The sequence below is a fragment of the Pelomonas sp. Root1217 genome (assembly GCF_001425705.1).
Classification (GTDB): domain Bacteria; phylum Pseudomonadota; class Gammaproteobacteria; order Burkholderiales; family Burkholderiaceae_C; genus Pelomonas.
This window is the reverse complement of record NZ_LMDC01000023.1, coordinates 338877-745656: the sequence shown is the minus strand read 5'-3', so window position 1 is coordinate 745656 and position 406780 is coordinate 338877. Positions and strand designations below refer to the sequence as shown.

Genomic DNA, 406780 nt, shown 5'->3' with positions numbered 1-406780 from the left:
CGCTTGCCCGCGCGCAAGCTGCCCGCGAAGAGCCAGTTCTGCCGCCCCAGCGCAATGGGCCGGATGCGGTTCTCCACCCAGTTGTTGTCGATGGGCAGGTCACCGTCATCGAGGTAGCGAGTCAGCGCCGCCCAGCGCTTGAGGCTGTAGTCGATGGCTCTTGCGGTGGCTGAGCCATCCGGCACTYGCTGGCGCTGTTGCCGCAGCCACTGGTTCAGTGCATCGGCCACCGGCCGGGCTGCTCGGCGGGCTTCAAGCCTGGCTTGGCTGTCAGCGTTGACCGCTGCTCGCTCCACCTCATAGAGCTGGCCGAAGAACTTCAGCGCCTGCTCGCCAACTTGGCTGCCGTTGTTGGCCCAGAGTTCATGGAACTTGCGCCGTGCGTGCGCCATGCAGCCGACCTCCGTCACGCCCAGCTCGAAGCAAGCCTTGTAGCCGGCGAAGTCGTCACAGACGAGCTTGCCTTGCCAAGCTGGCGTGCCTGGCGTCCCGGGCAGTCCGAGGAAGTTGCGGGCGTGCTGGCCACCTCGGCTGTCGGCGAAGTCGAAGACGACGGCCTGCAGCGGGCCGAACTGCGTGCTGCAGTAGCTCCACAGGTAGGCGCGGTGTGTCTTGCCGTGGCCGGGCTTGAGCATGGCAACGGGAGTCTCGTCGGCGTGAAGCACCGGCTGGCGCCGCAGTTCCGCAGCCAGCGCGTCCACCAGCGGCTGCAGCTGCACACCGCACTCGCCAACCCACTGGGCCAGTGTGGAGCGCGCGATGGCGTGCCCGGCACGCTCGAAGATGGCCTCCTGTCGGTACAGCGGCAGGTGGTCCAGGTACTTGGCGACCAGCACCTGGGCCAGCAGGCCGGTCGTCGGCAGGCCCTTGTCGATGATGTGCGGCGCGACCGGCGCCTGCACGATCCGCTCGCAGCACTTGCAGACCCACTTACCGCGGATATGGCGCTCGACGGTGAAGACGCCGGGCTGGTAGTCGAGCTTCTCGGCCACGTCCTCGCCGATGCGTTGCATGGCCTGGCCGCAACCGCAGGTGGTGTTCGTGGGTTCATGGCACACGTCGCGGCGCGGCAGGTGCGCCGGTAGCTTCTCGCGCCGGGGCTGTTGCCGCTTGCCAGCGGCGCGGACTGGCTGCAGTGCCTCAATCTCGGCGGCCACCGCCGCCAGGTCGCTGTCCAGCGTCTCGTCCAGCAGGCTCTTCTGCTCGGCGTTGAACCGCTCGCTCTGCGCAGCGAACTTCAGTCGCTTGAGCAGTGCGTTCTCGTGCGTGAGCTTCTCGATGACGGCCTGCTTGAATGCACCCTCTGCGCGTGCAGCCCGCAGGGCATCGCGCAGTTGGTGGGCATCGAGCGTGTCGAGGTCGTCGGCAATCACGAGTGGTGATGCTGCCTGCCCCGCGCCGCGCCGGCCATCGGCAGATGCAGCAATGGACGCGCGGCTACAGCAGCGTGATGACGCCGGCCTCGCCGACGTGCTGCCAGGGCAGGCCAAGCACCAGGGCGTCGAACTGAGTGCGGCTCAGGCTCAGCGTGCCGGTCACATCGCGGGGCCAGACGAAGCGGCCCGCGTTAAGGCGGCGAGCTGCCAGCCACACCCCGATACCGTCATGCACCAGCACCTTCATCCGGTTGGCGCGGCGGTTGGCGAAGAGGTAGGCGTGGTGAGGACGTGCGGCGCCGAAGACCGCGACCACGCGCCGCAGGGCAGCGTCGGTGCCGGCCCGCATGTCCAGCGGTTCGACCGCCAGCCACACCGCATCCACCCGGATCAACGCAGCATCTCGCGCAGCCAGGCGGCGCAGGAAGCGGCGCCCGCCATTGGCCAACGAACCCGTACATGGACCGGGCCGCGCTGCAGTTCCAGTTCGATGGACTGCGGCAGCTCGCACGGTGGCGCTTCCGTGACCACCGACACCGGCACGAACGCAGGGGAGCCAGCGGGCTCGCCATCGTGCTCAGCCAGGCGCCGCCACTTGTGCACGAGGTTGGCGTTGAGGCCGTAGCTCATCGCCACCTGGGCCACGGATGCACCAGGTGCCGCGCATGCGGCAATGACTTGACGCTTCAGGTCTGCATCGTGTCGCCGGCGACTGGTCGGCTTGGCGTCTGACATGGTGTCCACCTAACTTGTNGGTGCCGCGCATGCGGCAATGACTTGACGCTTCAGGTCTGCATCGTGTCGCCGGCGACTGGTCGGCTTGGCGTCTGACATGGTGTCCACCTAACTTGTTTGGTGGACACCATCCTGGCCGGCACGGGCTCGCCGTTCAAGGTGAGTTCGCTGGACGCTTACCGCCCATGTGCCGGCGGCCGTCTTCAACGAAAAGCGCGGAGCCATCCTGGCCGGCTTTCTGGCGCGGCCCAGGCTCTACGGCACACCGGCCCTGCACGAGCGCTTTGAGGCGCGGGCACGTACCAATCTGCAGGCCGCGCTCAGCGGCTTGGCACAGCCGGCCCCGCCTTGAACTCGCTACGGCCCGAAGGCTTGAGCAGCAGATAGAGCAGCGGCCCGAACGAGCCGGCCGCCAGCGTGATCAGCGCGAACGGCCAGACCGTGCGGCCGGTCTGCCGCGCGTCGCGCCAGATGAAGCCCAGCGCGATCCATGACATGAGGACCAGGTCCAGCAGCACCTGCCAGGCACCGAGGCTGCTCATGCCGGCCTGCCAGATGCCGAGGTAGCCGACCTGCCACATCACATAGGTCGAGAAGGCACCGAAGGCGGCGAGAGCGAGGATCAGGACGGTTCTCATGACGATCTCCTTTGGGGGGGTTGATGGCCTCATGCTCACCAGTCGCGTGCATCGCCGCAATGACCTCGGAGGTCATCGCGGCAGCGCGATGCATGGCCTATGGTCTGGCCTCATGAAGTTGTTCGTGCCCCTCGCGCTGGCCCTCGTCGCCTTGCTGCATGCGCTGCCGCTGGCTGGCGTGCTGGGTGCGGCCAAGCTGTCAAAGCTCTACGGCGTCGATGCCCGCGACCCCGCGCTGGAGCTGCTGCTGCGCCACCGCGCCGTGCTCTTTGGCCTGCTCGCGGCCCTTCTCGCCTGGGCCGCCTGGCAGCCGGCGCTGCGCGGTCTCGGGCTCGTCGCGGGCCTCGTCAGCGTCGCGTCCTTCCTGCTGCTGGCCTTGCAGGCCGGTCCGCTATCGTCGGCCCTGGGCACCGTATTCAAGCTGGATGTCTTCGCGCTGATCCTTCTGCTCGCCGCCGGCATCGTCCATTTGCTAACCACGCCATCCCAATGACCGCCACCCTCGCCACCCTGCGCAAATCGCGCCGCGTCAGCCAGCTGGAGCTCTCGCTGCGCGCCGGCGTCTCGCAACGCCATCTCAGCTGCATCGAAACCGGCCGTGCGCGCGCCGGCCGAGAGACGCTGATCGCCCTGCTCGACTCTCTTGGCGCGACGCTGCAGGAGCGCAACCAGGCCCTGCTGGCCGCCGGCTACGCGCCCGCACACACGGAGCGCGCGCTGGAAGCACCAGAGATGGCGCCGGTGCGCGCCGCGCTGGAGCAGCTGATCCACGCCAACGGCGCGGCGCCGGCCCTGGTGCTGGACGGCGAATACAACGTCGTCATGGCCAACGAGGGCCTGGCGCGGTTGATGACACTGCTGGGCTTGCCGGGCCAGGCGATGCTCGGCCAGCCGCTGAACCTGCTGCGCGCCATCTTTGCGCCTGGCGGCCTGCGCTCACTGTGTGTGGACGAGGCCTGGCTGTGCGGCGAGATGTGGGCCCGCGCCTGCCGCGAGGCCGAGCACCTGCCGCGGCTGCGCGCGCTGCTGGACGAGCTGCGCCCGACGCTGCAGCCCTGGGCCGCGGTCGAGACCGGCAACCTGCCGGTGCTGGCCTTTCGCCTGCGTGCGGCGGACGGCCGGGTGCTGAGCTTCTTCTCGACCATCACCAGCTTTGGCACGCCGCTGGACATCACGCTGGCGTCGCTGAAGGTGGAGCACCTCTTTCCCAGCGATGAGGCGACGCGTTTGGCTTTGGCGGACGGAAGGGCCGGCTGACAGGCGGGCCTCGGAACCCTGAAGCCGGCGCCGCCTCGCCTTCACGACCCCACGAACACGACCTTGCCGACGATGTGATCGGCTGGCAGGAAACCCCACATCCGGCTGTCGCGGCTGTTGTCGCGGTGGTCGCCAAGGGTGAAGAAGTGACCGGGCGGCACTTCGCAGACCATCTCGTCAACGGTGTAGGTGCATTTCTCGGAGAAGGGGAACTTCGAGTCGGGCCGCAGGAAGAAGGGCTGCTCGCCGATCAGCACGGCGTGTTCGCTGCCGGGCAGGGTCTCGACAAATCGAGGAATGGTCCGTCTGGATTCGGGATCGACGTAATCCCCAGCGGGCCGCAGCGGCACGGCCGCGTCGTTGATGAACAGCTGCTTGCCGCGGTAGGCGATGCGGTCGCCAGGCAGGCCGACCAGGCGCTTGACGAAAACGACGGATCGGTCCTCGGGAAACTCGAAGACGATCAAGTCGCCTCGGGACAGAGGCGAAGAGAGAGTCGTGCGAAGAAAGGTCTTGCCGAAAGTGCCGTAGTTGCCATAGCCCCATTTCTGGACGATGAGGTTGGCGCCGGCAGGGATGGTCGGCAGCATGGACGACGAAGGGGCGCGAAAGGGCTCGAAGAAGAAGGCCCTGAAGAGCAGCACCGCCGCGACGACGCCAGCGACGACGCCCAGGATGCCGTACCAGCGGCTATAGCCCGGGCGTGGCTTCTCGTCGGGGTAGTGCTTGGCGCGCCGGTACGCATGCGATGCCCCCGCGACCATGAGCAGCAGCGCGGCGGCATTGGCCGGCAGCCTCCATGCCGGCGACAGGAAGCCGACAACACCCACCACGACGCTCAGAGCGAAATAGGCCAGGGCCGCCCTGGCGTGCGCGGCATAGAGCATGCCGACCGGTGGGGAAAGGAGACCGAGGACCGCTGCAATCCACTTCTTGGGTTTGTTGTTGGGCATGGGTGTCGAGAGGGTGGCGATAGGACCTGCATGTGCGTGGCGGCGCATGATGCCAGCGTGCTTGAGCCGGCTGGGCACGGCACCATCCAGCGGACTTGCGGCTTCGAATCGCCCGCCGGGCGGCAATCCGCCACACGCCGTTCAACGGCGTGCCCGGCGCGGACCTGTCCGTTGCCTAGGATGCACGGCTGGATCGCCCGGGCTGCTGCCACGCAAGCCTCGCCGACCCTGCCGCGGCACGGTGCCGCGCGATGCAGACGCTTTCTTTGATGAAACTTCCCACCGTCGTGGCAACGGACGCTGTCGTCCGGTCCATTGAACTGGCCCAGGTCCAAGCCTCTCGCAGGGTCGCCATGGGCCCGCAGCCCCTGATCAGCCAGATGCCCCTGCAACAGGCGATCACCGTGACCAGCCTTGGGGGCCAATCCACGCGCGCCGTCTTTGGCGTCGTGGGCGTGGCCCGCTACGAGGCGGTCGGCAAGCTTTAGCGCCCGGCCCGACTCAGGCTCTCGACAAAGGCCGCGCAGGCCCGGCTGGCATCGGGATGGCTGCGCCAGCTTTGCGCGAATGCGCGCAGGGCCGCGCGCACCTCGCGCGGCATGGTGCCGTCCAGCGGGTCGTCGGCGACGGCGCACAGGTGACCTGCGTAGAGCAGGCGTGCCTCGGCGTCGCAGTCCAGCAATTCCATCACCGCGCCGGCCAGGGTCTGGAACTGCTCGGGCGACAACTCCGGCGCTCCTCGCGACTCGCCCGTGCGGGGCCAGGCGGCCAGGCACAGGTATTCGATGGGCCCCAGGCTGCGCCGCTGCACGCCAGCTTGATGCGCACCCCAAGCCGCGCGCGAGCCGCTGGGCAGGCGGCCCTGGCAGAGGGATTGCGCCAGCGTCTGGGCGACGGCGGCACGGGCGGCGTATTCGCCACGCAGATTGACTTCGGCCAGCACACGCAAAAAGGCCGGGTAGAGCTGGTCGCCCAGGCCGTTGCAGACGGTCTCCATCAGCGCGATGGCGCCTTCCTGGCGGGGGCCGAGGTCGAGGCAGCCGCCAATGAGCGCCTGGGCCGCTTCGACCCAGCGCGGCTGGGCCAGCAGTTCAGGCAACGAGGGCGGCGAGCACGCGCTCCGCGTGCTGCTGCACGGACAGTCCGCGCTGGTCGACCGCCACGTCGGCACGCAGCGTGGCGCCGCCGCCGGCACCCAGCCCGTCCATCCAGGCCGGTTCACCGGCACGCGGCGCCGCCGCAGGGGCATTCAGCGGGCGGAGGGACGCGGTGGAAAACAGCGAGGCGGAGGAGGAAAGCGGGGCGCCGATCATGGCTGTGGCGGAGGTGGGTGGCAGTTGAGGGTCAGCTTAGCGAAGCTCATCCGCCAAGGCGACTGCGGCTGCCCCTAATTCGTGGGTCTGGATATTTTGACGAGCGCTCAGCCCGGCTTGCAGGTTGAAAACACCGCCGGTGAGGTGTTGAACCACGACAGGCGCCACCCCTGGGCAGTCCAGCGCGCCTCGAAGGCGCCGGTGCTCACGCGGTTGTCGGCCACCCTGGACAGCGGTGGCTTGTCCAGTTGCGGGGTGTCGATGGCTTTCAGCATCGTGCCGATGTCGGTGCCGGACTCCGTCGTGACGATGCCGGGGATGCAGGTCGCGGCATTGCGGATGACGGACGCGGGTGCCTTGACGGTGCCGGAGTCCGGGGAGAACTCCAGCTGGGGCAACGACAGGCGTTGCAGCAGCTCGCCGTCACGCCTGGCAATGGCCTCGCGCAGCTGGCGCCAGAACAGCACGAAGGCCGCGTCCCGGTCCACGCCGGCCTTGCAGGCCTTGCCTTGGGTGGACAGCGCGATGGCCGCCGGCAGCGCGATCGTGCCGCAGCCGGCGGGCTGCAGGGCCAGCGTGTAGCCCTCGTTGCCCACGCGCTTCACGATCGCCTGGTAGCGCTTGTTGCCTTCGACCTCGTCGGTCCAGGCAAATCGCACTGATCCGTCGGGCTGCGCGACGCCGGCGCCCTGCGACTGCACGCTGCATTCATGCGTGCCGGAGGTCGCATACACGCCCGCCCCCAGCAACGCGCCGCCGGCTTCGTAGCTGATGTTGGCGGTGAGGTTGTCGCTGGGGTGGCAGACCAACTGCGTGGGCAGCGGGTCTTTGGTGACCTGGGCCTGCGCGTTGAACACGGCAAGCAGCGAGGCGATCAAGGGCAGCAGGGAGCGGGCCATCGGTCCAATGCAAAAGGGATGGCGGGCCAGTATCCCGGCCCGCACCGCCGTGCGTGCAACCCAACCGTGGGATGGACGGACGCGCTCAAGGCGCCCTGCGCACGCCAATGGCTTCGGACAGCGAGCGTACCTTCTCGTTGACGCCGTCGGGGTTGCCGGGCCCGTTGCCCTGGTTGCCGCCGACCACCTTCACGCGGCCGTCGGCCAGCACGGCCTCGACGATGGCGACGTGGCCCTGCGCCGGGTTGTTGCCGCGCGGGAAGACGATGACGTCGCCCGGCTTCACATGCGCCGCGTCCTTGGGCACGGACGTGCCCCAGTTCAGCCAGCTGCGCGCGGCGGCGCTGTTGGTGCCTGGCACGCCGGCCTGCTTCATCGTCCAGTTGACGAAGGAAGAGCACCACGAGGTCTCGTCGTTCCTGGCCTTCAAGGACGTGGCCTGGTGGTACTCCAGCACGCGCGGGTTGTCGCGCCCGCCGCTGATCTCCTTGGTGCCGATCTCGCCGCGGGCAACATCCAGGATGCGCGCGGCCTTGCCGGTCCCCGAAGCTGAGGCCGGCACCGCGGCGGCCGGGGTCGGCGCGGTGGCGGTGCCGTTGAGCAAGCCCTGACGGTTCAGCGCGCTGTCGACCGCGTCGGTGCGGCGCTTCTGGTCGGCGCGGATGACGGCCTGCACCTGGGCTTCGGTCGCCGTGCCGTGCACCTGCCGGTTGGCGATGTTGACGAAGCCGCTGCCTGCCTGGCCCCCGCCGCTGAGCCGGAAGCGCTGTCCGGTGGAGGCGTCGACGTAGCTGTTCACGCGCAGGTTGGTGATATGCGCCGCGTCGATGGGCTGGCCGCGCAGCGTGCCGAGCTGGTTCAGGAAGCGGCCGGCGGCGCTGGGCGACTGGTTGTACAGGTCCAGGTAGGCCGAGGCCAGGCGCGCATTGTTCGGGTCCAGCCCGGCGCGGCGCGCGGCCGCCTCGTAGGCCGGCAGCTGGCCCTGCAGCGTCGTCAGCTGGCGGCGGTCGGCATCGGCGGGGCTGGAGGCTGCATGCTGGTAGGAGAAGGAGCCGCGGTTGTGCACCGCGTTGCCCGGGTCGGTGTGGCCACCATAGGCCGCGGTGAAGCCGCCGTCGGGGCGGCGCGTGCCTTCGGCATTGCCGATGACGATGGCGGCCAGCGCGTTCGAGCCCAGCGACGGGTCGGTGAAGCGCTGCAGGTTCAGCGTCGGCTGGTTGCGCGTGCCGTCGGTGCGCGCCAGCGCGGGCTCGGCGATCTGGCGCTGCGTCACATCGCGCTTCCCGGTGGGGTCGGCGTTGAGCGCCCGGGTCATCCCCAGTTCCACGGTGGACTGTGCCGAGCCGCTGGCGATGGCGGCCTTGCCGATGTCGCTGCGGTAGCGAGGGTCCGTCATGTAGACCGGCAGCAGCGTGTCGTGCACCAGGCCGACGGAGCCGACGACAGGCAGGCCGTCCACCAGATGGCCCACCGACGGCAGGTTCAGCGTGTCGCCGACGTGGATCAGGTCGGCGTTGCGCACCTGCGGGTTCGCGCTCACCAGCGCCTGCAGCGTCAGGCCGTGGTCGGCCGCGATGTGCTGCATCGTGTCACCGCGCTGGACGGTGTAGTGCGTCGCCGGGATCGTCAGGTGGCTGCCCGGGTAGATGACGTCCGGGTTGCGCACCTGCGGGTTGGCGTCCAGCAGCGCCTGCACCGACACGCCGTTGGATTTGGCGATGCGGCTCAGGCTGTCGCCGTGCTGCACCTCGTAGCTGCGGCCGGCGGGCGGCGGCGTGTCGTTCACGGCCGGGGAGGCCGACGTGGTTCGGGTAACGATGCTCATGGGGTGCCCTTGGCGTTGTCCTGATGGGGCGATGAGCTCATCGCGCATCGCGTCGGTCAGCCCATTTCAGACCAGCGCCGCGGACCGGGCAATTGCGGGCGCTGCTATTTCAGAACGTACGGCCGGGCTCGCGCTAGGGTTGGCCGCAATGCTCAGTGGAACAACCGCTTCATGAGGTCCGTCACCACGCTGGGCCGCGCCAGCAGCTCCTCGTTCAACAGCGCCACCAGGCTGCCCAGTTGCAGCAGCAGCACCAGATGGCCCACCACGGCCTTGATGGACATGGACAGGCTGAACACATTGAGCTGCTGGGCATAGCGGTTGATCAGGCCCAGCACGCCGTCCACCAGGTAGAGCAGCACGAGCGACGGTGCTGCCACCATCAGGGCCAGGCGCAGCATGCGGCCGAACTCGGCCTCTATGGCCAGCATGCCGGCCGGCAGCAGCTGCCAGGCGCCATGGACGGGCCACAGCGCGAAAGTGTCCAGCAGCAGCGCGGCGAACAGCATGAAGCCCCCCGAGGCCATGAAGACCCAGCTCGCCAGGCGCGCCAGGAAGGCGCCGGTCAGCGAGGTCTGGTGGCCCGAGAGCGGGTCCAGCACCTGGGCCTGGGACGAGCCCACCTTGGTGTCGATGAGCTGGCCGGCCATCTCGAAGGACCACATCAACCCGGCGAACAGGAAGCCCATCGCCGCTCCCAGCATGGCCTCGCGGCCGTAGAGCATCGCCCACTGCCAGCCGCTCAGCTGCAACGGCTTGATCTCCTGCACCAGCAGGCCGAGCAGGCCCAGGGCAACGAACAGCGAGTTGCGAATCAGCGCCGGGATCAGGTCCTGCGTGAACAGCGGCACCAGCAGGAAGGCCACCGCCGCACGCATGGTGGACAGGCCGAGCAGCAGGACGGCATCGGTGGGATGGCCGATCCAGAAGTCCAGCATCACTGATTGATCTTGACCATGCCGGGGAACTCGCTGAAGACCTTGTCGCCGAGCCGGTAGAGGCTGCCGCCCAGCAGCGAGGCGGTGATGAAGATGGTGACGACGATGGCGAAGAACTTGGCCACGTACTGCACCGTCTGCTCCTGCAGCTGCGTGGCCGCCTGGATGAAGGCAATCAGCAACCCGACGATGGCCGCCACGAGGATCGGCGGCGCCGACAACAGCAGCACCAGCCACAGCGCCTGCTGGGTGAGTTGGATGACTTCGCTGTTCACGGCAGCCCTCTAAGTTGGAAATGCAACCACAGAGGCACTGAGGCACAGAGGAAGTAGCTCTCCGTTTCTCTGTGCCTCTGTGGTTGCCTTTGGACTTTCATGTCTGGTAAGTCAACACGAGGCCATGGGTCAATTTCACCCAGCCATCGATCAGCACGAACAGCAGCAGCTTGAAGGGCAGCGACACCGTCGTGGGGGACAGCATCTGCATGCCCATGGCCATCAGGATGTTGGAGATGACGAGGTCGATGACGAGGAAGGGCAGGAAGATCAGGAAGCCGATCTCGAAGGCCACCGTCAGCTCGCTGACCGTGAAGGCCGGAACGATGACGAGGAAGTCGCGCTCGCTCAAGGCCTGGGCCTGCTCGGGCTTGAGGCTGCGCTGCGCCGTCTTCAGGAAAAAGGCGCGCTCCAGCGGCCGGCTGTGCTTGATCAGGAACTCGCGCAGCGGTTCCTTGGCAACGTCGGCCGCGGCCACCATCTGGCTGGTCGACGCCGAGGCGGCCTTGGTGGCCGGCATGGCGCTCAGGCTTTCCTGCATCTCCACGCCCACCGGGTACATGACGTAGATGCTCAGCACCAGGGCCAGGCCGTTCATGACGACGTTGGGCGGCACCTGCTGCAGGCCCATGGCATTGCGCAGCAGGCTGAGCACGACGACGAGCTTGGTGAAGGACGTGATCATCACGGCCACGAAGGGCGCCAGCGCCAGCAGGATGACGGTGATGAGGGCCGAGGCCGGGGTAAAGGTGCTGAGATCCATGCTCAGAGGGAATCGATGCGCAAGGCCTGGCCGGTGCCCCAGGGGATGAGGCGGCCACGGGCCCGCGTCACCTCGGGCCGCGAAGCGTCGATGAGCTGGCAGTGCATGGGCACGGCAGGCAGCGCATCGCTCCAGCCCATCACGACCTCCAGCGGCAGCGGCTGTTCCCAGCGCGCCACCAGCTGCCACGGCGGCTCACCCGCGGCCTCAGCCCGCGCGCGTGGCTGGCAAGTGGCCGGCGCTTCAAGCAGCAGCAGCCCGCCCGGCTCGAGCGCGGCCAGTTCCTCCTCGGCCAGCCGCCAGTGGGCCAGCACGCATTCAGCCGGCGTCGCATGCCATTGCAGGCCCGGCACTTCAGGTGCTTTGCCCAGTGCGCGCAACGTCGCCCAGGGCAGCGACAGCTGCGCCTGCACCTCGGCGCCCCGCCAGCTGGCCTGGGCACCACTCACGCTGATGGCGCCCGACTGCGCCACCCATTGCCAATCCGCCGCAGACACGAGGCCCGCGGCCGCCAGGGCGTCCAGCAGTTCGCCCGCCAGGTCCAGCACGACGGCGGCCTCGGCGGCGCAGGACACCAGATCGCCCGTCTCGAAATCATCGGCGCTGATGCACAGCCGCGCCTGGCCGCACAGGTAGTGCCAGGTCGACGCCTGCGTCAGTGCTTGGGGAATGAAGCTCATGCCCGACGACTCACCATGATGCGGGTCAGCTCGGTGACCGAACGCGCCTTCATCTTGCGCATGCCGCGCGAGCGGTACAGCTCCACGCTCTTCAGCGACAGCTTGATCTCGTCGGCGATGTTCTTGTTCATCAGGCCCTTGACGACCAGGGACAGCACCTGGCGCTCGCGCGGCGACAGCGTCTGCGAGCGGCGCTCGAACTCCTCGCGCGAGCCTTCCACCTCGGTGTCGATGCCGGCGTCCACGTCCGTGGGTGCAAAGGCGCGGTCCAGGGCCGCGCTCAGCGCCACGTCGTCCAGCGGCTTCTCCAGCAGCGAGACGGCGCCGCGCTTTTGCATCGCGGCCACGGCCAGCGGCACGTCGGCATGGCCGCTCATGTAGATGACGGGCAGGTGGATGCCGCGCTCGCGCAGCGCGTCGTGCAGGTCGAGCCCCGACAGCTCGGGCATGCGCACGTCCAGCATCAGGCAGGTGGACTCGGGCCAGGTCGTGCCCACGGCCACGCGGGCCAGGGACTGCAGCGCATCGCGCGGGTCGCCCCAGTCGCGCACCTGGCAGCCGAAGCCTTCGAGCCAGAAGCGCAGTGAGTCGCGGAACTCGTGGTTGTCGTCCACCACGTAGATTTGCCGAGGGGTCATGTCGTCCTCTCCTGAGTGGGGGGTGTTGCCGCTGCCGTCATCACCGGCAGGGCGAAATGAAAGCAGCAGCCGCCGGCGTCGCGGCGCGTGAACCAGAGCCGGCCCTGGTGCATCTCGATCAGCGAGCGGCAGATGGACAGCCCCAGGCCCATGCCATTGGGCTTGGTGGAGCTGAAGGGCACGAACAGCCGGGCCTCGGTCTGCGGCGTGATGCCGGGGCCGTTGTCGCCCACGCGCAGCTCGGCGCGGGCGCCGTCGACGATCAGCTCGACGTCGATCAGCGGCTCGGCCGGCCGGTCCAGGCGCAGTGCGTCCAGCGCATTGCGCAGCAGGTTGATCAGCACCTGCTGCAGCATGACGGCATCGCCCTGCACTGGCACGGGCTGCAGCGGCAGGCGCAGCACCAGGCGCACGGCCTCGCGCTGCAGGTCCCAGTCGAGCAGGCCAAGGCTCTGGTGCACGAGCTCGACGAGATCCAGCCTCTCGGTTTTGGGTTGGCGCGACTGTGTGTACTCGCGCACCCGGCCGATGATCTGGCTGGCATACGTGACCTGCTGCACCGCCTTGTCCAGTGCTGCCAGCTCGTCGGTGTCATCCGGATGGCGGCGGGCCAGGCGCAGCTTGAGGCCGCGCAGCAGGTTGGCGGTGGCGCCGATGGGCTGGTTCAGCTCATGCGCCAGCACGCTGCCCATCTCGCTGACCGTCAGCGAGCGCGACGTGAACAGCAGGCCTTCGCGGTCGTCGAGCTGGCGCTGCAGGTGGTGCAGGCGTTCGCGCTCGTCATCCAGGCGCAGCAGCACATGGCGGGCGTCCAGGGCCACGCGCTGGGCCACGTACTCGCCGCTCACGCCGCAGCGCATGCGCACGCCCAGCGGCGCCACGAGCGCGCTGGCCAGGCCATGCAGGGGCTGGGCCCAGTCCTCGGCCAGGCCGCCGACCTCGCCCGGCAGCAGGGCCTGCATGGGCGCGTTGAGCGCGACGAGGAAGTCGCCATCGAAGATGGCCAGCGCATCGCCCAGCTCGCCCAGGGCGTGCAGCAGATCAGCGTCGACGCGGTTCATGGAAATTCCCTGGGCCACAGGGCCTGGTTGCACAACAGCCAGGTGATCGACGGTCGCGCGGCGAGCAGCGCCCGCAGGCTGGCGCTCGCGGGGGCCTGCACCAGCACCTCGGTCCAATGGGCCAGTACCGAAGATCCCGCCGGTGCGACGTCATCCAGGCGCAGCTCGCAGCTGACCTGGCCCGGCGCGGGCACCGCACCTCCGGCCAGGTCGCGCAGCGTGCGCGGTCGGCCCTGGGGGCCTAGCGCCAGGCGCACGGTCCACCAACGCTCGACCGTGGCCGGACGGGCCGTGCGCCAACGTGCCGGCCAGCGCCGCCATTGCCAGGTGGCGGCATCGCGGCTGGCTTGCAGGCAGGCCAGGCCGGCTGGGCTGGCCAGTAGCACCGGCAGGCCGACGCGCCAGGCCTGCAGGGCCGGGCGCAGGGCTGCCGCGGCGGCGGGCGCGAGCGTCGCCTCGCGCAGCCGGGCCAGCAGCAGCAGCGCCCACGGCGGCATCGCCTCGGCCTCGATGGCCTCAGGCGTCGGTAGCATCGGCGGCTCCTGCTCGTCCGGCGCATCGCGGCCTGCGTCCTCGAACAGCTGCCGCCAGCTGGCGGCGTCCTGCGCGCGCCAGCGCAGCTCGGGGCCGTTCTGCAGCGTCAGCGGTGCCATCAGCACCGGCGCCATCGGCAGCACGGTCGCACCCGCATCGGCAAGCCGCAGGGCGGCCATCGGCGTGTCGCCGAGCAACCCGGTCGATGGTGCCTGCACCGGCGACGGTGCGGCCGGCTTGTCCTGCGATGCCTGCAATGGGAGCGTCACAGCCACCGTCGGTACGTCGGAAGCGGCCAGCGGCTGCGGCAGTGCGGCCGCTGCAGCTTGAGGCTCGTGGGCGTGCTGGACCTGGTGCGCCTGATGCGCATGAGGGGCCTGCAGCAGCGGGCTGGCCTCGCTGGGCAGGTTCGGCGCGCTCAGCGGCTGGGCTGCCTCCGTCGGCTGCGGCTGCTGATGGGGCTGGCCAGCTTCCACGCTGCCCGCACCTTGCGCCTCACCCAGCGAGGCTTGGATCAGGGCCTGCCACGCCTCCCAGGTCTCGGCCGGCGACAGGGCCTGGATGGCGGTGATACCGCTCATTGGTGCACCCTTCGGCCTTCGGCCTGTCCCGCCAAGCGGGAGCGAGCTTGCTTGGGGCGGCCCGGCACTGCGCTCATGATTCCACCTCGTCGACAGGCCGGCGCCGCTTGTCTGTTCGTGCGCCGTCGCGCAGGCGCGACCTCAGCACGTCATGCCCGGCATCACGCAGCCGCTTGTCCAGGTCGCTCAGTTGCTGCCGGGCCTGGGTCTGGGCGACCTGCGGCACGCGCAGCTCCAGGTTCAGTGGCGCCAGCGGCTGGGCCTGTTCGACGTGCAACTGCCAGGCCGGCCCGGCCGCCGCGGGCAGCTCGACTTGCCAGATGCGAGCCTCAGGACTCGCCAACGGACGAGGTTCGCCGAGCTGGCGCATCGCCGCGAGGCGTTCCGTGGTGGGCGTGGCCGCGACGCCGCGGACCTCCGTCATTTCGGGTGCCGGATCGCGCGCGGCCCGCGCCATCGGCGGGACGATGGGCAGTACAGGCTCGGGCTCGGATTTGTCCTGCTCGCGCAGGCGCAGGTAGGCGTTGCGCCAGTCAGACTCGTCACCCGCCTCGCGGTGGGTGTCCTGAACTGGCAGGGCCTGCGGCGTCGCCATGGCAGGTCGCGCGCGCAGCGGCATCGCGACCGAGGGCACCATGATCGGGAGCAGCTTCATGTCAGTGCACCGCCCGGCAGGCGTCTTCGGCTTCCAGTTCGGCCTGCTGCTCGCGGGCTTGGCTGATCTGGCGGCGCTGGTCCTTCAGCGTCGCATCCACGGCGTCTTCGCGGGCCTGGGCCCGGGCAAGCTCGGCACGGCGCCGTTGCACCTCGGCCTGGGCCTGTTCCAGCGTCTCGCGTTCGTCGAGCAAGGCGTACTCATCGCGCTCCAGCCGCTCGCCCAGGGCCTCGCCATGGGCCTGGACCTGGTGCACCCAGCGAGGCATGTCGGCGCTGCCGGCGCCACCCCAATGAAACGCCAACTCGACGATCAGCCGGCGGCCCTGCTCGATGCGGGCCTCGCGGTCCTCGACCGCGGCGACGGCCTGGCGCTCTTCGGACTGCGCCTGCGCCAGCGCCTGGCGCGCGCGCTGCACGCGCAGCTGGCGCAGGCGCAGCCATTGGCGTGCCTCGGTGTCGGACAGCAAGTTCACGACACGATCTCCCGCAGATGCTGCAGGCAGCCGTCCCAGTCGCTGGGTTCGTGCGTGGCCTGCTGCAGCAAGGCCTTGATCTGCGGCATGCATTCGATGGCCTGATCGGCCAGCGGGTCGCTGCCGGCCTGGTACTCGCCCACCCGCAGCAGGAACTCGACCTCCTTGTGCCGTGCCAGCAGCGCGCGCAGATGGGCGGCGTCGCGCTGCTGCTCGGGCGTGGTCACGCGGGTGAAGACACGGCTGGCGCTGGCCAGTACGTCGATGGCCGGGTAATGCTGGGCCTGGGCCAGCGCACGCGACAGCACCAGGTGGCCGTCGAGGATGGAGCGCACTTCTTCAGCGACCGGGTCGTTGCCGTCCTCGTCTTCGGCCAGCACCGTGTAGAAGGCGGTGATGGAACCGTGAGCGTCATTACCGGCGCGCTCGAACAGACGCGGCAGCTCGGCGAACACCGACGGCGGATAGCCGCGCCGCACGGCCGGCTCGTTGGCGGCCAGGCCGATCTCGCGCAGGCCGCGCGCGAAGCGGGTCACCGAGTCCATCATCAGCACGACACGTGAGCCCTGCGCACGAAAGCCTTCAGCAATCGCCGTAGCGGCGTAGGCGGCGCGCACCCGCTCCAGCGCGGGCCGGTCCGACGTCGAGACGACGACGACCGAGCGGGCCAGGCCCTCGGGGCCGAGGCTGTCTTCCAGGAACTCGCGCACCTCGCGGCCGCGCTCGCCGATCATGCCGATGACATTGACCTCGGCCCGTGTGCTGCGCGCCAGCATGCCCAGCAGCGTGGACTTGCCGCCGCCCGCCATCGCGAAGATGCCCAGGCGTTGGCCTTCGCCAACCGTCAGCAGGGCATCGATGGCGCGCACGCCGCACACCAGCGGCTCATGCACCGGTCGGCGCTGCAGTGGCGACGGCGCATCGCGATACAGGGGCACGCGTGGCAGCAGGTCCAGCGGCGGCCCCCCATCCAGCGGCTGGCCAAAGGCGTCGATAACGCGACCCAACAGCCCCGGGCCGCTGGGCAGCTGCGCGGCCTCGTGCAATACCTCCACGGCGGCGCCCACCGGCAAGCCCTGCAGCGAGCCCAGCGGCGCGAGCATGGCCTCGTGACCCTGGAAGCCGATGACCTCGGCCAGCAGGCCCTCGTCCTGCGGGCGCGAGGGATCGAAGACGCGGCAGCTCTGGCCGACGCGCGCCTGCACACCGGTGGCGCGCATCAGCGTGCCGCCCGCCTGCACGACACGGCCCAGCGTGGCGACGGTGCGGGTGCGCTGCAGGCTGCGGCGCAGCGTGTCGGTCCCGACCTCGACGTCCAGGCTCAGCGTCATGGCTTGAGCCCCCAGGCGCGGGCCAGCCTTTGCACTTGCGTCGCCACGCCCGCATCGGCGCTGCCGAACTCCGTGACAAGGCGGCAGTCGGTTTCGACGAGTTCGGCGTCGGCCACGATCTCGGCCTGCGCCAAGCCGGTCTTGTTCTCGGGGTCGGCGGCCTGCAGCGCGTCGTGCAAGTTGGGCAGCTGGCTGGGGTGCACCTGCAGCCGCCAGGTGCGCGCGGGCAGCAGCTCGCGCGCAGCCTGTGCGGCCAGGCGCGCGAGGCGCTCTTCGGCGGGCACCTGGCCGAGCAGCTTCTGAAAGATGTCCAGCGCCAGGCCGGCCACTTCGCGCTGCAGTCGCAGGCGTTCATCCTCGTGAGCACACGTGAGTCGAGCCAGCGTGTCGGCTCGGTGCGCGCGCGACTCGGCCTCGGCCTGGGCCAGGCCCTGCTTCAATCCCTCGGCCCGCGCGCGCTCGCAGGCGGCGTCGATGCGCGACTGCTCCTGCGCCAGCAGCTCGTGCAGGGCGTCGAGCAGCTGCTGCGCATCCTGCAAGGCCGGTACCTCGGCGGCACGCAGCACGCGCCGGTCCGAGGCGATGCCCAACCTGGCCTGGGGGTCGCGATGCCAGAGCATGAAGTTGTTCATTGAATGACCCTTGCCTGCAAGGCCAGCGTTTCACGCAATACCGCCTGGGCCGTGGCCTGAGGCATCACCCAGGCTGCGACCGGCCCGAGCCGGCGGCTGGCGGCGTGGCGCAGCGAGCCATGCGGCAGCCCGGCCAGCAGCACCGCCGCGCCGGCTTCGGTGAAGCGCTGGCTCAAGGCTTCCGGCGTCGTGACGTCGGGCCAGTCGCTCAGGCTGGCCGGCAGTCCGGCGGGCAGAGCCGGCCAGTCCTGCGCACTGCGCAGCGCCCGCCACCAGGGCACGCCCAGGGCGGTGCGCGCCAGCTCCCGCAGCGGCCCGGCGATCCACAGCCGCAGCGCCGGCGCGGCGAGCACGGAGCCGCAGCGCCGGGCCAGTGCCAGCAGTTCATCGCGCTCCAGCGCGAGCCAGGCCGGGGCTGCGTCGAGCTGCGCCCAGCTCAGCGTGCGGGCCTCCACCGGCGCGTCTTCGAGCAGGCGGCGTGCGACGCGCGCGCGCAGCTGGCGTTCAGTCATGGCCGCCCCCTTCCAGTGCGAGCTGGGTTTGAGCGCGGCGGCGGCGCCAACCCAACCAGCCCGCCGCACCCAGGCTGGCCGAGCCCAGCGTGATGGCCAGCACCAACGGCACCGTGGCCTGGCTTTCGGGCACGGGTGGGGCGACCGGCGTGGGCTCGGCCGCGAAGGCGACGACCGAGACGCTTTCATACGGCAGGCCCTCGACGCTGTTGACGACCAGCGCGCGCACCTTGGGCAGCAGCGCGTCGACATTGAGGCCGGGGCGGTGCTTGATCATCACGGAGGCCGACGAGGGCTGGACCTTGTCGGACAGCGGGTGGSGCTCGGGCACCACCAGCGTCACGCGAGCCTGCAGCACGCCGTCGATGCTGGTCAGCGTGTGCGACAGCTCCTGCGACAGCGCGTGCATCAGGCGGGCGCGCTCTTCGACCGGCGTCGACACGAAGCCCTCGCGCTTGAAGACCTTGCCCAGGCTGTCGTAGTCCTCGCGGGGCAGGCCCTGGGCCTTGAGGATCTGCACCGCGCGGGCGAAGTCGGCCTCGCCCGTGAGCACCTCGAAGCCGTCTTCGCGTGCATGCTTTTGCGCCGGCACGCCGGCCAGGCGCAGCGCCGAGACCATGTCGTTGGCCTGGCGCTCGTCGAGCTTCGCGTAGAGGGCCTGCTCGCCGCAGGCGGCGAGCAGGCCGACCAAGGCCAAGCCCACCACGCGCGGCAGCGGCTTTCTGACGAAATGCAACCACAGAGGCACAGAGGCACGGAGAAAGACCAGGCTTCTCTGTGCTCGCCTCTGTGCCTCTGTGTCTCTGTGGTTGGCTTCGGTTTTCATTTCAAGACTGCTGCCTGAACAGCTGTTGCAGACCTTCGGACGTGCGATTGGCAATGTTCGAAGTCAGCTGGCAATGGAACATGAACTCCTGGCAGCGCACCGTCAGGTTGACGAGTTCGCCCGGTGTCAGTTCCTGGCCCGAGGCCGCCGCCAGGCGGGCGTCGCGCCCGAGCGACGACGCTTCGGCGTTGATGTGGTCCAGCGGCTGGACGAGACGTTGCATGGCCTGGGCGGGCGACTCGGCCGGGCCCAGGCGCTGCACCGCGCTCGCCATGGCGCGCTCGAAGCCCGCCACGTCGGCCGTTGGCGCGACCTGGCCGAGGCTGGACAGCGAAGCCCCCGGGCCGAGCTGGACGTCGGCCACCGGGGCGGCGATGGCGAGGCCGGGTGTCACTGCTTGCGCGCCATGGTTTCGAGGGCGGAACCGACCGTCGAGACGGCGGTGTGCGAGCTGCTGGCCAGGAAGCTCATCTTCAGCGACATGGCGGTCAACTCGGTCACGGCGGAGGGCGTGTCGCCACCGTTGTTCATCGCGTTGGAGGCCGTCTCGATGTCGCCGGCCTGCTTGTCCAGGGCTTTGCCCCAGGCATCGGCCATGGCTTCGAACCAGGAGCCGCCGCCGTTGGTCTTGCCACCCGTGGAACCGTTTACGGGTGCGGCGGCGAGGGTGTTGAGAAGTGCGTTGGACATGGGAGTCTCCTTGTGGGAGGGTTGGGGAAAGTGGGCGAAACAGGCGGTCAGAGGGTCAGCCGCGTTTGCTGGCCATCGCGCTCGACGATGACGGCGCGCTCGGCGATCTGCACGACGCGGTGTCCGCTGGGCAGCAGGGCGCCGCTGAAGTAGCGGCTGCCGTCGGCGGTGATGAAGTAGGGGCTGTCGGCGTTGTCAACGACGGCCACCAGGCGCTTGGCCGGATCGTCGGGCGCCGGGGCGGGCGCGGCGGCCGTGGTCACGGGAGGCCGGTTGTCGATGCGCAGCGTGGGCAGGTGGGCGATGTCGCGCTTGGCTGCGGCGGCGGCGGCCTGCACCCGCGTGGCATCGCGCTCCTGCGTGCGCAGCACCAGCTCGCCTTCGGGCGACCAGGCCGCCTGCGCGGCGATGCCGTACAGGCGGAAGACCTCGACCGCACTGGCCAGCAGGTCGGGCGCCGTTGCAGCGGTGGCCGCCTGGGCAGGCGGTACGACCTTGGCCACGGCCTGGCCGGCTTCGCGCAGCGTGCCGCCACGCCAGGCCAGCGACACGCCGCCGACGACCATGACCAAGCCCAGCGCCGTCAGCACACCTTCGAGCACGGGGCGGGCGCGCGGTGCGGCGGTGGGCGCGCGCATGCCTTGTGCGCGTTCACTGGCGGGCAGCTCGGGGCCGTCATGCAGCACGGGCTCGGGCCAGTAGTCCTGGTCGGCCGGGCCATAGGCCACGATCGCATCACCCAGCTGCAGCCGCTGGCCCGGCGCCCAGGCGTGGATGGCGGCACCCGGCATCAGGGCGCGTTCGGCCAGCACGGCATGCCCGGAGACGAGCTGCAGGCCGACGCGGCCGGCACCCGACGGGATCACGCGCAGCTGGAAGTCGATCTCGCTGGCGAGCAGGATGTCGGCGAACTGGGTGTCGGCCTGGTTGGCCGAGTTCAGGCCGCAGACCAGCAGGTCGTGCTGCGCGTCCAGCCGGGCACGCGCGCCGAGCTGGCGGCCGGCCAGCACGCGGAGTTCGAGCAACGAGGCGGGGAGGTGGGACTTCATGGCATCACTCCTGCTGAGCAGCACCTTCGCTGCCGGTCGCGCCGGTGGGCGCGGCCGAACTGGCCGAACTCGCCGGGCTGGCCGGATTGGCAAGCGGCTGGCGGGCTCTTTCCATCACATCGGCCGTGGCCTTGCTGCTGGCCAGGCGTGGCGTGATGAGGAACATGCGTTCGATGCGCTGACCGCCCTTGCGCTGGGTCTTGAAGAGATTGCCCAGCAGCGGGATGTCGCCCAACACCGGCACCTTGTCGACGCCGGCCGTGGAGCTGTCGCGCACCATGCCGCCGATCAGCAGGCTCTCGCCCTCGGAGATCAGGGCCTGGGTGTTGATGCCCGAGCGTTCGACGATGGGCAGGTTGTCCACGCTCTGACCGGTCAGCCCGCCGTCCTCGATCTGCACCAGCAGCTTGATGCGCGCGGCTTCGTCGCCCTCTTTGAACACGTGGGGCGTGACGCGCAGCCGCGTGCCGGCGGTGACGTTGAAGAGGTCGACGTCCTCGCGGCCGGCGACGCGCACGTAGTAGGTCGAGCTGTTGTCGAACACCGCCTCGACGTTGGACAGCGTGACGACCTGCGGGCTGCTGACAACCTTGGCCGCACCATCACTCTGCAGCGCCGTGATGCGGGCGACGAAGGGATAGCGGTCGCCGATGACGGCGGAGATGACGCCGCCCTTGGCGCTGGGTGTCGGGTCCTGCTGGCCGTTCAGGCGGTTGTCGCTGGCCGTGCCGTTGCCGAACATCAGGCTGGACAGGCCGTGGTTGTAGCGCCAGTTGATGCCGAGCTCGCGCATGCGATCGGTGTTGATGTCGATGATGGTGGCCTCGATCTCCAGCGACTGGGGCTCGACGTCCAGCGACTTGATGAGGGCGGCATAACGATCCAGCCGCTCGGGCAGGTCGCGCACGATGACGGCGTTCAGGCGCGGGTCGGCTTCGATGCGCGGTGCGAAGTCGGGCGGCGGCGGGGGCTCGGCGGCGTCCTGGCCCGGCTGGCCGTAGCCGACCTGGGTGAGGGCGGCGACGAGGGTGTCGGTGCCGCGCACGCCGGGCGCGGCGTCGTCGACGAGGCCGAGCGTCGTGGTGTTGCCCGCACTGCGCATCGCGCCGCCCCCCGCGCGCTGGCTGCCCTGGGCGCGCGTCGGGTCGGTGGCCATGGCGACGCGGGCCTTGTTCGGCTGGCCAACCAGCGAGCGCAGGATGCTGGCCACGCCGGGCAGCGTGCTTTGCTGGCCGCCGAAGCTCATCGGCACGTCCTGGGCCCAGGCGTAGCGCAGGTAGAAGATGCGGTAGTCCGGCAGCGGTTGCTGCTGCTGAGGCGCCCAGGACTTCATCGCCACGGCGGTCGTGCCGGGGCGCACCTGTCGCACCAGCTCGTCGACCTGCTGCACGAAGCGCTTGGCGCCCACGGCGAGCAGGGCGCCGTCGTCGCTGAACTTCAGCGTGTTGCGCGTATCGGGCAGCTGCAGGGCCTGTGCGGCGCGCTGCACCTGCGAGGCAGCGGCGGGTGTGAGCAGGTAGCTGCGCGTCTGGGTGTCGCCGGCCGGTGCGATGTAGAGCACGCCGCCGTCGTAGTAGCTGAGCAGGTTGTAGGCGCGGCTCAAGTCGCGCAGCAGCTTGGCCGGCGTGCCCTCGAAGCGGCCGTTGACCTGGCCCTGCACGCCGGTGGCGACGACGGGGATGTCGCTGCCCGAGAACAGGCCCTGCAGGAACTGCTCGATGGGCTGGTCGCGCGCCTCCAGCTTGACGGCGCGCAGCCCTTCCGGCAGCGGCGCCGCGGACAGCGGCAGGGTTTGGGCCAGCAGCAGCATGGCCGCCGCGGTGATCTTGAGGTTTGAGGTCATGCGGCGAGCAGTGCTGCCTGTGGGGAAGGCGCCTGAATTGAAGCGTTGGGGCTGGACCCCGGCGGGGGCAGGTGGTGCAGCGGCGTGAGCCGCAGCGTCGGCAGCAGTTCGTGGAAGGACAGCACGGGGGTGTCGAAGCACTCGGTCTCGATGAGCTTGCGCAGATGCCAGCGCAGGTCCACGGCGCAGACCAGGGCCTGCGGCCGCAGCGCCTCGACCTGGGCCTGCACATCGGCAGCGAGCTGGCGCGCCATGTCGGGCGAGATGGCGAGCTGGGCGGCGCCGCCGCTGACATGCAGGTTCTGGCGCAGCAGCGCCTCCAGCTCGGGCGACAGCATCAGCGCCTGCAGCTCGCCGCTGGGGCAGATGCGGTGGTGGGTCTGGCGGCGCAGCGCAATGCGCGTCATCTCCGTCAGCGCCTGCACATCCTTCTCGCGCTGGCTGGCGTCGGCGAGCGCTTCCAGGATGTCGCGCAGGTTGCGGATCGAGACCTCCTCGGCGACGAGGCGGCGCAGCACCTCGGTGACCTTCTGCACCGGCAGCGCGCGCAGCACTTCCTTGACGACATCGGCCAGCTCGGCCTGGGCGCGGGTCAGCAGCTCGCTGGTTTCCTGGATGCCGATGAACAGCGAGGCGTTGCGGCGCAGCGCCTGGCGCACCAGCTCGGCCAGGGCCGCGGCGTCGCCGGCCTGGCCGCCTTCGGAAAGCGGCACCTCATGCGCGAGCAGGCGCCAACCCTCGCGGCCGAGGCGGCCGTGCAGGGCCACGCGCGGCAGCGGCAAGCCCTGGTCGAGCTGCAGTTCGTCCAGCATCGCCTCGACGGCCCGCGTCACCGCCAGCCCACCGTCACCGAGCATGGGTTGCGGCAGCTCCAGCAGCAGCGGCACGGAGGGCCGCACGCGCAGCTGCGCCGTCTTGAACGCACCGGCCTCGGGCTTGCTGCGGCGGGGATTGAGCTGGGGCATGCGCCGGGTCAGCCAGTCGCGGCCCCTGGGCATCAACAACACGCCGGCCGTGCCAAAGACGAGGGCGAGCAGGCCGAACACCAGCGGTGGGAACCCGGGCACCGTGGCCAGAAGCACGCAGATGCCGGCGGCCATCAGGTGCACGCGTGGCTTGGCGCCCAGCTGCTTGCGGATGGCGTCGCCGAGGTGGCGGTCGTTCTCGTCGTCGTTGGTTCGAGTGACCAAGAGGCCCGCGGCCATCGCACCGAGCAGCGCCGGGATCTGCGCCACCATGCCCTCGCCGATGGACAGGATGGAGTAGCGGTGCACGGCGTCCCCCATGCTGAGGTCCTGCTGCAGCACGCCGATGGCCAGGCCACCCAGCAGGTTGATGAGGATGATGATGATGCCGGCGATGGCGTCGCCCTTGACGAACTTCATCGCGCCGTCGAGGCTGCCATGCAGCTTGCTCTCAAGCTCCAGCGTGCGGCGGCGGCGCTTGGCTTCGTCCTTGTCGATTAGGCCGGAGCGCAGATCCGAGTCGATGGACAGCTGCTTGCCCGGCATGGCGTCCAGCGAGAAGCGCGCCGCCACCTCGGCCACGCGCTCGGCGCCCTTGGCGATGACAATGAACTGCACCACCGTGATGATGAGGAACACCACCAGGCCGACCACCAGGTTGCCGCCCGCCACGAGCTTGCCGAAGGTGGCGATGATGTGGCCGCCATCGGCGTGCAGCAGGATCAGCCGCGTGGTGGCGATGGACAGGGCCAGCCGGAACAGCGTCGTCATCAGCAGCACGCTCGGGAAGACCGAGAACTCCAGCGGTCCGGCCACGTAGACGGCGATCAGGATCAACACCAGCCCCGAGGCGATGTTGACGGCCACCAGCAGGTCGATCAGCCACAGCGGCAGCGGCAGCACCATCAGGGCGACGATGGCGACGATGCCGGCGACGAGGAAGAGGTCGCTGAAGCGGGCGATCAGGCCCTCGCGCGGCTGGTCGGCCGCGGCGAAGTAGCCGGACAGGCCGTCGGGGCGCTTCGCGGCGCTCATGCCTGGGCTCCGAACCGGCGGCGCAGTTCGATGTAGACCGCCATGACGTTGCGCACGTAGGCCTGCGTCTCGGCAAAGGGCGGCACGCGCCGGCCGTGGCGTTCGACGGCACCCTCGCCGGCGTTGTAGGCGGCCAGTACCAGGCGCAGGTCATTGCCGAAGCGGGCCTGCAGCTGCTTGAGGTATTTCGCCGAGGCTTCGAGATTCGTCTCGGGGCTCAGCAGCGCGCGCTCCGCCTCGGCCACGCCCAGGCCGCGGCCGGTGGCGGGCATGACCTGCATCAGCCCACGCGCGCCGGCTGCCGAGATGGCCTGGCTCTGGTGGCGCGACTCGATGTGGGCCAGGGCGTGCAGCAGCAAGGGGTCGATGCCATGGCGCTGGGCCACTTCGGCCATCAACGGCGCCAGGGCGCGGATGCGGGCCTGCGCGGCGGCGTCGCGGACCGGTGCGGATCGGATCACGGCCGGTGCCGGCGGCAGTGCCGCAGGTACAGGGGGTGGCACTTCGATGGCAGGCGCCTCGGGCTCCGGCAATTCGACCGGTGCCGAGCGGCTCCTGACGAGCGTGGCCAGGCAAAGCTTCTCGGTCAGCGCGAAGCCGCTGTCGCCTGCGGCCGGGGCAGCATCCAGCAGCGCCTCGGCGGAAGGGGACGGGCAGTTCGGCGCGGCGGCGAATGCCCCCATCAGCGGGGCCGCGCCTAACGCACCGGTCGCCATGACCTGGCAGATCCGTTGGAGTCCGAACACTTGTCTTCCCTGCTTTTTGGACCGGGCGGACTATGCGGGCAAGCCTTGCCGGCTTGTTGACCATTGCAAGCAGAAGTAACTGACTGACCCGTAGACATTGCTCCTTTGTATGCAAGATGCCGCCCCCCACGTTTACGCGTGGAAACAACTGCTGCACCGTCGCAATCTGAGACCGGGCATCGTTCGGTCGCGCCGTGCCAACCACCCTGTGCGTAGCGGGGTGAAAGGCCCCCTAGAAGTAGGTCTGGTCACGGTACTGAAAACAAGTTTTCACAAACCCCGTTTGCACCCCCTAGAAATAGGTGTTAGGGACCCATGGCCGACGACAGCGGCGACAAGACCGAACAACCCACAGCGAAGCGCCTGCTGGACGCCCGCAAGAAGGGCGATATCGCCAAGGGCAAGGAGCTGACGAGCACGGCGACGCTGCTCGTCTGGCTCGTGATGGGCGCGTTATGCCTGCGCATGGCCTGCGAGCGGGTCGCAGCCCTGTGCGAGGCCTTGTTCGCACGCGTGTCAGCCGGCTGGCGTGAGGAAGGCTTCGGCCATGTCGCCGCGCTGCTCGGTTGGCAAAGCGTCGAGCTGTCGTTGCTGCTGGTGGGCCTGCTCGTCATCCCGGTGGCGGCCCTGGGCACGCTGGTCGAGTTCCTGCAGGCCGGTCCGGTGATGGCGTTCGAGAAGGTGGCGCCCAAGCTCGAGCACCTGAACCCGGCCGAAGGGTTGAAGCGCATGTTCTCGATGGACAACCTGGTCGAACTGATCAAGGGCATCCTGAAGACGGCGCTGCTGCTGGGCATCGGCTGGGCGGTCGCGCGGCTGCTGCTGCCCGACGCGATGCGGCTGGCCTCGGGCACGGACAGGCCGCCACAGCACCTCGGCGGCCTGGTCTGGGAGGGCACGGTCAAGACCCTGGCCTGGACGATCGGCGTATTTGCCGGCGTGGCCTTCCTGGACACCGTCTGGACGCGGCACCGCTTCACCAAGAAGCTGCGCATGAGCATGCGCGACATCAAGCAGGAGATGAAGGAGAGCGAGGGCGACCCGCATCTCAAGCAGCAGCGCAAGCAGGCCCATGCCGAGTGGAGCCAACGCAACCAGCAGGCCGCCGCGCGCGGCGCCAATGCGCTGGTCGTCAACCCGACGCATGTGGCCATCGCCATCGACTTCGAGCCCGGCCGCTGCCCGGTGCCCACCGTCAGCGCCAAAGGCGAGGACCATGTCGCCCGGGCCATGCGCGAGGCGGCCGAGGACGCCGGTGTGCCCATCGTGCGCAATGTGCCGCTGGCGCGCGAGCTGCTGGCGCGCTGCGAGGAGGGCGAGGTCATTCCGCCCGACCTGTTCGACGTGCTGGCCGAGGTCATCGTCTGGGCCGAAGGCGTGCGCGAGCAGCTCAAGTGGGAAGCCGCCCGCGCCGACCCGCACCGGCGCGACGAGGTGCCTGCCGAGCCACCGCGCGCGCGGCCCGCCCCCGGCGAAGACCTGACGCGCCACCCCTACCTCGATCCTCGCGCAACGCCGCCGCACGCCCACTGACGCCATGCAAAACCTGATGCTCAACCTCGCCAGCACCGTGGCCGCCCTGGCCTTCGTGCTGTTGCTGGCCTGGGTGCTGATCCGCGGCTGGCAGCGCCTGCAGGGACTGGGTGGCCGCGCCCCGGTGGAGGACGGCGAGGCGCTGCGCTTCGTGCGCGCCCTGCCCGTTGGCGCGCGTGAACGTGTGGTGCTGCTCGACCATGCCGGCGAGCGCTGGATGCTGGGCGTCACGGCGGGCGGCATCAACCTGCTGGCGCGCTGGCCGCAAGCCGACGCCAAGCTGGACCGCGAAGCATGACGGCCTTCTCCCATCGCTGCGACAAGCTGCTGCTGCGCGAGTTCATCGCGAGCGATGCCGCCGACATCCAGGGCCTGCATGCCGACCCGCGGGTGCGCAAGCTGCTGCCCGATGAGCAGCCCTTGCACGAGGTGCGTTGGGCCGCGGAATTCACGGCCTGCCTGGCAGGCTTCTATCGCCGCCATCCTGGCCTGGGCATCTGGCGTTGCGCCGTGCCGCTGAGCGCTGGCAGCGAACAGTTCGCCGGCTGGTTCAGCCTCATGCCGATGCAGGCAAGCCCTGGCGCCGCGGACCTGGATATCCGACCTGGCGACGCCGAACTCGGCAGCCGGCTCAAGCCCGAATACTGGGGCAGCGGCCTGAGCCTGAGCGGCGGCGAGGTGCTGCTGCGCCATGCTTTCGAGACGCTGGCACTGCGTACGGTCTGGGGCGTTTGCCACCCCGACAACCACGGTGCCCGCGTCTGCCTGGAGGCATTGGGCTTCACACCTCACAGCCGCGCACTCTACGAAAGTCAGCTTTCCGACTATCACGCCCTGGACGCCTCGACCTGGTCGGCCGTCCGGACCCTCAGCCGCCGAGAACGCCTGCGCCAGACCCGGCGCGCCCTTGCGCGTTCCCACCGGCCAACAGCCCTCGCACTGCCATGACCACTTCCGCCTCACCGAATCCCTGGCAATCCGCCCTCGGGCATCGCCTGGCCCAGGCCCTGCATCAGTCCCGGTTTGCGCACGCCCCGCAGGCCGATGCTGCTTCCGAACTTGGCGCCACGCGCTGGCGCCTGCCCTCCCGCGTCGCCGAGCCCACAGGCGCGGCTGCGGCGCTCAGCGAAATGCTTGGCACCCATGCCCAGGCCGGCCTGGTGACACACTGCCTGCAGCACTACCGCAACCAGCTGGCACCGGGCCGGGCCGAGGACGATCTTGGCGTGGCCCTGGCTGCCTATCTGGGCGCATGCCGCCAGGCCTTCGACCACGAGGCTCTGAGCCCGCAGCGCTGGCAGGCCATCACCCAATGGGTCAAGGCCTGGGTCGTCGATGAAGTGCCGTGGGACGACGCACCGCTGCTGCAGCGGCAGGACGCCTTCGAGCGTTTGGCCGTGCTGACTGTGGCGTTGGGTGAATGGACGGTGCAGGCCAGCCGCCAGGGCGGCGCTCAGCAGGCGTCGGCCACATGGATGGCCCGCAACAGCTTGCAAGGCCAGCTCGGCCTGGACCTGCCCGCGCTGTGCGCCGTGCTCCGCAACCTGGACGGTGGGCCTGCCAACACGGCGGCAGTGGGTCGCGAAGGCCAGCCGCCAGGGGCCAACCAAGGCGCAACGCGCGGCCCGCATTGATATGCGGGCAAGTGGTGCAACGCCGAGTGGTCCCTGGCGGCTGGCCTTCCCTTCGGGTTGCGGCCATAAAGCCCGCGCGCGGCGTTGCAAATGCTCGCCGGGTGCCCAACCCGGCTCCGCTTTGCGCCTTGCTCGCGGGCTTTCTGGCCGCAACGCGACCCGCTGCCGCCGTGTTGGCAGGCCCGGACTGCGGCCAACCCTAGCGTGGTTGGCGCAGAAATAGGAGCAGCCGCATATAGGCAGCAGGGGCCCGACCCCGTTTAATGAAACCCGTCAACGCCGCAGAGTTTGATCAGAAAACCTTGCCGACAAGACACGCAGCGAGTCCGGTGTTTTCTCAGTCGCCACCGAATTCAGATGCCTCGAATGTCAATCAATCACTGCGGCAGCTTCTGCCGCGAAATCAACTCTTTTGGAGATCAACATGGGATCAGCAGTTAGCAGCGTTTTCGGCGGCGGTGGCTCGGGTGGCATCCTGGGCGCCGTGGGCGGCATCGTTGGCGGCATCTTCGGTGGCCCCATCGGCGCCATGATCGGCCAGGCCATCGGCGGCATGCTGCAGCAAGCCATCGGCAACGGCGCCAACAGTGCCGTCGACACCCTGGTCAAGGAACACGGCATGCCCAAGTTCCTGGGCGAGGAAGTCAAGTCCACCATCAGCAAGGCCATCGCTGGCCAGCTGCAGCAAAGCCAGCAAGGCGTTTCGCACGAGGCGCAAGGCGCTGCACAGCAGAACTTCGGCGGCGCCATCAAGCAGTGGGAATCCGACTTTGCCAACCAGATCGTGCAAGGCGTGCTGGACCAGCTGCGCGCGCAGGGCGGCGGCAGCACCAAGGGCACCAAGGGCGCCACCGGTGGCGGCTGGCTGCAGGCCATCGCCTCCGTGATGGGCTCGGCCCTGGGCAACAAGGCCAAGGAAATGGTCAAGCTCTCGCAAGAGATCAACAAGGCCTCCGAAGCCAAGTCGCAAGCTGAGCAAGGCTCCAAGGAGCAGGGCGAGCAGGCCGACAAGTTCAACAAGCTGATGACCCAGTTCCAGGCTACCAGCCAGGAATACAACTACCTGAACAGCGTCTTCACGACAGCGCTGAAAGGTCTGGGTGAAGCGCTGTCCTCCATGGCCCGCAAGCAGTAAGCCACTCGTCCGTCGGAAAAACAGTGGAGGGGCTTCGCCCCTCCCTTTTGCGTTGCTGAAACCGGAATCCACGCACATGAATCACGTCCATCGCCTTGCCGGCCTTGCCCTGGCCAGTCTGTTCCTGCTGAATGGTTGCGGCGGTGGCGGCGGTGGTGGCAACGGCGACCCCCCTCCGACCACACCCACCGACCCGACCACGCCGCCGCCCAGCGCCGTCGTGACGGGCAGCCTCTGGAGCTCGGACTCCAACATCAGCAATGTGCAGGGCACCTTCGTCTCGGACCTGGTGACCGGCACATCGACCAAGGTCGATTCGGACACCGAAGCCATGCCTTCGGCCGACGGCTCGCGTCTGCTGCGCCGCGACTACACCTCCGATGGCTCGGTGGGCGACTCGACCCATATCACCGTCGTGCGCGCCACCGACGGCCAGCTCATCACCGACCTGACGGTCGAAGGCTATGTCGGCGCGCTGTGGCCCTCGCCGCAGACCGCAAATCTCGTGCTGACGCGCTGGGCTCCCTCGATCAACGAGCCACGCAGCACAGTGGCCTATGACATCGACCAGCGCAAGGTGCTGTTCTCTACGCCCGCCAGCGCGCGGCCGGATGCGCTGGCCTGGACGCCTGACGGCGGCCTGTTGCGCGTCAAGCAGTCCGGCGAGATCACCAAGCTGGCGCTCGGCGGCGCCGAGCAGGCCGTGCGGACCCTAGCATGGCCTGAAGGGCGTGTGCTTCAGGCCGTCTATGTCAGCCCCGACGGCAGCAAGGCGCTGGTGCAACTGGCGGCGCTGCGTGAATCCGGATCGGTCAGCGGCGTGGACCTCTGGATGATGGACATCGACGGTTCCAACCTGCGGCGCTTCACGAAGAACGACCTGATCGCCAACGCGTTCTGGTCGCCGGACAGCAAATTCGTGGCCTTCACCAAGGACACCGGCGTCTCGTGCACGGACGCGACCTGCCAGGGCAGCTGCACCGTCTGGTATGCCGATGCCACTGCATCGGACGTTGTCGCCGTCGCCGCCTCCGGCGATGCCAAGCAGTTCTCGGTGAAGCGCGCCAACAACGGCTCGACAGCGACGCTGAGCTGCCCCGTCATCGCCTGGACGCGCTAGGGATTGGAGGCTGAGGCGTACCGCGCTCCAATGCGGTCGCGCCCGCAGCACCAGGCGATTCCTGGCGTCGCCTGTTTCCTTTGAAGAGCCTCGCGCCGATGCTGCAGATCCTCCGTTGCCTCGCCGCCGCACTCGCCTTCATCGGCGTCGCCATGGCGGCTCAGGCCGCGCTGCCGGGCACGATCTGGCACTCCTTCAGTGACCTCGGCAACCCGCAAGGCACCTTTGCGCTGAACCCCAATTCGGGGGCGTCCGTCATGGTGGACGATGAGAAGTGGCGCTCGCCCTGGCCGGACGGCAGCCGTTTCATCCAGCGCGACCACAGCTCGCAGGGCGGCGACGAAACCCGACTGACCGTGCGCAGCACCCGCGACCGCAGCGTGCTGGCAGACCAGGTCGTCGACGGTTACCTGGCGGGCGACGTCCGCGCTTCGCCGGTGGCCAATCACCAGATCCTGGCGTCCTGGGGCAAGACGGTCTTTGCGCCCCGCGGCGCCATCGTCTACGACCTCAACACGCAAAAGCTGCTCTACGCCACGCAGCCCAGCAAGACGCCGGACGCGCTGTCCTGGATGCCCGATGGCTCGCTGTTGCGCGTGCAGCCGTCGGGCGACATCAGTCGCGTCCTGCCTGGCCGTGGCGAACAGCGCGTCGCCACCCTGCGCTGGCCGGAGTCGCGGGTGCCCGAGGCGGTCCGCGTCAGCCCCGATGGCAGCAAGGCGCTGTTGCAGCTCGCGGCCATGCGCGATACGGGGTCGGTCGCGGGCGTCGACCTGTGGATGATGAACGTCGACGGCTCTAACCTGCGCCGCTTCACCAAGAACGACCTGATCTCCAGCGCCTTCTGGTCGCCAGACAGTCGTTACGTGGCCTTCGTCAAAGACACCGGTGTGTCGTGTACCGACGCGACCTGCCGCGGCAGTTGCACGGTCTGGTACGCCGAAGCCACCGCCTCCAACGTGGTGGCCGTGGCGCCCTCGGGCGACGCCCGCCAGTTCCCGCTGAAGCGCCCCGATGGCTCGACGACCATGTTGGGATGCCCGATGACTGCCTGGACGCGCTGAGTAGCGGCACGTCATGCGCCGCTTCGTTAGGGATTTGGAATCGGGCCTGCCCGGGCTCCAATCGCGCCGACCCTCCTGCAACAGGCGAACCCCCGATTCGCCTTTTTCATCGGAACTCGCTGCGCTTGCCCTTCCCCAAGACTCTCGCTCGCATCGCTGCGCTGGCCTGCTGGGCCGGCATGACCGCGGCCCAGGCCGCCGGCGCCCTGCCCGGCACGCTCTGGCATGCCTACAGTGACCTCAACAACCCCGAGGGCACGTTCGCGACGAATCCCGGCACGGGCCAGTCGCGCTGGTTGACGGCCGACCCGTCGGGAACGCCCTGGCCGGATGGCAGCCGCTACCTGACGCGCGACTACACCTCCCAGGGCTCCGGCGGGGACGTGACCCGCCTGGTCGTGCGCCGCATCAGCGACCAGGCGGTGTTGATGGACCAGGCCGTCGACGGCTACATCGGCGATCACGTGCGGCCTTCACCGCGCGGCGGCAACCAGATCCTCGTCATGTGGGGCGAAAGCATCCTGGAGCCGCGCGGTCCGGTGGTCTACGACCTCGATTCGCGGCGCCTGCTCTACGTCACCCGGCCGAGCAGGACGCCCGATGCGCTGTCGTGGCTGCCCGATGGTTCCCTGCTGCGAGTGCAGCCCTCGGGCCAGATCAGCCGAGTGGTGCTGGGCGGCGCCGAGCAGCCCGTGGCGGCCGTGCGCTGGCCTGAAGGCCGCGTCCCCCAGGCTCTGCACGTGAGTCCCGACGGCAGCAAGGCGCTGGTGCAACTGGCGGCGCTGCGCGACACCGGCTCGGTCAGCGGTGCGGACTTGTGGATGATGAACGTCGACGGCTCCAACCTGCGGCGCTTCACGAAGAACGACCTGGTTGCCCAGGCCTTCTGGTCGCCGGACAGCAAGCACGTGGCCTTCGTCAAGGACACCGGCGTCTCCTGCAGCGACGCCACCTGCCGGGGCAGCTGCGCGCTGTGGGTCGCCGAGGCCACCGCAGCCGATGTGGTGGCGGTGAAGGCGTCCGGCGACGCGCAGCGCATCCCGCTTCGGCGGCCCAACGGCTCGATGACCACCGTGGGTTGCCCCGCCATCGCCTGGACCCGTTGACGACATGCCTTGGACTGACTTGTGGCCGGCGCTGCCCGCCGTCGCCGCGATGCTGATGACGGGTTTTGCCGAAGCAGCGCCCGACCCACGCGCGCTGGCCAGCGATCCCGCGGCGGTGCAGCAGCTCGTGCAAGCCGTCAGCCTGGACGTGATGTCCGAAGCCACGCTGGGTGCCTGCGAGGACATGGGCGTGGCCTCGGCCGAGCCGATGCGCGACGCCTGGGTCGCCTGGCGTGAGCGGCACCAGATCGCCCCCATGCGCATGGTGGTGGCGCGCATGCAGCAGCGCAGCAGCAGCATCCCGTCGTTCACGCGCCTGACCGAACCGATGCGGCAGCGGGTGCTGGACGATCCGTCTCCCGAGCAGGCCTGTGCGGCGCTGGCGCATGACTGGCAGTCGCCCGGCATGGATGTGAGCACGCTGTACCCGCAGGCCCGTGGCGTCGCCCTGGCGCTGGTGAAGGCCAACCTGGTGGCTCCCCCAACCCCGCTGGCCATTGCGCCCGAGGCGCCTCGGGGCCACGTCTTGTTGCCCAGCCAGATCCCCGCGCTGGCGGCGCAGCGCGGCCATTGGCTGGTGATCTCCGAGGAGGAGGCGCAACGCAAGCTCGGCGTTGTCTATGTCAAGGGCCGCGTGGCGCGCGAGATCGACCGACCGATGCATTTCTTCCTGGTGCAGCAGCAGGGCGATCGGCATGTGCAGCAGCGCATCCACCTGAAGTTCGACGCGGAGCCCTGGGTGGGCCGCGAGGTGGTGCTGCGCGGCGTCGTCACGTCGCTGAACGACAACTCCCTGGACCTGGCCGACGCGGCCTTGGTGGCCAACCCGGCGGGGTTGACACCGTCACCGCTGCCACAGGCGCCTATGCTGCGCAAGGAGGTGGTGCTGCAGCGGGTGACCACCCTGCCGGGCCGCGGCCTGGCGGAAAAGGACCTGGCGGCCGTGGTCATCCACGGCGAGAGCAACTTCAACAACGGCACGCGTTGGGAAGAGGATGTGCGCTTCCTGCTGCGCGATGGCACGGTCTACCACCGTACCGAGATGCCGCCCGACCAGCTCAATGTCGTCGCGTCGCGTCAGCTCGAGCCGCAACGCTGGGGTCGCTGGCGCGCCAACAGCAAGGGCTATGAAATGCAGGCGCAGGACGACGACGGCAAACCCGCCGGCGCCTGGCAGGCCGAGAAGCACCATGCCGTGCGACCCTGGCCCAAGGACACGCGGCTGGAGGGATCCTTCACCCGCGGCACGTTCACCGGCAGCCTGGTACTCGGCGGCAGATCATCCAGCCGCACCCTCCGTTTCACGCGCGACGGCCGCTTCGAGCGCAGCTACAGCGCGCTGTCCAGCACCGGCACGTTGGCCGCCACGCTCAACAACACGGTCATAGCCGGTTCGGCCCATGGCGATGGCAAAGGCAGCAGCAGCACGGGCGGCGGCACGGTGGGCACGCCCTTCGGCACGGCGGGCGCGGTGAGCTCGCGCAAGCAGGACGACGGTGCCAGCCGCCGCGGCCGCTACCAGCTCAGCGGCTTCGTCCTCGCCCTTGATTACGACGACGGCCACCAGGAGCGCCTGCTCAGCTTTCCCGTGCACGACGACAACGAGACTGTTTACGTGGGCAGCGGCAGCCTCGTCCTCGACAAATGACCCCGACCTTTCATCTGGAGTTTCAAATGCCCCGACTGCGATCCCTTGTTCTTCGTCTGGCCATGGCGGCACAGGTCGCTGCTGCTGGCGCGGCCACGGCCCAGGTCGCCCCCTCGATCAGCCTGGCCGAGCAGATGCGCACCATGCTGGCCAAGCCCGCGGCGGGTGGCGGTGCGGCACCCGCCGCGCCGGTGTTCAGCGCGGCGCCCGCCGTCACCTCGGCCAGTGCGCTGGCCGCCCTCAACGCGCCCCTCGTCGCCAACGGGCCGGCCCAGGTCCGCCAGTCGGCCACCGAGCTGGCGCAGCGCTTCCCGGCAGCGCACCGCAGCGCCATGACCAAGGCCTACGAGGAGTCCTTCATCTTTTGGCAGAAGCTCGAGACGCAGCTCGGCCTGACGCCCAATGACGCCGCGGCCGGTGTGGCGGCCTTCATCGCCGGCAACTACACCGCCTTCATGCAGCAGGCCGTGCCCGACGAGAACTTCAAGTCCCTGGTGCTGCAGATGCAGCGCATGCTGGCGCAGAACCCCGCCTTCATGCAGAGCAGCCCGGCCGCCAAGCGGGCGATGTTCGAACAGCTGGCGATGGTGGGCACCTTCATGGTGGTCTACCGCGAGCACCTCAACAGCAAGCCCAATCCCAACGAAGAGGTCAACTTCCGCAATGCGGCCAAGGCCAACCTTGAAGCGGCGCTGGGTCTGGGCGTGGAGCGCATCCAGATCGGCCCGCAGGGGCTGGTGGCGCGCTAAGTCCCGGGGCCAAGAAGCCGGGCCTCAGGTCTCGTGATAACCGCCGGCGATCGCGTCGGCCACGGTCCGCGTCCAGGAGTCCAGGTAGACGAAATCCGGTGAGTCCGGGAAGCGGTGGGCCGCGAAGAGCAGGGCCTCCAGGTCCAGCACGGCCTCGCGGGCCTGCGGTGTCGGATGCTTCAGGTCGGCCAGCAGCACGACGCGGCGCGCCGTGGCCATGTTGTCGGCCAGGTCGATGGCATCCAGGTTCAGGCCCCAGTGCCAGTCGCCGTTGGCGTGGCGGATCGCCTCGCCCAGACTCACGCCCAGGTCGCCGAGCAGGCTGTAGACGATGAAGGGGCCACTGCGCGTGCAGTCAGGCCAGGGCGAGTGCTTGGGCAGGCGGCTGAAGGCCGGCAGCTGCGGCCAGTGGGCCTTGGCCCAGGTGTTCAACGCCTTGGCGTAGGCGGCGCCCTGCAGGGCCTGTGGGTCGGGGCCGTCGTGGGCGACCAGCCAGTCGCGCAGCAGGCGCTGGCGCTCGTTCAGCGTGGCCTGGAAGTAGGCCCAGTTGGCTTGCGCCTGGCTTTCGCTCAGCGCGCGGCCGGAGCCAGGGTGAGGCAGCTCATAGGCGGGGTAGTCGCCCAGGTCCCAGGTGGACGCTCGGTTGCCGGCAAGCCAGCGCTGGATCAGGTTCGGCATGTTGAGCAAGCGCAAAAGAAAAATGGACGGCTTTGAGAGGCCGTCCATTCAGAACAAGCCTGGTTCAGAACCAGCTTTTTACCGTATCGAAGACGCCCCGGCCCGCGGCGTCGCCGGCAAGCGCTCCACCGATGCCGCCGATGATGCCGCCCACCACCGTGCCCACGCCCGGGAAGATGGCCGTGCCGATGGCCGCACCCGCTGCCGCGCCGCCCCAGCCACCCAGTGCACCGCCGGCCACGCCGGAGGCGGTGCGCCCGGTGTTCTCGCCAATGCGGTTGCCATCGGCCTGGTAGGCCTGGCCGAGTGAAATGGCATCCAGCACCACGCCGACCGGCCGGGCGATCTTGCCCACGCTCTCCAGCACCTGGCCCGAGCCGCGCAGCAGCCGGTTGGCCTTCAGCGCCTCGGCGTCACGCGCCACCTGGCCGCGGATGTCGCTGTCCAGGCCGGTACGGCCCACCTTGGACTCGACCTCGATGCGCTGGCGCATTCGCGGGTCGGTCGCCGGCGGCTCGGCCACCACGTCCACCCGGCGCGCACCGCCCAGCACCGGCACTTCAACGCGTGCCGGCACGCCGGCGGCACGGAAGCGGTCGGCGATGGCATCGCGCGCCAGGGCGCCGTTGGTGTTGTTGGCCACTGCCGAACGCACGCCCGACGTGCGGTTCAGCGAACCCGGCGGTGCCCGGTTCACGGTCTGGCCCACGTCGATGCCGTTGGCGTTCAACAGCTCCGTCAGCCCGCGCGTGAAACCGCCCTTGCCCGTCCATGCGCTGGTGGTTGCCTCCCAGCGCTTGATCAGGATGGGGTTGTCGATCAGCAGCTTGCTGCCTTGCTCCAGCATGCCCTGGCCGGCCGCCCAGAGGCCGCCGGGTGCATGGTCGGGCAGCAGGCTCTGGCGGGCGGCCTGCACCACATCCTGGTTGTAGTGGGCCACGTCACCGGGGTGGCCCGAGGCCAGCAGGTGCTGCTCGATGGCGGCATGCGCCGACTCGGCCGCCTGGGGGTCGCTCTTGCGCGCGTCGACCACCCAGGTCGCCAGGCGCTGGGTGTCAACGACGCCGGTGCGCGGGTCGGTTGCCCGGCCGACGACGTCCGCCGCGGGATCGCGCGCGACCGGCGTCTGCCGGCCGCTCGAAACTGCATCAACTGCAAGCATGGCGGCCTCCGTTCAGAAGTCCAGTCGCACCACCGTCAGCGAGAAGCGGTGAGCGTCGCGCGTCGAGGGCGAACGGCTTTCGCCGGCGTCGGACAGCGCGCCCAGGAAGGCGCCGCTGAGCGAGGCCGACAGCAGGCCGCTGAACAGGTTGAGGGCATTGCGCAGGAAGTCGCTGCCGCGCTGCTGGGTGGCCGGGTCCAGGCCCGGGTTCAGCTGCAGGTCGGTCTTGTTCATGTAGGCCTGGTCGACCTTGTGGATGTCACCGTTGGCGTCCACGCCCAGGAAGCCGGCGCCGGCCGGGTTTTCCTGAAGCACATTGCCGTCGCTGTGCGTCCAATCCAGCACCGAGCCCCAACCGGCGGCTTCGTCGATCTTGAGGTCGCCGACCTTGTTGGTGTCCACGCCGCTGATCTCGACGCCGTAGTCGCCGTTCGTGATGGCGACCTTGCTCGCGAGGGTCATGCCGTTGCCGGCCGGCGTGGTCTCGATGGTGACCTTGGTGCCGTCCTCGAGCTTGAAGGTCGTGGTGCCGTAGAAGTCGAAGGCATGCTTGCCGTCGATGTTGACGTGCGGGTCGCCCCAGATGTTGTAGGTCTCGCCGGTCTTCTTGTTGAAGATGTTGACGGTGTTGTTGTCACCGGCGGTGATGCGGTAGTTGTCGTTCTCGAACACGGCCTGGCCACCCTTCATCTGGGTGCTGGCGTGGGTCGGGTTGGTGTTCGGAATGCAGGACGTGGCGGTCAGCGAGGTGCTGCTGGCCGTCTGGATGGTGGTCATGGCGTTCTCCTCAGAGGTGTGTCTCAGTCGCCATGCCATTGCATTCGGACTCGGCCGGGCCCGCTAGCTGCGGCCACCCGCAATTCGGGGCAGCCGCAGCTAGGGTTGGCCGCAAGCGCGGCCATACTCCGCACCCATGCCCCGTTATGTCGCCCTGCTTCGCGGCGTCAGCCCGATGAACGCCAAGATGCCCGACCTCAAGCGCTGCTTCGAGGCCGCCGGTTTCACCGACGTGAAGACGCTGCTGAGCAGCGGCAACGTCGTGTTCTCCACGGCGCGTGCCACCGCCATCGCGACGCTGCAAAAGCGCGCCGAGAAGGCCATGCTGGACGGCCAGGGCTACAGCTTCGCCAGCACGGTGCGGTCAACGGCCCATCTGCAGCAGCTGATCCAGGCCGATCCCTTCGCCGCCTTCAAGCTCAAGCCCGGGTCCAAGCGTGTCGTCACCTTCCTGCGCGAGCCGCTGGCCGAGAGCCCCGTCGAACTGCCCGTGACGCACGGCGAGGCCTGCATCCTGGGCCTGGATGGCGGCGAGGTGTTCTGCAGCTATGTGCCCGAGGCCAAGGGGCCGGTCTTCATGCACCTGCTAGAGAAGACCTTCGGCAAGACCATCACGACGCGCACCTGGGACACGGTCAGGAAGTGCGCGGTGGCCTGAGTCAATCCACGTCCGACTCCGGCAGGTGGATCAGCCCGGTGTGGAAGTCGTACTCGAAGACCTCGCCATACCGCGCCCACTCGATGGCCACGCGCAGCACGCGCTCGGCCTCGGCGGCGTCCATGCTGTCCATCAGCAGCTTCAGGAAGGGCTCCTCCTTCAGCTCGCCATCGGCCTCCTGCTCCAGGCTGGCGCGGATGAAGGTGGCCAGCGGCACATGCGCGAGCAGCTGCTGGCCGAAGATCTCGCGACGGAACTCGTGGCCGCCCTCGACATAGCGCTGGCCCAGCGGCGTGACAATGAGGTCGCCGCCGCTGAGCTGGGCCAGGCCCAGGCGGTGCAGCGCGTCGGCCAGCGGCAGCATGGCCTCGTCGGTGAGTTCGCTCTCTTCAGCGAGCTGGGGCAGGTCGGCGCGGCCATTGAAGCGCTCGTCGGCCAGCAGCTCCAGCAGGCTTTCCATGCGGCCGACGTCGGCCTCGGGCAGCCGGTCGCTGAGATGCGGCTTGGGCGCTTCCTCGACGGTGCCGGCCACGTGAGTGGCGCTCGTCATCAGCCGGTAGACCTCGTCGATGAGCAGGCGCACCTCCGGGCTGTCGGCACGGCGTGGGCGCGGCAACGTGATGGGCAGCTCGGCGCGCACGCGCCCCGGGTTGCTGGCGAAGATCAGCACGCGGTCGGCCATCATGACGGCCTCCTCGATGTTGTGCGACACGACCAGCATGGCCTGGGTGGGCATCTGGCCGCCGTCCCACAGTTCGAGGATCTCGTTGCGCAGCCGCTCGCCAGTCAGCACGTCCAGCGCCGAGAAGGCCTCGTCCATCAGCAGCACGGCCGGCTGCATGACCAGGGCCCGCGCCATGCCCACGCGCTGGCGCATGCCGCCCGACAGCTCGCGCGGCAGCGCACCCTCGAAGCCGGCCAGGCCGATCAGCTCGATGGCTTCGTTCGCGCGGCGCTCACGTTCCGCCGCCGGCACGCCGGCCGCCTCCAGCCCGAGCTCGACGTTCTGCCGCACGGTGAGCCAAGGGAACAGCGCAAAGCTCTGGAACACCATCGCGATGCCGGCCGCCGGCCCGAACAGCGGCTGGCCGCCGTAGCGCACGTCGCCGGTGTCGGCGGGGATCAGGCCGGCCATGATGCGCAGCAGCGTGCTCTTGCCTGAGCCTGATTGACCCAGCAGCGCGACGATCTCGCCCTTGTCGAGGCGAAAGTCCACGCCCTCCAGCACCGAGCGCAGGCTGCCGTCGTTGGACTTGAAGCCCTTGGCGACGTTCTTCAGTTCGATGAGAGCCGTCATGTCGTCGATCCGTCCCAAAACACAGCCACAGAGACACAGAGGCACAGAGAAGAGCACGGAGAACAGCGCGGGGCTGTTCCTCTGTGTCTCCGTGCCTCTGTGGCTTTGTTCTTGTTGGTCATCAGAAGTGCATCCTTTCTTCAGCTATTGCGTACAGGCGCCGCCAGACCCAGTGGTTCATCGCCATGACGAAGACGCACATGACGCCGATACCTAAAGCGATGCGCGGAAAGTCGCCCGCCGTCGTCATCTGCTGGATGTAGCTGCCCAGGCCCTGGGCCTGCAGATGGGTGTCGCCCCAGCTCACGTATTCGGCCACGATGCTGGCGTTCCAGGAGCCGCCGCTGGCCGTGATGGCGCCGGTGACAAAGCTCGGGAAGATGGCCGGCAGCAGATAGCGCTTCCAGCTCAGCCAGCCCCTGAGCCCGAGGTTCTTGGCGGCCATGCGCAGTTCGGTCGGGATGGTGGACGCGCCGGCCACGACGTTAAAGAGCAGATACCACTGCGTGCCCAGGATGATGAGGGGCGACAGCCAGAGGTCGGGGTCGAGCTTGTACTTGACGATGACGAGGACGGCGACCGGGAAGACGAGGTTGGACGGAAACGCCGCGAGGAATTGCGCCACTGCCTGTACGCGGCCGGCAATGCGCGGGTTCAGGCCTATCCACACGCCGATGGGCACCCAGATCAGCGACGCCACGGCGATCAACGCGAGCACGCGCGCCAGCGTGAACAGGCCCAGCTTGAACACATGCGCCGCCTCGCCCCAGCCCACCTCGGTGTGGATGAAGCTGACCAGGCGCCAGATGGCGAACAGCACCAGGGCCGCCATCAGTGCGTCCCAGCCACGCGTCCACAGCGGGTTGGGGTCTTCAGGCCGGGCGCGGATGGAGCGGCCGTCATAGGTCTTCTTCAGCGGCGCAAAGCTGGCCGTGATCCAGCGGCCCGGCCATTGCCCCAGGCGCTGCAGCAGCTCGGTGCGGCGCAGCCAGGTCAGCAGCCAGGACTGCGGTGCCTGCTCGCTGCTGCCCTCCTCGAAGCGGAAGCGGTCGGCCCAGGCCAGCAGCGGGCGGAAGAACAGCTGGTCGTACAGCAGGATGCCGACCAGCATGCCGACGATGGCCCAGCCGATGGCGCCCAGGTCGCGCGCCTCGATGGCCACCGCGATATAAGAGCCCACGCCCGGCAGCTTGATGTCCTGGCCGGCCACCGAGATGGCTTCTGAGGCGACGACGAAGAACCAGCCGCCGCTCATGCTCATCATCATGTTCCACAGCAGGTTCGGCATGGCGAAGGGCAGCTCCAGCCGCCAGAAGCGCTGCCAGCCCGACAGCTGGAAGATGCGCGCGGCCTCCTGCAGCTCGCCCGGAACGGTGCGCAGCGACTGGTAGAGGCTGAAGGCCATGTTCCATGCCTGGCTCGTGAAGATGGCGAACAGCGCGGCCAGCTCCACGCCCAGCAGGTTGCCGGGGAACAGCGCGATGAAGGGCGCCACGGCGATCGCCTGAAAGCCCAGGATAGGGATGGACTGCAGGATGTCCAGCAGCGGTACCAGCACCTTCTCGGCCGCGCGCACCTTGGCCGCCAGCACCGCGAACACGCAGGCGAACACCACCGAGGCGGCCAGCGCCAGGAACATGCGCAGCGTCGTGCGCAGCAGGTAGTAGGGCAGGTAGGCGACGTCCAGGCTCAGCGGCAGGGGCTCGCCGAGGTGGAAGGGCCGGGCCATCGCCGCCGCGGCCATGGCGAGCAGCACCAGCACCGCCAGCACGAGGGGCAGCAGCGCCCAATCCCAGCGATTGAACGCGGCCTCGACGGCGGGGCGGGGGAAGAAGCGGCGATCGGACATTGGCGGCGGGCGAACAGGACCGCGCAGCCTAATTCGGGCACGTAAGGTGGGTGTGAAGCGCGCCGCCCTGGAGCTTGCGCCCAGCTTGCAGCGCCACGCCGAGGAACTACGACTGGTTGCAGCTCAGGCGGCTTGAATCAGCCTTGTCGCCTAACGGCACAACTCGTCTCCCCGGCTTGCGACTTGACGATGTATCCGGCGCCTTCTCCTACAGGGATCTTTTGCCTGCGGCCTAAGGTTGATGACGCGGCGGCGCAATGGGGTGCCGCCCAGGCTCACAGTGAAGGAACAGCCATGTCCAACCAGCAACGCCAATCCGGCAAGCAGCAGCCCGAAAGCGGTCAGAACATCCAGCAGGGTGGTCAAAGCCGTGACCAAAGCCCCGGCCAGCAAAGCCAGGCCGGTGGCGGCAGCCAGACGCCCCAGCAAGGGGGCGGCTCGGCCAGCCGTGACCGCGACCAGCAGCAGGGCAGCAAGTCTAGTCAGCAAGGTTCCAAGAACCGCTGACTGCGCAAGGGGCTGAGGGTGAAGCGGCGCGAATTGCGGCCGCCACCCTGGCCCATCGATTGACCAGGCCTCCTGCTGCGCAGGGGGCCTGACTTATTCAAAAAGGTGGCCGAGGTCGTGGTGGCCCATGGACTCGGCCTTGGTGCGCAGGTATTTCTCGTTGTCGGGGCCCGGCTCCGTCAGCGAGGCTTCGCGTTCGACGACGTCGATGCCGAATTCGGCCAGCGCGGCCATCTTCAGCGGGTTGTTGGTGAGCAGGCGGATGCGGTGCGCACCCAGGGACCGCAGCATGCAGGCGGCCGCGTCGTAGCGACGGGCGTCGATGGGCAGGCCCAGCTGGGCATTGGCCTGGATGGTGTCGGCGCCGGCGTCCTGCTCGGCATAGGCGCGCAGCTTCTGCACCAGGCCGATGCCGCGGCCCTCGTGGCCGCGCATGTAGACGATGGCGCCGCGGCCCTGCGCAGCAATGCGCTTCATGGCGCCCTGCAGTTGCGGCCGGCAGTCGCAGCGCAGCGAGCCGAAGACCTCGCCGGTCATGCATTCGGAGTGCACGCGCACCAGCGGCGGTTCGTCGCCGGGCTGGCCGGTCAAGTCGCCCATGCTCAGCACGACATGCTCCTGCCCGCTGTCGCTCTCGCGAAAGCCATGGATGGCGAACTCGCCATAGGGCGTCGGCAGGCGGGTGGAGACGATGCGTTCGATCTTCATGATGAGGGGCGTCAAGGGGGCATTGTCGCCGCCCTGGGAAAAACCCGGTCATCGGGTGCGAATCCGCACGAATGCACGCGGTGATCCCCTCCGGCTGCGGGGGTGGAGCGGCAGTCGCCATCCCTAGAATGACAGCCTTGTCATTTCTTCCGCTTCTGGATATGCGCCCGTCTGCTCCGCTTGCTGCCTTCGTTTCCGGCCTGCTGTTGTGCGGCGCGGCCCATGCGGGCTTCGCACCGCTGACCGGGCAGCAGGTGCTGCAGCAGTTCAACCTGGTGGCGCTGCATGGCGGCAGCAGCAGCACCCACGTGCATGGCCGCGGCTGGATCGGTGGCAACTTCGTCGGCGGCAGCGGCGCCGAGTTCGCCAACGACAGTCCCATCCCGGTGTCCAACTACGCCGCGCTGACGGTCATCGGTTCCGCCAGCAACGTGAGCGTCAACAACAACGGCTCGGCCGCCGTGGGCGTCGTCACGTCCGGCAACCTCAGCGGCACGACGATCAACAACGGTGGCGGCGTGGTCCAGGGCTCGACCAACGCGGTCAGCTTCAACGGCAACAGCGGCGGCGCCTACGTCGCCGGCTCGGCCACGGCGACCAACTTCAACAGCGGCAAGGTCACCAACCTGGCCGGCGACGCCAAGCTGCAGTCCGCGCTGGACGCCGCCAGCTCCACCAATATGAGCGCCGTGCTCAGCGGCCTGTCCAGCCAGCTGGCCGCGTTGTCGGCCACCAGCGCGGTCAGCCTGCAGGGCGGCAAGGCGGTCTTCACCGCCGTGGCCGACGCCAGCGGCCGCGCGGTCTTCAACCTCAGCGGCAGCTTCGGCGCCCAGGTGCTGGGCGCCAGCGAGTTCGAGTTCAACCTCGGCAATGCCTCGACCTTCATCTTCAACAGCGACCTGAGCTCGGTGGTGGTCGGCGCCAACTTCCTGGGCGGCAGCGCCAGCGGCAAGCTGGCCAACGCGGCGGTCTGGAACTTCAACAAGGCCACCAGCGTCACGATCAACAACAACTTCGGCGGCAGCGTCCTGGCCACGCAGGCGGCCTTCAAGAACAACGCCGACATCGAGGGCTCGGTCATCGTCGACACCCTCAATGCCAGCGGCGCCCAGGTCCACCTCTACAACTTCACAGGCAACCTGACCACCAACAAGGTGCCTGAACCCGCCTCGCTGGCCCTGGTCGCGGCGGCGCTGGGGGGCGCTGGCTGGGCCCGCCGCCGCCGCGGCGCCCGCTGAGCCCGCATGCGCCCCGCGTGCCGGCTGACGGGCCTGTTGCTGGCCCTGTGGGCTGCCGGCGCCCTGGCCACCGCGCCCGGCGACACGACCGGCAAGCATGACCTGGCCTACCACTTCTTCGACACCGGCGAGAAGTGCTTCGACAAGCGTGACCTGGCCTGCGCGCTGGAGCAGGTGCGCAAGGCCCTCATCACCGACCCGGACCTGCTGCTGGCCGAAGTGCTGCTGAGCAAGGTGCTGCTCGAGGGCGGCAACGCCGCCGGCGCCGAGGCCGCCGCCGAGCGTGCGCTGTCTCGCGGCGTGCCCATCGAAGACCTGGCCGCGACGCTGAGCCGCGCCCAGCTGCTGCTGGGCAAGCACAGCCAGCTGCTGGCTGACGCACGCTTGGCGCCGGCGCGGCTGCACGACTCCGCCCGCCACCAGTTGCTGCTGGCCCGCGCCCAGGCCCAGTTCGAGCTGGGCCGCCCCGAGGCCGCGCTGGCCGAGCTGGACGTGCTGCGCGCCGAAGCCCCCGGCAACCTCGCCGGCGCACTGGCCGAACTGCCGATGCGCCTGAAGCTCGGCCAGCGCCGCGAGGCCGCCGCTGCCGTGGAGCGCGCGCTGCGCCTGGCACCCGACGCCGCCGACGCGCGCCTGGCCCAGGCGCAGCTGCTGCAGGCTGAAGGCGCGCCGGCGGACGCCCAGCTCGGCGCGCTCGACCGGGTGCTGGCGGCCGATGCCAAGCATCTGGAGGCCCGCCTGATGCGCGCCCAGCTGCTGCTGCAGCAGGCGCGCTGGGACGACCTGCGCGCCGAGCTGCGCCAGCTCGGCACCGACCATGGCCAGGACCCGCGCGTGGCTTACCTGCAGGCGCTGGAAGCCGGCCAGCGCGGCGACCGTGCCGCAATGACCGCGGCACTGCGCCGCGTGACCGCCCAGATCGACCCCCAGCCCGAGAGCCAGCTGCGCTTTCGACCGCGCATGCTGCTGCTGGGCGGCCTGGCCCATGTCGCCCTCGGCGAGGCCGACCAGGCCAAGAGCTACCTCGAGCGCTACCGCAGCGCACAGGGCGGCGCCGCTGGCGCCACGCTGCTGGCCCGGCTCTACCTGAGCCAGCGCCAGACGGCCGCCGGCATCGCGGCGCTGGAGGCGGCGCTGGCCGAGCAGCCCCGCCAGGCCGACGCGCTGAACCTGCTGGGCCAGGCGCGCCTGGCGGCCGGCCAGACCGAGCAGACCGTCGCACTGATGCGCGAGGCGCTGCGCAGCCAGGAATCCCCAGCCTTCTTCACGACGCTGGGCCAGGCGTTGCTGCACCAGGGCCAGGCCGACGCTGCGATCCAGGCCTTCCAGGCGGCACTCAAACAGGACCCGAGGCAGGTCGACGCCGCGCTCGCCCTTGCCGGGGCCCTGGTCGAGCGCGGCGACGCCGCGGGCCAGCAGGCGGCCGTCGGCGTGCTGACCGAGCAGCTCAAGCGCCAGCCGCGCGAGCAGGTTGTGCGCCTGCAATTGGCCCGCGTGCTGCTCGCCGCCGGCCGGGCCGCCGCCGTGCCGCCGCTGCTGGAGGAGGGCCTGAAGCTCGACCCCGAGCTGCATCCGGCACGGCTGATGCTGGCCGAGGCGGAGCGCCAGCTCGGCCGCGTGGATGCCGCCGCGGCTCGCCTGCAGGCCATGGTCAAGGCGGAACAGCTCGCGGTGGATGCCTGCCTGGCGCTATCGGCCCTGGAGGAAGGCCGCAACCGGCCGGCCGAGGCCCAGGCCCTGCTGGAGCGAGCCCTGGCCAAGGCCGGCCCGCAGGATCTGCGTCCGCAGGCTGCGCTGGTCGAGTTCTTGCTGCGCCAGCACCGCGCCGGCGAAGCCCGCGTGGCCGCGAAGGCCCTGCTCGGCCGTGCACCCGAACACGTTGGCGCGCTGCTGCTGTCCGCCCGCGCGGCCCTGGCCGATGGCGATGCGGCCGCGGCCCGGCCGCTGCTCGTGCAGGCCGGCCGGCTGGCCGACCAGGACATGACCACCCTGGCCGTGGCGGGCCGGTTGCAGATGCGGGCCGGCGACGCGCCGGGCGCGCGCTTCACGCTCGACAAGGCCTTGCAGCTGCAACCCGCACAGACGACGCTGCAGCGCCTGCGGGTCGAGGCCGCGCTGCTCGCCGGCGACGTCGCCGACGCCGAGGCCCGCGCGCGCCGCCTTGTGCAGCAACAGCCCCAGTCCGCCCTGGGCTACAGCCTACTGGGCCAGGCCGCGCTGGCCCGCCGCCAGACGGCCGTTGCCATCGACGCCTTCACCCAGGCCCAGCGCCTGGCACCCGGCGCCGAGAACCTGCTGCGCCTGTACGCCGCCCAGGTCGGCCAGGTGGACGCCGCGCGCAACCTGGCGCTGCTGGAGCAGTGGCTGGCCCGGCATCCGGACGATGCCGTCGTGCGCAATGCGCTGGCCGAGAGCCTGGTGGCCTACGGCCGCTGGGCCGACGCCCGCCGGCACTACGAGCAGTTGCTGCAGCAGACCGGCTCGAACGCGGTGCGCAACAACCTGGCCGAGGTGCTGCTGCAGCTGAAGGACCCCGGTGCGCTGGCGCTTGCTCAGGAGGCGCTCAAGCGCGAACCCACCAACGCCGCCATCCTCGACACCGCGGGCTGGGCCCACGCGGTGCAGGGCCAGCACGAGCGGGCACTGCAGCTGCTGCGCGACGCCCGGCTCCGCGATCCGGCGTCGGCCGGGGTCCGCTACCACCTCGCCAGCGTGCTTGCGCAACTGGGGCGCCGCGAGGAGGCCCGCCAGGAACTGCGTGCCGCGCTGGCCGACCCGCAGGCCGCCTTCGACCGCCCAGCGGCGCAGGCCCTGCTGCAACGTCTGGAAGCACAGCGCTGAAATCTCCCCGGGGGCCTTGCGCTAGCCTTTGCGCTTCGCCACCCGTACCGGAGACTTCCCATGAGCCAGCGAATTCAGTTCCAGCGCCCCGACGGCGCGTCCTCGCCCGGCCATCTCGCCGAGGCGGCCCGTCCGCTGGGCGCCATCGTCGTCATCCAGGAATGGTGGGGGTTGAATGACCAGATCCGCGGCGTCGCCGAGCGCTTCGCATCGGCTGGCTTCACGGCGCTTGTGCCCGACCTCTACCGCGGCAAGAGCACCGTTGAGGAGGAAGAGGCCAACCACCTGAAGTCCGACCTCGATTTCGCCGACGCCGCCTCGCAGGACATCCGCGGCGCCTTGCTCCACCTGAAAGCCCTGAAGCTCGGCAGTGGCAAGGTCGGTATCACCGGCTTTTGCATGGGCGGCGCGCTGACCTGGCTGTCGGCGCAAGGCTCGTCAGAGGCCGACGCGGCGGTGGTCTGGTACGGCATGCCGCCGGCCAAGGCCATCGATGCGGCCAAGCTGAAGTTGCCCGTGCAGGCGCATTGGGCCGAGCAGGACGAGTTCTTCGCCATCGACCAGGTGGACGTGCTGGAAGCCAAGCTGAAGGAGGCGGGCGTGCGCTACGAAGGCCACCGCTACCTTGCTCGCCACGCCTTTGCCAACGAGACCGCGCAGGGCCCCGGGCGCATCGCCAAGACGCAGTACGACGCGGCCTGGGCGCAGCTGGCCTGGGACCGGACGATGCGTTTTCTTGGCAAACACTTGTGAGCCCCTCGTCCAAGGAGTACCTTGGCCGGTCCCCCGGGGGGACGGCGATGCTTGCCGGTTCGACCGGCAAGCACATCGCCAGAGCGGGCCGGCTAGGGAGCGGCCCGTCGCTCGGCCCGCGAGAAATCGGCCTGCCATGACCACGGCGCTGCGGCGGCTGCTGCCCGAGCTGCGCGCCTGCACGCACTGCGAGCCGGACCTGCCACTGGGCGCCAAGCCCATCTTTCAGCTCGACCGGCGCGCGCCCATCCTGATCGCCAGCCAGGCGCCCGGCCGCATCGCCCACGCCAAGGGCCGGCCGTTCGACGATGTCAGCGGCGACCGCCTGCGCCACTGGCTGGGCGTGTCGCGCGAGACCTTCTTCGACCCGGCCTGTTTTGCCATCCTGCCGATGGGCATGTGCTTCCCGGGCACGGGGCCTTCGGGCGACCTGCCGCCGAGCCCGGCGTGCGCGCCGCTGTGGCGCCAGCGAGTGCTGGACGCGCTGCCCCGGATCCGCCTGACGCTGGCCATCGGCCAATACGCCCTGGCCTGGCACCTGCCGCGCAAGGCCTCGGTCAATGAATGCGTGACGGATTGGCGCGACGGCCTGGCCCGTGGCCTGCTGCCGCTGCCTCATCCCAGCCCGCGCAACCAACGCTGGCTCAAGGACCGGCCCTGGTTTGAGGCGGAGGTACTGCCGGCCCTGCGCCTGGCGGTGGCGGCGGCGCTGGCGGCCCGGGACACGGGGCGCTAGTCCGCGCGATCCGGCTTCGCGGCCTGGCAGCGCGTGATCAGCTCACGGGCGCGGCCGTCATAGGCGTCGCGGGCCGCCGGTGATTGCAGGACCTGGCGGGTGAACAGGGCCTGCCCGGCCGGCGAGGCGGCAAAGGCGTCGATGGCCTTGACTTCGGCTGCCGAAATGGCGGGCAGGGGCTCGGGGGCCTTTTCGCCCAGCGCCGTGTAGATGCCCAGCAGGCCCTGCCTGGCGTATTTGTGGCCCGGGACCGAGCTGAAAAACCGGTCGGCCGCAGCCACTTCGCTGGCACTCAGCGACGTCGTGACCACCCGTTCGGTCGTCTCGTAGAACTCGCTGGGCTGCAGGGCCTGGATGCAGGCGTTCTGCGCGGCGGGCAGGCCGCCCTTGGCCTCGCGATGCTTGGCGGCCAGTTGCACGCCCAGCAGGGCCGACTGGGCGGTGATCTGCGCGGTCGTCGACACGGCCTCGGCGGCGAAGCTGGCCAGCAGGCAGGCCGTCAGCGTGAGGGTGCGGTGCATCGTGGACGTGGGTTGTCTTGAAAGCGCGCATTTTGCGGCGCCGCTGGAGCCCGCCGCCAGCCCTGGCGCTCACACGCTGCGCCGCACCTGCAGCCGCGGCTCATCGGGCCAGGCGTCGTTGTCCAGGGCCAGCTCGTCGGGCCGCAGGCCGTCGGCACGCAGCACGCCCAGGTAGCCGTCGCGGCCCTGCGCCTTGGCGGCATACAGGGCGGTGTCGGCCAGGCTGAGCGTGGCGTCCCAGTCCCAGGCCCGGGGCGCTTCGGGGTCCAGGGGAAATACGGCAAAGCCGATGGACACGGTGACAGCCAGCGTGCTGCCGTCGGCCAGCGTGAAGGGCTGCTCGCGCACGGTGGCATTGAAGCGCGCCGCCAGCTCCGTGGCGCCGCTGCGTGCGCCGCCGCGGGCCAGGGCCAGGAATTCCTCGCCGCCCCAGCGCACCAGCACGTCGCTCTCCCGGAACACCATGCGCAGTCTGCGTGCGAACTCGACCAGCACCAGGTCGCCCGAAGCGTGGCCGTGGCGGTCGTTGATGCGCTTGAAGTGATCGAGATCCATCAGCATGACGAGCAGGTCGGCCTCGTCGTCGCGGTGACGATCGGGGCTGCTGTGGCGCGGCTCGGTGTAGTGGCGCAGGCACAGCTGCAGGTCCGAGGTCACCCGCGAGTCCAGGTAGCGGCGGTTGCGCAGGCCGGTCAGCGGGTCGGTGGTGCTGGCCTCGCGCAGCTCCGTGGTGCGCTGCTCCACCAGGGCCTGCAGCGCCGTTTCGCGTCGGCGCAGCTGCGCGGTGCGCCGCGCCACAACCCAGCGCAACAGCGCCCACCCGAGGCCAAGCAGCGCCAGCACTGCGCCGGCCTGGGCCCAGCGCGTCTGCCACCAGGCCGGCAGCAGCTCGATGTCGAGCAGCAGCGGGCGGTCGCCCCACAGGCCATGATGGTTGGTGGCGTACACCTCCAGCCGGTAGCGGCCCGGCGGCAGGCCGCCATAGCTGGCGAAACGGGCGCTGGCGTCGGTGAACGTCCATTCGGCGTCCCAGCCCGCCAGGCGCATCATGTAGCGCAGCTTGGCCGGGTCGATGTAGTCCAGCGCTGCAAACTCGACGGCCACACTGCGGGTACCGGCCGGCAGCTTCAAGCCTTGCTTCAGGTCCTGGTCCGGCTGGAAGAGCTGGCCATCGCGGCGCAGGCTGCTGACGACCACCGGCGGCGCATAGCGCGAAGGCATGAAAGCCAGCGGCTCGATGACGAGCAGGCCGCGGCTGCCGCAGAAGACCAGGCGGCCGTCGGGCAGGGCGGCGTCGGCGAAGAAGCGCGGCGTGCCCATCGGCGGGCCCTCGGCACCAGAGAGCTCGTCCAGGCGGTTGGCGTTCGGGTCGTAGACGGATTGCTGGCTCCACACGCGGCCCTTGGCGTCCTCGTGCAGGTTGACACCGAAGGGCCGGCCCGGCGCGCCCATGCGCTCGCTGATGCGTTCGAAGCGCGCCCGGCCCTGCGCGTCATAGCCCTTGAGCCGGTGCAGGCCGCTGACGGCGGTGTCCACGTAAAGACTGCCGTCGCGGGTGTGCAGCAGGCCGAGCACGGCAGGAAAGCCCAGCGCCTCGCCGGGCGCGCCCTGCACCTCGGCCAGGCGCTGGCCGTCCCAACGGAACAGGCCGGCCAGCGCGCCGACCCAAAGCTGGCCGTTGCGGGCCTCCACGCGCAGCGCATGCACGCCGCCGCGCAGCGGCTCGCCATCCGCACGGCGCACCCGCTCGATGCGGGCCTTGGGCGACGGCAGGCGGTAGAGCCCGTCCTGCATGCCGACCCAGACCTCCCCGCCCTCGCTGTTGGGCAGCACCAGCACGCGGTGGGCGCGGCCGCCCTCCAGCGCCCAGCTGGCGAGCAGGCGGGCGCTGCGCGGCTCGCGCTTCTCCAGGCGGCCGTTGGCCACCAGCCAGACGCTGCCGTCCGGCCCTTCGGCGAGGTTGTCCACCGGCGTGTCGGCCTCGCGCGGCCAGCGGCCGACGGTGCGCAGCTGCGCATCCAGCAGGGCGACCGGGCCGCTGTGCGTGGCCACCATGAGCAGGCCATCACGGCGGGGCAGCAGGCCGCGCAGGTCGCTGCTGGCCAGCGGGCTGCGGGGGTCGGCATCGGGGCCGCGCACGGCCAGGGCCGGATGCTGCTGGTGGCGCTGCAGGCCCACGCCATAGCCGCCCACCCACATGGTGCCGGTCTGGTCGCGCAGCAGCACGTTGACGTCATTGCCGGCCAGGCCGCCGGGCAGATGCGGGTTGTGGCGCAACTGGCGCAGCAGCGCGCCGCTGTCGCCGTCCAGCCAGGCGATGCCGTCGTTCAGGCCGGCCCAGACCGTGCCGTCGGGGCTCTGCGCCAGCGCCTGCACGCCACCCTTGAAGCGCGCCGCCAGCCAGCGCGGCTGGCCGTTCGCCTCGATCCGGCCGACCCGGCCGTCCACGCTGCCGAACCAGAGCCGGCCAGCGCGGTCCTCCAGCAGAGTGCTGATGCCGATGACGGCGTTGTCGGGCAAGGCCAGCGTTGCCCAGCCGCCCTGCGCGTCGCGCCGGGCGAGGCCGCGCCAGTGGCCAGCCCACAGCGCGCCGTCGCGGCCCACGGCCAGCGCCAGCACGCGGCGTTCGGTTTCGCCGTCGACGCGCAGCGGCTCGGTCTCGAAGCGCGCGGTTTTCGGCTCAAAGCGCAGCAGGCCCTGGCCCAGCGTGCCCACCCAGACCCGGCCGGCGTCGTCCTCCGCCAGCGCGCGGATGGGCGTGGCGCGCTCGCTGCCGCTGCCCAGCATGCGCACCCGGTCGAAGGCAGGCTCGTAGCGTGCCAGGCCGTTGACCTCGGTGCCAATCCACATACCGCCGTCTGCGGCGGGCGCCAGCGAGCGCACCCAGCCCAGGTTGCGCTGCACGGGTGTGGCGCCTTCGCGCTCGATGGGGCGCAGGCGGTAGCCATCAAAGCGCGCCAGGCCGTCGCTGGTGCCGACCCAGATCAGGCCTTGGCGGTCCTGAGCCAGGCTGCCCACGACGTCGCGCGGTACCGGCACGCTGGCGAATTGGGGCTCCAGCGCGCTGGACACCGGCTGCGCCAAGGCCACGGGGGCCCATGCGGTCAGCAGCCACAGGGCCAGCGTCAGGGTGCGGTGGATCATGGACAGGCGGGCTTGAAAACGGGCATTGTCCAAGCCGTGCCGGCGTTTCCCGCGCCCTGTTTACCCCCGTCTCGGCGTGCCGTCGCATGCACGGCTGCGGCCCGTGGGCCGCAGCTCAGCATTCAATGGCGGCTGTATTGGAGTTCAAACGGAATAGAAATCGGGCGGGGCTTTTCCTCGCCTGGGACGACATATTGCAGCTTGAGATGAGCGCCTCCGGCTTTCTGGAAGTATTCCATCCGAATTGGGTAGAAACCCTTCTCCAACGGGATGAGATAGGTTTTTGGGCTGCCGTCGCCATGAAGGCCGTCGTAGGAAATCAGCAGGTTCTCGCCCAGATAGAGTTTCGAGCCGTCGTCCGAGTCCAGCGCAAAGATGTAATAGCCCGCCTTCTGGATTTCAATATAGCCTTCGATCAGGCAGGCAAAGTTGGTCTGGCGCGGCAGGCGGTTGACATCGAAGTCCTTGTTGGTGATGCCGGACTGGAGGGCTTTGAGTTTTTCGAAGTCGGGCAGCGCGTCCCATTCCCCTTCGTAGTACGAATAATGCAAGCCCCCCGGTTTGGCACTTTTCGGCATTGCGCTCGCCGCAAGCGTTTTGCCGACTTTGAACTCGCCGATGGATACCTTGTTATAGCGGTCGTTGCGGCCCACTGACTTGGCGAATATTTTTGTGTCGTTGATCAGGTCGTTTTCTGCTCCCATTTTTGTGGAAGATTCGGCAGGTTCACTGCCATCGGTGGTGTAGCGCACCGACTGGGATGATCCGAAATAGTAAATTTTATAGGGCTTGTCCTTGAGTACCACGCCATTCATGGGGTGAAATTCGATGGGCTTGTTGCTGTAGCCATCGTAGAAAAATCTCAACCCGTCGTAGACGCTTTTCAGCCGCACGGATCCATGCGTCTCATCCGCATAGGCCACGATTTTCCATTTCAAGTCCTGGGGTGCCTTGCTCTGGAGAATGGCATCCATGCCGGTGATTGCCATTTCCTTGAGCCCCTCCCCGGCGCGCCCGGCGATGAAAAGGGCTTTGCCCCGCGGCACTGACGCGCTCAACTTGTCGGCCGCGAGCTTGTTCATGTAGCCACTGTCCCACCAAAAGCTCGGGTCAACGGCCAGGTAGGAATTGAAAAGCTGCGGTTCATTCAGGAGTGCATACGTGGAAAACACCCCGCCAAAGGAATGACCAAACAGGATGTTGTTGCCGTTGGTGGGATAGGTCTTGTTGACGTAGGGTATGAGTTCGTTCTTGAAGAACGAAAGGAACTTGCCCGCCCCGCCCGATGGCTTCGGGCCGACATGCGTGGGCAGGAGGTCACGATCGCGATTGGTATTGAACACGGCCACCAGGATGATGGGCGGCATGTAGGACTCGGCCTGCGCAAACTGCTGGATGGCCGAAATCGACTTCATGTTCGAATCGCCATCCAGGATGTAGAGCACGTCATACTTCTCCTCCGACCCGGGTTTGTAGTTTTCAGGCAGTAGGACCTGTATGACCCTTTCCTCATTCAAGATGTCCGAATGCAGTGAGTCGCGCTTTCCCGGAAGGTTTTGCGCCATCGCATGCGTGAAGTGCAGCAGGAAGGGAATGATGAACAGTGCGCGACGAAAGACGGAAGCTGGTTGTCTCATGGAATGGATTTTGAATTTGACGGGGTGGAGCGGTGTTCAATGCGGCAGGCTTTCCATAACCGCAGCACTGCCCAGCTGAAACTCGGCAAGGTCAGCTTCCTGGTTCAGTTGGCGACCCGCGCGCAATGTGCCGCGATGTGGCGCTGGCAGCCAGCGCCTGGCGACCTGATGCATTTGGGCGCGACGAAGTGCGGGTCCGGGGGTTCAGATCGGCAATGCGTTCGTTGCCTTGACCTCTTCCATGACTGCATAGGTCCGCGTCTCGCGCACGCCCGGTAGCGTCCAGATCACACTGCCGATGAACTCCCGATACGCGCCCATGTCGCGCACCCGGGTCTTGAGCAGATAGTCGAAGCCGCCGGCCACGAGGTGGCATTCCAGGATCTCAGGCCGGGCCTGGACGGCGGCCTTGAAGTTGTCCATCACATCCATCACCGTGCGGTCCAGGTGCACCTCGATGAAGACCAGCATGGCCGCGCCCAACTTGGCCGGGTTCAGCCGTGCCTCGTAGCCGAGGATGTAGCCGTCGCGCGTCAGGCGCTTCACGCGCTCCAGCACGGCGGTGGGCGACAGGTGCACGGTCTCGGCCAGCTTGAGGTTAGAAATCCGCCCATCGGCCTGCAGCACGCGCAAGATGCGGGCGTCGATCTTGTCGAGACTGGTTTCGTCGGCCATCTGGATTTTTCTCGGCAGTTCTTGGAATCCTTGGAATTTAATCCAAGTAGTCCGTGGCTAGAGTGCGAAACCTCACCAGGAGCTCTGCCATGCCCACGCCCTTCGTCGCCCCGCCCGAACAGCCCCGCCTGCCCGATCCTTACCGGGCCGAGCATGGCGTCGTGCAGGCCCTGGCCGAGCGCGTCGGCGGTGCGCTGAACTGGCCCGGCGTCATCGCCATGGCCGCGCCTTGGGTGGAGCAGGTGCGCAGGAACCCGGCGCCCTTCTGGGCCATGGAATCGCTGCTGCGTGAGTACCCGATCACCAGCGCCGAAGGCCTCGCGCTGATGCGCCTGGCCGAAGCCCTGCTGCGTGTGCCCGACGCGCCCACGGCCATCGCGCTGACGGCCGACCAGCTCGGCCGTGCCGACTTCGATGGCGCCAGCGAAGGCAGCCCGCACAAGATGCTGGCCGCGTTGTCGGCCTCGGCCATCTCGATGTCCAAGCGCTTCCTGCCGGGCGCCGATGACGACGGCGGCCTGTTTAAGCGCCTGGGTGCGCAGACGGTGGTGGCGGCCACCGTGCGCGCCATCCAGCTGCTGGGCCGGCAGTTCGTGCTGGGCCGCAACATCAACGAGGCGATGGGCGAGGCCGACTCGGCCCGCAAGCAGCAGCGAGCGCAGGGCCGCCCCAAGCTCGCTGGCGCCCCCTCGGGGGGCCGGGCGTCGCAAGGCGGCGACCTCGGGGGTCAGGGACTGCAGCTCCGCTTCAGCTACGACATGCTGGGCGAAGGCGCCCGCACCGAGGCCGACGCGCTGCGCTATCACGCAGCCTATGTCGGCGCGATCAAGGCCATCGCCGCTGGCCAGCGCGCCGCGTCACCCGAAGCGTCGGACGGCATCTCCATCAAGCTCAGCGCGCTGTTCAGCCGCTACGAAGTGCTGCAGCGCGAGCGTGTCTTCGCCGAGCTGCTGCCGCGCGTGTGGCAACTCATCGAACTGGCCGCCGAGGCCAATATCAACCTCACCATCGACGCCGAGGAGGTCGACCGCCTGGAGCTGTCGCTGGATGTGCTGGACACACTGGCCGCGCGCATCGCCACGCACTATCCGCACTGGCGCGGCTTCGGCCTGGCCGTGCAGGCCTACCAATCGCGTGCGCTCGCCGTCGTCGACGAGGTCGCGGCCATCGCGCGCAAGCATGGCCTGCGCTTCATGGTGCGCCTCGTGAAGGGCGCCTACTGGGACGGCGAGATCAAGCGCGCCCAGGAGCTGGGCCTGACGCACTACCCGGTGTTCACGCACAAGCAGCACACCGACGTGAGCTACCTGGCCTGTGCGCGTGCGCTGATCCAGCACGCCGACGTCATCTACCCGCAGTTCGCCAGCCACAACGCCGGCACCATCGCCGCCATCGTGCAGATGGCCCGCGCCACCAATGCCCCCTTCGAGATGCAGCGACTGCACGGCATGGGCGAAGGTGTCTACCGCGAGGTGCTGAAGGACGGCAGCATCCCCTGCCGCGTCTATGCGCCGGTCGGCGAGCACCGTGACCTGCTGGCCTACCTGGTGCGCCGCCTGCTGGAGAACGGCGCCAACTCGTCCTTTGTGCACCAGCTGGCCGACCCGAGCGTGCAGGTGCCCGAGCTGCTGGGCTCGCCGCTGGCCGAGGTGCGCAACACCAGCGCCCTGCCGCTGCCGCCCGCCCTTTATCTGGACAGCGAAGGCCGAGGCCGCGCCAACTCCACCGGCGCCGACCTGACCGCGCCGGCCCAGCGCATGGCGTTGCAGGCTGCGCTCGAAACGACGCCCGTGCTCACTGTGCCCGAGGCCTCGGCGGCTGAAGTCGACGCTGCGATGCAACGCCTGCACGCCGGCTTCCCCGCCTGGAACGGCACGCTCGTCACGCAGCGCGCCGCCATCCTGCGCCGTGCTGCCGACGCCCTCGACGCCCGCCTGGCCGAGTTCTGCGCCCTGCTCGTCAAGGAAGCCTTCAAGACCCAGGCCGACTGCGTCGCCGAGGTGCGCGAGGCCGTGGACTTCCTGCGCTACTACGCCGACCAGGCCGAAGCCGAGCCGGCATTGATGCAGGGCCGCGGCGTCTTTGTCTGCATCAGCCCGTGGAACTTCCCGCTGGCCATCTTTGCCGGCCAGGTTGTCGCTGCGCTGGTGGCTGGCAACAGCGTTGCCGCCAAGCCCGCAGAGCAGACACCCTATGTCGCGCTGAAGATGGTCGAGCTGCTGCACGCCGCCGGCGTGCCGGACTCTGCGCTGGCCCTGTTGCATGGCCCCGGCGAGACCGTCGGCGCCGGCCTGGTCGCCCATGCGCACACGGCCGGCGTCTGCTTCACCGGCTCCACCGTCGTCGCGCAGATCATCAACAAGGCGCTCGCCGCCAAGCCCAACTCGCCGATTCCGCTGATCGCCGAGACCGGCGGTCTGAATGCGATGGTGGTTGACTCCACCGCCCTGCCCGAACAGGTCATCGACGCCGTCGTGCAATCGGCCTTCCGCTCCGCCGGCCAGCGCTGCTCGGCACTGCGCCTGCTGTGCGTGCAGTCCAGCATTGCCGAGGGTGTCATCGAGATGCTCAAGGGCGCGTTGTCGCAGCTGCATGTCGGCCAGCCCGCGCAACTGGCCACCGACGTCGGTCCCGTCATCGACGACGAGGCCCATGCCAACATCAGCAAGCATGTCGAGCGCCTCAAGCGCGACGCCAAGCTGCTGGCCGAGGCGCCGGTGGCCGAGGCCATGCCGCGCCAGATCCGCCCCGTCGCTTTCGAGCTGCCGCGCGTGTCGCACCTCGGCGAAGAGATCTTCGGCCCGGTGCTGCACGTCGTGCGCTTCGACGACTCGGTCGACGACGTCATCAAGGAGATCAACGCGCTGGGCTATGGCCTGACGCTGGGCATCCAGACGCGCATCGACAGCCGCGCCCAGCGCCTGGCCGACGAGGCGCGCATCGGCAACGTCTACGTCAACCGCAACATCATCGGCGCGGTGGTGGGCGTGCAGCCCTTTGGCGGTGAAGGCCTGTCCGGCACCGGCCCCAAGGCCGGCGGCCCCGACTACCTGCGCCGCTTCTGCGCCGAGCCGCAGCTCGACGCGCCGCTGCCGACCCTCGCGATGGACGGCCGCAGCGAGGCCTTGGCCGTGGCCGCCGACGCCGGTTGGCGCGACACGCCGCTGCTTGAGCGCATCGCCACGCTGCGTCGCGCTGCCGACACGTTGGACGCGCCGACCGCTCTCGCCTTGCGTGGCCTGTTCGTCGCGGCGCAGGCGCAGTTCGCCGACCTCGTGCTGCCCGGCCCGACCGGCGAGAGCAACACGCTGCGCCACCACGCCCGGGGCGTCTTCGCCGTGCTCGGCCGTGACGAAGCGGGCCTGGCCGCGGTCGTCAGCGCCCTGCTGGCCGGCAACAGCGCCATCTGGCTGGGCGGCGACGAACGCGCCCGCCAGGCCCTGCTGCGCGCCGGCCTGCCGGTCAACGCGCTGACGCTACTGCCCGACGCGACGCTACCGGGGCTGCTCGCCGCGCCGCAGCTCGCTGGCGTCGCGCTGGCATCGTCCGACTCCGCGGCCGCCCATGTGCTCGCGCAAGCCCTGGCCACGCGGGCTGGGGCCATCTTGCCGCTGGTCACTGGCGCCGGCCATGTGCGCCAGCTCTACCGCTTCGCGGCCGAGCAGACGCTGACGGTCAACACGGCGGCAGCTGGGGGCAATGCGGCCCTGCTGGCAGGGGTGCGCTGAGGGCGCTTGACGCAGTGGCCTGCGGCATCAATGCGGCGTCATTGTGGGATTGGGGCTCGCAGGCAGGTCGCCGGCGCGGTGGGGTGGTCCAGCTCGAAGACCAGGCGCTTGTCGAGCTTTGCGGCCTGCACCGCCTTGCCGAAGAACTGCTGGAAGAGCTGCTCGAACGACCCGTCCTTCTGCGCGCGCCGCAGACCCTGCTCGATGTGCTGCGCCAGCTCGGTGTTCTGCCGGGCGACAAAGAAGTAGCTGCACATCGGGTAGTGCAGCGCCAGGTGGGATTCAACGGCCAGGCCCAGGTGGCCGTAGTTGCTCAACTCGCCGTAGATCTCGCCGACGCCGCGCGGCAGGTAGCGAAAGCGCTGCGCCGCCAGCATCGTGAACAGGTTCTCGTAGCGCGCGGCGGCGACGACAGGCAGGCCGTTGCTCTGCAGGACGCCCGTGTCGACCCATTCCCTGACCAGCCCGGCTGGCAGCGCCTTGAGCTGCTCCAGCGAACGGATGCTCTCGAACTGGCCTCGGTCGTCCTCGCCGATCAGGAAGATGCGCCAGCCGAGGATGCCCTTGTCGACCGGGATCCGCACGGGCAGATAGTCGCGCTCGAGCTGGACCGTGGTCGGTGCCCAGACGACGTCGATATCCTGCCCCGCGGCCATGCTTACGAAGGCTCGCACGGCCACGCTCGGCTTCGCGGAGGGCTGCACGGCGAAGTGGCCGTCAGCCTTGCCCAAGGCCAGCTTGAGCAGGCTGGCGTAGTAGTCGCCGCGCTTGTCTCCGGCGGCACCGGACGAGGGGTAGGTCACGACCTGCGGTCCGCCAGGCGAAGGTTCGGCCGACGCGCCGAACCCGCCAAACCCTAGCAGTGCCACGCTGGCCAGGGCCAACGCCCGGATTGCGACGTGGATCGCCGACTGTCTGCATTCACGCATTTTTCAGAGGGTCAATTGGGAATCGCGGTGAGTGGCACGGTGGCCGGCGGGCCATGACGGGAGGCGAGCTTGCCATGCGTGCGACCGTACGCCACCATCCCCCCACACGCCAGCCGTTCGGTGTGCAAGGGAGAAAAAGAATGTTCCCATGGTTTTGGCTCTGGGCGCCGCAGTTGCGCCTGCCCTTCAGCGGCGACGTGGCGCAGGACATCGAGCCGCGCCTGGACTGGTTCTTCGCCGGCATCAAACCCCAGGCCGGCAACGCGCGCATCGAGGCGCGGGCCTTCGACGTGGCGAGCTACGGCGACCAGCTGGGCGTGATCACCCAGCTGTTGATCGAGATGGCCGAGCGGCAGCCGGCCGAGGCCCAGGCCGCGTCCGCGCCACTGCAGGAGCTGCGCCGCATCCACGGCGAGATCGAGGCGATCAAGGCGCAGGAGTGTGATCGCGAGCTGGCCGAGCTGCAGGCGCGCATCCGCCTCCTCGAGAGCCGCCGCCAGCCTGGGGGCTGAGCTCGCGACAGGCAGCTGACGCAGCGGCGCGCCGAGCTTGAACGTCAGCTGGGCTCTTGAACGAACGCTTGCAGCTGGCGGCGCCAAAGGCAGCCGGACAAGAAAAGGCCCTCTGCGGGTGGCAAGCCACCGAGAGGGCCAAATCCACCCAGGGGCGGTGGAGGAGACAAGCGGTATTGCGACGTTGCAATGTTGCGGCGCAGCATAACCGAATCCGGGCTGGATTTGTGTAACGGCGCTGCTCACCAAACGTGAGGCGCGCGGGCGTCAGAAGAAGGCATCGAGAAAGCTGGCGGCCCAGTCGCCGAGCGCGACGATCTTGTTCGTCGCCTGGCGGTAGAACTTGAAGTTCAGCTCGGTCTCGGGCCGGCCATCGTTCCAGTCGGCAAAGGGCTTGAGTTCGGCCCGGCCGAGGCGGCGTTTCACAAGTGCAGTCCGCTTGACAGTGATGCTGACGCGCGGCGTCTGGCGCTCGATGCCCGGCTTTCTAGGCATGGCCCCGGCGGACGTGACCACGCCGCGCGCGACCAGCCCCGCGCCGCCCTCGTTCTCGCTGGCGAAGAGGTAGATCACGTCGCCGACGGCGATGCGTTTGCCGTCATACATCGTCTTCTGCGCCGCAAAGGCCCAGCTGCCGGCCTGCGTGTCGGCGATCTCGGCCTTGATGGCGTAGTTGAGACGCTCAGGCATGCGGATCTTGTTCGTAGCGGCGCCCGCCGGTTTGCGGGTTGTAGAACACCAGCATGGTCTTTCCGGATTCCGGGTCGACGAAGCGTTCCTCGGTCTTCTGCCAGTTGCCATGCGGCGTCGCATCGCGGGACCGGTAGCGCCAGCGCTCCAGCAACACGGCCGCGGCGATGACGCAGCCCCAGATCGCGAAGGGCGCCGCGTCGTGGTGGCCGGCCAGGCGCGCGCCCAGGCCGATCATGCCGACTGCCAGCGCCGCGATGAGCAACAGGTTGCGCAACATGGCGTCAGGCCGGCAGCCGCTCGACCACCACGGCCGTGCCATAGGCGACGATCTCGCTCATGGTCTGGCCCATCTCCGACGAATCGAAGCGCATCATTACCACGGCATTGCCGCCCATCAGTTGGGCGTTCTTGACCATGCGGTCGATGGCATGGCGTCGCGCCTCCTCCAGCAACTGCGTGTACTCGGTGATCTCACCGCCGACGAGGGAGCGCAGCCCCGCCATGATGTTGCCGGCCAGGCCGCGGCTGCGCACGACGACGCCAAAGACCTGGCCCTTGACCTCGGCGACGCGGTGGCCGGCGAGGTTCTCGGTGGTGACGATGATCACGCGACTCTCCTATTGATGCGATGAACCCATCCTAGGTTGGAGGGCATCAGGAAGTCGTTAGGAGCGGCCTGGAAGAATTCGGCCTGCCATGCCCATGCTGACGCCCCCGCCCCCGCCCCCGCCAGAATCCGACCCCATGCCCCAGCCGCCGCCCGAGCCTGACCTGGACGCCTGCTGCGGCAATGGCTGCGACCCCTGCATCTTCGATCTGTACGACCTGGCCAAGGACGAGTACCGCCAAGCCCTGCGGGCCTGGCGCGAGCGGCATCCGCAGGCCAGCTGAATCAAGGACAGCCCCATGTGCCGCAATATCCGCACCCTGTTCAACTTCGAGCCACCGGCCACCGAACTCGAGATCCGCGACGCTGCGCTGCAGTTCGTGCGCAAGCTCAGCGGCTTCAACGTGCCCTCGCAGGCCAACGCGGCGGCCTTCGACCATGCAGTGGCGGCGATTGCCGACGAGGCGCGTGCCCTGATCGCGTCGCTGGTGACAACCGCCGAGCCGAAGAACCGCGAGATCGAGGCCGAAAAGGCGCGGGTTCGTTCTCAGGCCCGTTTCGGCAGTCCGGGAGGATGATCCGCGCGCGTCGGTCCGGCGCAGCAACTCCCCGAGGAACTCCATGCCCAAGCTGATGTCGTTCGTCGTCTGCATGACCTTGCTCACCTGGCTCAGCGCCCTCATGGCGAGTCTCATCCGGGCGCGGGCCTGGACGCCCAAAGGCCTGATGCTGGCGATGGGCAACCGCGACCACATGCCCGAGGCCACGCCGCTGGCCGGCCGTGCGCAGCGCGCGGCGGCCAACAGCTTGGAGAACCTGCTGTTCTTCGCGGCCCTGGCCCTGGTTGCACAGGCGGCCGGTGCAGCCAACGAACGCGTGCTGCTCGGTGCCCAGGTCTTCCTGTGGGCCCGCGTGGTGTTCCTGGCCGTGTATCTGGCCGGCATTCCCTACCTGCGCACGGCGGTATGGACGGTCAGCATCGTCGGGCTGGGCATGATGTTGATGGGCATGCTCTGAAGCACAATCGCCGCGCCCCGGCTCCCCAGACATCGCCATGCGCCTGAAGATCGCCCTGTCCGTCGTCGCCCTGCTGCTGCTGGTCGCGGCCTGGTTCGCCTTTGCCTGGCGTTGGAGCTACTCCGACGGCGAGCGCGCCGGCTGGGTGCAGAAACTCTCGCGCAAAGGCTGGATCTGCAAGACCTGGGAGGGCGAGCAGGCGCTGGTGTCGCTGCCGGGTACGGCCAGCGTCGAAAAGTTCTACTTCACGGTGCACGATGAGGCCGCCGCCCAGGCCATCAACAAGCTCATGGGCCGGCGCGTCAACCTGCATTACGAGGAGAAGGTTGGCCTGCCGGGCTCCTGCTTCGGCGAGACGCGCTACTTCGTCACCGGCGTCACGCTGGTCGATGAGATCTCGCTGTCGCCGGGCGTGGTCGTGCCGGTGCCGCCGCAGCTGCCGGCATCTGCGGCCAGCCAGTAAGCGCCATGCCGGTTGCGCCGGAGTCGGTTGGCTCGGCCTGGAAGCAACGACCGATGCCCAACTCTGCCGCTTCGCTGCGAGCATGAGTTTGATCGTGTCCAAGGATGGCGACTTCCGATGCCTATGGCTGCGCGGCGCTGTCGGACGATCCGCGTTGCCCCGCCGGTACCGGCCATCGGGGTATTGCTTCAGCGGGTTCTCACGTCCGCAAGTTCGCCTGGCTGATTGACGCCCTGCTGATCCAGCGCAAGGACCGCGATGGGGCGCGGGACTACCTTCAGCAGCGCTGCCGCAGATGGCGCCTCATTTGGAGCGCTGAACGCCGAATGACCGAGCCATTCAGCATGCCTTAAGTTGGTATTTCCACAATGCCATTCAGCGTTGCTGCGGTTCCATGGCGGGTCGACCAAAGCCACTCGTGGCCCTGAAGCCTGCGACGCCAACCGTTCGGAAGGAGATCCCATGAAATACCCCCCCTCCGTGCGGCCAGGCGTGCTCGTTCTGTTGCTGGTTTCGGCTGTTCTGCCCGCAAGCGCCGACAACCATTGCGATGCGCCGCTGCCGCGCTGGCAGACGCGCGAAGCGGTGCGGCTGATGGCTGACGCGAAGGGCTGGCAGATCCAGCAGCTGAAGATAGACGATGGCTGCTATGAGATTCGCGGCACGGACGCTCAGGGACGCGCCTTCAAAGCCAAGATCGACCCGGAAACCCTGAAGGTTTTGAAGATGAAGCAGGACGAACCCTGGCGCGCCCGCAGGCATGACGGCGACGACGACGGGGCAGGGAGGCCGAGCCGCACGCCGCCCTCGGACGGCGCCTCCGCGCCATCGCCTGTATCGACTCCTGCAACCGCGCCGCGCGGCCGGATCGAGTGATCCATTCCCCACAGAAACTTCGCCATGCCCAAACCTCTATTGACGATTCTGGCCACCGCCTGCGCGCTGGCCCTTCCCGCCCTGGCACACAGCCGCCCGCTGACGCTGACGGCGCAGCTCAAGGCTTACGGCGGCGACGGTGCCTACCTGGCGGCCTACCTGACCGATGCCAAAGGCGCCTATGTGCGCACGCTGTGGGTGGCCGGCGGCAAGGCCAAGTACTACAAGCACCTGTCCGACTGGTACCGGCTTTCGGCAGCTGACGCCAAGCGCCTCGATGGCGTGACCGGCGCCAGCGTGGGCGCCGGCCGCACGCTGACCGTCACCGCCGACCTGGCGGACGCGCTGATCGACGCGGGCTATGAGATCCGTATCGACGCCGCTGCAGAAGACATGCGGGACAGCCCCTCAGAGGTCCGCGTACCGCTGGCCACCGCCAGCGTCGGCAAGCCGCAGGCCGGCAAGCAATACCTCCACTCGGTGACTCTCCAACTCAAGTGAAAGGGCCTGCATGGGCTGGAGGAAAGTCCACCGCTGGCTGGGCCTGACCCTTGGCACGCTGGCCGTGGTGCTGGGCGTCACCGGCGCGATGCTGGCGGCCGACCCGGTCCAGCAGAGCTGGCAGGCACCGGCCGCACCGGGCGATCTGCCGGTGGCCACGCTGGTGGAGCGCGTGACGCGCAACATCCCGGGTGCGGACGAAATTCGCCGCCTGCCGTCGGGCGCCATCGTGGTGTTCGGCTTTGCCGGCGACCAGCCACAGGCGTCTTACGTGGACCCCGCCGATGGCCGGGTGCTGGGTGCATGGCAGGCCTCGGCGCTCCCGCGCTGGGTCAAGAACCTGCACCGCTCGCTGCTGCTGGGCGACGCCGGGCGCTGGGGTGCAGCGGGCATTGCGCTGGCCATGGGCTTGTTGTGCAGCTCGGCCCTGGTGCTCCTGCTTCGGCGCATGGGCGGCTGGCGACGCCTGGCGGCGCGGGTGCATGGGACGTTGGCGCAGCGCATCCACGTGGTTGCGGGCCGTGTGGTGCTCGCCGTGCTCTGCCTGACATCGCTCACGGCGCTGACCATGAGCGCCTCGACGCTGGGGCTGGTGGACCTGGACGCCAGCGCCGAGCCGGAGGTGGCCTCGGTGGGAACTGGCACGTTCCTGCCCGGCGCGCAACTCGCCGCGCTCCAAGGCCTGGCCGTGCGCGACTTGCGCAAGCTGAGCCTTCCCGGCGCCGCCGACGCCCAGGACACCTGGAAGGTCACCACGGCCCAGGGTCAAGGCTGGATAGACCGGTACTCGGGCCGGATGCTGGCCTGGCAGGACGCGACCCTGGCGCAGCGCGTCTACGACCTGGCCGTCGTGCTGCACACCGGCGAGGCGGCTTGGCCCTGGGCCGTGGTGCTCGGGCTTGCGAGCGCCAGCGTGCTGGTGTTCTGGCTGTCGGGCCTGCTCATCTGGTGGCAGGCTCGCCGCCTGGCACCGCGCATCACGGGCAATGCCCCGCTGGCAGGGGCCGACGTGCTCATCTTCGTTGCCAGCGAAGGCGGGAGCACCTGGGGGTTCGCCCAGACGCTTAGCGACGCGCTGGGCCGAGGTGGCCATCGCGTTCACCTCAGCGCGCTGGAGAACTTTCGAACCACGGCCGCCGCGCGGCAGGTGCTTGTGCTTGCAGCGACCTATGGCGAAGGCCAGGCCCCGGCCCACGCCGCCCACGCGCTGGCGCACATCGCCAAGCTCGATGCCGGCGCCGTGCCGGTGACGGTGCTGGGCTTTGGCGACCGGCAATACCCGGCCTTCTGCGCCTTTGCCAAGGCGCTCGATCAGACGCTGCGCGACCGGGGCTGGCCCGCGCTGCTGCCGCTCGACTGCATCCACCAACAATCGGCCCAACAGTTCGGGCGTTGGGGCGTTGCCCTGGCACAGGCGCTGGGCGAACCCCTGGTGCTGGAGCATGTTCCGCGCCTGCCACCCACGACGACGCTCACGCTCACGGCACGCCAGGACTTTCCCGACGCCTACGGGCAGGCCGCGGCAATCCTGCGCTTTGCGCGGCCTGAGCAGGGTGTGGGCGCACGCCTGCGCGGGCACGGGCTGGCGCGGTTTGTGGCCGGCGATCTCGTCGCGATCTTGCCGCCGGGGTCGGCCGTGCCGCGCTACTACTCGCTGGCGTCGGGCTGTGCAGACGGGTTTCTCGAAATCTGCGTACGCCAGATGCCCGGCGGCCTGTGCTCCACGCATTTGCTGGGCCTGCAAACGGGAGACCGCATCACCGCCTTCATCCGCGCCAACCCCGACTTTGCACTGCCGCGAACGCGGCATGAGGTGCTGCTGATCGGGGCAGGCACCGGCGTGGCGCCGCTGGCCGGCTTCATCCGCCGCAACGACGGTCACCGCCCGATGCACCTGTACTTTGGCGGGCGCGACCCGGCGCGGGACTTCTACTTCCGCCCTGACATTGAGCACTGGCTCAGCGACGGGCGCCTGGCGACCTTGCAGACGGCCTTCTCCCGCGTGCCCGACGGCGGCGGCTACGTGCAGGACGCCCTGCGCCGAGACGCCGCGCGCGTGTGCGGCCTGATGGCGCAAGGCGCCATCGTGCGCGTATGCGGAAGCCGCGACATGGCGCGCGGCGTGGCAGAGACACTGGACGCGGTGCTGGCACCCCTGCAGCTGAGCGTCGCGAAGCTCAAAGCCAGAGAGCGCTATGCGGAAGACGTCTTCTGAGCCTGTGTCGCCCTGCAAGCGCGCCACCCTGCACGGCCCGACCATGGGCACACGCTGGTCCGCCAGCGTCGACGTCGACAACACCGTGGAGGTGGCCGCCTTGCAGCAAGACCTCGCCGCTGCGGTGGCGCAGGTCGACGAGCAGATGTCGCCCTGGAAGCCGGCCAGCGACCTCATGCGCCTGAACCGCGCGCCCGTGGACGACTGGGTGGACCTGCCCGCTGAAATCCTGCAGGTGCTGGACTGTGCGCTTGACGTCCACCGCCTGAGCGCGGGTGCATTCGACCCCTGCATAAGGGCGCTGGTTGATGCCTGGGGGTTTGGTGCGGTGCGCGACGCACCCGACGCGCAAGCGATTCGCGCCGTGCGCCGGTCCCCACCTCCTGCTGCGCATGGGTGCCTGGAGCTGGACAGGCCCGCTGGCCGTGCTCGCAAGCACGCGCCCTTGCAACTCGATCTGTGCGGCATTGCGAAGGGCTATGCGGTGGACCGCATGGCCCATGTGCTGCAACGGCATGGCGTGCGGCACGCACTGGCGGCGCTGGACGGCGAGCTGCGCGCGCTGGGCGGCCAGGCCGGCGGCGTGCCATGGGCTGTCGCGCTGGAGCGCCCGGAGGCGGGACGCCGAGCGGTGCACGGCGTCATCGAGCTGGCGGATCTGGCCGTGGCCACCTCGGGCGACTACCGCCGCTATCTGGACATGGGCGGAGTACGCGTTGCGCACACCATGGACCCGCGCCGCCGCGCGCCCGTGAACAACACGGTGGCATCGGTCACCGTGCTGGCACCCAGCTGCATGCAGGCCGATGCCTGGGCCACGGCCCTGTTGGTCACAGGCCCCGACGAAGGCCTTGCCGTGGCCCAGCGCATGGGCCTGGACGTGCTCTTCCTGTTGCACCGTGCAGAAGGCCTGGTGGAGTTGGGGCGGGGCCGGTTCGGCAGCGCCGGGGGCGCCGGCGCCGAACGGCCCACGGCGCAGTCGGACAACGCTGTCCGGCGACACTAGCCGGATGTCGTTGTTCCAGCCCCTGATCTCGCGCTTCGAGCGCCTCGTCGATCCCTATCCGGAAACCAGCGGTGCGGCGCCGCCCGCGAGCTTCTTCGCCTTCCTGTGGCGCTGCGCGGACGGCGTGCGGCGGCATCTGCTGGCGGTCACGCTGTTCACGGCCGGCATCGCGGCGGCCGAGGCGCTGCTGTTCAGCCTGATGGCCTCGCTGGTGGACTGGCTGGCCACCGTCAAGCCCGCCGAGCTGTGGAGCCAACCCCAGCCCGTCATCGTGATGCTGCTGGCGGTGCTCGGCATCAGCATCGTGCTGGCCAGCGTGCAGGCGCTGCTGAAGTACCAGGGCGTGTTCGGCAACTTCCCGATGCGGCTACGCTGGATCTTCCATCGCCGCATGCTGGCCCAGAGCCTGGCCTTCTTCGGCGACGAGTTCGCCGGTCGCATCGCCACCAAGGTCATGCAGACGGCCCTGGCCGTGCGCGACACCTGGCTCATCGTCGTCGACATCCTCGTCTACGTGGCCGTCTACTTCGGCACGCTGGTGGGCATCGTCGCCAGCTTCGACGCGCGGCTGATGGCGCCCTTTGGCGTCTGGCTGGCCCTGTACATCGTCGCGCTGCGCTACTTCGTGCCGCGCCTGGGCAAGATCGCCCAGGCCCAGGCCGACGCGCGCAGCCTGATGACCGGCCGCATCACCGACGCCTATACCAACATCGCCACCGTCAAGCTCTTTGCGCACGGCCGACGCGAGGCCAGCTATGCCAAGTCGGCCATGCAGGACTTCATGACCACGGCCTATGGCCAGATGCGCCTGGTGACCGGCTTCGAGATCGTCAACACGCTGCTGTCGGCCCTGCTGGTCGGCAGCACCGCGCTGCTGGCGCTGTGGCTTTGGGGCGTGTCGGCCATCGGCGTTGGTGCGGTAGCGGCGGCCACGGCGATGGGCATGCGGCTGAACGGCATCTCGCATTGGGTCATGTGGGAGATGGCGTCGCTGTTCGAGCACATCGGCACCGTCCAGGACGGGCTGGCCACGCTGTCCAAGCCGCAGCTGATCGCCGATGCGAACGGCGCGGCCGCGCTGACCGTTCCGCGCGGCGAGGTGCATTTCGAGAACCTGCGCTTCGCCTACCCCAATGGCAAGGTCGTCGTCGATGGGCTGGACCTGCACATCAAGCCGGGCGAGAAGATCGGCCTGGTTGGCCGCAGCGGCGCGGGCAAGAGCACCCTGGTGAACCTGCTGCTGCGCCTGTACGACATTCCGGAGGGCGGCGGCCGCATCCTGATCGACGGCCAGGACATCCGCCACGTCACCCAGGACTCGCTGCGCCAGCACATCGGCATGGTCACGCAGGACACCTCGCTGCTGCACCGCTCGGTGGCCGACAACATCCTCTACGGCCGCCCGAGCGCGAGCCAGGTTGAGATGGAGCGCGCGGCCGAGCGGGCGCACGCCGACGAATTCATCGCCACGCTGTCCGACCCCAAGGGCCGCACCGGCTTCGAGGCCCATGTCGGCGAGCGCGGCGTCAAGCTCAGCGGCGGCCAGCGCCAGCGCATCGCCATTGCCCGCGTCATGCTGAAGGACGCACCCATCCTGCTGCTGGACGAGGCCACCAGCGCACTCGACAGCGAGGTCGAAGCCGCCATCCAGCAAAGCCTCTACACGCTGATGGAAGGCAAGACGGTCGTCGCCATCGCCCACCGGCTGTCGACCATCGCCGCGCTGGACCGGCTGGTGGTGATGGATGCCGGCCGCATCGTTGAGCAGGGCTCGCACGCCGAGCTGCTGGCGCAGGGGGGTATTTACGCGCGGCTCTGGGCGCACCAGAGCGGCGGCTTCCTAGGGCTCGAAGATTGACCAGCGCCCGTCGCGCCGGCGCAGCAGCTGCTGGGTGATGGCGCCCTTGGCATCCGGCCCGATGCGCCGGCTGGCCTCGCGCAGCGCGGCAATGCCCTCGGCCGAGTTGGCGTCGCAGAAGGCCAGCACATCGCGCGACGGGATGGCAACGACGGCGCCGTTGGGCGTCTTGTCGGCGAACAGGTGGTCCCACAGGCCATCCAGCAGCACCAGGCAGGCCTCGTGGTCGCCGTCCAGCAGCAGGCCGTAATAGGGCGGATGGTCGACCAGCCGCAGGCCGGGCTGGCCTTTCACGAGCTTCATCAGGTTGGACAGGGCCTGGCGATGCAGCACATTCAAATTCATGCCCGCGGCGCCCATCTCGTCGCGGCCCACCGACACCCAATGCGAGCCAGCGTCGACGTGATAGCCCACGGCGAAGACGCCGGCGCACGCCCGGGTCGGCGGCATCATGCCGGGCTCGTTGGGGAGGTCAGGCGGCAACTGGCCAGGCGCTACCCGCATCTGCAGCTCCTGCCCATCGGGCCCGACGCCGTCAGCGACGCCGCGGAGCACCGGCAGGGCCTGCTGGACCGGCGCGCGCTGGGCCGCCGGCGTGGCCGCCGCCTCAGGGCCACGCCGGCGCTCGCGCAGCTCGGCCTGGCGGATGGCGGTGGCGAGCTCGGCCCGCCGCGTCTTTGAGGCCTGCCATACATACAGCGGCGCCGCCAGGCTCAGGACGGGCAGGGCGCAGCTCAGGAACAGCGGGTATTTGATGAGGGGCGGCGTGCGCAGCGTCGGCGCTGCGCGGCTGATGATCCAGGGACCGAGCAACCAGGCGCCCATCCACCCCACCACGGCGAGGGCTGGCGCCTGCCCAAGCAGGCCGACGACGGCTGCCAGCGTCAGGCCGAACAGCCCCCAGACCGGTCGTTCCAGCGAGCGCAGCAGTTCGTCCTGCAGCAGCAGCCCATCCAGTTCATCGCTCGCGCCCATGCCCCTCTCCGTCGATGGCGGCGGAGTGTAATGAGACGAGCTCAGCGCGACGTCAGCAGCCCGCCGGCCGACAGCGGTGCGCCGCCGCGCAACTGCGCATCCAGGAAGGCGTGGCTGAGCCGAAAGCCGTCGCCGATGTCGGACTGGGCCGCCTCGGTCGCGCTGCCGCTGCGAGGGCCGCGCGAGCCACCGCCCTGCGGCCCGTGCATGCCGCCGCCCTCGCCGCCAGCGCCGCCAGCGCCGCCGCGCCCGCGGCCACCCCCCATGCCGCCGATCGGCGCCTGGCCGTGATGCTGGTCCTGCACATGAAATCCTTCGGGCGCCATCGTGCCGGCCAGGGCGGCATGCGAGACGGCGCCGAGGTTCAGCAACCAGCCACTGCCCGGCGCAAAGCTGTCGAAGGCCTGCCTGCGCTCGGCGGGGCGGCGCAGCAGGCCGAGCGGGTCCTGGTCGATCTCGCTGGTGATCAGCAAGGTGGCGACACCGCCGGCCGGGGCCTGCATGGCTGGCGGGCTGATCGCAATGACGGCCCGCCAGTCGGCGTCGGCACGTGCATCGAGTGCAGTCTGTGCGCCGGTCTCATAACCGGCAAGGCTGGCATGGCCCCAGTCCAGTGCCGGCTGGGCCGCGCGAAGGGCCGGCAGCAGCCGGTGCAGCGCGTCGAGCCGTTCGGCACGCAGGGCGTCGCCATAGTGCAGCAGGCCGAGTTCGCGGAACTCGCCGGTGCGGGCCAGCTCGGAACGCCATGCGGCGGCATCGGCCTGCAGCGGCTGCACGCCCAGTACCGTGTAGCCGGCCTGGGCCCAGGCGGCCGCCCAGCGCTGGCCGGCGTCGCTACCCTGCCCAAGGCCGGGCAGATAGACGATGACGGGCTGGGCCGCCGCAGCGCTCGCGCTGCGCGTGATGTACACGCGCCGGCCCTGCAGCTCGAAGCTGCTCAGCGACAAATTCAGTTCGCGCGTCGCCGTCTCGGCCCAGGGCTTGGGCGGCGGTGGCCCGCCGGCGCAACCGACGAGGGCGAGAGCACACAGGAGCAGCAGCGAGCGGCGGGCGGGGCGGGGGAGGCTCATGAGCCGCAACGATAGCCGCGCCACGTCGCTGCTTTGTTTCTCGTCGGCCCTGCTCCCCTAGACTTGCGCCCCATGAGTGCAGAAAAGATCGCCTTCGTCGGTGGCGGCAACATGGCCAGCGCCATCATCGGCGGCCTGCTGCGCGCCGGCATGCGCCCCGCGCAGTTCATCGTCGTCGAGCCCTATGCGCCGCAGCGCGAGAAGCTCGTCGGCGAGTTCGGCGTCGCGGCGCTGGCCGCGGGCGATGCTGGCCTGGCCGACGCGCAGACCATCGTCTGGGCCGTCAAGCCCCAGCTTTTCGGTGCCGCCGCCGAACCGGTCAAGGCCTGGCTCGGCGCTGCCCTGCATCTGTCGGTCATGGCCGGCATCCGCTCGGAGTCCATCGTCGCCGCCACCAACAGCGAGCGTGTCGTGCGTTCCATGCCCAACACGCCAGCGCTGATCGGCCAGGGCATCGCCGGCCTGTATGCGCGGCCGGCCGTGTCCGCCGACGAGCGCGCCACCGTCGAGCGCCTGCTCAAACCGACCGGCCAGACGCTGTGGGTCGAGCGCGAGGACGACCTCGATGCCGTGACGGCCCTGTCGGGCTCGGGCCCGGCCTATTTCTTCTTCTTCGTCGAGGCCATGATGGCTGCGGCCGTCGACATGGGCCTCACGGCCGAGCAGGGCCGCCGCCTGGCCCTGGCCACCTGCGCCGGCGCGGCCGGCCTGGGCCTGGCGTCCGACGAGTCGCCGACCACGCTGCGCGAGCGCGTGACGAGCAAGGGCGGCACGACGCATGCGGCCATCACGTCCATGCAGGGTGACGGCGTTGACACGGCCATCCAGCGTGCCGTGCTTGCCGCACAAAAGCGTGCCGCCGAACTCGGCAAAGAATTCGGCGTCTGAGTGGGTATTGCGACGCGAGACAGCCTGCGCGACTGGCTGCGGGCGCCAGGCTCATTGAGCCGCCGCCTGGCCCGGCTGGGCGAGCGCTTCGAGGTGCAGGTGCTGCGCCAGGGCGTGGCGCCGTTCCGAGCGCTGGAGCGCGCGGCTCTGGGGCTGCCGCCGCGCGGCCTGACCGTCGTGCGCGAGGTCATCCTGCGCGTCGATGGCCAGCCGCTGGTCTGGGCGCGCTCTGCCGTGCACCAGCGCGCCACCACGGGCCCCTGGCGAGCGCTCAAGGGCCTGGGCAGCAAGCCGCTGGCGCATCTGCTCTACGACGACTACCGCATCCACCGCAGCGAGCTGCAACCGCGCCGCCTGTCCCGCCACGGCCATACGCGCCGCCATGCCGAGCGGCAATGGCTGGCGGCCACCGGCCGGCCCCCGTCGGCGCAGATGTTGTGGTCGCGCAATTCGGTGTTCAGCCGCAGCGGCGCCCAACTGCGGGTGATGGAGCTGTTCGATCCAGGTTTGGCCGGCCAACGGCCCGGGCAGCGCGGCCGCTAAGGTTCCCCCGCAACGGCGGCTTCGCCTGCAGGCCGGCTGGGCTGGCCGGATTGCCACCCGCGCCCGACGCCGCTGGCCGCTCGATCGCGCGCTTTAGCTGTCGCTGAGCTGACGGTTTTGCAATGAAACTGTTTTCATGAAGTCATAAATTCGCGGCGCGACCCATAAACCCCATAAACTCAGTCCGTATCAGAGGGGCGTTAGTAGACCCGCCGTGCAATGACGCACAGGTGGGCTGAAAGACCGGGGGCAATGATGAACACGCGTGACGTGGTGATCTTCAGCGGCGAGCATTTTGTCGTGCCGCAATGCATTCAAAGAATCGACCATTTGTCGACCCATGGCTGGCAGCTGCGCTACGGCGGCACCAAGCTGTTCTCCGACCACAGCCAGGACGGCAGCGGCGCTCGCCGTGCGTTGGCCATGGCCACCAAGGAGCTGCTCAAACGCATCGCAACGCTGCCGGCGCCATCGCGCCTGCGCCGCACGCCCAGCCGCAAGAAGCAGAGCGACCTGCCCTCGGGCATCTCCGGCCCGATCGTGCGTCAGCGCGCCGGCAGTCGTGTCCGTGATTGCAGCTTCGCGGTAACCCTGCCCCGCTTCGGCGAGACGCCGCTGGCGCGCAGCGTCTACATCGGCACCGAGAACACCTACACCATCGAGCGCTACCAGGAAGCCCTGGAGCGCGCCGTGGCGCTGCGCGAGAAGGCCGAGACCGCCTACCAGCGCGCCGCGACCAAGGAGCGCCGCGCCCAAGCGCTGACGCTCAAGGCGCAGATGAGCGGCCTGCTCGGAAAAGCCTGACGCGAGTCTTCTCACCGCTTGGCATCTTCGGGCCGAGCGACGGGCCGCTCCCTAGCCGGCCCGCCTTGGCGATGTGCGGGTGGCTCAATGGCGCTCGCATCGCCGTCCCCTAGGGGGACCGACTGGGCTTGTCCGCGTTCAGCGTGACATGACCAGGCGAGGGGCACATGAAACCTGTTTGAACCGGCGCGGGCGCCGGCGGCGGACACAATCGGCGGCCCGGCTACTCAGCCCTGCCGCCGCCCAATGTCCACCGCCGTCTCCCTGTCCGACCGTGTGCTCACCTTGTTGAACGCGCTGCGGCCTGCGCCGCAGGCCGTCAACGCGCGGGAGCGCCTGCGCGTCGTGCTCGGCGCCGGCCTGGGCCTGTTGCTGGCCGGCCTGCTGAGCCGGGCCGCGATGGGCTCCGGCCTGCCCTGGCTGGTCGCACCGCTGGGTGCCAGCGCCGTGCTCGTCTTCGGCGTGCCGGCCAGCCCGCTGGCCCAGCCCTGGGCCGTCGTCGGCGGCAACACGGTGTCGGCCCTGGTCGGCATTGCCTGCGTGGCCTGGCTGCCGCTGCCGCCGGCCGGCGTCGCCGCGGTCGCGGTGGCCCTGGCCATTGGCTCGATGTTCCTGCTGCGCTGCCTGCATCCGCCCGGCGGCGCGGCCAGCCTGCTGATGGTGCTGACCAGCACCCACGACTGGCATTTCGCTGCTCAGCCGGTGGCGCTGAACTCGCTGCTGCTGGTGCTGGCCGGCATGGCCTACAACAGCCTCACCGGCCGCCGCTATCCCCATGCCCAGCATGCGCCGCAGGCAGCACCGCCAGCGGCGGGTGCGACCGTGGCACCGCCGCGTTTCGGCGATGCCGAACTAGACGCCGTGCTGGCCCGCTACAACCAGGTGCTGGACGTGCCGCGTGACGATCTTGCCGACCTGCTGCACGAGGCCGAGATGTTGAGCTATCGCAACCGCCTGGGTGGCCTGCGCTGCGCCGACATCATGTCCACGCCCGTCATCACGGTCGAGTTCGGCACGCCGCTGGCCGAGGCCTGGGCGCTGCTGCAGCAGCACAGCATCAAGGCGCTGCCAGTCGTCGACCGGGTGCAGCGCATTGTCGGCATCGTCACGCGCGCCGATTTCATGCGCGCAGCCGAAGGCCAGCAGCGCGAAGGCCTGGCGGGTCGGCTGCAGACGCTGCTGCGCCCGTCGCCAACAACGCATTCGACCAAGCCCGAGGTCGTCGGCCAGATCATGAGCCGCCAGGTTCGCGTGGCCAGCGCCGAGCGGCCCATCGCCGAACTGGTGCCGCTGTTCTCAGCCACCGGCCACCACCACATTCCCATCGTCGGCGAGCAAGCCAGGCTCGTCGGCATCCTCACGCAATCCGACCTCGTGAAAGCGCTCAGCCATGGCCCATGACAACGACATCTTCCGCTGGGGCGTGATCGGCCCCGGCGGCATTGCCAACCGCTTTGCCGGCGCCTTGGCCGCAGTGCCCGGTGCCCGCCTTGCCACCGTGTTCGCGCGCGACGCCGCCAAGGGCGAAGCCTATGCGCGGCAGTGGCAACGTGAAGGCGAAGCGCCGGCGCGTGTGACGACAGCGCTGCCAGAACTGCTGTCAGACCCCGCCATCGACGCCGTCTACATCGCCACGCCTCACTCCAACCACGGCGAATACGTCCGCGCTGCGCTGGAGGCCGGCAAGGCCGTGCTGTGCGAGAAGCCGCTGGTGACGACGCGCGCCGAAGGCCAGACCCTCATCGACCTGGCACGCGCCAAGGGTGTCTTCCTGATGGAGGCGCTGTGGACCCGCTTCCTGCCCGCCTACGACCTCGCCGGCCGCATGCTGCGCGACGGTGCCATTGGCGAGCTCCGCGCGATGCAGTCGAGCTTTTGCTTCGCCTCCGTCTACGACCCGCTGCACCGCCAGTGGAACCCGGCCCTGGCCGGCGGCTCGCTGTGGGACATCGGCATCTATAACCTGGCCGTGACGCGCTGGGTGCTGCAGCAGATGAACGGCGGCATCTGCCCCGAGCCCGAGTCCATCGACGTGCAGGCCAAGATCGCGCCGACCGGCGTGGACGCGGCCGTCAATGTGACGCTGCACTTTCCCGGCGGCGTCACCTCGCAGTTCCGCTGCGGCTTCGACGCCGCCTCGGTCAACGCCTTCGAGGCCCTGGGGTCGAAAGCGGGTCTGCGCTTCCCGGTCGATTTCTGGCAGGCCGAGGCGGTCGAACTCGTCACGCGCAAGGCGCCGGCTGAGCGTGTCGCGACGCCGTTCGTCATCAACGGCTTCGAGGGCGAGATCGCCGAGGCGCAAGCCTGCATCCGCCAGGGCCTGGTCGAGAGCCCGCGCATGCCGCATGCGGAGACCCTGGGCTTGCTGGGCTGGATGGACGCCATCCGCGCCCGCTTCCCTGGCGGCGTCAACAAGGCTTGAAGCCCTCAGCGGTGCCCGGCGACAACGACATCTTCCGCTGGGCCGTGATCGGCCCCGGCGGCATCGCCAACCACTTTGTCGCTGCCTTGCCCGCCGTACCCGGCGCTCGCCTCGCCGCCGTGTTCGCGCGTGACGCGGCCAAGGGCCAGGCCTATGCCGCGCAATGGCATCGCGAAGGCGAGGCGCCGGCGCGCGTGACAACGGCGCTGCCTGAGTTGCTGGCCGACACATCCATTGACGCCGTCTACATCGCCACACCCCACTCCCACCATGGCGAATACATCCGTGCGGCGCTGGAAGCCGGCAAGGCCGTGTTGTGCGAGAAGCCGCTGGTCACGACGCGCGCCGATGGCCAGGCCCTGGTGGACCTCGCGCGCCGGCAGGGCGTCTTCCTGATGGAGGCGCTGCGCACGCGTTTCCTGCCCGCCTATGACATCGCCGGCCGCTGGCTGCGCGAGGGTGCCATCGGCGAGCTGCGTGCCATGCAATCGAGCTTCTGCTTCGCGGCCGGCTACGACCCCCAGCACCGGCTCTGGAACCCGGCACTGGCCGGCGGCGTCCTGTGGGACATCGGCATCTACAACCTCGCCGTGACGCGCTGGGTGCTGCAGCAGATGAATGACGGTGTCTGCCCCGAGCCCGTCGCCATGGACGTGCAGGTCAAGATGGCACCGACCGGCGTGGACGCGGCCGTCAACGTGACCCTTCACTTCCCCGGTGACATCACGTCGCAGTTTCGCTGTGGCTTCGACGCCGCCTCGGCGAATGCCTTCGAGGTGCTGGGCAGCCGGGCGGCGCTGCGCTTTCCGCAAGGTTTCTCGTCCGCCGAAGTCGTCGAACTCGACGCGCACCAGTCGGCGGCCAGGCGCGTCGAAGCTCCCTTTGTCCTCAACGGCTTCGAGGGTGAGATTGCTGAGGCGCAGGCCTGCATCCGCCAAGGCCTGGTCGAGAGCGCGCGCATGCCCCACGCCGAGACGCTGGCGCTATTGGGCTGGATGGATGCGATCCGAGAGAGGTTCCCGCGGGCGGGCTAACGGCCCACCAGCAGGCGGTTGCTGCGCGCCGGGTGGCGCTTGAGCGTCATCGCGGCGGCGCCTTCACCAATGGCCGAGTTCTGCACCCGCGCGCCGGCGGCCGCGCTCGGCAGCACCGGGCAGCTGCCCTTGTCGACGTGGCCCAGGGCCGTGGCCAACATGGCTTCGGCGGGGTCGCCCAGCGCACGGCCGGTGTCGTCGGCGACGCTGCAACCCTTGACCAAGCGCGTGCCGGCCGTGCCGCTGGCGCTGGGCTCAAAGCCGTCGGCGTAGTCACCGAAGCCCTGCGCGTTGACGCCGGTGAACTCGATGGGGAAATAGCTGATGCCGCAGTTGTCCCTGGCCGTGAAGCCATAGGGCTTGCCACAGGTCTTGCCGCCGATCAGCACGACATCGACGCCCACGCCGCGCAGGCCGTTGATGACGGCCTCGCTGGCCGAGCAGGTGCCTGACTGCGCCAGCACATAGACCCGTGTCAGATTCAGCGTTGGCAGTGGCTGCTCCTGCGTGCAGTTGTTGCCGACAAGGATGCAGGAGGTGTCGTAGAACGGTGTCGTCTCGTTTTCGGCACTGCGCCTGGCGCTGTACTTCAGCGTCTCGAAGGCCTGGCCCGCGGTGCGCGCCGTGCCAGCGATCATGGTCGCCAGCTCGCTGGCAATGTAGAGATAGCCGCCGCCGTTGTAGCGCAGGTCCAGCACCAGCTCGCGCACGCCCTGGGCCTGGAAGCCCTGCATCGCCGTGATCAGCTGGCCTTCCGCCGGCGCGATGTGATCGTTGAACAGCAGGTAGCCGGCACGCGTGCCCTGCGGCGTCGTCACGATGCGGCTGATGGGCACCGGCGTCTTGGTCAGAGCCGCGCTGGTCAGGCGTTGCCTGAGGGTGACGCCGCCGCGCGCGAAGGTGAAGTCGTGCTGCGCATCGGCCGAATCGGGGAAGAGGGCGGCGTTCAGCGCGTCGACGCCGAAGGGGTCGCCGACGTCGGCGCTGACGCTGTCCACGCTGATGAGCTGGTCCCCGCGCCTCAGGCCCGCGCGATCGGCGGGGCTGCCCGCTTCGACATAGGCGATCTGGATCTGCCGCGGCGGCAGCGGGCTGGTCAGCTTCCACTCGATGCCATAGCCGGCCTCGACGGCGTTGCGGGTCAGCGCCGTCCATTGGTCGGTCGGATAGGTGAAGCTGAAACGGTCGCGCGGCTGGCCGGTATCGGTGGTCTGGGTGGTTTTCAGCGCCTCGAAGTAGGCGTCCATGGCCGCATGGGCATCAGCGCCGCTGTAGGCCGACTGTGACGGGTTCACCTGCGGAACCTGCTCGCGCCAGAGGTAGGCCTCGTCGAAATAGGCGCGCAGCCACTTTTTCTCGGTGTCCAGCGTCGACGTGCGCAGATTGCCGGCCGCCAGCGTGTTGTTGGCGGCGCATTGCTGGGCGAAGCTGGCCGACGGGCCGGCCGGGTCGGGCGACGAGCTGGTGCTGCCGTTGCTGCCGCCGCCGCTGGTGGAGCCACCCGACGATCCCGGGCTGTCGCCGGCGCGGAAAACGGGCGTGCCGGCCGGGCCACCGCCGCCTCCACAACCCGCCAACAGCAGAGGCAAAAGAAGGGCCAGCGCGGCTGCGCGGCGCAACGGATACGACATCAACAAACTCCCTGATTGAGCGCAGGCGGTCTCGGCCACCTCGGGCGGTCAGCAGTCTAGGGTCTGGACACGTCAGCGCACGCAGCGCTTCTCGATGCGCGTGAGGCTTCCGTCACGCCGAATCCTGCCCAGCCCGGTGCCGCGGTCCACGTCACCGCAGGGCCAGGTCTACCGCAGGGCCAGGTCTACCGCAGTGCCGGCAAAAACCGCAAAGCCCAGCCAGTGGTTGGAGCGGAAGGCCGTGAAGCAGCCCGCGCGGCTGCGCCGGTGGATCAGCTTGTAGTGCCACAGCGCCTGGGCTGCGGCCACTGCGATGCCGAGCAAGAACCAGCGCCCGAGGCCCAGGCGCAGGCCCAGGCCCGCCCACATGGCCAGATAGGCGGTGTAGAAGATCATGATGCCGGGCACGTCCCAGCGGCCCAGCGCGATGGCCGAGGAGCGCAGGCCGATCTTCAGGTCGTCATCACGGTCCACCATCGCGTATTCCGTGTCATAGGCCAGCACCCAGAACAGGTTGGCCACGAGCAGCGCCCAGGCCGACAGCGGCACCGCGCGCAGGTTCCATTCCATGCCGCCCAGGGCCGCGGCAAAGGCCATCGGAATGCCGAAGGAAAAGGCCACGCCCAGCACGGCCTGGGGCATGGCCAGCACGCGCTTGGCAAACGGGTAGGCGATGGCGACGGCCAGCGCCGCGAAGCTCAGCAGGATGGTGGGCGGGTTGGTCGTCAGCACCAGGCCGAAGGACACCAGGGACAGCACCGCGCCGAGGATCAAGGCCTCCTTCACCGACACCGCACCCGTCGTCACCGGCCGCGCGGCGGTGCGCTGCACATGGCGGTCGAAATCGCGGTCGGCCACGTCGTTGACGCAGCAGCCCGCCGAGCGCATCAACACCGTGCCGAGGGTGAAGACGGCCAGCAGATGCCAGCCCGGCCAGCCATCCGCCGCGATCCACAGCGCCGACAGCGTCGGCCACAGCAGCAGCAGCCAGCCGGCGGGGCGGTCCCAGCGGATCAGCTGCAGGTAGAGCGCAAGCCGCGACGGCTGTGAAGGCCCTGGGGCGGCGGGGGCGATGGTTGACATGGGGGGCATTTTCACGCCGCGATGGGGCAATGGTTTGCTGCATAGTCGTCGGATTGCATTGGGAGGTTTCTGCGATGAGCCTTGCCACCCGGTTCCCAGGCATGTGGAACGGTTACTTGCCCGCAGATCGAGCAACTGCTGGCCGAGACGGATGCCGTGGCCGAGGTGGACAACACCTTGCGAGCCAGTTCCGAAGTCCGCCGCCTGGCCTGGCCCGACGAAGCCTGAGAGCTGCACCAAGTGCGATGCCCCGTCTGACGAAGGGCCAAGCCAGGCGGCTCTAAAGTCGCTGCGAACTCATTTCGCCACTCGCCATGACCGACCTCAGCCGCTTCCCCATCACGAAGAAATGGCCTGCCGCCCACCCCGAGCGCTTGCAGCTCTATTCGCTGCCCACGCCCAACGGCGTCAAGGTGGCCATCGCGCTGGAGGAGATCGGCCTGGCCTACGAGCCGCATCTGGTCAAGTTCGACACCAACGACCAGCTCAGCCCCGAGTTCCTGTCGCTCAACCCGAACAACAAGATCCCTGCCATCATCGACCCGAACGGCCCCGGCGGCCAGCCGCTGCCGCTGTTCGAGAGCGGCGCCATCCTGATCTACCTGGCCGACAAGACCGGGCAGCTCTTGCCCGCCGACCCCGCCCGGCGTTACGAGGCCATCCAGTGGCTGATGTTCCAGATGGGCGGCATCGGGCCGATGTTTGGCCAGGTCGGCTTCTTCCACAAGTTCGCCGGCAAGGACTATGAAGACAAGCGCCCGCGCGACCGTTACCTGGCCGAGGCGCGCCGGCTGCTGAACGTGCTCGACGTTCATCTGAAAGGCCGCGATTGGCTGATCGGTGACGAGTACACGATCGCCGACATCGCCACCTGGCCCTGGGTGAACAACCTGATTGGCTTCTATGGTGCCGGCGAGCTGGTGGGCTATGCCGACTTCGCCGAGGTCGACCGCGTGCTCAAGGCCTTCCTCGCCCGCCCCGCCGTGCAGCGCGGACTCAAGATCCCGGCGCGGGGCTGATCCTCTGCATTTCGTATTCGGGCCGAGCGCTGGGCCGCTCCCGAGCCGGCCCACCATGGCGATGTGCTTGCCGGTCAACCCGGCAAGCATCGCCGTCCCCTCGGGGGACCGGTCAGACTTGCTGGCGTGCAGCCCAGCAAGACTGGACGAGGGGCTTCAGTTCACGTGGCCGGTCAGGTCGCGTGCGCGCTGCAATGAATCGGCCACGATGCGCGCCGCCGTTTGCGCCAGGGCGGGCGTGTGGTCGGCCATGACCTGCATGCGCAGCCGCGCGCTGTTCAGCGACACGGCCGGGTACTCGACGAGATTGGCCAGCAGTCCCGCCTGGGCCATCTCGCGGCTGGCCACGCGGGCGAGTGCGTCATGCCCCAGCATGACCGGCACGATCGGCGATGGATGTCCCAGCACGGTGATGCCCTGCTCGGTCAGCGCGCCGCGCAGACCCAGGATGGCGCGCATCAGCCGGTCACGCCGCTCCACCCCCTCGCCGGAGCGCACCAGGCCTAAGCAGGCGCGCACGATGGCCACCTGCACCGGCGACAGCGCGTTGGAGAAGGTGTTAGGCGCGGCATAGAAGCGCAGGTACTCCTTGATCGCGCGGTCATGCGTGGCCACGAAGCCGCCGTTGGATGCGAAGGTCTTGGAGAACGACCCCATCACCAGGTCCACCTGGCCCAGCACACCCTGCAGCTCAAGCTGGCCGCCGCCGCCCGGCCCCATGCAGCCCAGGTCGTGGGCCACGTCGACCATCAGCAGCGCGCCATGCTCGCGCGCCAGCGACTGCAGCCGGCGGATGTCGGGCGAGTCGGCGTCCATCGAGAAGCAGCCCTCGGTGACGACGAGGATGCCGTTGTGCGGGTCACGTTGGCGCACACGCTTGAGCAGGCGCTCGACATGGTCGACGTCCAGATGGCGGTGCAGGTGCACGTTGGGCGTTGCTGCCCGCGCGCCCTCGTGCAGGCAGTTGTGAGCGAGCTGGTCGATGATGACGTGGTCGGCCTCGCGGACCAGGCCCTTGATGGCCCCGAAGCCCGCGGCCCACCCCGTCGGGAACAGCAGCACCTCGGGCGTGCGCAGCAGCTCGCCGAGTTCCGCTTCCAGGAGGGTCGCCTCCTCGACATTGCCGGCCAGTGCGGTGGAGCCCGCGCTGTGCACGCCGTAGCGCTCCATGGCTGCCTGCGCCGCGGCGCAGATCCTGGGGTGGCGGGCCAGCGACAAATACTCCTGCGACGAGAAGTTCAGCCCCGCATGGCGCTGACCATCCAGCAGCGTGAGTTCGGCCGTCGCGCCAGGCCGCCCGCCCAGGCGCTTGGCATAGGGAAAGACGCCGTGCGCGACACGGTTCTCAGCCCAGGCATGGAAGGCCTGGGCCTTGGCGGCCAGGTCGGCGCCGGGTTGCGTCAGGTAGTCGAAGGACGAGCCGCGCAGCTCGGCCCCTTCGGTGAATTCCTCCCTCGCCGTGGTCTCCACGGCCCGTTCCATCAGTTCGTCCATTGCGGCCCCCAAAAGAAACTCGTTGTTGTGGGGGCGGACTGTGCGCAGCGCAGGTGCGCTGCGCATCCTCATTTTTGGTGGGTCGGGTCAGCTACCCCCGCAATGGGGGGCGGCGCCGGCGGCGGGTTCATTTCAAGGCCATGACATGGTCGCCCGGCTGCGGCACGCACCCCGCCGCCAGCGCGGCACCGCCCTCGCGTCGCACGACGCCCTGCGGCCCATGGCACAACTCGATGCGCCGCGCCGCCGGCCAGCGCCGCAACGCGAAGGCTTCGAGGCTGTCCGGCAGGCTGGTCTGCACGGCACCGGCGCGCAGCTGGTCGCGGGGCTGGTCGTCGAAGTGCAGCCAGGGCATGGCGTGGCCGGCCAGCAGCAGCCAGCCAGGTGCCTGCACCGGCGCGGGCGCATAGCCCTCGCGCTGCAGCCAGGCCTGGGCGTCCGCCCGCGTGCGGGGGCCGGCGCTGGCCGCGGCGAGCAGCTCGGCCACCCACTGGTTGCAGTTCTGGTAGCGGGTGCTGAAAGGGTAGGCGTTGGCGCTGTAGTGGACATCGAGCAGGCCCAGGGCGACCGGCTTGTCCAGCGCCGTGGCGGCCAGCGCCGCAGCGGCCTCAGGCGGCAGCAGCAGCAGGCTCACATAGCCCACGTCGGCATTGTCACTGCCCGAGATGAAGCCGGCCAGGCCCTGGTCGAAGAGACGGGGTGCACCTTCGACACAGGCGTAGTAAAGCTGGCGCACGGCCCAGGGCGTGTCCAGACCGTCGGCCAGCGCGATGCCGGCATGGGAATAGCGCAGGCCGAAGCGGGACAGATCGGTGCCTGAACGCGAGATCAGCGCTGCCGGGCTGCCCGATTCGGCCAGTGCCTGGCGGACGACGGCTGAAAAGCGCAGCAGCCTGTCTTGCTGCGCGGCCGTGACGTCGTGCTTGGGGTCGCAGCCCCGCGGCGGCAGGCCGGCCTGGGCGGCAGCGGCCGTCAGCAGCAGCGCGGCCGCGAGGGCGGTTTGGGTCAAGGCTTGACGACGCGGGTCGTGAGCTCGCGCTGCCAGGCGTCTTCCAGCACGAGGAAGAAGGCCGTGCCGGTGTCGGCATGCGCAAAGGCCACGCCATAGGCCTGTGGCGTGGCCTGCACCTCGTCGCCGACGTTGACGGCCCGCGCCGCCAGCGCCTGCTGGGGCAGCGTCAGCTCGACGGGCGCGGCGCCGTCGCGCTCCAGCTTCAGGCGCAGCTTGCCAGCGGTGTCCGCCCGGGCCACCTCGGTGACGCGGTAGCGGCCTTCGGCGCGGCGTTCGTCGCCGCTGCTGCTGTTGGACGATCCCTTGAAGGAGTCCGACACGCTGCCCGACGCGGACGAGCCGGCATCGGCGGCCGAAGAGGCGGTGGTGGACGAGGCGTGAACAGCCTGTGCGGCCAGGGCCAGGGCGGCGAGAAGGATGAGGCGCATCGTGGGCTCGCGTGGGTGGAAATGGCCAACGATAGCGCGGATGCGTCAGCGCTTTGTTAACGCCTCGGGGCCGGCCTCCAGCGTGTCGAGGATGGGGCAGTCGGCCCGCTCGTCGCCGTGGCAGCTGCGCACCAGCTGCTCAAGCGTCGCCTTCATCGCCTGCAGCTCGGCGAGCTTGGTCTCCAGCTCGGTCAGATGGGTCTGCGCCAACGCGCGAACTTCACGGCTGGGCCGATCCCGGTCCTGCCAAAGGCCGAGCAGTGCGCGGATCTGCTCCAGCGAGAAGCCGAGGTCGCGCGAGTGGCGGATGAAGCGCAGCAGATGGACTTCACGCTCGCCATAGATGCGGTAGCCCGACTCGCTGCGCACCGGTTGAGCGAACAGGCCGATGCTCTCGTAATGCCGGATCATCTTGGCCGACACGCCCGAGGCCTGGGCGGCTTCACCGATGTTCATTGCTGTGCCTCCGCGGCCCGGCCGCGCCAGCGCTTGAGCGTCAGTGCATTGGCGACGACGCTGACGCTGCTGAAGGCCATGGCCGCGCCGGCAATGACGGGGTTGAGCAGTCCGAAGGCCGCGAGCGGGATGCCGACGACGTTGTAGGCAAAGGCCCAGAACAGGCCCTGGCGGATCTTGGCATAGGTCAGGCGCGACACATCCAGCGCATCGGCGACGAGGCGCGGGTCGCCGCGCATCAGCGTCACACCGGCCGCTTCGGTGGCCACGTCGGCGCCGCCGGCCATCGCAAAGCCGACCGACGCCGCCGCCAACGCTGGCGCGTCGTTGATGCCGTCGCCGACGAAGGCGACGACCGCGCCGCCCTCGCGCAGCTGTTGCACGGCGGCGGCCTTGCCCGCCGGCAGCACTTCGGCGTGGACCTCGGTGATGCCCAGGGCCTGCGCCACGCTGGCGGCCGCGCCGTGGCTGTCGCCGGTCAGCATGACAGTGCGGATGCCGCGGGCATGCAGCTGGGCGACGGCCTCGGCGGCCGTGTCCTTCACGCGGTCGCCAAAGGCCAGCAGGCCGAGCAGCCGGCCCTGGCCGACCAGCCAGGACACGGTCTGGCCCTCGGCCTCCAGCCGCTGTGCCTCGGCCGCGAGCGCGCCGCCGCTCGCGCCCAGTTCCTGCGCGAGCCGTGCACTGCCCAGCGACAGGCGGCGGCCCTGCACGACCCCTTCCACGCCGCGGCCCGGCAGCGCGCGGGCCTGTTCGACCGGCAACGCCGGCAGGCCCCTGGCCTCGGCGAGCACGGCACGGGCCAGCGGATGGGTGCTCGTGCGCTGCAGTGCGGCGGCCAGTTGCAGAAGTTCCTCGCGGCTCACATCTGCGGCCGGCAGAGTGGCGGTCAGCGTGGGCTGGCCGACGGTCAGCGTGCCGGTCTTGTCGAAGGCGACGACCGTCACCGCATGCGCCAGTTCCAGCGCTTCGGCGTCCTTGATGAGGATGCCCTGGCGCGCCGCGACGCCGGTGCCGGCCATCAGCGTCGTCGGCGTGGCCAGGCCCAGGGCGCAGGGGCAGGCGATGACGAGGACGGCCACGGCGTTGACGAGGGCGGCTTCGGCGCCGGTACCGTGCAGCCACCAGCCGACGAAGGTGAGGGCCGCGAGCACCAGCACGACGGGCACGAAGACGGCGCTGACGCGGTCGACGATGCGCTGGATGGGCGCCTTGGCGGCCTGGGCCGACTCGACCATGCGGATGATGCGGGCCAGTGTCGTCTCGGCGCCGACGGCGGTAGTGCGCACGGTCAGCGCGCCCTCGGCATTGATGGCTCCGCCGGTCACGCGCTGGCCTTCGGCCTTGGCCACCGGCAGGCTCTCGCCGGTGATCAGCGACTCGTCCACGTGGCTGCGGCCGCTGACGATCTCGCCATCCACCGGGATGCGGTCGCCGGGACGCACGGCGACCAGGTCGCCCACACGGACTTCGGCCACCGGCACCTCCACCTCGGCCTCACCCCGCAGCAGGCGGGCCATCGCCGGCCGCAGCGCGCTCAGCGCGCGAATGGCATCGGTGGTCTGGCGCTTGGCGCGCTGCTCAAGGAACTTGCCGAGCAGCACCAGCGTGATGACGGCGGCCGAGGCCTCGAAGTAGAGGTGGGGGTGGCCGGGGTGGCGTGCCAGCAGATAGACCGACAGGCCGTAGGCCGCCGAGGTGCCGAGTGCGACGAGCAGGTCCATGTTGCCGCTGCCGGCCCGCAACGCGCCCCAGCCGGAGCGGTAGAAGCGCGCGCCGAGCACGAACTGCACCGGGGTTGCAAGCAGCAGCTGCAGCCAGCCGGGCAGCATCACACCCAGCAGCATCGGCAGCATAAGCGGCAGGCTCATCAAGGCGCCCAACGCGACCGGCCACCAGGCGGGCAGGCCGCCGTGGACTTCGGGCACGGGCGGCGCGGCGGCTTCGACGAGAGTGGCCGGGTAGCCGGCCTTGCCCAGGGCCGCCATCAGCGCAGCGGCGGGCACATTGGGCAACGCCTGGATGCTGGCTTTTTCGGTGGCGAGGTTGACGCTGGCCTGCTGCACGCCGGGCACGGCCTGCAGGGCCTTCTCGACGCGGCGCACGCAGGACGCGCAGCTCATGCCGCTGACCTGCAGTGTCACGTCGTTCAGTGCGGTGGCGGGGGCGGTGGTGCTGTTCATGCTGGCATCGTCAAGCTTCCCATCATGGCAAGGTCAAGCGCTTTTGCCTTGACAGGGGTCAATCCAGCACCAGCGCCTGGGCCAGGTGGCTCCAGACCGTCTGCACGCGCTGCAGGTGCCGGGTCTCGGGGTGGGTCAGCAGCCAGAGGTCGGTCTCGGCCTCGTCCAGCGGCTCGGTCAGTCGGCGCAGCTCGCGCTTCGGTTCGGCCAGGAACAGCGGCAGCACGCCCACGCCCAGCCCCTGCGCCACCAGCTCGGCCACGCTCTGCACGCTGCCCGTGCGAAACGCCGGCTGCAGTGTCGGGAAGTGCCTCTGGCGCCAGCGCACCGAGGGGTGCTCGGGCAGGCCATCGTCGGGCGCGACCCAGGCGGCGGTGCCGGCCTCGACCTGGTCCCAGTGCTTGATGGCGCTCGACCGCGCCGCGTAAAGCGCGACGCGGATCGGCCCGACGCGCCGGCCGATCAGGTGCGGCGGCGGCTTGGCGGTGGCGCGCAGCGCGATGTCGGCGTCGCGCCGCGTCAGGCTGGCCAGCTCGTTGCCCGTGTGCAGCTCGAATTGCAGCCGCGGCTGAGCCCGGTGCAGGGCAGCCAGCGCGGGGGCCAGAAGGCCGTGCAGCAGCGTGTCGGTGGTCGTGAGGCGCACTGTGCCCGCCGCCTGGCCAGGCTGGGAGTGCGCGGCTGCGCGGGCGGCTTCCAGCGCAGCCTCCACCTGTTCGGCCTGGGCGGCCAGCGTGCGGGCCAGTTCCATGGCCTTGTAGCCGCGCCGGCCGCGTTCGAACAGTGGCTGGCTCAGGCCCCGCTCCACGCGCTGCAGCATGCGGAACACGGTGGACGCATTGACGCCGAGCCGCTCGCCGGCCGCGGCCAGCGTGCCGGCACGGTGCAACGCCAGCACCAGGGCGAGGTCGGCGGGAGCGAGTTCGTATTGCATGGCTGCAATGTAGGTTGACTTGCCTGCGTATTTTCTTGCGCCGGTTGCCTGCCTACATTGAACGCATCACCACCACACCTGGAGCTGCTGATGAATGCCTCGACCTCTGCCGGCCTGCTGCTGCTGCGCCTGTCCCTGGGCTTGATGTACCTCGCGCATGCGGGGCTCAAGCTGTTTGTCTTCACGCTGCCGGGCACCGCGCAGTTTTTTGCGGGCCAGGGCCTGCCCGGCTCGCTGGCCTATGCCGTCTTCGCCGCCGAGGCCTTCGGCGGCGCGTTGCTGCTGCTGGGCCTGTACCCGCGCCAGGCCGCGCTGGCCCTGCTGCCCATCCTGCTCGGTGCGGCCTGGGTGCACGCGCCCAAAGGCTGGGTGTTCACCGCACCCGGCGGCGGCTGGGAGTACCCGGTCTTCCTGGCCGCGATGTCCGTCGTGCTGTGGCTGGCCGGCGATGGCGCCGCCGCGATCAAGCGCAGCGCTCGGTTCACCTGGCGCGCGGCATGAGCGGCGGCCTCACCCTGGTCAGCCACGCCCTGTGCCCCTACGTCCAGCGTGCGGCCATCGTGCTGAGGGAGAAGAACGTGGCCTTCGAGCGCGTGAATGTGGACCTCGCCCACAAGCCGGGCTGGTTCCTGCGCCTGTCGCCGCTGGGCAAGACGCCGGTGCTGGTTGTCGATGGCGAGGCGCTGTTCGAGTCCGCCGTCATCTGCGAATACCTGGACGAGACGCGGCCGCCGCGCCTGCATCCTCCGGATGCGCTGGCCCGCGCCCGCGAGCGGGCCTGGATGGAGTTTGGCTCGGCCGTGCTCAGCGGCATCGCCGTGCTCTACAGCGCGGCCGATGAAGCTGCCCTGGATCGCACCTACGCTGCGTTGCGCTCTCGCTTCGAGCAACTGGAGGCGGTCCTGAGCGACGGCCCCTGGTTTTCCGGCCGGCGCTTCGGCCTCGTCGATGCCGTCTTCGGCCCGGTGTTCCGCTATTTCGACGTCATCCCGCCCGAGGCCCTGTTCGATGGCCTGCCGCGGGTGCAGGCCTGGCGCGAGGCGCTGGCAGGGCGGCCCTCGGTGCGGCAGGCCGTCGCGCCGGGTTATGCGCAGAGGCTGCGCGGCTTCCTGCTCGAACGCGGTGGGGCACTGTCACGGCGGTTGTGCACCGGCGTGATCAATTCAACACCAAAAGAAATAACGATTCATATGAATATTCAAGAAAAGATATAATCCGTGGTCGCCGTGATCACGCCTGTTGTTTACGGCGCCAAGGGTCGCGAATAGCGGCCTTCGACACTTCTTGGCCGACAACCGAGCCAAAAAGCACTCCCGCCGGGCGACTCAAGCCTGGCAACCCTGACTGAACAAGATTTCGAACAACGCCATCTCCATGGGCAAGTACGTCGTTTCGCCCGCGACACACCCGACCGACTGTGGCCGCTTTCGCGCCTCTTTCTCGGTTCGCCGGGCCCAGGGCAACGACAGTCAACGTCGTGAGTTCCGCTTCGAAACGACGTTTGCGTCACGCGAAGCTGCTCGGCTGTTCGCCGTCACTCAGGGCTGGCTGCAAGCGTGCATGCCAACCCACCCTGGATGCTGACGATCTGGCTCCGCCAGTTCCCGTCGACATCCCAATCGCTGCGGACTCCGATTCGCAGATCCGCATCCGCATCCTCGCGGTGCGTCAATCCTCAGAAAGGCTCGTCCATGAGCAACAAGATTTACGTGGGTAACCTGCCCTATTCCGTGACCGATGCCAGCCTCAAAAGCAACTTTGCCGAGTTCGGCAGCGTTTCCTCGGCCAAGGTCATGATGGACCGGGAAACCGGCAGTTCCAAGGGCTTCGGGTTTGTGGAAATGGCTTCTGCCGACGTCGCCCAGGCCGCCATTGCCGCCCTGAACGGCATGTCCGTCGATGGCCGCGCCATCGTCGTGAGCCTGGCCCGTCCCCGCGAAGCGAACAAGGATTCGAGCGGTTATGGCGCAGCTGGCTACACCGCAGCCAAGCGTGCCGATGTCGGCTACGGCACGGGCGGCTTCGGCGGTGGTCGCTACTGAACCCAGCGGCGCCCTGTGAATGACCGGCTCTTCTGAGCCGGTTTTTTTTCGCCTCGCGCGAGACGGCCGAACGGTGCAAGCTCTGGCCACAATGGCCCGATGAGCCGCCGTCGATTTGTCCTTCTCGCCAGCTTCGTCTGGACGTTTGCCGCCGCCGAGCCGGCCTACTTTCCACCCCGTGGCGACTGGCAGCGCGCCGAGCCGGCCGCGATGGGCGTCGACGCCGCCAAGCTGGCCGAGGCCGTCGCCTACGCCCAGGCCCACGACAACCCGCTGCCGCGCGACCAAGCCCTGGCGCTGGCCCAGACCTTTGGCAAGGCCGAGCCCTACTTCGGTGGCCAGATCGGCCCTACGCGCGAGCGCGCCGCCGCCAACGGCCTCGTCGTCTATCGCGGCAAGCTGGTGGCCGAATGGGGCGACACGCGGCGTGTCGACATGTCGCACAGCGTCACCAAGACCTTTTTGTCGACGGTCGTGGGCGTGGCCTGGCAGCAGGGTTTGATCAAGAGCACCGACGAGCGCGTGGCCGACGCCATGCCGCCCGGTGTCGACCTGTTCGCCACGCCGCATAACGCGCCCATCACCTGGGAGCACCTGCTGCGCCAGACCAGCGACTGGCAGGGCACGCTGTGGGGCAAGCCGGACTGGGCCGACCGACCCGTGGGCAAGACGCCCGAGGACTGGCCGAACCGCCCGCTGTACGAGCCGGGCAGGCACTACAAGTACAACGATGTGCGCGTCAACGTGCTCGCCTTGGCCGCGCTGCAGATCTGGCGCCGGCCGCTGCCCGAGGTGCTGCGCGAGCGCGTCATGGACCCCATCGGCGCCTCCAGCCGCTGGCGCTGGCACGGCTATGACAACAGCTGGGTGGAGCTCGACGGCCAGCGCATGCAATCGGTCTCGGGCGGCGGCCACTGGGGCGGCGGCATGTTCATCGACGCCTGGGACATGGCGCGCTTCGGCTATCTCCACTTGCGCCACGGTGAGTGGGCCGGCCGCCAGCTCATTTCGCGCGACTGGATCACCAAGGCCCGCCAGCCCGGGCCGGACAACGCCGAGTACGGCTACTGCAACTGGTTCCTCAACACCGGCCGCAAGGCCCTGCCCGCGGCGCCCGAAAGCAGCGTGACCTTCCGCGGCAATGGCCAGAACATCATCTACATCGACTGGGAGAACGACATCGTCGCCGTCGTGCGCTGGATCGACAACGGGCCGGCCCTGAACGAGTTCACGGCCAAGCTGCTGGCGGCCGTGAAGCGTTGAGAGGGACTCAGATCTTCAGCTGCACGAAAGCCGCCCGAAGCCCATCCGCACCGCCCACGCGCTGGTCGTTGATGAAGATCTGCGGCATCTGACGAACGGACGGGCCGCACTTCTCGTAGAAGGCCTTGCGCTGATCCTCGTCGTCGATCTTGATCTCCTCGAAGGCGAGGCCGCGGGCCTTCAACAGGCTCTTGGCGGTATCGCATTGAGGGCAGGCGGACTTGGAATAGACGACGATGTTGAGGTGCATGCCCACAGTCTAGAGGGCGCGGCGTCGCTAGCATCGGGCCCTCGATTCTCGAAGGAGAACGTCCATGATCCTGCGTCGATCCGATGTGGTCCGCCTCGCCGCCGCCGCACTGCTGGCGCCCTGGACGCTGCGTGCTGGCGCTGCCGACGAGCCGCGCCGCAAGCCCGATCTGGGCGATGCCGCCGAAGGCACGTACGAGGGCGACGTGATCTCGGACTCCAAGGGTTCGTCCAGGAGTGGCGTGACCGTGACGGTGACGCGCATTGGCAGGAACCTCGTGCGGGTCACGTCCGACTATCCGAGGCTGCCGGTGGTGGAGGTGCCGTTGACCCTGGCCATGGGCAAAATTCTGCAGGCACGCGGCGACAGCGTGTTCCTGCTGGACCGCGCGCAGTCGCCAGCCAAGCTGGACGTGAGCTTTTTGAACGAGGTGAGCTGGTCGGGCCTGCGGCGCTGACCTGTCATCAATCCAGGAACGTCCAGGTGTCGGCGCCATCAAATCGGCGCACCTGCACCGCTTCCAGCAGCCGCGGGTCGAAATTGTTCAGGTTCACGCCATGCCGGGCGCCGGCCTCGGGAACCAGCGGCTCCCAATGCGTCGAGCAGCCGCAATGCGCACAGCGCAAATTGCGCAGGGTCTTGTCACCCCAGACGTACTCGGCCGTGTGCTCGGGGTGGCCTTCAACCTTGACGGTGCCGAACTCGTAATAGGCCCACAGGCCGCCCAGGCGGCGGCAGATCGAGCAGTTGCATCGGGTCGCCTTCTCAGGGGCGAAGGGCAGCGTGAGGCGCACGGCGCCGCAGTGGCAGCTGCCCTGGAGCAGAGCTTCATTCATGGCGGGGTTCCTTGGCTCAATGGGATGGGCGGACAGCTTGCGCGCGCAACGCCGCCAGGCCGGACAGGGCGCTCTCGGTGGAGGCCTGTCGCGGGTCGTTCAACTGCTGGCGAATCGCGAGCGCTTCTTCGAACTTCAGCTGCGCCTGATCCAGATCGCCTTGCTCCACCAGGCTGCGGCCCCAGTGCTGCAGCACAAAGGATTGCAGCCGCAGCCAACCGCCGGCGCGTGACAGCGCCAGCGCTTTGGCGAAGGCCGGTTCCGCCTGGGCATGCTGGCCGTTGTATTGCAGCGCCGTGGCGTAGGCATTCCAGAACCCGCCGGACACCTCCGAGTTGGAGAACTGCTCGACGCGGTCCAATTGTTGCTGCAGCAGCGCCAGGGCTTCGGCCTCGCGGCGAGCCGTCGTCAGCAGACCTGCCAGGTCGCCCGTGTGATCGACAAGGCCCAGCTCGTCACCGACCTGCAATGCCTGCGCCAGCCTGGCCCGGTGCACGTCAATGCTGACTTCGAGCGCCGCGGCGTCGGGTGCGGTGAATCTTTGGAATTCCATGTCTGCGTCGGAGTTGTCCCTGCGGCCCGACGATAGCCGTTAGCGGTAATGATCGAAACCCGGCCTTGCCAAGGCGGCCAGCATCGCCACGCCGGTGTAGTGGCCGACGAGCTGCGTGATCTCGATCAGCGCGGGCTCGTCGAAGTGGCGGCGTAGCGCGGCCCAGGTCGCGTCGTCGACGTCCAGATGCTGGACGAGACCGTCGACCAGCTGGAGCACGGCCGCCAGCTCGGGCGTCCACAGCGCTGCATCGGGCTTGGCCTTGCGCAGGTCGGCGATCTGCGCATCGCCCAGGCCCATGCGCCGCGAGATCGTCTGCTCGTGCAGGTTGAACTCGTAGTCGCAGGCTGCCATGGCGCAGGTGCGCAGGATGATGGTCTCGCGCAGCATGGGCGCCAGGCGCTTGCGGTCGGCCAGGCCGGTGGGGCCGAGCAAGCCGGTGTCCACCATCTCCTTGAACAGCTCGCCGTGGCGCGCCACGGTCAGGAAGATCTGCGGCGGCTGCATGCCAGCCGGCAGCAGGCGGTTCATGCGCTCGGCCAGGTCGGACGGCAGCGGCAGGGTTTGCGGGGCAATGCGGGGTGTGTGCGTGCTCATGCTTCGAAATTAGAAGCGTTGTGGTGGGTGAACTCTAGCCGAGCTTGCTTCTAAAATCAAAGCATGACGACAAAACGCCTCGCAAAGCTGACCACGACGGACACGCCCGCCTCCGGCAAGGACGCGATCAATGCCGCGCTGGAACTCTTTCACCGCCGCTGGACGCTGCGCATCCTGTGGGAGCTGCGGGGTGAGGATGCGAGCCTGACCTTCCGCGCCCTGCAGGTCGCCTGCGGCGACCTGTCGGCTTCGGTGCTGAACCAGCGGCTGACGGAGCTGCGCCAGGCCCTGCTCGTCGAACATGACGCGGGCAGTGGCTATCGGCTGGCGCCGCAGGGGCGCTCACTGCTGGTGGCCATCGAGCCGCTGCTGCAATGGGCGCCGCGATGGGCGCGCGAGTTGCAAAAGGCTGCTTAGGCGGGGACTCGCACTGCGAGCCGGGCTTTCTCGATGGCGGCGATCAGCGCCTCTTCCGAATAGGGCTTGCCCAGCAGCTGGGTCACTCCAGCAGCGGCGGCCTCGGCCTGCTTGTCGTCGGAGGACGTGATCATGACGACGGGCAGTTCGGCCGTCACGGCGGCGGCGCGCACCTGGCGGGTCAGCTCGAAGCCGTCGATGCCGGGCATTTCGACGTCGGTGATCAAGAGGTGCGGACGCTCGGCGGCCATCAGCTCCAGCGCCTGCTCGCCGCTCTCAGCCAGCGCGACGCGATAGCTCTGGCCGGCCAGCAGGCGGCTGATCTTGACGCGCACGATCTTGGAGTCGTCGGCGACGAGAACGAGGGTCTCGTCGGCGCGCAGCTCACGGGTGGGCTGCGCCGCCGCGGCCGCAGCAGCAGCTGCAGCGGTGGCACGTTCAGCGGCTTCGCGCGCGATCTGTTCGTCCGCCAGGCGTCGGGCGGCAGCCGCGCGCTCGGCCTCGGCCTGCTTGGCGGCCAGCCTGAGGGCTTCTGCTTCTCGAGCGGCGCGCTCGTCCTCCAGGCGCTGCAGCTCGGCAGCCTCGCGGGCGGCCTGTTCGCGGGCCTGGCGTTCGGCCTCGGCTTCTTGTTGGGCCTTCAGGTCGGCCAGGCGGCGTGCCTCGGCTTCGCGGGCGGCGGCTTCCTGGGCGAGGCGCTCAGCCTCGGCACGTTCCTGCGCCACGCGTTCGGCTTCGGCCGCTTCGGCGGCCTCGCGGGCGGCCCGCTCGTCGGCTTCGCGCCGCTCGGCCTCGGCACGTTGTTCTGCCAGGCGCTGGGCCTCGGCGGCCTCGCGGGCTGCCTGCGCCTGGGCCTCAAAGCGAAGGGTTTCCTCGTGCTCGACGCGCGCCCGCTCGGCCTCCAGCTGTTCTTCCTCGGCGCGCTGCTGACCCAGGCGTTGGGACAGGGCAGCCTCGATCTCGCGCAGGGCCCCATCGTCGGCCTGCTGGCGGGCGGATTCGGCGGGCACGCGCTGGGCGCGAGTCGCATATTCGGCCTGCGCCAGCATGAGGCGCTCGGCCTCGCGGCGCTGGGCGTCGGCACGGGCCTTTTGTTGCCGGCGTCGGCCGAGCCACAGCAGGAACAGCACGACGGCAACCGCCACGGCGGCCAGGGGCCAGGTCAACAGCTCGTTCATCTTCGGGGGAAGTGCGCTACTTCAAAGTCGCACATCATCGGGCCAGTGAGTGTCCGCTTCGCGAACTGGCCTTTCGAGGAAGGCCCAGGTGGCGCCGTTTGTCACGCCGGGGCGGCTGGAATTCAGCGCTGGGGCGGTGGCAACAGGCTGGCAGTGTGGGTTGCGCTACCCGGCGCGTCGTCCTCACCGGGCACGAAAAGCGTCAGGACGCACGCCAGCACCGACACCACGAGCGTGGCGGTGAACTTGAAGCGGGCTGACGTGGCCATGGACTGAATGGTGAGCCATGTCGCCGCGGCGCGCTCCCCCTAACTCGCCAGTGAATGCTGACGGCGTACTGGCAGCAGTCAGCGCAGGCCCATGGTGCGCCGGTACTGGCCCGGCGTGGCGCCCAGGCCCGCCTTGACGTGGCGACTCAGATGGCTGGAGCCGGCATAGCCGCAGGCGGCGGCGACATCGGCCAGGGGCAGGGTGGTGTCGCACAGCAGGGTGCGGGCACGGTCCAGGCGGCGGGCAGCGACCCAGGCGTGCACCGTGCAACCCATGGAAGTGCGGAACATGCGCGCGAAATGGAATTCCGACAGGTGAGCCTGGGCGGCCAGCCGGGGCAGGCTCAGCTCGGCGCTGTCCAGGTGGGCATCAACGAAATCCAGCACCCGACGCCGCGCCGCGCCGGACAAGCCGCCCAGCGAGCGTTCGGCCCGCTCACGCAGCCGCGGCTGGGCGGCCCGCAGCACGAGATGGTCCAGCGCGGCCTGGCTCAGCACATCGATGCGCAGGCGCTCGACGGGGTCCTGCCAGTCGCACATCGCAACGCCCTGGGCCCAGGCGGCAAGCGTGGCGTCTTCGCCAAAGATGCGCTGCTCCAGCGTGATGGCGCGGGGTTCGGCGTCCAGCAGGCGCACGATGCGGTCGGCCCAGGCACCCTCGGACAGGTAGAGATGCACGAAGCGCAGCGGCCCGGCCACGTTCCAGCGCGACTCGTGCTCGGCCGGCAGGATGCAGTGGCAGCCGGGCGAACCGGTCTCGCCGGGCGTCTCGATGAGGTGCGTGTCGTGCCCGCCCTGCAGGTAGACGGACAACGTGTGGTGGCCGGGCCGCTGGTAGTCCATGCGCCCGCCGTCGTTGCACCACTGCACCAGGCGCAGGCTGTCGGGGAGTGCCAGCTCGCGCTCCCGGCGCGCGCTGGAGCGGCCCAGCACGTCGAAGACGGGCTGGTCGGCCGTGGCACCGGCGGTCAGGTCAAGCATGCAGCGATGCTAGGTGCTAAGCCCTTCCCCATGCCGGCCTGAGGCCGACGATGCGCAGGAATATGCAATCGCACGGCCGCCCGCGGCGCCACGATGGCGGGCATGAATGCCTTCCTCTACCTGCTCGTCGTGCTGATCTGGGGTACGACCTGGATTGCCCTGAAGTGGCAACTGGGCCCCGTGCCGATTGCGCTGTCCATCGCATACCGCTTCGGCCTCGCGGCCCTGGTGCTGTTCGCCTGGCTGGCCTGGCGGCGCCAGCTCGTCGTGCCGCGTGGGCGGGCGCTCACTTGGATGCTCGCCCAGGGACTGTGTCTGTTCTGCCTGAACTTCGTCTGTTTCCTGAACGCCAGCCAGACGCTGGCCAGCGGGCTCGTCGCCGTGGTGTTCTCCAGCGCGGCGCTGTGGAATGCGCTGCTGGCCCGTCTCATCCATGGCCGCGCCGTCGCGCCGCAGGTCCTGGCGGGTGGCGCGCTGGGCCTGACCGGGCTGGTGTTGTTGTTCTGGCCCGAAATCAGCGGTGGCCACGCGAGCCCGGCCGGCCTGGCCTGGGCGCTGGGTGGCACGCTGTGCTTTTCGACCGGCAATCTGCTGTCGGCCGCGCTGCAGCAGCAGGGCCTCAAGCCGGTGCAGACCAATGCCTGGGGCATGGCGGTGGGCACGGCGATCCTGACGGGCTATGCGCTGCTGGCCGGCCTGCCTTTCACGTTCGACGCGAGCACCCGCTATGTCGGCGCCCTGCTGTATCTCGCCATCCCCGGGTCGGTCATCGGCTTCACAGCCTATCTGACGCTGGTCGGGCGGCTCGGCCCCGAGCGGGCGGCCTACAGCACGGTGCTGTTCCCCGTCGTGGCGCTGAATGTGTCGGCCTGGGTGGAGGGCTACCGCTGGACGGCGCCAGCCCTGGTGGGCCTGGCACTGGTGATGGCGGGCAATGTGCTGGTGTTCAGGAAGAAGGCTTCGGCTTGCGCTCCAGCAACGCCATCGCCTCACCCACCAGCCCGCGCCTGAACGCCAGCACGCAGACGATGAAGATCAGCCCGGTGACCAGGCTGACCGATTCGCCCAGGCTGTTGAACCAGGCCACGCCGGTCAGCTCGCCCAGCCAATTGCCGAAGTCGCCGATCTTGTTCTCCAGCGCGATGATGACCAGCGCGCCCACCATGGGGCCGACCAGCGTGCCCATGCCGCCCACCAGCGTCATCAGGATGACGAGGCCCGACGTGGTCCAGATCGCATCGGTCAGCGTGGCGAAGCCCAGTACCAGCGTTTTGGTGGAGCCGGCCAGACCGGCCAGCGCCGCCGACAGCACGAAGGCCAGCAGCTTGAAGTGGCCGGTGTCATAGCCCAGGGAGGTGGCGCGTGCCTCGTTCTCGCGGATCGAGGTCAGCACCTGGCCGAACGGCGAGTGCACGATGCGGTAGATCAGCCAGAAGGCGGCGATGAAGATGCCCAGCACGACGTAGAACAGCACCAGGTCGTTCTCCAGGTGCAGGCCCAGGAAGCTGCCGCGCGGCACCGACTGCAGGCCGTCTTCCCCGCCGGTGAAGGGCGCCTGCAGGAAGAAGAAGTACAGCATCTGCGCCAGCGCCAGCGTGATCATCGAGAAGTAGATGCCCGAGCGGCGGATGGCCAGCAGGCCGAACAGCAGGCCCACGGCGGCCGCGCCGCCCACGCCGACGAGGATGCCCACCGGCGTCGGCAGGCCCCAGACCTTGAGTGCATGGCCGGTCACATAGGCGGCCGTGCCGAGGAAGGCCGCATGGCCGAAAGACAGCAGGCCGGTGAAGCCCACCAGCAGGTTGAAGGCGCAGGCGAAGAGGGCGTAGCACAGCACCTTCATCACGAAGACGGGGTAGACGCCGAGCAGCGGCAGCAGCGCGATGCCGATGAAAAGCGCGGCATAGCCGATGAGCTTCTTGTTCATTTCTCTTTGCCGAACAGGCCGGCCGGTCGGACGAGCAGCACGATGGCCATGACGACGAACACGACCGTGTTGGACGCCTCGGGGTAGATCACCTTGGTCAGCCCTTCGACGATGCCGAGACCCAGGCCGGTCAGGATGGAGCCGAGGATGGAGCCCATGCCGCCGATCACCACCACGGCGAACACCACGATGATGAGGTTGGTGCCCATCAGCGCCGACACCTGCAGGATGGGCGCGGCCAGCACGCCGGCAAAGGCCGCCAGCGCCACGCCGCCGGCATAGGTCAGCGTGACCATGGCCGGGACGTTGATGCCGAAGGCCTGAACGAGCTTGGGGTTCTCGGTGCCGGCGCGCAGCTTGGCGCCCAGCGAGGTCTTCTCGATCAGCGCCCAGACCGCGAAGCAGACGATGAGCGAGGCGACGACGACCCAGGCCCGGTAGTTGGGCAGGATCATGAAGCCGAGGTTGGTGGCGCCCTGCAGCGCCTCGGGCACCTGGTAGGGCTGGCCCGAGACGCCGTAGACCGAGCGGAACACGCCCTCGATGACGAGGGTGATGCCGAAGGTCAGCAGCAGGCCGTAGAGGTGGTCCAGCTTGTAGAGCCACTGCAGCATCGTGCGCTCGATGACGATGCCGATGAGGCCGACCGCGAGCGGCGCGAGACCGAGCATGAGCCAGTAGTTCAGGCCCAGGTATTCCAGCCCCATCCAGGCGAAGAAGGCCCCCATCATGTACAGCGCCCCGTGGGCGAAGTTGATGATGTTGAGCATGCCGAAGATGACCGCCAGGCCCAGCGACAGCATCGCGTAGAACGAGCCGTTGACCAGGCCGAGCAGCAGCTGGCCCAGGAGGGCCGGCAGCGGGATTCCAAACAACTCGGTCATGAGGCGTCAGTTTCAAAGGCAACCACAGAGGCACAGAGACACGGAGGAAATACAAAAGAGTCAAAGGCCGTTCTCTGTGCCTCTGTGTCTCTGTGGTTGCATTTCCTCATGCCAGTCAGCCGATCACTTCTTGACGAGCGGGCACTTGGAATCGGCCAGCTTTGTGAACGCCTCTTCGCCGGGGATGCGCGTCACGACCTTGTAGTAGTCCCAGGGCTCGGTCGATTCCTTCACCGACTTCACCTGCATCAGGAACATGTCGTGGATGCCGCGGCCGTCTTCCTTGCGGATGGTGCCCTTGGTGTAGAAGTCGTTGATCGGCGTGTCCTTCATCTTGGCCATGACCTTGTCGGCGTCGTCGGTCTTGGTGGCGTCGACGGCCTTCAGGTAGTGGGTCACGGCCGAATAGTCCGCAGCCTGAAGCGACGAGGGCATGCGCTTCATCTTGTCGAAGAAGCGGCGGCTCCAGGCACGCGCCTCGGGGCTCTGGTTCCAGTACCAGGAGTCGGTCAGGTACATGCCTTCGGTGGTCTTCAGGCCCAGGGAGTGCACATCGTTGATGAACATCAGCAGGCCGGCGAGCTTCATGGTCTTGGTGATACCGAACTCGTTGGCGGCCTTGATGGTGTTGATCGTGTCGCCGCCCGCGTTGGCCAGGCCGAGGATCTGCGCGCCCGAGCCCTGCGCCTGCAGCAGGAAGCTGGAGAAGTCACTCGCGTTCAGCGGGTGCTTGACGCTGCCTTTGACCGTGCCGCCGCTCTTTTGCACAACCGCCGTGGTGTCGGCCTGCAGCGCCGCACCGAAGGCGTAGTCAGCGGTCAGGAAGTACCAGCTCTTGCCACCGGCCTTGGTCACAGCGCCGCCGGTGCCGTTGGCCAGGGCCACGGTGTCGTAGGCGTAGTGGATGGTGTAGGGCGTGCAATTGGCATTGGTCAGCGCGGAGCTGCCGGCGCCGATGGAGATGAACGGCTTCTTCTTTTCGGCCGCGACGGTCGCGATGGCGAGGTTGACGCCGGAGTTGGTGCCGCCCACCAGCAGGTCCAGGCCTTGGGTGTCCATCCATTCGCGCGCCTTGGCCGAGGCGACGTCGGCCTTGTTCTGGTGGTCGGCAAAGATCAGCTCGACCTTCTTGCCAGCCGTCATGCCCTTGAGGTCGGCGATGGCCATCTTGATGGCCTCGACACCGCCGGCGCCGTCGATGTCGGCATAGACGCTGGACATGTCGGTCAGGAAGCCGATCCTGATGACGTCACCGGAGATCTGGGCCTGGGCAGCAAAACCGCAGGTGGCGAGAGCGGTGGCGATGAGAGTCTTCTTCATGGTTGTCTCCAGTGTGTTGTCGGGTTAGACGCTGAGCAGCTCGTCCATCTTGGCCTGGTGGGCCGGCAGGTCGGCGGCGGGGAAGGACAGCACGACTTCGCCGTGCTCGATGACGATGAAATGGTCGGCCAGCGGCGCGGCGAAGCGAAAGTTCTGCTCCACCATGACGATGGTGAAGCCCTGGGCTTTCAGCGCCTTGATCATGCGCGCCAGGGCCTGAACGATGACGGGGGCCAGGCCTTCGGAGATCTCGTCCAGCAACAGGATGTCGGCGCCGGTGCGCAGGATGCGCGCCACGGCCAGCATCTGCTGCTCGCCGCCGGACAGCCGCGTGCCGGGGCTGCTGCGCCGCTCCGCGAGGTTGGGGAACATCGCGTAGATCTCGGTCTCGCTCATGACCTTGCCGCGCCGGCTCTTGAGCAGCGGCGGCAGGCGCAGGTTCTCTTCGGTCGTCAGGCTGGCGAAGATGCCGCGCTCCTCGGGGCAGTAGCCGATGCCGAGGTTGGCGATGCGGTGGGTGGAGAGGTTGATGGTCTCTTCACCATGGACCTTGATGGAGCCTTTTCGTGCGCCCGTCAAACCCATGATGGCGCGCAGCGTGGTGGTGCGGCCGGCGCCGTTGCGGCCGAGCAGGGTGATGACCTGGCCGGGCTGCACGCTGAGGTTGATGCCGTGCAGGATGTGGCTTTCGCCGTACCAGGCGTGGAGGTTGGTGATTTCGAGGGCTGGGGTGGCCATGGGTTTTGTTGGCTTGCTCAGCGGAGCCAGCTGCTCATCGGGAGATTGCCGGGAGTCCCGCCCGGCGGCGGGGTAACTTTCTTCTGCGGGGCCAGAAGAAAGTCACCAAAGAAGAGGCCCTGAACCGCACGCGAGTACCACGCCGCCGACAACGGCGCGCGAAAACGCTCAGCTTCATTTCGGGCAGACGCGACCCGCTGCGCTCTCGCTGCTGTCCCTGTGACGAGCACCAGCCATCGCACCACCTCCCCGCTTAACGCCGGCTGCACGCCGGGCTCATCAGGAATTGCTGCGTCGCTGGGGCGACGGCACCGGAAGTGCTGCTCGGCCGCGCCGCCCGAGCGGCGCTGCATTGGGCTGTTTTGGTGAGCACGGCGTGCAGCCGCGCGTCGGACGGGCATGTGTGGCGAGGGAGCGCGTTCGTCACAAGTCAGACGCGAGAGCGCAGCGGTTCGCTTCGTCGAGCCGTCCCCGACGAATGTTTTCGCGCGCCGCTCATGGCGGCGTCGCGGTCGTGTGCGGTTCAGGGCCTCTTCTTTGGTGACTTTCTTCTGGCCCCGCAGAAGAAAGTTACCCCGCCGCCGGGCGGGACTCCCGGCACGACACCGGCCACCAAGCAGAAGCACCGAGCGGGCAACCATCGTCAATGCGCCCCCACCAACTCAGTCGCCTCGGTGCCCATGTACGCCTCCAACACCGCCGGATCCTTGGACACCGTCGCGTAGTCGCCTTCCGCCAAGACAGCACCACGAGCCAACACTGTGATGCGATCCGCGATGCTGGCCACCACCTTCATGTTGTGCTCCACCATCAGCACCGTGCGCCCTTCGGCCACGCGCTTGATCAAGGCCGTCACGCGGTCCACGTCCTCATGCCCCATGCCCTGGGTCGGCTCATCCAGCAGCATCAGCTGCGGCTCCATCGCCATCGTGGTCGCAATCTCCAAAGCCCGCTTGCGGCCATAGGGCAGATCCGCAGCCTTCAACTGGGCCATGTCGCGCAGGTCGACCAGCTCCAGCAGCGACAACACTTTGGCGTCCAAGGTCTTCAGTCCCGTCAACCCCTTCCAGAAATGGAAGCTCGTGCCGGTGAAGCGCTGCAGGCCGATACGCACGTTCTCCAGCACCGTCAGGTGCGGGAAGACGGCGGAGATCTGGAAGGACCGGATGACGCCGCGGCGTGCGATTTGGGCCGAGCTCTCGCCGGTGATGTCGGTGCCGGCGAAGACGATGCGCCCGCGTGTCGGCGTCAGGAACTTGGTCAGCAGGTTGAAGCAGGTGGTCTTGCCCGCGCCGTTGGGTCCGAGCAGCGCGTGGATGTGGCCGCGCTGCACTTGCAGGTTCACCGAGTCCACGGCGGTGAAGCCCTTGAACTCCTTGGTCAGGTCCTGGGTCTCGAGGATGTATTCGCTCATGGACGTCTGGGTTGGCTGCGCGACTCTAGGCCTTCAAGCCTGACGCTGGCTTACGGGCATTCACGGGGTTTGCCCGGCGGCGAGGAAGCGCTCGATGAGCCCGATCTGCTCGGGCGTGTTGAGCGCCGGGGCATGGCCGCAGCCGGGAATGAGCGCCACGGCCGCGCGCGGGCCGCGCTCGCGCATGGCTTGCGCGGTCTCGGCGGTCAGCAAGGTCGAGTCCTCGCCGCGCAGGCACAGCACGGGCAGGTCGAGCTCGTCCCAGGCGCTCCACAACGCGTAGTCGTCGGGGTGATGCTCGAACTGCTGCACCAGCGCCGGGTCGTAATGGGGCGTCACGCGGCCGTCGGGCAGGCGGCGCAGCGAGGTTTCCGTGAGGTGGCGCCACTGCGAATCGGACAGATGACCGAAGCTGGCGTAGATCTCGCGGAAATAGGCTTCCAGTTCGCTGACCGTCACGAAGCTTGGCGGTTGGCCGGCATAGCTCTGGATGCGTGCCAGCGCCGTGGCGGCCAGCTCAGGCCCGTTGTCGTTCAGCACCAGGCGGCGGATGCGGTTGCGCAGGCGCGTGGCGGCACCGAGCGTGCCGATGGCGCCGCCCATGGAGGTGCCGACCCAATGAACCTTGTCCAGGCCCAGTTGGTCCAGCAGCGCTTCGGCTTGTTCGACATAGAACTCCAGGCAGTACTCGCGCGCCGGGTCGATCGCCCATTGCGACAGGCCGCGGCCGGGCGTGTCCGGGCAAACGACGTGCCAGCGTGCGCTGAGCGCCGCCGCGAATTCGTCGAAGTCCCGGCTGTTGCGTGCGAGCCCGTGCCAGGCGATGACCGGCGGTGCGGCCGGGTCGCCCCACTCGGTGACATGGATCTCGCGACCCAGGCAGTTGACATAGCGCGATCTCATTTTTTCGCTCTCCCGCGCGTCCATGCGCCCAGCCGCAGCCGCCCGACGATGCCGCCCGGGAAGTGGTAGACCGCCAGCACGAAAAGCAGGCCCAGCCACAGCAGCCAGCGGTCGGGCGAGACCAGGGTGCTCAACACGGGCACGCCATCGACGAGCGAGCCTGCCGCCTTGAGCAGCGCCTGCAGGTAGTTCTGCGCGACGATGAAGAGCACGCTGCCGATGACCGCGCCATAGACCGTGCCCATGCCACCGATGACGACGATGAGCAGCAGGTCCAGCATGATCTCCATGCTCATGGCCGTTTCCGGGCCGGTGTAGCGCAGCCACAAGGCCAGCAAGGCGCCGCCGCAGCAGGCCAGCAGGGCCGCGACGATGTTGGCGCCGGTGCGATAGATGACGGTGCGGTAGCCGATGGCCTCGGCGCGGAACTCGTTTTCGCGGATGGCCTGCAGCACGCGGCCGAACGGCGAGTTGACGATGCGCAGCAGCAGCGCGATCAACAGCGTCACCGCGACAAAGAGCAGGTAGTAGGTCAGCAGCCGGCCGTCGAGCATGACGCCGAGGACAGGCTCTTCCATGAACTCCGTCGAGGGCCGCAGCGCGGCAGGCAGCTGGAAGTTCAGCCCGTCCTCGCCGCCGGTGAATTCGGAGAGCTGCGAAGCCAGCGTCATGAAGGCCGAAGCCACGGCGAGCGTGATCATCGCGAAGAAGATCGCCTTCACGCGCAGGCTGGCCAGGCCCATGGCCAGCGCCAGCACGGCACTGAGTGCGAGGGCGGCGATGAAGCCGATGCCCAGAGATGTCCAGTCCGACCCCAGCCGCGTCGACGCGATGGCGATGCCGTAGGCGCCGATGCCGACGAACATCGTGTGCGCGAAGCTGACGATGCCGGTGTAGCCAAGCAGCAGGTCATAGCTGGCGACGAGCAGGATGAAGACCAGGATCTTGGCCGCGACGTTCAGCGCCTGGGTGCCCGGGAAGATGAAGGGCGCGCCGAGCAGGCCGACGAAGCAGGCGACCAGCAGCGCGCCGAGGATGCGGCTGCGCGGCAGGTCATGCGAAAGCAGCGCGCGGATCATTTGGCGCCCACCGGGTAGAGGCCTTGCGGGCGCCACAGCAGGATGGCGACCATCAGCCCGATGTTGGAGAACAGCGCGGCCTTGGGTGCGATGAAGCCGGCGTAGTTGGCCACCAGACCGACCAGCAGCGCACCGATGAGGCAGCCGACGGTCGAGCCGAGGCCGCCAATGATGATGACGATGAAGAGCAGCAGGTTCACCTGCGCGCCGATCTGCGGCGTGACGCCTTGCTGCACAAGGCCCCACAGCACGCCGCCCAGCCCGGCCAGCGCGGCGCCGGCGACGAACACACCGACGAAGAGGCGCCGCACGCGGTAGCCCAACGCCTCGACCATCTCGCGGTCCTGCACGCCGGCGCGGATGAGCAGGCCGATCTTGGTGCGGTTCAGCACGAGCAGCAGGCCGACCAGCACGACCAGGCCGATGACCATGGACAGCACGCGGAACTTCTCGACCGCGACATCGCCAAAAAGGAAGATGCCGCGCAGTGCATCGGGCAGCGGCAGCGGGATCAGTTGCGCGCCCCAGGTGGCCTTGATCAGCTCCTCGCCGATGATCATGCCGCCCATGGTGATGAGGATCTGCTTGAGGTGCTGGCCGTAGACGGGGCGCACGAGCACGCGCTCGAAGACGACACCTACGGCGGCGGCGACGGCCATGCCGGCTGTGCAGGCGGCTGCCAGGGCGGCGAGATTGGTGGCGGCGTCGGGGGAGGTGGCCCAGGGGGCGAGGGCTGCCAGCACCGTGGTGGCCGTGAATGCGCCGAGGGCGATGAAGACGCCGTGGCCGAAATTGAGGACGTCCATCAGGCCGAAGACCAGCGTCAGGCCGGAGGCGATGACGAAGATGATCAAGCCCATGGCGATGCCGGCCAGCGTCAGGTTGAGCCAGGTGCTGGGGCTGCCGGTGAGGGGCAGGGCTAGAAGCATGATTGCTGCCAGCAGTGCGAGGGGGCGGGGGTCGAGTTTCATGGGCTCGCTACTCGCGTGGGTTGCTTTGGCGGAGCATGTGCTTCCCGGGAGTCCGTCCCGGCGGCCGGGTAACTTTCTTCTGCGGGGCCAGAAGAAAGTCACCAAAGAAGAGGCCCTGAACCGCACACGATCGCGGCGCCGCGAGGAGCGGCGCGCGAAAACAGCCGCTGGCATTTCGACAAGAAGCGAACCGCTGCGCTCTCGCGTCTGACTTGTCACGAGCAGCATCCATCGCACCATCAGCCCGTCCGACGCGCGGCTGCACGCCGTGCTCACGAGCAAAACCGAATGCAGCGTCGCTCGGGCGACGCGGCCGTTTGGCATTTCCTGATGAGCGCGGCGTGCAGCCGGCGTTAACCGGCGTGAAGGGGCGATGGATGGTTCTCTTCACAGGGACAGCAGCGAGAGCGCAGCGGGTCGCTTGGGGGCGTACTCCAGTCCGAGCAACGCGAACGCATGCCGCTGCTCGAGTGCGGATTGCGTTGAGCGCTCCTCTTTTGGTGACTTTTCTCTGGCGCGTCAGAGAAAAGTTACCCGCCCTGCCGGGGCGGGCTCCCGGCTCACTGCAACGAGTCGAGAGGCTCTTCGCAAGAGCGACCCAGATCATTGATGCGCTCCCAACGACAACCCCAGCAACCGCTGCTGCAGCGCCGCGTCCTCGATCAACTCTCGCATCGCCCCGCGATGCACGATCCTTCCGTCATCCATCACCGCGACCGAATCGCCCAGCTCAGCCGCCACCCGAAAGTTCTGCTCCACCAGCAGCACCGTCGCCTGCGACGTCTTCTTCAACTCCCGCAGCGCCGTGATGAGGTTCTGCACGATGGCCGGCGCCAGGCCCTTGCTGGGTTCGTCGATGACCAACAGCTCCCGCGGTTCGATCATGGCGCGCGCGATGGCGAGCATCTGCTTCTGCCCACCCGACAACTTGCCCGCCGGGTGCTGCCAGAACGTCTTCAACGCAGGGAACAAACCGAACAGCCAATCCAGCCGCTGCGCATCCAGATCCGCCAACCGTTTGGCCGAGCGGGCGGCCAGCAGCAGGTTCTCCGCCACGCTGAGCTCGCCGAAGATGCCCATGGTCTCGGGCACATAGGCAATGCCGCGCGAGGCGATGTCAGGCGTGGCCAGCTTCGTGATCTCTTCGCCCTTGAACCACACCGAGCCGCTGCTGGCCGTCCACAGGCCCATCAGCGTGCGCAAGGTGCTCGTCTTGCCCGCGCCATTGCGGCCCAGCAGCATGGTCACCTGGCCAGCGGGCACTTCGAGGTCGACGCCATGCAGGATGTGATACGCCCCGACGTGGGTGTGGACGCCCTTCAGTTCGAGCAAGTTCATGCCGCAACCCCCAGGTAGGCCTCTTGCACGATAGGCGACGCGATCACCGTCGCCGGGTCGCCGTCGGCCACCAGCTTGCCCTGGTGCAAGACGATGATGCGGTCGGCCAGCTCGCGCACGACGTCCATCTTGTGTTCCACCAGCAGCAGCGTGTGCTTCTTCTCCGCCTTCAGCGCGCGGATCAGGTCCAGCACGACGGGCACCTCGTCCACGCTCATGCCAGCGGTCGGCTCGTCGAACAGGTAGACCTTGGGATCCAGCGCGATCAGCATGGCCACCTCGAGCTTGCGCTGGTCGCCATGCGGCAGGCTGGCCGCGAAGTCATCGGCACGCGAACCCAGGCGCACGCGGTCGAGGATGGCGCGGGCCTCGTCGATCAGCTCCTTGTGAGACAGCCACACCGACAGCATGCGCAGCCCCTTGCCGCGCCGTGCCTGCACCGCCAGCCGCACGTTCTCCAGCACGGTCAGGTGCGCGAACAGCTGTGTCAGCTGGAAGGCCCGCCCCAGGCCACGGCGCGTGCGCACCGGCGCCGGCAGCCTGGTCAGGTTCTCACCGTCCAGCCACACCTCGCCGCTGCTCGCGGGCAGCTGGCCCGAGATCAGGTTGAAGTAGGTCGTCTTGCCGGCACCGTTGGGTCCGACGATGGCCGTCAGCGTGCCGGGCTGGAAGGCGCACGACACGCCAGCGACGGCCACATGGCCACCGAAGCGGATCGTCAGATTCTTGGTTTCGAGCATGGACTGGGAAGGAAATGCAACCACGGAGGCACAGAGGTACGGAGAACTGCCGACACGGAGCGCTTCCTCTGTGTCTCCGTGCCTCTGTGGTTGCCTTTTGACTTGGCGGTCTTAGCGCTTGTTCCTGATCGGAACCTGCATCTCTTCGGGTTTGATCTCTCGCACCAACTCCGGCACGCCCCACGGGAAGGCCGGGTCCACCTTGATGCGGAAGTGATACATCGACTGCATCGCCTGGTGGTCTTCGGCGCGGAAGGTCATCTTGCCCTTGGGCGTCTCGAAGCTCATGCCTTCCATGGTCTTTATGAGCTTGTTGGTCGTGGTGTCGCCGCCGATCTTCTTCAGCGCTTCCACCAGCGCAATCGCCGCGCTCATGCCGCCGGCCGTGAAGAAATCGGGCGGCTGCTTGAACTGCTTGTAGTGGTTGGCCACCAGCCATTCGTTGACCGGGTTCTTCGGGATGCCGAAGTAGTAGTAGGTCGCGCCTTCCATGCCCGGAAACTGCTTGTAGGCCGTCATGGCCGGCAGGATGTTGCCGCCGCTGCCCACGCCGATGCCGTAGCGCTTTTGCAGGTCCAGCGCGGCCAGCGCGCCGAAGGGCGGCGTGGCGCCTGCCCACACGACGGCAATGACCTTGGGGCCCTGCTTGTCCTTGAGTGCGTCCACCAGGCGCTGGATGCCCGCGGTGAAGTCCGTCGTCGCCGTGGGCAGGTATTCCTCGTGGACGATCCTGGCCTTCTTCAGCGCTTCCTTGTAGGCCTTCACGGCATCGCGGCCGAAGGCGTAGTCTTGGGCCAGGATGCCGATGTTCAAGCCGGCAATGTCGGAAGCGACGGCGTTGCCGATGGCGTCCTGCGACGAGTTGCGGCCAGTGCGGAAGATGTACTTGTTCCACTTGTCGCCGGTGATGGAGTCGGCCACGGCCGGCTCCACCAGCAGGATCTTCTTGTACTCCTCGGCCACCGGCAGCATGGCCAGCGCCACGCCGCTGGACGACGGCCCGACGGCGATGTCGGCCTTGTCGTCGCCATAGGCCGCGGCCAGCAGGCTCTTGCCCACGTCGGGCTTGCCCTGGTCGTCCTTCTCGATGACGACGAGCTTCTTGCCCGCCACCGTCATGGTGCCGCCGGTGGCGTAGTCCAGGCCCATCATGAAGCCGGTCTGCGTCTGCTTGCCGTAGGCCTCCAGCGGGCCGGTCTTGCTGTAGACGTGGGCGATGCGGATCTCGTTGCCGGCAGCCAGGGCGAGGCCGGGCAGGGCGACCGCGACGGTGGCGGCGGCGATGGCAAAGCGGCGCGTGGTGAGGCGCATGGGGCTTGTCTCCTGAAGTTCGTCAGGCCTGCCCTGTCGGCAGACGGTGTCTTCCCTTTTTGCAAGGGCCGTGCCCGGCGGGGAAGGGTCGCCGGCGGCAGAATTCGTTCGGGTTGTCCCGAGGTTTTTGGCCGTTAGGGACGGGCGGAGTGTCCGAAATTCAGGCGTTGTCCGAAAGCTGGACTTCCAGGTCCGGCCAGCGCGCCAGTCTTTCGTACAGCGAGGCCCGGGAAATCTGCAGCAGCCGCGCTGCCGCCATGCGGTTGCCGCCGGTCGCCTGCAGCGCGCGGGCGATGGCGTCGCGTTCCAGGGCCTCGATCAGCTCGGGCAAGGGGGCGACGGCGTGGGCCGTGGTCATGGCGGGGGCCGCCGGTTTGGGTGCGGGTGCGGGAGCGGCCGGCAAGGCCGGACCGCCCTGGAAATGCGCTGCGGTGAGCTGCATGTCGTCGCTCATCAGGCTCACCTGCTCCAGCGTGTTCCTCAGCTCGCGGATATTGCCGGGCCAGGCCTGCTGCATCAGCCATTCGATGGCGTCGGGGCTCAAGAGCTTCTGCGGCATGCCGCTGCGGCGGGCAATGTCTTCGCCGAGGGCCTCGGCCAGGGCCTCGATGTCGTCCAGCCGCTCGCGCAGGGCCGGCACGCGGATGGGCAGCACGTTGAGGCGGTAGTACAGGTCGGCGCGGAACTGGCCGGCGGCGACCATGGCGGCGAGATCGCGGCTGGTCGCGGCGATGACGCGGACATCCACGCGCAGCACCGTGTTGCTGCCCAGCGGCTCCACCTCCTGCTCCTGCAGCACGCGCAACAGCTTGCTCTGCAAGGCCAGCGGCATGTCGCCGATCTCATCCAGGAACAGCGTGCCGCCATCCGCCAGCTTGAACTTGCCGTCGCGGCCCTTGCGGTCCGCGCCGGTATAGGCGCCGGGTGCGACGCCGAAGAACTCGGCTTCCAGCAGCGTGTCCGGCACCGCGGCGATGTTGACGCTGACCAGCGGCCGGTGGGCGCGGCGCGATGCGGCGTGGATGGCGTGGGCCATCAGCTCCTTGCCGGTGCCGGTCTCGCCGAGCAGCAGCACGGTGGAGTCGGTCTGCGCCACGCGACGCGCCTGGCGCTTGACCTCCAGCGCCGCGGGGCTGGCGCCGATGAAGCTGGCGATCGTGTACTTGGGCCGGCGCTGCGCGGCGAGCTGGCGCCGCGTGTCCTCCAGCTCCTGCTGCAGCCGCGCGAATTTCTGGATCAGCGGCTGCATCGTCGTCTCGGGGTGGTCCAGCAGGACCAGGCCCAAGGCGCCGATGACCTCGCCCGCGTCATTGCGCAGCGGCAGGCGGCTGACGAGGAAGGTGCCCGCCTTGTTGGTCAACAGGTCCACCAGCACCGGCTTGCCCGTGTCGAGCACCTGCAGCATCTGCGTGTTGGGCACCACGTCCTCGACCGGGCGGCCGACGAACTCGTGCTCGTCGTTGAAGCCCAGCGCCGGTAGGAAGCGCTTGTAGCCCTCGCTGATCCAGACGACGCGGTGGTTGCGGTCGATGACCATCATCCCTTCGGTCGACCGCGCCAGCACGTCGAACATCGACTGCGCGGCCAGACGCAGCAGCCCGTCGACATCCTGCGGGATGCCGGCGGACGCGGGTGTCTGGTTTTTGGACAGGGGCATGACCGGCGCAATGTACCGCGCCGGCCCCGCCCCCTCGGCGAGGCCGAGACCGCTCAGTCGCACGCTTAGAACTTGAACGTGCCGCCGACAGTGAAGGTGCGGGGTGCGCCGTAGTAGGCGTTCAGCACGCCGAGGGCCGCGATGTTGTAGCCGTCGGTCTTGTAGGCCTTGTTGGTCAGGTTGCTGCCCTGCAGGAAGAAACTCAGCTTGGCGTCCTTCTCCCAGATCAGGCCGGCGTTCACCAGCGTGTAGGCGTCCTGGGCGAGCGACTCGGACAGGTCGGTCGTCGGGTAGACCTTGCTGCGATGAGTGACACCCAGGCGCGAGCGCAGCGTTCCCATGGCCAGCCTGGCGTTGTGCTCCAGGTTCAGGCTGGCCTGGTACTTCGGCGTGTTGGTGAACTTCTTCTGGGCGGCCACGTTGACGCCGCGGTCGAAGTACTCGTCGTACTTGGCGTCCAGCGTGGCCAGGTTGCCGCTGATGCGCCAGGATGTCGTCGGCATCCACAGGAACTCGACCTCGGCGCCCTGCACCGTCGCCTTGCCGGCGTTGGTGAAGTCGCCGAAGAAGCCGGGCTGGCCATTGGGCTGGGTGTAGCTGGTGAACACCGACAGCTGCACGTTCTTGTACTTGTTGTGGAACAGCGCCGTGTTCAGCTCCAGCCGGCCGCCGTCCAGGATCATCTTGGCGCCCAGTTCCAGCGAGTCGAGCTTCTCGTCGGCGAAGGGCCGGCCCGAGGATGGGAAGGCCACGGTGTTGGCGCGGATGTTGTAGCCGCCGCTCTTGAAGCCGCGCGAGGCCGTCGTGTAGAGCTTGATTTCCTTGCTGGCCTTGTACTCGAGCGACAGGCGCGGCGAGGTGTTGCTGACCGACAGGCTCTTGTCAAAATTGGCCGGCACGGCGATGGGGTTGCCGCTGAACTGGTCGTTGGCGAAGGCCTGGTTCAGCACGACGGCGCGCTTCTTCTCCTGGGTGTAGCGCAGGCCGGTGCTGACGCTGAAGGCCGGGCTCAGGCGCCAGCTCCAGTCGCCGAAGACGGCCTTGCCCTGGGTGTAGACCAGGCCGTTGGTGGTGCCGAAGCTCAGGTTGAAGAAGTTGTTTCGCACCGTTCCGCCGGCGCGGCCGTCGAAGTAATAGACACCGAGCACGCCCGAGCTGCTGGCGCCTTCGTAGACGGCCTGCAGCTCATGGCTCTGCGAGCTGTCGTGGTATTCGGCGCGCACGTCGGCGATCTTGTTGGGCAGGCCGTCGAAGTCGATGGAGGTGTTGGTGTCCGAGGCGCGGTGGGCGAGGATGTACTTCAGGCTCCAGGCCTCGCTGACGCCCCAGTTCAGCGTCAGGGATTCGCCCTCGCTGCTGGTGCGGTTGGCATTGGGCATGCCGGTGGCGATGTCGTAGCGGCCGGTGGTCGGCGGCGTCTTGGCGGGGTCGAAGGCGTTGACGTTCAGGCGCTGGAAGCCGCGCATGTGCGAGTCGTCGTTGGTGCGGTCCACCGACACCTGGGCGTTGAAGCTGGAGCCGGTCGGGAACCAGCCCATGGATACGCGGCCGCTGGTCGTGGCCTGGTCGCTCACGGGGCTGCCGTCGGTCAGGTTCTTGCCGTAGCCCTCGCGGTTCAGGCTGGCGCCGGCGACGCGAAAACGGAACTGGCCGTCGTTGACCGCCGTGCCCACGCCGCCCTTGGCCGTCACCTGGCCGTAGTTGCCCACCGCCAGCGTCACCGAGCCTTCGGTCGCCGTCGGCAGCGGCTTGGACACGTACTTCACGGCGCCGCCGATGGTGTTCTTGCCGTACAGCGTGCCCTGCGGGCCGCGCAGCACTTCCACGCGCTGCACGTCGTACACATCCAGCAGCGCGCCCTGCGGCCGGGCGATGTAGACGTCGTCGAAATAGATGCCCACGCCCGGGTCCACGCCCCACAGCGGGTCGGCCTGGCCGACGCCGCGGATGAAGGTCGTGAGCGTCGTGTTGCTGCCGCGCGCGGCGTAGATGGTCAGGTTGGGCACCTGGCCCTGCAGGTCGCCGAGGTCCTTGATGGCCAGCTTGTCGAGCTGGTCGGCCGTCAGCGCCGTGACGGCGACCGGCACGTCCTGCAGCGACTCCTCGCGCTTGCGCGCCGTGACCTTGACGACGTCCAGCGTCGTCACCGTGGGCTCGGCGGCGGCGACGGTCTGCGCGGCGGCGGGCAGGGCGATCGTGGCGCCCAGCGTGGCGAGGATGGCGAATTGCAGGCGCGAGCGTGCCGGGTGGCGAGAGGTCATGGCTTGTCTCCTGGTTGTTGTGTTCGGAACCAGGAGCGGGAGCGCAAAAGCCATGCCCGCGCCAAGTCGGGGCGAACTACCTGCAAACCCTTGCGGGTTCACCCGCGTTTTCGGTGTCCACTGCGGTGGCACTGTCCGGAATCCAGCCATTCGCCGCGCGGCGCCGTGTCCAGACGGCAGACAACACCCTGGGGGCTGCAAGGCTGAGACGGCGCCGCTATCCTGCGCGCCGCTTCCCCTCAACCCCCGGAGACTCAAGATGCTCAACCGCCTGCTTTCCGCCGCCCTCGCCCTGGGTGTCAGTGCCACGGCCTTCGCCGCCGGCCCGCAGCTCAAGGGACAGGCGCCGGGCTGGTATCGCCTGCAGCTCGGCGATTTCGAGGTCACGGCCTTGTCCGACGGCACGCTGGACCTGCCGGTCGACAAGCTGCTGCAGCAGCCCGCGCCCAACACGGTCAAGGCCCTGCAGCATGCCTACCTCGGCGTGCCGCTGGAGACATCCTTCAACGCCTACCTGATCAACACTGGAGCCAAGATCGTCCTCGTCGATACCGGCGCCGCTGGCCTGTACGGCCCGACGTTGGGCCGTGTACTGGCCAATCTCAAGGCTGCGGGCTATGCGCCTGAGCAGGTCGACGAAGTGGTCATCACGCACATGCACGGCGACCACATCGGCGGCACTGCCATCGACGGCAAGGCCAGCTTCCCGAACGCGACGCTGCGCGTGGACAAGCGCGACGCCGACTTCTGGTTGTCGGCCGAGCAGGTGGCCAAGGGCGACGGCGCCAAGGCCATCGCCGCCAACGTGAAGGCCTATGCCGACGTGGGCCGCTTCAAGCCCTTCGAAGGCAGCGCCGCGGGTGTCGAGATCGTGCCCGGCGTGAAAGCCTTCCCGGCCTATGGCCACACGCCCGGCCACAGCAACTACGTCGCCGAGAGCAAGGGCCAGAAGATCATGTTCTGGGGCGACCTGATGCACGTGGCGGCCGTGCAGTTCCCCGAGCCGGCCGTGACGATGAGCTTCGACTCCGACCCCAAGGCCGCCGCGCCTGCCCGTGAAAAGGCTTATGCCGCCGCAGCCAAGGAGGGCTACTACGTGGCCGTGACGCATGTGTCCTTCCCCGGCATCGGCAAGCTGCGCGCCGACGGCAAGGGCTATGACTGGCTGCCGGTGAATTACTCGGCAAATCGTTAGAGCCTCTCGTCCTAGGGCTACCTTGGCCGGCCTTTGCAGGCCGCGCTGCGGCTTGGGCCGCAGCCCTTCGGCAGGCACAGCGCGCCCACTGGGCGCACTGTGTCCGGCCTCAGCTCCCGAGGAGACGGGGATGCTTGCCGGATTAACCGGCAAGCACATCGCCAGAGCGGGCCGGCTTGGGAGGGCCCGGCGCTCGGCCCGAAAACTGAGCTATGCGCCCAGCAATTCGCCGACGGGCTGCAGCCCGTCCACCCGGTCGCACACCGCCTTGACGCTGGCCAGGATGGGTACGCCCAGCAGCAGCCCCCACAGGCCCCAGAGCCAGCCGAAAGCCAGCACGCCGATGAACACGACCACCGCGTTCATGCGGCTGCTGCGGCTACTCAAGTACGGCATCAGCAGGTTGCCCGACAGCGTGTGCACGCCCAGCGCGATGCCTGACACGAGCAGGGCCATGTCGGCGCTGCCGAACTGCATGAAGCTCATCAGGCCCGCACTGGTGGTCAGCACCGCGGCGCCGATGTAGGGAATGAAGTCGCCCACGAAGGCCACCACGCCCCAGACCGCGGCGTGCTCCACGCCCACGGCCATGAAGGCCAGCCAGATCGTCACGCCCACCACGGCGCTGGTGAACAGCTGCACCAGCAGATAGCGCTGGATCTGGTCGCCGATCTCGTCCAGGGTCTGCACCGTCAGCCGGCGCTTGGCGAAGGTGGGCCCGGCCAGGTGCGCCAGCTTGCGCCTGAAGCTGTCGCCCGCCGCCAGCAGGAAGAAGGCGACAAACACCACCACCATGACCTGGCCCAGCGAGGCCAGCAGACCCACCGTGCCGCTCCACAGATAGTCATGCAGGTTGAAGCGCGGCTTCTCGACGATGACGCGGGTGACGCCGCGTGGCGTCACGGCGGGAACGCCGCTGGCCTCGGCCGCCTGCTCCAGCTGCAGAGCCGCCTTCTGCACCTGGGCCAAGGCCCCATCTCCCGCCCCCGGGCGCTTGGCGGCCATGACGGTCTTCACCTTCTCGGCAGCAGCCGGCAGCGATTCCAGCAACCTGCTGGCGTCGTCGGACAACGCATAGGCCGTCCAGCCCACGCTACTTACCAGCGCCGACAGCACCAGGCCGGCGGCCAGCGTGCGAGGCAGGCGCCAGCGCTCCATGCGGCAGACGAGCGGCTCCAGCGCATAGCTGAGCATCAGGCCCAGCAGCACCGGCACGACGAGCGCGACCGCTGCGTGCAGCGCGAACAGCACAGCCACCACGGACAGCACCGCCAGCGACACGCTGCGCACGTCGACCGGCATGTGCAGGCGCAGCGGCTGGTTGCCCAGCGAGGAGGGGTCGGGAGGAAGGGCGTGCATGACCTAGCGTAGCGCCTGGGCATGCGCCTTGCCGAACGGCTTTCACGCGTCGCGGCGGCCTCCGACAGGGGCGAGTTACGTCCGCTGACAAGCCCGGCAGGTGGCTGTGACGGACCCTGCTTCCATGCGTTTTCTCGCCCGCCAGTTCGCCCGCCAGACTGCCCGCTTGCTCCATAACCCCTGGGGCTTCGCCTGGCAGACGCTGAAGGCCTTCCGCGCCAACCAGGGCCTGCTGCTGGCCGGGGCTGTGGCCTATTACGCGCTGCTTTCCATCGTGCCGCTCCTCATCCTGAGCGTCATCGCGCTGTCGCACTGGATCGATCAGGCGCGGTTGCTGCAGACCGTGGGCCGCTACCTGGAATGGCTGGTGCCGGGGCAGTCGGCCGCCGTGGTGGCCGAGCTGGCGCGCTTCCTGGCGCACCGGGACGTGATGGGCTGGGTGCTGCTCATCAGCATGCTCTTCTTCAGCTCGCTGGCCTTCTCCGTCCTGGAAAGCGCCATGCAGGGCATCTTTCATCATCGGCGCAAGCTCAAGAAGCGGCATTTCCTGATCTCGGCACTGATTCCCTATCTCTACATCCTGTCCCTGAGCGTCGGGCTGCTGCTGGTGACGCTGGTGGCCGGCAGTTTCCAGGCGCTGGGGCAGCGCGAGGTCGAGTTCCTCGGCTACTCGTGGTCGCTGCACGGCGTGTCAGGCGTGATGCTCTACGTGCTCGGCTTTGCCGGCGAGGTGTTCGTGCTGGCCTCGGTCTACATGGTGATGCCCGGCGGGCGGCCCTCGCTGCCGCTGGCCCTCATCGGTGCGCTGGCGGCTGCCCTGCTGTGGGAACTGTCGCGTCATGTGCTGGTCTGGTACTTCGGCACGCTGTCGCAGATCGGCACCGTCTATGGCTCGTTGACGACGGCCATCGCCGTGCTGCTGAGCCTGGAGATCGGCGCCACGCTGCTGCTGATCGGCGCCCAGGTCATTGCGGAGTTCGAGCGGCTGGGCGAGCCTTGAGCATGCGCGCGATCGTCCCCAGGTTGATCACGGCGATGACCACCTCCAGCGCCGTGCCGCCGATGGAGCCGACGATCAGGTTGTTGGCGATCCACAGCGCCGTGCCGCACATCATCAGCAGCCGCATGGGCACGCCCTGCAGCGTGAACAGGGCGATGGTGCCCAGGCACGAGGCGCCCAGCGGCAGCCAGTCGCCGGGCTTTTGCGCAATGGTCAGCCCGAAGCCGACATTGGCCGCCACCACGCCCACCGCGACCCATTTCGAGCGCGTGTAAAGGGACAGCAGCGAGCGCAGCATGGACAGCGACGAGCTCGCCACCGCCGTCGGGTTGCCCAGCAGCGCGAAGTGGGCGATGTAGGCGATGCACTCGCCCGTCATGAACCACTTGAAGCGGCGGTCGTCCGTCTGCAGGAAGCAGGCGACGCCGAGCACGAAGGCGAGATAACCCAGCAATTGGGCGGGCGAAAACCAGAAAGTCGTGAACATGCGGGCGGACGCCGCCCCCCTTGAACTAGGGAGGGATCTGGGCGAAGCCCGGATTGTCCCGCCGACGCCAGGAACGCCGGATTTCGCGCGCCGCCCGGCCGCATTCCCGCCGGTTATGCCGCCCGCTCGAATTGGCAGCGCATGGCCGGACTAACCCGCTGGTCGCTGCGCAGTGGTTTTGCAGACCATGCGACCCGCCCTCAGTTCATGCGACGCCGTCGCCCCGCCCATGACCAAGAAGACACTGCTTGCCGGCCTGGCAATAACTGGTTTGCTGATCGGTGCAACGGCCCGCGCCGAGTTGCAGCCGCGTGCCAACGGCGCCATGGTCTACGACACGCAGACCAACCTGACCTGGCTGGCCGATGCCGCCATTGGCGGACTGCGCACGCAGGCCGATGCGCAGCAATGGGCGGCTTCCTTGAGCTTTGGCGGCTTCGATGACTGGCGCCTGCCGGTGGTGGCGCCGGTCAATGGCAGCGCGCTGCGGCTGGACTATTCAGAGGACGGCTCCACCGACATCGGCATCAACAACAGCGGTGCAAACAGCGAGCTGGGCCACCTCTTCTACGCCAGCCTGGGCAACACGGCGGCCGGGCTCACGCACACCGGCTCGTTCAGCGGCCTCGTCGATCCGAACAACCCGGTCGGGCCGGTGTTCTGGACGGGTACGGCCTCCGAATCTGGCTGGGCCTTGAGCTTCTTCATGGGCATGGGCCTGCAGGACCAGCTCGCCACCGACACCCTGGCCCAGGCCTGGGCCGTGCGCGTGGGCGACGTGGCCGCGGTGCCGGAGCCCGGCAGCGTTGCGCTGATGCTGGCCGGCCTGCTGGCCATCGCGGCGCGCCGCCGTCAAAGCTGAGGAGGTCGCATGAAAGCATTTGCCCTCTTCGCCCTGTGCCTTGGCCTGGCCACCACGGCCCACGCCGGCTACACGCCCACGCCCAACGACTGGGCCTGCACCAACAAGGTCGGCGGCACCTGGACCCATGGCCGGGCGCCGTCGGGCTGCGACGCCAACGCCTTCGGCCCCGACAGCTTCGTGCGCGGCAACTACGCCGGCACCATCTTCAACGACGCCTCGGCCAGCCTCACCGACGAGCGCAAGCGCTACATGCAGGCGATGTACCCGGTCATCCGCGACGCGAGCGACCGCTACCTGCGCTCGCGCAAGCCGGGCGTGTCTGCACGCGAGCTGGAAGCCTTCCAGCGCGGCACCTACGCGACGCTGCGCCAGGAAACCTTCTGGTCTCACTACCGCGATGCCCAGTTGTCGGCCGGCCAGCCCTATGCGCTGAAGATGATGCGCGGCGACAGCGGCCACGGCCACGGCATGATGCAGGTCGACGACCGCTACCACTTCGTCCAGCTCCAGGAAGGCAAGGGCTGGAACATGATGCAGAACTTCACCTATGCGATCGACATCTACTTCGATGCGTGGGAGAAGGCACCGGCCGCCTGCCTCGGCGGCGTGACGACGCCGACGGGCACCGCGGCCGAGGTCGACGAGTACTGGCGCGGCCGTGCGCGCTCGGCCTGGTCGGCCTACAACGGCGGGCCCACCAAGGTCTGCCGCTGGCAGAACGCCGCCGACGTCAACGTGACCAAGGACAACGGCTACCGCGACAACTACGACGCCAGGCTCTGGCTGGTCGACATCGCGGACCTGAACAAGGCCGCCGGCATCGACGTGGCCTGCCTGATGGACAACGGCCCCAGCTGCCCGGTGCCGGTGGGCGGCAACGTCGAGCCCGGCAAGCTGCTGCAGGTCGGCGCCGCCGCCTGCGTGCTGGCCGGCAACAACACGCTTGAGTGCGTGGACGACGTGCGCGACGCCGCCTGCCTGGCGGGCCGCGCCAGCTTCGACGAGAGCAGCATCACCCAGGTCTATGTGGCGCAGACCGCCAGCTACGCGCGCATCGACCACAACCGCCACCAGCTCTGCCGCGCCCAGGTGCCGGGCCTGCAGTCGCTGGCCAGTGCCATCGCCACGCTGCAGCCGCTGGACCTGCGCTCCGCGCCCAATGGCATGGTGCTGGGCCAGGCGGCCGCCGGCACCTACCAGGTGCTGGACTTCATGGTCAGCGGCGCGCAGCAGCAGGGGCGGCTGTATCGCATTCGCGCCGACATCGGCGGCGTGCTGACCGATGGCTGGATCGACGCGGGCACGGCCGCCTCGCATGCTTCGCTGGCCGTGGCTGCGGCGCCGGCCGGCCCAGGCGCCATCGCTTTTGCGGGCGACTGGGTCAAGGTCGTGCCCAACCTCAACATGCGCGCCACACCGGGCGGCGCCCTGCTCGTCGCCATCCCGGCCAACACGGCCGTGCAGGTCAAGGAAGTGTTTGGCACGGCGTCGGCCAACAACCTCTACTACCGCGTCGAGTACCTGCACAACGACGGCGTGCTGCGCGAAGGCTGGATCTTTGCCGGCAACCTCTATCCGGCGTCGACGCTGGCGAGCTGGGCCGTGCCGACCGCAGCGCCTTCCGCGGCCAAGCCTGCGCATTGCCCCAACGGGACGCGCTATGACAGCCACCTGCGCCAGTGCATGAGCGCGAGCCAGACCTATGGCCCCTTCACCGTCGCCGCGATGCAGGCCTGCGTGGACGCCGGCGGTGGCGCGGTCTGCACGGCCAACCGCGCCAGCATCGTCGACGGCGTGGCTATCGCCCTGCCGATCTGGAGCAAGGCCCTGGCCGCGGCAGCCACGGGCAACGGCGACTGCCCGCGCGGCGCGGCGCGCTCCATGGCGCACCGCTTCCATTGCACCGAGACCGTGACCCGCAACGGCGCCGCCGAGACCGACGTCTACGGGCCCTTCGGCACGGCGCTGGTCAACGCCTGCCTGGCGCGCGCCGGCAACGCCGCCTATTGCCGGACCAACCGCTGGCCGGCCGCGGCCTTCCTCGCCCTGCAGCCCTGAGCGGCGATGAAGGCTGTGCTGGCGCTGGCCGCTGCCGCGGCCGTGGTGATCGGGCTGTGGTGGACGCAGCGTGGCGACGCCGTGCCCGCCGTCGTCACTGCGGTGGGGCGGTCGCCTGCGGCGTCGCCAAGCCCGGCCGCCAGCGTCCCGCCGGGGGCGTTGCTGTCGCCCGCCCTTTCGCCCGCCGCCACAGCCACCGTAGAGCCCGCCGGGGTCGCTGCGCTCACGACAGCGCCACCGGCGCAGGCGCTGCGCACCCTGGTTCGCTGCCACGCCACCGACAGCTGCCGCCTGACCCGCGGCGAAGGCATGGACGAGCACTTCGAGGTGGTGCGCCTGCTGCTCGAACAGCTGGACCGTCTCGCCACCCACGGCAGCCCCGCCGAGCAGGCCGCCTGGTCGCGCGAGCTGCTGGCATTTCCCGACGGCCATGTGCAGGCCGCGGCCCTGGCGCTCGCCGCGCGGCTGCCACCGTCGGCCGAGACGGCGGCGGCGGCCGTCTCGGCACTGAGCCGCAGCTATGACGCCGTGCTGCTCGCCAAGGCCTACCCGGTGCTGCAGCAGTGGCAGCAGCTCGGCCTGTCCAGCGGTTATGACGACATGTTCGTCGGCCTTGTCCACACCGGCGGCTGGCAGGCGGCGCAGTCGGTGGCCGAGAACGTCGGGCCCTTCCTGAACGCCGGCAACGTGGGGCGCTTCGAGCAGGTGGCCCGCCAGTTGCCGCCCGGCGCCCGCCAGCAGGCCCTGCTGCGTTCGCTGCGCGACTACCAGCTGCAGCATGCAGGCGGCTGAGCGCACAGGCTAATCGCTGCCGAGCCCGAGAAGTACAGCGAGCTGATCGAGAAGGTCACTGGCATCGAGGCGGCGGTGAACTCGGCCACGACCGCGGCATCTATCCCTGGGCCTGGCTGCGCGAGCTGGCGGCGGCGGCGGTTTAGCGGCCCGGAAAAGCAAATCGGGCCCGCAGGCCCGATTCATGGGAAAGCCGGCCGTCGGACTTGCCGACCCGGCAGGACCTTTCGGCTCAGCGACGGCTTTGGCGGCGGGCGAAGCCCAGGCCCAGCAGCGCGCCAGCCACCAGGGCCAGCGATGCCGGCTCTGGCACGGTGCCGGCAGCTGCCACGAAGACGTGGTTGAAGGCACCGCCGCCAAGCGCGGCACGGTCGCCGCCGACGTAGGCGGAATAGTCGCCGCCCTGGGTGTAGCCCACGCCGCCCACATCGGCGAAGAAGTTCTCGGCCAGAGCCTGGCCGCCGCCGTAGGAGTTGTAGGTCGGCAGGTGGCTGCCGTCGCCGTAGCCGTCGTACCAGGCCAGGTGATTGACCAGGCTGTCGGAGGTGGAGATGGCGTAGTCGCCATTGCCGAAAACGATGGCGGCGGCTTGCAGCGCGCTGTAGTTCAGCGGGGTCGGGTTGGCGTACCAGAGGGGGCCGCTGCCGACGTTGTAGTCGCCGACATAGGTCCAGCTGGCGTTGGACGAGTCCAGATAGGTGTTGCCGATCACCAGAGCGGCTTGGGCGGACGCTGCCAGCAGCAGCGAAGACAGGGCGATGGAGATCTTGTTCAGGAGCTTCATGGTGGGAACTTCAAGTTAGGGATACGCCTTGACTTTTAGCAATCACCATGCCAGTCATGTGGATCAATGACTTAGGCGCGTTTACCCCCTTGTGCTGGCAGATTCGCCGACACCCGTGTCTGTGGGATCAAAGGCGCTGTTCGTGAAAGGCGTCACAGGTCGCGCGCTGCCCCTGGCTGAAGGCCGTCCGGGCTCGGTTCCCCCCGCGAAGCCCCGACGCGGCAGCCGCGCGCTCAGGCGCGGTGTCGCATCAAGGCTTCACGCGGACGATGCGGCCGTGGGCTTCCAGCACGAGATAGAGCAGGCCGTCCGGGCCTTCGCGCACATCGCGCATGCGGCCGGCGTCGGGGAACAGGCGCTCCTGTTCGGCCGGGCGGTTGTCCGCGTCGAGCTTGACGCGCTCCAGGTGGCCGAACTTCAGGGAGCCGATGAAGAAGCTGTTCTGCCAGGCCGGGCCGTACTTGGCGCTTTTCAGCCGCACCAACCCCGCGGGCGCGATGGAGGGCACCCACTTGACGATGGGCTGCTCCATGCCGGTCTTGGCGAAGATACCTTCGCCGATCTTGCCGCCGCCGTAGTTCTCGCCGTAGGTGATGACGGGCCAGCCGTAGTTCAGCCTGGGGCGGATCAGGTTGAGCTCATCGCCGCCCTGCGGGCCGTGCTCGTGCTCCCACAGCTGGCCCTTGTCGTCCAGCGTCAGGCCTTGCGAATTGCGGTGGCCATAGCTCCAGATCTCGGGCAGGGCACCGGGCGTGTTGACGAAAGGGTTGTCGGCCGGCACGCTGCCGTCCTTGCCGACGCGCACGATCTTGCCGAGATGGTTGTCCAGCGTCTGCGCACTCTGCATCTGGCTGAAGCGTTCGCCCAGGCTCAGCATCAGCTTGCCGTCGGGCATCTCGACGATGCGGCAGCCGAAGTGGTGCTTGCTCTCGACCTTGGGCTTCTGGCTGAAGATGACCTTGACGTCGGTCAGCCGCTTGAGGTCGTCGCTCAGGCGCGCGCGGGCCAGGGCCGTGCTGTTGGCCTTCTTGTCGGCGCTGGGCTCGGCATAGCAGAAGTAGACCGTGCGGTTGCGGGCGAAGTCGCTGTCCAACTGCACGTCCAGCAGGCCGCCCTGGCCGACGGCATCGACGGCCGGCACGCCCTGGATGGGCGCGCTCGGCTTGCCGCCGGGTTGGGCCGTTCGCATCGCGCCGTCACGCTCGGTGATCAACAGCTGGCCGCCGGGCAGGAAGGCGACCGCCCAGGGCGTCTTGAGGCCTTCGACGACGGTTTCGAGTTCGGGGGCGGCCTGGGCGAGGGTGCAGCTCAGGGCGGCAACAAGGGGTACAAGACGCTTGCTCATCGGCTCTGTGAGGCAGGAAGGAAAAGCACATCATCGCAGCGCGCCGTTCGCCTCGCAGCCCATGGACGGCACGCCCTGCCGGCACGCTGCTTGCCAGTGCGCTACCGTGAAGATGCAGCGCTATGCCAATCGCGAGGGCGACTCCGGCGTCGTGGCCTTTGCTACCGGCCCGGTGGGCATTGCCGTGCAGTTCACCGACGGGTCGATCTATGTCTACGACGTGGAGCACCCGGGGCGAAAGGCCGTGTCGGACATGAAGCGGCTGGCCCGGGCCGGCCGGGGCTTGTCGACCTACATCAGCCAGAACGTGCGCGACAACTACGCGAAGAAGCTGCGCTGAGCCGGGCTCACCGGCGGCGCATCACGACCAGCAGTCCGTCGACGGCTTCGTCGCTTTCCTTGCGGATGGCGCAGCGCGTCGATGACTCGACGGCCAGCCCATGGTTGGCGGCCAGGCGCCGCAGATAGGGCAGCGAGTGGGCATAGCGGCGCTTGGGACCGAGGCGGAAGTCGCTGCCGGCCTCGCAGGCCTCGACCGAGAAGGCGAACAATCCACCCGCGCGCAGCGCGGCCGCGGTGGCGGTGAAGACGGCTTCCAGGTCACCGACGTAGACGAAGACATCGGCAGCGACGGCGATGTCAAAGCGCTGGGGCTGGCCCTGCAGCGCCGCGACGATGTCGCCCTGCACCAGTTCGTCATACAGGCCCAGCTCGCGCGCCTTGGCCAGCATCAGGCCGGACAGGTCCACGCCGGTCAGCCTGGCGCTCAGCGGGCGCAGCAGCGGCCCGCACAGGCCGGTGCCGCAGCCGAGGTCGATGACCTCGCCGCCGCTGGGTGGATCGGCGCGCTGCAGCTCCGCGACGAGCAACTCGGGCGTGCGATAGCCCAGCGTCTTGACGAGGTGGTTGTCGAAGTTGTGGGCGTACATGTCGAACAGGGCCTCGACATACCCGGCGGGCGCCGTGGGCGGCGCGGGCTCGACGCCGAGAGCGGCCAGGGCATAGCGGATCTGGTCGACGTCCTTGCCCAGGGGCAGGGCCTGCTGGAAGGCTTCGATGGCTTGCGAGCGGCGGTGCAGGGTCAACAGGCATTCGGCGCGGCCGATCAGCGCCTCGGCGTAGCTGGGCTGCAGGGCCAGGGCCGCGTCAAAGCTGGCCAGCGCTTCGACGGGGCGCTCAAGCGCGCGCAAGCTGGTGCCGCGGTTGCGCAGCGCCTTGGCGTCTTCGGGGCGCACCGCAAGAGCGCGCTCGAAGGCCTGCACGGCCTCCTGGTGGCGGCCCAGGCTGCCCAGCGTGTTGCCCAGGTTGTTCAGCGCCGGCGCGCTGCCGGGGCGCTGGGCCACGGCGCGGTTGAGCAGATCCAGCGCTTCGTCGAAGCGGTCGGTCTGACCGCAGATCACGCCCAGCAGATGCAGGGCGTCGAACTGTTTCGGCGCGGTACGCAGCACGCGGCGGTAGAGCGGTTCAGCCTCGGCCAGCCGGCCTTGCTGGTGCAGGGCCAGGCCTTTGTCGAAATCGCTGGGCATCGGTCGTCCTTCAGTCATCCCACAGGCTGCTGACGAGGGTGAGGCCCACGGCGAACAGGTCTACCGCCAGGCCTGCGCCGGTGAGCCGGGTGTCAGACGGCCAGACGTCGAGGCGTTGCGTGCGCGAGCGTTCGCGCGCCATCGCAACAAGGGCGTCTGCCACGGCGGTTGCTGGGGCAGCATGAGCGGATGGCGCCTTGGCGTAGTTCTGCAGCGCCTTCTCCACCGCCCCCGGGTCCAGCAGCGACAGCGCCGAGCGGCAATGCGAGCAGCTGTCTTCCTTGCGCAGGTCCACCGGCGCGCCGCAGTTGCTGCAGTTGATGACGCCGACCTTCTTGGCGATGTCGGCGATCTCGGGCTTGGTGAGCTGGCGCACGAAGCCCTTCTCGATCATGAAGGACGAGAAGCTGCTGAAGCGCCCGTGCCGGCTCTCGCAGCGGTGGGTGATGAAGCGGCCGCTTCGCACGACGTCGAATCCTTGCACGAGGCCGCCGCGGCATTGCGGGCAGCGCAGCCGGCCGGCGAGCGGCGCATGCGGCGTGTCGCGGTGCTGGTGCATCTCCTTGAACATCGTGGCCACCGCAGCGGGCGCCAGGCGCAGGTTCTCCATGCTGTCGAACCAGATGCCTTGGCAACTGAAGCAGAAGTCGATCTCCACCGCGCTGTCGTACTGGCCCGGCAGCTCATGCACCTGCATGGCGTTGTTGCAGGAGGGGCAGGGGCGGGATGAGGGCGTTGGCTTCATTGAAGTGGGTGGACTTGCCGCTGGCGCATTTTGGTGCCTGGGCCGATTCACTGATGCGGCCGCTGCGTGACTTGCAACCGAGGGATGTCGCCGCCTTGCTCGAACTGCTGCAATGCGCGCCTTTTTGCTAGCCTCCCGACCGACATCCATGCTCCAGCTTCGTTCGATCCGTCCCAGCGTCCTGCCGGCCGCGTTGTCCCTCACCCTGTTCGCGGGCGCCTGCAGCGCCGCACCCATCCTCGAGGTCAATCCCGGCCTGTGGACGTCCGACAGCGAGATCTGGATCAACGGCCAGTCCATCAAGCCCGGGGTCCAGGCGCTGCGATCCAAGCTGCGCAGCCGCCTGACCGATGCGCAGAAGGCGGAGATGGACCGCCAGCAGGCCGCCGAGAAGCAGGCCTGCCTGAGTCCGCAACAAGCGAAGATCGATCTGGCCGCCTATCTGGAGTCGGCGCTCAGTGGCAGCGGCCCTTGGAAATGCGAGCTGAGCGGCATCAAGATGAACACCAGCGAGGCGACGGGCAAATACATCTGCCGCACCGGTGGCGGCGGGCTGACGCAGGGCAGCTTCGCGGCCACCTATGGCCCGAGCAGCTACCGCATCGAACTTAAGGGCCGCGGCAATGCGGTGGACGGCCGCAACGGCAATGCGGTGGGCGCCGAGGAGGTGGATCAGCGCATGCTGTCCACCGGCCGCTGGCTGGGATCGTCCTGCTGACGAGCCTCAGCCATCCAGCCGCTGCTGGAACACCAGCCCCGCATGCTCACGCAACGCGTGGAACTTGATCTTGGGCCAGTTGCTCTCGATGGCGCGCAGCTCCGGCGCGTACTCGACCAGCACCGTCGGTGCGTCGACCGCGTCATAGGCCATGCGGTGGTCGTTGGCGTCGATGAAGCGCTTGAGTTCGGCCGGGTCATCACAGGTCACCCAGCGCGCCACCTGGAAGCGGCTCGGCATGATGCGGGCCTTGCAGCCGTACTCGTGCTCCAGACGGTGGGCGACGACTTCGAACTGCAGCTGGCCTACGGCTCCGAGCAGCAGCACGCTGCCCGCGATGGGGCGGAAGACCTGGATGGCGCCTTCTTCGCCGAGCTGCGTCAGCCCGGCGCGCAGCTGCTTGGTCTTCAGCGGGTCGGCCACTTCCACCGCGCGGAACATTTCCGGCGCGAAGAAGGGCAGGCCGGTGTACTGCAGCGCCTCGCCTTCGGTGATGGTGTCGCCCAGCTGCAGCACGCCGTGGTTGGGGATGCCGATGATGTCGCCGGCAAAGGCCTCGTCCAGCAGCTCGCGGCGCTGGGAGAGGAATGACACGACGGTGTTGGGCCGCAACTCCTTGCCCGAGCGCACGACTTTCAGCCGCATGCCGCGCTCGAAATGACCCGACGCCACGCGCAGGAAGGCGATGCGGTCGCGGTGGGCCGGGTCCATGTTGGCCTGGATCTTGAACACCACGCCGGTGAACTTGGGCTCGTCGGGCTGCACGGTGCGCTGCATGGCCACGCGCGAGTCCGGCGCGGGCGCCAGTTCCACCAGCGCATCCAGCACCTCCTGCACGCCGAAGTTGTTGACGGCCGAGCCGAAGAACATCGGCGTCTGCTTGCCGGTCAGGAACTCCTCGCGGTTGAACTCGGGGGCGGCTTCGCGGACCAGTTCGATCTCGCCTTTGGCCTGGTCGTACTGCATGCCGAAGCGCTCCGCGTAGGCGGGGTTGTCCAGCCCTTCCAGCACCTCCTCGGTGCCGGCGGCCCGGTCCTCGCCGGGCGCGAACACGCGCATGCGCTGCTGGCGCAGGTCCATAACGCCGTGGAACTGCTTGCCCATGCCGACCGGCCAGGTGAAGGGCACGACCGTCATGCCCAGTTCGGCCTCGATCTCGTCCATCAGGGCCAGCGGGTCTTTCACCTCGCGGTCCATCTTGTTGACGAAGGTCAGGATGGGCGTGTTGCGCGCGCGGCAGACCTGCAGCAGGCGGCGCGTCTGCGGCTCGACGCCGTTGGCTGCATCGATGACCATCAGCGCCGCGTCCACGGCGGTCAGCACACGGTAGGTGTCCTCGGAGAAGTCCTGGTGGCCGGGGGTGTCCAGCAGGTTGATGACGCAGTCGCGGTATTCCATCTGCATGACGGACGACGCCACCGAGATACCGCGCTGCTTCTCGATCTCCATCCAGTCCGACGTCGCATGGCGGCTGGCCTTGCGCGCCTTCACCGAGCCGGCGATCTGGATCGCGCCGGAGAACAGCAGCAGCTTCTCCGTCAGCGTGGTCTTGCCGGCGTCGGGGTGGCTGATGATGGCGAAGGTGCGGCGGCGCCGGACTTCCGTCTCGATGCGGCTGGCGGTGGATTCGGACATGGAGTTCTTCTAGCGGGCTAACCCGCGATTATCCGTGGCCGCCCCTTGGGCCCGGTTGAGGCCTGCTTGCCGTGAAACCGGGCAAGCCTGCGCGAACAAAGCGAACGGTCCTCAAGCGCGCAGCGAAAGGGCAAAAGGGGAAAAGTCGACATCCGCGGCGGCGGCTTGCCCCGAAACCGCTGGAGCGCGGGCCGCCGCTGGATTATGGTTGGCGGGTTTGGCAAGACGGGATGGCAATGGACAAGCAGGTCGACATGAAGCGGGTGCAGGAGCTGGTGGCCGACCTGCGCGAGCCCAACCAGGCGCATTACTTCGCCGATCTGCTGCTGTGCGCCGCCGTGGGTTGGGCGGCCTTCGTCGTCGCCGTGCTGCCGGGGGCGCCGCTGCTGCGCACGCTCGCCTTCCTCGCGGCGGTGCTGCTGCTCTACCGCACGCTGGGCTTCATCCACGAGATCTTCCACCAGCAGGGCATGAAGGGCTTTCGCCACGTCTGGCATGCGGTCTCGGGCGTGCCGCTGCTGATTCCCTTCCTGCTGTATCTGCCCATCCACCAGGGACACCACAACAAGCTGACCTACGGCACGCGCGAGGACGGCGAGTACGACCAATTCCACAGCCGGGCCGGCTCGGCCAGCGCCAAGCTGTTCGCGCTGAACCTGGCCCTGCCGTTGGCGCTGTGGGTGCGCTTCGCCATCCTGACGCCGCTGGCGGCCGTGCTGACGCCCATTCGCGAAAAGATGATCCCGGAGTTCGTCCACATGGCCCTGCGCATGCCGTTTCGCGCGCCGGCCATCAAGGAGAGCGCCCGCGCCGAGGCGATGGCGGTCGAATGGTGGTGCTGCGCCTGGGGCTGGGCGTTGGTGGCGATTGGCATTTTTGCCGGCTGGCAGTGGGTGGCCGCCTGGGCGCTGCTGGTCGTGCTGATCGCGACGCTGAACACCATCCGCGCCATGGGCGGCACGCATCTCTACGTCGAGGAGCTCGAAGGCCGCGATGCGCGCGGCCAGCTGCTGGACTCGCTGAACGTGGACTCCAACGACCCGATCACCCTGGTGCTGTGCCCGGTAGGCCTGCGCTTTCATGCGCTGCACCATGTGGCGCCCTATCTGCCGTATCACGCGCTGCCGACGGCGCACCGCCGGTTGATGGCGCAGTTGCCGGCCGGCTCGGAATACCACCAGGTGACGGTGGGTTCGATCGCGGAAGGCATCGGCCGCCTGCGCCGGGCGACGAGCGCCGTCAGGCCGGCGGCAGAAAAGGTGTGACGACGCCAAGCAGGCGTTCGACGTAGGCGTCCTTCTCGCCGACCGGCGCGGCGTAATGCAGGGCGCTGCGAGCGGCATCAAGCCCGGCACGCGAGGCCATGACCCAGGTGGCCAGATATTGCGAGGCCAGGCAGCCGCCGGCCGTCGCGATCGGGCCGCGGGCGTGGAAGGGCTCCTCGACGACGCGCACGCCGGCCTCGACCACCCAGGGCTTGGTCGTCGTGTCGGTGCAGGCGGGCATGTCGGCCAGCAGGCCCAGGCGGGCCATCAGCAGCGTGCCGGAGCACTGGCCGCCAATGAGCTGGCGCAGCGGGTCGAGCTGCAGCCGGTCCAGCAGCGCGCTGTCGTTGGCGATGGCGCGGGTGTGGATGCCGCTGCCGAACAGCACGACGTCGGCCTCATTGGCGAACTCCAGCGGCTGCTGGGCCGTGACGGTGACGCCGTTCATGGATGTCACCTGGGCGCTCGGGCTCGTGATGGCAGCCGACCAGCCGCGCGCGTACAGCCGGTTGATCAGACCCAGCGCGATGAAGCTGTCGAGCTCGTTGAAGCCGTCAAAGGTCAGGATGGCGACCTTCATGCGCGCCTCACTCTTCAAGCAGGCTGCGCAGCATCCATGCGGTCTGCTCGTGGATCGTCAAGCGTTGCGTCAGCAGGTCGGCGCTGGGTTCGTCACTGGCCTTGTCGACCAGCGGGAACAGGGCGCGCGCCGTGCGGGCGACGGCCTCGTGGCCCTGCATCAGCACTTCGACCATCTTCATCGCCTTGGGCGGCGTGGCGGGCGCGTCGGGCAGGCCGCTGAGTTTGGCGAACTGGGCATAGCTGCCGGGCGCCGGGAAGCCCAGGGAGCGGATGCGCTCGGCGATGGGGTCGACGGCGTTCCACAGCTCGGTGTACTGGGCCATGAACATCGCATGCAGACTGTTGAACATCGGACCCGTGACGTTCCAGTGGAAGTTGTGCGTCGTCAGGTAGAGCGTGTAGGTCTCGGCCAGCAGCTTGGACAGGCCGGCGGCGACCGCGGCGCGGTCTTTCTCGCTGATGCCGATGCTGATGGACGGGGCGGCGGATTTCTTGGCCATGGGGGCTCCAAAAACAGGACTGGAGCGAGCCTAACGGATTCCGCTTGGCCCGCGGTCGTCTAGGCAGTTGTCAAGTCAGCTTGCGGGACGAGCGCCGGGCCTGCCATGAGCCAGAGACTCATGGCCCTCCGTAGGCACAAACAGTCCGCAGGGACTGTTTGTGTCCGACTTCAGTTCACCAAGCCGGCCCGCCTTGGGCGATGTGCTTGCCGGTCAATCCGGCAAGCATCGCCGTCCCCGCGGGGGCTGAGGCCGGACTCATTGAGCCCAGTGGGCTCAATGAGCCTGCCGAAGGGCTGCGGCTCCTGCCGCAGCGCGGTCTGCAAGACCGGCCGGGGTACTCCTTGGACGAGGGGCTTCATTTCCTGTCGAAGCGGTCCAGCTCCATGACCTTGGTCCAGGCGGCGACGAAGTCGTCAACGAACTTCTGCTGTGCATCGCTGCCGGCATAGACCTCTGCCAGCGCGCGCAATTGCGCGTTGGAGCCGAAGACGAGGTCGGCGACCGTGGCCGTCCACCTGCGCTGGCCGGTGCTGCGGTCCACGCCTTCGAGCACGTCGCCGGCCTTGCGCCACTGGGTGCGCATGTCCAGCAGGTTGACGAAGAAGTCGTTGGTCAGGGTGCCGGGCCTTGCCGTGAGGACGCCGTTCGGGCTGCCGCCCGTGTTGGCGCCCAGCACGCGCAGGCCGGCCACCAGCACCGCCATCTCGGGCGCCGACAGCGTCAGCAGCTGGGCCTTGTCGACGAGCAGCTCGGCGGCCGAGGCCTCGGGCACGCCGGGCGCGAGGTAGTTGCGAAAGCCGTCGGCCTTGGGTTCCAGCGCGGCGAAGGAGGCCACGTCGGTCTGGTCCTGCGTCGCGTCCATGCGGCCGGGGTGGAAGGGCACGTCGACGTCAAAGCCGGCTTTCTTCGCGGCTGCTTCGACGGCAGCGCTGCCGGCCAGCACGATGAGGTCGGCCAACGACACCTTCTTGCCAGCGGCCGCCGAGGCGTTGAAGGCCTGCTGCACGACTTCGAGCTTGGGCAGCACCTTGGACAGCTCGGCCGGCTGGTTGGCCGCCCAATCCTTCTGCGGTGCGAGGCGGATGCGCGCGCCGTTGGCGCCGCCGCGCATGTCGCTGCCGCGGAAGCTCGCGGCCGAGGCCCAGGCGGTGGACACGAGTTGTGCGGTCGTGAGGCCCGAGCTCAGCAGTTGGGCCTTTAGCGCGGCGATGTCGCTCGCATCGATGAGAGCGTGGTTGACGGCCGGAATCGGGTCCTGCCACAGCAGCTCTTCCTTGGGCACCAGCTTGCCCAGGTAGCGCGCCACCGGGCCCATGTCGCGGTGGGTCAGCTTGAACCAGGCGCGCGCGAAGGCGTCGGCGAACTCGGCCGGGTTGGCATGAAAGCGCCGCGAGATCTTCTCGTAGGCAGGATCCATGCGCAGGGCCAGGTCGGCGGTGGTCATCATCGGCGCGTGGAACTTGCTCGGGTCGTGCGCATCGACGACGGTGTCGCTGCCCGCGCCGCCCTTCGGAGTCCACTGGTGGGCACCGGCCGGGCTCTTGGTCAGCTCCCAGTCGTACTTGAACAGCGTGTCGAAGTAGCCCATGTCCCAGGTGGTCGGGTTGGGCTTCCACGCCCCTTCGATGCCGCTGGTGATGGTGTGGCCGGCCATGCCGCTGGCATAGCTGTTCTTCCAGCCCAGGCCCTGGTCCAGCACGTCGGCGCCTTCGGGCTCCTTGCCCACATGCTTGGGGTCGCCCGCGCCATGGGCCTTGCCGAAGGTGTGGCCGCCGGCCACCAGGGCCACGGTCTCCTCGTCGTTCATGGCCATGCGGGCGAAGGTCTCGCGGATGTCACGCGCCGACGCGACCGGGTCAGGCTTGCCGTTGGGGCCTTCGGGGTTCACATAGATCAGGCCCATCTGCACGGCGGCGAGCGGATTAGCAAGCTGGCGCTCGCCGCTGTAGCGCTCGTCGCCCAGCCAGGTGGCCTCGGGGCCCCAGTCGATGTCGAGCTCGGGCTCGTAGATGTCGGCGCGGCCACCGCCGAAGCCGAAGGTCTTGAAGCCCATGCTCTCCAGCGCGACGTTGCCGGTCAGGATGAAGAGGTCGGCCCAGGACAGCTGGCGGCCGTACTTCTGCTTGATGGGCCAGAGCAGGCGGCGGGCCTTGTCGAGGTTGCCGTTGTCGGGCCAGCTGTTCAGCGGCGCAAAACGCTGGTTGCCGGTGCCGCCGCCGCCGCGGCCGTCCTGTACGCGGTAGGTGCCAGCGGCATGCCAGGCCATGCGGATGAAGAAGGGGCCGTAGTGGCCGTAGTCGGCCGGCCACCAGTCCTGCGAGTCGGTCATCAGCGCATGCAGATCCTTGACGACAGCGTCCAGGTCCAGGCTCTTGAAGGCCGCGGCGTAGTCGAACGCCTCGCCCATGGGATTGGACCGGGGCGAGTGCTGGTGCAGCACGCCCAGGTTGAGGGCGTTGGGCCACCAGCGGTGGTTGGCGCCAGCGCCGCGCGTGTGGGCGGCGCCGGAGAAGGGGCACTTGGCTTCGCTGGAAGGGGTGGTCATGTCGGCTCCTTGCGCTGGTGGGTCAGCAGGTGGTCGGAGCTTAATGAGCCCTATCCTTCTTGTGCGTTAAATAGATCAAACCTAACGATAGCCAAAATCATCGGGCGCCCCGGTCAATAGAGCCCGATGGCTCCGGCACGCGACATCACTGCGGAGCGATCCGATAGAGCGTCAGGTCGCCTTCCGAAGTGGCGACGGTGGCCGTCTTGCCGTCGGCGGACAGCTTGAGCACATAGTCCAGCAGCGAACCCTGGCCGCCGGGGCTGCTGTCGAAGAAGCCGGCGCAGCCATCGGTGTCGAACAGCCTGGCAGAGATCTGCAGCGCGCCAGTCGCGGCATTCCAGCTGTAGCTGGCGTACTCGCCGCCCATGGGACCCTGGCGCTGTGTTGTGCAGACGCCGCCCGAGGTGTCTCCCCAGGGGTCGATCAACATGACCTTGCCGCTGGGCAGGAAGAGCAGATGCTGGGTATTGAGGTCGCTGGCCGAGCCCGCGGCCCACAGCCCGACGAGGCCGGCAGGGTCGTTCGGCACGCGAGTGAACACGGTGCCCAGGCTGCTGCTGAGCTGGCTGGCCGTGATGGTCAGCTTCTCGCTGGCCTGCTCGGCAGCGCTGCGGCGCAACTCGGCGCCCTCGCCGGCCGAATTGCTCTCGACAAGGCCGTGGAAGGTCTGGCTGGCGGCGTCGTAGTCCAGCCAGCCGAGTTCGTGGCCGGTCTGGGAGCCGCCCGTTGCCGGCGTGGCCTGGCCGTACAGATAGCGGCCGCCATCGCCAATGCGCAGCATCGCGAGGTCATCGCCGTCCGTTGCCAGCCAGACGCCCTTGGCCGTCGTGAGCGCGGCCTGGCTGGCGGCGCTGAGATCGGCATGGCGTGTCGTCGGGACGATCACCGGCATGCCGGGAAGGGCGGCGAGCACGGCATTGGCGGCCTCTAGGTTCAGGCGCAGCAGGCTGCTGCTGCCGCCGATCGCGTTCTGGTAACCGTGATAGACCTTGCCGCCGCGCTCGATGAAGACGCGGCTGTAGCCGGCTTGCTGCATCAGCGCAGGCAGGCCGCTGAAGGTCATCACGCGAGCGTCGCCCAGGGTCTTGATGCTGTAGCTGCCGGTGCCCAGCAGGCTGCAGTTGCGTGCGCTGCCATTGCTGGCGCGGCTCAGGCAGCGGTAGTAGCTCGTCGCCGTGCTGCCGCCGCCGGTGAAGGCCACGCGCAGGCGCAGATCGGTGCTGTACCAGCTGCCGGTACCGGCCGGCCGCGCCATGGCATTGGCCAGTACGGCGAGGCTGGCCGTCGAGTTGCTCCACCACTCGTTGGGGTCCAGGCTGACGTCGCCGCCGCTGGTGGACTTGGCGAAGACGCAGGGCTTGCCAGGGTTGTGGGCCACGAGGTCTTCCAGCGTCGTGATTGTCGTTGCCGCCAATGTGCCACCGCAGGCAAGGCCGGCATTGGCGCGCACGTCGCCGCCGGCGGCCACGGCCGCGGCGTAGGCGGTCACTACCGCGCTGTCCTGCACGTCGTAGGCCACAGCGGTGTCGAGGACGCTGTTGGTCTGATAGAGCAGCTTGGCACCGCTTGGGAAGCTGGCGTTGCCGAAGGTGGCCAGGTTGGCCGGCCCCCAATTGGCATAGGCCACGCCGTTGCTGCCGCCGGGATAGTTGCGGATCTGGCCGGTGAAGACGCTGGCGATGCCTTGTCCCGCCACGTCCACGGCGCTGCGCCAGCTGCGGCCCTTCTCCATGCCGTCGCAGTAGTTGTAGGTCAGGCGGCCTTTGGCGTCGCGCAAGGTGGCAGTATTGCGGTCACCCAGCTTGCAGGCGACCCAGGCACTGCCGTTCCAATGCAGGTCGCCGCTGCGCGCGTAGCTGCTGCCGTTGGCCCAGGCCTGCGTCGTGCCGGCCGCCGTGTAGGCGCTGCCCTGGCTGAGCATGTAGACGGACGCGTAGCGGGTGAGGCTTGCCGCGTCGGGTGTGTTGTCGGCCGCGCTGGCCTGCAGGCTGCGCAGGAACCAGTTGTTGGCGTCGCTGTAGCGCAGGGCGGTCAGCTGGCCCGTGGCGACGGCCGTCGTCACCGCGGGTTCGGCCGGCAGCTTGGCGACACCAATGGCCGCCTTCGCTTCCTCCGCCGTGAAGCCGGCCTGGGCGACGACAGCCTGGGCGGCTTCAGTGATGGCCGTCGTCAGCGCCGCGCCGCTGGCCGCAGTGACCGTCGATTCGGCCGCCTTGCCGGCGATCGCCGGCAAGGCGCCGACCACCGCACTTGCGACCTGCTTCTGCACCTCGGCCGCCGTGATCGTGCCGCCACTGAGGTCGGCTTGGCCAGCCACGCCTTTGAGCGCGTCCGCCTGGGCCAGCGCCGTTGCCTGCACGAGGCGGGCGACGAGGCCTGCCTGCTTGTTGTCGGCATTGCTCGCGGCCGTGAAGTCGGCCAGCGGCGACACGGCCAGGCCGGCCTGGGCTTGCACGAGGGCGGTTGCGTCGGCGAGGCTGACGCCGGCGGCGTCCACATGGCCCTGCACAAGGGTGGTCAGCGGGCTGACGAAGACGTTGTGCGCCGAACTCGTGCCGCTGGCCGGGGCCTGCAGCGTGTAGGCCGTGCCGACGGTGGCGCCGGTGTCGGCATCGACCGCCGTGGCCGGCACCTGCACGACGATGCGGTGCTTGCCGGCCTCGGTGGGCGCGACCGCCAGCGTGAAGGCGCCGTCTGCGCCGGTGGCCGTCGAGGCCGGCTCACCGGTGTCGCAGGCACCGTTGTCGTTCAGGTCGTAACAGGCGGTGGCGCCGGACAGCGCGCCGTCGACGGCCTTGCCGGTGATGGCCACCGTGGCGGGCGCTGGCGGCGGCGGTGCTGGCACCGGCGCGGGGGTTTCGCCGCCGCCGCCGCAGGCGCTCAACAGCGCGGCGCTGGCCAGCAGTGTGCAGAGCAGAACAGGCGCCGGGCAGCGGCGCATCGTGGTGGTTGTGATCATGGTGGCGCCCCTGGCAAAGCCGTCTTTGCGGCGAAGGGCGCCATGCTCTGTGACGCGGCGAAGCGCGTCGTCACTATTTTTGATGAGCGCTACAGCAGTCGCGCCAGCTCGCTCTCCACCAGCGCCAGCCACACGCGCAGGCGCTGGCGCTCCAGCAGGCCGAGCTTGGCCCCTTCGCCGCTGGGCGCGTTGCGGGCCGACCAGAAGCTCGCGTTTGCCGCATCGATCTTGCGCAGCACCGCGTCCTGCAGATGCTTGAGCGGCATGGTGCGGGCGCCAAGGGCCTGCGCACGGGCGAGTTGGCCGGAGCGCTCCAACTGAGAGAAGTCGTCACCGCGCAACTGGTTGAGCACCAGCACATAGCGCAGCCGGTCACCGAAGCGGTCGAGCAGGCGGGCCAGCAGGTCCACCGAGTCGCGCCCGGCGTCCATCACATGCCAGTAGTGCACGGCCACGCCGGCCTCGGCCGCCAGCTCCAGCACGCCGGATTCATCCATCCAGCGCGCCAGCGGCTCGTGCGTCTGCGCGGCCAGGTCCACCAGCACGCGCCGGCCCGGCTCGGCCAGGGCGCTCTCGACGATGGTGTCCAGCGCCGCGAAGTTGTCCACCAGGGCCGGTGAGGCGTAGTCGGCATAAAAGCGCAGCAGCGCGCCGTGGGAGCGGTCGGTGTCGAAGCCGGTGAAGGGGATGCCGCGGTCGATCATGTACTGCGCCATCAGGCGCGACAGCAGCGACTTGCCGACGCCGCCCTTTTCACCGCCAACGAAATGGATGGCGCCGGCCGTGGCGTCAACGGGAAGGGTGCTCATGGTGAAGGCCGATGTGAAGATGATGCGCAGTAGAACATTGTGCGGCGCAGCATGCCTGTTTCAGGCCGTCACTGCGACAGCCGGGTCACGCCGTCCAGCTGGCAGGCGTAGATGGCATTGCGCAGCGCCGCGATGGCCTCGTAGCGCGTGAAGCTGCGCCGCCAGGCGAGCACGACCCGCCGCGTCGGGATGGGCTCGCTGAAGGGCACGAAGCGCAGGTGCCGGCTCGGTTCGCGCGGCACGCTGAGTGCGGGCACGACGGTCACGCCCATGCCCGAGGCCACCATGTGCTTGATCGTCTCCAGCGACGAGCCCTCGAAGCTGCGCCGTATGCCCTCGGCATCGCTGGAGAAGCGCGCGAACTCGGGGCAGACCTCCAGCACGTGGTCGCGAAAACAGTGGCCGGTGCCCAGCAGCAGCATGGTCTCGCGCTTGAGCTCCTCGGCGCTGATGGCCTCGCGCGTGGCCAACGGGTGCACGGCCGGCAGCGCGACGACAAAGGGCTCGTCATAGAGCTGGGCAGTGGCCAGGCCCGCCTCGGGGAAGGGCTCGGCCATGATGGCGCAGTCCAGCTCGCCGGTGCGCAGCATCTCCAGCAGCTTCACCGTGAAGTTCTCCTGCAGCATCAACGGCATCTGCGGGTAGAGCTCGATGGTGTGCTTGACCAGCTCCGGCAGCAGATAGGGGCCGATGGTGTAGATGATCCCGAGGCGCAGCGCGCCGGCCAGCGGGTCCTTGCCGCGCTTGGCGATCTCCTTGATGGCGCCGGCCTGGTCCAGCACCGACTGCGCCTGGCGCACGATCTCGTCGCCCAGCAGCGTGACCGACACCTCGCTGCCGCCGCGCTCGAAGATCTTCAGGTCCAGCTCTTCTTCGAGCTTCTTGATGGCCACCGACAGCGTCGGCTGCGACACGTGGCAGGCCTCGGCCGCACGGCCGAAATGCCGCTCGCGGGCGACGGCGACGATGTAGCGCAACTCTGTGAGGGTCATACAGGCCTTGCCCCGGCAGCTGACCGCTCGCCATTGCTCGAAATGCTTGTCACATCAAAACCTCATGTCTTTGTCGGCGCTCACCACTCCGATCCGAAACGGTGCATGGCCGCTGGTCTGGCGCTTCGAGCCGCTGGGGGTGTTGCTCCGCCTCGTGGGCACAAGCCCACATTCGTCGTCGCGCCTACCCAGCGGCCAGCCTCGCCAGTCCCTCGACCATGCTCAGCCACCGGAGCAAGGCCCGAACGCTACACTGCGGCCGCCTCGGGGGTGGCCCCAGGGTTTTCACTGAGAGGTGGCCATGATTGACCGCAAGCCCATGACCCTGCCGCGCCTGGCGCAGATGCATGCCAGCGGCGAGAAGATCGCCATGCTGACCTGCTACGACGCGGCCTTCGCCAGCTTGCTCGATGAAGCCGGCGTTGACATCCTGCTGATCGGCGACTCCCTGGGCAACGTGCTGCAGGGCCGCGGCTCGACGGCGCCGGTCAGCCTGGAGGACATGGTCTATCACACCTTCTGCGTGTCGCGTGGCCACAAGTGGGCGTGGATCATTGCCGACCTGCCCTTTGACAGCTATCACGTCAGCAAGGAGGAGGCCTGGAAGAGCGCCGCTGCGCTGGTGAAAGCCGGCGCCCACATGGTCAAGCTCGAAGGCGGCGGCTGGACGGCCGAGACGGTGCGCTTCATCAGCGAGCGCGGCATCCCGGTCTGCGCTCACCTGGGCTTCACGCCGCAGACGGTGAACGCTTTAGGCGGCTTCAAGGTCCAGGGCCGCGACGAGGCTGGCGCGGCACGCATGAAGCGCGAGTCGCGGGAACTGGTGGAGGCGGGCGCGGCCATGCTGCTGTACGAGATGGTGCCGGCCACCCTGGCTGCCGAGATCACCGCCGAGTCCCCGGTGCCCGTCATCGGCATCGGCGCGGGTGTGGGCACTTCGGGCCAGGTGCTGGTGTTGCATGACATGCTCAACATCACGCCGGGCAGGAAGCCGCGCTTCGTCAAGGACTTCATGGCCGGCAAGGACTCGGTACTGGCCGCTGTAAAGGGCTATGTGGACGAGGTGAAGGCCAAGACCTTCCCTGTCAACGACGTGCACGGATTCTGAACAGCTCATGGGCGCGTCGCGTCGTCTCGAAGTTCAATTTGGCAACGCGTCCGAATATGTGCGCCTTGAGCTGCCTGAATCACCCGCCGAAATGGAAAGGGACTTCATTTGCGTGGAGATCGCGCTGCCCCGATTCCGCGGTGAAATCAGGCCTTGGATTGAAATCGACGGCTTGCAAACGTTCGCTACCTCACTGCGCGAGCTCTACGACAACCTCTCCGGCAGTGCCGAGTTGCGACCCAGAGACGAGCAATTGGTGCTTCACTTCAACGCGCAGCCAGCTGGGCACATCCTTCTCCGCGGCGAGGCCTGGGCCGAGGCGACTCACGGGAGCCGCCTCACCTTCGAATTGGAGTTGGATCAATCGTTCTTGCTGACGCCGCTGCAAACCTTGGAGGCGATGCTGAAACGCCAAGACCTATGCAAGTGATCCATACCATCGCCGAACTGCGCGACGCGCTCGCCATCCACCGCCAGCGCGGCTTCGTGCCGACGATGGGCAATCTGCACGACGGCCATTTGCAGCTCGTTCGGCAGGCGCGCGAACTGGTCGGCCCCGCTGGCGCCGTGGTCGCCAGCATCTTCGTCAATCGGCTGCAATTCGCGCCGCACGAGGATTTCGACACCTACCCGCGCACACTGGAGCGCGACTGCGCACTGCTCGAAAGCGCCGGCTGCGACATCGTCTTCGCGCCGTCGGAGCGGGAGCTCTATCCCGAACCTCAGGGCTACAAGGTGCAGCCGCCCGCCGAGCTGGCCGACATTCTCGAAGGCCATTTCCGCCCCGGCTTCTTCACCGGGGTCTGCACCGTCGTGCACAAGCTTTTCAACGTTGTGCAGCCGACGTTGGCGGTGTTCGGCAAGAAGGACTACCAGCAGCTGATGGTGCTGCGTCGCATGACGGCGCAGATGGCCCTGCCCATCGAGATCCACGGTGGCGAGACGCGCCGCAGCCCGGAAGGCCTGGCGCTGTCTTCACGCAATGGCTACCTGAGCGAGGCCGAGAAGGCCGAGGCGCTGCGCCTGTCGCGAACGCTGAAAGAGCTGATCGCCCGCTGGCAGGCGGGCGAGCGCGACTTGGGCCGGATGGAAGCCCAGGCGCTGCAGTCACTGCGCGATGCGGGCTGGGCGCCGGACTATCTGACGCTGCGCCGGCAGCACGATCTCGGGCCTGCGGTGGAAGGTCAGCCGCTGGTCGCGTTAGGAGCTGCGAAACTAGGCAGCACCCGTTTGATCGACAACCTTGAAATCTGAAATGACAAAGATTCGACTGCGCCGCCGCCCGCTGCTGGCCCTGGCCGCCACTTCCCTTGTGCTGACCCTGGCCGCCTGCGGCGGCGGTGGCGGCAGCAGCGGGGACCCTGTCACCCCGCCGCCGGCGCCGGTCACCCTGACCGTCACCCACAAGGTCAAGATCACGACTTCCATGGGCGACATCGAGCTGGGCCTGGACCACAACCACGCCCCCCTCAGCGTGGACAACTTCCTGAAGTATGTGAACGACGGCTTCTACAAGGGCACGGTCTTCCACCGCGTCATCAGGGATTTCGTCATCCAGGGCGGCGGTGTCACGCGCGGGCCGGACGGCCTGCTGGACAAGACGCCGACCTATGCCCCCATTGCACTGGAAAGCCGCAACGGCCTGTCCAACGTGCGTGGCACCCTGGCCATGGCCCGCACCTCGGTGCCTGACAGCGCCACCAGCCAGTTCTACATCAACACCGTGGACAACGCGAGCCTGAACTACGTCAACGCAGCCAATCCTGGCTATGCCGTGTTCGGCCAGGTGACGGCCGGCATGGACATCGTCGACAAGATCCGGGCGGTCAACACCAATGCCTCGGACGTGCCGCTCGTCGACATCACGATCACCGATGCCAAGGTGATTCCGTAACAAGCTGCGTCCGCTGTCGTCCAGGCAGCGGGCCGCTTCGTTAGGCAGGCCCCTTCACCTCGCGGGTGTCCTGCCATGTTCAAACGTCTCGCCGCTCTGTTGCTCGTCACCGCCCTGTCCGCCTGCGGCGGGGGTGTCGAGATCGAAGTGGGCGGCGGAGGCGGAGGCGGAGGCGGCGGTGGGGGCGGCACCCAATATCCGCGCCCCAATCCCAATCCGAATCCACCCACGCAGTCATGCAGCCCCGCAGGCCTGGCCGCATCGGCGGCGAGCCAATGGGGCACGGTCTGCATGCTGACCAGCAGCGGCGAGATCGTCGTTGAGCTTTACGACACCTACGCGCCGCAGACGGTCGCCAATTTCTACAAATACGTCTCGGCGGGCTTTTACACGAGCACGCTGATCCACCGTGTCGACCGTGACTTCGTCGTCCAGGGTGGTGGCTACACGAGCGGCATGGTGACCAAGACGCCGCTCTTTGCGCCGATCAAGCTGGAAAGCAACAACGACCTGTCCAACCTGCGCGGCACCATCGCCATGGCCCGCCGCAGCGACGCCGACTCGGCGACCAGCCAGTTCTTCTTCAATGTGCAGGACAACACCAGCCTGGACTACCAGAGCGCGGCCAACCCGGGCTATGCCGTCTTCGGCCGCATCATCTCCGGCCTGAACACGCTGGACGCGATCAACGTCGTGCCGACCTACACCTACAGCTCGACCGACATCGAGCCGCGCACCGAGGTGCTGGTCTACTGGGCACAAAGGCTGAAGTAAGGTCTGAAGTCGCGGGCCGTTCGCCGCCTCGCTTCGCCATTCGTCCGCGCGGCTCGCCGTTCGTCATCAAGCCCGAGCGGCCCGGCCCGCACGTGGCGAACATGCCTCCATCGCAACCTTGATGGAGACTTGCATGTCGATTGCCAAACGTTCCTGGATGGGCCTGTTCGGTGCTGCCGTGGCCATCGTGACGGCCCTGTACGTGAGCAACAGCCAGGCGGCGCCGGCCGAGTTTCGCGATCTCAAGATCGACGTTGTCGGCCAGGGCCGGCCGGTCCTGATGATCCCGGGCTTGAACAGCGCCGCATCCACCTGGGCCGAGACCTGCGCGGCCCTGCAGCCGGGCGTGCAATGCCACATTGCGCAGTTGCCCGGCTTTGCCGGCGCGCCTGCGGTGGCGACGGACAACTTCCTGGCCGGCATGCGCGACCGCCTGCTGGCCTATATGGACCATCGCAAGCTTGATCGACCCGTCGTCATGGGCCACAGCCTGGGCGGCGTGCTGGCGCTGCAGATGGCAGCCGAGAAGCCCGGCCGCATCGAGCGCCTCGTCATCGTCGACTCCCTGCCCTTCCTCGCCGGCCTGCGCGGCATGACGCCCGAGACGGCCAAGGGCGCCGCCGCGGCCATGCGCCAGCAGATGTCGTCCGCCACCCCGGCGCAGTGGGAGGCCGGCGCCCGCCAGGGGTCCATGGGCATGAGCCGCACGCCCGCCAACAACGAGCGTGTCTTTGCCTGGAGCATGGCCAGCGACCGCACCACCTCGGCCCAGGCCATGTCGGAACTGTGGGGCGAGGACCTGCGTCCGCTGCTGCCCAGGATCACCGCACCGACTCTGGTGCTCGGCGCCTGGGCGGCCTACGAGCCCATGGGCTCGACGCTGGAGAGCACGAAGAAGATCTTCGAGGCCCAGTACGCCGGCCTCGAGGGCGTGAAGGTCTCGATGAGCCAGCGCGGCTACCACTTCCTCATGTGGGACGATGCCGACTGGCTGGTCGGCGAGGTCAAGGGTTTCCTGGCGGCCGCCAAGTAAATCGAGGGGGCTGGAGGGCATGGACACGCGCAAGCGGATGGCGGTGCAGGCGCTGCTGTGGGGCGGCTACGTGGCCGTTTCGCTCGCGATGGTGTCGAGCTTCCAGCCGCTCAACGCCTCATTTGTCTTTGTGATGGTCTGCGTCGGTGGCGGCTTGTGGGCGGCCAGCGAGGGCTTGCGCGCCCTGGCCCTGCGCCGCGCCTGGCTGGACCGTTCACCACCCGCTTTGCTGCTGAGGCTGGCTCTGCTGCCGCCGCTGTTTGCCTTGGCCGTGCAGGCCATGCTCTTCGCCATCAACTGGGCCGGGATCTCGCTGGGCCTGCTGCACTTCCCACCCAATGTGCCGCAAGGCTGGCTGGTGCTGCTGAGCTATACGGTCAACACCACCATCATGCTGTGGTTGTGGATGGCCGTCTGGATGGGCCTGCAGATGTTGCACCGCTGGCGTGTCGGCGAAGTCGCCAAATGGCAGGCCGAGGCCGCCGCGCGCGAGCTGGAGCTGCAGGTGCTGCGTGCCCAGATCAACCCGCACTTTCTGTTCAACGCGCTGAACAATCTGCGTGCCCTCATCAACGAAGACCCAGCGCGCGCCCGCGAGATGCTGAGCCGTCTGTCCAATACGCTGCGCCACACCTTGCAGCACAGCGCCAAGGAACGCGTGCCGCTGGCCGACGAGCTGGCGGTTGTGCGCGACTACATCGCGCTGGAGCAGCTGCACCATGAGGAGAGGTTGCGTGTGGACTGGCAGGTCGACCCGGCCACGGCGAGCGCCAGCGTGCCGCCGATGCTGTTGCAGCTGCTGGTGGAGAACGCGATCAAGCATGGCATTGCGCGCACGGCCGGCGGCGGTGTTGTGGACATCCGTATCGGGCGCGACGGCGGCAAGTTGAACATTGCCGTCGACAACCCAGGCCAGTGGAAGCCGGGGTCGACGGACAGCACCGGCCTGGGCCTGGCCAACCTGCGCGAGCGCCTTGCGCGCGCTGGCGGCAACGGCGCGGGCTGCCGCATCGCGGCGGCTGACGGCCGTGTCAATGTCACTGTGGAACTGAACGCATGAGGATCTACATCGTCGAGGACTCGCGCCTGGCCCGCCAGGAACTGCGCACGTTGCTGGCCGCCATCCCCGATGCCGACGTCGTTGGCGAGGCCGCCGAACTGGCGCCGGCGCGCGAGGCCATCAACACGCTGCAGCCCGAGTTGCTGCTGCTCGACGTGGAGCTGCCCGGCGCGACCGGCTTCGACCTGCTCGATCAACTGGAACATGTGCCGCTCGTTGTCTTCACCACGGCCTATGACCAGCATGCGCTGGCCGCCTTCGAGCGCAATGCGCTGGACTACCTGCTCAAGCCCATCGACGCCGGGCGGTTGGAGGCTGCGCTCGCCAAGGCGCGGCTGCGCCTGCGCCCCGTGCCCGCCGCTGCACCCACGTCGGCGCTGAAGGGCGCCGACGACATGGTCTTCCTGCGCGACGGGGAGCGCTGCTGGTTCGTGCGCCTGGGCGACGTGGCCGGCTTCGAGGCCTGCGGCAACTATGCGCAGGCCTGGTTCGATGGCCAGCGCCCGCTGATCGCGCGCACGCTCACCGGCCTGGAGGAGCGGCTGGACCCGCAGCTCTTCTTCCGCGCCAGCCGCAGTCACCTGATCAACCTGCGCTGGGTCCAGGGCATCGAGCCCTGGCGCAACGACGGCTACCGCGTCACGCTGCGCGATGGCCATCAGGTCGAGGTGTCGCGGCGCCAGGCCAAGTTGCTGCGCGAGAAGCTGGAACTCTGACCCCGGGGTGGCAGACTTCCGGCCATGCCTGTCGACACCGCCCCGCCCATCCGTCGCATCGCCATCACCACCGGTGGCGGCGACGCGCCGGGCCTGAACGCGGTCATCTGCGCCGTCACGCGGGCCGCGCTGCAGCGAGGCTGGACCTGCGTCGGCATCCGCGACGGCTACGACGGCCTGTTGCGGCCCGAGCGCTACCCCCAAGGCGGCTGCACGCCGCTGACGGCCGCGCGCGTCGAAGGCATCGCCGCACTGGGTGGCACCTTGCTGGGCTCCACCAACAAGGGCGACCCCTTCGCCTTCCCGACCGTTCAGGCCGACGGCAGCGCCGCCCTGGTCGACCGTTCTCAGGACCTGCTCGATGCGCTGGCCCGCGACGGCATCGATGCGCTGGTGGCCGTGGGCGGCGACGGCTCGCTGGCCATTGCGCACAGGCTGGCCCTGCGTGGCCTGCGCGTGGTCGGCGTGCCCAAGACCATCGACAACGACCTTGATCGCACCGTCACCACCTTCGGCTTCGACAGCGCCGTGGCCTTCGCGGCCGAATGCATCGACCGGCTGCACACCACGGCGGCCAGCCACCACCGCGTCATCGTCGTCGAGGTGATGGGCCGTTATGCCGGCTGGATCGCGCTGCATGCCGGCCTGGCCGGCGGGGCCCACGCCATCCTGCTGCCCGAGCTGCCCTTCGAGCTGGCGCCTGTCGCGGCGATGGTGGCGCAGCGCGAGGCCCGCGGATTGGCTTATTCCCTCGTCGTCGTGGCCGAAGGTGCCTGCCCCGCGGGCGGCATGCGCGCGCTGTGTGCGCCGGCCGAGGCCGGCCATGCAGAGCGCCTGGGCGGTATGGGCGAGCAGGTCAGCCAGGCGCTGGCGCGGCTGACGGGCAAGGACGCACGCTGCGTCGTGCTCGGCCACCTGCTTCGCGGTGGCAGCCCGACGGCCTTCGACCGGGTCGCGGCCCTGCGCTTCGGCGCGGCGGCGGTGCGTGCGCTGGCCGCAGGTGACAGCGGCGTCATGGTGGCGCTGGATGGCAACGATGTCCGACCGGTGCCGCTGGCCGAGGTGGCCGGCCGCATGAAAACCGTGCCGCTGGACGGCGATACGTTGGCCACGGCGCGCGACCTGGGCATCTGCCTGGGCGCCTGACGAGCGCGCGGGCCGTCCGGCGTGGATGCAGCCTGTCTGCGCGAAACGACGCTCTGTCCGCCGTCCAGCGACCGCCGTGCTTGCCGCCGCTACGCTGCGGCGCTTTCAACCACCACCGGACATCGCATGACCCGCCTCGCCTCCTTCGCCCTCGCCCTGACTGCCACCAGCCTGCTCAGCGCCTGCGTGTTCGCGCCGCCCATCACGTCAACGACCGACTCCGCCGCCATCACCAAGATGAGCGAGCAGGCTGTCGCGACCTGCGGCACCGGCAACGTCAAGGAAGTGAACGCCAAAAGCTTCACCTGCAAGTGAGCTGACCTCCGGCCTCGCGGGCCCGCTCAAGCCTTGAGGAACTCCGCCTTGGTGCCCAACCAGCGCCTCACCTGCGCGGCCGCTGCAGCCGGGTGGCGATCCAGCAGCTCGGGGGCGAGCTTGCGGGCCGCGACTAGCAGCGGCGCGTCCTCCTGCAGATCGGCAAACCGCAGCAGCTCGGCGCCGCTCTGTCGCGAGCCCATGAACTCGCCGGGGCCGCGGATGTCCAGGTCGCGCCGCGCGATCTCGAAGCCGTCGGTCGTCTCCGCCATGGCCTTGAGCCGCGACTTGCCTGTGTCGGACAGCGGCGGGCTGTAGATCAGCACGCACACGCTGGCTTTCGCGCCGCGGCCCACGCGGCCGCGCAGCTGGTGCAGCTGCGCCAGGCCGAAGCGCTCGGCATGCTCGATGACCATCAGGCTGGCGTTGGGCACGTCCACGCCGACCTCGATGACCGTGGTCGCCACCAGCACACTCATCGCTCCGCCGGAGAACTGCGCCATGACCGCGGCCTTGTCGCCGGACGACATGCGGCCATGCAACAGGCCGACGGCCTTGCCTTGCAGCGCCGCGGCCAACTCCTCGTGGGTCTCGGTGGCATTGCGCAGGTCGATGGCCTCCGACTCCTCCACCAGCGGGCAGACCCAGTAGACCTGGGCCCCATCCGCCACGGCGCCGCGGATCTTGTCGAGCACGTCGTGCCGCTTGGACTCGGTAAACACCTTGGTCACGATGGGGCTGCGGCCAGGCGGCAGCTCGTCGATGGTAGACACGTCCAGGTCGGCGAAATAGGTCATCGCCAGAGTGCGGGGGATCGGTGTCGCGCTCATCATGAGCAGGTGCGGCTCCAGGTCCATCGCCTTGAGCTTGTTGCGCAAGGCCAGCCGCTGCGCCACGCCAAAGCGATGCTGCTCGTCAATGATGGCCAGGCCCAGCCGCGCGAACTTCACCTTGTCCTCGATGACGGCATGCGTGCCGATGACGAGTTGGGCCTCGCCCGAGGCGGCAGCATCGAGCATCTTCTGCCGCGCCTTGCCCTTCACGCTGCCGGTGAGCCACGCGACCTTCAGGCCCAGCGGCTCCAGCCACTGCACCAGCTTGCGGAAATGCTGCTCGGCCAGGATCTCGGTGGGCGCCATCAGCGCGCACTGCCAGCCGGCGTCGATGGCCACGGCCGCGGCCAGGGCGGCGACGACGGTCTTGCCAGAGCCCACGTCGCCCTGCAGCAGCCGGTGCGTCGGCTGTGGCCGGGCCAGGTCCCGCGCAATCTCCTCGGACACGCGCTGCTGGGCACCGGTCAGCTGGAAGGGCAGCGCTGCGAGCAGCTTCTCATGCAGACCGCCTGGATGGGCACGCAGCGCCGGCGCCGCGAGCAGGGCGCGCTCACGCTGGGCCTGCAACTGCGACAGTTGCTGGGCCAGCAACTCCTCGAACTTGAGGCGCTGCCAGGCCGGGTGGTTGTGCTCGTGCAGCGCCGCCTGGGAGGCGTCCGGCGGCGGATGGTGCAGATAGTGCAGTGCCTCCTTCAGCGATGGCAGGCCTTGCGGCACGACGCCCGCCGGCAGCAGCTCGCGCAGGTCGGCGCGTGCCAGGCCCGAGGCGACGGCCCTGCGCAGATAGGCCTGCGGCAGCTGCGCCGAGGCCGGGTAGACAGGGGTCAGTGATTGGGCCAGCGGCGTGCCCTCGTCGACGACCTTGACGACGGGGTGCACCATTTCGCGGCCGAAGAAGCCGACGCGTGCCTCGCCGCGCACGCGCAGCCGGGTGGCGGCCGACATCTGCTTTTGCTGCGACGGGTAGAAGTGCAGGAAGCGCAACAGCAGCGTGCCGGAGTCGTCCTTCACGCGCACCAGCAGCTGGCGGCGGCTGCGCAGCTCCACCTGGCAGTCGACGACGACGCCCTCCACCTGCGCCGGCTCGTTCTCGCGCAGCGCGGCAATGGGGATCAGCTGGGTCTCGTCCTCATAGCGCATCGGCAGGTGCAGGGCGAGGTCGATGTCGCGCACGAGGCCGAGCCTTTCCATCGCCTTCTGCGGCGCGGACTTGCTGACAACGGGGCGGGGCTGGGTTGGAGCCTCGGACATGGCCGGCATTGTGCGGTGGTAGGAATCACGTCCCGGGCTGACCCCTCATCTGAGCGGCGCGCGCGTGGAACGTCATTCTTTTGCTTCACAATCGCGGCCGAAAAACAGCCCCGGTTGAGGGCAGGGGAGGAACTGCAATGCAGAAGTTGACGCTGCGCATGCGCGCATGGGGAATGAGTATCCTGGCCACGGCCGTACTGACGGCCTGCGGTGGTGGTGGCGGCGACAGCACGCCTCCCCCGCCTCCGGCACCCACCATCATTCCGGAAAACCTGGCCATCACCGCGCCGGCCACATCCGAGTCGGCCACGGCAGTGAATTTCACCAACTCCGCCGGCGCTTTGAGCGGCCTCAAGTTCCAGTGGGACTTCGGCGACGGCAGCACCAGCACGGATGCCGCACCCAGCCACAGCTTTGCCAGCGGCGGCGAGTTCGATGTGGTGCTCAAGGTCACCAACGAAGCGGGCAGCAGCCGCGAGGTGCGCAGCAAGCTGAACATCACCAACATCGCCAATGTGAAGGGCCTGGACTGCACGGGCGCGTCCAACAACGGCTGGTGCTGGCAGAACCCCCGGCCGACGGGCAACCGCGTCAACTCCGTGCATTTCCTGAATGCCACGACGGCTTGGCGCGGTGGCGAAAACGGCGAGATCTTCAAGACGACCGATGGCGGCACCACCTGGGTTCGCCAGAACACGGGCATCACCGCGTCCATCTATGGCATCAAATTCTTCGATGCCAACAACGGCTGGGCCAGCGGCGCTTTCGGGGCCCTCCTGCGCACGACCGATGGCGGCACGACCTGGGCCGTGTCCAAGCTGCCCGACTCCTCGTACAGCTACGACATGGCCACCATCACGCCTGTCGATGCCCAGACGGTCTACGTTGGCCGCACCTCGGGCGCCAGCGGTAACTATTACGGGCTGATCTTTGCCAGCAAGGACGGCGGCGTCACCTGGAAGTCTCTGACGACCGTTCCCTACCTGATCACGTCCACCGGCAAGTTCTGGAGCCTGCAGAACAACAGCGTTCGCGTGTCGACAGACGGCGGCACGAACTACACGAGCACGCTGGACGTCACGCCGCCGGCCGGCAGCTACTTCGATACTACTCACCTGATCGCTCGCGACGACCTGCGTGCCGCGTTCTTTGCCAAGGGCTCCAGCTACGACTGGACGACGCAGAAGTACAACTACATCGAGACCTTCCGCGTCACGCAGGACGGCGGCACCACCTGGGCCAAGGTGGATGTCCAAGGCGTGGGCACGTCGACCGGTGTGCAGCGTTTGCTCAGCATGTCTGCAGACGCCAAGACGCTGGTGGCCATGGGCGGCAACGGCCTGCTGCGCAGCACCGATGGTGGCGCGACGTGGACGGCGCTCGGTGTACCGCTGAACGACCCCTATTACTACTATTACTCCTACGTGTCGCTGGGCGGCAATGACATCGTGGCCAGCAGCTATTACGGCCTGGCGCTCAGCGAGGATGGCGGGCAGACCTGGACGAGGCTCAATAACCCCAATAGCCAGAGTTCGTCCAGCTACTCGGGCGACAACCTTCGCCGGGTGGATGCCAACACCCTGTCCACCATGGACAGTCAGGGTGCTACCTACCTGAGCAAGGACAAGGGCCAGACCTGGACCAAGGTGATCGCGAGTATCGACAGCTACAGCAGCAATCCGGGCTCGCTGGCCTTCAGCGACTCCAAGAACGGGTTCATGACCGACGCGGCCGGCCGCTCCTTCACCACGAAGGATGGTGGCGCCAGTTGGCAGCTCAAGAGCGCTGACTTCGGCGTGGCGCGGACGGTGCAGTTCGTCAACAAGACGACTGGCTGGCTGGTGGGCTCCGATGGTCGCCTCTACAAGTCGACCGATAGCGGCCAGACTTGGCTCACCAGCCCGGTCTCGCCAGGCGTGTATTACACGGGCGTCTATTTCTCGAACGAGAACCTGGGCTGGTCGCAGCGCAGCTACGGTGGCGCACTGTCGGCCTACACCAAGGACGGCGGCAAGACCTGGACGGAACTGAGCGTGCCTTACGGCGTGACGTCGATGCGCTTCAGTGATCAGTCCTGGGTGGCTGTCGGCGGCTCGGGCACGGTGTACGTCTCTACGGACTCCGGCATTACTTGGAACGCCGTGTACACCGGCACCACCGCTTCGCTGCAGGCCCTCGCCTTCTCCGATGCCAAGACCGTGTGGGCCGTGGGTTCGGAAGGCACGCTGCTCAAGTCAGAAGACAGCGGCGCCAAGTGGGCCGCGCTCAAGGTGGCCGGCAACAACCTGACGCTGCGGGACATCAAGTTCGCAAGCGCCAAGGTGGGCTGGATCGTTGGCGACGGCGGCCTCATCCTGGCCACCCAGGACGGCGGCAAGACCTGGCGTCAGCAGGCCAGCGGCACCTTGCTCAATCTCACCTCCATCCAGGCGGTGGACATCAACACGGCCTGGATCGGGGGCGTGAACGGCCTCGTGCTCGCCACCGGCAACGGCGGTAACTGAGGCGGTTGATCGCGGGCGGCATGGCGCCGCCCGCCCTCAGCGGAAGTAGCGCTGCCTCAACCGCTCATAGCGCCCATCGCGCTTCATCGCGTCCAGCGCCGCTTGCAGGCGCTTCACCAAGGCTGGGTCGGCATCAGGCCGCAGGCCGAACCAGTAGGCGCGCGCCACATCCAGCTCCATGACGGGCTGCAGCGTGGCGTAGTCCAACTTGTGCTGGCGCATGGCCCAGGCGGCGGCCCAGTCCAGCAGCACGACGAACTCCATGCGGCTGGCCAGCAGCTTGCGCACATTGGTGGCGTCGTCCAGCCCGTGCTCGAGCTCGATGCCCGGCCTCAGGCCGGCCGCCTGCAGCAGGCGATCGGCCGCCGAGTCACGAACGACACCGATCCTGCGCTCGCCCAGCTCGCTGAGCTGGGGCAGGCTGAGGTCGCCGCGCTTGGCCAGGCGGTAGATCAGCACGCGCCGCGGCGCGATCGGGCCGACCCACTGGAACTGGGCCTCACGCTCGGGCGTGCGCGTCAGTGAGAACAGCACGCTGGCGGGCTGGGTCTCGGCCATCTGCACGGCGCGCTGCCAGGGCAGCACCTGCAGTTCGAGCGGCAGGGCGACGGCGGCGGCCATCTTGCGCAGCAACTCGACGCTGAAGCCGCGCACCTCGGCACCTTCCTGGTAATTCAGCGGTGCCAGGTTCTCGGTAAAGCCCAGCAAGATGCGCTCGGCCGGCGCCGCAGCGGCGGCGACGCTCAATGGCGCGGCGAGAAGGGCTGGCAGGGCGAGGCAGGAACGGCGGTTCACGAGGGCTGGACGGTTGCGCTACCAGTCTAGGAGGCGCTCGTGACAGTCCTCTATCGCCCGTGGCCCGGCGCGTGAGATTTCACGCAGTGGAGCGCCGCAGTTTCGACCTCAGCTCGGTGTCGGCACGCCGGCCATGCGGTCATGGGCAAGGAAGAACTGGCGTGCCATCGCCAGCATCTGGCCCTGACTCAACTCGGCGGCGGGGCGGTAGTCGGCGATGTGCGGGGCCAGCTGAGGCCGGTGGGCCTCCACGTAGTGCCGGAACTGGCCGATGACGACATGCGATCCGGTCACCAGCACCTCAGGCGTGTCCTGCACGGCCTGGCAGATGGCTTCGAACAGCGCATGCTCGGCGCGTTCGTCACGACCGTGGATGCGTCGGTCGTGGGGTTCGATGCGGGCAGCGTGCACCTGATGGGCATCGAAATGCAGCACCTGGGCGTGATGGTGGTCGAGGTGGACGACGGCGTGGAACATGTGGGGTTCTCCGAAACAAGGCAACAGTGGAATCAGCGTTTGGCTTCGTTGGCTTGGCAATCGACTCAGCGAAGGCCCTGGGGCTGACGTTGCACCCATGCTGGCATCGCGCGGGCCGTGCGGCCTTGAGCTGCATCAAACCGGGGCGATGGGAGAATCCGCTCCCCATTGGCACGGGTCTGTCCGGCCCTCCAGCGCGTCCATGAGCTCATCCCACGCCGCGGCCTACACGGTCGCCGACTTCGATTTCGACCTTCCCCCCGAGCTGATCGCCCAGCACCCGGCCGCCGAGCGCAGCGGCTCGCGGCTGCTGGATGCGACCGGTGCCGGCCTCGTGGATCGCGTGTTCCGTGAGCTGCCCGAGCTGCTGAATCCTGGCGATCTTCTGATCTTCAACAACACCGAGGTGATCAAGGCGCGCCTTTTCGGTGTCAAAGCGACCGGTGGGTCGGTCGAGGCCCTGGTCGAGCGCGTGCTGCCCGGCACGCAGGAAGTCTGGATGCATCTGCGCGCCAGCAAATCGCCAAAGCCTGGCAGCCGCGTGCGGTTTGCCGACGCTTTCGACGCCGAGGTGCTGGGCCGCTGCGGGCCCGACAACGGCCTCTTCCATCTGCGCTTCGCCGGCGACCCCTTCGCGCTGCTGGACGCCCACGGCCATGTGCCGCTGCCGCCCTATATTGCCCATGCCGACGGCGAAGACGATGTGCGCCGCTACCAGACGGTGTTCGCCAAGGAGCCCGGTGCCGTCGCCGCGCCGACGGCGGCCTTGCATTTCGACGAGGCCCTGCTCGCCCGCCTGGCCGAGCGTGGCGTTGCGAGCGCCCATGTGACCCTGCATGTGGGCGCCGGCACCTTCCAGCCGGTGCGCGTCGAGCGACTGGCCGACCACAAGATGCACAGCGAATGGTTCGAGGTGCCGCCAGCAACGGTGGATGCCGTCGCCGCTTGCCGCGCGCGAGGCGGCCGGGTGGTTGCCGTCGGCACGACGACGCTGCGTGCCCTCGAATCGGCGGCGCGGGGTGGCCAACTCGAGGCCGGCGCGCGCGAGACCGACATCTTCATCACGCCGGGCTTCGAGTTCCGCGTGGTGGACCGCCTCGTCACCAATTTCCACCTGCCCAAGAGCACGCTGATGATGCTGGTCAGCGCCTTTGCCGGCTACGAGCGCATCAAGGCGCTGTACGCCCATGCGATTGCCGAGCGCTACCGCTTCTTCAGCTATGGCGATGCGATGTTGCTCTCGCGCGCCCAAGCAACGCGACCCTGAGCTGCCTCATCGACCGCCGCCACGAATGCCACGCGTGAAGTGACGGGCAGCGCGAAGCGCATGGTCACGCGCGCCTCGTGCTTCACGTCCACGAGCTGCGCGCCATGCTGCTCGGCCAGCCGCCGCAGCCGGCCTTCCAGCTCATAGGGCAGCTCGCAGCCCAGCTCCACCTGCGCAACGCGCTCGATCTTGTTGGCCGTCAGCAGGGCCTGGGCGATGCAGTCCGTGTAGGCGCGCACCAGGCCGCCGGCGCCGAGCTTGACGCCGCCCCAGTAGCGCACGGCGGTCGCCAGCACGCCATCCAGGCCCTGGTGGCGCAGCACGTCCAGCATGGGCCGGCCGGCGGTGCCGCCGGGCTCGCCGTCATCGTTGGCGGCCGAATGGCCGCCGGCCAGCAGCGCCCAGCAGACATGGGCCGCGCCGGGGTGTTCAGCACGCAGTTCGGCAACGCGGACCAGGGCGGCCGCGCGGTCGGCGCAGGGCTCGACGCGGCCGAGGAAGCGGCTCTTCTTGATGACGAGTTCGTGTTCGGCAGGTGTGGCCAGGGTCAGGGACATGACGCGGGATTGTCCCGCCGCCCTCAGTCTCCTGTGTAGGCCGCGGCTCGGGCGCCCTTGTCGCCGAGATGGCGGCGCAGGATCTCATGGACCTTGCCCTCGGACAGCATGGCCTGCAGCGCGCGGCGCAGGCGCAGGCGGTCCGCCTCCGGCATGCTGTGCACCATGGCCAGCGCGACGGCATTGCGCTCGTTGGGCGTGACGTCCACGGGGACGAGTTCGTCCGGATCGTCGAAGGCGGCCATGGCGATGCCCCAGCCACTGGGCAGGGCCAGCAGGGCGTCGGCGCGGCCGGCCTTGAACATGCGCGCGGCAGTCTTGAAATCGCCGGCCTCAACGAGGCGCCCCTGGTTTCGCATGCGCAGCACCCAGGCATCGATGGTCGGGCCATGGGCATAGCCGCGCACGTCCAGCAGCCGCAATTCGGTGTTCGCCTCGAAGGCGGCGATGGTCGGGGTGCGCGCCGCCAGCTCGCGGCGCATCAGCACCTGGTAGCGGCCCTGGGCATAGGGCACCAGTTCGGCGATCTCGCGGCGCTCCGGGCTCACCAGCGCGGACAGCGTCAGCTGCACGCCGCCGCGCCGCATCTGATCCCAGATACGCACGCGCGACTCGACCACCAGCCGCAACTGGCAGCCCGAGCGGCGCGCCAGCTCGTCGAACATGTCCTTGTCGATGCCGGCGGGCCCCGTGTGAGGATCTTCGTAATAGAAGCGGGCATAGGGGTAGAGCGCCGCCGTGTAGGGGCCGCAGGCCTGGGCGGCCGCCTGCTCCCCCATCAGGGCGAGCAGCAGGCCTGCAATCAGCGGCTGGAGCAGTGCGCGCAACATGGCCGATGGTGGCGGTTCGGCGGCTTCGCGTCCAGCCCGGGCCGGCTGCGACAATCACGCCCCCATGCTGAAGTTCGACCTCCTCAAGACCGAAGGCCGCGCCCGCCGCGGCACGCTCACGCTCAACCACGGCGTCGTGCAGACGCCCATCTTCATGCCGGTGGGTACCTATGGCACGGTCAAGGGCGTCACACCGCGCTCGCTGGAGGAAATGGGCGCCCAGATCATCCTGGGCAACACCTTCCACCTGTGGATGCGCCCGGGCCTGGACGTCGTCACGCAGTTCGGCGGCCTGCACCGCTTCGAGGCCTGGAACAAGCCCATCCTGACCGACTCCGGTGGCTTCCAGGTGTGGAGCCTGGGCGCCATGCGCAAGATCAGCGAGGAAGGCGTCAAGTTCGCGTCGCCGGTCAACGGCGACAAGCTGCTGCTGACTCCCGAGGTCAGCATGCAGATCCAGACCATCCTCAATTCCGACATCGTCATGCAGTTCGACGAATGCACGCCCTACGAGAGCAAGGGCGTGCTGACGACCGAGCGCGAGGCGAAGTCGTCCATGGAGCTGAGCCTGCGCTGGGCCAAGCGCTGCATCACCGAGTTCGACCGGCTCGAGAACCCGAACGCGCTGTTCGGCATCGTGCAGGGCGGCATGTTCACCAACCTGCGCGACGCGTCCCTGGCCGGCCTGGCCGAACTGGACCTGCCAGGCTACGCCATCGGCGGCCTGTCGGTCGGCGAGCCCAAGGCCGAGATGCAGCGCATCCTGGAACACACCGGTCACCAGCTGCCCGCCAACAAGCCGCGCTACCTCATGGGCGTGGGCACACCGGAGGATCTGGTCGAAGGCGTCAGCCAGGGCATCGACATGTTCGACTGCGTGATGCCCACGCGCAATGCGCGCAACGGCCACCTGTTCACGCGCTTTGGCGACCTGCGCCTGCGCAATGCGCGCTACAAGTCCGATGAAAAACCCGTGGACGAGACCTGCACGTGCGAATGCTGCAAGGGCTTCAGCCGCGCCTACCTGCACCACCTGGACCGCTGCGGCGAGATGCTGGGCCCCATGCTGACCAGCGTGCATAACCTGCACTACTACCTGGCGCTGATGCAGGAAATGCGCGATGCGCTGGATGCCGGGCGCTTCGAGGCCTGGCGGGCGCAGTTCCATGCCGACCGGGCGCGCGGAGTCTGATCTTGCCGACCGGCGCGGCGCCCCCAAGATAGCGGCATGCTGAAAGCCCTGTTCGCGCCGCTGCGCTGGATCTTCCGGGTCGTTTTCGCCGTCCTCATCCTGTTCGAGGAATGGGGCTGGGAGCCGCTGCGACGCGTCTTCGCGCTGATAGCGAAGCTGCCGGTCATCCGCCAGTTCGAGGCCCTGCTCAAGCGGTTGCCGCCGCGTTGGGCCTTCGTCGTGCTGCTACTGCCCAGCCTGCTGATCCTGCCGATCAAGCTGCTGGCCGTCTGGCTGGTGGCCGAGGGGCGCTACGGGCTCGGTGTGGCCCTCGTCGTCGGCGCCAAGCTGATCGGCACGGCACTGCTGGCCTGGCTGTTCCAGCTGATTCAGCCCGCGTTGATGCAGCTGCCCTGGTTCGCCCGTTTTTACTCGCGCTGGACGGCGTGGAAGGCCGATCTGCTGGCCTGGGTGCGCGCCAGCGCCGTCTGGCGCACAGCGCGTGCGATCAAGCTGCGGGTGAAGCGCTTGTTCAGGCGCGGGCGACAGACACCGCAGGCTTGACGAAGCGCATGCGCTGCTCGCGCTGCGCATCGATCTCCGCGCGTATGGTGGCCAGCTCGGCCTGGCGCTCGTCGCGATAGAACAGGTTGTAGGCCTCGAAGGGCACCATGCGGCCGTCCGGTCGGGCGATGTGGATGCAGCTCTTCTTCAGCGCGCGGATGTCCAGCGACTGGGCGTCCATGAACTGCACGATGAGCACGCGGAACACGGCGCGGTAGCTGAGCTGGGGCGCGTCGATCTTGGGCAGGCAGCACAGCAGCTCGGACAGGCAGTTGGACTGGCTCTCCGGCGAGTGGTTGGTGGAGAACAGCTTGAAGACCGAGGCCTTCAACGCAGGGTCGCCCTCGAAAACGATGGTGCTGCGGTCGCCGGACAGCAGCGTGGCGGCGTCGAGGAAGCGGGTCATGGGCACCAGGCCCTTCTCTTTGTCCTGGCTGCGCAAGGCGTAAGCCATCGCCAGCGTGTCGGGGTTGCAGGGCACCGGCAGCACGTCGGCCAGCGTGAACACACCGCTCTGCTCGGCGATACGGCGGCGCAGATCGCTGACGGTGAGGCGGTGCTTGGCGGCGTCATAGGCCTCGACACGGCCGGCGTTTTGGATGGGCTGCAGCGTCACGCCGCGCACGCAGGCGAAGCTCTGGCCGTGGCGGATGACGTCACCGATCTCGTCGTCGTTGATGCCGCGCTTGACCGTCATCACCAGCGTCGTCGAGATGCCGAGGGCATCCAGCCTGGCAAGCGCCGCGTCGTGCGGGCCGCGCAGGTCGGCGCCGCGCAGGTCCATCAGCGCCTCGCGCCTGAGCGAGTCGAACTGCAGATAGACCTCCAGCCCCGGCGCATAGCTCGCCAGTCGCTCGGCGAAGGCCGCGTCCTGGGCGATGCGCAGCCCATTGGTGTTGACCATCAGGTGCTTGATGGGCCGGACCTTGGCCGCGTCGAGGATGTCGAAGAACTGCGGGTGCAGCGTCGGCTCTCCGCCGGAGATCTGCACCACGTCGGCTTCACCTTCACTCGCGACGACGGCGTCCAGCATCGCGATGACCTCGTCCATCGTGCGGTGGCTGAGCCGCTCGGGACCCGAGCCCGCATAGCAGGTCGGACAGCGCAGGTTGCAGTGGTCGCTGATCTCGATGAGGGACAGGCAGCTGTGCTGCATGTGGTCGGGACACAGGCCGCAGTCATAGGGGCAGCCGTACTTCATGGGCGTCGCGAAGCGCTGCGGCATCTCGGGCGGCTTGACGAACACCTCGCGGCACTGGCGGTAGTAGACGGCGTCGTCGCTGACCAGCACGCGTTCGGTGCCGTGGGCAGGGCACCATTTGTCCATGTAGACCATGTTGTCCTTGATGACGATCTTGGCCTCGACCGGGCGCAGGCAGGTCGTGCAGACGGACTGCGTGGTGTCGTAGAACAGGTAGGGGCGGTTCTTGCGGTTCATGGTGTGGCGAAAAGGGGTTGCCGCCATGCACGAGCGACGAGGGGCGCGTAGACGGCCAGGGCGATGAGGCAGGTCCACTGGATGCCGGACAGGCCGAGCGGATACGCGACCGGCACCGGCTTGAGGAACTCGACGGCGAAGCGCCACAGCAGATAGCTGCCGAGGAAGAGCTTGAAGGCCAGGCCCGGCGTGTTGAAGCGGGCGCAGTGCAGCGTGAGGCCGAGGGCCAGCACGACGGCGATTTCGTAGAGCTGGGTCGGGTGGCGCGGGATGCCGTCACCGAAGTCCACGCCCCAGGACAGGGCTGTCGGCAGGCCATAGGTGTCGTCGTGCAGGCCTGCGAGGAAGCAGCCGATGCGGCCGATGGCGAGGCCGAGGGCGATGGGCAGCACCATCGCGTCGCCGGTGCTGCGCGTCTGGCCGGTCAGCTTCTTGGCGATCTCCACGCCGATGAGCCCGCCCAGCAGGCCGCCCACGATGCTTTGGCCGGGCAGCATGAGCTGGCCAGCCTGCCAGATGGCCTGGGCCACATCGGGCCGCTCGATGAGGAAGACGAGCTTGTTGCCCAGTGCCGCGCCGATCAGCAGGCCCACCAGCACGCCGAAGTTGCCGGGCGCCAATGCGCCGCCGCGGGAATGCTGGCGCAAGGTCCTGCGCCACATCGCCGCACCGAGGGCCATGCCGGCATAGGCGAAGGTGCTGTGCACCCAGGCGGCAATGGTCGCATCGGCGATCACTCGCTGCGCTTGCTGAGCATCCTGACCAGCTTGCGCGCACACAGCCAGGCCAGGCCACCGCCGATCAGCAGGCTGGGCACGGAGATGACCAGCATGGCGGTGGAGTAGTTCTCCGGGCCTTTCGAGAACAGATCGGGCAGGGCGCCAACAGTGAACACGCCGCCGCACAAGCCGGCGAGGCCGAAGCCCAGCGTCGCGACGACCAGGATGCAGACGAGGACGAAGCGCCCGAAGGAGGTCTGGGCGTCGCTCATGACGCAGCGCCTGCGAGCAAGGTCTGCACTCGCGTGCGCAGGCCATCCGGCGACACGGCGGCCGTCGGCATCGGTTGGTCCACCGTCAGGCTGACCGGGCTCCACACCCCGCGCCGCATCGGCTTGACCATCGCCTTGCCGCCCTCGACGCGCGAGAAATAGCTGCCCCACAGATTGCCCAGCGCCATCGGGATGACGGGCACTTCGGGCATGCCTTCGATGAGCTTCATGACGCCGCCCTTGAAAGGCTGCAGCTCGCCGTCGCGCGTGATGCCGCCCTCGGGGAAGATGCAGACCATTTCGCCGTCGGCCAGCACGGCACGGGCGGCGGCGAAGGCGGCCTCGTAGGTGGCAGGGTCGGTCTTCTGCGGCGCGATGGGAATGGCCTTGGCCAGCTTGAACATCCAGCCCAGCACGGGGGTTTTGAAGATCTGCGCGTCCATCAGGAAGCGGATCGGGCGCGGGCTCGCGGCCATCAGCAGCACGGCGTCCACGAAGGACACGTGGTTGCAGACGAGAACGGCCGGGCCGGAGGTGGGCAGGCGCTCGTCGTTGATGACCCGAAAGCGATAGACGATACGCGTCAGCACGAAGGCGACGAAGCGCAGCAGGTACTCCGGCACGATGAGGAAGATGTAGAACGCGACGACCGCATTGGCGATGCCCACGGCCAGGAAGATCTGCGGGATCGTCAGGCCCGCGCCCAGCATGGCGCCGGCGATGACCGAGCTGGCGATCATGAAGACGGCGTTCAGGATGTTGTTGGCCGCAATGATGCGGGCGCGGTGGCTGGGCTGCGCGCGCAGCTGGATCAGCGCATACATCGGCACGCTGTACAGGCCGGCGAACAGCGCCAGCAACGTCAGGTCGGCCAGCACGCGCCAGTGCGCCGTCACGCTCAGGAAGGCGCTGACGCTGTAGGGCTCAGCCGCGGGCAGGCCCGAGGCGGCGAAGTAGAGGTCGATGGCGAACACGCTCATGCCGATGGCGCCCAGGGGCACGAGGCCGATCTCGACATGGCGCTTGGACAGCATCTCGCACATCAGCGAGCCGATGCCGATGCCGATGGAGAACACCGCCAGCAGCAGCGACGCGACCTGCGGGCTGCCGTGCAGCACTTCCTTGGCAAAGGCCGGGAAGTTGGACAGGAACACGGCACCGAAGAACCACATCCACGAAATGCCCAGCAGCGAGCGAAACACCGCCAGGCCTTCATGCGCGAGCTTGAGGTTGCGCCAGGTCTCGGTGAAGGGGTTCCAGTTGATGACCAGATTCGGGTCGGTTGACGGGCTGGTGGGAATGGCCTGCGCCGTGGCGCGGCCGGCCACGGCCAGCGCCAGGCAGGCCCAGGCGACATGCTGCGGGCCGACGACGGGCGTGTCGACGAGGATGCCGCCGGCCAGCTGGCCCAGCAGGATGGCCACGAAGGTGCCCATCTCCACCATGCCGTTGCCGCCGGTCAGCTCGCGCTCGCTGAGCTGCTGCGGCATGTAGGCGTACTTGACCGGGCCGAACAGCGTCGAGTGCAGGCCCATCAGGAAGACGCAGCCCAGCAGCGCCGGCACATTGGCCGCGTAGAAGCCCCACGCCGCGATCACCATGATGGCGATCTCCAGGCTCTTGACGAGCTGCATCAGCCGCGCCTTGTCGTGCTTGTCGGCGAGCTGGCCGCTGGTGGCCGAGAACAGCACATAGGGCAGGATGAACAGCGCCCCGATCACCAGGCCTGCCATCTTGGACGGCAGCCAGTCCAGCTGCAGCTGGTAGGTGATCATCAGCGTGAAGGCGAACTTGAAGACGTTGTCGTTCGCGGCGCCGAGGAACTGCGTCCAGAAGAAAGGCGCGAAGCGGCGTTGCTTCAACAGCGCGAACTGATTCGGATGTTCTTGGCTCATTGTTTGACCAGCTGCGGAGGTTCGGACAGGTTGTTGCGCTGCATCCACGTGAACATCGAATCCACGGTGACCGTGTCGATGTGGCTGCTGAAACGACGCGCGCTCGGATGATCGTCGAAAGCGATGTTGGCCCGGGTCATGCGCCCGCCCAGGCGAGTCAGCGTAGACAGGTGCAGGTCGGTGGGCTGGTAGCCCTGGGCCTTGAGCCAGTTCTGCGCGTCGCGGCGATTGTTCACGCTCGGTGCCGCGCTGCCGACCAAGGTCTCCAGCACCCACTGGTTGCTCTGCTGGTAGGTGGTGCCGAAGGCATAGGCCACCATGCTGTAGCGGCGCTCGTTGAAACGCGCCACACGGCTGTTGTCCGTCAGCACGGGGAGCAAGGCCTGCTGCAACTCAGGCTTGAGCACGGCAAAGGCGGCCTGATAGCGGTGCGGGTTGTCGAGGAAGAACTCACCCAGGCCCTGGCGATACAGCGCCGCATGGTCGGTGCCGCAGTTGTTGAGCTTGTGCATGACGCGCCAGACGGCCGGCTGCTGCGTCGTGTCCTTGTACACAAAGCCCAGGTGGGACCATTGCAGGCCGTATTTGGAGAGGTCCTGCCCGGCGCGGGCCAGGATGACCACCTGTGCGCCACTGGCGTCGAGCTGGCGGGCGGTGGCCTGGGCCAGGTTCAGGCCCTGCTCGATCTGGCGTGCGGTCGGCTGCTTCTCCTCGCAGGGCCGGCCGGCGTGGGCGGCGGTTGCGACAGCCAGTGCGCCGGCCAGGGCGAGGGCCTGCCTCAACGGCTCACCTGCTCGTTGTAGAGCAGGGCCTTGCCGATCTCATTGGGGATGAAGGCGATGACCTCGCCGGCGGCGGACAGCAGGGTGCCCGCAGCGATGACGGAGACGACGACGGCCGCACCGGTGGACACGACGACGCCCTCGGCCAGCTTGCCGCTGGCCTTGATGCTGATGCGGGCGCCGTCGGAGGCGCGCTCCAGGACCCAGACCGTCGCGCTGCCGACGACCTCGACGGACACCACCACCAGCGTCACGCCGGCCGACAGGATGCCGGCGGGGATGGCGCTGAGTGCGACGCCGCCGGCGCTGACCGCGCCGACCGACAGCACGACGGGCGCCAGGGACAGCACCGCGCTGGCCTCGGACGGGCTGTCGTGGGCCTGGGCGGGCAGGGCCAGGGCGAGTGACAGGCTGGAGAGGGCGAGCAGGCGCTTCATCAAAGGCTCCTTGGGTTATTGGGCTGCGGCGTCAGCCTGCGCAGCCGCTTCACGGCGACCCTGCATGCGGGCTTCGAGCATGTCGGCATCGTGGGCGTCGCGCAGCATCTTGGCGAGCGTGAAGACGTTGGAGATCAGGTAGAGCCAGCAGACGCCGAGATAGGCCTTCCAGACGGGCTGGATCTCCATGCGCCACAGGCCCCAGCCGGTGAGGCTCATGGCGAGCGCGAAGCCGCACCAGACGACGAGGCGCCACATCGGCGTGTCGACCTGGCGGTCCTGGTTGTCGCGGATGAACTTGGCCAGCGCAAAGGCGGTGGACAGGCAGAACACATAGCCCATGACCATGAAGGCGCGGTCCAGATCCTGCCCCGGCAGCCAGGCCAGCCCGGAGCCGCAAAGCATGACACTGAGACCGAAGGAGACCCAGACTTGAAGGCGCCAGGCGTTGGTGTCGCGGCGGATGAAGGGGGTTTGAGCCATGCGGGTGTCTTCTTGTGAACGAATGTTGCGATGGCCGCGATCTTGCGTGAAGCCGGGGCGGCTGGCCTCGGGAATAGTTCCAAGGCGCGTGGCAAGCGCCGCAAAGTAGCGCTCCATGACACTGCCCGACGGTCGAGAGGGATCCGTGTCGCGCAGGCGCAGAGCCGCCGGTGCCGTCATGCGCTACCGTCCTGCCTCATGTCGAGCACGCAATCGCTGGTGGCCCTCATCAAGGCCGAGCTGAAGACGCAGGGCCTGAGCTATGCCGAGCTGGCCTTGGCCCTGGACCTGTCGGAGTCCAGTGTGAAGCGCATGCTCGCGCCGGGCGGCGAGATGCCGCTGTCGCGTGTGGACGAGATCTGCCGCGTGCTGAAGCTGGAGTTCGCCGAACTGGCCGCGCGCTTGGGGCAACAGGCGCCGGCCTTGCGCGAGCTGACGCTGGAGCAGGAGGGTGCCGTCGTGGCCTCGCCAGTGCTGCTGCTTGTTGCCATCTGCTGCCTGAGCCACTGGGCCATCGAGGATGTGCTGTCGCGTTACCGCATTGCCGAGTCCGACGCCGTGGCGGCCCTGACCCAGCTCGACCGCCTCGGCGTCATCGAACTGCGCCCGCACAACCGCTACAAGCTCAAGGTGGCCAAGACGCTGCGCTGGCGGCCGCAGGGGCCGGTCATGCAGTTCTTTCGTGAGCGGGTGATGGCCGATTTCTTCGCCGGCGGCTTCGATGGCGAAGGCGAGCTGCTGACGCTGGTGCATGGCGAGTTCGGTGCCGGTCATGCGCGCGAGCTGGCCGAACGGCTGCAGCGCGCGGCCGACGACTTTGCGCGCCAGCATCTGCTGGACCAGAAACTGCCGTCCGCCGAAAAGCGGCCCTACAGCGTCGTCATCGGGCTGAGGTCGTGGATCTTCGAGGCCTTCCGGGATCTTGAGAGACCGGGCTTGGGCCTTACCAGAAGTCCCAACGGCCGGTCCAGATGACCCAGAGGCCCAGCAGCCCGTTCGTCACCGCATGCGCGATGACGGCGCTCCACAGCTTGCCGTTCCTGCGGTAGAGCAAGGCGTAGGCGAGGCCCGCGACGACGGCGGCCAGCCACAGCGTGTGGGCCAGCGTGAAGACGAAGGTGGACAGCACGACGGCGCGCGCACCGACTGTCTGCGGGTTGACGCGCTCGAAGCCGGGGTGCTGCACCCAGCGCATCAGGAAACTGCGCCAGAACAGCTCCTCCATGACCGGCACCACGAGCGTTGCGCCAGCCAGGCGCAAGGCAATCAGCGGCCAGATCAGCTGGCCGTTGGCATCCAGCGGCACAAAGCTGGCCGTGGCGGAGCCGAGCTGCATCCACGGTGCATCCAGCTGCACCCAGATGGCGAAGACGGCGATGCCGACAACCACGGCCCAGCCGGTCTCGCGCGCGTCGGGCAGGTTTTGCCGCACCAGCTCGCCATAGCCGCGCCAGTACCAGGCCAGCAGGCCGCCGACGATGACAGTCTGGGCACCGTAGATCCAGCGCGGGTCCAGGCCGCTGCCGGCGGGCAGGTAGCCGCGCAGTGCCAGCAGCGCCATGAAGACGAAGAAGGGAATGCAACGGGCGAGGGCGGCGGGGCTGAGCGTGGGCGTATCGGCAGGCATGTCGGCCACCAGCTTAGCCCGAGGTCGTGGCAACTCAGGGCGCTGGGCCCCCCAAGCCTCAGGGGTGGGTACCGGAACTAGGGGCTCAGCAGGCCATCGTTGAAGGCGACGAAGACACCATTGGTCCAGCCGAAGCCGTCCTGGGTCTCGTACTCGCCGCCGCCGCCGGGCTTGTCCTGGGCGACGTCGTATTTCTCCAGCAGTCGGCCAGTGGCGAGGTAAACGCGCTGCACGCTGGCGCACCAGCGCTCGGCGATGTCACGAGCCAACGCCGCATGGCCGTAGCGCAGCAGGCCCTGGGCCGCCATCCATTGCAGCGGGGCCCAGCCATTGGGGGCGTCCCATTGCTGTCCCGTCGTGAGGGCCGTCGTCAGCAGGCCATTGGCGCCAAGCAGGTGGCGCTGCACCTGGGCGGCCATCGCGTCGGCCTGGGGCTGAGTGGCCATGCCGAGGTACAGGGGCACGAGAGCGGCGGCCGTCAGCGGGCGCGGGTCGGCGGCGTTGCGCCAGTTGAGATCGGCGAAGTGCCCAGCGTCGGCGCGCCAGAAGCGCGTCTGCAGCAGCTGCCGGCGGGCGGCCATGCGGGCCTCGAAGGCCTGGGCCGTGGCGGTGTCGCCGCTGCGTGCAGCACCCAGGGCGATCGCTCTCTCCAGGCCGGCCAGCAGCGCGTTCAGATCGACGGGTGCCAGCGCTGTCGTCTCGATCGTTGCGATGTCGGCGGGATCGGCGCACCAGCGGCCGGAGAAGTCCCAGCCGCTCTCGGCGCCGGCGCGCAGGTCGCGCCAGACGTCTGTCGGCGTGCGGCCGGTCGCGGCCTCCGCCGTCAGCACGTCCTCGCGCCAGCTTTCCTCGCGCGGCGTGCAGCGGTCGTCCCAATAGCGGTTGAGCAGGGCGCCGTCGGCGGTGCGGGCCACGCGGCGAAGGGCCTGGCCAGGTGCCAGCGTGGCCTCGCCGGCCATCCAGAAGCCATGTTCTGTTTTCAACGCGTCCAGATGGGCCGCAAAGCCGGCGGCGGGGTCGTCGGCGTGAAGCAGCTCGACCATCCTGAAGAAGAAGGGCGGCTGCGAGCGGCTCAGCATGTAGCTGCGGCTGCTGTTGGGAATGAAGCCGTAGGTCGCGATCAGGTGGGCGAAGTTGGCCAGCATGGCGTCGGCCAGGTCGCGCCGGTCATCGGCCACCAGGCCCAGCATCGTGAAGTAGCTGTCCCAGTAGTAGAGCTCGCGAAAGCGCCCGCCCGGCACCACATAGGGCTTGGGCAGCGCGAGCAGGCTTTCGCCGTCATCGGCCTGGCGGTGCTCGCGCACCAGCATTGGCCACAGCGCGCGGATGTGTTCGCGGATGTGCTGCGGGCTCTCCGGACGCGCACTGGTGGGCGCGTCCTGGCCGGGCAGCACGAAATTCGCGTGGACGAAGTCGGCCAGCGAGAAGCCCGGCAGGCAGCGCTTGGCCTCGAAGCGCGCGCGGATCAGGGCCGGCGCGCCCCGGGGCCGTGCGTCGACAAAGCTCTTGCCGTCGCCGAAGACGCGCGTCATCTGCACCGCAACGAAGAGTTCGCCATACAGCTCGTGAGGGGTGGCTGCCGTGCTTGCGGCGGCGGGCGCCAAGGCGTGAGCGGGCGCGGCGGCCAAAGGGTCGCCGGGGCGCTGGGAGGAGGAGGTCATGACGCGAGATGCCGGCGCAGCCGGGCGAGCGAGATGGCCAGGGCCGTGACGGGCACGAGCAGCAGGCCAAAGGCGGTGGTGCCGTCGAAGGCAACGAAGAGGCGGCCGGTGACGAAGCTGCCTAGCGTGCCGCCCAAGGCCGAGAAGACGACGATGAGGCCGGTCATGGCCGCATGCTGGCGCTGCGGCAGCGCGCTCAGCATGGCGGAGTTGATGGCCGGGTAGATGGGGGCGAGCAGCAGGCCGGTCAGCGGCAGCAGATAGGCCGCGGGTGGGGCGTTCAGCCAGCCGGCGTCGGGGCCCAGCGGCGCGACGTTGTGGGACAGCGGCAGCGTGAGGAGGATCAGGCCGGCGATGCCGACCAGGCAGGCGATCACGACGGCGAACCAGCCCAGCCGGCCGATGACGGCCGCGCTGGTCAGGCGACCCAGTGCCGTCGTCGCCGGCATGATGACCGCCAGCCCCACGCTCATCGCCGTGGGCAGATGCAGCACTTCGTTGTTGAAGCTGGGCAGCCAGGTCGAGATGCCCTGCTCGATCAGCACATAGAGAAAGGCTGACAGCAGGAACACGACGACGAGGGCCATCTTCAGCAGCGGCGCCATGGCCAGCAGGTCTTCGCGCAGCGAGGTGTCGGTCGACTGGATGGGGCCCTCGTCCAGCGGACTGATCAGCAGCAGTACAAAGGCACCTGCCGCGAGCGCAGCCAGCAGCGGATAGACCTGCAACCAGCCCCTGCCCTGGGCATGTGCCGCCTGGCTGAACAGCAGATAGCCGCCCAGCACCCCGACCATGAACAGCCCTTCGAGCAGGTTGGTGAAGCGCGCATGGCCGGCGCGGTCCTGCGTGACCAGGCCGATCATGGAATAGGCCGAGACCTTGACGAGGGCGAAGCCCGCGCCGAGCGTGCAGAACAGCAGCTTGATGGCCCAGAAGGCCGACAGCACCGGCATCGCCACGCAGGCCGCGCCGACGGCCGCGAGGGCCAGCAGCATGGCGCGCTTCAGGCCCAGCCGCGGCAGCAGCGAGGCGACCAGGAAGGACGTGAGCGCGATGGGCAGATCCTTCCACGCGTCCAGCAGCGCGGCCTCGGCGCGTGGCACGCCGAGGGTCTGCACGACCAGCAGATTGACCGCGCCGACGCTGTTCAGCAGCGCACCGAACAGCATGTAGGTCAGGATGATGGCGAGCCTGATGCGCAGGCTGCCGCTCGACAGGGGCACCGCCGGAAGGGTTGTAGGTTGTGTCATGTCGAGGGCAGCTTTGAGTTCAGGCGTCGCCATCTTGGCGCCTCGTCAGAACTGGAAGCCGACGCTGAGCTCGTAGGCCCGGCCGAACAGCGGCCGCGCCAGGAACACGCCGTCCTGACCCGCGCCCTGGCCCGGCACTCGGAAGTTGCCTTCCGTCAGGCCGACCTTGTTGGTCAGGTTGGTGCCGGTCAGGCGCACCTCCAGGCCGTTGTCCATGGAGAACACGGCGCCGGCGTCGATGGTGCGGTAGGCCGGCAGCTTCAGCGTGTTGGTCTGGTCGGCGAAGCGCTCGCCCACATGGCTGAAAGTTGCGAAGGCGCGCAGTTGGCCCAGGCCCGTCTGCGTCTGCCAGCTCGGCGTGAGCCGCGCCTGGAACTTGGGCGCGCGCTCGACGCGGTTGCCGGTGAATTGCTGGAAGTCCTTGTATTTGGCGTCCTGGAAGTTGCCGGTGGCGGCAATCTCGAAGCCGTAGCCGGGGCGCAGAGCCAGCTCGAACTCAACGCCCGTGGCCTTGCTGTTGGGGCGCAGCACAACGTTGCCGGCGTTGGTGAACTGCTGGGTCTGCGAGTTGGTCAGCTTGTTGGCGTAGGCCGTCAGGAGGGCGCTATAGAGCTTGGTGGCAGTCTTCAGGCCGATCTCGTACTGGGTGATGTCCTCGACGGAATCCTTGCTCTCGTTGGCGCCGCGGCCGCGCAGCACGTCGAAGTCGGGCAGGCGGTGGCCCTTGTTGACGCGCACGAAGGCGCTGAAGTCCCGCGTGAAGGCGTAGTTGGCGCCGCCCGTGAAGGAGCTGCGGCTGAGCTTGCTGTCGATCAGCGTGTTCGTGCCATTGAAATACGACAGGTTGTTGTTGTAGATCGTCGTCGGGTCGGCATCGAGGTCGCCGCTGCTGACGTTGGCGATGGTGCCGGTGATGCGCTGGGTCTCGCGCCGCGCGCCGAGGTCGATGCGCAGTTGCTTGTTGATCTGCCACTCGTCGGCGACGAAGAAGGCGTGGGTGTTGCCGCTGTAGTTGGCGTCGAGATTGAACGAGAACGGCGGCGTGACGTAGCCGTTTCGGGAGGCCTTGACGCCGTTGTCCAGGGCCACGTCGATGAGGCGAGCGTGGGACTGCACCGTCATCAGCTGAGCCTGGCCCAGGGTCCAGACGTCATGCGAGCTGTAGCCGGCGAGATAAAGGCCGACGGTCAGGTTGTTGCCTGGCGCGATCTCGCGCGACAGGCGGGTCTCGTTGCTGGTCGAGCGCAGCGCCTTGTCGACGGCCCACATGCCGTTGACGATGACGGGCGTGCTGCCGGCGACCGTGCCGCCGCCGTTGGTGAAGGTGGCGGTGCCGGTCGTCGCCGCGCGGCCGGCAGCAGCGACGACCGCCGCATCGCCGTTGGCCGCGGTGACCTGGGACGTGATGTAGCTCGACAGCGTCTGCGGGTTAGCGCCGGAGAACAGCGCATAGGTCGGCGTGTCGCCGGTGGTGTGGCTGAGCTTGTTGGTCAGCGTCCAGTCGCCGAGCTTGGTGTCGAGGTTGGCGCCATAGGTCTGCACGTCGGCGCCGCGGCCGTCGGCCAGGTCCTTGGTGACGGTGCTGCGTTGGATCTCGGGCTTGCCATTGGGCAGGGTGCGGCCCGTCGCGCGGCCGGTCTCCAGCACGATGTTGCGCAGCTCGTTGCCGTAGAAGTAGTCCTTCAACGCATCGAAGCCGGGGTAGCTGGACGCGCTCTTGCCGTCGGAGCTGCCGACGACCGGAATGGCCGTGAAGAAGGCGTTGCGGTCACGCAGCGCGCGGGCATAGAGCTGCAGGCTGCCGCCTTCGAGCTTGCGGCTCAGCACGACGCTGGCCTGGCCGCCTTCGTCGGCCGGGAACTGCGTGTCGCGCACTCCCTGGCTCTGGCGCCAGAAGCCGCCGACCATGACATTCCATTGGTCGCTCAGCTTGCCGGCATAGACACCGTCGACGCGCTTCAGGCTGCCGGTGCCCGTCGCCACGCGCAGGCTGGCCTCGGGGTTGCGGCCGTCCTTCTGGATGAAGTTGACCGTCACGCCGGGCTGGCCGCTGCCGAAAATGGGGCTGGGACCGCCGCGCAGCACTTCCATGCGGTCGATGGTGTCGTCCAGGCGGAACAGCTGCGAGTGTTCGAAGAAGCTCAGCGTGGGCAGGTGGTAGAGCGGCGCGCCATTGAGCTGGAAGGTCGAGTAGGGGCCATCGCCCGGCGTCGGGAAGCCGCGGACGCGGATGTTGGCGCCGGCCTGGCCGCCCGAGGTCTCGACGAAGACGCCGGGCACGGTCTTCAGGATGTCGGCCGTGCTGGTGGGCGCGGCCTGCTTGATCTGCTCTTCGGTGGCGGTCGTGATCGAGAAGCCGGCTTCCAGCTTGCGCACACCTTCACGTCGCGCCGTGCCAGTGACGACGACGGCTTCGAGCTCCTTCATTTCAGGGGACTGTGCGGCAGGTTTGTCCGCCGGCTTGGCGGCGTCTTGCGCGAACGCGGCGCCACACAGGGCGGCGGCAGCCAGCGCAATCAGCTGGGGACGGAAGGCGCTGCGAACGAGGCGGACGCCGGCGCGCGGCGCGGCATGGGGGCTCAGCATGGATGGTCTCCGATGGTTGTTGTGTGTCCCGAAAGCAAGCGCGGCCGTCGCAACTTTCGATGGGCTGGACTTTGATGGCAAATGTTATCGATGTCATTTGGGTTTTTACCAATGTGGCGCGTCCCTGACATCGATGACATCCATTGCGGTTCTAGGGGGTCGAACGTTTTCGGCGCGCGGGCTTGCCCGAGGGGGGCAAACCCCGACAATCCGCGCCCATGAGCACCCAAGACCTCACCGACGCCGAGTTCGCCGAACTCGACGAACTCCTCGCCGCCACGCCCGAGCCGCTGCAGCCACTGGACGCTTCCATGCTGGACGGCTATCTGTGCGGCGTCATCGTGCAGCCCCGCCTCATCGAGGCCGACGAGTGGCTGCCCAACATCTTTGACTACGACGGCGGCCTGCTGCCCGAGACGGTGGACGCCGGCTGGCTGGACAAGCTGACCCAGCTCGTCGAACGCCGCCATGCCGCGCTGAACCGCGGCCTGGTCGAGGACGGCTGGTTCGACCCCGTCATCCTGGAAGTCGACGAGGAGCAAGAGCCCGACCCGCTGCCCGAAGACGCCAGCGACGAAGAACGCTCGGCCCGCGCCAGCTACGACGCCCTCGGGTCCTTGTCGCGTGCGCTGATGCCCTGGGTTGCGGGCTTCCAGCACGCGGCCTTGTGCTTCCCCGAACTGGCCGACATGCCCGACGACGCGGTGTCCGCCGCGCTCGCGCGCCTGTACCGCCATCTGCCGGCCGAGACCGCCGAGGAAAAGGAAGTCGTCGAGACGCTGAACCGCGAGCATCCGCTGAAGGACCTGGACGATGCGATCGAGGAGCTGGTGGTGACGGTGGCCGACCTGGCCGATCTGACCGAGGCCGAGCGCTACCGCGTGGACACCATCAAGCGCGACACGCCCAAGGTCGGGCGCAACGATCCCTGCCCCTGCGGCTCGGGGCGCAAGTACAAGCAGTGCCACGGTGCCAATTGATGATTTGCGGGACAGACCGAAGGTGCGTGGCACCGAACTCTGTCCTCAACTGACATGAGGTTGCAATTGCTTTCGGACCTTCATCTGGAGACCGAGAGCTACATCCCCACGCCGGCGCCCAACGCCGAACTGCTGATCCTCGCCGGCGACATCGACACCACCTGGCGCAGCTTCGAGCTCTTCCGCGGCTGGCCGGTGCCAGTGCTCTTCGTGCCGGGCAACCATGAATACGACCGCCGTGACGTGGACGAGGGGCGCGAGGCGCTGCGCGCTCACGTCAAGGCCGTCGGCTTGCAGATGCTGGACGACGAATCCATCGTCATGACCGATGCCCAGGGCCGGCGCGTGCGCTTCATCGGCTGCACGCGCTGGTGCGACTTCGACGCCTTCGGGCCCGCCGGCCGTGATCGCGCGATGCGCGCCGGTGGCTATTTCCAGAACGTCATGCAGGCTACGCGCCACGGCGAGGTCTTCGGCGTGGAGGCCGTGCGCGAACTGGCGCTGGAAAGCCGCGCCTGGCTCGCGGACGAACTCGCACGCGAAGGTGACTGGGACGCGACCGTGGCCGTCACCCACTTCGCACCCAGCCTGAAGAGCGCCGACCCGCGCTATGGCCGCCAGCCCGGCACGGCCAGCTTCTGCAACAACGATGAGGAGTTGCTGCCTGGCGCGCAGCTCTGGGTGCACGGCCACCTCCACTGCCGCCACGATTACCGCATCGGCGACACGCGCGTCATCAGCAATGCGCGCGGCCATATGAAACGCGGCGAGGCTGATGGCTTCGATGGCCAGCGCGTGTTCGAGGTCTTCGCGGCCTGAACCTTGCGCCATGGCGGCGCGATCAGGCCGCGTGCTTCACCGGCTTGATGCGCAGTGCCCAGATCACGCCGGCGATCAGCAAGGCCACGCCGGCCAGGGTCGCTGGCGGCGGCATGCGCTGCTTCCACGCAAACGCGTAGGCCAGCGCGGCCAAGGTCTCGAAGACGATGAGCTGGCCCGACAGCGAGGTCGGCAGACGCTGGCTGGCCTCGTTCCAGCACAGCGTGCCCAGCCAGGATGAGCACAGGCCGATGGCCGCCATCAGGCCCACGTAGGCCAGTGGCCTGTCTCCGAGCGGAAAGGCGTAGTCCGCGGGAATCAGCGTGCCCGGTGCCGTCAGATGAATGAGGGCGAGGAGCAGCACGCCCATCAGCGCCATCGGCAGCGTGACCAAGCCCTGCGCCGTCGCCCATACCCGCGGGCTGCGGTCGGCGTGGGCGCGCAGCCAGTCTGCATTGCGGATGGGATACCAGGTCCAGCAGGCCACGGCAGCGATGGCCAGCAGCGCGCCCTCGGCATAGCGGCGCGGGTCGCCGGCCTCGGCCTGCAGCACGGCCAGCTCGTCGCGGTTCACGCACGCCAGGCCCGCGGCAATCAGCAGCAGCGATGGCGCCAGCCTGGCCCACGGCAGATGGCCGTCACGCACGCGATTGCGGTGGTTGGCGCAGATGGCGATGACGACCGGCAGCGTGCCAATGATCATGGTCGGCAACGGCGCGCCGGCGCGCTGGATGGCGGCCGACAGGCACAGGTAATACAGGAAGTTGCCAACCAGGCTCAGCTGGGCTGCCTCCCACCAATCGGCCCGGTGCAGATCACGCAGCGCGCGCCGGTCCAGGACCAGGGCCAGCGGCAGCGCGATCAGCCCGAAGGCCAGGTAGCGGCCCACCGTCAGCAAGGCGGGCGCATAGCCCGGCAACATCACGGGCGCGACGAACACCAGTCCCCACATCAGCCCGGCAGCGAGGGCGAACAACAGACCAAACAGCATGGCCGGCATCATCACCCATGCCCCGACGCACGGCGGCGCCAGGGGCCTTGGCGTCAGGCCCCGGCCTTGAACCAGTTGGCCACGGCGTCGCGCTGTTCAGCGGTGCAGTGCAGGCCGAGCTTGCTGCGCCGCCACAGCACATCCTCGGCGTTGGTGGCCCATTCGCCCTCCACCAGATGGTGCAGTTCGGACTCGAACAGGCCGGGTGCGATCTCGGTGCCCGTCGGGGCGGCCAGCAGCTCGCGAGCTTTGCTGCCATAGGCGCGGGCGATGCGGCGCACGCCGGGCCGCCCCTGGTGCGCGGCCTGCAGCTCAGCGGCAAAGGCTTCAATGTTGACGCCATGTGAGCCGAGGTCGCCGCCCGGCAGCGTGGTGCCGGCAGTCCAGGCCTTGCGCGCATCGCCAAGCAGTTCGCCAATCTGCGTCGCGCCGTCCTCGGCCAACTTGCGATAGGTCGTCAGCTTGCCGCCCCAGACATTGAGCAGCGGCGCGCCACCGTCCGCGTCGGCCTCCAGGAGGTAGTCGCGCGTGACGGCCGAGGCCGAGCCGCCTTCGTCCAGCAGCGGGCGCACGCCGGCATAGGTCCACAGCACGTCGGCCGGTTGCACGGGCTGGGCCAGGTAGCGGCTGGCCTGCTCGCAGAGGTAGGCGATCTCGTCTTCGGCGATCGTGGCGCGCGCCGGTGGGTCCTCATGCTCGGGCAGCTCGACATCGGTCGTGCCGATCAGCGTGAAGCGCTCCTGGTAGGGGATCGCAAAGATGATGCGGCCATCCGCGTTCTGGAAGATGTAGGCGTGGTCGTGCGTGAAGCGCTGGTTCACGACGATGTGGCTGCCCTTGACGAGGCGCAGCCCGCGCGACGGCAGAGGCTGGCCGGCGGCGTTGCGCGTGTGGTCGCACAGGAAGCGTTCGGCCCAGGGGCCGGCGGCGTTGACCAGGGCACGGGCTCGCAGCCGGCGGCCGTTCTGCAGCGTCACCTGCCAGCCGTCCGTGCCGCGCACGGCCTGGGTCACCGCGCAACGCGTCAGCACCTCGGCGCCGCGGGCTTTCGCGTCCTGGGCGTTCAATACGACGAGGCGGGCGTCGTCGACCCAACCGTCGGAATAGACAAAGCCGCGCGTGAATTCCGGCTTGAGCGGCGCGCCATAGACGCTGCCCGCCAGCCGCAGGCCGTGCGAGCCCGGCAGCAGCTCGCGGCGGGCCAGGTGGTCGTAGAGGAAGAGGCCGATGCGGATCATCCAGGCCGGGCGCAGATGCGGCGCATGCGGCAGCACGAAGCGCAGCGGCTGGATCAGATGAGGCGCGCTCTTCAGCAGTACCTCGCGTTCCTGCAGCGCCTTGCGAACCAAGGAGAAGTCGTAAGTCTCCAGATAACGCAGCCCGCCATGCACGAGCTTGGTGGACGCCGACGAGGTGTGCGAGGCCAGGTCATCGCGCTCGGCCAGCAGCACGCGCCAGCCGCGGCCGGCCAGGTCGCGCGCGAGGCCTGTGCCGTTGATGCCGCCTCCCACCACCACCACGTCAAAATCGTCCACCATGCACTCACTCTAAGGGATGGTGATGGACGCCTTGCTTGCGCTGGACCAGGGAACCTCCAGTTCGCGTGCCGTGGTTTTTGGCCGCGACGGCCGACTGCTCGCCTCGGCGCAGCGCGAACTGCCCCAGCACTTTCCCCAGCCGGGCTGGGTGGAACATGACGCCGAGGAGATCTGGACCCACCAGGTCGAATGCGCCCGCGAGGCCGTGGCCAAGGCGGGTGTGAAGGTCGCGGCGATCGGCATCACCAACCAGCGTGAGACCGTCGTGCTGTGGGACCGCAAGACTGGCAAGCCCCTGCACAAGGCCCTGGTCTGGCAGGACCGCCGCACGGCGGCATTCTGCGAACAGTTGAAGTCCCAGGGCCTGGAGCCGCGCGTGCGCGAGCTGACCGGCCTGGTGCTCGACCCGTATTTCTCGGCCACCAAGCTGCGCTGGCTGTTGGACAACGTGCCGGGCGCGCGTGAACGCGCGGCGCGCGGTGAGCTGGCCTTCGGCACGATCGACAGCTGGCTGCTGTGGAAGCTGACGGATGACGGAAAGGGGGGCAACGTCCACGCCACCGACGCCAGCAATGCCTCGCGCACGCTGATCTACGACATCCTCCGCGGCGACTGGAGCGACGAGCTGCTGGCGGCCTTCGACATCCCGCGCAGCCTCTTGCCCGAGGTGAAGCCTTCAGCCGGCGTCTTTGGCCAGGCCACCGAGTTCGGCGTGCCGATCGCCGGCATTGCCGGTGACCAGCAGGCGGCACTGTTCGGCCAGGCCGCGCTGCGACCCGGCCAGGCCAAGAACACCTATGGCACCGGCTGCTTCCTGCTGATGCATACCGGCACGCAGGCGCGCACCTCCACGCAGGGACTCATCACGACGCGCGCCGCCCAGGTCGACGCCACCGCGCAATACGCGCTGGAAGGCAGCGTCTTTGTCGGCGGCGCCGTCGTGCAATGGCTGCGCGACGGCCTGCGCGCGATTGGCGGCAGCGGCGAAGTGCAGGCGCTCGCGAGCAGCGTGCCGGACGCGGGTGGCGTCGTGTTCGTGCCGGCGTTCGCGGGCCTCGGCGCGCCCTACTGGCGGCCCGATGCGCGCGGCGCGTTGCTCGGTCTCACGCGCGGCACGACCCAGGCCCACATCGCCCGCGCGGCGCTCGAGAGCATTGCCTTCCAGAGCGCGGCGGTGCTGACCGCGATGAATGCCGATGTCGGCGCCAGCGAGCGCCTGACCGAACTGCGCGTGGACGGCGGTGCGTCGGCCAACGATCTGTTGATGCAGTTCCAGGCTGATCTGCTGGGCATTCCGGTGCTCCGGCCCAAGGTCATCGAGACGACGGCCTTGGGTGCCGCGCTGCTGGCCGGCCTGGGCACCGGCGTCTATGAGTCCGCCGAACAGATCGGCGCCATTTGGCAACTCGACCGCGCCTTCGAGCCGCGCATGTCGCGGGATGAGGCGGGGGCGCGGTTGGCGGAGTGGGATAGGGCGGTGAGACAGGTGTTGGTAGATTGATTTGCGCCGACGCGCTTCAGCAGCGCAGACCGTTTCGAACCGAGAAGTTTTTAGGACTCTATGTCGAGCTATACCGTGACGGTGCTTACACCGCGCTCCTTCTCCGATGCAGACAAGGAACGCGTCATCGCCTTCATTCACGGTCTCTCTGATGGAGCACCCGAGAACGACTTCTGGATCTGCGGACAGCCGTTCGACTTTGAATTCCGCGAGCTCGAAGACGAGGAAACTGAACTCGTCATTCAAGGGTGGCGCCCCGGCGGGGCGCTGCAGCTTGGCACATATTGCGGATCGAAAATCAACCACATCATGCTTGGCGTTCTGTCTTCCAAGCTCTCGCGCATGTTCGATGGCTGGATTGAACTCGGTGGCGCGTTGACCCGCGTCACCGGCAATCCAGCGGTTCTTACGTATGAGGGGGCTGACGGCCGGGTGCAAACTTCTTTAGGCACTGACGTCATCAGCCCCAACCTCATGGACTACTGGCTTGGTCATGATGATTTCCGTCTCGTCTGAGCTTGATTCGCCCTGAGGAAAGATGGCGCCATGCATACTGGCTGAAGCCTTTAGACATTGAGCGGAAAAGCTCACCGGGCTTTTTCGTCCACTGCCGTCGCCCGCCCCACCCCCTCCCACGCCGCCAGATCCCTCAACAACAGCTCGCTGTGCGCCCGCACCGCGTCAATCGCATCCGCCCCCAGCTGCAGCCGCAACGGCGTGACCTCCGCCTTCAGCGCCTTGTCCATCGCGGCGGCCGCCTTGTCCGGGTCACCGGCCTGCGTCCCATCCATGCCCTTGGCAAAGCTGCGCGTGCCGCCGACGATCTCGTCGTAGGCCGCCAGCACCGGCATCTGGCGCAGCACGTCGGCGCCGGCAAAGCCGGTGCGGAAGGCGCCGGGTTCGACGATGAGGACCTTGATGCCGAAGGGCGCGACTTCCTGGGCCAGGGCTTCGGACAGGCCTTCCAGCGCGAACTTGGAGGCTGAGTAGGCGCCGAAGCCGCCAAAGGACATCTGGCCGCCCATGCTGGACAGGTTGACGATGGCGCCGCTGCGCCGCTCGCGCATGGCCGGCAGCACGGCGCGGGTCACGGCGACGGCGCCGAAGAAGTTGGTTTCCATCTGCGCGCGCAGCTCGGCGTCAGGCGTCTCCTCGACGGCGCCGACGATGCCGTAGCCGGCGTTGTTGACCAGCACGTCGATGCGGCCGAATTGGGCCAGGGCGGCAGCCGTGGCCCGCTCGGCGTCACCGGCGGCGGTCACGTCCAGCGGCAGCACGAGAACGCGCTCGGGGTTGCTCTCGGCCAGGGCGGCCAGCTTGGCCGGCTGGCGGGCCGTGGCGACGACGTTGTAGCCCTGGGCCAAGGCGTACTTGGCGAAGGACAGGCCAAAGCCGGACGAGGCGCCGGTGATGAACCAGGTGGGGCGGGTGTTGGTGGCTGTGGTCATGGTGGGCTCCGTGGGGTGGTGGGTTGCGACGGAGTCCAGTGTCTTGAAACGATGTGATCGGATAAAGGCGCCTGGACCGCATGGGTCATGCGATATGGTTCATGAATGAACCGCGAGCTGCTGGCCCATCTGCCCATCGTCGTTGCCGTGGCCGACAAGCGCGGCTTTGCAGCGGCGGCTCAGGCGCTGGGGATGAGCGCCTCCGCCGTCAGCCATGCGGTGCGCGTGGTGGAGGACGCACTCGGCGAGCCGCTGTTCGCGCGCACGACGCGCAGCGTGGCGTTGACGGAGGCGGGCCAGCGCTTCCTGGCCAGCGTCGGGCCGGCGCTCGAGGACATCGGCGCGGCCGTCGAGGGCCTGAGCGCTGCGCGTGGCGAAGTCAGCGGCGTGCTGAAGTTGAATTCCTCGCGCGTGGCCTCTCAGATGGTGCTGCCGGCCCTGCTTGGGCGCTTAGCCCTGGCCCATCCGCGGCTGACCGTGGAGGTGCATGACAACGACGCCTTGGTCGACATCGTCGCCCTGGGTTTTGACGCCGGCATCCGCCTGGGCGAGCAGGTGCAGCAGGACATGGTCAGCGTGCGCCTGACGCCGCCGTTCAAGGCCATCCTCGTCGCCTCGCCGGACTACCTCGCCCGCCGCGGCGCGCCGTCCCGTGTGGCCGAGCTGGCGGCGCACAACTGCATCGGCTTTAGGCTGCTTGCGGCCGGCAGCCTTTATGACTGGGAGCTGCGCGAGGCCGGCGACGCGGTGGCCGTACGCACGACGGGCAGCGTCGTCGTCACCGACGCCAGTTTCGCGCGCGACTTGGCCCTGGCTGGCGTTGGCATCGCCTACATCTTCGAGCCCCTGGTGCGCGAGGAACTGCGCAGCGGCCGGCTGCAGCAACTGCTGCCCGAGTCGGCCTTCGAGGAGCCCGGCCTCTTTCTCTACTTCCCGCAGCGTGCAGCGCTGGCGCCCAAGCTGCGCGCCTTTATCGACGCTGCCCGCTCAGGCGGTTGATTCGGTCGCCTCGCCGCTTTCCTGCGCCAGGAAGACGATCAGCACGATAAAGCCGATCAGCGGGATCAAGCCGATCAGCTGCCACCAGCCGCTGCGGCCGGTGTCGTGCAGGCGGCGAGTCGCCGCGGCCAGTTGAGGCAGCAGCGTGCCCAGCAGGAAGATGATGTTGAGCCATTGGCTGAACATGCCCAGCACGAAGCTCACTCCGAAGACGAACAGCGCGAACCACCAGTACTCCGAGCGGCTGGCGCGGCCCGAGAAGTCGACGTATTTGTTGAAGCAGACTTTGATGGATTCCTGGAAGGTCATGGCCTCTCCCCGAGGTGGTGTTGAGTCGCCGGCATGCTAGGCCACCGGCCCGGCTTCACCACCCCTCAGAAACCCAGGCTTTCGCCCAGCCCCGCCAGCGTCGCGATGCCCAGGCCCGCGAAGATGACGGCGGCCACCGTGTGAACGAGCTTGACCGGCAGCTTCTGCGCTAACTTGCCGCCCACTAGCACCGCCGGCACGTTGGCGATCATCATGCCGGCCGTCGTGCCGGCAACGACGCTGATGAAGTCGGCCGGGAAGCGTGCAGCCAACGCCACCGTGGCAATTTGCGTCTTGTCACCCATCTCGGCCAGGAAGAAGGCGATGACCGTTGTCACGAAGACGCCGTGGCCAGGCTTGGGCGTTTCGTCCTCGTCGAGCTTGTCGGGGATCAGCATCCAGCCCGCCATCGCCAGGAAGGACAGGCCGAGGATCCAGCGCAGCGCCATCGGGCTGATCAGGCCCGTCAGCCAGCTGCCTAACGCGCCGGCCGCGGCGTGATTGAAGACGGTCGCGACGAAAATCCCCAGCACGATAGGCCAAGGCCTTTGATACCGCGCCGCGAGCATGAAGGCCAGGAGCTGGGTCTTGTCGCCGATCTCGGCGAGGGCCACCAGGCCGGTGGCGATGAGGAAGGCTTGCATTGCCAGGCATTGTCCAAGGCGCTGCTGACATGCGCTGACAGCCAACCCGGCGCAGCATGCGGGCATTGCATCTCAGGAGACCCGCATGAACTTCGCCTACACCCTTGTCTACGTATCCGACGTGGCCGCGTCCCTCGCCTTCTTCGACAAGGCTTTCGGCCTCAAGAAGCGCTTCTTGCACGAGAGCGGCGCCTATGGCGAGGTTGACACCGGCACCAGCGGCACGACGCTCGCCTTTGTCGACCACGCAACCGCACGAGACAGCGTGCAGCACGACTACGTGGCCGCCGACGCGAGCCCGCAGCCGCTGGGCATGGAGATCGGCTTCACGGTGACCGACGTGCCGACCGCTTATGACAAAGCCGTCGCCGCCGGTGCCCGCGCCCTGGCCGCACCGGTCACCAAGCCCTGGGGCCAGACGGTGGCCTATGTGCGCTGTCCGGACGGCACGCTGGTCGAACTCTGCACGGCGATGGGCTGAGATTTCCCCTTCGCAGGGCGGCTGCGCCCCGGCGCGGCGCGCGCCGTGAAGAACTGGTCTTGGGCCAGTGAGGCCAGCGGGGCGCTGATGGCGCCCAGCGTGGCCAGTTCGGCGCCGCGGGTGCCGCGGGCCTGGAAGGAGGCGTAGATGGCCATGATGAAGCTCGACCTCGTTGTCGGTGACCCCTGTCTTTCGCAAGGTGCATGCCCAGTCATCCACAATGACTGGTTATGCGCCGCGCAGACCGCCTCTTCCAAATCGTCCAGCTCATCCGCGGACGCCGTCTCACGACAGCCGACTACCTTGCGAGTCGGCTCGAGGTGTCGATGCGTACCGTCTACCGCGACATCGCGGCCCTGGGCCAGCAGGGCGTGCCCATCGAGGGTGAGGCGGGCGTGGGCTACCGCATGCGGGCGGGCTTTGACCTGCCTCCGCTGATGTTCAGCAAGCAGGAGGCCCAGGCCCTTGTCGCAACGGTGCGCATGGCCGAATCGCGCCTGGATGCGGCGTTGGCGCGCCAGGCCGAGAACGCGCTGTCCAAGATCCTCGCCGTGCTGCCGCTGGATGCCCGCGCCGCGGCCGAGAGCCTGGCGCTGTATGCGCCACTGCCGGCCCTGGACCCGGCCACGAGCGCCCACCTGACCGCGATGCGCGAGGCCACCGAGGCTCGCCGCAAGCTCAAGGTCGGTTATCTGGACCTGGGCGGCGTGAAGAGCGAGCGCATCGTGCGCCCGCTGGCCTGCCTGTTCTGGGGCCCGGTCTGGACGCTGGCCGCCTGGTGCGAGCTGCGCAACGACTTCCGCAGCTTTCGCGTCGACCGCGTCGAGACCCTGGAGGTGCTGGAGGAGACCTTCCGCGACGAGGCGGGCAAGACGCTGGCGGACATGAACCGCAAGCGCGAGGCGCAGGACAACGGCGGAGCGTGAGGGCCGGTCAGCCGGTCAACTGCTCAAGGCCGACAGGAACTCGTCGCTGTCGAAGCCTTCCTTCATGTGGTGTTCGCCGCGCGGACCGCGCACGACGAGATACGGGGTGCCTTCACCCTTCAATGCGCGGAATTCGTCGACGCAGCGGCTGTCCAAGCTCATATTGCATTCGGTGAACGCGAAGCCGTAGCCGTTGAGCCAGGACCTGGCCTGTGTGCAATAGCCGCATTCGGTTGTCGAATACATGACGACCTGTTCGGCGCGCACCGACGCGGCCAGACGACGCACAGCGCCCTCGTCCATGCCAGCCTCGGCGCTCGATGAGCCCCACGATTTGTCGAGGTGGGCCTGGTGGCCGGCATAGATGCCAACGACGATGGCCAGCACGGTCAGGATGGCGCGCCAGGGCAGGCCTTGGCGGCCCTGGACTTGGCGGCCGGCACCGCGCGGCGCAGGTGTGGCACTCGGCATGGTTGCGGCATTGGCCTTGGCATAGGCGACGCCGCAGGCCGGGCATTGCCAGGCGGGTACGGCGGCATCCGCAGGCCGCACATGCTGGCACTTGGGGCAAATGGTGTTTGCCATGTTGTTGTCTTCCCTCTGAGATCCGAACGGGGCGCATTCTGTGTCAGCGTTCCAGCCCCCTTCTTCAATCCTTCACCGTCGCCCCTTTCTCGGCGAGCAGTTGACGCAGCACGGAGCGATGGCACCTCGCCTCGTCCTCGCAATAGCAGCCCACCGAGAAATTCGTCTGCGCCGACAGCGTCGCCAGCAAGCTCAGCGCGTGCTGGGCTTCGGGCTCGGCCATCTCGGCGCTGTACTTCTTCTTGAAGATCTTCCACTCGGCGTCCGTCTCAGCCGCCTGGCCGAGCTTCATCGTCTCGACGCTGGGCGCGAGATTGGGAAACCAGACGTCGTAGAAATCACGCGATGCGAACTCCGCCTTGGGCACGCCACGCGGCGGGCGGCGCACGGTGCCGATGCGTGTGCCCTCGTCCTTGGTGCGCGGGCTGCCGAGCCTGACGATGCGGAGGGGCATGACTGTCCTTTCAGGGCTGGCGGCCCAAGACGCGGATGACCTCGTCCTCCGCCACCGGCTTGGCGATGAAGCCGTTCATGCCCGCAGCCAGCGCGGCCTGGCGCTCCTGGTCGAGCACGGCGGCCGTGAAGGCGTGGATGGGCAACTGGGCGGTGACCGGGTCGGCGCGCAGCAGCTGCGTCGCCTTCAGGCCGTCGACCTTGGGCATGTGCAGGTCCATCAGCACGCCGTCCAGTCGCCCGGCCTGCTCACGCGCGAGGCGCACCGCCTCCTCGCCGTCCTCGGCCTCGACGACCTCGGCACCCAGGCGCTGCAGCAGGGCCGTGATGATGAGGCGGTTGACCGGGTTGTCCTCGGCGACGAGCAGGCGCTGGCCCGCCAGCGGGTGGCGCGGCGGCATGGGGATGCGCTTGCGCGCCGCGGTGTCGTCGATGGTCAGTGCCGTGGGCAGGGCCAGCTCGGCCCAGAAGCTGGAGCCGTTGGCGCCGTCGCTCTGCACGCCGACGCGGCCCTGCATGCGCGTGGCCAGCTCGCGGCAAATGGAAAGCCCCAGGCCTGTGCCGCCAAAGCGCCGCGTCGTCGAGTCGTCGGCCTGGGCGAAGGGGCGGAACAGGCGGCTCTGCAACTCCAGCGGCACGCCGATGCCGCTGTCCGCCACGACGATGCGTATGCGGCCTTCACCGGCCGATGACAGCTTCAGCCGGATGTGACCCCGTTCAGTGAACTTCAGCGCGTTGACGAGGAAGTTGGCCATGATCTGGCGCACCCGCAGCGGGTCGCCGACGACCAGGCGCGGCAGGCCCGGTGCGAGTTCGATCTGCATGTCCAGGCCGCGCTCGCGGCCCAGCGCTGCGCAGCCTTCGAAGCCGGCCTGTGCCAGCGCGTGCAGGTCGAACTCGATGGTCTCCAGCTCGAGATGACCCGCCTCGATCTTGGACAGGTCCAGCACGTTGGACACAATCTCGTTGAGCGACTCGGCCGCCGCCACGAGGTGGGCCAGGTACTGCGGCCGTCGCTCATCCGGCCCGGCCTGTTGCAGCAGCCGCGCCAGGCCCAGCACGCCGTTCAGCGGCGTCCGGATTTCGTGGCTCATCGTCGCGAGGAAGGCGCTCTTGGCATGGCTGGCGCCTTCGGCCTGCTGCTTGGCGGCCTGCAGCTCGCGTTCCTGGCGGCGGCGTTCGGTAACGTCCTCGGCCACCCATAGCGTCGCGTGGTCGCAGTCCTGGTCGACGCGGCCTTCGCTGCGGCCGGCCAGCGTCGCCGGCAGGCCGCGGGCGTTGAACTGCACGGTGATGCGCCGGCCATCGGGGCGGATGAAGTCGCGTTCGAAGGCCAGCGCGGCGCTGGCGACCTCCTGGGCCGAAGGCAGGCAGGTGTGGCCATCGGCCAGCCGCGGCTCGGTGCCGCCGAAGATCTCCTGCCAGTGGCGGTTGACGCGCTCGAAGCGCTCGCCGCGCGTCAGCGCGATGCCCACGCTGGCGTGGTCGAGGATGGCCTCGGCCTCGATGCGCGCGCGCTCGCGCTCGGTGATGTCGCGGGCGATCAGCATGGTGGCCGGCTCGCCCTCCCAGTCCAGCGTTGCGGCCGACACCAGCACGTCGCGCCACTCGCCGTGCACCAGCAGTGCCGAGCGGAAGTCGCGCACGATGCCTGACGCGGCCAGCTCGGCGGCCAGGCGCCTGGGCTCGCCGCTGTCGGGCCACAGGCCGAGCTCACGGCCCGAGTGGCCCATCAGCTCGTCGCGCGACAGGCCCACCAGGGCACAGAAGCCGGAGTTGGCGAAGCGGATGCGGCCGTCTTCCATGTGGGCGACGCAGATGGCGTCGGGACTGGCGCGCAGCACGCGGTCCAGCATGTTGGCGGTGCGCTGGTGCTGCTGCAGCGCCAGGCGCTCGCCGGTGATGTTGTGGCTGACGCCGCGCCAGCCGAGGTGGTTGCCGTTCGCATCGAAGACGGGCTCGCCCGAGCTCAGCGTCCACAGCAGCCGGCCGTCGGGCGCGCGAAAGCCGTTGATGCGATCGCGGTAGGCACGCTTGGCGCGGATGTCCTCCAGCAGGCTGGGGAAGTCGGCATCACGCACGAGCATGGCGCCGCCGGGCTCGCCCATGCGCAGGAAGTCCTCGCGCTTGTGGCCGGACAGGGCCTCGAACTCCTCGGACAGCATGGTGACGCGGAACTTGGCATCGGCTTCCCAGGCCCAGTTGTGGGCGGCCTGCACGAGGCGGGCCAGGCGGGCCTCCTCGCCGATGGCGCGCGTCAGCGCTGTGCCCAGGATGCGGTTGAGCAGCAGGGCCGAAGCTAGGCCGCTGGTGGCGATCAGGAAGTGGGCGACGAGGCGATCGAGCAGCTGCGGTTGGCGCGGTGCGCTCAGTCCCAGCAGCAAGCCCTGGGCTTCCATCGCGGCCAGCACGCCGATGGCGCCGAGATAGAGCACGGTCAGCACGGCCGCTGCCGCATTGCCGGCCACGCCGCCGCCCAGCGCGATGACGAGGGCGCCGGCCGCGAGGATGACGGTGTGCACGCCCAGGCCGATATGGGCCGCGTGGGCAACCAGGGCGATCAGCGTGCCGCCGAGGATCAGCGTCGTGGCCAGCCGGGCGCGGCCGGCGCGGCACAGCAGCCAGCCTGCGCCGCTGACGGCCAGCAACGCCAGCCCGACGGCCAGGCGCTGGCTTCCCCACAGCGCGCGCAGACCGAGGGCGGCCTCGCCGGCGCCGATCAGCGCGGCCACGGTACCCACGACGCCGACGATCCAGATCAGCGTGCGCGCCGCCATCTGCTGCAGCGCGCTTCGGGTGTCGCTGGCGTCAGTCGGCACTGAAGCCATTGCGGGCATGCGTGCCGTCGCAGAAAGGTTTGGTCTGGCTGCCGCCGCAACGGCACAGCCGCGCCTGCGCGACGCGGCAGACCATGCGGCCGGTGCCGCTCAGCACCTCGACCTGGCCGCGCAGCTGCAGCGGGCCGTTGGGCTCGGGCTCGATGTCGATGCGGCCATCGCGCATGGCGGGCATGTCGGTGGGCAGGCCCAGCAGACCGGTCTCGGGCTCGCCGGTCGCGTCGAAGTGGATGTCGTGGTGGCTGCCGTCGCAGAAGGGCTTGTTCTTGCTCGCGCCGCAGCGGCACAGCGTGGCGCGCGTGCCGATGGCCTGGCCGCGCAGCACCAGCTCGCCGCGTAGGCCATAGGGGCCGGCCTCGCGCACCGACAGCAAGTTGACCGGCGGCGGCGCCTCGTCGTCTTCGCCGTCCTTGCGGCGGTACTGGATGGCGCCTGATGGGCAGGCGTGGGCGATGTCGACGAGGCGCTCGACGGGCATGGCGTCGGGGTGCAGCCAGGGGCCCTGCACATTGGCGAGGAAGACCTTGGGCGCGCCGGTCACGCAGAAGCGCGCGTGGATGCAGCGCTGGGCCTCGAAGCGCAACTCCAGCTTGTCGCCCTGCACGATCTCGATGCCGTCGACGGTTTCGGTGGGTGGCGGGGGTGGCGCCGCTGCAGCCGGCGCTGCGGCTGGCGCGGCGGGTGCAGGTGCGGCGACGGGTGCGTTCAGGTCCAGCCCGCGCTCGGCGCGTTCGCGCAGCGCCTGCAGCAGGCGTGCCGCGCGGCCGCTGCGTTCGGCCCCAAGGTCGGCGTGCAGGCTGGCCGCCGCATCGGCGATCTGGCCCAGGCGTTCGACGACGAAGCGCCGCGCGGCCGGCCCCGGTGGCAGCGCCGCCGCGTCGCGCAGGGCGGTGAAGCTGACGCCGGCGTTGCAGCCCGGGTTGCTTGGGCCGGCCGGCAGCCGCGCGGCATGCTCGGCCAGCGGCGTGAAGGCTCGCATCAGGCAGATGCCCAGATCCACCATCAGGCTCTTCTCGGTCGACGGCCCGGGCAGCAGATAGCTCTGGGCCAGCAGGCGCAGCATCAGGCCGTAGCTGGCGTTGGCGATGTCCACCGTCGCCGCCGCGGCCGGGTTCTCCAGCCAGACCCGGCCTTCGGGACGTGGCGGGCGGCGCAGCACCGGGTTGGTGGCGGCTGGCCAGGCGGGCTGGAAGCCCGGGTTGGCGTCGCGCAGCCGAGCCAGCTCCTCGCGGATGGCGGCGAAGCGGTGGTAGTGCGAGGTTGCGCTGTCGCTGGGCGCGCCCTCGCCCTGCTGCACGATGGCGTCGAAGGCCGCCAGCGCCGTCTTGGAGCACAGCACATGGCGCGCGCCGCCGAGGTTGAGCTCCTCGGGCCCGAGCTGCAGCCAGTGGTTGCCGCAGAAGGCCGCGGCTTCGCCATGCAGCTCGACAAAGGCGCGCAAGTCGGCGCTCAGCGTGGTGTAGAAATGGCCGACGGTGTCGTAGTCGCGCGCCATCGGCGTGACGCGTGGCACCGTCGAGCCGCGCGTGAACAGCCGCTCGGCGGCAAAGCCTTCGCCGTCCTCTTCAGCGCTGCCCTCGGGGCGCTCCAGGAAGATGAAGTGCTGCAGCGTCGCGTCATTGAAGGGCGCGAGCTTGACGACGACGCGCGCCGGCAGATTGCCGGGGTCGAGCGGGAAGTTGCCGCGGCCGATGCGCGGCGCGCCGCCCAGCGCCGCCGTGATGTTCCAGACCGCGACCAGATGGCCCATCTCCTCGACGGCGACGGCGATGATCTCGCGCCGCCAGCGCTCAACGGCCTCGGCCTCGGCGGCACCCAGCCCCTCGGCCTCGCCCTGCTTGAGGCTGAAGGCCGCATAGAGATAGGTGCACATCAGGTTGTGCTCGAGCTCGGCGGCCTCGTAGAGGCTGTGCAGCAATTGCTCGCGGCTCGGGGCCGCGGCCGGGGTTTGAATCGTCATGAAAGCGCGGCCTGGGACTAGCAGCGCGCGACATTAGCACGCAGTTGCGGGATGTCGGTGGTTGTTCGCGGCCAGGGGCCGAACGCCGTCCTCGCGGGACCGATCAGACCGCGCGTTCAGCGACGCGAGGTTTGGCGAGGAGCCCACTCCAGACGCGGCAGCCAGGCCAGCGGGTTGAAGCGGGCGGCCGGCGCCTCCACCCAGCGGTGGAAGGGCACGGCCAGGCCGTTGGCCAGCAGCCAAGTGGCCACGAGCAGAACCAGGCCGGCTTCGGGCGTTGCGCCCGGCAGATGGGCCAGCAGCGCGTTGCTCAGCAGCAGCACCGGGAAATGCAGCAGGAACAGGGCGTAGGACGGCGTTGCGGCGCTGGCGAAGGCCGAGGCCAGGGGAGCCGGCAGCAGCGGGCGGCCTTCGGCATGGCGGGCCTGCGCCCAGGACAGCCACAGCGCCGTGGCCAGGGCCAGGGCAAGGCGGTCGCGCCATTCCGCCATCAGCGCGGCGCTCACGGCCACTGCCAGCAGCAGCAGGCCGGCGCGGCGGTGGCGCCACAGGCCCAGCCAATGCACCAGGGCGCCCAGGCCATAGGACGCGAAGAAGTAGGGTGCGTAGGCGTCCAGCTCCGGCTGGCGGTTGAAGACCCAGGCGGAGGCCAGCGCCGCGGCCGCGACCAGCACGGGGCCGATGACGAGGCGGCTTGGATGCCGCCAGCCGCGCCGTGCCAGCCACAGCAGGCCCACGAGCAGGGCAAACAGCTGCAGGTCGATGGCCACATACCAGGCGCCCACGGTCAGTGCTTCGTAGCCCAGCACATCGTGCAGCAGCAGCGCGTGAGCGAGAAGTTGGCCGAGGCTGATGTCGGTGGGCACCAGCTCGGGCCAGGACGAAGCGATAAGGCCGGAGATGCCCAATGTCAGGGCGAGCGCCGCCAGGAACGGCAGCACCAGCCGCAGATAACGCCGCCACAGCAGCTCGGGCACGGCGGCCTGCAGGGCCTGGCCACGCGGCGACAGGCCGCGCGCGCTGAGATAGCCGCCGACGACGAGGAAGATCTGCACCGACATGCGCCCGTACTGGTGCATGGCGCCGGCCAGCAGGGGCATGGCGGCGTGGGCGGCGCGGGCGATCGGGCCGTAGCTGACCAGGTGGTGCAGCACGATGATCTGGGCCGCGAGCGCCTTCAGAACATCCAGATAGGGCAGCCGACCGGAGGGACTGGACATCGTCAATGCGGCCCAGCCGCCGGCACGCGCTGGCGCACACCCTGGAAGGGCGGCGAGCGAAGTGGGTGCGGTGGCTGTGGATTCATTGCACAAAAAGAACGGGCCTGCGCAGGCAGGCCCGTTGTCTCGGACATGTGAAATTGTACCGGCGCGATCCCTGGGGAAACCCGGCCTGGTTTCAGGCCGTCACGAAGCGCTACGGTGTGCTTGCAATTGAGCGCTGGGCTTTTCAACCCAACCATCGGCGCAGCCAGGCGCGCAGACGCTGCGACAGGCTCGGTCGCGCTGGCGGCGCAGTCTGCGCGGCCGGCTGCTTTTGCTGCTGCTGTGCCAGCGCGGCGTGCAGGCGCGCGAAGAAGTCCTCGGCCAGTTTTTGCGCCGCTGCATCGACCAGGCGCGAGCCAATCTGCGCCAGCTTGCCACCGACGCTGGCCGTCACGTCATAGCTCAACACCGTCTCGCTGGGCGACACGGCCTGCAGTTGGACGAAAGCCTGGCCCTTGCCATGGCCCGCCGCGCCGCCCGAGCCCTCGAAGCCGATGCGGTAGCTCTGCGGCGGCGTCAGCTCGGACAGTTGCAGCTTGCCCTTGAACCGGGCCTTCACGGGCCCGATGGACACGGCCATCAGCACATCGAAGACGTTGTCGCCCGTCGGCGTGATGGCCTCGCAGCCGGGGACGGCGGCCTGCAGCATCGCGGTGTCGTTCAGCGCGGCCCAGGCCTGGGCCTGGGACACGGGCAGATGCTGCTGGCCGGTCAGATTCATGCAGCGATTCTGACCGTCGGGCGGGCCAACACAATAAGCGCTGCCCGCCAGGGGTGGCCTGGCGGGCAGCGCGGGAGGGCCGGGGGGCGCGATTACTTGCCAGTGATGGTCAGCTGGTTGTCGACCGACTTCACGCCGTCAACCGCCTTGGCGATGGCTTCGGCGCGGTCCTTCTCGGCCTGCGTCGCGACCTTGCCAGTCAGCTGCACATAGCCGTTGGCGTCGGTCTCGACGTGAACCATGGCCAGCGAGGAGATCTTGCTGGTGGCGAGCTGCGTCTTGATCTTGGTGGTCACGACCGAGTCCTTGACCCAGGCCTTGGCCGTACCGGCCGGCTTGTCATCGGCATGGCCGACCAGCGGCGTGACCAGGGCAGCGGCGACCAGCAGCGAAGCGAGTTGCGAAATCTTCATGACTCTTCCTTTCAATCGGAAGCGGTAGCACTGGATGCGCACCGCCGAAACCGAAATCTAAGCAGTGGGACTGCCCGTGCAGGGCGGACGTTGCGCCGCCAGCCTGTAGGACGTGGGCTATCGTTTCAGGGCGTCGAGCAGGCGGTCGATGCTGTCGAGGTCGTGCACCGGCAGATGGCGAGTCACCTGGGGCAGCAGGGCCTTCACGCCGGAGGCGCGCGGCTGGAACTCCTTGAAGCGCAGCAGCGGGTTCAGCCAGATCAGCTCGCGGCAGCACAGGCGCAGCCGCTCGGCCTCGAAGGCCAGGTGCGAGCCGCCGTCCTCGGCGTCGCGTTCGAGGCCGTCGGTGATGAGCAGCACCGTGGCCGCGCCGCCGCCCAGCACGCGGCGCGCCCAGTCGCGGTTGAAGGCGTGCAGGCTCTGGCTGATGCGCGTGCCGCCGGCCCAGTCCGGCACGGCGGCGGACACGGCGGCCAGCGCCGCGTCGGGGTCGCGGGCTTTGAGCTGGCGCGTGATGCGTGTGAGCCGGGTGCCGAAGACGAAGGCTTCAACGACGGGGGCCTCGCCCGCGCCGCCGGCCGGATTCAACAGGCCCTGGGCCAGATGCAGCAGCACCCGCGAATAGCGGCCCATGGAGCCCGAGATGTCGGCCAGCAGCACCAGGGGTGTCGGGCGGCGGCGGGCGCGCTCACGGGTGGGCAGGGCGAAGTCGCACCGGGCCTCGGCGCGCAGCGTGGCGCGCCAGGCGATGCGGCCTTGCGGCGCGGGCGCATGGCGGCGCGTGAGCTGTTGCGCCAGGCGCGGCTGCAACGCGGCGAGGGCCTGGCGCGCGGCGGCCCATTCGGCGGCCGTCATCGTGTCGAAATCGCGCCGCTGCAGCAGCTCGCGGTTGCCGGCGTCCAGACGCGCCTCGATCTCGACCTGCTCGGCGCGGGGCGAATCGGCAGGCGCGCCAGGAAACAGCGCATCGGCCAGGCGCCGGTTCTCGGGTGGTGGCGGTGCGCCCGCACGGCCCTGGGCCCGCGGCAGCAGCAGGGCCATGATGCGGCCGAGCAGGTCGGGGTCGCGCCAGAAGACGTGGAAGGCCTGCTCGAACAGCGGCCGGTGCTCGGGCCGGTCGACCAGGCAGGCGGCCAGCGTCGCCTTGAAGTCGGCGCGCGAGGCCAGGCCGCCGGCCTCCAGGGCCTGGGCGGCGAGCAGCAGCCGGTCGGTGCCGACGGGCAGACCCGCCGTGCGCAAAACACGTTCGAAATGCACAAGGTTTTCCGCCAGGCGATCCAAAGCTCAGGCCTCGACGCTTTGCCGCAGTTCTGCAAGCAGCCTTGCCGCCTCGCTGCCCTGCACGCGGGCGATGTCGTCCTGGTACTTCAGCAGCACGCCCAAGGTCGACTGCACCGTGGCCGGATCCAGGCTGACGGCGTTCAGCTCGATGAGGGCGCGTGACCAGTCCAGCGTTTCGGCCAGGCCGGGCAGCTTGTACAGGTCGAGCTGGCGCAGGCCCTGCACGAACGCGACGACCTGCGCGGCCAGGCGCTGCTCAATCTGCGGCAGGCGCGCGCTGATGATGGCCAGCTCGCGGGCGGCGTCAGGAAAGTCCACCCAGTGATAGAGGCAGCGGCGCTTGACGGCGTCGTGGATCTCGCGGCTGCGGTTGCTGGTAAGGATGACCAGCGGTGGCGCCGCGGCGGTGAGGGTGCCGAGTTCGGGGATGGTGATCTGGAAGTCGGCCAGGAACTCCAGCAAAAAGGCCTCGAAGGGCGCGTCGGCGCGGTCCAGCTCGTCGATGAGCAGCACGGGCGCCGGCGTCGTCGTCAGTGCCTGCAACAGTGGCCGCTCGATGAGGAAGCGGCGCGCAAAGAGCTCGTCAGCCGTGCGTTCACGTTCGTGCGCCTGCGCGAGGCGGATCTCCAGCATCTGGCGTGCGTAATTCCATTCGTAGGCTGCCGCGGCCAGGTCCAGGCCTTCGTAGCACTGCAGGCGGATCAGCGGTCGGCCCAGCGCGCTGGCGAGGGCCGCCGCAATGGCCGTCTTGCCGGTGCCGGGCGCGCCTTCCAGCAGCAGGGGCCGCGCCAGGCGCAATGCCAGAAAGGCGGCGGTGGCCAGCTCGCGCGAGGGCAGGTAGGCCTGGGCCTGAAGGGCCAGGGCGACGGCGTCGATGCTGCTGTCCGGAGCGGGATCGGGCACGGCAGGCCTCATGGGTAGTTGCAGCAAGTATGCGGCGGGCTGCGCCTGCTTACATCTGGGCAGGGAAGTTTTGTGCCGCGGGCGGCGTTGTCGGGTGGAGGGGCCGAAGCGTCCCGCAGCACTCGACATCCAACGGAGCCCGCTCATGAACACGTCCAAACTCAGCCTCATCGCCGCCGTCCTGCTGCTGGCCGGCATGGCCCACGCCGACGAGGCGGCGCCGAATGCTGACAAGCGCGCCGTCAGCCTCGCCGTGCAGCGCGATGGCCAGCGCAATCAGAGCGCGGCGGCCGCGGTCAGCCTGCCCGTGGGTGAGCGCGCCTGGGTGCAACTGGGCGCCGGCCAGTCGCGCAGCCAAGACCTGGCCAGCGGCGACAGCGTCAAGCCCCGGCAGGTCGCGGTCGGTGGCGGCGTGGCCGGCAAGGCCTGGCAGGCCAGCGTGAACGTCAACCGGCGCCGCGACGGTGAGCGCCTGCGCCAGACGGACCTTGCTACAGCAGTGGACTGGCGGCCGGCGGGGGGCGTCAACGTCGGTATCGATGCGGTGAAGCGTAGCGCCCGTGCGCGGGGCACGGTGGCGTCAAGCGGCGGCGCGGCCACGCCGGTCGAGCAGCGCCTGCGGGGCCATGGCCTGGGCGTGCACGGCGCGGTGGCGGTCACGCCGCGCCTGAGCGTCTACGGCGCCGTCATGCGCAACCGCTATACGACGAGCACGACGCAGGCGACGAGCAGTAGCGGCCTGCTGGCCGGTGTGCCGCTGCTGAGCAATCGCGTGACGGCCATCAACCGCGACGAGGCGGCACTGGACCGCAGCCACCAGCTCGGCGCGACCTACCGTGTCGGCGAACGCGTGGCGCTGAACGGCGAGGTGATGCAGGACCGGCTGCACGATGGCGGCAGCCTGCGCAGCGTGCAGATGAAGGCGGCCATCTCGGCCGGTGCCGGCTGGACCGTCACACCCGGTATCGGCCGCAGCCGCGGCCCCCAGGGAGGCGTGAACTACGGGTTGCTGGGGGCGAGCTACGCGTGGTGAGGCTCTAAGCTTTGGGCTTCACCGTTTGGAAGCCCCCACATGAACTTTGCCAAGATCGTCGGCGTGCTCCTGCTCATCGCCGGCGCCGCCAGCCTCGCCATGGGCGGTTTCAGCTACACCAAGGACAAGACTGTCCTGAAAATTGGCTCGCTCGAGGTGTCCGCCAAACAGCAGGAGGAGGTCAATCTGCCGGTGTGGCTGGGCGTGGGCGCGATCGCCGTCGGTGGCTTGTTGCTCGTGTTTGGCGGGCGCAGATGATGACCGCGCCTGACGACATCCTTCGCTTCTGGTTCCAGGAGATCAAGCCTGCGCAGTGGTGGACGGTGGACGCCGCTTTCGACGAACAGGTCCGCACGCGCTTCGGCGCCCTGCATGACCAGGCCAAACGCTGCGAGCTCTTTGCCTGGCGTGCGACACCCGAGGGTCGCCTCGCCGAGGTCATCGTGCTGGACCAGTTCGCCCGCAACATCCACCGCGGCACCCCCGGCGCCTTCGCGGCCGATCCGGTCGCGCTGGCCCTGGCGCAGGAGGCCGTCACCGCCGGTGCCGACCTGGCCTTGCCGGTCGAGCAGCGCGCCTTCCTCTACATGCCCTATATGCACAGCGAGTCCGTCGCCATCCACACGGCGGGCGAGCCGCTGATGAAGGAACGCGCCCCGCAAGGCACGCACGACTTCGAGCTCAAGCACAAGGCCATCATCGACCGCTTCGGCCGCTACCCGCACCGCAATGCCATCCTCGGGCGCGAGTCGACGCCGGAGGAAGAGGCCTTCCTGACGCAGCCGGGCTCGAGCTTCTAGATGTCGAGCAGATAAACCGTCGCGGCGGCGCGCTCCTGGGCGCTGTGGCCGGACAGGGCCTTGTCCCATTCCGCGCCGCTGGCGCCGGTCGATGACGTCGCGCTGCGCGTCATCACCGCGACCTCTTCGGTGCCGGCGTCGAACTCGCCCGCTTGTTCGCGGCTGTCGAGAAAGAGCTTGGCGACGGGGCCGGCGCTGGAATCGATGACGATCAGATAGCGGGAGACCTTGCGGTGATCCTGCTGCACGTGCCGCCCGGGCAATTCATGACCAAATCCTTGACTCACGAGTCTCTCCTTGCGCAATTCGAGCCATTGTGCGCCGCACCAGCGCAGGAGTAACCCTGAAGGCCGAACGTTCCGTCACATGATCCAATCGCAAATTGGAACCGATTCCAAATTACGATGACCGGCATATCTGGCGAGGATGAGACATGCAGTGCAGACGAGCGATTGCGGCGGTGCTGGCCATGGGGCTGGCGGCTCCGGCCCTGGCGGTGGAGGTACCGGACTTCGGTCCCAACGTGCATGTCGTCGACCCGGCGACGCCCGACCTGCAGGGGCTCATCGACGGCATCTACGCCGCCCAGCAGCCCAACCATTTCGGCCCGCGACGCGACGCCATCCTGCTCAAGCCGGGTACCTATCAGGACCTGCGCATCCCGGTGGGCTTCTTCACCCATGTGCTGGGCCTGGGTGCTCGCCCGGACGACGTCCACGTCATCGGCGACCTGCGCTCCACGGCGTTCCTGGATGACAACGCGACGCAGAACTTCTGGCGCGGTGCCGAGAACTTCGCGGTCACGCCGACGCTGGGCATCGGCGACAACACCCTGCAATGGGCCGTGTCCCAGGCCATTCCCTTCCGGCGCATGCACGTGCGCGGCAATATCCGCTTGAACCAGAACCAGGGCTGGGCCAGCGGCGGCTGGTTCTCGGACGTGCTGATCGACGGCCTGGTCAACTCGGCCACCCAGCAGCAATGGATCTCGCGCAACAGCCAGTGGGGCCGCTGGACGGGTTCGAACTGGAACATGGTCTTTGTCGGCGTGCGTGGCGAACCGGCGGGCGAGTTCCCGACGCCGGGCCAGCGCTTCACCAAGGTCGCGCGCACGCCGCTGGTGCGCGAAAAGCCCTATCTCTTTATCGATGCCAAGGGCAGCTATGCCGTGCGCGTGCCGGCATTGCGGCGCGACAGCGCGGGCATCTCCTGGGCGAACGGCGCTGGAAAGCCCGTCACGGCGCCCGGCAAGACGCTGCCCATCAGCAGGTTCTTCATCGCCAGGCCGGGCGACACGGCGGCAACGCTGAACGCGCAGCTCGCAGCCGGCAAGCACCTGCTGTTCACGCCGGGCGAATATCTGTTGACCGAGGCGCTGATCGTCAAGCGCGCCGGTGCCGTCGTGCTGGGCATCGGCTTTCCCACGCTGCGCTCGGACAACGGCCAGCCGCTGTTGAAGACGGCGGACGTGAACGGGCTGACGATCTCCGGGCTGTTCCTGGACGCCGGCAAGCAGGACTCGGGCGTGCTGATGGAAGTCGGCGCGACCGGTGCCGGCAAGCGCCACAAGGCCGACCCCATCGTGCTGCACGACCTGTTCTTCCGCATCGGCGGCGCGGCGGCCGGGCAGGTGGACACGGCCTTGCGCATCAACGCCCACGACACCCTGGTCGACCACACCTGGATCTGGCGCGCCGACCATGGCGAGGGCGTCGGCTGGACGAGCAACCCTGCCGCTCATGGCCTGTGGGTCAACGGCGAGGACGTGACCATCTACGGCCTCTTCGTCGAGCATTTCCAGAAGGAACAGGTCGTCTGGCAAGGCAACGGCGGGCGGGTCTACTTCTACCAGTCCGAGATTCCGTATGACCCGCCCACGCAAAGCCAGTGGACGGGCCCGACCGGCCGAGGCTACCCGGCCTACAAGGTGGCCGACACGGTGGCGCGCCACGAAGCCTGGGGCCTGGGCGCCTACAGCGTCTTCCTGAAGCCCGACGTCGTGCTGGACCGCGCTTTTGAGGCGCCGCAGGCACCCGGCGTGCGCTTTCACCACATGATCACCGTCTGCCTGGTGGACAAGGGCAGCATCGAGCACGTCATCAACGACGTCGGCGATGCCGCGCGTTGCCAGGGCGGCAGCAACACGGCCACCTTGAAGAGCTACCCCTGACTGTCGGTGCTGTCCGACAGCGGATCGCGCCGTCGGACACTGTTTGTCACATCGCGTCGACCTTAGCCTTGGGCACCTCAAACCAGGAGAGCGCCATGGGTGCTACCAAGATCATCGCCATCCTGCTGCTCGTCATCGGCGCTGCCAGCCTCGCGATGGGCGGTTTCAGCTACACCAAGGACAAGACCGTCGTGAAGCTGGGCTCGCTGGAGGTCTCGGCCAAGGAGAAGGAAACGGTCAATGTGCCGGTATGGCTGGGCGTGGGGGCCATCGCCATCGGCGGCCTGCTGCTGGTGTTTGGCAGCCGCCGATAAAAAACGGGCGCCCGAAGGCGCCTGTCCAAGTACCGCCGAAGGAAACGATCAGCCGACCTCTTGTGCGAGGCGCTCTTCGATGCGCGCCTTGACGGCGGGCAGTGCGGCGGGCAGGTGGTGGGCGAGCTGGGCAAACAGCTCGTCATGCAGCTTCATCTCGGCCTGCCATTCGGCAGCGTCGATGCGGGTGACGATGTCGAACTTCTCCGGCGAGAAGTCCAGACCATCCCAGTTCAGGTCGGCATAGCCGGGCGTCACGCCGAACACGTGTTCCTCGCCACCGCCCGTGCCTTCCAGGCGGTCCAGCATCCACTTCAGCACGCGCATGTTCTCGCCGTAGCCGGGCCAGACGAACTTGCCGTCCGCGCCCTTGCGGAACCAGTTGACGCAGTAGATGGCGGGCAGCTTGGCACCTGTCTTCTCACACGTTGCCTGCAGCTTGGCGCCCAGGTCCAGCCAGTGCTGGAAGTAGTCGGCCATGTTGTAGCCCATGAAGGGCAGCATGGCGAATGGGTCGCGGCGCACGACGCCCTGCTGGCCGGCGGCCGCAGCGGTGGTCTCGCTGCCCATCGTGGCGGCCATGTAGACGCCTTCGGTCCAGTCGCGCGCCTCGGTCACCAGCGGCACCGTGGTGGAGCGGCGGCCGCCGAAGATGAAGGCATCGATGGCCACGCCTGCCGGGTTGTCCCAGTTCGGGTCCAGCGCGGGGTTGTTGATTGCGGCGACAGTGAAGCGGGCATTCGGATGGGCGGCCTTGGCGCCAGTGGCCTTGGCGATCTCAGGCGTCCAGTCCTTGCCCTGCCAGTCGATGGCGTGGGCCGGCGGCGTGTCGGTCATGCCCTCCCACCAGACGTCGCCGTCGTCGGTCAGCGCCACGTTTGTGAAAATCACGTCGCGTTCCAGGCTGTCCATGCAGTTGGGATTGGTGTGCGAATTGGTGCCCGGGGCGACACCGAAATAGCCGGCCTCGGGGTTGATCGCGTAGAGCTTGCCGTCGTCATGCGGCTTGATCCAGGCGATGTCGTCGCCGATGGTCGTGACCTTCCAGCCGTTGAAGGCCTTCGGTGGAATCAGCATCGCGAAGTTGGTCTTGCCGCAGGCGCTGGGGAAGGCGGCTGCGACGTGGTACTTCTTGCCCTGCGGGTTTTCCACGCCCAGCAACAGCATGTGCTCGGCCAGCCAGCCCTGGTCACGACCCATGGTTGAGGCGATGCGCAGCGCGAAGCACTTCTTGCCCAGCAGCGCGTTGCCGCCATAGCCCGAGCCATAGCTCCAGATCTCGTGCGTCTCTGGGTAGTGGACGATGTATTTGGTCGTGTTGCAGGGCCAGCTCACGTCGGCCTGCCCGGCTTCCAGCGGGCTGCCTACGGTGTGCACGCAGGGCACGAAGTCGCCATCGGTGCCCAACAGCTCGACGACGGCGCGGCCCATGCGCGTCATCATGCGCATGTTGGCGGCCACGTAGGGGCTGTCGCTCAGCTCCACGCCGATGTGGGCGATGGGGCTGCCCAGCGGCCCCATGCTGAAGGGCACCACATACAGCGTACGCCCGCGCATGCAACCCTTGAACAGCGCCTTTTCACCGGTCTGCAGCAACTCGCGCATTTCGGCCGGGGCCATCCAGTTGTTGGTCGGGCCGGCGTCTTCCTTCTTAGCGGAGCAGATGAAGGTGCGGTCCTCGACGCGGGCGACGTCGCTGGGGTCGGAGTTGGCCAGGTAGCTGCCGGGGCGCAGGGCTGGGTTGAGTTTCTTGAAGGTACCGGCGGCGACGAGCCGGTCGCACAGCCGCTGGTACTCCTCGGCGCTGCCGTCGCACCAGTAGACATCGGCGGCCTCCGTGAGGGCCGCTATTTCAGCGACCCAGGCGATCAGCCGGGCGTTCTTGACATAGGCGGGCAGGTTCAGCCGCAGCCCCTGCATGGCGGGTTGGTTCATGGCGAAAGCTCCAATCATGGGAATGTGTTTGGGGCAGCTGGCAAGCTGGCCCAAGCACACCGAACCTGAGGAGGTGGATTGTCGAATCCAATGTAATCACGCCGTAACCGCCGGGATCGGTGGCGTCATGCAAAACAGGAATAACACCATGCCAGAGCGGCCCCGCAGCTCACGGCGGTGGCGAAGTGGGGCTAGGGTTTGCGCGAAGAGTGCGTGAAACTTGCCGCAACTTCTGAGTTCATTGAGTTCTCGACTTACATCGAACGGCTGCTGCGCGACCGCAGTGCGAGGCTGACCCCCTAGAACCATTCCTCAACTCCTCCGCGACCGTTCGGCAAGCTGCCGGCAAGGTGCCGCTTTGTAAACTGGGCCACCGTGATTGCCATGGGGCCCCATGACCGACTTTGCGCTACAGGTTGAAGGCCTGCGCCCTCATCTGCTGAGGTTCGCGCGGGCCCAGTTGAGGAACGATGCATGGGCCGAGGATGCGGTGTCCGAGTGCCTGCTCGCCGCGCTGGAGCGCCCGCAGTCCTTTGGTGGCCAGTCGCAGCTCAAGACCTGGCTCATCGGCATCCTCAAGCACAAGCTCGTTGACCAGTTGCGCCGCAACACCCGTGAGGCGACGGTGCTCGTGGGCGAGGACGGCGAGGACCTGTTCGACGACCTATTTCAGGCCGACGGCCACTGGCGCGAAGCGCCGCGCGACTGGGGCGACCCTGACGCCGCTTGCTGCCAAAAGCAGTTCTTCGAAGTGCTGCAGGTCTGCTGCGAGCACTTGCCGCCCACGCAGGCCCGCGTGTTCATGATGCGCGAGTGGCTGGAGCTGGAGTCCGACGAGATCTGTCGCGAACTGGCCATCACGTCGGCCAATCTGTGGGTGTTGCTGCACCGCGCGCGCATGAGGCTGCGAGATTGCCTGCAGATGCGCTGGTTCGACGAGGTGGCCACATGAGCCTCAAGAACACGCTCACCTGCCGCGAAGCCGCGCGCCTGCTGCTGGAAGACGAAGACCACGAAATCCCGGCCGCCGACCGCCTGGCACTGCAACTGCATGTGCGGGTCTGCTTCGCCTGCGCGCGCTTCGTCGCCCAGCTCAACTTGATGCGACGCGCGACTCGTGCCTGGCGCAAGCACAGCGAGACTGGCGATGACGAGGCGATCATCGAATAGGAGCACGCTGCGGCGCATTAGCCGTAGTTGCTGTCAGCTCAACTTGCGCTGGCCCCGTAGAGGCCGCGTGCTTCACGCGCTGGTTCCAGCAGGCATTGGATACACGCCAAGAATCGGGTGCGGGAGCTGATGCCGACCTCGCGCGTGAGCGCGACCTTACCCGACGCCGGGCCGTCACAGCCAGACCACTACCGGGGTCTTCCAACTCGGCGCGGAAGCTGTGGACGCAGATGGAGAAGCTTTGGTTGCTGCTCGGCGGAGCGAGCCGCCTCGGCGGCCCTCGGCCGCTCAACGCCAAAGCTAACGACGTAGAAGGTGCACGTGCACCTCTCGTCGAAGACTGACGACAGAGCGGCGGCCTGCCCCGCGTAGTCGCGAGGGACGCGGGCGCCTTACATACACGTGCGTCACCGGTTCAAGGGGCATCTCGCCTGGTAAGGACTAGGCCCGTCGGCGGACCAAACCAAGCGCCTTCACGCTCCATCCGAAGTGATCGCGTATCCCAAGTAGCGACAGCTGCGTTTGCCGTCGCAACACACCCAACCGAAGGAAACCTCCATGAAGACCTCCATGCTCCGCACTGTCCTCTCCGCCGCCCTGGCCGCCGCCGCGCTGTCCCATGTGCCGGCCCAGGCCGCGAACAGCGTGAACGGCACACAGCCCAACGGCCTGTATACCAACGGTCTGTACACCAACGGCTTCGTCGTCAACGGCCTGTACACCAACGGCTTCGTCGTCAACGGCATGAAGTCCAACGGCACCGGCCTGCGCACCCCAAGCGCCGCGTTGCCGCAAGTCGAATCCATCGTGCTGCGCGACGGCCGCAAGCTGGCAGTGCGCTGACCTGCCCCAGCGGGACCGGCCATGTCTGACATCAACACCTGGTTCCTCATCGCGCTGGGCTGCGCCCTGCACGGGCTGGTGGCCGCCGCGCCGCCAACCGCGCCCGCCGCCCCGCTGCGAGCCGAGGGCACCGAGTGGGTGTTGCAGACCGAGAGTGGCGCACTGCGTTCAGCCGACCTGGTGGGCGCCGAGCTGCGCTTGGCCGGCGGCGCGGTGTTGCGCATCGACAGCGTGCAACACATCGGCGCCAGCCCGGGACGCGGCTGGTGGGCCCACGAGCTGTCGGTCCGGACCGAGCTGCAGGGCTGGCAGCCGCTGTGCGCGCCGCACAGCGACGGCACGCACTACGCCGTGGTGCTGCCCGGGCGCGAGCAGGCCGACGGTTCGCTGAGCGAAGACGCCACGGCCTTTGCACTGAGCTGCACCAGCGGCGCCCTGGCCAAATGCCTTCGCATGGGCTATGAGCCGTGGCAGACCACTTCCGCCGGCGTGCCGCTGCGCAGCACCTTCAACGCATGTGTGCGCATGGTGCGGGCCGACTACGGCGGTCACGGCGTGCCCTACACCGAAAACGGACACCAAATCGATGTCTACGACCCGCTCGGCGTGCAGCGGCCAGACCTGCTGCCCGGTCAGCATTTCGAGGCGGGCTGGAGCGAGCACGGCGCGGTCTGCGTGCACCACGTGCGCGTGGAACACAAGCTCACGCTGGCACAACTGGAATCGCTCTACCCGCCGTTGCGCGGCCGCGTCGGTGAGGTCTGCACCGAGGACTTTGCGCGCGCGCATGGCGCCCTGCTGTTCAACCGCTCGGACCTGCCCGGCACGGTGGCGCGTTGAATCAAGTTCCCGCTTTGCCTGCCCTGAACTCCATCTCCAACCCAGAAAGAAGCCATGATTCGATTCCGGAAATACGCCCTTGCCTTGCTGGCGACCGCAACAACAGCCGCCATGGCGGCCCCGGCCTACGCTGGCCCGGTGTCGACCCTGTACCTCACCAACGTGTCATCCAAGAGCCTGTACACGGTTCAGGGTGACGCCATCACCGGTTCGGCGCCCACCTACTGCAACCATTGTGAACAGCCCATCGCCGTGTATGGCGACGTGCGCACCATGGGCAATGGCAATGGCTTTGGCGGCCAATACAACCTCGATCTGACGCAAACAGGCACGACGTATGTGCAGTCGACCAGCGTGGGCCTCGTCGATGGTGCCACCGACGGCCGGCGCAACTATGCCGTCGCAGCCGGCTTTGGCGGCAACTCCTCGGGCGTCTACGCCTTCGACCGTGAATGGGGCGACCCGACCTTGCTGTTCCTGCTGGACGACGGTGCCCGGGCCTCGGGCATCACCTACGACCCGACGAACAGCACGCTTTGGCTGCAGGCCACCGTGGACACGCCGAACGGCGCCGCCGGCGAGCTGCGGAACTATCAGATGGATGGCCGGCTGATAACTTCCCTCAGCGATTTGGTAGGTGGTGCATTGGCGATGGACTACGCCGACAACACGTTGTGGGTGGTTCGAGGGCCGACGCAGTATTTCGACCAGTACAGCCGCAGCGGCATGCTGCTGCAAACCACGTCCTATGCAGGCCTGGTCGGCAAGAACGGCACCGGCGCCGAGTTCGACCTGGCTGCAGCGGTTGCCACAGTGCCTGAGCCGGGCAGCCTGCTGATGGCCCTGACGTCTCTGGCTGGGTTGTTGCTGGTCAATCGCAGACGCCGGAGTCGGGCCTGAGTTTCCGAACCGGCAAGCCGAAAGTCTTGCCGACCCTGAAATGGGCTGGGAAGAGCACACGGCCACATCACCGTCTGGGCACATGCCCTGAGAGAAGCTGGCGTGTCCGCAGTGGCACGCTGAGTAACCCGCGCACCCCAGCCTGTCCGTCTCGAATTGGTTACGGCGCGCAGCGTTGATCCGGGCGTCCTCGGCACCACGGATGGTGCATGCGGACCCCCTGGATTGAGGGCATGACCCCTAATTGGCAAGTTGCTCGCGCGGCGGCGCCGCCCTAAGTTTGTCCACTTGAAGCCCGGCACGGCGTCGGACTTCATGCCACTCCCACAGGAGATTGCGATGGCTGGGATGACGAGGTTCAAGCGGGTCGTGCTGGCGTCGGCCGCCACCGTGGTCGCCGCCGCGATGGCGGCTCCGGCGCATGCCGTGACCAAGGTTGTCGAGTTCAACGTGCTCAATGCCACGGCGATGCTCCCGACGCCGTTTGCGTCAGGCGACACACTGATCCTCGACACGACGGTGACGCAGGAAACCGGCCCGCTGTCGCAGGCCATCACCTTCACGCTGGCGGGCGGTGTCACCGGCCTCACCGGTCGTGCGGCATGGGAGGTTTCCCCCGCTGCCGGCCTCGGTCCGCGTCTCGTTGGCGTCAATATCGACATCCTCGACGCCGGCAACAACCTGGTGATCAGCGACACCTTCCTCGGCGCGCTGGGCGGCTTCGCCATTTCCAGCCTGAACGGCGTCATCGGCCCGGGGACTTACCGCCTGGTGGCCACCGGCACCGCGGTGCGCGATGCGGTGCTCGACCTGTCTATCAGTGCCGTCCCCGAGCCGTGGCCGTACTCGCTGCTGCTGGCCGGATTGGGCGTCGTGGGCTTGCTGGCGCGCCGGCGCCACATCGGCTGAGGACGGTCTCGCGTGCGAGGCGGCCGGCCGCCTCGCCATGCCGCACGCCCGCCGCGCTCAGCGGCCATGCCAGCGCTTGGCCGCGCGACGCACCATCTCGGGCAGCAGGTGGTTCTCCCCCTCAACGCGGCGCAGCCACGTGGCGTCGTTGCCGGCGCCATTGATCTCGCGGCGCATGTACTGCAGCGCAGCCTCGGCGCGCAGGTCGCCGGCGTGCGTGTCCAGCTTGGTCAGCACGGTGATGAGGTCGTCCCGCAGCACGCGGTGTTCGCCGGTCTCGGGGTCGACGAAGGTGCCGTCCAGGCCGAAGCGGCAGGCCTGGAAGCGGTTGAAGGTGTAGGGCAGGTAATCGTCTTCGCTGAGCTTGAACGGTTTCTCCACCGTGATCCAGCGCGCCAGGCACTGGATGAAGCCGGCCAGGGCCGCCGCCTTCTCGATGGTCAGCGGCGTGTCAAGCACGCGGACTTCGATGGTGCCGAACTCGGGCTTGGGGCGGATGTCCCAGTAGAAGTCCTTCATGCCCGAGACAACGCCGGTGCGGGTCATCTTGGCGAAGAAGGCCTCGAAGTCGGTCCAGGTCTGCACGAACGGCGCGCGGCCTGACAGCGGGAAGGCGAAGACCGAGTTCAGGCGTGCGGAGTCGAAGCCGGTGTCTTCGCCCTGCACAAACGGCGACGACGCGGCCAGCGCGATCAGGTGGGGGATGAAGCGGCTCATGCCGTGCAGCAGCACCAGGGCTTCATCGGCGCTCGGGCAGCCGATGTGGACATGCTGGCCGAAGATGGTGAACTGCTTGGACAGGTAGCCGTACAGCGATGACAGCTCATGAAAGCGCGGCGTCTCGAAGATGCGCTGGCGCTTCCAGTGCTGGAAGGGGTGGGTGCCGCCGCCGCACAGGCTCACGTCGAGCTTTTCGGCACAGTCCACCAGCGCGTCGCGGATCTGGCCCAGCTCCGACAGCACCTGGCCGAAGCCCGTGCACACGCCAGTGGCCAGCTCGATCATGCTGCTGGTGATCTCGGGCTTCACGTCGCCCGGGATGCTGCGTTTTTCCATCAGCCGCATCAGGTCACCCGAGACAGGCGCGAGGTCGTAGTCGTCGCTGTTGACGATCTGCAGTTCGAGCTCGACACCGAGGGTGAGCGGCTGCGATTTGGAGAAATCACCCAGGCTCATTCAACGGCCTCCTTGTTGCGTGGGACGCGCTTGGGCGCAGGCGGCAGCTCGCCGGCCAGGCGCAGCGCGAACTGCACGGCGATGGGCCCGATCAGCTCCAGCACCGCGATGCTGGCCAGGATGATGGGCACGGCGCCCGCAGCGAGTTCGGGCTCGGCGCGCATCAGTTCGCTGAGCATGACCAGCGCGGTCGCGGACAGCGGCGTCATCGTGATCGACAGCGCCAGGCCCTGGCGCCAACTGGCCTTGGCCATGGGCGCCAGCGCCACGATGGCCACGGTCTTGGCGATGAAGCGGGCTGCCAGCAGCGCCAGCGCGGCGAAACCGCCGGCGACGAGGATCTTGGGCGACCAGGCCGAGCCGACGATGACGAAAAGCATCAGCACCAGCGCCCCGCCCGAGGTGCCGAAGTGACGCGGCCAGACCCAGGGCCGCTCGCTGGTGTTGCGCAGCAGCAGGCCGGCCAACAGCGGCATCAGCAGCGTGGACACGCCGATGGCGCGCGCGGCGACGATGGCGAAGGCGACCAGGCCGAACAGCAGCAGCACGGCGCTCTCGTTGCGCAGGTCCAGTCGCCGCGCGACGAGGTAGACGGCGCCCGCCAGCAGCGCGGCCAGCCCCAGTGTCGTCAGCAGCGAGATCGCCAGGCCAGCCAGCGCCTGCGACAGGCTGCCGCCGTCGTCGGCCGCCCACCAGGTGCGCATCAGGATCAGCGCGACAACGGCGTACAGCGTGTTCAAGGCCGTCAGCAACGACGCCCGCTGCGTGACTTGACCCGCAGCGCCCAGTTCCATCGCGACGCGGCCGGACACGGCGGCGGGCGCCGGCATGGCCAGAATGGCGCAGGCGATGGCCGTCTGCCAACTGACATCAAACAGGCGCAGCACGAAGGCCACGGCCAGCGCACTGAGCAGGGCTTCGGCCAGGCTCGTCAGCGCCAGCCCAGGATTGCGCACCAGCCAGCGCAGGTGCACGCGGCTGCCGATCTCGAACAGCAGCAGGCCCAGGGCCAGGTCGGTGACTGTCTGGGCCGCGCCGGCCAGCGGCATCGCAACGCCGTGGCCGAAGGCAGCGGCGACGCAGCCCGCCAATGTGTAGCCGACCACGCGCGGCAGCCGGGTCGTCGCAGCGATGAATTCGCCGGCCAGAGCGCCGGCCAGCAGCACGCCAACGACGAACATCAGCGCACTGGACGGAGGAACGGCCAAGCCGGCCCAGACCCGTGCGCCGGTGTCTAGTGCATTCATAGGCTCTCCCTAAAAGTTTTGGCCGAAGCCTAGACGCACGGTCGGCGCGCCCTTGTAGGCCGACATGCCGAAAGCCTCCTGGACAATGGCCGCCATGCAAGTCGTCAGCGTGAACACCGCCCGCGTCGAACACTTTGTTGCGACCTCGGGCCAGGCATTGGATTCGGGCATTCGCAAACGCCGCCGCGAAGGGCGCGTCGATGTCCGGCCTCTGGCCCTGGATGGTGACGAGCAGGCCGACCTCAGCGTGCATGGTGGCCTGAGCAAGGCCGTCTATGCCTACCCCCAGGAGCACTACGCGTTCTGGCAGACGGTGCGCGGCCAAGCCAAGGTGGACGGCGCACTGCAGCCGGGGGATTGCGGCGAGAACCTGACGTTGACGGGCCTGCTGGAAAGCAAGGTCTGGATCGGCGATGTGCTGCGCTTCCCCGACTGCGAGCTCGTCGTCTCCGAGCCGCGCTACCCCTGCTTCAAGTTCAACGCCCACATGGGCTTCAACCAGGCCGCCAAGCTGATGGCGCAAAGCGGCTACTGCGGCTTCTACCTTGCCGTGAAGCGCGAGGGATCGATCGCGGCCGGCGAGAGCTTCGAGCTGATCGCAGGGCCACGCGAGGTCGGCATCGTCGAACTCTTCAAGGCAAAAATGAAGAAGAAGGGCTAATGCGGCGCAGGCTGCTGTTGGCCGTGGCAGGGTTGGCGTCCGTTGCCGCCCATGCCGGCCCGGTGCTGCAGGTGGGGCCCAGGCGCGCCATCAAGTCGCTGGCCGCCGCGGCCCGCCAAGCGCGTGACGGCATGCTCGTCGAGGTCGATGCGGGCGAGTACGTGGCCGATGTCGCCACTTGGCCCCAGCACGGGCTGACGCTGCGTGCCGTCGGCGGCCGCGTGAAGCTGGTCGCGGCCGGCGCGCACGCGCAGGCCAAGGGCCTGTTCGTGACGACCGGCCGGCGCCAGCGCATCGAAGGCTTCGATTTCACCGGCGCCGCGGTGCCCGATCGCAACGGCGCCGGCATCCGCGTCGAGGCCGGCTCGCTGACGCTGGTGGACTGCACCTTCAGCGACAACGAGAACGGCGTGCTGACCGCCAATGATGAAGCCATCGAGCTCGACATCGTCGACTGCGACTTCGGCCCCATCCTGCCGCGCGAGGGCAAGACGCACAACCTCTACGTCGGCGCCATCAAGCGCCTGGCCGTCAGCGGCAGCTACTTCCACCACGGCCTGCACGGCCATCTGCTGAAGAGCCGCGCGGGCCTCAACCACATCCTCTACAACCGCCTGTCCGACGAGATCGGCGGCCGCGCGAGCTACGAGCTGGAGTTCCCCAACGGCGGCATTGCCGTCGTCATGGGCAACCTCATCATGCAGAGCTCGACAACCGAGAACCCTCACGTCATCTCCTTCGGCGTCGAGGGCGCGAAATGGCAGAAGCAGGCCCTCTACCTCGTCAACAACACGCTGGTGGACCAACTGCCCAGCGGTGGCATCTGGTTGCGCGTGACGCCGCCGCAGGCCGAGGTCGTGCTAGCCAACAACCTGCTTGTCGGCGGCCCCCAGCTCGCGGCCGAGGGGCATTGGACGCGGCGCGCCAACTTCCACGCCGACTGGGACGAGTTTGTGCGCGCGGCGCGCGACGACTACCGGCTCAAGCCCGATTCGTCACTGCGTGGCAAGGCGGTCGATGCGGGCGAGGGCGACGGCGTGAAGCTCATGCCCTCACGCGAGTACCGCCATCCTCACACCAGCCAGGCCCTGAGCGGGCCGGCGCGCCACCCCGGCGCTTTGCAGGCCTGAAAGCATTGACGCGACCGTCAGGTCATTGGCGCCGTTGTGGTTCAGCACCCGAACGCCGCCACGCCGGCGGCGTATCGGTCAGGCGCGCTTGAGCGCCGGATAGTCCGTGTAGCCCTCGGCACCGCCGCCATAGAACGTCTCCTTCTGCGGTGCGGCCCAGGGCAGGTCGTCGCGGATGCGCTCGACGAGGTCGGGGTTGGCGATGAAGGGCCGGCCGATCGCCACTGCGTCCGCCTTGCCGCTGGCGACGGCGTCCAGCGCCATGCGGCGGTCATAGCCGTTGTTGGCGACGTAGGGGCCGTTGAAGCGGCGGCGCAACTCGGCGTAGTCGAACGGCGCGATGTCCCGCGCGCCGCCGGTGGCGCCTTCGACGACCTCCAGGAAGGCCAGCTTCAGCGGCGCCAACTGCTCCGCGACATGGTTGAAAAGGGCCTGCGGGTTGCTGTCCTGGCCGATGTCGTTGCTCGGCGTGACCGGGCTCAGGCGCAGCGCCGTGCGGCCGGCGCCGATGGTGCCGGCCACCGCCGTCATGACCTCGATCAGCAGGCGGGCGCGGTTCTCGATGGAGCCGCCGTACTCGTCATTGCGGTCGTTGGCGCTGTCACGCAGGAACTGGTCGAGCAGATAGCCGTTGGCGCCGTGGACCTCGACGCCGTCAAAGCCGGCGGCGATGGCGTTCTTGGCGGCCTGCACATAGTCGGCGATCAGCTGCGGGATCTCATGCGTGGCCAGCGCCCGCGGCTCGTCGGTGGGCACCAGTTCGCCATAGGCCGCATAGGTCTTGGTCTTGGCGGCGCGATTGGTGGACGACACCGGCTGCTGGCCGCCCGGCTGCAGGCTCTTCAGCGAGATGCGGCCCACATGCCAGAGCTGCACGACGATCTTGCCGCCTTCGGCATGCACAGCGTCCGTCACCTGCTTCCAGGCGGCGATCTGCTCGGGCGTGTGGATGCCCGGCGTGTCGAAATAGCCCTGGCCATCGGGGCGGATCTGGGTCGCCTCGGTGATCAGCAGGCCGGCGCCGGCGCGCTGGCGGTAGTACTGGACATGCAGGTCGTGCGGGGTCTGGCGCGTGGCACGGTTGCGCGTCAGCGGTGCCATGACGACGCGGTTGGCCAGCTGGATGTCGCCGAAGCGGATGGGGTCGAAAAGAGTGCTCATGGGGCCGATATGGGGCGAAGGAGGATGGCTGCAAGGCTAGTCGCGACACGCTTTCCCCGGTTCAGCGGGGTTGATCCGGCCTGTGTTAGCGACAATCGAGCCATGCTCGCCTACCGCCACGCCTTCCATGCCGGCAACCATGCCGACGTCCTCAAGCACCTGGTGCTGACCCGCGTGCTGCGCTACATGGGTGAAAAGGACAAGCCCTACACCCTGATCGACACCCATGCCGGCGCAGGCGGCTACTCGGTCGAGGGCCGCTATGCGCAGAAGAAGGGCGAGTACGCCGAAGGCGTGGCGCGGCTGTACGACCGCAAGGACCTGCCCGCGCCGCTGGCCGACTACCTGGACCTGGTGCGCGCCTTCAACCCAGACGGCCAGCTGCGCCAATACCCCGGCTCGCCGGCCATTGCCAACATGCTGCTGCGCGAGACAGACCGGCTGCGCGTCTACGAGCTGCACTCGACCGACCACCGCATCCTGGCCAGCTACCTCGAGTCGCGCCCGCAGACCCAGGTGCGCGACACCGACGGCTTTGCCGCCATCAAGGCCGAGCTGCCCTCGCCGACGCGCCGCGCTGCCCTGCTGATGGACCCGTCCTACGAGATCAAGACCGACTACGGCAAGGTGCTGGCGGCGCTGCGCGAGGCGCTGGAGCGGGCGGCCGACACCGTCGTCATGATCTGGTACCCGCAGCTGCAGCTGCTCGAATCCACCCAGCTCGCGCAGCGCCTGAAGGCCAGCGCCGACGCCGCCGCCAAGAAGGGCTGGCTGCATGTCCGCCTGACCGTGGCCGCACCCGCCGACCGCCCGGACGGCAAGGGCCTGGGCATGCTGGGCAGCGGCATGTTCATCGCCAACCCGCCGTTCACATTGCATGACGAGCTGGCTGAATGCCTGCCCGTGCTGGTCGAGCGCCTGGGCCAGTACGACGGCGCGAACTACGTGTTGGAACAAAAAGTGGCATGACGGAGTCCAAGCCGGTCACGATGGAGCAGATCGCCGCCCTGGCCGGCGTGTCGACCATCACCGTCTCGCGCGCGCTGCGCGACAGCCCCTCGGTCACGCCGGCCACGCGCGAGCGCATCAAGACGCTGGCCGAGGCCGCCGGCTACCGCTTCAACCACCATGCCCGCAACCTGCGGCTGCGCCGCAGCCACATGGTGGCCGTCATGCTGGAGATGCAGCCCGACACCGACCGGCCCATGACCGATGCCTACCCGCTGCAGCTGCTTGGCGGCATCACGCAGGAGCTGACCTCGCGCGGCTACAGCGTGCTGCTGTCGGCGCTGCAAAGCCCCGGCCAGGGCATGGCGGCATCGGCCGATGGCCTCATCCTGCTCGGCCAGGGCGCCAACGGCTCGGCGGTGAAGTCGGCCGCGGCGATGGGCCTGCCGATGGTGGTCTGGGGGGCCGAGCATGGCCGTGGTGACTCGGTCGTCGTCGGTGGCGACAACGCCCATGGCGGCGCATGTGCGGCCGAGCGACTCATCACGCTGCAGCGGCGCGAGCTGCTCTTCCTCGGCGATGTGCGCCATGCCGAGATCCGCGACCGCCAACAGGGTTTTGCCAAGACGCTGAAGAAGGCCGGGCTCAAGACCCAGACATTGACACCGGCCGCCTTCACCTTTGGCGCCGGCTTCACGGCCGTTCAGGCGCATCTCGCCAACCTCGGTCGAGGCGGCAAGGCGCCCGACGGCCTGTTTGCCGCCAGCGACCTGCTCGCCATGGGTGCGGTGCGCGCCTTCACCGACGCCGGGCTGGCGGTGCCTGACGCGGTCTCGGTGATCGGCTATGACGACTCGCCCGCCGCCCAGAGCTTTGCGCCGCCGCTGACCAGCGTGCGCCAGGACTGGCATCACGGCGGCGTGCTGCTGGCGCGCAAGGTGCTGGACCTGATCGGCGGCCAGGACGCGGCCAGCGAGATCATGCCGACCGAACTGGTCGTTAGAGCGACCTAACCGCCTGCCTGGGCCACGTCCGCCTCGGCCTCGGGCCACAGCGCCGGGAAGTAAAAGCGCAGCGCATGCAGCGGCAGGCCGAAGCGCACGCGGCCTTGCGGGCTGTCGCTGGCCAGCAGGCCGCGCTTGAGCAGCGCTGTGAGCAGGCTCACGGCGGTGCGGTCGCCCAAGCCGGTCATGCGCTTGAATTCGCCACGCTCCAGCGCAGTGCCGCTCAGGAAGAGGTAGTGCAGCGGGCGTAGCGCCTCAATGCGGGCGCCACTTTTCAGCGAGGTCTGCTCAAAATTCAGGCAGGCTGCGATGCGACCTTCCATGGCCGGCAGTTGCAAGAGGCCAGACATGAAGCGCACTTGGTCGATGCAGGTCTCCAGCACGTAGGCAATCCAGTCCACGAGCGCGGCTTCGCTGAGATTGCCGCGGCCATCCAGATCGCCGCGCCGAGGTTCGTCGGCAGCGGCGATCAGGCCGTAGTAACGATCCACGCTGCGTGCGAAGCCGCGCAGCGGGGACCACAGGCCTTGCGTGTAGCCCAGGGCACCCAGCGCCAGGTGGGTATGCAGGCGCATGACGCGGCCATTGCCGTCGATGAAGGGGTGGATCGAACCCAGCCGCTGGTGCGCCGCCGCCAATGCCACCAAGCTGGCCTCGCCTCGGCGTACGCCGCCATACACGGAGCCCCAGCGTTCGATCAGCGCCGGTAGGCTGGCAGCGGCCGGTGCGATGTGCCGGCCCACCTGAACCTCGCGGCTGCGCAGTTGGCCGGGACGGAGGTTCTCACCTTCGTCGGTATGCAGATCGCTGGCCGGCAGCCGGGCAAACAGCTCGCGGTGCAGCTGGGCCAGCGAGGCCGGCTTGTAGAGGGCGCACAGGCCCACGTCGCCCATGAAATGCGGCTCCAGCGCCGCTTCGGCCTCGATGTGTGCCAACGCCAGCCGCTGGCGGGCAGCCAGCTTGGTGTCGGCCGAGAAGTCGTGCTTGAGCGCCTGCTCCAGCTCCAACGGCCGCGTGTGCTGGCCCTCGATGCGGTTGGAGTAGTAAGAATTCATCGCCCGCAGCAACGCACGCAATTCCTTGGGTGCGGGCTGCGCAGACATCGCCAGTGCGGCGCTACTCAGGTCGTGCGCTTGGGTAAGCAGGGGCTCCAGCTTCGCCTGGCGGGGCAGCAAGGGTTCGAACTGATGCGGAGAGTCGTAAAGTTCTGTGACCAAAACTGCGCACTTCGATAGTGTCGTAATCTATTGAATTACAACACTATTGTACTTCTTGTGCGGAGTTTTCTGCGAACTTCATTGCGAGTCAGTCCAGAACGACTTCCGTGCGGATGATGCCAGCGCGCTCGGCGCTGGCCGACAGCGCCAGGCGCGTGCCCACCGGTGCGCGCACCACCCATTCGGCCACGGCACGGTCGCCGGTCGGTTGCTTGTTGAACAGGAAGGCGAGCTGGCTCTGCTTGGGCGCGTGCCCTTCGAGCTGCGGGCCTTCCATGCGCTCCTTGCCGTTGACGAGGCTGATGGCCGGGTCGCCGCTGGGCAGGTGGATCTCGAACATGACGCCGCGCACCGTCTTGCGCTCCAGGGCGCGCTGCGTCACATAGGCTGGCAGATAGCCGGCGTTGGCCACGGCCATGCGCACCCGCCACATGTCGGGGCCCAGCGCCCGCACCTCGGTGCGGATCAGCTCCAGCTTGGGAAGGCTCATGGCTATCTGCGTCATCCAGGCCGGGAAGCGCGCCGCCTCGCGTTCGCGCAGGGCCGGCGGCGGGTTGCGCCAGTAGTTCATCTTGTCCCAGCCGCCGATCTCCACCGAACCCAGCTGCGGATGCTGGAAGGGCGTCCATTCGACATGGGCCTTGCCGCCGCACTGCTCGTCGCTCCACTTCAGCAGCTTGACGTCGTCCTCGACCGGATGCTGCCGGTACCAATCGATGAACTTCTTGACCTCGAGGCCGGCCTCCTTGCTCGGGGACCACAGCTCGACGACCCAGAACAGCGCGCCCAGGTGCTCGTAGACCCAGTCCTGGGTGCCGGTGATGACGTCCTTGGGGTGGTAGCGGAAATCCTCGTAGATGCTGACGGCGGGGTAGCCGGTGTGCTTCTCGCCCAGGGCCGAGAAGTTCTGGAACAGCCACAGGTCCTCGGGCGTCATGTCGTTGTCGCTGCGGGTGCCGCAGGGGCGCAGGATGACGCCGCTGTGGGTGTGATAGCTGATGGCCGCGCCGATGTTGGGATGCTGGGTGATGAAGTCCACCATGGCCCGCACTTCGGGCTCGCTGGTCGGGTAGGGGCCGGCACCGAGCTGTTGGAACTCCTGGCGCCACTCGCCGGGGAAGTTGCGGTTCAGGTCCAGGCCTTCGCGATCGGCGTTGACCTTGACCGTCAGCCCGTCGTGGTTCTTGATGAAGCCCTCGGGGATGAGGCGGTAGTACTCGCCGCCCTGCTCGCCGGGCTCGCGCGCCACCATCAGCCGCGGGTCGCCAGCGTGCTTCTTGTAGCCGCCATGCGGATCGGGCACGCGCATGGTCAGAATGCGGCCGTCGCCATCGACGTCCTCGATGGTCAGGCCGTCGACGGCCTCCTCGGTGTAGGGATAGGGCCGCGTCGAGCTGCGGATGTGGCGCGGCCGGTCGGCCAGGGCCAGCTCGGCACCATCGGGGTTCAGGCGCGGCACGATGTAGAGGGTGCGCGTGTCCAGCAGGCGGTTGATCTGCTGGGCCTCGGCCGACGTGCCGCCGTGCTCCTTCAGCAGGTGGTGCACGTAGTACAGGCAGGTCGTCGACGCGGTCAGTTCGGCGGCGTGGATATTGCCGTCGATCCACATCGCCGGCTTGTCGATGTCCATGCCGCTGGCCAGGTTGGTGACCACGATGACCCAGATGTCGCGGCCCTCGTAGCTCTTGCCGATGGAGCGCACCGACACCAGGTTGGGGCGGGCTTCGGCGTAGGCGAACAGCAGGGCCGTCAGCTCGTCGTAGCGGTAGAAGTGGTCGAAGCGCGGGTTGGGCAGTGGCAGGGGCATGGCAGAGGTCTGGGAGGGGTGATCCCAAGAACTAGGGGCATCTGGAGTGGCGCGGATTGTCTGACTCGACATGACCAGTTCCCCCAGGGTTTGCCCGGGCGACAGCGCTTACTGGCCCTTGAACAGGGCCTGGAACTGCCGAGACACGGGCAGCTTCTCGTCGCGCCCGCGCAGGGTCACGACCATGGTGCCCTCGTCCACGCGGATGGCCCGCGCGATGCAGCGGCTGTTGACCAGCACCGAGCGGTGGATCTGCCAGAACTGGTCGGGGTCGAGCTGGGTCAGCAGCTCGCGCAGCGGCGTGCGGATCAGCGCGTCGCCGCCCTGGTGGACGACGCGGGTGTAGCGGGCATCGGCTTCGAAGTAGACGATCTCGTCGGGCGGTATCAGCTGCACCTCGCGGCCGACGCTGGCCTGGATGGGCCGCGGTGCCGGCTTGTGCGGCACGAGACCAGCCAGCAGGCGCTGCAGGGCCGCCGTGTCGGGCGCCGGCTGGGCGATGCGGGCACGCAGACGGGCGAGGGTCTGGGCCAGGCGCATGTCGTCCACGGGCTTGAGCACATAGTCCACCGCGCCGGCATCGAAGGCCGCCAGGGCCTGGTCGTCGAAGGCCGTCACGAAGACGATCAGCGGCGGTGCGGCCAGCGCCGACAGGCGGCGCGCCACCTCCAGGCCGGTCAGGCCGGGCATGCGGATATCGAGAAAGGCGATGGCCGGCTCGTGCGCCAGGCAGTCGTCCCAGGCCTCGGCGCCATTGGTGCTGGCGGCAACGATGTCCAGCTCAGGCCAGAGGCGGGTCAGCGCCGCGCGCAGCTGCTCGCGCGGGGCTTCCTCATCGTCGGCGATCAGGGCGTTGGTGGGGTTCATAGGGTCAGGGTGGCGATGCAGCCGGGTTGGGCATCGGCCAGGGTCAACATGGCATGAGGGAAGGCGCTTACCAGGCGACGGCGCGTGTTGGACAGGCCTACGCCCTCGGTCCAACCCGGCGCGAGGCCGGGGCCGTCATCACTGATCGTCAGCACGAGGCGGCCGGCCTGTTGGCGCGCGGTGATGTCCAGGTGGCCGCCGCGCAGCTGGGGTTCGATGCCGTGGGCGATGGCGTTCTCCACCAGCGTCAACACGATGCCGGGCGGCAACTCGGCATCGAGCTCGGCCGGCACGTCGATGCTGAAGGCCAGTCGCGCGCCCAGCCGCGCCTGCATGATGGTCAGGTAGCGGCGCACCATCTCGATCTCGTCGGCCAGCGGCTGCAGTTCACGCTCGAACATCGGCAGCGTGGCGCGCAGATAGGCGGTGAAGTCCCGCAGCAGCGGCGCGGCGCGGGCGTCGCCGGTGTCCACCCAATGCTGCAGCGAGGCGAGCGTGTTGAACAGGAAATGGGGCTGGATCTGGGCGGCGGCCAGGCGGGTCTGCAGGCGCAGTGCCGCGTCCTGGTCGGCCAGCTCGCGCAGCCGCGCCTCGATCTGCTGCACGCGGAACACCGTCAGCATCCACCAGGCGCTGAGCACGCCGGTCATGGCGGCGATGAGGGTGATGTTCTCGCGCATGACCCAGTCACGTTCGCCGTGGCGAATCAGGCCCACCGCGACGACAAGCACCAGCAGGGCAGTGCCGTAGCAGTACAGGTTCAGCCGCCGGCGCGTCGGATGGCGCCACAGGGAACGCGACACCCGCAGCGTCAGCGCCGCCAGCACGCACCAGAAGAACCACCACATCAACGCGGTGCCCCAGCCGGTGCCCTCCCGTGTGAACAACAGGGCCGGCAGCATGGTGGCGAGGTTCAGCGCCACATAGCTGTCCACCGCCACCGGCCAGGGCTGCATGCCGGCCTGGGCCATTTCGTCCCGCGTGAACACCCGCAGTGGCCCGGGGTAGAACCACTGGCGGCAATGCAGGTTGTCGAGCAGGGAAGGCATGCGGGCGAGTCTAGGTGGCGTGCCGCGCAGGCCGTCCCGGCATGCGGCGAACGGCAGGCCCGCCCGCATGAATGGTTTCCCGACCGATCGGTCGGGAAAAGTGCAAAATGCCGGCATGCCACCATGGACAGCCCTTGACCTCCGGCGCCGCGACGACGGCGTCGCCGTGCTGACGATGAACCGCCCGGCCGTGTTCAACGCCTTCGACGAGACACTGATCGCCGAGCTGGAGGCCGCCTTTGCGCAGCTGGGCGGCGACGCCGGCGTCCGTGCCATCGTGCTGGCCGGCGCCGGCAAGCATTTCAGCGCCGGCGCCGACCTGCAGTGGATGCAGCGCGCCGCCGCCGCTTCTCAGGACGACAACCTCGCCGACGCCCGCCGCTTCTCGGCCATGCTGGCGCGCATCGCTGAAGCGCCCAAGCCGACGATCGCCCGCGTGCAGGGGGCGGCGCTCGGTGGCGGCGTCGGCCTCGTCTGCGCTTGCGACCTGGCCGTCGCGTCCGAGGCGGCAAGCTTCTCGGTCAGCGAGGCCCGCATGGGCATCCTGCCGGCGGTCATCGGGCCGCATCTCGTCAATGCGGTCGGCCTGCGCGAAGCGCGGCGGCTGGCACTGACGGCCAGCCGTATCGACGCCACAGAGGCCCAGCGCGTCGGCCTGGTGCAGCGCGTCGTGCCCGCCGATGGGCTGGATGCCGCCATAGACGCCTTCATCGCCGACCTGCTGGCCTGCGGCCCCGCAGCCCAGGCCGAGATCAAGCAGCTCTACGCACGCCTGGCGCCCGGCCCGGTCACCCCCCAGGCTCGCGAGCTGACCGCCCAGACCATCGCCCGTGTGCGCACGACGTCCGAAGCCCGCGAAGGCTTCGCGGCCTTCCTCGGCAAGCGCAAGCCCAACTGGACATCCAACCCATGACTCTGAACGACTCGCGCATCCTCGTCGTCGGCGCCGGCCTGATGGGTGCCGGCATCGCGCAAGTGGCCGCTCAGGCCGGTCACCAAGTGGCGCTGTTCGACGCACGTGCCGGTGCAGCCGAGGCGGCCAGGAGCAAGCTCTCGGCGATGCTGAATGGCCTGGTCACCAAGGGCAGGCTGACGGCCGATGCGGCGCAGGCGGCGCTGGCGCGCATCACACCGGTCGAGGCCTTGGCACCGGCCGATCTCGTCATCGAGGCCATCGTCGAGAACCTCGACGTGAAGCGCGCGCTGTTTGCTGAACTGGAAGCGCTGCTGCCGCCCGAGGCTGTCATCGCGACCAACACCTCGTCCATCTCGGTCACGACGCTGGCGCGCGGCATGCAAAAGCCCGAGCGCCTCGTTGGCATGCATTTCTTCAACCCCGTGCCACTGATGAAGCTGGTCGAGGTCGTGTCCGGCCTTGGCACCTCGCCCGAAGTCGCGCAGGCGGTCTTCGACCTCGCCGCCCGTTGGGGCAAGACGGCGGTGCACACCCGCTCGACGCCCGGTTTCATCGTCAACCGCATCGCCCGGCCCTATTACGCCGAGACACTGATGCTGCTGCAGGACCGTGCCGCACCGCCCGAGCTCATCGACGCGCTGTTGCGCGCCGCGGGCTTTCGCATGGGGCCCTGCGAGCTGATGGATCTGATCGGCCATGACACCAACTTCGCCGTGACCCATTCGGTCTTCGCGGCCAACTTCTTTGACCGCCGCTTCACGCCCTCGCTGGTGCAGCAGGAGCTGGTCGACGCCGGTTTCCTCGGCCGCAAGAGCGGGCGGGGCTTTTACCGCTATCCAGAAGGGCCGCCGGCCCTGCCGGCCGTCAGCATTGCGCCGCCACGGGCGGCCCGTCTCGTTGTGCATGGCCGCGGCGCCCTGGCCGAGCGCTTCGTCGCCAACCTGCCCGAGGCCGTGCGCGAACTGGACAGCGACTGGGTCGGCGTGGCTGTCGATGGCCGCCAACTGCGTCTGACCGACGGCCGGCGCGCGCGCGAATTCGGGCCCGGTACGGCGGTGTTTGACCTGCCGCTCGCCCCCACCGGCGACCTCGCCTATGCCGGCGACGCCACCACGGCCGCATGGCTAACCCGGTTGGGCCTGGTGCCGCGCGCCATGGCCGACTTGCCCGGTCTCGTCGTCGCGCGCACGATTGCGATGCTGATCAACGAGGCGGCGGATGCTGTCGCCCAGGGCGTCTGCGATGAGGCCGGCGCGGATGCGGCGATGAAACTTGGCGTCAACTATCCGGCCGGGCCCTTCGAATGGCTGGCCTTCTGGGGCTCCGCACCGGTCGCCGCGCTGCTGAACCGACTCGATCACCACTATCGCGGCGAGCGTTATCGCGTGAGCCCGTATCTGCGATGAGCCCCTCGCCCAGCCCTGCGCCGCTGAACGCGGGCATGTCCGGTCGGTCCCCCGAGGGGACGGCGATGCTTGCGGCATCGAGCCGCAAGCACATCGCCAAGGCGGGCCGGCTAGGGAGCGGCCCGTCGCTCGGCCCGCAAACCTGAACATGAAACGGAACACTCAATGAACCAAGCTTTCATCTGCGACGCGATTCGCACACCCTTCGGCCGCTACGGCGGCGCGCTGTCCTCCATCCGCGCCGATGACCTGGGCGCGCTGCCGATCAAGGCGCTGATGGCCCGTAATGCCAATGTCGACTGGGCCCAGGTGGCCGACGTCATCTACGGCTGCGCCAACCAGGCCGGCGAGGACAACCGCAACGTCGCCCGCATGGCCGCGCTGCTGGCCGGCCTGCCCGTGGACGTGCCCGGCAGCACGGTCAACCGCCTGTGCGGCTCGGGCCTGGACGCCGTCGGCACCGCCGCGCGCGCCATCCGCGCCGGCGAGGCCGGGCTGATGATTGCCGGGGGCGTCGAGAGCATGAGCCGTGCGCCCTTCGTCATGCCCAAGGCGGAGTCAGCCTTCAGCCGCGCCAACGCGGTCTATGACACGACCATCGGCTGGCGCTTCATCAACAAGCAGATGAAGGCCCAGTACGGCGTTGACGCCATGCCCGAGACGGCCGAGAACGTCGCCGCCGATTTCGGCATCGAGCGCGAGGCCCAGGACCGCATGGCGCTGGCCTCGCAGATGAAAGCGCTCGCAGCGCAGAAGCGTGGCTTCTTCGAACGTGAGATCGTGCCCGTGGAGGTGCCGCAGAAGAAGGGCGAGCCGGTTCGCGTGCTGCTGGACGAGCATCCGCGCGAGACCAGCATCGAGGCGCTGGCCAGGCTCAAGGGCGTCGTCAAGCCAGAGGGCAGCGTGACGGCTGGGAATGCGAGTGGCGTCAACGATGGTGCCTGCGCGCTGCTGCTGGCCAGCGAATCCGAAGCGGCCCGCCATGGCCTCAGGCCCCGCGCCCGCGTGGTGGGCATGGCCACGGCTGGCGTCGCGCCGCGCATCATGGGCATCGGCCCGGCACCGGCGACGCGCAAGGTCATGGCGCTGACCGGGCTGACGCTGGCGCAGATGGACGTCATCGAATTGAACGAGGCGTTTGCCGCCCAGGGCCTGGCCGTGCTGCGCGACTTAGGCTTGGCGGACGACGACGCCCGCGTGAATCCCAACGGCGGTGCGATTGCACTGGGCCACCCGCTCGGCGCCAGCGGCGCGCGGCTGGTGACGACGGCGATCAACCAGCTCGAAGTGACGAATGGCCGCTATGCGCTGTGCACCATGTGCATCGGTGTGGGCCAGGGCATCGCCCTCATCGTCGAGCGCGTCTGATCACTCGAAGAAGAGTCGGCTGATGCCCTTCAGGCTGACCAGGTTGCCCGGGTTGCTGGTCTCGTTGAGCACCCCGCCCATGCGGGCAAGCAGGCGTGAACTCTTCTTCGCTCGCCAGATCAGCAGGTCGGCCAACCAGGGGTGGGCGTTGACGCGGTTGGCGCGCTCGTACAGGTCGAACTTGGGCTTGAGCGCCGTGAGGCTGGCCTCGTAGGCGGCTCGGGCGGCGGCATCGTCGTCGCGATGCCTGATCAGCGCATCTGCCGCCAGCATGCCGGTCTCCATGGCCTTGCCAATGCCTTCGCCGGTGAAGGAATAGGTGCTGCCGGCCGCCTCGCCGGTGACGAGCAGACCGGGGCGCGTCCAGGTGGCGCCGGTCAGCGTGCAACGCAGCGGAGCGCCCTTGAGCTCACCGACCAGCTCGCCCACGCGCATCAGCTCCGCTGCCGGCGCGTATTTGGCGACAAAGGCATCAAAGATGGCGCGCAGATTGACGTCCTTCTTCTGCCCTTTGCCGCCGCCGAGGTCCTTGTGGCTGTCGGTCACGCCGACGCCGATGTTGAAATGACCATCAGGCGCCGGGAAGATCCAGCCGTAGCCCGGCCGCACCGACTTGTCCCAGACGACTTCCAGCGCCTTGATCTTGCCGACCATCTGCGGCGCCTTCACATAGCCGCGCAGGGCCACGCCGCTGGGCGTGTGGCGTTCGCACATGCCGGCGGCCGTCAACGCCTTGGGGACGGCGCCGGTCGCGAGCACGACCCAGCGTGCCTTCACTTCGACGATCTCGTCGCCCCGCTTGAGTCGGGCGCCGACGACACGGCCGTCGGCTTCCAGCGGGGCCTCGAAGCGCGCCTGCTCGAAGCGAGCGCCGGCGTCCTGGGCGGCCTGCAGCAGCAAGGCGTCCAGCTCCTTGCGCGGCAGCACCGCCAGTGAGCCTGGCACGTCAATGCGGCCGCCCCGCGGGCCGATGCAGCCGACATGGGCCACGGCCTGGGCGCGGCGCATGACGTCGTCCAGCAGACCCAGGCGGGCCAGGGCCCTGTGGGCGTCCGGGATCAGGCCGTCGCCGCAGATCTTGTCGCGGCCGGGCGGGTGCTGGTCGACCAGCAGGACATTCACGCCCGATCGGGCCAGCAACCTTGCGCAGGCGCTGCCGGCGGGGCCTGCGCCGATGATGAGAACGTCGGTATCTGAAGGGAAGGCTGTCATGGCGGTGGTCGGGAGCGCGCCTATTTTCGCAGCCGAAATGAAAAAGGCCCGCCGAGGCGGGCCTTGCAGACGCCGGCACGCAGCCGGCGCATCACGTCATCAGAAGCTGTAGCTGCCGGTCACGTAGACGGTACGCATCAGCGGGCTGGCGTAACGCGGGTCGTAGCCGACCTGATGGCCTGAAGAGTCACGCAGCGTCAGCGGCGGTGCCTTGTTCAGCAGATTGGTAATGCCCAGACGAAGTTCCAGCGCCTTGCTCCACTTGTACGAGCCCTGGTAATCCAAGGTGAAGTACTCGGGAACGTCGAGCGCGATGGTCGTGTTCTTGCCTGTCGACAGGTCACGAACGGTCTGAACGCGGTCGAGGTACTTGCTGCGGTACTTGAACAGCAGCGAATTGGTCAACGCACCTGTCTGGAGCTTGAACTGCGTGCTGAAGATGTTGCGGAAGGTGACCGCAGCGTTTTCGCCGTAGTGGCCCATGCTGTCCGTGAAGTCGTTGCTCGTGCCCGCGCGGGTATACGAGGACTCGATCATGTACGTGCCAGCCAGCGAAGTCGTGAGTCGACCGACCGAGGGGATATCCACGCGACCTTCGAGCTCCCAGTCGATACCCTTGGTGATGGCTTGGCCGATGTTGGTCGACAAGGCCATGAAGGCGTAGTAGTTCGACGTTTCAGCCGGTTGCTTGTAGGTCGTGAACAGGCTTTGGTACTTCTGCGGATCGCCGAAAGCCTGGTTCGCCGACACGCCGCTGACCGCATCGCGCAGCTTCACCTGCCAGTAGTCGAAGGCGGCGCTGAAGCTCGAGGTCGGTTCGACGCGGATACCGATGGTGGCCTGCTTGGACCTCTCGGCCTTCAGGTTCTCGTTGCCGCCGCTCAGCTGTGTGTACTGTGCCTTGCCGGGCTTGCAGGGCGGCGAGCCGCTACCGTCGCCAGGGAACGGGCAGTCGTAGCTGGACGCCGTGACGCCGTTGGAGACCAGCGGCTGCGCGATGTCCAGCATGTCAGGCGCCTTGAAGCCCGTGCCATAGGAGCCGCGCAGCATCACCTGATTGGAGATCTGGTATTTGCCCGACAGCTTGTAGGTCGTCGCCTTTTCGGTCTTGCCGAAATCGCGGTTGTTCACCGCGTCCTTGATCTTGCTGATGCTGTCGTAGCGCAGCGACGTGTTGACCTCCAAGCCCTTGATGACCGGGATCTGCAATTCAGCGAACACGCCGAGGTTGTCGCGCTCCAGGTCGTATTGCGGATTGGCGCCGAAGTTGTAGATGACGCCGTTGACCGCATCGCTGGACGGTGTCTGCTTGTAGTGGTAGTTGCGGACGTCCGCCCCGACACCCAGGCTCACCGCCCCGGCGGGCAGGTTGAAGATTTCGCCGGAGGCGCGCACGTCGCCGCCCTTGAGCGTCGTGGACGCAGTGCGGATGCTGCCGTGGTAGATGGAGTCGCCGATCAGCTTCTGGGCCGCCGCGCTCTGGTTGCCCGACGGCACGAAGGGGTCGATCGCGAGCGTGTTGACGATGTTCGTGAACTCGGTGGTCTTGAAATAGCCGCCGATGTAGTGTTCGTCCAGTGCGTTTTGCGACCAGGTCAGCGCGCCGTTGATGTTCCAGCTGCCGATGTCGGCTTCGGCGCCGACGACGACGTGCTTGGAATCGGTGAAGGTTTGCGAATCACGAGTTCCGAAGTCCGTGGCACGGAAGCCCGCCGTGACGGTGCTGACACGGGCCTGCTGCGCGGCGGTCAGATACGGCGAGACGTACTTGTTGTACAGCGCCGATCCAACCGGGATTGCGATGGGCACCGGGTTGGGCGCGATGCGGGCGATCAGGTCGTAGCGGGTGTAGGCGATATCAGAGAACAGCTTGACGTTGTCGCTGAGTTTGAGCTGACCCGTGACGAAAGCCGAATCACGCTTGTATTCGGGATAGATGTCAATCGTGGAAACGAAGTCGAACGCGCATTGCGCCGTACCGACCTTGGCCGTGCCGCCTGCCGGAATGGTGTTGGCCAGGCTGTAGAAGTTGTTCGGCGCGCACTGCCCCTTTTCCATCAGGTAGGGGTTGAAGGAGTAAGCGCCGAGCGTCGCGGTGTCGGCACCGATCTTCTTGAACGTCACCTGGGCATTGGCCGGGTCGGCGGACGTGCTGGTGCGGTCGTAGACGTAGTTTTTGCCCTGGAGGCTGACGGGCAGGTAAGCCGACTTGGCGAAATCGCGATCACCCGACTTCAGCTTCTTCTGGTCGTCGTGGCGGTAGGTGGCCACGATGTTGAAGCGGTCGCGCTCGATGTCCCCGAAGCCATACGTGAGGGAGATGTTGGCCGACTTGCCACCGCCTTCCAGTGGGTCTGAGTACCCGACAGTGATTTCACCGCCCTGCTTGTTGCGCTTGAGCACGAAGTTCACGACGCCGGCAATGGCGTCGGAGCCATAGAGAGCGGATGCGCCGTCCGTCAGCACTTCGATGCGGTCGATCGCGCTCATGGGGATCGAGTTCAGGTTGACGCGACCACCGTCACCCGTAGGGGCCAGACGCCGGCCGTTGAGCAGCACCAGCGTGTAGGCCTGGCCGATGTCGTGCAGTGATGCAAAGGCGGTGCCGCCAGAGTTGGTGCCGATGGCAATGTCGGGAATCTGGAAGCCCTGCATGGCGGGGATGCGTTGCAGCAGTTCGGACACGCTGGTGGCGCCGCTGACCTTGATCTGCTCAGAGCTGATGACTTGCACGGGCAGTGCGCCCTCGCTTGCGATCCGCTTGATGCTGGAACCCGTGATCTCGACGCGCTCCAGCTGTTGCTGCGCGAGAGCCGGCTGCATGACAGCAGCGAGACAAGCCAGCGCTGCGGCGCTGACGGCGTGACGTTTGAACATCGATGAAACTCCTGACGATAAAGACAGCTTGCCGGCCTGGTGGGCCACGAAGCAACAGTCCACAGCCCGGCCGTTGTGCCGGGGAGAACGCCCGGAAGTGTGAGGAAAGTTTGCTGGTGACCCTTGGGGGTTCGTACCAATTGAGCGGACGGCGCCGTTCCGCAGTGACGCTTTCGACTCGTTTTGCCTGGCAACCCCTAGATTGCCGTTGGCTTGTCGACGGAAAACGTTGCAAAGATGAGACGCCGAGCAGGAGGTCGCCAATAGCTTTTGCGACAAAGCAACATTGCAGCAACTGGCCGGGGCCGCCCACTCGCGGGGGGCTTTCATGCCGAATCGGTCATCTGGCATAACGAAACAGGGTTGTGGGCTGCCTTGTTCGGCGGTATCAAGGCGCGAACAGGCCGTGCCGGCGCAACGAAGCAGCCACCCATCCAATCCCGCCATCGCCATTAAAACGGTCGGTTACAGCGTTGGCGCGCGAAGTAGGTCAGGACCACTGGTCAAGCTGACTGCCCCTTCCTTCAACCGCCGGGCCAGTTGCGGTTTGTCGCCGCGCCCGAGTGCCACCAAGACAGGGGCGGCGTGTCGGCGGAGAAGTTGCCGAGGAGCCGGCATAAAAAAACCGACCTGTCAGATCGACGGGTCGGTTGCGAGTACCGAGGACGGGCCCGTCAAGGCCCCCCTGTTGCAAGCGCTTAGAAGCTGTAGCGCACGCCCACGTAGTAGCGACGGCCGATGGCGTCATACGTACCGGCATCGGTCTCGGCGCCGGTCACGTTGCCTGGCAGGCCCGAAATGATCGGGGGAGCCTTGGCGTCGAACAGGTTGTTCACACCGGCGTAGAACTGCGCCTTGCCCCACTTGTAGCTGCCCTGCAGGTCGAAGTAGGTCTTGGAACCGATCTTGCCTTGTTCCTTGCGGGCGTCGGATACGCAGTCGCCGTTCGCGTCGACGTTGCACAGCTGGGCCATGAACTGATCGTCCAGATAGGCCTTGCCGATGAAGGTCGTCGTCGTGTTGATCGCCCACGGACCCGAGGCGTAGCCCAGGTTCAGCATCCAGCGGTTGCGCGAGTTGCCCACTTCACTCAGCGAGGTGTCCTTGTCCGCATCGTCAGTCGGCTTGTTCCAGGCATCCAGCAGATGCGTCCAGGTCAGGCGTGCCGACAGCGTGCCGGGGCCCACCTTCTCTGCGTAGCTCGAGGTGAGGTCAATGCCCTTGGCGCGCTCGCCACCGCTGTTCACCGGCGCCTGGTTGATGTACTCCAGCGAACCGGCGCTGTAGGCGCCCTGCACGGCCGTACGGCGCGTGATGAAGCCGCAGTACAGCGGGTTGGCCTTGTTGAAGCACTGGTCCAGCGTGTAGGCACGGCCCGGGCTGTTGATGGCGTCGGCGATCTTGATGTCGTAGTAGTCGGCCGTGAACGTGAAGTTCTTCAACAGGTCGAAGGTCTTGGGTGTCAGCACGACGCCCACGGTCAGCGAACGGCCCTTCTCCGACTTCAGGTTCACGTTGCCCGAGTCGAAGCCGCTGATGCCTTGCACGTCGGCCTGGCTCAGCGTGAACTTGCCGCCGTTGGCGGCCATGTTGGCCACGACACCGGGGTAGCTCTTGCAAGCCGTGCCCAGCGCGCTCGTGTCGCTGGACAGCACGTTGGCGCAGGGGTCGATGATGCCGGTCGGGAAGGTCTGCGAAGCGCCCTGGTACAGGTCGCCCACATTGGGCGCGCGCGTCGATTGCGCCAGCGTGGCCCGGGTGCGGAACGTCGAGTTCATGGCCCAGTCCAGGCCCAGGTTCCAGCTGTTGGTACCGCCGACGCTGGAGTAGTCACCGTGGCGATAGGCAACCGTGCCGTCCAGGCTCTTCACCAGCGGCAGGTTCTTGAGCAGCGGCAGTTTGGCTTCGACGAACAGCTCGCGGACGAAATAACGGCCTGCCGTGTTGGCCAGCGCATTGCCGGCGTTCAAGCCGGACTGCGTCAGCGCGTCGAACTCGGTAGACGACGATTCCTGGCGCCATTCATAGCCAGCGGCAATGCCGACGGGGCCGGCGGGCAGCTCGAACGCGTCACCGGACACCGAGGCGCCGGCCATCTTCTGCGTCACGCGGGTGTTCAGCGAACTCGGGGCGTTGATGTACTTGGCCGCAGCCGCGCTCAGCGTGTTGGCGCCGAAGATGTTGGCCGGCACGCAACCCTGCTTGCGAGCATCGGCGCTTGCGCAGATCGGGGCGCCAAAGGCATCTTTGATGACGTTCAGCGCATTGAACAGATTTGGCGTGTTGATCTGGCCGGTGCCAGTCTGGCCTTCACGGGTGAAGCCATAGCCGACGAAGGTTTCGTAGGACCAGGTCTTGGTCAGGTCGCCCTTCAGGCCACCAACGACACGGAAGGTGTCGCGACTGGCCGACGACGTGCGGTCGGCGACGTCGGACATGCGGCGGGTGAAGTTGTAGTCCTTCAGACCATCGCCGTTGCGGTCCGTCATCAGCGCCAGCAGGGCTGGGGGGATCAGCGGGTTGGCGACCTTGACGCCGTTGACCAGCGTTTCGGCCGGGATGTTGCCGCCGCCCGGGGTGACCTGCACAGCCGAGTCCAGCGGGAAGGGCTCGAGGTGGGTGAAGGTCTTGGTGTTGGCGTAGGTGCCTTCGAAGAACAGGTTGTGCGACTCGCTGATCGCATAGTCGCCCTTGGTGGCCATCAACACGCGGTCTGTCGGGATCGCAATGGTGCGCACGGCGGAGCGGTTGTAGCCGGTCGCACCGACGCCGTCGCCGGCGGGCCCGTTGGACGAGAACGGGATCAGGTTGCCGTTGGCGTCGAAGGTGCGGCTGGTCGCCGTGCCGGCGCCGTTGGTATAGAAGAAACGACCTTGAGGCGCGAAGCTCGAGTAGAACGGCTTCACGATGGTGAAGATGTTGGCGGCGTCGCCGGTCAGGCCGCCACCTTCCGAGATCTGGTCGATGGCTGCGAAATCGCGGTCACGGGAGAACACGGCGCCCTGCTTGCTGACGGCGAAGTGGGCCATGACGTTGCCCTTGCCGTTGGCCGAATTCGTGCCGAACGTGATGCCGAACTTCTTCAGCGTGTCGTCCTGCTTGGCGCTCTGGCCGAACGAAGCATCCAGGTTGACGCCTTCGAAGTTGCGCTTCAGGATGATGTTGACCACGCCAGCCACGGCGTCGGAGCCGTAGGTGGACGAGGCGCCACCGGTCATCACTTCAACCCGCTCGATGAAATCGGTCGGGATGGTGTTCAGGTCGACGGCCATGGAGCCCGGGACGCCAGACACATAGCGGCGGCCGTTCACCAGGACCAGGGTTCGGTCGATGCCCAGGTTACGCAGGTCAATGGTGGACACGCCGGCGCTCGAAGTCGAGAAGTTCGAATTCGTGCGGCTGATGGAAGGCGTGCCGAAGGTCGGGTTCTTCAGCAGCAGGTCCTGCAGGTTGGTGACGCCCGAGGCCTGGATGTCGGCTGCCGTCATCACCTGGATGGGCGCTGCCGATTCGGCGTTGACGGACAGGATGCGGCTGCCCGTGACTTCGACGCGCTCCAACTGTTGTTGGGCCAAGGCCGGCAGGGTCGCCGCAGCCAGGCAGGCCAGCGCCGCTGCGCTCAATGCATTTCGTTTGAACATAGATAACTCCAAAGGGGATCGATCACCCGCTCGGCGTGGTGGCCAAGGCTTGACTCGCACCGCGGTGACGCGGCGAAGAGGGCAGTAGTCTGAGCGACCCAACCCGGCCGCCACCTCGGGTTCCCCCTAATTGAGTCGCCGCGCGGGCTGCAAGCTTGCTGTAACCCTATGAAAGCCGAGGGAAAGCTTCGTCAGTTCATCCCGAACTGACGAGCCTTTGTTGTCTGGAGACGACGTAATCCCCGCAGACTGAATGTTAACGAATGTATTGAGGCGTTGCCGCGGCGTATCGGCGGCGTATTAGCGGCCTTTCACCTTCAAGCGCCAGGCATGCAGCAGCGGCTCGGTATAGCCACTGGGCTGGGCCTCTCCCTTGAAGACCAGATCGAGCGCCGCCTGCATGGCCGCGCCCTGCGGGTTGGCGGCCAACGGCTGGTAGGCCGGATCGCCGGCGTTCTGGCCGTCCACGACGCGGGCCATGCGGCTGAAGGTCTCGCGCACCTGCTCGGCCGTCACGACCCCATGGCGCAGCCAGTTGGCGATGTGCTGGCTGCTGATGCGCAGCGTGGCGCGGTCCTCCATCAGGCCGACGCCGTTGATGTCGGGCACCTTGGAACAGCCCACGCCCTGGTCGACCCAGCGCACGACGTAACCCAGGATGCCCTGCACGTTGTTGTCCAGCTCCTGCTGGCGCTGCTCCGCCGTCCAGTCCACCTTGGGAGCAACCGGAATCGTCAGCAGCGCGTTCAGGATGCCCTCGCGTTCGGCGGCGAGGTCGACCTTCTCCAGCTCCTGCTGCACCGCGGCCACGCTGACCTGGTGGTAGTGCAGCGCATGCAGGGTCGCGGCGGTGGGCGAGGGCACCCAGGCGGTGTTGGCGCCGGCCTTGGGGTGGGCGACCTTCTGCTCCAGCATGGCCGCCATCAGGTCGGGCATGGCCCACATGCCCTTGCCGATCTGGGCGCGGCCGCGCAGGCCGCAGGCCAGGCCTGTCAACACATTGCTGCGCTCATAGGCCTGGATCCAGCTCGCCGCCTTCATGTCGCCCTTGCGCAGCATGGGGCCGGCGCGCATGGCGGTGTGCATTTCGTCGCCGGTGCGATCCAGGAAGCCGGTGTTGATGAAGGCGACGCGGCTGGCGGCGGCGGCGATGCAGGCCTTGAGGTTCACGGAGGTGCGGCGCTCCTCGTCCATGATGCCCAACTTGACGGTGCTGCCCGGCAAGCCGAGCAACTGTTCGACGCGGCTGAACAGCTCGGCGGCGAAGGCGACTTCGGCCGGGCCGTGCATCTTGGGCTTGACGATGTAGACCGAGCCGGTGCGGCTGTTGCCGCGGCGCTGGAGGTCGTGCATCGCGATGGTCGTCGTGACGACCGCGTCCATGATGCCCTCGGGGATCTCGCTGCCGTCATCGAGCAGGATGGCCGGGTTGGTCATCAGGTGGCCGACATTGCGCACGAACATCAGCGAGCGGCCATGCAGCGTCAGCGTGCCGCCGCCGGGCGCCGTGTAGACGCGGTCGGCATTCAGGCGGCGCGTGAAGCTCCTGCCGCCCTTGGCCACCTCCTCAGTCAGCGTGCCGAGCTGGATGCCCAGCCAGTTGCGGTAGGCGAGCAACTTGTCTTGGGCGTCGACAGCGGCGACGGAGTCTTCCAGGTCCAGGATGGTGGACAGCGCGGACTCCAGCACGACGTCGGCGATGCCGGCCGGGTCCGTCTTGCCGATGGGCGTGTTGCGGTCGATGCGGATGTCCAGGTGCAAGCCGTGGTGGACCAGCAGCACGCTGCTGGGCGCGTCAGGGGCGCCCTGGTAGCCGGCGAAGGTGGCCGCGTCGGCCAGCCCCGTCACGTCGCCCGAGGCCAGCGTGACGGAGAGCTGGTCGCCCTCGATGCGGTAGGCCACCGCCTGGCTGTGCGAGCCTTCAGCCAACGGTGCCGCCTGATCCAGCACCTGGCGGGCGAAGGCGATGACCTTGGCGCCGCGCACCGGGTTGTAGCCACCGTCGCGGGTGGCACCGTCGGCCTCGGAGATGGCATCGGTGCCGTACAGCGCGTCATACAGCGAGCCCCAGCGCGCATTGGCCGCGTTCAGCGCATAGCGCGCGTTCAGGATGGGCACGACGAGCTGCGGGCCGGCTTGCAGGGCCAGCTCGGCATCGACGTTGGCGGTGGTCGCCTGCACCTGGGCGGGCGGCTCGACGAGGTAGCCGATGCGCTGCAGGAAGCCGCGGTAGGCCGGCATGTCGGTGATGGGGCCGGGATGGGCCTCGTGCCAGGCGTCCAGCTCGGCCTGGAGTCGGTCGCGCTCGGCCAGCAGCGCGCGGTTCATCGGCGCCAGCTCATGGGCGATCCGGCTGAAGCCGGCCCAGAAGGCGTCAGCCGAAACGCCGGTGCCAGGCAGCACTTCGGTGTCGATGAAGCGGGCCAGGTCGGCATCGACCTGCAGGCGGTGGAGGGTGGTGCGAGGCATGGCGGGACTCCTGCGAGAAGGCAACAACGGATGTCGCCAATCTAGCTGCGTCGCGTGTCGGGATTCGCTGCGGAGCACGCCATTCATCTGTGACAAAAACGCAAAGATCCTTCATGAAACCGCTGTCTTTGCGTCTGTCGCCCAGCACAATCCGGGGCATGGACAAGCTCAAGCAGATGGAGTCCTTCGTCCTCGTCGCCGGCAAGGGCAGCTTGACGGCGGCGGCCCAGGCCGAGGGCGTCGCGCCTGCCGTCATGGGCCGGCGGCTGGACGCGCTGGAGGCGCGCCTGGGCGTCAAGCTGATGCTGCGTACGACGCGGCGGCTGACGCTGACGTCCGAGGGCCAGGCCTTCCTGGAGGACTGCCAGCGCCTGATCGCCTCGCTGGCCGATGCGGAAGCTGCCGTCAGTGCCGGCGGCCTCAAGGCCAGTGGCCATCTGCGCGTGACGGCGCCTGCCGGCTTCGGCCGCAGGCATGTTGCGCCGCTGGTGCCGGGCTTTCTCGCCGAGCATGCCGACCTCAGCCTGTCGCTCAACCTCAGTGACCGCGTCATCGACATCGTCCACGAGGGCTTCGACTGTGCCGTGCGTGTGGGCGACCTGCCCGACTCCAGTCTGGTCAGCACGCGGCTGGCCGACAACCGGCGGCTGTGTGTGGCCGCTCCCGGCTATCTGAAGCGCGCCGGCACGCCGAAGCACCCCGATGAGCTCGGCCGCCACGCCTGCCTGACGTTGAGCTCCGAGGCCAGCCAGGTGCGCGGCTGGGCCTTCCAGATCGACGGTGCCGTGCAGCATCTGCGTCCGGTCGGCCGGCTCGATTGCAGCGACGGTCAGGTGCTGCACGACTGGTGCGTGGAAGGAATGGGCCTGGCATGGCGCAGCACCTGGGAGGTCGAAGCCGACCTGGCTGCGGGCCGCCTGGTCAGCGTGCTGGACGCCTTCGCTGCGCCGCCCAACGGCATCTATGCGGTGTTCCCGCAGTCGCGTCATCTGCCGCTGCGCACGAGGCTGTGGGTGGAGCATCTGCGCGCGCATTACGGGCGGGCCGATTACTGGCGCAGCTAGCGGTCGTCCTCAACCCAGAGGACGGCGAGGGGTATGCCCCGATGCAGCTGTCATCGCGGCGGCCTCTGATGGCCAATCCGCCTAGTCGCCGTGAGGCGCCAGGCGTCGCTGTGGCGGGCTGCGCGATGCCCACCCGACCACAGCCCGTCCACCGGGCGTCGCCAACAAGGAACGGAGAATTTCCATGAAGAAGACGACCGGGTTTCGAGAGCCGCGGCGCACCCTCCTTGCGACAGTGGCGCTGGCCCTGCCGCTGGTGGCAGCAGCGGCGCAGGGCAGTGAATGGAGCAGTGCGGGGGGTGACCGCGAGAACACACGCAGCCAGGCGTCCGAGCACAAGCTCGGCGTTGGCAATGTCAACCAGCTGGCCGTCAAATGGGCGCTGACGATGGCGGGCGACGTTTCGGCCACACCGGCCGTTGATGGCGATACGGTCTATGTACCCGACTGGGCTGGCTATCTCTATGCGGTCAACCGCAGCAATGGCAGCGTGCGCTGGGCCGTCTACCTGCCTTCGGTAACCGGCATTCCGCGCGACAAGGCCCGCGCCACGCCGGCCCTGGGCGGCGGCAAAGTGGTCATCGGCACCCAGGGTTCCATCCTGGCGGGCGGCGGCCCTGGCGGCCGGGTGTTGGCCTTCGACAAGGACACCGGGGCGCTGGCCTGGAGCACCCAGGCCGATCCGCATTTCGCGGCCATCATCACGCAGTCGGCCACCATTCATGGCGACCAGGTCTTCGTTGGCGTCGCGTCGCAGGAGGAGGCCCTTGCCGCCTTCGTGCCGGGCTACCAGCTGTCCTTTCGCGGCAGCATGCTGGCGCTTGACCTGAAGACCGGCGCCATTCGCTGGCGGACGACGCTCGCGCCGGCCGGCTACACCGGCAATGCCGTCTGGGGCAGCTCGCCTGCCGTCGATACCTCGCGGGGTGCGGTCTACATCGCCACCGGCAACAACTACTCGGTGCCGCCGCCCGTGCTGGCCTGCGTGTCGGCCGCCGGTGCCGATCCGGTGGCCAAGGCCGCCTGCCTGCCGGTGAACGATTATTTCGACAGCGTCCTGGCCCTCGACATGAAGACGGGGGCCGTGCGCTGGGCGACCCGTGCCATCCCCTATGACGCCTGGACGGTGGATTGCATCCCCTTCTTCGGCGACGGGGACAACTGCCCGTCGCCGGCAGGCCCGGACTACGACTTTGGCCAGGCGCCGGCGCTGTTCAAGTCCAAGGCAGGCAAGGGAAAGCCGGTGGAACTGCTGGGCCTCGGGCAGAAGAGCGGCCAGTACTGGGCGCTCAACCCGGACACCGGCGCGGTGGCCTGGGTCACCCAGGCCGGCCCAGGAGGCACGGCGGGCGGCCTGCAGTGGGGCTCGGCGACGGACGGCACGCGCATCTACACGGCCAACGCCAACAGCAACGGGGTGCCGTGGATGCCGACAGGCGCCAGCGCGCCGACGACGCGAGGCGCCTGGTTCGGCCTCGACGCGGCCACCGGCGCGATGGTGTGGCAGACGCTGGACCCGCTACCGCCGGGCGGTATCGGCGGCGGCCCCTCGGGCCCGGTGACGACGGCCAATGGCGTCGTCTACGCCTGCTCGCTGGACGCGACTGGCCGCATGTACGCGATGAACGGTGCGAACGGCGCCATCCTGTGGAGCTATCCGAGCGGCGGCTCCTGCCTGTCGGGCGCGGCCATCGCCGACGGCACGCTCTACTGGGGCTCGGGCTACAGCAACTTCGGCTTCGGCACGCCCAACAGCAAGCTCTACGCGTTCTCGTTGCCAGATTGAGGCACGGCACTCGCGCAGGCCAACTGCCTCAGCGGCGGGCCTGCGCGCTCAGTCCCCGATTTGCACCTTGGCCCGTTTGCCCGCCCACGCGTCGAACTTGGCCGCATAGGCCTCCTCGATGCGGTTGCGCTTGACCTTGAACGTCGGCGTGATGAAGCCGTTGTCCACGGTCCAGGGCGTCTTGATCAGCACGAGCGTGTCGAGCTGCTCGTGCGGGTCCAGGCGGGCGTTGACGTCGTCCAGGTGCTTGCTGAGTTCGGCCATCAACGCCGTGCGTTCGGCCTCGGAGCTGGCGCGCTGCAGGCCCTGCGGCGACAGCATCGCGATGCCCAGCGGTTGGCCCATGTTGGCGCCGGCCACGCAGCAGGCCTCGATGTTGGGGTTCATGCCCAGCTTGTCCTCGATGGGCGCCGGGGCGACGTACTTGCCCTTGCTGGTCTTGAACAGGTCCTTCACGCGGCCGGTGATGCGCACGCAGCCGTCGCCGTCCTGGGTCACCTTGTCGCCGGTGTGCAGCCAGCCATCGGCGGTCAGCGCGTCGGCGGTCAGGCCCGGCTCCTTGAAGTAGCCCATCATCAGCGCCGGGCTGCGCATCTGCAGCTCGCCGTTGGCCGGGTCGATGCGGGTCTGCACGCCGCCATAGGCCGGGCCGACGGTGCCGCGCTGGTTCTTACCCGGCATGGTCATGTGCGACAGCGCCAGGTTCTCGGTCATGCCATAGCCCTCGTTGATGTGCAGGCCCAGCATGCCGTACCACTCCAGCAGCGCCACCGGCATGGGCGCGGCGCCGCCGACGGCGATGCGGCACTGGTCCAGGCCCAGCGCCTTGAGCACCTTCTTGCGCACCAGGCCGCCGATGATGGGCAGGCGCAGCAGCTTGTTCATCTTCTGCGGCGGCATCTTGGCCTGCACGCCCTGCTGGAACTTGACCCAAAGGCGCGGCACGCTGAAGAAGATGGTGGGCCGCGCGCGCTGCAGGTCGGCGGTGAAGGTGTCCAGCGATTCGGCGAAGAACACCTTGAGCCCGACCTTCAGCCAGCTGTGCTCGACGAGCACGCGCTCGGCCACGTGGGCCAGCGGCAGGTAGGACATCATGCGATCGCTGGCGCTCATCGGGAAGCGGTCCAGGCCCTCGGCGATGGCCCAGGCGAAGGCGCCGAAGTTGTGCATCACGCCCTTGGGGTTGCCGGTCGTGCCCGAGGTGTAGATCAGCGTGCAGAGCTCGTCGGCGCCGCGCGTGACCTCGCCCTTCATCGGCTCTGTGCGGGCGCAGATGGCGTCCCAGCCCTCGTAGTTCTTCTTCACGTCGTCGGGCGACAGCGCGTAGCTGGCGCCGGGCAGGCTGGGCAGCACGCCCGGCTTCATGCCTTCCCAGCCGTCGAGTTTGCCGATGAAGATGAAGCGCGCCTCGCTGTGCGTGAGGATCTGCGTGATGGTGTCGGCCGCCAGCGTCGGATACAGCGGCACGGAGACATAACCGGCCATCCAGATGGCGAGGTCGGTCATCAACCACCAGGCGCAATTCTTGGACAGCATCGCCACCTTGGCGTCGGCCGGCCAGCCCTCGGCGGCGCCCTTGGCCTTCAGGAAAGCGGCCATGCGGCGCACCTGGTCGCTGACCTGGGCCCAGGTGAAGTCCTTGACCTCGGGGCCGCCCATGGGTTGTGTCAGCGTGACGGTGCTACCGGCAGTGCGCTCCCAGTGATACAGGCGTTGCAGGGCGAGCTGGTCGGCGGCGATGGTGGCCATGGGCGTGTCTCCTCAGACTTCTTTTTCGGGAGTCGCAAAGTTAACCGCCTGTAAAGCGGCCCTTCCCCCGGGTAAACACCCTGCGGCGTGACGCGCTACCCACAGTGCCTAGAGGCATGGCTCTAGAAACGCCAGTCGCAATCGGCGGCTGCCGTGCCTGCCGCGAGTTGTGCGGCCACCTCGGTCAGCGGATGCGGCGCAGGCGTCAACTCGGCGAGATTGGGCGGGCGTGCCGCCTCGGCGCGCGTCAGCGCTTCCTGCCAGGGATCGCCGGCCGCGCGCAGCGCACAGGCCAGTTGCAGGCGGGCCGCCCACTCGGGCAGCCCCTGGGGTTCAGGCAGGCCGTCGAAATAGGCCACGCGGATGCGCGTGCCCGCCAGCCAGGCCGCCGGCGTGCCGGCCAGGCGGCTCTTGAAGAGGTCGATGCGGCTGGCCAGGTTGCGGGACTCGGCAAGCAGGGGCCGCAGCGTGTTCAGGCGGTGCTCGATGTCGCGCGCCAGTGCCTGGCCGGCTTCGCCGGCACCGGGCGCGATGGCGATGCGCGAGAGCGTCAGCAGGCCATCGGCGCGGCGCACGTCACCGATCAGCGGCGCGGCATCCAGGTCGGTCAGGGCCTTGGCAGCCGCCTGCAGGCTGGCCGTGTCGGCGCGGCCGGCGGCCAGCACGCGGGCCTCCAGCAACTGGGTGTGGCGCAGCAGGCCGGTCACGGCGTCGTCGGCCCCGGCAGCCTCGGTCTCGGCCTGGGCCTTCTCCAATTGGCCAAGTGCCAGGTCGAAAAGCCCAAGCTGCTGCAGATAGACGGCCAGCAGCTGGCGCATCAGCGTGCTGGCATGGTTGCCGGGACGTGCGATGGCGTCCCAGCGGCGGATCAGGTCATCGCTGTGCGCCGTGGCCTCGGCTGCGCTCTCGCGCGCCATCCGCCAGCGCACGAAGGCCAGGTTGCGCTCCAGCACCAGGGACGGACGGATGCGCTCGGCCTCCTTGGGGTTCCAGAACGGCTTGGCGGCCTCGAGCGAGCGCTCGGCCTCGCGCAGCCGGCCCTCGTAGACATAGAGCACGTTCTCGTAGGTCGCGAAGCGCGCATGCTCGAAGGGGTTCTTGGCATAGATTGCATCGTTGGAGCGCTTGGCCAGGGCCAGCTCGCGCTCGGCATCGGCGAAGCGGCCCAGGCGCCCATAGGCCGTCAGCAGGTGCAGGCGCAGGCTGTGGGATTTCTCGCTCAGCTGCCCGTAGCGGCTGTCCCAGCGAGGCAGCAGCGGTTCCAGCAAGTCGATCACGGGCTGGCCGCCGGCGACGGCGGTGTGCAGGCCGGCCAAAGAGACGGCGGCGTCCTCGGTGCGCGGGTCGTTCTCACCGAAGGCCTGGCGAGCATGGGCCAGGCGCTGTTCGGCCAACGGCGCCGCGACGTCGAAGCGCTGCAGCGCGAAATAGGTCTTGACCAGCGTGTCGAAGACACGGTCCTTGACCTCGGGCTGGTCGTTGAAGCGCGTGGCCAGCTCCTGGCGCTTGCGGTCCAGCAGTTCCACCACGGTGGGCTGGCGGCCGCCGTTCTGGTCGGGGCTGGCCGCGCTCAGAAGCTCAGCCAGATAACCCGTGACCTGCTCGGACTCGCGCGCTGCGGCCTGGGCCTCGTGCCGCTGCCAGAGGCTGACGGCCAGACCCAGGCTGAGGGCCGCGAACACCAGCGCGGCGCCGAACGCCAGTGCGGCATTGCGGCGCAGCCAGAGCCGCACGCGATGCCGCCAGTCCTCGGCACGCACGCTGACCGGGCGCTGGGCCAGCCAGTGCTCGAGGTCGTCGATGAAGCCGCCGACGCTGGCATAGCGTTCGGCCGGGTTCTTGCGCAGGGCCTTGGCGGCGACGGCCTCCAGGTCGCCCGCCGCCCGGTCGCCATCGAAGGGGCGGCCGGGGCCGGCCTCGTCCCCGGCACTGTCGGCCGAGCCGGTCGTGCGCGTGGAGCGGGTGATGCGCTGGGCCTGGCCGTGCAGCACAGCATGTTCCAGTGCAGTGCGGCCCAGGCCACGCTTGCCGAAGGGCAGTTCGCCGCTGGCCAGTTCGTAGAGCATGACGCCCAGCGAATAGATGTCACTGGCCACGCCGACAGGCTCGCCGGTGATCTGCTCGGGCGCCGCGTAGGCCGGCGTTAGGCGCCGGCCGGTGATCTGCGTCAGCTGATGGTCGGACTGGTGGCCGGAGTCGTCGAGCAGGCCGGCGATGCCGAAGTCCAGCAGCTTGGTGTTGCCCCTGCCGCGCGCAGGGCCGCTCCCAAGGGCGGCCGCGCCCCCTCGGGGGGCCGGCTGCGTACCCGCGCCCGGGGGGCCAAAGTCCTCCACCATGACGTTGCTGGGCTTGAGGTCGCGGTGCAGGATGAGCTGGGCATGGGCATGCTCGACGGCGCGCGCCACCTCCAGCAGCAGCTTCACGCGCTCGACCAGGCCAAGGTTGTGCGCGCGCACGTGCTCGGACAGCGTGCGGCCCACCACGTACTCCAGCACGAGATAGGCGCGGCCGTCCTGCTCGCCGGCGTCCAGCATGCGGGCGATGCCCGGGTGGGTCAGCCGGCCCAGCAGGGCGCGCTCGCGGGCGAAACGGGCAGCCAGCCCCGGTCCGGCGCGGTCGCCGCGAAGCAGCTTGATGGCGGCTTCGCCCTGGTAGAGGCCATCGGCCCGTTCGGCCCGCCAGACCTGGCCCATGCCGCCCTCGCCAAGGGGTTCGGCCAGGCACCAGGAGCCCAGGCGGTCGCCCGGCTGGGGCGGCGTGGTGGTGGAGAGCGTCGGCTCGCTCAGCGCGGCGACCAGGCGGGTGTTGTAGCCCGGCATGTCGACGAGGACGGTGGCGTCCGTGTCTTCGTCTTCGGGCAGGGACGCCAGCATGCGCGCCAGCCGTGCGGCCAGCTCGGGCGGCTGTAGGGCAGCCAGGCGCTCGGCCCGTGCGGCGGCGGGCAGCTCGGCGAGCTCGTCGAACAGCGCCGACAGCTGCTGCCAGTCCGAGGCCTGCAAGCCCGAGTTCATCAGTAGACGGAGTTGGGCGGGTCGCCGAGCAGCTCCTGCAGCAGGGCGCGTGCCTTCAGCAATTCGCGATTGATGCTGCGCGTGGACAGGCCCCGCACCGCCGCGACCTCGGCGATGGACAGGCCCGCGAAGCCCACCATCTCGATGAGCTCGTACAGGCCGTTGTCCAGGGCCTTCATGCGCTCCAGCGCCTGATCCAGGCCAAGCATGTCGATGGCCGTGCTTTGCACGGCGGCCACGTCGTCGGCCGCGGACAGTGTGACCATGACGGCGTCGCCGCCGCGCTTGTCACGGCCTTCGGTGCGCAGGTGGTCGATGACGACCGAGCGCAGCACCCGACCGACGTAGGCGAAGAACTGGCCGCGCGTCTCGCCCTGCAGGCCCTGCTGGTCGGCCATGCGCAGAAAGCCCTCGTGCACGAGGGCGGTGGTGTTCAGGCCGGCCGACCTGCCGCTGGGGCCGCTTTGCGCCAGGCGGATGCGGGCGACGCGCTTGATCTCGGGGTAGAGCAGGGCGTAGAGCTGCTGCAGCGACGCAGCGTCACCACGCGAAGTGCCGATCAGCAGCTCGGTGATGTCGGCCACGTCAGTCTTCCTGGAAGGCGGCGAGGGCGGCGGCGATGGCAGCGTCGCTGGCTTCGCGCTGCACCGGCGCATCGGCCACAAGACCTTCGCGCTTCAGCCGTGCGACCCATTGGCCGGCTTCGCGGCCCTGCTCGAAGCCGCTGCTCTGCAGCAGCAGATCGCCACCCGCGGACAACAGCTTGAAGTAGAACTTGCCGTCGGCTTCACGGTATTGCTTGAAGACGGGCATCGCGGTTTTCTCTGTCTTGGCAGTGGCCGTCGTCGCGGTGGACGTGTAGGGCCGCAGGCCGCAGGCCTCGCGCAATTGCTTCAGAAAGGGAACCGCAATGGCGCGGGCCTTGGCGGCGCCGGCCTGCAGCGTGGCTTCGAGCTGCTCGGGGTGGGCCATCAGGTGGGCATAGCGCTCGCGCATCGGGCCGATCTGGCCTTCGATCAGGTTGACGAGCTGCTGCTTAGCCTCGCCCCAGCCCAGGCCGCCACGCAGGGCCGCGCGGAAGGCGGCGCGTTGCTCGGTCGTCGCAAAGGCGTCGTAGATGGTGACCAGCGCCTGGCCCTGCGGGTCCTTGGGCTCGCCCGGCAGCTTGGAGTCGGTGACGATGCGCGCCACCGCGTCCTTCAACGCCGCGCCGCCGCCTTCGAAGAGCGGAATGACGTTGTCATAGCTCTTGCTCATCTTGCGGCCGTCCAGCCCGGGCAGCAGTTCCATCTCGGCGTCGGTGACGGCCTCGGGCAGCGTGAACAGCGCCTGGCCGCGGCCGAACAGATGGTTGAAGCGCTGGGCCACGTCACGCGCCATCTCGATGTGCTGGACCTGGTCCTTGCCCACCGGCACCTTGTGCGCGTTGAACATCAGGATGTCGGCCGCCATCAGCACCGGGTAGCTGAACAGGCCCATGGTCACGTTGGCGTCGGGCTCCTCGCCGGCAGCCACGGCCGCGTCCACGGCCGCCTTGTAGGCATGGGCGCGGTTCATCTGACCCTTGGCGGTGACGCAGGTCAGCAGCCAGGTCAGCTCCGGGATCTCGGGCACATCGCTCTGGCGGTAGAAGGTGACGCGTTCAGGGTCCAGGCCGGCGGCCAGCCAGGTAGCGGCGATGGCGCGGCTGGAGTGCGCGAGGCGGTCCGGCTCGTCGCACTTGATCAGCGCGTGGAAGTCCGCCATGAAGAAGAAGCTCTCCACGCCGGCCGTGCGGCTGGCCTCGATCGCCGGGCGGATGGCGCCGACGTAATTGCCGAGATGCAGGGTGCCGGTGGTGGTGATGCCGGTCAGGACGCGTTGGGACATGGGGGGAAGGTGAAAGTTCACCCCGGATTGTGGCGTCAGCCGCGTTTGCGCGAAGGGGGTGCTGCTACCGAGGCGCGCCAGGTGACGGAGATGTCGAACTGTCGCGAGATCGGCAGCTCCTGCCCATAGCAGCAGTTCAGCAGCCAGTGCAGGCCGGCCAGTGTCACTTCGTGGCTGGGAATGTGCACCGAGGTCAGCCGCGGCGCGGCGAATTCGGCGCTGGGAGAGTCGTCATAGCCCAGCACCGAAACCTCGTGCGGCACGGACACGCCTCGTTCCTGGAAATGCGCCAGCAGCCCGATGGCCATTTCGTCGTTGGCGCAGAACACGGCGGTGGGCAGGCGTTTTTGCTTGAGCAGCACATCGGCCGCATCCCAGCCAGCCTGGTTGGAGAAGTCGCCGGGCACGATAACGATCTTGGACGTGTCCAGCCCGCGCAGCGCCAGCTCACCCATGAAGCCGTTCAGGCGCGCCACGTTGTCCGGTGAGGTCGACGGCCCGGAGACGACGGCGATGTCCTTGTGCTTGTGCTGCAGCAGGGCGCGCGCTGCCTGCACACCGCCCTGCACATGGTCGGCCGTGAAGCATTGGTCCTTGATGCGGTCGAAGTGGCGGTTCAGCACGACGACCTGGCGTGCCGCCGGGCCCAGGGCCTTGATGTCCTCGTCCTGCAACGCGTTGGACAGCACGATGAGGCCGTCGCAATCGCGGTCCAGCAGGAAACGCATGCCGTCGTTGGTCTCGACGCGTTCGTCCTCGATGCCCTCGCCGAAGGCCACCACCATGTGCAGGCCTTGCGCGCGCAGCACGAGGTCGATGGCGCGCAGGATGGGCGTGTAGTAGGTGCCGCGCAGGAAGGGGATGTAGACGCCGATCAGCTTGGACGTGCCGGCGCCGAGGGACCGTGCGGTGTGCGACGGCCGGAACTTCAGCTGGGCAATGACCTTGCGCACCCGCTCGGCCGTGGCCGGCGCGACGGAACCGTTTCCGCTGATGACGCGCGACGCGGTGCCCACGCCCACACCAGCCAGCCGCGCTACATCCTTGATCGTTGCCATTCGCCCTCTAGGTTTTGGGGCTGGATTGAATCACAGCGGGCAGATCGGAGCTGGGTCGGCCGGCTCGGGCAACGGCTTTGTGTCGGCTTTGGCTTCCTTGCCGCTGAGGCCGCCGCCAACCGGCCACCAGGGCCTGGCTTCGTGGCTGCTGAACTGGCACGGACCGGCGGGCCAGGGGAAGGACAGCCGGCCGGTGAAGGCGGGCCAGGCCTTGCCGGCGACGGGTTCCACCAGTACGTCGACGAGGCCAGCGCCCTCGGTGCCGGGCTGCCAGGCGGCGATGAAGGCGTCGCTCTTGTTGGCCAGGTCGTTCACATAGAGCGGGCGCCCCGAGTACAGCAGCGTGATGACGGGCTTGCCGCGGCCGGCGACGCGCTGCAGCACTTCCGCGTCCTTGGGATGGCGGCGGCTGAAGCGCAGGTTTTCGGTGATGCGCACATCGCCCTCACCCTCGGCATAGGGCGTCTCGGCCAGCACGGCGACAACGGCGTCGAAGTCCTTGGGGTCGCTGCTGCTGCCATCGGCGTCGAAAGTGACTTTGGCCGCGCCCAGGCGCTGGCGCAGCGCGGCCAGCAGCGACGTGCCCTGCGGGTAGTCGACGTTGGTGGTGTCGCGGCCCTGCCAGGTCACGCTCCAGCCGCCGGCCTGGTGGGCCAGGCTGTCGGCCGCCGCACCAACGACGAGCAAGCGCGCCGTCCCCTTGAGCGGCAGCAGGCCGGGCCTGTTCTTCAGCAGCACCAGCGATTCCCGCACTGCGCGGCGTGCCAGCTCGGGCGCCTGCATCGCTTCCACCGTCGCCGGCACAGCGGGCTGTATGCCGATGCTGAACTTGACGCGCAGGATGCGCCGCACCGCGTCGTCGATGCGGGCCATGGGAATGCGGCCCCGTTCCACGGCGCGCAGCGTGTTGTCGTAGAAGGCCTTCCACTTGAACGGCACCATGACAACGTCGATGCCGGCATTGATGGCGGCCGGGCAGTCCTCGGGCGTGCAGCCGGGCACCTGGCCGATACCGTCCCAGTCGCTGACGATGAGACCGTCGAAGGCCAGGCGCTCCTTGAGCACGCCGGTCATCAGCACGGCGTTGCCATGCATCTTGCCGTGCTCGACATAGCCGGCGCTGTCCGTCCAGCTGCTGAAGGACGTCATGACGGTCAGCACGCCGGCGTCCAGCGCGCCGAGATAGCCGGCGCCATGGACGTTGGCGAGGTCGGCCGGCGATGCCTGCGTCACGCCCTGGTCGATGCCGCGGCGGGTGCCACCGTCGCCGATGTAGTGCTTGGCCGTCGCCAGCACGCCGCGGCCGTCCTTCATGCCGTCCTGCAGGCCTCCGACCGAGGCCTGGCCGAGGCGCTTCACCAGCGCCGGATCGACGCCGAAGCTTTCGTAGGTGCGACCCCAGCGCACGTCCTGCACGACGGCCAGCGTCGGCGCAAACGCCCAGTGCAGGCCGGAGGCGCGGATGGCCCGTGCCGTGGCGCGGCCGATGTCGCGCACGAGGTCGGCGTCGCGCGTCGCGCCGAGCGCGATGTTGTGCGGAAAGAGGGTGGCGCCGCGCACGTTGTTGTGGCCGTGGACGGCGTCGGTGCCCCAGATCAGCGGGATGCCCGGCGTAGCCTGCAGCGCGGCGGCCTGGAACTTCTCGGACAGCTCGCGCCACTGCGCCGGCGTGGCCGCGCGGTCCTGTCCCGGCCAGCCGCCACCGCCGTTCAGGATGGTGCCGATGGCGTAGTCGCGCACCTCCTCCGGCGTGATCGCGCGGATCTCGGGCTGGGTCATCTGGCCGATCTTCTGGCGCAGGGTCAGGCCTCGCATCGCGGCCTCGACCCTGGCTTCCAGTGCCGCATCCCGCACCGGTTTGCGCGCCGGCCAGGCCTGCACGATGGCATCGGTTCCAGTGGCGCCGGCCGTGGTGGCCAGGGCGAGCAGGGTGGCAAGCAGTGGGGATGTACGCGGCATGGAGGGCTCGTCGGTGGGGACGCGACAGTAGTGGGTGAAGCAAAAAAACGTCAACCCCCGGGCCGACGAGATTGACAGCCCCGACTGTGCCGCATTAGATTTGCGTCGCGTTTGGAACCGGTTCCAATTTTGATGCCCATACCGCCACAGAGCGCAGAGGCATGACCCCCGAGAAGCCGGCCGAGCAGCGAACAAGACGAACCAGGAGACGAAAGAAATGACCAAGCCCACACAGCGCGCGGCAGCGCGTGCCATCGCCCCAACTTCGCCGCAGCGTCGCAACCGCCTCACGCCCGTCGCCCTGTGCGTCGGCCTGTTTGGCATGCCCTGGCTGGCGCTGGCACAGACCGCGCCGGCCTCGGGCCAGAAGCTGGACACCGTCACGGTCACGGGCTTTCGCGCCAGCTTGGAATCCTCGATCAGCACCAAGCGCAATGCCGATGCCATCGTCGAGGCCATCTCAGCCGAAGACATCGGCAAGCTGCCCGACGTGTCCATCGCCGACGCCATCTCTCGCCTGCCGGGCCTGACGGCCCAGCGTGTGGCCGGCCGCTCGTCGGTCATCAGCATCCGCGGCATGGCGCCGCGCTTTGGCGTCACGCTGCTGAACGGCCGCGAGATCGTCTCCACCGGCGACAACCGCTCGGTGGAGTACGACCAGTTCCCCTCGGAGCTGATCAACGCCGCCACCGTCTACAAGACACCGGACGCCAGCCTGTCGGCGCAAGGCCTGTCCGGCACCATCAACATGAAGACCCTGCGCCCGCTGGACTTCGCCAAGACCCAGGCCGTCGTCGGCGCGCGCCTGGAGCGCAACTCCAACGGCTCGCTGAACCCCGAAATCTCGGGCACAGGCAACCGCCTCAGCGCCTCGTACGTGACGCAGTCGGCCGACCGCATCTGGGGCGTGGCCGTGGGCTTTGCCCACCTCGACTCGCCCAACCAGGAAAAGCACTACAAGAGCTGGTGGTGGGCCAACACCAACGACTGGGGCGCGCCGCTGCCGGGCGTACCCACCGATGCCGTCGCGCTGCAGGGCTTCGAGCTCGGCGCCGCCTCGTCGCGCCAGAAGCGCGACGGTCTGATGGGTGTGCTGGAGTACAAGCCGGGCAACGGCTTCCACAGCACGCTGGACCTGTATTACTCCAAGTTCGACCAGACCGAGGCGCGTCGCACGGTGATGTCGGACATGTCGACCTGGTCGGGTGCGAGCTGGAGCAACGCGCAGACGACCAACGTCAATGGCGACAAGATCGTCACCAGCGGCACCGTCAACAACACGACACCGGTGGCGCTGACCACCTACAACAAGCGCCAGGACGACATCCGCGCCGTGGGCTGGAACAACGAGCTGAAGCTGGCGGATTGGAAGCTCGCAGGCGATCTGAGCTGGTCAAAGGCCAAGCGCGACGAGCAGAACGCCGAAGTGCAGGCCGGCTCCAAGAATCGCGTCAGCCTGGGCCAGGCCAATATCGTCACCGGTGATGGCCGCTCCACCTTTGCGCCGACCTTCGACTTCGCCGACCCCAAGAACGTCTACTTGACCGACCCCGCCAACTGGGGCCGGGACGGCCGCAGCCAGTTTCCCAAGGTGGTGGACGAGATCAAGGCGCTCAAGCTGTCGGCGGGCCGCATGTTCGAGAGCTGGATGAACAGCATCGAGGCGGGCGTGGACTACTCCGAGCGCGACAAGTCCATGAACCGAACGGAGGTGTACTACAACCTCAAGAACGGCCGCACGCCGGTGCTGATCCCGAACAACCTGCTGCGCGAACCGACCGACCTGAGCTTCGCCGGCAGCCCGATCCGCATGGTCAATTTCGACCTGCCCAGCGTGCTCAATCTTTACGACGTGGCGCCCGCCGCGGCCGACCAGGCGCCGGGCCGCGTCTGGTCCGTGCATGAGAAGGTGACGGCGGCTTTCGCCAAGCTGGGCCTGGAGTTCGACTGGGGCGTGCCCGTCCACGGCAGCCTGGGCCTGCGCGTGGTGCATGCCCAGCAGACCAGCAACGGCCTGCTGTGGAACCCCAAGACCAATGCCAGCGATCCCACCAGCGGCGGCACCAGCTACACCGACACCCTGCCCAGCATCAACCTGTCAGCCGACCTGACCCAGAACACCATCCTGCGCTTCGGCCTGGCCAAGGTGCTGGCGCGGCCCAACATGGAAGACATGCGCGCCGGCTTCTCGGGCATCAATGTCAGCAGCACTGACCGCACCTGGTCAGCCAGCGGCGGCAATGCCAAGCTGGAGCCCTGGCGTGCGGACGCAGTGGACCTGTCCGTCGAGCATTACTTCAGCAAGCGCAGCTACGTGGCGGCCGCGGCCTTCCACAAGAACATCAAGAACTTCGTCTACTCGCAGTCCATTCCGTTCGACTTCACCGGCTTCCCCAACCCGACGACCTACACACCCATCAGCAACATCGGCCTGCTGAGCACCAAGGCCAACGGGCACGGCGGCATGGTGGCGGGCACCGAGCTGAGCGCCTCGCTGGACGCCGGCATGATCAGCCCGGCCGTGGACGGCATCGGCGTCACGCTGAGCTACTCCAACACCCGCAGCTCGCTGCACGAGGACAACAACCTCAACAACCCGCTGGACGGCCTTTCGGGCGTGGCGACGAACTTTGTCGTCTACTACGAGCGCGACGGCATCTCGGCCCGCATCGGCAGCCGCCACCGCTCGGCCTTCGTGACGACGGTGCGCGGCACCTTCGGCGAGAACGTACCGAGCATGATTTCCGCGGAGACCATCCTGGACGCGCAACTGGGTTATGCCTTCGAGAGCGGTGCCTTCAAGGGCTTGTCGCTGACGCTACAGGTCAACAATCTGCGCGACCGGCCCTACCGCACCCGCGTGGGCATCTCCACCGGCGCCAAGGATCCCAACTCCACGCTGCCCGAGCGCTACACGTCCTACGGGCGCCAGTTCCTGCTGGGCGGCACCTACAAGTTCTGACCGTTTCCCGTTCCTGAACCGCGCCGGCTTCGCTGCCGGCGCCCTCACATCCGAAGCATGAGCTCCCACAACGCCCCGACCCGCAAAGACTTCCCCGCCGACTTCCGTTGGGGCGTGTCCACCTCCTCCTTCCAGATCGAAGGCGCCGGCCGCGAGGACGGCAAGGGCGAGTCCATCTGGGACCGCTTCTGCCAGCAGCCGGGCCGCATCCGCGATGGCAGCAACGGCCGGGTGGCCTGCGACCACTACCACCTCTGGCCCCAGGACCTGGACATGGCCAAGGGCCTGGGCGTCAACGCCTACCGCTTCTCCATCGCCTGGCCGCGCATCCTGCCCCAGGGGCGCGGCACCGTGAACGAAGCCGGCCTGGCCTTCTACGACCGGCTGGTGGACGGCATGCTGGCGCGCGGCCTCGACCCCTGGTGCACCCTCTACCACTGGGACCTGCCGCAGGCGCTGCAGGAGCAGGGTGGCTGGGTGTCGCGCGACACGGTCGGCGCCTTCCTGGAATACACCGACATCGTCACCCGCCGCCTGGGCGACCGGGTCAAGCACTGGATCACCCACAACGAACCCTGGTGCTCCTGCATGATGGGTTACTGGGAAAACATCCACGCGCCGGGCGGCAGCAGCCTGGCCGACGCGATGCAGGCCTGCCACCACGTGCTGCTGTCGCATGGCCAGGCCATCCCGCTGATCCGCAAGAACTCGGCGGGCGCCCAGGTCGGCATCACGCTGAGCCTGCATCCCATCACGGCTGCATCGAGCAGCGCCGAAGACCTCGCCGCCCTGAAGCGCCACGACGGCCTGCGCAACCGCTGGTTCCTCGACCCGCTGTTCGGCCGGGGCTATCCCGCCGACACCCTGGAATTGATCGGCGACGCCGCGCCCACGGTGCTGCCCGGCGACCTGGACGCCATCGCGACCGCAACCGACTTCCTGGGCGTGAACTACTACTTCCCAGAGATGGTCAAGGACGACCCGGCCGGTGGCCCGATGCGCGCCAGCCTCGTCGAGAAGGAGGGCGTCGAGCGCACCGGCTTCGGCTGGGAGGTCTCGCCGCAAGGGCTGGTCGACCTGCTGACCCGCCTGCAGCGCGACTACAACCCGCCGGTCATCCAGCTGACCGAGAACGGTTCCACCTTCGAGGACGTGCTGACGCCCGAAGGCTGCGTGCATGACGCCGAGCGCCTGTCCTATCTGCAACGCCACCTGGCCGCGCTGAAGCGGGCCATCGATGCCGGCGTGCCCGTCAAGGGCTACTTCGCCTGGAGCCTGCTGGATAACTTCGAGTGGGCCGAGGGCTATCTGCGCCGCTTCGGCATCGCCTATGTCGACTACGCCACCCAGAAGCGCACGCTGAAGGACAGCGGCCTCTGGTACGGCCGCTTCCTGAACGAATAATTAACGGCCTGGAGCCCTCTATTTAAAGGGTACAGGCGGTTTCTAAATGAAATATTACAGGGTCTGCCCTCAGGCGCGTCGCGCCCGGCAGCGCGACACTGCGGCCTCGCCGACCCCACAAGATCCGGAGACAAGATGAAGTTCCCCCGCCACGCCCTGGCCCTGGTTGCGCTGCTGGCTGCAACCGCTTCCAACGCCGCCGAGCCCCTCAAGGCCGAGGTCATCCACTGGTGGACCTCGGGGGGCGAATCCGCCGCCGCCAAGACCCTGGCCGAGGCCTACAAGGCCCAGGGCGGCATCTGGGTGGACACCGCCGTCGCCCTGGGCGAGCAGGCGCGCTCGGTGGCCATCAACCGCATCGCCGGCGGCAACCCGCCCACGGCCGCCCAGTTCAACACCACCCAGCAGTTCCGCGACATCGTCGACCAGGGCCTGCTGAACAACGTCGACGCGGTGGCCCAGCGCGACGGCTGGGACAAGTTCCTGCCCGAGACCGTGCTGAGCGCCATCCGCGTCAACGGCCACTACTACGCCGCGCCGGTCAATATCCACAACATGACCTGGTTCTGGTTCTCCAAGGCCGCCTTCAAGAAGGCCGGCATCGTCGAGGAACCCAAGAGCTTCGATGAACTGTTCGTCGCGCTGGACAAGCTCAAGGCCGCCGGCCTCGTGCCGCTGGCCCACGGTGGCCAGCCCTGGCAGGACGGCATCGTCTTCACCGCCGTGCTGGCCCACTACGGCGGCCGTGATCTCTACCTGAAGATATTCCGCGACCGCGACCCCAAGGCCATCCTGGGCGAAGACTTCAAGAAGGTGCTGCTGGCCTTCAAGCGCCTGCAGAGCTACACCGACAAGGGCTCGCCGGGCCGCAACTGGAACGACGCCACCGCCATGCTGATCAGCGGCCGCGGCGGCGTGCAGATCATGGGCGACTGGGCCAAGGGCGAGTTCGCCCAGGCCAAGCAGGAGGCCGGCAAGGACTACGGCTGCGCGCCGGGCTTCGGCCCCAAGGCGCCCTACATCATCCAGGGCGACGTGATGGTCTTCCCGAAGACCGACAAGCCCGATCAGGTCAAGGCCCAGCAGCTGCTCGCCAGCGTCATCACCCAGCCTGCCACGCAGGTGGCCTTCAGCATGAAGAAGGGCAGCATCCCCATTCGCACGGACGTCGACGTCAGCAAGATGGACCTGTGCGCGCAGATGGGCGTGGCGGCGATGAAGGACAAGTCGCGCCAGCTCGGCAACGGCGAGATCTACATCACGCCCGACCAGAACGGCGCGCTGCAGGACGTGCTGACGAGCTACTGGAACCGCAGCATCCCAGTCGAGAAGGTCCAGAAGGACATCGTCTCCGCGCTCAGGAACTGACATGAAACGTCGGTCCCTCGCGGCCTGGGGTGCGCTGCTGCCCCTGGCGCTCATCGTCTGCATCGGCTATGTGGGCACGGTGCTGTGGACGCTGCGCACCTCGGTGTCCAGCTCGCGCACCTTCCCCAAGGACGACTTCGTCGGCCTGCAGCAGTTCGAACGCCTGCTCGACAACGAGCGCTGGCAGCTCGCCATCCACAACCTGATGGTCTACGGCGTGCTCTACATCGTCGCGGCCATGGTCATCGGCTTCCTGCTGGCCGTCTTCATCGACCAGAAGGTGCGTGGCGAGGGCGTGCTGCGCACCGCCTTCCTGTACCCCTACGCGATGTCCTTCGTTGCCACCGGCCTGGTCTGGCAGTGGGTGCTCAACCCCGACAGCGGCCTGCAGAACGCGGTGCAGCAGATGGGATGGAAGGACTTCAGCTTCGACTGGATCGTCGACCAGGACATGGTCATCTACACCGTCGTCATCGCCGGCACCTGGCAAGGGGCAGGGCTGGTGATGGCGCTGATGCTGGCCGGCCTGCGCGGCATCGACGAGGAGATCTGGAAGGCCGCCAAGCTGGACGGCATCCCGACCTGGCGCGTCTACCTGTCCATCGTGCTGCCCATGATGGGCCCGACGCTGGCCACCGTCTTCACGCTGCTGGCCACCGGCGTCGTCAAGGTCTTCGACACCGTCGTCGCCATGACGCAAGGCGGCCCGGGCACGGCCAGCGACGTGCCGGCCAAGTTCATCATGGACCACCTGTTCGGCCGCGCCAACCTGGCACTCGCATCGGCCGGTGCCGTCGTGCTGCTGATCACCGTGCTCGCCCTGGTCGCACCGCTCGCCTACGTGCGCAGCCGCCAGAAGACACAGGGAGGCCACTGATGGCCAAGCGCAAAGCTACGGCTCTCTGGGCACGCATCGGCGTCTACGCCTTCCTGCTGTTCGCCGCGGCCTTCTTCCTGCTGCCGCTGTATGTGATGTTGACCACGTCGTTCAAGAGCATGGAGGAGATCCGCCTCGGCCAGATCTTCGCGCTGCCGTCGTCGGCCTCGCTGGATGCCTGGCGCGCCGCCTGGAGCGAGGCCTGCACGGGCGTCAGCTGCGAGGGCATCCGCGGCGGCTTCTGGAGCTCGGTGGCCATCACCGTGCCGTCGGTCATCCTGCCCATCCTGCTGGGCGCCATCAACGGCTATGCGCTGAGCTGGTGGAAGCCCAAGGGCGGCCAGTGGCTGTTCGGCGTGCTGATGATGGGCGCCTTCATCCCCATCCAGGTGATGATCTATCCGCTCGTCAAGCTGGAAGCGGCCGTCGGCATCTACAGCAGCCTGCCCGGCATCGTCGCCGTGCACCTGGTGTTCGCCATGCCGATCATGACGCTGCTGTTCCGCAACTACTACGCCAGCCTGCCGACCGAGCTGTTCAAGGCGGCGCGCGTGGACGGCGGCGGCTTCTGGCGCATCTTCGTGCAGTTGGTGCTGCCGATGTCCACGCCCATGCTGATCGTCGCGGCCATCATGCAGATCACCGGTGTGTGGAACGACTACATCCTCGGCCTGACCTTTGCCGGCCGCGAGAACCAGCCGATGACGGTGCAGCTCAACAACGTGATCAACACGACGACGGGCGAGCGCCTCTACAACCTCAACATGGCCGCGACCATCCTGACGTCGGCCGTTCCTCTTCTCGTCTACCTGATTTCAGGTCGGTGGTTCGTTCGCGGCATCGCCGCCGGGGCAGTGAAATGAGTGGCGTGATCATCCAGGCCTTGAGCATCAAGTTCGGGCACAACGAAGTCATCAAGGGCCTGGACCTGCAGGTCCACGAGGGCGAGTTCCTCGTGCTGCTCGGCCCCTCGGGTTGCGGCAAGTCGACGCTGCTGCACAGCATCGCCGGCCTCATCGACGTCAGCGGCGGCAGCATCCACATCGGCGGCCAGGACATGACCGAGGCCGAGCCGGCCGAGCGCGGCATCGGCATGGTGTTCCAGAGCTATGCGCTGTACCCGACCATGACGGTGGAGCGCAACATGAGCTTCGGCCCGCGCGTGGCGGGCATTCCGAAGGCCGAGATCGAGCGGCGCGTGAAGCGTGCCGCCGACATGCTGCAGCTGACGCCGCTGCTGAGCCGCAAGCCGGCACAGCTGTCCGGCGGTCAGCGCCAGCGTGTCGCCATCGGCCGGGCGCTGGTGCGCGAGGCCGGTGTCTTCCTGTTCGACGAGCCGCTGTCCAACCTCGACGCCAAGCTGCGCGCCGAGCTGCGGCGCGAACTCAAGCTGCTGCACCAGACGCTGGGCAACACGATGATTTACGTGACGCATGACCAGGTCGAAGCCATGACGCTGGCCTCGCGCATCGTCGTCATGAAGAGCGGCGTCATCCAGCAGATCGGCACGCCCAGCGAGGTCTATGAGCGCCCGGCCAATCTCTTCGTCGCCGGCTTCCTCGGCGCGCCGGCCATCAACTTCGTGCCGGCCCAGGTCGGCGCGGATGGCCGGTCGCTGCAGGGCGCGCTGCCGCTGCAGCTGGCCGAGGGCCGCGTGAAGGCGGGGCAGGGCCTCGTGCTGGGCGTACGGCCGGAGCATGTGCGCCTGCAGTCGGACGGCCGCTGGCGCGCCACGGTGCAGCTGGTCGAGCCCATGGGCAACCATCAGGTCGTCTGGATGAAGCTGGGCGAGCAGGGCTTCTCGGTGCTGGTCCACGACGGTCGCCGCATCGTCGCCGGCGATGAACTGGCCTTCGACATCGACGAGTCCGCGCTGAGCGTCTTCGACGCCGCCAGTGAACAACGCCTGGACTGAAGCCCCCAAGCCATGAAGACCCTGCTGCTTGCCCTGACGGCTGCTCTTGCTGGTGTTGCCAACGGGGCGCCTGTCAGGGCTTACCTGACCACTGCCGATCAGCTGCATCTCCTCGCTCCCAGCGAGGTCCCGGCAACCACGGCCAGGGCGGATGCCGTCATCCGCATCGACCCGAAGCGCCAGCACCAGCGCATGGCCGGCTTTGGCGCCGCCATCACCGAAGGCTCGGCCTGGCTGATGCGCCACGGCATGAGCGAGGCGCAGCGTGACGCGCTGATGCGCGAGCTGTTCACGCGAGAAGGCCACGGTTTGGGCTTCGAACTGACGCGGCTGACCATCGGCGCCTCCGACTTCTCGCGCCGCCACTACAGCCTGGACGACATGCCGCCGGGCCAGACCGACCCCGAACTGAAGCACTTCTCGCTCGACGCTGAACGCGCCGACGTCATCCCCGCCGTCAAGCAGGCGCTGGCGCTGAACCCCAAGCTGCATGTCATGGCCTCTCCCTGGAGCGCGCCGGGCTGGATGAAGACGACCGACAGCCTGGTGCAGGGCCAACTCAAGCCCGAGTTCTACGGCGCCTTTGCCAACTACATGGTGCGCTATGTCGAGGCCATGAAAGCCGAAGGCGTGCCCATCTTCGCGCTGACGCTGCAGAACGAGCCGCACTTCGAGCCGCCCGACTACCCCGGGATGCGCATGACGCCGCGCACCCGCGCCGCCGTCGTCGGCCAGCACCTCGGCCCGCTGCTGCAAAGCAAAGGCCTGAAGACGCAGATCCTGGAGTGGGACCACAACTGGGACGAGCCCTGGAGCCCGTTGTCCATGCTGTCCGACGCCACGGCGCGCAGATACGTGTCGGGTGTGGCCTGGCATTGCTATGCAGGGGACGTGTCCGCGCAGTCCCAGGTGGCCCAGCACTTTCCGGAGCTGGATGTCTGGTTCACTGAGTGTTCCGGTGGCGAGTGGAAGCCGCAGTGGGCAGAGACGCTGCCGTGGATCACGCGCAACCTCATCATCGGCAGCACCCGCCACGGCGCGCGTGGCGTGCTGATGTGGAACCTGGCGCTGGACCCGCAGTACGGCCCGCACCTGGGCGGCTGCAAGGACTGCCGCGGCGTCGTCACCATCGACCCCAGGACCGGCCAGGTCACGCGCAACATCGAGTACTACGCCTTCGGCCACGCCAGCCGCTTCGTTCGCCAGGGTGCGCGGCGCGTCGACTCGGAAGGCGGCGATGGCAAGAAGACAGGCCTTGACCACGTCGCCTTCAACAACCCCGACGGCAGCACCGTCCTGATCGTCAGCAACTCCGCCGCCGCGCCCCGCCGCTTCACGGTGCAGGCACCCGGCCAGCGCTTCAGCTACGAACTGCCGGCCAGCGGCGTCGTGACCTTCACCTGGGGACCGCTGGGCGCTGGTCCCGCGTGACATCCGTCCTGAGTTCTAACGACTCTGCGCGTGACTGAAGTCACGTGGCGCGGTCCATCCTGGCTAGGATGGGCCGATGACGGGATCCCTGCTGATCAGCACCAGCTTGATCGCCCTGCTTGGCGTGGCGCTGCTGGTGCTGGCCCGGCTGGAGCCTGGCCATCCCCACATCAGCGACTGGGGCTGGAGCCATGTCCTGCTCTCCGTGGGCCTCACGCTGGGCATCGCCCTCGTGCCGCCGGACCAGGAGTCCGTGCACTACAAGCTGCAGGCCACCGTGGCGACGGCCTGCATCATGGCCTCGCTGGCCCTGCAATTGGCGGGGGCCGCGCGTTATCGCGGCAGAACCTGGCGCTGGCAACGCAATGCGCCGCTGTTCATCGCCTTGCTGGGCGTCATCCTGGCGCTGGCGCTCGTGCAGCAGCGTTATGCGATCGTCGCGGCGGCAACCATCCTGACCGGTGGCGCCTGGCTGGCTGCGGCCTGGCTGTGGCGTGATGGTGCCGCTGGCGAGCGCTTCGTCGCTGCCTGCTTCATCGCCTCGGGCCTGGTGCACCTGAGTGGCCCGCTGCTGGACCCGCTGGCCCGCTCGCCCGTCACCCACATCCTGGGTACCTATGTGCAGGCCGTGCTGGCCATGGCGCTGATCCTGCTGTCGGTGCGCCGCGCCCATCACGAGACCCTGCGAGTCAATTCGCAGTTGCGCCAGGTCTACGAGCAGTCCATGCAGGGCCTGCTCGTCGTGCGCGACCGCCATGCGGTCTACGCCAACCCCGCAGCGCTGGCGCTGTTCGGCTACGACAAGGTCGAAAACATCGGCCCCATCGCGCCGCTGATCGCCACGTCCGACATCGAGGAAGCCCGCGGGCGCTACCAGCGCCTGCTGCAGGAGCGCTCGGGCCAGATCGCTTGGGAGGGCGAGCGCTACCGCCGCGACGGCAGCGCCATCTATCTGCGCGGCAGCTCCAGCTATATCGAGTGGGAAGGCAGCCCGGCCCTGCTGGTGCTGATGCTGGACGACACCGAGCGCCAGCGTGCCATCGAGGCGTTGCGCCGCCAGGCCCTGCATGACGAACTGACCGACCTGCCCAACCGCCATGCCGCCCTGGCCCGTCTGGCCGAGCTGACGGCGCCCGGCAGCCCGGGATTCGCGCTGCTGTCCGCCGACCTGGACCGCTTCCAGCTCGTCAACGAAAGCCTGGGCCACGAGACCGGCGACGCGCTGCTGCAGGCCATCGCGGCGCGCCTGCGCGAGGCCCTGCCGCCCGAGGCCCTGCTGGCGCGCCTGGGCGAGGACCAGTTCCTGCTGCTGCAACCCGGCGTCGGCGATGACCCGGCCGCCCTGTTGGCCGGCCAGCGCCTGCTTGCGCTGATGAATGCGCCCTTTGCCGTCGCGCACCGGGCGCTTTACGTGCATCTGTCCGTCGGCATCGCGCGTTTCCCCGCCCATGGCCGGGATGGCGCGGCTCTGCTGCGTGCGGCCGATGTGGCCATGCACCAGGCCAAGCAGCAGGCCGGCGCGGCCGTCGTGGTCTTCCAACCCGGCATGTCGGCGGCGGCCGGCGGCCTGCTGGAGATCGAACAGGCCCTGGCCGCGGCCATCGAGCGCGAGGAGTTCCAGCTCGACTACCAGCCCAAGTTCGAGTCCGGCACACGGCGCCTGGCGGGTTTCGAGGCCCTGGTGCGCTGGCAGCGGCCCGGCCGCGGCCGCGTCAGCCCGGCGGACTTCATTCCCGCGGCCGAGCGCACCGGCCAGATCGTGCCGCTGGGTGCGCTGATCCTTCGCCAGGCCGCCCGGCAGCTGCGCGCCTGGCAGCGGCAGGGCCTGGCCGTCATGCCGGTGGCGGTGAACGTGTCGCCGCTGCAGTTCGAGGACACGGGTTTTGCCGACTGGCTGCTCGACCTGGTGCGCGCGCATGGCCTGGCGCCGACGCTGATCGAGGTCGAGATCACCGAGACCGCCGCGATGACGCACATGGACCGTGTGCTGCCCCAGCTCGCGCGGCTGCGTGACGCCGGCGTAGGGGTGGCGTTCGACGACTTCGGCACCGGCCAGAGCTCGCTGACCCTGCTGCGCCGCCTGCCCATCACGACGCTCAAGCTCGATCGCAGCATGATCGACCCGCTGCCCGAGCCCTCGGCCGGTGCCGTCGTGCGCGCGGCCTGCGTGTTGGCCCAGGCGCTGGGCCTGGCCATCGTGGCGGAAGGCGTCGAGACCGAGGCACAGGCCGCCGAGGTCGAGGCCCTGGGCTGCACGCATCTGCAAGGCTGGCTGTTGGCCAAGCCCCTGGCGCCCGTTGCAGCTGCGGCGCTTCTCAGCTCGCCATCAGCTCACCCAGCCGGACCGAGCCTCCCGGCTGCCACGCCGGGTTGAACTGCAGGCCGCTGTTCTCGAACAGCATGACGACGGTGGAGCCGAGCAGGAAGCGGCCCATCTCGTCGCCCTGGGCCAGCGTCACCTGTCCAGCTGTGTAGTCCCACTCGCGCACCGGACCGGCGCGGTTGATGACGCCGTGCCAGACCGTGGCCATGCTGCCGACGATGGTCGCGCCGACGAGCACGAGCACCCAGCGGCCCAGAGCGTCGTCATCGAACACGCAGACAACGCGCTCGTTGCGCGCGAACAGGCCCGGCACGCCGCGCGCCGTCGTCGGGTTCACCGAGAACAGCTCGCCCGGCACATGCACCATGCGCAGCAGCCGCCCGGCAGCCGGCATGTGGATGCGGTGGTAGTCCTTGGGGCTGAGGTAGAGGTTGGCGAACAGGCCGTCCTTGAACCGCGCGGCGAGCTGCGCGTCGCCGCCGACCAGGGCCGTCGTTGTGAAGGTCTGGCCCTTGGCCTGGTAGACCTGGTCGCCCTGGACGCGGCCGACCTGGCTGATCGCGCCATCCACCGGGCAGATCAGCGGGGCGTCGGCCAGCGGCCGGGCGCCAGGTTTCAGGGCCCGGGTGAAGAAGTCGTTGAAGGTCTTGTAGGCCGTGATGTCGGGCTCGGCCGCCTCGGCCATGTTGACGCCGTAGCGGGCGACAAAGCGGCGGATCGTCGATGTCGTCAGTCCGCCTAAGGGTTTGGACGCGTAATGCCCGGCCAGGCGCGTCATCGCCTGCTTGGGCATCAGGTATTGGGGCAGGACTTTGAGACGGTCGGACATGGCGATGGCGCCGATGCAAAGCAGGTCGCCGCTGTTTTTCGGGCAGTGTACGAGCCGACAATTCGCTCCATGGCCTTGCTGCACAGCTCCTTCTACCGTTTTACCCCGATGCCGGACCCCACCGCTTTTGCCGAACGGCTGCGTGAGCGCGGCGCGGCGCTGGCGCTGGGCGGTGTCGTGCTGGTGGCCGACGAGGGCCTCAGCGCAGCCGTCGCCGGCGAGGTCGAGGCGGTGCGGGCTTTTGAGGCGGAACTGCAAACCCAGCCCGGGCTGGCGGGCCTGCACTTCAAGCACAACGACTGCGAGCGCCGCCCGTTCAGCCGCTTCAAGGTCTCGGTCAAGCGCGAGATCGTCGCCTTCGGCATTCCCGGAGTCAGCGGAGAGGACAGCGCAACCCATGTCAGCCCGCAGCGTTTCCGCGAACTGCTGGACGACCCCGCCACCATCGTCCTCGACAACCGCAACAGCTTCGAGTTCAAGCTCGGCCGTTTCCGTGGCGCCATCGACCCCGGCGTGGCGCATTTCCGCGACTTCCCGGCCTATGTCGAGGCGCATCGCGACGAGTGGCAGGGCAAGACTGTCGCGATGTACTGCACCGGCGGCATCCGCTGCGAGAAGACTGCGGCGTGGATGCAGCAGCGCGGCCTGAAGGTCGCCCAGCTCGATGGCGGCATCCTCAACTATCTCGAAACGTTTCCTGACGCGGCGCAGGACTGGCAGGGCGAGTGCTATGTCTTCGACAAGCGCATCGCCATCGACGCCGCCGGGCGCGAGACGGGCACCACGGCCGAGGCGGTCTTCACCGATCCCGCCGACGCCTGGCGCTTGGCACGGGCCAAAAGGCTGGACCCGGCTGCGGAAGATTGATTCCCCCAGCGCGGAACAAAGCTTACGGGCGACGGCGGATGCGCCGCGCCGCAAACGCCGACAATGCCACCGCGCGCCGCTTGCGCGCACCGAAACCTGTCATTCGATGTCTCATCTGATCGTCCACGGCGGCACGCCCCTCTCGGGCCGCATCACCCCCTCGGCCAACAAGAACGCCGTCCTGCCCATCCTCTGCGCTACGCTGCTGACCAAGCAGCCGGTGCGCCTGCGCGGTGTGCCCGAGATCACCGATGTGAAGAAGATCGTCGAGGTCTTCAGGAAGCTCGGCTCGCAGGTCGAGCTGGACTTCAAGACCGGCATCCTCGACGTCCACCACCGCGACACCCATTTCGACCCGGCCACCGACCGCCTGCCCGAGGAAATGCGCTCCTCCATCATGTTGGTGCCCGGCCTGATGGCCCGCTTCGGCGCGGCGCGCATCGAGGACGACGTCAAGGGCTGCACGCTGGGTGCGCGCGAGATCGACCCGCATGTGGAAGTGTTCGAGCGCTTCGGCGCCCAGGTCCAGCGCCTGCCCGACGGCCTGGTGCTGCGCGTGCACCGCCCGCTGACGGCCAACCATCACTGGACCGACTACGCCTCCGTCACGACGACCGAGAACTTCGTACTGTGCGCCGCGCTGGCCGATGGCGTGTCCACGCTGACCAACGCCGCCAGCGAGCCGCATGTGCAGGAGTTCTGCAACTTCATGTCGCTGTTGGGCGCAAAGATCGAGGGCCATGGCACGTCCAAGCTGAAGATCACCGGCGTGCAGGAGCTCGGCGGCGCCGACTACACCTTCACCGAAGACTTCCACGAGATCGTCACCTTCCTGGCCCTGGGCGCCATCACCGGCGGCAATGTGCAGGTCAAGAACGGCGCGCCGGAGATGTTCCCGCTGCTGGACCGCACCTTCGCCAAGTTCGGCGTGCAAATCGTGCACGAGGACGGCTGGAGCCGCTGCGTGACGAATGGCCCGCTGAAGGTGAAGGAACCCTTCACCCGCAACATCCTGCAAAAGGTCGAGGCAGCGCCCTGGCCCTATGTGCCGGTGGACCTGCTGCCCATCTTCGTGGCCCTGGGCGTCAAGGCCGAAGGCAGCGTGATGTTCTGGAACAAGGTCTATGACGGCGCCATGGGCTGGACGAGCGAGCTGGCCAAGTTCGGCGCCCACGCCTTCTTGAGCGACCCGCATCGCATGATCACCTTCGGCGGCAAGCCGCTGAGCCCGGCCGAGGTCGAGAGCCCCTACATCATCCGCGTCGCCATTGCGCTGCTGATGGTGGCGGCCAGCATTCCCGGCAAGAGCGTGATCAAGAACGCGACGCCGATCCGCCGCGCCCACCCCAACTTCGTCGAGCACATCGGCGAACTCGGGGCGCGCATGGAGTGGGTGGAAGGCGAATAAGTGTTGCGCCGGCTGTGTGCGGCCGTATGCCTGGCGGCTTCGGCAACTCAGGCCGCGCCGCCCGCCGACACCATTCGCTGGGTGGCGCAGGATGTGCCGCCGCACTTCAGCTTCGTGCAGGGCCAGCCGCCGCGCAGCGTGGCCGAGCTGGGCCGCGGAGAAGTGGACGGCTTCATGCGCGTGCTGCTGGCGCGCATGCCCGAGTTCCGGCATGAGTTCGTCGAGGCCAGCACCGCCCGCTACGAGGCCGAGAGCCGCCGCGGCGAGACCCTGTGTTCATCCCTGCATGTCCGCACTCCCGAGCGCCTGCAGTGGCTTTACTTCTCGCATCTCTACCCGCCGCTGATCTCGCGCGAGATCCATGTCATCGTGCCGCGCCAGCGGCTGGCCGAGCTGGCCCAGGCCCGGCCCGGGGACGGCCGCCTTGTGCTGGCCGACCTGCTCAAGCGCCAGGACCTGCGCCTGCTTCTGGCACGGGACCGCGCTTTCGGCGCGCAGATCGACACTTTGCTGTCACACCAGGTCGTGCCCCGGCTGGCCGTCGGCGCCCAGCTCAGTACGCAGCTGCTGGACATGCTGCGCGCCGGCCGCATGGACTACACGCTGGAGTACCCCAGCGTCGTCAAGGAATACCTGGCCCGCGTCGGCGACCCCGGCGCGTTGGTGGCACTGCCGGTGGCCGAAGGCCTGAGCACGCTGCTGGCCACGGTCTCCTGCAGCCGCACGCCGCAGGGCAGGCGGCATATCGAGGCCATCGACGCCGCGGTGCGCAAGCTCGCCCGGGAGCCCAACCGCGAGGCCTGGGTGCGTCAATGGCGCGGCAATCGTGCCGAACCCCAGGACATGAAGCGGCTGAACGCCTACATGGACGAGCGCGCCCGCGGCGGGCCGCGCATCGAATAGGCCGTGGCGAGGCCGCCCAAGCCGGTCCTGCCGCTGCGCGAAGGCGTCGCGGCAAGTGCCGTGTTTTGCCCTGCGGGTCCCTGGGACTCCATGGCCGCCTTCCTCACCGAGCGCCTGCCGCGCGTGGTCGACTGGCCGGCACGCCTCGCGCGCGGCGACGTGGTGGACGACGCCGGCCACCCGGTCGTCGACTCGCCCTACCGCGGCGATCGGCGCGTCTACTACTGGCGCCACCTGGACGTCGAGCCCGACATTCCGGCCGGCGAGCGCATCGTCTTCCAGGACGAACACCTCCTCGTCGCCGACAAGCCGCATTTCCTGCCGGTGACGCCCAGCGGCATCTACGCCCGGCAGACGCTGATGGCGCGGTTGCGGCATGCCACCGGCCTGATGGACCTCAACCCGGTGCACCGGCTGGACCGCGAAACGGCCGGCCTCGTCGTCTTCAACCTCCGCCGCGAGGAGCGCGACGCCTACCACCGCCTGTTCCGCGACCGCGCCGTCGCCAAGGTCTACGACGCCATCGCGCCGCTGGGTGCCGGCCCCTGGCCGCGCGTGGTGCGGCACCGCCTGGAGGAGCCGGGGGGCGACAACTTCATGCAGATGCAGGTCGTCGACGGCGAACCCAACGCCGAGACCTGGGTCGACTTGGTCGAGCCGTTGCCCAATGGGTTGGCGCGTTACGAGCTACGTCCCCGCACGGGGCTGCGCCACCAGTTGCGCGCGCAGATGAACGCCCTTGGGCTGCCGCTGGTGGGCGACCGCATCTACCCCGTGCTGCAGCCGCACGAGAACCCGCCGCGCCTGGATGCGCCGCTGCAGCTGGTTGCGCGCGCGATCGCCTTCACCGACCCGGTCACCGGCCAGCCGCGCAGCTTCAGCCGCGACACCGCGACAATCGCGCCGCCATGACATCCAACCCCGAAGCCCAAGTCCAGGAACTGCGCCGCCAGCTGCAGTCCCTGCTTGACGCCGCCAAGGCCAATGAACGCAAGCTGGATCGCTTCGACGCGCTGGAGCGTCGCCTGATCGCGGTAAGTTCGATGGAGGAGCTGGTCAACCTGCTGCTGGTCGACTGCCGCGACGATTTCGGCCTGGATGCCGCCGAGCTGTGGCTGCTGGACCCCGAGGAAGAGCTGCGTCGCGCCCTGCCGGCCCTGCCCATGATCAAGGCGCCGCGGCTGCTGGACAGCCATGGCCCTCTGAAGGACCTGTTCGGCGCCGCGCGCACGGCCCGCCTCATCGGCCCAGGCCCGGACGAGGCGCTGCTCGCCAAGGCCTTCGACACGCAAGCCGGCGTGCGGTCGGCGGCCCTGCTGCCGCTGATCCGCCAAGGCCTCTTGATCGGCAGCCTGCACCTGGGCTCGCGGGACCCCGAACGCTACGACACCGCCTCGGGCACCAAATTCCTCGACCGCCTGTCGGCCATCGCGGCCATCGCCATCGAAAGCATGCTCAACCGCGAGCGCCTGCGTCGCGCCGGCATGACGGACGGCCTCACCGGCGTGCACAACCGCCGCTACTTCGACCATCGCAGCCTCATCGAGTTCAGCCAGGCCGTGCGCCATCGCTACCCGCTGGCCTGCCTGTTCCTGGACATCGACCACTTCAAGGCCATCAATGACGGCCACGGCCATCCGGTCGGCGACGAGGTGCTGCGCCAGGTTGGCGGGCTGATCCTGCGTTCGCTGCGCACCGGCGACCTGGCTGCGCGCTACGGCGGCGAGGAGTTCATCGTGCTGCTGCCGCGCACCGACCTGGCGGGTGCCTGCGAGGTGGCGGAGCGCATCCGCCTGATGGTGCAGGAGGCGCCCTTCGTGACGCCGGAGGGTGGCACCGTCGGCGCCACGCTGTCGGTCGGCTTGGCCATGCTGCCGGCCAGCGCTACGAGCTTCACCGATCTGCTGGCCGCGGCGGACAAGGCGCTTTACGAAGCAAAGCGGGCGGGGCGCAACCGCACGGTGACGGAGGGCATCGGCGTCGCCGCTGCCGCTGCATCGTGAACAGGTCGCCGGGGCTGCCGCAAGCATCAATCGACACCAACTTCGCATGAGTCGGTTCCAGGGGTCTGGATCACAATGGCTCGGCCATGAAAACCCTGTCGCCGCTCCTCCTCGCCTTTGTCGCCGGCCTCGGCGCCGCCGCCACGGCTGAAGCCGGCCCGGCGCTGGAGCGCATCCAGGCCAGCGGCCGCATCGTGCTGGCGCATCGCGAGTCGTCCGTGCCTTTCAGCTACCTGCTGCCGGATGGCCGGCCCGTCGGCTATGCGGTGGACCTTTGCCTCAAGTTGGCCGAAGGTGTGCGCAAGAAGCTGAAGATGAGCACGCTGAACCCGCAGTTCCTGCTGGTGACGCCGGCCAACCGCATCCAGATGGTGGCCGAAGGCAAGGCCGACATGGAATGCGGCTCGACGACCAACAACGCTGAACGCCGTGAGAAGGTCGCCTTCACGGTGCCGCACTACATCACCGGCGCGCGCTACCTCGTCAGGGCCGACAGCGGCATTGCCGAGCTGGCCCAGTTCGACGGCAAGACGCTGGTCTCCACCAAGGGCACGACGCCGCTGAAGTCCATCACACAAGCCAACAACGAGCGCGCCCTGCACATCAACATCATCGAAGCCCCCGACCACGCCAAGGCCATGGAGATGCTGGCTGCCGGCCAGGCGGATGGCTTCGTCATGGACGACGTGCTGCTCTACGGCATCGTCTCGGCGCGGCCCGATGCGGCCAAGTTCAGCGTCGTCGGCAAGTTCCTGACCATCGAGCCCCTGGCGATCGTGCTGCCCAAGAACGACCCGGAGCTCAAGGCCATCGTCGACGACGAGATGAAGCGCCTCATCGCCAGCCATGAGGCGCATGCCATCTACGAGCGCTGGTTCATGAAGCCGATTCCGCCCAAGAACAAGGCGCTGAACCTGCCGATGAACTACCTGCTCAAGGACTTCTGGAAGTACCCGTCGGATCAGGTGCCCTACTGAGGGAGCGAAGCCACCCGGGTTTCTCGAGGCGTCGCGACCCCTGACAAACCCCGAGACAACGGCCCGCACAGGGCGTGCTGCGGCCGTGACAATTTGTTCCGCAGTCCGCCTCACCGATGAGCACCGATTCCCTTGCCGAACCCCTGAACCACGTCAGCACGCGCCGGCTGGGTTCGTTGCGGCTGCGGTTGACGCTTGCAGTGCCCCTGCTGACCGCGGCCATCGTCGCTGTCTTCGAGTGGAGCCTGGGGAATTACGAGTCTCCGGCCGAGGGGCTGGCCCGCACGGCCTGGCTGGTGCTGCTGCTCAGCGCCGCCCAGCTCATCCTCATCGAGGCCCTGTTGCTGCGGCCGTTGCGCCGGTTGGCGGCCGGCTGCGAGGCGATGGAATCTGCCCCGGTGCCGCTGACGCCCGAAGCCGCTGTGCCAACGCCCGGCCTCGCCGCCGAGCTGGACCGTATCGGCCACGCCATGCTGCGCGCCCGCGGCTCGCTGTGGCAGCAGGACCAGGCCGCCCGCGAGCTCCGCCGCGAGCTGGCCCAGCAGCGTCATCTGCTGCAGGAGGCCCACAGCGCGCTGGAGGCCAACCAACGCGAGCTTGCCAGCCTCGCACGCATCGATGCACTGACCGGCATCGCCAACCAACGCGCCTTTGACGAGGCCCTGCGCCGTGAGTTCAAGCGGGCCCAGCGGCTGCGAGGCCTGTTGGCGCTGGCGGTGCTGGACCTGGACCAGTTCAAGCAGTTCAATCTCACCCATGGCACGGCCGTCGGCGATATGGCCTTGCAGCGCGTCGCGAGCCTGCTGAACGAGCGCTTCAAGCGCGACACCGACGTCGTTGCCCGCCTGGGCGGCGAGGAGTTCGTTGCCCTGCTGCCCGGCTTCGGCATGGCCGAGGCCCAGGGCGTGCTGGAGTCGCTGCGCGACGAACTGCGAGCGCTGCGCCTGCCGGATGGCCAGGGCAGTTTGACGCTGAGCGTCGGCCTGGCGGCGGCGAGCCCGGCCCATCCGTATCTGAGCGCACAAGCGCTATTGCAGGCGGCTGACGAGGCGCTCTATATCGCCAAGCATGCGGGGCGAGACCGATTGAGTCTGGCGGCCTGAAACACGGCGGCAGGGGTCAGCGGCCGTGTTCCTGGGCAGCCAGCAGCTGCTCGTTGACGCGGCGGGCCGCGCGCAACACGAGGGTCTCGTCCAGCTGCGCCTGAGGTGCGATCTGGCTGGCAATCTCATCGAGCTGGTCGGGATGGCTGAGCAGGGCCCAGGCGACCGTCGAGATGGCGGCGACGCTGCGCCGGGCCAGGCTCTCCGGCATCGTCAGCGACGCCTGGATGTCGACGTGATAGCGCACGCTGGCCACGGCCGCCGGAGCCAGGCCCCAGCTTTCGCACAGCGCCGCACCCAGCGCGTCATGGCTGACGCCGAAGGCCGTCTTCTCCAGCTCCACCAGTTCGGCATCGCGCGGCGCGGCGCGCAGCATGGCCGGGTAGTGCGTCGGCGCATGGCGGTAGAGCACCGCCTTGCCGCATTCCTCGAACAGGCCGGCCGAGTGGGCGGCCCAGGGGTCGACGCCCAGCATCTGGCCCATGCGGCCCATCAGCAGGCCGCGCTGCGAGGCCCGCGACCAGACTTGCTCCAACTCGGCTGCGGCCGGGAAGGCGGCGCGCAGGCCCATCTCGAAGGTGATGGCCGCGACCTCGCGCATGCCCAGATAGGTCAGGGCCTGATGCACGGTCTGCACCCGGCCGCGCAGGCCGTACAGGGAGGAGTTGACCGCCTTCATGACGGCGGCCGCGAGGGCCATGTCGGTCTCGACCAGGGAGGACATGGCCTGCAGGTCAATGTCCTCGGCTGCCATCAGCAGCGAGAGCTTGACCAGGACCTCGGGCTGGGTCGGGATCTCGATGTCCAGATTGCGCAGTTGAGGATCGACGGGCATGGTGAATAAGGGCGCTAGGGAATGCTTGATGGTAGATCAGCGGAAGAAGGCGTCCCAGGCTGTTTTGAGGATGAGAGCGCCGACGACGATGACAAAGACGCCGCGCACGAAGCCGGCGCCATGTTTCAGGGCCAGCCGGGTGCCGAGCAGGCTGCCCGCCACGTTGGTTACCGCCATCACCGCCGCGACCTGCCACCAGATGTGGCCCTTGCTGACGAACAGGGCGATCGCGAACGCATTCGTCAGCAGGTTCATCAGCTTGGCCGTCGCCGAGGCGTGCAGGAAGTCGTAACCCAGCAGCCGCACGAACAGGAAGACGAAGAAGCTGCCCGTGCCGGGGCCGAAGAAACCGTCGTAGAAGCCCACGGCCAGCGCGATACCGCCGGCCACCAGCGCCTCGGCGTGGCCGGTGAAGCGCGGTGTGTGCTCACGGCCGAGATCCTTCTTGGCCAGGGTGTAGACCAGCACCGCCAGCAGCACCAGCGGCAGGGCCTTGCGCAGGCCGTCGGCGCTGACCAGCGTCAGCATCCAGGCGCCGGCAAAGCTGCCGATGCCCGCCATCGCCGCGGCCGGCATCAGGCGCTTCCAGGGCAGGTCGACCCGCTTCACATATTGCAGCGTCGCCCAGCCCGTACCCCAGACCGACGCGCCCTTGTTCGTGCCCAGCAGCGTGGCCGGCGCCGCGCCGGGGTAGGTGCTGAACAGCGCCGGTACGAGCACGAGGCCACCGCCACCGGCGACCGCGTCGATGAAGCCTGCGAGCAGGGAGGCCAGGGCAACCGTTGCGAGTTCGAGCATGTCCCGGGTTCTATCACTGCGCGGCCGTAGCGCCTTGCGCGGGCCGAGCGCTGGGCCTGCCATGGGCCAGAGGCCCATGGCCTTCCGTAGGCACAAGCAGTCCGCAGGGACTGCTTGTGTCCGACTCCAGTTCGCCGAGCCGGCCCGTCGGGCGATGTTGACCGGGCTTGATGCCCGGTCAATCGCCGTCCCCTCGGGGGCCGAGGCCGGACACATTACGCCCAGTGGGCGTGATGTGCCTGCCGCAGCGCGGTCTGCAAGACCGACTGGGCACGCCGCGTTCAGCGTGCGAGACCAGGCGAGGGGCCTTCGGCCCCATAAAGAAAACGGCCACCAAGGGGTGCCTTGGTGGCCGGTGGATTGTCTTCGGGGTTACGAAGCAACCGGATGCGCTTGGCGCTTGATTTGTCTCCTCACAACCCGCCCGGCGGTCCTGAACCAGAGCCCGGAACCGCGTCGAGTGCTGAAAATGTATTGCCCCGCCCCGGTGCACAACACTGGGGTAAGCCCGGGTTCTCTGGCCGCGAAAGGTGCGGGCAGGCACCAAAATCGTGCACAACTAACGGTCGAGCTGCGCTGCAAGAATGGCCCCCATGAGCCCTTTGAACCGCTTGCTGCTGCCACTGTTGATGACCTTGTTGAGTGCCTGCGGCGGCGGCGGAGGCAGCGGCACGGGAGGGGACGGCGGCGGGGGTGGTGGCATGGGGCAGACCTTGACGCTGACGCTGCCCGCCAACGGGCTGACGCCGGCCGACCTGGCCGTCATCGTGGCCGAGGGTGATGCCCTCAGTGAAGCCGTCGGCGCCGCCTATCTGGCAGCGCGTGGCGTGCCGGCGGCGAATCTGATCCGAGTTCGGGTTAACACTGCTCAGGAGGCGATTTCCGCGGCCGACTTCGCGTTGTTGAAATCCGACATCGACGCCAAGTTGCCGCTCGGCATCCAGGCCACGCTGCTGACCTGGGCAGCCCCCAGCCGGGTCACTAGCGCCTGCAGCATGGGCATCACCAGCGCGATGGCTCTCGGTTTTGACGCGCGCTACTGCAACCCCAGCCCATCGACCGAGGCCTGTGCGAACACGGCCGCCTCGCCGCTCTACGACAGCGAGGCGCGCCGGCCGCAAACCGAGTTGCAGATGCGCCCCTCCATGTTGCTGGGTGCCCACACGCTGGCGGCCGCCCAGGCGCTGATCAACCGCGGCGTGGCGGCCGACGGCAGCCGGCCAGCCGGCGAGGGCTGGCTGGTGCGCACGACGGACGACGACCGCAGCGTGCGCTGGAACGATTTCGCCGGCCTGCCGGCGGCCTGGAGCGGCGCCCTGGCGCTGAACTATGTCGACAACAGCGCCGGCCCGGCCAGCGCCAATGCCCTGTCCGGCAAGAGCGGCATGCTGTTCTACCTGACGGGGTTGAGCAGCGTCGCCAATCTGTCGTCGCTGCAATTCCGCCCCGGTGCCCTGGCCGACACGCTGACCTCCGCGGGCGGCGTGCTGCCCTCGGGCGGCGGCCAGATGCCCATCACGGCCTGGCTGGAGGCGGGCGCAACCGCCAGCTACGGTACGGTGGAGGAGCCCTGTAACCTGCCGCAAAAGTTCTCGCGCGCCTCGGTCCTCATCGACCAGTACTGGCGCGGTGCCACGGCCATCGAGGCCTACTGGAAGGCGGTGCAGTGGCCGGGGCAGGGGTTGTTCGTCGGCGAACCGCTGGCCCAGCCCTTCCGCGACACGCCCAGCTTTGCCATCGTCGCCGGCGAATACCAGATCAAGACGCGCAGCCTGCGGCCGGGCGCGCGCTACGACCTGCAATACCTGCAGGGCTCAACCTGGACGACGCTGGCCAGCTTTACCGGCGTGCGCGGCCAGGCGCTGGACGGCCGTTCGCCCTTGCCGCCAGCTGCGGCCACGCGTATCCGCTGGCAAGGCCCTTGCGCGGACAACGCTGGCAATACCTGTACGCTGGCTCAATCCTCCTGAGCGGCCCCTGAGAATGCGGGTCGGTCAAATCCCGATTGCCTGATGGCGCCAGCCGTTGAACAGTCGCCCTCCCGCTGTACCCTTGCTCGCCATGTTCCGACCCCGTTCTGCCCGCCCGCGCGGCTTCACCCTGCTTGAGCTTCTGGTCGTCATGGTCATCATCGGCCTCCTGGCCGGTTACGTCGGCCCCAAGTTCTTCGGCCAGATCGGCAAGAGCGAGGTCAAGGCGACCCGCGCCCAGATCGACGCGCTGACCAAGTCGCTGGACCAATACCGCCTGGACGTCGGCCGCTACCCCAGCACCGAGCAGGGCCTGGCCGTGCTGGTCACCCGGCCTGCCGACGAGCCGAAATGGGCGGGGCCGTATCTCTCCAAGGCCGTACCCAAGGACCCCTGGGGCAATGAATACCAATACCGCAGCCCTGGCGAGCATGGCGAATACGACCTGCTGAGCTTCGGCAAGGACGGCCGCCCCGGCGGCGAGGGTGAGGATGCCGACCTCACCAGCTGGTGATGCCGCAATTCCAAACCCGCGTACTGCGCGCGGGAGCCGTCACTTCGGAGCGCGTCGAGGCCTCCGACCGTGCCGCCGTGGCCGCGGTGCTCGGTGTGTCGCCCCAGCATGTGCTGGAGGTGCGCGAGGTCGCCGTCGCCACCGAGAGCGCCAAGCCCTGGCGCCGCAACAGCAAATTCCCCCTGCAGCTCTTCAGCCAGGAGCTGGCCGTGCTGCTGGACGCCGGCATCGCGCTGCTCGAAGCGTTGAGCACGCTGCGCGAGAAGGAAGGCCAGCCCGGCGTGCGCGCAGCACTGGACGCCGTCACCAGCCAGATCGAGCAGGGCCAGCCGCTGTCCGTCGCGCTGCGCCAGCAGCCGCAGGCCTTTGACGAACTGATCTGCGCCATCGTCGCGGCCAACGAGAAGACCGGCCAGCTCTCCACGGCGTTGGCCCAGCACGCGCGCTATCTGGCCTGGGTCGACGCGCTGCGCTCGCGACTCGTCGCCGCATTGGTCTACCCGCTGATGCTGCTCGGCGTCGGCTCGCTCGTCATCCTCTTCCTGCTGCTTTACGTGCTGCCGCGCTTTGCCGGCATCCTGGAGCAGACCAGCGCCGACCTGCCGTGGGCTTCGCGCGTGCTCATCGAGTTCGGCCAGACGGCCGGCGCGCATCCGGGGCTGGTCATCGGCGGCATCGCGGCGGTGGGCTTTGCGATCTTCACGCTGCTGCGCCAGCCCGCCGTGCGCCAGCGCGCTCAAGCCGCGCTGTGGACGCTGCCCGGCCTGGGCCCGCGGCTGCGCGTGTTGGCGCTGGCGCGGCTGTACCGGTCGCTGGCCATGCTGCTGGCGTCGGGCGTGCCGGCGCTGGCTGCGCTGCGCATCGTCGTCGACGTGGTCGCCGCACCCTGGCGCGCGGCCGTGCAGGCCGCGGCCGCGCAGATCGAGCGTGGCGAGCGGCTGTCGGCCGCCTTCGACTCACAAGACTTGGCGACGCCGGTCGCGCGCCGCATGTTGCGCGTCGGCGAGCGCAGTGGCGAGGTCGCGGCCATGCTGGAGCGCGCCGCGGCCTTCCACGATGAAGAGGCGGCGCGGCTGACCGACCTGCTGTCGCGCCTGGTGAACCCGGCGCTGATGCTGATCATGGGCGTGCTGATCGGGGGCATCATTGTTTTGATGTATCTGCCGATCTTCCAGCTGGTGGAGCAGGTGCAATGACCACTGCAGCGAAACACAGCCACAGAGGCACAGAGGCACGGAGGAAATTCGGTTTGCCTGGGTTCTTCTCTGTGCCTCTGTGCCTCTGTGGCTTTGTTCAAAGGCTTCGCGGGAGCATGGCGTGACCGCATCCTTGCAAGACTGGCTGCCGGCCGAGCAGGGCCCCTGGCACCTTGACTTCGAACAATGGCCCCAGGCCCAGGCGCAGCGCTGGCGTGCCGTGCTGGCCGTGGGTGCCGACAACAGGCGAGTGCTGCTCGCCGAGCGCGACGAGGACGCGATGCTGCTGCAGAGCGTCGAGTCGCGGCTGAACGCACCGGTCGGCTGGCAGCGTGCGTCGGCCGAGGCGGTGACCCATTTCCTCGGCGCTGGTGAAGCCGACTTCCGCGCACTGTCTGACGTCGAGGATGCACTGACCGCCGTCGAGGATCACACGGAGGAGCTGTCGGCCCTGGCGTTGAGCGAGCAGGCCAGCCCCGTCGTGCGCCTGCTCAACGCCACCATCTACGACGCGCTGCAGGACACGGCGTCGGACATCCACATCGAATGCACGGCTCGCGGCGCGATGATTCGCTTCCGTGTCGATGGCGTCATGGCCGTGGTGCGCCAGGTCGAGAGCCCGCAGGTGGCCGAGCAGCTGGTGTCGCGCCTGAAGGTCATGGCCGAGCTCGACATCGGCGAGCGCCGCCTGCCGCAGGACGGTCGCTTCAAGCTGCGCGTGCAGGGCCGCGAGATCGACTTCCGCCTCTCCGTCATGCCCAGCGTGTTCGGTGAGGACGCCGTCATCCGCATCCTGGACCGCGCGGCCATCGCCCGCGCCGGCTCGTTGACGCTCGATTCGCTGGGCTTCGGCGATGACGAGCGCGCCGCCATCCGCCATCAGGCGCGCCAGCCTCACGGCATGCTGCTCGTCACCGGCCCGACCGGCTCGGGCAAGACGACGACGCTGTACGCGACGCTGGCCGAGATCCACACCGGCGCCGACAAGATCATCACGATCGAAGACCCGGTCGAGTACCAGCTCAGCGGCGTCGTGCAGATCCCCGTCAACGAGAAGAAGGGCCTGACCTTCTCGCGCGGCCTGCGCTCCATCCTGCGCCACGACCCGGATCGCGTCATGGTGGGCGAGATCCGCGATGCCGAGACCGCGCAGATCGCCGTGCAGGCCGCGCTGACGGGCCATCTGGTGTTCAGCACGGTGCATGCGAACAACGCGTTCGACGTCATCGGCCGCTTCATGCACATGGGCCTGGACCTCTACAACGTCGTCTCGGCCTTGAACGCCGTGCTGGCCCAGCGCCTGGTGCGGCTGACGTGCAAGCACTGCGCGCAGCCGTTCACACCTGATGCCGCCACCCTCACAAGACACGGCGTCATCAACGGCAACTTCCTGAAGGGCGAGGGCTGCGGCCATTGCCGCGGCACCGGCTACAAGGGCCGGCGGGCGGTGGCCGAACTGCTGAAGCTCGACGACGGCCTGCGCGACCTGATCGCGGCGCGCGCGCCCATGTCCGAGATCAAGGCCGCCGCCAAGGCTCGCGGCATGAAATCGTTGCGCGAGATGGCGTTGGCCGCCGTCTGCCGTGGCGACACCACTTTCGAGGAGCTGGAACGTGTCACCCTCGATGAGTGAACGAATGCGCCGGCAAATCGCCGCGCGCCTGGCCAAGCCGCGGCATGTCTTCGTCACGCCCGGCGGCGATGAATTCGCGGCCTGGTGCCGCGATCTGCCCGGCACGGCCGTCGAGCTGGTCATCAGCGCCCGCGCGCTGCATGAGCTGGTCACCGAGCCGGGCCTGCCGCTGGCCGACCTGGACGCCGTGCAGGCCTATGCGCAGCAGCAGTTCGCCCATTACTTCGGCAGCGCTGCGCAGCGCTTTGCAATTGCGCCCTGGAAACTGGGTGAGGCGGCCGGCGCATCAGCGCTGCATGGGCTGGACCTGGCCGCGCTGCGCAGCCAGGCCGATGCAGCCCATGTGCGCCTCGCCGCCGTGCGCCCGGCCTGGGCGGCGTGGCTGGCTTCGCTGCCGGCCGCGACGCGCGCCGGCACGGGGCGCGCCGTCTGGCATGAAGGCGATGTTGCTGTTGTCATCCAGCTCGACGGCGGCCGTGTCACCGGACTGCAGTCACGCCGTGTCCAGCAGCTTGCCGATCTCGGCGGGGACGCGCCGCTGGCCGTCGGCACGCCGGCTGACGAGCTCATTGCCCAGCCCGGCCCGGCCACGCCGCAGCCCGACTTCCTGCCGCGCAACGGCCGTTCGCCCCTGGCCTGGCCGCTGGCCGCGACCGGCGCCCTGGTGCTTGCCACGGCCGCATGGAGCGCCGTCGACAGCCATCGCGGCCTCGACGTCGCCCAGGCTGCGCGCGACCGTGTCGCCACGCTTCGCCCGGCGGTGGTCGCCAAGCCCGCCGCGCGCGGCCGCGGCGAACCGGCCGAGAACCGCGCGGGCAACGAAGCCCGCGCCTTGCTGGCCATGCCCTGGGAGCCGCTGCTGACTCGTGTCGAGATCGCGGGCGCTGAGGCCAAGACCATCGCCTGGCTGGGGCTGGACGCCAGCGCCGGCCGCGGCGAACTGCGCCTGGAAGGCCTGACAACCGACAAGCTGCTGGCCCTGCAACTGGCCGAACAACTCGGCACCACGCCGGGCTGGCGCCAGGTCGTGCTGTCGCGCTTCTCGGCGGCCGAAACGGGCCTGGTCGGCCAGCGCTTCGAGATCAATGCCCGCGTGGCGACCGGGAGCGGCTCGTGAAGCGGCCTGCCTTCGTCAAGGCGCCGGTCAAAGCGCTCGGCTGGCCCGGCCTGGCCGGCCTCGCGGCATTGGTCCTTGCGGTGATCGCCGTCGTGCTCAGCCAGCGTTGGGACGCCCAGGCCGTCAAGCTGCAGGCCGAAGCCCGCGAGCTGCGCGCCAAGGCCCGGCCGGCCGCAGCCGCTGCATCGGCGCCGGTCAGCGTGCAGCAATGGCAGGCCTCGCTGCCGCCGTCCAGCAGCCGCCAGCAGCGCCTGGCCGATCTGCTGGAGCTCAGCATCCGCTTGGACCTCGTCGGTGCGCGCACCGAGCACCGGCTGTCGACGTCCGAGGGCCTGGAGAGGATGCGCGTGACGATGCCGCTGACCGGCAACTATGCGCAGCTGCGGCGCTTCATCGGGGCCGCGTTGGCGCACGATCCGGCGCTGAGCCTGGATGCCGTCAAACTGCGCCGCGTCAGCCCGATGGCCACCGACGTCGATGCCGAGCTGCAGTGGTCGCTGCACGGGAGGGCCGCGCCATGAAGCCGACGCCTCGCCAACTGGCCCTCGGCGGCGCGCTGGCCGCGACGCTGGCCGCCACCGCCTGGGTCGCCACGCGCCCCGAGGACGAGGCTGCGGCCGCCGTCGCCGCGCCGGCTCGCCGCGCAGCGGCAACGTCAGCGCCGGCAACGCCCGCAACACCGGCATCTGCCCCCGGCGCCGCGTCGCGCGAGCCCTGGGCGGAAGTCGACGCCACCCAGCTTGCTGCCTGGCAGCCACCCCCGCCGCCACCGCCTCCACCCGCGCCGCCACCGGTCGCAGCCACACCGCCGCCACCGCCCGTCGCGCCGCCAGCGCCCTACCAGATGATCGGCCGCGTCATCGAAGGCGAGGGCGCCAAGGCGGTCGAGGTCGCTTTGCTGACCGGGCCGAGCAAGGCCTTGAGCGCCAGGCGCGGCGACGTCATCGACGGCCAGTGGCGCGTCGAGCAGGTGTCCGGCAGCGGCGTGCGCCTGACCTGGCTGCCCGGCCAGCTCCCCCAGAACATCGTCTTCAGGCCCATCCCATGAAGCAGCTCTTCCTTCTCTTCCCGGGAAAACGCCGGGCCGCCCCAAGTTTTCCCGCTCCCCTCGGGGGGCGGACGACGTTCCACGTCGTCCTTGGGGCATTTGTGACTGTGCTGCTCGCGGCCTGCGCCAACCCGGCTTTGCGCCAGGCCGAAGACCTCGGCCGCAGCAACCAGTGGCCGGCCGCCCTGCGTGTGCTGGATGATGCCCGCGCCAAGGATCCGAACGACCCGCAATTGCGCGCCGCCCAGGTGCGTGCCCGTGAACAGGCGACGGCCCGCCTCATCCTGCAGATCGAGGCACTGCGCGGCGCGGGGCGCTGGGACGAGGCCTCGGCCTTGCTGAGCCAGTTGGCACTGGCCGACGCCAAGCACCCGCGCCTGGCCGCCTTGACCACCGAGGTGGAACGCAGCCGCCGCCAGGACGCCCAGCTGGCCACCGGCCGCGCCGCGCTGAAGGAAGGTCGCCTGGAGCGCGCTGAAGGCGTGGCGCGCGAGATCCTGGCCGAGTCGCCCCAGCATCCCGGCGCCCGCCTGCTGGCCAGCCAGGTCGCCCAGGCGCGGCCGCTGGAGGCGGCGGTTGGCGAGCTGGGCCCGGCCTTCCAGAAGCCCGTCACGCTGGAGTTCCGCGAGGCGCCGCTGCGCCAGGTCTTCGAGGCGCTGTCCCGCTCCAGCGGTGTCAACTTCGTCTTCGACAAGGACGTGCGCGCCGATGCCCGCGTGACCGTCTTCCTGCGCAACGTGACGATGGACGAGGCGATGCGCGTCATCCTCGGCACGCAGCAGCTGGATCGCAAGCTGCTCAACGAAACCTCGGTGCTGATCTTCCCCAACACGGCTGCCAAGCAGCGCGAGCACCAGGAGCTGATCACCCGCACCCTCTACCTGACCAATGCCGACGTGAAGCAGGTCCAGGCCATGGTGCGCACCATCGCCAAGGTGCGCGACATTCACATCGACGAGCGCCTGAACCTGCTTATCGTGCGCGACACACCCGAGGTGCTGCGCCTGGTGGAAAAGCTCATCGCGTCGGTCGACCTGCCCGAGCCCGAAGTGATGCTCGAGGTCGAGGTCATGGAGCTGGCCACCGACCAGGTCGACTCACTGGGCCTGCAATGGCCCGACACGGTGCAGTACGGCCTGCCCGGCGCCGTCGGCCAGGTGCTGCTCAGCGACCGCGCCTACTTCCGCGCCAGCATTGCCAATCCGGCAGTGGTGGCCACGCTGCGCGGCACATCGGGCAACTCCAACATCCTGGCCAACCCCAAAATCCGCGTGCGCAACCGGGACAAGGCCAAGGTCCACATCGGCCAGAAGCTGCCGGTGTTCACGACGACGACCAATTTCACCGGTTCCACGTCCGTCGCGGCCTCGGTCAGCTATCTGGACGTCGGCCTCAAGCTCGATGTGGAGCCCACCATCCAGCTCGACAACGACGTCGTCATCAAGATCGGCCTGGAAGTCAGCAACCTGATCCGCCAGGTCACCGGCCCCGGCGGCACGACGGCCTATGAGATCGGCACGCGCAACACCTCCACCGTGCTGCGCCTGGCCGACGGCGAGACGCAGGTGCTGGCCGGCCTCATCAACGACGAGGATCGCAAGAGCGGCACCGGCATTCCGGGGCTGTCGCGCATTCCCGTGCTGGGCCGCCTGTTCGGCACGCAGACCGACACGCGCAACAAGACCGAGGTGGTGCTGCTGATCACGCCGCGCGTGGTGCGCAACCTGGCCGTGCCCGACGCGTCCCTCACGCGCCTGGCCAGCGGCACCGACGCCAGCCCCGGCGCCTTCAGCAGCCTGCTGCGCCGCGAGGCGCGGGTCGGCGTGGCGCCCAGCAGTGGCGGCGCCGCCGCCCCCACTGCCCAGGCACAGCCCGCTGCGGCGCCTGCCGAGGCGATGCTGAAGCTGGACGTGACGCCGCAGATCCCGGCCGGCGGCACCGTGTCCGTCGCGCTGAAGAACGAAAGTGGTCTGCAGATCAAGGGCGAGCTGGAATACGACGCGGCCAAACTTACGCCGGCCCAGCCCTTGCAGGGCGTCACGCCCGGCCGCTATCCCGTCGAGCTGGCACCGCGCGGTGAGCGCGTCGTCGCTTTCCGCGCCCTGCCGCCGGCGGCCGGCCAGGTGCTCAACATCAACGTCAGTTCGCTGTCGGCCAGCGGGCTGAATGGCGAGTCGACATCCGTGCGACTTGAAGGCTCTGGCCTGCTGACCGTCGAGGCGGTGAAGTAGGCGCCCTTCATGCGAGTTCGTGGCTTCACGCTGATCGAGATGCTGGTCGTCCTGGCCATGCTGGGCGTGCTCGCGTCTGCCGCGCGGCCGCTGCTTGAGATGTCGGTGCAGCGCAGCCGCGAGCACGAGCTGCGCCAGTCGCTGCGCACGCTGCGCGAGGCGCTTGACGCCTACAAGCGCGCTACCGAGACCGGCAACATCGTGCAAAGCCCCGAGGACAGCGGCTATCCGCAAAAGCTCCAACTGCTGGTCGACGGTGTGGCCGATGCCAAGTCCCCCAATGGCCGCAAGCTCTATTTCCTGCGCCGCCTGCCGCGCGACCCTTTCGCACCGGCAGAGCTGAGTGCCGCCGAGACCTGGGGCCTGCGCGCCTACGACAGCCCGCCCGACGACCCGCGCCCGGGCAAGGACGTGTTCGACGTCTACTCGCGTTCGGAGCGCAAGGCGCTGGATGGTTCGCGGCTGAGGGATTGGTGATGAACGCCAAACAAAGTTCAAGCCGAAGGCGCCAGCGCGCATTCACCCTCATCGAGCTCATCGTCGTCATGGCCATCGTGGCCCTGCTGGCGTCCATCGCCGCGCCGCGCTACTTCACCTCGCTGCACAAGAGCAAGGAGACGGCCCTGCTGCAGTCGCTGACGACGATGCGCGATGCCATCGACCAATACGCCGCCGACAAGGGCCGTTATCCCGAGTCCCTGCAGGAGCTGGCCGCGGCGCGCTATATCCGCGGCATTCCCGAGGACCCGCTGACCGCCAGCCGCGAGACCTGGATCGAGCTGCCGCCACCGACTGAGATGCAGGCCAGCGGCCGGGTCTGGGATGTGCGCAGTGGTGCCGCCGGGCGCTCGGCGGACGGCAGGCTCTATGCGGACTGGTAGCAGCCGCGCGCGGGGCTATTCCTACCTCGCGGTGCTCTTCCTCGTCGCGCTGACCGCCGCCGGCCTCGCGGCCATCGGCCAGGCCTGGAGCATGGCGGCCCAGCGCGAGCGCGAGCGCGAGCTGCTGTTCCGTGGCGGCGAGATCGCGCGCGCCATCGTGGCCTATGCGGCGGCCACGCCCAATCCACCGCAGCAATACCCGCACAGCCTGGACGACCTGCTCGTCGACAACCGCGCACCGAAGCCGCGGCACCACCTGCGCCGCGCCTATGAGGACCCCTTCACCGGCAAGGCGGACTGGGAGCTTGTGCCCGAACCCGGCCAGCCCGGTGCCTTCAGCGCCGTGCGCAGCCGCTCCGAGCATGCATTGCTGCGCGAGGTTGGCCCGGACGGCCTGCCGGCCCGGATTGCGCGCGATCTGCTCTTCTCGCCACGCACCGTGGCCAACCTGCAGCTGCCCGCCGACCCCGCTTCCGCTGCCTCAGCGGCCAGCGGCGCATCAAGGTGATGGGTCGCTGGCGGAATTCGTACGGGTTAGTCAAGTCCATGAGCTCGGTGAAAACCCGTTCCCCCCTCGCCTGAAGGCCGGGCAACTGGGGATGTTCGTGGATTCCTGCGCACCCAGAATCGGCCGCCTAAATGGACGCTTTGTCCATTGGCAGGACATCAACACGGCCCACGCCGTCGACGATGCCGCGGTGCCTTCGGCGCTGCCCCGCCTGCTTGGCATTCAATTGATCAAAGAAAGTGGGTAGTTAAATGAAGAAGGTATTGACCTTGGTCGCGCTGGCCGCGGCCGCATTCTCGGCGTCGATGAGCGCACAGGCGGGCGTGCTGCGCTCGACCATTGATTTCGAGACGCCGATCGACGGCTCGCCTTTCCTGTCGTACCCGGGTTCGCCGCTGCTGGGCAATGGTGACGAGTTCTACCAGCCGGGTATCGCCGGCCACACGATGTTCTTCGATCCGTTTTCGAACAGCGGGCTGGCACAGCCGGGCGACCTCACGGGCGTCATGGGCACGGGCGCAGATTGCTTTGGTGCGCAGTGCCCGGTGAACAACGCCAGCACCTACATCGGCCTGCTGGATGACTCCGTGCTGCTGTTCGGCGCCAACGACGGCTTCCGCTTCTCGATCAAGAGCTTCAAGGCCAGCTTCATCGGCAATGGCGACCCCATCGCCGCGACCCCGGGCTTCGTGCGCCTGCAGGGCATGCGCAATGGCGTGGCGACCACGGCCACCTTCGCGCTGACCGGCCTGGACGCATCGGGCAACCTGAACTTCGGAACCTACGGCACCGGCGCCTTCGGCAACACCGAGTGGGACTATGTCTACGCCTACGGCTTCGCCTGCCCCACGCCGGGCACCACCGGCAGCTGCACGGCCTTTGGCACTGACCGCGCCCAGTTCGCGCTGGACGATGTCGTCATCGAGCATGTACCCGAGCCCGCCAGCCTCGCTCTGCTGAGCGTCGCCGGCCTCGCCGCCTTCCGGGCCAGCCGCCGCCGCGCTGTCTGATCCGCCGTTTGCATCGAAAGGACTCTTTGATGAAGATGAAACTCAAGCCCGCCGCACTGGCGACGCTGGTTCTGCTCTCAGGTTTGGCCACAAGCTCCTTTGCGCAGGATCGCAAGACCTACATCGTCCAGCTCAAGGACGAACCCGCTGCTTCCTACCAGGGCACGGTGTCAGGCCTGGCCGCCACCCAACCGGCAGCCGGTGAAACCTTCAAATACGGCAGCGCTGCCGTGCAGGCCTACATCAGCTACCTGAGCCAGCAGCAAAGCAATGTGATCGCCTTGGTCGGCAATGCGCCGGTCCTGGCGACCTACAAGACCGTGTTCAACGGCTTTGCCGCTAGCCTGACGGATGACGAAGCCCGCTCGCTGAGCACCAACAGCCAGGTCGTCGGCCTGTGGCAGGACGAAGCCCGCAAGCTCGACACCATCTCCACCAGCAAGTTCCTGGGCCTGACCGCCCCGGGCGGCCTGTGGTCGCAGTCCGCCGGTGGTTCCGCCATCAAGGGCGAGAACCTGGTGATCGGCGTCGTCGACCTGGGCATCTGGCCCGAGAACCCCGCGTTCTTCGACCGTGTCGATGCCAACGGCGTGCCGAGCAACAACCCGGCCGACACCCTGGTCTATGGCCCCAAGCCTGCCACCTATACCGGCAGCTGCATGGCCGGCGAGGGCATCGACCCCGCCAAACATTGCAACAACAAGCTGATCAGCATCCAGCATTTCAACGCGGGCTTCATCGCCTCCGGCCGGACCCCGCACTGGACGTCGTTCGCCTCCGGCCGTGACGACCTGGGCGGCGCGACCGGCCACGGTGGCCACGGTGACCACACCGCCTCCACGGCGGCGGGCAACTCCAACGTCACGGCCATCGTCAACGGCATCGCCCTGGGCCAGGCCTCCGGCATGGCGCCGCGCGCTCGCGTGGCGTCCTACAAGGTCTGCTACACCTATGTGGACGTAGCCGCCACCGACGGCACCGGCAGCACCAACAGCTGCTTCACCACCGACTCGGTGGCCGCCATCGACAAGGCCGTGGCCGACGGTGTCAACGTCATCAACTTCTCGATCAGCGGCTCGCAGACCTCGGTCAACGATCCCGTCGAGCAAGCCTTCTACCGTGCCTCGATCGCCGGCGTCTTCGTCGCCAGTTCGGCCGGCAACAGCGGCCCCGGCCAGGCTGTGGCCCACATCAGCCCCTGGCTGACGACGGTGGCCGCCTCCACGCATGACCGCGCCTTCAACGGCGACGCCACGCTGGGCAACGCCGCCAAGTACACCGGCGCCTCGCTGAACAGCCTGGCAGAAGTGAACAACAAGCCCATCATCCGCGCCGAGGATGCCGGCATTGCCGGTGCCAGCGCCAACCTGAACCTGTGTTTCAGCAACCCGCTCGAACTGGATCCCGCCAAGGTGGCCGGCAAGATCGTGGTCTGCACGCGCGGCAACAACGCCCGCGTCGACAAGAGTTTGGCCGTGTTCAACGCCGGTGGCATCGGCATGATCATGCAGGACAACGGCGCTGGCCTGGTGGCCGAAGCTCACTCGGTGCCGACCGTGCACGTCACGACCGCCGACGGCGCTGCGATCAAGACCTATGCCCAGACGGCCGGCGCAACCGCCAGCATCAGCAAGTTCTACATCGGCACCGCCCCGGCGCCGATCATGGCCAACTTCTCGTCGCGTGGCCCGAACGCCGGTGACAGCAACATCCTCAAGCCCGATGTGGCCGCACCGGGCGTGGATGTCATCGCCCAGGTGACCCCAGCGCTGAGCCAGGGTGACCGCGATGCCGTCGCCGCCGGCACGTTGGTGCCCGGACCGGCATGGGCGTCCTACCAGGGCACGTCCATGGCCAGCCCGCACGTGGCAGGTGTTGCGTTGCTGCTTAAGCAGGCTCACCCGACCTGGGGCCCTGGCGCCATCAAGTCGGCGCTGATGACCACCGCCTACTCGACGCTCAACGATGGCCTGACCGGCCTGTCCAACGGCCTCTTGCCCTGGTCGCAAGGCTCGGGCCACATCGACCCGAACAAGGCCGCCGACCCCGGCCTGGTCTACAACGCTGGCAAGAACGACTGGGTCAAGTACCAGTGCAAGGTGAACAAGGCGGCGGTGGTGCCGGCCAGCGACTGCACGAACATCGGCACGCTGAACGAGACCACCGACCTGAACCTGCCGACGATGACGGCCGGCACCGTCATCGGCTCCGTCACCTTCCCGCGCACGGTCACCAACGTGGGCAGCAGCAGCGCAACCTACAACGCCACCGCCAGCGTGCCGGGCTTCACGACTGTCGTGACGCCCGCTTCGCTGACCCTGGCCCCGGGCGCATCGGCGGCCTTCACGGTGAAGCTGACCGCGACGACCGCCACCGAAGGTGTGTGGAACTACGGCCAGCTGGTGTGGAACGACGGCACGCACATCGTGCGTTCGCCCATCCAGGCCAAGGTGGGCAAGGCGATCTCGGCTCCGGCCGAGTTCACCGGCACCACCGTCTCCGGCACCAAGCTGTTCACGGTCCGCACCGGTTTTGCCGGCCGCATGGGCGTGTCGTCGGGTGGCATGAAGGAAGTGACGCTGTCCTCGCCGGCTACGTTGGCCCAAAAGCCCACCAGCAGCGCCCAGCTCAAGGCCATCTGCCAGGCCGGTGCCGACACCGCCAACGTCAAGGTCTACAGCTTCAGCGTTCCGGCCAATACATTGGTGGCGCGCTTTGGTCTGCGTGATGTTGATGTCGGCGCCGCTGGCGATGACAATGACCTGATGCTGCTCTACCCGAACAACACCACCTCGGTGTACTCGGGCAATGACGGCTCCAACGAGACCGTGCAGGTGCTCGCACCTGCCGCGGGCACCTACAAGGTCTGCGTAGTGGCTTACGGCGGCAGTGCTGCCATGACCCATACGCTGTCGAGCTGGATCGTCAAGGCCGGTGATGGTGCTGGCCTGAGGATGGCCATGCCTTCGCAGGTCTATGCCGGCAGCACGGCCACCGTCGGCCTGACCTGGTCGGGCCTGGCCACGGGCAAGCGCTATGTCGGCGCCTTCCAGCTGCTCGATGCAGGTGGTGTGGCCCAGACGACGACCGTGGTGCGTGTGTCGACCGACGGCGTTGTGCCGGTGCTCAATGAGCCCAACACCGTGGCCGCCAAGCTGGCGGACGGCGTCGCTCAATAAGCAGCAGCTTTACAGCCACCCCGAAGCCGCAGGCCGCAAGGCCCGCGGCTTTTTTCTATGCGGACGCCAATTTCAGCGCGCACTGGTGGGCGTGGCGAGCTGGCAGCGCCCGGCCACGCAAGCCGCACCGGGGTCGGCCACCATCGCGCAGTTGGAGAGCATGCCGCTGGCCTCGATCTCGCGCTTGTGGGCCTGGGCCTGACGAGCGGCGAGTTCGGCGAGACGTTGAGCGTCCGTGCTTTCGCTGGACCAGGCCAGATAGCCGGCCGGCCCTCCGCAGGCCTTGGCACCGACGGCCACGGTGCGGCATTGCGAGTCCGCCTTGCAGTTCGCGGGGCCGATCAACGTGCGCAGCTCGCGACCGAGCCGGACGGACTCGGTTTCGGCCGCGGCTGAAGCGGCCGGCGTGGGCGGGACTGGGGGCGGCGTCTGGGCGCAGCTGGTGAGGGCGGCCCAGGCGAGCAGGAGGGCAAGCAGTCGGTGTGGTTTCATGCCGCGATGGTGGGCTTCGCCTCGGCGCTTGGCAACAACTAGGATTCGGCGATGCGAGCCTTGTTGCCTCTGTTGCTCGGTCTGGCCAGCTTGGCGCCCGCCGCGGCCCAGGACGGCTGCCAGCCGGCGGGTGACGCGGTGTTGGCCAGCCTGAACGCCTTGCGCGCCCAGCCCCAGGCCTGCGGCGAGCGCCTCTGGCCCGCCGCGGCAGCCTTGCGCGCCAGCCCCGTGCTGGCGGACTCAGCCCGCCGCTACGCCCTGGAACTGGCCGCCCGCGACCGCATCGACCATGTTGGCGCCGCCGGCACCTCGCTGCGCACGCGGCTGCGCGAGGCGGGCTATCTGATGCGCTCAGCCGGTGAGAACCTGGCTGGTGGCCCTGAGACCTTGGACGAGGCCATGGCGCAGTGGCTGGCCAGCCCGGCGCATTGCGAGAACCTGATGGCCGCTGACTTCCAGGAGTTCGGCCTGGCTTGCGTGGCGGGGCCCGGTCGGCTGCAGCGGTATTGGGTGCTGCATCTCGCAGCGCCCGCCGCGCGACCTAAATCCAGCCCAGATCGATAGCGCGCAGCACCGCCTGCGTGCGGTCGCGCACGCCCATCTTGGAAAAGATGGCCGAGCAGTGGTTCTTGATGACGCCTTCGCTGTTGCCCAGCAGGCCGGCGATCTCGGTGTTGCTGCGGCCGCTGGCCACCAGGCGCAGCACCTGCAGCTCCTTCGGTGACAGCGGATCGGGATGGTCGGCCGCCGTGAAGGCGCGCTCGCCGCCCTTGGCCTCCATGCGCGTGGTGAGAGACGGCCGCAGCGCGGTGCCGCCGGCGTGCACGTCGCGCAGGGCCTGGGCGAGCGTCTCGGGGCTGATGGCCTTGAGCAGGAAACCGCGAGCACCGGCGCGCACGGCTTCGTCGAAAGCGGCCGTGTCGTCGAAGGTGGTCAGCAGGACGGTCGGCAGGCGCAGGGCCCGCGCGGCCAGCGCGCGGATCAGGCCGATGCCGTCCAGGCGCGGCATGCGCATGTCGGACAGGATGACATCGGGCATGTCATCTGCGGGAGCGGCGGACAGCCACTCCAGCGCTTCGGCGCCGTCGCTGGCCTCGCCGACGACCTTGAGTTCGTCGTGCAGCGCGAGCAGCCCCTTGAGGCCTTCACGCACCAGTTGCTGGTCCTCGACCAGCAAGATCTTGATCACACCCATCGTGGACATCTCAACTCGATTCGAAATCCCGGGCTGGTGCGCGTCACGCACATCTGCCCACCCAGCTCGGTCATGCGCTCGGCCATGCCCGAGAGGCCATTGCCAAAGCCCTCGGCGCGGCCCTCGCGCCAGCCCGGCGCGCCTCGCCCATCATCGTCGATGCTGACGGTGACTTCATCCCGTCCTTCCCCTAGCCCGCGCAGTTCCACCTGCACGCGACGCGCGCCGGCGTGGCGCACGCTGTTGGTCACGCCTTCCTGCACGCAGCGCAGCAGCGCGTGGGCCGCGCGTGGCCCCAGGTCGCGGGCGGCGTCGTCCAGCGTCAGCTCGATGCGCATGCTGGCAATGCCCTCGGCCAGGGCCTGCAGCGCGGCGGACAGGTCAATGCGCTGCGAGCTGCGCTGCTGCGACACGGCCTCTCGCACGTCCGCCAGCAACTGGGCCGCGACGCCCTCGGCGCGCCCCATCGCCTGGCCCGCGCCCGAGGTGTCTTCGCGCGCCAGCAAGGCGCCACCGAGCTGCAGTTGCAGGTTCAGTGCCGTCAGGTGGTGGCCCATCAGGTCGTGCAGCTCGCGGGCGATCTGCATGCGCTCGTTGTAGCGCATCTGCTCGGCCAGCAGGTGCTCACCCGACATCTGCTCGGCCAGCACGGCCTGCAGCCAGCGGCGCTTCTCGCCTTCAGCCGCGGCCATGCGCCCGAGACCAAAGGCCAGGCCGTGCAGGGCCAGCATGGCGAACAGCATGCCGAACTGGTCCAGCCAGGCCGTTGTCGACGCATAGACATAGATGCCCGTATTCAGCACCACCTGGGCGGTCGCAAAACCCAGGGCCAGCCGCGCTGGCAGCACGACCGCGCCCAGCGCCGTGACCAGGAAGGGCAGGCCCGGCGTCACGCCGAAGGCCAGCAGGTCGACCAGCAACAGCCAGGCCAGGCGCTGGTTCACCGGCAGCGCCGTCTGGCCCTGGCGTGCGAGCCGCAAGATCAGGGCGACGAAGGCCACCAGCAGCAGCACGCAGATGACGACGAGGCTGCGGTCGTTGACATCACCGCCGAGCTGGCGCCAGAGCCAGGCGACCAGGCCGTCATAGGGTTCGGTGCGCGCACCCAGCAGCGCCGAGCCGGCGCTGACCAGCTCCATCGCGCAGACCACCAGCGCCGCCAGGCGCAGCACCACGCCCGGCTCGGCCAGCCGCGCGAGCAGGCGGTCGAACTTGGTCATTCAGCGATGGCTGCGGCAATCACGCCGCCGCCCAGGCAGACGTCGCCGTCATAGACCACCGCGCTCTGGCCCGGTGTCACCGCCCATTGCGGATCAGGAAAGCGCAGGGTCAGATGGCCGCTTGCGTCGAAGCCCATGCCGCAGGGTGCATCGGCCTGGCGATAACGCGTCTTGGCCGCCGCTTCGCCAGTGGCCGGCGCGCGGCCGGCGACCCAGCTCAGGTCATCAGCGATCAGGGCCAGGCTCTGCAACAGCGGATGGTCGTGGCCCTGCACGACGATGAGCGTGTTGCTCGGAATGTCCTTGGCGGCGACGAACCAGGGCTCGTGCTCGCCACCGCCGCGCGGAGAGCCTTTCTCTTTCACGCCGCCGATGCCCAGGCCCTGGCGCTGGCCCAGCGTGTAGAAGCTCAGGCCGACATGCTCGCCGAGTTTGCGGCCGCGTTCGTCCTTGATCGGCCCGGGCTGGTGCGACAGGTATTTGTTCAGGAACTCGCGGAAGGGCCGCTCGCCGATGAAGCAGATGCCGGTCGAGTCCTTCTTCTTCGCATTGGGCAAGGCGATCTCGGCGGCAATGCGCCGCACCTCGGTCTTGGGCAGGTCGCCGACCGGGAACATCGTCTTGCTGAGCTGGGCCTGCGAAAGCCGGTGCAGGAAATAGCTCTGGTCCTTCAGCGGGTCCAGCCCCTTGAGCAGCTGAAATTCACCGTTCAGTTCCCGCACCCGGGCGTAGTGACCCGTGGCGATCTTCTCCGCGCCCAGACGCATCGCATGGTCCAGGAAGGCCTTGAACTTGATCTCGGCATTGCACAGCACGTCGGGGTTGGGCGTGCGGCCGGCCTGGTATTCGCGCAGAAAGCTCTCGAAGACACGGTCCTTGTATTCGGCGGCGAAGTTGACGTGCTCTATCTCGATGCCCAGCACGTCGGCGACGGAGGCGGCGTCCAGGAAGTCCTGGCGCGTCGAGCAGTACTCGTCGTCGTCATCGTCTTCCCAGTTCTTCATGAAGATGCCGATGACCTCATGCCCCTGCTGTTTCAGCAGGTAGGCCGTCACGGCCGAGTCCACGCCGCCGGACAGGCCGACGACGACTCGGTGTTTCTTGTTGGAACTCATGGGCGCGATTGTCCCAAACGGGCTTTCAACCGGCCGCGAACAGGCTTTCGGCGCGCTGGTAGAGCACCCAGGAGGTTGCGATGAACTTGTCGCCGCCCCTGGGTCGGTTGCCACGATGGGTGTGCGTGAAGCCGCCCGGTGCGATCAGCAGGCTGCCGGTGCGCGGCACGATCTTGCGGCCCTGGTAGAGGAATTCCGTCTCACCCTCGGCGAATTCGTCGTTCAGGTAGATGGTCCACAGCACGGCGCGGTGCAGGGCCTCGCCCTGGTCGAGCCTTGGATATTGCTCGCAATGCCAGTAGGGGTAGCCGCCCTGGTCGGCCTGGTAGCGCTGCAGGTTGATGGCGCCGGGGCGGAAGACCTTGGCGATCAAGCCCATCAGCAGCTCGTCGTTCAGTGCAGCGACGCCGTCGGCGTCCAGCAGGGCCTGGCTGCCGTCGGGCCGATTCATCTGCAGCTTCAGCGGCGCCAGCGCCAGATGGGCATAGCGGCGCAGATAGTGCTTGAAGCCGGCGATGACGGCGTTGTTGAGCTGCTCGCAGGCGTCGGCCCACTCGGGGTGACGGCTGATGGCGATGTCCCAGCTGTCCTTCAAGCTGACATCGACACCGCTGCCGGTCTCGCCGCGCTGCAGGCGGTTGCTGGCCTGAAAGCGCTCGATCAGCGTGCGGCAGGCCTCGGCGCTCAGGGCCTGGTCATAGACCTCGATGAAATCAGGGGCTGTCATTGGCGACGATTTTCAGCCGCCGCCCTGGCGCTTGAGCAAGGCCTGCAGCGTTGACTGACGCAGCGCCTCGAGCTCGCCGCTGGCCTGCAGGCGCAGCAGCGCGGCGTTGAGCTTCTGGGCGAGAGCGGCGTGGCGGCCGCCCAGGACATGGTGGACGGTGTGCTCGTCCAGAATGATGTCCAGGCGCTGCAGCCCCGAGACGCCGGCCGGCCTCTGCGCCGGGCTGCCGGCCAGTTCGCTGACGATGGCCACGTCGGCCGCCTCGCTGGCCAGCAGGCGCCACAGCTCGCGCAGGCTGCCGGCCTCGATGCGGTGCATGCCGGCGGGCATCAATTGCTCCACGCGCACGACGCCGCGCAGATGCGCGACGCGCCAGCGCGGCAGGTCCGCCCAGCCCGCCAATCTCAAGGTGGGGTCGCGCGTGTAGGCGCGCAGCTGGACCTGCCCAAGGGGCGTGGCCACGGCGACGACGCCCGGGTTGGCGTCCAGATAGTCGCGTGCCCGGTGCGTGTTGGCGTCCACCTCGCCACTGGCCAACTGCAGGCCGGCCCGCCGCGCCGGCAGGTCGATGAACTGCATGGGCTGGCCGACGTCGGCATACATGCGGACCAGCACCGCTTCGCTGACGCCGATCAGCGGGTTGGTCGTGCGATCCCAGCTGGCGATCTGCAGCGGCAGCGGCTGGGCCATCGCTCCCGCGGCCCAGCCCAGCAACGCAAGGCAGGCGGCCACGCGCTGACGATGGAAGCGGGAGGGCGTATGTGGCATCTAAAGGATTCTGCGGCCAACCTTCAACCCAGCCGGCGCGGGTCGGCCAGCGAGGGGTCGGAACTCACGCTGTCCAGTGGCAGCCGGCGGCCGGCGGCATGGTCCTCGATGCAGGCCAGCACCAGCGGGCTGCGGTGGCGGTCCTGGCTGGCCCGGATCTCGTCAAGGCTCAACCACAGCGTGCGGCGTATGCCCTCGTCCAGCGTGCGGCCGGCAATCTCTTCGCCGACCGAGCCGCTGAAGGCCAGCCGTACATAGGTGACATCCTCTAATCGCACCGGCCGCACGAAGCGGGCGAGGTAGACACCGAGAAACGCCTCGGGCACGAAGGCGCGCATCGTCTCCTCGAGCGCCTCGCGCACAACGGCCTCGACCGGGCTTTCTCCCATCTCCAGATGGCCCGCCGGGTTGTTCAGCCGCAAGCCCTCGGGCGTTTCTTCCTCCACCAAAAGGTAGCGGCCCTCGCGTGCAATCACCGCGGCGACAGTGACGCTGGGGCGAAACCGGTCTGTGGCAGTCATGAAACCTCCTCGCGCATTCCCGCAGTAGACGGACGCAGGCATTGTGTAAGCTGCCGCGACCCCTTGCCCCCGACAGGAGCTTCCATGCAGATCGGCGTACCGCGCGAACGCGCGGCCGGAGAGACCCGCGTAGCCGTCACACCCGAGACGGCCAAGAAGCTGAAGGCCGCCGGCCATGTGCTGCGCATTGAGGCTGGTGCCGGCATCGCGGCCAGCGTCACGGACGCGGCCTACGAGGCCGTGGGCTGCGAGATCGTCGACCAGGCCACGGCGCTTGGCAGCGAGTTGGTGCTGAAGGTGCGCGCACCGGGTGCCGACGAACTCACGCTGATGAAGGCCGGCACGGCCCTGGTCGGCATGCTCAACCCCTTCGACCGCGACGGCCTGTCCGCGCTTGCCGCGGCCGGCCTGACCAGCTTTGCGCTGGAAGCCGCACCGCGCACGACGCGGGCGCAGAGCATGGACGTGTTGTCCAGCCAGGCCAACATCGCCGGCTACAAGGCCGTCATGATCGCGGCGGACCGCTACCAGCGCTTCTTCCCGATGCTGATGACGGCGGCCGGCACCGTGAAGGCGGCGCGCGTCGTCATCCTCGGTGTCGGCGTCGCCGGCCTGCAGGCGATCGCGACGGCCAAGCGCCTGGGCGCCGTCATCGAGGCCAGCGACGTGCGGCCTTCGGTGAAGGAGCAGGTCGAGTCGCTGGGCGGCAAGTTCATCGACGTGCCCTACGAGACGGCCGAGGAGAAGGAAGCGGCCGAGGGCGTGGGCGGCTATGCCCGGCCCATGCCGCAGAGCTGGCTGGACCGGCAGAAGGCCGAGGTCGCCAAGCGCGTGGCAGCGGCGGACATCGTCATCACGACGGCGCTGATCCCGGGCCGCGCGGCGCCGGTGCTGGTCACAGAGGAGATGGTCAAGGCGATGAAGCCGGGCTCGGTGCTCGTCGACATCGCGGCCCCCGCGGGCGGCAATTGCCCGTTGACAGAGGCCGGCAAGACCGTCACCAAGCATGGGGTCGTCATCGTCGGCGAGACCAACCTGCCGGCGCTGGTGGCGGCCGATGCGTCGGCGCTGTACGCGCGCAACGTGCTGGACTTCCTGAAGCTCGTCATCACCAAGGAGGGCACGTTCAACGTGCCGCTGGATGACGACATCGTCGCGGCCTGCCGCGTCACCCAAGACGGTCAAGTGACCCGGAGCTGAGCATGGAAGTCGTCGACCACACCATCATCAACCTGATCATCTTCGTGCTGGCCATCTACGTGGGCTACCACGTCGTCTGGACGGTGACCCCCGCGCTGCATACGCCGCTGATGGCCGTCACCAACGCGATCTCGGCCATCGTCATCGTCGGCGCCATGATGGCCGCGGCGCTGACCGAGACGCCGTTTGCCAAGGGCATGGGCGTGCTGGCCGTGGCCCTGGCCGCGGTCAACATCTTCGGCGGCTTCCTGGTCACGCGGCGGATGCTGGAGATGTTCAAAAAGAAGGAAAAGAAGACCAACGTGGAGGCCAAGCAATGAGCCTCAATCTCGTCACGCTGCTCTACCTGATCGCCAGCGTCTGCTTCATCCAGGCGCTCAAGGGCCTGTCGCACCCGACGACGTCCATCCGCGGCAATCTCTTCGGCATGGTCGGCATGACCATCGCCGTGCTGACGACGGGCGCCCTCATCGTCAAGCTGGCCGGCTCGGGTCTGGGCCTGGCCTGGGTGCTGCTCGGCCTGGTCGTCGGCGGTGGCTACGGTGCCTGGCGGGCCAAGACGGTCGAGATGACCAAGATGCCCGAGCTGGTCGCCTTCTTCCACAGCATGATCGGCCTGGCGGCGGTGGCCATCGCGGTGGCGGCGGTCGCGGAGCCGGCGGCCTTCGGCATCACGCCGGCGATGGACGCGGCCTTGGCTGCCATCCCGCCGGAAGACGGCGTGGCCCCGCGCGCGCTGGCACCCATTCCCGGCGGCAACCGCATCGAGCTGGCGCTGGGCGCCTTCATCGGTGCCATCACCTTCACGGGCTCGGTCATCGCCTGGGGCAAGCTGTCGGGCGGCAGCAAGTTCCGCCTCTTCCAGGGCGCGCCGGTCACGTTCAAGGGCCAGCATGCGTTGAACGCCGTGCTGGGCCTGGCATCAGCCTTCTTCGTGTTCGGCTTCTGGCACTCGCAGTCGCCCATCGACTTCGGCCTCATCGTGCTGCTCGGCTTCCTGCTGGGCGTGCTGCTGATCATCCCGATCGGCGGCGCCGACATGCCGGTCGTCGTGTCCATGCTGAACAGCTATTCCGGCTGGGCAGCGGCGGGCATCGGCTTCTCGCTGAATAACGCGATGCTGATCATTGCCGGCTCGCTGGTGGGCAGTTCGGGCGCGATCCTGAGCTACATCATGTGCAAGGCGATGAACCGCTCCTTCTTCAACGTCATCCTGGGCGGCTTCGGCGGCGAGGTCGGCACGGCCGCGGCGGGTGACGGCAAGGCCCGCCCGGTCAAGAGCGGCAGCGCCGACGACGCGGCCTTCGTGCTGGGCAACGCCGAGAGCGTCGTCATAGTGCCGGGCTACGGCCTGGCGGTGGCGCGCGCCCAGCACGCCGTGAAGGAACTGGCCGCCAAGCTCACCGAGAAGGGCATCACCGTCAAGTACGCCATCCACCCGGTGGCCGGCCGCATGCCCGGCCACATGAACGTGCTGCTGGCCGAGGCCGAAGTGCCCTACGACCAGGTCTTCGAGATGGAAGACATCAACGGCGAGTTCGGCCAGGTCGATGTGGCCATCATCCTGGGCGCCAATGACGTCGTGAACCCGGCCGCTCATGTGAAGGGCAGCGCCATCTACGGCATGCCCATCCTGGAGGCCTACAAGGCCAAGACCATCATCGTCAACAAGCGCTCGATGGCAGCCGGCTATGCGGGCCTGGACAACGAGCTCTTCTACATGGACAAGACCATGATGGTCTTCGGCGACGCGAAGAAGGTGGTCGAGGACATGCTCAAGGCGGTCGAATAACAACGCGGAGGGCGACCCCTGGAGGTCGCTATCGAATCCCCTGACCCGCTGGCTGTCAGCCTTCGGTCAGAATCGCCGCAACAAAAGAGGAGACAAAGGCATGGAGCCGATCTGGCTGAAGCAATACCCGGCCGCCGTGCCGCGCGACGTCAATGTGTCGCTCTATCCCAGCCTGGTCGACCTGCTGGACACCTCGTTCAAGAAGAACGCCGCCAAGCCCGCCTATCTGATGATGGGCAAGAGCCTGAGCTTCGGGCAGGTGGACGAGGCCTCGCGCGCGCTGGCCGCCTATCTGCAGAGCCTGGGGCTGGAGAAGGGTGACCGCGTCGCGCTGATGATGCCCAACCTGTTCCAGTACCCGGTGGCCGTAGCCGCCGTGCTCAGGGCAGGCTATGTCGTCGTCAACGTCAACCCGCTATACACGCCGCGCGAGCTGGAGCACCAGCTCAAGGACTCGGGCGCCAAGGCCATCGTCATCATCGAGAACTTCGCCTCGGTGCTGCAGCAGGTCATCAAGAACGTGCCGACCAAGCACGTCATCCTGGCGGCCATGGGCGACATGTTGGGCTTTGCCAAAGGCATGATCGTCAACTACGTCGTGCGCAAGGTGAAGAAGATGGTGCCGGCCTTCGACCTGCCCGGTGCCGTGCGCTTCAACGACGCCGTCGCCAAGGGCCGCGGCTTGACCTACAAGGCGCCCAAGCTCGGCCCGGACGACATCGCCGTGCTGCAGTACACCGGTGGCACGACCGGCGTGTCCAAGGGCGCCGTGCTGCTGCACCGCAACCTGGTTGCCAACATTCTGCAAAGCGAGGCCTGGTACCAGCCGGCCTTGAAGAAGATCCCGGCCGGCGAGCAGGTCGTCACCATCTGCGCGCTGCCGCTGTATCACATCTTCGGTTTCAACACGAACATGATGCTGTCCATGCACATGGGCGGCGCCAATGTGCTGATTCCGAATCCGCGTGACTTGCCGGGTATGTTCAAGGAGCTGAGCGCACATAGCTTTCACAGTTTCCCGGCCGTCAACACGCTGTTCATGGCGATGGCCAACCATCCTGAATTCAGCACGGTGGACTGGAGCAAGCTCGTCATCTCGGTCGGCGGCGGCATGGCCGTGCAGCAGGCCACCGCCAAGCTGTGGCTGGAGAAGACCGGCTGCCCCATCGTCGAGGGCTATGGCTTGTCCGAAACCTCCCCGTCGGCGACCTGCAACCCGACCGACAGCACGGCCTACAGCGGCACCATCGGCCTGCCAATGCCGCTGACCGAGCTGCAGCTGCTGGACGACGACGGCAACGAGGTGCCGATGGGCCAGCCCGGCGAGATCGCTATCCGCGGCCCGCAGGTCATGGCCGGCTACTGGCAGCGCCCGGATGAAACCGCCAAGGTCATGACGGCCGACGGTTATTTCCGCACCGGCGACATCGGCACCGTCGATGAACGGGGTTATTTCAAGATCGTGGACCGCAAGAAGGACATGATCCTGGTCAGCGGTTTCAATGTGTATCCGAACGAGGTCGAGGACGTCATCACGCAGATGCCCGGCGTGCTCGAGTGCGCCGCTGTCGGCGTGCCGGACGCGAAGGCGGGCGAGGCCGTGAAGGTCGTCATCGTGAAGAAAGACCCGAATGTCACCGAAGCTGACGTTCGTGCGTATTGCGAAGCCAACCTGACCGGCTACAAACGCCCGAAGATTGTTGAGTTCCGCACCGAGCTGCCCAAGACGCCCGTGGGCAAGATCCTGCGCAGGGAATTGCGGGACAAGAGCTGATGCTTTCCCATGGCCTGCGAGCGGTGACGCCGTTCGTGGGCGAGGCCCGATAACGTGCTCGACCTGTTGTATTCCAAAACCGATGCTGGCCGCGCCGAGATCCGTGCGCGGACCCTGCCGCTGTCTCGCACCGCGCGCAACCTGTTGCTTGTGCTGGACGCAAGCAAGGCGGCCAGTGATTGGCTGCGTCTCGTCGCCGGCGCGAGCGAGGCCGACTTCGAGATGCTGCATCAGCACGGGCTGATTGCACCCCAGAGCGCAGGCGGCCAGCCGCGCGCTGCCGCACCAGCGCCAGTGGCGCCAGTGGCGGCCAGCCCCGCACCCGCGGCATCTGCCACCGCGCCGGCGGCTGCTGGCGGCTCGCCGCTGCTCGACCGCGCGGCCCTGTACACCTATCTGAGCGGTGAGGCGACCAAGCTGCTCGGCCCGTTCAAGGGCTATGCCTTCGCGCTCGAGGTCGAGCGTGCCGACAGCCTGTCGGCGCTCCAGGCCCTCGCCTTGCAGCTCGTCGAGCGCGTGCAGAAGGCCAAGGGCGAGGCCGCCGCGGCCGCCGTGCGCGACGCCCTCGGCTTGCGCTGATACTGGCGGGCTCGTCACGCCCGCCCTCCGCCTTGCCCCGCTTCTTCGTCGATACCCCGCTTGCCGTGACCGACGGCGACATCGCCCTGCCTCCTGGTGCCGCCCGCCATGTGCAGGTGCTGCGCCTGCAGCCCGGCGATGCGCTGACCCTCTTCGACGGCAGCGGCCCTGAATGGCAGGCCGAAGTGACTGCCATGGGCCGCAGCGAGGTGCGGGTTCGTCTTCTCACGGCCGAGCGGCCGCAGCGCGAGCTGGCCCGCGCCGTGACGCTGGCCGTCGTCATGCCGGCCAATGACCGCATGGACTTTCTGGTCGAGAAGGCCACCGAGCTCGGCGCCGCGGCCATCCAGCCGCTGATGAGCGAGCGTTCAGTGCTGCGCCTGAATGGCGAGCGGGCCGACAAGAAGCGCGCCCACTGGCAGGGCGTGGCCGTCGCCGCCGCCGAACAGAGCGGGCGCACGGTGCCGACTCGCATCGAGCCCGTGCAGACGCTGGCCGCCTGGCTCGCAGCGCTTCCCGATCGCGATGACGAATGGCGGGGTTTGCTGAGCCCGCGCGCAACCGGGCCGGTGGCGGCCTTCCCGCAGCAGCGAGCCCTCTTCCTCAGCGGGCCGGAGGGCGGTCTCAATGACGCCGAAGAGGATGCCGCCCGCACCCGTGGCTTTGTGCCCGTCACGCTCGGCCCGCGCGTGCTGCGCGCCGACACCGCGCCGCTGGCGGTGCTGTCGTGGCTCTCCTTGACGTGAACAAGAAGCTGGCGCTGCTGGTCCTCGCCCAGGGCCTCTTCCTCACCAACAACATCTGCTTCATGGCCATCAACGGCCTGGTCGGGCTGGCGCTGGCGCCGCGGCCATGGATGGCGACGCTGCCCATCTGTGCCTATGTTGCCGGCGGCGCGCTGATGGCCCGCATGGTGGGCCGCCACCAGCTGCGCTTTGGCCGCCGCCGGGGCTTCCAGATCGGCCTGCTGGTGGCCATCGTCAGCTGTGCGATGTCACTGTGGAGCGTGCTGAACCAGCAGTTCTGGGGCGTCGTCATCGCGACGCTGGTGGCGGGCTACTACAACGCCGGCGCAGCCCTGTACCGCTTCGCGGCCACCGAGATCGTCGCGCCGGAGAAGCGCGAGTCCGCCATCTCCTGGGTGCTGGCGGGCGGTTGCCTGGGCGCGGTGCTCGGCCCCTGGCTGGCGGGCGCCAGCAAGAACCTGCTGGTGGCGCCTTTTGCCGGCGCCTATCTGCTGTTGATCGGCGTGGCCATGGCCGGCCTGGTACTGATCTCGCTGATCGACTTTCCGGCGCTGACCCGGCCCGCGCCCGGCGCCGGCGGCCGCAGCAGCGCCGAGTTGTTGCGCCAGCCGGTCTTCATGGTGGCGCTGGCTGCGAGTGCGCTCGGTTACGGCGTCATGAACCTGCTGATGGCCGCCACGCCCATCGCCATGGGGCAGTGCGGCCTGCCGTTCTCCGATGCCGGCAAGGTGCTGCAATGGCATGTGCTGGGCATGTTCGTGCCGAGCTTCTTCACCGGACCTTTGATCAAGCGTGTCGGCGTGCTGCCGGTCATGACGGTGGGTGTGCTGCTCAACCTCGGCTGCGTCGCCTTCGCGCTGTCGGGCCAGGACCTGGACCACTTCCTTGGCGCGCTGCTGCTGCTGGGCATTGGCTGGAACTTCCTCTACATCGGCGGCACGACGCTGTTTACGCAGGCCTACCGTCCCGAGGAGAAGACCCGTGCACAGGGTTTGCTGGATACCGGCGTCTACGCCACGATGACGCTGACCTCGTTCTCTTCTGGCGCACTGGTCACGACGGGCGGCTGGCAGTGGATGAACTGGGCGAGCCTTGTTCCCATTGCGATGTGCGCCGCGGCCCTGGTGGTCCTGTACAACCAGGGTGCCAAACGCGCCGGCGACTGAACAGCACTGGCGCCCGGCAATGCGCGCAGGGGATTCCTGAGACTGCGGAGATCTCAGCAAATTTGATGGCGCGTCATTCGCGACGCGGGCTTACCGTGGTGCATCCATTCCACGGAGGTGAGTCATGACGATGGAACGACGTGCGCACGGTAACGTAGGCACGACCAAGGCGGCTCGCCTGCGCACAGGCATGGCCGAGGCCATCAAGCGCGACAAGGACGCTGCCAAGGCCGACGCGACGAGCGATCGCTTCGGCTATCTGTTCGCTTACGAAGCCGACGAACTGCTGCCGGTCGGACCTGACACCATCAGGCAGCTGGGTGAGCTGGCCGAGACGATGCAAAGCGACGCCGCCGGTGACAGTGGCATCCCGGCCGTCTACACCTACTTCGGCCAGTTCCTCGACCACGACATCACCTTGGACGAGGGTTCCGGCGCCGTCGCAGTGCTGGAGCGGGATGACTTCCCCGTCATCGACGCCGCTTCGCTGCCCAACAGCCGCACAGCCGCGGCCGAGCTGGACAGCGTCTATTTCCTCGGGGTGCCCCGCGATCAGGACAACAAGAACCGCATGCGCGTGGGTTTGGTGTCGCCCACCGGCCAAAACGGAAAACCCTTCTTGCGGCCTGAGGGCAAAGGCGATTTGAACGATCTGCCCCGGCAGAAGCGAGACGACGACCCGAACAATGTCAAAGAGGACAGGGCGGCCATCATTGGCGATCCGCGCAATGATGAAAACACCATCATTGCGCAACTGCACACGGCCTTCCTCAAGGCGCACAACGCGCTGGTGGCCAAAGGTGGAACGTTCGACGACGCGCGCGATGAAATGATCCTGCGCTACCAGTCCATCGTGCTGGACGACTTCGCTAAGCGCATCTGCGATCCTGGCGTCCACCAAGATGTCATGACGAATGGGTCGAGGTGGCAGGTGGCCGACGCCACGCAGTTGTTCATGCCGGCCGAGTTCGCGTTCGCGGCCTATCGCTTCGGGCACTCCATGGTCCGCACGAACTACGACTTCAACCTCAACTTCAATACGCAGCCGGGCGGTATTCCGGCGAGCCTCAATCTGCTGTTCACCTTCACTGCGTTGAGCGGCCAGTTGGGCGAGTTCGACACGCTGCCCGAAAACTGGATTGTGGAATGGGAGCGCATTGCTCCCATGAGTTCGGGTGTTGAGCCGCAGCATGCGCACCCCATCGACCCGCGGCTGACCAGCTTCCTGTTTCAACTTAAGCGGGAGGACGGCACCGTGCTGACGGGCAACCTGGCGCCCAAGCTCGCGGCTCGCAATCTCAAGCGCGGCTACCGCGTCGGTCTGCCCACCGGCCAGGCGCTGGCAAGGCGGCTGGGCGAGGTGCCGCTTCGGGGCGATGCCCTGCTCGCGGCGTTGCCTGATGGCGCCATGCGTGACAAGGCTTTGCCGTTCGTCGACAAGACGCCACTCTGGTTCTATGTGCTGGTCGAGGCTGTGGCGCACCACCAAGGCCGGCGGCTCGGGCGAGTCGGCAGCCGCATCGTGATGGACACGTTGTGGAACCTGGTGCGGTGGTCGAACGTGTCGGTCCTGGAAGGCAATCGGCGCGAAGAGTTCAGGACCACATTGCCGGAACTGTTGCAGCTCGCTGCACTGGAGGGCTGATGAGCACCATCCTCTACGCGCGCTTGACCGCCTTGCGGGTGGCTGCCCCGGCGAGCTTGAGCACCACGAAGGAGCCGCCGGGCGTCAGCGCCATGCTCGATTCCTTGGCGGCGCTTGTTCCGGCCGAGATCCTTTCGGCACACGCCCTCATCATTGGCTTCGCCACAAAGGTCGAGGGCGGGCAGACCTCCATTACCGATGCAGGCGCGCTGAAGCTGGCGTTCTTTGCCCTGATCGTGCTCAGCATGGCGCTCTACGTGTTGGCGCGGAACGCCAACAGTCAAGCGCCCTGGGTGAGGCTCGACTATGTGCGCATGTGCATCCCTCAGCTGTCCTTCGTCGTGTGGACGTTGCTGCAGCGGGTTACCGCCTTCGATGCGGTGGCGCCGGCCGCAATGGGGGGGCCTATCGCGGGGTTCTGGGCACGCTCCTGGGACTGATGTTGACGGCTGTTGCCGGCGCATTGGCCTTCAAGGCGAATTCTGACGAAGCAGTGAAGAAACCGTAGGAGCGAACTGGCCGCGGCCATCGACGCTCATCCACAGCGCTACCACCAACTAGGGAGCTGCAATGACCCAGCGATTCCGACCGTTTCAAAACCTGCGGACACTCCTCGTCCTGGCAAGCCTGACGATGGCACCAGTCATGGGTAGCGCCGCCGAGAAGGATGATCTGACTCAGCTGAAAGAGATAGAGGCTCTCAGAAAGGAGATAGCCGAAGCTCGCAAGGCCGCTGCGGAAGCCGAGGCGGCGGAAGCCAAGGCTCGCCTCGGTTCGCTTACTGCGACTGCGCCGACGGGTGCGGCAACCGGCCTCTCGGCGGAGGGGAAATTGTTGGCGTACGCCGCCGTCGATGATGTCGCCCGCATCATTGCGGCTGAGGTCAAACGAACGGTCAACGATTTGCCGGTAGTGATCTACAGCGCAAAGGAGCTGAACGCCGTTGTGCAGGCACGCGCCGTCCTGCGAAGCGTGCAGGACCTCCACAAAGCGATGGGCTCGTTTCGAGTGTCGAAACTTGCTGCCGAAGTCGATGATTGCAAGGAGCCCGGCGAGGGTGGTGCGACGGTCCCAGTGTTGGACGCATTGAGCATCGTGCAATCGCTGTTCAAGGTCAGCAAGAACGTGGAAGGCGCCGATGTCACGGTAGACGATTTCGCGTTGGCTTCAGCGGTGTTGCGCCAGCTCAGACTCGCCGGTGTCAACAATGTTGTCTATCCTTCACAGTACTTTGCTGGCGCCTTCTCAGATCCCAACAAGGACCCCTTGGCCAACTCCGAGATTGCCAAAGGGCTGGCCGCCTTGAACACCGATCTGGCCCAGGTGGACTTGCGGTTGACTGAGATCGCAAAGCGCAGAGAGAAAGTCCAGCAACGGGCAGATGACAAGACCAAGCCTGCGACGCCCGCCTGCCAAGCCGCATTCGCTGAAGCCAAGATCTTGTTTGACAACGGTGAGGCCCGCGGTACGGCCCTCAAGACAAGGGCGAACGCCATCATTGCGTCTGCCGCTGCAATCGACGAGGCGACAGGTGCGATTCGCCTTCAGGTACTGGCGCAGATGGAGGAGCTTTCAAAGGGTAGAGCCGGGGCACATGTTCTGCAGCTGAAGCCAGTCGGGGCAGGCGGAACGACGCTCACAAAAACCAATCTGTTCTGGACCAATTTTTTCGTCAGTGGCAGCGCTGTTGTGGCCTACATGCTCACAGATACGGCAGGGGCCGTCGTCTCAAGTGGCGTGGTCGGCGAACATGGCGGCCAAGTGAAGCTTGGCGATTTGAGGCAGGAAATGCAAGCGCATCGAGCATTGGTCAATGCCAGGCCTTAGGAGTCGTGATGGCACTCCCCAAATTGCTGCAAGCGACGTCCATTTCGGCTGACTCAGGCGCTCATGGTGGCACCGTGAGCGATGGCGAAAAGGTCCTTGATGCGCTGCAAATACCTCACCAGGAACAGGATCAGTGGTGCTGGTGTGCTGTCGCTGCAGGCATCTGTGCATTCCGAAGTGCTTCGTTCAAGATGAGTCAATGTGAGGTGGCAGCAGCAGTCCTCAGCTTGGACGCTTGCGCCGATCCAACGTCCGAAGCGGTGAACAAGATGATGCCGTTGGAGGACACGCTGGCTCACTTCAATCGACTCGGTGGGGTAGAGCCCATCCCGATGTCTTTCGAGAAGATAGCCGAGCAGATCGATGACGGGCTGCCCGTTTGCATCAGGGTCAGGTTCATGGATACCGGCATTCCTCATTTCACAGTCATCCGTGGCTACCGGCGAGATGGGCGGCTTCTGATAATCGACGATCCAGCCTTCGACGAATCCACGTCCCCCTACGCGGACGTCATCGACGCATACCAGGGTACTGGGGTGTGGAAGCAAAGTTATCGAGTGCGCTAAGCCACATGGCGGTTCATCATGGGAATCACGACAGTCAACCCATCTTCAGAATCCGTTTCTTATATGAAGCGCTTCCTTGCTTCAGCCATGCCAGTTGACGACAGGCCGGCGCTGGCCCGATCGTTGATGGCCTTGCCATCACCACACCTTCGGTTGGCGGCACCGCACCCTGTCTTCAATCTGGATGCGACCTGCGTGGCTCCGGATGGAGACGTCGAGGCCTGCCAGATGACCGCTTGGCGCTACGTGGTGCTTACTGGATCGAACGTCGTCGCATCCGTTGGCTTTGCTGCAAGCTCTCGAGACGAGTTGCCGCGTCATCCCTATATCGGTGGGCAGCGAATGGCGGTGGCCGTGGTCGCGGCTATCGGACTCGCCGAGCGAAGCAGGTATGCCCGTAAAGGGCAATTCGTACTGGCGTCAATCAGATTGCCGGCCCTCCAAGCCTCCGCAATTTGGCTGAGAGAGATTGACGGCAATCGCAAGCAGGATCTGTTCGTGCCGATCATCCGAACGTCCACGGGATTCGCTGCGGGGCGCGCTCTTGATTGCGGGCGTTGGATGCAGGACCTGAATGATTCGAAGAAGCGGCTCGCACGGGGTTCATGATCAACCATGCTGCTCTCGGTTCGCATCACGTCTGGCGCGCAATCGGCAAGTCGGTGCCAAGGGCCGCATAGCGGGCCTCGCCCTGGATCAGCGCCGGTCGTGCTGAAGGTATTCGGCGGCCATCTGCTGGCCGACCAGATCAGGCCTGAGTCGGGTGAGCGCAATCAACGCCAGGTCGCGCTGCGTCACGAACAGCGGCGCGCCAATGCGCAGGCCGTTGATGACGCCGCCGTCGCCCAGCGTGGGCAGCAGCGGGTAGACGCGCAGGCGCAGCACCAGCGTGTCGTTCTGATCCACAAAGAGGGCGGTTTCGATCAGCGTGTTGCAGTGAAGGTTGTCGGCCTGTTCGAGCAGCGCGACACCGGCGGCTGTCGGATCGGCCTGCACGGCGGACGCCGTCATCGGGATGACGCGCCGGCCCTCGGCGTCCAGCGTATTGGTGACGGCGGCGTTGAAGCGCTGGTTCAGATCATCCCAGTCCGGCCCGTCCTTCAACGGCGGGTTGCGGCCCTGGCCGAAGACCACGGTGCAGGGCTCGGCCTGGGCGGCGGCCGCAGCCAGCCCCAGCGCGACAGCAGCGATCAGCTCACGTGGGCGCATCGCCTTCGGTGACCTTGCGCGCCGAGCCCTTGACGAGGTCGAAGCGGAACAGGCGGCATTCGATGGGGCCGTTCCACATCGGCACGCGGCGTGACTCCTTGAGCCGCATCTTGCTCGGCAGCTTCATGTCGGGGCTGAGCATCCAGGCCGTCCAGCCGGCGGGGTTCTCGGTGTATTGGCGCTTCCAGTGCGCAGCCAGGCGCGGGAAGAAATCGTCGCCGGCATCGCGCTCCTCGCTGCCGCCGGCGTCACGCGTCATCGCCGCCTTGCCGCGCACCTCGATGCGCTCGCCGTAGGGCGGGTTCATCATGATGCTGCCGGCCATGCCCTCGGGCAGTTGGGGCGCGGGCCGCTCGAGTGCGTCTCCGCCGTTGAACTGGATGTACTGGGCCACACCAGCGCGCTCGGCATTGCGGCGCGCGAAGTCGACCATGCGGAAGGCCACGTCGCTGGCGTAGATGGGCACGGCCGGGGCATGGACCCGGGCACGGGCTGCCTGGGCCATCTCGCCCCAGGCGGCCTTCAGCGCGGGCGTGGAGAACGGGATCTGGCGTTCGAAAGCAAAGCGACGCAGCAGGCCGGGAGCTGAATCACAGGCGATCAGCGCGGCCTCGATGGGGATGGTGCCGGAGCCGCAGCAGGGGTCGTGCAGGGCGCTCTCTCCGCGCCAGCCGGCGGCGGCCAGCATGGCGGCGGCGAGGGTCTCCTTCAGCGGTGCATCGCCCTTGTCGACCCGCCAGCCGCGCTTGAACAGCGGCTCGCCCGAGGTGTCGACATAGATCGCCGCGCGTTCGGGGCCGACGTGCAGCAGCACCGGCAGGTCGGGCGAGTGCGTGTCCACGCTGGGTCGCTCGCCGGTGTGCTCGCGCAGCTGGTCGCAGATCGCGTCCTTGATGCGCAGCGTCGTGAAGTTCAAGCTCTTCAGCGGCGAGCGCTGCGCGATGGTGTCAACGCGGATGGTCTCGCGCGGCGTGATCCAGTCGCGCCAGTCGACGTGGCGAGCCAGCGCATAGAGGTCTTCCTCGTGGCGGTAAGGCCCCTCGATCAGCTCGATCAGCACGCGCTGCGCGAGCCGGCTTTCGAGGTTGATGCGCATCGCGTCTTCCAGGCCACCGACCAGGCCGCAGCCGCCGCGCAGGGGCTCCACCTTGCTGCGCACGCCGGGCGGCAGGAAGCGTTTCAGCTCTTCCTCCAGCAGCGGCTCGACGCCACCGGCACAGGAGACGAACAGGGAAAGTTTGTTGGGCAGGCTCACGGGCCGCATTGTCGCCGCCCTCTAAACTGACAACGTTGCCATCATCCGTGCGCACCCCTGCCATGAAGCGAATCGTCCTGACCCTCGCCTTCCTGTTCGCCGCGTTTCAGGCAAGCGCCCAGGCGCCTGCCTATCCGCCGCACACCGTCGGCAACACGCAACTGCGCGCCCTGCCCAAGAACGCGGATGGCCGCAGCTACCAGTTGCATATCCACCTGCCGAGCTCCTTCGCCAAGGAACCCAAGCGCCGCTACCCGGTGCTGTACGTGACCGACGGCTATTGGGACTTCGCTACCGTCGTCGCCTCGTACAACAACCTGAACTACGACAAGGTCGTGCCGGAGTTCATCACGGTGGGCCTGGGCTATGCCGGCGACAACCTCGACTACGGCGAGCTGCGCGGCTGGGAGCTGTCGCCCGTGCGCATGAACCCGCTGTCTTCCAGCACCGGCAATGCCGACAAGTTCATCGCGGCACTGGAAAAGGACATCTTCCCGCTGATGGAGCGCGACTACCGCGCCGACCCGGCTCAGCGCTACCTGGCGGGCAGCTCGCTCGGTGGCCTGTTCACGCTGCATGCGATGTACGCCAAGCCCGATCTCTTCAAGGGCTATATCGCCGCCAGCCCGGCCGTCGTCATGGGCAACGACTGGATCATCGGCCAAGCCAAGGCCTATGCCGCGACGGGCAAGCCCATCAAGGCGCGGCTCTACGTGACCGGTGCGGAGTACGAGTGGCCGGGGTTCCTGGCCGGCATCAAGCGCTACCAGGCGCTGCTGCCGGAGCTGAAGCACCCGGGCCTGGTGTTCCAGAACCGCATCATCGACGGCGAGCGCCATGCCGGCACCAAGGCGGAGAGCTACACGCGTGGCATGCGCTTCGTTTTCGAGCCGCTGGCGCCGGAGACCGGGCCGTCCAAAGACTAGCAACCAGGGCGAGCCGGACACTGCCCGTCTCGCTGAGGCTTACTGGCGGATGAAGTCCAGAAGGTCATGGTTGAGGCGGTCCTTGTGCGTGTCGGTGATGCCGTGCGGGCCATCGGCGTACTCGATCAGGCGGGCACCCTTGACCAGCTTGGCCGTGGCGCGGCCGGTGGTCTCGATGGGCACGATCTGGTCGTCGGCGCCGTGGATGACAAGCGTCGGGATGTCGAACTTCTTCAGGTCCGCACGGAAATCGGAATGGAAGAAGGCCTCGATGCTGTCGTAGGTGGCCTTGGCGCCGGCCTGCATGCCCTGCACGTAGAAGCTGTCGACCAGGCCGGTTGAAGGCTTGGCACCGGGGCGGTTGAAGCCGAAGAAGGGGCCGCCGGCGATGTCCTTGTAGAGCTGGGCCCGGTTGTCGAGCGAGGCCTTGCGCAGGCTGTCGAACACAGCGGTGGGCACGCCTTCGGGGTGGCTGGGCGACTGGCCCATGATGGGCGTGACGGCGCTCACCAGCACGGCCTTGGCGACGCGCGCCGTGCCATGGCGACCGATGTAGCGGGCCACCTCACCGCCGCCGGTGGAGAAGCCCACCAGCGTGGCGCGCTTCACGTCCAGCGTGCGCAGCACGGCGTCGAGGTCGTCGGCGTACTGGTCCATGTTGTTGCCCGCCCAGGGCTGGCCCGAACGGCCGTGGCCGCGCCGGTCATGGGCGATGACGCGGTAGCCGCGCTCGGCCAGGAACTGCATCTGCGACTCCCAGCTGTCGGCATTCAGCGGCCAGCCATGGCTGAAGACGACGACCGGGCCGTTCTTCGGGCCCCAGTCCTTGACGTAGAGCGGCGTGCCGTCGTTGGCCGCCACGTAAGGGCTGGCGATGGCCGCCTGTGCCGGAGCGGCCGTGGCCTGAGTCTGGGCAGCAAAACCACCGATGGCGAGGGTGGCGGCGAGGGCGATGCGGGTGAAGGCGTTCATGGCGAGTCTTTCGAAAGTGATGGGGTTGGGGGCGCGGCGATCAGGCGGGACGGCGGGCTTCGCTGCGGCGCGTGGCGTACTCGGCCACCAGGGCGGCATAGCGGTCGCCCTGGCGCAGGGCGGCGTAGCGTTGACGTGCGGCGAGCAGGGCGGGCGTGTCCTGACCGGTCTCGGCGGCGACGCGCTCGGCGGCGGCGAGGCCCGACTCCTGGTAGACCTTCAAGTCGGCCAGCACCTCGGCCCGTGAGGCGGTGGACGCCACGCTGACGCTGGCGCCGGACTCGGGGTCCGTCACATAGGACTGGGCGTTGGCCGAAGCGCCGACGAGGGCGGCGCTGGCAAACAGCAGCTGGAAGACGGCGCGGTTGAAGCTGGGTTGGCGGGTCATGGCGGGCTCCTGGAAGTCGGTGTCTTGGGGTGGGGTGGTTCGTCTTGCGACAGAACGAACTTTGCCGATGAAGCTCGTACTTGAAATACCATTTGGTACGTCTTTGTTTGCAATTCGTACTGACCATGGCCGACCGACTTGCCGCCCTCTTCGCTCACTTCGCCGTGCGGGCCGAGACCTTCCAGACCGGTCCGCTGTGTGGTGTCAACAGCCTGGAACCGCAGGCGGGCCGTGGCCAGCTGCACCTGATCCGCGAGGGCGGCGTGGCGGTGCACAACGACGGCACACCGGAGCCGCTGCGCATTGCGGAGCCCAGCCTGCTGCTCTACCCGCGCCCGCTGGCGCATCGCTTCGTCACGGACCCGAGCTGCGGCGCCCAGTTCGTCTGTGCCCACATGGCCTTCGAGGGCGGTGCCAGCCACCCCATCGCCGCGGCGCTGCCGCCCTGGGTCTGCCTGCCGCTGGCGGCGGTGCCGAGCTGCGCGCCGGTGCTGGGCCAGCTGTTCGCCGAGGCCGAGGCCAGCCATTGCGGTCGCCAGCTGATGCTCAACCGGCTGTTCGAGGTGCTGATGATCTGGGTGCTGCGCGAGTTGATGTCGCAGGGCCAGGTGGAGTCGGGCATGCTGGCCGGCCTGTCACACCCCAAGTTGCGCGGGACTCTCGTGGCCCTGCACGAGGCACCTCAGCGCGAGTGGCCGCTGGAGGAGCTCGCGGCGCAGGCCGGCATGTCACGCACCGTGTTCGCCAACACCTTCCGCGACGTCGTCGGCTGCACGCCGGGCGTCTACCTGCAGCGTTGGCGCATCGGCCTGGCGCAGAAGGGCTTGCGCGAAGGCAAGGCCCTGAAGCACATCGCGATGGACGTGGGCTACGGCGGTGAGGCGGCGTTGTCACGCGCCTTCAGGGCGCACACAGGCCAGTCGCCACGGGAGTGGCGCAAGGGGGCGTTGCCGCTGGCGCCGAAGACCGGGCCGTCGAACGACTGAGCAGCGGTCAGCGCACTCGCGTCACCTTGATCTGGAAACCGATGCCCTCGATTTCCAGGAAGAAGGCGCCCATCATGCCGCGGTGCACGATGGCTTTCGGATTGTCCAGGTCGTAGATGGCGCTGCTGCCGTCGGCGACGCGCCAGGACTGTCCATTCTCCAGCTCGATGCGCGTGTTGGCGCCCCAGCCTGCGAACCTGCCGCGGATGCGGCTTTCGATCTGCTTCAGCTCGGGCGGCGCATCGGGCAGCTTCACCGACTCCTGGCCGAACTTGGTCACGGGGTCGGCGGGCGCTACCGGCGCGGGCGCTACAGCCTTGGCCGGTTGTTCCGCCGGCAGCGGCAGCGCGTCGTAGCAGGCCAGGCGGCGTGCCGAGTCGGTCAGCTGGCGGCAGGCCTTGACGTCGCCCGCGAGGCTCTGTGCCTGCGCGGCAGGGCCGCTCAGCAGCGCAGCCAGAGTGATGGCCAGGGGCAGAACTCTCGGCATAGCTACTCCTCTACAGCGCCTTGCGCAAATTCGCCGGCGCGATCTTCATCGCCTCGCGGTACTTGGCCACCGTGCGCCGCGCGCACTGGATGCCCTGCTCCTCGAGCATGGCCGCCAGCGCGCTGTCGGACAGCGGCTTCTTGATGTCCTCGGCCGCGACGAATTGCTTGATCAGCGCGCGCACCGCGGTGCTGGACGCCTCGCCGCCGGCCTCGGTGCTGAGCCCCGAGCCGAAGAAATACTTCAGCTCGAAGGTGCCCCAGCTGGTGGCCATGTACTTGGCCGTCGTCACGCGCGAGATGGTGGACTCGTGCAGGCCGAGCTCGTCGGCGATCTCGCGCAGCACCAGCGGTTTCATGGCCAGCGCACCATGCGTGAAGAAGCCGCGCTGGCGCTCGACGATGGCCTGGCTCACGCGCAGGATGGTTTCAAAGCGCTGCTGGATGTTCTTGATGAACCAGCGCGCCTCCTGCAGCTGCCCACCGAGCGGCGAGTTGCTGATGCCGCCGCGCGTGGCGCGCAATGCATTGGCATAGAGGTCGTTGATGCGCAGCTTGGGCGCGACCTCGGGGTTGAGCATGACGCGGAATTCGCGGCCACTCTTGCGCACGATGACGTCCGGCACGATGGCCGCCGCCGCGCCCTGGGTGAAGCGCCGGCCCGGCTTGGGCTCAAGCTGGGTGATCAGCCCCTGGGCTTCGCGCAGCATGGTTTCGTCGGCACCAGTCTCGGCCATCAGGCGGCGCATGTCGCGCCGGGCCAGCAATTCCAGATGACTCTTGCAGATCAGGATGGCGATGACCTGGGCAGGGCACTTCGGGCAGGCGCGCAGCTGCAGCACCAGGCATTCGGACAGGTCGCGCGCGGCAATGCCCGCGGGCTCCAGGCTCTGCAGCAGCCGCAGCGCGATGCGCAGGCGGTCCAGCAGGTCCTCGCGGGCCTCTTCGTCTTCGATGAGGGCCGCGGCGATCTCCTCGAGCGGGTCTTCGAGGTAGCCGTCCTCGTTCAGCGATTCGATCAGCACCTGCAGGGCAGCGCGGTCTTCCGGCGACAAGTGGTGGCCGGCGAGCTGCTCGGCAAGATGCTCGGCCAGCGTCAGTTCGGCGAATTCCTGGCTCTCGCGCTCGCCGTCGTCCTCGCCGCTGCCACTGCCGCTGCCGCTGCTGGAGGGCAGCTCGCGGATGCCGTCGAAGTCGTCCTTCTCGGTGCCGTTCTCCCAGTCCTCGCGCTCGGTGCCGCCGAAGTCCTCGCCGCTCAGCTCGGGCGCCTCGGCGGTCTCCGCTTCGGCGCCGGTGTCACTGCTGGTTTCCGCGGCGGACGTTTCGGCCGGCGCATTGCTGGCCAGCTCGGGCGTGCTGACGGTGAATTCCTCTTCGGTCTCCAGCAGCGGGTTGCTGGCCAGCATCTGCTCGACTTCCTGGTGCAGCTCCAACGTGGACAGCTGCAGCAGCCGGATGGATTGCTGCAGCTGGGGCGTCAGCGCGAGGTGCTGACTGAGGCGGACCTGGAGCGTCTGCTTCATGTCAGCGCGCCAAGGCTGCACGGCAAATGCAACCACAGAGGCACAGAGACACAGAGAAGCGCCTGCTGGCTTTCCTCCGTGTCTTTGTGCCTCTGTGGATGCATTCTGTTCTCACGTCAGTGCCGCCATCACATGCGAAAGTTCTCACCCAGGTACACCTTGCGCACGTCGGCATTGGCCACGATCTCGTCGGGTGTGCCTTCGGCGAGCACGGCGCCCTCGCTGATGATGTAGGCGCGGTCGCAGATGCCCAGCGTCTCGCGGACGTTGTGGTCCGTGATCAGCACGCCGATGCCACGCGCCTTCAGGAAGCCGATGATGCGCTGGATCTCCAGCACCGCGATGGGGTCGACACCGGCGAAAGGCTCGTCCAGCAGGATGAAGCGCGGCTGGGTGGCCAGCGCCCGGGCGATCTCGACGCGACGGCGCTCGCCTCCCGACAGCGCCGGCGCCGGGCTGTCGCGCAGGCCTTCGATGGAGAGGTCGTGCAGCAGGCCGTTCAGCAGTTCATCGATGCGCGCCTTGGACAGGGCCCTGCCACGCTCGTCCTGCTGCAGTTCCAGCACGGCGCGGATGTTCTGCTCGACGGTCAGCTTGCGGAAGATCGACGCTTCCTGCGGCAGGTAGGACAGACCCAGGCGGGCGCGGGCATGGATGGGCAGGCGCTGCACCTCGGCGCCATCGATGCGGATGACGCCGGCATCCGAGCGCACCAGCCCGACGATCATGTAGAAGCTGGTCGTCTTGCCCGCGCCATTGGGGCCGAGCAGGCCGACGACCTCGCCGCAGTCCACGCGCACGTGGACATCCTTGACGACCTTGCGCACGCCATAGGTCTTGGCCAGCGCCTCGGCTTCGAGGCGGCTGCCGCATGCCGCCGCGGGGCGGCTGGTGACGGGCTCGGCCGTGGTCATGGCGTTTTCTTCGGCGGTGTGATCGTCGTGGAGGGCTGCAGCGGAAGCCCCGTCGGCGGCGCCGAGGCTGGAGCGTCGGGCTGGGCGCGGGGCATCAGCACCATGCGCACGCGGCCGTTCGGGTTGGGCGAGGCGCTGCCTCCTTCCAGCGCGAAGACTTCGGTGCGGCTGTCGTAGATGATGACGGCGCCCGTGACCTCCTGGGCCACCGTCGCGCCGCTCATGCGGCGCACATTGGCATTGCCGATGAAGCGCACGGTCTCGGACTTGGTGTCGTACTCGAGCTGATCGGCATGGCCTTCGATGGCTTCGCCGGGCGTGTCGCGCGCCTGGCGAAAGCTGACCGGCTGGCCGGTTGCGCCGCTGGCATAGGCCTGGTGGTAGCCGTCGCGGGTCTCGCGCACGTCCACCTTCTCGGCGCGCAGCATCAGCGTGCCCTTGGTGATGATGACGTTGCCGAACAGCTCGGTGCGCTGGTTGACGCTGTCGATCCGGCCTTCCTTGTCGGCCGTGAAAACCATGGGCTTGAGCCGATCGGCCTTCTCCGCCTGGGCGGCGGAGAAGGCGAGCGCCAGAGTGAGCGCAGCGGCGAGCGGAATCAGGTGACGTGGCATGGCGGCACGGAAGTTGCAGGCCATTCTAGGGGCCGCCTGCCTTCGCCAGCCTTTCCCACCCGGCAAGTCGTCAGGAAACCTTGCCAGCGCGTGCCATCTTGATGAGGAAGTCCGCCACCGCCAGCGCCTGCTGGCCCTGGGCGGCCTCGCTCTGGCCTGGCGTGCCGGCCATGCCGGGGCCGGTGCGCCAACGCCCGGCGATGACGAGTGCTGGCACGTTGTCTGCGCCGCTCAGCTCGGCCAGCTTCATGCCTTGCTGGACCTTGGCCTGCACGCCGAAGGAGTTGAAGGCCTGCTTGAACTTGGCCGTGTCCACGCCCAGCCGGCCAGCCAGGGCTGCAACGGCTGCCTCGTCATTGGCCTCGACGCCACCGCGATGGAAGGCGTTGAAGATACCGCTGTGCACCGCTGGCGTCAGTGCGCCCATCGCTTCGAGCGCGTAATACATGCGCTGGTGCAGCTTGAGCACGAGCTGCGCGCCCACAGGCACGCGGCGGAAGCTCACGTCGGCCGGCAGTTGGTGCACCCAGGCCTCCAGCAGCGGATCAAAGGCGTTGCAGTGGGGGCACTTGTAGAAGAAGAACTCGATGACGTCGACCTTGCCGGGCGTGCCTGGCAAGGTCTGGCCCAGGCGCGCGTAGTGCTTGCCCTCGACCGGGCCACCCTGGGCGAACACGGCAGGTGCGAAGCCGGCCGTGATCAGGGCTGCCGTGGCGCTACGCCGCTTCATGCTTTATTCCTGGCGCGTTGAATCAGGAACTCGGTGACCTGCAACGCTTTCTGGCCGAGCTCCTGCTCGGTCAGGCGCTGGGGAAGGCCCTTGCCTGCGTCGCTGGGCGAGGTCAGGAAGCGGCCAGCCACGCCGATGCTGGGCACGCCTTCGATGCGGTAGGCCTCGGACAGCTTCTCGGCCTGGGAGCACTTGGTGACGACGCCGAAGGAGTTGTAGGCCTCCTGGTATTTGGTTGGGTCGATGCCCAGCGGCGACAGGAACTTGGCCTGGCTCTTGGCGTCGTCCAGGGCCAGGTTCTGCTGGTGCATGGCATTGAAGATGGCCGGGCGCGCGGCCGCTTCCTTGCCCATGGATTCCAGCGCATAGAACATGCGCTGGTGGATCTTGACGTTGGCGCGGAAGGCCACATGGACCTTGCGGAAGCTCACGTCGGCCGGCAGCTGCTTGGCCCAGGCCTCGATGGCTGGCTCGAAGGCGAAGCAATGCGGGCAGCCGTACCAGAAGAACTCGACCACCTCGATCTTGCCCGGCGTGGTGGGCAGCGGTGGATTCAGCACCGTGTACTGGCGGCCTTCGATGGGGCCGCCCTGGGCGAGCGCGTTGCCCGTGGCACCGGCAAGGGGGACAGAGGCGAGCAGGGCGGAGAAATCACGGCGCTTCATGGCAGCAGTCATCCTTCAGGCGGTAATGCGGTCAGCGTTGTACACGAACGAGATTGGCCTCGAAGCCAGCCCCTTCAATCTTGCGCTGCAGGTCTTCGGCAGCCTCGCGGGTGTCCGAAGGCCCAAGGCGCACGCGAAAGACGGTGCGGCCGTTCTGCTCGCGCTCCATGACTTTGGCGGTGAAGCCCTGGATGGCCAGCTTGGCCTTCTGGGACTCAGCCTCTTCGGGGCGGGTGAAAGCGCCGGCCTGCACGAAGTAGACATAGGCATCGGCACCGGCCGCCGCTGTCGCGGTGGGCGCGGAGGCGGGCGCTTCGGCCTTGGCGGCTGGCTTGGCAGGCGGGGGCAGGGCTGCCGTGGCGGCGGCACTGGCCGTCGCGGCGGCCGCACTGGCGTTCGTGCTGGGCGGCGGCGGCGGCGCAGTCGCCACCGGCGCGTTGACGACACCGCTGGCGCTGCGGGCGGCCTTGCCGGCCAGCGGCGCGTTCGGATCCCAGTTGCGGTTGCGCTCGGTTTCGGCGGCGTCCTGCTCCGCCGTGCGCTGGGGCACCTTGTTCACGAAGGGGATGGGCACTTTGGTGATGTACAGGGCCACGCCCAGCGCAACGGCCAGGCCGACCAGCAGGCCGACGATCAGCCCAAGGACGAAGCCGCCTTTCTGGTTCTTGTGGCCGGCAGGTTTCGAGACAGCAGTCATTCGTTCTCCGTGAGGGATTCGGCAGATTCAGGAATATCGCGGTTCATCTGCTCGGGCGCGCTGACGCCCAGCATGCCCAGCGCGTTGGCCAGCACCTGGCGCGTCGCGGCCAGCAGCGCGACGCGGGCGCGGCTGAGCTCGGGTGTCTGGTCGAGCACGCGCTCGGCGCCGTAGTAGGAGTGATAGGCGCCGGCCAGATCGCGCGCATAGAAGGCCACGTCATGCGGCGCGATGCCGGCGGCAGCACCCGCCAGCATGTCCGGGTAGGTGGCGAGCTTGAGCATCAGGGCCTCCTCGGTCGGCGCGGTCAGCAGGCTCATGTCGGCGTCGGCGATCGTCGACACATCGCCACCCCATTTGCGGATCACCGAGCAGATGCGGGCATGCGCGTACTGCACGTAGAAGACCGGGTTCTCGTCGTTGGCCTTCAGTGCCAGGTCGATGTCGAAGACGAACTCGGTGTCGGCCTTGCGGCTGATCAGGAAGAAGCGCACAGCGTCGCGGCTGGTCCAGTCGATCAGGTCGCGCAGCGTCACGTAGGAGCCGGCGCGCTTGGAGATCTTGACCTCCTCGCCGCCTTTCATCACCGTGACCATCTTGTGCAGCACGTAGTCGGGGAAGCCCTGCGGGATGCCCATGTTGACCGCCTGCAGGCCGCCGCGCACCCGGGCGATGGTGCCGTGGTGGTCGGTGCCCTGGATGTTGATGCACTGCGTGTAGCCGCGCTCGAACTTGTTGATGTGGTACGCGATATCCGGCACGAAATAGGTGAAGCCGCCTTCGGACTTGCGCATCACGCGGTCCTTGTCGTCGCCGTAGTCGGTCGAGCGGAACCATAGCGCACCGCCTTCCTCGTAGGTCTTGCCGTTGGCGACGATGCGCTCGACCGTCTTCTCCAACTGGCCACCGGCGTAGACGCTGCTTTCCAGGAAGTAGCTGTCGAACTTCAGGCCGAAGGCCTGCAGGTCCAGGTCCTGCTCGTGGCGCAGGTAGGCGACGGCGAACTGGCGGATGCTGTCCAGGTCGTTCACGTCGCCCGAGGCGGTGAACTCGCGGTCGTCGGCCTTGACCGTTTCCTTGGCGAGGAATGCGTCGGCGATGTCCTGGATGTAGTCGCCGTTGTAGGCCGCCTCGGGCCATTCGGCGTCACCGGGCTTGAAGCCCTTCAGGCGCATCTGCGTGGAGTTGGCCAGCGTGGCGATCTGCACGCCGGCGTCGTTGTAATAGAACTCGCGGGTCACGTCGTGGCCCTGGCTCTGGAACACCGAGCACAGCGAGTCGCCCAGCGCCGCCTGACGGGCATGGCCCACGTGCAGCGGGCCGGTCGGGTTGGCCGACACGAACTCGATCATGACGTGCTTGCCCGTGGGCGCGCGGTGGCCGAACTTCGCTCCGGCGGCCAGCACCTCACCGACGACAGCCTGCTTGGCCTCGGGCTTGAGGCGGATGTTGATGAAGCCGGGCCCGGCGATCTCCAGCGCCTGGACCCAGATCTGAAAAGCTGGCTTTGCCTCCAGAGCAGCGATCAGGCGCGTGGCCAGCTCGCGCGGGTTGGCCTTGAGCGGCTTGGCCAGCTGCATGGCGGCCGTGCAGGCGAAGTCGCCATGGGCGGCCTGCTTGGGGGATTCGAAGGCCACGGCGGCATTCGATCCGGGGGCAATTTCCTGGAGGGAGTCGGCGAGTGCGGCGAGCAGCGCCTGCTTGGCTTGGATCATGGGCGGGATTCTAGGAGGCAGCCCCTGAACGCATGAGCCGCCGGCGGCGCCGACTCAGCCGGCCGTCGAGTCGTGACAGGCGACGCAGAGTTTGTTGCCGTCCGGGTCGCGGAAATAGGCGCCGTAGTAGTTCGCGTGGTACTGCGGCCTCAGCCCCGGGGCGCCCTCGCAGCGGCCGCCATGCGCCAGGGCCAGCGCATGGGCCTGATCGACCTGCGCATGATCGGCAGCCAGCAGCGCCACCATCTGGCCGTTGCCGGGCACGTGCTCCTCGCCGTTGAAAGGTTTGCCGAGCAGAAACAATGGCCGTGGCCCGGGGCTGCTTTGCCATCCGGCCCAAGGTTTTTCGGGTTCGCAGAAGCGCTCGGCCACGCCCAGCAGCGCCATCAACGGGCGGTAGAACGCCAAGGCGCGCTCGAAGTCACGAGTACCGAGAAATACGTGGGAGAACAAGGGCCTGCACCTCCAGGAGCGGCCCGTATCATGCCCCGCGATGAGCGCCTCTGCCGACGATCTGCCCGCCCATATCGGCCGCTACCAGGTGCTCAAGCGCCTGGGCGAGGGGGCGACGAGCGATGTCTTCCTGGCCCGCGATCCCTTCCAGGACAAGGACGTGGCCATCAAGCGCATGCGCGCCTGGGCGCCGCCGCCCGATGCACCGGCCAGCGATTTCAGCAACCGCTTCTTCAGCGCCGAGGCGGCCTTGGCCGGGCGGCTGCACCATCCCAATGTCGTCGCCATCGTCGATGCCGTGTCCGAGGAGGCCGCGCCTTATCTCGTCATGGAATACGTGCCCGGCGTCACGCTGAAGCACTTCTGCCGCAGCGACCGCCTGCTGCCGCTGGACCAGATCGTCGAACTGGGCTTCAAGTGCGCGATGGCGCTGAGCTATGTCTACCGCCAGGGCGTCATCCACCGCGACGTGAAGCCGGCCAATCTGCTGGCCGTGCTGGACGCCGGCGGCCAGGTCGTCGACGTCAAGGTCAGCGACTTCGGCTCGGCCCTCAACCTGCTGGCTGATTCGACCCAGATTCACCGCGTCGGCTCGCTCGCCTATATGCCGCCCGAGCAGATCGAGGGCGGCGATGTGGACTGCCGTGCCGACATCTACGCCCTGGGCGCCGTGCTCTACCACCTGATCAGCGGCCGGCCGCCCTTCGATGCGCCGCACCAGATGGCGCTGATGCACCAGATCTACCACCAGCCGCCGTTGCCGTTGATGGGCCAGCGCCAGGGCGTCACCGAAGGGCTGGACGCCGTCGTGCTGCGCGCCCTGGCCAAGAACCCGCACGAGCGCTTTGCCGACTGGGAGGGTTTTGCCCAGGCCTTGTCGGCCCTGGTGGCCAGCCAGCAGGTGCCGCTGAACCGCCTCGGCGAGGTGCGCGACTCCGAGCGCTTCAACCTGTTGCGCTCGCTGGAGTTCTTTGCCGACTTTGGCGACGTGCAGCTTTGGGAAGTGGTGCGGCGCGCGCGCTGGAAGCGCTATCCGGTCGGGCACGCCTTGTTCAGGCGTGGCCAGGAGGGCAACAGCTTCCACATCATTGCCCAGGGCGAGGTCCAGGTCTTCCGCGACGGCCGGCTGGTGGCCTCGCTGGGCCAGGGCACGTCGGTGGGCGAGATGGCCTATCTGGCGCCCAACCCCGATCTGCGCCGCCACAGTGCCGACATCCGTGTCAGCCAGGAGTGCACGACGATCTGCTTCACGCCCGAGTCCGTCGGCCAGCTGAGCCCCGAATGCCAGCACCGCTTCGACCGCGGCTTCATCCGCGTGCTGGTGCGCCGCCTGCACGCCGCCCACGAGGCGCTGCACCATCCACGAAGAATTCTGTGACGCCGATGAAACACGGCTTGGCACAGCCATGGGCGCATGCTTGAATTGACTCGCCTATCCACCTCCCGAAGAAGGAGTTCCCAATGAAACGAATTGCCATCCTGCTCGCCTGTGCCGCCGTCGCTTTCGGGGCCCAGGCCACGCCACAGCAGGACAAGATGAAGGCCTGCAATGCCGAAGCCAAGACCAGCGGCAAGGCGGGCGACGAGCGCAAGGCCTTCATGAAGGAATGCCTGTCCGGTGGCGCCGCTGCGGCCTCAGCGCCTGCTGCTGCTCCTTCCAGCGCCGCCTGCGACAAGTCTGCCGCGGACAAGAAGCTGCATGGCGCCGCAGCCAAGAGCCACATCAAGAAGTGCATGGCCGACGCCGCCTCGGCGCCCAAGTGACTGGCTGACAAGCCCTGTAGGACGAGAGCCACCTTCGGGTGGCTCTTTGCTTTGTGCGCTAGGACAAGTCCCACACCCCATCGGCCCCTGGGCCGGTTCCGATGCTCGCAGCTGGCGACGAAAGTTGACTCACCTGATCACCTCCCTCAAGGAGCAGACCATGAGCAACCTTGCAACATCTTCCAGCCCGAATGGCGCCTATTGGCGCGTGACGGTCCTGTCCCTCGCCGCTGCCGCGACGCTGGCCCTGACGGCCTGCGCGGGCATGTCGTCCCGTGAGACCAGCACCATCGTTGGCGCCACTGCCGGCGCTGTCGTCGGCGGCGCGGTGACCGGCACGACCACCGGCGCTGCCATCGGTGCGGCGGCCGGCGGCGTCGTCGGCAATGAAGTGTCGAAGAAGCGGAACCGCTGAGGCATGAAGAAGGCCGGCGCGAGACCGGCCTTTTTGGATGCGCCGAGCAAGTCTCAGAACTTGTAGCGCGCCTCCAGGTAGTACTGGCGGCCTGACGCATCGACCTTTTGCTGCTCCGCCTCGCTGTAGCGATAGGTGGCGCGGACCGGGTTGGTGAGGTTGGTGGCGCTGAACGAGATCTGCAGTTCCGGTGTGACGTTGTAGTTGGCCGAGAAGGCCACGTTGGATACCGGTGCCGCGATCGTCGGCGCGGAAGGCATCAGCACACCACCGATGGTCGAGTTGCCCTGGCTGTTGGCCGTTGGCGATGGCGCCGTGGTGCTCGACACGTACTTGCCGCGGTAGTTGTAGACCAGGCGGGCGCTGAATACGTCGTTTTCCCAATACGCGCCCACGTTGCCGGCGATCTTTGACGCACCGGTCATCGGGCGGCCGTCTTCGACTCGCGTCTCGGTGTAGCTGGCGTTGGACTGAAAGCCGAAGCCCCAGGCGATCGGCTGTTCCCATGACAGCTCGAGGCCACGGATGCGGGCCTTCTGCTGCGTGGAGCTGTTGATCAGGTAGGTGCGGTACTGGTTGGTCGTGCCGTCGTACAGCTCGACGGTCTGGCCCGACGACGTGCCCCCCGTCTTTGCGTAGCCGTCGATCAGCGAGCTGAAGCCGCTCAGAGCCAGCATGGCGCGCTTGTCGTAATACCAAGCCACCGAGATGTCCAGGTTGCGCGAGCTCAGCGGCGTGAGGTTCGGGTTCGGTCCGGTCACCGTGCAGCCCTGCGAGGTGCAGGCTTGGGCCGAGTAGGTGGCGCCGTAGAGGTTGTAGTTCTGACGGCCGATGGTCTTGGACAGGCCCAGGCGGCCGACCAGGCCTGTGGTGAACTCATAGCGCAGGTTCAGGCTGGGCAGGATGTCGTCGAAGGTGCGCCGGGTGGTCTCCTTCCGATAGATGACGCCCGTTGCGCCGTTGAAGGGTACGTTGTCGTAGTAGGGCTGGCCTTCGCTGACGTCGATGATGGCGTCCGGGTAGGCGGCGCAGGGCACATACGGCTTGCCGGGCTCGATGCGCAGGCAGGCGCCAGCCGGAATCGGCACAGGCGTGCGTGAGGTGACGGTCGTGCGCACCAGGCGCAGGCCGACATTGCCGGACCACTTCTCGCCTTCCAGGTTCTGCATCAGGTAGGCCGCGCTCTGCACTTCGCGCAGGTCGATCGAGTTGGCGATGCGACGTTCCCACTGGGCGTTGGTTTCCTTGGCGAGGTTGGCGTTGAAGTAGTTGGTCAGGTAGTCGCGCGAGAAATAGAAACCCGTGTTGTCGAAGTTTCCGCCGAGGTACCGGCCGAAATCACCGGGGTAGGCGACCGCCTCGGACGGATCCGGCGCCGTGATGGTGGCGGTTTTGGAGGCGACGGTTGACAGGCTGTAGGCGCGGCGGTGGTCGGCGTTGCGGAACCCGAAGTTCATCGACGTGAAGACGCCGCTGTCCTGCGTGTACTCGCCATCGATGGCGATGCTCTTCTCGCTGTCGATGGTGTGATAGCGGTTCATGCCACTGCGACCGCTCAGGCGGTAGCCGGGCGTACCGGGGGCCGCCACGCTGCTGTCCAGGGGCACGGTGCCGCTGCCGGCGTTGATCCAGCTGAAGTCAGGCGCCTTCTCGAGGTCAGTGATGTCGTACCTGATGCCCTGGCCATAGCGTGTGTAGTTCAGGCCGCGGTCCATGTCGGTGTGGCCGACGCCCTTGGTCGTGCTGAACAGGCCCTTGAGGGTCAGCTTGTCGCTGACGACCCACTTGCCGTCCAGGTCCAGGAAACCGGAGCTGGCATAGGCGCCGCTTCGGAAGTAGCCCTCCGAGTCACCGACGTACTGGGCCGGCAGGCCGTTGGCGTAGGAGATCTCCGCGGACTTCAGCACGCGCAGCTTGTGGCCGTAGATGGTCGTTTCCTCGGCAATCACCGGGTTCTTGATGGAGGCGTAGACGCGCTGGCCGTTGACGTTGGTGGGCGTGGTGCCGCCCAGCGGGCCTGACTGGCCGGCCAGCATCTGGTAGATGGCACCCATGGTCGCGCGGCCGAAGTTGGCCGCGTTCATCTTGGAATAGAAGCCGGTCAGCCCGACCTCGGTGTTGCTGGTGGGCTTGAACTGGCCGGAGAGCATCCCGCCCTTGCGGTCACGCACGCCCTCCACGAATTCGGTGGCCATGGAACCCGGAAGGCGCACGCCGTTCAGGTCGGCGGCCTTGTAGGGCGTACCGGCCAGCGAGGCATCGGTGATGCCCAGCATGGTGGCGGTGTTGATCTGGTCCCAGCCGGAGTTGGCGCCATAGGCTAGGCGAGAGGCGCTGTCCCGGCGGATGTAGCGCTTCTCGGCGAAAACCTGGCCGATGAACCCCAGCGTGCTGTCTTCGTTCTTCCAGTTCAGGTTGGCATTGAGCTGCGGGCTGGTCTTGCCCGGCAGGTCGGCGTACACGCCGCCGACGCTGACCACGCCGCTGAAGCCCTTCGGAGAATCCAGCGGCTTGCGGGTCGTCACATTGATCGTGCCGGCCAGGCCGCCGTCCAGGATGTTGGCCTGCGAGGTCTTGTAGACGGTGGCCGAGTTCAGCACCGAGGAGGGCATCAGCGACAGGCTGGTGGAGCGGCTGCTGGAGGCTTGGTCGGCCAAGTACCAGTCGCCGCCGGAGACGGTGTGGCCGTTGAACAGGATCAGCGACATGTCGGGGTTGGTGCCGCGCATGGCCACCTTCTCGGCCTCGTCATAGTCCGTGCGCACGGCCACGCCAACGACACGCTGCAGCGAGTCGGCCAGGTTCTTATCGGGCATCTTGCCCACGTCGACGGCCGTAATGACGTCCACGTTGGCCGAAGCGTTGCGTTTGGCGTCCAGCGAGCTTTCCAGCGAGGCGCGGATGCCGGTGATGACGACCTTCTCCAGCGCCTGGGCGTCGGCCTTGGCCTTGGTGTCCTGGGCTGGGGCCTGCTGGGCCAGCGCGGCGCCGTGCAGGCTCATCAGCAGGCCGGCCAGGCCGCAGGCGATGGGAGTGGGCTGGAATCTCATGGTGTTTTTCCTTGCGTTGCTCAACGCAAAGATTCTTGGCGCCCAGGTCACGCCACATGAGGGGCCAAGCCCGCGAAATCGGCACCGCAGCAACACTCCGCGCATCACGGAATGAGCGCCGGGCATGTGCGGCGGTTATGCCTGCCGAGTCATCTCAAACGACGTGGCAGGCCACGCGCCGGCCGTCCACCTCGCGCAGCAGCGGTACCTCTTCGCTGCAGCGGGGCACGGCCAGCGGGCAACGCTTGTGGAAGGCGCAGCCGCTGGGCGGGTTCAGCGGGCTGGGCAGCTCGCCGTGGATGACGATGCGCTCGCGCCGGTCAGCCTTGCGCAGCGCCGGCGTTGCGCTCATCAGCGCCCGCGTGTAGGGATGCAGCGGCGACGCAAACAGGCGCTTCTTCTCGCCGATTTCCACCGCCGTGCCAAGGTACATCACCAGGACCTCGTCGGCCACATGCTCGACGACCGACAGGTTGTGCGAGATGAAGACATAGCCCGTGCCGAATTCGTCCTGCAGGTCCATGAACAGGTTCAGGATCTGCGCCTGGATGGACACGTCCAGCGCGCTCACCGGCTCGTCGGCGACGACGATGCCCGGGTTGAGGATCATGGCCCGCGCAATGGCGATGCGCTGGCGCTGGCCGCCCGAGAACATGTGCGGGTAGCGACGCAGGTGCTCGGGCCGCAGGCCCACCTTGGCTGCCAGCGCCGCCACGCGTTCGCGCCGCTCCAGTGCCGTCATCGGCGTGTTGATCAGCAGCGGCTCGGCCAGCGTGGTCTCAACGGTCTTGCGCGGGTTCAGCGACGCGAAGGGGTTCTGGAACACCATCTGCACGTCGCGGCGCAGGACCTTGAGCGTGACCGCATCGGCGTGAGCCGCATCCGCGCCGCGGATCTTCAGCGAGCCGCGCGTCGGCGGCTCAATCAGCGTGAGCTGACGCGCCAGCGTGCTCTTGCCGCAGCCCGACTCGCCGACGACGGCCAGCGTCTTCCTCGGTGCCAGCGTAAAGCTGACGCCGTTCAGCGCCTTCACCGTCGCCTTGGGCTTGAAGAGGCCGCGGCTGACCGTGTAGTGCTTGGCCAGGTCGTTGGCTTCGAGAAGGAGCTCAGACATGGGCCGCCTTCTCCACAGGGAAGAAGCAGCGCACGCCGTGCTCCAGCGCAGGCCGGGTATCCACGCAGCTGGCATGCACGCGCGGGCAGCGCGGCGACAGCAGGCAGCCCGTCGGCCGGTCCAGCGCACCGGGCACGATGCCGGGCAGGGCGGACAGGCGGGTCGCGCCCTTGTTGTGCTCGGGAATGGCGGCGAGCAGGGCGTTCGTGTACGGGTGGCGCGGCGCGTCGAATAGCGCGGGCACGGGGCCGGTCTCGACGATTTGGCCGGCGTACATCACGGCAATTCGCTGCGCCATTTCGGCCACGATGGCCAAGTCGTGCGTGATCATGATCAGGCCCATGCCTTGTTCCTTCTGCAGCTTCAGCAGCAGGGCCATGATCTGGGCCTGGATTGTTACGTCCAGCGCGGTGGTCGGCTCGTCGGCAATTAACAGCTTGGGTCCGCAGGCAATCGCCATCGCGATCATCACGCGCTGGTTCATGCCGCCCGACAGCTGGTGCGGGTAGGCATTGGCGCGGCTGGCGGCGTCGGGGATCTCGACCTGCTCCAGCAACTCGACGACGCGTTTCTTTGCCGCTGCGCCGCGCAGGCCGAGATGCGCCTTCAGCACCTCGGCGATCTGCGCGCCGACGGTGTAGCTGGGATTCAGGCTGCTCAGCGCGTCCTGGAACACCATGGCCACGTCGCGGCCGATCAGCGCGCGGCGCTCGGTGGCGTTCAACTTCAGCAGGTCGCGGCCCTGGAACTCCAGCGCGTCGGCGGTGACCTTGCCCGGCGCATCGATGAGGCCCATCAGCGCCAGCATGGTGACCGACTTGCCCGAGCCGGATTCGCCGACGATGCCCAGCAGTTCGCCCGCGTCCAGCGTCAGGTCCACGCCATCGACGGCGGGGAAATTGCCGAACTGGACGCGCAGATTGCGGATCTGCAGCAAACTCATCGCGCTGCCCCCAAGGAACACAGCCACAGAGGCACAGAGACACAGAGGAACAGCCAGTGAAGTTCCATGAGTTTTCTCTGTGCCTCTGTGTCTCTGTGGCGCATTGGTTTTTGCCTGAGCGCCATCAAGCCACTTTCTTCAACTTCGGGTCCAGCGCATCCCGCAGCCCGTCGCCCATCAGGTTGATGGCCAGCACCGTCACCAGGATGGTCAGGCCCGGCAGCGTCACAACCCACGGTGCCCGCGTGATGTAGTCCCGTGCTGACGACAGCATGGTGCCCCACTCGGGCGTGGGCGCCTGCACGCCCAGGCCGAGAAAACCCAGACCTGCCGTCTCCAGAATTGCAGAGGAAAACGACAGCGTCGCATTGACGATCAGCGGCGCCATGCAATTGGGCAGCACGGTGATGAACATCAGCCGCCACACATGGGCGCCAGCGACGCGGCTGGCCGTCACATAGTCGCGCCCGATCTCGCCCAGGGCCGCGGCGCGCGTCAGCCGCACATAGCCGGGCAATGCGCCGATGGCAATGGCGATGACGGTGTTGACCAGGCCCGGGCCGAGGATGGTGATGACGCAGATGGCCAGCAGCAGGGCCGGCAGGGCCAGCACGATGTCCATCACGCGCATGATGGCGGGCGACAGCCAGCGCTGGAAGAAGGCCGCCAGCAGGCCCAGCAGCACGCCGGGCAGCAGCGACATCAGGACCGCGGCGAGGCCAATGCCCAGCGACACGCGGCCGCCATGCAGCAGCCGGCTCAGCATGTCGCGGCCCAGTTCGTCCGTGCCCAGCAGGAAGCGCGTGTTGCCGCCTTCGGCCCAGATGGGCGGCGTCAACATGAAATCGCGGTATTGCTCGATGGGGTCGTGCGGGGCGATCAGTGGTGCGAACAGGGAGGCAATGGCGATCAGTGCGAAGACGATCAGCGCGACCAGGGCGCCGCGATTGGAGGCAAAGCCCAGCCAGAACTCGCGCAGGGGGCCGGGCGGCTCGATGGCAATGACGGATGTCGAATTCAAGCGGGAGTCCTTGACGATTCAGGCGGCTTGGCTTTTCGCGATCTGATTGCTGCCCAGAAACACGGAATCGCCAACGCTGCCGCAACCCCTGGTATCCACAAGCTGGCGCGCCACTTCGCGCGCAGTTCGTCGCGCAGATCAATGAGTTCTCCGTCCCGCTCCACGCCAATCAGACGGCCCCCGACCATGTAGTAGGTGCGAGTGATACCCAGGTCGAGAGCTGAGCTGGGATATCCGCAGAAATCGCGTGTGCAGCTGATTCGACTACGGCCCGCGGTTTGAAGAACGTAGCCCTTGTTTTCAGGCTGCATGACAGCAACGAATCCACTCGAGCGCTCGATAGGTTGCCCATCCAAGGCCGCCAGCTGCCATGCCAGCAGCCCGCCTCCCATGGCGGCGGCGAGCAAACAGCCAAAGCCAAGAGTGGCCCATACCTCAGACACGGAACGCAGCGCCCTAGTCATGATTGCCTCAATGCCCCCCGCCCCGAATCCGCGGATTCACCACGCCATACAGCACATCCACGATCAGGTTCACACCGATGAAGGTCAGCGCCGAGATCAGGATGCCAGCCTGCACGACCGGATAGTCGCGCCGCCCGATGGAGTCGATCAGCCATTTGCCGATGCCCGGCCAGGAGAAGATGGTCTCCGTCAGCACCGCGCCGGCGAGCAGGCTACCGGTCTGCAGGCCGACGACCGTCAGCACCGGGATCAACGCATTGCGCAGGGCATGCACCACCACCACGCGAGTCGGTGACAGGCCTTTGGCGCGCGCCGTGCGCACATAGTCCTCGCGCAGCACCTCAAGCATGCTGGAGCGCGTCATGCGCGCCACCACCGCCAGCGTGCTGGTGCCCAGCACCAGGGCCGGCAGGATGAGGTGCATCAGCGCGGATTTGAAGGCGCCTTCCTCGCTGCTCAGCCACGAGTCGATCAGCATGAAGCCGGTCACACGCTCCGGGTCGAACTCGATGCCGATACGGCCCGACACCGGCGTCCAGCCGAGGTTGACCGAGAAGAACATGATGAGGATCAGCCCCCACCAGAACACCGGCATCGAATAGCCGACGGTGGCGGTGCCCATCACGCCCTGGTCCAGCAGCGAGCCCCGCTTGAGCCCGGCGCTGACGCCCAGCAGCAGGCCGAAGCCGACGGCAAAGATCAAGGCGGCCGTGGCCAGCTCGACGGTGGCCGGGAACAGCGCCGCGAACTCCTTGCTGACCGGTTCGCGGCTGACCAGGCTCTGGCCCAGGTCGCCTCTCATGAGCTTGCCCACGTAGTCCAGATACTGCACCGGCAGCGGCTGGTCCAGCCCCATGCGCTTGACCAGGGCTGCATGCGTCTCGGGGTCCAGGCGGCGCTCGCCCATCATGACCTCGATGGGATCGCCGGGCACCAGGCGGATCAGGCCGAAGGCGACGATCGTGATGCCGATCAGCGTCGGCACCAGCGTGGCCAGTCGTTTGAGCAGGAAGGCGAGCATCACCAGCGCGACGTGTAGGGCCGCGTCTCCGTGTCCGCCGCGCCGGCCACGCGCATCGCGGTGGGCGTGGATGCCACTTCGATCAGCGCGGCCGTCTCGGCATCCAGCGTGCCCGAGATGTCGCGTGGACGGTACTTCATCTGGAAGGTGGCGATGACCTCGCGGGTCAGCACGTCCATCTGGCCGGAACGCGACACGTTGTAGCCGATGCGAGCCAGCCGCTCCTGCAGCCAGGCCACCTCGCGCGGCGCCACCTCGTGTTCCAGCATCTTCACCGTCACCAGCGGCCCGTCCGGCCAGGGGATCAGCCCCGCGTCCGCCAACTGCTTCCAGGGAAACTGCGGGCCCGGGTCCTGCTTGCGGCCCGGAGCGATGTCGGCGTGGCCGATGATGCGCTCGGGCTTGACGTTATGGCGCTTCTGGATGTCGCGGACCAGGGCGATGACCTCGTCCACCTGGGCCTGCGGGAAGGGCGCGTAGATGCGGCCACCGGGGCCGTCCACATGGCCGGCGTTGACGATCTCGATGCCGATGGAGGCCGAGTTCAGGTTGGTGTTGCCGGCCCAGAAGCTCGCGCCCGCATGCCAGGAACGGCGGTTCTCGTCCACCAGCGCATAGCTGGCCACCGGGTTGTCGCGCACCAGATAGTGGGCCGACACCTGGCCGCCGGTCGTCAGCACCTTCAGCGACTTCTCCCAGTCCAGCACGGTGTAGTGCAGCACGATGTAGAGGGCGCGACTGTCCTGGTTCTGCGAGGTGTAGCTGCGGTCAATGTTGGGTGCACGCACGGTGGCGGCAGGGCCCGCGGCCATGGAGGGTGCAGCAGGCGCCGAGGGCGTGGCAGGCGTAGCGGGGGGCGTCGGCACGCCGGCGCAGGCGCTGAGCAGCAGGGCCAGGGTGGCGGCAACGAGGGAGGTGGACTTCATGCGAGGGAAGGCGTGGCCAGACCCGGATTGTTGCAGCGCACCCGACCCGGTGGCCCCGGGGCCAGCCCGCAGGGGCCATGTCGGAGGGCGCTGCAGGTATGAGTGCAGGTGATGGTTGAATGCTTGCCATGAGCTACACGACGCTGCATGCCACGCCCTCGGCCGACACCTACCGCCACCTGCGCGTCGCCTGCGGCCTCAGCCCCAAGTCGGCCGAGGCGGCCGCACGTGGCCTGCCCGGTACGCTGTTCGCGGTGCAGATCCTGCATGAGGGCGAGCCCGTCGGCATGGGCCGTGTCATCGGCGACGGCGGCACGGCCTTCCAGGTCGTCGACATTGCCGTGCTGCCCGAGCACCAGGGCCGGGGCCTGGGCAAGCGCATCATGGGCGAGATCGCCGCCTGGCTGCGCGAGCACGTGCCCGAGACAGGCTATGTCAGCCTCTTGGCCGACGTGCCGGCCGACGCCCTTTATGCCCAGTTCGGCTTTGTGCACACGGCGCCGCGCACGCTGGGCATGGCCTGGAAGCGTGACGCCCCTCGCCCAATCTCGCCCCGCTGAACGCGGGCGAGCCTGGTCAGTCCCCCTCGGGGACGGCGATGCTTGCGGCATCGAGCCTCAAGCACATCGCCCAAGCGGGCCGGCTCGGCGAGGTGGAGTCGGACACAAGCAGTCCCTGCGGACTGCTTGTGCCTACGGAACGCCATGGGCCTCTGGCCCATGGCAGGCCCAGCGCTCGGCCCGCAATACTCCGCTTCGCTCGTGAATGGATGACTGACATGAAACGCCTGATCGTGCTCGCGCTGACGGCCGCCTCGGTCGCGGCCTCTGCCAAGACCCTCACCGTCTGCACCGAAGCCAGCCCCGATGGCTTCGACTACTCGCTTTTCCACGCCAACTCCACGGCCGATGCGTCGTCCGAGGCCCTCTACAACCGCCTCGTCGAGTTCGAGCCCGGCACGACGAAACTGATGCCGGCCCTGGCCGAGCGTTGGGATGTCAGTGCCGACGGCCGGACCTATACCTTCCATCTGCGCGCCGGCGTGGCCTTCCACACCACGCCCTGGTTCAGGCCGACGCGGCCGCTGACGGCCGACGATGTGGTCTACAGCTTCATGCGCCAGATCGACCCCAAACACCGCTGGCATGGCCAGCCGCGCCAGGGCTGGTACTACGCGGCGGCGATGCAATTCGGCCAGTTGGTCAAGAGCGTCACGGCGGTGGACGCACGCACCGTGCGCATCGAGCTGGCGCGGCCCGAAGCGCCTTTCCTGGCCGACCTGGCCATGGGCTTCCTCAGCGTGCTGTCAGCGGAGTACGCGCAAGCGCTGCAGGCCGCCGGCCGCATGGAAGATATGAACTTGCGGCCGGTCGGCACCGGCCCCTTTGTCTTTCGCAGCTATGTGAAGGACGCCGTGGTGCGCTACGACGCCCACCCTGGTTATTTCCGCGGCAAGGTGGCGTTGGACAAGCTGATCTTCTCCATCTCGCCCGACGCCGCGACGCGGCTGCAGCGCCTGAAGGCCGGCGAATGCGACATCGGCCTCTACCCCATGCCGCAGACCTGGGACGAGATCCGCAGTGACGGCAAGCTCCAGCTGCTGACCGGCCCCGGCCTCGTCACGACCTTTGTCGGGCTGAATGTGGAGCACAAGCCACTGGACGACCGCCGCGCGCGCCAGGCCCTGGGGCTGGCGACCGACCGCGCATCGATCGCCCGCGCCGTCTATGGCGGTGCGGCCAGCCCGGCCGGCAATCCCTATCCGCCCTCGCAGTGGAGCTATGACGACAAGGCCGGGCCGGCGCCCCAGGACCTCGCCAAGGCCCGCGAACTGCTTCAACGCGCCGGCCTGGCCAACGGCTTTGCGCTGAAACTGTGGATACGCGCTGGCGCCGGGGCCACCAACCCCAACCCCAAGGCGACCGCCGAGCTGCTGCAGGCCGACTGGGCGCGCATCGGTGTCAAGGTGGAGATCGTCACGCTGGAGTTCGGCGAACTGCTCAAACGCACCCGCGCTGGCGAACATGACGCGACGCTGCTGGCCTGGGCCTCGGACAACGGCGACCCCGACAACTTCCTGACCCCCAACTTCGCCTGCGCGGCCGTGGCTGGCGGCAGCAATGTCGCTCGCTGGTGCCGCAAGGACTTCGACGCGCTGCTGGCCGAAGCGCGCGAGACGGCCGATCAGGGCAAACGCGACGCGCTCTACCGGCGCGCGCAAGCCCTCTACCGCGATGACGCGCCCTGGGTGCCGCTGACCTACCCGACGACAGCCATTGCGACGAGCCAGCGCGTCACCGGCATGAAGGTCAGCCCCTTCGGCCTCAACAATTATTCGGCTGTGGACGTGAAATGAAAATTTCGGACATGAACTGGATGCAGCTCGAGGCCTACCTCAAGGCCGACGACCGGTGCCTGCTGCCCATCGGCTGCACCGAGCAGCATGCCTATCTCAGCCTCGCGGTCGACGCCATCCTGGCCGAGCGTGTCGCCGTGGAAGCGGCCGAGCCGCTGGGCGTGCCGGTATTCCCGGTGCTGCCCTTCGGCATCACGCCGAGCTTCATGAGCTATCCCGGCACCGTCACGTTGAAGGTCGAGACGATGGTGCGCGTCGTCCACGACCTGCTCGACAGCCTCGACCACCAAGGCTTTCGGCGCATCCTCATCGTCAACGGCCACGGGGGCAACCAGCCCGTGGCAGCCGCGGTGGCTGAGTGGATGGCCGCACACCCGCGCACGCGGGTGCGCTTCCACAACTGGTGGAATTCACCGGAGACGCTGGCCTATGTGAAAGGCATCGACCCGCAGTCCGCCCACGCGTCGTGGATGGAGAACCTGCCGTGGACGCGCTTGGCCGGTGTCACTCAGCCCGAGGGACGCAAGCCGCCGGTGGACTACCAGCGCTACGCCGTGCTACCGCCCGATGCGGCGCGCGAGCTGGCGGGCGATGGCAACTTCGGCGGCGCCTATGAGCGACCTGACGCCGAGGTGCTGCAGATGTGGCGCATCGCTGTCGAGGAGACGCGAGCGCTGATCAACGGCCCTTGGGCTTAGCTTACTTTGGTTCAGTCAGAGCAGCTGTCGGCCAGGAGCGGTCAGTTGCCACCAGCTGCTTCAGGTTCATTTGTTCACTGCAGCGAGCGTTGGGACTTTCTATATGGAGACATCCCCAAAAAGGCGGATGCGCACCGTCGCCAATGCGCTCAGAGTGATGCATCTGTAACACGACGAAACGTGGCCTTCGAGCCGCGCAGGGGGACGACATGGCCTCATTTGAAGACTTCGACCTGCGCATCTGGGCCGAAGGCGACCAGTACATGGCGCAGGTGATGCGCTCACCGATCGGCGCGTCGGATCCTGCCGTGTGGAAGTGGCCGTTCGAACAAAGCCATCGCGAGCTGCGACTGGAGCTTGAGAACGCGATCCTGCGGGGCCGTCTGCGCAATTCACGCGGTGCAGTCTCGCCGCACGAGAAAAAGCTACGCGACTTCGGCGGTGACATGTTCAAGTCGGTGTTCACGGACGCCGAGCCCATAGCGCGCCGCTTCAACGGTAGCCTGGAGTTCGTCGACAACCAGCCGGGGCAGTTCGAAGGCCTTCGGGTGAAGCTGATGGTGGAGCCTCCGGAACTTGCGGTACTGCCGTGGGAATACGTCTTTGACGAGACCTCCCGCGACCCGGCCCGCACTTATATCTCGCTGTCCAGCCGTTCGCCGCTGGTGCGCTTCCATGAAGCGACGGCGCGCGCTTTCCAGGCAATCACGGCGCCGCTGAACGTGCTGGGCATGATCGCCGACCCTGGTGGTGAGTGGGAAAAGCTGGACTTCGACAAGGAGAAGCACGGCATCGAGACCGCCATCGACAAGATCGAGAACAGCAAACAAATGGTGAACCTGCGTTGGGTCAACGGCCACACGGTTGACGACCTGCTCGACATGCTGACGCAAGGCGACTGGCATGTGTTCCACTTTATCGGGCACGGCGGCACGGATCCGGTCATTGACGACGATGGCACGCGTCACACCGAGGGCTATTTGGTGTTCGGCGACGGCAAGGGCGGCGCGAAGAAGATCACGCCCACGCAACTGGCGAGGATTCTGCGAACTGCGGGTCATCTGCGCCTGGCGGTGCTCAACTGCTGCGACAGCGGCTGTGGCGCAAGCCCCGGCGAAGCCCTGGTGCGCTCGGGCATCGCCGCCTCGGTGGCGATGCAGTTCCCGGTGTCCAACGAAGCGGCCGTGTCTTTCGCCAGTCGCTTCTACAACGCGCTGGTGACCGGCCAGACGGTGGAGAAGGCGCTCACCATCGGCCGCGTCGCGATGCAGGTGGAGAACCCTGTCGAATGGGGCATTCCCGTGCTGTTCACGCGCATGGGCGCCGATCTGTTCTTCGACGTCAAGCGCCCGCCGCACCCGGTGCCGGTGGAGCCCACGCCTTCGCGGCCCGTCCCGCTGCTGGCGGTGACGCCCCAGCCGGCTCCCCCCAAGGAAGACCACGACGCGCGCCGCCGCAACGCGCAGGCCGCGTTGCGGCGGCTGCTTCCGAACGCCTGAGAGGTGGGACGCCATGGAAGAGTTCTACATATGGAGGCGGGCGATCGGGGGTTCCCTGCTCGTCGTCGTGATCGCGTTGACGGCCTGGTACCGGCCGAGTTGGGTGAGCAGCTACACCACGCGCTGGCGCAGCGATTCGGCCGCGGCGCTGAACGTGCTGGGCTTCCTGTTCTTGTTCCTGCTGCTTGCCGCCGTGCTGCACCGCCTGTTCAGTGCTTTCAAGCCCGCACCGCCCGGGGGCACATCGACCTGGTGCGCCATGGGCCTGACCGTCTGTACCATCCTCGCCCCGCAGCTGTCGCGGCCGATACGCAACCTGTTGCTGCTGCGCATCGCCAATGTGCCCGCCGAGGCGCACCGCCAAGCGCAGAGGCTGGTGGATGCCAACTTCCGCAGTCCACCCGAGCGGGCGGAGCGGGCGCTGGTCATGCTGCTGCGCAGCGGCATTGATCCGCAGTCTGACCCGCTGCCCATCACTCAGCCGGCATACCGACTGCTGATGCGCGCCACGGAGCTGTTCCTGCAGATCCGCGAATGGGAGGAGAACAGCCGGTACGGCGCCTTCCTGCTGGAGGCCCGCAACGAGTTCGACGAGCTGCGCCAGTGCTTCCACCGCCTGACATTGCGTTCGGCGCGGGCGCTGAAGTCCATCGAGCGGGTGGGCGAACTGCGGTTGCAGTTCAGCGAGGCGTCGCCCAGCGCGGCCCAGGACGAGGAAACCGACAAACTGCTGCGCGCGATGGTGCACGACTCGCTGGCCGGCCTCTGCGAAGACGCCAACGCCTTCCTGCTCGATGCCAGCCTGCTGTGCGCGCGCGCGGCCTTCACCGTCCACCGCAGCGCGGGCCGACGCGACGAGGCCTTGCAGTGCATGGGATTCGAGTTGACACCTGAGCCCACGCCCCGGGTCTACGGCGGGCTGCTGCAAGGCGTCCTTGTGCTGTTCTTCGGGCTGGGGGTGTACTTCTGGCTGGCGCCGCGCCTGCCCAGCAACGTGCTGAGCCAACCCCAACTGTTCATCGTCATCTTGACCACCCAGGTCGGCGCGCTGGCCAGCGCCATCATGCCCAAGCTGCACTTCGGATTCGCCAATGCCGGCCTCACGCGGCGCACCCCGGTGACATTCGTCGTTGCGGCGGGGCTGGCCTCCGTTGTCGCGATGCTGCTGATCAACCTTGTCGCCGGCTCGCTGACCAATGGTTGGGAAGGTGTTGTCGCGCGCCTGAAGGAAGCCCGCTTCTTCACGCTGTCCCCATTCACGACGGCGGCCATGCTGGCCTGGCTCATCCAGGACCACCGCTGGCGGCGCCTCTCGCCCCTGCGGCGCAGGCTGTGCGACGCACTGGCCATGGGCTGCGCATGGATGGCCGTCTCGGCCCTGCTGCAGGCGCTGATCTTCACTGGCGTCATCCAGCGGGGCACTCCCGACCTGATCGACGTGCTCTTCAACGTGCTGTTCTCGCTTGGCTTCGGCGCCATCATTGGCGCGGTCGTGCCCCACTTGGCTCGCGGTGAGCAGCCCGTGGTCCCACCCGAAACGATGGCCGCGCCCACATCGGCGCGCCTGCGCCCTGTCCTGCAGGGCTGAACCGAACACCCCACCAGAGAGCTGGCCATGCCGATGTACCTGCACCAATGGCGTTACAAGGACGATCAGGTCAAGCGGATGCTGGCCGAAGAGACCGAGCGCGCCGACGACGTCCGCAATGCCACCGAAGCCTTCGGGGGCACGCTGCACCACTTCTTTTTCTGCCTGGGAGACTACGACGGCATGGCCATCGCCGAGTTCCCGGACAACGACACGGCGCTCGCCTGCCTGATGGCGCAGTACACGCTGGGCCGCGTGCACGGCATCCGCAGCACATCGTTGGTCACGCCTGAGGGCATTGCCCAGGCCAAGAAGATGGCCCGGGAAGTGCTCGGCATCGAGGGGCAGGACTGAAGTGGCGCAGGAAGCCATCGCCCTGCCGGCGCAGCCGCAGGCGCTGCACTTCGCCAACGGCACCACGGTGCATGGGCTGGCCGGCCACGGTGAGTTGCGCCAGCAACGCAGCACGCCGGGGCTGCGCAGCCTGCCGGCGGATATCGACACCAGCCCGGAGTTCGACCGCGCGCTGCGTCTGGCCGGCATCGCCGTGCAGGAGACGCTGCAATTGCAGGCGACGCGCCTGCAGGCCGGCGCCGCCGACGAGATCGAGATCGCGCCCGCGAGAGCACCGGGCGACCTCGCCCCTCGCGTCGTGCTCTATCAGGACGAGTCGGGCGGCCTGAGCTGGCACTTCGCCACGGCGCCACGCCCCGGCCTACGGGCCGCCGCGGCCCCCGGCATCCGCGTGCCGCTGCGCACCGCAGCGGCACGCCAGGCCCTCGGCGCCGGCATGCCCCGGCGCAACCTGCGCGGTCCCATCACCAAGCTGGGCCGCAAGCTGTTCAAAGTGCTGGTGCTGCCGGTCGCCTCGGCTCTGCTGCAGGACCCCGTGCGCTGGTTGGCCGAAAACATCGAGAACCGCGCCCGGCCTGCACGCGTGTGGCGCGTGACGCCCGACAACTACCGCAACTCGTCTGCCGAGCCGTTCGCCGACTGGGACGCATTGCGCGGCGGACCGGTGCTGCTGCTGATCCACGGCATCTTCAGCTCCGTCTCGGGCATGCTCAACGGCCTGCCGCGCGAGGCGATGCAGCGCTGGCACGAGCGCTACCAGGGTCGCGTGATCGCCTACGACCACCCGACGGTGAGCGTCTCACCGCAGGACAACGCCGCGCATTTCCTGCGCATGCTGTTTGATGCCAAGCCGGTTGCGCCGTTGGAGCTCCACATCGTGTGCCATAGCCGCGGCGGCATCGTCGCGCGCTCGCTGACCGAGCGCGCGGGTGCTCTCATCGACCACGACGTCTGCCACATCAGCGGCGTGTACTTCGCCGGCACACCCAACGCGGGCTCGCCGCTGGGCGACGCCGATCACATGATCGATATGCTGGACCTGTTCACCAACTGCCTGACCAGCCTGCCCGACGGCACGGTGGCGTACTCCATCGAGGTGCTGCTGGGACTGGTGGCGCTGGCCGGGCACTCGGCTGCCAAGGGTCTCCCAGGCATCGCGAGTCTGGGCACGCGCCAGTCCTACATCGTCGATACACTCAACCGCGCCACCGACAAGGCCCCGGCGTTCTACGCCGCCGCCGCGGCTGACTACGAGCCCCAGCTTGGGCGCGACAACGGCTGGTTGATCGACCGGTTGGGCAACGGGGTGATGGACCGCGTGTTCGAACGCAACGGCCGGCCGGTGGCCAACGACCTGGTGGTGCCCCAGCAGGGCGTGTTCGCCGCCAACGGGCACCCTTCGTTTCCGATTCCCGACCCCCTGGTGTACGGCGCCGCTGACGGCGTGTGGCACACGGCCTTCTTCTCCCAGCCGCGCACGCTGGACCACATCGACGACTTCTTCGACCGGTTGCGGCTGCTCCCGTGCCAATCCGCGCCGGTCGCGATGGGAGATTCCGTTCAGCCACGCAGAGGCGGCCTGCGCGGGCCACGCGCGCCCGGCCAGGAGAGGCTGGAGACTCCAGCCTCTGCCCCGTCCTCCGATTCCAACCACGTGGAGCGTGATCCCGAGATCAGCTTCCCGCAAAGCGTCGAGGCTGGCAGGACCGTAGCTCTGTACGTCGCACTCAATCCGCCAGCCCGCCAGGCGTCCTCCGGCCGCCTCAGCCTTAGCTTCGAGCCCGGCAGCGCCGAGGTCGAGCTGACGGCGGAAGTGAGCGCACCCGGATTTCGCATCGACGGCGAGCGCTGCCGTCGCCTGATCGTCAAACGCGAGCGGGACCCGAATACGGAGTTCACCACCTTTGCCCTGACGGCACTGGACGCCGGCGCCGCGCCGGTAGAGCGCCAGGTGGACGTGTCGTTCTGGCGCGGCAATGAGTGCGTCGGCGGCGTGCGCCAGTCCACGCGGGTGGTGCCGCGCGGCCATGCGAGCGGCGGGGCCACGCCGCCGACGCGCTCCAACCCCTTGCGGCTGTTGGCGTCGCGTCGGCGCGAACAGGCCGACCTTGTGCTGTGCGTGCGCCAGCCCGAGGCCGGCCGCAGCCGCTTCGATCTCGAAGTGCGCTCCGTGGTGGAAGGCGACGAGTACGAGTCGCGCCCCTTTGGCAGCTTCGACCTCGACGGACGCGAGCTGTCGCAATACCTGTCGGATGCGGTGGACAGGCGCTTCGCGGACTTCCCCGGCGAAGCGCTCGACGACGCCGCCTTCGAGCGCGAGCTGGCCGCGTGGAACCGGCGCTTCATAACCACGCTGGGCGACCTCGGCGACCAGCTCTGGCTGCATCTGCCTCAGGCCTTCCGCACCGAGTACATGCGCCTGGCGGCGCTGCCGGTACCGCCGCGCTCGCTGTTCGTGTTCTCCGACGAGCTGTCCTTCCCGTGGGAGATCGTGCGGCCCAGCGGCCGCGTCGACGGCCAGTGGACGCGGCTTCCGCCGTTGGGCACGGCCCACGTAATGGGCCGCTGGCGCCCTGGCATCGGCGCGCGGCCGCAGCCGCAGGCGCTGCTCGTGCGGCACGCGGCGTTGGTTATTCCCGATGCACAAGCCGCCGGCCTGCCCTGGGCGCTGGCCGAACTTGAGGAACTGCGCGGGCTGCTGCCGCAGGCCGCGTCCTGGCAGCCAGCCACGCGTGCCAACCTCGACCGCCTGCTGAGCCAGGACGACGTGCAACTGGTGCACTTCTCTGGCCACGGTGATACGGGGCCCAATGCTGACCTGAGTTCGCTGCAGATCGAGGGAGGCGAGTCGATTCCCGCGATGGCCTTCGCCGCCACCGGGCTAGGCGACCGCGCGCAGCCGGTGCTGTACCTCAACGCCTGCAGCGTGGGCCGGGCCGGTCGCGTGTTGGCGAGGGCGGGCGGCTTCGCGGGTAACTGCATCGAAGCTGGCTGGAGCGGTGTAATCGCGCCGTACTGGCCAGTGTTCGATGCCGACGCAGCAGCCTTCAGCGTCGCCTTCTACGCCAGGCTACTGACGGGCTGCACGATTGGAGAGGCGTTGCAGGAACTGCGCGCCGAGCGGCCCGACGATCCAACGGCACAGTCGTACGCCTACTTCGGTGACCCCTTCGCCCGGCTGATGTTCGCCGGAGGCTAGCCTTCTGGGTGGACGTTGGGGCTTATGCCCACATTCCACGGCAAGCCAATCGCAGATGATCAACCAAGAAGCATGCGGACGACTCTCCGGGGCGTCCAACACAGGCTCCTTGATGTCGGCTCACGGTCGACAACTACCTGGCTGAACCGCATCGAGCCTAAGCCACAGGCGGCAACTCCGGCGCGCTCAGCCCCTCAAACGGATCGGCCCAGGCCGGCAGCGTCATCAGCCGCGCATGCCATGCCGCCACGGCCGGGTAGTCGCTCAGCGGGAGTTGGGCCACATCGTTGTAGGGCAGGAAGACGCCCATGCGGAAGTCGGCGTAGGACAGGCCACTGGCCAGCAGCCAGTCCTGCTTGCTCAGGTGAGCGTTGAGGATGGATGCGGTCGCGTGGAAGCGCTCGGTGCCGCGCGCCACCAGGTCTTCGTCCAGCGCGCCCAGCTTGTAGCGCTGCTTGGTGCCGCGCTCGAAGTGCACCATGTCGCAGGCATGCATGAAGTTGTCGCGGCTCCAGCTGATCCAGCGGATCATGTCCGGCAGCTCCGCGCCGGTGCGCCAGAACTCCGAGCCCACCATCTGCGACAGGCGGCAGGCGATGGCATCCGCCTCGAACAGTGAGCTGCCGTCGGCCTCGACAAGGATGGGCAGGCGCAGCGAGGGATTGAAATGGCGGTAGTTGTCTGCCTGGCCGGGGGCCAACGGCGCGGCGAACTCGTAGGTGACCGGCGCGGCCAAATACTTCGCCGCCGCGACGGCCAGGCGTGGGTTGGGGTTGCGGGAGAAGTAGAGGATGGGCGTCATGCGGCAGGCTGGAGGGTTGGCAGCGTTGTCATCTTCGCGCCCGAGCCCTGTCAGATCCTGTCAGCAGCGAGCTGCTGTGCGCGTCAACGCCGCCGAGCGGCGGGCTTGCGGGCCGGCCTGGCATCGCTTTCGGCGGCAACCTGCAGCGGTGCCAGTGCGGCCAGTGCATCGATCTGGGTCAGCAGGCGCTGCAGATAGTCGGGCGACAGGGCCTGCAACTGCTGCAGCGCACGGGAGACCAGCACCTGGCTGTTCAGCGGCCCCAGGTGTTCGGGCACCGGTGCGCTGACCTCGGCCATGCGGCGCGTCAGGCGCAGCGCGCTCCAGGTGCGGCGGTGGGCCTGCACATTGCGTAGCTCGGGACCGGCCTGCAACTGGGCGACAAGTTCGGTCAGTGGGCTTGTGGCGTTTGCAGTCCGACGCACCGGCAGCGCGACCGGCTCAGCCTCGGCGCGCTGCACCAGCCGCGCAACCAGCCGTTCGCGCAGCGCGCCCGGCGCCAGCGCAGACGCCCGCCGCGCCAGCGCGTCCAGCACGCGCCGGCGCACGGGATCGACTTCGGCCCGGGCTTGCACCCAGGCGACGGGGTCGTCCATCACGGGGCCGATGCCGCCGCCCGCCTGGGCCGCGGCGTGGGTGCGATCTCGACGCGGCGGTTCAGCGCGCGGCCCGACGCGTCGTCGTTGGACGCCACCGGCTGCTGCGGCCCGAAGGCGGCGGCAAACACCGCGTCCGGCGGCAGCCCCTCGGCCATCAGCGTGCGCGTCACCGTCAATGCGCGCTGGGCCGACAGCTCCCAGTTGTCGCTGAACTTCGGCGCGCCCTTGCCGGTCAGCATGCCGCGGTCATCGGTGAAGCCGCTGACCATCAGGATCTCGTCGCGCTGGGCAAGATAGGTGCGCAGCGGCACGGCCAGGCTCTTGATCAGCGCGCGGCCGTCGGCGTGCAGCTGGTCGGAGCCGATGGCGAACAGCACCGCGCCGCTGATGCCGATGCGGCCTTCGACCAGCGTGATGCGGCCGTCGGCCAGCGGGCCGGCCAGCGCGCGCTCGAGTGCTTCGCGGCGCGCCTGCTCGGCCTGGCGCTGCTCCACCTCGGCCTTGAGCTGGTTGGCGAGATCCAGCTGGCCCACCAGCGCCGCCGCCAGCACCAGCACGAAGGCGCCCAGCACACCGGCCATCAGGTCGCCGAACGCGGCCCAGGCGGGCGTGCCGACACCTTCCTGCTCGATCTCCAGCGGCTCATCCATTCGCGGCAGCTCCCTGCAGCGCGTCCAGCACCTGCTTCTGCGAGCCGAGGCACAGGTCAATGACCTCGCGCGCCTGGGCCACGTAATAGCTCAGCTGTTCGTCGCTGCGCGTCATCGCGCCGGCCAGGCGCTCTTCCAGCGCGGCCAGGTGCTGCACCAACTGGGCATTGGCGCCCTGGAACTGCTCCACCGCCGCACCAAAGCCTTCGCCCAGGCTGCCCATCTCGGCGGCGCTGGCGGCCAGGGTCGTCGCGGCTTCGGCCAGCTTCTCGCCGGTGGCGTCGGCCTGCGCGGTGAAGTGCTGGCCCAGGGCTTCGAGCTGGGTGGCGGAGCTGGCCACCAAGGCATCGATGGCAGCGCGCTGTTCACCAGCGGCTTGCTGCAGCGAGGCCAGCAGCGTCGAGACCGTCTGCATCAGTTCGGCGCGCTCGGCCAGGGCCGCGCGGTCCTGGGCCTGGCTCTGTGCCAATTGCTCGCGCAACGCGGCAACCACTTCGACGGCTGCGCGTGGGGCTTCGCCGGCGGCCTGCAGCAACGCGCCGGCTTCGCTCAGCGTGGTCTTGGCCTGGGCCTCGGTCTGCGCGACCAGCTCGCGGGTGTGCCGCAGCAGGCCATCGGCCAGTTGCTGCTGCTGGGCCAACTGCGTGGCGCCGGCCGACTGCAGTTCGGTGCGCCATGCGGCCAGGCGCTCGGCATCGTGCGCGGCATGGGCCGATTGCAGCTGCGTGTGTGCCTCGGCCAGCGTGGTGACAGCGGCCTGTGTCTGCGCAGCAAAGCCGGCGGTCAGCTCGGTCAAGGCGCTCTGGGCACGTTCGCCGCTGGCGGCCAGCAGTTGCTGCGCGGCTTCGCGCTGGGCGATCAGCAGCTGTTCGTTGGCGGTGCGTTGCCGGGCCAGGGCCTCGGCGTCGGCGCGGGCCTCGGCGCGGCGTTGGCTGTCCAGCTCGGCCTGCAGCGCCGCGTGGCGGGTCTGCGTGTCGGCGATGCGGTCCAGCAGGTCCCTGGTCTGCGCGGAGAAGCCGGTGGTCAGCGCGGTCAGCGCATTCTGGGCTCGCTCGCCGCTGTCGGCCAGCAGCTGTTGCGCGGCCTCGCGCTGGGCGGCCAGCAACTGCTCGTTGGCGGCGCGCTGCTGTGCGAGCGCCTCGGCGTCGGCCTGGGACTCGGCGCGGCGCTGGGTGTCAAGCTCGGCTTGCAGGACCTGCTGCCGGGCTTGCGCCTCGGCCACGCGGTCCAGCAGCGTCTGCGTCTGTGCGGCAAAGCGCTCGGCGGTGTCGGCGATGGCTTGCTGGGTGGCGGCACGTTGCTCGGCCAGCGCGTCAATCTGGCGGCCCAGCGCGGCGGCGCGGGCAGTGTCGGCTTGCGCCTGTGCGGCCAACAGGTCTTGCGCCTGCGCGGCCCAGCGTTCACCCAGGCGATCCACCGCCTGCTGCGTGGCGGCGCCCGTGTCGGCCAGCAGTTTCAGTGCGGCCTCGCGCTGCTGGGCCAGGCCCTCCGCTTGTGCGTCGGCAGCGGCCTCGCCCTGCTGGGCGATTTGCGCCACGCCGGCTTCGAAGCGACTGCTCAGCGCACCGAGCTGGCCGGCCACCTGCGTGCCCACGCGCTCATGCAGGGCGGCGGCCTCGCGGGCAATGCCGGCCATTGCGGCTTCGGCGGCGGGCTGGATGGCGGCACCGGCCAGGCGGGCGCTCTCGGCCAGGCTGCTGCGCAAGGTGGTGTCCACGCTGGCGGCCAGCGCGGCATAGGCCTGGTGGGTCTCGCCGTGGAAGCGGTCGTTCTGCGCGGCGAGCAGGTCGGCCATCTGTTTCGCATGCAGCTGCAATTGGGCGACGAGTTCAAGCTGGCGCTGCTGCGCCGCTTCAGCCGCGGCAGCTTCGGTGGCCTGCTGCTCCAGTGCGCGGCGGTGCGCGGCGGTCAGCGGGCGCAGCTTGCCGAGCAGGGCGGTGTCGAGCTGGCCCGACACGGCCGCGCGTTCACGCCGTGCCAGCGCCACCATCAGGCCCAGCATGGCCGAGCCCGTCACGCCGGCCACGCTGGCGCTGAAGGCCAGGCCCAGGCCCTGCACCGGCGCGCTCAGTGCGGTGCGCAGTGCGGCGAGATCGGCCGTCTGGCCCAGGGCACTGGCCGTGCTGCTCAATGTGATGACCAGGCCGATGAAGGTGCCCAGCATGCCCAGCAGCACCAGCAGGCCGGCCAGCGCCGGCGCGAGAGCCAGGCCGGGCAGGGCCACGCGCAGGCCTTCCAGGCGCTGCTGCACGCTGGCGCGCAGGGCGGCGGGCAATGTCGCGACCCAACCCTCTTTCGGCTCGGCGTCCAGCGCGGCATCCAGCTCGCGGCTGCTGCGGCGAAAGGCGGTCAGCTCCCAGATGCCGATGGCAAAGAAGGCCGCGATCAGCAGCGTCATTGCCAGCGCCACCGGGTGGTGGCGGGCGGCGGCCAGCGCGGCGCCGGCAATGCCCGCGAGGCCGGCGGCCAGGGCGAGGGAATAGAGGACGTTCAGGAAGCGGTTCATCAGGATTCAGCTTGATGCAGGGCTTCAATGAGCCCCTGCACCGGTTGCAATCTCAGGTCCAGCTCGGCGCGCAGCGCGCGCTGCAGGTCGGCCCAGAAGCGGGTGCGCCAACGGCGCGGGTCGGCGGCGTGATGATCTGTCGCGCGTTTCGTCAGCAGCGCGGGCAGGCCGGCCAACAGCGGGCGCTCCTGCACGACGATGGCACGCTCGAACACCGCATCCAGCTGGGCCAGCCGGGCCAATGCACCCGAGGCTTCGGCCAGCCGGGGGCGCAGGCGCTCGCGCAGTGTGGCCACGCGCGCGGCCATGTTGCGCTGCTGCTGGGCGTGGTGCAGGCGGTAGGGCGCCAGCAGGTCGGCCAGCGGCACGCCGTCTGGCGCGGCTTCGGCGGATTCGCGCGCGAGCAGGGCGTCGTCGAAGGCGGCGGTCAGCTCTTCCTGCAGTCGGGCCAGCGCGGCATCGGCCCAGTCCATGGCCTCTCGGCGGGCGGCGGCGTTGGCGCCGGCAGCAGGCGCCGTGGCCAGCAACTGGGACAGGCCGATGGCCTCCGCCCAACCCAGCCAGCCGCCCAGGCGCTCGGCCACCGGCCCAGCAGCCACCGGTGCGACGCCCCATTGCAGCAGCAGCCGGGCCAGGGGCTCGGGTGCGAGGGGCTGCGGTGGGAGGGCTTGCATGGGGCTGGCGCGCCTGTATGGGCGCGCGAGGAAAAAGGGCGAGAGTTTAGTGAACCCCGATCAAAAGGGCATTTGCGCCCCGGCGACACTCCCGGCCATGCCTGCCGCCAGTTACTCCAACACCACCCTCAACACCGACACCGAACTGCGCAAGCGCTGCACCCGCTGGCTCAATGGCCACCGCCCGCCGCTGTCCATGCGCGAGTCGCTGCTCGCGCTGGCCGAGCTGCCTGAAGCCGAGTTACCGCTGGACGTCTACGGCCAGGGACAGGCCATCCAGTCGCTGGAGGCCGAGGTGGCCGCGCTGCTCGGCAAGCCGGCGGCGCGCTTCATGCACAAGGGCGTGGCCGCCCAGCTTGCGGCGCTGCGCGTGCATTGCGGCGAGGGCGACGGCCCGGTGGCCCTGCACCCGCAAAGCCATATCGCCATCGACGAGGCTGAAGCCTTCGAGAAGCTGATGGGGCTGCGCGGCCTGCGCATCGGCATGACGGACGAGCCCTTCGGCACCGCGCAACTGGCTTCGCTGCCCGGCCAGCCGGCGGTCGTTGTGGTCGAACTGCCGCTGCGCCGGGCCGGCTACCGCCTGCCCGAGTGGGACGAACTCATGGCCATCAGCGCCTGGTGCCGCGCGGCGGGTGTGCCGCTGCATTTCGACGGCGCGCGGCTCTGGGAGGCTTCGGCCCACTACGGCCGGCCGCTGGCCGAGATCGCCGCGCTGGCGGATTCGGTCTACGAGTCCTTCTACAAAGGCCTGGGCGGCCTGGCCGGCTGCGTGCTGGCCGGCAGTGAGGATTTCATCGCCCAGATCGCACCCTGGCAGACCCGCCTGGCGGGCAACCTGTTCACCGTTCATCCGTACGTGCTGAGCGCGCTGCAGGGCCTGCGCACGCAGCTGCCGCGCATGCCCGCCTACCGCGAGCGCGCGCAGGCGCTGGCCGCCTTGCTGGCGGCCGAACCTGGCTGGCGCGTGGCGCCCGAGAAGCCGCAGGTCAATGCCTTCCAGCTGCATCTGCCGGTGCAGCCCGAAGCGTTGCGCGAAGGCCTGCTGGAGGTGGCCCGGCGCGACGGCTTCTGGCTGGGCGCACGGACGGTGGCCTCGCATGTGCTGGCGGGCGGTGCGATGGTGGAGGTCGTCATTGGCGACGCCGCCGACAGCTGGACCGACCATGAGGCCCTGGCCGCGCTGCGGCGAGCGGTGCTCAGCGCTCAGGCGGGCCGTTGACGAAGGCCGTCACGTCTTCCAGCACCGGTGCCAGCCAGCGCAGCGGCGCACCGAAGGCGGCAATCAGCGTCGTGTGGCCGACGCGGTCGTAGAACTTCACCGTCACCGGCACGCCGAAGGTTTTCAGCCGCGTCGCCAGGCCCTGAGTGCTGCGTTGCGGGTTGACCAGTGAGTCGTCTTTTGCCGCGCCCAGGAAGCTGCGCGGCGCGGCCTTGCTGGCGTGTTCCAGCGGCTGGGTGCCGGGCGGGTAGTCGGGGTGGAAGAACACCGGCTTCGCGTCGGGGTTCTCGATGGGCAGGAAGTCGTAGGGCCCGGCCAGGCCGATGAAGCCGGCCAGCTCGCGCGGCGTGTGGCCGGTGGGCTTCAACCAGCGCGGGTCCAGCGCCAGCATGGCGGCGTTGTAGGCGCCGGCGCTGTGGCCCATGACGAAGACCCGCCGCGGGTTGCCGCCCAGGCCGGCGGCATTGGCCATTCCCCATGCAAGCGCCGCAGCGCTGTCACGCAGGAAATCGGGGTAGCGCACCTCCGGGTAGAGGCGGTAGTCGGCCACCAGCGTCAGGATGCCGCGCGAGGCCAGCGCCTCGCCGACGAAGGCGTAGTCGCCGCGCTTGCCGCGGTTCCAGGAGCCGCCGTAGAAGAACACCACCACCGGCCAGCCCTCACGCGGCGCCGCGCGGGCCGGCTGGTACACGTCCAGCTGCTGGCGCGGCCCCGGCCCGTAGGCCAGGCCGACTGTGCGCGTGTGCGTGTGGACGGGCGCGAGCACGTTCAGCGCCTTCACCGGCGCGTAGACCACGAGCACGCCCGCCAGCAGCAGGGCGCCGAGGAGGAAGAGAGTGGCTTTCAACATGAGCACGCCAAGCCTACGCGGTGGGCGCGAGCTTGGATGTTGCAAGCGCACCAATGGACGCACCAATGGAAACGGCCGCCAGGCATGCCATGGCGGCCGATTCGGGGTTTGAGCGGGGCTTGAGCCGCAAGGGCTCAACGGCGCTGCTGGCTGCCACCACCGGACGGCGGCGGGCCGCGACGTTCCAGGTGGCGGAAGGTGATGCGGCCCTTGCTCAGGTCATAGGGCGACATCTCCAGCGACACGTTGTCGCCGGCCAGGATGCGGATGTGATGCTTGCGCATCTTGCCGCCCGTGTAGGCGATGACCTTGTGGCCATTCGACAGCGTCACGCGGAAGCGCGAGTCGGGCAGGATTTCATCCACGACGCCTTGCATTTCGATCAGTTCTTCTTTGGCCAAGTGTGGGGCTCCGTTGCGAAAGTTAGACGGGAGGCCGAGCACGTGGCCGTGCCGGCGTCTGATGCGGCCGGTGACCGCGGGGCGCTCCTCAGTGGCAGCGCGCCCAGGCAAGGCCTTCGGCCCGGGCGTAGCGCAATGCTGCCTGTGGGCTGATGAACTGCGGCGTGAAACGCATGACACGATCCACGCTGGCCATGCCGCGACCGGAGCGGATCGACACCAATGCGTCGAAACCGCCGCCCGCGCGGGCCTGGGTCATGGGTGAAACCATAAAGCGTCCCACCTCGATATTGTTATTGTTCATATTGTTCTTCTTTTTGTGGGCTCCCGCGCCGGTCTTTGCCGGCGGCGGTTGGGCGCCCAAGGCGCCCTTGCACAAATTACAGCGTGCGGATGTTCGAGGCTTGCGGGCCCTTGGCACCTTGGGTCGATTCAAACGACACCTTGGCACCTTCGGCCAGCGAGCGGAAGCCGCCGCTGTTCTTGATTTCGCTGTGGTGAGCGAACAGGTCCTTGCCGCCGTTGTCAGGCGTGATGAAGCCGAAGCCCTTGCCGTCGTCGAACCATTTCACGGTGCCGGTTTCTGTAGTCATGGTGTTCCTTTTTTGGAATGTATAGATGGAAAAAATACTCCGTCGGCGTCATGCCGTGCGGAGACAGAAACACTCAAGAACACTCACCGGGGAGTTGCTGAAGCGAGCCGCTCGCAAGAAGGGCCAGGGGGTGGCCAGCGGGGCTGCAGATAAGACCTTGAGGAAACGGTCTTGTGCGAATCTATGCGGCGAATGTACCACGCCGCCCCAAAGCCCTTGTAGCACACCGACGCAGCAACCTGCGTGCGGCGTCGTTAGGTCACGGTTGCCGCCTGAATGTGCGCACCGCGCCGCGGCTGGTGCCCGCCGCACGTGCCGAAATCGAAAGCCTGCGCGACCCCGCCGTGCAGAGCTGGACCGAGCTGCACCGCCGGCTCGGCGCTCGCACCGCAGCCCTGCAGCGCGTGGCCCGCGAGACCTACCGCCAATGGCGGCGCCAGCCTCTGCTGCGGCTAGGGTTCGGGCTGGGCCCTTAAGCCGCTTGTGGGTTGAGCTTGAAGGAGCGCACCAGTTCGGCCAGCCGCGCGGCCTGCAGTCGCAGGCTTTCGGCGGCCGCCGCGCTCTCCTCGACCAGGGCCGCGTTCTGCTGCGTCACGTGGTCGAGCTGCCCCACGGCAGTGCCGACCTGGGCGATGCCAGAGGACTGCTCTGCAGTGGCGTTGGAGATCTCGCCGATGAGCAGACCCACGCGCTGAATCTGAGCCACGATCTCGGTCATGGACTGTCCCGCCGCGCCAACCTGGCGGGTGCCGGCCTCCACCTTGTCGGCGCTATCGCCGATCAGGGTCTTGATCTCCTTGGCGGCGATGGCCGAACGCTGGGCCAGCAGCCGCACCTCGCCGGCTACCACCGCAAAGCCGCGCCCGCCCTCGCCAGCGCGGGCCGCCTCGACCGCCGCATTCAGCGCCAGGATATTGGTCTGGAAGGCGATGCCGTCGATCACGCCGATGATGTCGGTGATCCGCTTGGAGGACTCAGCGATGCCCTGCATCGTCGCAACCACATGGCCCACGACGTCGCCGCCCCGAGCGGCCGAGTCCGCGGCCTCGCGGGCCAGCTGATGGGCCTGGCGGGCAGACTCCGCGTTGTGCTGCACTGTGCTGCTTAGCTGCTCCATCGAGGACGCGGCCTGCTGCAGGCTGGCCGCCTGCTCTTCGGTGCGCTGGCTCAGGTCGGCGCTGCCGCTCGCGATCTGGCCCGAGCCGGTGGCGATGCTCTCGCTGCTTTCGCGCACCTCACCGACGATGGTCGACAGGCTGTCGTTCATCTGCCCCAGCGCCTGCAGCAGCTGCGCGGTCTCGTCACGGCCCTGGGCGTCGACCCGGGACGTCAGATCGCCCGAGGCCACCGTCCTGGCCACCACCACGGCTTCCTGCACCGGCTTGGCGATGGAGCGGGCGATCAGCAGCGCCGCGCCGATGCCGATGGCCACCGCGATGCTGCACGCGATGGCGATCGCCAACAGCGCGTGGCGGTAGGTCACCGCGCCCTCGTCGGCCAGCTGCTTGGCCAGTTTGACGTTGAACTCCCACTCCTTGTCGATGGCCGCTGCCGCCGCCTTGTGCAGGGCCTCGCCCTTGCCGACGAAGAGCTGCCGGGCCTCCTCGGTCTTGGCCGGATTGCCCGCCGTCTGCCGCGAGATGGCCTTGAGATCGGCCCAGCCGACGACATAGGCGTTCGTCGTCGCGATGACGTCCTGCCAGAGGCGCTTGTCCTCGTCGTTGGAGAGCAGCTTCTCGTAGCCGGCCACCGCGCGGGTCAGTTCCTCGGTGGCCTTCTGGATGGCGGCCTCCAGGGCGGCCATCTCGCTGTCCGAGCTGGTCAGGATGTGCTGGGCCTGCAGCATGCGGATGCGGTCGCTGCGCGACTCCCAGACCCGTACCGACTCCAGCGATGGCGTCGTGTTGACGGTGTAGTAGTCCAGCGCGTCGTAGATGACGCCCGTCTGCTTGGCGGCCAACCCGCCCATGGCGATCAGCAGAACCAGCAAGAGGCCGAAGCCCACTGCCAGGCGGGGCCCGATGCGGAGTTGGCTCAAGAAGCGCATGGCATTCCTTTCGCGGCGTCGCCGCTGATTCACCTGGCCACCGAGCTGGCGGCACACACTCCCGCCATTGCTGGCAGTCGGCCATTCGGCATGGATCGACCCCGGTCGGGTTGAGGCGAGTATTACGGCAATGCCGCGCCTAGGAAAGGGCCTGCCCGAGCCGGTGCCATCGTATCGACGACGCGGTCGCGTGTCCGCCAAGCAAAGACTCCAAGAACTGGCTTTGGCAGTTCCGCGAGGCTGCGACGGCATTGGGCGAGGTCAAGCGTGGCTCGGTCACTGGCGCGCTGGACGACGTCGCCGAGATCGACAAGCAGCGAGAGGGCCTTCCAGAAGAAGTGGACGGATCGGCTGAGGGACATCAGCGCCCGCATCAGCTAGGCAGCGAGGCCGTCAGCCGTAGGCGTACCAGAGCGCCGCGAAGAAGTGGCAGGCGCTGCCGCCCAGCACGAACAGGTGCCAGACGAAGTGCGAGTAGCGCACCCGGTTATCCAGCAGGAAGACGAACGCCCCCAGCGTGTAGCTCAGGCCGCCGGCGATCAGCAGCGTGAGGCCTGCGGCCGGCAGGCTGTTCACCAGCGGCCCGGCCGCGAACACCACCACCCAGCCCATGGCCAGGTACAGGCCCGTGGACACGAAGCGGTGCTTGAGCCGGTTCAGCAGCTTGATCGCCACGCCGAACGCGGCGGCCGCCCAGACGGCGATCAGCAGCGTCACGCCCGGCCCGGTGTGCAGCACGCCCAGCGTGAAGGGCGTGTAGCTGCCGGCAATGAAGACGTAGATGGCCGCGTGGTCCAGCCGCAGCAGCACCGCCTTGGCGCGGCCCTGCCACAGGCTGTTCGGCAGTGCGTGATACAGCGTCGAGATGCCGTACAGCAGGATCATCGTGGCCGCGAAGATTGCCGCGGCCACCACGTCGGCGGTGCCGCCATGGTTCATCGCGCGGATTACCAGAATGGGCAGGGCCGCGATGGCCAGCACCACGCCCAGGCCGTGGCTGATGGCGTTGGCGATCTCTTCACCGAGGGTCTGGTCGCGGTCGGGGGTGGGGGCGGTGTGCAACATGGGGGTCGTCTCGTACGGCTGAGAGATGGGCCAAGCATGCCAGCGTGGCGTGACGATTCCGACCCAAGGTTTGAGGGGATGTAAAAAAGCACGACCGCGCTTGACCGGCATCAAGCGCAGCGCGGTCGCTGCGGCGCAAGCTGGCGCCAACCCGTTGGAGTTGCCGCATGAAGCCATTCACCCCCGCCCTCGCCCTGGTGCTCGCCCTGGCGGGCTGCGCCGCTCCCGTGCCGCCGGGCCATGGCGCCCACACCGCTGCGGCCGACGGCGCACGCAAAGAAGACGGCAAGGGTGGCGGCAAGGGCGGCGGCATGATGGACGAGATGTGCAAGCGCCACGCCGCAGAACCCGGCCGCGCCGCCAGCGCGCCTGGCGGCATGATGGACAAGCACTGCCAGGCCCGGGCCGAGGTGCCCGCCGGCGCGGCTTCGCACGCGCACTGAAAGCCGCTCGGCGGCACTCCTGGCCACACTCAACGAGCGTTGCGACGGGGTCCTGCCCTCCAGCAGCGCGCTGGCGGTGCCCAGCCTGTGCTGGAACATGGTGGGCCGCCGCTCAGCACAAGTGCGGGCGCGGGCGCGGGCGGCTGAAGCTTCAGGTCTGCGGCGAGCTGGAGCTCAGGCAGCTTTGAGCTTGGCGCCGGTGCCGCGCCAGACGTTGGCGGCAAAGGCCAGCACCGCCACCCCGACCACCGCCGAGCCCAGCCCCACCAGCGGCGCGGCCGCCGCCACGCCGCGCATCAGCGCCGCCAGCGCCGACAGCATCACCGGCAGCGCCAGCTGGTGCAGCCAGAACTGCAGCGCCACCAGCCGCGGGCTCAGCGTGTCGGCCAACTGCTGCACCACCAGGCCGAAGCCCAGCATGCTCGCCCAGCCCAGCAGGTTGACGTGGGCATGCACCGAGCGCAGCCCGAAGTCGTGCGTCGCGCCCATGTAGTTGCCCAGTGCCACACCCACCACGAGGTAGAGCGCAGCCATGCGAAGCCACCAGGCGCCATAGCGTTTGTTGTTGTTCATCATGGGCCTCCGTCAGGCCGCCAGGCCAGGTGCAACCGGCAGGCCCAGGCCGCGCGCCAGCGCAGCCCAGTCGTCGTCGTTGAGGCGCTCGCGCGCCATGGCCAGCACCGCGCCAAACACCGGCGCCGGCGCGTTGGCACGCATGCCGGCCAACATTCCCAAGCGCTCCGCCGGCGCCAGGGCCGGCAGCATCCAGCGCAGCGACGCCATCGTCTCGGCGGGCGACAGCGCGGCCAGGATCTGGCCGTGGATGGCCATGATGCCGGCATCGTCCAGATGCGCCCACAGCACCGCGTTGTGTTCGGTCTCCTCCAGGTGCATGTGCGCCAGGTTGTCGACCGCGAACAGGCTCACCGCGTGGTACAGCGCCCGGCAGGCGGCCGCGCGATCCTGCGCCGGCCAATCGGCCAGCGCGCGGGCATGGCCGCGCAGCGCCTCGATGTCGCGCTCATGCTCTACATGCTCGGTCGCGATGCGCTGGCTGGTGCCCGGCTGCGCGCGCTCCAGCGCGGGATGCACGAAGGCGTTCTCGTGCTTCAGATGCGACGCGCAGAAATCCGCCGCCGCCTCGACCTTGCTGGCCAGCTGCTGCAGCGACGCCGGGTCGCCCGGGTCGACGCGCCCGGCGCTGGTGACCAGGTCCGCCAGCATCAGCCGAAAGCCCTTGTGAATGCTGGCGTAGATGTCAAAACGCGGCGCCGTGGCCGTGCCGCGGACGGCGAGGATTTCTTGCGGTGAGGTGTGCATCTCGGATTCCCTGGGTGGTGTGTCGAATGGCTCGCTGCCCCTGGCATCGAACCGTGCAGCCACTGTAGGAATCGGGGCGGCGGCGCGCCGCTAAATGCTTGCTAGCCGAACCTTAAGAGATTGCTAAGTGCACGTGGGAATTGGTATTTTTGACATCACGAGCCGTGCCGGAGGACATGCCGGCACGGCGTTCCGGCGGCCCGCCTACTTCAGCGTCAGCTCCTGCAGCTCCATACTGCCCGCCAGCTTGCGCATCACCTTGCGCTCGCCGGAGGCGGCATCCATCTTGTGCTGGTCCTGGGCCATGAAGGTCTCGTACTTCTTCTGCAGGTCCAGCTGCTGTGCCGTCGTCAGGTAGTCCTTCGACTCGACGGCCAGGATCAGGTCGGGCTCGCCCTCGCGCGGGTTGTTCACGGCGAACACATGGTAGGAGACGACATTGCCCTCCTTCTTGCCGAACTCGTTGGACTTCTTCCATGTCTTGGCCAGGAAGTCCATGTAGTTCTCGAACTGCCCCGGCTCGACCTTGACGTGGGAGAAGTTCCATACCGTGCTCGGCTTGTAGCTGGAGTCCTGGGCGAAGGCCGCAGCGCCAGCCATCGTCAAACCCGCTGTGAGCAGCCCCGTCAGCATGTGCTTCGCGTAGTTCATTTTGTAGATCTCCTCACCTGTGACGCCGGTGAATGCGTTCGCGCGGTGGTGCGCCGGCGCACTGTGCGCTCCTGGCGACGTTTGCAGTGAGGCGGGGCGGCGTCAGAGCGGCGAAGCGTCCTTCATCTTCAGGATGCTCGGGGGGGGCAGGGCACCGTGCCCGCGGCCGTCGGTTCAGCCCTCTGCCCCCATGGCGCGCCCTTATGCTCCGCGGCGCCGTACAGCCCACGCCGCAGCCTCACTGCGGCCAATCCCTGCTGACGGCAAGGGAGCCATGAACATCAAAGACCTCGTCATTGGCGGCGCTGCAGGGGCGACCCTGGCCGTCATCGCAACCCTCCACTTCAGCAATGCCGCGGTGGCGCCGGCGCCCGTGCCGGGCGCGCAGCTGGCGGCTCCGGCTGCGTCCGCCGCGGTCGCGCAGGCCGCATCTGCCACCGTGGCCACCAGCGGCGCGGCGTCGCCCCGGCCGGGTGGCGCTTCAGCGGTGCCACCGGTGGCGGCAGCCAGCGCCCCGGCCGTGGCTTGCGTGCCCGCCGTGGCCGCCGTCGATCCGCGCAAGGCCGCCTCGGCGGCGGCGCCTGCCATCGCGCGGGTGGACGTGCCCGCCGTCTCGTTGTCGGAGGAGCATGCCAAGCTGCTGCTCAACGAAAGCGAACGGCCGCCCTCCATGCCCGAGCTGCATGCCCGCTTTGCCGGCGAGCCGCTGGACCCGGCCTGGTCCCAGCAGATGGAGGCGCAGCTGCGCCAGACCTTGCAGGAAGCCGGCGTGAACAAGGGCTTTGAACTGCTCGCCGTGGAATGCCGCCGCACGCTGTGCGAGCTGCGCTTGTTCGGCACCGGGGCGGACGCCGGCCAGCGCTGGGGCGGCACGATAGGCCAGCTCGCCCAACAGCCCTGGTGGGGGCCGAATTTCTCGGGCATGAGTACGTCGACAACGGGAAATGACCGGCCCGTGATTGCCACCATCCTGCGTCGCGCCAAGCGCTGAGTGGTGCGGCGCCTGTGGCCGCAGTGTTAGCGGGCTCTAGGCGTCGGCCACCAGCACGAAGGCAGGGCCCAGAGGTAGTCTGAAGTGCTCAAGTCGCGTCACCCGCCAGCCCAGGGCTTCGAGCTTCTGCTTGTCGCATTGCTGACGACGTGAGCGCTGGAGCCTCAGGTGGTGAAGGCGTAGGTGCACAGGGCTACAAACCACGCCGCCACCGGAGCCAACCACACGAAGAACAGCGCGACGGTGGCGCGCTCCGGCCAAAGGCGCGCCACGCCAAGGCGCCTGCCCAGCACCGCCAAGGCGGCGCCGCCGTTGAGCAGGGGCAGCGGCAACAAGTTCAAGGCCGCCACCTTGGCGGCCACAACGCCCAGCACCACCGCGAACGGGGACGCCTTCGCCGCCAGCGCTGCCTGGTGCAGCAGCACCTGGGCGTCACCCAAAGGCGAGATGGCGCCGCCGAACAACTGAGCGGGTAGCTCGACGAACGCGTCGACGGCCCCCGCCCCCAGCAGCGCGATGGCCAGTGCCAGCAACACGGCACAGCCGGACAGCACGGTCGCCAGCTGCGCCAGCGTCGGCTGGCGGTCGAGAGCCCGGTGCGCGGCGTCTTCCGGCACCGCGCCATCTGACGAGTGAAGAAACTGGACCGCGCCGCCGATGGGCAGGGCGCGCACAAGAAAGCGCGACGAGCGCCACACCGTGGGCCCGAAGCCGAACGCCACCGACTGCAGCTGCGCCCCGAGCGCGCTACCGACGACGGCCATCGTCGCGACGTGGAGGACCGCCACCAGGGGGATGGCAAGCAGGAGGTTGAGCACGTGGAAGCTTGAGGTTAGCCAGCTGCCGATTCTGTGCGACCGGCGATGGTCGCTGCCGACCGCGCGGTTCGCCGCGACGTTGGGCTCTCAGGCTTCGGCCACCAACACGAAGGCCGGGGCCCAGAAGTAGTCGCTGATGTGCGCCAGGCGCGTCACGCGCCAGCCCAGGCTTTCGAGCTTCTCGCGCCAGACCGGCATAGGGTGCTCCCAGTTCGTCGCGGCCGTCTGCGCGTCGAGCTGGCCAAGGAACATCGGGATCAGGAAGCCCTGCGCCACGAGGTCGCGCGTGGCGCCCTCGTATTCGCCCAGGGCGCGCTCGTAGCGCTGCGCGAGCGAGGCGATGTAGTCGTCTGAGCCGCGCTCCAGGTCGGGAATGTCGAACTCCACGATCACCAGCCGCTTCACGTGCGCGCGCAGCCGCGCCAGGCCGGCCCAGCGTTCGGGCTCGGGAATGGCTTGCAGCGCGAAGGTGGCTTGGGCGAGGTCCCAGTGATCGTCGGGCTGGAGCTTGGCGGCAAAGGCGCCCAGGCCCTCGTTCAGCGCCTGCAAGGGCAGCGTGGGCTGCTCGGCCTGGGCACGCGCCACGGCGCTGGCCAGCAGCGCGCTCGCGGGCTCCACCAGCGTCAGGCGCTCCAGCGTGTGCGGGTGGGCGGTGGCGGCCAGCGCCGGAAAGAGGGCATGGCCGTCGCCGCAGCCGATGTCCAGCAGCGAGCGGGTGCTGGACGTGTAGTGGCTCGCCAGCTCCGCGCTGACGCGCTCATACAGCGGCACATTGCCGCCGCCGCGGATGAAGGCTTCGAAGGCGGCGGGGGAGGTGTAGATCTGAGTGCCCTCTGACTGGGTCCGGTGGAGCGCATCGGTCAGAAGCGGGAAGGCGGCGGCTTTTTTTAGCGCGGGGCTCATTTCAATTGCCATGCTGAACTTTGGATTTGAGCCCCAAGCCCAGAATTCCGCGGACGCTATTGCAATCGGTCGGTCAAGGCGGCGACGATTTTTGTGATTTTCCCCTTGGTTTCGTCGCTCAAGTGAGCCAATGTGATCTCACCCCGCTCTACGGCCAAGGCAAAGGTAAATGCGAGCACCGGCTTGGATCGACCGGAAGTTTTTACGAATTCAGAATTCTCTTTCGAAATGTTTATGGCTTCATCGCCAAGGACAAATCGCGCAAAGTCAGCGTTGCTGAATGCATCCTCAATTCCAACACAGTCAGGGAGCTTAACAAGCTTCGTTGACGCCAACTCTGAATCATCGCCGAACAGTTCACGCTTCATCGACTTGAGTGCTTCGCGCCCTTGTTTGTCATCATCAACGGCGACAATAAAGTCGAGGCCCCAGCCGCGAAACATATTCGCCAACGCTTCAATTTTGTTTACGCCAGTCGATGCAATGAAGTGAGCCTCCGTTTTTACATTGAGCAATCGCCAGAAAGAGCTTAAATAGTAAAATCCGCTCATTTCCTCAAGCAGGACATTGTTCTTTTTTCGGATTACTTGATGTTGCGAAAGATCCGCACCCATTGCCGTAAGGACCGGCGACAAGGTGTCCGTTGAGGCCGTGCCCAAACGGTGAGCGTCAATTATTTTTGTTGGGCTGTCATCCAAGTCGCTATCGCGCTGAACCGCATGAACCCGAAACAATTTTGAATACTCCAGCATTTGAGGGCTGTGAGTGGAATAAATGACCGTTGACGTGTCTTTGCCGAGCTTGTTGATCAGCCGGAGCACATCACACTGTGCTTTGGAATGCAAATTTGCGCCAGGCTCATCTAAAAGAAATATCCTGCGACTGCCAACCTTCTCTGAAGCTTTTAACTGGAGATAGAACGAAATAAACCAGCGAACTCCTTGGCTTCGTTGTTTGGGGTAGAGTTGCGTATTTCCGTTGCAAACCCAGAAAATCAAGTGAGGCTTTCCAGCTTTTTCTGGAGTGCTAGCGTCATAGTGGCCAATATCGCACTTTAGTGAAAGACGATCCGATTGGCCAATCGTCTGGCTCCAAAAAGAGTTGAAGTCCTCGCTTACTCTTGAATTTGCCCGATTGAGAATGTTTTCGCGCGTTCTACGGTCGGCGACTGCTAATTTCGGCAGGTCTATATCTGCAATTTGCAAGAAATTCTGAGCGGCTTTGGCGCCGGGGCCTGTTGGTTGCCCCTTTTCGTCAATGTCGACTTGATTGGGTAGTCGGCCGGACTCTTCGTTGAAAAGTATTGCAAGGGGCAGTAGTCCCCAAAGCTCAACCCCGATATCTTCTTCCGTTGGTGGATTGGCAGTTGCCTGTTCTGCGGTGGCCACCTCCGGCATTACGGTTGTTGCGTTGGCTGCTGCCGATGACGCGGAGTCACTGGACTCGCTTTGTGATTCGTTTGTTGTTGTATTGGCGGCGGCGATTTCGGCGGCATCAACTAGAGAATCTAGTATTGGATCTATCGTCCGTACGTATGCTTCGAGTGCCGTTTTTACGGCGGTAGCCGTATAGCCCCATCCACATTCAATTTCTACCCGATTTTGATGGGCGGCGAGGTATGTTTGCAGCGCTGTTCTCTTTGCTGGAGAAAGGTTTTTGAGCTTTTCCTGAGCTTCTTGAGACGTAATGCCGATTCGGATAAATACTTCAGCAATGGGAGCTCCGATTCGAAAGTCGTCTGCAGTTGGTCTTTCATAAGATAGAGCGTAGTAAAGAGCCTCAAGAACTGAGCTTTTGCCGCTTTCGTTTTGCCCAACCAAAACGGTGATTCCGTCGGGAGAGAACGGCACCCAGCCTGAATCGACAATTGCGCGAAAATTTGTTATGCGAAAGGCAAGTAATTGCACCGCGTCCTCCCTAGGTTTTTTAAAATGGCGGTTAACTAAGCAATATTAAAAATGGCCGTGAAATTGTTAGTCCGCACGTGCTATTGGTGTCGCCTGCGCAAGCAAACGTCCTAATGCGAAAACCTACCGCTTAACTTGATCAGACCTAAGTCCGATCATAGATATGGAAGCGGCGCCGCAGATCCGCGCGTCAGCACGGCAGTAGACGCGTTGGCGCATTGATCTGTACAGCGTGTTCCTACTGATCTCGGCGCTTCAAGCCGCTCTATGACTAGCTACCAAAAGGGCAGTAGCGTCGACTCAACTTAAGCGCCGAGGCCGGCGGTGAGTCACGCACGATTCGGGGTCACGCACGATTCGGGGTCAGGTCTTAAATCTAAAGTCCGGCGCCCCGGGGCGCAGCAGCCGCATCGGTGTCGTTTTGAGCCGTGCCATCGCGGCATCGCCGCGACGGCGCGGCCGTCCTCAGAAGAACACGATCCCGCCAAACGCGAATCCGTTCATCCTGGCATCGCTGCCGGTGACCCGCTTGGAAGTGGTGCGGCTCAGTTCCGTCTCCAGCGTCACGCTCTTGGTCAGCCTGTAGTAGCGGCCGGCGGTCACATTGGTGCTGCTGCGCAGGTCGGCAGCCGCGCCGTCCTTCAGCTTGCTCTCGCCCCAGTTCAGCCGGAGCTTGGTCTTGGCCGTGGCCCGCCAGCCTGCCTGCAGCCGCACCATTCGCCGCTTGCGTTTGCCGCGTCGCCGCCGGTCAACACCTTGCCGTATGTCAACTCCCCGTCAATCCGAGCCCACCACAATCACTACAACAGTTCTGGCCGCACCATCCCCATGCCCACCCCCCGCTACGACCCCCTCAGCCGCGCCCTGCACTGGCTGACGGCCATCGCCGTGACCGTGGCCTTCATCCTGGGTCCGGGCGGCTTCGGACGGATGATGCGCAAAGGCATCGACCCGGCCACGCGGCTGGACATCGTCTGGCATGAGTCCCTGGGCCTGCTGGTGCTGGCGCTGACGCTGGCGCGTCTGCTGTGGGTCGCGCTGCGGCCGGGCAAGCCGCGCTTCGAGATGGCGGCGTGGATGCATGGGCTCTCAAAGCTGGTGCACGGCGTGTTGTGGGCCTTGATGCTGGCCTTGCCGGCCACGGCCTTGCTGGCCCTGGGTAGCGAGCACCATCCGCTGACGCTATTGGGCGGCGTGCGGGTGGACGAATTCCCCTGGATCGCCGGCTCGCGCCTGGGCGAGGCAGCGGACTGGGGCGACGTGCATGGCCTGCTTGGCGACGTGCTGATGTGGCTGGCTGGCCTGCATGCGCTGGCCGCGCTGTATCACCACTTCCTGCGCCGCGACGGCGTGCTGGCGGCGATGCTGCCCTGGCAGATCAAGCGCTGAACCGCCTCATCGTTCCCCTGAAGGTCCGTCGCGGAGCCTCAACGCCAAACAGGGTTTCGCGCTGGTCCAAGCCAGACCAGGCGTTTGAAGTAGGCCTTTCGTCCCTGCCTGGTGCCGCCGTTCTCGAAGCCCCACAAGCAGCGCTGGATGTCGGCCTCAATCTCGGCCAGCGAAAGCTGGGCGGCTTCTTGCGAGAAAGTCGGCGTGCCTGAACGGGAGCGCCGTTTCATGCGGCCCGGCGCTGCAACTTGTCGCCACAAGACGGTTGCCCGTTGAAGAACAAGACCAGATCGAAGGCCGTCAGGACCTTGCCGCGGTACGGATGGGCCTCGGCGATCTCAAGCGTCCGACCGGTTCGCGCTGCGATGGCAGGGGCCAGTGACATGTCGAGTTCGTCGGGATCGATATGGAGATCCTTCGCCAGCACGTCGCTTGCGCGGACCGGGAATGAGTCGAGCTGAATTTCACGTTGCAACTCCTCATACACGGCGCGGATGACCCACGGGTCAACTGCGCGGCGATCAAAGCTGCGAGCAAAGTCGCAGATGGATTCGCCGGCGCGGCAGGACGCCAAGGTTTGCAGCTCCCGCTTGATGCGACGAGCAGAACGAAGGGCCCAAAGCCACATTGCGGCACACAGGCCGGCCGCGATTGCCAACTGAGCAGGCGTTGCCCGATGCGCCAGGTACAGCAGTGCCGCTAGCAAGGCCAGCAGCGCCAGACTGCCCATCGCACCGAGCTTGGGCGGCTGCCTCTTGGGCATCAGGCGTGACGGTAGACGCATGGCTTGGGCCAGGTGGACTTCGGCGTTATCTGACGGGTTGACCCGAGCAACGATAACCGAGGGACCTCACCGAGCGCCGTTCAAGGCGCCACCGCGCCGGTCAGCGCCCCGACATCGCCTCAACCAGCGCCTTGCCCACCGCTTCGCTCGAATTCGGGTTCTGCCCCGTGATCAGATTGCCGTCCTGCTCCACATGGCTGAGCAGCGGCAGCAACGCCGAATGGAAGTCCGCACCGCTGGCCTTCATCTCGTCCTCCAGCAGGAAGGGCACCACATCCTTCAACCGCGCCAGGAATTCTTCGGCATTGGTAAAGCCAGTGGCGCGGCGCCCTTGGAAGAAGGGCTGGCCGTCGGCGCGCTTGGCATGGACCAAGGCGGCTGGGCCGTGGCAGACGGCCGCGATCACCTTGCCGGCGGCATCGTGGCGTGCCACCAGGGCGTGCAGGGTCGCATCCTTGGCGAGGTCCATCATCGGACCATGGCCGCCGGGGATGAAGATGGCGTCGAAGGTCTCGTCCTGCACGGACGCGAGCGTGACGCTGTGCTGCAGCGCCAGCAGGGGCGCGGCCCAGTCATGCCGCTGCTCGTCGTTCGGGGCCGTCTTGGGGTCCAGCGGCACGGGGCCGCCCCAGGGCGATGCGACTGTGACCGCGATGCCGGCCTCGGTGGCCGCCAGGTAGGGCACGGCGAACTCTTCCAGCCATAGGCCGGTCGGATGGTCGGGGGCGAGTTGGACGGCACTGGTGGTGACAAAGAGGGCGCGCATGAGGGGGCTTTCAGGGTGACAGCGCAATTTAGGCGGCTGCCAGCGCGCGCGCTGTAGGAGGCCATGCCGCGGGCGATGGACTCCAGCTTTCAGAGCTGGGTGTGCAGCAGCCTGGCGGCCTGCTCCAGCAGCTTTTCGGTCCAGGGGCGGTGGCGCCACTCGTCCAGCGTGATGCGGCGCGCCTTGGCCCAGTCGGCCTCGAACACCTGCTGCTGGATGCGGCCGAAGTCAGCGCTCAGCACATTGAGGTTGGCCTCGTCGTTGAGGCGGAAGGAGCGGTTGTCGAAGTTGGTCGAGCCCACCGACGAGAACACGCCGTCCACGACGATGCCCTTCACATGGAACATGGTCGGCTGGTACTCGGCGAACTCGATGCCGGCCTCCAGCATGGGGCCCCAGTCGCTGCGCGAGGCCAGGCGCACCGCCTCCGAATCGATGTGCTCGCTCGGGGTCACCACGCGGATCTTCACGCCCCGTTTGGCAGCGTCGATGAGGGTCTTGACCGTCAACGCGTCGGGCACGAAGTAGGAGTTGGCCAGGTCGATGCTCTTGCGGGCGGCGGTGATGGCCAGCAGGTACATCAGCTCCATGCTCTCGCTGCCGCCGCTGGGCGAGCTGCTGAACATCTGCGCGGCGTAGGGCCCGGCGGGTTGGAGCGCCGGGAAGTAGTTTTCGCCGTGCAGCACCTTGCCGGTGGCGCGCATCCAGTTGTCCAGGAACACCGACTGCATCTGCGCCACCACCGGGCCTTCCACGCGATAGTGGGTGTCGCGCCACTCGTTCTTGTTGCGCGCCTTGCCGCGCCATTGGTCGGCAATGCCCACGCCGCCGGTGAAGCCCACGCGCCCGTCCACCACCAGCAGCTTGCGGTGGGTGCGGTTGTTCAGCTGGCCCCAGTTAGCCCAGTTCGGCTCATGGAAGCGCTCGCATTCCACGCCGCCGGCCTTCATCTCGTCCAGCAGGGCCGCGTCCATCTTGATGCTGCCCACCCAGTCCAGCAGCACATGCACCTTGACGCCGGCGCGGGCGCGCTCGGTCAGCGCCTCGACGAACTCGCGGCCGATGCTGCCCGACCAGTAGATGTAGGTCTCGAAGGTGATGGTCTTGCGGGCCGAGCGGATGGCCGCCAGCATGGCGGGAAAGATCTCGTCGCCGTTGAGCAGCGTGTCGACCTGGTTGCCCTCCACGATCTGCGGGCCGAGCAAGGCGCCGAGCGCACGGCGGAATTCGGCGTCGTCGGTTTCGTACAGCTTGGGCAGTTGCTGCTCGATCTTCTGCTCGCGGCCGGCCAGGTTCTGGTAGACGAGCACGCCCAGCAAGGTCAGCAGGGCCGTAGCCAGTGCGACCGCCAGATGGGAAGCCATGGTGCCCTTGTTCATCGCCGCTTCCGCAACGGCCCGGCATGGGCCGCACAGCCGGGCCGCTCGCGTGGCGTGCCAGCCCGTGGTGGCGAAGCCGGCCCTCTGCCAGCTTCAGGATGCCGATATTAGGAACGATCCCTGCCCCGCGTCGTAGGCCGAGGCGCCGCGATCGGCAGGGGGCCGCCGCCGTCCGCGCGCCTCGGTACAGCCGCGCGTCAGAAGAACACGATGCCGCCAAACGCCAGACCGTTCATGCGCGCCGAGTCGCCCACCACGGGCTTGGACGTCGTCCGGCTCACCTCCCCCACCAGGGTCACACTCTTGGTCAGCCCGTAATACAGCCCCGCCGTCACATTGGTGTTGCTGCGCAGATCGGAGGCCGCGCCGTCCTTCAGCCTGCTCTCGCCCCAGTTCAGGCCGAACTTGGTCTTGGCCGTGGCCTGCCAGGTGGCTTGCAGCAACACATTGGTCTGCTTGCGGTTGCCACTGTCGCCGTCGGACAGCACACCCAGGCCCTTGCCCGATTGCAGGTTGGCCGCAAAGCCCAGCGCGCCGAGGGTGACGCTGGCGCCGACCTCGGCGCCGTTCATCGTGAAGCTGGCGGCGCCGCCGGTGCCTTCGAACTTCTGATGCTTGACGCCCACCCAGGCCTTGCCACCGTCGAACTTGGCAGTGGCCAGGGCCTGCAGCTGCGGCTCATTGCGGCCGATGGCGGCGCCGGCATCGACGGGGCTCATCAGCGCGACGGTGGCCGAGAAGCCGCCGCTGGCGGGCAGGCTGTAGGCGATCTGGCCATAGGTGCCGAGGTAGGTGTAGCCGGAGCCGATGTGGCCCAGCGTGACGCGGTTGCGCTGGGTGGCGCTGACGGGGGCGCCGGCGCCGAGCAGGGTCATGTCGCCGAGGATGGCGGACTGGCCGAACAGGCCGTAGTCGCGGCCGAGCTTGACGCTGCCCATGTCGGCATTGCCGAAGGTGACGAAGCCCTGGCGCACGTCGACGTTGCTGTTGTTGGAGATGGCGTCGCCCGAGGCGACGGCCGCGCCGATCATCAGCGTGGCCTGGATGTCGTAGCCGTCCTGGCGCGTCTTGGCCGTGGTGGTGAGGGCGTTGGGCAGCAGGCCGTTGCCGATGACGGTGCGGCCATCGGTGCCGCCGCAGCCCAGGCCCTTGGTGGCCAGCGCCACGCCGCTGACGGCCTGCGAGCCGGAGCAGCTGGTGTGGGTGTAGTAGGCGTTGACGATGCCGCCCAGGCTCAGGTCCCATTCGCCGGCCTTGAAGTCGGCGGCGTGGGCAGATGTGCCGGCGGCGGTGAGCGCGGCGGCGATGAAGGTGCGGGTGTTGTTGAAGTTCATGTTGTCTCCAGTTGGTATTTGCTGAGGAAGCCCAGCGCTTTGCGCAAGCGCTATGCCAGTACCGACGTGGAGCGAGTGAGAGCGTGCGGCGTTGCGGCGCGGCGCAGAGGGCACAACCGAACGTGCCGCACTGGCACGTTGCCGCGGGTCGCACCGGACACGGGTTGTGCCGCGGTACGCGTCGCGCGCCGCGCCTTTGTGCAGCGTGGCTGTGGCGGCGCGGAGCAAGTGCCGAGGGCTTGTGCCTAGAAGCTGTACCTCGCGCCCACAGACATGCTGCGCGGTGCGCCCGGTGCGTAGAACGTCGCGTGGCGCAGCGGCCGGTCGCCGTTCGCGTTGGTCGCAAAGGGCCGGCTCCGGAAGTTGCCCGCATCGTCGAAGCCCGTGGGGCCGAGCTGGGCGGCAGTGCAGTAGGCGCGGTCGAGCAGGTTGCTGACCTGCGCGAAGAGCTTGAGCCCCTTCATCGGCTTCCAGGCCGCGTTGACGTTCAGCACCGCGTAGCCGGCGCTGCGGCCCGCGCCGAGGTAGTAGGCGCCATCAGGTCGGTGCTGGCCGTTCTCGTTGCCGCGTGCAGCCGCGCCGCCCATCGCTATGGCGTCGGCGCCGAGGGACCACGCATCGCCGAGGTCGAGGTCGGCATAGAGCTTGAGCATGCGGCGCGGCACCAGCGGGATGCGGTCGCCGGGCTGGATGGCGATGTTGCCGACCACGCCGGGCAAGCCCGCCCGGGCCGCGTCGTTGCTGCTGTTGGACGCACCGTTGACGAGTTCGGCCGTGCGGTAGGTGGCATCCAGCAAGGTCAGGTTGGCGCCTGCCGTCAGGCCCCGCGCAGGCTGGCCGCTCAGGCCCAGCTCCACGCCCTGGCGGCGCGTCTTGCCGAAGTTCTTGAAGTAGCCGAAGCCGGCTGCGTCGTCGGCGACGAAGAGCAGGTCACTGCGGTTGTCGGCGCGGAACACGCCCAGGCTCCAGGCCAGCGGCGCGCCGGCCGCGCTGCGCATACCCGCCTCGACGGTGGTGGTGACGACCTGCCTGAGCGGCGGGTCGCCGGCCATGGCGTTGGGCAGCTTGCAGGGGTTGGCCGGGTCGGCGCAGCCCAGCTCGATGGACGACGGGTCGCGGCTGCCCTGGCTCACGCCGGCCCAGGCGTTGACGCCGGCCACCGGCGTGAAGGTCAGCCCCAGCGCGGGGTTGAGGCGGCTGAAAGCGTGGTCGCCGTCCAGCGAGCCCGGGCCGGCGCCCGGCGTGATGGCATCGCGGTTGCGCGCCGTGCTGTGGTTGTAGCGGGCGGACACGGTCAGGTGGGTGGCACTGGCCACGGTGAGCACGGTGCTGGCGAAGACGCTAAGCGTGCGCGTGCGGCCCGCCAGGTCCACGCGCGTGTCGTAGGGTGCGCCGTCCACGCTGCCGCCGCTCATGCCGTCGCCGAAGGCACCGACGCCGCTGATGCTGCGGTCGGCGTTCAGGTAGCCCAGCTCCGAGCCCTGCATGAAGTGGCTGCGGCTGAAATCCGCGGCGGCGCCGATCAGCGACTGGCTGGGCATGCCGAGCAGCGCGCCGTCATGGCTGAGCTGGGCGCTGAAGCCGGCGTTGTGCTGGTGCGTGCGGGTCTGGTTGATGACGCCATTGCACTTCTCGCCAGGCTCGTCCTTCAGCAGGGCCTGGGCGATGCAGCGCCATTTCGGGAAGGGCGTGTTGGCCGCGCTCTCGCCCGCGGTGGGAAAGCCGCTGTAGCCCGCTGCCGCCAGCGCGGCGCGCTCGGCGGCGCCGGGTTGGTAGAGCGACTGGTCGAGCGCGTCGTCGTTGAGGTCGCCGTTATAGGTGCGGGTGTGGATGGCGCGAACGTAGGCGTTGCCGGCCAGCGTCCACTGCTCGCCGAGCGATCGAGACAGCGCGAGGTTGAGCAGTGCCGCGCGGTTCCTGGTGTTGTCCGGCCGCGTATAGACGCTGGCGCGGTCGCGTTCGAGAAAGCGCTGCTCCTGGAGGCCGTTGCCGTTGAGGTCGGTGTCGGCCAGCGACACGGTCAGCGCGGCGTCGCCGTCGCCGCTGCGGTGGCCGAGCTTGGCGAAGAGCTGGTTCACGTCGGACTTTGAGTCGACCCGCCAGCCGCGCTCGCGGAATTTGTTGCCGGTGAGGTACCAGTGCGTGCCGTCGCCGTCATGGCCGCCATGCTCGAACTCCACGGTGAGGCGGCCGTGTGAGCCGGCCGCCAGCTGCAGCGACGTGCCCGGTTGCATCAACCCGTCCTTGGTCTGCACGCTCAAGGCGCCGCCGAGCGTGTTCAGGCCGAACAGCGGGTTGGAGCCCGGGTTGAGCGCGATGGAAGCAATGGCCGCCTTGGGGATCAAGTCCCAGCTCACCACGTCGCCAAACGGCTGGTTCAGCCGCACACCGTCGAGGTAGACCGACAGCCCCTGCTGCGAGCCCAGCAGCGGCGAGGCCGTGTAGCCGCGGAAGTTGACGTCGGGCTGCAGCGGGTTTCCCTGCATCTCGTTGAGGTGGACGCTGCCCAGGCGCCGGTTCATGAAGCTGGCGAGGTCCTGGGCCTGGCTGCGCTCGATGTCGGCGGCGCGGGCCGTTTGCACGGCAGCGGGGATCCAGTCGCGCGGGATGTCGACGCCGGCCACCGGCGACACACCGACGACCTGAACCCGTTCGAGCTGGATCTGGGCGTGAGCGGCGGACGCATAGGCGAGTGCCAGCGCCGCCCAGCAACTGCTGTGGCGGTGAGTCATGGGGTTCCTCGGTTGCCGCTGCTAGCGGATCACCACGCCCCAGGGCAGCTTGCCCACCACCACCTCGGCCACGCGCTGCAGCGTCTCGGTGTCGATGACCGACACCGCGCCCGAGCGCCCGCAGGCCACGTAAAGCTTGCGACCGTCGGGCGTCAGCGCCATGTTCCACGGCCGCTGGCCGACGGGGATGGTGGCGACCAGGGCCATGCGCTCCACGTCCAGCACCGACACGGTCGCATCGCCGCCGTTGGAGATGAACACGCGCCGGCCGTCCGGGTGCACGCTGATGCCGTTGCTCTTGGGGCCGGCCATCAGCTTGTCCTGCACCGTGAAGGTCTGCATGTTGATGACGTAGATCTCGCTGGACATCTCGGCCGCCACGAACGCGCGCCGCCCGTCCGGCGAAAAACCGATGCCGCGCGGCCGCGTGCCGACCGGGATCTGCGCGACCTGGCTGCGCTTGTCGACGTCGATGACGTCCACCGCGCTGCCCTCCTCGGCGCTGACCAGCACCCAGCGCCCGTCGGGGCTGAAGACGGCGTGCTCGGGGTTCTTGCCGCGCACCTTGACGGCGAAGCTGCGCGCCATGGTGCGCGTGTCGACGAAGACGATCTCGTTGGCCTCCTCCACGGCGGCCACCACCCAGCGGCCGTCGGGCGACTGGCCCAGGCCTTCCGGCGATTCGCCCAGCGGGATCTCGCCGGCCTGGCGCCGGGCGGCGAGGTCGATGACGACGAGGCGGTTGCCAGGCTGGTCGCTCACGTAGGCACGGCGGCCATCGGGGCTGATGACGGCGCCGCGTGGCTTGGCGCCAGCGGGCAGCTCGTAGATCACGGCGTCGGTGGCGGTGTCGATGACGCTCAGCGTGCCCGAACCCTCGTTGGACACATAGGCCAGCGGGCCGGCGTGCGCGACTGCCGCGGCAAGCAGGGTCAAGGTGGGCAGGGCGTGGCGCATCGCGGGCTCCTCAATGCAGAAATGCAACCACAGAGGCACAGAGCCACAGAGCGCCTTCTTCTCTGTGCTTCCTCTGTGCCTCCGTGTCTCTGTGGTGGTCTTCGGGGTTCATCTCAAAAGCGATAAGTGGCGTTGGCGCTGGCAAGCCAGGTGCGACCCGGTGCGGGCTCGAAGAAGCGGCCGTTGCCGTCATTGACGATGACGGAGCCGGCGTAGCGGCGGCCCGCGAGGTTGTCCACGCGCAGCAAGGCGCCCAGGTCCCAGGGACCGAGGCTGAGCTGGTAGCCCGCATGTGCGGCCAGCGTCGTGTAGCCGGGGGCGGCGTCGTTGTTGAGGTCATTGACGTAGACCTTGCTCAAGGCCCGCGCTTCGGCGCCGAAGCGCCAGCCGCCTGCGGGTTGCCAGGTCAACGCGCCATAGACGGCTGTGCGGGCGATGCCGGGGATGCGGTTGTCGGCAATGACCTGTTGGTTGGCGGCAGCGCAGGGCGTGGCGGTGCAGATCAGGAAGCTATCGCGGTAGCGCGCGTCCAGCCAGGTGGCGGCGACCTGCGCCTGCAGCGTGCTCGCGAGCTGGAACGTGCCCGACGCCTCCAGGCCGCGGCGGCGCGTGGCGCCGGCGTTCTGGTAGGTGGCGCGGCCGCCCAGGTTGGTCTGCGTGACGATCTCGTGCTCGGTGCCGGTCTGGAACAGTGCCAGCGTGAGCTCGGCGCCATCCCAGGGCCTGGCCTTGAGGCCGGCCTCGACGCTGCGGCTGACCGACGCCTGCAGGCCGAAGTTCAGGCCGGTGGCGCCGCTGGGGCGGTAGGCCAGCTCGTTGAGCGTGGGCGTCTCGAAGCCGCGGCCGGCGGTGGCGTAGACGCGCAGGCGCTCGCTGACCGCGAAGCTTGCGCCCAGCACCGGCAGCGTGGCCGAGTAGCTGGCGGCGCCGCTGTCGTCGGGGTTGGTCTTGGTGATGTAGGCGTCGGTCGAGCGGAAGCTGACCTTAGCGCGACGCACGCCGGCGTTGAGCAGCCAGGCCGGCGTGGGCCGCCATTCGGCTTGCAGGTAGGGGTCGGCGTTGCTGACGTGGTTGGTCTCGTCGCGGCGCAGGGCGCCCTGCACACCGAGCGTCGTGCCGATGAAGTTCTGGGTGCCGACGCGGTGCTCGCTCAGCTCGTCCGCCGCAATGCCGGCGATGACGCTCGCCGTGGCACTTTTCCAGCGCCAGCGGATATCGGCGCCCTGGTAGTCGCGCGACAGGTCGATGACGCCACCCGGGTGCAGCGCGTTGCCCTGGGTCGCGACCGGGATGGACTGGAACTGCATCGTCGTGCGGTGGCCCTGGTAGACCATCACGCGCAGGGTGTTGGCCGCGTCGATGCCGTGCTCCAGCACCAGGCCGCCCTGCTGCTGCTTCATCGTCTTGCGGGTGTTGAAGCTCAGCGCGCCGGGGTCGACGCCGCGCGGGTCGGCTTGCCACTGCGCGCGGGTCAGGCCGAGCGGGTCCTGCGCCTCGGGCAGCTCGACGCTGTTGGCAATCAGCGTCAGCTGGGTGTCGGCACCGAGCTTGAAGTTCAGCCGCGCATTGCCCAGGCGGCGTTCGGTCTGGCTGTGCTGGCGGTAGCCGTCGGTCTCGAAGCGGCTGGCGCCCAGCGTGTAGCCGATGGCGCCCGCCCTGCCGCTGCTGGCGATGGCCACACGGCGCAGCCCGTCGCTGCCGAAGCTCACGCCGGCGTCCAGCCGCGGCGAGCCGGCGGGGTTCTCGGAATAGATGCTGATGACGCCGCCCGACGAGTTGCCATACAGCGCCGAGAACGGGCCGCGCAGTACCTCGACGCGGCCCACGGTGCCGATCTCGACGTTGGTGATCTGGCCCTGGCCGTCGGGCAGCGTGGCGGGGATGTCGTCCACGTAGACGCGCACGCCGCGGATGCCGAAGCTGGCCCGCGCGCCAAAGCCGCGTACCGAGATCTGCACGTCCTGGGCGTAGTTTTGGCGGTCGCGCGCCAGCAAGCCCGGCACGGCGCCGAGGCCTTCGGAGAGGTTGACCTGGGCGCGGCCGGCGCGCAGCGCGTCGCCGTCGATGCGATCGATGGAGGCGGGCACGTCAAACGGCGTGGCTTCACTGCGAGTGACTGTGACGACGACGGGTTCGAGGACGGTCGGTGCGGGCGCAGGTGCGCCGTGGGCGGTGTGGGCGGCCGCGCTGGCGGCTGCCAGCGCGAGTGCCGTCCTTCGCGCCGCGGGCGCGAATCTTTTGTTCATGGGTATCTCCAGATGCGGTCGTGCCGGCTCTTGCAACTCAGGCCGGGCGCCAGACCACTTTGTACTTGGCAAAAATCTCGCCCACGCGACCTTGCTGTGTCAGTTGGTTCAACGCGTCCTGCAGCGCCTCGGCGAGGTCGGTGGCGTCGCGCTTCACGGCCATGCCTGCCGCCCAGCCGTCGCGCGGCGCACGCGGCGACGGCAGGGGCTCGATGCGGTAGGCCGCGTCGCCAGCCAGCACCGTCTCCAGCTCCGAGGCCAGGCCGGCGGCGGCGGCCACTTCGCCGCGCTGCAATGCGCGGGCGGCCTCGCAGCCGTCCTTGAACTGCGTCAGCAACTGCTCCCGGTAGGCGCCTCCGTCCGCACCGATCATCAGCCAGCCGGCCAGCGTCTGCCCGGCCACCCCAACGCGGCGTGTGCCGAGCTGGGACAGCGTCTCCAGCCGTGGCAGCTCATCCACACGCCGCGCCAGCATGACGCGCTCACGGTAGTAGGGGCCGAAGATGCGGGCCTGCGGCGTGGCCTCGATCAGCGGGCGGTCCACCGGCACGTGCATCAGCACGTCGGCCGGGCCGTGGCCGAGGTAGTGGCCCTTCCAGACCATGTTGCGCAGGTCGTCGTTCATGTTCTCGTCGGCATTGAAGGCCAGCGGCGCGAACTTGACGCCCAGGGCTTCGGCCAGCGCCTGGCCCAGCTCCATGTCGATGCCCTGGCCCTTCACGTGGAAGGGCGGCATGTCCTCGTACAGGCCGACGATGAGCCGGCCGCGCTCGCGCACCTGGGCCAGCGTGGCGGCACCGGCGTCGGTGCCTGCGAAAGCGGCGGCTCCGAGGGCCAGCAAGCCACGGCGGCTCAGAAGACCACGGGCCGCGGCAGGTTTGGGGGCCAACATGTTCACAGCGGCTTCTCCCGACGCACTTCCAGGTAGGCCTTGATCGCCCACATCGCTTCCTGCGTGAACACGCCTTCGAAGGGCGGCATGTAGACGGCGCCGTTGCGGCTGCGGCCGTGGCGGATGGTGTTCAGGAAGTAGTCGTCGTTCTCCTTCACGCAGGCGGCCTTCTTGGCGTCGTCCTTCAGCGTGGCGCAGTCGTTGTCCAGCCGGCGCAGGTCGGGCGCGATGCCACCCGAGATGGCCTCCAGGCCGTGGCAGCGCGCGCAGTTCTGGTTGAAGGCCGAGCTGCCGATCTTGATGGCGGCCTCGTTGCCGCGAAAGGGGTTCTCGGGTCGCCAGCCTTCGCCCAGCTGGGGCAGGCCGGTGGTGTCGACGGCCTGGGGGGTGACGTCGCCGTGGGCCCAGGCCACGACGGCCGCGACGCACAGGCTGCCGGCGAAGAAGCGGGGATGGAATTTCATGGGTTTGTCTCCGGTCGTTGTCTAGGTTTGCAGGCCAGCGAGGGCTCTGTCCCTGTGCTGCAAGCGACATGCCAGGATGGAACTGCTCCAACTTGGAACAACGACCGTGTCGGCGCTTGACGCGCGTCAATGGACAGGCGATGCGCTTTGGGACACGATGGCCGCCAGACACAGACAGGCGCGGCACCGACCGCGCCGCCGCCGAGACAAGCCTGCAACAGGCAGGCGCATGAGAGCCTCTATGCCCACCATCGAGACCGAAGCGCCGGCCAGCCCGGCGCCGCCGGGGCCCCCACGACAGGCCTTCATCGAGCGCAGCCACCAGCGCAGCGAAGCGCTGGGCCTGAAGCGCCACGAGAAAAGCGGGCTGGACCCGATGATCCGCAGCGACCTCAACCTCGCGCGCGAACGCAACCAACGCCTGTACACCCACGCCGCGCCGGTGATGCAGCTGCTCTACGAGCAGATCGTCAACACCGAAAGCATGATCGTGCTGACCGACGCGCAGGGCACCATCCTGCACGCGGTGGGCGACGACAGCTTCCTGGCCCGCGCCCACCGCGTGGCGCTGGCGCCGGGTGAGAACTGGGCCGAGCATGCCAAGGGCACCAATGCCATCGGCACGGCGCTGTTCGAGGAGGTGCCCACGCTCGTGCATGGCGGCGAGCACTTCATCCACGCCAACAACTTCCTGACCTGCTCGGCCTCACCCATCTTCGACCCGCGCGGCAACATGCTCGGCGTGCTGGACGTGACGGGCGACCACCGCGGCTACCACCAGCACACCATGGGCCTGGTGCGCATGTCGGCCCGCATGATCGAGAACCACTGGCTCTCGGACGACTACAACAACCGCCTGCGCCTGCACTTCCACAGCCGGCCCGAGTTCATCGGCACGCTGCTCGAAGGCATCCTGGTCGTGTCGCCGGAAGGCCGGCTGCTGGGCGCCAACCGCGCCGCGCTGGACCAGCTCGGCGTCAGCGGCGCGGAGCTGCGCATGCGCAGCCTGAGCAGCCTGCTGGGCACGACGCCGGCGGCCATCTACGACCATTTCCGCATGCCGATGTCGCCGCCGATGCAGCTGTGCCTGCCTACGGGCCAGAGCTTCTTCGTCAGCGCTCGCTTCGACTGGCCCTCTCGCCCGGTGGTGGGGGGGCTGCGCAATGCGGAGATGGCCGACGTCATCGATGCGCGCGAGCCCTCGCAGGGCACCAGCTCGCTGCGCGAAGGCGAATGGACTGGCGGTGTGCCCAGCCCGGACGCGCCGGCCCAGCCGGCGGACATGGTGGCGACGGCGGCCACGGCCAACGGCGCCCAGCGCTTCTCCGGCCTGCAATACCTGCGCACCGGCGACCCACAACTGGAGACCGTCATCCAGAAGGTCAAACGCGTGCTGGACCGCGGCATCCCGCTGCTCATCCTGGGCGAGACCGGCACCGGCAAGGAGTTGCTGGCCCGCGCGGTGCACCACGACTCGGTGCGCGCGCGCCAGGCCTTCGTGGCCGTGAACTGCGCGTCCATCCCCGAGAGCCTCATCGAGGCCGAGCTGTTCGGCTACGAGGAGGGCGCCTTCACCGGCGCGCGGCGCAAGGGTGCGCCGGGGCGGCTGGTGCAGGCCAACGGCGGCACGCTGTTCCTGGACGAGATCGGCGACATGCCGCTGCCGCTGCAGGCGCGCCTCTTGCGCGCACTGCAGGAGCGCAGCGTGACGCCGCTGGGCAGCACCAAGTCCATCGCGGTGGACATCGCCGTCATCGGTGCCACCCACCGCAACCTGCGCGAGATGATCGCCGCGCAGAGCTTCCGCGAGGACCTCTACTACCGCCTCAACGGCCTGGCCCTGCGCCTGCCGGCGCTGCGCGAACGCACCGACGTGGAAGCCATCGTGCGGCGCATCCTGCAGGCCGAGCGCCCGCAGGACACGCCCGAGCTCAGCTCCCAGGTGCTCTCCATGTTCCGCCGCTACCAGTGGCCGGGCAACATCCGCCAGCTGGCCAATGTGCTGCGCACGGCAGCGGTGATGTCGGCGGGCGAGCGGCTGGTGACGACGAATCACCTGTCGGACGACTTCCTCGAAGACATGCAGCGCGCCGTGGGTGGGCTGACCCCGGCGCCGCCCCCCGCGCTGGCGCCGGCCTGGCCGCCCTACGAGCCGCATGCTGCGCTTCCGGCCCCTGCACCCACTGCAACTGCGGCGGCTTCGGCAGCGGCCGTGGAGCCGGCGAGCGCACGCACGCTGGAGCAGGCCGAGATCGACATGATCCGCGCCACGCTGGACGCCGTGGGCGGCAACATCTCGCTGGCGTCCAAGCAGCTGGGCATCAGCCGCAACACGATCTACCGCCGGCTGCGCTGGAACACGCCCGACAAGCCGGAGTGAACGTTGTTCCCGGGCCTCAAAGCAGGCCCGGGACTTTCCCGGGGGAGGTGCTGCACGGCGCTGTGCCGAACTGGAGCAAAACCCCTCATTGACGCCGGCTGCAACGGCGTTCTGGCAAGGCACGGGTCTTGCACCTCTGGGTGCATCGACCTGCTGACTGCCTGCTCCATGTCCCGTCTTCTTCTGCGCAGCTTCCCATGAAGCTCCTCGTCCTCGGCTCCGGCGCGGGTGGCGGCTTCCCGCTGTGGAATTGCCATTGCCGGCTGTGCAGCAGCTGGCGCCGCGGCGAGCTCGACGCCAGCGCGCGCACGCAAAGCGCCATCGCCATCTCTCAGGACGGCCGGCCCGGCGAGGGCTGGCTGCTGATCAACGCCAGCCCCGACCTGCCGCAGCAGATCCGCGCCACGCCCGCGCTGCAACCCGTCCACGCGGGCGACATGCCCATCCGCGCCGTCGTGCTGCTGGACTCGCGGCTGCATCACGTGGCCGGGCTGCTCTCCTTGCGCGAGAGCCGCGAGCTGGAGGTTTACGCCACGCCGCTGGTGTTCGAGGACCTGACCGCCGAGCTGCCGCTGCTGCACGTGCTGGAGAGCTACTGCCGCGTGCGCTGGCGCATGCTGCCCATCGCCGGCGACGTGCGCAGCGCCGCCTTCGAGATCCCGGGCTTCCCGGCGCTGAGCTTTGCCGCCGTGGCAGTGCCGGCGCGCGCGCCGCGGCATGCGCGGCTGCGCAGCGAGGCGGCAGGCGAGTGCATCGCGCTGCAGGTGCAGGACCTGCGCACGGGCCGGCGCGTCTTCCTGTCGCCGGCGCTGGCCGAGGTTGGCGAGGCCGAGCTGGCCTGGATGCGCCAAGCCGACTGCGTCGTCGTCGACGGCAGCTTCTGGACCGAGCACGGCATGCAGGAGGCCGGCATCGGCTCGGTCAGCGCCAGCGACAAGGGCCACCTGCCGCAAAGCCGCCACGGCGAGCGGCCCGGGATGATCGACGCGCTGCAGGCCAGCGGCGCGCCGCGCAAGGTGCTGACCCACATCCACCACAGCAACCCCATCCTCGACCGCCGCGGCGCCCAGCGCCGCGAGCTGCTGGCGCACGGCATCGAGGTGGCACATGACGGCATGGAGATAGAGCTGTGAGCACACTGATTGCGGTCCAACGCCCGTCGCGCCCGGCCGAGCCGCTGTGGCTGGAGTGGCTGACCCTCGTCGGCGGCCTGGCTTTTTGCACCTGGCTGCTGGGCGTGCGCGGCGTCTGGGCGCTGCTGCTGGGCGCAGACCCGACGGGCCTGACGCTGGTCATCATGGCCGTCTTCCTGTGCTCCACGCTGTGGTGCGGCCAGCGCTCGCGCGAGCTGCAACGCCAGCGCGCCTTGCTGGCCGACCCGCGGCTCGCCCGCGCCGACGAGGCCTGCTGGGCGGCCGAATACTTGGGCGCGCCTGGCGACATCGCGACCGAGCTGCTGCTGGAGCACAGCCACGGCCCACATGGCACCGCCTGGTGGGTCAACGGCATCCAGCTCAAGCTCGGGCTGCTGGGCAAGGTCATCGGCTTCTCGATGCTGGCGCTGACCATCGGCAAGCTGCAGAGCTTCGACCCCGCGCAGTCGCAGGAGCTGCTGCGCAGCCTGACGGCGGGCCTGGGCGTGGCGCTGCTGACGACCATGGTGGGCCTGGTGGGCAACATCCTGCTGGGTTTGCAGCTGACACGCCTGGACCGTTTCGCCGATGCGTTGGTGGCTGATATCCAGCGCACGGCGCTCCGAAAGGACGGTGCGTGATGCGACGCCTGCGCCGAGGCTCTCGCGAAGCCGAGGTCGACCCCTTCTACGACATGCTGTTCAACCTGCTGATCGGCTTCGTCTTCTGCTTCATCGTGGCGTTGCTGGCCATGAACCCGCGCGCCACCAAGGCGGGCGACGTGCCGTCCAAGGCCGAGTACCTGATCAATGTCGTCTGGCCCGACAACAGCCCCAACGACATCGACACCTGGGTGCAGGACCCCGGCGGCAACCTGGTGTGGTTCCGCCAGCGCGAGGCCGGGCTGATGTACCTGGACCGCGACGACCGCGGCGACGCCAACGCCGCCACCATCGTCAACGGCCAGCGCATCCAGAGCCCGTTCCGCCAGGAGGTGGTGACGCTGCGCGGCCTCGTTCCTGGCGAGCATGTCGTCAACGTCCAGTACTACCAGTCCAACGATGGCCAGCCGGTGCCTGTGACCGTGACGGTCATCAAGGTCAACCCGCGCGCCGATGTCGCCTTCCACGGCACGGTCAAGCTCGCCCGCAAGGGCGACGAGGCCACCGCCGTGCGCTTCACGCTGCAGCCCGATGGCAGCGTCGTCAACGTCAACACCCTCCCCAAGAGCTTGATGCAAAGATCATGACCCTGCCCATCGTCCTCAGCTTTGCCGCACTGCTGCTGCTGTGTCTGCTTGCCCTGCTGCAGTCGCGTTGGCCGGTGTGGCTGCGCGGCCTGCTGGTGGTCGGCGTGAGTGCTTTCTACTTCTACGCCGAGGGCGCCATCCACACGCTGTGGGGCTGGCCCAGCGGTGACCCGCTGCCCGAGCGCTTCGTGCTGCTGGCCGCCGTCATCGAGGAGCCCGCCGGCAAGCGCGACGGGGCGCTCTATGTCTGGGTCAATGCCGTTGAAGACGGCAAGCCCGCCGCCCAGCCGCGCGCCTACCAGTTGCCTTACAGCAAGGACCTGCATGCCCTGCTCAACGAGGGCCTGAAGAAGGTGCGCAACGGCATCGCCCAGCTCGGCACCGCCGAGCCCAAGGTAGGTCGCAAGGGACTGGCCTGGCTGCGACCGGGCAGTGATGAGCAGCAGGTCAAGCTGCGCGACATGCCGCTGCCTCAACTTCCAGAAAAATGAGCATGCGCCGTCGTTTTCTGTTCACGCTGATCGCCTTGACCGGCTGCGGCCGCACGTCCGACAGCCAGTCCTGGTTCCCGCTCGAAGCCGGCCACCGCTGGACCTACACCGTCACGACGCGCAGCGGCGCGGACACGTCCGAGCGCGAGAGCCTGACGCTGCGCACGCTGGGCTCGGCAACGCTGGTGCTGGACGACCAACCCGCCTGGCAGCGCCGCAGCGACAGCGGCGTGAACTACTGGCTGCGCGCCGATGACGCCGGCATCGTGCGCGTGGCCAGCAAGAGCGACATGCAGGCCGACCCGGTGGCCGATGCGCCGGGCCGCTTCGTGCTGAAGGCGCCGTTCGTGGTCGGCACGCAATGGCAGGCGCCGACGACGGCCTACTTGCTGATGCGCACGGCCGAGTACCCGCGCGAGATCAAGCACAGTCACCCGAACATCCCCATGACCTACGAAATCGAGGCGGTTTCCGAGGTGGTGCGCACGCCGGCGGGCAGCTTCTCGCCCTGCCTGCGCGTGCGTGGCAGCGCGACGGTGAAGATCTTCGTCGACGCCATCACCGGCTACCGCGACCAGCCACTGACGACGCTGGAGTGGTATTGCCGCGGCGTCGGCCTCGTCAAGCTGGAACGCAGCGAGCCGTCCACCTCGCCGATGCTGGTGGGCGGCTCACGAACGCTGGAGCTGGAGTCCTGGCAGTAATACCTGCGGCCCGAGTGCTGGGCCGTTCCCTCGCGCCGCACACTGCGACCCGGCCGTGTCGGCCGAGGGAGCAAAAGCCTGTGTTGGATGGCCGCAATGTGCCGGCCGCTGACGTGCTGGCCGCCGCCCGCGCCATGGGCGGCCCGGCCTGGGTGGTGGAGATGAAGCTCGGTAGGCTGGGGTGAGCATCGCGAACCCCAGCGTCTACGCGCCGGTACCGTTGGGGTTCACTTTGTTCACCCCAACCTACGGGCTGCGAGCACCGTCGTCTGCGCGATCAGGCGCAGGCCGAAGGATGCGCAGTAAAGCGGTGCGCTGCGCTACTGCGGTTTCATCGCGCAATCACATCGAGCCGCATCCGCTGCGTCGGCAGGCCCTCGACGGCAACTTCAACCACGATGGGGCCGGGCGAAGCGCCCGCGCGGACTGCCGCCACCATCCGACCGTGGAAGGTCTTGCGTTCGCCCGATTGCAGGCTGCTCGCATCGACGGGGTCGCCGTTGCCCGCGCCGCCCAGCACGCCGGCGCCGGTCACGCTGACCTTCACCTGGCGATCACCAGCGAGCGCGTAGATGGGAACGCCGTCGCTGTCGGCCAGCTCGATCGTCACGTAGGCCAGGTCCTCGCCATTGGCCTTCAGCTGCGACCGATCCGCGGTCGCCTTGAACGCCGCCGGCAGCCCCGCCGTGCGCAGCTCCCACTGGCCAGCGCGCCTGCCGTCCCGGTAGCCGACCGCCAGCAGGCGGCCCGGCGCATAGGGCACGACGAACCGGGCCCTGTATTCAGTGGCGAGGCCTACGGCCTGCCGCCCCAGGCTCTTGTCGTTGAGGAAGAGTTCGACCTCCGGGAACTCCGAGTACACCGCGACGTTTAGCGGCCTGCCTTCCTGGCCGCCCCACGACCAGCTGGGATGCACGTCCTCCAGCGTCCAGTCGCTGTGCGGGTCGCCTTCCGGGAAGGGGTAGTGCGGGAAGGCGCGAGTGCCAGCCGGCTGCTCGACGAAGGCCGCGATCGGGTCGATGCCGGTCTTCCACAGCACCTGGCGGTAATAGGCGGCGGGACGCTTGCGCCCGGTAGCGTCGATCTCTCCGCAATAGGCCAGGTGCCACGGATAGGGGCCCCAGGTCTTCCAGTCCTGCTTGGCGTTCACCCAGCCGATGCCGGCCTCGCCGAGGTAGTCGAAGGAGGTCCACACGAAATCGCCGATCACCCACGGCAGGGTCTCCACCGGTCGCCAGTAGTTGAAGGCGTAGCGGGACAGGGACTCGCCGCTGTACATGACGCGCGACGGGTATTGCTCGTGGTCGCGCTCGAACAGGTGGGGCATGTAGTTGTAGCCGGCCGCGTCGAGCTCGCCATATGCGCTGGCGATCGTCGGGGAGTCGATGCTGACCGCCTGGGTCACCGGCCGGGTCGCGTCGAGCTGGCGGACCCGCTGGACCAACATCCGTGCGGTCTTCGCGCCCTCGGGCGTGCCCTGCTCCCGGATCTCGTTGCCAATGCTCCAGAACAGCACGCTGGGGTGATTGCGGCCGCTGATGATCAGGCTGTCCAGGTCCTTCTGCCAGTTGTCAGCGAAGAAGCGCGCGTAGTCGGCGCTGGTCTTGCTGTTTCGCCAGGCGTCGAAGGCCTCGTTGATGACCAGCATGCCGAGCTCATCGGCAGCGTCCAGGGTGGCTTGGCTCGCTGGGTTGTGGGCGTTGCGGATGGCGTTGTAGCCGGCCGCCTTCATCAGCGCGACCTTGCGTGCATCCGCATCGGGAAGCCCGGCGGCGCCGAGCATGTAGTTGTCGTGGTGGATGTTGCCGCCGCGCAGCAGGACCTTCTCGCCATTGATGCGCAAGCCGTTTTTCGCATCGATCGCCACGGTACGGATGCCGAAACGGGTCAAGCGCACATCGGTCGCGACGCCGTTGACGCGCACCTCCTGGCGAAGCAGGTAGAGATGCGGTGCCGATGGCCCCCACAGCCTGGGGCTGTCAACGACCAAGGCTTGCCCGGCATCCACTTGGCCGCGGGCCGGCACGACATAACGCTTGCTGGCGCGAGCGACCGTCTCGCTGCCGTCGACACTGGTCACGGCCGTGACCACTTCCACCTGCTGTGACTTGGCCTGGCGGTTGGCGAGGCGTGTGCGAATGTCCAGGTCCGCCCGTTGAGCGGTCGCGGTGCGGGTCGTAACCGCCACGCTGTCGGGGTCGACGTGCACCGGGTCCAGCAGTTCCACAGCCACCGGGCGGATCAGGCCCGAACCGGCATACCAGCGCGACGACGAGTCCACATGGCGCGCCCGTACGACGATGACGTTGTCGCCCACCTTGACCTTGCCTGTCAGGTCCAGCGTGAATGCGGTGTAGCCGTAGCGATGCTGTCCCACAGGCTCGCCGTTCAACCAGACTTCAGAGTCCATGTAGACGGCTTCGAACTTGAGCCGGACCACGCGGGCGGCTTCGGCCGAAGTCAGCGTGAGGTGACGCCGGTACCAGCCGGTGCCACCAGGGATGTAGCCGGAGTCGCGGCCACCCACCGTGGCGGGATCAAAGGGCGGCGACCCGTCCGCCTTGTCCAGGATGGAAAAGTCGTGCGGCACGGCCACCTGGCGCCATGCGCCGTCGTCGAAGTCGGCCCGCTCCGCGCCCTTGACCTCCCCCGCCATGAAACGCCAGCCCATTGAAAGACGGCGTTCCTCAGCGGCCGACGTGATCGAGACGAGCGCCAGCATCAGCGCCCATGGCAGGCGGCGCGTGAACTTGTTGAGCCTCAACATCAATTTGTGTCCAATGAAAATCTCAAGAGGCAGCCCCAGCCCCCACAGAGCTTCGTCCGAAGTCAGCGGGCTGCAGCCCGTAGGTTAATGGGATGAGCATCGCGAACCCCAGCGTCTACGCGCCGGTACTGTTGGGGTTCACTTTGTTCACCCCAACCTACGGGCTGCCGCTTTGCAGCGGTTGCCGTCACCGGCGATCAGCCGCCGAATTCACGATGCCTGGTATGAAGCAGTCGCTGGTGCACCTGGCCGGCTGACGGCTTCAACGACTGGTCTCGAAGATGCTGCGGTCGTCCATCCCAGCGGCCTGCGACTGATGCCCTCGCGCCGGAAAGTCTGCTGCCCGACTCGTCGGAACGGCGCTGCCGACCCGTTGCAGTCGGTCGAGGTTCCTGGCCGAAGAGCAAACATAGTTTGCCGCTCTTCACGGCGAGCGCGCCGTGTTCGCGGGGTGCCACGGGCACGCCTCTTTGATGCCGGGCTGCAGGCGCAGCGCGTCCATCGAAGGGGCGGTTCACCAACCCGTCGAGACGGCGATCGGCCGTCTCCATCTGCAGCACCGGCTCGGCGCGCGGGCCCGCTGGGCTGCATGAACCCGAGCGCGTCCGATTCCGCAGGACCCGGCAGTTCAAGCGCAACGGCCTGCCTGTATCGCTTGGAAACAGCCATGGCAGGCCGGGGCGTCCAGACTCACAGACAGTCGGCACTTGACGGAATTGCTGCGGCATTCCCAAGTCTCAGATGCCACCCGCTGCCCAACCGGAGAAACAACATGCCCAACGCGTCCAATTCCAAGCTGCGCGAAGTTAGTGCCGATACGAAACAAGAGTCGTCGAACAGGGTGCCCGTGGTGCGTGCCATCGATGTCGGTTTCGGTCTCGTCAAACTGAGTTTGCGCAAGGGCGCCGACTTAGCCTTCATCAACTTTCCGTCGATGGCGATTCCGGCCGACGCCAGCGCGGTTCGCACGCTGGGGACGCGCCGGCGCGACACTTTTGATGTGCCGGTGAACGACGCCAACTACGAGGTGGGCCGCGACGTCGGCCTGGCGCAGGCCGGCGGCAGCTTCGGGCGCGACGTGACGGACGAGTTCTACCGCGGTGTCATCTACGAAGCCCTGACCAAAGGTGCTCTGCGTTACATGCTGGAAGCTGGCGACCCGGTGATCGATGTGCTCGTTCTCGGCTTGCCCGTCAACCAGTACAACGACAGCAAACGCCGCGACTACCTGCGCTCGCGCTACGAAGGCGAGATCCCGGTCGGCGACGACAAGAAGATCAAGGTCAAGAAGGTTCTGGTGCAGGCCCAGCCGATGGGCGGCTACGCCGCGCTGGACGCCCACCTGGACGAACTCAACGAGGTCATCGCCAGGACACCGGGGGCACTCAAGCCGCTGGCCAGCGGTGAAGCCCTGGACGACCTGTCGGTGTTGATGATCGACCCCGGCGAGCACACGCTGGACTGGCTGCTGATCCAGCAGGGCAGCATCAATCCGCGCGCTAGCGGCGCGGCGTCCGACGCCGGGCGCCACCGCGTCGTGCGCTCGGTGCTCGACTCGCTAGTGGCCGAGGTCGGCCGGCCGCTAGGCCCGGCTGTCATGCCGCGCATCAACGATGCGTTGCGCAGCGGCAGCCCGGTCAAGCTGGCCGGCGTGGCCCACGACCTGCAGCCCTTCGAGCCGGTCATCATGACGGTGATCGAAGACTCGATCAACCGCATGATCGATGGCCTGCGCGACGCCCACGAGATCATCGATCTGATGGTGCTGGTGGGCGGCCACCCTGAGCGTTACCGCGACGTTCTCGTCAAGCGGTTTCCGGCAATACCGGTCTTCATCATGCCCGACCCCATGGCGGCCAATGTGCGCGGCTTTCAGATGATCGGCGAGGCCGTGTCGGAGGAACAAGCGGCCAGTGCCTGACCTGCGCGCAGGGCAAGTAACCATGGCCGTTCTTCACCTGCAGTTCGACGTCGACAGCGAGGTCCATCCCGAACTGCACGCGATGCTCTCGGCCATCGGCAGCAGTCTGTCGCAGGAGGAGCGGATGCGCCAGTTGGCGGCGATGGGGCTGGTCTGGGAGCGCTTGCGCCTGCAGGCCTATGGCCGCATGGAAGTGCCGGACCTGGGCAACGAATCGTCAGCCGCGCGCGAAGGCAGCGGCTCGTCGCCCCATGTGCCCGCGGCTGCCCCGGCGCGGGCCGTGCCGCGAGACGACGCCACGACGGCCCGGCACACCGACCTAGCGGGCTTCGTCGATCTCAGCGATACGGTGGATCTGACACATCTGGAAATTCCTGGTCCGAACGAGGGAGACGATGGCCGATCCGGACACCACGTTGCCAGCCACGATGTCGTGAGTGCGGAAAACATGGACAGGGCGGTGCAGATCGCCGCGGTGCATTTGCAGCCCCCTGGCGACATGCCGGAGCTGCTGCCGCTGCACAAGATCCGCAGCGTCGTGCAAGAGCCGCCCGTGCTGACCGAAGTGATCGGTGCGCCCGAACCGCCCGACATTAGCGCCGTTGTCGCGCTGGGAAACGAAGCCCTGCCCGACGCGGGACACGCTGGCCGCGGCGGCACGATACCCGGCGGAGCCCATATCCACGAACTGGCGCCCGCGCGCAAGACGGCCACACGCTCGCGTTTGATGCGGATGAAGGAAAAGGGCCTGTTCAAGAACGAATGAGAGGCGGGGGCGCCTGCAGGCGCTTCGGGCGCTTCGGGCGCGTCAAGCCCAGCGCTACGTCCTGTGCGCCTGGGCGTCAGGTCCCGGATGTAGAGCGGTATTTCGCCCGCCGGGGCGTCGAATGACCGAACGGGCGGTGGCAGCAGCCACCGCGCCGCCAGAACTGGAAGTCGGCAGCCAGCCTGAAGCCGACAGCCGCTTTTCCATGTGACCGACCCAGTGGGCTCCTGTTCCGCGAGCCCGGCTTGGGCTCAGCCCGGCGCCTTGACCCACGCATTGCACCAGCCGTTCTTCGCGACCTGCGCCTTGCGGCCGAACATCGCGCAGCCGCTCCACGCGTCGGTGGGTTTGGCCTGCCAGAACTGGCAGTTGGCGCAGTGCTGGCTGGCCTGGTGCTTGGGGAACTTGGCGGTGTCGACCTTGGTGGTGTCGTGCCGGTAGCCCAGGGCGACAGCGGTCTCGCTGGCCTCGTCCACAGGGGTAGGCGTCTGCGCCACGGCGGGGCAGGCCAGGCAGGCCGTCGTGGCCTGCAGCATGAAGATGCGGCGGGTGGGATGCATGGGAACCTCGGGGAATGAACGTGGCACCGGCCTGCACAGGCCGGCGCCTTCATGACGAAACGAGCGGTTTACTTGGGCAGCTTGAACACCCAGACCATGCCGCCCTGCTCCAGGAAGCTGACCTTCTTGGCCACGTCGCCGCCCCACAGCGGCACGGCGCCGCCCCAGCCCGACACGACGCTGATGAACTGCTCGCCGTTCTGCTGCCAGGACACCGGCGGCGCGACGACGCCCGAGCCGGTCTGGAACTGCCAGACGACCTTGCCGGTCCTGGCGTCAGCGGCCTTGAGCCAGCCTTCCGGCGTACCCCAGAACACCAGGTTGCCGGCCGTGGTCAGCACACCACCCCACAGCGGCGCGTTGTTCTTGACCTCCCAGACGATCTTGCCGGTCTTGGGGTCGACCGCGCGCAGGGCGCCGATGTAGTCGTCGTTGAGCGTCTTGATCGTGAAGCCCGCACCCAGGTAGGCGGCGCCCTTCTTGTAGGCGATGGGTTCGTTCCAGATCTCCATGCCCCATTCGTTGGCGGGCACGTAGAAGAGCTTGGTGTCGGGGCTGTAGGCCATGGGCATCTGGTTCTTGCCGCCCAGGAAGGAGGGCGACGAGAACACCGAGTTGCCCTTCTTGCCGTCGGCGCCGGCGGTCGGGTCGCCGGGGCGGTTCTCGGGCACGAAGTTGGGCCGGCCGGTCTTCAGGTCGATGCCGGTGGCCCAGCTGATCTTCTTGACGAAGGGGAAGGCGTTGGCGAGCTGGCCGTTGGTGGCGTCCAGCACGTAGAAGAAGCCGTTGCGGTCGGCCTTGGCGCCCATGCGCTTGCCGTCCTGGTCGAAGGTGATGAACTCGTTGACGCCGTCGAAGTCCCAGCCGTCGTTGGGTGTGCCCTGGTAGTGCCACTTGATCAGGCCGGTCTTCACGTCGATGGCGACGGTGGAGCAGCTGAACAGGTTGTCGCCCTGGCGCAGGTGGCTGTTCCACGGTGCCGGGTTGCCGGTGCCGAAGTAGGCCAGGCCGGTCTTGGGGTCGTAGGTGCCGCCCAGCCAGGTGGCCGCGCCGCCGGTCTTCCACAGGTCGCCGGGCCAGCTCTTGCCCTGCGTGCCGGAGATGCCGTTCTCGTGCTTCACGCCGGCCTTGTCCCAGGTGTAGCCCATGTGGCCTTCGACGGTGGGGCGGGTCCAGACCATCTTGCCGGTCCGGGGGTCGCGCGCTTCCACGCGGCCGACCACGCCGAACTCGCCGCCCGACACGCCGGTCAGCAGCAGGCCCTGGGCAATGATGGGCGCGGCCGTGGCCGAGTAGCCGGCGGCGTAGTCGTCGATCTTTTCCTTCCAGACCACGTCGCCGGTGGCCTGGTCCAGCGCCACGAGTTGGGCGTCCAGCGTGGCGAAGATGACGAGGTTGTCGAACAGGGCGGCGCCGCGGTTGACGACGTCGCAGCAGGGCATGATGCCGTCGGGCAGGCGGTGCTCGTACTTCCACAGCTTGGCGCCGGTGGCGGCGTCCAGCGCAAAGATGCGCGAGTAGGAGGCCGTCACGAACATCTTGCCGTTGTGGATCAGCGGCTGCGACTCCTGGCCGCGCTGCTTCTCGCCGCCGAAGGAGAAGGCCCAGACCGGCGACAGCTTGGCCACGTTGCCGACGTTGACCTGCTTGAGCGTCGAGTGGCGCTGGCCCTGCGTGCCCAGGCCCCAGGACAGCACTTCCTGGCCCGACTTGGCCGAGGCCTCGATCATCTGGTCGGTCACGGCGGCGGCGGCACTGCCGGCGGCCAACAGGCCGAAGCTCACGGACAGCAGTGCGGCGAGAGGGTTGAGTTGCATGGCGTTGTCTCCTTTGTTGATGGATATGCACCGCCAAGCCGATGCGGCGTGCGGATGGCCGGTCAAGGCGCAAGCTCCATGCCAGTTGAAATCGCGGTGTTTTCGCGGCGCGATGGAGCAATGCGGCGGCGCGCGGGCAGGGTTGCACCGGGGCCGGTGTCAACGCCATGAGCAGGCTGCGCCGCGCTGTGACAGCGGCCGCTGGAGCACTCCCGCCGCTGCTGCCGTCTTTGTTTGCGCAACGCTGTGCCGTCTTGTGCCTCACTGCTCCAACCTGCAACAGCTGAAGGGTGATTTCCCTTGGCTGCGGCTCGTGCAGCGGGCCCTGGCGTACCCGGCGCGTGTTGGCACGGGTTCTGCGTTGATGGACATGCCTCAACCCATTCGCAGGAGACAAGCCATGACTGTTTACGCCGCCCCCGGCGCTGCCGGCGCCAAGATCGCCTACAAGGCGCGTTACGACAACTTCATCGGCGGCAAGTTCGTGCCACCCGTGGAGGGCCAGTACTTCGACGTCATCACGCCCATCAGCGGCAAGGTCTACACCCAGGCCGCGCGATCGAGCGCCGCCGACATCGAGCTGGCACTGGACGCCGCGCACGCCGCTGCCGCCAGCTGGGCGGCCGTGCCGCCGGCCGAGCGGGCCAACCTGCTGCTGAAGATCGCCGACCGCATCGAACAGAACCTGGAGCTGCTGGCCTACGCCGAGACCGTGGACAACGGCAAGCCCATCCGCGAGACGCTGAATGCCGACATTCCGCTGACGGTGGATCACTTCCGCTACTTTGCCGGCTGCGTGCGTGCGCAGGAAGGCGCGCTGTCCGAGATCGATGGCCACACCATCGCGTACCACTTCCAGGAACCGCTGGGTGTCGTCGGCCAGATCATTCCGTGGAACTTCCCCATCCTGATGGCGGCCTGGAAGCTGGCGCCGGCACTCGGCGCGGGCAACTGCGTCGTGCTCAAGCCCGCTGAGAGCACGCCGATCAGCATCCTCGTGATGGCCGAGCTGATCGCCGACATCTTGCCGGCGGGCGTGCTGAACATCGTCAACGGCTACGGCCGCGAGGCCGGCATGCCGCTGGCCACCAGCAAGCGCATCGCCAAGATCGCCTTCACCGGCAGCACCGCCACCGGCAAGGTCATCGCGCAGGCGGCGGCGAGCAACCTGATCCCCGCCACGCTGGAACTGGGTGGCAAGAGCCCCAACATCTTCTTCGAGGATGTGATGGCCGAGGACGATGCCTTCCTGGACAAGGCCATCGAGGGCCTGGTGCTGTTCGCGTTCAACCAGGGTGAGGTCTGCACCTGCCCGAGCCGCGCGCTGATCCAGGAGAGCATCTACGACAAGTTCATGGCGCGGGCACTGAAGCGCGTGGCCGCCATCAAGCAGGGCAATCCGCTCGACACCGACACGATGATGGGCGCGCAGGCTTCGGCCATGCAGATGGACAAGATCCAGACCTATCTCGCGCTGGGCAAGGAGGAGGGCGCCAAGGTGCTGATCGGCGGCGACCGCGCACAGCTGGGCGGCGACCTGGCCGGCGGCTACTACATCCAGCCGACGCTGTTCCAGGGCAACAACAGCATGCGCATCTTCCGCGAGGAGATCTTCGGCCCGGTGCTGGCCGTGACCACCTTCAAGACCGAGGCCGAGGCGCTGCAGATCGCCAACGACACGCCTTACGGCCTGGGCGCGGGCGTGTGGAGCCGCGACGGCAGCCGCGCCTACCGCATGGGCCGCGCCATCCAGGCCGGCCGCGTGTGGACGAACTGCTATCACGCCTATCCGGCGCATGCGGCGTTTGGTGGCTACAAGGAGTCGGGCATCGGCCGCGAGACCCACAAGGCCATGCTCGACCACTACCAGCAGACCAAGAACCTCTTGGTCAGCTACAGCCCGAACGCATTGGGCTTCTTCTGAGCGGAGCCGGGGCGGCTCAGGCCGCCCCTTTGCGATGACGGATTCCATTCCCCGCGTGCAGGCCACGGAGGCCGCGCAGGAGCTGATCGCGCAGTTGCGCGAACTGCACGGCGAGCTGCTGTTCTACCAATCGCACGGCTGCTGCGCCGGCAGCGCGCCGATGAGCTTTGCCGTGCACGAGCTCAAGCTGAACGCCGGCGACCGCCAGTTGGGCGAGGTGGGCGGCGTGCCGGTCTATGCGAGCGAGGGCCAGTGCGACTACCTGGCCGGCCTGCAGATGACGCTGGACGTGGCGCCGGGCAACAGCGGCAGCTTTGGGCTGGAGGACGGCTCGGGCCGGCACTTCATCGCGCAGTTCCGGCTGTGGACTGACGAGGAGGTGCCGCAGCTGGCACCGATCATCCCAGCCTGATTCAGTGCCGGCGGCTTCGCACCAGCGGCAGCACGCCGGACATCAGCAAGGCCAGCATCGCCAGCGGCAGCGAGCCGGGCAGCGGCAACTGGTTGGTGGTGCGCATGGCCACGCGCAGGTTGTCCAGTCCCGTCTCTTCGTTGCCGCCATTGGCTTCGTGGGCCTCGGTCCACCGGAAGGACGCGATGGCGCTGGTCGAGATCACGCCGACGAAGATGGGTGCGCCGCTGCCGCCGGAGATGGCGAGGTCCTGCGTCGTGCCGTCGGCGAAGAGGAAGGACAGCAGGCCTTGGTCGACCGCAGTGCTGGGCACGCCCGGGCTGGATTCGAAAGCGGTGATGTCCAGCGCTGCGGCCAGGAAGGGCAGCGCGTAGTGGCCTTCGAAATAGGCATTGCCAAGGTTGCGCGCGCCAAAGGCGGTGGCCGTCTGCGCGAAGGCCTGCATCGGGCCGAGGTTGCTGGTCAGCGTGACGCCGGGCAACACCGCCACGCCCGTCAGATTGGTGCCGGACGAATAACCGGAGAAGTCCTGCGTCTGCACCGCCCCGCTGATGGCGCCCTGCCATGCCGCCAAGCTGTTGTAGACGGACACGCTGGCGGCCTGGGCCACGCCCAGCGTGGACAGGGCAAGAGCAAGGAGGGCGCGGCGCATGGTGGGTCTCCCGGAGGGGTGTTGCACCATTGGGCGACTGAAGTCCTGCCGGCGCCCACCCCAGACTCTGGGGGACGCCCCGCAGATGAAGGGGGGGCAGCCGGCAGGCTGCAGGCTTGCCCCGCGGCAGGCAAAGGGCATGGGCTCAGCGCCATCATTTGGCCTCGCCCAAGATCCCCCGACGCCATGACCGACCCCGCCGCACGCCGCATCCTCGTCCTCCTCGCCAGCACCCGCGCCGACGGCAACGCCGAACTGATGGCCCGCGCCTCGGTGGCGGCGTTGCCCGCCGCCACCGAGGTGCGCTGGCAGCGCCTGGCCGAGCTGGACATGCCGCCGTTCGAGGACATCCGCCACAGCGTGGGCCAGTACCCGGCACCAACGGGCGATCTGGCACGCCTGCTCGACGACACGCTGTGGGCGACCGACCTCCTCGTCGCCTCGCCGCTGTACTGGTACAGCCTGCCTGCGCCGCTCAAGCTCTACCTCGACCACTGGAGCGCCTTCATGCGCGTGCCGGGGCTGGACTTCAAGGCGCGGATGGCCGGCAAGGCGATGCATGTGCTGTGCGCCACCAGCAGCGGCGACGAGCCTCACCTGGCTGCGCCCTTGGTGGACAGCCTGCGCTTCAGCGCCGGCTACATGAAGATGCGCTGGGGCGGCGCCGTGCTGGGCGATGGCACGCGGCCGGGTGACGTGCTGAAGGACGAGGCCGCGCTGGCCGCTGCGGCGAAGCTGCTGCTGGCGTGATCGCCATGACCTCAGACTGACGGCCGACCGCTCAGTTAGGCTCGGGCCCATGCTGCACTTTCGCCCGCTGTTCTCTCAGGACCAGTCCACGCTATGGGACTGGCTGCACATCGCGCTGTGGGACCCGCCGCCCGCGCCGCTGCGCCCGCGCGAGGTGCTGGACAACCCCGGTGTGCGCATCTACGCCGAGGACTGGGGACGGCCGACCGACATCGGCCTTGTCGCCGTGCGCGACGGCATGGATGCGGGCGCCTGCTGGTTGCGCGTGCTGCCCGAGGGCGTGGGCCTGGCGTCGGTGGATGCGAACACGCCGCAGCTGGGCATCGGCTTGTGGCCGGCCTTCCAGCGCCAGGGCATCGGCAAGGCGCTGATGCTGGCGGCGCTGGATGCCGCCTGGCGGGCGGGCCATGCCCAGGTCGCGCTGACCGTCCACCCCGAGAACCCGGCGCGGCGCATGTACGCCAGCTGCGGCTTCGAGGAGGCGGGGCTGCGTGGCAGCTACCACCTGATGGTGGCGCGCCAGACAAGCTGATGTCGTTTGATCCCCGCGGCGAAGCGCGCGGGCCACCCAGCGACCACCGTGGAACCGGCTTCGCCGGGCCACTGGTGGTTGCCAAAGCCGGAGGCCTTGTCCTTCGCCAGGCACAAACAGTCCTCAGGACTGTTTGTGTCCGGGCTCAGCCCCCTTGAGGGGGCCGGCGAAGCCGGTAGGGGGTGGGCTATTTTTGCCCGGTGCAGTTGGCGTAGAAGCTGACGGTGGCCGGCCAGTCCGAGAACACGCCGATCACGCCGACCTGCTCGGCCAGCACGTCCAGCATGCGGAACATGTCGCTCTCGCGGGTGATGGCGCTGTCATAGGTCTGGTAGTAGGAGCCGTTGTTGCCGTCGGCCAGGATGCCGCTGCGCTCCAGCGACCAGGTGATGATGTCCAGGCCGGCGGCCTTGGCGTTGCGCGCGTATTGCGAGGGCAGCAGGTTGCCGCTGGTGTCGGCGGCCAGCAGCATCCACAGCGGCGGCGCGACGATGCGCACGCCTTGAGCACGGTAGGCCTTGAGCTGCTCGGCGGTGGGCACGTCGGCGGGCACGTTGGCGTCATCGAGGTAGACGGCCTGGCGGCCAAAAGACGGCTCGTTCTTGATCCAGTACAGGATGTCGTTGAGGTCAAAGCTCTGCGCCCACACGTCGCGCGCCGGCACGCCGGCGGCCTTGTGTTCGTCGATCATCTTCTGCGCATAGGCGGCCTGGCTGAAGCCGTCGAAGGGCATGGGCACGCTGGGCGACTTCAGCTCGGGCGTCATCTTCACGCCGAGCTGCTTGAACAGCGCGATGGCTTCCTTCAGCGTCAGCAGCGTGCCGCTGGTGGGGCCGGCGTAGAGGTCGGTGCGAAAGGCCGGCGTGCCGGCCATGTACTCGGCCACCGTGCGGCCGCGCGGGTTGAAGGCGTCCATCTTGCCGCGCAGGGTCTTGAACTCGGCCAGCGTCAGCTCGCTGGTGCGGCATTCGGCCGCAGCGGGTGCGATGAGGGTGCCGGCGGCGTCGAAGGCGGCGGGCGTGAAGGGCTTGATGCATTTGCTCGCCAGCGGCGTGGCGAGGATGTTGGTGGTCGTGTGCAAGTCGTTCTGCGCGTGGCGGCAGACCAGTTCCTTGTCCTTGGTGAAGGTCACGTCGCACTCGACGATGCCGGCACCCATGCGCACGGCGGCCTCGTAGCTTTCGCGGGTGTGTTCGGGGAACTGCAGCGGCGCACCGCGGTGGCCGATGGAGAACAGCGTGGGCCGGTAGCTCTCGCGCGAGGCGGCGCAATGCTGCAGCCGCTTCTTCAGCGGGCTGTCGTTCATCTCGTTGACGAGGAAGAAGGGGCGCGGGCCGAGCTGCACGCTGGCAATGCCGGCGTTGCCACCGCGGCGGTCGCCGTCGGCATCGTGGGCCCAGGCGGGCAGGCTGGCGGCGGCGAGCAGCAGCAGTGCGAGGCGGGTGAGGGTGCGGCGCATCAGAGGTCTCCGTTGGATCAACCATGGCAGGCTAGGCAGCCGCCGTGAAGCCGGCATGACAACGGCGCCTGGGCGGGCAAGCTAGGGGGCGCGCGCAACAAACGAAACCAACCGCATGCAACGCTGAAGCGGGGCTGCAACGCGCGCTGTCGAGCATGAGGGTTCTTTGACACGGAGCCTTCCATGCACTCGAACTACAAGCCCTTCGCCCTCAGCTTCATTGCCGCCGCACTGTTCAGCGTGATGAACCCAGCCTCCAGCCAGCCCCAGACCCGCACAGAGCCGCAGGCTGCCGGCCTCATCATCAAGTTCAAGGACGGCATGCGCACGCCGTTGGCGGCCAAGGCGGCGCTGCAGGGCTTTCGGGCCATGAGCGAGGCGCGCGGTCAGCGCGTGGCCTTCGATCGCGAGAGCGCACTCGGCCATCGCGTCATCCGCCTCGCCCAGCGCGTGCCGGCCGGCGCGCTGGCGCAGTTGGCGCGCGACATCCAGCTGTCGGACGCCAGCATCGAGTCCGTCGAGATCGACCATGTCCTGCAGCCTACCTTCACGCCCAACGACACGAACTGGGCCAACCAGTGGGACATGAGCGACCCGACCGGTGGCATCAACGCGCCCAAGGCCTGGGACATCGGCATGGGCTCCGGCGTGCGCGTGGCCGTGCTGGACACCGGCGTGCTGCCGCATGCCGACATCGCAGCCAACCTGCTGCCGGGCTATGACTTCATCACTGACAGCACCCGCGCCGGCGACGGTGGCGGCCGCGACACCAACGCCAGCGACCCCGGCGACAACGTCACAGCCGACCAGTGCGGCGCGGACAAACCGGCCCAGAACAGCAGCTGGCACGGTACCCATGTCGCCGGCACCATCGCCGCCGTGGGCAACAACGCGCTGGGCGTCACCGGCGTGGCGCCCAAGGCCAAGATCGTGCCGGTGCGTGTGCTGGGCAAGTGCGGCGGTGCCACGTCGGACATCGCCGACGGCATCGTCTGGGCCGTGGGCGGCTCGGTGGCCGGCGTGCCGGTCAACGCCAACCCGGCGTTGATCCTCAACCTGTCACTGGGCGGCGAGGCGGCCTGTGCCAGCATCACGCAGTCGGCCATCACCTATGCCCATAACAAGGGGGCGCTGATCGTCGTCGCGGCCGGCAACGACAACCAGGACGTCGCCAAACAGACGCCGGCCAACTGCAAGCATGCGACGGCCGTGGCCGCGACGAACAAGGTCGGCGCGCGCTCCAGCTATTCCAACTATGGCGACATGGTGGACATCGCAGCGCCCGGTGGCGACGCAACCTACGGCAACGTGCTGTCGCTGTCCAACTCCGGCATGAGCGGCCCGGTGGCCGACGGCTACAGCTGGCTGCGCGGCACGTCGATGGCGGCGCCTCATGTCGCCGGTGTGGCCGCGCTGATGGCGGCCGTCAACGTGACGGTGCTGCCCGCAGGCATGGTCTCCTTGATGCGGTCCACCGCGCGCGCCTTCCCGGGCAGCTGCACGGGCTGCGGTGCCGGCATCGTCGATGCCGAGCAAGCCATCATCGCCGCGCGGGGCTTGCGCCTGGAGCGAGAGCCCAACGACACGCTGGCCCAGGCCCAATACGTGAATGTGTTCCCGGCGCGGGTGCGCGGCACGCTGCAGCCGGCCTACCCGCAGAACGTCGACATCTACTCGGTCAACCTGGCCGCCTCGACGACGCTGCAGACCACGCTGACGCTGGACCCGCCGACGCTGCTGGATATCTTTGCCTTCAACGCGACGATGGAGCTCCTGGACGCCAGTGGCAAGCTCATCAAGAGCGCCGTGCTGATCGGCGGCAAGCCGGAAGTGAACTACTTCAACGCGACGGGCAAGACGATGGCGGTCTATCTGCGCGTGAAGAGCACCTCGTCGACGGTCAGCACCAGCGATCGCGGCTACGAAGTGCAGCTGCGCAAGCTGACCTACGCTTATTGAGGCGCGGCCGCGTACTGCCGGCGCAGCGCGTCGGCAATGCCGCGGCGGTTCTGCGCCAGCGCCGCCATGCTGAAGTGGATGTGGCCGCTGCCCGGCGAAGCGCGCCGGATGATGTCGATCTGCGCCAGCACCTCGTCGGGCTGCCAGCTCTTGTCGGTGTCGTTGATGCGGCTGGTGAACAGGCCCGGATGGATGGGCCGGCCCAGGGGGTTGGACGCGCGCCAGGCCTGCAGCAGCGGCTCGAAGGACTGGGCCGTCTGCGAGCGCGGCCAGTAGAGCTGGGGCGCGAGATAGTCCATCCAGCCTTCACGCAGCCACAGCTCCACGTCGGCATAGAGCTTGTCGTACTGGCTGAAGCCACTGATGCCGGCCGGGCGTGCGTCGGGCTTGGGAATGCCGAAGGGGCTGACACCGACGCGCGTGCCCGGGCGCACTTCATGAGCCAACGCGTAAAGGCGCTGCACCAGGGTGTTGACGTTGTAGCGGCGCCAGTCGTGCCGGCCCAGGGACCCGCCCTTGCCCGTGTAGCGTTGCCAGCTCGCCTCGTCGGGGAAGTCGACCTCCTGCTTGGTGGCCGGATCCGTGATCGGGTAGGGGTAGAAGTAGTCGTCGATGTGGATGCCGTCGACGGCATAACGGCTCAGGATGTCGCGCGCCACGGCCAGGGTCTGCTCGGCAGCGGCGGGCTCGCCGGGGTCCATCCAGAGCTGGTCGCCATAGCGCTTGACCCAGTCGCGGCTGCGGCCGATGTGCGTCTCGGCCAGCGCGGATTTGGCCGTGCTGTGCCGCGCGCGGTAGGGGTTGATCCAGGCATGCAGCTCCAGGCCGCGGGCACGGGCCTCGGCTAGCCAGACGGCCAGCGGGTCGTAGCCGGGGTGCTGGCCCTGGGTGCCGGTGAGGTATTCGCTCCAGGGTTCCAGCTTGGAGTCGTAGAGGGCATCGGCGCTGGTGCGCACCTGCAGGATCAGCGCGTTGAGGCCGATGCGCACGGCGATGTCGCACAGGGACTTGATCTCGGCCTGCTGCGCTTCAGCGCTCAGGCCAGGCTTGCTGGGCCAGTCGATGTTGGCGACGGTGGCGATCCAGGCGGCGCGCCATTCGCGCGGCGGCGGGGCCAGCGCGGTGGCGGCCGATGCTGCGGGCGCGGGCGGCGTGGCCGCCAGCGCTGCCTCGCCCGGCGGCACGGGGGCGGGCGCCGTGGCGCAGGCGGAAAGCAGCGGGACGGAGGCGAGGCTGAGCAGGTCGCGGCGTTTCATGGCATCAGACTTTCACGAACCAGTGTTGGCGGTACATCACCCAGGCCACTGCGTACATGACGAGCACGAAGGCGATCGCATGCAGCAGTGAGGCGTTCCTGTGCGCGAGACCGAGGTCGAGGAGGGGCTGGTAGAGCGCTCGGCCCAGGCTGCGGCCATCGCCGAGCTTGACCGTGTAGAGCAGTTTGGCAACCAGCCCCGACAGCGCAAACAGGAAGAGGGCGTTCATGCCGAAGACGACCAGCGGGTGGAACACGCGCGCCCAGCGCTGGCGGGCCAGCGGTTGTGGCATGGCATCCAGCAGCCAGTAGAAGACGGCGAAGACGAGCAAGGCCCAGCCGGCCATGGCGAAGACGAAGGACGGCGTCCACAGCGACTTGTTGATGGGCATCAGCAGCGAGTCGAGCACCTGGCCCAGCCATAGCGACGCCAGGCCATAGAGCACCCAGGTCATGGCCTTGTCGGCAGGCTGCCTCTTGGAGGCCAGCACATAGCCGGCCAGCACACCCAGCAGTTGCGTCGACACGGCAGGCAGCGTCGACAGCAGGCCTTCGGGGTCCCAGACCTTGGCCTGCTTCCACAGATGCCCGTCCAGCAGCAGGCGGTCCAGCCAGGCGCCCGCATCCTTGCCCGGCTCCAGCAGGCCGACGTGGACGATGCCGTCTGCGTCGGGCACCGGCAAGCAGAGCTGTATTGCCGAGTAGAGGACCATCAACAGCACGGCCCACAGCGCCACGCCGCGTGCGCTGCACCAGATGACGATGGGCGCCGCGGCCAGCGTGCACAGGCCCAGGCGCTGCAGCACGCCGGGGATGCGCAGGGTCTCGAAATTGAAGCTGGGAATCAGGTTGAGCAGCAGGCCGATGCCGATGATGACCAGCGCCCGGCGTGACGTGCTCAGCAGCAGCGCCGTCTTGTTGGCGCCGGCCTGCGAGCGGCGCCCGAGGCTGAGCGTCATCGCCATGCCGCTGATGAAGATGAAGAAGGGGAAGACCCAGTCCGTGAAGGTCCAGCCGTTCCAGTGCGCGTGCAGCAGCGGCGCGTAGACGTTGCCCCAGTCGCCGGGGTTGTTGACCAGCAGCATGGACGCGATGGCGAAGCCGCGGAAGGCGTCGAGGCTGAGGATCCGGTCCTTCACGCGTCGACCTTCTTGCCGAAATCGTCCGGCACCTTGATCAGCGCCGCCATGATGAAGCTCGGTAGCGTGGCCACCAGCACCCAGGCGAAGAAGGGCACATAGCCGATGTGGTCCTGCAGCCAGCCGCTCCACATGCCGGGAATCATCATGCCCAGCGCCATGAAGCCCGTGCAGATGGCGTAGTGTGCGGTCTTCTTCTCACCCTCGGCCACGTGGATCATGTACATCAGATAGGCGGTGAAGCCCAGGCCGTAGCCGAACTGCTCGACGGCCAGCGCGGCGCTGATGACCGCGAGGCTGGTCGGGTGCGTCATCGCGAGCAGCAGGAAGGCGACGTTGGGCACGTGCATGGCCAGCACCAGCGGCCACAGCGCCTTCTTGAGGCCGATGCGCGAGATGATCCAGCCGCCCACCAGCCCGCCGACGGTCAGCGCGATCAGGCCGACGGTGCCGTATGCGAACCCGACCTCCTGGTTGCTGAGCCCCAGGCCACCCTTGTCGACGGGGTCGAGCAGGAATGGCGAAGCCAGCTTGAGCAGCTGTGCTTCCGGGAAGCGGTATAGGAGCAGGAAGGCCAGCGTGACGACGATGCCCGGCTTGGCGAAATAGCTGGAAAAGTCTTCCCGGAACTCGGCCATGAAACCATGGGCTGCCGACCGGCCGGGGCCTTGCCGGTCCGCATCGGGTCGCGGCAGGACCTTCAGATGCCACAGGGCCAGCAACAGGAAGACGACACCGACCACGCAGAAGATGGCCGACCAGGCCGTGATGAAGCTGCCGGTGCGCTTCTCTATGAAGCCGCTGAGGTAGACCAGGCCCCCCTGGCAGCCGATGTTGGCCAGGCGATAGGCGGTGGAGCGCACGCCCACGAAGGCCGCTTGGCTGTGCTGGGGCAGGGCCAGCATGTAATAGCCATCGGCGGCGATGTCGTGCGAAGCCGAAGCGAAGGCAATCAGCCAGAAGATCGCGAGCGACCACTGCAGCACCTGAGCCACCGGAATCGTCAGGGCCACGCTCGCGAGCGCCGCGCCGATCAGGAACTGCAGCACCGTGACCCACTGGCGCTTGCGACCGAACAGCTCGACCAGGGGCGACCACAGCGGCTTGATCACCCAGGGCAGGTAGATCCAGCTCGTGAAAAAGGCGGCCTCGGTGTTGGAGATGCCGAGGTTCTTGTAGATGGTGGTGGACAGCACCACAACCATCACATACGGGATGCCCTGCGCGAAGTAGAGCGTGGGGACCCACGCCCAAGGCGAACGTTGTGCTGTGCTCACGTGGCCAGAGCCCGGCCGACGTTGCCGTCGACCTTCTCCAGCAGGGCCCGCGCCTCGGGAGCCCCGAGACCGCGCTTGAGCATTACAAGCGCCGTCTTCACATGGTGGTCGCATTGCGCCAGCGCAGCCTGCGCATCGGCCTCGCTCGCGCCCGAGGCGCGCACGGTCAGCGCCACCGCCCGCTTGACGAGCTTCACGTTGGAGGCCTTCAGATCCACCATCAGGTTGCCGTAGACCTTGTTGAGCCTGACCATCAGCGCCGACGAGAAGGTGTTCAGCGCGATCTTCTGCGAGGTGCCGGCCTTGAGCCGCGTGCTGCCGGAGATGACCTCGGCGCCGGTGTCCAGCACGATGCCGATCTCCGCCTGCTGGGTGACAGGCGCGCCGGGATTGTTGGCGAACCCGATGGTCAATGCGCCGGCCGCGCGGGCGGCTTCAATGGCGCCCAGCACATAGGGCGTGCCGCCGGACGCGGCCAGCAGCAGGGCCACGTCATTGGGGCCGGGTTTGAGCGCGTTCAGGTCGGCGGCACCCTGGGCGCGGTCATCCTCGGCGCCTTCGACGGCGACAAACATCGCACCTTGGCCGCCAGCGATGACGGCCACGGCCCGTTCCCGCGGCCAGGAAAAGGTGGGGTAGAGCTCCACGCTGTCCAGCACGCCCAGGCGGCCTGAGGTGCCGGCACCGGCATACAGCAGGCGGCCGCCGGCGCGGATACGCGGCAGGGCCGCGTCCACAGCGGCGGCGAGCTGCGGCGCGGCGGCCTTGACGGCGGCGACGGCGGCGGTCTGGTCGTCGATGAATGCATCCAGCAGGGCCGGCGTGGCGTAGGTGTCCAGGTCGGGATGCCGGGTGCTCGGTGTTTCGGTGTTCAGCATGAAAGAGGTTGGCAGCAAGCTGCCGGACTCTAGCGGCTGGCACCGGACCATGACGAATGCCACGCGCCATTGCGGTCATAACGGCAGGTAATCCAGGCCGCGCAGGGCCGCCCAAGGGGCCTTGCGTCCCCCGGGTGGGCTGGGCAAAGCCCCGCTCTGGGGGCAAACTGGGTTTCTTGCGTGTCGGCTGTAAGGAGTAGGGCAGGGCCCCCGACGGACGCTGGCAAGTCGATGCGAGTCAATTCGGATCGACCTGTGGTGATTACCCGATCTCAACCACTTCCTTTTCTGGAGACTCCACATGAATGCATCCCTGAAGACCGGCCTGGGCATCGCCGCCGCTGCTGCTGCCCTGTTCGCCACCGCCGTGCCGACGACCGCCATGGCCGCCGACGGCATGGTCAAGTGCTCCGGCGTGAACGGCTGCAAGGGCACCTCCGAGTGCAAGACCGCCAAGAGCGACTGCAAGGGCCACAACGGCTGCAAGGGCCAGGGCTGGGTCAGCAAGAAGTCGGCTGACGAATGCACCAAGGCCGGCGGCAAGGTTGAAAAGTAATCGGCTGATCTAGCCGCACGCACACCGCGTCGGGCTCGCCTCGGCGCGGTGTTTCAATCCCAATGCAACCACAGAGGCACTGAGGCACTGAGGCACTGAGCTTGCGGCATGGCCCGCTTTTCTCCGTGTCTCTGTGCCTCTGTGGTTGCATTTGTCGATGCCCCATGACCCACATCCAAGGCTTTGGCCTCGGCTTGCGCGTCGAGCATTACGCGGCCTTCGAGGCGGGCGTGGATGCTGGCCTGCGCCCCGACTGGCTGGAGATCATTTCCGAGAACTACATGGTGCCCGGCGGGCCGCCGATGGCGCATCTGGAGCGCATCCGGGCGGACTACCCGCTGGTCATGCATGGCGTGTCGCTGTCTGTCGCCGGGCCCGCACCGTTGGACCTGGGCTATCTGCGCGAATTGAAGGCACTGGCCGACCGGCTTGAGCCCGGCTGGGTGTCCGACCACCTCTGCTGGAGCGCCGATGCCCACAGCCAGCTGCACGACCTGCTGCCCGTGCCGCTCACGCGCGCGGCGCTGGACCACGTGGGCGGACGCATCGCCCGGGTGCAGGACATCCTCGGCCGGCCGCTGGTGCTCGAGAACGTGTCCAGCTATGTGCGCTTCGCGGCCGACGAGATGACGGAGTGGGACTTCATCGCTCAGCTGCTCAAGGCCACCGGCGCCCGGCTGCTGCTGGACGTCAACAACGTCTATGTCTCCGGCCGCAACCACGGCTTCGACCCCGTCGCCTACCTCGACGCCATCCCCGTCGAGCCCGTGCGTCAGATCCACCTCGCCGGCCATGAGGACCGCGGCGACATCGTCATCGACACGCACGACCATCCGGTGCGCGACGAGGTCTGGGCGCTGTACCAGCATGCCGTGAAGCGCTTCGGCGCCGTGCCGACGATGATCGAGCGCGACGACCACATCCCGCCGCTGGAAAGCCTGCTGGCCGAACTGGCCGTGGCCCGCCGTCTGGCGATCACCTCATGAGCGTGATCCAGCAACAGCAGCGGCTGGCCGCTGCGATCCGCGACGGTGCCGACGCGGCCGACCTGCTCGCTGGCGACCACGCGACGGGCCTGGAGGTCTATCGCCATGCCTATCGCGCCCGCCTCGTGGCGGCGCTGACCGACAACTACACCGTGCTCGCCCGGGCATTGGGCGATGAGGCTTTCGAAGCCCTGGGCCAGGCCTATCTCGCCGCGCGGCCCAGCCAGCACCCGTCCATCCGCTGGTTCGGCCATGAGCTGGCCGACTTCATGGCCGCGGCCGACGACGAGCTCGTGCCGCATGCCAGCTTGGTCGATTTCGCGCGCATGGACTGGGCTCTGCGTGGCGCCTTCGATGCCGCCGAGGCTCCCCCGCTGGAGTCGGGCATGCTGGCCGCGCTGAGCCCCGACGACTGGGCCGGCTTGGTGCTTCAGTTGCAGCCCAGCGTGCAGCGCGTGGTGCTGGCCTACGCCATCGAGCCCGCCTGGCGCGTGCTGCGCGAGTGGGAGCCGGAGTCCGGCGACGACCAACCCGAGCTGCCTGAGCCGGTGGCGCATGAACACACGCTGCTGGCCTGGCGCCAGGCTGGCGAGACCCGCTGGCGCTCACTGGAGCCGTTGGAGACTGCTTTGCTCGCTGCGGTCGCTGCGGATGCCCCATTCGCGTTGCTGTGTGAACGCGCAGCCGTGCAGCTTGGCGACGCCGAAGCTGCTGCGCCGGCCGTCATCGGCGCGCTGCAGCGTTGGCTGGTCGATGGCCTTCTGAGGGGCGGCTGACCCACGAAGCTGCTGGGCCATTGCGGCTTGGCTATCCTGCGGGCCTCATCCACCGAGGCTTGCCATGTCACGACGCCTGTTCACCGCCCTGTTCGCGGCCCTGCTCATTCCCACCGCCCAGGCCGCCCTCAGCGTCGGCGCCCCGGCACCCGACTTCAGCGCGGACGCCGCCGTCGGCGGCCAGTCCTTCAAGTTCAAGCTGGCCGAGGCCCTCAAGCAAGGCCCGGTGGTGCTGTACTTCTATCCCAAGGCCTTCACCAGCGGCTGCACCGTCGAAGCCCACCAGTTCGCGGAGGCGACCGACAAGTTCAAGGCGCTGCGCACGACGGTCATCGGCATGTCCAACGATGACATCGAGACGCTGAAGAAGTTCAGCGTCGAGGCCTGCCGCAACAAGTTTGCCGTCGCCGCCGACGCCGGTGGCAAGGTCATCAAGGACTACGACGTCACGCTGAAGATGGTGCCGGGCACCATGGCCGACCGCGTCTCCTATCTGATCGGCACCGACGGCAAGGTCGCCGCCGTGCATGCCAGCATGAATCCCGACGGCCACATCGACGCTATGCTGAAGGCTGCTCAGCAGTTGAAGAAGTGATTGCCGCCCTCGGCGCGGCCGAGCTGCTGGCGGCCTACCGTTCCGGCGGTCTGTCGCCCGTAGAGGTCATCCGGGCCGTGCTGGCCCAAGCGCAGGCGCGCGAAGCCGAACTGCATGCGCTGTGCGCCGTCGATGCCGAGGCAGCTCTCGCAGCTGCCGTCGAAAGCGAGGCGCGCTGGCGCGCGGGCACACCGCTGGCGCTCGACGGCATCCCGGTCACGCTGAAGGAAAACATCGCCGTCCCCGGCGCGAGCTACCGCCTGGGCACCGCCGCGACGGCCGATGGCGCGACGGCCGACTTCGAGGCTCCGCCCGCCGCGCGGCTGCGCGAGGCCGGCGCCATCGCCTGGGCGCGCACCACCATGCCCGACTACGGCATGCTGAGCTCGGGCCTGTCCAGCCTCTACGCCGAGCCGGCGCGCAACCCCTGGGACGTTGCGATGACACCGGGCGGCTCCAGCGCAGGTGGCGCATCTGCCGCTGCCGCGGGCTATGGGCCTTTGCACCTGGGCACCGACATCGGCGGCTCCATTCGCCTGCCGGCAGGCTGGTGCGGCCTGGTCGGCCTCAAGCCCAGCCATGGCCGCGTGCCCATCAAGCCGGGGTATGCGGGCCGCGTGGCCGGGCCGCTGACGCGCACCGTGGCCGATGCGGCGCTGATGCTCGGGACGCTGGCCCAGCCGGATGCGCGTGACCCGACGCAACTGCCGCCGGTCGACTTCATGGTTCGCCCCCTTGACCTGCAAGGCCTGCGCATCGGACTGCTGATGGACGCCGGTTGGGGCGAAGCCGCGCAACCCGAAGTTGCGGCTGCCATCACTGCCGCCGCACGCGCCTTCGAGCAGGCCGGCGCCCTCGTCGACCCGCTCGCCCCCTTCACGACGCGCGAGATGGCCGAAGGCATCGACCGCTTCTGGCGCATGCGCTCCTGGCTGGACATCTCGGCCCTCGCCCCAGAGCGCCGCGCCAAGGTACTGCCCTACATCCTCGACTGGGTCGCACCCGCGGCCAGCTATGACGGCGGTACGGTCTTCCGGGGCTACAGCCAGATGCAGGCGCTGCGCGAAGCGGCCAACGCGGCCTGCGAACCGTTTGACTTCGTGCTGTCGCCCGTGGCGCCCATGCCGGCCTATCCGGCCCATCTCGCCAGCCCGCTGCACGACCCGGCCCGGCCCTTCGAGCACATTGCCTTCACGCTGCCCTACAACATGAGCGAGCAGCCGGCGCTGTCCATCAATGCAGGCTACACGTCGACCGGCTTGCCGATCGGGTTGCAGATCGTCGGCCAGCGCTTCGACGACGCCGGTGTGCTGGCGCTGGGTGCCGTCTGGGAACAGCTGCGGCCCGAGCAACGCCCCTGGCCTTTCTGAAAGACGCCCATGATCCTCGTCCTCGGCCATGTCACAGTCCGCCCTGAGCATTTCGACGAAGTGCTCAAGCTCAGCCGGCAGCATGTCGAGCGCTCGCGTGCCGAGCCCGGCTGCATCGCGCACGCCGTGCACCGCGACACCGAGAACCCGCTGCGCCTGGTCTTCGTCGAGAAATGGAGCGACATGGCCGCGCTGCAAGTCCACTTTCGCGTGCCGGCTTCGCGCGAGTTCGGCAAAGCGCTGGCGACGCTGGCGTCCGAGCCTGCGGGGCTGGAGATCCATGAGGCCGCAGAGGTCAAGCTGGCGGGCTGAAAAGGCGGGCGTTCACGCTTGCCCGATGCTCTGAGGAAGCGGTTGCTCCGGCAGGTTGGCCTTGCGCAGCACGCGGTTGACTTCGTCCCAGGCGGCGGTGGCGTCCGTGCAGACCTGGCAGGGGCGGCTCTGCCGGTAGACGGCCACCATGTCGAGCACCATGAGGGCGTCTTCATCGCCAGGTGCGACGAGCAGGATGGTGGCCAGGGGCACGGTCTGGCGCTGCACGAAGCCGCCCACCGTCTCCTTGAATTCGCGCAAGCCCTCGTCGTCCATGCCCAGCGGCTGGCGAAATTCCATCAGGCTGACATAGCGCCTGTCTGCCGGAATGCGCTCCGCCGCGATATTGGTGCCGCGCTTGGCTGCTGCCATCAGCGCGGCGTCGAACGGCCCCTGGGCAATGTAGTGCATGACCCGACCCAGGAAGCCGACCGTGACGCGACCGAATCCGTGAGCGTCAGGCTGCTCGTACAGGGGCGTGGCGTCTGGGGAGTTCATGACCGTCGGGGCCGGGCGACTGTACCGAGCCTTGGCGACAGAGCTTACCGCCGCTTGACGAATCCCAGCAGCGCCGCCATCGGCAGCACCGAGCGCGGCCGGTAGGGCAGGCGCCACAGGCCGCCGTGGTTGGCGGTGTGCACCAGCAGCTTGAGCGGGTGGGCGAAGTCGCGCGGCGCCGTGCGCAGCTGGTGCACCCACATCGCGGCCATCAGCGCGTTCGTCGTCGCCGGCGCAAAGACCTCGACGCCAAAAGCCTTGGCGCCGCGAAAGCCCGCCGCCAGCAGCGCATTGGAGACGACCGAGGCCGTCGTGGTGCTGGGCGCCACATTGAAGGCGATGCGGTGCCCATCGGCGCGGGCCACCAGGGCCCGCCACTGCTGCAGCCGCTTGGCCAGCGCGTAGTTGGGGCCTTGTTCGACAACCAGGGCGTCGACCAGTCCCCACTGGCCAAAATCGCCCGCGTCGATCAGCCTCTCGATGTGCGGCGCGAAGCCGCGCCCCCGGCTGGAGAGCCGGGCGCCGAACTGGGCCAGCTTCTTGACGAGGCCGCGCTCGGCATAACGGCGCATGACGTCGCGCGCCAGCTCCTGCGGCACGGCGAAGACATCGGTCGGCGTGGCCATGTAGGCGAGCTGGGTGCGGGCGTCGGCGGCGCACAGCGTTGCGCTGACGGCGTCCATGGCGAGAGACACGCGCACATGGCGTTCGCCGTCCAGATAGGCGAGGTTGGCGATGGACAGCGGCTGGTTCAGCGACGCCAGCCAGGCAGCGATCTCCGGTGTATCGGCCAGCAGGTCGGCGCCGGCACGAGCGACGTCCAGCGGCTGGCCCGACGCGACGGGCGCGGTCAGCTTTGCATTGCCGGCGGCGACAGTGGCGGCGATGCGCTTCCAGGTCGCGGCGCGGGTGAGGTCGATGCCGACGAGGTTGGCGCGCCATCTCGCCAGCCACGCCAGCGGCCCGGCCTCGCTGCCGGCGCCGAGCAATACGAGGTGCTGGTCGGACAGGTCGAACCATTCGGGATGAGCCAGGCAGTCGCGCAGCGCGCCCGCGTGGGCGGCCTCGCAGATGCCGGCCTTCTCCCAGCGATCGATCTGGCGGGCCAGAGCGTCGCCATGCAGTTCGCGGCCCTGGTGAGGCACGGTCCAGCGGGCCGGAGCCGCATCGCCGCTGCCCTGCAGTTGCAGGGTTTGCAGGCGGCGTTGGGGCGTGCTCATCGCCTCGGCCAGCGCGTGGGGCTGGCTGGCGCGCATGAAGGGCAGTTCGCGCCAGGCCGCGGCGAGCCCGGCGCGTGCCGAGGCGACGACGCCCAAGGGCCGGGCCGCTTGAGCTTGCACCAAGGCGCGCCAATGGGCCGGGTAGGCGTGGCGCCAGTCACGTTCGGCGGCGATGGCGTCGGCCGCGGTTGCGTCCAGCCCGCGCAAGGCGGCCGCGATGATGCGCTGGCCCGGCGCACCGGTGGCGCGCTTGCCTTTGGCGTCGAGGGGCCACTGCAGGCCGGGCGCGTCCGTCATCGGCGCACTGGCGGCTCTTGCGTGGGCAGGCCGGCTGCAGCCAGGTCGGCGTTGACCAAGGCCCAGGCAGTCTCGAAGTTATCGGCACGGCGCACCGGGCGGCTGGCGCGCCAGATGTCCATCAGTGCCGGCAGACGCTCGATGCCAGGGAGGCCAGGGCGCACCAGGAAGACGGTGGACAGGGAGACGATGCCGCGCGAGCCGAAGGCATCGATGCTGGCGCGCAGCTCCTGCAGCGCATCGGCGTCCATCTGCAGGCTGCCGCGGATCTCGAGCAGGTCGCCGAAGCGGCGGTCCGCGGGCAGGCGCTTGCCGGCCAGCGCGACGGCCCGCTTGACGGCCGCCATCAGCGGCGCGTCGAAAGGCCCCTCGGCGATCGACACCATGACGCGGCCATGCACGCCGACGCTGACGCGGCCGAAGCTGGGCTTGACGACCGGATGCCGGGAAGGAGGAAGGGCGGGGCCGGAGCTCATGATGTGAGACGATTTTGCACGTTTGAGAGCACGCTCGATGAAGGAGTCATGGCAATGTTGACCTTGTACGGCACCAAGGGTTCGGGTTCAGCGGCCATCGAGGCGGCACTGGCGCGCGCCGGCCTGGCTTACACGGGCGTGGATGCAGCCTCGTGGAACCCCGGGCCCGGGCGCGATGAGCTGCTGCGCGTGAATCCGCTGGGGCAGATCCCGACACTGGTGCTGGCCGACGGCACGGTGTTGACGGAAAGCGCCGCCATCCTCATCCACCTGGGGCTGACGGCACCGCCGGGACTGCTGTTGCCCGCCGACGCCAGTGCGCGGGCGCGGGCGGTGCGAGGCCTGGTCTACGTGGCGGCGAATTGCTACGCAGCCATCAGCGTCATCGACTACCCGGAGCGCTGGTGCGAGCCCTGCGACGACGCGATGAAGGCGCAGATCCGTGCTGGCACGCGGGCCCGCTTGCACGAGCACTGGCGGCTGTTCGCTGACCAGTTCGAGATCGGCTTCGAGGCCGGCGTGCCCGGCGCGCTGGAGCTGCTGGCCACGGTGGTGTCCAAGTGGTCGGGCTCGCGGCCGATGCTGCAGGCGGAACGGCCGAGCTTTTTCGCGCAGCTGCTGCGCGTGGAGCAGCATCCCGAAGTGGCTGCAGTCTTCCAGCGCCACTGGCCTTGAAGCCGGGACTGGCAGAAGCCGCCCGGTCAATCGGTTCGCTGGTCAGGGCGCGCCGCACAGGCAGTGCACCGCGGCGGCTTTTTCCCATTGGCCGCGGGCGGCGAACCGCGACAGGTCCTTCAGCATCGCCAACTCCTCGCGCACCGGCACAGGCAGGGCGTCCAGCCCCAATGCGTTGCCGATGGCCGCAGCGATGGACGGCGCCAGCGTGTCGGTCAGCGAGGCCAGCAGGCGTTCGCTGCGGCTGAGGTCGCGCTCGACATAGGCCAGGCGCGGCTTGTCGCCCGCCTTCACGTCGAGCTTGGCCAGTTGGACGGCCGCCTGCACGGCATCGTCGAAGCTGCCCAGGCGGTCGACGAGGCCGCGCTCCTTGGCCTGCGACCCCGTCCAGATGCGGCCCTGCGCGACAGCATCGATTTTTTCCGGCGTGCTCTTGCGTGCCTGGGCGGCGAGGCTGGTGAAGCGGCCGTAGATGTTGTCGATGCTGGCCTGCACGGTGGCCTGCAGGCGCGGGTCCAGCGGGCGGCGCGGGTCGTAGCCGCCCGCCAGCCAGGTCGTCGTCACGCCGCCCGTGTGCAGGGACAGCTTGTCCATCAGGCCCTCGGCCGTGGGCAGCATGCCGAACACGCCGATGCTGCCGGTGATGGTGCCGGCGTCGGCGATGACGGCATCGCTGGCCATGGAGATCCAGTAGCCGCCCGAGGCCGCCACGTCGCCCATCGACACGACGACGGGCTTGCCGGCCTTGCGCGTCAGCTCCAGCTCGCGGCGCACGATCTCTGAGGCGAAGGCGCTGCCGCCCGGCGAGTTCACGCGCAGCACGACGGCCTTGATGGCCTCGTCCTCGCGGGCCTTGCGGATCAGGCGGGCCGTGGAGTCGCCGCCGATGCGGCCCGGGCCGGCATCGCCGTCGACGATCTCGCCCTCGGCCACGACGATGCCGATGCCAGGCTGCAGCTTGTTGGGCGTGCCGGCGTCCTTCACATAGGCCAGGTACTGGTTCAGCGCGATCTGGCGGAAGCTCTTGCTCTCCTCATCCTTGGCGCCCTTGGCGATGAGCAGCTCGCGCATCTCGTCGCGCGTCTTCAGGCCGTCGACCAGCTTGGCCTGCAGGGCCAGCTTGGCCGGGTCGCCGTTGGCGGCGGCGAGCACCTGTGGCAGCTCGGCGATGCCCTTGGCGATGCTGCCGGCTTCCAGCTTGCGTGCCGCCTCGATGCTGGCGGTGAAGCCGTTCCACAGCTCGCCATAGACCAGGCCCTCGGCCTCAACGGTGGCGGGGCTGGGGCCGTTGGCCGTGTAGGGCTCGGCAAAGCTCTTGTAGGTGCCGACCTTGATGACGTGCGGCGTCACGCCGATGCGGTCCAGCGCATCCTTGTAGTAGGTGCGGTAGCGGCCGAAGCCTTCGATGCCGACCATGCCCATGGGGTGCAGATAGACCTCGCCGGCCTGGGCAGCGAGGAAGTAGCCGCGCTGGCTGTAGCTGTCGGCATAGGCCAGCACCGGCTTGCCGCTTTGCTTGAAGCGCTGCAGTGCGCCGACGACCTCGTGCAAGCCGGCCAGGCCTGCGCCTTGCAGCTCCTCGACGTCCAGCAGCAGGGCGCTGATCTTGTCGTCCTTGGCGGCTTGGTCGAGCGCCGCGAGCACGTCGCGCAGCCGTGTCTGGTGCGGCACGCTCTGGCCGCGGGCCTGGGCGGCCAGCTGCTCGCGGGGGCTGCCGGAGAACTGCTCAACGAGGCTGCCGTCGAGCTTGAGCACCAGCGTCGTCTTGTCGGCCAGCGGCTTGGGGCCGCGCGTCGCCACGGCGGTGACGAAGATGACGAGGAGCAGCAGCACGAAGAGATTCATCAGCGCGCGGCGCGTGCCATCGAGCAGCCACCAGGCCTTGGAGAACAGCCAGCCCAGCGTGGAGAAAAAGGACTTCATCGACAGCTACCTTGAGGGTTGATGCGGGCAATTGTGAGGGCCGCGGGCTATAGCATCCGTCGGTCACGGTTTAAGGACCCCTCATGCTTGCCTGGCCCAGCTGGACACGACGCATCAACGAGTATTTCCCGCTGCGCTATCTGACCTGGATGCTGTGCGGCCTGCTGGCGCTGTTCTTCGCCATCGGCTGGATGGGCGGCCTCGTCGACGGCGTGCTGGTCGTCGTCTTCCTGGGCCTGACGTTGCTCGGCCTGCGCGACGCCCGCCAGACGCGTCATTCCATTCTGCGCAACTATCCCGTCATCGGCCATCTGCGCTTCCTGCTGGAATTCATCCGCCCGGAGATCCGCCAGTACTTCCTGGAGGGCGACAACGACGCTGCGCCGTTCTCGCGAGCCCAGCGTTCCATCGTCTACCAGCGCGCCAAGGGCGAGGCCGACCAGCGACCTTTCGGCACCCAGCTCGACGTCAGCGCGCGCGGCTATGAATGGATCAACCATTCCCTGGCCCCGACCCATCTCACCAGCCACGACTTCCGCATCACCATCGGCGCGGGCCGGGCCCAGCCCTATTCGGCCAGCGTCTTCAACATCTCGGCGATGAGCTTTGGCGCGCTCAGCGCCAACGCCATCCTGGCGCTGAACAAGGGCGCCAAGCTGGGCGGCTTCGCCCACGACACGGGTGAAGGCTCGATCAGTGCCCACCACCGCGTGCATGGCGGCGACCTGATCTGGGAGATTGGCTCGGGTTATTTCGGCTGCCGCAATGACGATGGCAGCTTCAGCCCCGAGCGCTTCGAGGCCGCTGCCCGCGACCCGCAGGTCAAGATGATCGAGCTCAAGCTCAGCCAGGGCGCCAAGCCCGGCCATGGCGGCGTGCTGCCTGGCCCCAAGGTGACGGCCGAGATCGCCGCCGCCCGCGGGGTGCCCGAGGGCGTGGCCTGCATCTCGCCAGCCCGGCACAGCGCCTTCTCGACACCCATCGAGATGATGCAGTTCATCGACAGGCTGCGCACGCTGTCGGGCGGCAAGCCCACCGGCTTCAAGCTGTGCATCGGCCACCCGTGGGAGTGGTTCGCCGTGTGCAAGGCGATGCTGGAGACCGGCATCACGCCCGACTTCATCGTCGTCGATGGCGCCGAAGGCGGCACGGGCGCCGCGCCGCTGGAGTTCACCAATCATGTCGGCGCGCCGGTTCAGGAGGGCCTGCTGCTCGTGCACAACTCGCTGGTCGGATTGAACCTGCGCGACAAGATCAAGATCGGCTGCGCCGGCAAGGTCACGACCGCCTTCGACCTGGTGCGCCTGATGGCCCTGGGCGCCGACTGGTGCAACGCCGGGCGCGGCTTCATGTTCGCCCTGGGCTGCATCCAGGCCCAGGCCTGCCACACCGGGCACTGTCCGACGGGCGTGACCACGCAGGACCCGGTGCGCCAGCGCGCCATCGTCGTGCCCGACAAGGCCCAGCGCGTCGCCAACTTCCACCAGGGCACGCTGAAGGCGCTGAAGGAACTCGTCGAGGCCGCCGGCCTGTGCCATCCGCAGGAAATCACGGCCCAGCACATCGTGCACCGCCTGGACAAGCACGAGGTCAGGTTGCTGGCCAACCTGCTGCCTTTCGTGGAACCGGGTTCGCTGCTGCGCGGCGACATGCGGCACAACACCTTCAGGATCTACTGGCCGCTGGCCAGCGCCCACAGTTTTGCGCCCCAGGGCGCCATTGAACGCACCGCAGCTGCTGCTTGAATTTCGGGCCGAGCGACGGGCCGCTCCCTAGCCGGCCCGCGTTGGCGATGTGCTTGCCGGTCAATCCGGCAAGCATCGCCGTCCCCTCGGGGGACCGGCCAAGGTACTCCTTGGACGAGGGGCGCGCAGTCACGGGGGAGGATGACTACAAATTAGGGGGGCGACGACCAAAACGCGCACAATGCGCAGCGGTTACATCCGCGCAACATGCCTACCGTCTATCTCCTCCGTCTCAGCGAGCCCACGCTGCACCGCACGCGCTCGCTGCTGCTGCAGGCCGACGGCGTGGAGCTGGCCGGCAGCAGCACCGTGCTGGCCGATGCGCTGGACGAACTCGCCGCGCTGGCGCCCGACATCGTCGCCAGCGACCTGCGCCTGGTCGACAGCCATGCGATGCGTGTCGCCCATGAACTTGGCCGCCTGCCGGTGCGGCCCCAGCTATTGCTGCTGACGCCGACGGCGGATGACCTGCAACTGTTCGCCGCGCTGAGTGCCGGCGCCAATGCTTATCACGTGGACGACGGCAGCGGTGCCGGTCTCGTCGAGGCGTTGACGCGCCTGCACGGCCGCCGCTCCATGTTCAACCCTCAACTGGCCCGCCAGGCGCTGGCGGCCTTCGGCATCGAGCGCAGCCCCATGGTCACGGCCCGCCAGGCCGCCGCGCCGCTGGATGCCAGCCCCGCCGGCCGCCAGATCGATCAGGCCAGCCGCCATTTGCTCACACTGCTGGCGCAGGGATTGCTGCTGGCCGAGATCGCGACGCTGTGGAAGCTGGACGTCGCGGAGATCGAGCGCCGCATCTGGCGCGTGGTGCGCCTGCTGCATGTGCGTTCGAGGGAACTGCTGATCGCCTGATCAAGCTGGGATCGTGTCAGCGAAGCTCTGCCGCTGCGAGAGCTTGTCCATATGACGCGCCAGGTTCGGATGCGACTCGCGCCAGTTGATCTCGGGGAAGCGGAACTCCAGCCAGCCCAGGGCACAGCCGACGGAGATGTCGGCCAGCGAGAAATGGTTGCCTGAGCACCAGGGCTTCTCGCCCAGCCCCTGACTCATTGCGGCCAGCGCGGCGGTGACCTTGGTCAGGTGGCGGTTGATCCAGGCCTGGCTGCGCTGTTCGGCGGGGCGATGGGCCCAGGTGCGCTCCAGGCGCACGAGGATGGCCGCGTCAACGATGCCATCGGCCAGGGCTTCCCAGGTGCGCACTTCGCAGCGCTCGCGGCCGCGCTCCGGGATCAGCTTGCCCACCGGTGACAGCGTGTCCACGTACTCGACGATGACGCGCGAATCGAAGACGGCGCCGGTGATCGAATCCTGGCCCTCCATGACGAGGCAGGGCACCTTGCCCAGCGGGTTCATCTTCAGGATGGCGTCGCTGCCCCAGACGTCTTCGAGCACCAACTGGTAATCGAGCTTCTTCTCGGCCATCACGATGCGAACCTTGCGCACGTAAGGGCTGGCGAGAGAACCGATCAACTTCATCGTCATAGGGCAGGCAAGGGGGTCACAAGTCGAAATGATTCTAGCGAGCGCTTCTTGGCGAACTGCCCGTGAAAAAGGCCTGTCGGCTGCGGCCGACAGCCACCGCAAGCAGGGGTTGCCAGCAGGGAGGGCGCCCTGCACAGTGCTGCCGCTCAGACACCGACGCCGTCCCAGGAAGCCGGGACAAAGGAAGTCGGAGGGAGGATGAATGCTTGTTTCGGACGCGACGGCGACGACTCGGCCCGGGCCTTTTCGGCTTCGTCTCAAGCCACCCGACCGACAAAGAGTGCATCGCCTTCTTCAGGCAGCCGTGAAAAATCCCATGACGGGGCCTGGCAAACCAGAGTTGCCGGGCAGGCTGACCGCCGCCAAAGTCTCGGCCGGCACGCCGCGCTGAACAGCGGCCCGCTAACAGGGAGATTCCATGCAAGAACTCGACGTCGCGGCCGATGCGGCCCCCGTCGCCACGCCGCCCGCCGCGCCGCGGGTGCTCGACATCCGCTTCACCGGCTCGGGCAGCGAGTATTTCCGCATCTGGTCGGTCAACCTGCTGCTCATCCTCGTCACGCTGGGCCTGTACCTGCCCTTCGCCAAGGCCAGGCGCATCCGCTACTTCTATGCCAACACCCTTGTCGACGGGCAGGCGCTGAGTTTCCATGGCGACCCGTGGAAGATGTTCCGCGGCTTCGTGCTGCTGGTCGTGTTGATGGGTGTCTACAGCGGTGCGGGTCGGCTGTCGCAACTGGCGGCCTTCATCGCCTTCCTTATCCTGTGCGCCGTCTGGCCGGCCCTGTGGCGGGCCTCGATGCAGTTTCGCCTGGGCAACACCAGCTGGCGTGGCCTGCGCCTGCGCTTCGAGGGGTCGCTGCAAGGGGCCTACCTGGCCTGCGCACCCAGCTATCTGCCGGCCATCGTCATGGTCGCCGGCACCGCACTGATGGCCTCCGAAGGCCCAGGCGCCGTCCGCGGGATGACGCCCGCGCTGTGGCTGAACGTCGTCGGCCTGCTGGCCATGATGGTCCTGATGCCTTGGTCGTTGACCCTGTTCAAGCGCTACCAGCACAACGGCTACCGCATCGCCGGACAGCATGCCCGGCTCAAGCTGTCGGTGGCCAAGGTCTATCTGCTCGGGCTCAAGACCATTGGCGTCTCGTTGCTGCCCATGATCGGTGCCGGCGTGCTGATCGCGCTGTTCGTCGCGCTGGGCAGCACCATGCAGCAGAGCATGGGTCGTGTCGTCAGCATGGCCGCGCTGGGCTTTGGCGTGCTGCTCGCCTACCTGCTGTATTTCGCGGTCGTCATGCCTTACAGCGCCGCACGCATGCAGAACCTGGCCTGGAGCGGCACGCGCAGCGAAGCCTTGCGCTTTCGCAGCACGCTGAGCTTCTCGTCCCTGTTCGGCCTGACGCTGAAGAACTGGCTGCTGACCGGCCTGACCCTGGGCCTGTACCGGCCCTTCGCGGCGATCGCCACGGCGCGGCTGCGCCTGCAGGCCGTCAGCATCGGCTGCGACGAAGACCCGGCCGACTGGGTGGCCGCGGCCCATGCCGGCCACGCCGACGCGACGGGCGACATCGCCGGCGACTTCTTCGGCATCGACATGGGCCTGTGATGGATGCTTCGCCCCGCCTCGCCGCGGACTGGTTTGATGGGCGCAGCGCCCGCGCGCGGCCCATTGAGGTCTGGATGGACGGTGCGACGCTGCACTTCGGTGAGCAAAGCGCGCCGCTGTCGGGCCTGACCTGGCCCGAACGCCAGCGCCATGGTCAGCGCCAGATCCTGCTGCCCGGCGGCGGGCTGCTGAGCTTTGCCGATGCCACGGCCTTTGATGCCTGGGCGAGCGCGTCCGGTCGCAGTGACAGTGCCATCGTGCAGTGGCAGCAGAGCTGGCTGCTGGCGCTGCTGGCGCTGGTGTTGCTGGCGGCGGGCTTGGCAGCGGGTTGGCGCTGGGGACTGCCGTGGGCGGTCGACACCGCCGTCGACGCGCTGCCCCAGTCCGCTGAGCGGACTCTGGGCGAGCATTTGTTGAACGGTCTGGACGGCGATTGGCTCAAGCCGAGCGCCCTCAGCACGGCCCAGCAACAGGTCTGGCAAGACCGTTGGACCAAGGCCATCGCGCGAGCCCGCGCTGACGGTGGGCCGGCGGTGCCGGAGCGCTTCGAGATCCATTTCCGCAACGGTGGCAAGGCGCTGGGACCGAATGCGTTTGCGCTGCCCGGCGGCGACATCGTCATCACCGACGAGTTGCTGGAACTGCTGGCCGACGAGCCCGACGCCGTGATGACCGTGCTGGCGCACGAACTGGGTCACGTGCGTCACCGTCACGGCCTGCGGCTGATGCTGCGGGCGGGTGCGGTCGGCGTCGTCGCCTCGGTCATCGTGGGTGACTTCTCCACGCTGCTTGCCGCGGCACCAGCCTTGCTGGCGAGCAACGCCTACTCGCGCGACAACGAGCGCGAGGCGGACCTCTACGGCCGCACACTGGCCCGGGCCGGCGGCGTGGACACCTCGCGCATGGCCGTGTTTTTCGAGCGTCTGGCCAAGAAGCATGCAACGGTGGACAACAACCCGTTGGCCATCGCGATCTCGTCCCACCCCGCAGACGAGGAGCGCGTGGCCTTCTTCAGTCAGCGGTGAACAATCACGTCGCGAGCCGAGCTTGCGACGCGTGCCGGCCATGCCACAGTCATGGGGCAGCCCGCCGCAGCAGACGGCGGCGCCTTCACCCAGGGAGTTTCCATGCACGCCGCCGCAGCCGTCCCGACGACGGCCGATCTGCCCCCGCCCAACACCGAGCCCGCGCCGCGTGTGCTCGAGATCCGCTTCACCGGCTCCGGCAGCGAGTACTTCCGCATCTGGGCCGTCAACCTGCTGCTGATCCTGCTGAGCTGCGGGCTCTACCTGCCGTTCGCCAAGATCAGGCGCATCCGCTACCTCTACGCCAACACGCTGATCGACGGCGAGGCGCTCGCCTTCCATGGTGACGTCTGGAAGATGTTCCGCGGCTTTGTGCTGATGGCCGTGCTGATGCTCGTCTACACGTTTGCCGGAGAGTTCTCGCCCATGGCGGCGCTGCTGGCCTTCGTGCTGGCGGGTGCCGCCTGGCCGGCGCTGTGGCGGGCATCGATGCAGTTCCGCCTCGGCAACACCAGCTGGCGTGGCTTGCGGATGGGCTTTGAGGGGTCGCTGGGCGCAGCCTATCTCGCCTACCTGCCGGTGTTCGTGCCTGCCGCGCTGGCGCTGGCCTGGAGCCTGAAGAGTGAGGGCTCAGGCGGTGGCGTCCTGGCCTGGCTCGGGCAGGCGTTGCAGTTGGCCGCCCTGCTGGCGGCGCCCTGGTCCACGGCGCTGATCAAGCGCTACCAGCACAGCGGCTACCGCATAGCCGGCGAGCACAGTGGCATCCGGCTGCACACGCGCTCGGTCTACTTCATCGGCTTCAAGTCCGTCCTGCTGGCGGTACTGATGCTGGTGGTTGTCTCGATATGCGCTTTCGCCCTGGGCAGCCTGCTGGGGCTGGCCACCACCGGCAAGATCGACGCCAAGGGTAGCAGCACCTACGCCGGGTTTGCCTGGGCGGGGATGGTCTACCTGTTCGTCGGCAGCGTCGTGCCGCCCTACTACGCCTCGCGCATCCAGAACCTCGTCTGGGGCAATACCCACAGCGCGTCCCTGCGCTTTCGCAGCGAACTCTCCGGCCTGAGGGGGCTGACGCTGAAGAACTGGCTGCTGATCGTCGCCACGCTGGGCCTGTACCGGCCCTTCGCCGTCATCGCCACCATGCGGCTGCGGTTGGAGTCGGTGAGCATCGAGAGCAGCACGGACCCGGCCACATGGGTGGCGCCTGCCGGGACTGAGCGCACCGACGCCAGCGGCGAGGTGGCGCGAGATTTCTTCGGCATGGACGTGGGGCTCTGACATGAGCGCATCGACTTTCATCACCGGCCGTTGGTTCGACGGCCAATGCGGCATGGCCCGGCCCGTCGAGGTGAGCCTCCACAACGGCGCGCTGCGCTTCGGCGACCGCGCCACCCCGCTGGATCAGGTGCAATGGCCCGAGCGGATGCGCCATGGCCAAAGGCAGATCCTGCTGCGCGGCGCGGGTGTGATCAGCTTCCCCGATGCCGCCGCCTTCGACGCCTGGGCCGACAGCGTCGGCCAACTGCCGGGCCTCGTCGCGCGCTGGCAACTCAGCTGGCATCTGGCGCTGATGTCTCTGGCCTTGCTCACGGTGCTGCTCGCTGCTGGTTGGCGCTGGGGCCTGCCCTGGGCCAGCGACCGCCTCGTCGAGCGCGTGCCCCTCAGCGCCGAGCAGCCAATCGGCGAGCAGGCCATGGCGCTGATCGACAGGCAGATGGTGCGACCCACCCAGCTCAGCGAGGCAGAGCAGCAGGCCTGGCGCCAGCGCTTCGAGCGCATGCTGACCACGGCGCGCGCCGCCGGCATGCGCGACCTGCCTGAGCACTGGCAGCTGCATTTCCGGCGCACCACCCCTGCGCTCGGACCCAATGCCTTTGCGCTGCCCGGCGAGCAAATGTGCGTGACCGACGAACTCCTCGAAATGCTGAAGGGCGAGCCCGACGCGGTGCTGACCATCCTCGCCCACGAGGCCGGCCATGTCAGGCACCGCCACGGCCTGCGCATGGGCTTGCGCGCGGGCGTCACGGCCGCCGTCACGGCGTTGTGGCTGGGCGACTATTCCAGCCTGCTCAATGGTCTGCCCATCGCGTTGCTCACCAAAGGCTACTCACGCGACTACGAGCGCGAAGCTGACGCCTTTGCCCGCGAACTGGCCAGCCGGGGCGGTGTCGACCCGGCGCGCATCGCTGTCTTCTTCGAACGCATCCGCGAAAAGTATGGCGGTGCCGAGAGCCCTTTGGCCATTGCGTTCAGCTCCCATCCTGCCGACAGTGAGCGCATCGCCTTCTTCAAGGCCGAAGGCCCCGCAGCCCCCAAAAACTAGAATCGCGGGTTTTCCACGATCCGCCGGCCCGCCATGACAACCACCGACTTCAACCCGATCAGCGCCCTGTCGCCGCTGGACGGCCGCTACGCCGCCAAGGTGGCCGCCCTGCGCCCGCTGCTGTCCGAGTACGGGCTGATGCACCGCCGCGTGCAGGTCGAGGTGGAGTGGTTCATCGCGCTGTCGGACGCCGGCTTCAAGGAGTTCAAGCCACTGTCCAGTGCCGCCCGCTCGCGCCTGCGCCGGCTCGTCAAGAAGTTCAGCGAGGCTGATGCCGAGGAGATCAAGGCCATCGAGCGCACCACCAATCACGACGTCAAGGCCGTCGAGTACTGGATCAAGCGCAGCTTCGAAGGCCAGCCGGAGCTGCTCGCGGCATCCGAGTTCGTGCACTTCGCCTGCACCAGCGAGGACATCAACAACACCAGCCATGCGCTGATGTTGAAGGCAGCGCGCGACGAAGTCATGCTGCCGGCGCTGGACGGCATCATCGAGAAGCTGCGTGGCATGGCCCACCAGTTCGCGGCCGTGCCCATGCTGTCCCGCACGCACGGCCAGACGGCCAGCCCGACGACGGTGGGCAAGGAGATCGCCAACGTCGTGGCCCGCCTCGTCACGGCGCGTGCCCGCATCGTCGCCGTCAAGCCGCTAGCCAAGATGAATGGTGCCGTCGGCAACTTCAACGCCCACCTGTCGGCCTGGCCCAAGCACGACTGGGAAGCTCTCTCCAAGGGTGTCATCGAGAAGCAGCTCAAGCTCACGTTCAACCCCTACACCATCCAGATCGAGCCGCACGACTACATGGCCGAGCTGTTCGACGCCTTCACGCGCGCCAACACCATCCTGATCGACTGGTCGCGCGACGTCTGGGGTTACATCAGCCTGGGTTATTTCAAGCAGCGCACCAAGGCCGGCGAGATCGGTAGCTCGACGATGCCGCACAAGGTCAACCCGATCGACTTCGAGAACGCGGAAGGCAACTTCGGCCTGGCCAGCGCGGTGCTGACGCACCTGAGTCAGAAGCTGCCGGTGAGCCGCTGGCAGCGCGACCTGACCGACTCCACCGTGCTGCGCAACATGGGCGTCGGCCTGGGCTATGCGCTGCTGGGCTACGACTCGCTGGCCAAGGGCCTGGGCAAGCTGGAAGTGAACGAAGCCGCACTCGCGGACGACCTCGACGCCGCCTGGGAAGTGCTGGCCGAGCCCATCCAGACCGTCATGCGCCGCTTCGGCCTGCCCAACCCCTACGAGCAGCTCAAGGAGCTGACCCGCGGCAAGGCCATCACGCAGGAATCCATCCGGGCCTTCATCGAAGGGCTGGACCTGCCCAAGGCCGAGAAGGCCCGGCTGCTGAAGATGACGCCGGGCAGCTACACCGGCCTGGCGGCGGACCTGGCGAAGCGAATCTAATGGCTTTGCGGGACAGACCGAGCGAGCGCAAGCGAGTAGCTCTGTCCCCAACTGATTAGGGAAGCTTTGCGGGACAGACCGAGCGAGCGCAAGCGAGTAGCTCTGTCCCCAACTGACTAGAGAGCCAAGCGGAACACCCGCGAGGGCTCGTTGTAGCCCTCGAGCTGTTCCTGGCCCTGCTCGACAAAACCCAGCTTGGCCAGCAATGCCACGCTGGGCGCGTTGTCGACGGCCGTGATGGCCATCAGCACCGGCCAGCCCATCGCCGTCCTGGCGTGTGCCACGCAGGCCCGCGCCGCCTCCAGCGCGTAGCCATTGCCTTCGTGCTCGGCCAGCAGCGCATAACCGAGGTCGGGCTCGGGCAGGGCGGGGCGCTTGAACAGGCCGCACATGCCGACGAGCACGCCGTCGGCGCGCCGCTCAAGCGCCCAGAAGCCGTGGCCGAGCTCCCGGTAGGCCTTGAACAGCCGCCCTTCGGCCCAGGCCAGGGCGTCGTCGACGGTGCGCACGCCGGGGTTGTTGATGTTGCGGATCCAGCCCGGTTCGTTGACCAGGCGGAGCAGGAAGGGCGCGTCTAGCGGTGTGAATTCACGCAGCGACAGGCGTTCGGTATCCAGGATATGCATGAGGCAAGACAATAACCGGTCATGCTCCAATTCCTGCCCGCCCACCGGACCCCTGCCGCCGTATAGCCCGTTCATGAGCTTAGCGCCCGACTCCAGCGACAACCCCGCGCTCAGCCAGGCTTTGCGCGAATTGGATGTCATCCTGGCCAACGCGGGCGTCGGCGTCGTCTTCGTGAAGGCGCGCACGCTGATGCGCTGCAACCAGCGCTACGCCCAGATTTTCGGCTTTGACAGCCCAGACGCGGCCGTCGGCACCAGCAGCCTGGAGCTGTACGAGAGTGAGCAGGACGCCCGCAGCCTGGGTGCCCGGGCCTACCCGGTGCTGGCCGCCGGCGAGACCTTCCGCGACGAGCAGTTGATGCGGCGCCAGAACGGCGAGCTGTTCTGGGCCCATCTGACGGGCCGCCTCATCCATGCCGACGACCCGGCCGATGGCTCGATCTGGATCGTCGACGACATCCACGAGCGCAAGCTGGCCGATGCCACGCTGCAGGATCTGCACGCCGAGCAGCAGCTCATCTTCGACCACGCGATGGTCGGCATCGTCTTCCTGCGCGGCCGCCGCGTGACGCGCTGCAACCGCGCCTTCGAGCAGCTGTTCGGCTACGCGCCGGGCGAGCTCGACGGCCAGCTGTCGCGCGCCTGGTACCTGACCGACGAGGACTGGAAGGCCGCTGGCGACGCCTGCTACGCGCCGCTGGCGCGCGGCGATGCCTTCCACGCCGAGATGCTGCTCGCCCGCAAGGACGGCAGCTCCATCTACTGCGAAGTGCGCAGCAAGGCCATCGACCGCAGCGACCTGTCGCGCGGCTCGATCTGGATCACCCAGGACATCACCGCCCGCAAGCAGGCCGAGCTGGAGCTGGTGCAGGGCAAGGCCCAGCTCGAAGCCCTGGTGGCGCAGCGCACCGAGCAGCTCAGCCAGACCGTCGCGGCCCTGGAGCTCAAGATTGCCGAGCAGCAGGCCGCCGAGGCCCGTGCCGAGCGCCTGGCCCTGTTCGACGGCCTGACCGGCCTGCCCAACCGCCATCTGCTGGCCGACCGCGCCAGCCAGGCCATCGATATCGCGCGCCGCGGCGACGAGCCGCTGGCCGTGCTCTTCCTGGACCTGGACCACTTCAAGAACGTCAACGATTCCCTAGGCCACCGCGTCGGCGACAGCCTGTTGACCCAGCTCGCCTCACGGCTGCGTGGCGCGGTGCGCGAGCAGGACACCGTGGCCCGCATGGGCGGCGATGAATTCGTGCTGGTGCTGCCGCTGACCGACATCGCCGGCGCCGCCCACCTGGCCACCAAGCTGATGGCCCTGGCCAGCGCGCCGTTTCATGTCGAGCAGCAGGAGCTGACCGTCACGCCGTCCATGGGCATCGCGATGTTCCCGACCGACGGCGACGACTTCGACACGCTGTGCAAATGCGCTGACGCGGCTATGTACCGCGCCAAGAAGGACGGCCGCAACGCCTACCGCTTTTTCACCAGCGAGATGCAGGCCCAGTCGGCCCGCACGCTGCAGCTGGAGAACGCGCTGCGCCGCGCCCAGGAACGCAACCAGCTCAGCCTGCATTACCAGCCGCAGTTCTCGCTGGATGCCGATGGCGAGAGCACCATCGTCGGTGCCGAGGCCTTGCTGCGCTGGAGCCACCCCGAGCTGGGCTGGGTGTCGCCGGCCGAGTTCATCCCGGTGGCCGAGACCTCCGGCCTGATCCTGCCGATCGGTGAATGGGTGCTACGCGAAGCGCTGTCGCAACTGCGCCGCTGGGACGCCGCCGGCCTGCCCGGGCTGACCATGGCCGTCAACCTGTCGGCCGTGCAGTTCCGCCACGATGACCTGCCCGAACTCGTCGGCCGCGTGCTGGACGAGGTCGGCATGCCGGCCGGGCGCCTGGAGCTGGAGCTGACCGAAGGCGCCGCCATGGACAACCCGGCCGTTGCCATCACCGTCATGAACGAGTTGCATGCCCGCGGCGTGCATCTGTCCATCGACGACTTCGGCACCGGCTACTCGTCGCTGAGCTATCTGAAGAAGTTCCGCGTCAGCAAGCTCAAGATCGACCAGTCCTTCGTGCGCGACCTGACCGACGACGCCGAAGACCGCGCCATCGTCGACGCCGTCATCCGCATGGCCGGCGCCTTGGGCCTGCAGACCCTGGCCGAGGGTGTCGAGACCGAAGGCCAGCTCGCCTTCCTGCGCCGCCAGGGCTGCCATGCCGTGCAGGGGTATCTGTTCAGTCGGCCCCTGCCGGCGGAAGCTTTTGCAGAATTCGTCATTGCCCGCACCACCCCCATTTCCGCCTACTGATGACCTTCGTCGCCCAGCTCCAAGCCCTGACCCCCCAATCGCGCCTGTGCGTCGGCCTCGATCCCGAGCCGTCCAAGCTGCCGGGCGCCTGGGCCGGCGACGCCTCGAAGTTCTTTGACTTCTGCGCTGCGATCGTGGATGCGACAAAGGACCTCGTCTGCGCCTTCAAGCCGCAGATCGCCTACTTCGCCGCCCACCGTGCCGAAGGGCAGCTCGAGCGCCTCATCTCGCACATCCACGAGGTCGCGCCCGGCGTGCCCGTCATCCTCGACGCCAAGCGTGGTGACATCGGCTCCACCGCCGAGCAGTACGCCCGCGAGGCCTTCGTCCGCTACCAGGCTGACGCCGTCACGCTGTCGCCCTTCATGGGCTTCGATTCCGTCGAACCCTATCTCGCCTATGAAGGCAAGGGCGCCATCCTGTTGTGCCGCACCTCCAACAAGGGCGGCGACGACTGGCAGATGCAGCGCCTGGCCGACGTGCCCGGCCAGCCTCGGCTGTTCGAGCATCTGGCCCATCTGGCCGAGACGCAGTGGAACCGCAACGGCCAGCTCGGCCTTGTCGTGGGCGCCACCTACCCTGGCGAGATCGCCCGTGTGCGCGAGCTCGCGCCGACCCTGCCGCTGCTGGTGCCCGGCGTCGGCGCCCAGGGTGGCGATGCGGCGGCC

General features: G+C 68.3%; 391 protein-coding genes (1 of these 391 running past the window's edge). 184 read left to right on the top strand and 207 right to left on the bottom strand.

Annotated elements, in window-relative coordinates; genetic code table 11:
* From ASC95_RS17755 to ASC95_RS17740, 4 genes are all read right to left on the bottom strand, one after another.
* Positions 1–1334, bottom strand: a 1334-nt coding sequence (locus tag ASC95_RS17755) for an IS66 family transposase (protein ID WP_235537960.1), incomplete at its 3' end; no start/stop codon positions are given.
* Positions 1335–1437: 103 nt separating this feature from the next.
* Complete coding sequence (gene tnpB, locus ASC95_RS17750; RefSeq protein ID WP_235537959.1) at positions 1438–1761, bottom strand: IS66 family insertion sequence element accessory protein TnpB; 324 nt, start codon at positions 1759–1761, stop codon at positions 1438–1440.
* A 5-nt stretch (positions 1762–1766) separates the two neighbouring features.
* Entirely contained in the window at positions 1767–2111 is a 345-nt protein-coding gene (locus ASC95_RS17745; RefSeq protein ID WP_057299023.1) for a transposase, read from the bottom strand.
* A gap of 320 nt (positions 2112–2431) precedes the next feature.
* A complete protein-coding gene (locus ASC95_RS17740; protein WP_057299022.1) occupies positions 2432–2749 on the bottom strand; it encodes a hypothetical protein in 318 nt (105 codons plus the stop codon).
* 112 nt (positions 2750–2861) lie between these two features.
* On the opposite strand from ASC95_RS17740, the gene ASC95_RS17735 reads away from it, so the two are divergent.
* Both ASC95_RS17735 and ASC95_RS17730 read left to right on the top strand, forming a co-directional pair.
* Positions 2862–3242, top strand: a complete 381-nt coding sequence (locus tag ASC95_RS17735; protein ID WP_057299021.1) for a hypothetical protein — start codon at positions 2862–2864, stop codon at positions 3240–3242.
* Entirely contained in the window at positions 3239–4006 is a 768-nt protein-coding gene (locus ASC95_RS17730; RefSeq protein WP_057299020.1) for a helix-turn-helix domain-containing protein, read from the top strand. Before ASC95_RS17735 ends, ASC95_RS17730 begins: the two co-directional genes overlap by 4 nt.
* Before the next feature lie 41 nt (positions 4007–4047).
* On the opposite strand, the gene lepB is transcribed toward ASC95_RS17730, so the two are convergent.
* On the bottom strand, positions 4048–4959 hold the full coding sequence (lepB, locus tag ASC95_RS17725; RefSeq protein ID WP_057299019.1) for a signal peptidase I: 912 nt from the start codon (positions 4957–4959) through the stop codon (positions 4048–4050).
* Positions 4960–5228: 269 nt separating this feature from the next.
* Between lepB and ASC95_RS17720 the strand changes: the two genes are divergently transcribed.
* Positions 5229–5447, top strand: coding sequence for a hypothetical protein (locus tag ASC95_RS17720; protein WP_157256375.1), 219 nt, complete (start codon positions 5229–5231; stop codon positions 5445–5447).
* Here the strand turns inward: ASC95_RS17720 and ASC95_RS17715 are convergent.
* The 22 genes from ASC95_RS17715 to ASC95_RS17605 form a co-directional block, all read right to left on the bottom strand.
* Positions 5444–6058: a hypothetical protein gene (locus ASC95_RS17715; protein ID WP_057299017.1), complete on the bottom strand. Its 615-nt coding sequence runs from the start codon at positions 6056–6058 to the stop codon at positions 5444–5446. The two genes, ASC95_RS17720 and ASC95_RS17715, sit on opposite strands and share 4 nt — an antisense overlap.
* Before the next feature lie 321 nt (positions 6059–6379).
* Positions 6380–7171 (bottom strand): hypothetical protein, encoded by a 792-nt coding sequence (locus ASC95_RS17705; protein WP_057299015.1) that lies wholly within the window; start codon positions 7169–7171, stop codon positions 6380–6382.
* Between the two features lie 85 nt (positions 7172–7256).
* On the bottom strand, positions 7257–8996 hold the full coding sequence (locus ASC95_RS32275; protein WP_162250795.1) for a TIGR02594 family protein: 1740 nt from the start codon (positions 8994–8996) through the stop codon (positions 7257–7259).
* Between the two features lie 152 nt (positions 8997–9148).
* Positions 9149–9934, bottom strand: coding sequence for a type III secretion system export apparatus subunit SctT (gene sctT / locus ASC95_RS17695; protein WP_057299013.1), 786 nt, complete (start codon positions 9932–9934; stop codon positions 9149–9151).
* Positions 9934–10209 (bottom strand): type III secretion system export apparatus subunit SctS, encoded by a 276-nt coding sequence (gene sctS, locus ASC95_RS17690; RefSeq protein WP_057299012.1) that lies wholly within the window; start codon positions 10207–10209, stop codon positions 9934–9936. Before sctS ends, sctT begins: the two co-directional genes overlap by 1 nt.
* Positions 10210–10306: 97 nt before the next feature.
* Positions 10307–10972, bottom strand: a complete 666-nt coding sequence (gene sctR, locus ASC95_RS17685) for a type III secretion system export apparatus subunit SctR (RefSeq protein WP_057299011.1) — start codon at positions 10970–10972, stop codon at positions 10307–10309.
* 2 nt (positions 10973–10974) lie between these two features.
* Positions 10975–11652, bottom strand: a complete 678-nt coding sequence (locus ASC95_RS17680; protein WP_057299010.1) for a hypothetical protein — start codon at positions 11650–11652, stop codon at positions 10975–10977.
* Positions 11649–12290 carry a response regulator transcription factor gene (locus ASC95_RS17675; protein ID WP_057299009.1) on the bottom strand — a complete coding sequence of 214 codons (642 nt, stop codon included), beginning with the start codon at positions 12288–12290 and terminating at the stop codon, positions 11649–11651. The genes ASC95_RS17680 and ASC95_RS17675 overlap by 4 nt, the downstream gene beginning before the upstream one ends.
* The gene (locus ASC95_RS17670; protein ID WP_057299008.1) at positions 12287–13351 is read right to left on the bottom strand and encodes a sensor histidine kinase; all 1065 of its coding nucleotides are present in this window, start codon (positions 13349–13351) and stop codon (positions 12287–12289) included. Before ASC95_RS17670 ends, ASC95_RS17675 begins: the two co-directional genes overlap by 4 nt.
* Positions 13348–14466 carry a hypothetical protein gene (locus ASC95_RS17665; RefSeq protein WP_057299007.1) on the bottom strand — a complete coding sequence of 373 codons (1119 nt, stop codon included), beginning with the start codon at positions 14464–14466 and terminating at the stop codon, positions 13348–13350. Before ASC95_RS17665 ends, ASC95_RS17670 begins: the two co-directional genes overlap by 4 nt.
* Positions 14467–14539: 73 nt before the next feature.
* Positions 14540–15121, bottom strand: coding sequence for a hypothetical protein (locus tag ASC95_RS17660; protein ID WP_057299006.1), 582 nt, complete (start codon positions 15119–15121; stop codon positions 14540–14542).
* A 1-nt stretch (position 15122) separates the two neighbouring features.
* Positions 15123–15596 (bottom strand): hypothetical protein, encoded by a 474-nt coding sequence (locus tag ASC95_RS17655; RefSeq protein WP_157256374.1) that lies wholly within the window; start codon positions 15594–15596, stop codon positions 15123–15125.
* Positions 15593–16927: a FliI/YscN family ATPase gene (locus tag ASC95_RS17650; RefSeq protein WP_057299004.1), complete on the bottom strand. Its 1335-nt coding sequence runs from the start codon at positions 16925–16927 to the stop codon at positions 15593–15595. The genes ASC95_RS17655 and ASC95_RS17650 overlap by 4 nt, the downstream gene beginning before the upstream one ends.
* A complete protein-coding gene (locus ASC95_RS17645) occupies positions 16924–17559 on the bottom strand; it encodes a FliH/SctL family protein (RefSeq protein ID WP_057299003.1) in 636 nt (211 codons plus the stop codon). The genes ASC95_RS17650 and ASC95_RS17645 overlap by 4 nt, the downstream gene beginning before the upstream one ends.
* Positions 17556–18071: a hypothetical protein gene (locus ASC95_RS17640; protein ID WP_057299002.1), complete on the bottom strand. Its 516-nt coding sequence runs from the start codon at positions 18069–18071 to the stop codon at positions 17556–17558. Before ASC95_RS17640 ends, ASC95_RS17645 begins: the two co-directional genes overlap by 4 nt.
* Positions 18064–18807 (bottom strand): type III secretion system inner membrane ring lipoprotein SctJ, encoded by a 744-nt coding sequence (gene sctJ / locus ASC95_RS17635; protein WP_057299001.1) that lies wholly within the window; start codon positions 18805–18807, stop codon positions 18064–18066. Before sctJ ends, ASC95_RS17640 begins: the two co-directional genes overlap by 8 nt.
* Positions 18808–18898: 91 nt before the next feature.
* The gene (locus ASC95_RS31420) at positions 18899–19291 is read right to left on the bottom strand and encodes a hypothetical protein (protein ID WP_057299000.1); all 393 of its coding nucleotides are present in this window, start codon (positions 19289–19291) and stop codon (positions 18899–18901) included.
* On the bottom strand, positions 19288–19587 hold the full coding sequence (locus ASC95_RS17625; protein WP_056201148.1) for a hypothetical protein: 300 nt from the start codon (positions 19585–19587) through the stop codon (positions 19288–19290). The genes ASC95_RS31420 and ASC95_RS17625 overlap by 4 nt, the downstream gene beginning before the upstream one ends.
* A gap of 47 nt (positions 19588–19634) precedes the next feature.
* Complete coding sequence (locus ASC95_RS17620; RefSeq protein ID WP_057298999.1) at positions 19635–20636, bottom strand: hypothetical protein; 1002 nt, start codon at positions 20634–20636, stop codon at positions 19635–19637.
* Between the two features lie 4 nt (positions 20637–20640).
* Positions 20641–22479 (bottom strand): type III secretion system outer membrane ring subunit SctC, encoded by a 1839-nt coding sequence (gene sctC / locus ASC95_RS17615; RefSeq protein WP_057298998.1) that lies wholly within the window; start codon positions 22477–22479, stop codon positions 20641–20643.
* On the bottom strand, positions 22476–24479 hold the full coding sequence (locus ASC95_RS17610) for a flagellar biosynthesis protein FlhA (protein WP_082567872.1): 2004 nt from the start codon (positions 24477–24479) through the stop codon (positions 22476–22478). The genes sctC and ASC95_RS17610 overlap by 4 nt, the downstream gene beginning before the upstream one ends.
* Positions 24476–25225 carry a lytic transglycosylase domain-containing protein gene (locus ASC95_RS17605; RefSeq protein WP_157256373.1) on the bottom strand — a complete coding sequence of 250 codons (750 nt, stop codon included), beginning with the start codon at positions 25223–25225 and terminating at the stop codon, positions 24476–24478. The genes ASC95_RS17610 and ASC95_RS17605 overlap by 4 nt, the downstream gene beginning before the upstream one ends.
* Positions 25226–25540: 315 nt before the next feature.
* On the opposite strand from ASC95_RS17605, the gene ASC95_RS17600 reads away from it, so the two are divergent.
* From ASC95_RS17600 to ASC95_RS17555, 10 genes are all read left to right on the top strand, one after another.
* Positions 25541–26758, top strand: a complete 1218-nt coding sequence (locus tag ASC95_RS17600; RefSeq protein ID WP_057298996.1) for a flagellar biosynthesis protein FlhB — start codon at positions 25541–25543, stop codon at positions 26756–26758.
* Positions 26759–26762: 4 nt separating this feature from the next.
* Positions 26763–27056 carry a flagellar biosynthetic protein FliO gene (locus ASC95_RS17595; protein ID WP_057298995.1) on the top strand — a complete coding sequence of 98 codons (294 nt, stop codon included), beginning with the start codon at positions 26763–26765 and terminating at the stop codon, positions 27054–27056.
* A complete protein-coding gene (locus ASC95_RS17590) occupies positions 27053–27706 on the top strand; it encodes a GNAT family N-acetyltransferase (protein WP_057298994.1) in 654 nt (217 codons plus the stop codon). The genes ASC95_RS17595 and ASC95_RS17590 overlap by 4 nt, the downstream gene beginning before the upstream one ends.
* Entirely contained in the window at positions 27703–28392 is a 690-nt protein-coding gene (locus ASC95_RS17585; RefSeq protein WP_057298993.1) for a DUF6683 family protein, read from the top strand. Before ASC95_RS17590 ends, ASC95_RS17585 begins: the two co-directional genes overlap by 4 nt.
* A gap of 424 nt (positions 28393–28816) precedes the next feature.
* Positions 28817–29527, top strand: a complete 711-nt coding sequence (locus ASC95_RS17580; RefSeq protein ID WP_157256372.1) for a hypothetical protein — start codon at positions 28817–28819, stop codon at positions 29525–29527.
* Between the two features lie 76 nt (positions 29528–29603).
* Positions 29604–30647, top strand: coding sequence for a hypothetical protein (locus ASC95_RS17575; RefSeq protein ID WP_057298991.1), 1044 nt, complete (start codon positions 29604–29606; stop codon positions 30645–30647).
* Between the two features lie 98 nt (positions 30648–30745).
* Positions 30746–31711, top strand: a complete 966-nt coding sequence (locus tag ASC95_RS17570; RefSeq protein ID WP_057298990.1) for a PD40 domain-containing protein — start codon at positions 30746–30748, stop codon at positions 31709–31711.
* 125 nt (positions 31712–31836) lie between these two features.
* A complete protein-coding gene (locus tag ASC95_RS17565) occupies positions 31837–32817 on the top strand; it encodes a hypothetical protein (RefSeq protein WP_057298989.1) in 981 nt (326 codons plus the stop codon).
* 4 nt (positions 32818–32821) lie between these two features.
* Positions 32822–34465, top strand: a complete 1644-nt coding sequence (locus ASC95_RS17560) for a hypothetical protein (protein WP_157256371.1) — start codon at positions 32822–32824, stop codon at positions 34463–34465.
* A gap of 26 nt (positions 34466–34491) precedes the next feature.
* On the top strand, positions 34492–35214 hold the full coding sequence (locus ASC95_RS17555; protein ID WP_157256370.1) for a DUF6683 family protein: 723 nt from the start codon (positions 34492–34494) through the stop codon (positions 35212–35214).
* Between the two features lie 24 nt (positions 35215–35238).
* Here ASC95_RS17555 and ASC95_RS17550 read toward each other — a convergent pair whose 3' ends face one another.
* The 3 genes from ASC95_RS17550 to ASC95_RS17540 form a co-directional block, all read right to left on the bottom strand.
* Entirely contained in the window at positions 35239–35892 is a 654-nt protein-coding gene (locus ASC95_RS17550; protein WP_157256369.1) for a hypothetical protein, read from the bottom strand.
* Positions 35893–35956: 64 nt separating this feature from the next.
* On the bottom strand, positions 35957–37054 hold the full coding sequence (locus ASC95_RS17545) for a hypothetical protein (protein ID WP_057298985.1): 1098 nt from the start codon (positions 37052–37054) through the stop codon (positions 35957–35959).
* Positions 37055–37066: 12 nt separating this feature from the next.
* On the bottom strand, positions 37067–37831 hold the full coding sequence (locus ASC95_RS17540) for a DUF1521 domain-containing protein (RefSeq protein ID WP_082567870.1): 765 nt from the start codon (positions 37829–37831) through the stop codon (positions 37067–37069).
* 136 nt (positions 37832–37967) lie between these two features.
* On the opposite strand from ASC95_RS17540, the gene ASC95_RS17535 reads away from it, so the two are divergent.
* Positions 37968–38489, top strand: a complete 522-nt coding sequence (locus tag ASC95_RS17535; protein ID WP_057298984.1) for a DUF1697 domain-containing protein — start codon at positions 37968–37970, stop codon at positions 38487–38489.
* A gap of 1 nt (position 38490) precedes the next feature.
* On the opposite strand, the gene ASC95_RS17530 is transcribed toward ASC95_RS17535, so the two are convergent.
* Entirely contained in the window at positions 38491–39786 is a 1296-nt protein-coding gene (locus ASC95_RS17530) for a nitrate/sulfonate/bicarbonate ABC transporter ATP-binding protein (protein ID WP_057298983.1), read from the bottom strand.
* A 121-nt stretch (positions 39787–39907) separates the two neighbouring features.
* Positions 39908–41635 (bottom strand): ABC transporter permease subunit, encoded by a 1728-nt coding sequence (locus tag ASC95_RS17525; RefSeq protein ID WP_057298982.1) that lies wholly within the window; start codon positions 41633–41635, stop codon positions 39908–39910.
* Positions 41636–41929: 294 nt separating this feature from the next.
* On the opposite strand from ASC95_RS17525, the gene ASC95_RS17520 reads away from it, so the two are divergent.
* Positions 41930–42142 (top strand): hypothetical protein, encoded by a 213-nt coding sequence (locus tag ASC95_RS17520; protein WP_057298981.1) that lies wholly within the window; start codon positions 41930–41932, stop codon positions 42140–42142.
* 93 nt (positions 42143–42235) lie between these two features.
* Here ASC95_RS17520 and ribA read toward each other — a convergent pair whose 3' ends face one another.
* On the bottom strand, positions 42236–42865 hold the full coding sequence (gene ribA / locus ASC95_RS17515) for a GTP cyclohydrolase II (RefSeq protein ID WP_369820621.1): 630 nt from the start codon (positions 42863–42865) through the stop codon (positions 42236–42238).
* Positions 42866–42987: 122 nt separating this feature from the next.
* On the opposite strand from ribA, the gene ASC95_RS17510 reads away from it, so the two are divergent.
* From ASC95_RS17510 to ASC95_RS17495, 4 genes are all read left to right on the top strand, one after another.
* Positions 42988–44088, top strand: coding sequence for a collagen-binding domain-containing protein (locus tag ASC95_RS17510; protein ID WP_235537953.1), 1101 nt, complete (start codon positions 42988–42990; stop codon positions 44086–44088).
* A 6-nt stretch (positions 44089–44094) separates the two neighbouring features.
* Entirely contained in the window at positions 44095–46929 is a 2835-nt protein-coding gene (gene prsT / locus ASC95_RS17505) for an XrtA/PEP-CTERM system TPR-repeat protein PrsT (protein ID WP_057298979.1), read from the top strand.
* A gap of 60 nt (positions 46930–46989) precedes the next feature.
* Positions 46990–47682, top strand: coding sequence for a dienelactone hydrolase family protein (locus tag ASC95_RS17500; protein ID WP_057298978.1), 693 nt, complete (start codon positions 46990–46992; stop codon positions 47680–47682).
* A gap of 136 nt (positions 47683–47818) precedes the next feature.
* Complete coding sequence (locus tag ASC95_RS17495) at positions 47819–48418, top strand: uracil-DNA glycosylase family protein (protein ID WP_057298977.1); 600 nt, start codon at positions 47819–47821, stop codon at positions 48416–48418.
* Here ASC95_RS17495 and ASC95_RS17490 read toward each other — a convergent pair.
* From ASC95_RS17490 to ASC95_RS17475, 4 genes are all read right to left on the bottom strand, one after another.
* Positions 48415–48939: a hypothetical protein gene (locus ASC95_RS17490; protein WP_057298976.1), complete on the bottom strand. Its 525-nt coding sequence runs from the start codon at positions 48937–48939 to the stop codon at positions 48415–48417. The two genes, ASC95_RS17495 and ASC95_RS17490, sit on opposite strands and share 4 nt — an antisense overlap.
* A gap of 69 nt (positions 48940–49008) precedes the next feature.
* Positions 49009–52083, bottom strand: coding sequence for a ligand-binding sensor domain-containing diguanylate cyclase (locus tag ASC95_RS17485; protein ID WP_057298975.1), 3075 nt, complete (start codon positions 52081–52083; stop codon positions 49009–49011).
* A gap of 122 nt (positions 52084–52205) precedes the next feature.
* On the bottom strand, positions 52206–53720 hold the full coding sequence (locus tag ASC95_RS17480; RefSeq protein WP_057298974.1) for an alpha/beta hydrolase-fold protein: 1515 nt from the start codon (positions 53718–53720) through the stop codon (positions 52206–52208).
* A gap of 204 nt (positions 53721–53924) precedes the next feature.
* Positions 53925–54395 carry an Lrp/AsnC ligand binding domain-containing protein gene (locus ASC95_RS17475; RefSeq protein WP_057298973.1) on the bottom strand — a complete coding sequence of 157 codons (471 nt, stop codon included), beginning with the start codon at positions 54393–54395 and terminating at the stop codon, positions 53925–53927.
* Between the two features lie 89 nt (positions 54396–54484).
* On the opposite strand from ASC95_RS17475, the gene ASC95_RS17470 reads away from it, so the two are divergent.
* A complete protein-coding gene (locus tag ASC95_RS17470; protein ID WP_082567869.1) occupies positions 54485–58123 on the top strand; it encodes an L-glutamate gamma-semialdehyde dehydrogenase in 3639 nt (1212 codons plus the stop codon).
* A gap of 38 nt (positions 58124–58161) precedes the next feature.
* Here the strand turns inward: ASC95_RS17470 and ASC95_RS17465 are convergent, their stop codons facing one another.
* Complete coding sequence (locus ASC95_RS17465; protein ID WP_157256368.1) at positions 58162–59052, bottom strand: transporter substrate-binding domain-containing protein; 891 nt, start codon at positions 59050–59052, stop codon at positions 58162–58164.
* 140 nt (positions 59053–59192) lie between these two features.
* Between ASC95_RS17465 and ASC95_RS31415 the strand changes: the two genes are divergently transcribed.
* Positions 59193–59564: a hypothetical protein gene (locus tag ASC95_RS31415; protein WP_057298971.1), complete on the top strand. Its 372-nt coding sequence runs from the start codon at positions 59193–59195 to the stop codon at positions 59562–59564.
* 267 nt (positions 59565–59831) lie between these two features.
* Here ASC95_RS31415 and ASC95_RS17455 read toward each other — a convergent pair whose 3' ends face one another.
* Genes ASC95_RS17455 through ASC95_RS17445 form a run of 3 tightly spaced genes read right to left on the bottom strand, consistent with a single transcriptional unit; the run spans position 59832 to position 60865 of the window.
* Positions 59832–60254 (bottom strand): hypothetical protein, encoded by a 423-nt coding sequence (locus ASC95_RS17455; RefSeq protein WP_057298970.1) that lies wholly within the window; start codon positions 60252–60254, stop codon positions 59832–59834.
* Positions 60247–60534 (bottom strand): hypothetical protein, encoded by a 288-nt coding sequence (locus tag ASC95_RS17450; protein WP_057298969.1) that lies wholly within the window; start codon positions 60532–60534, stop codon positions 60247–60249. The genes ASC95_RS17455 and ASC95_RS17450 overlap by 8 nt, the downstream gene beginning before the upstream one ends.
* 4 nt (positions 60535–60538) lie before the next feature.
* The gene (locus ASC95_RS17445; RefSeq protein WP_057298968.1) at positions 60539–60865 is read right to left on the bottom strand and encodes a YbjQ family protein; all 327 of its coding nucleotides are present in this window, start codon (positions 60863–60865) and stop codon (positions 60539–60541) included.
* 94 nt (positions 60866–60959) lie between these two features.
* Here ASC95_RS17445 and ASC95_RS17440 point away from each other — a divergent pair, with 94 nt between their 5' ends.
* The 9 genes from ASC95_RS17440 (at position 60960) to ASC95_RS17395 (ending at position 68800) form a co-directional block, all read left to right on the top strand.
* The gene (locus tag ASC95_RS17440) at positions 60960–61148 is read left to right on the top strand and encodes an oxidoreductase-like domain-containing protein (protein WP_057299070.1); all 189 of its coding nucleotides are present in this window, start codon (positions 60960–60962) and stop codon (positions 61146–61148) included.
* A gap of 15 nt (positions 61149–61163) precedes the next feature.
* The gene (locus tag ASC95_RS17435) at positions 61164–61442 is read left to right on the top strand and encodes a DUF2277 domain-containing protein (protein ID WP_057298967.1); all 279 of its coding nucleotides are present in this window, start codon (positions 61164–61166) and stop codon (positions 61440–61442) included.
* A 43-nt stretch (positions 61443–61485) separates the two neighbouring features.
* Positions 61486–61881, top strand: a complete 396-nt coding sequence (locus ASC95_RS17430; protein ID WP_057298966.1) for an MAPEG family protein — start codon at positions 61486–61488, stop codon at positions 61879–61881.
* 37 nt (positions 61882–61918) lie between these two features.
* Complete coding sequence (locus ASC95_RS17425) at positions 61919–62344, top strand: hypothetical protein (RefSeq protein WP_057298965.1); 426 nt, start codon at positions 61919–61921, stop codon at positions 62342–62344.
* A 462-nt stretch (positions 62345–62806) separates the two neighbouring features.
* Positions 62807–63220, top strand: a complete 414-nt coding sequence (locus tag ASC95_RS17415) for a PepSY domain-containing protein (RefSeq protein WP_057298963.1) — start codon at positions 62807–62809, stop codon at positions 63218–63220.
* 24 nt (positions 63221–63244) lie between these two features.
* Positions 63245–63721, top strand: coding sequence for a DUF2271 domain-containing protein (locus tag ASC95_RS17410; protein ID WP_057298962.1), 477 nt, complete (start codon positions 63245–63247; stop codon positions 63719–63721).
* Between the two features lie 10 nt (positions 63722–63731).
* On the top strand, positions 63732–65936 hold the full coding sequence (locus tag ASC95_RS17405; protein ID WP_057298961.1) for a PepSY domain-containing protein: 2205 nt from the start codon (positions 63732–63734) through the stop codon (positions 65934–65936).
* A complete protein-coding gene (locus tag ASC95_RS17400) occupies positions 65917–66942 on the top strand; it encodes an FAD:protein FMN transferase (protein WP_057298960.1) in 1026 nt (341 codons plus the stop codon). The genes ASC95_RS17405 and ASC95_RS17400 overlap by 20 nt, the downstream gene beginning before the upstream one ends.
* 22 nt (positions 66943–66964) lie before the next feature.
* Positions 66965–68800, top strand: coding sequence for an ABC transporter ATP-binding protein (locus ASC95_RS17395; protein ID WP_057299069.1), 1836 nt, complete (start codon positions 66965–66967; stop codon positions 68798–68800).
* On the opposite strand, the gene ASC95_RS17390 is transcribed toward ASC95_RS17395, so the two are convergent.
* Together ASC95_RS17390 and ASC95_RS30790 are read right to left on the bottom strand one after the other, a co-directional pair.
* Complete coding sequence (locus ASC95_RS17390; protein ID WP_057298959.1) at positions 68783–69775, bottom strand: hypothetical protein; 993 nt, start codon at positions 69773–69775, stop codon at positions 68783–68785. The genes ASC95_RS17395 and ASC95_RS17390 overlap by 18 nt on opposite strands.
* Before the next feature lie 41 nt (positions 69776–69816).
* Entirely contained in the window at positions 69817–70845 is a 1029-nt protein-coding gene (locus ASC95_RS30790) for a hypothetical protein (RefSeq protein ID WP_057298958.1), read from the bottom strand.
* 72 nt (positions 70846–70917) lie between these two features.
* Here ASC95_RS30790 and proC point away from each other — a divergent pair, with 72 nt between their 5' ends.
* From proC to ASC95_RS17355, 6 genes are all read left to right on the top strand, one after another.
* Complete coding sequence (proC, locus tag ASC95_RS17380; protein ID WP_057298957.1) at positions 70918–71733, top strand: pyrroline-5-carboxylate reductase; 816 nt, start codon at positions 70918–70920, stop codon at positions 71731–71733.
* On the top strand, positions 71734–72276 hold the full coding sequence (locus ASC95_RS17375) for a chorismate lyase (protein WP_057298956.1): 543 nt from the start codon (positions 71734–71736) through the stop codon (positions 72274–72276).
* 255 nt (positions 72277–72531) lie between these two features.
* The gene (locus ASC95_RS17370) at positions 72532–73080 is read left to right on the top strand and encodes a hypothetical protein (protein WP_057299068.1); all 549 of its coding nucleotides are present in this window, start codon (positions 72532–72534) and stop codon (positions 73078–73080) included.
* Between the two features lie 246 nt (positions 73081–73326).
* Entirely contained in the window at positions 73327–74481 is a 1155-nt protein-coding gene (locus ASC95_RS17365; RefSeq protein ID WP_057298955.1) for an HPP family protein, read from the top strand.
* Positions 74471–75502, top strand: a complete 1032-nt coding sequence (locus ASC95_RS17360) for a Gfo/Idh/MocA family protein (RefSeq protein WP_057298954.1) — start codon at positions 74471–74473, stop codon at positions 75500–75502. Before ASC95_RS17365 ends, ASC95_RS17360 begins: the two co-directional genes overlap by 11 nt.
* A complete protein-coding gene (locus tag ASC95_RS17355) occupies positions 75499–76536 on the top strand; it encodes a Gfo/Idh/MocA family protein (RefSeq protein WP_057298953.1) in 1038 nt (345 codons plus the stop codon). The genes ASC95_RS17360 and ASC95_RS17355 overlap by 4 nt, the downstream gene beginning before the upstream one ends.
* On the opposite strand, the gene ASC95_RS17350 is transcribed toward ASC95_RS17355, so the two are convergent.
* On the bottom strand, positions 76533–78167 hold the full coding sequence (locus tag ASC95_RS17350) for a S41 family peptidase (protein WP_057298952.1): 1635 nt from the start codon (positions 78165–78167) through the stop codon (positions 76533–76535). The genes ASC95_RS17355 and ASC95_RS17350 overlap by 4 nt on opposite strands.
* A gap of 168 nt (positions 78168–78335) precedes the next feature.
* Complete coding sequence (gene ubiA, locus ASC95_RS17345; protein ID WP_057298951.1) at positions 78336–79250, bottom strand: 4-hydroxybenzoate octaprenyltransferase; 915 nt, start codon at positions 79248–79250, stop codon at positions 78336–78338.
* Positions 79251–79331: 81 nt separating this feature from the next.
* Between ubiA and ASC95_RS30785 the strand changes: the two genes are divergently transcribed.
* Together ASC95_RS30785 and ASC95_RS17340 are read left to right on the top strand one after the other, a co-directional pair.
* The gene (locus tag ASC95_RS30785) at positions 79332–79478 is read left to right on the top strand and encodes a hypothetical protein (RefSeq protein WP_157256366.1); all 147 of its coding nucleotides are present in this window, start codon (positions 79332–79334) and stop codon (positions 79476–79478) included.
* Positions 79479–79564: 86 nt separating this feature from the next.
* Complete coding sequence (locus tag ASC95_RS17340; protein ID WP_057298950.1) at positions 79565–80269, top strand: glutathione S-transferase N-terminal domain-containing protein; 705 nt, start codon at positions 79565–79567, stop codon at positions 80267–80269.
* A gap of 156 nt (positions 80270–80425) precedes the next feature.
* Here ASC95_RS17340 and ASC95_RS17335 read toward each other — a convergent pair whose 3' ends face one another.
* The 6 genes from ASC95_RS17335 to ASC95_RS17310 all read right to left on the bottom strand — a co-directional run bounded on the left by ASC95_RS17335 (position 80426) and on the right by ASC95_RS17310 (position 86773).
* Positions 80426–81763 (bottom strand): aminotransferase class I/II-fold pyridoxal phosphate-dependent enzyme, encoded by a 1338-nt coding sequence (locus tag ASC95_RS17335; protein ID WP_057298949.1) that lies wholly within the window; start codon positions 81761–81763, stop codon positions 80426–80428.
* Positions 81764–81890: 127 nt separating this feature from the next.
* Complete coding sequence (locus ASC95_RS17330) at positions 81891–82772, bottom strand: DUF2145 domain-containing protein (RefSeq protein WP_057298948.1); 882 nt, start codon at positions 82770–82772, stop codon at positions 81891–81893.
* The gene (locus tag ASC95_RS17325; protein WP_057298947.1) at positions 82769–83203 is read right to left on the bottom strand and encodes a hypothetical protein; all 435 of its coding nucleotides are present in this window, start codon (positions 83201–83203) and stop codon (positions 82769–82771) included. The genes ASC95_RS17330 and ASC95_RS17325 overlap by 4 nt, the downstream gene beginning before the upstream one ends.
* Positions 83204–83248: 45 nt before the next feature.
* Positions 83249–83659 carry a Cu(I)-responsive transcriptional regulator gene (gene cueR / locus ASC95_RS17320; RefSeq protein ID WP_057298946.1) on the bottom strand — a complete coding sequence of 137 codons (411 nt, stop codon included), beginning with the start codon at positions 83657–83659 and terminating at the stop codon, positions 83249–83251.
* The gene (locus ASC95_RS17315; protein WP_057298945.1) at positions 83656–85842 is read right to left on the bottom strand and encodes a cation-translocating P-type ATPase; all 2187 of its coding nucleotides are present in this window, start codon (positions 85840–85842) and stop codon (positions 83656–83658) included. Before ASC95_RS17315 ends, cueR begins: the two co-directional genes overlap by 4 nt.
* Before the next feature lie 58 nt (positions 85843–85900).
* Positions 85901–86773, bottom strand: a complete 873-nt coding sequence (locus tag ASC95_RS17310) for a LysR family transcriptional regulator (protein WP_057298944.1) — start codon at positions 86771–86773, stop codon at positions 85901–85903.
* A 90-nt stretch (positions 86774–86863) separates the two neighbouring features.
* On the opposite strand from ASC95_RS17310, the gene ASC95_RS17305 reads away from it, so the two are divergent.
* The 5 genes from ASC95_RS17305 (at position 86864) to ASC95_RS17290 (ending at position 90078) form a co-directional block, all read left to right on the top strand.
* The gene (locus ASC95_RS17305; protein WP_057298943.1) at positions 86864–87274 is read left to right on the top strand and encodes a DoxX family membrane protein; all 411 of its coding nucleotides are present in this window, start codon (positions 86864–86866) and stop codon (positions 87272–87274) included.
* The gene (locus ASC95_RS17300; RefSeq protein ID WP_057298942.1) at positions 87271–87987 is read left to right on the top strand and encodes a glutathione S-transferase family protein; all 717 of its coding nucleotides are present in this window, start codon (positions 87271–87273) and stop codon (positions 87985–87987) included. The genes ASC95_RS17305 and ASC95_RS17300 overlap by 4 nt, the downstream gene beginning before the upstream one ends.
* Before the next feature lie 160 nt (positions 87988–88147).
* Entirely contained in the window at positions 88148–88357 is a 210-nt protein-coding gene (locus tag ASC95_RS31965) for a hypothetical protein (RefSeq protein ID WP_082567865.1), read from the top strand.
* A 107-nt stretch (positions 88358–88464) separates the two neighbouring features.
* Positions 88465–88815, top strand: a complete 351-nt coding sequence (locus tag ASC95_RS17295) for an RNA-binding protein (RefSeq protein ID WP_057298941.1) — start codon at positions 88465–88467, stop codon at positions 88813–88815.
* A 99-nt stretch (positions 88816–88914) separates the two neighbouring features.
* Entirely contained in the window at positions 88915–90078 is a 1164-nt protein-coding gene (locus ASC95_RS17290; RefSeq protein ID WP_057298940.1) for a serine hydrolase, read from the top strand.
* A 7-nt stretch (positions 90079–90085) separates the two neighbouring features.
* Here the strand turns inward: ASC95_RS17290 and ASC95_RS17285 are convergent, their stop codons facing one another.
* Positions 90086–90328 carry a glutaredoxin domain-containing protein gene (locus ASC95_RS17285; protein WP_057298939.1) on the bottom strand — a complete coding sequence of 81 codons (243 nt, stop codon included), beginning with the start codon at positions 90326–90328 and terminating at the stop codon, positions 90086–90088.
* 64 nt (positions 90329–90392) lie between these two features.
* Between ASC95_RS17285 and ASC95_RS17280 the strand changes: the two genes are divergently transcribed.
* On the top strand, positions 90393–90785 hold the full coding sequence (locus ASC95_RS17280; RefSeq protein ID WP_057298938.1) for a hypothetical protein: 393 nt from the start codon (positions 90393–90395) through the stop codon (positions 90783–90785).
* A gap of 7 nt (positions 90786–90792) precedes the next feature.
* Here the strand turns inward: ASC95_RS17280 and ASC95_RS17275 are convergent, their stop codons facing one another.
* The 3 genes from ASC95_RS17275 to ASC95_RS17265 are packed head-to-tail and all read right to left on the bottom strand — an operon-like array spanning position 90793 to position 92314.
* Positions 90793–91164 carry a GFA family protein gene (locus tag ASC95_RS17275; RefSeq protein WP_057298937.1) on the bottom strand — a complete coding sequence of 124 codons (372 nt, stop codon included), beginning with the start codon at positions 91162–91164 and terminating at the stop codon, positions 90793–90795.
* A 16-nt stretch (positions 91165–91180) separates the two neighbouring features.
* On the bottom strand, positions 91181–91717 hold the full coding sequence (locus ASC95_RS17270; RefSeq protein WP_057298936.1) for a tetratricopeptide repeat protein: 537 nt from the start codon (positions 91715–91717) through the stop codon (positions 91181–91183).
* A 39-nt stretch (positions 91718–91756) separates the two neighbouring features.
* On the bottom strand, positions 91757–92314 hold the full coding sequence (locus ASC95_RS17265) for a carboxymuconolactone decarboxylase family protein (protein ID WP_057298935.1): 558 nt from the start codon (positions 92312–92314) through the stop codon (positions 91757–91759).
* 63 nt (positions 92315–92377) lie between these two features.
* Here ASC95_RS17265 and ASC95_RS17260 point away from each other — a divergent pair, with 63 nt between their 5' ends.
* A complete protein-coding gene (locus ASC95_RS17260; RefSeq protein WP_057298934.1) occupies positions 92378–92731 on the top strand; it encodes a helix-turn-helix domain-containing protein in 354 nt (117 codons plus the stop codon).
* On the opposite strand, the gene ASC95_RS17255 is transcribed toward ASC95_RS17260, so the two are convergent.
* The 3 genes from ASC95_RS17255 to ASC95_RS17250 form a co-directional block, all read right to left on the bottom strand.
* Positions 92728–93906 (bottom strand): response regulator, encoded by a 1179-nt coding sequence (locus ASC95_RS17255; protein ID WP_057298933.1) that lies wholly within the window; start codon positions 93904–93906, stop codon positions 92728–92730. The two genes, ASC95_RS17260 and ASC95_RS17255, sit on opposite strands and share 4 nt — an antisense overlap.
* Before the next feature lie 122 nt (positions 93907–94028).
* On the bottom strand, positions 94029–94175 hold the full coding sequence (locus ASC95_RS30780) for a hypothetical protein (protein WP_157256365.1): 147 nt from the start codon (positions 94173–94175) through the stop codon (positions 94029–94031).
* A 78-nt stretch (positions 94176–94253) separates the two neighbouring features.
* Positions 94254–95156, bottom strand: a complete 903-nt coding sequence (locus tag ASC95_RS17250) for an AraC family transcriptional regulator (protein WP_057298932.1) — start codon at positions 95154–95156, stop codon at positions 94254–94256.
* 102 nt (positions 95157–95258) lie between these two features.
* Between ASC95_RS17250 and ASC95_RS17245 the strand changes: the two genes are divergently transcribed.
* Positions 95259–96167: a DMT family transporter gene (locus ASC95_RS17245; RefSeq protein WP_057299067.1), complete on the top strand. Its 909-nt coding sequence runs from the start codon at positions 95259–95261 to the stop codon at positions 96165–96167.
* Here the strand turns inward: ASC95_RS17245 and ASC95_RS17240 are convergent.
* From ASC95_RS17240 to ASC95_RS17180, 13 genes are all read right to left on the bottom strand, one after another.
* Positions 96103–97083 carry a branched-chain amino acid ABC transporter permease gene (locus ASC95_RS17240; protein WP_057298931.1) on the bottom strand — a complete coding sequence of 327 codons (981 nt, stop codon included), beginning with the start codon at positions 97081–97083 and terminating at the stop codon, positions 96103–96105. The genes ASC95_RS17245 and ASC95_RS17240 overlap by 65 nt on opposite strands.
* The gene (locus ASC95_RS17235) at positions 97080–97967 is read right to left on the bottom strand and encodes a branched-chain amino acid ABC transporter permease (RefSeq protein ID WP_057298930.1); all 888 of its coding nucleotides are present in this window, start codon (positions 97965–97967) and stop codon (positions 97080–97082) included. Before ASC95_RS17235 ends, ASC95_RS17240 begins: the two co-directional genes overlap by 4 nt.
* Before the next feature lie 123 nt (positions 97968–98090).
* Positions 98091–99287, bottom strand: coding sequence for an ABC transporter substrate-binding protein (locus ASC95_RS17230; RefSeq protein ID WP_057298929.1), 1197 nt, complete (start codon positions 99285–99287; stop codon positions 98091–98093).
* A 24-nt stretch (positions 99288–99311) separates the two neighbouring features.
* A complete protein-coding gene (locus ASC95_RS17225) occupies positions 99312–100025 on the bottom strand; it encodes an ABC transporter ATP-binding protein (RefSeq protein WP_057298928.1) in 714 nt (237 codons plus the stop codon).
* 643 nt (positions 100026–100668) lie between these two features.
* On the bottom strand, positions 100669–101439 hold the full coding sequence (locus ASC95_RS17220) for an ABC transporter ATP-binding protein (protein ID WP_057298927.1): 771 nt from the start codon (positions 101437–101439) through the stop codon (positions 100669–100671).
* Positions 101440–101499: 60 nt separating this feature from the next.
* Complete coding sequence (locus tag ASC95_RS17215; protein ID WP_057298926.1) at positions 101500–102342, bottom strand: alpha/beta fold hydrolase; 843 nt, start codon at positions 102340–102342, stop codon at positions 101500–101502.
* Positions 102339–103421 carry a branched-chain amino acid ABC transporter permease gene (locus ASC95_RS17210; RefSeq protein WP_057298925.1) on the bottom strand — a complete coding sequence of 361 codons (1083 nt, stop codon included), beginning with the start codon at positions 103419–103421 and terminating at the stop codon, positions 102339–102341. The genes ASC95_RS17215 and ASC95_RS17210 overlap by 4 nt, the downstream gene beginning before the upstream one ends.
* Positions 103418–104392 (bottom strand): branched-chain amino acid ABC transporter permease, encoded by a 975-nt coding sequence (locus ASC95_RS17205; protein ID WP_057298924.1) that lies wholly within the window; start codon positions 104390–104392, stop codon positions 103418–103420. Before ASC95_RS17205 ends, ASC95_RS17210 begins: the two co-directional genes overlap by 4 nt.
* A gap of 603 nt (positions 104393–104995) precedes the next feature.
* A complete protein-coding gene (locus ASC95_RS17200) occupies positions 104996–105730 on the bottom strand; it encodes an ABC transporter ATP-binding protein (protein WP_057298923.1) in 735 nt (244 codons plus the stop codon).
* Positions 105727–106470 (bottom strand): ABC transporter ATP-binding protein, encoded by a 744-nt coding sequence (locus ASC95_RS17195; RefSeq protein WP_057298922.1) that lies wholly within the window; start codon positions 106468–106470, stop codon positions 105727–105729. The genes ASC95_RS17200 and ASC95_RS17195 overlap by 4 nt, the downstream gene beginning before the upstream one ends.
* A 111-nt stretch (positions 106471–106581) precedes the next feature.
* On the bottom strand, positions 106582–107781 hold the full coding sequence (locus tag ASC95_RS17190) for a substrate-binding domain-containing protein (RefSeq protein WP_057298921.1): 1200 nt from the start codon (positions 107779–107781) through the stop codon (positions 106582–106584).
* A 160-nt stretch (positions 107782–107941) separates the two neighbouring features.
* Positions 107942–109438, bottom strand: a complete 1497-nt coding sequence (locus ASC95_RS17185; protein ID WP_057298920.1) for a sigma-54-dependent Fis family transcriptional regulator — start codon at positions 109436–109438, stop codon at positions 107942–107944.
* A gap of 65 nt (positions 109439–109503) precedes the next feature.
* Positions 109504–111699: a TonB-dependent receptor gene (locus tag ASC95_RS17180; protein WP_057298919.1), complete on the bottom strand. Its 2196-nt coding sequence runs from the start codon at positions 111697–111699 to the stop codon at positions 109504–109506.
* 259 nt (positions 111700–111958) lie between these two features.
* On the opposite strand from ASC95_RS17180, the gene ASC95_RS17175 reads away from it, so the two are divergent.
* Positions 111959–112894: an MBL fold metallo-hydrolase gene (locus ASC95_RS17175; RefSeq protein WP_057298918.1), complete on the top strand. Its 936-nt coding sequence runs from the start codon at positions 111959–111961 to the stop codon at positions 112892–112894.
* A 210-nt stretch (positions 112895–113104) separates the two neighbouring features.
* On the opposite strand, the gene ASC95_RS17170 is transcribed toward ASC95_RS17175, so the two are convergent.
* Positions 113105–114253 carry an AI-2E family transporter gene (locus ASC95_RS17170; RefSeq protein WP_057298917.1) on the bottom strand — a complete coding sequence of 383 codons (1149 nt, stop codon included), beginning with the start codon at positions 114251–114253 and terminating at the stop codon, positions 113105–113107.
* A gap of 124 nt (positions 114254–114377) precedes the next feature.
* Between ASC95_RS17170 and ASC95_RS17165 the strand changes: the two genes are divergently transcribed.
* Positions 114378–115253, top strand: coding sequence for a YihY/virulence factor BrkB family protein (locus tag ASC95_RS17165; protein ID WP_057298916.1), 876 nt, complete (start codon positions 114378–114380; stop codon positions 115251–115253).
* Here ASC95_RS17165 and ASC95_RS17160 read toward each other — a convergent pair.
* Positions 115219–115740 carry a YgjV family protein gene (locus ASC95_RS17160; RefSeq protein WP_057298915.1) on the bottom strand — a complete coding sequence of 174 codons (522 nt, stop codon included), beginning with the start codon at positions 115738–115740 and terminating at the stop codon, positions 115219–115221. The genes ASC95_RS17165 and ASC95_RS17160 overlap by 35 nt on opposite strands.
* Positions 115741–115969: 229 nt before the next feature.
* On the opposite strand from ASC95_RS17160, the gene ASC95_RS17155 reads away from it, so the two are divergent.
* Genes ASC95_RS17155 through ASC95_RS17145 form a run of 3 tightly spaced genes read left to right on the top strand, consistent with a single transcriptional unit; the run spans position 115970 to position 119455 of the window.
* On the top strand, positions 115970–116602 hold the full coding sequence (locus ASC95_RS17155) for a PEP-CTERM sorting domain-containing protein (RefSeq protein WP_057298914.1): 633 nt from the start codon (positions 115970–115972) through the stop codon (positions 116600–116602).
* Positions 116603–116611: 9 nt separating this feature from the next.
* Positions 116612–118663 carry a hypothetical protein gene (locus ASC95_RS17150; protein ID WP_057298913.1) on the top strand — a complete coding sequence of 684 codons (2052 nt, stop codon included), beginning with the start codon at positions 116612–116614 and terminating at the stop codon, positions 118661–118663.
* 6 nt (positions 118664–118669) lie between these two features.
* Entirely contained in the window at positions 118670–119455 is a 786-nt protein-coding gene (locus ASC95_RS17145; RefSeq protein ID WP_057298912.1) for a hypothetical protein, read from the top strand.
* Between the two features lie 232 nt (positions 119456–119687).
* On the opposite strand, the gene ASC95_RS17140 is transcribed toward ASC95_RS17145, so the two are convergent.
* Both ASC95_RS17140 and ASC95_RS17135 read right to left on the bottom strand, forming a co-directional pair.
* Positions 119688–120239, bottom strand: coding sequence for a PEP-CTERM sorting domain-containing protein (locus ASC95_RS17140; RefSeq protein ID WP_057298911.1), 552 nt, complete (start codon positions 120237–120239; stop codon positions 119688–119690).
* A 250-nt stretch (positions 120240–120489) separates the two neighbouring features.
* Complete coding sequence (locus ASC95_RS17135; RefSeq protein ID WP_057298910.1) at positions 120490–121584, bottom strand: PQQ-dependent sugar dehydrogenase; 1095 nt, start codon at positions 121582–121584, stop codon at positions 120490–120492.
* Positions 121585–121696: 112 nt separating this feature from the next.
* Here ASC95_RS17135 and ASC95_RS17130 point away from each other — a divergent pair, with 112 nt between their 5' ends.
* Complete coding sequence (locus ASC95_RS17130; protein ID WP_057299066.1) at positions 121697–121924, top strand: hypothetical protein; 228 nt, start codon at positions 121697–121699, stop codon at positions 121922–121924.
* 7 nt (positions 121925–121931) lie between these two features.
* Here the strand turns inward: ASC95_RS17130 and ASC95_RS17125 are convergent, their stop codons facing one another.
* On the bottom strand, positions 121932–123110 hold the full coding sequence (locus tag ASC95_RS17125; RefSeq protein ID WP_057298909.1) for a tetratricopeptide repeat protein: 1179 nt from the start codon (positions 123108–123110) through the stop codon (positions 121932–121934).
* A 10-nt stretch (positions 123111–123120) separates the two neighbouring features.
* A complete protein-coding gene (locus ASC95_RS17120) occupies positions 123121–123855 on the bottom strand; it encodes a zf-TFIIB domain-containing protein (RefSeq protein ID WP_082567861.1) in 735 nt (244 codons plus the stop codon).
* A 148-nt stretch (positions 123856–124003) separates the two neighbouring features.
* Here ASC95_RS17120 and ASC95_RS17115 point away from each other — a divergent pair, with 148 nt between their 5' ends.
* Complete coding sequence (locus ASC95_RS17115) at positions 124004–124573, top strand: DUF3617 family protein (RefSeq protein ID WP_057298907.1); 570 nt, start codon at positions 124004–124006, stop codon at positions 124571–124573.
* Positions 124574–124579: 6 nt separating this feature from the next.
* Here ASC95_RS17115 and ASC95_RS17110 read toward each other — a convergent pair whose 3' ends face one another.
* On the bottom strand, positions 124580–126208 hold the full coding sequence (locus ASC95_RS17110; protein ID WP_057298906.1) for a peptide chain release factor 3: 1629 nt from the start codon (positions 126206–126208) through the stop codon (positions 124580–124582).
* A 236-nt stretch (positions 126209–126444) separates the two neighbouring features.
* Between ASC95_RS17110 and ASC95_RS17105 the strand changes: the two genes are divergently transcribed.
* Positions 126445–127473, top strand: coding sequence for a fatty acid desaturase (locus ASC95_RS17105; protein WP_057298905.1), 1029 nt, complete (start codon positions 126445–126447; stop codon positions 127471–127473).
* Here ASC95_RS17105 and ASC95_RS17100 read toward each other — a convergent pair.
* The 6 genes from ASC95_RS17100 to ASC95_RS17075 form a co-directional block, all read right to left on the bottom strand.
* A complete protein-coding gene (locus ASC95_RS17100; RefSeq protein ID WP_057298904.1) occupies positions 127448–128053 on the bottom strand; it encodes a DJ-1/PfpI family protein in 606 nt (201 codons plus the stop codon). The two genes, ASC95_RS17105 and ASC95_RS17100, sit on opposite strands and share 26 nt — an antisense overlap.
* Positions 128054–128060: 7 nt before the next feature.
* Complete coding sequence (locus ASC95_RS17095) at positions 128061–128555, bottom strand: Dps family protein (RefSeq protein WP_057298903.1); 495 nt, start codon at positions 128553–128555, stop codon at positions 128061–128063.
* A 358-nt stretch (positions 128556–128913) separates the two neighbouring features.
* On the bottom strand, positions 128914–131103 hold the full coding sequence (gene katG / locus ASC95_RS17090) for a catalase/peroxidase HPI (protein ID WP_057298902.1): 2190 nt from the start codon (positions 131101–131103) through the stop codon (positions 128914–128916).
* A gap of 145 nt (positions 131104–131248) precedes the next feature.
* The gene (locus ASC95_RS17085) at positions 131249–134065 is read right to left on the bottom strand and encodes a hypothetical protein (protein ID WP_057298901.1); all 2817 of its coding nucleotides are present in this window, start codon (positions 134063–134065) and stop codon (positions 131249–131251) included.
* A gap of 89 nt (positions 134066–134154) precedes the next feature.
* Positions 134155–134874: a hypothetical protein gene (locus ASC95_RS17080; RefSeq protein ID WP_057298900.1), complete on the bottom strand. Its 720-nt coding sequence runs from the start codon at positions 134872–134874 to the stop codon at positions 134155–134157.
* 68 nt (positions 134875–134942) lie between these two features.
* A complete protein-coding gene (locus tag ASC95_RS17075) occupies positions 134943–135866 on the bottom strand; it encodes a hydrogen peroxide-inducible genes activator (protein WP_057298899.1) in 924 nt (307 codons plus the stop codon).
* A 301-nt stretch (positions 135867–136167) separates the two neighbouring features.
* Between ASC95_RS17075 and panB the strand changes: the two genes are divergently transcribed.
* The 10 genes from panB (at position 136168) to ASC95_RS17025 (ending at position 143912) form a co-directional block, all read left to right on the top strand.
* Positions 136168–136974 carry a 3-methyl-2-oxobutanoate hydroxymethyltransferase gene (gene panB / locus ASC95_RS17070; RefSeq protein WP_057298898.1) on the top strand — a complete coding sequence of 269 codons (807 nt, stop codon included), beginning with the start codon at positions 136168–136170 and terminating at the stop codon, positions 136972–136974.
* 7 nt (positions 136975–136981) lie between these two features.
* Entirely contained in the window at positions 136982–137404 is a 423-nt protein-coding gene (locus ASC95_RS17065; RefSeq protein WP_157256362.1) for a hypothetical protein, read from the top strand.
* Positions 137395–138228 carry a pantoate--beta-alanine ligase gene (gene panC / locus ASC95_RS17060; RefSeq protein ID WP_057298896.1) on the top strand — a complete coding sequence of 278 codons (834 nt, stop codon included), beginning with the start codon at positions 137395–137397 and terminating at the stop codon, positions 138226–138228. Before ASC95_RS17065 ends, panC begins: the two co-directional genes overlap by 10 nt.
* A 1-nt stretch (position 138229) precedes the next feature.
* A complete protein-coding gene (locus ASC95_RS17055; RefSeq protein WP_082567858.1) occupies positions 138230–138868 on the top strand; it encodes a peptidylprolyl isomerase in 639 nt (212 codons plus the stop codon).
* 75 nt (positions 138869–138943) lie between these two features.
* Positions 138944–139642 carry a peptidylprolyl isomerase gene (locus ASC95_RS17050; protein ID WP_082567857.1) on the top strand — a complete coding sequence of 233 codons (699 nt, stop codon included), beginning with the start codon at positions 138944–138946 and terminating at the stop codon, positions 139640–139642.
* Positions 139643–139775: 133 nt separating this feature from the next.
* Complete coding sequence (locus ASC95_RS17045; RefSeq protein WP_057298894.1) at positions 139776–140675, top strand: alpha/beta fold hydrolase; 900 nt, start codon at positions 139776–139778, stop codon at positions 140673–140675.
* A gap of 19 nt (positions 140676–140694) precedes the next feature.
* Complete coding sequence (locus tag ASC95_RS17040) at positions 140695–141735, top strand: sensor histidine kinase (protein ID WP_057298893.1); 1041 nt, start codon at positions 140695–140697, stop codon at positions 141733–141735.
* Positions 141732–142451 (top strand): LytTR family DNA-binding domain-containing protein, encoded by a 720-nt coding sequence (locus ASC95_RS17035; protein ID WP_057298892.1) that lies wholly within the window; start codon positions 141732–141734, stop codon positions 142449–142451. Before ASC95_RS17040 ends, ASC95_RS17035 begins: the two co-directional genes overlap by 4 nt.
* A 24-nt stretch (positions 142452–142475) precedes the next feature.
* On the top strand, positions 142476–143597 hold the full coding sequence (locus ASC95_RS17030; RefSeq protein WP_057298891.1) for a 6-phosphofructokinase: 1122 nt from the start codon (positions 142476–142478) through the stop codon (positions 143595–143597).
* A gap of 126 nt (positions 143598–143723) precedes the next feature.
* On the top strand, positions 143724–143912 hold the full coding sequence (locus tag ASC95_RS17025; protein ID WP_057298890.1) for a hypothetical protein: 189 nt from the start codon (positions 143724–143726) through the stop codon (positions 143910–143912).
* Between the two features lie 26 nt (positions 143913–143938).
* On the opposite strand, the gene recG is transcribed toward ASC95_RS17025, so the two are convergent.
* Entirely contained in the window at positions 143939–145996 is a 2058-nt protein-coding gene (recG, locus tag ASC95_RS17020) for an ATP-dependent DNA helicase RecG (RefSeq protein WP_057298889.1), read from the bottom strand.
* Between the two features lie 137 nt (positions 145997–146133).
* Here recG and ASC95_RS17015 point away from each other — a divergent pair, with 137 nt between their 5' ends.
* On the top strand, positions 146134–148500 hold the full coding sequence (locus tag ASC95_RS17015; RefSeq protein WP_057298888.1) for a YCF48-related protein: 2367 nt from the start codon (positions 146134–146136) through the stop codon (positions 148498–148500).
* A 36-nt stretch (positions 148501–148536) separates the two neighbouring features.
* On the opposite strand, the gene ASC95_RS17010 is transcribed toward ASC95_RS17015, so the two are convergent.
* Complete coding sequence (locus ASC95_RS17010; RefSeq protein WP_082567855.1) at positions 148537–149295, bottom strand: ABC transporter substrate-binding protein; 759 nt, start codon at positions 149293–149295, stop codon at positions 148537–148539.
* Between the two features lie 108 nt (positions 149296–149403).
* A complete protein-coding gene (locus ASC95_RS17005; protein WP_057298886.1) occupies positions 149404–149772 on the bottom strand; it encodes a hypothetical protein in 369 nt (122 codons plus the stop codon).
* A gap of 202 nt (positions 149773–149974) precedes the next feature.
* Here ASC95_RS17005 and queA point away from each other — a divergent pair, with 202 nt between their 5' ends.
* The gene (gene queA, locus ASC95_RS17000; RefSeq protein ID WP_057298885.1) at positions 149975–151039 is read left to right on the top strand and encodes a tRNA preQ1(34) S-adenosylmethionine ribosyltransferase-isomerase QueA; all 1065 of its coding nucleotides are present in this window, start codon (positions 149975–149977) and stop codon (positions 151037–151039) included.
* Here queA and ASC95_RS16995 read toward each other — a convergent pair.
* Positions 150991–151596 carry a YigZ family protein gene (locus tag ASC95_RS16995; RefSeq protein ID WP_057298884.1) on the bottom strand — a complete coding sequence of 202 codons (606 nt, stop codon included), beginning with the start codon at positions 151594–151596 and terminating at the stop codon, positions 150991–150993. The two genes, queA and ASC95_RS16995, sit on opposite strands and share 49 nt — an antisense overlap.
* Positions 151597–151619: 23 nt before the next feature.
* Entirely contained in the window at positions 151620–152426 is an 807-nt protein-coding gene (locus ASC95_RS16990; protein ID WP_057298883.1) for an ABC transporter substrate-binding protein, read from the bottom strand.
* Positions 152427–152490: 64 nt separating this feature from the next.
* On the opposite strand from ASC95_RS16990, the gene tgt reads away from it, so the two are divergent.
* Both tgt and ASC95_RS16980 read left to right on the top strand, forming a co-directional pair.
* Positions 152491–153618: a tRNA guanosine(34) transglycosylase Tgt gene (tgt, locus tag ASC95_RS16985; protein WP_057298882.1), complete on the top strand. Its 1128-nt coding sequence runs from the start codon at positions 152491–152493 to the stop codon at positions 153616–153618.
* A gap of 36 nt (positions 153619–153654) precedes the next feature.
* Complete coding sequence (locus tag ASC95_RS16980; RefSeq protein WP_057298881.1) at positions 153655–154161, top strand: hypothetical protein; 507 nt, start codon at positions 153655–153657, stop codon at positions 154159–154161.
* Here ASC95_RS16980 and ASC95_RS16975 read toward each other — a convergent pair.
* The 7 genes from ASC95_RS16975 to ASC95_RS16945 are packed head-to-tail and all read right to left on the bottom strand — an operon-like array spanning position 154130 to position 160187.
* The gene (locus ASC95_RS16975) at positions 154130–155599 is read right to left on the bottom strand and encodes a radical SAM protein (protein ID WP_057298880.1); all 1470 of its coding nucleotides are present in this window, start codon (positions 155597–155599) and stop codon (positions 154130–154132) included. The genes ASC95_RS16980 and ASC95_RS16975 overlap by 32 nt on opposite strands.
* On the bottom strand, positions 155596–156336 hold the full coding sequence (locus ASC95_RS16970) for a prolipoprotein diacylglyceryl transferase (protein WP_057298879.1): 741 nt from the start codon (positions 156334–156336) through the stop codon (positions 155596–155598). The genes ASC95_RS16975 and ASC95_RS16970 overlap by 4 nt, the downstream gene beginning before the upstream one ends.
* Positions 156333–156590, bottom strand: coding sequence for a hypothetical protein (locus ASC95_RS16965; protein WP_057298878.1), 258 nt, complete (start codon positions 156588–156590; stop codon positions 156333–156335). Before ASC95_RS16965 ends, ASC95_RS16970 begins: the two co-directional genes overlap by 4 nt.
* Complete coding sequence (locus ASC95_RS16960; protein ID WP_082567854.1) at positions 156587–158485, bottom strand: MFS transporter; 1899 nt, start codon at positions 158483–158485, stop codon at positions 156587–156589. Before ASC95_RS16960 ends, ASC95_RS16965 begins: the two co-directional genes overlap by 4 nt.
* On the bottom strand, positions 158482–159267 hold the full coding sequence (locus tag ASC95_RS16955; protein WP_057298876.1) for a DUF2145 domain-containing protein: 786 nt from the start codon (positions 159265–159267) through the stop codon (positions 158482–158484). The genes ASC95_RS16960 and ASC95_RS16955 overlap by 4 nt, the downstream gene beginning before the upstream one ends.
* Complete coding sequence (locus ASC95_RS16950; RefSeq protein WP_057298875.1) at positions 159264–159704, bottom strand: hypothetical protein; 441 nt, start codon at positions 159702–159704, stop codon at positions 159264–159266. Before ASC95_RS16950 ends, ASC95_RS16955 begins: the two co-directional genes overlap by 4 nt.
* 15 nt (positions 159705–159719) lie before the next feature.
* The gene (locus ASC95_RS16945) at positions 159720–160187 is read right to left on the bottom strand and encodes a YiaA/YiaB family inner membrane protein (RefSeq protein ID WP_057299064.1); all 468 of its coding nucleotides are present in this window, start codon (positions 160185–160187) and stop codon (positions 159720–159722) included.
* 198 nt (positions 160188–160385) lie between these two features.
* Here ASC95_RS16945 and ASC95_RS16940 point away from each other — a divergent pair, with 198 nt between their 5' ends.
* Positions 160386–161162, top strand: a complete 777-nt coding sequence (locus ASC95_RS16940) for a helix-turn-helix transcriptional regulator (RefSeq protein WP_057298874.1) — start codon at positions 160386–160388, stop codon at positions 161160–161162.
* Here the strand turns inward: ASC95_RS16940 and ASC95_RS16935 are convergent.
* The 4 genes from ASC95_RS16935 to ASC95_RS16920 form a co-directional block, all read right to left on the bottom strand.
* On the bottom strand, positions 161131–161814 hold the full coding sequence (locus ASC95_RS16935) for a CAAX prenyl protease-related protein (RefSeq protein ID WP_057299063.1): 684 nt from the start codon (positions 161812–161814) through the stop codon (positions 161131–161133). The two genes, ASC95_RS16940 and ASC95_RS16935, sit on opposite strands and share 32 nt — an antisense overlap.
* A gap of 77 nt (positions 161815–161891) precedes the next feature.
* Entirely contained in the window at positions 161892–163475 is a 1584-nt protein-coding gene (gene treF / locus ASC95_RS16930) for an alpha,alpha-trehalase TreF (protein WP_057298873.1), read from the bottom strand.
* A complete protein-coding gene (locus ASC95_RS16925; RefSeq protein ID WP_057298872.1) occupies positions 163472–164725 on the bottom strand; it encodes a sugar MFS transporter in 1254 nt (417 codons plus the stop codon). The genes treF and ASC95_RS16925 overlap by 4 nt, the downstream gene beginning before the upstream one ends.
* A 45-nt stretch (positions 164726–164770) precedes the next feature.
* Positions 164771–167311: a TonB-dependent receptor gene (locus ASC95_RS16920; protein WP_057298871.1), complete on the bottom strand. Its 2541-nt coding sequence runs from the start codon at positions 167309–167311 to the stop codon at positions 164771–164773.
* A gap of 218 nt (positions 167312–167529) precedes the next feature.
* Between ASC95_RS16920 and ASC95_RS16915 the strand changes: the two genes are divergently transcribed.
* Positions 167530–168291: a YecA family protein gene (locus ASC95_RS16915; protein ID WP_057298870.1), complete on the top strand. Its 762-nt coding sequence runs from the start codon at positions 167530–167532 to the stop codon at positions 168289–168291.
* Positions 168292–168357: 66 nt separating this feature from the next.
* Complete coding sequence (locus ASC95_RS16910) at positions 168358–169110, top strand: metallophosphoesterase (protein ID WP_369820620.1); 753 nt, start codon at positions 168358–168360, stop codon at positions 169108–169110.
* 22 nt (positions 169111–169132) lie between these two features.
* On the opposite strand, the gene ASC95_RS16905 is transcribed toward ASC95_RS16910, so the two are convergent.
* Both ASC95_RS16905 and glpD read right to left on the bottom strand, forming a co-directional pair.
* Positions 169133–170101, bottom strand: a complete 969-nt coding sequence (locus tag ASC95_RS16905) for a DMT family transporter (protein ID WP_057299062.1) — start codon at positions 170099–170101, stop codon at positions 169133–169135.
* A gap of 53 nt (positions 170102–170154) precedes the next feature.
* Positions 170155–171639 carry a glycerol-3-phosphate dehydrogenase gene (gene glpD / locus ASC95_RS16900; RefSeq protein WP_057298868.1) on the bottom strand — a complete coding sequence of 495 codons (1485 nt, stop codon included), beginning with the start codon at positions 171637–171639 and terminating at the stop codon, positions 170155–170157.
* A gap of 22 nt (positions 171640–171661) precedes the next feature.
* On the opposite strand from glpD, the gene glpK reads away from it, so the two are divergent.
* Together glpK and ASC95_RS16890 are read left to right on the top strand one after the other, a co-directional pair.
* Positions 171662–173140 carry a glycerol kinase GlpK gene (gene glpK / locus ASC95_RS16895; RefSeq protein WP_157256361.1) on the top strand — a complete coding sequence of 493 codons (1479 nt, stop codon included), beginning with the start codon at positions 171662–171664 and terminating at the stop codon, positions 173138–173140.
* Between the two features lie 60 nt (positions 173141–173200).
* Positions 173201–173656 (top strand): DUF6368 family protein, encoded by a 456-nt coding sequence (locus ASC95_RS16890; RefSeq protein ID WP_057298866.1) that lies wholly within the window; start codon positions 173201–173203, stop codon positions 173654–173656.
* A 71-nt stretch (positions 173657–173727) separates the two neighbouring features.
* On the opposite strand, the gene ASC95_RS16885 is transcribed toward ASC95_RS16890, so the two are convergent.
* Positions 173728–174588, bottom strand: a complete 861-nt coding sequence (locus ASC95_RS16885; RefSeq protein ID WP_057298865.1) for an oxidoreductase — start codon at positions 174586–174588, stop codon at positions 173728–173730.
* Between the two features lie 105 nt (positions 174589–174693).
* Here ASC95_RS16885 and ASC95_RS16880 point away from each other — a divergent pair, with 105 nt between their 5' ends.
* Entirely contained in the window at positions 174694–175587 is an 894-nt protein-coding gene (locus ASC95_RS16880) for a LysR family transcriptional regulator (protein ID WP_057298864.1), read from the top strand.
* Here ASC95_RS16880 and ASC95_RS16875 read toward each other — a convergent pair.
* Both ASC95_RS16875 and ASC95_RS16870 read right to left on the bottom strand, forming a co-directional pair.
* Positions 175576–175896 carry a DUF805 domain-containing protein gene (locus ASC95_RS16875; RefSeq protein ID WP_057298863.1) on the bottom strand — a complete coding sequence of 107 codons (321 nt, stop codon included), beginning with the start codon at positions 175894–175896 and terminating at the stop codon, positions 175576–175578. The genes ASC95_RS16880 and ASC95_RS16875 overlap by 12 nt on opposite strands.
* A gap of 65 nt (positions 175897–175961) precedes the next feature.
* Positions 175962–176540 (bottom strand): TMEM165/GDT1 family protein, encoded by a 579-nt coding sequence (locus ASC95_RS16870; RefSeq protein WP_057298862.1) that lies wholly within the window; start codon positions 176538–176540, stop codon positions 175962–175964.
* 85 nt (positions 176541–176625) lie between these two features.
* On the opposite strand from ASC95_RS16870, the gene ASC95_RS16865 reads away from it, so the two are divergent.
* Positions 176626–177021: a VOC family protein gene (locus ASC95_RS16865; RefSeq protein WP_057298861.1), complete on the top strand. Its 396-nt coding sequence runs from the start codon at positions 176626–176628 to the stop codon at positions 177019–177021.
* On the opposite strand, the gene ASC95_RS16860 is transcribed toward ASC95_RS16865, so the two are convergent.
* On the bottom strand, positions 176967–177176 hold the full coding sequence (locus tag ASC95_RS16860; protein ID WP_057298860.1) for a hypothetical protein: 210 nt from the start codon (positions 177174–177176) through the stop codon (positions 176967–176969). The genes ASC95_RS16865 and ASC95_RS16860 overlap by 55 nt on opposite strands.
* A 75-nt stretch (positions 177177–177251) precedes the next feature.
* Between ASC95_RS16860 and ASC95_RS16855 the strand changes: the two genes are divergently transcribed.
* The gene (locus ASC95_RS16855; protein ID WP_057298859.1) at positions 177252–177947 is read left to right on the top strand and encodes a YafY family protein; all 696 of its coding nucleotides are present in this window, start codon (positions 177252–177254) and stop codon (positions 177945–177947) included.
* 15 nt (positions 177948–177962) lie between these two features.
* Here ASC95_RS16855 and ASC95_RS16850 read toward each other — a convergent pair whose 3' ends face one another.
* The 9 genes from ASC95_RS16850 to ASC95_RS16810 form a co-directional block, all read right to left on the bottom strand.
* Entirely contained in the window at positions 177963–178532 is a 570-nt protein-coding gene (locus ASC95_RS16850) for a glutaredoxin family protein (RefSeq protein WP_057298858.1), read from the bottom strand.
* A 64-nt stretch (positions 178533–178596) separates the two neighbouring features.
* A complete protein-coding gene (locus ASC95_RS16845) occupies positions 178597–178986 on the bottom strand; it encodes a DUF488 domain-containing protein (RefSeq protein ID WP_057298857.1) in 390 nt (129 codons plus the stop codon).
* A 10-nt stretch (positions 178987–178996) separates the two neighbouring features.
* A complete protein-coding gene (locus ASC95_RS16840; protein WP_057298856.1) occupies positions 178997–181804 on the bottom strand; it encodes a PAS domain S-box protein in 2808 nt (935 codons plus the stop codon).
* Positions 181794–183782 carry a ferritin-like domain-containing protein gene (locus tag ASC95_RS30025; protein ID WP_082567853.1) on the bottom strand — a complete coding sequence of 663 codons (1989 nt, stop codon included), beginning with the start codon at positions 183780–183782 and terminating at the stop codon, positions 181794–181796. Before ASC95_RS30025 ends, ASC95_RS16840 begins: the two co-directional genes overlap by 11 nt.
* Positions 183783–183898: 116 nt before the next feature.
* Positions 183899–185002 (bottom strand): acyltransferase, encoded by a 1104-nt coding sequence (locus tag ASC95_RS16830; protein ID WP_057298855.1) that lies wholly within the window; start codon positions 185000–185002, stop codon positions 183899–183901.
* A 229-nt stretch (positions 185003–185231) separates the two neighbouring features.
* Positions 185232–185768: a CoxG family protein gene (locus ASC95_RS16825; protein ID WP_057298854.1), complete on the bottom strand. Its 537-nt coding sequence runs from the start codon at positions 185766–185768 to the stop codon at positions 185232–185234.
* Positions 185769–185860: 92 nt separating this feature from the next.
* Positions 185861–186181 carry a BON domain-containing protein gene (locus ASC95_RS16820; RefSeq protein ID WP_057298853.1) on the bottom strand — a complete coding sequence of 107 codons (321 nt, stop codon included), beginning with the start codon at positions 186179–186181 and terminating at the stop codon, positions 185861–185863.
* 117 nt (positions 186182–186298) lie between these two features.
* Entirely contained in the window at positions 186299–187438 is a 1140-nt protein-coding gene (locus tag ASC95_RS16815) for a VWA domain-containing protein (protein ID WP_235537952.1), read from the bottom strand.
* Between the two features lie 27 nt (positions 187439–187465).
* Positions 187466–188365, bottom strand: coding sequence for a MoxR family ATPase (locus ASC95_RS16810; protein WP_235537951.1), 900 nt, complete (start codon positions 188363–188365; stop codon positions 187466–187468).
* Positions 188366–188510: 145 nt separating this feature from the next.
* Here ASC95_RS16810 and ASC95_RS16805 point away from each other — a divergent pair, with 145 nt between their 5' ends.
* From ASC95_RS16805 to ASC95_RS16795, 3 genes are read left to right on the top strand one after another with little or no spacing between them, the layout of a single operon-like run.
* Positions 188511–189398, top strand: coding sequence for a hypothetical protein (locus tag ASC95_RS16805; protein ID WP_057298850.1), 888 nt, complete (start codon positions 188511–188513; stop codon positions 189396–189398).
* A gap of 39 nt (positions 189399–189437) precedes the next feature.
* The gene (locus ASC95_RS16800; RefSeq protein WP_057298849.1) at positions 189438–189656 is read left to right on the top strand and encodes a hypothetical protein; all 219 of its coding nucleotides are present in this window, start codon (positions 189438–189440) and stop codon (positions 189654–189656) included.
* Complete coding sequence (locus ASC95_RS16795; RefSeq protein WP_057298848.1) at positions 189653–190198, top strand: DUF924 family protein; 546 nt, start codon at positions 189653–189655, stop codon at positions 190196–190198. Before ASC95_RS16800 ends, ASC95_RS16795 begins: the two co-directional genes overlap by 4 nt.
* Here ASC95_RS16795 and ASC95_RS16790 read toward each other — a convergent pair.
* On the bottom strand, positions 190195–190485 hold the full coding sequence (locus ASC95_RS16790) for a hypothetical protein (RefSeq protein ID WP_157256359.1): 291 nt from the start codon (positions 190483–190485) through the stop codon (positions 190195–190197). The genes ASC95_RS16795 and ASC95_RS16790 overlap by 4 nt on opposite strands.
* 146 nt (positions 190486–190631) lie before the next feature.
* Here ASC95_RS16790 and ASC95_RS16785 point away from each other — a divergent pair, with 146 nt between their 5' ends.
* Together ASC95_RS16785 and ASC95_RS16780 are read left to right on the top strand one after the other, a co-directional pair.
* On the top strand, positions 190632–192368 hold the full coding sequence (locus ASC95_RS16785; RefSeq protein WP_082567852.1) for a coagulation factor 5/8 type domain-containing protein: 1737 nt from the start codon (positions 190632–190634) through the stop codon (positions 192366–192368).
* A gap of 95 nt (positions 192369–192463) precedes the next feature.
* Positions 192464–192682 (top strand): hypothetical protein, encoded by a 219-nt coding sequence (locus tag ASC95_RS16780; protein ID WP_056200702.1) that lies wholly within the window; start codon positions 192464–192466, stop codon positions 192680–192682.
* Positions 192683–192730: 48 nt separating this feature from the next.
* Here ASC95_RS16780 and ASC95_RS16775 read toward each other — a convergent pair whose 3' ends face one another.
* Positions 192731–194617, bottom strand: a complete 1887-nt coding sequence (locus ASC95_RS16775; protein WP_057299060.1) for a phosphoenolpyruvate carboxykinase (GTP) — start codon at positions 194615–194617, stop codon at positions 192731–192733.
* Positions 194618–195011: 394 nt separating this feature from the next.
* Between ASC95_RS16775 and ASC95_RS16770 the strand changes: the two genes are divergently transcribed.
* The 6 genes from ASC95_RS16770 (at position 195012) to ASC95_RS16745 (ending at position 199279) form a co-directional block, all read left to right on the top strand.
* Entirely contained in the window at positions 195012–195569 is a 558-nt protein-coding gene (locus ASC95_RS16770; RefSeq protein ID WP_057298846.1) for a sigma-70 family RNA polymerase sigma factor, read from the top strand.
* Positions 195566–195787 (top strand): hypothetical protein, encoded by a 222-nt coding sequence (locus ASC95_RS16765; protein ID WP_057298845.1) that lies wholly within the window; start codon positions 195566–195568, stop codon positions 195785–195787. The genes ASC95_RS16770 and ASC95_RS16765 overlap by 4 nt, the downstream gene beginning before the upstream one ends.
* 570 nt (positions 195788–196357) lie before the next feature.
* Positions 196358–196630 (top strand): hypothetical protein, encoded by a 273-nt coding sequence (locus ASC95_RS16760; protein WP_200960159.1) that lies wholly within the window; start codon positions 196358–196360, stop codon positions 196628–196630.
* A gap of 21 nt (positions 196631–196651) precedes the next feature.
* Complete coding sequence (locus ASC95_RS16755; protein WP_057298843.1) at positions 196652–197470, top strand: ADYC domain-containing protein; 819 nt, start codon at positions 196652–196654, stop codon at positions 197468–197470.
* 54 nt (positions 197471–197524) lie between these two features.
* Positions 197525–198370, top strand: coding sequence for a PEP-CTERM sorting domain-containing protein (locus tag ASC95_RS16750; RefSeq protein ID WP_157256358.1), 846 nt, complete (start codon positions 197525–197527; stop codon positions 198368–198370).
* Between the two features lie 288 nt (positions 198371–198658).
* Positions 198659–199279 (top strand): PEP-CTERM sorting domain-containing protein, encoded by a 621-nt coding sequence (locus tag ASC95_RS16745; RefSeq protein ID WP_157256357.1) that lies wholly within the window; start codon positions 198659–198661, stop codon positions 199277–199279.
* 57 nt (positions 199280–199336) lie between these two features.
* Here the strand turns inward: ASC95_RS16745 and ASC95_RS16740 are convergent, their stop codons facing one another.
* The gene (locus ASC95_RS16740; RefSeq protein ID WP_057298840.1) at positions 199337–200455 is read right to left on the bottom strand and encodes a YbdK family carboxylate-amine ligase; all 1119 of its coding nucleotides are present in this window, start codon (positions 200453–200455) and stop codon (positions 199337–199339) included.
* The gene (locus ASC95_RS16735; protein WP_082567851.1) at positions 200452–201702 is read right to left on the bottom strand and encodes a cation:proton antiporter; all 1251 of its coding nucleotides are present in this window, start codon (positions 201700–201702) and stop codon (positions 200452–200454) included. Before ASC95_RS16735 ends, ASC95_RS16740 begins: the two co-directional genes overlap by 4 nt.
* A gap of 94 nt (positions 201703–201796) precedes the next feature.
* Between ASC95_RS16735 and ASC95_RS16730 the strand changes: the two genes are divergently transcribed.
* Complete coding sequence (locus ASC95_RS16730) at positions 201797–202363, top strand: MOSC domain-containing protein (RefSeq protein WP_057298838.1); 567 nt, start codon at positions 201797–201799, stop codon at positions 202361–202363.
* Complete coding sequence (locus tag ASC95_RS16725; protein WP_057298837.1) at positions 202363–203493, top strand: hypothetical protein; 1131 nt, start codon at positions 202363–202365, stop codon at positions 203491–203493. The genes ASC95_RS16730 and ASC95_RS16725 overlap by 1 nt, the downstream gene beginning before the upstream one ends.
* Before the next feature lie 78 nt (positions 203494–203571).
* Here the strand turns inward: ASC95_RS16725 and ASC95_RS16720 are convergent, their stop codons facing one another.
* A complete protein-coding gene (locus tag ASC95_RS16720; RefSeq protein WP_057298836.1) occupies positions 203572–204654 on the bottom strand; it encodes an alkene reductase in 1083 nt (360 codons plus the stop codon).
* Positions 204655–204756: 102 nt separating this feature from the next.
* On the opposite strand from ASC95_RS16720, the gene ASC95_RS16715 reads away from it, so the two are divergent.
* Together ASC95_RS16715 and ASC95_RS16710 are read left to right on the top strand one after the other, a co-directional pair.
* A complete protein-coding gene (locus ASC95_RS16715) occupies positions 204757–205623 on the top strand; it encodes a 23S rRNA (adenine(2030)-N(6))-methyltransferase RlmJ (protein WP_057298835.1) in 867 nt (288 codons plus the stop codon).
* A complete protein-coding gene (locus ASC95_RS16710; protein ID WP_057298834.1) occupies positions 205620–206615 on the top strand; it encodes a substrate-binding domain-containing protein in 996 nt (331 codons plus the stop codon). The genes ASC95_RS16715 and ASC95_RS16710 overlap by 4 nt, the downstream gene beginning before the upstream one ends.
* Here ASC95_RS16710 and ASC95_RS16705 read toward each other — a convergent pair.
* The 4 genes from ASC95_RS16705 to ASC95_RS16690 all read right to left on the bottom strand — a co-directional run bounded on the left by ASC95_RS16705 (position 206612) and on the right by ASC95_RS16690 (position 211546).
* Positions 206612–207709, bottom strand: coding sequence for a Fic family protein (locus ASC95_RS16705; RefSeq protein WP_235537950.1), 1098 nt, complete (start codon positions 207707–207709; stop codon positions 206612–206614). The two genes, ASC95_RS16710 and ASC95_RS16705, sit on opposite strands and share 4 nt — an antisense overlap.
* A 202-nt stretch (positions 207710–207911) precedes the next feature.
* The gene (locus ASC95_RS16700) at positions 207912–209630 is read right to left on the bottom strand and encodes a M14 family metallopeptidase (RefSeq protein WP_057298832.1); all 1719 of its coding nucleotides are present in this window, start codon (positions 209628–209630) and stop codon (positions 207912–207914) included.
* A gap of 108 nt (positions 209631–209738) precedes the next feature.
* The gene (locus ASC95_RS16695) at positions 209739–210497 is read right to left on the bottom strand and encodes a LytTR family DNA-binding domain-containing protein (protein ID WP_057298831.1); all 759 of its coding nucleotides are present in this window, start codon (positions 210495–210497) and stop codon (positions 209739–209741) included.
* Positions 210494–211546, bottom strand: coding sequence for a sensor histidine kinase (locus tag ASC95_RS16690; RefSeq protein WP_057298830.1), 1053 nt, complete (start codon positions 211544–211546; stop codon positions 210494–210496). The genes ASC95_RS16695 and ASC95_RS16690 overlap by 4 nt, the downstream gene beginning before the upstream one ends.
* A 115-nt stretch (positions 211547–211661) precedes the next feature.
* Between ASC95_RS16690 and ASC95_RS16685 the strand changes: the two genes are divergently transcribed.
* The 3 genes from ASC95_RS16685 to pcaF all read left to right on the top strand — a co-directional run bounded on the left by ASC95_RS16685 (position 211662) and on the right by pcaF (position 215236).
* The gene (locus ASC95_RS16685; RefSeq protein WP_057298829.1) at positions 211662–212459 is read left to right on the top strand and encodes an enoyl-CoA hydratase-related protein; all 798 of its coding nucleotides are present in this window, start codon (positions 211662–211664) and stop codon (positions 212457–212459) included.
* Entirely contained in the window at positions 212456–213868 is a 1413-nt protein-coding gene (locus ASC95_RS16680; protein WP_057298828.1) for an FAD-dependent oxidoreductase, read from the top strand. Before ASC95_RS16685 ends, ASC95_RS16680 begins: the two co-directional genes overlap by 4 nt.
* A gap of 165 nt (positions 213869–214033) precedes the next feature.
* Positions 214034–215236 carry a 3-oxoadipyl-CoA thiolase gene (pcaF, locus tag ASC95_RS16675; protein WP_057298827.1) on the top strand — a complete coding sequence of 401 codons (1203 nt, stop codon included), beginning with the start codon at positions 214034–214036 and terminating at the stop codon, positions 215234–215236.
* Here the strand turns inward: pcaF and ASC95_RS16670 are convergent, their stop codons facing one another.
* The 4 genes from ASC95_RS16670 to ASC95_RS16655 all read right to left on the bottom strand — a co-directional run bounded on the left by ASC95_RS16670 (position 215237) and on the right by ASC95_RS16655 (position 225435).
* Positions 215237–216448, bottom strand: a complete 1212-nt coding sequence (locus tag ASC95_RS16670; RefSeq protein WP_057298826.1) for an NAD(P)/FAD-dependent oxidoreductase — start codon at positions 216446–216448, stop codon at positions 215237–215239.
* 99 nt (positions 216449–216547) lie between these two features.
* Positions 216548–219325: a TonB-dependent receptor gene (locus tag ASC95_RS16665; RefSeq protein WP_057298825.1), complete on the bottom strand. Its 2778-nt coding sequence runs from the start codon at positions 219323–219325 to the stop codon at positions 216548–216550.
* Between the two features lie 698 nt (positions 219326–220023).
* Positions 220024–222966, bottom strand: a complete 2943-nt coding sequence (locus tag ASC95_RS16660) for a TonB-dependent receptor domain-containing protein (protein WP_057298824.1) — start codon at positions 222964–222966, stop codon at positions 220024–220026.
* 300 nt (positions 222967–223266) lie between these two features.
* Positions 223267–225435, bottom strand: a complete 2169-nt coding sequence (locus ASC95_RS16655) for a malate synthase G (protein WP_057298823.1) — start codon at positions 225433–225435, stop codon at positions 223267–223269.
* A gap of 158 nt (positions 225436–225593) precedes the next feature.
* On the opposite strand from ASC95_RS16655, the gene ASC95_RS16650 reads away from it, so the two are divergent.
* A complete protein-coding gene (locus tag ASC95_RS16650; protein WP_057298822.1) occupies positions 225594–226499 on the top strand; it encodes a LysR family transcriptional regulator in 906 nt (301 codons plus the stop codon).
* Positions 226500–226683: 184 nt separating this feature from the next.
* On the top strand, positions 226684–228285 hold the full coding sequence (locus ASC95_RS16645; protein ID WP_057298821.1) for a PQQ-binding-like beta-propeller repeat protein: 1602 nt from the start codon (positions 226684–226686) through the stop codon (positions 228283–228285).
* A gap of 48 nt (positions 228286–228333) precedes the next feature.
* On the opposite strand, the gene ASC95_RS16640 is transcribed toward ASC95_RS16645, so the two are convergent.
* The 6 genes from ASC95_RS16640 to ASC95_RS16615 form a co-directional block, all read right to left on the bottom strand.
* Positions 228334–230034: an AMP-binding protein gene (locus ASC95_RS16640; RefSeq protein ID WP_057298820.1), complete on the bottom strand. Its 1701-nt coding sequence runs from the start codon at positions 230032–230034 to the stop codon at positions 228334–228336.
* Positions 230035–230156: 122 nt separating this feature from the next.
* Positions 230157–233045 carry a serine/threonine-protein kinase gene (locus tag ASC95_RS16635; protein ID WP_057298819.1) on the bottom strand — a complete coding sequence of 963 codons (2889 nt, stop codon included), beginning with the start codon at positions 233043–233045 and terminating at the stop codon, positions 230157–230159.
* Positions 233045–233629 carry an ECF-type sigma factor gene (locus ASC95_RS16630; protein ID WP_057298818.1) on the bottom strand — a complete coding sequence of 195 codons (585 nt, stop codon included), beginning with the start codon at positions 233627–233629 and terminating at the stop codon, positions 233045–233047. The genes ASC95_RS16635 and ASC95_RS16630 overlap by 1 nt, the downstream gene beginning before the upstream one ends.
* A gap of 1 nt (position 233630) precedes the next feature.
* The gene (locus tag ASC95_RS16625; protein WP_057298817.1) at positions 233631–234914 is read right to left on the bottom strand and encodes a tryptophan--tRNA ligase; all 1284 of its coding nucleotides are present in this window, start codon (positions 234912–234914) and stop codon (positions 233631–233633) included.
* Between the two features lie 35 nt (positions 234915–234949).
* The gene (locus ASC95_RS16620) at positions 234950–235972 is read right to left on the bottom strand and encodes a LacI family DNA-binding transcriptional regulator (RefSeq protein WP_057298816.1); all 1023 of its coding nucleotides are present in this window, start codon (positions 235970–235972) and stop codon (positions 234950–234952) included.
* Positions 235973–236002: 30 nt separating this feature from the next.
* Positions 236003–237931, bottom strand: coding sequence for a glycoside hydrolase family 3 protein (locus tag ASC95_RS16615; RefSeq protein ID WP_082567889.1), 1929 nt, complete (start codon positions 237929–237931; stop codon positions 236003–236005).
* A gap of 217 nt (positions 237932–238148) precedes the next feature.
* Here ASC95_RS16615 and ASC95_RS16610 point away from each other — a divergent pair, with 217 nt between their 5' ends.
* The 8 genes from ASC95_RS16610 to ASC95_RS16575 all read left to right on the top strand — a co-directional run bounded on the left by ASC95_RS16610 (position 238149) and on the right by ASC95_RS16575 (position 250262).
* Positions 238149–240893 (top strand): TonB-dependent receptor, encoded by a 2745-nt coding sequence (locus ASC95_RS16610; RefSeq protein WP_057298815.1) that lies wholly within the window; start codon positions 238149–238151, stop codon positions 240891–240893.
* 57 nt (positions 240894–240950) lie between these two features.
* Positions 240951–242297, top strand: coding sequence for a GH1 family beta-glucosidase (locus ASC95_RS16605; protein WP_057298814.1), 1347 nt, complete (start codon positions 240951–240953; stop codon positions 242295–242297).
* Between the two features lie 135 nt (positions 242298–242432).
* Positions 242433–243665 carry an ABC transporter substrate-binding protein gene (locus ASC95_RS16600; protein ID WP_057298813.1) on the top strand — a complete coding sequence of 411 codons (1233 nt, stop codon included), beginning with the start codon at positions 242433–242435 and terminating at the stop codon, positions 243663–243665.
* Position 243666: 1 nt separating this feature from the next.
* Positions 243667–244542 carry a carbohydrate ABC transporter permease gene (locus ASC95_RS16595; protein ID WP_057298812.1) on the top strand — a complete coding sequence of 292 codons (876 nt, stop codon included), beginning with the start codon at positions 243667–243669 and terminating at the stop codon, positions 244540–244542.
* On the top strand, positions 244542–245405 hold the full coding sequence (locus tag ASC95_RS16590) for a carbohydrate ABC transporter permease (protein ID WP_082567848.1): 864 nt from the start codon (positions 244542–244544) through the stop codon (positions 245403–245405). Before ASC95_RS16595 ends, ASC95_RS16590 begins: the two co-directional genes overlap by 1 nt.
* The gene (locus tag ASC95_RS16585) at positions 245402–246457 is read left to right on the top strand and encodes an ABC transporter ATP-binding protein (RefSeq protein WP_057298811.1); all 1056 of its coding nucleotides are present in this window, start codon (positions 245402–245404) and stop codon (positions 246455–246457) included. The genes ASC95_RS16590 and ASC95_RS16585 overlap by 4 nt, the downstream gene beginning before the upstream one ends.
* Positions 246458–246469: 12 nt before the next feature.
* Positions 246470–247888, top strand: coding sequence for a glycoside hydrolase family 30 beta sandwich domain-containing protein (locus ASC95_RS16580; protein WP_057298810.1), 1419 nt, complete (start codon positions 246470–246472; stop codon positions 247886–247888).
* Positions 247889–247964: 76 nt separating this feature from the next.
* On the top strand, positions 247965–250262 hold the full coding sequence (locus ASC95_RS16575; protein ID WP_057298809.1) for a bifunctional diguanylate cyclase/phosphodiesterase: 2298 nt from the start codon (positions 247965–247967) through the stop codon (positions 250260–250262).
* On the opposite strand, the gene asd is transcribed toward ASC95_RS16575, so the two are convergent.
* The gene (gene asd, locus ASC95_RS16570) at positions 250204–251040 is read right to left on the bottom strand and encodes an archaetidylserine decarboxylase (RefSeq protein ID WP_057298808.1); all 837 of its coding nucleotides are present in this window, start codon (positions 251038–251040) and stop codon (positions 250204–250206) included. The genes ASC95_RS16575 and asd overlap by 59 nt on opposite strands.
* Positions 251041–251109: 69 nt before the next feature.
* Between asd and ASC95_RS16565 the strand changes: the two genes are divergently transcribed.
* The 7 genes from ASC95_RS16565 (at position 251110) to ASC95_RS16535 (ending at position 258301) form a co-directional block, all read left to right on the top strand.
* Positions 251110–251907, top strand: coding sequence for a rhodanese domain-containing protein (locus ASC95_RS16565; protein ID WP_057298807.1), 798 nt, complete (start codon positions 251110–251112; stop codon positions 251905–251907).
* Between the two features lie 106 nt (positions 251908–252013).
* A complete protein-coding gene (locus tag ASC95_RS16560; RefSeq protein WP_057298806.1) occupies positions 252014–253315 on the top strand; it encodes a UDP-N-acetylglucosamine 1-carboxyvinyltransferase in 1302 nt (433 codons plus the stop codon).
* On the top strand, positions 253316–254218 hold the full coding sequence (locus tag ASC95_RS16555) for a TIGR02285 family protein (protein ID WP_082567847.1): 903 nt from the start codon (positions 253316–253318) through the stop codon (positions 254216–254218). It begins immediately after the preceding gene.
* 90 nt (positions 254219–254308) lie between these two features.
* Complete coding sequence (locus ASC95_RS16550) at positions 254309–255130, top strand: pseudouridine synthase (RefSeq protein ID WP_082567846.1); 822 nt, start codon at positions 254309–254311, stop codon at positions 255128–255130.
* On the top strand, positions 255127–256221 hold the full coding sequence (locus tag ASC95_RS16545; protein ID WP_057298804.1) for a diguanylate cyclase: 1095 nt from the start codon (positions 255127–255129) through the stop codon (positions 256219–256221). Before ASC95_RS16550 ends, ASC95_RS16545 begins: the two co-directional genes overlap by 4 nt.
* Positions 256222–256307: 86 nt before the next feature.
* On the top strand, positions 256308–257198 hold the full coding sequence (locus tag ASC95_RS16540) for an amino acid ABC transporter substrate-binding protein (protein ID WP_057298803.1): 891 nt from the start codon (positions 256308–256310) through the stop codon (positions 257196–257198).
* 116 nt (positions 257199–257314) lie between these two features.
* Positions 257315–258301: a GGDEF domain-containing protein gene (locus tag ASC95_RS16535; RefSeq protein ID WP_057298802.1), complete on the top strand. Its 987-nt coding sequence runs from the start codon at positions 257315–257317 to the stop codon at positions 258299–258301.
* Between the two features lie 16 nt (positions 258302–258317).
* Here ASC95_RS16535 and ASC95_RS16530 read toward each other — a convergent pair whose 3' ends face one another.
* Both ASC95_RS16530 and ASC95_RS16525 read right to left on the bottom strand, forming a co-directional pair.
* Complete coding sequence (locus tag ASC95_RS16530) at positions 258318–259136, bottom strand: HDOD domain-containing protein (protein WP_057298801.1); 819 nt, start codon at positions 259134–259136, stop codon at positions 258318–258320.
* Between the two features lie 36 nt (positions 259137–259172).
* The gene (locus tag ASC95_RS16525) at positions 259173–259934 is read right to left on the bottom strand and encodes a TSUP family transporter (protein ID WP_057298800.1); all 762 of its coding nucleotides are present in this window, start codon (positions 259932–259934) and stop codon (positions 259173–259175) included.
* A gap of 593 nt (positions 259935–260527) precedes the next feature.
* Between ASC95_RS16525 and ASC95_RS16520 the strand changes: the two genes are divergently transcribed.
* From ASC95_RS16520 to ASC95_RS16460, 13 genes are all read left to right on the top strand, one after another.
* The gene (locus ASC95_RS16520; RefSeq protein ID WP_057298799.1) at positions 260528–261904 is read left to right on the top strand and encodes a TIGR03790 family protein; all 1377 of its coding nucleotides are present in this window, start codon (positions 260528–260530) and stop codon (positions 261902–261904) included.
* A 91-nt stretch (positions 261905–261995) separates the two neighbouring features.
* Positions 261996–262418 carry a type II secretion system major pseudopilin GspG gene (gene gspG / locus ASC95_RS16515; protein WP_057298798.1) on the top strand — a complete coding sequence of 141 codons (423 nt, stop codon included), beginning with the start codon at positions 261996–261998 and terminating at the stop codon, positions 262416–262418.
* Entirely contained in the window at positions 262418–263614 is a 1197-nt protein-coding gene (locus tag ASC95_RS16510) for a type II secretion system F family protein (protein ID WP_057298797.1), read from the top strand. The genes gspG and ASC95_RS16510 overlap by 1 nt, the downstream gene beginning before the upstream one ends.
* Positions 263615–263735: 121 nt before the next feature.
* Positions 263736–265247, top strand: a complete 1512-nt coding sequence (locus ASC95_RS16505) for a GspE/PulE family protein (protein WP_057298796.1) — start codon at positions 263736–263738, stop codon at positions 265245–265247.
* 4 nt (positions 265248–265251) lie between these two features.
* Positions 265252–266364 (top strand): hypothetical protein, encoded by a 1113-nt coding sequence (locus ASC95_RS16500; protein WP_057298795.1) that lies wholly within the window; start codon positions 265252–265254, stop codon positions 266362–266364.
* Positions 266361–266885 (top strand): hypothetical protein, encoded by a 525-nt coding sequence (locus ASC95_RS16495; protein ID WP_057298794.1) that lies wholly within the window; start codon positions 266361–266363, stop codon positions 266883–266885. Before ASC95_RS16500 ends, ASC95_RS16495 begins: the two co-directional genes overlap by 4 nt.
* Positions 266882–267412 (top strand): hypothetical protein, encoded by a 531-nt coding sequence (locus ASC95_RS30775; RefSeq protein WP_157256354.1) that lies wholly within the window; start codon positions 266882–266884, stop codon positions 267410–267412. The genes ASC95_RS16495 and ASC95_RS30775 overlap by 4 nt, the downstream gene beginning before the upstream one ends.
* A 101-nt stretch (positions 267413–267513) precedes the next feature.
* A complete protein-coding gene (locus ASC95_RS16485; protein ID WP_162250791.1) occupies positions 267514–269643 on the top strand; it encodes a secretin N-terminal domain-containing protein in 2130 nt (709 codons plus the stop codon).
* 9 nt (positions 269644–269652) lie between these two features.
* Complete coding sequence (locus ASC95_RS16480) at positions 269653–270120, top strand: type II secretion system protein (RefSeq protein WP_057298791.1); 468 nt, start codon at positions 269653–269655, stop codon at positions 270118–270120.
* On the top strand, positions 270120–270524 hold the full coding sequence (locus ASC95_RS16475; RefSeq protein WP_057298790.1) for a type II secretion system protein: 405 nt from the start codon (positions 270120–270122) through the stop codon (positions 270522–270524). Before ASC95_RS16480 ends, ASC95_RS16475 begins: the two co-directional genes overlap by 1 nt.
* Positions 270511–271032: a type II secretion system protein gene (locus ASC95_RS16470; RefSeq protein WP_157256352.1), complete on the top strand. Its 522-nt coding sequence runs from the start codon at positions 270511–270513 to the stop codon at positions 271030–271032. Before ASC95_RS16475 ends, ASC95_RS16470 begins: the two co-directional genes overlap by 14 nt.
* A gap of 251 nt (positions 271033–271283) precedes the next feature.
* On the top strand, positions 271284–272042 hold the full coding sequence (locus ASC95_RS16465; RefSeq protein ID WP_057298788.1) for an NF038120 family PEP-CTERM protein: 759 nt from the start codon (positions 271284–271286) through the stop codon (positions 272040–272042).
* Between the two features lie 29 nt (positions 272043–272071).
* Entirely contained in the window at positions 272072–275221 is a 3150-nt protein-coding gene (locus ASC95_RS16460) for a S8 family serine peptidase (RefSeq protein WP_369820619.1), read from the top strand.
* A gap of 72 nt (positions 275222–275293) precedes the next feature.
* Here the strand turns inward: ASC95_RS16460 and ASC95_RS16455 are convergent, their stop codons facing one another.
* Positions 275294–275713, bottom strand: a complete 420-nt coding sequence (locus ASC95_RS16455) for a hypothetical protein (RefSeq protein WP_057298787.1) — start codon at positions 275711–275713, stop codon at positions 275294–275296.
* A gap of 51 nt (positions 275714–275764) precedes the next feature.
* On the opposite strand from ASC95_RS16455, the gene ASC95_RS16450 reads away from it, so the two are divergent.
* A complete protein-coding gene (locus ASC95_RS16450) occupies positions 275765–276277 on the top strand; it encodes a CAP domain-containing protein (protein ID WP_057298786.1) in 513 nt (170 codons plus the stop codon).
* On the opposite strand, the gene ASC95_RS16445 is transcribed toward ASC95_RS16450, so the two are convergent.
* The 6 genes from ASC95_RS16445 to ASC95_RS16420 are packed head-to-tail and all read right to left on the bottom strand — an operon-like array spanning position 276255 to position 281259.
* Positions 276255–276902 (bottom strand): response regulator transcription factor, encoded by a 648-nt coding sequence (locus ASC95_RS16445; protein WP_057299056.1) that lies wholly within the window; start codon positions 276900–276902, stop codon positions 276255–276257. The two genes, ASC95_RS16450 and ASC95_RS16445, sit on opposite strands and share 23 nt — an antisense overlap.
* Positions 276899–278128, bottom strand: coding sequence for a sensor histidine kinase (locus tag ASC95_RS16440; RefSeq protein ID WP_057298785.1), 1230 nt, complete (start codon positions 278126–278128; stop codon positions 276899–276901). Before ASC95_RS16440 ends, ASC95_RS16445 begins: the two co-directional genes overlap by 4 nt.
* On the bottom strand, positions 278125–279243 hold the full coding sequence (gene mnmA, locus ASC95_RS16435; RefSeq protein WP_057298784.1) for a tRNA 2-thiouridine(34) synthase MnmA: 1119 nt from the start codon (positions 279241–279243) through the stop codon (positions 278125–278127). Before mnmA ends, ASC95_RS16440 begins: the two co-directional genes overlap by 4 nt.
* Before the next feature lie 25 nt (positions 279244–279268).
* Positions 279269–279970 (bottom strand): 2OG-Fe(II) oxygenase, encoded by a 702-nt coding sequence (locus ASC95_RS16430; RefSeq protein ID WP_057298783.1) that lies wholly within the window; start codon positions 279968–279970, stop codon positions 279269–279271.
* Between the two features lie 12 nt (positions 279971–279982).
* Positions 279983–280738, bottom strand: coding sequence for a hypothetical protein (locus tag ASC95_RS16425; protein ID WP_057298782.1), 756 nt, complete (start codon positions 280736–280738; stop codon positions 279983–279985).
* Positions 280739–280761: 23 nt separating this feature from the next.
* Positions 280762–281259 carry an NUDIX hydrolase gene (locus tag ASC95_RS16420; RefSeq protein WP_057298781.1) on the bottom strand — a complete coding sequence of 166 codons (498 nt, stop codon included), beginning with the start codon at positions 281257–281259 and terminating at the stop codon, positions 280762–280764.
* 84 nt (positions 281260–281343) lie between these two features.
* Here ASC95_RS16420 and ASC95_RS16415 point away from each other — a divergent pair, with 84 nt between their 5' ends.
* The 12 genes from ASC95_RS16415 to ASC95_RS30765 all read left to right on the top strand — a co-directional run bounded on the left by ASC95_RS16415 (position 281344) and on the right by ASC95_RS30765 (position 293163).
* Complete coding sequence (locus tag ASC95_RS16415; RefSeq protein WP_057298780.1) at positions 281344–282459, top strand: Re/Si-specific NAD(P)(+) transhydrogenase subunit alpha; 1116 nt, start codon at positions 281344–281346, stop codon at positions 282457–282459.
* Between the two features lie 2 nt (positions 282460–282461).
* Complete coding sequence (locus tag ASC95_RS16410; protein WP_057298779.1) at positions 282462–282779, top strand: NAD(P) transhydrogenase subunit alpha; 318 nt, start codon at positions 282462–282464, stop codon at positions 282777–282779.
* Positions 282776–284251, top strand: coding sequence for an NAD(P)(+) transhydrogenase (Re/Si-specific) subunit beta (locus tag ASC95_RS16405; RefSeq protein WP_057298778.1), 1476 nt, complete (start codon positions 282776–282778; stop codon positions 284249–284251). Before ASC95_RS16410 ends, ASC95_RS16405 begins: the two co-directional genes overlap by 4 nt.
* 100 nt (positions 284252–284351) lie before the next feature.
* Complete coding sequence (locus ASC95_RS16400) at positions 284352–286025, top strand: long-chain-fatty-acid--CoA ligase (RefSeq protein ID WP_057298777.1); 1674 nt, start codon at positions 284352–284354, stop codon at positions 286023–286025.
* A 54-nt stretch (positions 286026–286079) separates the two neighbouring features.
* Complete coding sequence (locus ASC95_RS31410; RefSeq protein ID WP_057298776.1) at positions 286080–286604, top strand: hypothetical protein; 525 nt, start codon at positions 286080–286082, stop codon at positions 286602–286604.
* Between the two features lie 32 nt (positions 286605–286636).
* On the top strand, positions 286637–287350 hold the full coding sequence (locus ASC95_RS16390) for a 16S rRNA (uracil(1498)-N(3))-methyltransferase (protein WP_057298775.1): 714 nt from the start codon (positions 286637–286639) through the stop codon (positions 287348–287350).
* Complete coding sequence (locus ASC95_RS16385; protein WP_369820618.1) at positions 287332–288516, top strand: MFS transporter; 1185 nt, start codon at positions 287332–287334, stop codon at positions 288514–288516. Before ASC95_RS16390 ends, ASC95_RS16385 begins: the two co-directional genes overlap by 19 nt.
* 124 nt (positions 288517–288640) lie before the next feature.
* Positions 288641–290161, top strand: a complete 1521-nt coding sequence (locus ASC95_RS16380) for a peroxidase family protein (RefSeq protein ID WP_082567842.1) — start codon at positions 288641–288643, stop codon at positions 290159–290161.
* A complete protein-coding gene (locus tag ASC95_RS16375; RefSeq protein WP_057298772.1) occupies positions 290161–290601 on the top strand; it encodes a hypothetical protein in 441 nt (146 codons plus the stop codon). The genes ASC95_RS16380 and ASC95_RS16375 overlap by 1 nt, the downstream gene beginning before the upstream one ends.
* A 130-nt stretch (positions 290602–290731) precedes the next feature.
* A complete protein-coding gene (locus ASC95_RS16370) occupies positions 290732–291988 on the top strand; it encodes a hypothetical protein (protein ID WP_057298771.1) in 1257 nt (418 codons plus the stop codon).
* A gap of 8 nt (positions 291989–291996) precedes the next feature.
* Positions 291997–292554 (top strand): papain-like cysteine protease family protein, encoded by a 558-nt coding sequence (locus ASC95_RS16365; RefSeq protein WP_082567841.1) that lies wholly within the window; start codon positions 291997–291999, stop codon positions 292552–292554.
* A gap of 63 nt (positions 292555–292617) precedes the next feature.
* Positions 292618–293163, top strand: coding sequence for a hypothetical protein (locus tag ASC95_RS30765; RefSeq protein ID WP_235537949.1), 546 nt, complete (start codon positions 292618–292620; stop codon positions 293161–293163).
* Positions 293164–293250: 87 nt separating this feature from the next.
* Here ASC95_RS30765 and ASC95_RS16360 read toward each other — a convergent pair whose 3' ends face one another.
* Positions 293251–293763, bottom strand: a complete 513-nt coding sequence (locus ASC95_RS16360; protein ID WP_057298769.1) for a hypothetical protein — start codon at positions 293761–293763, stop codon at positions 293251–293253.
* Positions 293750–295018, bottom strand: a complete 1269-nt coding sequence (locus ASC95_RS16355; protein ID WP_235537948.1) for a class I SAM-dependent RNA methyltransferase — start codon at positions 295016–295018, stop codon at positions 293750–293752. Before ASC95_RS16355 ends, ASC95_RS16360 begins: the two co-directional genes overlap by 14 nt.
* Before the next feature lie 62 nt (positions 295019–295080).
* Between ASC95_RS16355 and ASC95_RS16350 the strand changes: the two genes are divergently transcribed.
* Entirely contained in the window at positions 295081–295944 is an 864-nt protein-coding gene (locus ASC95_RS16350; protein ID WP_057298767.1) for an alpha/beta hydrolase, read from the top strand.
* Between the two features lie 39 nt (positions 295945–295983).
* Here ASC95_RS16350 and ASC95_RS16345 read toward each other — a convergent pair whose 3' ends face one another.
* Both ASC95_RS16345 and ASC95_RS16340 read right to left on the bottom strand, forming a co-directional pair.
* On the bottom strand, positions 295984–296916 hold the full coding sequence (locus ASC95_RS16345) for an alpha/beta fold hydrolase (RefSeq protein WP_057298766.1): 933 nt from the start codon (positions 296914–296916) through the stop codon (positions 295984–295986).
* A gap of 40 nt (positions 296917–296956) precedes the next feature.
* Positions 296957–297304: a hypothetical protein gene (locus tag ASC95_RS16340; protein WP_057298765.1), complete on the bottom strand. Its 348-nt coding sequence runs from the start codon at positions 297302–297304 to the stop codon at positions 296957–296959.
* Between the two features lie 125 nt (positions 297305–297429).
* Between ASC95_RS16340 and ASC95_RS16335 the strand changes: the two genes are divergently transcribed.
* Positions 297430–298290, top strand: a complete 861-nt coding sequence (locus ASC95_RS16335; RefSeq protein WP_057298764.1) for an AraC family transcriptional regulator — start codon at positions 297430–297432, stop codon at positions 298288–298290.
* 7 nt (positions 298291–298297) lie between these two features.
* Here ASC95_RS16335 and ASC95_RS16330 read toward each other — a convergent pair whose 3' ends face one another.
* The 9 genes from ASC95_RS16330 to ASC95_RS16290 form a co-directional block, all read right to left on the bottom strand.
* On the bottom strand, positions 298298–298777 hold the full coding sequence (locus ASC95_RS16330) for a hypothetical protein (RefSeq protein ID WP_057298763.1): 480 nt from the start codon (positions 298775–298777) through the stop codon (positions 298298–298300).
* Positions 298778–298787: 10 nt separating this feature from the next.
* Positions 298788–300299, bottom strand: coding sequence for an RNA polymerase factor sigma-54 (locus tag ASC95_RS16325; RefSeq protein WP_057298762.1), 1512 nt, complete (start codon positions 300297–300299; stop codon positions 298788–298790).
* Between the two features lie 128 nt (positions 300300–300427).
* On the bottom strand, positions 300428–301213 hold the full coding sequence (gene lptB, locus ASC95_RS16320; RefSeq protein ID WP_057298761.1) for an LPS export ABC transporter ATP-binding protein: 786 nt from the start codon (positions 301211–301213) through the stop codon (positions 300428–300430).
* Positions 301210–301827 carry a lipopolysaccharide transport periplasmic protein LptA gene (gene lptA / locus ASC95_RS16315; RefSeq protein ID WP_162250790.1) on the bottom strand — a complete coding sequence of 206 codons (618 nt, stop codon included), beginning with the start codon at positions 301825–301827 and terminating at the stop codon, positions 301210–301212. The genes lptB and lptA overlap by 4 nt, the downstream gene beginning before the upstream one ends.
* Before the next feature lie 70 nt (positions 301828–301897).
* Positions 301898–302557, bottom strand: a complete 660-nt coding sequence (locus ASC95_RS16310; protein WP_057298759.1) for a thiol:disulfide interchange protein DsbA/DsbL — start codon at positions 302555–302557, stop codon at positions 301898–301900.
* Complete coding sequence (locus tag ASC95_RS16305) at positions 302554–303222, bottom strand: thiol:disulfide interchange protein DsbA/DsbL (RefSeq protein WP_057298758.1); 669 nt, start codon at positions 303220–303222, stop codon at positions 302554–302556. Before ASC95_RS16305 ends, ASC95_RS16310 begins: the two co-directional genes overlap by 4 nt.
* Before the next feature lie 31 nt (positions 303223–303253).
* On the bottom strand, positions 303254–303919 hold the full coding sequence (locus ASC95_RS16300) for an SPOR domain-containing protein (protein WP_057298757.1): 666 nt from the start codon (positions 303917–303919) through the stop codon (positions 303254–303256).
* The gene (gene argS / locus ASC95_RS16295) at positions 303916–305634 is read right to left on the bottom strand and encodes an arginine--tRNA ligase (RefSeq protein WP_057298756.1); all 1719 of its coding nucleotides are present in this window, start codon (positions 305632–305634) and stop codon (positions 303916–303918) included. The genes ASC95_RS16300 and argS overlap by 4 nt, the downstream gene beginning before the upstream one ends.
* A 54-nt stretch (positions 305635–305688) precedes the next feature.
* Positions 305689–306087, bottom strand: a complete 399-nt coding sequence (locus ASC95_RS16290; protein WP_057298755.1) for a VOC family protein — start codon at positions 306085–306087, stop codon at positions 305689–305691.
* A gap of 40 nt (positions 306088–306127) precedes the next feature.
* On the opposite strand from ASC95_RS16290, the gene ASC95_RS16285 reads away from it, so the two are divergent.
* The 3 genes from ASC95_RS16285 (at position 306128) to ASC95_RS16275 (ending at position 308266) form a co-directional block, all read left to right on the top strand.
* Positions 306128–307465, top strand: a complete 1338-nt coding sequence (locus tag ASC95_RS16285; protein ID WP_057298754.1) for a serine/threonine-protein kinase — start codon at positions 306128–306130, stop codon at positions 307463–307465.
* A gap of 83 nt (positions 307466–307548) precedes the next feature.
* Complete coding sequence (locus ASC95_RS31960; RefSeq protein ID WP_057298753.1) at positions 307549–307851, top strand: PsiF family protein; 303 nt, start codon at positions 307549–307551, stop codon at positions 307849–307851.
* Between the two features lie 160 nt (positions 307852–308011).
* Positions 308012–308266, top strand: a complete 255-nt coding sequence (locus ASC95_RS16275) for a YMGG-like glycine zipper-containing protein (RefSeq protein WP_057299055.1) — start codon at positions 308012–308014, stop codon at positions 308264–308266.
* 53 nt (positions 308267–308319) lie between these two features.
* On the opposite strand, the gene ASC95_RS16270 is transcribed toward ASC95_RS16275, so the two are convergent.
* From ASC95_RS16270 to ASC95_RS16245, 7 genes are all read right to left on the bottom strand, one after another.
* The gene (locus tag ASC95_RS16270) at positions 308320–311316 is read right to left on the bottom strand and encodes a TonB-dependent receptor (protein ID WP_057298752.1); all 2997 of its coding nucleotides are present in this window, start codon (positions 311314–311316) and stop codon (positions 308320–308322) included.
* 154 nt (positions 311317–311470) lie between these two features.
* Positions 311471–312430 carry a peptide ABC transporter ATP-binding protein gene (locus ASC95_RS16265; RefSeq protein ID WP_057298751.1) on the bottom strand — a complete coding sequence of 320 codons (960 nt, stop codon included), beginning with the start codon at positions 312428–312430 and terminating at the stop codon, positions 311471–311473.
* On the bottom strand, positions 312423–313373 hold the full coding sequence (locus ASC95_RS16260) for an ABC transporter ATP-binding protein (RefSeq protein WP_057298750.1): 951 nt from the start codon (positions 313371–313373) through the stop codon (positions 312423–312425). The genes ASC95_RS16265 and ASC95_RS16260 overlap by 8 nt, the downstream gene beginning before the upstream one ends.
* 124 nt (positions 313374–313497) lie before the next feature.
* A complete protein-coding gene (locus tag ASC95_RS16255) occupies positions 313498–314394 on the bottom strand; it encodes an ABC transporter permease subunit (RefSeq protein ID WP_057298749.1) in 897 nt (298 codons plus the stop codon).
* On the bottom strand, positions 314391–314858 hold the full coding sequence (locus ASC95_RS30760) for a hypothetical protein (RefSeq protein ID WP_157256350.1): 468 nt from the start codon (positions 314856–314858) through the stop codon (positions 314391–314393). The genes ASC95_RS16255 and ASC95_RS30760 overlap by 4 nt, the downstream gene beginning before the upstream one ends.
* Before the next feature lie 7 nt (positions 314859–314865).
* Positions 314866–315879: an ABC transporter permease gene (locus tag ASC95_RS16250; RefSeq protein WP_057298748.1), complete on the bottom strand. Its 1014-nt coding sequence runs from the start codon at positions 315877–315879 to the stop codon at positions 314866–314868.
* A complete protein-coding gene (locus ASC95_RS16245) occupies positions 315879–316805 on the bottom strand; it encodes an N-acetylmuramoyl-L-alanine amidase (RefSeq protein ID WP_200960157.1) in 927 nt (308 codons plus the stop codon). Before ASC95_RS16245 ends, ASC95_RS16250 begins: the two co-directional genes overlap by 1 nt.
* Positions 316806–316933: 128 nt before the next feature.
* Here ASC95_RS16245 and ASC95_RS16240 point away from each other — a divergent pair, with 128 nt between their 5' ends.
* The 7 genes from ASC95_RS16240 to ASC95_RS16210 all read left to right on the top strand — a co-directional run bounded on the left by ASC95_RS16240 (position 316934) and on the right by ASC95_RS16210 (position 326499).
* Complete coding sequence (locus tag ASC95_RS16240; protein WP_200960156.1) at positions 316934–317365, top strand: GNAT family N-acetyltransferase; 432 nt, start codon at positions 316934–316936, stop codon at positions 317363–317365.
* 218 nt (positions 317366–317583) lie between these two features.
* Positions 317584–319161, top strand: a complete 1578-nt coding sequence (locus ASC95_RS16235) for an ABC transporter substrate-binding protein (protein WP_200960155.1) — start codon at positions 317584–317586, stop codon at positions 319159–319161.
* A complete protein-coding gene (locus tag ASC95_RS16230; protein ID WP_057298745.1) occupies positions 319158–319859 on the top strand; it encodes a creatininase family protein in 702 nt (233 codons plus the stop codon). Before ASC95_RS16235 ends, ASC95_RS16230 begins: the two co-directional genes overlap by 4 nt.
* A gap of 263 nt (positions 319860–320122) precedes the next feature.
* Positions 320123–321358 carry a CHAT domain-containing protein gene (locus ASC95_RS16225; protein ID WP_162250789.1) on the top strand — a complete coding sequence of 412 codons (1236 nt, stop codon included), beginning with the start codon at positions 320123–320125 and terminating at the stop codon, positions 321356–321358.
* A 13-nt stretch (positions 321359–321371) separates the two neighbouring features.
* Positions 321372–322946 carry a hypothetical protein gene (locus ASC95_RS16220; protein WP_057298743.1) on the top strand — a complete coding sequence of 525 codons (1575 nt, stop codon included), beginning with the start codon at positions 321372–321374 and terminating at the stop codon, positions 322944–322946.
* 27 nt (positions 322947–322973) lie between these two features.
* A complete protein-coding gene (locus tag ASC95_RS16215) occupies positions 322974–323300 on the top strand; it encodes a GYD domain-containing protein (protein WP_082532823.1) in 327 nt (108 codons plus the stop codon).
* A gap of 1 nt (position 323301) precedes the next feature.
* Entirely contained in the window at positions 323302–326499 is a 3198-nt protein-coding gene (locus ASC95_RS16210) for a CHAT domain-containing protein (RefSeq protein WP_056200417.1), read from the top strand.
* A gap of 157 nt (positions 326500–326656) precedes the next feature.
* On the opposite strand, the gene ASC95_RS16205 is transcribed toward ASC95_RS16210, so the two are convergent.
* From ASC95_RS16205 to ASC95_RS16185, 5 genes are all read right to left on the bottom strand, one after another.
* A complete protein-coding gene (locus ASC95_RS16205; RefSeq protein ID WP_057298742.1) occupies positions 326657–327301 on the bottom strand; it encodes a glutathione S-transferase family protein in 645 nt (214 codons plus the stop codon).
* 83 nt (positions 327302–327384) lie between these two features.
* The gene (locus ASC95_RS16200; protein ID WP_057298741.1) at positions 327385–327897 is read right to left on the bottom strand and encodes a DUF2894 domain-containing protein; all 513 of its coding nucleotides are present in this window, start codon (positions 327895–327897) and stop codon (positions 327385–327387) included.
* Positions 327897–328550: an OmpA family protein gene (locus ASC95_RS16195; protein WP_057298740.1), complete on the bottom strand. Its 654-nt coding sequence runs from the start codon at positions 328548–328550 to the stop codon at positions 327897–327899. The genes ASC95_RS16200 and ASC95_RS16195 overlap by 1 nt, the downstream gene beginning before the upstream one ends.
* Positions 328543–331056 (bottom strand): hypothetical protein, encoded by a 2514-nt coding sequence (locus ASC95_RS16190; protein WP_057298739.1) that lies wholly within the window; start codon positions 331054–331056, stop codon positions 328543–328545. The genes ASC95_RS16195 and ASC95_RS16190 overlap by 8 nt, the downstream gene beginning before the upstream one ends.
* A complete protein-coding gene (locus ASC95_RS16185; RefSeq protein ID WP_057298738.1) occupies positions 331056–331730 on the bottom strand; it encodes a DUF3348 family protein in 675 nt (224 codons plus the stop codon). Before ASC95_RS16185 ends, ASC95_RS16190 begins: the two co-directional genes overlap by 1 nt.
* Before the next feature lie 97 nt (positions 331731–331827).
* Between ASC95_RS16185 and ASC95_RS16180 the strand changes: the two genes are divergently transcribed.
* Complete coding sequence (locus tag ASC95_RS16180; protein WP_082567840.1) at positions 331828–332952, top strand: low specificity L-threonine aldolase; 1125 nt, start codon at positions 331828–331830, stop codon at positions 332950–332952.
* On the opposite strand, the gene ASC95_RS16175 is transcribed toward ASC95_RS16180, so the two are convergent.
* The 4 genes from ASC95_RS16175 to ASC95_RS16165 form a co-directional block, all read right to left on the bottom strand.
* The gene (locus ASC95_RS16175; protein ID WP_057298737.1) at positions 332930–333802 is read right to left on the bottom strand and encodes an alpha/beta hydrolase; all 873 of its coding nucleotides are present in this window, start codon (positions 333800–333802) and stop codon (positions 332930–332932) included. The genes ASC95_RS16180 and ASC95_RS16175 overlap by 23 nt on opposite strands.
* Positions 333803–333936: 134 nt before the next feature.
* Positions 333937–334203: a translation initiation factor IF-1 gene (infA, locus tag ASC95_RS16170; RefSeq protein ID WP_056200396.1), complete on the bottom strand. Its 267-nt coding sequence runs from the start codon at positions 334201–334203 to the stop codon at positions 333937–333939.
* 88 nt (positions 334204–334291) lie between these two features.
* Positions 334292–334567: a hypothetical protein gene (locus ASC95_RS30755; RefSeq protein ID WP_157256348.1), complete on the bottom strand. Its 276-nt coding sequence runs from the start codon at positions 334565–334567 to the stop codon at positions 334292–334294.
* Positions 334568–334583: 16 nt separating this feature from the next.
* Positions 334584–334796, bottom strand: a complete 213-nt coding sequence (locus tag ASC95_RS16165) for a cold-shock protein (RefSeq protein ID WP_057298736.1) — start codon at positions 334794–334796, stop codon at positions 334584–334586.
* 278 nt (positions 334797–335074) lie between these two features.
* On the opposite strand from ASC95_RS16165, the gene ASC95_RS30750 reads away from it, so the two are divergent.
* The gene (locus tag ASC95_RS30750) at positions 335075–335272 is read left to right on the top strand and encodes a hypothetical protein (protein WP_162250788.1); all 198 of its coding nucleotides are present in this window, start codon (positions 335075–335077) and stop codon (positions 335270–335272) included.
* On the opposite strand, the gene ASC95_RS32380 is transcribed toward ASC95_RS30750, so the two are convergent.
* Both ASC95_RS32380 and ASC95_RS16155 read right to left on the bottom strand, forming a co-directional pair.
* Positions 335269–336834, bottom strand: a complete 1566-nt coding sequence (locus tag ASC95_RS32380) for a methyl-accepting chemotaxis protein (protein WP_304440604.1) — start codon at positions 336832–336834, stop codon at positions 335269–335271. The genes ASC95_RS30750 and ASC95_RS32380 overlap by 4 nt on opposite strands.
* A 402-nt stretch (positions 336835–337236) precedes the next feature.
* Complete coding sequence (locus ASC95_RS16155) at positions 337237–337908, bottom strand: hemolysin III family protein (RefSeq protein ID WP_057298734.1); 672 nt, start codon at positions 337906–337908, stop codon at positions 337237–337239.
* Between the two features lie 167 nt (positions 337909–338075).
* On the opposite strand from ASC95_RS16155, the gene ASC95_RS16150 reads away from it, so the two are divergent.
* Complete coding sequence (locus ASC95_RS16150; protein ID WP_057298733.1) at positions 338076–338351, top strand: hypothetical protein; 276 nt, start codon at positions 338076–338078, stop codon at positions 338349–338351.
* Positions 338352–338525: 174 nt separating this feature from the next.
* Here the strand turns inward: ASC95_RS16150 and ASC95_RS16145 are convergent, their stop codons facing one another.
* The 3 genes from ASC95_RS16145 to ASC95_RS16135 form a co-directional block, all read right to left on the bottom strand.
* Positions 338526–338924: a hypothetical protein gene (locus ASC95_RS16145; RefSeq protein WP_157256346.1), complete on the bottom strand. Its 399-nt coding sequence runs from the start codon at positions 338922–338924 to the stop codon at positions 338526–338528.
* Positions 338925–338936: 12 nt separating this feature from the next.
* On the bottom strand, positions 338937–339671 hold the full coding sequence (locus ASC95_RS16140; RefSeq protein WP_057298731.1) for a hemerythrin domain-containing protein: 735 nt from the start codon (positions 339669–339671) through the stop codon (positions 338937–338939).
* Between the two features lie 204 nt (positions 339672–339875).
* Positions 339876–340322, bottom strand: a complete 447-nt coding sequence (locus ASC95_RS16135; RefSeq protein WP_200960153.1) for a hypothetical protein — start codon at positions 340320–340322, stop codon at positions 339876–339878.
* A gap of 274 nt (positions 340323–340596) precedes the next feature.
* Here ASC95_RS16135 and ASC95_RS16130 point away from each other — a divergent pair, with 274 nt between their 5' ends.
* Entirely contained in the window at positions 340597–341313 is a 717-nt protein-coding gene (locus ASC95_RS16130; RefSeq protein WP_057298730.1) for a hypothetical protein, read from the top strand.
* Positions 341314–341477: 164 nt separating this feature from the next.
* On the opposite strand, the gene ASC95_RS16125 is transcribed toward ASC95_RS16130, so the two are convergent.
* From ASC95_RS16125 to ASC95_RS16110, 4 genes are all read right to left on the bottom strand, one after another.
* Positions 341478–342131, bottom strand: coding sequence for a site-2 protease family protein (locus ASC95_RS16125; protein WP_057298729.1), 654 nt, complete (start codon positions 342129–342131; stop codon positions 341478–341480).
* An 87-nt stretch (positions 342132–342218) separates the two neighbouring features.
* A complete protein-coding gene (locus tag ASC95_RS16120; RefSeq protein WP_157256345.1) occupies positions 342219–343046 on the bottom strand; it encodes a class I SAM-dependent methyltransferase in 828 nt (275 codons plus the stop codon).
* Between the two features lie 44 nt (positions 343047–343090).
* Complete coding sequence (locus tag ASC95_RS30010) at positions 343091–344941, bottom strand: ATP-dependent endonuclease (RefSeq protein ID WP_082567839.1); 1851 nt, start codon at positions 344939–344941, stop codon at positions 343091–343093.
* A gap of 465 nt (positions 344942–345406) precedes the next feature.
* On the bottom strand, positions 345407–345658 hold the full coding sequence (locus ASC95_RS16110) for a hypothetical protein (protein ID WP_057298727.1): 252 nt from the start codon (positions 345656–345658) through the stop codon (positions 345407–345409).
* 111 nt (positions 345659–345769) lie between these two features.
* Here ASC95_RS16110 and ASC95_RS16105 point away from each other — a divergent pair, with 111 nt between their 5' ends.
* A complete protein-coding gene (locus ASC95_RS16105) occupies positions 345770–346330 on the top strand; it encodes a cytochrome b/b6 domain-containing protein (protein ID WP_057298726.1) in 561 nt (186 codons plus the stop codon).
* Positions 346331–346368: 38 nt separating this feature from the next.
* On the opposite strand, the gene ASC95_RS31180 is transcribed toward ASC95_RS16105, so the two are convergent.
* The 10 genes from ASC95_RS31180 to pedF all read right to left on the bottom strand — a co-directional run bounded on the left by ASC95_RS31180 (position 346369) and on the right by pedF (position 357884).
* Positions 346369–346560, bottom strand: a complete 192-nt coding sequence (locus ASC95_RS31180; protein WP_162250786.1) for a hypothetical protein — start codon at positions 346558–346560, stop codon at positions 346369–346371.
* Positions 346557–347093, bottom strand: a complete 537-nt coding sequence (locus tag ASC95_RS16100; protein ID WP_235537947.1) for a hypothetical protein — start codon at positions 347091–347093, stop codon at positions 346557–346559. The genes ASC95_RS31180 and ASC95_RS16100 overlap by 4 nt, the downstream gene beginning before the upstream one ends.
* Positions 347094–347214: 121 nt before the next feature.
* A complete protein-coding gene (locus tag ASC95_RS16095; RefSeq protein WP_057298725.1) occupies positions 347215–347880 on the bottom strand; it encodes a type 1 glutamine amidotransferase domain-containing protein in 666 nt (221 codons plus the stop codon).
* Positions 347881–347969: 89 nt separating this feature from the next.
* On the bottom strand, positions 347970–349259 hold the full coding sequence (locus ASC95_RS16090; protein WP_235537946.1) for a phosphatidylserine/phosphatidylglycerophosphate/cardiolipin synthase family protein: 1290 nt from the start codon (positions 349257–349259) through the stop codon (positions 347970–347972).
* Between the two features lie 197 nt (positions 349260–349456).
* On the bottom strand, positions 349457–350593 hold the full coding sequence (locus tag ASC95_RS16085) for a porin (RefSeq protein ID WP_057298724.1): 1137 nt from the start codon (positions 350591–350593) through the stop codon (positions 349457–349459).
* Positions 350594–350838: 245 nt separating this feature from the next.
* Entirely contained in the window at positions 350839–353325 is a 2487-nt protein-coding gene (locus ASC95_RS16080; RefSeq protein ID WP_057298723.1) for a TonB-dependent receptor, read from the bottom strand.
* Between the two features lie 21 nt (positions 353326–353346).
* The gene (locus ASC95_RS16075; RefSeq protein WP_057298722.1) at positions 353347–354282 is read right to left on the bottom strand and encodes a beta-propeller fold lactonase family protein; all 936 of its coding nucleotides are present in this window, start codon (positions 354280–354282) and stop codon (positions 353347–353349) included.
* Positions 354283–354395: 113 nt separating this feature from the next.
* A complete protein-coding gene (locus ASC95_RS16070) occupies positions 354396–356528 on the bottom strand; it encodes a TonB-dependent receptor (protein WP_082567838.1) in 2133 nt (710 codons plus the stop codon).
* Positions 356529–356565: 37 nt separating this feature from the next.
* A complete protein-coding gene (locus tag ASC95_RS16065; protein ID WP_057298721.1) occupies positions 356566–357420 on the bottom strand; it encodes an ABC transporter substrate-binding protein in 855 nt (284 codons plus the stop codon).
* Between the two features lie 2 nt (positions 357421–357422).
* Positions 357423–357884 carry a cytochrome c-550 PedF gene (pedF, locus tag ASC95_RS16060; protein WP_057298720.1) on the bottom strand — a complete coding sequence of 154 codons (462 nt, stop codon included), beginning with the start codon at positions 357882–357884 and terminating at the stop codon, positions 357423–357425.
* A gap of 241 nt (positions 357885–358125) precedes the next feature.
* Here pedF and ASC95_RS16055 point away from each other — a divergent pair, with 241 nt between their 5' ends.
* From ASC95_RS16055 to ASC95_RS16030, 6 genes are all read left to right on the top strand, one after another.
* Positions 358126–360264, top strand: coding sequence for a sigma-54-dependent Fis family transcriptional regulator (locus ASC95_RS16055; protein WP_235537945.1), 2139 nt, complete (start codon positions 358126–358128; stop codon positions 360262–360264).
* Positions 360265–360461: 197 nt separating this feature from the next.
* Positions 360462–361397, top strand: a complete 936-nt coding sequence (locus tag ASC95_RS16050) for a pyrroloquinoline quinone biosynthesis protein PqqB (RefSeq protein ID WP_057298718.1) — start codon at positions 360462–360464, stop codon at positions 361395–361397.
* Positions 361394–362038 (top strand): hypothetical protein, encoded by a 645-nt coding sequence (locus ASC95_RS16045; RefSeq protein ID WP_057298717.1) that lies wholly within the window; start codon positions 361394–361396, stop codon positions 362036–362038. The genes ASC95_RS16050 and ASC95_RS16045 overlap by 4 nt, the downstream gene beginning before the upstream one ends.
* Positions 362038–362646, top strand: a complete 609-nt coding sequence (locus ASC95_RS16040) for a hypothetical protein (RefSeq protein WP_057298716.1) — start codon at positions 362038–362040, stop codon at positions 362644–362646. The genes ASC95_RS16045 and ASC95_RS16040 overlap by 1 nt, the downstream gene beginning before the upstream one ends.
* Positions 362643–363137 carry a hypothetical protein gene (locus tag ASC95_RS16035; RefSeq protein WP_057298715.1) on the top strand — a complete coding sequence of 165 codons (495 nt, stop codon included), beginning with the start codon at positions 362643–362645 and terminating at the stop codon, positions 363135–363137. Before ASC95_RS16040 ends, ASC95_RS16035 begins: the two co-directional genes overlap by 4 nt.
* Before the next feature lie 2 nt (positions 363138–363139).
* Entirely contained in the window at positions 363140–363841 is a 702-nt protein-coding gene (locus ASC95_RS16030) for a hypothetical protein (protein ID WP_057298714.1), read from the top strand.
* 331 nt (positions 363842–364172) lie between these two features.
* On the opposite strand, the gene ASC95_RS16025 is transcribed toward ASC95_RS16030, so the two are convergent.
* Positions 364173–366608 carry a glycoside hydrolase family 2 TIM barrel-domain containing protein gene (locus ASC95_RS16025; RefSeq protein WP_057298713.1) on the bottom strand — a complete coding sequence of 812 codons (2436 nt, stop codon included), beginning with the start codon at positions 366606–366608 and terminating at the stop codon, positions 364173–364175.
* Positions 366609–366700: 92 nt separating this feature from the next.
* On the opposite strand from ASC95_RS16025, the gene ASC95_RS30745 reads away from it, so the two are divergent.
* The 3 genes from ASC95_RS30745 to ASC95_RS16015 all read left to right on the top strand — a co-directional run bounded on the left by ASC95_RS30745 (position 366701) and on the right by ASC95_RS16015 (position 369295).
* Complete coding sequence (locus tag ASC95_RS30745; RefSeq protein ID WP_157256344.1) at positions 366701–366865, top strand: hypothetical protein; 165 nt, start codon at positions 366701–366703, stop codon at positions 366863–366865.
* A 515-nt stretch (positions 366866–367380) separates the two neighbouring features.
* Complete coding sequence (locus tag ASC95_RS16020; protein WP_057298712.1) at positions 367381–368529, top strand: hypothetical protein; 1149 nt, start codon at positions 367381–367383, stop codon at positions 368527–368529.
* A gap of 22 nt (positions 368530–368551) precedes the next feature.
* A complete protein-coding gene (locus ASC95_RS16015; protein WP_057298711.1) occupies positions 368552–369295 on the top strand; it encodes a hypothetical protein in 744 nt (247 codons plus the stop codon).
* A gap of 251 nt (positions 369296–369546) precedes the next feature.
* On the opposite strand, the gene ASC95_RS16010 is transcribed toward ASC95_RS16015, so the two are convergent.
* Both ASC95_RS16010 and ASC95_RS16005 read right to left on the bottom strand, forming a co-directional pair.
* Complete coding sequence (locus tag ASC95_RS16010) at positions 369547–369855, bottom strand: high-potential iron-sulfur protein (protein WP_057298710.1); 309 nt, start codon at positions 369853–369855, stop codon at positions 369547–369549.
* A 68-nt stretch (positions 369856–369923) separates the two neighbouring features.
* On the bottom strand, positions 369924–371672 hold the full coding sequence (locus ASC95_RS16005; RefSeq protein WP_057298709.1) for a PQQ-dependent methanol/ethanol family dehydrogenase: 1749 nt from the start codon (positions 371670–371672) through the stop codon (positions 369924–369926).
* 400 nt (positions 371673–372072) lie between these two features.
* Here ASC95_RS16005 and ASC95_RS16000 point away from each other — a divergent pair, with 400 nt between their 5' ends.
* A complete protein-coding gene (locus tag ASC95_RS16000) occupies positions 372073–373596 on the top strand; it encodes an aldehyde dehydrogenase family protein (RefSeq protein ID WP_057298708.1) in 1524 nt (507 codons plus the stop codon).
* A gap of 34 nt (positions 373597–373630) precedes the next feature.
* Positions 373631–374008 (top strand): DUF779 domain-containing protein, encoded by a 378-nt coding sequence (locus ASC95_RS15995; protein ID WP_057298707.1) that lies wholly within the window; start codon positions 373631–373633, stop codon positions 374006–374008.
* A gap of 1 nt (position 374009) precedes the next feature.
* Here the strand turns inward: ASC95_RS15995 and ASC95_RS15990 are convergent, their stop codons facing one another.
* Positions 374010–374660: a hypothetical protein gene (locus tag ASC95_RS15990; protein ID WP_057298706.1), complete on the bottom strand. Its 651-nt coding sequence runs from the start codon at positions 374658–374660 to the stop codon at positions 374010–374012.
* Between the two features lie 186 nt (positions 374661–374846).
* On the opposite strand from ASC95_RS15990, the gene ASC95_RS15985 reads away from it, so the two are divergent.
* Both ASC95_RS15985 and ASC95_RS15980 read left to right on the top strand, forming a co-directional pair.
* Positions 374847–375410 (top strand): flavodoxin family protein, encoded by a 564-nt coding sequence (locus tag ASC95_RS15985; RefSeq protein WP_057298705.1) that lies wholly within the window; start codon positions 374847–374849, stop codon positions 375408–375410.
* 49 nt (positions 375411–375459) lie between these two features.
* Positions 375460–375942 (top strand): GNAT family N-acetyltransferase, encoded by a 483-nt coding sequence (locus ASC95_RS15980; RefSeq protein ID WP_157256343.1) that lies wholly within the window; start codon positions 375460–375462, stop codon positions 375940–375942.
* 187 nt (positions 375943–376129) lie between these two features.
* Here the strand turns inward: ASC95_RS15980 and ASC95_RS15975 are convergent, their stop codons facing one another.
* Positions 376130–377401, bottom strand: a complete 1272-nt coding sequence (locus ASC95_RS15975; RefSeq protein ID WP_057298703.1) for a glycerophosphodiester phosphodiesterase family protein — start codon at positions 377399–377401, stop codon at positions 376130–376132.
* 183 nt (positions 377402–377584) lie between these two features.
* Here ASC95_RS15975 and ASC95_RS15970 point away from each other — a divergent pair, with 183 nt between their 5' ends.
* Entirely contained in the window at positions 377585–379360 is a 1776-nt protein-coding gene (locus ASC95_RS15970; RefSeq protein ID WP_057298702.1) for a S8 family peptidase, read from the top strand.
* Here ASC95_RS15970 and ASC95_RS15965 read toward each other — a convergent pair.
* From ASC95_RS15965 to ASC95_RS15950, 4 genes are read right to left on the bottom strand one after another with little or no spacing between them, the layout of a single operon-like run.
* Positions 379354–380616: a glycoside hydrolase family 10 protein gene (locus ASC95_RS15965; RefSeq protein WP_057298701.1), complete on the bottom strand. Its 1263-nt coding sequence runs from the start codon at positions 380614–380616 to the stop codon at positions 379354–379356. The two genes, ASC95_RS15970 and ASC95_RS15965, sit on opposite strands and share 7 nt — an antisense overlap.
* A 4-nt stretch (positions 380617–380620) precedes the next feature.
* Positions 380621–381754, bottom strand: a complete 1134-nt coding sequence (locus tag ASC95_RS15960) for an acyltransferase family protein (protein ID WP_057298700.1) — start codon at positions 381752–381754, stop codon at positions 380621–380623.
* Positions 381751–383031 carry an MFS transporter gene (locus ASC95_RS15955; protein WP_057298699.1) on the bottom strand — a complete coding sequence of 427 codons (1281 nt, stop codon included), beginning with the start codon at positions 383029–383031 and terminating at the stop codon, positions 381751–381753. Before ASC95_RS15955 ends, ASC95_RS15960 begins: the two co-directional genes overlap by 4 nt.
* Positions 383028–383909, bottom strand: a complete 882-nt coding sequence (locus tag ASC95_RS15950) for an N-acetylmuramic acid 6-phosphate etherase (RefSeq protein ID WP_057299048.1) — start codon at positions 383907–383909, stop codon at positions 383028–383030. Before ASC95_RS15950 ends, ASC95_RS15955 begins: the two co-directional genes overlap by 4 nt.
* Before the next feature lie 301 nt (positions 383910–384210).
* Here ASC95_RS15950 and ASC95_RS15945 point away from each other — a divergent pair, with 301 nt between their 5' ends.
* The 6 genes from ASC95_RS15945 to ASC95_RS15920 all read left to right on the top strand — a co-directional run bounded on the left by ASC95_RS15945 (position 384211) and on the right by ASC95_RS15920 (position 388504).
* Entirely contained in the window at positions 384211–384465 is a 255-nt protein-coding gene (locus ASC95_RS15945) for a hypothetical protein (protein ID WP_056200244.1), read from the top strand.
* 164 nt (positions 384466–384629) lie between these two features.
* Positions 384630–385451 carry a DUF692 domain-containing protein gene (locus ASC95_RS15940; protein WP_057298698.1) on the top strand — a complete coding sequence of 274 codons (822 nt, stop codon included), beginning with the start codon at positions 384630–384632 and terminating at the stop codon, positions 385449–385451.
* Complete coding sequence (locus tag ASC95_RS15935) at positions 385448–386227, top strand: DNA-binding domain-containing protein (protein WP_057298697.1); 780 nt, start codon at positions 385448–385450, stop codon at positions 386225–386227. The genes ASC95_RS15940 and ASC95_RS15935 overlap by 4 nt, the downstream gene beginning before the upstream one ends.
* A gap of 64 nt (positions 386228–386291) precedes the next feature.
* Positions 386292–386822: a peroxiredoxin gene (locus ASC95_RS15930; protein ID WP_057298696.1), complete on the top strand. Its 531-nt coding sequence runs from the start codon at positions 386292–386294 to the stop codon at positions 386820–386822.
* A complete protein-coding gene (locus ASC95_RS15925; protein WP_157256382.1) occupies positions 386822–388192 on the top strand; it encodes an amidase in 1371 nt (456 codons plus the stop codon). The genes ASC95_RS15930 and ASC95_RS15925 overlap by 1 nt, the downstream gene beginning before the upstream one ends.
* 9 nt (positions 388193–388201) lie before the next feature.
* Positions 388202–388504: a putative quinol monooxygenase gene (locus tag ASC95_RS15920; protein WP_057298694.1), complete on the top strand. Its 303-nt coding sequence runs from the start codon at positions 388202–388204 to the stop codon at positions 388502–388504.
* Between the two features lie 12 nt (positions 388505–388516).
* Here ASC95_RS15920 and ASC95_RS15915 read toward each other — a convergent pair whose 3' ends face one another.
* Genes ASC95_RS15915 through ASC95_RS15905 form a run of 3 tightly spaced genes read right to left on the bottom strand, consistent with a single transcriptional unit; the run spans position 388517 to position 390995 of the window.
* A complete protein-coding gene (locus ASC95_RS15915) occupies positions 388517–389002 on the bottom strand; it encodes a hypothetical protein (RefSeq protein WP_057298693.1) in 486 nt (161 codons plus the stop codon).
* Positions 389003–389046: 44 nt separating this feature from the next.
* Positions 389047–390519: a hypothetical protein gene (locus tag ASC95_RS15910; RefSeq protein ID WP_057298692.1), complete on the bottom strand. Its 1473-nt coding sequence runs from the start codon at positions 390517–390519 to the stop codon at positions 389047–389049.
* Positions 390516–390995, bottom strand: a complete 480-nt coding sequence (locus tag ASC95_RS15905) for a hypothetical protein (protein ID WP_057298691.1) — start codon at positions 390993–390995, stop codon at positions 390516–390518. The genes ASC95_RS15910 and ASC95_RS15905 overlap by 4 nt, the downstream gene beginning before the upstream one ends.
* Positions 390996–391049: 54 nt before the next feature.
* Between ASC95_RS15905 and ASC95_RS15900 the strand changes: the two genes are divergently transcribed.
* Positions 391050–391670 (top strand): glutathione S-transferase, encoded by a 621-nt coding sequence (locus ASC95_RS15900; protein WP_057298690.1) that lies wholly within the window; start codon positions 391050–391052, stop codon positions 391668–391670.
* Positions 391671–391712: 42 nt separating this feature from the next.
* Here ASC95_RS15900 and sppA read toward each other — a convergent pair whose 3' ends face one another.
* Positions 391713–393593 carry a signal peptide peptidase SppA gene (gene sppA / locus ASC95_RS15895; RefSeq protein WP_057298689.1) on the bottom strand — a complete coding sequence of 627 codons (1881 nt, stop codon included), beginning with the start codon at positions 393591–393593 and terminating at the stop codon, positions 391713–391715.
* Positions 393594–393676: 83 nt separating this feature from the next.
* Between sppA and ASC95_RS15890 the strand changes: the two genes are divergently transcribed.
* Both ASC95_RS15890 and ASC95_RS15885 read left to right on the top strand, forming a co-directional pair.
* Entirely contained in the window at positions 393677–395338 is a 1662-nt protein-coding gene (locus ASC95_RS15890; RefSeq protein WP_057298688.1) for an FMN-binding glutamate synthase family protein, read from the top strand.
* A 207-nt stretch (positions 395339–395545) separates the two neighbouring features.
* Positions 395546–396193: a response regulator transcription factor gene (locus ASC95_RS15885; protein ID WP_057298687.1), complete on the top strand. Its 648-nt coding sequence runs from the start codon at positions 395546–395548 to the stop codon at positions 396191–396193.
* Here the strand turns inward: ASC95_RS15885 and ASC95_RS15880 are convergent, their stop codons facing one another.
* Positions 396194–396817, bottom strand: coding sequence for a glutathione S-transferase family protein (locus ASC95_RS15880; protein WP_057299047.1), 624 nt, complete (start codon positions 396815–396817; stop codon positions 396194–396196).
* Between the two features lie 424 nt (positions 396818–397241).
* Between ASC95_RS15880 and ASC95_RS15875 the strand changes: the two genes are divergently transcribed.
* The 5 genes from ASC95_RS15875 (at position 397242) to purB (ending at position 403187) form a co-directional block, all read left to right on the top strand.
* The gene (locus ASC95_RS15875; protein WP_057298686.1) at positions 397242–398429 is read left to right on the top strand and encodes a YjgN family protein; all 1188 of its coding nucleotides are present in this window, start codon (positions 397242–397244) and stop codon (positions 398427–398429) included.
* Complete coding sequence (locus tag ASC95_RS15870; RefSeq protein ID WP_057298685.1) at positions 398429–399454, top strand: M48 family metallopeptidase; 1026 nt, start codon at positions 398429–398431, stop codon at positions 399452–399454. The genes ASC95_RS15875 and ASC95_RS15870 overlap by 1 nt, the downstream gene beginning before the upstream one ends.
* Before the next feature lie 102 nt (positions 399455–399556).
* Positions 399557–400732: a YjgN family protein gene (locus tag ASC95_RS15865; protein WP_162250785.1), complete on the top strand. Its 1176-nt coding sequence runs from the start codon at positions 399557–399559 to the stop codon at positions 400730–400732.
* 1 nt (position 400733) lies between these two features.
* On the top strand, positions 400734–401777 hold the full coding sequence (locus ASC95_RS15860; protein ID WP_057298683.1) for a M48 family metallopeptidase: 1044 nt from the start codon (positions 400734–400736) through the stop codon (positions 401775–401777).
* A 33-nt stretch (positions 401778–401810) separates the two neighbouring features.
* Complete coding sequence (gene purB, locus ASC95_RS15855; RefSeq protein WP_057298682.1) at positions 401811–403187, top strand: adenylosuccinate lyase; 1377 nt, start codon at positions 401811–401813, stop codon at positions 403185–403187.
* A gap of 116 nt (positions 403188–403303) precedes the next feature.
* On the opposite strand, the gene ASC95_RS15850 is transcribed toward purB, so the two are convergent.
* The gene (locus tag ASC95_RS15850; protein WP_157256341.1) at positions 403304–403813 is read right to left on the bottom strand and encodes a GNAT family N-acetyltransferase; all 510 of its coding nucleotides are present in this window, start codon (positions 403811–403813) and stop codon (positions 403304–403306) included.
* Between the two features lie 73 nt (positions 403814–403886).
* Between ASC95_RS15850 and ASC95_RS15845 the strand changes: the two genes are divergently transcribed.
* Both ASC95_RS15845 and pyrF read left to right on the top strand, forming a co-directional pair.
* On the top strand, positions 403887–406112 hold the full coding sequence (locus ASC95_RS15845; protein WP_057298681.1) for a bifunctional diguanylate cyclase/phosphodiesterase: 2226 nt from the start codon (positions 403887–403889) through the stop codon (positions 406110–406112).
* On the top strand, positions 406112–406780 hold the 5' portion of the coding sequence (gene pyrF / locus ASC95_RS15840) for an orotidine-5'-phosphate decarboxylase (RefSeq protein ID WP_057298680.1). Its footprint extends 135 nt past the window's final position; only the first 669 of its 804 coding nucleotides appear in the window; it begins with the start codon at positions 406112–406114; the stop codon falls past the right edge of the window. The genes ASC95_RS15845 and pyrF overlap by 1 nt, the downstream gene beginning before the upstream one ends.

Coding starts and splice junctions, on each gene's coding strand:
- panC (WP_057298896.1), top strand. CDS start 137,395: ATGCAAGTGATCCATACCATCGCCGAACTGCGCGACGCGCTCGCCATC.
- ASC95_RS17210 (WP_057298925.1), bottom strand. CDS start 103,421: ATGATCCGCGCGCTGCTTTCGCATGACCTGCCGCGCAGCCGCATCCTC.
- ASC95_RS17405 (WP_057298961.1), top strand. CDS start 63,732: ATGGGCTGGAGGAAAGTCCACCGCTGGCTGGGCCTGACCCTTGGCACG.
- ASC95_RS17270 (WP_057298936.1), bottom strand. CDS start 91,717: ATGGAATTCCAAAGATTCACCGCACCCGACGCCGCGGCGCTCGAAGTC.
- ASC95_RS17260 (WP_057298934.1), top strand. CDS start 92,378: ATGACGACAAAACGCCTCGCAAAGCTGACCACGACGGACACGCCCGCC.
- ASC95_RS16545 (WP_057298804.1), top strand. CDS start 255,127: ATGACATCCAACCCCGAAGCCCAAGTCCAGGAACTGCGCCGCCAGCTG.
- ASC95_RS16330 (WP_057298763.1), bottom strand. CDS start 298,777: ATGCCGAGAGTTCTGCCCCTGGCCATCACTCTGGCTGCGCTGCTGAGC.
- ASC95_RS15920 (WP_057298694.1), top strand. CDS start 388,202: ATGATCCTCGTCCTCGGCCATGTCACAGTCCGCCCTGAGCATTTCGAC.
- ASC95_RS16585 (WP_057298811.1), top strand. CDS start 245,402: ATGAGTGGCGTGATCATCCAGGCCTTGAGCATCAAGTTCGGGCACAAC.
- ASC95_RS17230 (WP_057298929.1), bottom strand. CDS start 99,287: ATGAAGAAGACTCTCATCGCCACCGCTCTCGCCACCTGCGGTTTTGCT.
- ASC95_RS16760 (WP_200960159.1), top strand. CDS start 196,358: ATGCTCCGCACTGTCCTCTCCGCCGCCCTGGCCGCCGCCGCGCTGTCC.
- ASC95_RS31960 (WP_057298753.1), top strand. CDS start 307,549: ATGAAACGAATTGCCATCCTGCTCGCCTGTGCCGCCGTCGCTTTCGGG.
- ASC95_RS16775 (WP_057299060.1), bottom strand. CDS start 194,617: ATGAACCAACCCGCCATGCAGGGGCTGCGGCTGAACCTGCCCGCCTAT.
- sctR (WP_057299011.1), bottom strand. CDS start 10,972: ATGGATCTCAGCACCTTTACCCCGGCCTCGGCCCTCATCACCGTCATC.
- ASC95_RS17665 (WP_057299007.1), bottom strand. CDS start 14,466: ATGAGCGGTATCACCGCCATCCAGGCCCTGTCGCCGGCCGAGACCTGG.
- cueR (WP_057298946.1), bottom strand. CDS start 83,659: ATGAACATCGGTGAAGCCGCCCAGGCCTCGGGCGTGTCGGCCAAGATG.
- ASC95_RS15990 (WP_057298706.1), bottom strand. CDS start 374,660: ATGCGCCGCGCCCTCCTTGCTCTTGCCCTGTCCACGCTGGGCGTGGCC.
- katG (WP_057298902.1), bottom strand. CDS start 131,103: ATGACCACCCCTTCCAGCGAAGCCAAGTGCCCCTTCTCCGGCGCCGCC.
- ASC95_RS17560 (WP_157256371.1), top strand. CDS start 32,822: ATGCCTTGGACTGACTTGTGGCCGGCGCTGCCCGCCGTCGCCGCGATG.
- ASC95_RS17495 (WP_057298977.1), top strand. CDS start 47,819: ATGACCACGGCGCTGCGGCGGCTGCTGCCCGAGCTGCGCGCCTGCACG.
- ASC95_RS16940 (WP_057298874.1), top strand. CDS start 160,386: ATGTCGAGCACGCAATCGCTGGTGGCCCTCATCAAGGCCGAGCTGAAG.
- ASC95_RS16935 (WP_057299063.1), bottom strand. CDS start 161,814: ATGCCTGCCGATACGCCCACGCTCAGCCCCGCCGCCCTCGCCCGTTGC.
- ASC95_RS16990 (WP_057298883.1), bottom strand. CDS start 152,426: ATGTTGCGCGCACTGCTCCAGCCGCTGATTGCAGGCCTGCTGCTCGCC.
- ASC95_RS17315 (WP_057298945.1), bottom strand. CDS start 85,842: ATGAACAGCACCACCGCCCCCGCCACCGCACTGAACGACGTGACACTG.
- ASC95_RS17740 (WP_057299022.1), bottom strand. CDS start 2,749: ATGAGAACCGTCCTGATCCTCGCTCTCGCCGCCTTCGGTGCCTTCTCG.
- ASC95_RS16105 (WP_057298726.1), top strand. CDS start 345,770: ATGCCCACCCCCCGCTACGACCCCCTCAGCCGCGCCCTGCACTGGCTG.
- ASC95_RS16325 (WP_057298762.1), bottom strand. CDS start 300,299: ATGAAGCAGACGCTCCAGGTCCGCCTCAGTCAGCACCTCGCGCTGACG.
- ASC95_RS17745 (WP_057299023.1), bottom strand. CDS start 2,111: ATGTCAGACGCCAAGCCGACCAGTCGCCGGCGACACGATGCAGACCTG.
- ASC95_RS16885 (WP_057298865.1), bottom strand. CDS start 174,588: ATGACCACAGCCACCAACACCCGCCCCACCTGGTTCATCACCGGCGCC.
- ASC95_RS17195 (WP_057298922.1), bottom strand. CDS start 106,470: ATGCTCGAAACCAAGAATCTGACGATCCGCTTCGGTGGCCATGTGGCC.
- ASC95_RS16135 (WP_200960153.1), bottom strand. CDS start 340,322: ATGAACTACGCGAAGCACATGCTGACGGGGCTGCTCACAGCGGGTTTG.
- ASC95_RS16380 (WP_082567842.1), top strand. CDS start 288,641: ATGACGATGGAACGACGTGCGCACGGTAACGTAGGCACGACCAAGGCG.
- ASC95_RS16805 (WP_057298850.1), top strand. CDS start 188,511: ATGAACACGTCCAAACTCAGCCTCATCGCCGCCGTCCTGCTGCTGGCC.
- ASC95_RS17705 (WP_057299015.1), bottom strand. CDS start 7,171: ATGGCCCGCTCCCTGCTGCCCTTGATCGCCTCGCTGCTTGCCGTGTTC.
- ASC95_RS16400 (WP_057298777.1), top strand. CDS start 284,352: ATGGAGCCGATCTGGCTGAAGCAATACCCGGCCGCCGTGCCGCGCGAC.
- ASC95_RS16550 (WP_082567846.1), top strand. CDS start 254,309: ATGGCCGCCTTCCTCACCGAGCGCCTGCCGCGCGTGGTCGACTGGCCG.
- ASC95_RS17190 (WP_057298921.1), bottom strand. CDS start 107,781: ATGCGCCTCACCACGCGCCGCTTTGCCATCGCCGCCGCCACCGTCGCG.
- ASC95_RS17085 (WP_057298901.1), bottom strand. CDS start 134,065: ATGATCACAACCACCACGATGCGCCGCTGCCCGGCGCCTGTTCTGCTC.
- ASC95_RS16335 (WP_057298764.1), top strand. CDS start 297,430: ATGGCCGACCGACTTGCCGCCCTCTTCGCTCACTTCGCCGTGCGGGCC.
- ASC95_RS16120 (WP_157256345.1), bottom strand. CDS start 343,046: ATGGCAATTGAAATGAGCCCCGCGCTAAAAAAAGCCGCCGCCTTCCCG.
- ASC95_RS16650 (WP_057298822.1), top strand. CDS start 225,594: ATGGACAAGCTCAAGCAGATGGAGTCCTTCGTCCTCGTCGCCGGCAAG.
- ASC95_RS17410 (WP_057298962.1), top strand. CDS start 63,245: ATGCCCAAACCTCTATTGACGATTCTGGCCACCGCCTGCGCGCTGGCC.
- ASC95_RS31180 (WP_162250786.1), bottom strand. CDS start 346,560: ATGAAACGGCGCTCCCGTTCAGGCACGCCGACTTTCTCGCAAGAAGCC.
- ASC95_RS16010 (WP_057298710.1), bottom strand. CDS start 369,855: ATGCATCCCACCCGCCGCATCTTCATGCTGCAGGCCACGACGGCCTGC.
- argS (WP_057298756.1), bottom strand. CDS start 305,634: ATGATCCAAGCCAAGCAGGCGCTGCTCGCCGCACTCGCCGACTCCCTC.
- ASC95_RS16715 (WP_057298835.1), top strand. CDS start 204,757: ATGCTCGCCTACCGCCACGCCTTCCATGCCGGCAACCATGCCGACGTC.
- ASC95_RS17170 (WP_057298917.1), bottom strand. CDS start 114,253: ATGCACGCCCTTCCTCCCGACCCCTCCTCGCTGGGCAACCAGCCGCTG.
- queA (WP_057298885.1), top strand. CDS start 149,975: ATGAGCTCATCCCACGCCGCGGCCTACACGGTCGCCGACTTCGATTTC.
- ASC95_RS16700 (WP_057298832.1), bottom strand. CDS start 209,630: ATGCCCCTGCCACTGCCCAACCCGCGCTTCGACCACTTCTACCGCTAC.
- ASC95_RS17205 (WP_057298924.1), bottom strand. CDS start 104,392: ATGAAACTCGACCCCCGCCCCCTCGCACTGCTGGCAGCAATCATGCTT.
- ASC95_RS17545 (WP_057298985.1), bottom strand. CDS start 37,054: ATGCTTGCAGTTGATGCAGTTTCGAGCGGCCGGCAGACGCCGGTCGCG.
- ASC95_RS17450 (WP_057298969.1), bottom strand. CDS start 60,534: ATGTTGCGCAACCTGTTGCTCATCGCGGCGCTGGCAGTCGGCATGATC.
- ASC95_RS16425 (WP_057298782.1), bottom strand. CDS start 280,738: ATGCCACATACGCCCTCCCGCTTCCATCGTCAGCGCGTGGCCGCCTGC.
- ASC95_RS17595 (WP_057298995.1), top strand. CDS start 26,763: ATGCAAAACCTGATGCTCAACCTCGCCAGCACCGTGGCCGCCCTGGCC.
- ASC95_RS17470 (WP_082567869.1), top strand. CDS start 54,485: ATGCCCACGCCCTTCGTCGCCCCGCCCGAACAGCCCCGCCTGCCCGAT.
- ASC95_RS16415 (WP_057298780.1), top strand. CDS start 281,344: ATGCAGATCGGCGTACCGCGCGAACGCGCGGCCGGAGAGACCCGCGTA.
- ASC95_RS17150 (WP_057298913.1), top strand. CDS start 116,612: ATGAAAGCATTTGCCCTCTTCGCCCTGTGCCTTGGCCTGGCCACCACG.
- ASC95_RS17065 (WP_157256362.1), top strand. CDS start 136,982: ATGGGCGCGTCGCGTCGTCTCGAAGTTCAATTTGGCAACGCGTCCGAA.
- ASC95_RS16540 (WP_057298803.1), top strand. CDS start 256,308: ATGAAAACCCTGTCGCCGCTCCTCCTCGCCTTTGTCGCCGGCCTCGGC.
- ASC95_RS16720 (WP_057298836.1), bottom strand. CDS start 204,654: ATGAGCACTCTTTTCGACCCCATCCGCTTCGGCGACATCCAGCTGGCC.
- ASC95_RS16520 (WP_057298799.1), top strand. CDS start 260,528: ATGAGCCCTTTGAACCGCTTGCTGCTGCCACTGTTGATGACCTTGTTG.
- ASC95_RS17555 (WP_157256370.1), top strand. CDS start 34,492: ATGCCCCGACTGCGATCCCTTGTTCTTCGTCTGGCCATGGCGGCACAG.
- ASC95_RS16690 (WP_057298830.1), bottom strand. CDS start 211,546: ATGCCTTCCCTGCTCGACAACCTGCATTGCCGCCAGTGGTTCTACCCC.
- ASC95_RS16370 (WP_057298771.1), top strand. CDS start 290,732: ATGACCCAGCGATTCCGACCGTTTCAAAACCTGCGGACACTCCTCGTC.
- ASC95_RS17610 (WP_082567872.1), bottom strand. CDS start 24,479: ATGAGCGCCGCGAAGCGCCCCGACGGCCTGTCCGGCTACTTCGCCGCG.
- ASC95_RS16950 (WP_057298875.1), bottom strand. CDS start 159,704: ATGAAGCGCCTGCTCGCCCTCTCCAGCCTGTCACTCGCCCTGGCCCTG.
- ASC95_RS16865 (WP_057298861.1), top strand. CDS start 176,626: ATGAACTTCGCCTACACCCTTGTCTACGTATCCGACGTGGCCGCGTCC.
- ASC95_RS17115 (WP_057298907.1), top strand. CDS start 124,004: ATGCTCCAGCTTCGTTCGATCCGTCCCAGCGTCCTGCCGGCCGCGTTG.
- ASC95_RS17145 (WP_057298912.1), top strand. CDS start 118,670: ATGAAGGCTGTGCTGGCGCTGGCCGCTGCCGCGGCCGTGGTGATCGGG.
- ASC95_RS16100 (WP_235537947.1), bottom strand. CDS start 347,093: ATGCCCAAGAGGCAGCCGCCCAAGCTCGGTGCGATGGGCAGTCTGGCG.
- ASC95_RS17490 (WP_057298976.1), bottom strand. CDS start 48,939: ATGCACCGCACCCTCACGCTGACGGCCTGCCTGCTGGCCAGCTTCGCC.
- ASC95_RS17155 (WP_057298914.1), top strand. CDS start 115,970: ATGACCAAGAAGACACTGCTTGCCGGCCTGGCAATAACTGGTTTGCTG.
- sctC (WP_057298998.1), bottom strand. CDS start 22,479: ATGACCTCAAACCTCAAGATCACCGCGGCGGCCATGCTGCTGCTGGCC.
- ASC95_RS17730 (WP_057299020.1), top strand. CDS start 3,239: ATGACCGCCACCCTCGCCACCCTGCGCAAATCGCGCCGCGTCAGCCAG.
- ASC95_RS16710 (WP_057298834.1), top strand. CDS start 205,620: ATGACGGAGTCCAAGCCGGTCACGATGGAGCAGATCGCCGCCCTGGCC.
- ASC95_RS16470 (WP_157256352.1), top strand. CDS start 270,511: ATGCGGACTGGTAGCAGCCGCGCGCGGGGCTATTCCTACCTCGCGGTG.
- ASC95_RS16070 (WP_082567838.1), bottom strand. CDS start 356,528: ATGAACAAAAGATTCGCGCCCGCGGCGCGAAGGACGGCACTCGCGCTG.
- ASC95_RS17015 (WP_057298888.1), top strand. CDS start 146,134: ATGCAGAAGTTGACGCTGCGCATGCGCGCATGGGGAATGAGTATCCTG.
- ASC95_RS17500 (WP_057298978.1), top strand. CDS start 46,990: ATGAGCCAGCGAATTCAGTTCCAGCGCCCCGACGGCGCGTCCTCGCCC.
- ASC95_RS16205 (WP_057298742.1), bottom strand. CDS start 327,301: ATGACGCCCATCCTCTACTTCTCCCGCAACCCCAACCCACGCCTGGCC.
- purB (WP_057298682.1), top strand. CDS start 401,811: ATGACAACCACCGACTTCAACCCGATCAGCGCCCTGTCGCCGCTGGAC.
- ASC95_RS16405 (WP_057298778.1), top strand. CDS start 282,776: ATGAGCCTCAATCTCGTCACGCTGCTCTACCTGATCGCCAGCGTCTGC.
- ASC95_RS16110 (WP_057298727.1), bottom strand. CDS start 345,658: ATGGTGCGGCTGCAGGCAGGCTGGCGGGCCACGGCCAAGACCAAGCTC.
- ASC95_RS16340 (WP_057298765.1), bottom strand. CDS start 297,304: ATGACCCGCCAACCCAGCTTCAACCGCGCCGTCTTCCAGCTGCTGTTT.
- ASC95_RS17005 (WP_057298886.1), bottom strand. CDS start 149,772: ATGTTCCACGCCGTCGTCCACCTCGACCACCATCACGCCCAGGTGCTG.
- ASC95_RS15915 (WP_057298693.1), bottom strand. CDS start 389,002: ATGAACTCCCCAGACGCCACGCCCCTGTACGAGCAGCCTGACGCTCAC.
- ASC95_RS17040 (WP_057298893.1), top strand. CDS start 140,695: ATGGACACGCGCAAGCGGATGGCGGTGCAGGCGCTGCTGTGGGGCGGC.
- ASC95_RS15870 (WP_057298685.1), top strand. CDS start 398,429: ATGGATGCTTCGCCCCGCCTCGCCGCGGACTGGTTTGATGGGCGCAGC.
- ASC95_RS16680 (WP_057298828.1), top strand. CDS start 212,456: ATGACTCTGAACGACTCGCGCATCCTCGTCGTCGGCGCCGGCCTGATG.
- ASC95_RS16595 (WP_057298812.1), top strand. CDS start 243,667: ATGAAACGTCGGTCCCTCGCGGCCTGGGGTGCGCTGCTGCCCCTGGCG.
- ASC95_RS16960 (WP_082567854.1), bottom strand. CDS start 158,485: ATGAGCCAAGAACATCCGAATCAGTTCGCGCTGTTGAAGCAACGCCGC.
- ASC95_RS17675 (WP_057299009.1), bottom strand. CDS start 12,290: ATGACCCCTCGGCAAATCTACGTGGTGGACGACAACCACGAGTTCCGC.
- ASC95_RS16705 (WP_235537950.1), bottom strand. CDS start 207,709: ATGTCTGCGCAGCCCGCACCCAAGGAATTGCGTGCGTTGCTGCGGGCG.
- ASC95_RS17055 (WP_082567858.1), top strand. CDS start 138,230: ATGACAAAGATTCGACTGCGCCGCCGCCCGCTGCTGGCCCTGGCCGCC.
- ASC95_RS16085 (WP_057298724.1), bottom strand. CDS start 350,593: ATGAACTTCAACAACACCCGCACCTTCATCGCCGCCGCGCTCACCGCC.
- ASC95_RS16920 (WP_057298871.1), bottom strand. CDS start 167,311: ATGCTGAGCCCCCATGCCGCGCCGCGCGCCGGCGTCCGCCTCGTTCGC.
- ASC95_RS17130 (WP_057299066.1), top strand. CDS start 121,697: ATGCAGCGCTATGCCAATCGCGAGGGCGACTCCGGCGTCGTGGCCTTT.
- ASC95_RS15905 (WP_057298691.1), bottom strand. CDS start 390,995: ATGAGCTCCGGCCCCGCCCTTCCTCCTTCCCGGCATCCGGTCGTCAAG.
- ASC95_RS15885 (WP_057298687.1), top strand. CDS start 395,546: ATGCCTACCGTCTATCTCCTCCGTCTCAGCGAGCCCACGCTGCACCGC.
- ASC95_RS16460 (WP_369820619.1), top strand. CDS start 272,072: ATGAAGATGAAACTCAAGCCCGCCGCACTGGCGACGCTGGTTCTGCTC.
- ASC95_RS17035 (WP_057298892.1), top strand. CDS start 141,732: ATGAGGATCTACATCGTCGAGGACTCGCGCCTGGCCCGCCAGGAACTG.
- pcaF (WP_057298827.1), top strand. CDS start 214,034: ATGAACCAAGCTTTCATCTGCGACGCGATTCGCACACCCTTCGGCCGC.
- ASC95_RS16245 (WP_200960157.1), bottom strand. CDS start 316,805: ATGAAGTCCACCTCCCTCGTTGCCGCCACCCTGGCCCTGCTGCTCAGC.
- treF (WP_057298873.1), bottom strand. CDS start 163,475: ATGACCTCCTCCTCCCAGCGCCCCGGCGACCCTTTGGCCGCCGCGCCC.
- ASC95_RS17310 (WP_057298944.1), bottom strand. CDS start 86,773: ATGCAATACGAACTCGCTCCCGCCGACCTCGCCCTGGTGCTGGCGTTG.
- ASC95_RS16040 (WP_057298716.1), top strand. CDS start 362,038: ATGCGACGCCTGCGCCGAGGCTCTCGCGAAGCCGAGGTCGACCCCTTC.
- ASC95_RS16765 (WP_057298845.1), top strand. CDS start 195,566: ATGAGCCTCAAGAACACGCTCACCTGCCGCGAAGCCGCGCGCCTGCTG.
- ASC95_RS17110 (WP_057298906.1), bottom strand. CDS start 126,208: ATGTCCGAATCCACCGCCAGCCGCATCGAGACGGAAGTCCGGCGCCGC.
- ASC95_RS16530 (WP_057298801.1), bottom strand. CDS start 259,136: ATGCCCGTCGATCCTCAACTGCGCAATCTGGACATCGAGATCCCGACC.
- mnmA (WP_057298784.1), bottom strand. CDS start 279,243: ATGAGTTCCAACAAGAAACACCGAGTCGTCGTCGGCCTGTCCGGCGGC.
- ASC95_RS16880 (WP_057298864.1), top strand. CDS start 174,694: ATGAACCGCGAGCTGCTGGCCCATCTGCCCATCGTCGTTGCCGTGGCC.
- ASC95_RS17290 (WP_057298940.1), top strand. CDS start 88,915: ATGAGCCGCCGTCGATTTGTCCTTCTCGCCAGCTTCGTCTGGACGTTT.
- ASC95_RS15875 (WP_057298686.1), top strand. CDS start 397,242: ATGCAAGAACTCGACGTCGCGGCCGATGCGGCCCCCGTCGCCACGCCG.
- ASC95_RS17285 (WP_057298939.1), bottom strand. CDS start 90,328: ATGCACCTCAACATCGTCGTCTATTCCAAGTCCGCCTGCCCTCAATGC.
- ASC95_RS17530 (WP_057298983.1), bottom strand. CDS start 39,786: ATGACGGCTCTCATCGAACTGAAGAACGTCGCCAAGGGCTTCAAGTCC.
- ASC95_RS15940 (WP_057298698.1), top strand. CDS start 384,630: ATGACCCACATCCAAGGCTTTGGCCTCGGCTTGCGCGTCGAGCATTAC.
- ASC95_RS16375 (WP_057298772.1), top strand. CDS start 290,161: ATGAGCACCATCCTCTACGCGCGCTTGACCGCCTTGCGGGTGGCTGCC.
- ASC95_RS17620 (WP_057298999.1), bottom strand. CDS start 20,636: ATGAAGTCCCACCTCCCCGCCTCGTTGCTCGAACTCCGCGTGCTGGCC.
- ASC95_RS17250 (WP_057298932.1), bottom strand. CDS start 95,156: ATGCTTGACCTGACCGCCGGTGCCACGGCCGACCAGCCCGTCTTCGAC.
- ASC95_RS16080 (WP_057298723.1), bottom strand. CDS start 353,325: ATGACTCACCGCCACAGCAGTTGCTGGGCGGCGCTGGCACTCGCCTAT.
- ASC95_RS15935 (WP_057298697.1), top strand. CDS start 385,448: ATGAGCGTGATCCAGCAACAGCAGCGGCTGGCCGCTGCGATCCGCGAC.
- ASC95_RS16785 (WP_082567852.1), top strand. CDS start 190,632: ATGCAGTGCAGACGAGCGATTGCGGCGGTGCTGGCCATGGGGCTGGCG.
- ASC95_RS17400 (WP_057298960.1), top strand. CDS start 65,917: ATGCGGAAGACGTCTTCTGAGCCTGTGTCGCCCTGCAAGCGCGCCACC.
- ASC95_RS16925 (WP_057298872.1), bottom strand. CDS start 164,725: ATGACACAACCTACAACCCTTCCGGCGGTGCCCCTGTCGAGCGGCAGC.
- ASC95_RS16240 (WP_200960156.1), top strand. CDS start 316,934: ATGAGCTACACGACGCTGCATGCCACGCCCTCGGCCGACACCTACCGC.
- ASC95_RS16795 (WP_057298848.1), top strand. CDS start 189,653: ATGATGACCGCGCCTGACGACATCCTTCGCTTCTGGTTCCAGGAGATC.
- ASC95_RS16065 (WP_057298721.1), bottom strand. CDS start 357,420: ATGTTGGCCCCCAAACCTGCCGCGGCCCGTGGTCTTCTGAGCCGCCGT.
- ASC95_RS16670 (WP_057298826.1), bottom strand. CDS start 216,448: ATGACAGCCTTCCCTTCAGATACCGACGTTCTCATCATCGGCGCAGGC.
- ASC95_RS17255 (WP_057298933.1), bottom strand. CDS start 93,906: ATGAACGAGCTGTTGACCTGGCCCCTGGCCGCCGTGGCGGTTGCCGTC.
- ASC95_RS17600 (WP_057298996.1), top strand. CDS start 25,541: ATGGCCGACGACAGCGGCGACAAGACCGAACAACCCACAGCGAAGCGC.
- ASC95_RS16310 (WP_057298759.1), bottom strand. CDS start 302,557: ATGAAGCGGCGTAGCGCCACGGCAGCCCTGATCACGGCCGGCTTCGCA.
- ASC95_RS17670 (WP_057299008.1), bottom strand. CDS start 13,351: ATGAACCGCGTCGACGCTGATCTGCTGCACGCCCTGGGCGAGCTGGGC.
- ASC95_RS16780 (WP_056200702.1), top strand. CDS start 192,464: ATGGGTGCTACCAAGATCATCGCCATCCTGCTGCTCGTCATCGGCGCT.
- ASC95_RS16055 (WP_235537945.1), top strand. CDS start 358,126: ATGCCCACCATCGAGACCGAAGCGCCGGCCAGCCCGGCGCCGCCGGGG.
- ASC95_RS16215 (WP_082532823.1), top strand. CDS start 322,974: ATGCCGATGTACCTGCACCAATGGCGTTACAAGGACGATCAGGTCAAG.
- ASC95_RS16660 (WP_057298824.1), bottom strand. CDS start 222,966: ATGTTCAAACGAAATGCATTGAGCGCAGCGGCGCTGGCCTGCCTGGCT.
- ASC95_RS17640 (WP_057299002.1), bottom strand. CDS start 18,071: ATGACTGAACGCCAGCTGCGCGCGCGCGTCGCACGCCGCCTGCTCGAA.
- ASC95_RS16075 (WP_057298722.1), bottom strand. CDS start 354,282: ATGCGCCACGCCCTGCCCACCTTGACCCTGCTTGCCGCGGCAGTCGCG.
- ASC95_RS17390 (WP_057298959.1), bottom strand. CDS start 69,775: ATGGGCGCGAGCGATGAACTGGATGGGCTGCTGCTGCAGGACGAACTG.
- ASC95_RS17175 (WP_057298918.1), top strand. CDS start 111,959: ATGCTCAACCGCCTGCTTTCCGCCGCCCTCGCCCTGGGTGTCAGTGCC.
- ASC95_RS30025 (WP_082567853.1), bottom strand. CDS start 183,782: ATGACGATTCAAACCCCGGCCGCGGCCCCGAGCCGCGAGCAATTGCTG.
- ASC95_RS17575 (WP_057298991.1), top strand. CDS start 29,604: ATGAATCACGTCCATCGCCTTGCCGGCCTTGCCCTGGCCAGTCTGTTC.
- ASC95_RS16360 (WP_057298769.1), bottom strand. CDS start 293,763: ATGCGCCCACGTGAGCTGATCGCTGCTGTCGCGCTGGGGCTGGCTGCG.
- ASC95_RS17735 (WP_057299021.1), top strand. CDS start 2,862: ATGAAGTTGTTCGTGCCCCTCGCGCTGGCCCTCGTCGCCTTGCTGCAT.
- ASC95_RS15945 (WP_056200244.1), top strand. CDS start 384,211: ATGAATGCATCCCTGAAGACCGGCCTGGGCATCGCCGCCGCTGCTGCT.
- ASC95_RS17095 (WP_057298903.1), bottom strand. CDS start 128,555: ATGGCCAAGAAATCCGCCGCCCCGTCCATCAGCATCGGCATCAGCGAG.
- ASC95_RS17540 (WP_082567870.1), bottom strand. CDS start 37,831: ATGACCACCATCCAGACGGCCAGCAGCACCTCGCTGACCGCCACGTCC.
- ASC95_RS16945 (WP_057299064.1), bottom strand. CDS start 160,187: ATGGCTCAAACCCCCTTCATCCGCCGCGACACCAACGCCTGGCGCCTT.
- ASC95_RS30775 (WP_157256354.1), top strand. CDS start 266,882: ATGAAGCCGACGCCTCGCCAACTGGCCCTCGGCGGCGCGCTGGCCGCG.
- ASC95_RS16535 (WP_057298802.1), top strand. CDS start 257,315: ATGAGCACCGATTCCCTTGCCGAACCCCTGAACCACGTCAGCACGCGC.
- ASC95_RS16195 (WP_057298740.1), bottom strand. CDS start 328,550: ATGGATGAGCCGCTGGAGATCGAGCAGGAAGGTGTCGGCACGCCCGCC.
- ASC95_RS15965 (WP_057298701.1), bottom strand. CDS start 380,616: ATGAAACGCCGCGACCTGCTCAGCCTCGCCTCCGTCCCGCTGCTTTCC.
- ASC95_RS16030 (WP_057298714.1), top strand. CDS start 363,140: ATGCGCCGTCGTTTTCTGTTCACGCTGATCGCCTTGACCGGCTGCGGC.
- ASC95_RS16800 (WP_057298849.1), top strand. CDS start 189,438: ATGAACTTTGCCAAGATCGTCGGCGTGCTCCTGCTCATCGCCGGCGCC.
- ASC95_RS16020 (WP_057298712.1), top strand. CDS start 367,381: ATGCCCAACGCGTCCAATTCCAAGCTGCGCGAAGTTAGTGCCGATACG.
- ASC95_RS16185 (WP_057298738.1), bottom strand. CDS start 331,730: ATGCAAGCCCTCCCACCGCAGCCCCTCGCACCCGAGCCCCTGGCCCGG.
- ASC95_RS16645 (WP_057298821.1), top strand. CDS start 226,684: ATGAAGAAGACGACCGGGTTTCGAGAGCCGCGGCGCACCCTCCTTGCG.
- ASC95_RS16905 (WP_057299062.1), bottom strand. CDS start 170,101: ATGCTGTTTGGTCTGTTGTTCGCCCTCGCTGCCGGGCTGATGTGGGGA.
- glpD (WP_057298868.1), bottom strand. CDS start 171,639: ATGGTGGACGATTTTGACGTGGTGGTGGTGGGAGGCGGCATCAACGGC.
- ASC95_RS16600 (WP_057298813.1), top strand. CDS start 242,433: ATGAAGTTCCCCCGCCACGCCCTGGCCCTGGTTGCGCTGCTGGCTGCA.
- ASC95_RS16665 (WP_057298825.1), bottom strand. CDS start 219,325: ATGTTCAAACGTCACGCCGTCAGCGCCGCAGCGCTGGCTTGTCTCGCT.
- tgt (WP_057298882.1), top strand. CDS start 152,491: ATGCTGAAGTTCGACCTCCTCAAGACCGAAGGCCGCGCCCGCCGCGGC.
- ASC95_RS16230 (WP_057298745.1), top strand. CDS start 319,158: ATGAAAATTTCGGACATGAACTGGATGCAGCTCGAGGCCTACCTCAAG.
- ASC95_RS16265 (WP_057298751.1), bottom strand. CDS start 312,430: ATGTCTGAGCTCCTTCTCGAAGCCAACGACCTGGCCAAGCACTACACG.
- ASC95_RS16150 (WP_057298733.1), top strand. CDS start 338,076: ATGAAGCCATTCACCCCCGCCCTCGCCCTGGTGCTCGCCCTGGCGGGC.
- lptA (WP_162250790.1), bottom strand. CDS start 301,827: ATGCCACGTCACCTGATTCCGCTCGCCGCTGCGCTCACTCTGGCGCTC.
- gspG (WP_057298798.1), top strand. CDS start 261,996: ATGTTCCGACCCCGTTCTGCCCGCCCGCGCGGCTTCACCCTGCTTGAG.
- ASC95_RS16525 (WP_057298800.1), bottom strand. CDS start 259,934: ATGCTCGAACTCGCAACGGTTGCCCTGGCCTCCCTGCTCGCAGGCTTC.
- ASC95_RS17625 (WP_056201148.1), bottom strand. CDS start 19,587: ATGTCCAACGCACTTCTCAACACCCTCGCCGCCGCACCCGTAAACGGT.
- ASC95_RS16430 (WP_057298783.1), bottom strand. CDS start 279,970: ATGACAGCCCCTGATTTCATCGAGGTCTATGACCAGGCCCTGAGCGCC.
- ASC95_RS16455 (WP_057298787.1), bottom strand. CDS start 275,713: ATGAAACCACACCGACTGCTTGCCCTCCTGCTCGCCTGGGCCGCCCTC.
- ASC95_RS17525 (WP_057298982.1), bottom strand. CDS start 41,635: ATGTCCGATCGCCGCTTCTTCCCCCGCCCCGCCGTCGAGGCCGCGTTC.
- ASC95_RS15950 (WP_057299048.1), bottom strand. CDS start 383,909: ATGCTGAACACCGAAACACCGAGCACCCGGCATCCCGACCTGGACACC.
- ASC95_RS17235 (WP_057298930.1), bottom strand. CDS start 97,967: ATGACCGAGTTGTTTGGAATCCCGCTGCCGGCCCTCCTGGGCCAGCTG.
- ASC95_RS17200 (WP_057298923.1), bottom strand. CDS start 105,730: ATGAACTTGCTCGAACTGAAGGGCGTCCACACCCACGTCGGGGCGTAT.
- ASC95_RS17415 (WP_057298963.1), top strand. CDS start 62,807: ATGAAATACCCCCCCTCCGTGCGGCCAGGCGTGCTCGTTCTGTTGCTG.
- ASC95_RS17370 (WP_057299068.1), top strand. CDS start 72,532: ATGAACACGCGTGACGTGGTGATCTTCAGCGGCGAGCATTTTGTCGTG.
- ASC95_RS16350 (WP_057298767.1), top strand. CDS start 295,081: ATGAAGCGAATCGTCCTGACCCTCGCCTTCCTGTTCGCCGCGTTTCAG.
- ASC95_RS17295 (WP_057298941.1), top strand. CDS start 88,465: ATGAGCAACAAGATTTACGTGGGTAACCTGCCCTATTCCGTGACCGAT.
- ASC95_RS16580 (WP_057298810.1), top strand. CDS start 246,470: ATGAAGACCCTGCTGCTTGCCCTGACGGCTGCTCTTGCTGGTGTTGCC.
- ASC95_RS16725 (WP_057298837.1), top strand. CDS start 202,363: ATGCGGCGCAGGCTGCTGTTGGCCGTGGCAGGGTTGGCGTCCGTTGCC.
- lptB (WP_057298761.1), bottom strand. CDS start 301,213: ATGACCACGGCCGAGCCCGTCACCAGCCGCCCCGCGGCGGCATGCGGC.
- ASC95_RS16450 (WP_057298786.1), top strand. CDS start 275,765: ATGCGAGCCTTGTTGCCTCTGTTGCTCGGTCTGGCCAGCTTGGCGCCC.
- ASC95_RS16220 (WP_057298743.1), top strand. CDS start 321,372: ATGGAAGAGTTCTACATATGGAGGCGGGCGATCGGGGGTTCCCTGCTC.
- ASC95_RS17305 (WP_057298943.1), top strand. CDS start 86,864: ATGAATGCCTCGACCTCTGCCGGCCTGCTGCTGCTGCGCCTGTCCCTG.
- ASC95_RS17275 (WP_057298937.1), bottom strand. CDS start 91,164: ATGAATGAAGCTCTGCTCCAGGGCAGCTGCCACTGCGGCGCCGTGCGC.
- asd (WP_057298808.1), bottom strand. CDS start 251,040: ATGTCCGACCGTCTCAAAGTCCTGCCCCAATACCTGATGCCCAAGCAG.
- ASC95_RS15845 (WP_057298681.1), top strand. CDS start 403,887: ATGAGCTTAGCGCCCGACTCCAGCGACAACCCCGCGCTCAGCCAGGCT.
- glpK (WP_157256361.1), top strand. CDS start 171,662: ATGGACGCCTTGCTTGCGCTGGACCAGGGAACCTCCAGTTCGCGTGCC.
- ASC95_RS16590 (WP_082567848.1), top strand. CDS start 244,542: ATGGCCAAGCGCAAAGCTACGGCTCTCTGGGCACGCATCGGCGTCTAC.
- ASC95_RS16475 (WP_057298790.1), top strand. CDS start 270,120: ATGAACGCCAAACAAAGTTCAAGCCGAAGGCGCCAGCGCGCATTCACC.
- ASC95_RS16560 (WP_057298806.1), top strand. CDS start 252,014: ATGTCTCATCTGATCGTCCACGGCGGCACGCCCCTCTCGGGCCGCATC.
- ASC95_RS16755 (WP_057298843.1), top strand. CDS start 196,652: ATGTCTGACATCAACACCTGGTTCCTCATCGCGCTGGGCTGCGCCCTG.
- ASC95_RS15930 (WP_057298696.1), top strand. CDS start 386,292: ATGTCACGACGCCTGTTCACCGCCCTGTTCGCGGCCCTGCTCATTCCC.
- ASC95_RS16260 (WP_057298750.1), bottom strand. CDS start 313,373: ATGAGTTTGCTGCAGATCCGCAATCTGCGCGTCCAGTTCGGCAATTTC.
- ASC95_RS16890 (WP_057298866.1), top strand. CDS start 173,201: ATGTCGAGCTATACCGTGACGGTGCTTACACCGCGCTCCTTCTCCGAT.
- ASC95_RS17185 (WP_057298920.1), bottom strand. CDS start 109,438: ATGCCCCTGTCCAAAAACCAGACACCCGCGTCCGCCGGCATCCCGCAG.
- ASC95_RS15860 (WP_057298683.1), top strand. CDS start 400,734: ATGAGCGCATCGACTTTCATCACCGGCCGTTGGTTCGACGGCCAATGC.
- ASC95_RS16155 (WP_057298734.1), bottom strand. CDS start 337,908: ATGTTGCACACCGCCCCCACCCCCGACCGCGACCAGACCCTCGGTGAA.
- ASC95_RS17220 (WP_057298927.1), bottom strand. CDS start 101,439: ATGAGCGAATACATCCTCGAGACCCAGGACCTGACCAAGGAGTTCAAG.
- ASC95_RS15850 (WP_157256341.1), bottom strand. CDS start 403,813: ATGCATATCCTGGATACCGAACGCCTGTCGCTGCGTGAATTCACACCG.
- ASC95_RS17045 (WP_057298894.1), top strand. CDS start 139,776: ATGTCGATTGCCAAACGTTCCTGGATGGGCCTGTTCGGTGCTGCCGTG.
- ASC95_RS17280 (WP_057298938.1), top strand. CDS start 90,393: ATGATCCTGCGTCGATCCGATGTGGTCCGCCTCGCCGCCGCCGCACTG.
- ASC95_RS16615 (WP_082567889.1), bottom strand. CDS start 237,931: ATGCCGCGTACATCCCCACTGCTTGCCACCCTGCTCGCCCTGGCCACC.
- ASC95_RS16005 (WP_057298709.1), bottom strand. CDS start 371,672: ATGCAACTCAACCCTCTCGCCGCACTGCTGTCCGTGAGCTTCGGCCTG.
- ASC95_RS16965 (WP_057298878.1), bottom strand. CDS start 156,590: ATGAGCGACGCCCAGACCTCCTTCGGGCGCTTCGTCCTCGTCTGCATC.
- ASC95_RS15975 (WP_057298703.1), bottom strand. CDS start 377,401: ATGCGCCGCACCCTCACCCGCCTCGCACTGCTGCTGCTCGCCGCCGCC.
- ASC95_RS17325 (WP_057298947.1), bottom strand. CDS start 83,203: ATGCGCCTCATCCTTCTCGCCGCCCTGGCCCTGGCCGCACAGGCTGTT.
- ASC95_RS16850 (WP_057298858.1), bottom strand. CDS start 178,532: ATGGCAAACACCATTTGCCCCAAGTGCCAGCATGTGCGGCCTGCGGAT.
- ASC95_RS16500 (WP_057298795.1), top strand. CDS start 265,252: ATGCGCCGGCAAATCGCCGCGCGCCTGGCCAAGCCGCGGCATGTCTTC.
- ASC95_RS17550 (WP_157256369.1), bottom strand. CDS start 35,892: ATGCCGAACCTGATCCAGCGCTGGCTTGCCGGCAACCGAGCGTCCACC.
- ASC95_RS17360 (WP_057298954.1), top strand. CDS start 74,471: ATGGCCCATGACAACGACATCTTCCGCTGGGGCGTGATCGGCCCCGGC.
- ASC95_RS16270 (WP_057298752.1), bottom strand. CDS start 311,316: ATGAGATTCCAGCCCACTCCCATCGCCTGCGGCCTGGCCGGCCTGCTG.
- ASC95_RS17215 (WP_057298926.1), bottom strand. CDS start 102,342: ATGAGATCGCGCTATGTCAACTGCCTGGGTCGCGAGATCCATGTCACC.
- ASC95_RS16640 (WP_057298820.1), bottom strand. CDS start 230,034: ATGGCCACCATCGCCGCCGACCAGCTCGCCCTGCAACGCCTGTATCAC.
- ASC95_RS17335 (WP_057298949.1), bottom strand. CDS start 81,763: ATGGACGAACTGATGGAACGGGCCGTGGAGACCACGGCGAGGGAGGAA.
- ASC95_RS17435 (WP_057298967.1), top strand. CDS start 61,164: ATGTGCCGCAATATCCGCACCCTGTTCAACTTCGAGCCACCGGCCACC.
- ASC95_RS17030 (WP_057298891.1), top strand. CDS start 142,476: ATGCCTGTCGACACCGCCCCGCCCATCCGTCGCATCGCCATCACCACC.
- ASC95_RS16000 (WP_057298708.1), top strand. CDS start 372,073: ATGACTGTTTACGCCGCCCCCGGCGCTGCCGGCGCCAAGATCGCCTAC.
- ASC95_RS16860 (WP_057298860.1), bottom strand. CDS start 177,176: ATGGCCATCTACGCCTCCTTCCAGGCCCGCGGCACCCGCGGCGCCGAA.
- ASC95_RS15910 (WP_057298692.1), bottom strand. CDS start 390,519: ATGACGGACGCGCCCGGCCTGCAGTGGCCCCTCGACGCCAAAGGCAAG.
- ASC95_RS16180 (WP_082567840.1), top strand. CDS start 331,828: ATGCCTGCCGCCAGTTACTCCAACACCACCCTCAACACCGACACCGAA.
- ASC95_RS17105 (WP_057298905.1), top strand. CDS start 126,445: ATGGACAAGCAGGTCGACATGAAGCGGGTGCAGGAGCTGGTGGCCGAC.
- ASC95_RS16995 (WP_057298884.1), bottom strand. CDS start 151,596: ATGTCCCTGACCCTGGCCACACCTGCCGAACACGAACTCGTCATCAAG.
- ASC95_RS16225 (WP_162250789.1), top strand. CDS start 320,123: ATGGCGCAGGTGATGCGCTCACCGATCGGCGCGTCGGATCCTGCCGTG.
- ASC95_RS16770 (WP_057298846.1), top strand. CDS start 195,012: ATGACCGACTTTGCGCTACAGGTTGAAGGCCTGCGCCCTCATCTGCTG.
- ASC95_RS16050 (WP_057298718.1), top strand. CDS start 360,462: ATGAAGCTCCTCGTCCTCGGCTCCGGCGCGGGTGGCGGCTTCCCGCTG.
- ASC95_RS16130 (WP_057298730.1), top strand. CDS start 340,597: ATGAACATCAAAGACCTCGTCATTGGCGGCGCTGCAGGGGCGACCCTG.
- ASC95_RS16915 (WP_057298870.1), top strand. CDS start 167,530: ATGAGCACCCAAGACCTCACCGACGCCGAGTTCGCCGAACTCGACGAA.
- ASC95_RS17245 (WP_057299067.1), top strand. CDS start 95,259: ATGAATGCCTTCCTCTACCTGCTCGTCGTGCTGATCTGGGGTACGACC.
- pedF (WP_057298720.1), bottom strand. CDS start 357,884: ATGAAATTCCATCCCCGCTTCTTCGCCGGCAGCCTGTGCGTCGCGGCC.
- ASC95_RS16750 (WP_157256358.1), top strand. CDS start 197,525: ATGATTCGATTCCGGAAATACGCCCTTGCCTTGCTGGCGACCGCAACA.
- ASC95_RS15900 (WP_057298690.1), top strand. CDS start 391,050: ATGTTGACCTTGTACGGCACCAAGGGTTCGGGTTCAGCGGCCATCGAG.
- ASC95_RS16235 (WP_200960155.1), top strand. CDS start 317,584: ATGAAACGCCTGATCGTGCTCGCGCTGACGGCCGCCTCGGTCGCGGCC.
- recG (WP_057298889.1), bottom strand. CDS start 145,996: ATGTCCGAGGCTCCAACCCAGCCCCGCCCCGTTGTCAGCAAGTCCGCG.
- ASC95_RS16095 (WP_057298725.1), bottom strand. CDS start 347,880: ATGCGCGCCCTCTTTGTCACCACCAGTGCCGTCCAACTCGCCCCCGAC.
- ASC95_RS17135 (WP_057298910.1), bottom strand. CDS start 121,584: ATGAGCAAGCGTCTTGTACCCCTTGTTGCCGCCCTGAGCTGCACCCTC.
- ASC95_RS15890 (WP_057298688.1), top strand. CDS start 393,677: ATGCTTGCCTGGCCCAGCTGGACACGACGCATCAACGAGTATTTCCCG.
- lepB (WP_057299019.1), bottom strand. CDS start 4,959: ATGCCCAACAACAAACCCAAGAAGTGGATTGCAGCGGTCCTCGGTCTC.
- ASC95_RS17440 (WP_057299070.1), top strand. CDS start 60,960: ATGCTGACGCCCCCGCCCCCGCCCCCGCCAGAATCCGACCCCATGCCC.
- ASC95_RS17080 (WP_057298900.1), bottom strand. CDS start 134,874: ATGAGCACCCTTCCCGTTGACGCCACGGCCGGCGCCATCCATTTCGTT.
- ASC95_RS16275 (WP_057299055.1), top strand. CDS start 308,012: ATGAGCAACCTTGCAACATCTTCCAGCCCGAATGGCGCCTATTGGCGC.
- ASC95_RS17100 (WP_057298904.1), bottom strand. CDS start 128,053: ATGAAGGTCGCCATCCTGACCTTTGACGGCTTCAACGAGCTCGACAGC.
- proC (WP_057298957.1), top strand. CDS start 70,918: ATGAGTGCAGAAAAGATCGCCTTCGTCGGTGGCGGCAACATGGCCAGC.
- ASC95_RS17660 (WP_057299006.1), bottom strand. CDS start 15,121: ATGAAGCTGCTCCCGATCATGGTGCCCTCGGTCGCGATGCCGCTGCGC.
- ASC95_RS16740 (WP_057298840.1), bottom strand. CDS start 200,455: ATGAGCCTGGGTGATTTCTCCAAATCGCAGCCGCTCACCCTCGGTGTC.
- ASC95_RS16870 (WP_057298862.1), bottom strand. CDS start 176,540: ATGCAAGCCTTCCTCATCGCCACCGGCCTGGTGGCCCTCGCCGAGATC.
- sppA (WP_057298689.1), bottom strand. CDS start 393,593: ATGAAGTCCTTTTTCTCCACGCTGGGCTGGCTGTTCTCCAAGGCCTGG.
- ASC95_RS15980 (WP_157256343.1), top strand. CDS start 375,460: ATGCTGCACTTTCGCCCGCTGTTCTCTCAGGACCAGTCCACGCTATGG.
- ASC95_RS15995 (WP_057298707.1), top strand. CDS start 373,631: ATGACGGATTCCATTCCCCGCGTGCAGGCCACGGAGGCCGCGCAGGAG.
- ASC95_RS16035 (WP_057298715.1), top strand. CDS start 362,643: ATGACCCTGCCCATCGTCCTCAGCTTTGCCGCACTGCTGCTGCTGTGT.
- ASC95_RS17430 (WP_057298966.1), top strand. CDS start 61,486: ATGCCCAAGCTGATGTCGTTCGTCGTCTGCATGACCTTGCTCACCTGG.
- ASC95_RS16145 (WP_157256346.1), bottom strand. CDS start 338,924: ATGAACAACAACAAACGCTATGGCGCCTGGTGGCTTCGCATGGCTGCG.
- ASC95_RS17265 (WP_057298935.1), bottom strand. CDS start 92,314: ATGAGCACGCACACACCCCGCATTGCCCCGCAAACCCTGCCGCTGCCG.
- ASC95_RS16735 (WP_082567851.1), bottom strand. CDS start 201,702: ATGAATGCACTAGACACCGGCGCACGGGTCTGGGCCGGCTTGGCCGTT.
- ASC95_RS30760 (WP_157256350.1), bottom strand. CDS start 314,858: ATGACTAGGGCGCTGCGTTCCGTGTCTGAGGTATGGGCCACTCTTGGC.
- ASC95_RS16845 (WP_057298857.1), bottom strand. CDS start 178,986: ATGCCCCTCCGCATCGTCAGGCTCGGCAGCCCGCGCACCAAGGACGAG.
- ASC95_RS17570 (WP_057298990.1), top strand. CDS start 30,746: ATGCTGCAGATCCTCCGTTGCCTCGCCGCCGCACTCGCCTTCATCGGC.
- ASC95_RS16285 (WP_057298754.1), top strand. CDS start 306,128: ATGAGCGCCTCTGCCGACGATCTGCCCGCCCATATCGGCCGCTACCAG.
- ASC95_RS16695 (WP_057298831.1), bottom strand. CDS start 210,497: ATGAACCCCACCAACGCCCTGATCGCCGACGATGAGGAAGCCCCGCGC.
- ASC95_RS30780 (WP_157256365.1), bottom strand. CDS start 94,175: ATGGCCACGTCAGCCCGCTTCAAGTTCACCGCCACGCTCGTGGTGTCG.
- ASC95_RS16875 (WP_057298863.1), bottom strand. CDS start 175,896: ATGACCTTCCAGGAATCCATCAAAGTCTGCTTCAACAAATACGTCGAC.
- ASC95_RS17160 (WP_057298915.1), bottom strand. CDS start 115,740: ATGTTCACGACTTTCTGGTTTTCGCCCGCCCAATTGCTGGGTTATCTC.
- ASC95_RS16025 (WP_057298713.1), bottom strand. CDS start 366,608: ATGTTGAGGCTCAACAAGTTCACGCGCCGCCTGCCATGGGCGCTGATG.
- ASC95_RS17475 (WP_057298973.1), bottom strand. CDS start 54,395: ATGGCCGACGAAACCAGTCTCGACAAGATCGACGCCCGCATCTTGCGC.
- ASC95_RS17480 (WP_057298974.1), bottom strand. CDS start 53,720: ATGAGACAACCAGCTTCCGTCTTTCGTCGCGCACTGTTCATCATTCCC.
- ASC95_RS16090 (WP_235537946.1), bottom strand. CDS start 349,259: ATGAACAAGGGCACCATGGCTTCCCATCTGGCGGTCGCACTGGCTACG.
- ASC95_RS17650 (WP_057299004.1), bottom strand. CDS start 16,927: ATGACGCTGAGCCTGGACGTCGAGGTCGGGACCGACACGCTGCGCCGC.
- ASC95_RS16420 (WP_057298781.1), bottom strand. CDS start 281,259: ATGACTGCCACAGACCGGTTTCGCCCCAGCGTCACTGTCGCCGCGGTG.
- ASC95_RS30765 (WP_235537949.1), top strand. CDS start 292,618: ATGAAGCGCTTCCTTGCTTCAGCCATGCCAGTTGACGACAGGCCGGCG.
- ASC95_RS16140 (WP_057298731.1), bottom strand. CDS start 339,671: ATGCACACCTCACCGCAAGAAATCCTCGCCGTCCGCGGCACGGCCACG.
- ASC95_RS16250 (WP_057298748.1), bottom strand. CDS start 315,879: ATGCTCGCCTTCCTGCTCAAACGACTGGCCACGCTGGTGCCGACGCTG.
- ASC95_RS17590 (WP_057298994.1), top strand. CDS start 27,053: ATGACGGCCTTCTCCCATCGCTGCGACAAGCTGCTGCTGCGCGAGTTC.
- ASC95_RS16015 (WP_057298711.1), top strand. CDS start 368,552: ATGGCCGTTCTTCACCTGCAGTTCGACGTCGACAGCGAGGTCCATCCC.
- ASC95_RS16345 (WP_057298766.1), bottom strand. CDS start 296,916: ATGAACGCCTTCACCCGCATCGCCCTCGCCGCCACCCTCGCCATCGGT.
- ASC95_RS15985 (WP_057298705.1), top strand. CDS start 374,847: ATGACCGACCCCGCCGCACGCCGCATCCTCGTCCTCCTCGCCAGCACC.
- ASC95_RS16200 (WP_057298741.1), bottom strand. CDS start 327,897: ATGGACGACCCCGTCGCCTGGGTGCAAGCCCGGGCCGAAGTCGATCCC.
- ASC95_RS17680 (WP_057299010.1), bottom strand. CDS start 11,652: ATGAGCTTCATTCCCCAAGCACTGACGCAGGCGTCGACCTGGCACTAC.
- ASC95_RS15880 (WP_057299047.1), bottom strand. CDS start 396,817: ATGAAGTTGATCGGTTCTCTCGCCAGCCCTTACGTGCGCAAGGTTCGC.
- ASC95_RS16365 (WP_082567841.1), top strand. CDS start 291,997: ATGGCACTCCCCAAATTGCTGCAAGCGACGTCCATTTCGGCTGACTCA.
- ASC95_RS17025 (WP_057298890.1), top strand. CDS start 143,724: ATGACCCGCCTCGCCTCCTTCGCCCTCGCCCTGACTGCCACCAGCCTG.
- ASC95_RS16980 (WP_057298881.1), top strand. CDS start 153,655: ATGCTGAAAGCCCTGTTCGCGCCGCTGCGCTGGATCTTCCGGGTCGTT.
- ASC95_RS32275 (WP_162250795.1), bottom strand. CDS start 8,996: ATGAGCATCGTTACCCGAACCACGTCGGCCTCCCCGGCCGTGAACGAC.
- ASC95_RS17585 (WP_057298993.1), top strand. CDS start 27,703: ATGACCACTTCCGCCTCACCGAATCCCTGGCAATCCGCCCTCGGGCAT.
- ASC95_RS16175 (WP_057298737.1), bottom strand. CDS start 333,802: ATGTTGAAAGCCACTCTCTTCCTCCTCGGCGCCCTGCTGCTGGCGGGC.
- ASC95_RS16440 (WP_057298785.1), bottom strand. CDS start 278,128: ATGACCAAGTTCGACCGCCTGCTCGCGCGGCTGGCCGAGCCGGGCGTG.
- ASC95_RS15865 (WP_162250785.1), top strand. CDS start 399,557: ATGCACGCCGCCGCAGCCGTCCCGACGACGGCCGATCTGCCCCCGCCC.
- ASC95_RS16465 (WP_057298788.1), top strand. CDS start 271,284: ATGAAGAAGGTATTGACCTTGGTCGCGCTGGCCGCGGCCGCATTCTCG.
- ASC95_RS16305 (WP_057298758.1), bottom strand. CDS start 303,222: ATGAAGCGCCGTGATTTCTCCGCCCTGCTCGCCTCTGTCCCCCTTGCC.
- ASC95_RS17340 (WP_057298950.1), top strand. CDS start 79,565: ATGACCGACCTCAGCCGCTTCCCCATCACGAAGAAATGGCCTGCCGCC.
- ASC95_RS17535 (WP_057298984.1), top strand. CDS start 37,968: ATGCCCCGTTATGTCGCCCTGCTTCGCGGCGTCAGCCCGATGAACGCC.
- ASC95_RS16855 (WP_057298859.1), top strand. CDS start 177,252: ATGCGCCGCGCAGACCGCCTCTTCCAAATCGTCCAGCTCATCCGCGGA.
- ASC95_RS16635 (WP_057298819.1), bottom strand. CDS start 233,045: ATGAACTCGGGCTTGCAGGCCTCGGACTGGCAGCAGCTGTCGGCGCTG.
- ASC95_RS16655 (WP_057298823.1), bottom strand. CDS start 225,435: ATGCCTCGCACCACCCTCCACCGCCTGCAGGTCGATGCCGACCTGGCC.
- sctT (WP_057299013.1), bottom strand. CDS start 9,934: ATGCTGGACTTCTGGATCGGCCATCCCACCGATGCCGTCCTGCTGCTC.
- ASC95_RS17520 (WP_057298981.1), top strand. CDS start 41,930: ATGTCCAACCAGCAACGCCAATCCGGCAAGCAGCAGCCCGAAAGCGGT.
- ASC95_RS17580 (WP_157256372.1), top strand. CDS start 28,817: ATGGGATCAGCAGTTAGCAGCGTTTTCGGCGGCGGTGGCTCGGGTGGC.
- ASC95_RS16685 (WP_057298829.1), top strand. CDS start 211,662: ATGCCACCATGGACAGCCCTTGACCTCCGGCGCCGCGACGACGGCGTC.
- prsT (WP_057298979.1), top strand. CDS start 44,095: ATGCGCCCCGCGTGCCGGCTGACGGGCCTGTTGCTGGCCCTGTGGGCT.
- panB (WP_057298898.1), top strand. CDS start 136,168: ATGATTGACCGCAAGCCCATGACCCTGCCGCGCCTGGCGCAGATGCAT.
- ASC95_RS17720 (WP_157256375.1), top strand. CDS start 5,229: ATGAAACTTCCCACCGTCGTGGCAACGGACGCTGTCGTCCGGTCCATT.
- ASC95_RS16975 (WP_057298880.1), bottom strand. CDS start 155,599: ATGAACCGCAAGAACCGCCCCTACCTGTTCTACGACACCACGCAGTCC.
- ASC95_RS17240 (WP_057298931.1), bottom strand. CDS start 97,083: ATGAACAAGAAGCTCATCGGCTATGCCGCGCTTTTCATCGGCATCGCG.
- ASC95_RS17425 (WP_057298965.1), top strand. CDS start 61,919: ATGCGCCTGAAGATCGCCCTGTCCGTCGTCGCCCTGCTGCTGCTGGTC.
- ASC95_RS15970 (WP_057298702.1), top strand. CDS start 377,585: ATGCACTCGAACTACAAGCCCTTCGCCCTCAGCTTCATTGCCGCCGCA.
- ASC95_RS16410 (WP_057298779.1), top strand. CDS start 282,462: ATGGAAGTCGTCGACCACACCATCATCAACCTGATCATCTTCGTGCTG.
- ASC95_RS16565 (WP_057298807.1), top strand. CDS start 251,110: ATGGCCTTGCTGCACAGCTCCTTCTACCGTTTTACCCCGATGCCGGAC.
- ASC95_RS16480 (WP_057298791.1), top strand. CDS start 269,653: ATGCGAGTTCGTGGCTTCACGCTGATCGAGATGCTGGTCGTCCTGGCC.
- ASC95_RS31965 (WP_082567865.1), top strand. CDS start 88,148: ATGGGCAAGTACGTCGTTTCGCCCGCGACACACCCGACCGACTGTGGC.
- ASC95_RS16190 (WP_057298739.1), bottom strand. CDS start 331,056: ATGAACCGCTTCCTGAACGTCCTCTATTCCCTCGCCCTGGCCGCCGGC.
- ASC95_RS17645 (WP_057299003.1), bottom strand. CDS start 17,559: ATGAACAACTTCATGCTCTGGCATCGCGACCCCCAGGCCAGGTTGGGC.
- ASC95_RS16620 (WP_057298816.1), bottom strand. CDS start 235,972: ATGGCAACGATCAAGGATGTAGCGCGGCTGGCTGGTGTGGGCGTGGGC.
- ASC95_RS16825 (WP_057298854.1), bottom strand. CDS start 185,768: ATGAATCTGACCGGCCAGCAGCATCTGCCCGTGTCCCAGGCCCAGGCC.
- ASC95_RS17075 (WP_057298899.1), bottom strand. CDS start 135,866: ATGACCCTCACAGAGTTGCGCTACATCGTCGCCGTCGCCCGCGAGCGG.
- ASC95_RS17485 (WP_057298975.1), bottom strand. CDS start 52,083: ATGATCCACCGCACCCTGACGCTGGCCCTGTGGCTGCTGACCGCATGG.
- ASC95_RS16820 (WP_057298853.1), bottom strand. CDS start 186,181: ATGAAGATTTCGCAACTCGCTTCGCTGCTGGTCGCCGCTGCCCTGGTC.
- ASC95_RS16300 (WP_057298757.1), bottom strand. CDS start 303,919: ATGACTGCTGTCTCGAAACCTGCCGGCCACAAGAACCAGAAAGGCGGC.
- ASC95_RS16575 (WP_057298809.1), top strand. CDS start 247,965: ATGACGGGATCCCTGCTGATCAGCACCAGCTTGATCGCCCTGCTTGGC.
- ASC95_RS17125 (WP_057298909.1), bottom strand. CDS start 123,110: ATGCCCAGCGATTTCGACAAAGGCCTGGCCCTGCACCAGCAAGGCCGG.
- ASC95_RS17300 (WP_057298942.1), top strand. CDS start 87,271: ATGAGCGGCGGCCTCACCCTGGTCAGCCACGCCCTGTGCCCCTACGTC.
- ASC95_RS17120 (WP_082567861.1), bottom strand. CDS start 123,855: ATGAAGCCAACGCCCTCATCCCGCCCCTGCCCCTCCTGCAACAACGCC.
- ASC95_RS16730 (WP_057298838.1), top strand. CDS start 201,797: ATGCAAGTCGTCAGCGTGAACACCGCCCGCGTCGAACACTTTGTTGCG.
- ASC95_RS31415 (WP_057298971.1), top strand. CDS start 59,193: ATGTTCCCATGGTTTTGGCTCTGGGCGCCGCAGTTGCGCCTGCCCTTC.
- ASC95_RS17455 (WP_057298970.1), bottom strand. CDS start 60,254: ATGCCTGAGCGTCTCAACTACGCCATCAAGGCCGAGATCGCCGACACG.
- ASC95_RS16610 (WP_057298815.1), top strand. CDS start 238,149: ATGACCAAGCCCACACAGCGCGCGGCAGCGCGTGCCATCGCCCCAACT.
- ASC95_RS30790 (WP_057298958.1), bottom strand. CDS start 70,845: ATGAGCCTCCCCCGCCCCGCCCGCCGCTCGCTGCTGCTCCTGTGTGCT.
- ASC95_RS16605 (WP_057298814.1), top strand. CDS start 240,951: ATGAGCTCCCACAACGCCCCGACCCGCAAAGACTTCCCCGCCGACTTC.
- ASC95_RS17465 (WP_157256368.1), bottom strand. CDS start 59,052: ATGCGTGAATGCAGACAGTCGGCGATCCACGTCGCAATCCGGGCGTTG.
- ASC95_RS17350 (WP_057298952.1), bottom strand. CDS start 78,167: ATGTCGTATCCGTTGCGCCGCGCAGCCGCGCTGGCCCTTCTTTTGCCT.
- ASC95_RS17050 (WP_082567857.1), top strand. CDS start 138,944: ATGTTCAAACGTCTCGCCGCTCTGTTGCTCGTCACCGCCCTGTCCGCC.
- ubiA (WP_057298951.1), bottom strand. CDS start 79,250: ATGTCAACCATCGCCCCCGCCGCCCCAGGGCCTTCACAGCCGTCGCGG.
- ASC95_RS17165 (WP_057298916.1), top strand. CDS start 114,378: ATGCGTTTTCTCGCCCGCCAGTTCGCCCGCCAGACTGCCCGCTTGCTC.
- ASC95_RS16165 (WP_057298736.1), bottom strand. CDS start 334,796: ATGACTACAGAAACCGGCACCGTGAAATGGTTCGACGACGGCAAGGGC.
- ASC95_RS17225 (WP_057298928.1), bottom strand. CDS start 100,025: ATGGCCACCCCAGCCCTCGAAATCACCAACCTCCACGCCTGGTACGGC.
- ASC95_RS16625 (WP_057298817.1), bottom strand. CDS start 234,914: ATGTCCCAACGCGTCCTGACCGGCATCACCACCACCGGCACCCTGCAT.
- ASC95_RS17180 (WP_057298919.1), bottom strand. CDS start 111,699: ATGACCTCTCGCCACCCGGCACGCTCGCGCCTGCAATTCGCCATCCTC.
- ASC95_RS17140 (WP_057298911.1), bottom strand. CDS start 120,239: ATGAAGCTCCTGAACAAGATCTCCATCGCCCTGTCTTCGCTGCTGCTG.
- ASC95_RS16510 (WP_057298797.1), top strand. CDS start 262,418: ATGCCGCAATTCCAAACCCGCGTACTGCGCGCGGGAGCCGTCACTTCG.
- ASC95_RS17365 (WP_057298955.1), top strand. CDS start 73,327: ATGTCCACCGCCGTCTCCCTGTCCGACCGTGTGCTCACCTTGTTGAAC.
- ASC95_RS16830 (WP_057298855.1), bottom strand. CDS start 185,002: ATGTCCAGTCCCTCCGGTCGGCTGCCCTATCTGGATGTTCTGAAGGCG.
- ASC95_RS30745 (WP_157256344.1), top strand. CDS start 366,701: ATGAGCATCGCGAACCCCAGCGTCTACGCGCCGGTACTGTTGGGGTTC.